The sequence below is a fragment of the Desulfuromonas versatilis genome, from assembly GCF_019704135.1.
GTDB classification, from domain to species: domain Bacteria; phylum Desulfobacterota; class Desulfuromonadia; order Desulfuromonadales; family NIT-T3; genus Desulfuromonas_A; species Desulfuromonas_A versatilis.
The window spans coordinates 230687-684440 of the sequence record NZ_AP024355.1; the positions used below are offsets into that span (position 1 = coordinate 230687).

Annotated in this window: 401 protein-coding genes, 5 tRNA genes, 1 other RNA gene, 1 pseudogene and 2 riboswitches (2 of these 410 cut by a window edge); of the genes and pseudogenes, 234 read left to right on the forward strand and 174 right to left on the reverse strand. The window is 64.8% G+C overall.

Translation table 11 applies throughout. The features are described 5' to 3' along the window. From DESUT3_RS00975 to DESUT3_RS01020, 10 genes are all read right to left on the reverse strand, one after another. Nucleotides 1–10 carry the beginning of a PAS domain S-box protein gene (locus DESUT3_RS00975; RefSeq protein ID WP_221250599.1) on the reverse strand. Its footprint begins 3422 nt before the window's first position, so 10 of the gene's 3432 nt are visible here — the first part of the coding sequence; the start codon lies at nucleotides 8–10; its stop codon lies beyond the left edge, outside the window. Between the two features lie 123 nt (nucleotides 11–133). After that, nucleotides 134–227: riboswitch (cyclic di-GMP riboswitch) on the reverse strand. 114 nt (nucleotides 228–341) lie between these two features. Then, nucleotides 342–3935 carry a response regulator gene (locus DESUT3_RS00980; protein ID WP_221250600.1) on the reverse strand — a complete coding sequence of 1198 codons (3594 nt, stop codon included), beginning with the start codon at nucleotides 3933–3935 and terminating at the stop codon, nucleotides 342–344. Between the two features lie 26 nt (nucleotides 3936–3961). After that, nucleotides 3962–6316, reverse strand: a complete 2355-nt coding sequence (locus tag DESUT3_RS00985; RefSeq protein ID WP_221250601.1) for a GGDEF/EAL domain-containing response regulator — start codon at nucleotides 6314–6316, stop codon at nucleotides 3962–3964. Between the two features lie 28 nt (nucleotides 6317–6344). Further along, nucleotides 6345–7385: a chemotaxis-specific protein-glutamate methyltransferase CheB gene (cheB, locus tag DESUT3_RS00990; RefSeq protein WP_221250602.1), complete on the reverse strand. Its 1041-nt coding sequence runs from the start codon at nucleotides 7383–7385 to the stop codon at nucleotides 6345–6347. 37 nt (nucleotides 7386–7422) lie between these two features. Continuing rightward, on the reverse strand, nucleotides 7423–9750 hold the full coding sequence (locus DESUT3_RS00995) for a hybrid sensor histidine kinase/response regulator (RefSeq protein ID WP_221250603.1): 2328 nt from the start codon (nucleotides 9748–9750) through the stop codon (nucleotides 7423–7425). 49 nt (nucleotides 9751–9799) lie between these two features. After that, entirely contained in the window at nucleotides 9800–11551 is a 1752-nt protein-coding gene (locus tag DESUT3_RS01000; protein ID WP_221250604.1) for a methyl-accepting chemotaxis protein, read from the reverse strand. A 51-nt stretch (nucleotides 11552–11602) separates the two neighbouring features. Then, nucleotides 11603–12145 carry a chemotaxis protein CheW gene (locus DESUT3_RS01005; RefSeq protein ID WP_221250605.1) on the reverse strand — a complete coding sequence of 181 codons (543 nt, stop codon included), beginning with the start codon at nucleotides 12143–12145 and terminating at the stop codon, nucleotides 11603–11605. Continuing rightward, on the reverse strand, nucleotides 12135–13664 hold the full coding sequence (locus tag DESUT3_RS01010; protein ID WP_221250606.1) for a CheR family methyltransferase: 1530 nt from the start codon (nucleotides 13662–13664) through the stop codon (nucleotides 12135–12137). Before DESUT3_RS01010 ends, DESUT3_RS01005 begins: the two co-directional genes overlap by 11 nt. Beyond that, nucleotides 13661–14140, reverse strand: a complete 480-nt coding sequence (locus DESUT3_RS01015; RefSeq protein WP_221250607.1) for a chemotaxis protein CheW — start codon at nucleotides 14138–14140, stop codon at nucleotides 13661–13663. The genes DESUT3_RS01010 and DESUT3_RS01015 overlap by 4 nt, the downstream gene beginning before the upstream one ends. A gap of 381 nt (nucleotides 14141–14521) precedes the next feature. Beyond that, nucleotides 14522–16021 (reverse strand): sensor histidine kinase, encoded by a 1500-nt coding sequence (locus DESUT3_RS01020; RefSeq protein ID WP_221250608.1) that lies wholly within the window; start codon nucleotides 16019–16021, stop codon nucleotides 14522–14524. Nucleotides 16022–16325: 304 nt separating this feature from the next. On the opposite strand from DESUT3_RS01020, the gene DESUT3_RS01025 reads away from it, so the two are divergent. From DESUT3_RS01025 to DESUT3_RS01065, 9 genes are all read left to right on the forward strand, one after another. Beyond that, nucleotides 16326–16413: transfer RNA gene (locus DESUT3_RS01025), tRNA-Ser, on the forward strand. Nucleotides 16414–16625: 212 nt separating this feature from the next. Then, nucleotides 16626–16724: signal recognition particle sRNA small type (gene ffs / locus DESUT3_RS01030), an RNA gene on the forward strand. A gap of 75 nt (nucleotides 16725–16799) precedes the next feature. After that, nucleotides 16800–18500, forward strand: a complete 1701-nt coding sequence (dnaX, locus tag DESUT3_RS01035; protein ID WP_221250609.1) for a DNA polymerase III subunit gamma/tau — start codon at nucleotides 16800–16802, stop codon at nucleotides 18498–18500. A gap of 79 nt (nucleotides 18501–18579) precedes the next feature. Continuing rightward, on the forward strand, nucleotides 18580–18894 hold the full coding sequence (locus DESUT3_RS01040; protein ID WP_221250610.1) for a YbaB/EbfC family nucleoid-associated protein: 315 nt from the start codon (nucleotides 18580–18582) through the stop codon (nucleotides 18892–18894). 248 nt (nucleotides 18895–19142) lie between these two features. After that, nucleotides 19143–19742 (forward strand): recombination mediator RecR, encoded by a 600-nt coding sequence (recR, locus tag DESUT3_RS01045; protein WP_221250611.1) that lies wholly within the window; start codon nucleotides 19143–19145, stop codon nucleotides 19740–19742. A gap of 199 nt (nucleotides 19743–19941) precedes the next feature. Further along, entirely contained in the window at nucleotides 19942–23529 is a 3588-nt protein-coding gene (gene nifJ / locus DESUT3_RS01050) for a pyruvate:ferredoxin (flavodoxin) oxidoreductase (protein ID WP_221250612.1), read from the forward strand. A gap of 161 nt (nucleotides 23530–23690) precedes the next feature. Beyond that, the gene (locus DESUT3_RS01055; RefSeq protein ID WP_221250613.1) at nucleotides 23691–24188 is read left to right on the forward strand and encodes a roadblock/LC7 domain-containing protein; all 498 of its coding nucleotides are present in this window, start codon (nucleotides 23691–23693) and stop codon (nucleotides 24186–24188) included. Nucleotides 24189–24199: 11 nt separating this feature from the next. After that, nucleotides 24200–24790: a GTP-binding protein gene (locus DESUT3_RS01060; RefSeq protein ID WP_221250615.1), complete on the forward strand. Its 591-nt coding sequence runs from the start codon at nucleotides 24200–24202 to the stop codon at nucleotides 24788–24790. Nucleotides 24791–24861: 71 nt separating this feature from the next. Next, nucleotides 24862–24937 (forward strand) — tRNA-Asn (locus DESUT3_RS01065). Here the strand turns inward: DESUT3_RS01065 and DESUT3_RS21280 are convergent. The 3 genes from DESUT3_RS21280 to DESUT3_RS20865 all read right to left on the reverse strand — a co-directional run bounded on the left by DESUT3_RS21280 (nucleotide 24896) and on the right by DESUT3_RS20865 (nucleotide 28521). Next, nucleotides 24896–26512 carry a recombinase family protein gene (locus DESUT3_RS21280; protein WP_225911672.1) on the reverse strand — a complete coding sequence of 539 codons (1617 nt, stop codon included), beginning with the start codon at nucleotides 26510–26512 and terminating at the stop codon, nucleotides 24896–24898. The two genes, DESUT3_RS01065 and DESUT3_RS21280, sit on opposite strands and share 42 nt — an antisense overlap. Nucleotides 26513–26868: 356 nt before the next feature. Then, entirely contained in the window at nucleotides 26869–27948 is a 1080-nt protein-coding gene (locus tag DESUT3_RS01080; protein WP_221250616.1) for a hypothetical protein, read from the reverse strand. Nucleotides 27949–27951: 3 nt separating this feature from the next. Continuing rightward, nucleotides 27952–28521 (reverse strand): hypothetical protein, encoded by a 570-nt coding sequence (locus DESUT3_RS20865; protein ID WP_225911589.1) that lies wholly within the window; start codon nucleotides 28519–28521, stop codon nucleotides 27952–27954. A 99-nt stretch (nucleotides 28522–28620) separates the two neighbouring features. On the opposite strand from DESUT3_RS20865, the gene DESUT3_RS01090 reads away from it, so the two are divergent. Together DESUT3_RS01090 and DESUT3_RS01095 are read left to right on the forward strand one after the other, a co-directional pair. After that, nucleotides 28621–30078 carry a P-loop ATPase, Sll1717 family gene (locus DESUT3_RS01090; protein WP_221250617.1) on the forward strand — a complete coding sequence of 486 codons (1458 nt, stop codon included), beginning with the start codon at nucleotides 28621–28623 and terminating at the stop codon, nucleotides 30076–30078. A gap of 612 nt (nucleotides 30079–30690) precedes the next feature. Beyond that, a complete protein-coding gene (locus tag DESUT3_RS01095) occupies nucleotides 30691–31095 on the forward strand; it encodes a hypothetical protein (protein WP_221250618.1) in 405 nt (134 codons plus the stop codon). 388 nt (nucleotides 31096–31483) lie between these two features. Here DESUT3_RS01095 and DESUT3_RS01100 read toward each other — a convergent pair whose 3' ends face one another. From DESUT3_RS01100 to DESUT3_RS01110, 3 genes are all read right to left on the reverse strand, one after another. Then, complete coding sequence (locus DESUT3_RS01100; RefSeq protein WP_221250619.1) at nucleotides 31484–32566, reverse strand: GTP pyrophosphokinase; 1083 nt, start codon at nucleotides 32564–32566, stop codon at nucleotides 31484–31486. Nucleotides 32567–33220: 654 nt separating this feature from the next. Further along, nucleotides 33221–33421, reverse strand: coding sequence for a cold-shock protein (locus DESUT3_RS01105; RefSeq protein WP_221250620.1), 201 nt, complete (start codon nucleotides 33419–33421; stop codon nucleotides 33221–33223). A 681-nt stretch (nucleotides 33422–34102) separates the two neighbouring features. Next, nucleotides 34103–35938 carry an SLC13 family permease gene (locus DESUT3_RS01110; RefSeq protein ID WP_221250622.1) on the reverse strand — a complete coding sequence of 612 codons (1836 nt, stop codon included), beginning with the start codon at nucleotides 35936–35938 and terminating at the stop codon, nucleotides 34103–34105. 323 nt (nucleotides 35939–36261) lie between these two features. Between DESUT3_RS01110 and DESUT3_RS01115 the strand changes: the two genes are divergently transcribed. The 4 genes from DESUT3_RS01115 (at nucleotide 36262) to DESUT3_RS01130 (ending at nucleotide 40398) form a co-directional block, all read left to right on the forward strand. After that, nucleotides 36262–36888, forward strand: a complete 627-nt coding sequence (locus DESUT3_RS01115) for a TetR/AcrR family transcriptional regulator (RefSeq protein ID WP_225911590.1) — start codon at nucleotides 36262–36264, stop codon at nucleotides 36886–36888. Between the two features lie 74 nt (nucleotides 36889–36962). Further along, a complete protein-coding gene (locus tag DESUT3_RS01120; RefSeq protein ID WP_221250623.1) occupies nucleotides 36963–37370 on the forward strand; it encodes a hypothetical protein in 408 nt (135 codons plus the stop codon). Nucleotides 37371–37684: 314 nt separating this feature from the next. Then, nucleotides 37685–39166 carry a B12-binding domain-containing radical SAM protein gene (locus DESUT3_RS01125; protein ID WP_221250625.1) on the forward strand — a complete coding sequence of 494 codons (1482 nt, stop codon included), beginning with the start codon at nucleotides 37685–37687 and terminating at the stop codon, nucleotides 39164–39166. A gap of 164 nt (nucleotides 39167–39330) precedes the next feature. Next, nucleotides 39331–40398: a PAS domain-containing sensor histidine kinase gene (locus DESUT3_RS01130; protein ID WP_221250626.1), complete on the forward strand. Its 1068-nt coding sequence runs from the start codon at nucleotides 39331–39333 to the stop codon at nucleotides 40396–40398. Nucleotides 40399–40580: 182 nt separating this feature from the next. Here DESUT3_RS01130 and trhA read toward each other — a convergent pair whose 3' ends face one another. After that, a complete protein-coding gene (gene trhA, locus DESUT3_RS01135) occupies nucleotides 40581–41201 on the reverse strand; it encodes a PAQR family membrane homeostasis protein TrhA (RefSeq protein WP_264082182.1) in 621 nt (206 codons plus the stop codon). Nucleotides 41202–41999: 798 nt separating this feature from the next. Between trhA and DESUT3_RS01140 the strand changes: the two genes are divergently transcribed. The 19 genes from DESUT3_RS01140 (at nucleotide 42000) to DESUT3_RS01230 (ending at nucleotide 59783) form a co-directional block, all read left to right on the forward strand. Then, nucleotides 42000–42692, forward strand: a complete 693-nt coding sequence (locus tag DESUT3_RS01140; RefSeq protein WP_225911592.1) for a Crp/Fnr family transcriptional regulator — start codon at nucleotides 42000–42002, stop codon at nucleotides 42690–42692. Nucleotides 42693–42906: 214 nt separating this feature from the next. Beyond that, a complete protein-coding gene (locus DESUT3_RS01145; protein ID WP_225911673.1) occupies nucleotides 42907–43863 on the forward strand; it encodes an NADH-quinone oxidoreductase subunit H in 957 nt (318 codons plus the stop codon). Continuing rightward, nucleotides 43860–44291, forward strand: a complete 432-nt coding sequence (locus tag DESUT3_RS01150; protein ID WP_225911593.1) for an NADH-quinone oxidoreductase subunit B family protein — start codon at nucleotides 43860–43862, stop codon at nucleotides 44289–44291. The genes DESUT3_RS01145 and DESUT3_RS01150 overlap by 4 nt, the downstream gene beginning before the upstream one ends. A 21-nt stretch (nucleotides 44292–44312) precedes the next feature. Then, nucleotides 44313–44825 carry a 4Fe-4S dicluster domain-containing protein gene (locus DESUT3_RS01155; protein ID WP_221250629.1) on the forward strand — a complete coding sequence of 171 codons (513 nt, stop codon included), beginning with the start codon at nucleotides 44313–44315 and terminating at the stop codon, nucleotides 44823–44825. After that, a complete protein-coding gene (locus DESUT3_RS01160) occupies nucleotides 44813–45349 on the forward strand; it encodes an NADH-quinone oxidoreductase subunit C (RefSeq protein ID WP_221250631.1) in 537 nt (178 codons plus the stop codon). The genes DESUT3_RS01155 and DESUT3_RS01160 overlap by 13 nt, the downstream gene beginning before the upstream one ends. After that, complete coding sequence (locus DESUT3_RS01165) at nucleotides 45346–46428, forward strand: hydrogenase large subunit (protein ID WP_221250632.1); 1083 nt, start codon at nucleotides 45346–45348, stop codon at nucleotides 46426–46428. Before DESUT3_RS01160 ends, DESUT3_RS01165 begins: the two co-directional genes overlap by 4 nt. Nucleotides 46429–46569: 141 nt before the next feature. Further along, nucleotides 46570–46914: a hydrogenase maturation nickel metallochaperone HypA gene (hypA, locus tag DESUT3_RS01170; protein ID WP_221250633.1), complete on the forward strand. Its 345-nt coding sequence runs from the start codon at nucleotides 46570–46572 to the stop codon at nucleotides 46912–46914. Between the two features lie 13 nt (nucleotides 46915–46927). Then, a complete protein-coding gene (locus DESUT3_RS01175; protein WP_221250634.1) occupies nucleotides 46928–47506 on the forward strand; it encodes a 4Fe-4S dicluster domain-containing protein in 579 nt (192 codons plus the stop codon). Then, nucleotides 47503–49410: an anaerobic carbon-monoxide dehydrogenase catalytic subunit gene (cooS, locus tag DESUT3_RS01180; protein ID WP_221250636.1), complete on the forward strand. Its 1908-nt coding sequence runs from the start codon at nucleotides 47503–47505 to the stop codon at nucleotides 49408–49410. Before DESUT3_RS01175 ends, cooS begins: the two co-directional genes overlap by 4 nt. Nucleotides 49411–49532: 122 nt before the next feature. Further along, entirely contained in the window at nucleotides 49533–50324 is a 792-nt protein-coding gene (locus DESUT3_RS01185; protein ID WP_221252431.1) for an ATP-binding protein, read from the forward strand. A 69-nt stretch (nucleotides 50325–50393) separates the two neighbouring features. Beyond that, a complete protein-coding gene (locus DESUT3_RS01190; RefSeq protein ID WP_221252432.1) occupies nucleotides 50394–50747 on the forward strand; it encodes an MBL fold metallo-hydrolase in 354 nt (117 codons plus the stop codon). A 398-nt stretch (nucleotides 50748–51145) separates the two neighbouring features. Then, nucleotides 51146–52165, forward strand: coding sequence for a TerC family protein (locus tag DESUT3_RS01195; RefSeq protein ID WP_225911595.1), 1020 nt, complete (start codon nucleotides 51146–51148; stop codon nucleotides 52163–52165). Between the two features lie 10 nt (nucleotides 52166–52175). Then, entirely contained in the window at nucleotides 52176–53504 is a 1329-nt protein-coding gene (locus tag DESUT3_RS01200; protein ID WP_221250639.1) for a hemolysin family protein, read from the forward strand. A gap of 134 nt (nucleotides 53505–53638) precedes the next feature. Next, the gene (locus tag DESUT3_RS01205; RefSeq protein WP_221250640.1) at nucleotides 53639–54979 is read left to right on the forward strand and encodes a PAS and helix-turn-helix domain-containing protein; all 1341 of its coding nucleotides are present in this window, start codon (nucleotides 53639–53641) and stop codon (nucleotides 54977–54979) included. A 132-nt stretch (nucleotides 54980–55111) separates the two neighbouring features. Further along, nucleotides 55112–55678: a TorD/DmsD family molecular chaperone gene (locus DESUT3_RS01210; protein ID WP_221250641.1), complete on the forward strand. Its 567-nt coding sequence runs from the start codon at nucleotides 55112–55114 to the stop codon at nucleotides 55676–55678. A gap of 22 nt (nucleotides 55679–55700) precedes the next feature. Then, a complete protein-coding gene (locus DESUT3_RS01215; protein WP_221250642.1) occupies nucleotides 55701–57974 on the forward strand; it encodes a molybdopterin-dependent oxidoreductase in 2274 nt (757 codons plus the stop codon). Nucleotides 57975–57985: 11 nt separating this feature from the next. After that, nucleotides 57986–58552 carry a 4Fe-4S dicluster domain-containing protein gene (locus DESUT3_RS01220; protein ID WP_221250643.1) on the forward strand — a complete coding sequence of 189 codons (567 nt, stop codon included), beginning with the start codon at nucleotides 57986–57988 and terminating at the stop codon, nucleotides 58550–58552. Then, complete coding sequence (locus tag DESUT3_RS01225) at nucleotides 58552–59355, forward strand: dimethyl sulfoxide reductase anchor subunit family protein (protein ID WP_221250644.1); 804 nt, start codon at nucleotides 58552–58554, stop codon at nucleotides 59353–59355. The genes DESUT3_RS01220 and DESUT3_RS01225 overlap by 1 nt, the downstream gene beginning before the upstream one ends. Beyond that, nucleotides 59352–59783 (forward strand): hypothetical protein, encoded by a 432-nt coding sequence (locus DESUT3_RS01230; RefSeq protein WP_221250645.1) that lies wholly within the window; start codon nucleotides 59352–59354, stop codon nucleotides 59781–59783. The genes DESUT3_RS01225 and DESUT3_RS01230 overlap by 4 nt, the downstream gene beginning before the upstream one ends. 267 nt (nucleotides 59784–60050) lie before the next feature. Here DESUT3_RS01230 and DESUT3_RS01235 read toward each other — a convergent pair whose 3' ends face one another. Then, nucleotides 60051–60623, reverse strand: coding sequence for an isochorismatase family protein (locus DESUT3_RS01235; RefSeq protein ID WP_221250647.1), 573 nt, complete (start codon nucleotides 60621–60623; stop codon nucleotides 60051–60053). A 179-nt stretch (nucleotides 60624–60802) separates the two neighbouring features. Here DESUT3_RS01235 and DESUT3_RS01240 point away from each other — a divergent pair, with 179 nt between their 5' ends. Beyond that, complete coding sequence (locus DESUT3_RS01240) at nucleotides 60803–61717, forward strand: MBL fold metallo-hydrolase (RefSeq protein WP_221250648.1); 915 nt, start codon at nucleotides 60803–60805, stop codon at nucleotides 61715–61717. Nucleotides 61718–61724: 7 nt separating this feature from the next. Here DESUT3_RS01240 and DESUT3_RS01245 read toward each other — a convergent pair whose 3' ends face one another. The 3 genes from DESUT3_RS01245 to DESUT3_RS01255 all read right to left on the reverse strand — a co-directional run bounded on the left by DESUT3_RS01245 (nucleotide 61725) and on the right by DESUT3_RS01255 (nucleotide 64740). Beyond that, entirely contained in the window at nucleotides 61725–62066 is a 342-nt protein-coding gene (locus DESUT3_RS01245; protein WP_221250649.1) for a DUF4130 domain-containing protein, read from the reverse strand. Continuing rightward, nucleotides 62063–63289 carry a bifunctional alpha/beta hydrolase/OsmC family protein gene (locus DESUT3_RS01250; RefSeq protein ID WP_221250650.1) on the reverse strand — a complete coding sequence of 409 codons (1227 nt, stop codon included), beginning with the start codon at nucleotides 63287–63289 and terminating at the stop codon, nucleotides 62063–62065. The genes DESUT3_RS01245 and DESUT3_RS01250 overlap by 4 nt, the downstream gene beginning before the upstream one ends. Nucleotides 63290–63360: 71 nt before the next feature. Further along, nucleotides 63361–64740, reverse strand: a complete 1380-nt coding sequence (locus tag DESUT3_RS01255; RefSeq protein ID WP_221250652.1) for an alpha/beta fold hydrolase — start codon at nucleotides 64738–64740, stop codon at nucleotides 63361–63363. Between the two features lie 68 nt (nucleotides 64741–64808). On the opposite strand from DESUT3_RS01255, the gene DESUT3_RS01260 reads away from it, so the two are divergent. After that, a complete protein-coding gene (locus DESUT3_RS01260) occupies nucleotides 64809–65474 on the forward strand; it encodes an alpha/beta fold hydrolase (RefSeq protein ID WP_221250653.1) in 666 nt (221 codons plus the stop codon). A 9-nt stretch (nucleotides 65475–65483) separates the two neighbouring features. On the opposite strand, the gene DESUT3_RS01265 is transcribed toward DESUT3_RS01260, so the two are convergent. Further along, nucleotides 65484–66314, reverse strand: a complete 831-nt coding sequence (locus tag DESUT3_RS01265; protein WP_221250654.1) for a hypothetical protein — start codon at nucleotides 66312–66314, stop codon at nucleotides 65484–65486. A 492-nt stretch (nucleotides 66315–66806) separates the two neighbouring features. On the opposite strand from DESUT3_RS01265, the gene fabG reads away from it, so the two are divergent. The 32 genes from fabG to DESUT3_RS01425 all read left to right on the forward strand — a co-directional run bounded on the left by fabG (nucleotide 66807) and on the right by DESUT3_RS01425 (nucleotide 97372). Then, complete coding sequence (gene fabG / locus DESUT3_RS01270) at nucleotides 66807–67535, forward strand: 3-oxoacyl-ACP reductase FabG (RefSeq protein ID WP_221250655.1); 729 nt, start codon at nucleotides 66807–66809, stop codon at nucleotides 67533–67535. A gap of 67 nt (nucleotides 67536–67602) precedes the next feature. Beyond that, entirely contained in the window at nucleotides 67603–68823 is a 1221-nt protein-coding gene (locus DESUT3_RS01275) for a beta-ketoacyl-[acyl-carrier-protein] synthase family protein (RefSeq protein WP_221250656.1), read from the forward strand. After that, nucleotides 68820–70298, forward strand: coding sequence for a phytoene desaturase family protein (locus DESUT3_RS01280; protein WP_221250657.1), 1479 nt, complete (start codon nucleotides 68820–68822; stop codon nucleotides 70296–70298). Before DESUT3_RS01275 ends, DESUT3_RS01280 begins: the two co-directional genes overlap by 4 nt. Further along, a complete protein-coding gene (locus DESUT3_RS01285; RefSeq protein ID WP_221250658.1) occupies nucleotides 70289–71524 on the forward strand; it encodes a beta-ketoacyl-[acyl-carrier-protein] synthase family protein in 1236 nt (411 codons plus the stop codon). Before DESUT3_RS01280 ends, DESUT3_RS01285 begins: the two co-directional genes overlap by 10 nt. Then, the gene (locus tag DESUT3_RS01290; protein ID WP_221250659.1) at nucleotides 71517–71783 is read left to right on the forward strand and encodes a phosphopantetheine-binding protein; all 267 of its coding nucleotides are present in this window, start codon (nucleotides 71517–71519) and stop codon (nucleotides 71781–71783) included. The genes DESUT3_RS01285 and DESUT3_RS01290 overlap by 8 nt, the downstream gene beginning before the upstream one ends. 4 nt (nucleotides 71784–71787) lie before the next feature. Beyond that, nucleotides 71788–72597: a lysophospholipid acyltransferase family protein gene (locus tag DESUT3_RS01295; RefSeq protein WP_225911674.1), complete on the forward strand. Its 810-nt coding sequence runs from the start codon at nucleotides 71788–71790 to the stop codon at nucleotides 72595–72597. Then, the gene (locus DESUT3_RS01300; protein WP_221250661.1) at nucleotides 72594–73940 is read left to right on the forward strand and encodes a phenylacetate--CoA ligase family protein; all 1347 of its coding nucleotides are present in this window, start codon (nucleotides 72594–72596) and stop codon (nucleotides 73938–73940) included. Before DESUT3_RS01295 ends, DESUT3_RS01300 begins: the two co-directional genes overlap by 4 nt. Further along, a complete protein-coding gene (locus DESUT3_RS01305) occupies nucleotides 73933–75564 on the forward strand; it encodes an HAL/PAL/TAL family ammonia-lyase (protein ID WP_221250662.1) in 1632 nt (543 codons plus the stop codon). The genes DESUT3_RS01300 and DESUT3_RS01305 overlap by 8 nt, the downstream gene beginning before the upstream one ends. A gap of 10 nt (nucleotides 75565–75574) precedes the next feature. Then, complete coding sequence (locus DESUT3_RS01310; RefSeq protein WP_221250663.1) at nucleotides 75575–76024, forward strand: hypothetical protein; 450 nt, start codon at nucleotides 75575–75577, stop codon at nucleotides 76022–76024. Next, nucleotides 76021–76632, forward strand: coding sequence for a LolA family protein (locus DESUT3_RS01315; protein WP_221250664.1), 612 nt, complete (start codon nucleotides 76021–76023; stop codon nucleotides 76630–76632). Before DESUT3_RS01310 ends, DESUT3_RS01315 begins: the two co-directional genes overlap by 4 nt. A 6-nt stretch (nucleotides 76633–76638) precedes the next feature. Further along, nucleotides 76639–79005 (forward strand): MMPL family transporter, encoded by a 2367-nt coding sequence (locus DESUT3_RS01320; protein ID WP_221250665.1) that lies wholly within the window; start codon nucleotides 76639–76641, stop codon nucleotides 79003–79005. Beyond that, the gene (locus DESUT3_RS01325) at nucleotides 79002–79688 is read left to right on the forward strand and encodes a DUF3261 domain-containing protein (protein WP_221250666.1); all 687 of its coding nucleotides are present in this window, start codon (nucleotides 79002–79004) and stop codon (nucleotides 79686–79688) included. Before DESUT3_RS01320 ends, DESUT3_RS01325 begins: the two co-directional genes overlap by 4 nt. Further along, nucleotides 79672–80058: a 3-hydroxyacyl-ACP dehydratase FabZ family protein gene (locus DESUT3_RS01330; protein ID WP_221250668.1), complete on the forward strand. Its 387-nt coding sequence runs from the start codon at nucleotides 79672–79674 to the stop codon at nucleotides 80056–80058. Before DESUT3_RS01325 ends, DESUT3_RS01330 begins: the two co-directional genes overlap by 17 nt. Then, entirely contained in the window at nucleotides 80055–80516 is a 462-nt protein-coding gene (locus tag DESUT3_RS01335; RefSeq protein WP_221250669.1) for an acyl-CoA thioesterase, read from the forward strand. Before DESUT3_RS01330 ends, DESUT3_RS01335 begins: the two co-directional genes overlap by 4 nt. Further along, on the forward strand, nucleotides 80513–81646 hold the full coding sequence (locus DESUT3_RS01340; RefSeq protein WP_221250670.1) for a beta-ketoacyl synthase N-terminal-like domain-containing protein: 1134 nt from the start codon (nucleotides 80513–80515) through the stop codon (nucleotides 81644–81646). The genes DESUT3_RS01335 and DESUT3_RS01340 overlap by 4 nt, the downstream gene beginning before the upstream one ends. Continuing rightward, entirely contained in the window at nucleotides 81643–82377 is a 735-nt protein-coding gene (locus DESUT3_RS01345) for a beta-ketoacyl synthase N-terminal-like domain-containing protein (protein WP_221250671.1), read from the forward strand. The genes DESUT3_RS01340 and DESUT3_RS01345 overlap by 4 nt, the downstream gene beginning before the upstream one ends. After that, nucleotides 82374–83645, forward strand: coding sequence for a B12-binding domain-containing radical SAM protein (locus DESUT3_RS01350; protein ID WP_221250672.1), 1272 nt, complete (start codon nucleotides 82374–82376; stop codon nucleotides 83643–83645). Before DESUT3_RS01345 ends, DESUT3_RS01350 begins: the two co-directional genes overlap by 4 nt. Continuing rightward, nucleotides 83642–85006 (forward strand): lipid biosynthesis B12-binding/radical SAM protein, encoded by a 1365-nt coding sequence (locus DESUT3_RS01355; RefSeq protein ID WP_221250673.1) that lies wholly within the window; start codon nucleotides 83642–83644, stop codon nucleotides 85004–85006. The genes DESUT3_RS01350 and DESUT3_RS01355 overlap by 4 nt, the downstream gene beginning before the upstream one ends. A 10-nt stretch (nucleotides 85007–85016) precedes the next feature. Next, on the forward strand, nucleotides 85017–86477 hold the full coding sequence (locus tag DESUT3_RS01360; protein ID WP_221250675.1) for a B12-binding domain-containing radical SAM protein: 1461 nt from the start codon (nucleotides 85017–85019) through the stop codon (nucleotides 86475–86477). Then, complete coding sequence (locus DESUT3_RS01365) at nucleotides 86470–87633, forward strand: DUF2062 domain-containing protein (protein WP_221250676.1); 1164 nt, start codon at nucleotides 86470–86472, stop codon at nucleotides 87631–87633. The genes DESUT3_RS01360 and DESUT3_RS01365 overlap by 8 nt, the downstream gene beginning before the upstream one ends. Further along, nucleotides 87620–88588 carry an LpxL/LpxP family acyltransferase gene (locus tag DESUT3_RS01370; protein ID WP_221250678.1) on the forward strand — a complete coding sequence of 323 codons (969 nt, stop codon included), beginning with the start codon at nucleotides 87620–87622 and terminating at the stop codon, nucleotides 88586–88588. Before DESUT3_RS01365 ends, DESUT3_RS01370 begins: the two co-directional genes overlap by 14 nt. An 8-nt stretch (nucleotides 88589–88596) precedes the next feature. Further along, nucleotides 88597–88851, forward strand: coding sequence for a phosphopantetheine-binding protein (locus DESUT3_RS01375; RefSeq protein WP_221250679.1), 255 nt, complete (start codon nucleotides 88597–88599; stop codon nucleotides 88849–88851). Beyond that, the gene (locus tag DESUT3_RS01380) at nucleotides 88848–90050 is read left to right on the forward strand and encodes a beta-ketoacyl-[acyl-carrier-protein] synthase family protein (RefSeq protein WP_221250681.1); all 1203 of its coding nucleotides are present in this window, start codon (nucleotides 88848–88850) and stop codon (nucleotides 90048–90050) included. The genes DESUT3_RS01375 and DESUT3_RS01380 overlap by 4 nt, the downstream gene beginning before the upstream one ends. Further along, a complete protein-coding gene (locus tag DESUT3_RS01385; protein WP_221250682.1) occupies nucleotides 90047–91120 on the forward strand; it encodes a beta-ketoacyl synthase N-terminal-like domain-containing protein in 1074 nt (357 codons plus the stop codon). Before DESUT3_RS01380 ends, DESUT3_RS01385 begins: the two co-directional genes overlap by 4 nt. Before the next feature lies 1 nt (nucleotide 91121). Further along, nucleotides 91122–91679: an acyloxyacyl hydrolase gene (locus tag DESUT3_RS01390; protein WP_221250683.1), complete on the forward strand. Its 558-nt coding sequence runs from the start codon at nucleotides 91122–91124 to the stop codon at nucleotides 91677–91679. Between the two features lie 243 nt (nucleotides 91680–91922). Continuing rightward, the gene (locus DESUT3_RS01395) at nucleotides 91923–92681 is read left to right on the forward strand and encodes a hypothetical protein (RefSeq protein WP_221250684.1); all 759 of its coding nucleotides are present in this window, start codon (nucleotides 91923–91925) and stop codon (nucleotides 92679–92681) included. 17 nt (nucleotides 92682–92698) lie between these two features. Beyond that, nucleotides 92699–93145 (forward strand): hypothetical protein, encoded by a 447-nt coding sequence (locus DESUT3_RS01400; RefSeq protein WP_221250686.1) that lies wholly within the window; start codon nucleotides 92699–92701, stop codon nucleotides 93143–93145. Further along, complete coding sequence (locus tag DESUT3_RS01405) at nucleotides 93142–94140, forward strand: BtrH N-terminal domain-containing protein (protein ID WP_221250687.1); 999 nt, start codon at nucleotides 93142–93144, stop codon at nucleotides 94138–94140. Before DESUT3_RS01400 ends, DESUT3_RS01405 begins: the two co-directional genes overlap by 4 nt. 34 nt (nucleotides 94141–94174) lie before the next feature. After that, nucleotides 94175–94972: an ABC transporter ATP-binding protein gene (locus DESUT3_RS01410; protein ID WP_221250688.1), complete on the forward strand. Its 798-nt coding sequence runs from the start codon at nucleotides 94175–94177 to the stop codon at nucleotides 94970–94972. An 18-nt stretch (nucleotides 94973–94990) separates the two neighbouring features. Next, complete coding sequence (locus tag DESUT3_RS01415; protein ID WP_221250689.1) at nucleotides 94991–96319, forward strand: ABC transporter permease; 1329 nt, start codon at nucleotides 94991–94993, stop codon at nucleotides 96317–96319. Between the two features lie 31 nt (nucleotides 96320–96350). Then, a complete protein-coding gene (locus tag DESUT3_RS01420) occupies nucleotides 96351–96617 on the forward strand; it encodes a phosphopantetheine-binding protein (RefSeq protein WP_221250690.1) in 267 nt (88 codons plus the stop codon). A gap of 68 nt (nucleotides 96618–96685) precedes the next feature. Continuing rightward, on the forward strand, nucleotides 96686–97372 hold the full coding sequence (locus DESUT3_RS01425) for a hypothetical protein (protein ID WP_221250691.1): 687 nt from the start codon (nucleotides 96686–96688) through the stop codon (nucleotides 97370–97372). A gap of 167 nt (nucleotides 97373–97539) precedes the next feature. Here the strand turns inward: DESUT3_RS01425 and DESUT3_RS01430 are convergent, their stop codons facing one another. The 6 genes from DESUT3_RS01430 to DESUT3_RS01455 all read right to left on the reverse strand — a co-directional run bounded on the left by DESUT3_RS01430 (nucleotide 97540) and on the right by DESUT3_RS01455 (nucleotide 103037). Further along, on the reverse strand, nucleotides 97540–97995 hold the full coding sequence (locus DESUT3_RS01430) for a hypothetical protein (RefSeq protein WP_221250693.1): 456 nt from the start codon (nucleotides 97993–97995) through the stop codon (nucleotides 97540–97542). Between the two features lie 44 nt (nucleotides 97996–98039). Beyond that, on the reverse strand, nucleotides 98040–99188 hold the full coding sequence (locus tag DESUT3_RS01435) for a beta-ketoacyl-ACP synthase III (protein ID WP_221250694.1): 1149 nt from the start codon (nucleotides 99186–99188) through the stop codon (nucleotides 98040–98042). A gap of 16 nt (nucleotides 99189–99204) precedes the next feature. Then, nucleotides 99205–100500 (reverse strand): B12-binding domain-containing radical SAM protein, encoded by a 1296-nt coding sequence (locus tag DESUT3_RS01440; RefSeq protein WP_221250695.1) that lies wholly within the window; start codon nucleotides 100498–100500, stop codon nucleotides 99205–99207. Between the two features lie 130 nt (nucleotides 100501–100630). Continuing rightward, on the reverse strand, nucleotides 100631–101050 hold the full coding sequence (locus DESUT3_RS01445) for a pyridoxamine 5'-phosphate oxidase family protein (RefSeq protein ID WP_221250696.1): 420 nt from the start codon (nucleotides 101048–101050) through the stop codon (nucleotides 100631–100633). A gap of 116 nt (nucleotides 101051–101166) precedes the next feature. Next, the gene (locus DESUT3_RS01450) at nucleotides 101167–102021 is read right to left on the reverse strand and encodes an alpha/beta hydrolase (RefSeq protein ID WP_221250697.1); all 855 of its coding nucleotides are present in this window, start codon (nucleotides 102019–102021) and stop codon (nucleotides 101167–101169) included. A gap of 146 nt (nucleotides 102022–102167) precedes the next feature. Continuing rightward, nucleotides 102168–103037 carry an alpha/beta hydrolase gene (locus DESUT3_RS01455; protein ID WP_221250698.1) on the reverse strand — a complete coding sequence of 290 codons (870 nt, stop codon included), beginning with the start codon at nucleotides 103035–103037 and terminating at the stop codon, nucleotides 102168–102170. A gap of 49 nt (nucleotides 103038–103086) precedes the next feature. Between DESUT3_RS01455 and DESUT3_RS01460 the strand changes: the two genes are divergently transcribed. From DESUT3_RS01460 to DESUT3_RS01480, 5 genes are all read left to right on the forward strand, one after another. Continuing rightward, entirely contained in the window at nucleotides 103087–104670 is a 1584-nt protein-coding gene (locus tag DESUT3_RS01460; RefSeq protein ID WP_221250700.1) for a carotenoid oxygenase family protein, read from the forward strand. Continuing rightward, nucleotides 104667–105188, forward strand: a complete 522-nt coding sequence (locus DESUT3_RS01465; protein ID WP_221250701.1) for a glycine/sarcosine/betaine reductase selenoprotein B family protein — start codon at nucleotides 104667–104669, stop codon at nucleotides 105186–105188. Before DESUT3_RS01460 ends, DESUT3_RS01465 begins: the two co-directional genes overlap by 4 nt. 18 nt (nucleotides 105189–105206) lie before the next feature. Continuing rightward, complete coding sequence (locus tag DESUT3_RS01470; RefSeq protein ID WP_221250702.1) at nucleotides 105207–105500, forward strand: hypothetical protein; 294 nt, start codon at nucleotides 105207–105209, stop codon at nucleotides 105498–105500. A gap of 174 nt (nucleotides 105501–105674) precedes the next feature. Then, the gene (locus DESUT3_RS01475) at nucleotides 105675–106211 is read left to right on the forward strand and encodes a YaeQ family protein (protein WP_221250703.1); all 537 of its coding nucleotides are present in this window, start codon (nucleotides 105675–105677) and stop codon (nucleotides 106209–106211) included. Nucleotides 106212–106333: 122 nt separating this feature from the next. Beyond that, nucleotides 106334–106744 carry a YbaN family protein gene (locus DESUT3_RS01480; RefSeq protein ID WP_221250704.1) on the forward strand — a complete coding sequence of 137 codons (411 nt, stop codon included), beginning with the start codon at nucleotides 106334–106336 and terminating at the stop codon, nucleotides 106742–106744. Nucleotides 106745–106784: 40 nt separating this feature from the next. On the opposite strand, the gene DESUT3_RS01485 is transcribed toward DESUT3_RS01480, so the two are convergent. Further along, nucleotides 106785–107654 (reverse strand): 4Fe-4S ferredoxin, encoded by an 870-nt coding sequence (locus tag DESUT3_RS01485; protein ID WP_221250705.1) that lies wholly within the window; start codon nucleotides 107652–107654, stop codon nucleotides 106785–106787. A gap of 141 nt (nucleotides 107655–107795) precedes the next feature. On the opposite strand from DESUT3_RS01485, the gene DESUT3_RS01490 reads away from it, so the two are divergent. The 3 genes from DESUT3_RS01490 (at nucleotide 107796) to DESUT3_RS01500 (ending at nucleotide 110459) form a co-directional block, all read left to right on the forward strand. Continuing rightward, a complete protein-coding gene (locus DESUT3_RS01490) occupies nucleotides 107796–108635 on the forward strand; it encodes a methylated-DNA--[protein]-cysteine S-methyltransferase (protein ID WP_221250706.1) in 840 nt (279 codons plus the stop codon). 147 nt (nucleotides 108636–108782) lie between these two features. Beyond that, a complete protein-coding gene (locus DESUT3_RS01495) occupies nucleotides 108783–110129 on the forward strand; it encodes a DUF1015 domain-containing protein (protein ID WP_221250707.1) in 1347 nt (448 codons plus the stop codon). 171 nt (nucleotides 110130–110300) lie between these two features. After that, nucleotides 110301–110459 (forward strand): Card1-like endonuclease domain-containing protein, encoded by a 159-nt coding sequence (locus tag DESUT3_RS01500; protein ID WP_221250708.1) that lies wholly within the window; start codon nucleotides 110301–110303, stop codon nucleotides 110457–110459. A gap of 5 nt (nucleotides 110460–110464) precedes the next feature. Here DESUT3_RS01500 and DESUT3_RS01505 read toward each other — a convergent pair whose 3' ends face one another. After that, complete coding sequence (locus DESUT3_RS01505; protein WP_221250709.1) at nucleotides 110465–111388, reverse strand: response regulator; 924 nt, start codon at nucleotides 111386–111388, stop codon at nucleotides 110465–110467. A 414-nt stretch (nucleotides 111389–111802) separates the two neighbouring features. Here DESUT3_RS01505 and DESUT3_RS01510 point away from each other — a divergent pair, with 414 nt between their 5' ends. Further along, nucleotides 111803–111991: a hypothetical protein gene (locus DESUT3_RS01510; RefSeq protein ID WP_221250710.1), complete on the forward strand. Its 189-nt coding sequence runs from the start codon at nucleotides 111803–111805 to the stop codon at nucleotides 111989–111991. 48 nt (nucleotides 111992–112039) lie between these two features. Here the strand turns inward: DESUT3_RS01510 and DESUT3_RS01515 are convergent, their stop codons facing one another. The 4 genes from DESUT3_RS01515 to DESUT3_RS01530 all read right to left on the reverse strand — a co-directional run bounded on the left by DESUT3_RS01515 (nucleotide 112040) and on the right by DESUT3_RS01530 (nucleotide 117149). Further along, the gene (locus tag DESUT3_RS01515) at nucleotides 112040–112903 is read right to left on the reverse strand and encodes an EamA family transporter (RefSeq protein ID WP_221250711.1); all 864 of its coding nucleotides are present in this window, start codon (nucleotides 112901–112903) and stop codon (nucleotides 112040–112042) included. Nucleotides 112904–113217: 314 nt separating this feature from the next. After that, nucleotides 113218–114645, reverse strand: coding sequence for a carbon starvation CstA family protein (locus DESUT3_RS01520; protein WP_221250712.1), 1428 nt, complete (start codon nucleotides 114643–114645; stop codon nucleotides 113218–113220). Nucleotides 114646–114765: 120 nt separating this feature from the next. After that, nucleotides 114766–115476 (reverse strand): two-component system response regulator BtsR, encoded by a 711-nt coding sequence (gene btsR / locus DESUT3_RS01525; RefSeq protein WP_221250713.1) that lies wholly within the window; start codon nucleotides 115474–115476, stop codon nucleotides 114766–114768. After that, nucleotides 115473–117149 (reverse strand): sensor histidine kinase, encoded by a 1677-nt coding sequence (locus DESUT3_RS01530; protein ID WP_221250714.1) that lies wholly within the window; start codon nucleotides 117147–117149, stop codon nucleotides 115473–115475. Before DESUT3_RS01530 ends, btsR begins: the two co-directional genes overlap by 4 nt. A 200-nt stretch (nucleotides 117150–117349) precedes the next feature. Here DESUT3_RS01530 and DESUT3_RS01535 point away from each other — a divergent pair, with 200 nt between their 5' ends. From DESUT3_RS01535 to DESUT3_RS01580, 10 genes are all read left to right on the forward strand, one after another. Further along, nucleotides 117350–117709: a DUF3135 domain-containing protein gene (locus DESUT3_RS01535; protein ID WP_221250715.1), complete on the forward strand. Its 360-nt coding sequence runs from the start codon at nucleotides 117350–117352 to the stop codon at nucleotides 117707–117709. 83 nt (nucleotides 117710–117792) lie between these two features. Further along, entirely contained in the window at nucleotides 117793–118524 is a 732-nt protein-coding gene (locus tag DESUT3_RS01540; RefSeq protein ID WP_225911596.1) for a protein-L-isoaspartate(D-aspartate) O-methyltransferase, read from the forward strand. Continuing rightward, nucleotides 118521–120914 carry a polyamine aminopropyltransferase gene (locus tag DESUT3_RS01545; RefSeq protein WP_221250716.1) on the forward strand — a complete coding sequence of 798 codons (2394 nt, stop codon included), beginning with the start codon at nucleotides 118521–118523 and terminating at the stop codon, nucleotides 120912–120914. The genes DESUT3_RS01540 and DESUT3_RS01545 overlap by 4 nt, the downstream gene beginning before the upstream one ends. A gap of 170 nt (nucleotides 120915–121084) precedes the next feature. Then, on the forward strand, nucleotides 121085–121732 hold the full coding sequence (locus DESUT3_RS01550; protein WP_221250717.1) for a DUF2760 domain-containing protein: 648 nt from the start codon (nucleotides 121085–121087) through the stop codon (nucleotides 121730–121732). 95 nt (nucleotides 121733–121827) lie between these two features. Next, nucleotides 121828–123693, forward strand: a complete 1866-nt coding sequence (locus DESUT3_RS01555; RefSeq protein WP_221250718.1) for an Hsp70 family protein — start codon at nucleotides 121828–121830, stop codon at nucleotides 123691–123693. Nucleotides 123694–123938: 245 nt separating this feature from the next. Then, a complete protein-coding gene (locus DESUT3_RS01560; protein ID WP_221250719.1) occupies nucleotides 123939–126770 on the forward strand; it encodes a hsp70 family protein in 2832 nt (943 codons plus the stop codon). 255 nt (nucleotides 126771–127025) lie between these two features. Next, complete coding sequence (tkt, locus tag DESUT3_RS01565) at nucleotides 127026–129017, forward strand: transketolase (protein ID WP_404827030.1); 1992 nt, start codon at nucleotides 127026–127028, stop codon at nucleotides 129015–129017. Nucleotides 129018–129134: 117 nt separating this feature from the next. Beyond that, on the forward strand, nucleotides 129135–130121 hold the full coding sequence (locus DESUT3_RS01570) for an HlyD family secretion protein (protein WP_221250720.1): 987 nt from the start codon (nucleotides 129135–129137) through the stop codon (nucleotides 130119–130121). After that, on the forward strand, nucleotides 130114–131037 hold the full coding sequence (locus DESUT3_RS01575) for an ABC transporter ATP-binding protein (protein ID WP_221250721.1): 924 nt from the start codon (nucleotides 130114–130116) through the stop codon (nucleotides 131035–131037). The genes DESUT3_RS01570 and DESUT3_RS01575 overlap by 8 nt, the downstream gene beginning before the upstream one ends. A 1-nt stretch (nucleotide 131038) precedes the next feature. After that, the gene (locus DESUT3_RS01580; protein ID WP_221250722.1) at nucleotides 131039–132187 is read left to right on the forward strand and encodes an ABC transporter permease; all 1149 of its coding nucleotides are present in this window, start codon (nucleotides 131039–131041) and stop codon (nucleotides 132185–132187) included. 224 nt (nucleotides 132188–132411) lie between these two features. Here the strand turns inward: DESUT3_RS01580 and DESUT3_RS01585 are convergent, their stop codons facing one another. From DESUT3_RS01585 to DESUT3_RS01595, 3 genes are read right to left on the reverse strand one after another with little or no spacing between them, the layout of a single operon-like run. Then, the gene (locus tag DESUT3_RS01585) at nucleotides 132412–133077 is read right to left on the reverse strand and encodes a lysophospholipid acyltransferase family protein (protein WP_221250723.1); all 666 of its coding nucleotides are present in this window, start codon (nucleotides 133075–133077) and stop codon (nucleotides 132412–132414) included. Further along, nucleotides 133074–134363: a glycosyltransferase gene (locus DESUT3_RS01590; protein WP_221250724.1), complete on the reverse strand. Its 1290-nt coding sequence runs from the start codon at nucleotides 134361–134363 to the stop codon at nucleotides 133074–133076. Before DESUT3_RS01590 ends, DESUT3_RS01585 begins: the two co-directional genes overlap by 4 nt. Then, nucleotides 134360–136609 (reverse strand): glucosidase family protein, encoded by a 2250-nt coding sequence (locus DESUT3_RS01595; protein WP_221250725.1) that lies wholly within the window; start codon nucleotides 136607–136609, stop codon nucleotides 134360–134362. The genes DESUT3_RS01590 and DESUT3_RS01595 overlap by 4 nt, the downstream gene beginning before the upstream one ends. A 222-nt stretch (nucleotides 136610–136831) precedes the next feature. Here DESUT3_RS01595 and DESUT3_RS01600 point away from each other — a divergent pair, with 222 nt between their 5' ends. The 6 genes from DESUT3_RS01600 (at nucleotide 136832) to DESUT3_RS01625 (ending at nucleotide 140624) form a co-directional block, all read left to right on the forward strand. Beyond that, nucleotides 136832–137008 (forward strand): hypothetical protein, encoded by a 177-nt coding sequence (locus DESUT3_RS01600; RefSeq protein ID WP_221250726.1) that lies wholly within the window; start codon nucleotides 136832–136834, stop codon nucleotides 137006–137008. 30 nt (nucleotides 137009–137038) lie between these two features. Then, nucleotides 137039–137533 carry a hypothetical protein gene (locus DESUT3_RS01605; protein ID WP_221250727.1) on the forward strand — a complete coding sequence of 165 codons (495 nt, stop codon included), beginning with the start codon at nucleotides 137039–137041 and terminating at the stop codon, nucleotides 137531–137533. A 179-nt stretch (nucleotides 137534–137712) separates the two neighbouring features. Next, nucleotides 137713–138627 (forward strand): GGDEF domain-containing protein, encoded by a 915-nt coding sequence (locus tag DESUT3_RS01610; RefSeq protein ID WP_221250728.1) that lies wholly within the window; start codon nucleotides 137713–137715, stop codon nucleotides 138625–138627. Further along, entirely contained in the window at nucleotides 138624–138944 is a 321-nt protein-coding gene (locus DESUT3_RS01615) for a heavy metal-binding domain-containing protein (protein ID WP_221250729.1), read from the forward strand. The genes DESUT3_RS01610 and DESUT3_RS01615 overlap by 4 nt, the downstream gene beginning before the upstream one ends. 153 nt (nucleotides 138945–139097) lie before the next feature. Then, on the forward strand, nucleotides 139098–139865 hold the full coding sequence (locus tag DESUT3_RS01620) for a carbonic anhydrase (RefSeq protein WP_221250730.1): 768 nt from the start codon (nucleotides 139098–139100) through the stop codon (nucleotides 139863–139865). 324 nt (nucleotides 139866–140189) lie between these two features. After that, nucleotides 140190–140624 carry a hypothetical protein gene (locus DESUT3_RS01625; RefSeq protein ID WP_221250731.1) on the forward strand — a complete coding sequence of 145 codons (435 nt, stop codon included), beginning with the start codon at nucleotides 140190–140192 and terminating at the stop codon, nucleotides 140622–140624. Between the two features lie 6 nt (nucleotides 140625–140630). Here the strand turns inward: DESUT3_RS01625 and DESUT3_RS01630 are convergent, their stop codons facing one another. From DESUT3_RS01630 to DESUT3_RS01665, 8 genes are all read right to left on the reverse strand, one after another. Next, nucleotides 140631–140831 (reverse strand): hypothetical protein, encoded by a 201-nt coding sequence (locus tag DESUT3_RS01630; RefSeq protein WP_221250732.1) that lies wholly within the window; start codon nucleotides 140829–140831, stop codon nucleotides 140631–140633. A gap of 11 nt (nucleotides 140832–140842) precedes the next feature. Beyond that, nucleotides 140843–141586, reverse strand: a complete 744-nt coding sequence (locus tag DESUT3_RS01635; RefSeq protein WP_221250733.1) for a hypothetical protein — start codon at nucleotides 141584–141586, stop codon at nucleotides 140843–140845. 83 nt (nucleotides 141587–141669) lie between these two features. Then, entirely contained in the window at nucleotides 141670–142476 is an 807-nt protein-coding gene (locus DESUT3_RS01640; protein WP_221250734.1) for an extracellular solute-binding protein, read from the reverse strand. A 110-nt stretch (nucleotides 142477–142586) separates the two neighbouring features. Then, entirely contained in the window at nucleotides 142587–143828 is a 1242-nt protein-coding gene (locus tag DESUT3_RS01645; protein ID WP_221250735.1) for a porin, read from the reverse strand. A 366-nt stretch (nucleotides 143829–144194) separates the two neighbouring features. Further along, a complete protein-coding gene (locus tag DESUT3_RS01650) occupies nucleotides 144195–145106 on the reverse strand; it encodes a helix-turn-helix transcriptional regulator (RefSeq protein ID WP_221250736.1) in 912 nt (303 codons plus the stop codon). 134 nt (nucleotides 145107–145240) lie between these two features. Next, nucleotides 145241–147181 (reverse strand): molybdopterin biosynthesis protein, encoded by a 1941-nt coding sequence (locus DESUT3_RS01655; protein ID WP_221250737.1) that lies wholly within the window; start codon nucleotides 147179–147181, stop codon nucleotides 145241–145243. Nucleotides 147182–147227: 46 nt separating this feature from the next. Further along, nucleotides 147228–148469 carry a molybdopterin molybdotransferase MoeA gene (locus tag DESUT3_RS01660; RefSeq protein WP_221250738.1) on the reverse strand — a complete coding sequence of 414 codons (1242 nt, stop codon included), beginning with the start codon at nucleotides 148467–148469 and terminating at the stop codon, nucleotides 147228–147230. A gap of 100 nt (nucleotides 148470–148569) precedes the next feature. Further along, nucleotides 148570–149475 carry a DMT family transporter gene (locus tag DESUT3_RS01665; RefSeq protein WP_221250739.1) on the reverse strand — a complete coding sequence of 302 codons (906 nt, stop codon included), beginning with the start codon at nucleotides 149473–149475 and terminating at the stop codon, nucleotides 148570–148572. Nucleotides 149476–149680: 205 nt separating this feature from the next. On the opposite strand from DESUT3_RS01665, the gene DESUT3_RS01670 reads away from it, so the two are divergent. Beyond that, nucleotides 149681–150229: a TRAP transporter small permease subunit gene (locus DESUT3_RS01670; protein WP_221250740.1), complete on the forward strand. Its 549-nt coding sequence runs from the start codon at nucleotides 149681–149683 to the stop codon at nucleotides 150227–150229. Continuing rightward, nucleotides 150222–151547 carry a TRAP transporter large permease gene (locus DESUT3_RS01675; protein ID WP_221250741.1) on the forward strand — a complete coding sequence of 442 codons (1326 nt, stop codon included), beginning with the start codon at nucleotides 150222–150224 and terminating at the stop codon, nucleotides 151545–151547. The genes DESUT3_RS01670 and DESUT3_RS01675 overlap by 8 nt, the downstream gene beginning before the upstream one ends. Before the next feature lie 68 nt (nucleotides 151548–151615). On the opposite strand, the gene DESUT3_RS01680 is transcribed toward DESUT3_RS01675, so the two are convergent. The 7 genes from DESUT3_RS01680 to DESUT3_RS01710 form a co-directional block, all read right to left on the reverse strand. Next, complete coding sequence (locus tag DESUT3_RS01680) at nucleotides 151616–152707, reverse strand: TRAP transporter substrate-binding protein (protein ID WP_221250742.1); 1092 nt, start codon at nucleotides 152705–152707, stop codon at nucleotides 151616–151618. A 169-nt stretch (nucleotides 152708–152876) separates the two neighbouring features. Next, a complete protein-coding gene (locus DESUT3_RS01685; protein WP_221250743.1) occupies nucleotides 152877–154109 on the reverse strand; it encodes an MFS transporter in 1233 nt (410 codons plus the stop codon). A 19-nt stretch (nucleotides 154110–154128) separates the two neighbouring features. After that, complete coding sequence (locus tag DESUT3_RS01690) at nucleotides 154129–154557, reverse strand: universal stress protein (protein ID WP_221250744.1); 429 nt, start codon at nucleotides 154555–154557, stop codon at nucleotides 154129–154131. Nucleotides 154558–154748: 191 nt separating this feature from the next. Further along, entirely contained in the window at nucleotides 154749–156038 is a 1290-nt protein-coding gene (locus tag DESUT3_RS01695; protein WP_221250745.1) for a TRAP transporter large permease, read from the reverse strand. Between the two features lie 125 nt (nucleotides 156039–156163). Beyond that, complete coding sequence (locus tag DESUT3_RS01700) at nucleotides 156164–156664, reverse strand: TRAP transporter small permease (RefSeq protein ID WP_221250746.1); 501 nt, start codon at nucleotides 156662–156664, stop codon at nucleotides 156164–156166. 75 nt (nucleotides 156665–156739) lie between these two features. Further along, nucleotides 156740–157789 carry a TRAP transporter substrate-binding protein gene (locus tag DESUT3_RS01705; protein WP_221250747.1) on the reverse strand — a complete coding sequence of 350 codons (1050 nt, stop codon included), beginning with the start codon at nucleotides 157787–157789 and terminating at the stop codon, nucleotides 156740–156742. A gap of 313 nt (nucleotides 157790–158102) precedes the next feature. Beyond that, on the reverse strand, nucleotides 158103–159149 hold the full coding sequence (locus tag DESUT3_RS01710) for a TRAP transporter substrate-binding protein (RefSeq protein WP_221250748.1): 1047 nt from the start codon (nucleotides 159147–159149) through the stop codon (nucleotides 158103–158105). A 406-nt stretch (nucleotides 159150–159555) separates the two neighbouring features. Between DESUT3_RS01710 and DESUT3_RS01715 the strand changes: the two genes are divergently transcribed. The 5 genes from DESUT3_RS01715 to DESUT3_RS01735 all read left to right on the forward strand — a co-directional run bounded on the left by DESUT3_RS01715 (nucleotide 159556) and on the right by DESUT3_RS01735 (nucleotide 165950). Next, entirely contained in the window at nucleotides 159556–160887 is a 1332-nt protein-coding gene (locus DESUT3_RS01715) for a TolC family protein (protein ID WP_221250749.1), read from the forward strand. Then, nucleotides 160884–161990: an efflux RND transporter periplasmic adaptor subunit gene (locus DESUT3_RS01720; protein ID WP_221250750.1), complete on the forward strand. Its 1107-nt coding sequence runs from the start codon at nucleotides 160884–160886 to the stop codon at nucleotides 161988–161990. Before DESUT3_RS01715 ends, DESUT3_RS01720 begins: the two co-directional genes overlap by 4 nt. A 3-nt stretch (nucleotides 161991–161993) precedes the next feature. Continuing rightward, nucleotides 161994–165215 (forward strand): efflux RND transporter permease subunit, encoded by a 3222-nt coding sequence (locus DESUT3_RS01725; RefSeq protein WP_221250751.1) that lies wholly within the window; start codon nucleotides 161994–161996, stop codon nucleotides 165213–165215. Continuing rightward, entirely contained in the window at nucleotides 165212–165400 is a 189-nt protein-coding gene (locus DESUT3_RS01730) for a YgaP family membrane protein (RefSeq protein WP_221250752.1), read from the forward strand. Before DESUT3_RS01725 ends, DESUT3_RS01730 begins: the two co-directional genes overlap by 4 nt. Nucleotides 165401–165545: 145 nt before the next feature. Then, on the forward strand, nucleotides 165546–165950 hold the full coding sequence (locus tag DESUT3_RS01735) for a C-GCAxxG-C-C family protein (RefSeq protein ID WP_221250753.1): 405 nt from the start codon (nucleotides 165546–165548) through the stop codon (nucleotides 165948–165950). An 84-nt stretch (nucleotides 165951–166034) separates the two neighbouring features. On the opposite strand, the gene DESUT3_RS01740 is transcribed toward DESUT3_RS01735, so the two are convergent. Both DESUT3_RS01740 and DESUT3_RS01745 read right to left on the reverse strand, forming a co-directional pair. Then, nucleotides 166035–166289: a TIGR03905 family TSCPD domain-containing protein gene (locus tag DESUT3_RS01740; RefSeq protein WP_221250754.1), complete on the reverse strand. Its 255-nt coding sequence runs from the start codon at nucleotides 166287–166289 to the stop codon at nucleotides 166035–166037. A gap of 100 nt (nucleotides 166290–166389) precedes the next feature. After that, the gene (locus DESUT3_RS01745) at nucleotides 166390–168108 is read right to left on the reverse strand and encodes a methyl-accepting chemotaxis protein (protein WP_221250755.1); all 1719 of its coding nucleotides are present in this window, start codon (nucleotides 168106–168108) and stop codon (nucleotides 166390–166392) included. Between the two features lie 146 nt (nucleotides 168109–168254). Between DESUT3_RS01745 and DESUT3_RS01750 the strand changes: the two genes are divergently transcribed. The 8 genes from DESUT3_RS01750 (at nucleotide 168255) to DESUT3_RS01785 (ending at nucleotide 177546) form a co-directional block, all read left to right on the forward strand. Next, complete coding sequence (locus DESUT3_RS01750; RefSeq protein ID WP_221250756.1) at nucleotides 168255–169070, forward strand: TatD family hydrolase; 816 nt, start codon at nucleotides 168255–168257, stop codon at nucleotides 169068–169070. Between the two features lie 44 nt (nucleotides 169071–169114). Further along, the gene (locus DESUT3_RS01755) at nucleotides 169115–169888 is read left to right on the forward strand and encodes a tRNA threonylcarbamoyladenosine dehydratase (protein WP_221250757.1); all 774 of its coding nucleotides are present in this window, start codon (nucleotides 169115–169117) and stop codon (nucleotides 169886–169888) included. Next, a complete protein-coding gene (locus DESUT3_RS01760) occupies nucleotides 169888–170640 on the forward strand; it encodes a sulfite exporter TauE/SafE family protein (RefSeq protein ID WP_221250758.1) in 753 nt (250 codons plus the stop codon). Before DESUT3_RS01755 ends, DESUT3_RS01760 begins: the two co-directional genes overlap by 1 nt. Nucleotides 170641–170795: 155 nt before the next feature. Continuing rightward, nucleotides 170796–171902, forward strand: coding sequence for a PAS domain-containing sensor histidine kinase (locus DESUT3_RS01765; protein ID WP_221250759.1), 1107 nt, complete (start codon nucleotides 170796–170798; stop codon nucleotides 171900–171902). Nucleotides 171903–171948: 46 nt separating this feature from the next. Next, entirely contained in the window at nucleotides 171949–172749 is an 801-nt protein-coding gene (locus DESUT3_RS01770; protein WP_221250760.1) for a carboxypeptidase-like regulatory domain-containing protein, read from the forward strand. Nucleotides 172750–172840: 91 nt separating this feature from the next. After that, nucleotides 172841–173200: a response regulator gene (locus DESUT3_RS01775; RefSeq protein WP_221250761.1), complete on the forward strand. Its 360-nt coding sequence runs from the start codon at nucleotides 172841–172843 to the stop codon at nucleotides 173198–173200. Between the two features lie 58 nt (nucleotides 173201–173258). Beyond that, nucleotides 173259–174125, forward strand: a complete 867-nt coding sequence (locus tag DESUT3_RS01780; protein WP_221250762.1) for a chemotaxis protein CheX — start codon at nucleotides 173259–173261, stop codon at nucleotides 174123–174125. A 622-nt stretch (nucleotides 174126–174747) separates the two neighbouring features. Further along, complete coding sequence (locus DESUT3_RS01785) at nucleotides 174748–177546, forward strand: discoidin domain-containing protein (protein ID WP_221250763.1); 2799 nt, start codon at nucleotides 174748–174750, stop codon at nucleotides 177544–177546. 239 nt (nucleotides 177547–177785) lie between these two features. Here the strand turns inward: DESUT3_RS01785 and DESUT3_RS01790 are convergent, their stop codons facing one another. Further along, on the reverse strand, nucleotides 177786–178004 hold the full coding sequence (locus tag DESUT3_RS01790; RefSeq protein ID WP_221250764.1) for a dodecin: 219 nt from the start codon (nucleotides 178002–178004) through the stop codon (nucleotides 177786–177788). Nucleotides 178005–178255: 251 nt separating this feature from the next. Here DESUT3_RS01790 and DESUT3_RS01795 point away from each other — a divergent pair, with 251 nt between their 5' ends. Then, entirely contained in the window at nucleotides 178256–179938 is a 1683-nt protein-coding gene (locus DESUT3_RS01795) for a discoidin domain-containing protein (RefSeq protein WP_221250765.1), read from the forward strand. A 241-nt stretch (nucleotides 179939–180179) separates the two neighbouring features. Here DESUT3_RS01795 and DESUT3_RS01800 read toward each other — a convergent pair whose 3' ends face one another. The 11 genes from DESUT3_RS01800 to DESUT3_RS01850 form a co-directional block, all read right to left on the reverse strand. Beyond that, a complete protein-coding gene (locus tag DESUT3_RS01800; RefSeq protein WP_221250766.1) occupies nucleotides 180180–181232 on the reverse strand; it encodes a hypothetical protein in 1053 nt (350 codons plus the stop codon). Beyond that, nucleotides 181220–181666 carry a quinol:electron acceptor oxidoreductase subunit ActD gene (locus tag DESUT3_RS01805; RefSeq protein ID WP_221250767.1) on the reverse strand — a complete coding sequence of 149 codons (447 nt, stop codon included), beginning with the start codon at nucleotides 181664–181666 and terminating at the stop codon, nucleotides 181220–181222. The genes DESUT3_RS01800 and DESUT3_RS01805 overlap by 13 nt, the downstream gene beginning before the upstream one ends. Then, complete coding sequence (nrfD, locus tag DESUT3_RS01810; protein WP_225911597.1) at nucleotides 181666–182979, reverse strand: NrfD/PsrC family molybdoenzyme membrane anchor subunit; 1314 nt, start codon at nucleotides 182977–182979, stop codon at nucleotides 181666–181668. Before nrfD ends, DESUT3_RS01805 begins: the two co-directional genes overlap by 1 nt. Before the next feature lie 114 nt (nucleotides 182980–183093). Beyond that, nucleotides 183094–185865, reverse strand: a complete 2772-nt coding sequence (locus tag DESUT3_RS01815; RefSeq protein WP_221250768.1) for a 4Fe-4S dicluster domain-containing protein — start codon at nucleotides 185863–185865, stop codon at nucleotides 183094–183096. 8 nt (nucleotides 185866–185873) lie between these two features. Continuing rightward, nucleotides 185874–186422, reverse strand: coding sequence for a cytochrome c3 family protein (locus DESUT3_RS01820; RefSeq protein ID WP_221250769.1), 549 nt, complete (start codon nucleotides 186420–186422; stop codon nucleotides 185874–185876). A 3-nt stretch (nucleotides 186423–186425) separates the two neighbouring features. Beyond that, complete coding sequence (locus DESUT3_RS01825) at nucleotides 186426–187697, reverse strand: c-type cytochrome (protein WP_221250770.1); 1272 nt, start codon at nucleotides 187695–187697, stop codon at nucleotides 186426–186428. 182 nt (nucleotides 187698–187879) lie between these two features. Beyond that, the gene (locus DESUT3_RS01830; protein WP_221250771.1) at nucleotides 187880–188446 is read right to left on the reverse strand and encodes an HDIG domain-containing metalloprotein; all 567 of its coding nucleotides are present in this window, start codon (nucleotides 188444–188446) and stop codon (nucleotides 187880–187882) included. Nucleotides 188447–188461: 15 nt separating this feature from the next. After that, complete coding sequence (gene mobB, locus DESUT3_RS01835) at nucleotides 188462–188965, reverse strand: molybdopterin-guanine dinucleotide biosynthesis protein B (protein ID WP_221250772.1); 504 nt, start codon at nucleotides 188963–188965, stop codon at nucleotides 188462–188464. An 84-nt stretch (nucleotides 188966–189049) separates the two neighbouring features. Then, entirely contained in the window at nucleotides 189050–190258 is a 1209-nt protein-coding gene (locus DESUT3_RS01840; RefSeq protein ID WP_221250773.1) for a molybdopterin molybdotransferase MoeA, read from the reverse strand. Next, nucleotides 190225–190959: an energy-coupling factor ABC transporter ATP-binding protein gene (locus tag DESUT3_RS01845; protein ID WP_221250774.1), complete on the reverse strand. Its 735-nt coding sequence runs from the start codon at nucleotides 190957–190959 to the stop codon at nucleotides 190225–190227. The genes DESUT3_RS01840 and DESUT3_RS01845 overlap by 34 nt, the downstream gene beginning before the upstream one ends. 5 nt (nucleotides 190960–190964) lie before the next feature. Then, the gene (locus tag DESUT3_RS01850) at nucleotides 190965–191651 is read right to left on the reverse strand and encodes an ABC transporter permease (RefSeq protein ID WP_221250775.1); all 687 of its coding nucleotides are present in this window, start codon (nucleotides 191649–191651) and stop codon (nucleotides 190965–190967) included. A 94-nt stretch (nucleotides 191652–191745) separates the two neighbouring features. Then, a riboswitch (molybdenum cofactor riboswitch) is annotated at nucleotides 191746–191861 on the reverse strand. Between the two features lie 255 nt (nucleotides 191862–192116). On the opposite strand from DESUT3_RS01850, the gene DESUT3_RS01855 reads away from it, so the two are divergent. From DESUT3_RS01855 to DESUT3_RS01865, 3 genes are all read left to right on the forward strand, one after another. Beyond that, nucleotides 192117–192665, forward strand: coding sequence for a porin family protein (locus DESUT3_RS01855; protein ID WP_221250776.1), 549 nt, complete (start codon nucleotides 192117–192119; stop codon nucleotides 192663–192665). Between the two features lie 297 nt (nucleotides 192666–192962). Further along, nucleotides 192963–196976, forward strand: coding sequence for a Calx-beta domain-containing protein (locus tag DESUT3_RS01860; RefSeq protein ID WP_221250777.1), 4014 nt, complete (start codon nucleotides 192963–192965; stop codon nucleotides 196974–196976). Nucleotides 196977–197038: 62 nt separating this feature from the next. Beyond that, nucleotides 197039–198220 carry a Calx-beta domain-containing protein gene (locus tag DESUT3_RS01865; protein WP_221250778.1) on the forward strand — a complete coding sequence of 394 codons (1182 nt, stop codon included), beginning with the start codon at nucleotides 197039–197041 and terminating at the stop codon, nucleotides 198218–198220. 206 nt (nucleotides 198221–198426) lie between these two features. Here the strand turns inward: DESUT3_RS01865 and DESUT3_RS01870 are convergent, their stop codons facing one another. Beyond that, nucleotides 198427–198606: a hypothetical protein gene (locus DESUT3_RS01870; protein ID WP_221250779.1), complete on the reverse strand. Its 180-nt coding sequence runs from the start codon at nucleotides 198604–198606 to the stop codon at nucleotides 198427–198429. 489 nt (nucleotides 198607–199095) lie between these two features. Between DESUT3_RS01870 and rpsA the strand changes: the two genes are divergently transcribed. From rpsA to DESUT3_RS01885, 3 genes are all read left to right on the forward strand, one after another. Further along, nucleotides 199096–200307 carry a 30S ribosomal protein S1 gene (gene rpsA, locus DESUT3_RS01875; RefSeq protein WP_221250780.1) on the forward strand — a complete coding sequence of 404 codons (1212 nt, stop codon included), beginning with the start codon at nucleotides 199096–199098 and terminating at the stop codon, nucleotides 200305–200307. A gap of 242 nt (nucleotides 200308–200549) precedes the next feature. Then, complete coding sequence (locus DESUT3_RS01880; protein WP_221250781.1) at nucleotides 200550–201230, forward strand: YkgJ family cysteine cluster protein; 681 nt, start codon at nucleotides 200550–200552, stop codon at nucleotides 201228–201230. Between the two features lie 48 nt (nucleotides 201231–201278). Next, a complete protein-coding gene (locus DESUT3_RS01885; RefSeq protein ID WP_221250782.1) occupies nucleotides 201279–202025 on the forward strand; it encodes a hypothetical protein in 747 nt (248 codons plus the stop codon). An 88-nt stretch (nucleotides 202026–202113) separates the two neighbouring features. Here the strand turns inward: DESUT3_RS01885 and DESUT3_RS01890 are convergent, their stop codons facing one another. Continuing rightward, complete coding sequence (locus DESUT3_RS01890) at nucleotides 202114–202308, reverse strand: GSU3473 family protein (RefSeq protein WP_221250783.1); 195 nt, start codon at nucleotides 202306–202308, stop codon at nucleotides 202114–202116. 86 nt (nucleotides 202309–202394) lie between these two features. Further along, entirely contained in the window at nucleotides 202395–203594 is a 1200-nt protein-coding gene (locus DESUT3_RS01895) for a 6-phosphofructokinase (RefSeq protein ID WP_221250784.1), read from the reverse strand. A 169-nt stretch (nucleotides 203595–203763) separates the two neighbouring features. Here DESUT3_RS01895 and DESUT3_RS01900 point away from each other — a divergent pair, with 169 nt between their 5' ends. Then, entirely contained in the window at nucleotides 203764–204090 is a 327-nt protein-coding gene (locus DESUT3_RS01900; protein ID WP_221250785.1) for a cytochrome c3 family protein, read from the forward strand. Between the two features lie 100 nt (nucleotides 204091–204190). Here DESUT3_RS01900 and DESUT3_RS01905 read toward each other — a convergent pair whose 3' ends face one another. From DESUT3_RS01905 to DESUT3_RS01925, 5 genes are all read right to left on the reverse strand, one after another. Next, a complete protein-coding gene (locus tag DESUT3_RS01905; RefSeq protein WP_221250786.1) occupies nucleotides 204191–204766 on the reverse strand; it encodes a LemA family protein in 576 nt (191 codons plus the stop codon). Nucleotides 204767–204862: 96 nt separating this feature from the next. Then, nucleotides 204863–207322: a bifunctional diguanylate cyclase/phosphodiesterase gene (locus DESUT3_RS01910; protein ID WP_221250787.1), complete on the reverse strand. Its 2460-nt coding sequence runs from the start codon at nucleotides 207320–207322 to the stop codon at nucleotides 204863–204865. Nucleotides 207323–207355: 33 nt separating this feature from the next. Further along, nucleotides 207356–208432: a polyamine ABC transporter substrate-binding protein gene (locus DESUT3_RS01915; protein WP_221250788.1), complete on the reverse strand. Its 1077-nt coding sequence runs from the start codon at nucleotides 208430–208432 to the stop codon at nucleotides 207356–207358. A gap of 56 nt (nucleotides 208433–208488) precedes the next feature. Further along, nucleotides 208489–210468: an E3 ubiquitin ligase family protein gene (locus DESUT3_RS01920; RefSeq protein WP_221250789.1), complete on the reverse strand. Its 1980-nt coding sequence runs from the start codon at nucleotides 210466–210468 to the stop codon at nucleotides 208489–208491. 104 nt (nucleotides 210469–210572) lie between these two features. Then, complete coding sequence (locus DESUT3_RS01925; RefSeq protein ID WP_221250790.1) at nucleotides 210573–212957, reverse strand: peptidase U32 family protein; 2385 nt, start codon at nucleotides 212955–212957, stop codon at nucleotides 210573–210575. A gap of 237 nt (nucleotides 212958–213194) precedes the next feature. Between DESUT3_RS01925 and DESUT3_RS01930 the strand changes: the two genes are divergently transcribed. Then, on the forward strand, nucleotides 213195–214259 hold the full coding sequence (locus DESUT3_RS01930) for a hypothetical protein (RefSeq protein ID WP_221250791.1): 1065 nt from the start codon (nucleotides 213195–213197) through the stop codon (nucleotides 214257–214259). Between the two features lie 72 nt (nucleotides 214260–214331). Here the strand turns inward: DESUT3_RS01930 and DESUT3_RS01935 are convergent, their stop codons facing one another. The 10 genes and pseudogenes from DESUT3_RS01935 to DESUT3_RS21285 form a co-directional block, all read right to left on the reverse strand. Then, nucleotides 214332–218009, reverse strand: a complete 3678-nt coding sequence (locus DESUT3_RS01935) for a PilC/PilY family type IV pilus protein (RefSeq protein WP_221250792.1) — start codon at nucleotides 218007–218009, stop codon at nucleotides 214332–214334. Nucleotides 218010–218053: 44 nt separating this feature from the next. Next, complete coding sequence (locus tag DESUT3_RS01940; RefSeq protein WP_221250793.1) at nucleotides 218054–218656, reverse strand: pilus assembly PilX family protein; 603 nt, start codon at nucleotides 218654–218656, stop codon at nucleotides 218054–218056. Between the two features lie 7 nt (nucleotides 218657–218663). Then, a complete protein-coding gene (locus tag DESUT3_RS01945) occupies nucleotides 218664–219125 on the reverse strand; it encodes a type IV pilus modification PilV family protein (RefSeq protein WP_318835971.1) in 462 nt (153 codons plus the stop codon). Next, a complete protein-coding gene (locus tag DESUT3_RS01950; protein ID WP_221252437.1) occupies nucleotides 219122–219967 on the reverse strand; it encodes a PilW family protein in 846 nt (281 codons plus the stop codon). The genes DESUT3_RS01945 and DESUT3_RS01950 overlap by 4 nt, the downstream gene beginning before the upstream one ends. A gap of 44 nt (nucleotides 219968–220011) precedes the next feature. Further along, complete coding sequence (locus tag DESUT3_RS01955; RefSeq protein WP_221252438.1) at nucleotides 220012–220518, reverse strand: GspH/FimT family pseudopilin; 507 nt, start codon at nucleotides 220516–220518, stop codon at nucleotides 220012–220014. Continuing rightward, nucleotides 220515–220940, reverse strand: coding sequence for a prepilin-type N-terminal cleavage/methylation domain-containing protein (locus DESUT3_RS01960; RefSeq protein ID WP_221250795.1), 426 nt, complete (start codon nucleotides 220938–220940; stop codon nucleotides 220515–220517). The genes DESUT3_RS01955 and DESUT3_RS01960 overlap by 4 nt, the downstream gene beginning before the upstream one ends. A gap of 186 nt (nucleotides 220941–221126) precedes the next feature. Next, nucleotides 221127–221813: a RadC family protein gene (radC, locus tag DESUT3_RS01965; RefSeq protein WP_221250796.1), complete on the reverse strand. Its 687-nt coding sequence runs from the start codon at nucleotides 221811–221813 to the stop codon at nucleotides 221127–221129. 157 nt (nucleotides 221814–221970) lie between these two features. Beyond that, a complete protein-coding gene (locus DESUT3_RS01970) occupies nucleotides 221971–222468 on the reverse strand; it encodes a ferritin-like domain-containing protein (RefSeq protein WP_221250797.1) in 498 nt (165 codons plus the stop codon). Between the two features lie 164 nt (nucleotides 222469–222632). Continuing rightward, nucleotides 222633–222950 (reverse strand): hypothetical protein, encoded by a 318-nt coding sequence (locus DESUT3_RS01975; RefSeq protein ID WP_221250798.1) that lies wholly within the window; start codon nucleotides 222948–222950, stop codon nucleotides 222633–222635. Between the two features lie 4 nt (nucleotides 222951–222954). Beyond that, nucleotides 222955–223461 (reverse strand): annotated as a pseudogene (locus DESUT3_RS21285) (ferritin-like domain-containing protein); the annotation flags it as partial. Nucleotides 223462–223649: 188 nt separating this feature from the next. On the opposite strand from DESUT3_RS21285, the gene DESUT3_RS01985 reads away from it, so the two are divergent. Next, on the forward strand, nucleotides 223650–224762 hold the full coding sequence (locus DESUT3_RS01985) for a hypothetical protein (protein ID WP_221250800.1): 1113 nt from the start codon (nucleotides 223650–223652) through the stop codon (nucleotides 224760–224762). 6 nt (nucleotides 224763–224768) lie between these two features. Here the strand turns inward: DESUT3_RS01985 and DESUT3_RS01990 are convergent, their stop codons facing one another. Continuing rightward, the gene (locus tag DESUT3_RS01990; protein ID WP_221250801.1) at nucleotides 224769–225650 is read right to left on the reverse strand and encodes an EamA family transporter; all 882 of its coding nucleotides are present in this window, start codon (nucleotides 225648–225650) and stop codon (nucleotides 224769–224771) included. A gap of 172 nt (nucleotides 225651–225822) precedes the next feature. Between DESUT3_RS01990 and DESUT3_RS01995 the strand changes: the two genes are divergently transcribed. Next, complete coding sequence (locus tag DESUT3_RS01995; RefSeq protein WP_221250802.1) at nucleotides 225823–226338, forward strand: NUDIX domain-containing protein; 516 nt, start codon at nucleotides 225823–225825, stop codon at nucleotides 226336–226338. Between the two features lie 176 nt (nucleotides 226339–226514). Here DESUT3_RS01995 and htpG read toward each other — a convergent pair whose 3' ends face one another. Next, nucleotides 226515–228416, reverse strand: coding sequence for a molecular chaperone HtpG (gene htpG / locus DESUT3_RS02000; RefSeq protein WP_221250803.1), 1902 nt, complete (start codon nucleotides 228414–228416; stop codon nucleotides 226515–226517). A gap of 239 nt (nucleotides 228417–228655) precedes the next feature. On the opposite strand from htpG, the gene DESUT3_RS02005 reads away from it, so the two are divergent. The 7 genes from DESUT3_RS02005 to DESUT3_RS02035 all read left to right on the forward strand — a co-directional run bounded on the left by DESUT3_RS02005 (nucleotide 228656) and on the right by DESUT3_RS02035 (nucleotide 236094). Next, a complete protein-coding gene (locus DESUT3_RS02005; RefSeq protein ID WP_221250804.1) occupies nucleotides 228656–229990 on the forward strand; it encodes a radical SAM/SPASM family putative metalloenzyme maturase in 1335 nt (444 codons plus the stop codon). Nucleotides 229991–230142: 152 nt separating this feature from the next. Continuing rightward, nucleotides 230143–231387: a sensor histidine kinase gene (locus DESUT3_RS02010; protein WP_221250805.1), complete on the forward strand. Its 1245-nt coding sequence runs from the start codon at nucleotides 230143–230145 to the stop codon at nucleotides 231385–231387. Beyond that, complete coding sequence (locus DESUT3_RS02015) at nucleotides 231371–231796, forward strand: response regulator (RefSeq protein WP_318835972.1); 426 nt, start codon at nucleotides 231371–231373, stop codon at nucleotides 231794–231796. The genes DESUT3_RS02010 and DESUT3_RS02015 overlap by 17 nt, the downstream gene beginning before the upstream one ends. 62 nt (nucleotides 231797–231858) lie before the next feature. Continuing rightward, nucleotides 231859–233367 (forward strand): ATP-binding response regulator, encoded by a 1509-nt coding sequence (locus DESUT3_RS02020; RefSeq protein WP_221250807.1) that lies wholly within the window; start codon nucleotides 231859–231861, stop codon nucleotides 233365–233367. A gap of 62 nt (nucleotides 233368–233429) precedes the next feature. Further along, entirely contained in the window at nucleotides 233430–235199 is a 1770-nt protein-coding gene (locus DESUT3_RS02025) for a PAS domain-containing protein (RefSeq protein ID WP_221250808.1), read from the forward strand. Beyond that, nucleotides 235196–235561: a response regulator transcription factor gene (locus DESUT3_RS02030; RefSeq protein WP_221250809.1), complete on the forward strand. Its 366-nt coding sequence runs from the start codon at nucleotides 235196–235198 to the stop codon at nucleotides 235559–235561. The genes DESUT3_RS02025 and DESUT3_RS02030 overlap by 4 nt, the downstream gene beginning before the upstream one ends. Nucleotides 235562–235668: 107 nt before the next feature. Continuing rightward, complete coding sequence (locus DESUT3_RS02035; RefSeq protein WP_221250810.1) at nucleotides 235669–236094, forward strand: SseB family protein; 426 nt, start codon at nucleotides 235669–235671, stop codon at nucleotides 236092–236094. A gap of 435 nt (nucleotides 236095–236529) precedes the next feature. Here the strand turns inward: DESUT3_RS02035 and DESUT3_RS02040 are convergent, their stop codons facing one another. Continuing rightward, on the reverse strand, nucleotides 236530–236991 hold the full coding sequence (locus DESUT3_RS02040) for a pyridoxamine 5'-phosphate oxidase family protein (RefSeq protein WP_221250811.1): 462 nt from the start codon (nucleotides 236989–236991) through the stop codon (nucleotides 236530–236532). Nucleotides 236992–237121: 130 nt separating this feature from the next. Between DESUT3_RS02040 and DESUT3_RS02045 the strand changes: the two genes are divergently transcribed. Continuing rightward, a complete protein-coding gene (locus DESUT3_RS02045; RefSeq protein WP_221250812.1) occupies nucleotides 237122–237844 on the forward strand; it encodes a DUF3108 domain-containing protein in 723 nt (240 codons plus the stop codon). Between the two features lie 31 nt (nucleotides 237845–237875). Here the strand turns inward: DESUT3_RS02045 and DESUT3_RS02050 are convergent, their stop codons facing one another. The 3 genes from DESUT3_RS02050 to DESUT3_RS02060 all read right to left on the reverse strand — a co-directional run bounded on the left by DESUT3_RS02050 (nucleotide 237876) and on the right by DESUT3_RS02060 (nucleotide 241506). After that, on the reverse strand, nucleotides 237876–239294 hold the full coding sequence (locus DESUT3_RS02050) for an aldehyde dehydrogenase family protein (RefSeq protein WP_221250813.1): 1419 nt from the start codon (nucleotides 239292–239294) through the stop codon (nucleotides 237876–237878). A gap of 165 nt (nucleotides 239295–239459) precedes the next feature. Further along, a complete protein-coding gene (locus DESUT3_RS02055; protein WP_221250814.1) occupies nucleotides 239460–240158 on the reverse strand; it encodes an SDR family oxidoreductase in 699 nt (232 codons plus the stop codon). A gap of 34 nt (nucleotides 240159–240192) precedes the next feature. After that, on the reverse strand, nucleotides 240193–241506 hold the full coding sequence (locus tag DESUT3_RS02060; protein ID WP_221250815.1) for a M23 family metallopeptidase: 1314 nt from the start codon (nucleotides 241504–241506) through the stop codon (nucleotides 240193–240195). A gap of 216 nt (nucleotides 241507–241722) precedes the next feature. Here DESUT3_RS02060 and DESUT3_RS02065 point away from each other — a divergent pair, with 216 nt between their 5' ends. Continuing rightward, complete coding sequence (locus tag DESUT3_RS02065) at nucleotides 241723–242961, forward strand: NupC/NupG family nucleoside CNT transporter (protein WP_221250816.1); 1239 nt, start codon at nucleotides 241723–241725, stop codon at nucleotides 242959–242961. A 7-nt stretch (nucleotides 242962–242968) separates the two neighbouring features. Here the strand turns inward: DESUT3_RS02065 and DESUT3_RS02070 are convergent, their stop codons facing one another. The 4 genes from DESUT3_RS02070 to miaA all read right to left on the reverse strand — a co-directional run bounded on the left by DESUT3_RS02070 (nucleotide 242969) and on the right by miaA (nucleotide 247720). Then, nucleotides 242969–244852: a sensor histidine kinase gene (locus tag DESUT3_RS02070; RefSeq protein WP_221250817.1), complete on the reverse strand. Its 1884-nt coding sequence runs from the start codon at nucleotides 244850–244852 to the stop codon at nucleotides 242969–242971. A 56-nt stretch (nucleotides 244853–244908) separates the two neighbouring features. Continuing rightward, on the reverse strand, nucleotides 244909–245298 hold the full coding sequence (locus DESUT3_RS02075) for a PilZ domain-containing protein (protein WP_221250818.1): 390 nt from the start codon (nucleotides 245296–245298) through the stop codon (nucleotides 244909–244911). Nucleotides 245299–245377: 79 nt separating this feature from the next. Beyond that, nucleotides 245378–246652 (reverse strand): glycosyltransferase, encoded by a 1275-nt coding sequence (locus DESUT3_RS02080; protein WP_221250819.1) that lies wholly within the window; start codon nucleotides 246650–246652, stop codon nucleotides 245378–245380. A gap of 165 nt (nucleotides 246653–246817) precedes the next feature. Next, nucleotides 246818–247720 (reverse strand): tRNA (adenosine(37)-N6)-dimethylallyltransferase MiaA, encoded by a 903-nt coding sequence (gene miaA, locus DESUT3_RS02085; RefSeq protein WP_221250820.1) that lies wholly within the window; start codon nucleotides 247718–247720, stop codon nucleotides 246818–246820. A 175-nt stretch (nucleotides 247721–247895) separates the two neighbouring features. Here miaA and pcnB point away from each other — a divergent pair, with 175 nt between their 5' ends. Further along, on the forward strand, nucleotides 247896–249185 hold the full coding sequence (gene pcnB, locus DESUT3_RS02090; RefSeq protein WP_221250821.1) for a polynucleotide adenylyltransferase PcnB: 1290 nt from the start codon (nucleotides 247896–247898) through the stop codon (nucleotides 249183–249185). A 10-nt stretch (nucleotides 249186–249195) separates the two neighbouring features. Here the strand turns inward: pcnB and DESUT3_RS02095 are convergent, their stop codons facing one another. The 5 genes from DESUT3_RS02095 to DESUT3_RS02115 all read right to left on the reverse strand — a co-directional run bounded on the left by DESUT3_RS02095 (nucleotide 249196) and on the right by DESUT3_RS02115 (nucleotide 256272). Further along, nucleotides 249196–251115, reverse strand: coding sequence for a transglutaminase family protein (locus DESUT3_RS02095; protein WP_221250822.1), 1920 nt, complete (start codon nucleotides 251113–251115; stop codon nucleotides 249196–249198). Next, nucleotides 251102–251932 (reverse strand): DUF58 domain-containing protein, encoded by an 831-nt coding sequence (locus tag DESUT3_RS02100; RefSeq protein WP_225911598.1) that lies wholly within the window; start codon nucleotides 251930–251932, stop codon nucleotides 251102–251104. Before DESUT3_RS02100 ends, DESUT3_RS02095 begins: the two co-directional genes overlap by 14 nt. 32 nt (nucleotides 251933–251964) lie before the next feature. Beyond that, complete coding sequence (locus DESUT3_RS02105; protein ID WP_221250823.1) at nucleotides 251965–252906, reverse strand: AAA family ATPase; 942 nt, start codon at nucleotides 252904–252906, stop codon at nucleotides 251965–251967. Continuing rightward, nucleotides 252903–255680, reverse strand: a complete 2778-nt coding sequence (locus DESUT3_RS02110; RefSeq protein WP_221250824.1) for a cation-translocating P-type ATPase — start codon at nucleotides 255678–255680, stop codon at nucleotides 252903–252905. Before DESUT3_RS02110 ends, DESUT3_RS02105 begins: the two co-directional genes overlap by 4 nt. A 187-nt stretch (nucleotides 255681–255867) precedes the next feature. Next, nucleotides 255868–256272, reverse strand: a complete 405-nt coding sequence (locus DESUT3_RS02115) for a VOC family protein (protein ID WP_221250825.1) — start codon at nucleotides 256270–256272, stop codon at nucleotides 255868–255870. A gap of 138 nt (nucleotides 256273–256410) precedes the next feature. Between DESUT3_RS02115 and folK the strand changes: the two genes are divergently transcribed. The 5 genes from folK (at nucleotide 256411) to sucD (ending at nucleotide 260447) form a co-directional block, all read left to right on the forward strand. Further along, on the forward strand, nucleotides 256411–256908 hold the full coding sequence (folK, locus tag DESUT3_RS02120; protein WP_221250826.1) for a 2-amino-4-hydroxy-6-hydroxymethyldihydropteridine diphosphokinase: 498 nt from the start codon (nucleotides 256411–256413) through the stop codon (nucleotides 256906–256908). A gap of 4 nt (nucleotides 256909–256912) precedes the next feature. Continuing rightward, entirely contained in the window at nucleotides 256913–257164 is a 252-nt protein-coding gene (locus DESUT3_RS02125; protein WP_221250827.1) for a YHS domain-containing protein, read from the forward strand. Nucleotides 257165–257253: 89 nt separating this feature from the next. After that, complete coding sequence (gene fsa / locus DESUT3_RS02130; protein ID WP_221250828.1) at nucleotides 257254–257901, forward strand: fructose-6-phosphate aldolase; 648 nt, start codon at nucleotides 257254–257256, stop codon at nucleotides 257899–257901. 497 nt (nucleotides 257902–258398) lie between these two features. Further along, complete coding sequence (sucC, locus tag DESUT3_RS02135) at nucleotides 258399–259562, forward strand: ADP-forming succinate--CoA ligase subunit beta (RefSeq protein WP_221250829.1); 1164 nt, start codon at nucleotides 258399–258401, stop codon at nucleotides 259560–259562. Between the two features lie 12 nt (nucleotides 259563–259574). Then, entirely contained in the window at nucleotides 259575–260447 is an 873-nt protein-coding gene (gene sucD / locus DESUT3_RS02140) for a succinate--CoA ligase subunit alpha (RefSeq protein WP_221250830.1), read from the forward strand. A gap of 49 nt (nucleotides 260448–260496) precedes the next feature. Here the strand turns inward: sucD and DESUT3_RS02145 are convergent, their stop codons facing one another. Beyond that, nucleotides 260497–260805 (reverse strand): hypothetical protein, encoded by a 309-nt coding sequence (locus DESUT3_RS02145; protein WP_221250831.1) that lies wholly within the window; start codon nucleotides 260803–260805, stop codon nucleotides 260497–260499. 293 nt (nucleotides 260806–261098) lie between these two features. On the opposite strand from DESUT3_RS02145, the gene def reads away from it, so the two are divergent. From def to DESUT3_RS02190, 9 genes are all read left to right on the forward strand, one after another. Continuing rightward, complete coding sequence (gene def, locus DESUT3_RS02150) at nucleotides 261099–261617, forward strand: peptide deformylase (protein WP_221250832.1); 519 nt, start codon at nucleotides 261099–261101, stop codon at nucleotides 261615–261617. Between the two features lie 29 nt (nucleotides 261618–261646). Beyond that, the gene (gene fmt / locus DESUT3_RS02155; protein ID WP_221252440.1) at nucleotides 261647–262561 is read left to right on the forward strand and encodes a methionyl-tRNA formyltransferase; all 915 of its coding nucleotides are present in this window, start codon (nucleotides 261647–261649) and stop codon (nucleotides 262559–262561) included. Between the two features lies 1 nt (nucleotide 262562). Further along, nucleotides 262563–263351 (forward strand): DUF116 domain-containing protein, encoded by a 789-nt coding sequence (locus DESUT3_RS02160; RefSeq protein ID WP_221250833.1) that lies wholly within the window; start codon nucleotides 262563–262565, stop codon nucleotides 263349–263351. A gap of 100 nt (nucleotides 263352–263451) precedes the next feature. Then, entirely contained in the window at nucleotides 263452–264285 is an 834-nt protein-coding gene (gene htpX, locus DESUT3_RS02165; RefSeq protein WP_221250834.1) for a zinc metalloprotease HtpX, read from the forward strand. Between the two features lie 99 nt (nucleotides 264286–264384). Continuing rightward, the gene (gene rsmB, locus DESUT3_RS02170; protein WP_221250835.1) at nucleotides 264385–265746 is read left to right on the forward strand and encodes a 16S rRNA (cytosine(967)-C(5))-methyltransferase RsmB; all 1362 of its coding nucleotides are present in this window, start codon (nucleotides 264385–264387) and stop codon (nucleotides 265744–265746) included. 94 nt (nucleotides 265747–265840) lie between these two features. Continuing rightward, nucleotides 265841–266506 (forward strand): ribulose-phosphate 3-epimerase, encoded by a 666-nt coding sequence (gene rpe / locus DESUT3_RS02175; RefSeq protein ID WP_221250836.1) that lies wholly within the window; start codon nucleotides 265841–265843, stop codon nucleotides 266504–266506. Next, a complete protein-coding gene (locus DESUT3_RS02180; protein WP_221250837.1) occupies nucleotides 266506–267081 on the forward strand; it encodes a CoA pyrophosphatase in 576 nt (191 codons plus the stop codon). The genes rpe and DESUT3_RS02180 overlap by 1 nt, the downstream gene beginning before the upstream one ends. A gap of 57 nt (nucleotides 267082–267138) precedes the next feature. Further along, on the forward strand, nucleotides 267139–268374 hold the full coding sequence (locus DESUT3_RS02185; RefSeq protein ID WP_221250838.1) for a c-type heme family protein: 1236 nt from the start codon (nucleotides 267139–267141) through the stop codon (nucleotides 268372–268374). 29 nt (nucleotides 268375–268403) lie between these two features. Beyond that, nucleotides 268404–270257, forward strand: a complete 1854-nt coding sequence (locus tag DESUT3_RS02190; RefSeq protein WP_221250839.1) for a bifunctional homocysteine S-methyltransferase/methylenetetrahydrofolate reductase — start codon at nucleotides 268404–268406, stop codon at nucleotides 270255–270257. On the opposite strand, the gene grxC is transcribed toward DESUT3_RS02190, so the two are convergent. After that, nucleotides 270235–270507 (reverse strand): glutaredoxin 3, encoded by a 273-nt coding sequence (gene grxC / locus DESUT3_RS02195; RefSeq protein ID WP_221250840.1) that lies wholly within the window; start codon nucleotides 270505–270507, stop codon nucleotides 270235–270237. The two genes, DESUT3_RS02190 and grxC, sit on opposite strands and share 23 nt — an antisense overlap. 91 nt (nucleotides 270508–270598) lie before the next feature. Here grxC and DESUT3_RS02200 point away from each other — a divergent pair, with 91 nt between their 5' ends. The 11 genes from DESUT3_RS02200 to DESUT3_RS02250 all read left to right on the forward strand — a co-directional run bounded on the left by DESUT3_RS02200 (nucleotide 270599) and on the right by DESUT3_RS02250 (nucleotide 284027). Beyond that, nucleotides 270599–271015: a hypothetical protein gene (locus tag DESUT3_RS02200; RefSeq protein ID WP_221250841.1), complete on the forward strand. Its 417-nt coding sequence runs from the start codon at nucleotides 270599–270601 to the stop codon at nucleotides 271013–271015. 279 nt (nucleotides 271016–271294) lie between these two features. After that, a complete protein-coding gene (locus DESUT3_RS02205; RefSeq protein ID WP_221250842.1) occupies nucleotides 271295–273319 on the forward strand; it encodes an FAD-dependent oxidoreductase in 2025 nt (674 codons plus the stop codon). A gap of 84 nt (nucleotides 273320–273403) precedes the next feature. After that, nucleotides 273404–275980 carry a molybdopterin-dependent oxidoreductase gene (locus tag DESUT3_RS02210; RefSeq protein ID WP_221250843.1) on the forward strand — a complete coding sequence of 859 codons (2577 nt, stop codon included), beginning with the start codon at nucleotides 273404–273406 and terminating at the stop codon, nucleotides 275978–275980. 81 nt (nucleotides 275981–276061) lie between these two features. Further along, nucleotides 276062–276376, forward strand: a complete 315-nt coding sequence (locus DESUT3_RS02215; protein ID WP_221250844.1) for a cupin domain-containing protein — start codon at nucleotides 276062–276064, stop codon at nucleotides 276374–276376. A gap of 272 nt (nucleotides 276377–276648) precedes the next feature. Next, nucleotides 276649–278910, forward strand: a complete 2262-nt coding sequence (locus tag DESUT3_RS02220) for an APC family permease (protein ID WP_221250845.1) — start codon at nucleotides 276649–276651, stop codon at nucleotides 278908–278910. Between the two features lie 111 nt (nucleotides 278911–279021). After that, nucleotides 279022–279354 carry an arsenosugar biosynthesis-associated peroxidase-like protein gene (locus tag DESUT3_RS02225; protein WP_221250846.1) on the forward strand — a complete coding sequence of 111 codons (333 nt, stop codon included), beginning with the start codon at nucleotides 279022–279024 and terminating at the stop codon, nucleotides 279352–279354. Nucleotides 279355–279373: 19 nt separating this feature from the next. After that, entirely contained in the window at nucleotides 279374–280369 is a 996-nt protein-coding gene (gene arsS / locus DESUT3_RS02230) for an arsenosugar biosynthesis radical SAM (seleno)protein ArsS (protein ID WP_221250847.1), read from the forward strand. Between the two features lie 198 nt (nucleotides 280370–280567). Beyond that, nucleotides 280568–281104 carry an acyloxyacyl hydrolase gene (locus tag DESUT3_RS02235; protein WP_221250848.1) on the forward strand — a complete coding sequence of 179 codons (537 nt, stop codon included), beginning with the start codon at nucleotides 280568–280570 and terminating at the stop codon, nucleotides 281102–281104. A gap of 175 nt (nucleotides 281105–281279) precedes the next feature. Then, a complete protein-coding gene (locus DESUT3_RS02240; protein WP_225911599.1) occupies nucleotides 281280–282221 on the forward strand; it encodes an ABC transporter substrate-binding protein in 942 nt (313 codons plus the stop codon). 127 nt (nucleotides 282222–282348) lie between these two features. Then, a complete protein-coding gene (locus DESUT3_RS02245) occupies nucleotides 282349–283236 on the forward strand; it encodes an ABC transporter permease (protein ID WP_221250849.1) in 888 nt (295 codons plus the stop codon). Continuing rightward, a complete protein-coding gene (locus tag DESUT3_RS02250; RefSeq protein WP_221250850.1) occupies nucleotides 283233–284027 on the forward strand; it encodes an ABC transporter ATP-binding protein in 795 nt (264 codons plus the stop codon). Before DESUT3_RS02245 ends, DESUT3_RS02250 begins: the two co-directional genes overlap by 4 nt. Nucleotides 284028–284143: 116 nt before the next feature. Here DESUT3_RS02250 and DESUT3_RS02255 read toward each other — a convergent pair whose 3' ends face one another. From DESUT3_RS02255 to glpD, 24 genes are all read right to left on the reverse strand, one after another. Next, complete coding sequence (locus DESUT3_RS02255) at nucleotides 284144–284806, reverse strand: four helix bundle suffix domain-containing protein (RefSeq protein WP_225911600.1); 663 nt, start codon at nucleotides 284804–284806, stop codon at nucleotides 284144–284146. Nucleotides 284807–284816: 10 nt separating this feature from the next. Beyond that, nucleotides 284817–285224, reverse strand: a complete 408-nt coding sequence (locus DESUT3_RS02260) for a CoA-binding protein (protein WP_221250852.1) — start codon at nucleotides 285222–285224, stop codon at nucleotides 284817–284819. Between the two features lie 27 nt (nucleotides 285225–285251). After that, nucleotides 285252–286670: an NADH-quinone oxidoreductase subunit N gene (locus tag DESUT3_RS02265; protein ID WP_221250853.1), complete on the reverse strand. Its 1419-nt coding sequence runs from the start codon at nucleotides 286668–286670 to the stop codon at nucleotides 285252–285254. Further along, nucleotides 286667–288172 carry a complex I subunit 4 family protein gene (locus tag DESUT3_RS02270; RefSeq protein ID WP_225911601.1) on the reverse strand — a complete coding sequence of 502 codons (1506 nt, stop codon included), beginning with the start codon at nucleotides 288170–288172 and terminating at the stop codon, nucleotides 286667–286669. The genes DESUT3_RS02265 and DESUT3_RS02270 overlap by 4 nt, the downstream gene beginning before the upstream one ends. A gap of 53 nt (nucleotides 288173–288225) precedes the next feature. Further along, nucleotides 288226–290094: an NADH-quinone oxidoreductase subunit L gene (gene nuoL / locus DESUT3_RS02275; protein WP_221250854.1), complete on the reverse strand. Its 1869-nt coding sequence runs from the start codon at nucleotides 290092–290094 to the stop codon at nucleotides 288226–288228. Then, entirely contained in the window at nucleotides 290094–290399 is a 306-nt protein-coding gene (gene nuoK / locus DESUT3_RS02280) for an NADH-quinone oxidoreductase subunit NuoK (protein ID WP_221250855.1), read from the reverse strand. The genes nuoL and nuoK overlap by 1 nt, the downstream gene beginning before the upstream one ends. Continuing rightward, complete coding sequence (locus DESUT3_RS02285; RefSeq protein WP_221250856.1) at nucleotides 290396–290917, reverse strand: NADH-quinone oxidoreductase subunit J family protein; 522 nt, start codon at nucleotides 290915–290917, stop codon at nucleotides 290396–290398. Before DESUT3_RS02285 ends, nuoK begins: the two co-directional genes overlap by 4 nt. A gap of 74 nt (nucleotides 290918–290991) precedes the next feature. Further along, nucleotides 290992–291522: an NADH-quinone oxidoreductase subunit NuoI gene (gene nuoI, locus DESUT3_RS02290; RefSeq protein WP_221250857.1), complete on the reverse strand. Its 531-nt coding sequence runs from the start codon at nucleotides 291520–291522 to the stop codon at nucleotides 290992–290994. 66 nt (nucleotides 291523–291588) lie between these two features. Next, nucleotides 291589–292584 (reverse strand): NADH-quinone oxidoreductase subunit NuoH, encoded by a 996-nt coding sequence (nuoH, locus tag DESUT3_RS02295; protein WP_221250858.1) that lies wholly within the window; start codon nucleotides 292582–292584, stop codon nucleotides 291589–291591. Continuing rightward, complete coding sequence (gene nuoG, locus DESUT3_RS02300; RefSeq protein ID WP_221250859.1) at nucleotides 292581–294983, reverse strand: NADH-quinone oxidoreductase subunit NuoG; 2403 nt, start codon at nucleotides 294981–294983, stop codon at nucleotides 292581–292583. Before nuoG ends, nuoH begins: the two co-directional genes overlap by 4 nt. 68 nt (nucleotides 294984–295051) lie before the next feature. Further along, on the reverse strand, nucleotides 295052–296329 hold the full coding sequence (nuoF, locus tag DESUT3_RS02305; protein ID WP_221250860.1) for an NADH-quinone oxidoreductase subunit NuoF: 1278 nt from the start codon (nucleotides 296327–296329) through the stop codon (nucleotides 295052–295054). Nucleotides 296330–296402: 73 nt separating this feature from the next. After that, nucleotides 296403–296891, reverse strand: coding sequence for an NADH-quinone oxidoreductase subunit NuoE (gene nuoE, locus DESUT3_RS02310; protein ID WP_221250861.1), 489 nt, complete (start codon nucleotides 296889–296891; stop codon nucleotides 296403–296405). Nucleotides 296892–297001: 110 nt separating this feature from the next. Further along, nucleotides 297002–299389: an NADH-quinone oxidoreductase subunit B/C/D gene (locus DESUT3_RS02315; RefSeq protein WP_221250862.1), complete on the reverse strand. Its 2388-nt coding sequence runs from the start codon at nucleotides 299387–299389 to the stop codon at nucleotides 297002–297004. Continuing rightward, nucleotides 299386–299847: an NADH-quinone oxidoreductase subunit A gene (locus tag DESUT3_RS02320; protein WP_221250863.1), complete on the reverse strand. Its 462-nt coding sequence runs from the start codon at nucleotides 299845–299847 to the stop codon at nucleotides 299386–299388. Before DESUT3_RS02320 ends, DESUT3_RS02315 begins: the two co-directional genes overlap by 4 nt. A 125-nt stretch (nucleotides 299848–299972) precedes the next feature. Further along, nucleotides 299973–300425, reverse strand: coding sequence for a ribonuclease HI (gene rnhA, locus DESUT3_RS02325; RefSeq protein WP_221250864.1), 453 nt, complete (start codon nucleotides 300423–300425; stop codon nucleotides 299973–299975). Nucleotides 300426–300549: 124 nt separating this feature from the next. Then, a tRNA-Glu gene (locus tag DESUT3_RS02330) sits at nucleotides 300550–300627 on the reverse strand. 53 nt (nucleotides 300628–300680) lie between these two features. Further along, a tRNA-Lys gene (locus DESUT3_RS02335) sits at nucleotides 300681–300756 on the reverse strand. A 109-nt stretch (nucleotides 300757–300865) separates the two neighbouring features. Next, nucleotides 300866–302158, reverse strand: coding sequence for an adenylosuccinate synthase (locus tag DESUT3_RS02340; protein WP_221250865.1), 1293 nt, complete (start codon nucleotides 302156–302158; stop codon nucleotides 300866–300868). A 24-nt stretch (nucleotides 302159–302182) separates the two neighbouring features. Further along, nucleotides 302183–303469: an ATP phosphoribosyltransferase regulatory subunit gene (locus DESUT3_RS02345; protein ID WP_221250866.1), complete on the reverse strand. Its 1287-nt coding sequence runs from the start codon at nucleotides 303467–303469 to the stop codon at nucleotides 302183–302185. 80 nt (nucleotides 303470–303549) lie between these two features. Further along, nucleotides 303550–305133 carry a phosphoglycerate dehydrogenase gene (gene serA, locus DESUT3_RS02350; RefSeq protein ID WP_221250867.1) on the reverse strand — a complete coding sequence of 528 codons (1584 nt, stop codon included), beginning with the start codon at nucleotides 305131–305133 and terminating at the stop codon, nucleotides 303550–303552. 263 nt (nucleotides 305134–305396) lie between these two features. Further along, nucleotides 305397–305597, reverse strand: coding sequence for a cold-shock protein (locus DESUT3_RS02355; protein ID WP_221250868.1), 201 nt, complete (start codon nucleotides 305595–305597; stop codon nucleotides 305397–305399). Nucleotides 305598–305803: 206 nt separating this feature from the next. Beyond that, entirely contained in the window at nucleotides 305804–305968 is a 165-nt protein-coding gene (locus DESUT3_RS02360; RefSeq protein WP_221250869.1) for a hypothetical protein, read from the reverse strand. 238 nt (nucleotides 305969–306206) lie between these two features. Then, on the reverse strand, nucleotides 306207–307703 hold the full coding sequence (locus DESUT3_RS02365) for a leucyl aminopeptidase (protein WP_221250870.1): 1497 nt from the start codon (nucleotides 307701–307703) through the stop codon (nucleotides 306207–306209). Continuing rightward, nucleotides 307700–309343: a glycerol-3-phosphate dehydrogenase gene (gene glpD, locus DESUT3_RS02370; protein ID WP_221250871.1), complete on the reverse strand. Its 1644-nt coding sequence runs from the start codon at nucleotides 309341–309343 to the stop codon at nucleotides 307700–307702. Before glpD ends, DESUT3_RS02365 begins: the two co-directional genes overlap by 4 nt. A gap of 160 nt (nucleotides 309344–309503) precedes the next feature. Between glpD and DESUT3_RS02375 the strand changes: the two genes are divergently transcribed. Then, a complete protein-coding gene (locus tag DESUT3_RS02375) occupies nucleotides 309504–310358 on the forward strand; it encodes a carboxypeptidase-like regulatory domain-containing protein (RefSeq protein ID WP_221250872.1) in 855 nt (284 codons plus the stop codon). Nucleotides 310359–310434: 76 nt separating this feature from the next. On the opposite strand, the gene DESUT3_RS02380 is transcribed toward DESUT3_RS02375, so the two are convergent. Both DESUT3_RS02380 and DESUT3_RS02385 read right to left on the reverse strand, forming a co-directional pair. Then, nucleotides 310435–310878 carry a hypothetical protein gene (locus DESUT3_RS02380; protein ID WP_221250873.1) on the reverse strand — a complete coding sequence of 148 codons (444 nt, stop codon included), beginning with the start codon at nucleotides 310876–310878 and terminating at the stop codon, nucleotides 310435–310437. A 128-nt stretch (nucleotides 310879–311006) separates the two neighbouring features. Then, on the reverse strand, nucleotides 311007–311927 hold the full coding sequence (locus tag DESUT3_RS02385; RefSeq protein WP_221250874.1) for an SDR family oxidoreductase: 921 nt from the start codon (nucleotides 311925–311927) through the stop codon (nucleotides 311007–311009). A gap of 84 nt (nucleotides 311928–312011) precedes the next feature. Here DESUT3_RS02385 and DESUT3_RS02390 point away from each other — a divergent pair, with 84 nt between their 5' ends. Both DESUT3_RS02390 and DESUT3_RS02395 read left to right on the forward strand, forming a co-directional pair. Then, nucleotides 312012–312356, forward strand: a complete 345-nt coding sequence (locus tag DESUT3_RS02390) for a transcriptional regulator (RefSeq protein ID WP_221250875.1) — start codon at nucleotides 312012–312014, stop codon at nucleotides 312354–312356. A 231-nt stretch (nucleotides 312357–312587) separates the two neighbouring features. Beyond that, on the forward strand, nucleotides 312588–312764 hold the full coding sequence (locus DESUT3_RS02395; RefSeq protein ID WP_221250876.1) for a hypothetical protein: 177 nt from the start codon (nucleotides 312588–312590) through the stop codon (nucleotides 312762–312764). A gap of 130 nt (nucleotides 312765–312894) precedes the next feature. Here DESUT3_RS02395 and DESUT3_RS02400 read toward each other — a convergent pair whose 3' ends face one another. Then, entirely contained in the window at nucleotides 312895–314202 is a 1308-nt protein-coding gene (locus DESUT3_RS02400; protein WP_221250877.1) for a hypothetical protein, read from the reverse strand. Nucleotides 314203–314397: 195 nt separating this feature from the next. Between DESUT3_RS02400 and DESUT3_RS02405 the strand changes: the two genes are divergently transcribed. The 16 genes from DESUT3_RS02405 (at nucleotide 314398) to DESUT3_RS02480 (ending at nucleotide 332893) form a co-directional block, all read left to right on the forward strand. Next, the gene (locus tag DESUT3_RS02405; protein WP_221250878.1) at nucleotides 314398–315225 is read left to right on the forward strand and encodes a phosphate ABC transporter substrate-binding protein; all 828 of its coding nucleotides are present in this window, start codon (nucleotides 314398–314400) and stop codon (nucleotides 315223–315225) included. Between the two features lie 22 nt (nucleotides 315226–315247). After that, nucleotides 315248–317623 (forward strand): methyl-accepting chemotaxis protein, encoded by a 2376-nt coding sequence (locus DESUT3_RS02410; RefSeq protein WP_221250879.1) that lies wholly within the window; start codon nucleotides 315248–315250, stop codon nucleotides 317621–317623. Next, nucleotides 317620–318414, forward strand: a complete 795-nt coding sequence (locus DESUT3_RS02415; protein ID WP_225911602.1) for a GPMC system MBL fold metallohydrolase — start codon at nucleotides 317620–317622, stop codon at nucleotides 318412–318414. The genes DESUT3_RS02410 and DESUT3_RS02415 overlap by 4 nt, the downstream gene beginning before the upstream one ends. 67 nt (nucleotides 318415–318481) lie before the next feature. Continuing rightward, on the forward strand, nucleotides 318482–320308 hold the full coding sequence (locus DESUT3_RS02420; protein ID WP_221250880.1) for a TIGR04442 family protein: 1827 nt from the start codon (nucleotides 318482–318484) through the stop codon (nucleotides 320306–320308). 94 nt (nucleotides 320309–320402) lie between these two features. Further along, nucleotides 320403–322472 (forward strand): elongation factor G, encoded by a 2070-nt coding sequence (gene fusA / locus DESUT3_RS02425; protein WP_221250881.1) that lies wholly within the window; start codon nucleotides 320403–320405, stop codon nucleotides 322470–322472. Between the two features lie 96 nt (nucleotides 322473–322568). Continuing rightward, nucleotides 322569–323924: an HD-GYP domain-containing protein gene (locus DESUT3_RS02430; RefSeq protein WP_221250882.1), complete on the forward strand. Its 1356-nt coding sequence runs from the start codon at nucleotides 322569–322571 to the stop codon at nucleotides 323922–323924. A 151-nt stretch (nucleotides 323925–324075) separates the two neighbouring features. Further along, nucleotides 324076–325482, forward strand: coding sequence for a cbb3-type cytochrome c oxidase subunit I (locus DESUT3_RS02435; RefSeq protein WP_221250883.1), 1407 nt, complete (start codon nucleotides 324076–324078; stop codon nucleotides 325480–325482). Between the two features lie 18 nt (nucleotides 325483–325500). Next, nucleotides 325501–326367 carry a cytochrome-c oxidase, cbb3-type subunit II gene (gene ccoO, locus DESUT3_RS02440; protein ID WP_221250884.1) on the forward strand — a complete coding sequence of 289 codons (867 nt, stop codon included), beginning with the start codon at nucleotides 325501–325503 and terminating at the stop codon, nucleotides 326365–326367. Beyond that, nucleotides 326367–326507, forward strand: a complete 141-nt coding sequence (locus tag DESUT3_RS02445) for a CcoQ/FixQ family Cbb3-type cytochrome c oxidase assembly chaperone (protein WP_221250885.1) — start codon at nucleotides 326367–326369, stop codon at nucleotides 326505–326507. The genes ccoO and DESUT3_RS02445 overlap by 1 nt, the downstream gene beginning before the upstream one ends. Nucleotides 326508–326527: 20 nt before the next feature. Continuing rightward, nucleotides 326528–327346, forward strand: coding sequence for a c-type cytochrome (locus DESUT3_RS02450; protein WP_221250886.1), 819 nt, complete (start codon nucleotides 326528–326530; stop codon nucleotides 327344–327346). 49 nt (nucleotides 327347–327395) lie between these two features. Then, the gene (locus DESUT3_RS02455) at nucleotides 327396–328646 is read left to right on the forward strand and encodes a 4Fe-4S dicluster domain-containing protein (RefSeq protein WP_221250887.1); all 1251 of its coding nucleotides are present in this window, start codon (nucleotides 327396–327398) and stop codon (nucleotides 328644–328646) included. Continuing rightward, nucleotides 328643–329101, forward strand: coding sequence for a FixH family protein (locus DESUT3_RS02460; RefSeq protein WP_221250888.1), 459 nt, complete (start codon nucleotides 328643–328645; stop codon nucleotides 329099–329101). The genes DESUT3_RS02455 and DESUT3_RS02460 overlap by 4 nt, the downstream gene beginning before the upstream one ends. An 85-nt stretch (nucleotides 329102–329186) precedes the next feature. Then, entirely contained in the window at nucleotides 329187–331607 is a 2421-nt protein-coding gene (locus tag DESUT3_RS02465; protein WP_225911603.1) for a heavy metal translocating P-type ATPase, read from the forward strand. Nucleotides 331608–331609: 2 nt separating this feature from the next. After that, on the forward strand, nucleotides 331610–331810 hold the full coding sequence (gene ccoS / locus DESUT3_RS02470; protein WP_221250890.1) for a cbb3-type cytochrome oxidase assembly protein CcoS: 201 nt from the start codon (nucleotides 331610–331612) through the stop codon (nucleotides 331808–331810). Continuing rightward, the gene (locus DESUT3_RS02475; protein ID WP_221250891.1) at nucleotides 331785–332219 is read left to right on the forward strand and encodes a FixH family protein; all 435 of its coding nucleotides are present in this window, start codon (nucleotides 331785–331787) and stop codon (nucleotides 332217–332219) included. The genes ccoS and DESUT3_RS02475 overlap by 26 nt, the downstream gene beginning before the upstream one ends. Beyond that, entirely contained in the window at nucleotides 332216–332893 is a 678-nt protein-coding gene (locus tag DESUT3_RS02480; protein WP_221250892.1) for a sulfite exporter TauE/SafE family protein, read from the forward strand. Before DESUT3_RS02475 ends, DESUT3_RS02480 begins: the two co-directional genes overlap by 4 nt. 473 nt (nucleotides 332894–333366) lie before the next feature. Here the strand turns inward: DESUT3_RS02480 and DESUT3_RS02485 are convergent, their stop codons facing one another. The 5 genes from DESUT3_RS02485 to DESUT3_RS02505 form a co-directional block, all read right to left on the reverse strand. Beyond that, nucleotides 333367–333897 carry a hypothetical protein gene (locus DESUT3_RS02485; RefSeq protein WP_221250893.1) on the reverse strand — a complete coding sequence of 177 codons (531 nt, stop codon included), beginning with the start codon at nucleotides 333895–333897 and terminating at the stop codon, nucleotides 333367–333369. A 93-nt stretch (nucleotides 333898–333990) separates the two neighbouring features. Continuing rightward, on the reverse strand, nucleotides 333991–334638 hold the full coding sequence (gene rrtA, locus DESUT3_RS02490) for a rhombosortase (RefSeq protein WP_221250894.1): 648 nt from the start codon (nucleotides 334636–334638) through the stop codon (nucleotides 333991–333993). Further along, entirely contained in the window at nucleotides 334635–335486 is an 852-nt protein-coding gene (rhlP, locus tag DESUT3_RS02495) for a rhombotarget lipoprotein (RefSeq protein WP_221250895.1), read from the reverse strand. The genes rrtA and rhlP overlap by 4 nt, the downstream gene beginning before the upstream one ends. 110 nt (nucleotides 335487–335596) lie before the next feature. Next, on the reverse strand, nucleotides 335597–338143 hold the full coding sequence (locus tag DESUT3_RS02500; protein ID WP_221250896.1) for an ABC transporter permease: 2547 nt from the start codon (nucleotides 338141–338143) through the stop codon (nucleotides 335597–335599). Next, complete coding sequence (locus tag DESUT3_RS02505) at nucleotides 338140–338832, reverse strand: ABC transporter ATP-binding protein (RefSeq protein ID WP_221252444.1); 693 nt, start codon at nucleotides 338830–338832, stop codon at nucleotides 338140–338142. Before DESUT3_RS02505 ends, DESUT3_RS02500 begins: the two co-directional genes overlap by 4 nt. Before the next feature lie 16 nt (nucleotides 338833–338848). Between DESUT3_RS02505 and DESUT3_RS02510 the strand changes: the two genes are divergently transcribed. The 3 genes from DESUT3_RS02510 to DESUT3_RS02520 all read left to right on the forward strand — a co-directional run bounded on the left by DESUT3_RS02510 (nucleotide 338849) and on the right by DESUT3_RS02520 (nucleotide 341759). Continuing rightward, nucleotides 338849–339577 (forward strand): arylesterase, encoded by a 729-nt coding sequence (locus DESUT3_RS02510; RefSeq protein WP_221250897.1) that lies wholly within the window; start codon nucleotides 338849–338851, stop codon nucleotides 339575–339577. Nucleotides 339578–339632: 55 nt separating this feature from the next. Next, nucleotides 339633–341156: a sensor domain-containing diguanylate cyclase gene (locus DESUT3_RS02515; RefSeq protein ID WP_221250898.1), complete on the forward strand. Its 1524-nt coding sequence runs from the start codon at nucleotides 339633–339635 to the stop codon at nucleotides 341154–341156. A gap of 126 nt (nucleotides 341157–341282) precedes the next feature. After that, entirely contained in the window at nucleotides 341283–341759 is a 477-nt protein-coding gene (locus DESUT3_RS02520) for a DUF4388 domain-containing protein (protein ID WP_221250899.1), read from the forward strand. On the opposite strand, the gene DESUT3_RS02525 is transcribed toward DESUT3_RS02520, so the two are convergent. Genes DESUT3_RS02525 through DESUT3_RS02535 form a run of 3 tightly spaced genes read right to left on the reverse strand, consistent with a single transcriptional unit; the run spans nucleotide 341756 to nucleotide 346781 of the window. Further along, on the reverse strand, nucleotides 341756–343723 hold the full coding sequence (locus DESUT3_RS02525) for an ATP-binding protein (protein WP_221250900.1): 1968 nt from the start codon (nucleotides 343721–343723) through the stop codon (nucleotides 341756–341758). The two genes, DESUT3_RS02520 and DESUT3_RS02525, sit on opposite strands and share 4 nt — an antisense overlap. Beyond that, nucleotides 343720–344091 (reverse strand): response regulator, encoded by a 372-nt coding sequence (locus DESUT3_RS02530; RefSeq protein ID WP_221250901.1) that lies wholly within the window; start codon nucleotides 344089–344091, stop codon nucleotides 343720–343722. Before DESUT3_RS02530 ends, DESUT3_RS02525 begins: the two co-directional genes overlap by 4 nt. Continuing rightward, complete coding sequence (locus tag DESUT3_RS02535) at nucleotides 344088–346781, reverse strand: GAF domain-containing sensor histidine kinase (protein WP_221250902.1); 2694 nt, start codon at nucleotides 346779–346781, stop codon at nucleotides 344088–344090. Before DESUT3_RS02535 ends, DESUT3_RS02530 begins: the two co-directional genes overlap by 4 nt. 273 nt (nucleotides 346782–347054) lie before the next feature. Here DESUT3_RS02535 and DESUT3_RS21085 point away from each other — a divergent pair, with 273 nt between their 5' ends. The 6 genes from DESUT3_RS21085 (at nucleotide 347055) to DESUT3_RS02565 (ending at nucleotide 353930) form a co-directional block, all read left to right on the forward strand. Continuing rightward, a complete protein-coding gene (locus DESUT3_RS21085; RefSeq protein WP_221250903.1) occupies nucleotides 347055–347912 on the forward strand; it encodes a DUF2726 domain-containing protein in 858 nt (285 codons plus the stop codon). Between the two features lie 127 nt (nucleotides 347913–348039). Beyond that, nucleotides 348040–351177 (forward strand): methylmalonyl-CoA mutase family protein, encoded by a 3138-nt coding sequence (locus DESUT3_RS02545; protein ID WP_221250904.1) that lies wholly within the window; start codon nucleotides 348040–348042, stop codon nucleotides 351175–351177. A gap of 142 nt (nucleotides 351178–351319) precedes the next feature. Beyond that, the gene (gene cobO, locus DESUT3_RS02550) at nucleotides 351320–351928 is read left to right on the forward strand and encodes a cob(I)yrinic acid a,c-diamide adenosyltransferase (RefSeq protein ID WP_221250905.1); all 609 of its coding nucleotides are present in this window, start codon (nucleotides 351320–351322) and stop codon (nucleotides 351926–351928) included. An 8-nt stretch (nucleotides 351929–351936) separates the two neighbouring features. Then, entirely contained in the window at nucleotides 351937–352938 is a 1002-nt protein-coding gene (locus DESUT3_RS02555; protein WP_221250906.1) for an endonuclease/exonuclease/phosphatase family protein, read from the forward strand. A 54-nt stretch (nucleotides 352939–352992) separates the two neighbouring features. Then, a complete protein-coding gene (locus DESUT3_RS02560; protein ID WP_221250907.1) occupies nucleotides 352993–353487 on the forward strand; it encodes an FmdB family zinc ribbon protein in 495 nt (164 codons plus the stop codon). Further along, nucleotides 353487–353930 (forward strand): 3D domain-containing protein, encoded by a 444-nt coding sequence (locus DESUT3_RS02565; protein ID WP_221250908.1) that lies wholly within the window; start codon nucleotides 353487–353489, stop codon nucleotides 353928–353930. Before DESUT3_RS02560 ends, DESUT3_RS02565 begins: the two co-directional genes overlap by 1 nt. On the opposite strand, the gene DESUT3_RS02570 is transcribed toward DESUT3_RS02565, so the two are convergent. Beyond that, nucleotides 353927–354703 carry a hypothetical protein gene (locus DESUT3_RS02570; protein ID WP_221250909.1) on the reverse strand — a complete coding sequence of 259 codons (777 nt, stop codon included), beginning with the start codon at nucleotides 354701–354703 and terminating at the stop codon, nucleotides 353927–353929. The two genes, DESUT3_RS02565 and DESUT3_RS02570, sit on opposite strands and share 4 nt — an antisense overlap. Before the next feature lie 155 nt (nucleotides 354704–354858). Between DESUT3_RS02570 and DESUT3_RS02575 the strand changes: the two genes are divergently transcribed. The 10 genes from DESUT3_RS02575 (at nucleotide 354859) to DESUT3_RS02620 (ending at nucleotide 366391) form a co-directional block, all read left to right on the forward strand. Continuing rightward, on the forward strand, nucleotides 354859–355272 hold the full coding sequence (locus tag DESUT3_RS02575; RefSeq protein WP_221250910.1) for an SAM-dependent methyltransferase: 414 nt from the start codon (nucleotides 354859–354861) through the stop codon (nucleotides 355270–355272). 81 nt (nucleotides 355273–355353) lie between these two features. Next, a complete protein-coding gene (locus DESUT3_RS02580) occupies nucleotides 355354–355821 on the forward strand; it encodes a DUF3015 family protein (protein ID WP_221250911.1) in 468 nt (155 codons plus the stop codon). Then, complete coding sequence (locus tag DESUT3_RS02585; RefSeq protein WP_221250912.1) at nucleotides 355821–357755, forward strand: Lnb N-terminal periplasmic domain-containing protein; 1935 nt, start codon at nucleotides 355821–355823, stop codon at nucleotides 357753–357755. The genes DESUT3_RS02580 and DESUT3_RS02585 overlap by 1 nt, the downstream gene beginning before the upstream one ends. A 96-nt stretch (nucleotides 357756–357851) precedes the next feature. Next, nucleotides 357852–359381 (forward strand): L-piperidine-6-carboxylate dehydrogenase, encoded by a 1530-nt coding sequence (amaB, locus tag DESUT3_RS02590; protein ID WP_221250913.1) that lies wholly within the window; start codon nucleotides 357852–357854, stop codon nucleotides 359379–359381. Between the two features lie 113 nt (nucleotides 359382–359494). Then, nucleotides 359495–359932 (forward strand): rhodanese-like domain-containing protein, encoded by a 438-nt coding sequence (locus DESUT3_RS02595; RefSeq protein ID WP_225911604.1) that lies wholly within the window; start codon nucleotides 359495–359497, stop codon nucleotides 359930–359932. Between the two features lie 499 nt (nucleotides 359933–360431). Next, nucleotides 360432–361433, forward strand: a complete 1002-nt coding sequence (locus DESUT3_RS02600) for a BMP family protein (protein ID WP_221250914.1) — start codon at nucleotides 360432–360434, stop codon at nucleotides 361431–361433. A 70-nt stretch (nucleotides 361434–361503) separates the two neighbouring features. Next, the gene (locus tag DESUT3_RS02605; protein ID WP_221250915.1) at nucleotides 361504–363027 is read left to right on the forward strand and encodes an ABC transporter ATP-binding protein; all 1524 of its coding nucleotides are present in this window, start codon (nucleotides 361504–361506) and stop codon (nucleotides 363025–363027) included. A 39-nt stretch (nucleotides 363028–363066) separates the two neighbouring features. Then, nucleotides 363067–364116 (forward strand): ABC transporter permease, encoded by a 1050-nt coding sequence (locus DESUT3_RS02610; protein ID WP_221250916.1) that lies wholly within the window; start codon nucleotides 363067–363069, stop codon nucleotides 364114–364116. Nucleotides 364117–364120: 4 nt separating this feature from the next. Next, nucleotides 364121–365065, forward strand: a complete 945-nt coding sequence (locus DESUT3_RS02615; RefSeq protein ID WP_221250917.1) for an ABC transporter permease — start codon at nucleotides 364121–364123, stop codon at nucleotides 365063–365065. Between the two features lie 36 nt (nucleotides 365066–365101). Further along, a complete protein-coding gene (locus DESUT3_RS02620) occupies nucleotides 365102–366391 on the forward strand; it encodes an amidohydrolase family protein (RefSeq protein WP_221250918.1) in 1290 nt (429 codons plus the stop codon). 83 nt (nucleotides 366392–366474) lie between these two features. Here DESUT3_RS02620 and DESUT3_RS02625 read toward each other — a convergent pair whose 3' ends face one another. Together DESUT3_RS02625 and DESUT3_RS02630 are read right to left on the reverse strand one after the other, a co-directional pair. Beyond that, nucleotides 366475–366780: a cupin domain-containing protein gene (locus DESUT3_RS02625; RefSeq protein ID WP_221250919.1), complete on the reverse strand. Its 306-nt coding sequence runs from the start codon at nucleotides 366778–366780 to the stop codon at nucleotides 366475–366477. A 2-nt stretch (nucleotides 366781–366782) separates the two neighbouring features. Continuing rightward, nucleotides 366783–367538 carry a class I SAM-dependent methyltransferase gene (locus tag DESUT3_RS02630; protein WP_221250920.1) on the reverse strand — a complete coding sequence of 252 codons (756 nt, stop codon included), beginning with the start codon at nucleotides 367536–367538 and terminating at the stop codon, nucleotides 366783–366785. 365 nt (nucleotides 367539–367903) lie between these two features. Between DESUT3_RS02630 and DESUT3_RS02635 the strand changes: the two genes are divergently transcribed. The 15 genes from DESUT3_RS02635 to DESUT3_RS02705 all read left to right on the forward strand — a co-directional run bounded on the left by DESUT3_RS02635 (nucleotide 367904) and on the right by DESUT3_RS02705 (nucleotide 381741). Then, complete coding sequence (locus DESUT3_RS02635; RefSeq protein WP_221250921.1) at nucleotides 367904–368089, forward strand: Flp family type IVb pilin; 186 nt, start codon at nucleotides 367904–367906, stop codon at nucleotides 368087–368089. A gap of 98 nt (nucleotides 368090–368187) precedes the next feature. After that, a complete protein-coding gene (locus tag DESUT3_RS02640; protein ID WP_221250922.1) occupies nucleotides 368188–368781 on the forward strand; it encodes an A24 family peptidase in 594 nt (197 codons plus the stop codon). Nucleotides 368782–368949: 168 nt separating this feature from the next. Next, nucleotides 368950–369780 carry a Flp pilus assembly protein CpaB gene (gene cpaB / locus DESUT3_RS02645; protein WP_221250923.1) on the forward strand — a complete coding sequence of 277 codons (831 nt, stop codon included), beginning with the start codon at nucleotides 368950–368952 and terminating at the stop codon, nucleotides 369778–369780. A 17-nt stretch (nucleotides 369781–369797) separates the two neighbouring features. Further along, the gene (locus tag DESUT3_RS02650; protein ID WP_221250924.1) at nucleotides 369798–371360 is read left to right on the forward strand and encodes a type II and III secretion system protein family protein; all 1563 of its coding nucleotides are present in this window, start codon (nucleotides 369798–369800) and stop codon (nucleotides 371358–371360) included. A 15-nt stretch (nucleotides 371361–371375) separates the two neighbouring features. Next, complete coding sequence (locus DESUT3_RS02655; RefSeq protein ID WP_221250925.1) at nucleotides 371376–371648, forward strand: hypothetical protein; 273 nt, start codon at nucleotides 371376–371378, stop codon at nucleotides 371646–371648. 81 nt (nucleotides 371649–371729) lie between these two features. After that, entirely contained in the window at nucleotides 371730–372878 is a 1149-nt protein-coding gene (locus DESUT3_RS02660; protein ID WP_221250926.1) for an AAA family ATPase, read from the forward strand. A 17-nt stretch (nucleotides 372879–372895) separates the two neighbouring features. After that, the gene (locus DESUT3_RS02665) at nucleotides 372896–374269 is read left to right on the forward strand and encodes a CpaF family protein (protein WP_221250927.1); all 1374 of its coding nucleotides are present in this window, start codon (nucleotides 372896–372898) and stop codon (nucleotides 374267–374269) included. 9 nt (nucleotides 374270–374278) lie between these two features. Further along, complete coding sequence (locus tag DESUT3_RS02670; RefSeq protein ID WP_221250928.1) at nucleotides 374279–375256, forward strand: type II secretion system F family protein; 978 nt, start codon at nucleotides 374279–374281, stop codon at nucleotides 375254–375256. Between the two features lie 21 nt (nucleotides 375257–375277). After that, complete coding sequence (locus DESUT3_RS02675) at nucleotides 375278–376249, forward strand: type II secretion system F family protein (RefSeq protein WP_221250929.1); 972 nt, start codon at nucleotides 375278–375280, stop codon at nucleotides 376247–376249. A gap of 98 nt (nucleotides 376250–376347) precedes the next feature. Then, nucleotides 376348–377265, forward strand: a complete 918-nt coding sequence (locus DESUT3_RS02680; protein WP_221250930.1) for a tetratricopeptide repeat protein — start codon at nucleotides 376348–376350, stop codon at nucleotides 377263–377265. Further along, the gene (locus DESUT3_RS02685; protein ID WP_221250931.1) at nucleotides 377262–377792 is read left to right on the forward strand and encodes a TadE/TadG family type IV pilus assembly protein; all 531 of its coding nucleotides are present in this window, start codon (nucleotides 377262–377264) and stop codon (nucleotides 377790–377792) included. Before DESUT3_RS02680 ends, DESUT3_RS02685 begins: the two co-directional genes overlap by 4 nt. Then, a complete protein-coding gene (locus DESUT3_RS02690; protein WP_221250932.1) occupies nucleotides 377789–378331 on the forward strand; it encodes a TadE/TadG family type IV pilus assembly protein in 543 nt (180 codons plus the stop codon). The genes DESUT3_RS02685 and DESUT3_RS02690 overlap by 4 nt, the downstream gene beginning before the upstream one ends. 26 nt (nucleotides 378332–378357) lie before the next feature. After that, a complete protein-coding gene (locus tag DESUT3_RS02695; protein ID WP_225911677.1) occupies nucleotides 378358–379725 on the forward strand; it encodes a vWA domain-containing protein in 1368 nt (455 codons plus the stop codon). Nucleotides 379726–379843: 118 nt separating this feature from the next. Further along, nucleotides 379844–380479, forward strand: a complete 636-nt coding sequence (locus tag DESUT3_RS02700; RefSeq protein ID WP_221250933.1) for a DUF2845 domain-containing protein — start codon at nucleotides 379844–379846, stop codon at nucleotides 380477–380479. Nucleotides 380480–380538: 59 nt separating this feature from the next. Continuing rightward, nucleotides 380539–381741 carry an OmpA family protein gene (locus DESUT3_RS02705; RefSeq protein ID WP_221250934.1) on the forward strand — a complete coding sequence of 401 codons (1203 nt, stop codon included), beginning with the start codon at nucleotides 380539–380541 and terminating at the stop codon, nucleotides 381739–381741. Here DESUT3_RS02705 and DESUT3_RS02710 read toward each other — a convergent pair. The 3 genes from DESUT3_RS02710 to DESUT3_RS02720 all read right to left on the reverse strand — a co-directional run bounded on the left by DESUT3_RS02710 (nucleotide 381730) and on the right by DESUT3_RS02720 (nucleotide 385827). Next, the gene (locus DESUT3_RS02710) at nucleotides 381730–382737 is read right to left on the reverse strand and encodes a 4Fe-4S dicluster domain-containing protein (RefSeq protein ID WP_221250935.1); all 1008 of its coding nucleotides are present in this window, start codon (nucleotides 382735–382737) and stop codon (nucleotides 381730–381732) included. The two genes, DESUT3_RS02705 and DESUT3_RS02710, sit on opposite strands and share 12 nt — an antisense overlap. Before the next feature lie 190 nt (nucleotides 382738–382927). Further along, entirely contained in the window at nucleotides 382928–384967 is a 2040-nt protein-coding gene (gene fdhF / locus DESUT3_RS02715) for a formate dehydrogenase subunit alpha (protein ID WP_221250936.1), read from the reverse strand. Next, the gene (locus tag DESUT3_RS02720; RefSeq protein WP_221250937.1) at nucleotides 384964–385827 is read right to left on the reverse strand and encodes an FAD/NAD(P)-binding protein; all 864 of its coding nucleotides are present in this window, start codon (nucleotides 385825–385827) and stop codon (nucleotides 384964–384966) included. Before DESUT3_RS02720 ends, fdhF begins: the two co-directional genes overlap by 4 nt. A gap of 255 nt (nucleotides 385828–386082) precedes the next feature. Between DESUT3_RS02720 and DESUT3_RS02725 the strand changes: the two genes are divergently transcribed. Continuing rightward, the gene (locus DESUT3_RS02725; RefSeq protein ID WP_221250938.1) at nucleotides 386083–386559 is read left to right on the forward strand and encodes a dihydrofolate reductase; all 477 of its coding nucleotides are present in this window, start codon (nucleotides 386083–386085) and stop codon (nucleotides 386557–386559) included. A 179-nt stretch (nucleotides 386560–386738) separates the two neighbouring features. Next, nucleotides 386739–387167, forward strand: coding sequence for a gp16 family protein (locus DESUT3_RS02730; protein ID WP_221250939.1), 429 nt, complete (start codon nucleotides 386739–386741; stop codon nucleotides 387165–387167). Nucleotides 387168–387179: 12 nt separating this feature from the next. Here the strand turns inward: DESUT3_RS02730 and DESUT3_RS02735 are convergent, their stop codons facing one another. Both DESUT3_RS02735 and DESUT3_RS02740 read right to left on the reverse strand, forming a co-directional pair. After that, nucleotides 387180–387518: a hypothetical protein gene (locus DESUT3_RS02735; RefSeq protein WP_221250940.1), complete on the reverse strand. Its 339-nt coding sequence runs from the start codon at nucleotides 387516–387518 to the stop codon at nucleotides 387180–387182. A 521-nt stretch (nucleotides 387519–388039) separates the two neighbouring features. Continuing rightward, entirely contained in the window at nucleotides 388040–388438 is a 399-nt protein-coding gene (locus DESUT3_RS02740) for a DUF302 domain-containing protein (protein WP_221250941.1), read from the reverse strand. Nucleotides 388439–388679: 241 nt separating this feature from the next. Between DESUT3_RS02740 and pepN the strand changes: the two genes are divergently transcribed. The 6 genes from pepN (at nucleotide 388680) to DESUT3_RS02770 (ending at nucleotide 398021) form a co-directional block, all read left to right on the forward strand. Then, the gene (pepN, locus tag DESUT3_RS02745; protein ID WP_221250942.1) at nucleotides 388680–391325 is read left to right on the forward strand and encodes an aminopeptidase N; all 2646 of its coding nucleotides are present in this window, start codon (nucleotides 388680–388682) and stop codon (nucleotides 391323–391325) included. 177 nt (nucleotides 391326–391502) lie between these two features. Beyond that, nucleotides 391503–392378, forward strand: a complete 876-nt coding sequence (locus tag DESUT3_RS02750) for an SDR family oxidoreductase (protein ID WP_221250943.1) — start codon at nucleotides 391503–391505, stop codon at nucleotides 392376–392378. Nucleotides 392379–392383: 5 nt separating this feature from the next. Next, entirely contained in the window at nucleotides 392384–392602 is a 219-nt protein-coding gene (locus DESUT3_RS02755; RefSeq protein WP_221250944.1) for a DUF2835 domain-containing protein, read from the forward strand. A 204-nt stretch (nucleotides 392603–392806) separates the two neighbouring features. Then, nucleotides 392807–396016, forward strand: coding sequence for a cytochrome c3 family protein (locus tag DESUT3_RS02760; RefSeq protein WP_221250945.1), 3210 nt, complete (start codon nucleotides 392807–392809; stop codon nucleotides 396014–396016). A gap of 60 nt (nucleotides 396017–396076) precedes the next feature. Next, the gene (locus DESUT3_RS02765) at nucleotides 396077–396943 is read left to right on the forward strand and encodes a cytochrome c3 family protein (RefSeq protein WP_221250946.1); all 867 of its coding nucleotides are present in this window, start codon (nucleotides 396077–396079) and stop codon (nucleotides 396941–396943) included. A 1-nt stretch (nucleotide 396944) separates the two neighbouring features. Continuing rightward, entirely contained in the window at nucleotides 396945–398021 is a 1077-nt protein-coding gene (locus DESUT3_RS02770; RefSeq protein WP_221250947.1) for a tetratricopeptide repeat protein, read from the forward strand. 109 nt (nucleotides 398022–398130) lie between these two features. On the opposite strand, the gene DESUT3_RS02775 is transcribed toward DESUT3_RS02770, so the two are convergent. From DESUT3_RS02775 to DESUT3_RS02815, 9 genes are all read right to left on the reverse strand, one after another. Further along, a complete protein-coding gene (locus DESUT3_RS02775) occupies nucleotides 398131–399279 on the reverse strand; it encodes a lipocalin-like domain-containing protein (RefSeq protein WP_221250948.1) in 1149 nt (382 codons plus the stop codon). Nucleotides 399280–399281: 2 nt separating this feature from the next. After that, on the reverse strand, nucleotides 399282–401822 hold the full coding sequence (locus tag DESUT3_RS02780; RefSeq protein ID WP_221250949.1) for an ABC transporter permease: 2541 nt from the start codon (nucleotides 401820–401822) through the stop codon (nucleotides 399282–399284). Then, on the reverse strand, nucleotides 401819–402538 hold the full coding sequence (locus DESUT3_RS02785; protein ID WP_221250950.1) for an ABC transporter ATP-binding protein: 720 nt from the start codon (nucleotides 402536–402538) through the stop codon (nucleotides 401819–401821). Before DESUT3_RS02785 ends, DESUT3_RS02780 begins: the two co-directional genes overlap by 4 nt. 166 nt (nucleotides 402539–402704) lie before the next feature. Continuing rightward, the gene (locus DESUT3_RS02790; RefSeq protein ID WP_221250951.1) at nucleotides 402705–405473 is read right to left on the reverse strand and encodes a CxxxxCH/CxxCH domain c-type cytochrome; all 2769 of its coding nucleotides are present in this window, start codon (nucleotides 405471–405473) and stop codon (nucleotides 402705–402707) included. A gap of 697 nt (nucleotides 405474–406170) precedes the next feature. Beyond that, nucleotides 406171–407412, reverse strand: a complete 1242-nt coding sequence (locus DESUT3_RS02795) for a GGDEF domain-containing protein (protein ID WP_221250952.1) — start codon at nucleotides 407410–407412, stop codon at nucleotides 406171–406173. 197 nt (nucleotides 407413–407609) lie between these two features. Continuing rightward, a complete protein-coding gene (gene rdgC, locus DESUT3_RS02800) occupies nucleotides 407610–408776 on the reverse strand; it encodes a recombination-associated protein RdgC (RefSeq protein WP_221250953.1) in 1167 nt (388 codons plus the stop codon). Nucleotides 408777–408875: 99 nt separating this feature from the next. After that, complete coding sequence (locus tag DESUT3_RS02805; protein WP_221250954.1) at nucleotides 408876–409628, reverse strand: J domain-containing protein; 753 nt, start codon at nucleotides 409626–409628, stop codon at nucleotides 408876–408878. Nucleotides 409629–409733: 105 nt separating this feature from the next. Next, entirely contained in the window at nucleotides 409734–410894 is a 1161-nt protein-coding gene (locus DESUT3_RS02810; RefSeq protein ID WP_221250955.1) for a cation:proton antiporter, read from the reverse strand. Nucleotides 410895–410944: 50 nt separating this feature from the next. Then, nucleotides 410945–412429: a potassium channel family protein gene (locus DESUT3_RS02815; RefSeq protein ID WP_221250956.1), complete on the reverse strand. Its 1485-nt coding sequence runs from the start codon at nucleotides 412427–412429 to the stop codon at nucleotides 410945–410947. Nucleotides 412430–412601: 172 nt separating this feature from the next. On the opposite strand from DESUT3_RS02815, the gene DESUT3_RS02820 reads away from it, so the two are divergent. After that, nucleotides 412602–415424, forward strand: coding sequence for a GPMC system transcriptional regulator (locus DESUT3_RS02820; protein ID WP_221250957.1), 2823 nt, complete (start codon nucleotides 412602–412604; stop codon nucleotides 415422–415424). A 143-nt stretch (nucleotides 415425–415567) separates the two neighbouring features. Next, on the forward strand, nucleotides 415568–415924 hold the full coding sequence (locus DESUT3_RS02825; protein ID WP_221250958.1) for a hypothetical protein: 357 nt from the start codon (nucleotides 415568–415570) through the stop codon (nucleotides 415922–415924). Between the two features lie 110 nt (nucleotides 415925–416034). On the opposite strand, the gene DESUT3_RS02830 is transcribed toward DESUT3_RS02825, so the two are convergent. Further along, nucleotides 416035–416520, reverse strand: coding sequence for a VOC family protein (locus DESUT3_RS02830; RefSeq protein WP_221250959.1), 486 nt, complete (start codon nucleotides 416518–416520; stop codon nucleotides 416035–416037). A gap of 621 nt (nucleotides 416521–417141) precedes the next feature. Between DESUT3_RS02830 and DESUT3_RS02835 the strand changes: the two genes are divergently transcribed. The 3 genes from DESUT3_RS02835 to DESUT3_RS02845 all read left to right on the forward strand — a co-directional run bounded on the left by DESUT3_RS02835 (nucleotide 417142) and on the right by DESUT3_RS02845 (nucleotide 419070). Continuing rightward, on the forward strand, nucleotides 417142–417786 hold the full coding sequence (locus DESUT3_RS02835) for a hypothetical protein (RefSeq protein WP_221250960.1): 645 nt from the start codon (nucleotides 417142–417144) through the stop codon (nucleotides 417784–417786). A 2-nt stretch (nucleotides 417787–417788) separates the two neighbouring features. Continuing rightward, on the forward strand, nucleotides 417789–418496 hold the full coding sequence (locus DESUT3_RS02840) for a hypothetical protein (protein WP_221250961.1): 708 nt from the start codon (nucleotides 417789–417791) through the stop codon (nucleotides 418494–418496). 163 nt (nucleotides 418497–418659) lie between these two features. Further along, nucleotides 418660–419070: a hypothetical protein gene (locus tag DESUT3_RS02845; RefSeq protein ID WP_221250962.1), complete on the forward strand. Its 411-nt coding sequence runs from the start codon at nucleotides 418660–418662 to the stop codon at nucleotides 419068–419070. Between the two features lie 528 nt (nucleotides 419071–419598). On the opposite strand, the gene DESUT3_RS02850 is transcribed toward DESUT3_RS02845, so the two are convergent. Then, nucleotides 419599–420885, reverse strand: a complete 1287-nt coding sequence (locus tag DESUT3_RS02850) for a M16 family metallopeptidase (RefSeq protein ID WP_221250963.1) — start codon at nucleotides 420883–420885, stop codon at nucleotides 419599–419601. Between the two features lie 30 nt (nucleotides 420886–420915). After that, nucleotides 420916–421611 carry a DUF2270 domain-containing protein gene (locus DESUT3_RS02855; protein WP_221250964.1) on the reverse strand — a complete coding sequence of 232 codons (696 nt, stop codon included), beginning with the start codon at nucleotides 421609–421611 and terminating at the stop codon, nucleotides 420916–420918. 474 nt (nucleotides 421612–422085) lie between these two features. Between DESUT3_RS02855 and DESUT3_RS02860 the strand changes: the two genes are divergently transcribed. Further along, nucleotides 422086–424572: a hypothetical protein gene (locus DESUT3_RS02860; RefSeq protein ID WP_221250965.1), complete on the forward strand. Its 2487-nt coding sequence runs from the start codon at nucleotides 422086–422088 to the stop codon at nucleotides 424570–424572. A gap of 116 nt (nucleotides 424573–424688) precedes the next feature. On the opposite strand, the gene hemB is transcribed toward DESUT3_RS02860, so the two are convergent. The 7 genes from hemB to DESUT3_RS02895 all read right to left on the reverse strand — a co-directional run bounded on the left by hemB (nucleotide 424689) and on the right by DESUT3_RS02895 (nucleotide 431783). Further along, nucleotides 424689–425663, reverse strand: coding sequence for a porphobilinogen synthase (gene hemB / locus DESUT3_RS02865; RefSeq protein ID WP_221250966.1), 975 nt, complete (start codon nucleotides 425661–425663; stop codon nucleotides 424689–424691). Nucleotides 425664–425687: 24 nt separating this feature from the next. Next, nucleotides 425688–427244 (reverse strand): uroporphyrinogen-III C-methyltransferase, encoded by a 1557-nt coding sequence (gene cobA, locus DESUT3_RS02870; protein ID WP_221250967.1) that lies wholly within the window; start codon nucleotides 427242–427244, stop codon nucleotides 425688–425690. An 87-nt stretch (nucleotides 427245–427331) separates the two neighbouring features. Beyond that, complete coding sequence (gene hemC, locus DESUT3_RS02875) at nucleotides 427332–428294, reverse strand: hydroxymethylbilane synthase (protein ID WP_221250968.1); 963 nt, start codon at nucleotides 428292–428294, stop codon at nucleotides 427332–427334. 23 nt (nucleotides 428295–428317) lie between these two features. Next, nucleotides 428318–429625 carry a glutamyl-tRNA reductase gene (gene hemA, locus DESUT3_RS02880; protein ID WP_221250969.1) on the reverse strand — a complete coding sequence of 436 codons (1308 nt, stop codon included), beginning with the start codon at nucleotides 429623–429625 and terminating at the stop codon, nucleotides 428318–428320. A gap of 25 nt (nucleotides 429626–429650) precedes the next feature. Further along, nucleotides 429651–430487: a c-type cytochrome biogenesis protein CcsB gene (gene ccsB, locus DESUT3_RS02885; protein ID WP_221250970.1), complete on the reverse strand. Its 837-nt coding sequence runs from the start codon at nucleotides 430485–430487 to the stop codon at nucleotides 429651–429653. Continuing rightward, nucleotides 430484–431152, reverse strand: a complete 669-nt coding sequence (locus DESUT3_RS02890) for a precorrin-2 dehydrogenase/sirohydrochlorin ferrochelatase family protein (protein ID WP_221250971.1) — start codon at nucleotides 431150–431152, stop codon at nucleotides 430484–430486. Before DESUT3_RS02890 ends, ccsB begins: the two co-directional genes overlap by 4 nt. A gap of 52 nt (nucleotides 431153–431204) precedes the next feature. Next, nucleotides 431205–431783 carry a D-sedoheptulose-7-phosphate isomerase gene (locus DESUT3_RS02895; RefSeq protein WP_221250972.1) on the reverse strand — a complete coding sequence of 193 codons (579 nt, stop codon included), beginning with the start codon at nucleotides 431781–431783 and terminating at the stop codon, nucleotides 431205–431207. Between the two features lie 175 nt (nucleotides 431784–431958). On the opposite strand from DESUT3_RS02895, the gene trxA reads away from it, so the two are divergent. Beyond that, nucleotides 431959–432288, forward strand: a complete 330-nt coding sequence (gene trxA / locus DESUT3_RS02900; RefSeq protein ID WP_221250973.1) for a thioredoxin — start codon at nucleotides 431959–431961, stop codon at nucleotides 432286–432288. 70 nt (nucleotides 432289–432358) lie between these two features. On the opposite strand, the gene yjgA is transcribed toward trxA, so the two are convergent. The 6 genes from yjgA to dapF all read right to left on the reverse strand — a co-directional run bounded on the left by yjgA (nucleotide 432359) and on the right by dapF (nucleotide 437385). Next, complete coding sequence (yjgA, locus tag DESUT3_RS02905; protein WP_221250974.1) at nucleotides 432359–432871, reverse strand: ribosome biogenesis factor YjgA; 513 nt, start codon at nucleotides 432869–432871, stop codon at nucleotides 432359–432361. Then, complete coding sequence (dtd, locus tag DESUT3_RS02910; protein WP_221250975.1) at nucleotides 432871–433320, reverse strand: D-aminoacyl-tRNA deacylase; 450 nt, start codon at nucleotides 433318–433320, stop codon at nucleotides 432871–432873. Before dtd ends, yjgA begins: the two co-directional genes overlap by 1 nt. After that, the gene (locus tag DESUT3_RS02915; RefSeq protein ID WP_221250976.1) at nucleotides 433317–434168 is read right to left on the reverse strand and encodes a deoxyribonuclease IV; all 852 of its coding nucleotides are present in this window, start codon (nucleotides 434166–434168) and stop codon (nucleotides 433317–433319) included. The genes dtd and DESUT3_RS02915 overlap by 4 nt, the downstream gene beginning before the upstream one ends. A 142-nt stretch (nucleotides 434169–434310) precedes the next feature. Then, nucleotides 434311–435867, reverse strand: a complete 1557-nt coding sequence (locus DESUT3_RS02920) for a sensor domain-containing diguanylate cyclase (RefSeq protein ID WP_221250977.1) — start codon at nucleotides 435865–435867, stop codon at nucleotides 434311–434313. 31 nt (nucleotides 435868–435898) lie between these two features. After that, nucleotides 435899–436534: a pyrimidine 5'-nucleotidase gene (locus DESUT3_RS02925; protein ID WP_221250978.1), complete on the reverse strand. Its 636-nt coding sequence runs from the start codon at nucleotides 436532–436534 to the stop codon at nucleotides 435899–435901. Nucleotides 436535–436545: 11 nt separating this feature from the next. Next, on the reverse strand, nucleotides 436546–437385 hold the full coding sequence (dapF, locus tag DESUT3_RS02930) for a diaminopimelate epimerase (RefSeq protein WP_221250979.1): 840 nt from the start codon (nucleotides 437383–437385) through the stop codon (nucleotides 436546–436548). A gap of 195 nt (nucleotides 437386–437580) precedes the next feature. On the opposite strand from dapF, the gene DESUT3_RS02935 reads away from it, so the two are divergent. After that, entirely contained in the window at nucleotides 437581–437799 is a 219-nt protein-coding gene (locus tag DESUT3_RS02935) for a hypothetical protein (RefSeq protein ID WP_221250980.1), read from the forward strand. Nucleotide 437800: 1 nt separating this feature from the next. Continuing rightward, nucleotides 437801–438418 (forward strand): hydroxyacylglutathione hydrolase family protein, encoded by a 618-nt coding sequence (locus DESUT3_RS02940; protein WP_221250981.1) that lies wholly within the window; start codon nucleotides 437801–437803, stop codon nucleotides 438416–438418. Between the two features lie 68 nt (nucleotides 438419–438486). On the opposite strand, the gene DESUT3_RS02945 is transcribed toward DESUT3_RS02940, so the two are convergent. The 3 genes from DESUT3_RS02945 to prmA are packed head-to-tail and all read right to left on the reverse strand — an operon-like array spanning nucleotide 438487 to nucleotide 441771. After that, nucleotides 438487–440073: an RDD family protein gene (locus DESUT3_RS02945; RefSeq protein ID WP_221250982.1), complete on the reverse strand. Its 1587-nt coding sequence runs from the start codon at nucleotides 440071–440073 to the stop codon at nucleotides 438487–438489. Between the two features lie 27 nt (nucleotides 440074–440100). Continuing rightward, nucleotides 440101–440847, reverse strand: a complete 747-nt coding sequence (locus DESUT3_RS02950) for a 16S rRNA (uracil(1498)-N(3))-methyltransferase (protein WP_221250983.1) — start codon at nucleotides 440845–440847, stop codon at nucleotides 440101–440103. Further along, a complete protein-coding gene (gene prmA / locus DESUT3_RS02955; protein WP_221250984.1) occupies nucleotides 440848–441771 on the reverse strand; it encodes a 50S ribosomal protein L11 methyltransferase in 924 nt (307 codons plus the stop codon). A gap of 236 nt (nucleotides 441772–442007) precedes the next feature. On the opposite strand from prmA, the gene DESUT3_RS02960 reads away from it, so the two are divergent. The 4 genes from DESUT3_RS02960 to DESUT3_RS02975 all read left to right on the forward strand — a co-directional run bounded on the left by DESUT3_RS02960 (nucleotide 442008) and on the right by DESUT3_RS02975 (nucleotide 446607). Beyond that, nucleotides 442008–442814, forward strand: coding sequence for a pyruvate, water dikinase regulatory protein (locus DESUT3_RS02960; protein WP_221250985.1), 807 nt, complete (start codon nucleotides 442008–442010; stop codon nucleotides 442812–442814). A 145-nt stretch (nucleotides 442815–442959) separates the two neighbouring features. After that, entirely contained in the window at nucleotides 442960–443631 is a 672-nt protein-coding gene (locus DESUT3_RS02965) for a response regulator (RefSeq protein ID WP_221250986.1), read from the forward strand. Nucleotide 443632: 1 nt separating this feature from the next. Next, a complete protein-coding gene (locus DESUT3_RS02970; RefSeq protein WP_221250987.1) occupies nucleotides 443633–445081 on the forward strand; it encodes a sensor histidine kinase in 1449 nt (482 codons plus the stop codon). A gap of 137 nt (nucleotides 445082–445218) precedes the next feature. Continuing rightward, nucleotides 445219–446607, forward strand: a complete 1389-nt coding sequence (locus DESUT3_RS02975) for a DegQ family serine endoprotease (protein ID WP_221250988.1) — start codon at nucleotides 445219–445221, stop codon at nucleotides 446605–446607. 89 nt (nucleotides 446608–446696) lie between these two features. Here DESUT3_RS02975 and DESUT3_RS02980 read toward each other — a convergent pair whose 3' ends face one another. After that, entirely contained in the window at nucleotides 446697–446837 is a 141-nt protein-coding gene (locus DESUT3_RS02980) for a hypothetical protein (RefSeq protein ID WP_221250989.1), read from the reverse strand. A gap of 182 nt (nucleotides 446838–447019) precedes the next feature. On the opposite strand from DESUT3_RS02980, the gene DESUT3_RS02985 reads away from it, so the two are divergent. The 6 genes from DESUT3_RS02985 (at nucleotide 447020) to DESUT3_RS03010 (ending at nucleotide 452732) form a co-directional block, all read left to right on the forward strand. Next, nucleotides 447020–448630 (forward strand): thiolase family protein, encoded by a 1611-nt coding sequence (locus DESUT3_RS02985; protein WP_221250990.1) that lies wholly within the window; start codon nucleotides 447020–447022, stop codon nucleotides 448628–448630. Next, complete coding sequence (locus DESUT3_RS02990) at nucleotides 448627–449640, forward strand: ribonuclease Z (protein ID WP_221250991.1); 1014 nt, start codon at nucleotides 448627–448629, stop codon at nucleotides 449638–449640. The genes DESUT3_RS02985 and DESUT3_RS02990 overlap by 4 nt, the downstream gene beginning before the upstream one ends. Before the next feature lie 90 nt (nucleotides 449641–449730). Further along, nucleotides 449731–451113: a HAMP domain-containing protein gene (locus DESUT3_RS02995; protein ID WP_225911678.1), complete on the forward strand. Its 1383-nt coding sequence runs from the start codon at nucleotides 449731–449733 to the stop codon at nucleotides 451111–451113. A gap of 3 nt (nucleotides 451114–451116) precedes the next feature. Then, nucleotides 451117–451872 carry a response regulator transcription factor gene (locus DESUT3_RS03000; RefSeq protein WP_221250993.1) on the forward strand — a complete coding sequence of 252 codons (756 nt, stop codon included), beginning with the start codon at nucleotides 451117–451119 and terminating at the stop codon, nucleotides 451870–451872. A gap of 105 nt (nucleotides 451873–451977) precedes the next feature. Beyond that, nucleotides 451978–452052: transfer RNA gene (locus DESUT3_RS03005), tRNA-Gly, on the forward strand. A 77-nt stretch (nucleotides 452053–452129) separates the two neighbouring features. Then, complete coding sequence (locus tag DESUT3_RS03010; protein WP_221250994.1) at nucleotides 452130–452732, forward strand: MarC family protein; 603 nt, start codon at nucleotides 452130–452132, stop codon at nucleotides 452730–452732. A 178-nt stretch (nucleotides 452733–452910) separates the two neighbouring features. On the opposite strand, the gene DESUT3_RS03015 is transcribed toward DESUT3_RS03010, so the two are convergent. Next, nucleotides 452911–453754, reverse strand: the 3' portion of a protein-coding gene (locus tag DESUT3_RS03015) for a (Fe-S)-binding protein (protein WP_225911605.1). Its footprint extends 467 nt past the window's final position; only the last 844 of its 1311 coding nucleotides appear in the window; its start codon lies beyond the right edge, outside the window; its stop codon occupies nucleotides 452911–452913.

A 453754-nucleotide genomic window follows, 5' to 3' on the forward strand; every position in this document is an offset into this window, starting at 1 on the left:
GTTCATTCATGGCCAATTTTTTCATAGGGTTTGAGGTGTTTTGCTGGCCAAAAAACTGAAAAGCGCCCATCTCCGGGTCAAAGAGATGGACGCTTGATGCCCGGCTTTGCGCGCAGGCAGCGTATCCCCATTCTTCGGCAACCCGGCTGTCCATGCGCCGTTGGTGCGGTGGCTCAGGACCCGTGGCTTTGCGTCGCCAGATCTCTCTGGGTTTGCGATTATCGGCAACAGGGCGAGTTCGGTGATTGGGCTGACCGAACAGGCGTGTCAATAAAGTGACCGTATGGCCTTTTCTATGTGTCTATCTTTCAGAAAACATGCCATTTGTGATGGTTGGCCGGTCAATTTTCAGTGTTCGCTGCATCTTTTCCGTTGATGCCGGAGCCGAGTATCCTGTTGACCAGGGAAATCAGCTTTTCTGGGCTGAAGGGCTTCTGGATGAAAAACTGCTCCCCGTTGCTCCGGGGAAGATTCTCCCCGTGAAACTCCCCATAGCCGGACATGAAGAGCACCTTCAGCCCCGGATCCCGTTCCTTCAACCGGGCCGCCAGCTGGGCGCCGCTCATGGTGGGCATGACCATGTCGGTGATCAGCAGGTCCACCCGCCTCGGCTGAAAAATTTTCAAAGCCTGATCCGGGGTGTCGGCCTTTTGCACCGCGAACCCGTACTCCTCGAGCATCCTCGAAACGATGTTGAGCACCTCCACTTCATCTTCCACCACCAGGATGTTCTTTCGGGACCCGGGGGGCTCGGGGGCGGGGTCGTCCCGCTGGAGCGTCTCCGGGGACTCGGTCCGGGGCAGAAACACCTTGAAGGTGGACCCTTGCCCCGGGGCACTTTCCACCAGGATGTAGCCGCCGCTTTGCTTGAGGATGCCGTAGACCGTGGCCAATCCCAGGCCGGTGCCTCGTCCCTGCTCCTTGGTGGTGTAAAAGGGTTCGAAGATGTGGCACTGCTCTTCCTCGGACATGCCTTTGCCGGTGTCGCCCACGGCAATCATGACGTAGCTTCCGGGGCTCAGGCCGGGATGCCGGGCCGCGCAGGATTCATCGAACTCTTTGTTCAGGGTTTTGACAGTGATTTTCCCCAGGTCCTCGATGGCATCCCGGGCATTGACCACCAGGTTGATCAGGATCTGCTCGATCTGGCCCGGGTCGGCCTTGATGCAGCCGGTCTGCTCGGGCAGCGACCAGATCAGTTCGATGTCTTCGCGGATCAGCCGCTGGAGGATCTTTTCCAGACCCCGGATGAGGTTGTTGACATCGATCACCTGGGGCTCGAGGACCTGGCGCCGGCTGAAGGCGAGCAGCTGCCGGGTCAGGTCCGCGGCGCGCTGCCCGGCCTGCTTGATCAGCCGGGCATCGTTTTTGAACGGCTCCTCGTCGGTCATTTTGCGGACCATCAGGTCGCTGTAGCCGTTGATGACCGAAAGCAGGTTGTTGAAGTCGTGGGCGATCCCCCCCGCCAGGCGCCCGACGGCTTCGAATTTCTGCGCGGTGCGCAGGTGTTCAACGGCCCGGTGGCGGGCCAGTTCGGCGCGGGCGCTCTGCAGGGCCAGGGCGGCGGTGCGGGCGAACAGTTCCACCTCAGCCTGTTCCCGGGCGGTAAAGCCCCCCGGGCGGTTGGCCATGGCCAGGATTCCGAGAGTCTCCTCGCCCACCCGCAGCGGTACGCTTAGAAAAGATTCGATGGGCGGGTGACCTGCGGGCATGGCCGGACTGGAGGTCTGCCCCTCGATAGAGGTGTTTTCCATCACGGGTTTTTCCATGGCGGTGGCGGAGAACATCAGGCAGGTGCAGGGGGGGACCGCGGCGAAGCCCCGGTGCTGGATGGTCGTTTCGACCTTTTCAACAAAACAGTTGATCTTTTCATCGGCGCGGTCCGCTGCCACAATGGCCAGGATCCGCGCCATGTCGCCGTCTTCCAGGTCAAGCAGCATCCCCAGGCGCGCCCCGGTGATTCCGATGCAGCGCTGGAGCAGTTCCTGGGCCATGTTGTTGATGTTGCCGGTCTGCAAGAAAGCCAGGGTCGCCGCGCTGATGGCCTCCGAAAGGTCGTGGCTGCGCTGTTCGTTTTCCAGCGCCAGCCGCTCCTCGGTGAAATCCAGGCAGGTGCCGATGAATCCGCTGTATGCCCCGTTGAGATCTTCAAAGGGCTGACCCAGCGCCAGGATCCAGCGGTAGACCCCATCGCGGCGGCGCAGACGGCATTCCATTTTGAACGGTTGCCGGTTGCGCAGGGCGTCCCGGTAGGTCTGCAGGCATTGCCGGCGCTGGTCGGGATGGATCCCCTCCATCCAGCCGAACCCCTGCTCTTCTTCCCGGCCGCGGCCGGTGAAGCTGAACCAGGCCGGGTTGAAATAATTGACCCTCCCCTCACTGTCGGCCCGCCAGATCATGGTCGGAAATTTTTCGAAAATGGACAGGTAGAAGTCCCTTGATCGCACCAGCTCCCGTTCTGCGGTGAGCCTCTCCAGTTCGGCGGCGGCCCGGGCGCCGAAGATCTGCAGCAGGGCCGTGGCGGCAGCGACTTCCTCGATGGGGCGCGAGTGCATCACGGCGATCTGTCCCCGCACCCGGCCTGCCGAATCGATCAGCGGGACTCCGATATAGCTTTCCACCTCCCATTCCTTGAGCAACTGGATATCGGGGAATTGTTCCCGGACCCCCTCCGGATACACGCACTGTTTGCCCCGGACCGGTTTTTCGCAGGGGGTTCCCGCCCAGGGGACGGAGAAATTTTCGCCAATCCGGCCTTTGGAACAGACTGCGACCGTGTTCACCCGCCCCGGGGCCTGCTCGTCGAGGACCCCGATGATGGCGCGATCGACATGCAGGGTGCGGGCGATGTACTGGGCCAGGGTCTGGAAAAAGTCTTCGCCGTCAACCCTGATGCCCCTGGCGAGGTTGGCCAGCAGTTCGTTCTCGCGTCTGCGGGCAGTGATGTCGGTGAAGGTGATCGCGAATTGCCCTTTTTGCGGGCTGTACGCCAGCACTTCAAAGTGCTTGTCGAGGGCTGGCGAATAGTTTTCGAAGCGCCGGGTCTGGCCGGTCAGGGCCACCTCGCCGAGCTGTTCGAGCCAACTTGCCTCGGCGCCGGGGAGGATTTCCCGGATCCGCCTGCCGATGACCTGCTCCCGGGGGAAGCCGGTGATCCGTTCAAAGGAGGGGTTGATTTCGAGGAACCGGCAGTCGCAGGGCCTGCCGTCGGCATCCAGAATGATTTCGTTCAGCGCAAACCCGGCGAGCATGGTGTCGAACAGGGTCCGGTAGCGGTGCTCGCTTTCGCGCAGGGAGTCTTCCACCTCCTGGCGCCTGACGATTTCGGCCTTGAGCTCGGCGGTTCGCTGCTCGATGAGGGTTTCCAGGTTTTCGTTGCTCCGCCTCAGTTCGTCCCGGACCCGGGTCAATTCGACCTTCTGCTGGTAGGTGTGTTCGTAGGTGGACAGCAGCAGGTCGAGGATCTGCAGCCGGTCGGAGGTCACGAAATGGTTTTTCCCGGCGAAAAACACGTTGATGCCCATCTCCGACCGGGCGTTTTTCCGCAGTTCCTGATTGGCGACCACCTGCTGGATCTTGTACAGGAGAAATTTCTCCTCGATCGGCTTTATTAAAAAGTTGTTGGCACCGCATTCGAGTCCCAGGATGACGTCCGATGGGTCCTGCAGTTGGGTCAGCAGAATGAGCGGTACATTTTTCAACCGCTCGTCGCCGCGGATGGCCCTGCAGAGGCCATAGCCGTCCATCTCCGGCATGAGAATGTCGCTCAGCACGAGCCAGTTGGTGCTCCTGTTCTCCTGCAGGACCACCAGGGCCTCCCGGCCGTTGCCGGCCAGGGAAACCGTATAGCCGTTGCTGACGAGGATCTGCTTCAATTGCTCAGCCTGGGTCGGGCTGTCTTCGACGATGAGGATTTCAACTTCCCTGTTTTGCATGCTTTTGTCCTTCTTGCCGGCTGCCGTTAGCCTATCGCCTGGTTCTTTACCTGGTTGCGGATGAAAGCGAGGAAATTGTCCGCGGGAAGCGGGCGGCTGAAATAGTACCCCTGGATCTCGTCGGCCTGGTGGTCGCCGAGAAAGCTGAGCTGCTCCCGGGTTTCCACCCCTTCGCAGACCACCTTGAGCTTCAGGTTGTGAGCCAGGTCGATCACGGTTTTCACCAGGGCGGCGTCGTCGCTGTCGGTGGTGATATCCATGACAAAGGAGCGGTCCACCTTGATGCGATCCAGGGGAAACTTCTTGAGGTAGCTCAGGGATGAGTAGCCGGTGCCGAAATCATCGATGGCCAGGGATACGCCGAGCCGCTTCAGCTCCCGGAACATGGCGATGGTTTCCTCGGCGTTCTTCATGGCGGAGCTTTCGGTCAGCTCCAGCTCGAGCAGGCCGGGGTCGAGCCCGGTCTGCTCGAGCACAGCTGCCACCATGTCGACCAGGTCCGGATTGACCAGCTGGCGGCCGGAGACGTTGACCGCGACCTTCATGGCAGGCAGTCCTGCCTGCCGCCAGGCCTCCGCCTGGGCGCAGGCGGTGCGCAGCACCCATTCGCCGATGGCCGAGATGATCCCGCTCTGCTCGGCCAGAGGGATGAAGCGGGCCGGCGCAACGCGTCCCAGCTCCGGGTGCTGCCAGCGCACCAGGGCCTCCATCCCGATGACCCGGCGGCTGGCCATCTCCACCTGGGGCTGGTATTCGAGAAACAGCTCCCGCTTGTTCAGGGCGCGGCGCAGGCTGGATTCGAGGGCCAGCCTCTCCACGGCCTCCAGGTTCATCTCCCGCGAGAAGAACCGGTAAGTGTTCCCCCCGTCGAATTTGGCCCGGTTCAGCGCGGTATCGGCGTTTTTCAGCAAGGTTTCGGGCAACTCGCCGTCGTCGGGGCTCATGGCGATGCCCAGGCTGGCGGTAATGAAGATTTCCGTGCCGTCGAGCTCCAGGGGCGTGGAGAGGGTCTGGAGGATCTTGTGGGCGATATAGATGACGTCCTCCACCTGGTCGATATCGGAGAGCAGCAGGATGAACTCGTCCCCTCCAGGACGGGCCAGAGTATCGCCGGCGCGCAGCAGATGCTCCAGCCGCTCCGCCACCGCCTTCAGCAACCGGTCGCCGGCCGGGTGACCGAGGGAGTCGGTGACTTTCTGGAACTGGTCCAGGTCGATAAACATCAGCCCCAGCACCCCCCCGGAGCGCCTGGACTCCGCAAGGGCAACCCGCAACCGGTCGTTGAGCAGGTTGCGGTTGGGCAGCCCGGTAAGGTGATCATAATTGGTCAGGTAGGCCAGCTGATTCTCCAGACGCCGGAAATCCGTGACATCCTTGATGTTCTCCACGATGCCGAGGATATTCCCCTGGGGGTCGGGGAGCGGGGCCGCGGTGGCGATGACCGGAATTTTCCGCCCCTTGCGGGACTGTTTGAGGGTTTCGCGGTGGACGTGCTTTTCCTTGTTCATGACCCGGGCCAGGGCACACTGTGCGGTATGGCATTCCGCGGAAGGAAACACTTCGAAACACTTTTTCCCGAGCATCTCGCTTTGGGCGAAGCCCGCCAGGTGGGCCATTTCGTCATTGATCCGCTGCACCTGGTAGTCCCGGTTAATGACCCACATGCCGTCGGCGGCGCAGTTGAAAATCTGGTCCAGCTCCGTATAGGCGTTGTGCGCCTGGACCTGGGCCTTTTCCCGCTCTTGGATTTCCGCCTGAAGCGCGGCGGTCCGCTGCTCGACCTGAAGTTCGAGACGCTCGTTGAAGGATTTCAGCTGATCACGGGCCTGCAGCAGCTCGAGGTTCTGCTGGTAGGCGGTCTCATAGGTGGAGAGCAGCAGATCGAGAATCTGCAGGCGGTCCGCGGTGATGAGGTAGTTTTTCTCCCGGAAATGGACCTTGATGTAGTTCTCGACCTGGATTCTGGAGCGAAGCTGGATATTTGAAACGAGCTGGCTGATGCGATAGAGGAGTTGCTGGTCATCGTAGGGCTTGATGAGAAAATTGTTGGCCCCGCACTCCAGGCTTTTGATGATGTCTGTCGGGTCATGCAGGGTGGTCAGCAGAATGATCGGGATGGTCATTAAATCTGGGTCGCGGCGCATCTGCCGGCAGAGTTCGTAGCCGTCCATCTCCGGCATGAGGATATCGCTGATGACCATCTGCGGCCGGGCCTGCTGCATGGCGAGCAGGGCCTCCTTGCCGTTGCCCGCCCTGCGCACCTCGAAGCCGTTGCTTTCCAGCACGTGGCTGAGTTGGGCGGCTTGGGTGGGACTGTCCTCCACAATCAGCAGATGACCGGTTTTCCCGGTCACGAAGTTGTCCTCTCCCTGGAGGTTCATGGAAACAACTCCTTCTCTTTCGATTCGTTCAACGACTTCGAGCAAGCAGGTCGGTCAGCATCCCCGCAATGGCCTGCGGTGATAAACGGTAGCGGGCCGCCTGGATCGCGGCGGCGGCCTTGGGCATGCCGTAGACCACCGAACTTTCCTCGTCCTGGGCGATGGTGAGCGCCCCGGCATCGCGCATCATCAGCAGCCCCTCGGCACCATCGCTGCCCATGCCGGTGAGCAGAATTCCCACCGAATTATCCCGGTAAGTTTCGGCGACCGAGCGAAACAGCCAGGAGATGGAGGGGCACTGGGCATTTTCCAGCGGCCCCCCGAGCAAGTGTGCTTTTCCCCCGGGGGCAACGACCAGGTGGCGATTTTCCGGGGCGACATAGGCCCTGCCCGGCAGCAGGTCTTCCCCGTGCCTGGCGATCTGCACCGGGACCCTCGAGGAATGGTTGAGCCATTCCACAAACCCGTCGAGAAATCCCTCGCTGATATGCTGAACAACCACCAGCGGAGCTGGAAACCCGGCGGGAAGGCGCGACAAAATGGTCTTAAGCACCGCCGGGCCTCCGGTGGAGGCGCCGATGGCTACCAGGTCGACCTTCCCCGGGCTGGCCGGGTTCGGCAACGCTTGTCGAGCTTCTGGCTGGTGCTTTCGCGGCCATCTTCTGACCACCCGGAGCTCGGCCAGGGTTTTCACCAGGTGCAGGAACTGGGCAGCGGCAGCCTCGAAGTTCGGGTTTCCCGGGCCCGGCGGCCTGCCGGTGATGGCCTGGGCGCCTACTTCCAGCAGGTCGAAGGAGCGCTCCACCTCCTTGGGGTCATTGCTGCCGGTCACGATGAGCACCGGGGTGGGGCAGGTTTCCATGAGGCGGCGGGTTGCCTCGAGCCCGTTCATATTGGGCATGTTGATGTCCATGGTGACCAGGTCGGCCCGGCGGTTCTGCAATGCCTTCAGGGCCTCCACTCCGTCGCCGGCCACCCCGATCACCTCGATGCCCGGGTCGGAATCCAGGATGTGTTTCAACAGGACCTGGACGGTCGGAGAATCCTCTACGATCAGGACTTTGATCAAATGATAACTCCTTGAATTTATTCATTTTGTCTGTGCTTCAAATCAGCCGGCCGATGGTTTCCAGCAGGTTGCTCTGGTCGAAGTCGCCCTTCACGATATAGGCGTTGGCCCCGACCTCGATGCCCCGCTCCTTGTCATCCCGGCTTTCCAGCGAGGTGACCAGCACCACCGGCGTTTCGGCAAGTTTCTTATCGCTCCGGATCTTGGCGGTGAGGTCAAAGCCGTTCATCCGCGGCATGTCGACGTCGGAGACGACCAGGTCGAAACTTTCGCTTTTGGCCCTGGTGAAGCCGTCGGCGCCGTCCACCGCGGTTTCCACCTGGTAGCCAGCGGCCTCGAGGATGTTTTTCAAAAGCATCCGGGAGGTGATGGAGTCTTCCACGACCAGAACCGAGAGGCGCTCCCTGCCTCGTTGGTCATCTTCAACGGCGCCTCGGGGCGCAGAGGGGCGGGCCTGGACCGCCGAGCGCAGCAGATCCGGTATGTTGAGCACCGGCACGACCTTGCCGCTCCCCAGGAACGTCGCACCGGCGACGTTCCGCACCCGTTGCAGCTGCGGCCCCAGGTTCTTTATCAGGATTTCCTGATCGCCGAGGACCTCGTCGACCTGAAACGCGATGCTGATGCCGGCCGAACCCAGCACCACCACCTGCCTTCGCCCCTCCGTCGCCGGTTCCCTGGTCCGGGCAGCCAGGCCCAGGACCTCGCCGAGATGGACCAGGGAATATGCCTGGCCGCCGATCTGGACGGAGTCCATGTTTTCAATGGTCTTGATCCGCTGGCTGGTCACCCGCAGGACATTTTCGACGTTGCCGGCCGGCACCACCAGCAGCTGGTCGCCGACGCGGACCACCACCCCCCGGAACCCGGCGAGACTGGTGGGCAGCAGCAGGCGAAAACGGGTCCCCGCGCCCGGGTTGGATTCTACGGTGACGCTTCCGCCCAGCTTTTCCACTTTCTCCCGGACGATGGCCAGGCCCAGACCCCGCCCGGACAGGTCGGTGATGATGGAACTGGTGGAAACCCCCGATTCGAAGATGCAGGCAAGGATTCTCTGCTCGGAATAGGCTGCACCGTTTCGCGTGCTCAAGGCGCCCTCGCGCAGAGCCGTCTCTTTCACCTTTTCCAGGTCGATGCCGGCGCCGTCGTCGGAGACGAGGATTTCCACCTTCCCCTCCTCCCGGCGGGCGATATGCAGGGCCAGGGTTCCGCTTCGTGGTTTGCCCTTGACCCGTCGCGTCTCGGGGGGTTCGATGCCATGGTCCACGGCATTGCGGACCAGGTGGATAAGGGGGTCCTTGATTCCATCCAGGATCCGCCGGTCGATCTCGACCTGATCTCCGGAGATTTTCAGTTCCATTTCCTTGCCCTGGGCTCTGGCGAGGTCCCTGACCAACTTGGGGAGGGGTTCCAGCAGCAGGGAAAAGGGGACCAGCAGAGACTTCTTCACCTGCTCCGCCAGGGCATCGACCCTGTTGCCGAGAGAGCGGCTCTCCTGTTCGGAGGCCTTTGCCAGGGTTTTCAGAGAGTTTTCCAGGCCGTTGACGAAGGCTCGGTTCTCCTGCAGATACTCCAGCAGTCTGCCCAGTTTCTTCCGTTCGGCCCCCTCCTGCTGCGGGCTCGCCTGGCGGTCGAGGATGCGCCGAAAAAAGCTCAGCTCGGGCCGGATCCGGTCCCAATCCTTCTGCCAGGCGGCAAACTGTTCCAGGATCCCCTTCAGCTGGTCGGTCCGCTGTCGGGAAGCAAGCTTTTCGGAGAGAAAATCCTCGGTTTGCACCAGGATTGCCTTGAGCCTGGCCGCGGGAACCTTGACCAGTTCGGCCACCTCCTCCTGGGGCAAGGTGGTTGGCTGGGAAGGGCGGGGCTCTGCCGGGGAAGCCGGGATGGCCTCGATATCAGCCGCCGGGAAAAAGGGCGCCGAAGGGTGCTCCCCCACAAAGCTTGAGGTACCGGCCGGCGCGGTATTTTTAAGAACCAGCGCCAGCTGCTCCTGCATGGGGGCAACCTGGCTCGCCCATGCCTTTGCCTCACCCGATGCCGGCAGCAGTTTCCCCAGCAGGTCGGCGGACTGATGGAGCAGGTCGCAGAGGGCTTCGGTCAACTCGAGCTGCTCGCGTTTCATGGCGGCGAAGACGCTCTCGACGGACTGACAGAGGGCCTCGATCTCGCGCATCTCCACCGCACGCGCCGCCCCTTTCAGGCTGTGCACTTCGCGGAAAACGACCTCGAGAGCCGATTTGCGATCCTCCGCAGGGGCCTTTTCCAGTTCAACCAGGCCCGAACAAAGAGTCTGGACATGATCTTTCGCTTCGCCGCGGAACGTCTCCAGAAGTCGCAGCCGAAAAGCCTCGTCCTTGGTCCCCATAACGCATCCTCAATACAGGTTCAGTCAGGAACTCCCCGCTGCCGGAGGCTCAGACCCTGAACTGTTCCACCAGTCCCTTCATCTTCTGCCCCAGCTCGTGCAGCCCCTTCACCACGGTTTCGGTCTGCTTGGTGCTCGAGACGTTCTGCAGACTCGCCTCCTTGATGTTGCCCATGGCCAGGGCCACCTGGTCCATGCCGACCAGCTGCTCGTCGCTCGATTTGGCGATCTGCAGCGCCGCCTGGGTGACCCGGCCCGAGGAGATCACCGCCTTCTGCATGGCCTCGCCGGCCTGGCGGGTCTGGCGCACCCCGGCTTCGACCGACTTGGCCCCCTGTTCGGTGGCCAGCACCGCGGTGCCGGTGGCCTTCTGGATGTCCTTCAGGATCGAGCGTACCTGGTTGGTGGCCTGCTTGGACTGCTCGGCGAGGTACTTGACCTCCTGGGCCACCACCGCGAACCCCTTGCCCTGTTCGCCGGCCTTGGCCGCCTCGATGGAGGCGTTGACCGCCAGCAGGTTGGACTGCTCGGCCAGGTCGTTGACCGTGGCGATGATCTCGCCGATGGCCTGGCTCTGCTCGCTGAGGCTGAGAATGGCCTCGGAGACGTAGGCCATTTTCTCCTGGGCCTGGTGGATGCCCTCGACGGCTTCATCCATCCATTGCTTGCCCTCCTCCAGCAACTGGGCCGAGGCCTGGGATTCGCCGGAGACGAGCTTGGCCTTCTGGCTGCTCAGCTGGGCGGTCTGCTTGACCTCCTGGACCGTGGTGGTGGTCTGGGTCACCGCCGCCGAGGTCTCGGCGGCGCCGGCGGAGACCTGGGAGGCCGCGGCCATGATTTCGCTGGCGGAGGAGGCCAGCACGTTGATCCCCTCGTGGATCTCGCCGGTGATCTTGCGCAGCCCCTGCACCATGGAGGCGAAGGCGTGCCCCAGGGAATCCTTGTCCGACTGGGGGCTGACGGTCATGGTCAGGTCCCCGGAGGAGATCCGTTCGGCCGTCTCCGCCATCTGCCGTAATGACCGCAACATGCGGGCAAAGGCCTTTTCCAGGTCGCCCACCTCGTCGCGCCTGGGGGTCGGGTTTGCCGCTTCGGTCAATTCGCCCGCGGCGACCCGCTCGGCGAGCTCGACCACGGATTTCAGAGGCCTGGCGATAATCCGGGTGAGGGAAAAGACCAGAACCAGGCCGGTCAGGCCGGCCAGGATTCCCATGGCGAGAAAGACCCGGGTGGCGCCTCGCACATGCTGCTTGGAGCGGGCCAAGGCCAGCTTGGCCATATCGTTGGCCACCACCCCCATTTCGGAGAGCATCTGCTCGATTTTCAGGTAGCGGGCCTCCTGAAACTCCCAGGCGATCCTCTGGGCCTCCGATGTCTGCCCGTCGGAAAGAAGGTCCCTTATCTGCTGGCGGGATTGACGGTATTCCGCGAGAATCGCGCCGATATTGTCCGATCGTTCCCTGAGCTCCTGGTGCCCCTGGATAAACCCCAGGGACTGTTGCCAATGGCCGTCGAATTCCTCGGCATTCCCCTCGACATCCTGCCAGAATTGCCTAAGCTGCGCTCGGTCCGAGGTCTGCAGCATCTGCAGGATGCGGATCCAGTTGTGATTCAAATGCGCGCGCATTTCGGCGAGGTTCATGGCGAAGCGAAGCTCCCCCTCGACCAGCGCGTGCTTGGCTTTATCCATCTGCACGATCGTCCGCTGGGCACTCAGGGTCAGGCCGAGGAGAAACAGGACCATCAGCCCGAAGCCGAGCAGAAGTTTGAAGCGGGTGGGTAGATCAACGAACCATTTCACGGCATATGCTCCCTTGGGACAGAAAAAAGACTCCGACGGGCCTCAGGGGGGTCATCCCTGATGATTGACCACCACCGAGCGGTCCGCCAGCAGCTTGGCGGCATCCAGCACCACCAGGTTCCCCCCGGCGATGCCCTTGAGGTATTCGAGGCGGATGCCGGTCAGGGTCGGCAGGGGCGGCTGCAGCTCGCCGGCGGGGATCTTGCGCACCCCGACGATGACGTCGGCCAGGATCCCGAACTCCATCCCCGCCGACTGCAGGATGATGACCTTGTTGAGGTCGGTCAGCCCCTTTTCCGGTAGATCGAAGAATTTCTTCACGTCAACCACCGACACGATGCGTCCCCGCACATTGATGATGCCGAGCACGAATTCAGGGGTGCTGGGAATCGGCGTCAGATCCTTGAGCGGGTAGACTTCGGTCACGTAGGCCGATTCGACGCCGTAGACCTCGTGGGCCAGGTGAAATTCCAGCAGTTCGATGGTCTCCAGGGACTCCTGGTCGCCCGTATCTTCGGCAAGGGCACGGGCGCGAGCCCTGAGCAGGGCCCGTCTGGTTTCTCTTGCCCACTCCGCGTTGCCTTCAGGTGCCATATGCGTCTCCCTTGGCCATGAGGTTTACCGTTTCCAGCAGTCTTCCAGCCGTCAGCCCGTCGGCTCCCGGCAGGGGTTCGGTCGCCGGTTTGGCCTGCAGCAGGCTGCGGGCATTCTCCAGGTGCTTTCGAGCCCGGGTACGTCTTCCCAGCTTTTCCCACAGGTGCGCCAGGGTGAAGTGGGCCAGGACGAAATCCCGGTCCAGGTACAGGGCCCTCTCCAGCGCCGCGGCGGCCTGCTCCGGCTGCCCCTGTTCCAGCAGGATCGTCCCCTGCAGGTAGTGAAACTCCGCCTGTAGCCTGTCCAGGGCCAGCAGCTTCTCGCACCAGTCGGCAGCCTCGGCAAGGCGCCCCTGGTTGGCGCGAATGCGCGACAGCAGCGCCATCGCCGCCGGTTTCCGGGGCTCACCCAACAGCGAATGGGCCAGCTGCGCCGCCTGCTCGTAGCAGCCCTGCCGCAAGAGCTCCGCCGCCTTTTCCAGGGAGTCCCGCTCCCCGCCGGGCGACGGCGAGCCGGGAGGTTCACCGGTTTTGAACAACGACCCTTCGGCAGCCGGTGGACCTTTCTTGCTGATGTCGGCCGCGGTCACGGACCGGCGCGGCGTCCGGGGCGGGCAGGGTTTCGCTGTCGGGGGAGCTGCCTCCCCGGGCGATGATCCGGAAGGGGCGTGGGGCTCCTTCCTGTAGAAAAAGGCCTCGGGGAAGCTGACGCAATTGAACCGTTCGCCGAGAACCTTGAAGGTCTCGCAGGCGCTGACGATCAGCCAGCCGCCATCCACCAGAGAGCGGTGGAAGTTTTCCACGATCCTGCGCAACTGCTCGGGATGGAAGTACATCAGCACGTTGCGGCACAGGATCAAGTCCATGGCATTGGTGTTGTTGAGCAGGGAGGGATAGGTGTCCTCCGCCAGGTTCAGCGGAAAAAACCGCACCATGTCCCGGATTTTCTGTACGACCTGCAGGCGACCTCCCTCGGCGGGCTGCAGGTAGCCCTGCTCCAGCCAGGGGTGGTTGCCGCGCAGCGACCAGCGGGTATAGACCCCCTCGCGCGCCTTTTTCAGAGAGGCCGGGTTGATGTCCGTGGCCAGGATGGTGATATCCCAGCCGTTCCCGCCACCAAGACACTGATCCAGAAGCATGGCCAGGGAATAGGCCTCTTCGCCGGTGGAGCAGCCGGCGCTCCAGAGACGCAGCCGCTTCTCCTGCCCCTGCCGGGAGGCGGCGAGGGGGGAGATGATTTGGGTCCGGATGAGGTCGAAGACCTGCGGATCGCGAAAGAAATAGGTTTCGCCAATGGTCAAAACCCTGGCAAGAACCTCCGTCTCCCTGCGGCTCCAGGGGCCCCCGGCCGCCAGATGCTCCAGGCAGGCGGCCGGGGAGGAGAACTGCAACTCCTGGGCGGCCGCCTCGACTCCCCGGGAAAGGTCCCGCCAGCGCTCAGGGGGAAAGTGCAGCCCGAGCCGCCTGGACACTTGGGCGCTGAGAGCGTCCATCCTGGCATCGGCGAAATCCCTGTTCACCGATCTTGGGCCTCGGAAGAAGTCAGGGCCAGGTCGAGGGCCAGTTCTTCCTCGATGGACAGGAACGTATCCAGGTCGTGGATCAGCAGCGGCCCGTCTGTTAGTTTGACAACCCCCTGCAGGTGTTTGATTCCTGGGACGATATCGCCGGGAATGGTCACCGCCTGCCGCGATTCGTCAAGCACCAGGGTGTCGGTTACCTGATCAACGAGCAGGGCGACTGTTCTTCTGGCGGTGCGGGCGATGAGCAGGTGATCGCTCGGCTCGACCTCCTTGGGCGGAAGCGAAAAGAGGCTCCGGATATCGAGTACCGGGAGGAGCTTTCCCCGTGTATTGACCAGGCCAAGGACAATTTTTGGCACTTTGGGAAGGGGCGTCACCTCCACGGCACGATAAACTCTCTCGACTGCAGGCAGCGGCAGGGCGCAGCTGATCCCATTCAGCGAGAAAATTACCAGTTGATCCGAAGTTTTCATTAAAAAATCGCCTTCAATAGGAGACGCTTATGCATTAAATGGCCAGTGTCCGTGCCTTGGTTGTCCGGAACTGAGTGCTAATGATATGTAATTATTGAATATTGACAAGGAGTGCTTAAAGTTTTCCAAAGGATTGCCGTGAGTAAATGAGTAAGCAAACATTAGGCCAAGCTGGGGCTGGTGGTGCGGCGGGGAAAGAAAAAACCAGGGAGATCGGGGGCGCGGGGAGCGCCGGTCGAGGAGCGGGGATGAGGGCGTTTATACTGCGCGGGGAATTTCTTTGGGCCCGTGATTTGCCCGGGTTGGACGAGTTAGTCCACGGTCATTTGGCGTTTCGCCACCGCCCGGGCTGCCGGATTGAGGGGAGGGGATTCCGGAAGTCTATTCGTTGACTGCCTTGACTGAGGGTTCCCGCGGGAATTCCACCCAGAAGGTGGCGCCTCCGCCGGGGGTCTGCTCGGCCCAGGCCCTGCCGCCGAATTTTCGGGCGATTTTGGCCACGATGGCCAGGCCCAGGCCGGTCCCCGAAGTGCCCGCGGAATCCCCACAGCGGTAAAACTGATCAAAAACTTTTTCGAGGTCGCTCTCGGGGATGCCGGGGCCTCGATCCCGCACGAAATACCGCAGGCTCTGCTCGCCGGATTCGCAGCCGACCTCGATCAGCGAAGAGTACCTGCCAGCGTAGTTGACGGCGTTGCCGATCAAATTGGAAAAGACCTGGTGCAGGAAGGACTCGGGAACGAACACCGCCGGCAGCGGGGCGATGGCAACCGTGGTCCCCGCAGCCTTGATCGCCTCGGACAGGTCCTTGACCGTGTCGCGTACCACCAGGCCCGTATCCACCGCCTCCCTGGGGGCGTCGATCCGGTCGAGCTTGGAAAGCGTCAGCAGGTCTTCCATGATCCTGGTCATCCGGCGCCCCTGGGCGGCAATGGTTTCCAGGATCTGCAGGGCCGATTCGTCGAGGCTGCCACTGTATTCCTGGCGCAGAAAATCCGCATACCCGATGATCGGGGTCAAGGGCAGCCGCAGGTCGTGGGATACCGTGGAGACGAAAGTGTCGAGCTCGCGGTAGGCCTCCTGGAGCTTGGCTTCGGCCTGTTTGTGCTCGTCGATGTTCATGACCATGGCCACACAGTAGGCCAGGTCTCCGTCCTCCCTGTAAACCCCGGCCACCGTGGCGCGCCCCCAGAGGACGGTGCCGTCCTTGCAGAGATAGCGTTTCTCGCAGTCGAAGTGGTTCAATTTGCCGCTGCGCAGCTCCTCGTACAGACGCCGCGACCCCTCGCGGTCATCGGGGTGAGTGACCTCCAGCACGTGCTTTTCCAGGCATTCGGCTTCGCTGTAGCCCGAGAGCCTGCAGAAGGCGGGATTGACCTGGAGCACCCGGCCCTGGTTGCTGACGATGGCCATCCCCGCTGGGGCAAATTCGAAAACCGACCGGAAGCGCTGTTCGCTCTCTTTCAGGGCATGTTCGGCTCGCCGGCGTTCGGCGATGTTGCGCCATTCGCGCAGGGCCCTTTCCACAATCCGGGGCATATCGGCCAGGGTTGCGGCGGATTTGACCACGTATTCGAGTGCCCCCGCCTTGATCGCCTCGACGGCTACGGCTTCATCCCCCTGACCGGTCATGATCAGCACCGGCAGGGTGAATGAGCCGGAAACCTCGGCAAGCAGGTCGGTTCCCCTGCCATCCGGCAGTTCGAGATCGACGATGGCCAGCTCCGGCGCGCTCTGTCCAAGGATCGCGCGGGCCTCGCCCAGGGTCTGCGCATGGTGCAGCTGCAAATCGGGGAAGCGGGATAGAAGGGCCCGTCGGAGCAGTTCGGCATGAATCCGTTCGTCTTCGACCAGAAGGATGCTGCGGGGATCATTGGCCATGCCTTGCTCCCGGAAAAACAGAGGAATCCGTCAGGGGAAAATCAAGTTAAATAATCCCAATTTTATTAATGGAAGTCAAGGCCGTTGCTCAAGTATGTGGGCCGTTGTATCGCACCGGCCAGGAGCAGGGATAGAGGTGTGCCGGTTACTTTTTCCTGAAATGCGGGTCCGGGCTCTTGACAGCACCAGGCAAATCCTGTAAAAACTGCCACGCCTGTCTCGCTGGACGGCCCTGGTGCCCGCACACCAGGGGGCAGAAATTCCTTTACAGGATACCTGCCCTGATGTATCCTGCCCAATCTGCGGAGAGGTGACCGAGTGGCCGAAGGTGCACGACTGGAAATCGTGTGTACCGCAAGGTACCGAGGGTTCGAATCCCTCCCTCTCCGCCAGTCAAAAACCGTAGAATCTCCCGGAGGGATTCGAAGCGGAGCGAGCGCAGCCAGTGGCTGAAAAGCGGCCCCGGACGGGCCGCGTCAGCGAGCGCAGGGGAGCCGACGCCGGAACCGGCGTGAAGCCGGTGACAGAGTGGCGAATCCCTCCCTCTCCGCCAGTCAAAAACCGACGATTCAAGCCACCGGCAGCCATTGCCGACAGAAGTGACAGCCGGGTCCCGCGCAACGGACGGCCGTGAACCCCGTCAGGCCCGGAAGGGAGCAGCGGCAGCGGCCTCAGCCGTGTGCCGCGGGGGCGCCTGGCTGTCACTTGTGCCGGCAATACTTGTTTCTGGTCCCTCAGCCGCGCAGCAACCCCCAATCAACGGAGACCCGGTCGCCCCATGTCGTATCTGGTACTGGCCCGCAAGTGGCGGCCCCAGCGCTTTGAGGATCTGGTCGGACAGGAACACGTCAGCCGGACCCTGGGCAACGCCATCACTTCCGGCAGGGTTCATCACGCCTTCCTGTTCACCGGCGCCCGGGGCGTGGGTAAAACCTCCGCCGCCCGCATTCTGGCCAAGGCCCTCAACTGCGAACAGGGGCTCTCGCCCCAACCCTGCAACGAGTGCCCCTCCTGCGAGGAGATCGCCGCCGGGCGTGGCGTCGACGTGTTCGAGATCGACGGGGCGTCCAACACCGGCGTCGACGATGTCCGCGAACTGCGCGAGACCATCCGCTACCTTCCGTCGCGCTCGCGCTACAAGCTGTTCATCATCGACGAAGTGCACATGCTTTCCATCAACGCCTTCAACGCCCTGCTGAAGACGCTGGAGGAGCCGCCCGAACACGCCAAGTTCATCTTCGCCACCACCGAACCGCACAAGATCCCCGTCACCATTCTCTCGCGCTGTCAGCGCTTCGATTTCCGCAAGATCCCCCTGCCGCGGGTGGCTGCCCGGCTGCGCGAGATTGTCGATGCCGAGAACATCACGATTTCCGACCGCGCTCTGGGACTGGTGGCGCGGCGTGGCGAAGGGAGCATGCGCGATTCGCTCTCGACCCTCGACCAGGTGATCGCCTTCTGCGGCGAGCAGGTCTCCGACGAGGAGGTGCTCGGGTTGCTCGGCATGGTCGATCGGCGACTGCTGCTGGATACCGTCGAGGGGGTGCTGCAGCGCGACAGCCATCGCGCCCTGGAGGCGGTGCGCCGGGTCGACAACCTGGGCCACTCGTTCCGCCAGTTCTGCCAGGAGCTGGTCGAGCTGTTCCGGGCGCTGGTCATGTGCAGGGTTCTGCCCGATCCCGGCGAGATGCTGGAGGTGGTCGGCGACGAGTTGCGCGAGCTGCAGGCCCTGGCCGAGACCGCCAGCCTTGAGGACCACCAGCGGGCCCTGACCCTGCTGCTCAAGACCGAGGCCGAGCTGGCCGCCTCGCCGTTTCCGCGGCTGACCATGGAGATGGCCCTGGTGCGCCTTGCCCAGCTGCCGCCGGCCCGCGATGTGGCATCGCTGGTGCGCAAGCTCGAGTCCCTGGAAAAGCGCCTCGGCGGCGGGGCCGCTTTGCCGGCCGCCGCGCCGGCGTCCGCGCCGCCTCAGGCCCGGCCGGCGACCCCCGCGCCGCCGATGGAGGAGCCGCCCCAGCCCAGCGAGCCGCCGCCAAAAAAGCCTGAAGCCCCGCCACCTGCGTCCGGGGGCGCCGGCGGGTGGCAGGGGCTGGTCGATTTCGTCCGCTCCCGTCGTCCGCGGATCGGCTCGATCCTCGAGCACGGCAGGCTCTTGCAGCTGGAGCTGCCAGAGGTGCATGTCGGTTTCGCCGAGAGCTCCTTTCATCTCGAGCAGATGAAGGATGCCGAAACCCTGGAGGTTTTCAAGGGGCTGGCTGGAGAGTTTTTCGGCCAGGACGTGCTGGTGCGGGTGTCGCCGGTTGCCGGGCAGGGGGCCCAGGCGCCTCCCTCGCTGGTCGAGGAGCGCAAGGCCAAGGAGAGTGACCGCCGCAACCGCTTGCGTGAGGACGCGCTGGCCCATCCCCTGGTGAAAAAAGCCGTGGAGATCTTCGAAGGGGAGATTCGTGAGATCAAGCCCATCGACAAGGGGTTTGTTTGAAACCGGTGACTGGTAACTGGTAAAACTAAAAACGCAAAACCAACCCGCCTCGGGCGGTGATTTATGGAGGTAACTCGATATGTCCAAAGGTTTAGGCAACATCATGAAGCAGGCCCAGCTGATGCAGCAGAAGATGGCGCGCATGCAGCAGGAGCTGGAAGGGCGTGAGGTCGAAGCGACTGCCGGCGGCGGCATGGTGACCGCGGTGGTCAATGGCAAACAGCAGGTATTGTCGCTGAAGATCGAGAAAAGCGTGGTCGATCCGGAAGACGTCGAGATGCTGCAGGATCTGGTGATCGCCGCGGTCAACGAGGCGGTGAAAAAGAGCCAGGCCATGATGCAGGAGGAGATGTCCAAGATTACCGGTGGTCTCAACCTCCCCGGCATGTTTTGATGGCGCCAGCCATACCGCGTGCTTGAAATCTGCCTCCGTCGGCCTGGCCTGACGGAGGCAGATTTTTATCCGGAGTAAAAAAATTGAGCCAACTTGAAAATCCTTGCTTCGTATACGCCACGCATGGTATTACTTTCGCCTGGTAAGACCAATTTATTTTATTTTTTCTAAAGCTTGTTACGGAAAAATTTGGTCACCTTAAAATAAATAGAACAGCATTTTAAATGCTTGGAATCTAAAAGAAACCCATGCTAGACTCCATCCCGTCATTGGCCCGGCTGGTCGCCGAACTCGGCAAGTTTCCCGGCATCGGCAAGAAGACCGCCACCCGGTTGGCCTTTTTTCTTTTGCGCCAGTCCACCAGCGAAGCGCAGGCGCTGGCCGAGGCGATCCTGGAGCTTAAAACCAGGGTCGGTTACTGTTCGGTCTGCTTCAATATCACCGAGAGCGACCCCTGCCCGTTGTGCACGGATGCCGGGCGCGACGAGCGGATCCTGTGCGTCGTGGAAGACCCCCAGGATCTCATCGCCATCGAGCGCAGCCGCTCGTTCCGGGGGCGTTATCATGTGCTGCACGGGGCCCTCTCGCCTCTGGACGGGATCGGCCCGGAGGATCTCAAGGTGGCTGAGCTGCTGGCGCGGCTCCGCGACAGCCCGGTGGAAGAGGTGCTGATCGCCACCAATTTCACGGTCGAAGGCGAGGCGACCGCCCTTTATCTGGCCCGCCTGATCCACCCGCTGGGTATCCGGGTGAGCCGCCCGGCCCACGGCATCCCCATGGGGAGCGATCTGGAGTATGTGGACGAGGCCACGGTGGTCCGTGCCGTCGAAGGGCGTCGCGAGATCTGAGCCGGTTGTTTTTTTTTCTTCCTGCCGTATACTTGCTATTTTCGAAAAATCGGCGCGTTATGGCCGTTTTTTTTATCTTCGGGGATCGTCCCCTCATGTAGTCCTTTACAGGGTGTAGATTCGGTCGTTGGCGAAGCTTTCCGGCCGCATTGCCCTCATTGTCTCAGGCTTGAGAATAACCAAGGAAAAAGGAGGAAACATGTCCCGAAAGCCCAATCTGGTCAACATCGACGGCAACACCGCCGCCGCGCATGTGGCGCATGCGACCAACGAGGTGTGCGCCATCTACCCCATCACCCCCTCGTCGGTCATGGGGGAGATCTGCGACGCCAAAAGCGCCGTAGGCGAAAAGAACATCTGGGGGACCATTCCCAAGGTGGTCGAGCTGCAGTCCGAAGGGGGAGCCGCTGGTGCCGTGCACGGCGCCCTGCAGGCCGGCGCCCTGACCTCCACCTTTACCGCCTCCCAGGGGCTGCTGCTGATGATCCCCAACATGTTCAAGATCGCCGGGGAGCTGACCCCCACGGTCTTCCATGTTTCGGCCCGCGCCATCGCCGCCCAGGCCCTGTCCATCTTCGGCGACCATTCGGACGTCATGTCCTGCCGCTCCACCGGCTGGGCCTTCCTCTGCTCCAACAACGTCCAGGAGGTCATGGACTTCGCCCTGATCGCCCAGGCGGCCACGCTGGAGTCGCGGGTCCCCTTCCTGCACTTCTTCGACGGCTTCCGCACCTCCCATGAAATCCAGAAAGTGGACGAGCTCAGCTTTGATGACATGCGCCACATGGTCAGCGACGAGCTGGTGCGCGCCCACCGCGAGCGCGCCCTCTCGCCCGACCGGCCCAAGCTGCGCGGCACCGCGCAGAACCCCGACGTCTATTTCCAGGGGCGCGAGACGGTCAACGCGTTCTACGAGAAAGTCCCCGGCATCGTGCAGGCGCAGATGGACAAGTTTGCCAAGCTGACCGGCCGCCAGTACAAGCTTTATGACTACGTGGGCGCGCCCGACGCCGAGCGCGTCATCGTCATGATGGGTAGCGGCTGCGACACCGTCCACGAACTGGTGGAATACCTCACCTCCAAGGGCGAGAAGGTCGGCCTGCTCAAGGTCCGCCTGTTCCTGCCCTTCGACGTCAAGGCCTTCGCCGCCGCCCTGCCCAAAACCGCCACCAAGATCGCCGTGCTCGACCGCACCAAGGAGCCCGGCTCCATGGGCGAGCCGCTCTACCACAACGTGCGCACCGCCATCGGCGAGGCCATGGCCGACAAGCTGGTCAGCTACGACGGTTACCCGGTCATCGTCGGCGGCCGCTACGGCCTGGGCTCCTACGAATTCTCCCCGAGCATGGCCAAGGCCGTGTTCGAAAACCTCTCCGCCGCCAAGCCGAAGAACCACTTCGTGGTCGGCATCAAGGACGACGTCACCGGCAACTACCTGGAATTCGACCCCAGCTTCAAGGTGCCCACCAAGGCCTACCAGGCCATGTTCTACGGCCTGGGCTCGGACGGCACCGTCGGCGCCAACAAGAACTCCATCAAGATCATCGGCGACAACACCGACTTCAACGCCCAGGCCTACTTCGTCTACGACTCCAAGAAGGCCGGCAGCATGACCACCAGCCACCTGCGCTTCGGCCAGGAGGTGATCCGCAAGCCCTACCTGGTCGACAGCGCCGACTTCGTGGCCTGCCACATGTTCTCCTTCCTCGAGAAGTACGACATGCTCGGCAAGCTCAAGGCGGGCGGGACCTTCCTGCTCAACAGCCCCTACCATCAGGACGAGGTCTGGCAGCACCTGCCGCTGGAGGTGCAGAAGCAGATCATCGACAAGAAGCTCAAGTTCTACGTGATCGACGGCGTGCGCCTGGGCAACGAGATCGGCCTCGGCCCCCGCATCAACGTCATCATGCAGACCGCTTTCTTCAAAATCTCCGGCATCATCCCCTTCGACCTGGCCGTCAAGGAGATCAAGGACGCCATCGTCAAGAGCTACGGCAAGGCGGGCGAGAAGGTCGTCAACATGAACTACCAGGCGGTTGACGCCGGCGCCAACAACATCGAAGAAGTCAAGATCCCGGCCAAGGCCGACAGCAAGATCAGAATGAAGACCGGCCTCGGCAAGGACGTGCCCGAGTTCGTCCGCAACACTCTGGGCCCGATCATCGACGGGGTCGGGGACACGCTGCCGGTCTCGGCCATGCCCTGCGACGGCACCTTCCCCACGGACACCGCCAAGGTAGAGAAGCGCAACATCGCCATCGACATCCCGGTGTGGGACGAGGAAATCTGCATCCAGTGCGGCATCTGCTCCTTCGTCTGCCCCCACGCCACCATCCGCATGAAGATCTATGATGGCGACAAGCTCAAGGGCGCGCCCAAGGCCTTCAAGGCCGTCGACGCCAAGGGCAAGGGCCTGGAAGGGAAGAAGTTCTCCCTGCAGGTGGCTCCCGAGGATTGTACCGGCTGCGGCGCCTGCGTCTATAACTGCCCGGCCAAGAGCAAGGAAGACCCCAAGCACAAGGCCATCAACATGACCTTCCAGGCGCCGCTGCGCGAGCAGGAGGCCACCAACTGGGACTTCTTCCTCGGCCTGCCCGAGACCGACCCGGCGCTGGTCAACCGCGCCACCCTCAAGGGGACCCAGCTGCTGAAGCCGCTGTTCGAATTCTCCGGCGCCTGCGCCGGCTGCGGCGAGACCCCCTTCGTCAAGCTCTGCTCGCAGCTCTTTGGCGACCGCATGCTGGTGGCCAACGCCACCGGCTGCTCCTCCATCTATGGCGGCAACCTGCCCACCACCCCCTGGACCACCCGGGGTGACGGTCGCGGGCCCACCTGGAGCAACTCGCTTTTCGAGGACAACGCCGAGTTCGGCTACGGCTTCCGCCTGGCGATCGACAAGTTCAACGCCTACGCGCTGGAGCTGCTCGATCGCATCCCCGCCGAGCACCTGAAAAAGGTCTCCGGGCTCGAGAAGCTGATCGCCGAGATCCAGGGTGCCGACCAGACGACCCAGGAAGGGATCGAGGCGCAGCGCGAGCGGGTTGCCAAGCTCAAGGAAGGGCTGGCGGGCTGCCCCGACGCCGACGCCAAGCAGCTCGTGTCGGTGGCCGATTACCTGGTCAAGAAGTCGGTCTGGATCCACGGCGGCGACGGCTGGGCCTACGACATCGGCTACGGCGGTCTCGACCACGTGCTCGCCTCGGGCGAGAACGTCAACGTGCTGGTGCTCGACACCGAGGTCTACTCCAACACCGGCGGGCAGGCCTCCAAGTCGACCCCGCTCGGCGCGGTGGCGCAGTTTGCCGCCGGCGGCAAGCGCATGCCGAAAAAGGACCTCGGCATGATTGCCATGACCTACGGCAACATCTACGTGGCCAAGGTCTCGCTGGCCAACCCGGCCCAGGCGATCAAGGCCTTCATCGAGGCCGACGCCTTCGACGGGCCGTCGCTGATCATCGCCTACACCCACTGCATCGCCCACGGCATCAACATGGCGACCGCCGTGGACGGCTGCAAAGAGGCGGTGGCCTCGGGCCACTGGCCGCTGTATCGCTACAACCCCGACCTGGCGGCCGAGGGGAAAAACCCCCTGCAGTTCGACAGCAAGGACGCCACCATGTCCTTCTCCGAATACGCCGGCAAGCAGAACCGTTACCGCGTACTGCAGAAGGCCAATCCCGAGATCGCCCAGAAGCTCATGGAGCAGGGCGACCGGGTGACCCAGGCCCGCTTCCAGATGTACAAGAGCCTGGCCGAAATCCAGGCCAGCTTCAGCGCAAAAAAATAGGGCCGCGGCCCTGGCAGTAAAAACTCCCGGCGGGGCACCCCCGCCGGGAGTTTTTTTTGGTATGCGGGTTGCATAATATTGACCCGCGAAAACCCTTGAAGCGCCATGGTTTAGATGCTATAAAAACGGGCGGCGCGGCAACCCGAGCAAGGAGCGTGTAAATGTTTGGCCCTCAATCTTCCTTCGTCATGTATGACGAGGAGTTCAAGCGGATCAACGCCGTCATCGAAAAATTGCTGCGGGAATCCAATTCCAAGGTGATTTTCCTGGTGGACAAAAACGGGCAGCTCATCTCGGCCGTTGGCGAATCCGAGCACCTCGACACCACCAGCCTTGCCTCCCTGACCGCCGGCAACATCGCTGCGACCGGCGGTTTGGCCAAGCTGATCGGTGAAAAGGAGTTCTCCATCCTCTTTCACGAGGGAGAGAAGGACAATCTGCACATCTCCATCGTCGCCGGTCGGGTCATCCTGGTGGTGATTTTCGATCAGCGCAGCTCCTTGGGGCTGGTGCGGCTGCGGGTGAAAAAGGCCAGTGACGAACTGGCGCAGATTTTTGAAGACCTGTCAAAAAAATCTGACGACCTGGAAAAAGCCGGAGATTTCCAGAGCCCATTCGCCGAAATCACCGACGACGACATCGACAATCTTTTCCGCTGATGGGGTAGCCTATGTCATTCATCAATTACGCCTCTCGCGAAATCAACTGCAAGATTGTCTACTACGGGCCCGGTCTCTGCGGCAAGACCACCAACCTGCAGTACGTCTACCAGAAGACCGCTCCCGAGGCCAAGGGCAAGATGATCTCCCTGGCCACCGAGACCGAGCGGACGCTGTTCTTCGACTTTCTGCCCCTGGCCCTGGGGGAGATCCGCGGCTTCAAGACCCGCTTTCATCTCTATACCGTCCCCGGGCAGGTCTTTTACGACGCCTCGCGTAAGCTGATCCTCAAGGGGGTCGACGGGGTGGTGTTCGTCGCCGACTCGCAGGAGGAGCGCTTCGACGCCAACATCGAGAGCCTGGAAAACCTCAAGGACAACCTCGAGGAGCAGGGCTACCAGCTCGACAACCTGCCCTACGTCATCCAGTACAACAAGCGCGACCTGCCCAACGTCACCTCGGTCGACGAGTTGAGCAGGCTGCTCAACCCCACCAGCGTGCCCGAGTATGAAGCCTGCGCCACCACCGGCGAGGGGGTGTTCGAGACGCTCAAGGCCGTCGCCAAGTTGATCCTCATCGACCTGAAAAAGGGCGGGCGCTAAAAACCTGAAGGGTTCAGAAAAAATCTTGACATGAGAGGGGCAATCCCTTATATTCCCCACCTGTCACACATTCCCCGGTAGCTCAGTCGGTAGAGCAGGTGGCTGTTAACCACCCTGTCGCTGGTTCGAGTCCGGCCCGGGGAGCCAATCACTATCAAAAGCGGGCACTCCTTCGGGCAGTCCCGCTTTTGTTTTTTCCAGCATTCCCGCCAATGCCGCATAGCTTCCGCGGATGCGGATCTCTTTCCCCTCTACCCGAATCTCGTCCACCAGCAATCGTAAGTACTCCTTGCCAAACTGGGACGAGCGGTCTTGCAGCTTCTCCTTAAGTGCCCGGCAAAACGCTTCCACTTTCTTCGGCCCAAGTTGGGAAAGAGGCATTTCCCCTCGCCGCCTCAGCCCGGCCATTTCAGTAAGGATTTCCTGCCGTCTGGCCTGGTGCTTGTGCACTCGTTCTTTTAACATCAGGTCCATCGGAAGAAAGCCGTTTTCCACCGCTTCATATAGCCGATCTGTTGCCGCCTGGACCGCATCCAGTTCCTTCTTGAGCTTACTAAGTGCATCATCGTGCTTTGATCTGGCATTTTTCAGCCGATCCCGGAACTCCTTGAGCATGGCCTCAATCCGACCAGGAGTAAACACCCGATCCGCCACGGTTTCCAGAATCAGTTGATCCAGCTTGTCCATCGGCAAATTACCGCTCTTGCAGGCGCCCGGCCCGGCATTGATCCGAGAAGTGCACTTATAATAGCGATACCTACCGCCCTTGCCGGTGGCGAGTGTCATCCGCGCCCCGCAGGAGCATTTGAGCAGCCCTGTTAAAAGTGTGGGAGAATTGACAATTCTGGGCGGAGTTACTTCCGGGGAGCGCTGTTCTTTCAGGGCCTGGGTCCTGTTGAAGATCCCACGCTCAACGAGCGGAGGGACCTTCATCATGACCCAGTCTTCCTTGTCCTTCTTGGCCCTGGTTTTGCCCTGTTTTTTATTGAAATAGAACTCGCCAACATAGGCGGTATTGGTCAGGAGGTCATAGACGGAGGATTTACTCCATCGCTTGCCCCGGCGGGTGATTCCCGTATTGTTCAGGTGAGCGGCAATTCCGGCTACTCCCATGATTTTGCCGTTATGCCCCTGCAGGTAAAGGTTGAATATCCGATTAACGATGGTCGCTTCGGAGAGATCGACTTCCAGCCGCTTTTTGTTTCCTCTTCGTCCAGGAACATCCACAGGGATAACTCTGTAGCCAAAAGGGGGATTGCTGCCATTGAAATAACCCTGCCGAGCGTTCTCCTTCATGGCTCGCAGGGTGTGCTTGGAGTTCTCCTTGCTTTGGTATTCGTCAAAAAGGCTAAAGATCTTACGAGCCATTTCCCCGGCAGGGTCCGCGCTTGTTTGCTGGGTGATGGAGATGATCTGCACCCCTCGCTTGTTCAGCTGTCGCTCGTAAAGGCCAAACTCCAGCGCATCCCGGAAAAACCTGGACAGGCTATGTACGATAATTGCTTCAAAGGGGGAGGGGGAGGCGGACGCTTCAGCGATCATCTGCTGAAAGACCGGCCGACGATCATCCAGGGCCGATGCTCCCGGCTCCTCGTATTCGGCCGCAATCGAGTGCCCCTGCGCCTTGCACCAGTCATGCATTTGTCGCAGTTGGTCCGGGATTGACAGCTCTTTTTCCGCCTGCCTTCCTGTGGATACCCTCGCATAAAGAGCGACGATCATTTATTCCTCCGTTTCCTCCTGGCGAAGTACCATCCCGATCAGATCCCCCAGGTGAGCCTCCACTAGGGATAGTTCCTCCTGGCTGATTTCAGGCATATCGGTTGCCGAAAGGGAAAATTCATTTTCAGATCTAGACACTCATAAGGCACCCCTTCTTTAGCCTGTTCTATTCCTGCCCGTGCCTTGCCTTGCCGTGCCATAGATCCGATCCAGTTCCTTGCCGATACCACTTCTACCGAATTCGTCGAGAGCAATTTTCCGAAACGCCTGGAATTGACTAGCCGGCAATGCCGCCTCAGCCACCAGCAGAAGGCGATTCAGACGAGCACTAAGGAGTTGCTCTATTTGCTCCCTGCCTACCATTGTCCCAGCTGCATCTCCTGAATTCGTTTTTTCACATCCGCCTGCCATGCAAGCGGTTCATATAGTTCCCGCAAAAGAGGTTCCATTTTCCACAGAGCCTGCTCCGCATCTACCATGGCCTTGCCAGATTGGATGCAATGAATTGCTGCCACTCTTTTGAGGTACCCAAAAATGCTAATGGCCATCCTCTGCATCCTCTCATCGAGGACGGCAGGCATGCCGATTACTCGGTGCACGCCTTGGTTCTTCAAATCAGCAATCCGTGCTTGAAGATCCTTCCAAAGGGGATGCAGGGGCCAGCGGGATTCATTGCTGTCGCCGTTCGGCTGTCTCAAGGTGTCATGCTCGGAAGCCAAATATCGGAGAAGATCCCCTTGGAGATCTTGGAGATCCTCGAATGTGGCGATGCCAAATCGTTTGAGTACAGGTTTTCTAACCTGCCACTCGATTCGCCAAACGTCCATATCTATTCCCCAAAGGAGAAAAAACCAAACCTTACTGCTTTGCTGTTGGATCTCCGCTACCTTGTCGTAGACCCGAAGGACTACGTCCCCTTTTCCAAATGAAAACGTCTGTACTCGTCCATTTTCGCGATACTGGCTATCCTTGTTTGATCGACTCTTGAAGCTGTTCTCGTTGAAATCGATGGTTGGCAGGTGATAGTCAAAACTGAAATCTATTCGGGAAAGGGATTCTGGCCGATAGGGGGCGAAGCCTGCAGTTCGAGCCCACTTAAGGAACTTGTCATGAAGCAACCAAGCAGATTCACGCCAGAGGGCTTGGCTACGGAAGGTAACAAAGAAGTTGGGTTTATTAAACTCACCGCATTCGATCTTGAAATCTTCATTTTCAAGTACAAAGGGATATCCGGAGGCCGTTCCGTAGGGTTGAAGCAAAAAGCCCCTGCCGCCCGCTTGAAACGGCGCAGGGCTTTTGCTTTTGGCCTGTCTGATACTTTCCTTTACCTCAGCCATATGCCGGAAATTAAGTTCGGTCTTCCCATGCGGTGCAAGGAAGTAAGCACATTGCAAAGTATCAATTCCTTGCAAGAGGCATTGAAACGCTTCGTCCATGGATTAACCCTTTTTATCTGCTATTTCATCCTCATATTGCTTGAGATAAAATTGTGTGCGATCAAAAAAGACTCCCCGAGCACCCAGGTCTTCATAGACCGGCTCATCTGTATCAGGATCATGCCCCATGAGGCGCCCTTCTTTGCTAGGAAGGGATTGCTCAAGCTGGTCAAGCGCTGTTGCTAGTAAGTCACCAATAATTTCGGTTTTCGTTTTTCTCGGATACATGTCGCACAGGGCGTTAATCTTCGCGGCGACCTGAATAGGCAACCGAAGTGAAATTTGCCGGGGGGTGAGCTTGGAATGGTCAGGAGCAGTCCAGATTGCCAGAAGGTCTTTGGGGTCCATAAAGTCTCCAAAAATTCCAAAAATGTCATTGTGAAATTCAGGATAATTTTTTGAATTTCCATTGTCAATGAAATTTTGAAGGCCGCCCACAGGGAAACGGGGGAGCCTTGCGCGACTCTTTGGCGCCGCTCCCCCTACTCGCTGGGCTCGTTTCCCTATGGACGGACGGGAAAAATAAAAAAATTGACGAATTGCAATGAGAGGGGTAAAAGGATGGATTGTCATGAGGGGGCATGCCTCAGCCACCCTTAGCGAGGACGATTTATTTTCGAATGTATTTCTGAGCCCCCGTGTTACTAAGTTGGGGGACTAGACGGAAGGGGTATGCCGATGACGGTTTCTCTAAGCAGTCTATCAACATTTGGCGATGTGTCTGCGGAAGAAGACGCAGTTCTTGAGTACTTTGTAACCACTGATGCAGTACAAAAATTAGAACAAAATGAGGTTTTTATTATTCTCGGCAGAAAGGGAGCAGGAAAAACTGCTTTGGTTCGTCACTTTACTGAAAGTGGTCATCGGTCACTTTCAAAACCCCTTAATTTAAGAGGATATCCTTGGAATTTGCATTCCGAGCGAGTGGATAGAGGAGCTTCTGAAATCGAAGCATATGTATCATCATGGAGGTATTTGATAGCAATAGAATTTGCCTCGCTTGTTTTGTCTAAATCTGAAAGGCCCCAGTACCAAGAAGTAATTAATTTAACTAATTTTATGAACGAGAACTACGGAGGCCCGCACCCTAAGCTTTCCGACATCCTTCGACCGCGTCGTATTAAATTATCGAAATTCTCTTTCGCCCCTTCAGTTCTGGGCAATGCACTAGGAGGAGTGGACTTGGAAAGGGGGAGAGGGGATCTTCAGCTTGGACTCGAATTAAATGCGCTTTCTGAGGCTATTCTAAGTAGTGCTAGGGCAATCGCAGAAAATGAGAGCCTTGGCCCCCTCATGCTTCATTTTGATGAATTGGACCAAGGGCTTGCAGAATTTGATGAAAACAGAAGCAGGATGATTATTGGATTAATACTGGCTGCGCGTCAAATCCGCCGAGAAATGAGAGAAAGTACTGTTCAGTTTAGCCCAATAATTTATTTAAGGACCGATCTTTGGGACGATTTAGAGTTTTCGGACAAAAATAAGATAAGCCAAGGTTTAGCATTAAAGGTTGAATGGACATCTCAAAGCTTAAATGAGTTAGTAAATTTGAGACTAAGTGCAAGATTGGGCAGGGACGTTTCATGGGAGGATGTGTCAACTGATGATTTAATGCGAGGTTCACAGACTAAATGGAATCACATTCTAGCCAGAAGCTTTCTTAGGCCAAGAGATATCATTGCATTTTTAAATGCAGCTTTGCATTTTGCAAAAATACGCGACGAAGATCCATGTATTTTTACTAATCCTGACATTGTTGATGCTCGAGAAAGATATTCCAGCTATCTCAAATTGGAGTTAGATGACGAAATTCTTCCGCATTGGCCTAATTGGGAAGAAGCTCTTCAAGCATGTTCCGCTATAAGTACAATAACATTCGATCGTTCAGAATTTGATTCAGAATACAGCCGTCGAAAGACAAAAGGAAACACGATAGATTCTGAAGAAGCATTGCAGACATTGTATAAATTTTCTGTGATTGGATATGAGCGCAGAAGTGGATATGGCGGGTCATCTTGGGCCTTTCAGTATACTGATCCAGAGGTAGGCTATGACAACTCAGCCAATCGATTTAAAGTTCATTTAGGCCTGAAAGAATATGCAAAATTGCGCGAAACCAGGCAGCAATAAATTCGCTTGGCTAGTTAAGAAAAGCCCCGTTTGATATTGATATTTCTTTCCCATTGCCCACCTTCGTCTACTTTGGGGAGCCAAAAATTAGAAGGCCGTTTCCTTAATTGGAAGCGGCCTTTTTTTTTCAACTGTCCGCCATATATCCAGATCCCCTCCCCGGGACCTGCCCTCGGGAAAACAGTCAAATTTCCGGCAAACTAGAAGTCCTAGGTCAGTACGGACACGGAGTATTCCCGGAGTTTGACAGTGTCCCAGAGAAGAACAGCTTGAGGCAATTGGAGACTTCTATCCGTTTGTCATCTGGGCTCGATAATAGATGGACAGGATCGGCCAGGCAACCTGAGGCCCCCGCTCTTCTTTTTTTCTCGTCCGGTATCTTTTCGTCGGGAACACGTGTATAGTTAAATATCAAACCCACGCCAGATCCTATCCTCTTAAACCGCCCCACCCTTCACGCCGTACGGAGATGTCCATTGCGGGGTGAAGAGATTCGATGTTCGTGCCTGGTTCTCAAGGCACGCCAATTGTCAAGCCGCCCCGTAGATGCCAGCAATCTCCCTGGTTTTTATTGGACATGTCTTGGCTGGTTCCAAGTAAGGGAGTCTTGTCATGAAAAGCACTACGCTTTCGGTCGGTGCGCCGATTGAAGCCCGCTGCACTAAATGCCGAAAGAATACCGGCCACATCATCGTCACTATGGCTGAAAAGGATCCTGTCAAAGTGCAGTGCAACAAATGCAATCGACAGCATAAGTATCGGCCGCCCATCACGGCAAAAAAGCCTGCCGGGCGACAAACCGCTGACCCGAAAGTCGCCGAGCGCAAAGAGTGGGCAGTCCTGCGACCGGGCATGAACAGCGCAGAGGCGACCAACTATTCCATGACAGCTGCTTACAAGGTCCAGGCCCTGGTAAACCACCCCGTTTTCGGTCTTGGGCTTGTTCAACGCGTGGCCGGACCACAAAAGGTTGAGATTCTCTTTGAGGACGGCAAGAAAACGATGCGCTGCAAATAGTCCGGCCCGGTGGGCAGCTCTCTTGGGCGGGATTAGTTAGACGAAGAGGTTGCCAGAGACGGGTAGAAAGAGATGAAAATGGAAATTTGCGATCAGTGTGAAGAGCAATCAAAGAAATCGCACAAGGCCAAGCCGCATGGATATTTAATAAAAGTAGATGACCTCCGCATTTTCAAAGGGAAAAAACCCCGAGGCTTTGAGGAGCAGGATTACCAGTGTCAGACATGCAAATCGAAGTTTACCCAGAGTACCGATAAAAACGTCCTGGCCTGGACTCTATGGCGGGGGTAATTGAACAGAGGGCACGCTTGGATTGGGGACGTTTAAAGGGGTCGGGTTGCTTGCGGATAGGGCAGCCTGACTTTTTTTTTCGGCTTCCGAGTTCAAATTACCGGAGGTTGGCCCGAAATCCTTTGAGCCAACCTTCAAACCGAGCCAGCGGCCCCTTGGATAGAATCCTGCCGAAGATTGCCGGGTTGTAGAGAAACAGGCAGTGCCTGATCGAGGTATAGGGACTGAAGGTATTTTCAGGGTTTGCCGCCATGAAATCATCGCGATAATTTCTGACGGTTTTTAAATTCTCGATCAGACTTTTGTGCAGGTCCGACTTTTTGAAGGCATTGTCCAACTTCAGGATATCCTGGACGAAGTTATCTACCTTGTAGTCTTCAAACTCGAAATCTTTGAAGAAATGGCCCGCGACACGCAGGAAGTTGAAGGCATTGACTGTTTTGCCGCTGGCCTCCGTCCATGCCTGTCCCACCGTCTCACTGCTATCCTCAAGAGCATCGCTGATCGGAGCCACCGTCTCCTGATGAATGAGCTCCATGGTGGCGTTGCGAATCTCTTTGAATTCCCGATCGGCCATTTCGAACAGGGCCGAAAGGACGTTGATTCGGCGCTTGAGATCATTGGGGATAGATTTTTTGTACTTGATCCTGTGGTCCAGCACGCTCCAGGCATCCTGAATCATGGACCTGATCTGAATTTCGAAGGGATAGTCTGCAAATGCTTGGTATTTCGATAAGGACGCCATCTCTTCGGTAAGGGCCAGGTCCATGTGCAGGCCCTTATAGCCGAACAAATCCTCAGTGCTCTCGATAGCGGCTATCTTGTCGGAGACGTCGATGATTTTGAAATGATTCTTCAATACATTTGACGCCACAGCGATCTGGTCTTCATAAAGGCAGACGATACGAATGCCGATCAAGTCGGAAATGTAATTTTTGATTTCGTAGGTTTGTTCATCGGCTTCAAGTCTGATCTGGTATTTGCGCTGAAATTTTTTGATGCACTCTTCTTTGTCTTTGACCCGGCCCTCTATTTTTGTCACCTCACCGACATCAGACTGCCTTATCAGTGAGTTAATAGTGCGGATATAGGAGTTTTTAGCTTTTTCAAAAAGTTGCCGGTTGTTTTCGTAATATTTTCTAAAATTGCGTTTTTCAAGTTCGAAGTCCAGAGAGGCCAATGGCAACTCCTTCCATATAAATGTGGATTAAGGGAAAATCGGGGATCTAGGGATTGAAGAAATCGGTGGAGAAATGGATCGCCGTCTGCTCCTCTTTCTAGCCGATTTATTGTGGGATCCGGTTTTTCGATCAAAGAGAACTTATCCGGGACTGTTAGCTGGATTTCGCCCAGAGGGCCTGTGATTGTCGAATGAGCGGACAGTCGCCGAAAGAGCAGGATGTCCCAGGTTCGCTGAATGCCTATGCAACCACTGGTAAAGGCCAGTTCGTAAAGCATCTTGGCACTGCCTCCCCCAATTGGGAAAAATGAGGTGAGCCAGCAGATCGTGGCTCAGATATTCAGCGACGTGTTGAGGGGGGTGTATTGCATTTTAGCTATTGATCTTGCTCCGGAGAGTCCTGGGACCGTTGCTGAGAACCGCTCTCCTGTTTACGTTTTTGCTTTTCCTCTTTTTTGGCTTTCTTTACGAGCTCCTTCTGGCGCTTCTCATATCCGTAATTCGGTTTTCTGGCCATTAATTGCCTCTTTCGGCTGGCGGTTCGTACACGTTCATGCTTGTAGACTGGAGTCCGGTTTCACGAACTGACGGATTTTAGCAAAAGGGCCCCGCGGTTTTACGCGAGGCCCTTTACGAGTTTATGCAAAATCCTGCTTAAATTTTGCGTACGTTGGACGACTGGGGACCTTTCTGGCCTTGGGTAACGTCAAAGCTCACGCGATCTCCCTCGGCGAGAGATTTGAAACCGTCGCCCTTGATTTCAGAAAAATGAACGAACACATCAGGTCCATTGTCCTGCTCGATGAAACCAAAGCCCTTTGCGTCGTTAAACCACTTCACTGTGCCTTCTGCCATTTTCTTCTCCGCGTTCCCGTATGGGAACTCTGTTGTTGTGAAAATCTCGACTGCCCAAATTAAAAAAACACACGCCCAAGTGGGCCTGTGTTATTAACCCAGACAGACACTTTGTCCATCTGGTGAGCAACAAAAATCATACACAAACTTGCTTAAGTAATCTCACCGTAGCACGTTCGACTTTCGAAAAGCAAGGCCCAAAGACAGTTCTTTTTACAGGTTGCCTCCGCTCTTGCGATGGTTTTCGGGCAACATCGGCTATCACCACGTCCAGCATCTGACACCCGAATTCCCAACTGCCGGCTGAAGCAATGCTGCGAAGCCATCCCCGCGCGCGCAGACGGACCGGCCCTCACCCTCCGGCAGAGTCCCTCCGGAATCCGCCTGACGTTCTGGGATGATGGAGATTTCGGACAGCAAGCTGCGCAGCTGCCACTGCCCCGCCACTTTCGCGGGCTCTTGGCCCTCGATAGGATCGATGTGCGGCAGGTACCAGCGCCCGTTGCGGCCAAGGACCTCGAGTTCCTCTCCCTCTCGGAGCTGATGACTTCGACCAAGATGCCTTCAAGGTCCGGCAACTCGAAGCTCAATTTGAGTTCGTCGCGCCTGGGCCGAGTTTGCGGGTCGTCAGGTCCTGTCGAGGATCAGAACCGGGATCCGGTCGCTCTGAATGGGCGCCCCTTACCCCAACGGCCAGATCCAGAGCAGCATGGGGAGGCTGACACCGACGACCAGAATTTCCATGGGCAGGCCAAGCCGCCAGTAGTCGCCGAAGCGGAAACCGCCGGGGCCGAGAATCAGGGTGTTGTTCTGGTGCCCGATGGGGGTGAGAAATGCGCAGGAGGCGCCAATGGCCACGGCCATGAGAAAAGTGTCGGCATTGAGGCCAAGCTGCGCGGCGGTGCTGATGGCGATGGGGCACATCACTGCGGCGGTGGCGGCATTGTTCATGAAGTCGGAGAGGGTCATGGTGACAATCAGAATCAGCGCCAGCGCCGCCACCGGATGACCCTGGGCGATATTTTCCAGCAGGTTGCGCGCCAGCAGATCCGCCGCCCCCGTGGTTTCCATGGCGCCGGCAACAGGAATCAGCGCGCCGAGCAGGACGATGACCGGCCAATCGACGGCTTCATAAACCTTGCGCGGCGGAACAATGCGCAGCAGCATGAACACCAGCACCCCTGCGGCAAAAGAGAGCGCCGCAGGCACCAGACCCAAAGCGGCGCCGCCGATCGCCGCGATCATCACCGCCGTGGCGATGGAGGCCCGGCCTTTGTCCGGAATACTGATGGAGCGCGCGGCCAGGGGCACACAGTTGAAGGTAGCCGCAAATCCGGAGAGGGCTTCCTGCGCGCCCTGCATCAGCAGAACATCGCCGGCCTGTAGCGACGCCGTACGCAGGCGCTTGATTGAGCGCCGTCCCTGCCGGGAGATGGCCAGCAGATTCAGGCCGAAGCGGGTGCGCAGCTGGATGTCGCTGGCAGAGCGCCCGGCCAGGCCTGAATTTATCATTACGACCAACTCCAGCAGCTCGACTTCGTGGGCCTGGAAATCTTTCTTTGCATCGTCGGCTTTTACCTCGGGATCAGGCGTCCCTCCCTGCTTCTCCGCATCCTCTGCAGCCACCCGAACATCTTCCGCCAACTCCAGATCGTGATTCGACAGAACGCCAGACAGGGCTTCGGGGTCGGCCTCGATGACCAGAATGTCGCCCTCGCGCAGCACCCGTGCGGGGTTGGGAGCCGAAACCCGAAAGTCGTTGCGCACCATGCCCACAACCTGGGCATCGGCCTCCTCCATACCCTGCTCGAATTCACGCAGCGTCTTGCCCACGGCCTTGGCTTTGGCGGTGATGCGAACCTCGGTGAAATAGGTGCCCGTATCGAAGCTCATCCCGCTCGCCTCCTGCCGCACCGGCACCAGGCGCCAGCCCAGCAGCACGATAAAGGCCGCGCCGACGGCCACAACGGCCAGGCCCACCGGCGAAAAATCAAACATGCCGAAGCTGCCCACCCCGATTTCGGCGCGAAAGCCGGAAACAATCAGGTTGGGCGGCGTGCCGATCAGCGTTGTCATGCCGCCGAGGATGGTGCCGAAGGCCAGGGGCATCAGCACCCGGCCCGGAGGGATCTCATGTTTGGACGCCACCTGGATGGCCACCGGCATCAACAAAGCCATCGCCCCGACATTGTTCATAAAGGCCGAGAGCAGCGCCCCCAGCCCGATGAGCGCGGCCATGCTCGGCAGCAGTCCCGCTGACTGGGGCAAAAGGCGCTGGGCGAACGCGTCGACAGCCCCGGTCGCCTGCAACCCGGAACTCAGCACCAGCACGCAGGCAACGGTGATGACCGCCGGGTGCCCGAGGCTGACGAAGGCGCTTTCAACCGGCACCAGGCCCGCGAACACGCAGGCCAGCAGGGACGCCAGGGCGACCACGTCGTGACGCCAGCGTCCCCAGAGAAAAAGCCCGATGGTGGCTGCCAGAATGGCGAAGATGATTGTTTGATCCTGGGTCATGGCAGGGCCATCCTTTCCAAGCCAAAATGCTGATCCCGGCCCGGTCTCAGGGCGGGAATCGACGCCAGCCAGCGAAGAATTCTTCGAAAGATCTCGGGTTCAGCGGGGGATAGCGAGGTTCCTTCTGGATCACAACCCAATTCTACCCTTTAAATACATAGGGGTTACTGCTTTTTCCCCCGTTGAGGGTCTCTTTTCTTTTTTTGATTTTTCATTCCAGGTTTTGATTAATCTGTTTTGCCGAGAAAATCATTCCAGCCTCCGGATTTGTGCTCAGGATCATGAGGTTTGCCTATGTCATCAGTCGACAAAGAAATTTCTCCTTGACAGACCTAGACCGACCGGTCTACTCTGGCCACATGACAAGACAACGCGACACCAAAACTGAACTGATCAAAGTCGGCATGGAGTTGATTGGCGCCCAGGGTTATAACGCCACCGGTATTGGTGCCGTGCTGAAGCAGGCGGGCGTGCCGAAGGGCTCCTTCTACCACCATTTCGAAAGCAAGGAAGAATTCGGTCTGGCCATCATTGAGGCCTTTACGGAAAGATTTCTGGCGCGCCTCGATGTTTTCCTTTCTGATGATACGTTGACGCCGCTCAACCGTCTGCGGGTCTTTCTGGAAAAAGGGCTGGCGCAGCTCGAGTCGCACAGCTTTAACACCGGTTGTCTTATCGGTGATCTCGCGCAGGAGTTGGCGGCGCAGAACGAGCGTCTAAGGAATCGCCTTGACACCGTTCTGGCCTCTTGGAGCGAGCGTTTTTCCGCCTGCCTGCATGAAGCACAGCAGGTGGGGGAACTTCCATCGTCGCTCGACCCGGACATGGTCGCCGGTCTGATTCTCTCGGGATGGGAAGGGGCGGTACTCCGCTCAAAGGTGATGAAATCCCCGAAACCCGTTCGCGAGTTCCTAGACATCCTCTTCGCGGTTGTTCTGAAGAACCCTTAGACTCTCAACCAGCCTCGCTACAACCTGGCAACGCCACCGGCAAAGCGCAAAAGACGCAGAAGGAGCAAAAACCCATGGCAACGCATCAAATCAGTGACGAGATTCGCAAAAACTTTCACCTTTTCACCGACAACTTCCCCTTCCCCGTGATGCTGATCCATAAGGACCGGACCATCCTGGAGGTAAACAAAACAGCCGAAGACCAAGGCTATCCCACCGGGGTTCGCTGTGTCGAAATGGGGAAAAAAGAGTATCACAAAGTATGCCTTGCTAACCAGGCGCTTACCGACCAGAGCGCCAAGCGCCTCGTGGCATACTTTGACTTCCGGGGGGCCGTTCTTGACACCTACTGGATTCCGCTTGCCGGGAGCGACGACCTCTACCTCCATTTTTCCCCGGACATCACCGAATGGGCGAAGGAAAGCTTGATTCCGGCGAAATGTGAAAGCGGTATTGACTGTTCCGCCTGCAACTGCGGGTAAGGTTTGTCTCTGGGCATTCCGACCTATTTGAGGCCCAACCAAAAAACAGAACCAGATTTATCTGAGGAATTAACAACAGACAGGGAGGCAATCTGCCCATTGCCTCCCTGCCTCTTCCGACCTTCTACGGTTATGGACAGCGTGGTCGCCTGTCTCCGCTGTAGCTAGGGCATTAGAAAAACAGCAGTCTTCCCCCCTTCAGTCCCATCCGATCGAAAGTCCATTGCGGGTTACATTAATTTGAGTCAAATCACTTTGAATTGAAGAACCGGCGCTCTTTGATAATCTTGATGATATTCTTGGAGTCTGCCAAAATGAACATCCTCCTAATCTATCCAGAGTTTCCGGATACCTTCTGGAGTTTCAAGCATGCGCTGAAGCTGGCTCACAAGAGAGCCTCTTCGCCTCCGTTAGGACTTCTCACGGTTGCTGCGATATTGCCGCCCGACTGGGGTAAGCGCTTGGTTGACCTGAATGTCACCAGACTTACAGCAAAGGATCTGGCCTGGGCTGACGCAGCATTTGTCAGCGCCATGTTGGTGCAAAGGGAGTCGGCCCGTCAAATCATTGCCCAGTGCAGAACAGCCGGGATCCGGATTATCGCCGGGGGGCCGCTCTTTACGAGCGAATGTGAGAAGTTCGAGGAGGTTGATCATTTCGTCCTGAATGAGGGGGAGTTGACTCTGCCACCCTTTCTGGCCGATTTTGCCCGGGGCGAGGCCAGGCGCGTCTACAGGACCTCCGCGTTCGCAGACATTCAGAATTCGCCCGCTCCCCTGTGGGACCTGATCGACATCCGAAGCTATGCCGCCATGAGCCTGCAGTATTCGCGGGGCTGCCCCTTCCATTGCGAATTCTGCAACGTAACGGCCCTATATGGTCACCAGCCCCGCACCAAGAGCACTGCCCAGGTGATCGCCGAGCTTGACCTCCTCTATGGCAGGGGATGGCGGGGGAGCGTTTTCTTTGTCGACGACAACTTCATCGGCAATAAAAAGCATCTCAAGGCGGATTTATTGCCTGCCCTCATCGCCTGGCAGAAGAACAGGGGCGGGCTTTCCTTTTACACCGAAGCCTCCATCAACCTGGCCGACGACGCGCAACTGGTGGAAATGATGGTCGAGGCTGGCTTCGACACGGTCTTCATCGGTATTGAAACGCCCAACGAAGCCAGTCTTGCCGAATCGGGCAAGCGGCAAAATCAGAGCCGAAACCTGGTCGAGGATGTTAAGCGCTTGCAGGCGGCGGGGTTGCAGGTCCAAGGGGGGTTCATTGTCGGTTTCGACAGCGACACTCCGACCATTTTTCAAAGCCAGATCGATTTTATTCAAAAAAGCGGGATCGTCACGGCGATGGTCGGCCTGCTGCAGGCGCTTCCGGGCACGAGGCTTTACGAACGTCTGAAAAGAGAGGGTCGCCTTCTCTCTGATTCGACGGGGGATAACGTCAGCATATCGACCAACATGATTCCAAAGATGGACCTGGACGCCCTGCAGGAGGGGTACAAAATGATCCTGCGGACGATTTACTCACCCGAAAGCTACTATCAGCGCGTCAAAGCCTTTTTGCAGGAATACCGCCCCCCAATGGTTCGATCCAGGATGAGCCTTGGCTACAAGATGGCCTTGTTCCATGCCCTTTACCGCCTCGGGATACTGGGCAAGGAGCGCCTTTTTTTCTGGAAAGTCCTGCTCTGGACCCTTTTAAAGCGGCCGCGATTATTTCCTCACGCCGTCACCCTGGCGATTTACGGCTACCATTTCCGAATCATCTGCGAGCGTTATATTTTGCAATGAATGCCGCCCTTGTTCAGTAGCCGAGTTCGCGTTTGTTTTTCAAGTAATTTCGAAGCCTTATAAGCCAGCAAGGGATTTCTGACCCCAGCAATCGCAATCCGGTCCATTAGAGAGTGAGGCTTAGGATGTGTCCAAAGGAAAAAACTCTGCCCGAGGGTGCCCGTTTGGCCAAATTTGAGCGGATTTTGGAAACAGCCACCGATGGAATTGTCACCCTGGACAAAGAGGGGAGGTATACCTATGCCAATCCAGCCGCGGAGAGCATCCTGGGCGTTCCCCGGGGTCAAATCCTTCAGCGAACCTTTGACCATGCCGCCTGGAAGCTCTCAACGCTAAAGGGAGAGCGCCTTCCCAATGACGAAACCCCGTTCAAGCGGGTGCTGCAGGAGAACAAGGGCGTCTATGGCCTGAAGCTGATCATCGAGCGGCCCGACGGGGAGAGGGTAATCATTTCCACCAATGCCGCACCACTATTCGATGCCGCCGGGCACTTCGACGGTGTGGTGGGGGTCTTCACCGACGTTACCGAACAGCATGAACTCCAAGAGCGGAATAAAACCTTTCATCATACAGTGGCCCACGACCTTCGAATCCCGCTGACGGTGATTCAGGGACATGCAGAAATGCTGAAGGACGCCCTTCGGGAGGGCGGCGTCAGGGGCACCATTTTGCAGAACGTTGACGGGATTCTGGAAGGCACCGAGAAAATGGAGAGAATGATCCAGGATCTGGTGGATACCGCCCGCATCGAAGGCGGTCAGGTCCACCTGGAAAAAGAATCCATCAACCTTGAAACCTTTGTATGGTCACTTCTGCAAAGATCTCAGGAGATCATTGACATGAACCGCCTGATAACTCAAATCCCCCAGAATTTGCCTTCCGTATCGGCAGACCCTGGTCGCCTGGAGCGTATATTTCTGAATCTCCTCAGCAACTCCGCTAAATTCTCACCGCCCGAGAGCAAGGTTATTATCCAGGCTCGTAAGGTTGGGGGGGAAATCATTATCTCCATCACCGACCACGGAATGGGGATCACCCCCGAAGATTGTTCTCGCCTTTTCAAGCGCTTTTTTCAGGTCAGGGACTCCCAAGCGTCCAGCGGAGTCGGCCTGGGTCTGTATATCGCCAAGTTGCTGGTAGAAACCCATGGGGGACACATCTGGGTTGAGAGCAAATTAGGCGAAGGGAGCACTTTCTATTTTTCATTACCCGCTGAAAACTCTACTTTTTAACTGTCTGCTTGACGGGAAAGAGTACCCAGGCAATCTGCGTAGAAGACGACAAAATTATCCTGGCCACGGATGCCGTTGCCCCGGCCTCCTGACCGAGGGGTTTTGCGCCGCTCTCGATTATTTCCCCGGGGAGGTTTGGATGGGCCTAAACGCGGAGAGTCCTCGCTGAAAGAGGGAGGAATTCAGGTGCCGGCGGGTGGAATGACATAGTAAAAAACGGCAAAATAGTGACAGACACTTCCGGCCAGAACGAAAAGATGCCAGATGGCGTGATGAAAAAGGAGCCGCTTCCAGGCGTAAAAAATCAGACCGAAGCTGTAGAACAGGCCTCCCGCCAGAAGCAGTTGGAGTCCCGGGCCGGGAATCAACTCGATTGCGGGCCTTATGGCGAAGATGAGCAGCCAGCCCATAAACAGATAGAGTAGCGGCGCCAGAATCTTGAACCGATGAACGAAAAAGATTTTGAAAATGACGCCCAGAACGGTCAGCCCCCACACCGCGCCGAACAGCGTCCAGCCCCAGTTGCCGCGCAGATAAACCAGGGTAAACGGAGTATAGGTCCCCGCAATGAGAAGATATATGGTCGAGTGGTCGAGGATCTTGAAGATCCTCCCCCAACGATCATGGAACTTGAAAACGTGATAAAGGGTAAAGGCCGCGTAGGAGAGGACCAGGCTTGCCCCGTAGATGGAACAACTCACGATATGCCAGCCATTGCCGGTGCGGGCCGCATGGATGACCAAGGCTACCAGTCCCGGCAGGCTGAGAAGCCAGCCGACGGCGGGAGCGAGCGTGTTGGCCATTTGGATAGATTTGTAATGGCGCTGGTCCATAGGCAAAAGAGGCTATTCTGAAACAATGAACCCGACGGTCTTTTCCATTTATCTTATCAAAATAAAATAAACACATGGCCGCCCTTGAAACGATTTACCTGGCAGTCGCGCCTGAGCCTGAGAAGTCTTGCTTGTGTCACTATAAAATCACCCGGGTTTGCAGGGCAGATTCAACAGGCGGCCGGCGGCGGTTTGGTCCAGATCGCGTCAATGGTGCTGCATTCGATGAATGACTACGCGATGGCCGACCCGGCAAGCGGGAACTGAGCGCTGGATACCGGCCGCGGCACCCAGGTGTGGTGACTGCGTCGTTACGCAGCCTCTGGAAGGCATTGAGCAAAGGCCGCGGCACCTCGCCGGTGGCCATCCCGCGACTCGACTGTTGCGTTCGGCCCGGCATTTCCCCGGGCGGTGGCTGGTGCGCAACAAGACCCTCTGGGCGTCCTGGGTGATTCGGGGCAAAGGGCAGAGGGTCTTCTTTGGCGACAACCAGGGAGTGTGGTTGCGGGAGCTAAGGGCCCGGCAGACCTGGTTTTCCCATAGATTAGGGCGTGGTAGCCAACCGGAGATCTCCGGGTCCGTGCCCACTCCCGTCCGGGCGGACGGGCAAAAAATCCAAAGGCCGTTTCCTTAAAAGGGTGCGGCCTTGTTCTTTCTCTCCCTCCTTTCGAAACCTGTTGCCGTTCCCTCATTCGGTCCGGGTGCTGGAGTCTTCCCCGACTGGAGAGTTGCGATAGGATTTACTCGGATGGTAAGGTGCAAAGGTGTTTGAACTCTTTTCTGGAAGAAATGGCCATGCCCGCAAAGATGAAACTGACCCATGTCGATCTTCTCAGGCTCTTCGATTCGCCCGAGTATGCCGAAATCGCCAAGGGTTTCAAGGAGCAGAGATACGCAAAAAAGACCATAGTTTGTACCCCTTACGATGAGGGCAATCGGCTATTCATCGTAAAAAGCGGGAGGTTGCGGGTTTTTCTCTCCTATGAAGACAGGGAGTTCACCCTGGCGTTGCTGGAGCCCGGTGACATTTTCAGTACTCATACCAGGGCCTTTGCCGAAGCCCTGGAGGAGTCGGTCGTTCTGTTGGGCAACACCCTGCAATTTCAGCAAAAAATTGTTGAAAGCCCGGAGATCACCCTGGTTATGGTCAAGGTTCTCGGTGAGCTTCTGAAGAACTCGATTACCATCATAGAAGGCTTGGCCTTCAAGGATGCGAGACAGCGCCTGCTTGACTTCCTTGTCAGCGCAACCGAGGACAGGGGGCAGCTTCACCCTGAGGGGGTCTCGGTGGAACTTGGCTTGACAACGGAGGAAATCGCCCTGCTTGTCGGCACCACTCGCCAGACCATCTCCACCTTGCTTAACGACCTGATCAAGTCCGAGGTTCTTGAAAAGCTCGACCGCCGAACGCTGCTGATCAGGGATATCGCCCTGCTCCAGGATTGGAACAGTCTCTCCTGATTCTTCTCCCCCATTCATTTTTTCCATTCCCGGCCCGCTGGAATTTCCGGCGGGCCGTTCTTATTTCTCCCCGATTTTTCCAAACTGTCGCCCTGCCGACAGAACTTACCACGCCTCCACGACTAGAGTAGCCACTAAAGGGCGCAGTTGCGAATCCAAGGCGCCCGGTTGTCCCTCGACGAAAGAAAGGGGAGGTCGGCTGGTGGCAGAGAAAGTGATTTTTCAGCTTCTGATATTTCCGGGCGGGGTTTTCGCCTTGCTATTGGGTCTGCTGCTCAGCGGGGTCGACCGTAAGGTGACTGCCCGCCTGCAGCGCAGGGTCGGTCCCCCAATCCTGCAGCCTGTTTTTGACCTGGGCAAGTTGTCGCTCCCGGGCCCCCCGGGGCAATCGCGGGACAGGGGCGGCATTTTCGCCCTCGCGATCCTTCTGGGGATCGTTGCTGTCGCTTTAGCCGCCGTGCCGGTTTTAAGCGCCGGTATCCACGGGGGAGGCGGCTTTCTTTTGGGCCTGCCCGAGATTGGTTTGCTCCTCGCCGGGCCGACCGTCGCCCTGGTTGCGGGCGAGCGCTTTTCCGGGGCTCACTTTGGGCCGGTCCGTTTCTCCCGGGAGCTTGCCCTGGTGCTGATTTGGGCAGGGGCCCTGCTCCCGGTGCTGCTCAGCGTGGGCCTGCAGGTCGGGGCGGGTTCCGGAGAAACGGTTGCCTGGTCGCTGGCGGCGATCGTCCGCTTCCAGCAGGAGCAGGGCCCGCTGCTTTTCACCCCGGCTCTGTGGCCGGCATTTTTGACCTATCTCTTCTTTATTCCTGCCTTTGCCGGGGAGGGGCCATTCGGACTCTGCGGCGCCGAGGCGGAGTTTGTCGAGGCTCCCGCCCATGAATTCCCGAAACCGGTGCTGGGGCTGTACCTGATCCTGCAGGCGCTGCGGACGGTGGCGGTTCTCGGCCTGGGGGTGGTCCTTTTCTTTCCGCCGGGGCCAGGGGAGGGCATGGTGGTCGGCCTGGCCGGGTTTGTCCTGAAATGCCTCCTGCTGATGCTGGTCTCGTTGACCCTGGTCCGCGCGACATGCGGCCATCTTCGCATTGATCAGCTTTTCGGTCTGTTTTGGAAGTGGCCGGTGTTCCTCGGCCTTTCGAGCCTCGTTCTGGTTTTGATCGCAAGGAGTTGGCCGTGAAAAGCTTCCTGAAGAGAGTCGCCCGCAGGTCCCCCTGGTTGTTTCGCATCAATGCCGGCTCCTGCAATGGCTGCGACGTCGAACTGGTGACCACCGCCTGCATTCCCCGTTACGACGTGGAGAGGCTCGGCTGCAAGTACTGCGGCAGCCCGAAGCACGCCGATATCGTGCTCATCACCGGCCCGTTGACCGCCCGCGTCAAGGAGAAGGTGCTGCGGCTCTACGCGGAAATCCCCGACCCCAAGGTGACGGTGGCGGTGGGGATCTGCCCCATATCCTGCGGGGTGTTTCGTGACAGCTACGCCATCGAGGGGCCGATCGACAGGTACATCCCTGTGGACGTCAACGTCCCCGGTTGTCCGCCGCGCCCCCAGGCGATCATCGAAGGGATCAGCGAGGCGATCAAGATCTGGGGAACCAGGCTCTAGCCGGGGAGGGGAGCATCCGCCATGTTTTCATTTCTCAAAGTTCTCGCCCGCAACCTGATCCAGGGGCCCTCCACAGACCCATTCCCCTTCGGGGAAACGTCAACCCCCAAGGGCTATCGCGGCCGGGTCCGCTTCGACGCCTCGGCCTGCGTCGGCTGCCGCATGTGCGAACACGTCTGCGCCGGGGGGGCCATCCGCTTCGGGGAGAGCGAGTCGGGGCTGCGCTTCACCCTCTGGCACAACAGCTGTACCTTCTGCGGCCTCTGCCGGCACTACTGTCAGACCGGTGCCATCGCCCTTACCGAAGACTGGCACCTGGCCCATCGGCAAGCGGAGAAATACGCCATGGTGGAAGAGGGGACCGTTCCTCTGGTTTCCTGCCTCGGCTGCGGAATCGCGATGATCCCGGTGGCAAGGGAGCTGATGCGCCGGGCCTATGGCGAAACCAACGGGGATATCGACCGATTGAGGCGGCTCTGCCCCGATTGCCGCCGCAAAACCGCAATCACGGGAGCCAAAAAATGCAGGATCTGAACGTGCAGGTAAACGAGGCGCTGGAGCGGGCCCTGTCCGCGTCGCTCGCCATCGACTGGAAATCCGACCACAAGGGGGTGAAAACCGGCTGGTGCCGGCTGCCGGAAAGTGCCCAGCTGCTGCCTGCAGCCGAGGCCTTGTCGCGACTCGGCGGGCGGCTCAGCACCGTGACGGCCTATCTGGCGCAACGCTACCGGGCAGAGGGGCGGCGCGAGATCGCCTACCACTTCGACCTCGACGGCACCACCCTCACCCTGACCATCGACCTCCCCCTGGAGAAGGCGCAGGTCCCCTCCCTGACCCCCCTGTTTCGCAACGCCGACTGGAACGAACGGGAATTCATGGAACTTTACGACATCGAGGTCATCGGCCATCCCAACCCGCGGCGGCTCTTTCTCGACGAGTCCATCGAGCCGGCGGTCTTCGATCGGCTGATCCCCTATTCGACCCTCACCAACGGCGCGGGCAGCCAAACCCTCTGGGAGGCGGTGATGGCCCGCAGCGGCAAGGAGAAGAGCGAATGAGCCGGTATACGATCCCCGTCGGCCCCCTGCATGCGGCCCTGGAAGAGCCGATGTATTTCCGCATCGAGGCGCAAGGGGAGAAGGTGGTGGGGCTGGACATCACCGCGGGGCACGTCCACCGCGGCCTCGAGGCCCTGGTGATGAAGCGCAATCTCTACCAGAACATCACCCTGACCGAGCGGCTTTGTTCCCTGTGCTCCAACAGCCACCCCTGCACCTACTGCATGGCGGTGGAGAACCTGGCCGGCATCCGCATTCCGGAGCGGGCCGAATACCTGCGGGTAATCGCCGACGAGGTCAAGCGCATCGCCTCCAACCTCTTCAACTGCGCCATCCTCGGCCACATCATCGGTTTCGACTCCCTGTTCAAGCACGTGATGGAGACCAGGGAGATCATGCAGGACGTCAAGGAGGCGATCTACGGCAACCGCATGGACCTGGCGGCCAACTGCATCGGCGGGGTGAAGTACGACCTCGACGGGGAACGCTCGGATTATCTCTGGAAGCAGATGGAGCGTATGAAAAAGCCCCTCGAGGAGATCTACGAGCTCTACAGCGGGAACCGCTTCGTCCGCCTGCGGACCGAGGGGGTCGGGGTGCTGCCGAAGGAAGAGGCGCTGCGTTACGCCGTGGTCGGCCCGGTGGCCCGCGGCTCGGGGATCGACTACGACGTGCGCAAAAAGAGCCCCTACGCCGCCTACGACCGGCTCGATTTCGCGGTGCAGACCGAAGCCGGCGGGGACGTTCTCTCCCGGGCCAAGGTGCGGCTGCGCGAGGCGCAGCAGGCGGTGGCCCTGGTCCAGCAGTGCGTCACCGACATGCCCGATGGGCCGATCTGCCTCGATACCCTGCCGGAGATCCCTGCCGGCGAGGCGATCGCCAAGTCGGAGGCCCCCCGGGGGGAGCTGATCTACTACCTGCGCACCGACGGCACGGACATCCCCGAGCGCCTCAAATGGAGGGTGCCCAGCTACATGAACTGGGATGCGCTGCAGGCGATGATGGTGGGGGACAAGGTCTCCGATATCGCCCTGATCGTCAACAGCATCGATCCCTGCATCTCCTGCACCGAGCGGTAGCGAAGGCCCCGCATCGCCGTCCCATAACAGACCTTTGCGAGTGTCGGCCAAGCGACAGACCCGGGGCCGGGGCCCGAAGTACCCTGACCCCGGGATGAAGGTTCGAGGACAGTGCAAGCCTGAGGTCCGGAGGAGGAACCCATGCATGAAACCGCCATCGTCAGCAGCCTCTTCGAGGTGATCCAGCGCCAGATTGCCGAGCACGACATCCCCCGGGTCATCCGGGTGAACCTCAAGATCGGGGATTTCGCCGTCGTCGAACCGATGACCCTGAGGGCCTGTTTCGAGGTGTTCGCCGAGGGGACGGTCGTCGAGGGAGCGGAGCTGGTCATTCAAAGGGTTCCGATCGTTGGACGATGCCGACGGTGCGGTCACCAGTTCGAGGTGAAAAACCACGATTTCCGCTGCCTGGGCTGTGCAAACTCAAGCGTGGAGATGCTCAGCGGCAAAGAGCTCTATATCGACAGTCTGGACGTTGAAGCCTGAGGAGGTCAGATCGATGGGAAAACAACGGGAAAACCAAATCATTTACGCCGACCCCGAGACGTGCCTCGGCTGCCACAGCTGCGAGCTGTCCTGCGCGGTGGCTCATGGGGCAGGCGACCTGCAGGGCGCGGTTGCCGGGGGGCAGCTGCTGCGGCCGCGCAACAAGGTGGTGTTGACGGGCGGGATATGCATGCCGATGCAGTGCCGGCAGTGCGAGGATGCCCCCTGCGCTTTTGCCTGCCCCACCGGCGCCGTGGTTCAGGAGGACGGCCAGGTCCGAATCCGCGAGAAGAACTGCGTCGGCTGCAAGTTGTGCGTGATGGTCTGCCCCTTCGGTGCGGTGTCCGTAGCCGCCGAAGACAAGCCGGACGGTCGCTTCCGCACCAACCGCGGGGTGGCGAAAAAATGCGACCTCTGCGCCGACTGGAGGGCCCGGAGCGGGCGAACCTCCCCCGCCTGCGTGGAGGCCTGCCCGACCAGGTCGCTCCGCCTGGTCGATATGGAGGCCTACCGGCGGGCGCTGCGTGAAGCCAGGGCCGCGGAACTGGCCCTGTCCCATAAACATCTCAGCCTGAGGAAGGTGAACCCATGAGCCTGCACCAGTCCATAGATCCATCCATCGAGGAACTGCTCCCCCTGGCCAAAAAGGAGGGGATCGCCACCGTCTGGGACCGCCACCAGGCGATGCAGCCCCAATGCGGTTTCGGTCAGCTCGGCATCTGTTGCCGCATCTGCTGGAAAGGCCCCTGCCGCATCGACCCCTTCGGCGAGGGGCCGCAGCGCGGCATCTGCGGCGCCGATGCCGATACCATCGTCGCCCGCAACGTCAGTCGCATGATGGCGGCGGGCGCCGCGGCGCATTCGGAGCATGGCCGGCACATCGCCCTGGCGCTGCAACAGGTCGCCGAGGGGAACTATCCCTCCTACCGGGTGAAGGACGAGGCGAAACTCAAGGGGATTGCCCGAACCCTCGGCCTCGACTGCGAAGGCAAGGAGATCCTCGACATCGCCGCCGAGGTCGCCCGGAGGACACTGGAAGACTTCCAGAGCCAGGACCACGGCAAACCCTGCAACTGGATCTCCGCCACCCTGACGGAAAAGCGGCTGGAGAAGCTGGCCGCGCTCCATGTCTTGCCCCACAACATCGACGCCGTGGTCGCCCAGATCATGGCCCGGACGACGGTCGGCTGCGACGCCGATGCCACCAACGTCATCCTCGGCGGGGTCAAGGGGGCTCTGGCCGATTATGCCGGCATGGTCCTGGCGACCGAACTCTCCGATGCCCTCTTCGGCACCCCGCAGCCGGTGGTGACCTCCTCCAACCTGGGGGTTCTCGAAGAGGACGCCGTGAATATCGCCGTCAATGGCCACAACCCGTTACTCAGTGAGGTGATCTGCGATGTCGCCGCGCAGATGGGGGCGGAAGCCAAGGCGGCCGGCGCCAAAGAGGGGATCAATATCGTCGGTATCTGCTGCACCGGCAACGAAGTCATGCTGCGCCACGGGGTGCCCCTGGCGGCCAATTATCTTTCCCAGGAGCTGGCCCTGCTCACCGGGGCCGTGGATGCCATGGTCGCCGACGTGCAGTGCATCATGCCTTCCTTAGCGGAAATCAGCGCCTGTTTTCATACCCAGATGATCACCACCATGGATGAGAATAAAATCAGCGGCGCCACCCATGTCCCTTTCCGCGAAGCGACCGCCACCGAGAACGCCCGCCAGGTGATCGAGCTGGCCATCGAGGCCTTCAGACGGCGTAATCCCAAACGGGTCAGCATCCCCCGGGTCAAGCAGACCGCCGTGGCGGGTTTCAGTGCCGAAGCGCTGGTCGGTGCCTTGAGCAAACTCGACCCGGAGGACCCGCTCAAGCCCCTCATCGACAGTATCGCAGGGGGCGCCATTCAGGGAATCGCCCTGTTTGCCGGCTGCAACAGTACCCAGGCGGTCCAGGACAGCAACTTCGTGACCATCGCCAAAAAGCTCGCCCGCAACAACGTGCTGCTGCTGGCCACCGGCTGCGGCGCCGGGGCCATGGCCAAGAACGGCCTGATGACCCGGGAGGCGACCGAGTCCTACGCCGGCGAGCCCCTCAGGGCGGTCCTGACGGCGGTCGGCGAAGCCGCCGGCCTCGGCGGCCCTCTCCCCCTGGTGCTGCACATGGGTTCCTGCGTCGACAACAGCCGCGCCGTCGGGGTGGCCGTGGCGATCGCGAACAAGCTCGGCGTCGACCTGGACAGCCTGCCGCTGGTGGCCTCGGCGCCGGAAGCCATGTCGGAGAAGGCGGTGGCCATCGGCACCTGGAGCGTGGCGTTGGGGATTCCCACCCATCTGGGCATCGTGCCGCAGGTGACCGGCTCCCGGGCTGTCACCGATATTCTGACCGAGAAAACCAGGGGCCTTTTCGGCGGCTACTTTATGGTCGAAACCAACCCCGACCTGGCCGCGGACCGGCTTCTCGGTGTCATCCAGGAGCGCCGCAGGGCTCTGGGGATCTAGGTTTATGAACAGGCGGAGGGCCATGGCCCTCCGCCTGCGGGAGAAAAGGAGACCAACCGATGTGCGACAGTCATAACAACCACCATCACGAACCGCCAGGGGAGGCTATTTCCTCCGGGGGGATCAAGATCGCCATTACCGGCAAAGGCGGCGTCGGCAAAACGACCCTGGCCGGGATGCTGGCCCGCGCCTTCGCCGCCGAGGGTCGCCGGGTTTGGGCCATCGATGCCGACCCCGATGCCAACCTTGCCTCCTCCCTCGGCATCCCCGCCGATAGAGGGGCGGAGCTTCGCCCCCTTTCCAGGATGAAGGAGCTCGCCAAGGAGCGAACCGCAGCCGCCGACGGTTACGGCAGCCTGTTCAAGCTCAACCCCAGGGTGAGCGACCTGCCGGAAAAATTCTGCCTTGAGCACGCCGGGGTCGGCCTGCTGCTTATGGGCACGGTGGATCAGGGGGGCACCGGCTGCGTCTGTCCCGAGCACACCCTGGTCAAGCGGCTGATGCAGCACCTGCTGCTGGAGAGGGACGAGGTGGTGATCATGGACATGGAGGCCGGCATCGAACACCTTGGCCGGGGGACGGCTGAATCGGTCGACGCCCTGATCGTGGTGGTGGAGCCGGGCCGCCGCAGCCTTCAGACGGCTCGCCAGGTCACCAGGCTGGCGGCCGATCTCGGCATAGCGAATGTTTTTTTCGTCGGCAGCAAGGTGCGCGACGAGCTCGACAGACGGTTTCTGGAGGATTCCCTCGCCGGCGGCTGTTGGCTGGGGGCCATCTCTTCAAGCGATGTCCTCAGGGAGGCCGATATGCAGGGCGTCTCGGCTTTCGACCTGGGCGGATCCCACGTCGATGAGGCCTTGGCTATCAAGGGCAAGCTCGTGGCCAATTTCGCCAAGCTTCAAGAGGCTGGTTGAGCAGCAGCCTTGTGTGTCGACCCGCTTTGGAGAAGGGGCTATTCTTGCTGACCTGCCTCTCTCACCAGGATTGGCGAGAAGTATGGCCCGTTTGATCTGACCCTGCTGGAGTCCGGAGCCGATAACGAGGCCTGGGCGCCGATTCACATGATGCCGGAAGAAACCGTGCAGGCCCATCTCGAGCCGCGGGGCAAAGTGCTTCTGCCCTTCCATTGGGGTCAGTTCAGCCTCTCCCTGCACGGCTGGACCGAGCCGATCGAGCGCCTTCTGGCCGCGGCCGACCGCAAGGGGGCGGTGGTCGCGACCCCGATGATCGCCCAGCCGATCACCTCCGGTGGCACCCTTCCTGCTGATGACTGGTGGCGACAACCAGAGAGTGTGGTTACCGGAGCTAAGGGCCCGGCGGGCCTGGTTTCCCCATAGATTAGGGCTTGGTAGCCAACCGGGGATCTTTAGTGCGCTCAATCCTTGGGAGATCCCTCCGGCTGAACTGGAAAAGGAGAATTTTGGTGGAACATTGACATCCCAGGGTGTTCCGAATAAACTCGATCTTACAAAAAAGGGGAGTAGCATCCGGACCTGATCCGGCCCGCACTTCGTCAAGACGGTGGCCCAGCCACCCGGAGGCGGGAGCTGCGACGTCACGTCGAGCCTTGCAAGACCTTTGTCCACTGCAGCCACCATGGCAGCGGGCAAAGGTCTTTTTTGTTTGGATTCAGTACCGCGGCAGGCTTTTTTCGCTCGGGTAGGCAGCAGGAAATTGGGAAAACAGGGATCGCAGGTTTGGTCGCCCCTCATAATTCTGGTTGGGAGATTGTATTGTGAATTCGCTCTGGCTGTGGATTGGTTTCAATCTGTTTGTGCTGGTTCTATTGGCCCTTGATCTTGGCCTGCTTCACCGTCGCGACAAGGTCGTCGGAATCCGTGAAGCGCTGTTGCTGAGCCTGGGCTATTTCGTGTTGGCGCTGCTGTTCGGTGCCGGCGTCTACCATTTTCTCGGCGCCGACGCCGGCATGGAGTTCTTCACCGGCTACCTGCTGGAGAAGAGCCTCAGTGTCGACAACATCTTCGTCTTCGTGCTGGTATTCAGCCATTTCTCGGTGCCGCCCCAGTACCAGCACCGGGTCCTGTTCTGGGGCATCCTGGGGGCGCTGGTGATGCGTGCCGCGCTGATCTTGACCGGGGCCACGATTATTGCGGCCTTCCATTGGGTGATCTACCTCTTCGGCGCCTTTCTCATCTTTACCGGGGGCAAGATGCTGGCGACCATCAACCAGGAGCCCGACATGGAAGGCAATCGCCTGGTGCGGCTGGTGCGCCGCCATTTTCGCGTCACCGAAGACTACGTGGGACACAGCTTCTTCGTTCGCCGCGACGGGTTGCTCTACCTGACGCCGCTGATGGTGGTGCTGATCCTGGTGGAAGTGACCGACGTGGTGTTCGCCCTCGATTCGATCCCGGCGATCTTCGCCATCACCACCGACCCGTTCATCGTCTATACCTCCAACGTCTTTGCCATCCTCGGCTTGCGGGCTCTGTATTTCGCCCTGGTCGGCGTTATTCACCGCTTTCACTACCTCAAGTACGGGCTGTCCCTGGTGCTCATGGTGGTGGGGGCGAAGATGCTGATCAACGCGGCCTTCGGCAAGGTCATCCCGACCGAGGCGGCGCTCCTCGTGACTGCCCTGCTCATCGGCGGCTCGATGCTGGTTTCCGTCGTCAGAACCCGTCGTCTGCCCAGGGAGGCAGCCACCACCGAGGCCGTGCAGGGTTGGGTGCCGGGCAGCCCCGCCCGCAAAGAAGGGGGCGAAGGCGATTCATCCGGAACCGGGGTGGAATAGGGACACAGTTATGGATACCCTCTGGCTCGAACTTTTCATCGTGTTGCTGCTCATCCTGGCCAACGGCTTCTTCGCCGGCGCCGAACTCGCCATCGTCTCGGTCCGCCGCGGCCGCATCGCCCAGCTGGCGGCCGCGGGCAGCAAATCGGCGCAAATCGTGGAGCAGTTGCACGCCGACCCGCACCGCTTTCTGGCCACGGTCCAGATCGGCGTGACGCTGGTTGGCACCTTGGCCTCGGCAGTCGGCGGTGCAGCCGCGGTGGAGGTGATCAAACCGGTGCTCAAGCAGGTGCCCTTGGCGTTTGTGAGCAACTCCGCCGAACCGTTGGCCCTGTTTCTGGTGGTTGGGGTCATCGCCTACCTGTCGTTGATCCTCGGGGAACTGGTACCCAAGGCCCTCGCGCTGGCCCACGCCGAGCGCCTGGCCCTGGCGGTGGCCCGGCCGATCGGCATTCTCGCCCGCATCGGTAATTTCGCGGTCTGTTTCCTCACCGTCTCGAGCCGCGCTGTGCTGACCTTGCTCGGCATCCGGGCCCAGGGCGGTCAGGCCTTTATCACCAAGGAGGAGATCCAGCAACTGGTGGCCGAAGGGCGCGAGCTGGGGGTCGTCTCTCCCCGCGAACAGGAGATCATCCGCAACGTTTTCGAGTATTCAAAAACCAGGGTGCGCGAGGTCATGGTGCCGCGGCCGCGCGTGGTTGCTCTCGATCTGGCCAACAGCCGCGAGCAGTTGCTGCAGATGGTCTTCGAGCACCAATATTCGCGCTACCCGGTCTACCGGAACGACCCCGAGAGCATTCTCGGCTTTCTTCACGCCAAGGACCTGTTTGGGCAGGCGGTGCGGGGGGCTGGATTCGATCTGGAAAAGCTGCTGCGGCCGGCCTGCTTTGTGCCGGAATCGAAGAAAATCGATGAGCTGTTGCGCGACATGCAGCGCCGGCACGTCCACATGGCGGTGGTGATCGACGAGTACGGAGGGGTCAGCGGCATCGTGACCACCGAGGATCTCCTGGAGGAACTGGTCGGTGAAATCGAGGACGAGCACGACCAGAGCGAGCCGGCACGTATAAGGCCTCTCAAGAGCGGCGGCTACCTGGTCGACGGCTTGCTGCCCCTCAATGACCTGGCCGATCTGCTGGGGGTGCATTTCCCCCAGGATCGGCCCTATGAGACCCTGGCCGGGCTGATTCTCTTCGAGTTGGGGCACCTGCCGGTGGAGGGGGAACAGTTGCAGTGGGGCGGTTACCTGTTGACCTGTACCAAGGTGAGGCAGACCGCCATCGAAGGGGTCAAAATTGAGCCCCATAAGCGCAAGGAACCCCTGCAGGAGGAGCCCTGATCAAGCAGATCGGTCTTAATTCAACGCGGAGTTGACTGTACCAGGGGGCCCTTGTTGAGCTAGTATGGTCGAATTGCATGGGCCATATTCGATAAATCGGCAACTCAACGCCCGGTCAGCGAGCTCGCAGCGAAATGAGTGAAACCCTTCTCGAACAACTCAACGCAAACCTGGAAACCTTTCTGACAACCTGGACCGACCACATGCGCGAGGCCGGTTACCTGGCGCATACCACCGCCAAGCGCCAGGATTGCATCGAGTCGTTCCGGGGGGTTCTGGAATCGATCCGGCGCCTGGCTTCGCAGGGAGGTGTGCCCGCCTTCGCCCCGATGCTGAAGCACTCGGAACACGGGGTCCGCTATATGCTCCAAAGCGCCCGCAACCACCGGCTGCGGGGAATCACCGAGGGGATGTACCTCGGCTGTTTCAAGACGCTCATCCACTCCCTGGAGGAAATGGTTCTTACTCTGGAGCTGAGCGCCGATGCCAAACTGGAGGCAGTGCTGAAGATCCGCCGGGTCTGCGATGTGCTGGAGACCGTCTTCGTCGGTGACTGGGAGCAGGCTCTCGCCCATGACATGACGGCGCAGCTGCAGGAGGTCAACCGCCAGCTGACCCTGAAAAAAAACCGCTACGAAAATATCTTCCGCAGCACCTCGGACCTGGTCCTGCTGACCGACGAGCTGGGGCTGATCAGCGAAGCCAACCCGGAAACGGAAAAATACGTTTCCAGTGAACAACTTCTGGGCAGGCCCTTCTGGGGTTTCCTGCAGCTCGACTGCCGGGACATGGCGCAGGTGCTCGAAGCGCTGCCGGTTGATGAGCCCCATGAGGTCCGCTCCAGGGATGGCCGCCACGTCTTCATCCTGCGCCTCGTCCCCCTGTCGAAAGTCTCTCTGGCCGCCCAGGGGTATATGCTGATTCTCAGCGACATCACCCTGCTGGTCAACCACCGGCGGGAACTCGAGAGGCGGGTGGAGCAGAGGACCGCCGCGCTGAGCCGTTCCCAGGACCTGCTGCGCCGGGAAAAGGCGCAGACCGACGAGATGAACGTCACTTTGCGAAACGTCATGAAGAGCATCGAGTCGGACCGCCGCGACCTGGAGCAGAATATCTCGCGGAAAATCAGCTCCCACCTGCTGCCGGCCCTGGATAAAATCCGCCAGGAACCAGCTGCCGGCGTCCGCGCCAGTTACCTGGATTTGATTCGGGAGCAGTTGATCTCCCTGACCTCCGGTTTCGATGCGGAACTCGATGCCGGCATGCTCAAGCTCAGCAGGACCGAATTGAGCATCTGTCGTTTCATCCAGGCCGGCTGCTCCTCCAAGGAGATCTCCGAGGCCATGAACCTGGCTTTCGACACCATCCGTACCCACCGAAAAAATATCCGCAGAAAACTCGGCCTGCAGGGAAAAGACATCAACCTGCACTCCTTCCTGGCCAGCCGCACCTGTACGCCTTCCGGCGAAGTTTGACCCCTCCCCAGCCTAATGGGGTATGGATAAATACCCCATAATACCCCCAGGCCTCCCCTTTTTCTCCCAGGGCTCAGCCGCTATCATGAGGCAAAAAGGCCTCAAGAGGTAAGCCGGCCCAAGGGGGAATCCATGAAAAACATCCAAACAGCCTCGCAGCCCGAGCCTCCGACCACGATCCGGGTCGGGTGCGGCCTGCGAGATTTTTTCATCGCCCGCAGCGGCGCCGAGATGCTGCAGGCCTACGAGGGGCTGCGCGCCCTGCTTCGGGGTCTGCCGGCACCGGAAGATCCAGACGTCATCGAGTTCGCCTTCAACCGGCTGTTCGTCGGTCCCAAAGCGCCCATCGCCCCGCCGTTCGCCTCGATCTACCTGGAAAAGGACGAGCTGGTCATGGGCCGCGCGACCCAGGAAGCCCGCGACCTTTATGCGGCCGTGGGCCTGAGCTCCCCCTGGCGGGGCACCTTCCCCGAGGATCACATCGCGCTGGAAATCGATGCCTGCCTGCACCTGCGGCAGCTGCAGCACCACCCGCAAGGGAAGGAAATCGCCGAACTGTACCGGCGGTTTCTGCGGGAGCACCTGCTCGAATGGGCTCCACAATTCGCCGGACGCATCAGCTCGGCCGAGGCGGTTCCTGCCACGATCCGCGCCACCGCCGACCTGATGATGGACTGGCTGCACCAGGAAATCACCTGAACAACACAAAGGGAGATGGGACATGAAGGATTCATGCAAGGATCTGGTCAGCAGGGCCCTGGGCAGCTCGGTGAGCCGCCGCCGGTTTCTGCAGATGCTGGCCCTCAGTGGTGCTGCGGCCGCGGTGCCCGGCAGCCTGCTGCGGGCCGCCACCGCCGGGGCGGAGATCGGCTACGAGGAGGCCTTTGAGGTTTTCCGCAACGCCTGCCCGCGCAACTGCTACGACAGCTGCAGCATCAAGACCTTCGTCAAGGATGGGGTCATCCAGTTCGTCGAAGGTGCCAGCGAGTCGTCCTTTACCGCCGGCGGGCTCTGCGTCAAGGGTTACGCCTACCCCCGCCGGGTCTACAGCCCGGACCGGATCAAGTACCCGATGCTGCAGGTCGGCCGCGGCAGCGGCAACTGGAAGCGCCTCAGTTGGGAGGAGGCCATCGACCGCATCGCCGGCAAGATCCTCGAGATCAACGAAAAGGACGGCAACCTGCTGGGGCTGGCCCTCGACAAGTACTCGGGCAACTTCGGCATCACCCATTACGGCGTCGAGGGGATGATGTCGTCGCTGGGCTATACCACCCGCTTCGTCGGCACCCCCTGCTGGCCGGCGGGGATCGACGCGCAGAACTACGATACGGGTGAGATGTGGTGCAACGACCCCGAGGACATGGTGGAGAGCAAGTACATCATCGTCTGGGGGGCCAACCCCGCCTGGTGCTCGGTGCACAGCATGAAATTCATCTTCGAGGCCCAGCGCCGCGGCGCCAAGCTGGTGGTCATCGACCCGGTCTTCACCCAGACCGCGGCCAAGGCCGACCTGTATATCCAGGTCGACACCGCCGGCGACGGCGCCCTGGCCCTGGGCATGGCCCGGCACCTGCTCGACAAGGGGAAGATCGACCGCCGGTTCGTCACCGAGCATGCGCTGGGATTCGAGGACTTTGCCAATTACCTGCGGCAGAACGTCACCCTCGAGTGGGCCGCCGAGGAGTCCGGAGTCCCGGTGCCGGTGATCCGCCAGCTGGCCGAGGAGTTTGCCGCCGCCGACCCGGCCACGGTCTGGATCGGCTACGGCATGCAGCGCCACACCAACGGCGGCGCCAGCGTACGGGCCATCGACGCCCTGGTGGCCATGACCGGCAACATCGGCAAGGTCGGCGGCGGGGCCCGCTACGGGCACCTGCGCACCTGGGGCTTCAACTACAACGCCATGGTCAACTCCGCCCCCGAAGGAGCGGTGGGGATGGTGGACGGCGCCGGCATCAAGGGGGATTTCCACTTCATCGGCGAGGGCGGGGCCAAATACACCGACCGCCCCCTCAACATGAATCAGCTCGGCCGCGAAATCCTCCAGACCCAGGATCCCCAGATCCGCATGCTCTGGCTCGCCTGCCGCAACCCCTTCAGCCAGGACCCGGACACCGCGCTGCTGAAGAAGGCCTTCGACACCCTGGAGATGGTAGTGGTGGTCGATCAGTTCTTCACCAAGAGCGTCGAGCAGGCCGACATCGTGCTGCCCCACACCACCTTGTTCGAGGAGTACACGGTCAACGTCGGCTACTGGCACTACTGGCTCAGCCTCAACGAGCAGGCGATACAGCCGATGTACGAGTCCAAATCCGACGTGCAGATCGCCGCCCTGCTCTCCAGGCGGATGAACGAGCTCAAGCCAGGCTCCTGCACCTTCCCCACCGAATTGGATACGCGCAAATGGATGGAGAAGGAGTTCAACCAGGGGATCTACGATCTGTTCGGCCTCAACTCCTGGGAGGATCTGCGCCAGGGGCCGGCCAAAGCCAAAATTCCGTCGAGCGCCGCCTGGCATGACTTCAAGTTCAAGACCCCGTCGGGGAAGTACGAGTTCAGCTCGGCGCTCGCCGCCGAGCACGGCCACAAGGCGCTCCCCGAGTACCGGCCCAAACGGGCGGCCACCGCACCCCTGCGGCTGCTGACGCCCCACAGCAAGTTCAGCCTTCACTCCCAGTTCCAGAACCTGGACTTCATGGAAGACTTCAACCCCGAGCCGCTGGTCTACATCCATCCGGCGACGGCCCGGGCGCGGGGGATCGGCGACGGGGACCAGGTGCGGGTGTTCAACCGCCTGGGCGATGCGCGGCTCAAGGCGAGGCTGACCGACAACGTCTCGGCCGATGTGCTGCTGATGTACGAGGCCTGGTTCCGCAACAGCGACTTCAACGTGCAGAACCTGCTCGACGACGAGTCGGCGGATATGGGCGCCTATAAGACCGGCGCTCCAGGCATCGCCACCCACGACCAGTTTGCCGATGTTGAAAGAGCCTGAGGAGGGTGACCATGAAGAAACAGTATGGATTCTTTATCGACGCTGACCGCTGCATCGGCTGCTTCACCTGCGCCATGGCCTGCAAGAACCAGAACCGGCTCGAACCCGGCATCAAATGGCGCGAGGTGCACCCGCTCGACGAGGCCATCTATCCCCACCGGGACCGGGCGTTCTACTCGCTGGCCTGCAACCACTGCGAGCGCCCCTGCTGCATCGAGGCCTGTCCGGTGAGCGCCTACAGCAAGCGCGAGAAGGACGGGGTGGTGGTGCACGACCAGCAAAAGTGCATCGGCTGCAAGAACTGCGTGCGCTCCTGCCCCTTCGGCGCCCCCGAGTACAACCCGGAACTGAACAAGGCCGAAAAGTGCAGCCTCTGCTACCAGCGCCTCGACGCCGGGCTGACCCCGGCCTGCGCCCAGGGCTGCCCGACCCGCGCGCTGCAGGTGGTCGAGCTGAGCGCTTTGGATGACGCCGACCTGCTCCACTACCCGCCCGGCTTCCCCGCGGCGAAAAAACTCAACCCCTCGGTGCGTTTCCGCAGCCCGCGGCAGCCCAGAATCATAAGGAGGAAAGCCTGATGAGCCATATGGAACTTCCCCTGGTGTTTTTCACCGTGCTGGCCCAGGCGGCCATCGGCCTGGCTATGTTGAGTGCCCTGCGCGGTCGGGCGGTCGCCGAAGGGACGGGCGGCAAGTTTTTTACCGAGCAGCAGATGGCCCTGGGCCTGCTTGGCGTGGGGCTTCTGGCCTCCATGTTCCATCTGGGTCACCCCCTGGGTGCGCTGCGAACCCTGGCCAATCTGCAGCATTCCTGGCTGAGCCGGGAGATTCTGGTGTTCATGGTGCTGGCGGCTCTGATGACGGTGGCCGCGGGGCTCAGCTTTCGCGGCAGGGGTCACGCCGGGCTGGGCAGGCTGACGGCGGCGGTGGGGCTGGTCGCCCTGGCGATTCAGGGATTTGCCTACGCCCCGCCCAGTCAGCCGACCCTGGCCAATGGTGTTCCGCTGGTCCTGTTCCTGATCACCGCCCTCGCCCTGGGAGCGGCCTTCGGCTCCTGGTTTGCCCCGGATAACCGCCAGCCGCTGCTGGCCGGAGTGCTGGCGGCGACGCTCCTTTTGGCCCTGGCGCTCAATCTGCTGCTGCCGAGCGTCTGGCTGTCGGGCGGGTTGGTCGAGGAGTTGACCGGCAGCGCCTACCTCGGATCGCCTCTCTACTGGGGGCGGTTGATCGTCGGCCTGGTCCTGCCGCTGCTGGTGCTGGCCCGCACCCGACGCATCCCCGGCTGGCTGCCATGGCTGATCCTGCTCGGTGAATTTGCCGGACGCATGGCCTTCTTCAGCCTGGCTGCAACCACCGCGGCCAACATCGGCATGCCGCTTTGAACCTGAAACGAGGGGGATCCCGCGCAGCCGGGGTTTTCCTGGCGGCGGCAATCCTGGCCTGGAGCGCCGCCGCCGGCTGGTCAGCCGACTGGTCCGGCGGTGTCCGACTCGGCGGCAAAAGGTTCTCCGGCGCCGCCGGCCAGCCGTTGATCATCGAAATCGAGGCGCCCACGGAACGCCTTCCCAGCGGCTTCATGTACAGCGTGGTCGCCGAAGGGGTGTCCTATCCAGGTCCGGAGCCGCCGGCGCTCCTGCCCGGTATCCCGTCCACCACCGTCACCTGCCGACTGCCGGGCGAGTACCTGCTTCGGGTCAGAGTCAACCTGGTTCACAAGACCTCCTGCGGCGGCGCCTCGTTCCAAACCATCCTCGATGAGGAAGTCGCTTTGGAAATCACCGGGGGGTCCGGCGACGGGACAGGTCGGTGAGGATGAAGAAGGGGCCGGAATAACCTCCCCCAGGGCCGGCAGTTCCGGGATTGGTCCTCGGTGCCCCTCAAGGACCGTTTACCCCCCTCGTGGGAACCGTTGCAGTTACTTCCAGTTTTCATTTTTCGGCGGTACTTTATCGAAAAAAGTCCCGATAACCTCCAGCGTAGGGAGGCAGATTGACCACAGGCCGCTTTCGAAAACGAAAGCGGCCTGTGGTTTTCAGCATTCTCGGGTTGGTTGTCGGTTGGTGACAGACAGGCTGATTCAACCTCCCATCACCTGCGCCCCCGCCTTGGCCATTTTCGCCAGGGCGACCCGTCCGCCTTCCTCGGTCACCGGCCGGGTCCCGTCGACCAGCAGGTTGACCGCAAACCCCTCCTTGAGTGCGTCGAGCACCGTGGCCAGCACGCAGACGTCCTGGGCCAGCCCGCCGACGAACAGGCGCTTGATCCCTTTTTTCTTCAGCCAGAAGGCCAGGCCGGTCTGGTCGAAAGCCGAGTTCTGGTCCTGGTCGAAGCGGTTCCCCTTGGTGACCACAACAGCCTCCGTCGGAAGCTGCAACGCCGGGTGGAAGGCCGCACCGGGGGTATCCTGCAGGCAGTGCACCGGCCACTGGCCGCCGCTCTCGGCGAAGCTGATGTGACCGGTCGGGTGCCAATCCCGCGAGGCGTAAATCGGCACCTTGGTTTCGACCGCGGCCTGGATCCAGCCGTTGAGGACGGGAACGACCTGGTCGCCGTTTTCGATGGGCAGAGCCCCGCCGGGGCAGAAGTCGACCTGGACATCGACCAGCAGCAGCAGGTCTCCGGGGGCAAAGGCGGATGGGCTTGGCGTCATGGTTTTTTCCTTCCGAAAAGTAAAGGGGACTGGGAACACTTTAGCGCAGCCATGCCCTCTGTCCAGCCCTGCCTGCCACCCCGACGAAGCGGATGCCGGGGCTTTGCTGCGGCGTTGACAAAGGGGCTGGCCCGGGGTCAGAATCGAGGCAAAGAACCGAAGCCATCCACGAGGAGCCCATGGACCTGAACCGCCTGACCTGCATCGACCTCGACCTGCCCGCCATCGAAGGGTTTCGCAAATTCATCAGCTCCTGGCTCTACCGGGGGGAGGGGTTCAGCCTGCTGGTCGATCCCGGCCCGCTCTCCACCCTCCCCACGCTGCTTGCGGGCCTGGAACGGCAGGGGGTAAAGCGCCTCGACTACGTCCTGCTGACCCACATCCACATCGATCATGCCGGCGGCACCGGGGGGCTGCTGCGCCACTACCCCGAGGCCCGGGTCATCTGCCACCCCGAGGGGATCCGCCACCTGGCGGCGCCCGAGAAGCTCTGGCAGGGGACGCGCAAGGTGCTGGGGGCGCTGGCCGAGGCTTACGGCGAAATCCTGCCGGTCCCCGAGGCGCAGCTCGGCTTCGCCGAGCAGGTTGGCGCCACCGGGGTGCGCGCCTTTCTGACCCCCGGGCATGCCCAGCACCACTGCTGCTACCTGCTTGACGACCTGCTGTTCGCCGGCGAGGTGGCCGGGGTGCGCAGCGAGGTGGCCGAGGGGATCTACATGCGCCCGGCGACCCCGCCGCGCTTCATCCAGGCGGTGGCCCTCGATTCCATCGAACGGATGCTCGCCCTGGCGCCCCGTTACCTGGTCTTCGCCCATTACGGGCTGGTCGAGGGAGCCGTGGAGCATCTGCGCATCGGCCGCGACCAATTGCAGCTCTGGGTGCAGGGGGTGGCGCGGACCTGGGAGGCTAAGCAGCGGGAGGAGGCCTTTTTCGCCTGGCTGCTGGAGCACGACCGCCACTATCGGAACATCCGGCAGCTTCCCGCCGACATCCTCGCCCGCGAGCAGGTGTTCCTCGGCAATACCCTGCGCGGCATGAGCGAGTTCGTGGAAAACCTCGCTCCCGAGCAGCGCCGGGAGCTGGCCGAGGCCTGAGCGGTCCTCACCCCCTGTCCCGGTTCATCTCCACCAGGTTCTCCCAGTATTTCATCGGCATGAAGCTGCGCTGCAGCCGCGGGTTGCGGCGCTCGGGGATGGCGATGCGGTCGCAGCAGGCGCACCAGCGCTGCTTTCGGCGGTTTTTCCGGAAAAACTGCCCGGAGTCAGGAGAAAGGCCAAGCCACCACGAAGAGCACGAAGGACACGAAGAGAGACTGAAAACAAAAATCCAAGTTATTGTTTTTTTTTTAACTTCGTGATCTTCGTGTCCTTCGTGGTGAAAAATATTTCTTGGCAGACTGGACCTACCATTGCCATCCAGGTAAGTCCACTCTTGGTAACTCATTTTTTCTCTCGCAACTTAGTATCGATCAGCACCTCGGCATGCAGGGTGCGGTGCACCGGACATTTTTCGGCGATCTCCAGCAGGCGTTGGCGCTGCTCCTCGTCCAGGTTCCCCTTCAGATCGAGTTCCCGCTCGAAGCGGTCGATCTTGCCGTCCTTCTCCTCGCAGTGCTCGCAGTCCTCGGCGTGGATCTTCTCGTGGCGCAGGCGCACCACGGCATCCTCCAGCGGCCACTCCTTGCGCCGGGCGTACATCTGCACGGTCATGCTGGTGCAGGCCCCCAGCGCCGCCAGCAGGTAGTCGTAGGGCGAGGGACCCTGGCCGCTGCCGCCGTAGCTGACCGGCTCGTCGGCCACCAGGGGGTAGCCGTTGGCGAACATTTCGGTGTAGAAGCCTTCGGCGCCGGTGCGCACCGTGACCCGGTTGTCGATGACCTCGGGCAGGGCCTGGACCTGTTCGGCGGATTCGAGAAACCGCTGGGCCCAGGCGGCGATCATGTCGCCGGCATAAAGCGAATCCTCGCGGCGGCTCAGCAGGTGGTCGGCCGGGTCGAGTGAGATGAAGCTTTTCGGGTGCATGGCCGCCTTGAAGATGTCGGCGGCGTTGTCGATCCCCACCACCTTGTCCCGGGGCGAGTGCAGCACCAGCAGGGCGGCGTCGAGGTTGCGGATCTTCTCGGTGGGGTCCTGGGCCTCCAGGTCGTCGAGCAGCTGCTTTTTGATGGTGAACTCGCCTCCCCCCAGATCGACCTTGGCCTCGCCGCTCTTCTCGATCTGTTCCCGGACCCCCTCGAACAGCCGCGCCGCGTGCCGGGGGTGGCCGGGGGCGGCGATGGTGGCCACCGCCTTGACCGCGGGGATCTCCCCGGCGGCCTGCAACACCGCCGCGCCCCCCAGCGAGTGGCCGATGAGGATGCTTGGCCCCTCGTGGTTCTCTTCCAGGTAGCGGGCCGCGGCGACCAGGTCGCGCAGGCTCGAGGAGAAGTTGGTGTCGGCGAATTCGCCTTCGCTCTCGCCGAGCCCGGTGAAGTCGAAGCGCAACACGGCGATCCGCCGCCGGCACAGGGCCCGGGCGATATTGGCCGCCGCGCTGAGGTTCTTGCTGCAGGTGAAGCAGTGGGCGAACAGGGCGTAGGCGATGGGCTGCTCGTCTTCGGGCAGGTCGAGCAGCGCGGCGAGTTCGAGGCCCTCGGCGTTGGGGAAGGTGATTCTTTTCTGTTTCATGGATCTCCCCTTTAGCAGGTGTTGCTTATCAAGAAGTGGGAAAAAGCCGGTTAGCTTTCTTTCCCTCTGGCCTAGAGGGGATCCTGCGGCCCGAGGGTGTATTTTCCGTGCGGATGGAATTGGCGGCTGCCGCTCTGAACCTGGCTGGCGGAGAACAGGATGGTGGTTTTCGACCGGCTTTTCACCGCCGTTTCGGTCCCCTTGAGCCTGGCGCCGGCCAGATCCAGGGTACTGTTCGCGCAGTCCAGCGCCTGCTGCGCCTCCACCGTCAGGGCCGTAGCCGTTATCTTCGAGTTCACCGCCGTCATGCCCCGCTCCTGGCCCAGGATCCGGCAGTCTTCAAGGCTAACAGTCGAGTTGACGATTTCAAGCGATGCGGCGCTTACCCCGACAAGGCGGGCGTTGCGGCAGTTGCTCAGGGTGACGCCGCGGTAGCTGCCGCTGAGCTCGAAACCCTCCTGATCCCTGCAGGCGACATCGCGGTTTCCGGGAGGATCAGGGGAGTTCGCGGCGGGGGGAGGCTGGGCGAGAAAATCGAGCACCGCCCGATTGAAGAGCGCCGGCTGCTCGCGCATCGGCACGTGCCCGGCCTGGGGAATCCGCTCGAGCCGGGCGTTGGCCAGGGTTCCGGCCAGCAGGACCCCGGTGCGCAGGGGGGTGACCTGATCCTCCACTCCCCAGAGCAGCAGGGTGGGCGCCGCGACCTGGGGGAGGATGGGGCCGAAATTGCTCTGCACCAGGGCCAGGGCGGCGATCTTGCCCGGATCCCCCCCCAGGGCCCGGGCGCGAAGCGCTTCGTTCTCGAGCAGGATATCCGGGTCGAGGGGCAGCCCCTCCAGGCCCCGGACCGTGGAGCCGATCAGGCCATCGAGCAGTTCCAGGGGGCGGGAGGGGGCCAGGGGCCAGCGCTCCTTCAGGTCCGGCTGCAGATAGTGGGTGGTGATCACCGCCTTGTGCAGCACCCCGGCCACGTCGGCCAGGACCAGCTTGCCGAGACCCTTCGGGTAGGTCCCGGCAAAGTAGAGGGATACCGCCCCGCCCAGCGAATGGCCGATGAGGTGGAAGGGGCCGTCGACGTAGCGGGCCGCTACCCACTGGAGAAAGGCAGCGTAGCGCGCCGGGGAGTAGAGGGCGTTTTTTTTCTCGGAGCGGCCGAAGCCGGGCAGGTCGAAGGCCACCACGTGGTATTGCTCGGCCAGGACCGGCAGCAGGCCGTCCCAGGTTCGCGCGGCCAGGTCCCCGAGACCGTGGACCAGAATCACGCTTTGTTCATGCTCCTTGCCCCCCTCGAGGATCAGGGCCCGGCTCTGGAAGATCGGCTCCAGCACCATTTGCTGGCTGAAGCCCTGCGGCAACGCCGCAGGGGCGGCAGGGGGCGGGGAGGTTTGCCCTTCACCGGGGCCGGCCCCGAGCAGAAGGATGAAAAAGAGCAGAGTCAGGATCCGGTTCATGGTATAAAGTCCCGTAGAGTTCGCGTTGGATTGTCGATGGCTCATGGCAGGCACGGAAGGGGACGCTGATGGCGAGAATGATCTTACTCCCCGGGTTGGGGGCCGACGAGCGGATGTTCGCCAACCTGGGGACCCTGGAGTTTGCGCTGGAAACCCCCCGTCTGCCGGTCCCCGGCAGGGGCGAGTCGATGCCGTCCTTCGCCGCGCGGACCGCCGGGCTTCTGGGGATCGGCAGCGATGACCTGCTCGGCGGCAGTTCCTTCGGCAGCATGGTGGCTTCCGAGATCGCCCGGCAGCGGCAGCTCCGGGGGCTGGTGCTGCTGGGGGGGGCCCTCGACAGCTCCGGGCTGCGCATGCTCGGCGGCCTGCGGGGCTTTCCCCTCAAGCTGTTCCCGCTGCGCCTGTTGAAGCCGCTGGTGCGCACCGACAAGGCCCTCGAGCTGGTCTTCGGGCCGGAAAACCCGCAGATGCGCGCGCTGGCCAGGCAGATGATGGATGCCGCCCCCGATGCCCTGCTGCTGGAGGGGGGGCGGATGGCGGCCAGCTACTTTCCGTCCGGCGCGCCGCGCTGCCCGGTGTTCGCCATCCACGGCGGCCGGGACCGGGTCATGGCTCCGCCCCCGGTCGATGGCTGCCGGATCCTCGCTGAGGCCGGCCATGGCATCGTCTACACCCACGGGCCGCTGGTGGGCGATTTTCTGCGCGAGGCCTGGCACGCCTGCCCGGGGGCTTAGCGCTGCGTCTCAGTCGACACTGGCGGCCTTGATGCGGCCGACCAGGTGCCCGGGGATGACCGCCCCCACCTGCACCAGGTAATAAGCCCCGCCACTGACCGGCACCCAGTTCAGCACCTCGCCACCGATGTAGGTGCAGTAGGCCGGGTAGAGAATCTTGTAGCTATCCGTCTCCTGCTCCTTGAGTTCGTTCTCCCTCAGGTAGCCCACCGCGTCCCCGGTGGCCTTGGCCTCGTGGAACAGCGGGACCAGCGGCAGGATCCGACTGCTGGCGTACAACCCCCGGTACTCGCGTTTGGCGAAATCCTTGGCGTGGCCCGCCTCGTGCAGGGCGATGGCCGGGTGATCCGAATACAGGCTGATGGTGTTGGTGAAGGGGTTGAAGCTGTCCCCGCCGAACACCCTCCCGGGGAGGACGGTGTAAAAGGCCGTGGTCACCACCCCGAAGGTCGCCCGCCAGAAGATGTTCATCGAGCGGTTCTTGAACAGGCGGATCCATTCGCCCCCGGGGGCATACTGGTTGACCCGCACCTTGACGTTCTCGAGCTCGTTGGCCTGCAGGTAGGATTCGATGGCGGCAACGGTTTCGTCCGAAACATGGTGGTTGTCCACCTTGGTGCTGAACAGCAGCAGCTTGGAGGGGAGCGACACGATGTTGCCGAGGGTGTCGAGAAACAGGTTGGGGCGCCCCCGTTCCACCTGCGGCTGATCGCGCCAGATGGTGGCCTGCGAGTCCGGGCCCCCGCCGTACCGGTAGGGCGTGGCGGCGCATCCTGCGAGCAGCAGGATGCCCAGGCCAAGCAACGCAATCCTCCCCCACCTGATGGAACCGACCGCCATCAACGCCCTCCCGGTAAATCCGCCAAAACAATTCAAAACAGTGCATTGCCGCTCTTCAAAGGGGCGACTCGTCCGTCCACCTATTTCTTCTAAACCGAAAAGGTCACTAAATCAATAGCTATATTTTTTTCATTTCATCCGCTTGAAGTATTGCATTTAACCTGCGGATTGTGGCAAAAAAGGCGGGCCATCCGACAGTTTTCCTCTTGTGGGGCAGATAACTCAGGAAGGCAAGACTCTGCTTGGCATGAGCCGGGAGGGAGTGCTAACGGCCCTCGGGTATTCGGGCACCCCCGGCCCCCCTCTCTGGAATCAGCGGCCTGGGTTTACTGGACCAACCGGTTCGGCACCCTCGCCGTGGAATTCGATGACCAGGGGAAAGTCAAGACTGTCAAAGATTGAGGCAAACAACATTTTTTTTAACCAGGGGCGGTTGTTCGGTGCCGGTTTTCTCGGCCCTTGACCCCGCTCGGGAGTTCTTGAGAGAGAATTATGGGATTACGGGAAGTTGCATTGGTTACCGGGGCCAGCAAGGGGATCGGGGCGGCGATCGCCATCGATTTGGCCCGCAGTGGTTTCGATATTTGGCTTAATTTTCGCAGTGACCGGGAAGGTGCCAACCGGGTGGCCGCGGCGATCCGGGAGGCGGGCGCCGAATGTACCCTGGTTCCCTTCGACGTGGCCGACGGCGAGGCGGTGCGCGCGGCCCTGGAGCCGCTGCTGGAGGAGCGTACCCCCTTTTCGGTGGTCAACAATGCCGGCTTTGCCCGCGACGGGCTGCTGCTCTGGATGAAGGACCAGGAATGGAAGGAGGTTCTCCAGGTTCACCTGGACGGCTTCTTCCATGTGACCCGGGCGGTGCTGCAGTCCATGGTGAAAAAACGCCGTGGGCGCATCGTCAATATCGTCTCGACCTCGGGGGAGAGCGGCGTGCCCGGCCAGGTCAACTACTCGGCGGCCAAGGCGGGATTGATCGGCGCCACCAAGGCGCTGGCCGCGGAGGTCGCCAAGCGCAACATCCTGGTGAACGCGGTTTCCCCCGGGTTCATCGAAACCGAGATGATCAAGGAACTGCCCCAGGAACGGATTCTCCCCATGATCCCCCTGGGCAGGGTCGGACGGGCCGAAGAGGTCGCCGGCCTGGTCAGTTTCCTCTGCTCGGAGCGCGCCACCTACATCACCGGACAGGTTTTCTCCGTCAACGGCGGAGCCTACATGTAGTCTTCCCCCGCTGCCGGCGCTGCCCAGCGGAGCCGGCAGCCCCCAGCAGCTACTTCAAAGGGATTTCATGCATCGCGTTGCCATTACAGGAGTAGGGATCGTCTCCTGCCTCGGCAGTGACCCGGAGACCGTCGGCGCGGCCCTGCGCCAGGGGCGCTCCGGGATCGTCGTCGACGAGGAGCGCCGCCGGCTTGGTTTCCGCAGCCCGCTGACCGGGGCCGTGCGCGGCTTCGACGCCGGCGCGGTGCTGTCGCGCAAGCAGCGCAAGACCATGCCCGATTTCGCCATCCAGGCCTACCGGGCGGCCAGCGATGCCCTGGGTATGGCGAAACTGGCCGACGAGGAGATCCAGAACGAGGAGACCGGGCTGATCTTCGGCTGCGATTCGAGCTGCATCGCCGCCATCGAGCAGGTCGATCTGCTGCGGGAAAAAGGCGAAACCAAGCTGATCGGCAGCGGGCTGGTGTTCCGCTCGATGACCAGCTGCGTCACCATGAACCTCAACACCCTGCTGCAGACCCGCGGGGCCTGCTGGACCCTGAGTTCGGCCTGCTCCAGCGGCGGCCACGCGGTGGGCCAGGCCGCCGATCTCATCGCCCTGGGACGCCAGGAGCGGGTCATCTGCGGCGGCGCCCAAGAGGTCAACTGGGAGTCGATGTGCAGCTTCGATGCCCTGGGGGCCTTCTCCACCCGCATCGACCAGCCAGAGGCGGCCTGCCGCCCCTTCGACGCCGAGCGCGACGGCCTGGTGCCGAGCGGCGGGGCGGCGGCGCTGGTGCTCGAGCGCTACGACCTGGCCCTGGCCCGCGGCGCGACCATCCTCGGCGAAGTCCTGAGCTACGCTTTCTCCTCCGACGGCCAGAATCTCTCGGTCCCCAGCCACGGCGGGCTGCAGCGGGCCATGAGCAAGGCCCTGAGCGGCGCCGGCCTGAAACCGGCCGACATCGACTACCTCTGCGCCCACGCCACCTCCACCCCGGCGGGCGACGCCGCCGAGGCCGAGAACATCCACGCCGTCTTCGGGGCCAAGGGTCCCTGGGTCTCCTCCCTCAAATCGATGACCGGACACGAGCTGTGGATGTCCGGTGCCTCCCAGGTGGTCTATTGCACCCTCATGGCGCAGCAGGGCTTCATCGCCCCCAACGCCAACTTCCACACCCCCGACGAGGCCAGCGCCCGGCTGCGCATTCTGGCAGAGCCGCTCAACCGGGCCCCCGAGCATGTGCTGTGCAACTCGGCCGGCTTCGGCGGCACCAATTCGTGCCTGGTGCTGAGGTTCGGCCGATGACCTTTGATTCGGTGGTGGTCGGCGGCGGGGTCTCCGGGCTCGCGGCGGCCCTGATCCTGGCCCGTAAGGGGCGCCGGGTGGCCGTGGTCGAGCAGGCGCCTCGGCTGGCTCCCCTGATCCGCGGGTTCAGCCGCGAGGGGGTCTACTTCGACAGCGCCTTTCACTACGCGGGCGGGCTGGGCGAGGGGGAGATCCTCGACCTGTTCTTCCGTTACCTGGGACTGAGCGAGGGGTTGGAGAAGTACCCCTTTCGGGCCGAGGGCTTCGACCGGTTCCGCGATACCGACAGCGGTTGGGAATTCGCCTTTCCCACCGGCAATCCCCAGCTGCAGGAGGCCTTGAACGCCGCCTTTCCCGGCGAACAGCCTGCCATCGCCGCCTACCTCGATGCCCTGCAGCAGGCCTGCGGTTCGCTCCCCTATCTCGACCCGGAAGTCCCGGCCGAGCAGTGGGACGGCAGCGCCGTGGTCCAGGGGCCGACCCTGGGCGAAGTGCTCGACCGGCTCACCGACAACCGGGCCCTGAAAAACCTGCTCTCGCTCCACACCCTGCTGCACGGGGTCTTGCCCGGCGAGGTCCCTTTCGCCATCCACGCCAGCGTGGCGGCGCTCTACTACCGTTCGGCGGTGGGGATCGCCGGGGGCGGCGCCGCCCTGGCCCAAGCCTTCGAGGCGCGGCTGGCGGCGGCGGGGGTCACGGTGGTCCTCGGCCGGGCAGTCAAATCTTTGACAACGTCGGCGGCCGGCCGCCTGCAGGGGGTGGAACTGAGCGATGGCGAACGGCTCGAGTGCCGGGAATGCCTGGTGTCGACCCACCCGCGTCATTTTCTCGACATGGCGCCGGAAGGGGCATTGAAACCCGCCTTCCGCAAGCGGTTGGGGGGACTCGAGGAAACCGCTTCGGCCTTTATCCTCTACGCGGCGGGAGGGGGCCAGTCCCTGCGGGGTTCCAACCTGATCCTGGGGCGCCTTGAGGCAACCGAGGCTCCCTGGAGCGGCGAGTTGGCCCAGCGCCCTCTGTTCCTGGCGGCCAATTCGGCAGGAGGCCAGACTGACCCAGCGGGCTGGGTGGCCATCTGCCCCGCCAGCTGGCAGGAGACCGCGGCCTGGAGCGAGCCCGGCGCAAGCCGGCGCGGTCCCGGTTACCGGCAGCACAAGGAGCGGGTCGCCGCCGAGCTGCTCGAACGCCTGCGCCGCCAGGCGCCGGAGCTGGCCGCGCAGGCCCGGGTTCTGGCCACCGCCACCCCCCTGACCCTGCGGGACTTCGGCGGCAGCCCGGCCGGCGGGCTCTACGGGGTCAAGCACAAGGTGGGACAGTACAATCCGCAGCCGGCCACCCGCATCCCCGGGGTACTTCTCACCGGGCAGGCCGCCGCGGCGCCCGGGGTGCTCGGGGCGATCACCTCGGCGTTTCTCACCTGCGGCAACCTGTTCGGCCACGATCAACTGCGCAGAGAGGTTTTGGAATGTCGCTGAAACGAGTGGTCATCACCGGCGTCGGGGCGGTTTCGCCCTTCGGGCGCGATACCCGGGCCCTGCTCGCGGGGCTTCTCGAGGGGCGCAGCGCCGTGCAGAGCGTGGCCGAGATGGCGCGTGTCGGCGGCCTGCGCACCCGGGTCGCTGCCCCGGTCACCGGGGTCGATCCCAAGGTGATTCCCCGCAAGCACCGCCGCTCCATGTCCCCCATGTCGATCTTCGCCACCCTCGCCTGCCAGGAGGCCCTCGCCCAGTCGGGTCTGGCTCCCGAGGAAATCGGCGACGGGCGGCTCGGCATCGCCCTCGGCTCCACGGTGGGGAGCACCCAGGCCAGCGAGGACTTTTTCCGTGACTTCTTTACCGATCACAGTCTCGAGCGGATGAAGTCGACCCTGTTCTTCCAGATCATGAACCACAGCGTCGCCGCCAACGTCGCCCAGGCCCTGGAGATCACCGGCCGGCTGCTGGCGCCGGCCTCGGCCTGCTCCACCGGCTGCCAGGCCATCGGCTACGGCTACGAGATGGTGGCCTGCGGTCGCCAGCCGATGATGCTCTGCGGCGGTGCCGACGAGTTTCACCCCCTGACCGCCGCTACCTTCGACGTCATGAACGCGGCCTCGGTCGGGTTCAACGAGGCCCCCGGCAGCACGCCGCGCCCCTTCGACCGCGACCGCGACGGGGTGGTCTGCGCCGAAGGCGCCGGGGTGGTGCTGCTCGAGTCCCTCGAGGGGGCCCTGGAGCGCGGCGCGACCATTCTCGGTGAGGTCCTCGGCTTCGCCACCGTCTCCGACCCGAGCAACATCGCCAACCCCAACGCCGAGGCCATGGAGCGCTGCATGCGCCTGGCCCTGGCCGACGCCGGGGTGGGTCCGGAGCAAGTCGATTATGTCAACGCCCATGCCACCGCCACCGCCCAGGGGGATGTGGCCGAAAGCGAGGCGATTCGCCGCCTGTTCGGGCCACAGGTGCCGGTGAGCAGCTACAAGGGGCATATGGGGCACGCCATGGCCGCCAGCGGTTCGCTGGAGCTGCTCGCGGCCCTCGAACTGATGCGCCAGGGGCGCCTGGTGCCGACCCTCAACCTGGAAAACGTCGATCCGGCCTGCGCCGGCCTCCGCCACCTGCAGGGTGTCGAGGAGGTGTATGCCTCGGTTTTCGTCAAGAACAACTTCGCCCTGGGGGGCGTCAACTCTTCGATCGTAGTAAGGAGATACCCGCATGACTGACCAAGAGATCATCGACCTGATCAACAGCTCGCTGGCCGAGGAGTTCGAACTCGACCCCGCCGACATGGCCCCGGAGGCCAACATCTACGAGGACCTCGGCCTCGACAGCCTGGACACCGTCGACATGGTGGTGGTGCTCGAGGGGGCCTTCCGCTTCAAGATCCGCGAAGAGGACGGCATCCGCGAGATCCGCACCCTGGGCGACATCCACCGCTTCGTGATCGACAAGAAGCGCGCCGCGGAGCTGAAATCGGCCTGAGTTGGTGATTCTCGACGTGGTGGAAAGCCCGGATAATTCCCTCGGCGGGGCGCGCAGGGCCCTGCGGCGCCTGGCGGAGCTCGCCGCGACCCTCTGGGGCTACACCCTGCTGGTGCTCTGGACCCTGCTGGGGATCGCCCTGTTTCCCGTGCTGTTCGTGGCCTGGAAGCTGGCTACCCGCTGGAGCGCCGGGCGCATCATGCGCCATTTCATCTGGCTCTACGGACGGGGCTGGGTGGCGGCCTTTTCCCCCTTCGTGCGCTTTCGCCGCGAGGGGCTGGAGCAGCTGCGCCTGGCGCGGCCGAGCATCCTGGTGGTCAATCACCTCTCCTTCTTCGACACCTACTGCATGGGCCTGCTCCCCATCCACGACGTGACCTTCGCGGTGCGCGCCTGGCCGTTTCGCATGTTCTGGTACGGCCGCTTCATGCGCCTGGCGGGGTACCTCGACGTGGAGACCGCCGGCTGGGAGGAGGTGCGCGCGGCGGCGGAGCGGACCCTGGCCGCCGGCGGGCACCTGCTGTTCTTCCCCGAAGGGCACCGCAGCCGCGACGGCCGGCTGCAGCGCTTCTACAGCGGCGCCTTTCGCCTGGCCACGGAAACCGGCGCTCCCCTGGTGCCGCTGTGTATCACCGGAACCGACCGGCTGCTCCCCCCCGGGCGCCTGAGCCTGGCTCCGGCGCGGGTGACCCTGCGCGCCCTGGCGGCCATCGACCCCGGCCCCTTCCGGGGAGCGGAGGGGCACCGGGAGCTGATGCGCGAGGTCAAACAGCGCATGGCCGAGAATCTACGCGAGATGGGGGCCAAGGGATGATCCCGGCAGGAGCGGACAGGGAATTTCGCGACAGCGGCTTGGCGTTTCGCCCCGGCGAAGAGATCGCCGCGGCCCAGGAGGCCCTGCTGCGCCGCCACCTGAGCTACCTGGCCCGGCACTCGCCCTTCTACCGGGAGCGCTTCGCCGCGGCCGGCGTCGATCCGGCGCAGATCCGCACGCTGGCCGACCTGGCCGCCCTGCCGCTGACCGGCAAGGACGATCTGGCTGCCCGCAGCGCCGATTTTCTCTGCGTCGACCAGCGCGAGATCGTCGATCTCTGCCTGACCTCCGGGACCACCGGCCGCCCCGTGGCGTTGCCGCAGACGGCCCGGGACCTGGCGCGGGTCGGCTACAACGAGGAGCTCTCCTTTCGCGCCGCCGGCCTCGGCGAGGGCGACCGGGTGCTGATCGCCGCGGCCATGGACCGCTGCTTCATGGCGGGGCTGGCCTACTTCATCGGCCTGACCCGGCTCGGCTGCCTGGCGATCCGCGGCGGCTCGAGCAGCATCCCGGCGTTGGCCGAGCTGGTGCGCGATCACCGCCCCACGGCGATGGTCGGGGTGCCGACCCTGCTGCTGCGTCTGGCCGAGCACTTGCGCTCCGAGGGGATCGACCCCGCCGGCCTGGCCGTGCAGCGGCTGATCTGCATCGGCGAGCCGGTGCGGCGGGCCGACCTGGCGCTCTCGGTGCTCGGCGTGCGCCTGCGCGAGAGCTGGGGCGCTGCGGTGTACGGCACCTACGCCAGCACCGAGATGGCCACCGCCTTCAGCGACTGCGCCGCCGGCCGCGGCGGGCATCTGGCCCCCGAGTTGATCGTGGTGGAGATTCTCGACGAGCAGGGGCGCGTGCTCCCCCCCGGGCAGCCGGGCGAGGTGGTCGCCACCCCCCTGCAGGTCAGCGGCATGCCGCTGCTGCGCTTTCGCACCGGCGACATCGCCGTGCTGCACGACGAGCCCTGCCCCTGCGGCCGCAACACCTGGCGCCTCGGCCCGGTGCTCGGGCGCCGCGCGCAGATGCTCAAATACCGCGGCACCACCCTGTTTCCGCCGGCCATCTTCGGGGTGCTCGAGGAGCTCGAGGGGGTTCGCGGCTACTATCTCGAGGTGTTCGACGAGTTCGAGCTCAGCGACCGGGTGCGGGTGGTGGTGGGCAGCGCCGACCCGTCCGTCAAGGCCGAGGCGGTGGCCGCCCGCATCGCCGCCCGGATCCGGGTCAAGCCCGAGGTGCTGGTGGTTTCCCCCGAGCAGGTGCTGCGCAAGACCCTGCAGCAGGACAAGCGCAAGCCGGTGACGTTTTTCGATTATCGCGGTACAGACCGAAAAGGACAGGACGATCATGTTTGAAGCAGATACCCGACCCAACCCGACCTCCTCAGGCGGTACCGATCAGCGCCCGGTGGTGGTGCTCAACGGCTACGATCTCACCGTGGAGGACATCGTCGCCATCGGCGTCGGCGACAAGCAGGTCGCCCTCGACCCCGCGGCCCTGGAGCGCTGCCGCGCCAGCCGCGCCTTTCTCGAGCAGGAGGTCGCCGCCCAGCGGGTCATCTACGGGGTCAACACCTCCTTCGGGCCGATGTGCAACAAGATCATCGAGGACCGCGAGATCGAAACCCTGCAGGTCAACCTGATCCGCAGCCACGCGGCGGGGCTCGGCGATCCGCTCAAACCCTACATCGCCATCGGGGTGCTGGTGGTGCGCCTCAACACCCTGGTCAAGGGGTTCAGCGGGGTGCGCCTCGAGCTTCTCGAGTTCATGCGTGACATGATCAACCGCGGCGTCGCCCCCTACATCCCCGAGTGCGGCAGCGTCGGCGCCTCCGGCGACCTGATTCACCTGGCCCACATGGCCCTGGGGATCATCGGCGAGGGCAAGGTCTACTACCGCGACGCGCTGCGCCCGGCGGCCGAGGTCTTCGCCGAGCTCGGGGTGGCGCCCATGCGCCTCTCCTTCAAGGAGGGGATCGCCCTGATGAACGGCACCAGCGCCATGACCGCGCTGGCCGCCTTCGCCCTGTTCGGCGCCAAGAAGCTGCTGCGCCTCTCCTGCGTGACCGGCGCCTTCGCCCTGGAGATCTTCGGCGGCATCGACGACGCCTTCGACGAGGACCTGCACCGGGTCAAGCCCCACCCGGGGCAGCTCGACGTGGCGGGGACCATCCGCAATCTCTACCGGGGCTCGAAGAACATCACCCTGCGCGCCAACATGCACGAGCTGATCCGCGGCCAGAAAAAGGACGGCCCGGTGTTCGAGACCAGCATCAACGTGCAGGACGTCTACTCGGTGCGCTGCACCCCCCAGGTGCTGGCGCCGGTGGCGGAGGCCATCGAGCTGGCCAACCGCACGGTGGAGACCGAGGCCAACTCCTCCAACGACAACCCGATCATTGTCCCCGAGCAGAGGAAGGTCATCCACGGCGGCAACTTCCATGGGCAGAGCATCGGCTTCGTGATGGACTCGCTGTGCATCGCCATCGCCACCCTCTCGACCCTCTCCGAGCGGCGCATCAACAAGTACCTCGACAAGAGCCTCAACGAGGGGCTCCCCGAGTTTCTCATCCCCGGCACCCTGGGGCTGACCATGGGCTTCATGGGGGCCCAGTACCTGGCCACCTCGACCACCGCCGAAAACCGCCAGCTGGCCGCCCCGGTGAGCACCCACTCGATCTCCTGCAACGCCTCCAACCAGGACGTGGTCAGCATGGGGACGGTGGCCGCGCGCAAGGCCTTCAAGAGCGTCAGCAACGCCAAGCACATCCTCACCCTGGAGGTGCTGGCCGACCTGCAGGCCCTCTCCTTCCGCAACGCCGAGGGGTTGGGGCGCGGCACGGGGAACATTTACCGGATCCTCGCCGGCGAGTTCACCCCCTACGACAACAGCCGGGTGTTCCACGAAGACCTGGTGCGTTTCCGCAAGCTGCTCTTTTCCAGCCAGCTGTTCGACGACCTGGCCGGCTACTGGCAGTAAGGAGTCCCCCGTGGCCGAAGCGATGAACTTCCCCATTGCCGCCGAGCGGCTGATCCCCCACCGCCCGCCGATGCAGCTGATCGAGGCTCTCGAGGACTTCGACGGCGAGGCGGGGACGGTCAGCGCCCAGGTGGGGCCGGGGCATCCGCTGCTCGAGGAGGACGGCGCCCTCGCCGAGGTGGCGCTGCTCGAACTGCTGGCCCAGGCCTACGCCGCGGTGCAGGGGTATGCCGACAGCCTCTCCGGCGAACCGGTGCGCCAGGGGTTCCTGGTCGGGGTGCGCAAGGTGCGGTTTCTGGGGCGGCCGCAGCTCGGCGACCGGCTGCAGGTGCGGGTGCGGGCCAGCGCCCGGCTCGAGGGTTTCGCCATCGTCGAGGGGAGCGTGCGGCGCGGTGAAGAGCTGCTCGCCGAGGGGAACATCAAGCTCTGGATCGTCCCCCAGGGAGGGGGGCAGGGATGAAAGCGCGCATCGTTCTTTTCCTCTTGCTGCTGCTCTGGCTGCCGGCCGGCGCTCCGGCCGCCTCGCCCGACGCGGTGCTCGGCCGGATTCAGCAACTCGCCGCCGGGGTCGAGACCCTGGCCAGCGACTTCTCCCAGGAGAAGTACCTGTCGGTTTTCCAGGACGTGCTCCCGGCCAGCGGCCGCTTCTACTACCGCAAGCCCGACCGGCTGCGCTGGGAGATGACCGCGCCGGTAAGCTCGGGGTTCGTCCTCAACGGCGAGCAGGGGCGCCGCTGGCAACAGGCGGGAAGCGCCGGCGAGCGCTTCGACATCGCCCGCGAACCGGTCATGAAGATCGTCGCCGAGCAGTTGCTGGCCTGGACCCGGGCCGATTTCGACCGGCTGCGCAAGGAGTACCGCATCACCCTGGAGAAGGAGGACCCGGTGCAGCTGCGGCTCGACCCCCAGGGGGCGGCCGCCGGCTTTCTCGACCACCTGCTGATCCGCTTCGCGCCGAGCGGAAAGCACGTGCAGCAGGTCGAAGTCCACGAGCAGGGGGGCGATTACACCCGCATCGTGTTTCATGACACCGTGGTCAACGGCCCGCTGGCCGAGGATCTTTTCTAAGCGCCTATGGACCTGGCCGATCTGATCGCCGGCGCCTATCGCCGGCTCGCGCCCCGGCGGACCCTGCTGCTGCTGGTGACCGCCGCGCTGCTCGGTGCCAGCCTGCTCGGGTTTCGCACCCTGCGGATGCAGGAAAACATCGCCGCGATGCTCCCCGACGGCGGCAGCGTGGCCGAGGATTTCCAGCTGCTGCAGCAGGCTCCCTTCGCCAGCAAGGTGGTGATCACATTGAACGGGGGCTCGCAGCTGCCGCAGCAGCAACTGATCGCGGCGACGGACGAGCTGGCGCAGGCCCTCGACCCGCGGCTCTTTCCGCAGGTGGTCAGCGGCCCCCGCGAGCAGTTGCAGCAGCGCATGCTCCCCTGGCTGCTGGCGGCGCTGCCCAACCTGGCCGACGAGGAGGACCTCGCCCTCCTGCGCGCCGGGCTCGACGAGGCCGGGGTGCGCGAGCGCCTGCAGCAGAGCTACCGCAGCCTGCTCGGGCCCGAGGGGTGGGCGCTCAAGGGGCTGATCCGGCAGGACCCCCTGGGACTGCACCGGCTGGCCCTGGAGAAGCTGCGCCACCTCAACCTGGTGCCGGGGGCGCGCCTGGCCGACGGGCATTTTCTCAGCCCCGACGGCAAAAGCGCCCTGCTGGTGGCGGAGACCCCGGTGCCGATGACCGATTCAGCCGGTGCCGAGCAGCTGCTGGCCGCTTTCGAGCAGGCGATTCGGGTGCTGCCCGAGGGGGTCGAGGCGAGCCTGGTCAGCGGCCACCGCTACACGGCGGCCAACGCTCGCGCCATCCAGGCCGACCTGTGGCTGATCCTGAGCTGCTCGACCCTGGCGCTGGTCCTGCTCTTTCTCATTTTTCTGCGCAGCCTGCGGGCGGTGTTCGTCTTTCTCGTCCCGGTCTCGGTGGTCTGCCTGGCGGCGGTGGCGGTGGGCCTGGTCTACCCCGAGGTTTCGGCGGTGACCATCGGCTTCGGCGCGGTGCTGCTCGGCATCGCCGTCGATTTCGGCCTGCATGTTTATTTCGCTCTGCGCCGCGGCGGCGCCGAGCCGGCCGCCATCCTCGGCGCGGTCGCCAAGCCGGTCACCTTCGGCGCCCTGACCACGGTGGCGGCCTTTGCCGTGCTGCTCTTCTCCGACCTGCCGGGGCAGCGGCAGCTGGCGGTCTTCTCCATCACCGGCATCCTCGCCGCCTTGCTGCTGGCGCTGCTGGTGCTGCCGCACCTGCTGCGGGTCGGTGCCGCCGCCCCCGAGCCGCCCCGAAAAGAGGGCGGGCAAAGGGCCGGCCGCTGGATCCTGGCGCTCTGGCTGCTTCTGCTGGCGGCGGCCGGCTGGCAGGCCACCCGAGTGACCATCGACGGCGATCTGCGCGCCATGAGCCTGACGCCCCCCGCGCTGGCCGCTGACGAGGCGAAGCTGCAGCAGACCTGGGGGCAGGTGCGGGGGCGGGCCATGGTCTGGTCCCTCGGCGCCGACCTGGAACAGGCCCTTGCGGTGAACCGCCAGATCTTTCAGCGCCTCGGCAGCGGGGAGGCGGGCGCGGAGCTGGTCAGCCTCGCCCCGCTGCTGCCGCCGCTGGCCGAGCAGGAGGCCAATCGCCGGCGCTGGCAGGGCTTCTGGGCCGGGGAGGAGGGGCAGCGGGTGCTCGCCGCCCTGGACAGGGAAGCGGTCGCCCTGCGCTTCAGCCCCGACGCCTTCGCCCCCTTTCGCCAGGCCCTGGCGCAGCCGGCCGCCCCGGTAACCCCCGCGGGGCTGCACGAGGTAGGCCTGGGGGAGGTCATCGATTCGCTGGTGACCACCCTCGACGATGGCCGGGTCGGGGTGCTCAACCTGATCCCCGAAACCCCAGCGGCCCTGGCCGCGGCCGAGACAGCCCTGGCGGGGCTCGACGGGGCTCGCCTGGTGGCCCAGGGGCGCTTCCGCGAGGAGGTCAGCGCGGCGATCGGCCACGACTTCACCCGCTTCATCGTCTCCGCCGCGCTCGCCGTGGTCGCCCTGCTGGTGGTGCTGTTCCGGCACCCGGGGCGGATCTTCGCGGCCCTGGTGCCGGTGCTGAGCGGGCTGCTGCTGATGCTGGGGATCATGGGCGCGCTGGGGATGAGCTTCAACCTGTTCAACGTCATCGCCGCCATCCTGGTGATCGGACTCGGCGTCGACTACGGCATCTTCATGGTCTGCCGCCAGGACGAACCCTGTGAGCGGGCCACCGAGACGGCGGTACTGGTTTCCGGGCTCACCACCCTGGCGGGCTTCGGGGCCCTGGTGCTGGCTCGGCATCCGGCGCTGCACTCCATCGGCATCACCGTGCTGCTGGGGATCGGCGGCGCGATTCCGGCGGCGCTGCTGGTGGTGCCGGCTTTGTATCGGGGGCGGGCACAATGAGAAAACTATTGCCGATGCTGCTGCTGGCCGCCCTGGCGGCGGGCTGCGCGCCGTCGCCGGTGCCCCAGGCGCTGATCGCTCCGGCCCGGCCGGGCCTGTCCGCCGAACAGCTGGCGGCGGCCCTGTGGAGCGCCGACCCGCAGCGGCTGCGCCTGCGCCAGACCGCCCGCTTCAGCTTTCGCGGGCGCAGCGTGCCGATGATCGGGATGATGGAGCTCGATACCGCTTCTCAGCAGGCACGGCTGGTGGCGGTCAACGAAATGGGGGTCAAGCTCTTCGACCTGAGCGTGAGCGAGGACGCCGTCCGCGAGAACTACCTGCTGCCGCAGCTGGCGCGCTACCCGCGCTTCGGCGAGGCGGTGGGGGCCTCCCTGCGGCGCGTTTTCCTGGCGCCGCGGCCCCGACCCGGAGAGGACACCCTGGCCGCGGCCGATGGCGGCTACCGGCTCAGCGGCGAGCGTGACGGGCAGCAGGTGGCGTTTCTGTTCGGCGGCGAGCCGGTGCGCCTGGTGGAAAAGGGCGCCGAGGGGGACCAGGGAGAGTGGCGGGCGGTTTATGCGGATTATCAGCCAGGCGCCGGGACATTTTTCCCGCGGCAGATCGTGCTGGAGGACCGGCGCGCCGGCTATCGGCTCGATCTGCGGATCGAGAGTGTGAAGCGAAGCGATGAGCAGACTGATTGAAGAAATTGAGTTGGCGGCCCTGGGCGAGGTCGAACTCGACGAGCAGGGGGCGCTGGTCGGCAGCTACTGTTTTCCCGAGGGGTTTCTGGGGTTTTCCGGGCACTTTCCCGGCTACCCCATCGTCCCCGCCATCGTCCAGGTGCTGGTGGCCCAGCGGCTGGCCCAGACCCGGCTCGGCGAGGGGCTGCGCCTGCAGGGGGTGGAAAATGCCAAGTTCCTCCTGCAGATCCGTCCCGGGCAGCAGATCCGGGTGCGCTGCCTGCTGAAACCGCGCGAGGAGGCGACCCTGGTGGAGGCCCGGCTGAGCTGCGGCGAGACCCTGGCGGCCTCCTTCAACCTGAAATTCGCTCCGGAAAGGCCGGAATCATGAACAAACCCTATTTCCCGCAGCGCCCCGGCCAGCCGGCGCCCCTGCGCGCCGAAGTCGAGCGGGTGGTGCGCTTCGAGGAGGTCGATCCCCTCGGCATCGTCTGGCACGGGCGCTACCCGGGCTATTTCGAAGACGCCCGGGTGGCGCTGGGGGAAAAGTACGGCATCGGTTATCTCGATTTCTACGAGCGCAAGGTGCTGGCGCCGATCCGCAAAATGCACGTGGACTATCACCGTCCCCTGCGTTTCGGCCAGCCCTTCACCATCGAGGGGCTGCTGCACTGGTCGGAGGCGGCGCGCCTGAACTACGAGTTCGTGCTGCGCAACCAGGCCGGCGAGGTCACCACCACCGGCTACACGGTGCAGATGCTGATGGATGAGAAACACAACGTGCTGCTCGCGCCGCCCGATTTCTATCTCGAATTTCTCGAGCGCTGGCGCGACGGGAGGCTGCGGTGAGCGAGGTCGTCATCAGCGCCGCGGCCGCCGTCACCGGCCTCGGCGACACCCTGGAGCGGACCTGGCAGCGGCTGCTCGCCGGGCAGAGCGCCATCGCCCCGGTGGAGCGCTTTGCCGCCGGCGCCTTCACCAGCTCCATCGCCGCCTGCGTTGCGCAGCTGGAGCCGGCCGCCAACGGCTCGCGCCTGCCGAGCCTGCTCGAGCGGCTGCTCGACGGCTTCGCCCCGGTCCCCGCCGACAGCCGCCTGCTGCTGGCGACCACCAAGGGGGCCATCGACCTGCTCGAGGCCCAGCGGCGCGGAGCGGCGGTGGCTGAGGGGGCGCTGCTCCCCGCGGCCCTGCTCGCCGATCTCGAGGGGCGCCTCGGCCTCTCCGGCCCCTCCTGCAACATCAACGCCGCCTGCGCATCCTCCACCATCGCGGTGGCGCGGGGCGCAGCGGCCATCGCCCGCGGCAGCGCCGAGGCGGCGGTGGTGCTCTGCTGCGACCTGCTGAGCGAATTCGTCTTCTCCGGCTTCTCCGCCCTGCGCGCCCTCGATCCCCGCCCCAGCCGCCCCTTCGACCGGCAGCGGGCCGGGCTCACCCTGGGCGAGGGGGCCGCGGCCCTGCTGCTGATGAGCCGCGAGCGGGCGCTGCGGGAGCAGCGCCCGGTGCTGGCCCGGGTGCTCGGCTGGGGCAGCGCCAACGACGCCCACCACATCACCGCGCCGGCCCGCGACGGCAGCGGCCTGATCCGCGCCGTGCGCCAGGCGCTGGCAACCGCAGGGGTTTCCGCCGCGGCGGTGGACGGCATCAGCGCCCACGGCACCGGCACCGTTTACAACGACCTGATGGAGCTGACCGCCTTCCGGACCCTGTTCGGCGAGCGCTGCCCGCCGCTGCACTCGGTCAAGGGGGCGCTCGGCCACACCCTGGGCGCCGCCGGCGGCATCGAGGTGGCCCTCGGCCTGCGTTCCCTGGCCACCGGCCTGCTGCCGCCGACGGTGGGGCTGGAACAGGCCGAACCGGGCGCCGAGGGGTTGGTGAGCGCGGACTCTCAGCCCTTCGCCGGGCGCCTGCTGCTCAGCACCAACTCGGGCTTCGGCGGCATCAACGGCGCCCTGCTGCTGGGGCAGGAGGTGGCGGCATGAAGGCCTGGGTGCTCGGCATCGGTTGGGTGAGCGCCGCCGGCATCGGCCGCGGCCGCCGGGGGGACCGCTTCGCCATGGCCGCGGGGGAACTGCCGGAACTGTCCCGGCGGGACATTTTCACCGAACCCTATCCGCGCTTCGGCCGGCTCGACGATTTTTCCCGGCTCGGCCTGGCCGGCATCGCCCTGGCCCTGAATGACGCCGGCCTCGACCGCTGGGAGCAGAAGCGCAACATCGGCATCTTCGCCGGCACCACCCGCGGCTGCCTGGAGACCGATCGCGCCTATTACGACACCGTCATCCCGGATGGGGGAGCGCTGGCCAGTCCCAACCTGTTCGCCTACACCCTTTCCAACACCTTTCTCGGCGAGGCGGCGATCCGCTTCGGCCTGGCCGGGAGCAACCTGGTCCTCAACGATTCCGATCCCGCGGCCTTCTCCGCCCTCAGGCTCGCTTTGGAGAGCCTGGCCTGGGGCGAAGCCCCGCTGATGCTCGCCGGGATCTGCGACCTGCCCCCCGCGGCGGGGGCGGCCGGGGCGTCGGGAAGGCCACCCGGTGCCGTGTTTCTGGTTCTGAGCCGAGAGCGGTCCGCCTCCGTGCCGCCTCTTGCCGAAATCGCCCTGGACGCCGCCGGCGCCGTTTCCGTCGATGCCGCCGGCGTCGCGGACTGGCCCGGACTGGTTCAGGCCTGTTTGCAGCCCGAAGAAGAGATAGGGAGAGACTGCCCATGAAGATGAAGTTGATCTACCCCCGCTGGCCCAAGCTCGACCGCCAGACCGAGTTCCATCTGCCCCCCCACGGTCCGGTGGTGTTCGCCGCCACCGTGCCCCCCGAGGTCGACCTGGAGTTCACCGACGAGAACCTCGAGCCTGTCGATTTCGACGGCGCGGTGGACCTGGTGGGCATCTCCACCATGCTCACCGCCCAGTTGCCGCGGGCCTTCGAGATCGCCCGCGAGTTCCGCGAGCGGGGCGTGCCGGTGATCTTCGGCGGCATCTCCACCATGCTCCACGCCGAGGAAGTGGCGCAGCACGCCGATTCGGTGTTTCTCGGCGAGGCCGAGGGGCGCTTCGCCCAGGTGATCGACGATTTCCAGAAGGGGCGGCTAAAAAAGCGCTACGACTACATGAACACCCCGCCGGATACCGCCCTGGTCGGCACCGCCCGCCGCGAGATCCTCAACCGCGAGCTCTACAATTACCGCGGCGTGCAGATGCTTGACCTGGTGCACGCCTCGCGCGGCTGCAAGTTCGACTGCTTCCCCTGCTGCACCGGGTTTCTCGGCGGCAAGAACTTCCGCCCCCGCCCCATCGACAAGGTCATCGAGGAGATGGAGGCGATCCGCAACAACCGCCTGTTCATCGTCGACAACTCGCTGGCCCAGGACCGCCAGTGGCTCAAGGACCTGTTCACCGCCATGGCGCCGCTGAAGAAGAAGTGGGTCAGCCACCCGATTCTCGACGACGACGAGATCCTCAAGCTGGCCGCCGACGCGGGGGCCTGGTACGTCTACCAGGCGGTGTTCGACACCTCCGAGGTGATCCGCAACCGCATTCGCCGCCTCAAGGAATACGGCATCGGCATCGAGGGGACGATCATCCTCGGCACCGACGACCAGAGTGAGGACGACATCAAGCGCCTGGTCGACTTCCTGCTGGAGGTCGAGCTCGACGTCGCCGAGTTCACCATCCTCACCCCTTTCATGCAGTCGCCGATCCGCCGCCAGCTGGAGAAGGAAGGGCGCATCCTCAGCAACGACTGGAGCCGCTACACCGCCGACAAGGTGGTGTTCCAGCCCAGGCAGATGAGTCCCGAGAAGCTGCAGGAGCTCTACTACTACGCCTGGGACACCTTCTACGCCGGCGGCGGCCACCAGCTCAAGATGGGCGAGCTGTTCAAGCAGGTCATCCGCCGCGAGATCGAGGACGGCACCTACCACCGCTACAACCCGAAGAAGCGGCGCGGCTTCCGGAAAAACCAGGAGGCCGTGGCCCCATGAGCCGGGTCTTTCTGTTCTCCGCCAATACCACCACCGAGCCCTACCCGGTCTACCCCCTGGGGATGGCGGTGCTGGCCGGCGCCCTGAGCGCCCGCGGCCACCAGGTGCGGCAGTTCGATCTGCTCGCCTCCGGGTGCGACGAGGAGCGGCTGCGCCGCGAGCTGGCGGAGTTCGCCCCCGAGCTGGTCGGCATGTCGCTGCGCAACATCGACAACGTCGATTCCTTCAGCGGCGAGAGCGCCTGGTACCTGGCCCAGGCCCGGGAGCGGGTGCGCCTGGTGCGGGAAACCACCGCCGCGCCGCTGGTGGTGGGCGGGCCGGCCTTCTCCATCATGCCCGAGGCGATCCTTGAGTATCTCGGCGCCGATTACGGCATCGTCGGCGAGGGGGAGCGGGCCATCTGCCGCCTGGCGGAGGAGCTGGCCGCCGGCCGGCAGCTCCCCGCCCTGATCCGCGGCGAGCCGCAGGGGCTTACGGGGACGGAAATGGCCGCCCCGCTCTACCAGCCGGAATGGGTCGATTTCTACCTGGAGCGCAGCGGCATGATCAACCTGCAGACCAAGCGCGGCTGCCCCTACCGCTGCAGCTACTGCACCTACCCGGCGCTGGAGGGGGCGCATTTCCGTCCCCGCCCGGTCGGCGCGGTGGTGGATGATCTGGAGCGCATCCGTCGCGACCACCCCCGGGCCAGCGTGTTTTTCACCGATTCGATCTTCAACGATCCCTGCGGACACTACCTGGAGCTGGCCGAGGAGATCCTGCGCCGCGAGGTGCAGATCCGCTGGTGCGCCTTTTTCCGCCCCCAGGGGCTGGGGCGCCGGGAGCTCTCCCTGCTCAAGCGCGCCGGCCTCTACGCCCTGGAGCTGGGGACCGACGCCGCCAGCGACGCCACCCTGGCGGGGATGGACAAGGGACTGAGCTTCGCCGAGGTGCTCGAGGTCAACCAGGCCTGCCTGGCCGAGGAGCTCCCCTGCGCCCATTTCATCATCTTCGGCGGACCGGGCGAGACCCCCGAGTCGGTGCAGCAGGGGCTGGCCAACATCGAGCAGCTGGGGCCGGCGGTGGTCTTCGCCTTTTCCGGCATCCGCCTGCTGCCCGGGGCGCCGCTGCAGCAGCAGGCGCTGCGCGAGGGGCTGCTCGAGGCCGGGCGCTCGCTGCTCAAGCCGGCCTACTACTATTCGCCGGCCATCGACGTCGAGGCCATGCACGCTGCCATCAAGCACTCCTTCCGCGGGCGCCGCGACCGGGTCTTCCCCCCCTCCGAGGGGCAGGCGCGGCTGGCGGTGATGCGCCGTTTCGGCTTCAACGGCATTCTCTGGGACCAGCTGATCAATTTCGGCAGCAAGCGCAAGACAGGTTGATTTCGTGACCATGACCGCTCTTCAACGCGACAGTATCCTGCTGATCCACCCGCTCGGCTACCGCCCCGAGGCGGCCGGCCGCGACATCTCGCGCCTGGCCAACCTCATGCCGCCGCTGGGGCTGGCGAGCATCGCCGCCTACCTGGAGCAGCGCGGGATCAGCGCCCACATCGTGGACTGTTTCGCCCATCCCGACGACCAGCGGGTGATTCGCGACACCCTGCGCGCCGTGCGCCCGGCCTTTGTCGGTTTCAGCTGCACCACCTCGAGCTTTCTCGACGGGGTGCGTCTGGCGGCCATGGCCCGCAGCGAGCTCCCCGGCATCCGCACCGTGTTCGGCGGCCCCCACGTCTCGGCCCTGCGCGAGCGGCTGCTGCGCGATTATCCCGAGATCGACTTCGCCGTGGTCGGCGAGGGGGAAGAGACCCTGGCCGAGCTGATCGCCGCCGGCGGCGAGGGGGCGGAGCGGATTCCCGGGGTGGTCAGCCGCCGCGGCGACGAGGTGGTCTTCGCCGGCCATCGCGGCCAGGGGTTGGAGCTCGACAGCCTCCCCTTTCCCGCCTACGAGAAGCTCGCCGGCTACCCCGCGGCCTACCGGCTGCCGATCTTCAACTACCCGAGCACCCCCAACACCAGCTGCATCTCCAGCCGCGGCTGCCCCTACGCCTGCAGCTACTGCGACCGCTCGGTGTTTCGCCGCACCTTTCGCTACAACTCGGCCGAATACCTCTACGCCCACCTCGAGTACCTGCGCGAACGCTTCGGCATCCGCCACGTCAATTTCTACGACGACCAGTTCACCTTCAACCGGCAGCGGGTCGAGGATTTCTGCCGGAGGATGGTCGATCGCCCGCTGGGGATGACCTTCAACTGCGCGGTGCGCGCCGAGCACGTCGACCTGGAGCTGCTGCGGCAGATGAAGGGGGCCGGCTGCTGGATGGCGAGCCTCGGTATCGAGACCGGCGACCCCGAGCTGCTTGCCCAGCATCGCCAGAACGCCGACCTGCAGATGCTCGCCGAGAAGATCCGCCAGATCAAGCAGGCCGGAATCCGGGTCAAGGGGCTGCTGATGATGGGCCTGCCCGGCGAAACCGAAACGAGCATCCGGCGCAGCATGGAGTACGTCTACTCGCTGCCCATCGACGATTTCAACCTGGCCAAGTTCACCCCCTTTCCCGGCTCGCCCCTCTACGAGAAGATCCACGAGCTGGGGAGCTTCGACGAGGACTGGGAGCAGATGGACTGCATGCAGTTCCGCTTCGTCCCCCACGGCATGAGCCGCGAGCGGCTCGAGGAGCTGTTCACCGAGTTCTACAAGCGCCACTTCCAGCGCCCGCGGGTGCTGGCCGGCTACGCCGCCATGCTCTGGCGCTCCCCCGACAGCTGGAAGCGCTTCGCCCTGAACCTGGGCGACTTTCTGCGCTTCGCCCGCAGCAACCGGCGCATCGCCGAGGAGACTCCCCATGGCTGAGGCTCTCCGGCTGCTGGTGGTGATCCCCCTCTACAACCACGGCGCCAGCGTGCGCGCCGTGGCCGAGCGGGCCCTGGCGGTGCATGAACAGGTGCTGGTGGTCGACGACGGCAGCAGCGACGGCGGCGCCGAGACCCTGGCCGGGCTGCCGGTCGCCGTGCTGCGCCACGCAAGCAACCGCGGCAAGGGGGCGGCGATCATGACCGCGGCCCGCGAGGCGCGCCGGCTGGGGATGACCCACATCGCCACCATCGACGCCGACGGCCAGCACGACCCCGCCGATCTGCCCAAACTGCTCGAGGTGGTACGCGAGACCCCCCTGTCGGTGGTGGTCGGCACGCGCGATTTCGCTACCGCCAACGTCCCCGGCTCGAGCCGCTTCGGGCGCAAATTCTCCAATTTCTGGCTGCGCTTGCAGACCGGCAAGAGCCTCGGCGACACCCAGAGCGGCTTTCGCATCTACCCGCTGCGGGTGCTCGAGGCGCTCAAGCTCGCCGAGGTCCACTACTCCTTCGAGATCGAGGTGCTGGTGAAGGCCGCCTGGGCCGGAGTGCCGCTGCGCGAGGCGCCGATTTCGGTCCACTACCCCCCCGGCGAGGAGCGCATCTCCCACTTCCGGGGGTTCATGGACAATTTCCGCCTGACCCTGCTCAACACCCAGCTGACCCTGCGCTCGGTAGCCCCCTGGCCGCACCGCAAGATCGTGGCCGAGGAGTCGGCGGCAAAACTCAGCGTGCTGCGGCCGCTGCAGTCGCTGCGCACCCTGCTGACCGAGAACGCCACCCCCGGACAGCTGGCGGCGGCCGGCGCCGTCGGGGTGATCCTGGGGGCGGCGCCGCTGATCGCCTGCCATACCATCGCCATATTGTTCGCCGCCGGATTTCTGCGCCTCAACAAGGTGGCGGCGGTGAGCACCAGCCAGCTGTGCATGCCGCCCATCGTGCCGGCGCTGTGCATCGAGGCGGGCTACTTCATGCGCCACGGCGAATTTCTCACCGAGGTCTCCCTGGAGACCCTCGGCTACCAGGGGCTGGAGCGGCTCTGGGAGTGGCTGCTCGGCTCGCTGGTCGTCGGCCCGGCGCTGGCCCTGGTGGTGGCGGGGGCGATCTACCTCATGGCGCAGATGCTGCAAAGGGAACCTCGTGTCGCCGGGTGAGGACAAGAGTGCGACCCGGGGGCGCTGGAGCAGCCGCAGCATCGGCGCGGCCTGGCAGCACCGCTTTTTCTACGGGCTGATCCGCCTCGGCGGGCGGCGGGTGGCCTACGCCATGCTGGCGCTGGTGGTTCTCTACTACGTGCTGCTGCGCCCCGACCAGCGCCGCAAGAGCCAGTTCTACCTGCGCCGGAGGTTTCCCGAGGCGCGCGGCTTCGGGCTGCTGAGCCACAGCTACCGGATGAGCCTGGCCCTGGGCAAGTCGCTCATCGACCGGGCGGTGGTGGGGATTCTCGGGCCCGGCTCGACCCGGGTGAGCCTTTCCGGGCGCGAGGAGCTGCTGGCGCTTTTGGCCGAGGGCAAAGGGCTGATCCTGGTCACCGCCCACGCCGGCTCCTGGCAGACGACCATGGCCGCCCTCGATTTTCTCCAGCAGCCGGTCAGCCTGCTGATGCAGCGCGAGGCAGGGGATATCGACCGGCACTATTTCGAGCACGGCGGCCGCGCCTGCCCGTTTCGCGTCATCGACCCCAGGGGCTACCTGGGGGGTGCCCTGGAGATGCTCGAAGTGCTCAAGCGCGGCGAGATCCTCTCGGTGATGGGCGACCGGCTGCTCGGCAGCGACCGCAACGCGGTAGCGGTCGACTTTCTCGGCGCCCCGGTGCGCTTCCCCTTCAGCGCCTACAAGCTGGCCTCGGCCACCGGCGCGCCGATCGGGGTGCTGCTCTCGGCCAAGACCGGGACCGACAGCTACGAGCTGCGCCTGGCCCGGGTGATCCGGGTGCCGGCCGCTCTCAAGCGCGGCAGCGGGGCCTTCGCCCCCTATGTGCGGCAGTTCGCCGAAACCCTCGAGGACTATACGCAAAAACACCCTTACCAGTTCTTCAATTTCTACGACATGTGGGAAACCGAGCCCGCGGCGTCGGCCCTGTCCGACCCGCCTGACAACAAGGAGTGAGACTGACGATGTCGACCAAGGAAAAACTCAAGCAGATGCTGGTGGAAGAACTCAACCTCGAAGACCTCTCCCCCGAGGAGATCGAGGACGACGCCCCCCTGTTCGGCGAAGGGCTGGGGCTCGATTCCCTCGACGCGGTGGAGCTGGTGGTGCTGATCCAGAAGCACTTCGGCGTGGAGATCAAGGACATGGAGGAGGGCCGGCCCGCGCTGCAGTCGGTCAATACCCTGGTCAGCTTCATCGAGGCCAAGCGCGCCGCATGAGCCCTCAGCGACCCGTCGCCGTGACCGGCGCCGGCTGCCTGTGCGCCGCCGGCGCCAATCTCGCTGCCTGCCTCGAAGCGCTGTTCGCCGGGCGCAGGGCGCCTGCTCCGCCGAGCCTGTTCAGCACCGGCCATCCGGCCAGCTACCCGGTCTTCGAGGTGCCCGAGGCGTTTTTCCCGGCCGCGGTCCCGGCGGACCCGGAGCTGCTGCGCACCGCCCGGCTGGCGGTGGCCGCCTCGGCCGAGGCCCTGGCCGATGCCGGCTGGGAGATTGGCGAGCTGCGCAAACTGCGGGTCGGGGTGATCGTCGGCACCACCGTCGGCAGCGCCATGAACAACGAGGAGTTCTACCGCGACTATCGCGGCGGCGGGCGCCCCGACCTGGCGGCCATCCGGCGCTTTCTGCGCAGCAACCCGGCGGCGGCGGTGGCCCGCCATTTCGGCTTCGACGGGCCGCTGCAGACGGTGGTCAATGCCTGTTCCTCGGCCACCGACGCGCTGGGGATCGCCGCCCAGTGGCTGCGCGACGACCTTTGCGACCTGGTGCTGGCCGGCGGCGCCGACGAGCTGTGCCGCACCACCTACAACGGTTTCATTTCGCTGATGATCACCGACACCGAGGCGGTGCGCCCCTTCGACCGCACCCGGCGCGGCCTCAACCTCGGCGAGGGGGCGGGGATGCTGGTGCTGGAAAGCGATGCCCTGGTCCAGCGCCGGCCCGGGCGGGCCCGCGCCCGGCTGGTCGGCTACGGCGGGGCCTGCGACGCCCATCACCTGACCGCGCCCCATCCCGAGGGCGCCGGGCTCCGGCGGGCCCTGGAAGAGGCGTTGGCCGGCGCCGGCTGCGCCCCCGGGGAGATCGCCTTCGTCAACGCCCACGGCACCGGCACCCCGGACAACGACCGGGTGGAGAGCCGCACCCTGGCCGAGGTGCTGCCGGGCGTCCCCTTTCTTTCCACCAAGGGGTTCACCGGGCACACCCTGGGAGCGGCCGGCGGCATCGAGGCGGCCTTTACCCTGGCCTGCCTGGAGCAGGGACGCATCCCGGGCAGCGTCGGCTTCGCCGAGGCCGACCCCGAGCTGCCGGTCGCCCCGGTGCGGCAGATCACCGCCACCCAGGGGCGGCTGGCCCTGTCCCAGTCGCTGGCCTTCGGCGGCAACAACGCGGTGATCATTTTTGCAAAGGGGGAGCGCGCATGAGTCCGCTGGCGATTCAGGGGATCGGGGTGCTGGGCGGGTTCGGCTGCGGCCTGGACGCGCTGCGGCGCAGCTTGGCCGAGGGGCCGGCCGCGCCGGGGCAGCTGGCGGTAGCGGCGGGCGCTCAGGAGCTGCAGCTGCCGGCCTACCTGGCCGACCCGGCGCCGCTCGAGCGCTTCGTCAACAAGCGCGCGACCCGGCGCATCGACCATTTTTCCAAAATGGCCCTGCTCGGCGCCCACCTCGCCCTGGAGGACGCCGGGGCGCTGGAGGCCTCCCGGGAGCGGATGGGGGTGGTGATCGCCAGCGGCTACGGCGCCACCCGCACCACCTTTTCGTTTCTCGATTCGGTGCTCGAGGACGGCGACGCCTTCGCCTCGCCCACCCACTTCTCCAACTCGGTGCACAACGCGGCGGCCGCCCACGTGGCGATCCAGCTCAAGGCCACCGGCCCGAGCCTGACGGTGAGCCAGTTCGAGATGTCCGTCGCCTCGGCGCTGCTCACCGCCCGGCGCTGGCTGGCCGAGGAGCGGGTCGACAGCGTGCTGTTCGGCGCGGTGGACGAGGTGTGCGCGGTGCTCGGCCACTGCTGGGAGCGCTTCTTCCCCGAGCCGAGCCGGCGGATCGAGCCCTTCGCCTTCGCGCGGCAGAGCGCCGTCCCCGGCGAAGGGGCGGCCTTTTTCCTGCTGACCGGCGATGAGCAGGGGCGCCACGGCCGCATCACTTCGGTGCGCCAGGGGAGGGTCGCGGCGCTGTCGCAGGCCGCTGGACCCTGGCTGCTCAATGCCGACGGGCATTCCAGTTGCAGCGGCTACTACCGGCAGCTGCTCCCCGGCCCCGCGGCGGTGACGGCCGCGACTCCCCATTACGGCAGCCTGCCGGTGGGGCAGGCCTTCGACCTGGCGGTGGCGGCCCTGGCGCTGGGTGGCGCAGGACTGCCCGCGCCGGCCGGGGGCGAAACACTCCCCGAGCCCTGGCAGCCGGCAGGCGGCGTTCTGGAGGCCGATGCCCTGGGCTGCCTGAAATGCGACGGCCGCGGCAATTTCGGCGCGGTGACGCTGGCCAGGGGCTGAGGTGCGGCGCCTTTTCGTCTGGCTGCTCCCGCTGCTGCTTCTGCCGACCCTGGCTTGCGGGGCGCAGCAGACGGTTGCCACCCGCTACGGCCTGGGGGGGACCCTGGGGGTGGTCTACGATCCGGGCGCGGACATCGAGTTCGTGCAGCTAAATGGCTTCGCCCTGTTCGATTACGACGCGATCTGGCCCCACCGGGCCCCCGAGCCGCTGCGCTTCAAGCTCGAGGGGAATCTCGGGGCGACCACCTCGCCGCGGACCCGCGCCCTGGTCTCGGCCAACATGCTGGCGCTCTATTTTCTGGACGGATTTCGCGGCGCCACCTTTCGCCCCTACGCCGAGGCGGGGATCGGGCTGATCTACAGCGATTTCCGAGTCAAGGGGCAGGGGCTGCGGGTCAATTTCAACCCCCAGGCGGGCCTCGGTGCCGAGCTGGACTGGGGGAGCGGGCCACCCGGGTATGTCGCGGTGCGGCTGCACCACGTCTCCAACGGCGGGCTCCACGAGGACAACCGGGGGCTCAATTCGGTGCTGCTGCAGTTCGGCTGGTTTTTCCCCTGACGGGATATGTGGGGGTTCGAACCTGGAAAAGGCATTTGGCCACGGATCAAATCTGATCAAATCGGATTTTCAAAGCCTTGATGGATTCGATTCCAAAACCCGGACGGGCATGCCCTGCAATAGGCTTTGCCTTGGATATATCAGACCTTATCCGATCCTATCCGTGGCTGATTGAGGTTTAGGTGTTGAAGGGTTCCATGGTGGTTTGTGTCGCTGTTTTCAATGCTCGAGGAGGAGCGAACCATGAAGAAAATGACGGCGGTGTTGGGACTGTTGGTATCTTTGACTCTGACCGGAACGGGCAACGCCCAGCCCGATCGCAGCGCCGAAACGGCCAACCTGCTGGCCGGGCTCACCTCGAGCAGCGGCGCCCGCCGGATTCAGGCCGCCAAGCTCGTCACCCAGGCCGGGCTGCGCGACCAGGGGTTGTACGAAACCATCGCCGCCCTGCTCAAGCAGGGTTACGCCGCGGGGACCGAGGATGAGCACGTGGATGAGATGTCCTGGCTGTGCAAGGCCCTGGCCGCCTCGGGAGATCCCCGCTACCGGGAGCTGCTGCAGGAGGTCGCCGCCCGGGCTCTCAGCCCCAAACTGCAGCATTATGCCCGGCAGAGCGAGGAACTGATCGAGGAGTACGCCGAGCGCAGCCGGGTGCTGAATGCGACCGAGTCCTGGGATGCCGAGCTGAACGCCGAGGAAAACCGGCTGGTCAACATGCTGGGCTCGGACGATCCCGGGTTGAAGCGCGACGCCGCCAAAAACGTGGTGCGCAGCCTCCAGGTCCATCCCCGGGTCTACGAGGTGATCGCCGCAGAACTGCTCGAGATGCTGGCCGCGGGGAACTCCGGGACCCTGGAAATCGATACCATGGCCTGGTTGTGCAAGGCTCTGGCCGGCTCCGGCGAGAGCAAATACCTGGAAACCCTGAAGCAGGTCGAGGCCGGGACTCAGAACCTCAAACTGAAATCCCACGTGGCCAAGGCCATCAAGCAGATCAATTAGAGTTAAAGAGAGTTGTTTTGAAACGAGAAGACGTACCCCAGGACGCCGCGATCTTTGGCCAGTGGCACGGGATCTGCTACGCCCTCGATGACGAGGGGCGCTACGTGCTGACCCCCAGTGCCGGCTGGGACCCGGCCAACGTGGCCAACCTGCAGGCCTGGGAGGTGATCGCCGAGGAGATCCGCGAGGCGATCGAGGCGGTGCGCTCAGGCACCGCCAGCCCCCTGGCCTTTCACATGGCCCGCTGCCAGATGGATGTCGGCCTGCTCGCCAGCTATGCGCATCTGCCCCGCTGGCGGGTCAGGCGCCACTTGCGGCCGGCAGTCTACGCCCGCCTCAAGCCCGAACTGCGGGCGCGCTACGCCAGGGTTTTCGGGGTGGCGCCGGAGCATCTCGACCAGATTCCCGATATGCCCCAGCTGCCCGTTGCCCTGGACGAATATCGCGAGGACCAGGCCCAGTGAATATCGATTTTGCCCACCGTCAATCGGCCCACTGCGAAAGCGGGGTCACCGCCAACCTGCTGTCCCACCACGGCATCGAGATTTCCGAGGCGCTGGCCTTCGGTATCGGTTCGGGGCTGTTTTTCGGCTATCTCCCCTTCGTGCGCATCAACCGCCTGCCGCTGGTCACCTTCCGCTCGGCCCCCGGGGCGATCTTCAAACGGGTCGCCCAGCGCCTCGGCGTGGAGGTCACCCGCAAAAAGTTCCGCGTCCCCGAGCAGTCCATGGCCGCCCTCGACCAGGCCCTGGGCCAGCGGATTCCCGTGGGGCTGCAGACCGGCGTCTTCTGGCTCCCCTATTTTCCGCCCGCCCTGCGTTTTCACTTCAACGCCCACAACCTGGTGGTGCACGGCCGCGAGGGGGACGCCTATCGCATCAGCGACCCGGTCATCGACGAGCCGGTGCTCTGCCCCCGCGAGGACCTGATGCGGGCGCGTTTCGCCGAAGGGGCGCTGGCGCCCAAGGGGGCCATGTATTACCTGGAAAAAGTCCCCGGCCAGGTCGACCTGCGCCCGGCGGTCAAGGCCGGCATGCGCGAGGTCGGCCGGCGCATGGTCAAGGCCCCGGTGCCGATCATCGGGGTGCGCGGCATCCGCTACCTGGCCGGCCAGCTGGAGCGCTGGCCGCAGAAACTCGGCGCCAAGCGCTCCGGCCAGTACCTGGGACACCTGATCCGCATGCAGGAAGAGATCGGCACCGGCGGCGGGGGCTTCCGCTTCATCTACGCCGCCTTCCTGCAGGAGGCCGCCGAGCTGCTCGGCGCGCCGCGCCTGAGCGAACTCTCCCGGGAGCTGACCGGCATCGGCGACCGCTGGCGCGAGTTCGCCCTGCTCGGGGCGCGCCGCTGCAAGGGGCGCGGCGCTGAGGAAACCTCCTATCCCCGGCTCGCCGCCATGCTTCGCGAATGCGCCGAGCGCGAGGAGAAACTGTTCCGCAGCCTGTTGGCCGCACTTTGAGACTCCCGGCACTTTCCCCGGAAGGCAATCCGCCATGACCGTCCAGTTGGCCCGCAGGGCGAGGATACCAGCCAGCGAACCGCAGCGCCCCGAGGTGGTTTGCGCCGCGGATCTGGCTTTTCGTTACCCGGGAGCGTCCCGGGAGGCGGTGGGCGGACTTTCCCTGAGCATCCTGGAGGGGGAGGTGTTCGGCCTGCTCGGACCCAACGGCGCCGGGAAGACCACCACCATCTCCATGCTCAGCACCCTGCTGCGCCCCGGCCGCGGCCGGCTGCAGGTCTGCGGGGTCGACCTGCTGCGCCAGCCGCGCTCGGTGCGTTCGCAGATCGGCCTGGTGCCCCAGGAGATCGCCCTCTACCCGAGCCTGAGCGTTCGCGAGAACCTGAGCTACTTCGGCCGTTTGCACGGCCTGCGCGGCAGGGAGCTCGAGCAGCGGGTGGCCCAGTGCCTGGAGCTGGTCGGTCTCGCGGAGCATGGGGACCGGCGCATCGAGGCCTGCTCCGGGGGGATGAAGCGGCGCGCCAATCTGGCCGCGGGGATCGTGCATCGCCCGCGCCTGCTGTTTCTCGACGAGCCCACCGTGGGGATCGACCCCCAGTCGCGCAGCACCATTCTGGAAAACCTCGCCCGGTTGAAAGAGCAGGGGGTGACCCTGGTCTACACCACCCATTACATGGAGGAGGCGCAGCAGCTCTGCACCCGCCTGGCCATTGTCGATGGCGGCCGGGTGATCGCCGAGGGGACCTCGGAGGAGCTGATCGCCGCCGGCGACGGCTGCGCCAACCTCGAGGAGCTCTTTCTCCAGCTGACCGGCAGGCAGCTGCGCGACTGAGGGCGGAGAGTTTTTTCGATGAGACAGTTCTGGGCCACCTACTGCAAAGACCTGCTGGTGCTCGGCCGCGACCGGGCCGGGCTGCTGGTGCTGTTTTTCATGCCGGCGGTTTTGGTCCTGGTGGTCTCGCTGGTGCAGAACAACGTGCTCGAAACCACCGGTGCCAGCGGCTTGCAGGTTCTGTTCGTGGACGAGGACGGCAGCGCCCTGACCGAGCGGCTGCGCCAACGGCTGGGCGCCATCGAGGCGCTGCAGCTGGTGCAGAGCGTCGACACCCAACCCCTGAGCGAGGCCGCCGCCCGCCAGCTTGTCGACGAGGGGGATTTCCAATTCGGCATCCTGGTTCCCGAAGGGGCGGGGGCGCTGCTGCAGGAGCGGGCCCGGGAACTGGCCCGCCAGGCCCTTCGCGGTGACGGCGAGGGGGCGGCTTCGGCCGCAGCCGAGCCGCTGCCGCTGGTGGTCTTTTTCGACCCGACGGTGCAGGGCATTTTCCGCACCGCCGTTACCAGCTCCCTCAACCAGGTGCTGCTCGGCATCGAGGCCGAGGAGAAGGGGCGCGAGCTGGCCCGCGCCCTGAATACCGCCTTTGCCGCCCGCAGCGGCGGTTTCATGGGGGGCGGGGCGCTGCTCGGCGAGGACCGGCTGCGCCGGGTGCTGGTCGAGGAGAGTCTGCTGCCGGTGCAGCAGCAGGCGGCCGCCAGCGAGGTGGAGCGCCCCCAGCCCAACGCCGTGCAGCAGAACGTGCCGGCCTGGGCGCTGTTCGGCATGTTTTTCATCGTCGTCCCCCTTTCCGGGGCCCTGCTGCGCGAACGGCAGGAAGGGACGCTGCTGCGCCTGCGCACCCTGCCGGTGGCCTATGGCGTCATCCTGCTCGGTAAGATCAGCGCCTTCGCCAGCGTCTGCCTGGTGCAGTTTTCCCTGATGTTGGTGGTGGGCAAGCTGCTGCTGCCGCTGTTGGGGACCCCGCAGCTCGATCTGCAGGGCCGGCTGGCCGCCGCCTACCTGCTCGCCCTGTGCGCGGCCCTGGCCGCCACCGGCTTCGGGCTGCTGGTGGGAACCGCCGCCCGCAGTTACGAGCAGGCCTCCATGTTCGGCGCGGTTTCGGTGGTGGTGGCTGCCGCCCTGGGCGGGGTCATGGTCCCGGTCTACGTGATGCCCAAGGGGATGCAGGCGGTCAGCGCCTTCTCCCCCCTGGCCTGGGGGCTGGAGGGTTTTCTCGAAATATTCGTGCGCGGCGGCGGCCTGGCCGAGGTTGCCCCCAACGCGCTTTGTCTGTTGGCCTTTTTCGCCGTCACCCTGACCCTGGCCTTGACCCTGTTCCAGCGGGGCAACAGCCTGGGGCGCTAGCGGCGGAGTTTTTCCCAGGAGTAAATTGACGATGGCAGATGTCACCTCGCTCGAAACCGAACTTCAGGAACTGATTATCGACGCCTGCAACGTGCCCGACGCCCCCGAGGAGGTCGATCCCGAGGCCCCTCTGATCGGCCCGGACTCCCCGCTGGGGCTCGATTCTCTCGATGCGGTCGAGGTGGTGGTGGCGGTGCAGAAAAAATACGACGTGCGCATCGGCGGCCAGGACACCAGCCGCGAGGTGCTGCGCTCGCTGCGCACGTTGGCGGATTTTATTCGCCACGGCCAATCTTGAGGGGGCGACACTGGGAAGCCCCATTTTTCTACAATGTGAATGATGCAAACTGTTTCAAGGAGGGCTTTATGTTTCGTAAGGGTTTGTTTTTTATTGGCTTTGCAATGCTGGTGCTGGCCTCGGGATGTGCCTCGTCGGGGAAGATTTCCCAGAGCAAGATTCCGGTGGAGCGGGTGGCGGTTGTGGCCTTTGCAGTGAACAGTTATGGCCCTTTCGGGGTAAAACAGATCCCCGATGCGCTGATCAAAGACCAGGTAACATCGATGCTCAAACATACAGAGGATGAACTGGCAAAGCATTGGAGCGTTGTTCCAGCTAAATCTTTTGTCGATAGCTCCGAGTATCAGAAGCTGAGCATTGGGCAACTGAAATCCGGCCTGGTTGGACCGATTTTCGAGAATGGGGCCCTGCTAAGTTTCAGCAATAGCCGCAGAGATGTTATTAAAGGGGTTCTCGACCCCCAAATCGCCAAGGGGCTATGCAATCAGCTGGGAGTCGATGCCGTGATGTTGGTATATTCGGAATGGACTGTGAATACCGGGAAATTTATTCCGACCCAAAAAGCGCTGACCAAGAATTGTTTCGCCATGTATGACCGGGCCGGAAACAGGCTGTTTTTTGATCGCAAGGACGTGGCTGGGGAGGGTTTTATCGGCGGAATGTTCGCTGGGACCCATATCAATGAGGCAACCATAGAGAAATGGGTTGCAGCTTACAATCAGGCTGCTGGCCAGGTGATAACCAATCACAAATAAAAACTTTTTCAAATAAAAGCCCCCTTAAGAGAAGGGGTCAAAAAAAGCTGCTGTCTTTTAGACAGCAGCTTTTTTTTCCTCCGCAGCTGGGAACCTGGCGCACAAAAGTGACACCAAATCAAATGCGGAAGGCGTTATGTCGGCTAATTTGTAAAAAAAGGGTTTCGCTACCCCTGGTCGGGATTGTCCTTCTCCAACGGCGGGAACCGACGTCCCTTCACGGCGGTTTCCAATTCCTCCCGTGGGGAGCAGCTGAATTTCTTGTAGGCTTTATCCAGGTGATTCATCCAGTGCTTGAGCAGGCGCCCTCCGGAGCGGCTCAGGTATTGCCCGGGAGTCCTCTTGATTTCGACATTGCCGTTTTCCGCGACGCTGCCGTCGACGGAAATGCAGTAGGACCCCCGGCAGGCCTTGGCCTGGACCAGGCCGGCTTCCGGGTCGGCCCCTTCGATGGTCCAGCGTTTCCCCTCCAGGGCCATGACCAGGGCCGCAAAGGAAGTGTCCCGCGTGTCGGTGGTCAGCGAGCAGGGGGCCAGTTTCAGCGGCCTTTCCGCCAGGTAGTGGGATGAGCAGCCGCACAGGGCGACCAGGCAGACCAACAGCAGCGGTCGGATCATTTTCATGCTTCGCCTCCTTTTTAAAAAAAGTTACAGAACAGGGCGGCGACTCAGACCGCCGTCAACAGCATGTAGCACATGGAGAACCTGCCGCTCTCCGGTATGAAGCAGAGCAGCTTCTCGCCCTTTTTGATCCGGCCGGATTTGAAGAGCTCCTCCAGGATGATGAAGATGGAGGCCGAGCCGGTGTTCCCCTTGGTGGTGAGGTTGGTGAACCAGCGCTCCAGCGGGATGTCGCAGCCGATCTGCTTCATTCTCTCGTAAAGTTCGGCCCGGAAATAGTTCGAGGAATAGTGGGGGAGGAACCAGTCGATCTGGCTCGGGTCGAGGGCGTGTTTCTCCATGACCCGCGGCAGGGTGCGGTCCGCTGCGGTGATGATGATCTCCTTGTTGAGCAGCTTGACATCCTGCTTGATCAAAAAGGCGCCCTGTTCCACCGCCTCGCTCAGAGAGGCGTGCTCCCGCCAGCCGGTGACCGTGCCGTCGCCGTTCTTGGTGGCGCCGGCGTACATGCAGGTTTCCATTTCATGGGCGAAGGAGACCAGCTCGATCCAGTCGATGCGCAGCGACAGGCGCCCGTCGGCGGGGCGGTCGGTCAAAAAGGCGGCGCCGGCGCCGTCGGAGAGCATCCAGCGCAGAAAGTCGGCCTCGAAGGAGAGCGCCGGCTGCTTTTCCAGCTCTGCCGCCTTCTGCGGGTCGACCGCTCCGCACAGGCGCGAGCGTAAAAAGCTGGACGCAAGTTCCGAGCCGGCGGCCACCGCGTTGCGCGTCAGGCCGAGAGCGACATTCATGTAGGCGTATTTGAGCGCCGCCATCCCCGAAATGCAGATCCCCGCGGCGCTCATGACCTCGCAGGGGGCGCCCCCCAGCTCGCCGTGGACCATCAGGCCGTGTCCCGGCATGAGCTGGTCGGGGGAGGAGGTGCCGCAGCAGAGGCACTCGATGTCCTTTTCGCTGAAACTGGCGAAGGGGCGCAGACGGCGGATCGCCTCGGCGGTCAGCTGGGCATTGCTGTGGGTGGTGCGCCCGGTCTGCGGGTCGATGGCGTAGTGGCGGGATTCGATCCGGTTGTTGCGCAGGATGATCCGCCGGGTCCGCGAGGGAACCTGGTTGGCCATGCCCAGAATCTGTTCCATCTGGTCGTTGGCAACCGGAGCGTTGGGCAGAAATGCTGCCAGGTCGGTAATGAAAACGGCCATTTAGGTTGACTTTCTCCTACAGCTTGGCATGGGCGTGGCCGGCCTTGAGCAGCGCAGCATACCTCTGGTAGAAGATGCGCTCCTCAAGCCTGGTGGGGACCACGGCGTTGGTCAGGGTGTAGTAATCGAGATCGTGGATGGTGATGCGCTCACGCATGCCGGCATACAGGGGGGTGCCGGGCAGGGGGGTCAGCACCGTGTACATGGGCAGGTCGACGGGATTATCCGCCACGTAGGCTTCCAGCGCGTCGAACTGGGCTTCGTCGTAATCGGGCGAAATGATGAAATCGCCGACGATGGTCAGGCCGATCTGGTGCAGAATCCGGATCGCTTCGCTGTTGACGGCTGCGGAGTTGGCCTTGTTCAGTCCGTCGAGGGCCACGTCACTCACTTCCTCGAAGCCGATGACCACCGCGCGCAGGCCGATCTCTTTCCACAGCCGCAGCAGTTCGGGATGGCGCACCACGGTGTCGGAGCGCACGTCGGCGAGAAAATGCTTGCGGATGCCCGCCGCCCGGATCGCTTCGGCCAGGCGGCGGGCGTGCTGGGGATTGCCGAAGGTGTTGGCATCCACCAGGCGGATCACCGGGGTCTGCTCCAGTTGGCCGATGTCGCGCAGAATGGTATCGATCCCCGCGGTGAGGTAACGGCCGCCGGTGACCGGGGCGATGCAGCAGAAGGAGCAGTCGAAGGGGCAACCGAAGGCCGAGGCGACGAACCCCATCTCCAGGCCGAGGCTCTGCAGGGTGTAGTGGGGGCGGTAACGTTCGACCAGCCCGTAGGCGGGGGGGCGCTCCTGAACCAGGTCCTGCCGGCTGTAGGAGCGTGCGGGCCAGGTCAGGGCGCGGCCCGGGGCGGTTGCGGCGATCCCGGGGATCGCCGCGGAGTCGCCCGCCGTCTCCAGGGTGTCGACCAGTTGGCGCAGGCTCTGCTTGCCGAGACCGACAACCACGAAGTCGATTTCCGGGCGGTTGAAGAATTGCGGATCGTTGGAGGCGTGCACCCCGCCCACCACCACCCGGGCATTGCAGTTCTCTTTGACCTGCCGCGCCAGGCGCAGGACGCTGTTGGCCTCGCAGGTCATGGCCGTGAAACCGACCAGCTCGGGGGCGAAGCCGGCCAGTTCGTCGGGCAGCGCCTCCGGCTCCACCTTCAGATCGACGATCCGCACCTCGTGGCCGTGCAGATTGCCGGCCAGGGTTTCCAGGGCGAGGGGCTCTCCTCGGAAAATCTGCTTCAGCGAATCGATCCCGTAGCGTTCCTCGGGGATGCTGCGGCCGCAGTTGGGAGGGTTGACCAGGAGAATGCGCATGTTTCCAATAATTAAAGATCTTGTCGGCTGACCGGCGATTGTCTGTGGGGACGAATAGTAGCGTTTTTTGCTTTTAATGTAAATTTAAGAAGCCGCTATTCCGTCAAAAAAACGACGCGAGAGGAGATTTTCATCCTCCTGGCCCGGCACCGGGAAAATCGATCAGCGGGCGCATGGCGGTGATCCTGAAGGTGACCGCGCAGCGGATCATCCGGGCGGCCATGCTTCCGGCCTGCTCGGCCACCTGCTTGACCATGCCCTCCAGCAGCGGGCCGGAGGTTGCCGTCCCCGCCAGCTCCAGGTAGACTCGCGCCCCCCGCCAGCTCAGCACCTGGGGGCCGGGGAGGGCGACCAGCAGTACCGCGCGGGGATTGCTGCGCAGATTATGCAGGGACCTGTTCTCCCCCATGGCCAGGGCCAGGGTGTTTTCGCCAAGCAGGTGCACCGAGCCGAATACGGCCGCGTTGGGGGCCCCCGCTTCATCCACAGTGCTCAGGGTGGTGATGCGGCCAGCCGCCTCGAGCAGGACCGCAAGCTGTTTGAAATCCATTGGCAATCTGTCCTGGTGGTTGGTTCCCGCTGCTGACAATGCCCCGGGACGGTGCGCACCCGGGGAGGAGGTTTAGCGGTTTCCAAGAAAGCAAGATGCTTGCCAAAGTCGGCGGATCAGCGACCCGGATCGGGGGGGAACTGGCCCAGCATCCCGGGGGCCTGCGGGGGGAGGCACTGGTGGAGGAAGCTCTGCCAGGTCGCCCAGTAGCCCTCCCCCCCCACCAGGAAGGGATCGCCGTGTCCGGCCCCGGGCACGATCGCCAGTGTTTTGGGCAGCGGCGCTCGGTCAAACAGCGAACGGGCCATGGCCTGGGGGACCACCTGGTCCTGGTCTCCCTGGATAATCAGCAGCGGGGAGCGCAGCCGGGCTATCCGATCCCGGCTAGGAAAATGTTCGGCGAACAACCAGGGCATCAGCTGCACCACCCGGGGGTGGTGGTGCCGGATCAGCTCCACCAGTGAGGTGAAGGGACTCTCCAGGATAACCCCCGCGGGGGGGCGCTCCACGGCCAGCTCCAGGGCCACCGCCGCGCCGAGAGAGCGGCCGAAGTAGATCATCCGGGCCGGCTGCCAGCCTCGGCCCTCGAGGTACTCCAGGGCGCCCCGGGCGTCCCGGTAGATCCCCAGTTCGCTGGCGGTGCCACGGCTGTGTCCGGCTCCGCGGTAGTCGAAGATGAACACGTGCAGCCCCCGCTGCTGCAAGGCGGCGAGGTTCGGATACTGATGGGATAGGTTGGTCGCGGTCCCCTGGAAGAACAACACCAGGGGTTGGCCGGCCTGCCCCGGCAGATACCAGCCGTAGAGCAGGGTGCCGTCCTCGGCGGGGAACAGGATTTCCTCGAAGCCGAGCCGGGCGATGGCGGGGTTGAAGCGCAGCTCCCGGTCGGTGGCAAAGAGGAGGCTTTCCGGGATGGCGCAACCCCAGCTCAGCACCGAGACCAGCCCCAGCAGCGGAAGCAGCCGGGGCAAATTACACCTCTTTGCCAAAGGTCTGTTGCGGTCCATGGGCGATCCAGTCCGAGGGCGCGGGGCGATCAGGTAAATCTTACCATGGAAGAGTTCGTTGTCCGGCAGTTGGCCGGAGAATGAGGGGCGGGTGGCGGGGAAAATTCAGATTAGGGTTGCTGACCGGTCAAATTATGTGAGAATTTAGATTTGTAAATCCGGTCGATAAAGTTTATCCAGGCTGTCCGGTAGGAATCTCCCCCCACCTGGTGCGCGTCGCTGTGGCCGGCCCCCGGGACCAGCAGCAGGGATTTGGGGTCGGGGGCCCGGGCGAACAGCCGCAGGGACATCTCGTGGGGGATCACCCGGTCCCGGTCACCGTGCACCATCAGCAGCGGGCGGGAGAGCCTTGCTATCTTGGCCAGGTTGTCGAACCGGGCGTCGATGCTCCACCAGCCGACCAGGACATAGGTGAACGGGGTCATCTCCCAGGCGATGTCGCGCAGCGAAGTGAATGGGCACTCCAGCACGAGCCCGGCCGGGGGCTGCTTCAGGGCCATCTCCAGGGCCACCGCGGCCCCCAGGGAGCGGCCGAAATAGATCATCCGCTCCGGGCTCCAGCCCCTCTGGCGCAGCCACGCCAGGGCGCCCTGGGCGTCGCGGTAAAGATCCCGCTCCTGCAGCGGCCGCCCCTGGCTGGCGCCGTAGCCCCGATAGTCGAAAATGAAAACCGGGAGCCCCAGGTTGTGCAGGTAGTGCAGATTGAGCACCCGGTGGGTGATGTTGGCCGCATTGCCGTGAAAAAAAACCACCAGCGGCCCGGGTGATTCCGCGGGAACATACCAGCCGTGCAGTTGCACGCCGTCGGCGCTCGGGAACCAGACTTCCTCGTAAGCCATCCCGGCCCGATCGGGGGTGCTTTGGACATCGCGGCTGGAATAGAAGACATAGCGGGTTCCGAAGCCGCAGCCGGACAGCGCGAGCAGCAGCAAGCAGACCGAGATGAGATTCCAGACCCGCGCCGGGTGCGACGGGCTCATCGAGAGGTCCCTTCTCCCCCGGGCTCGAGGGGCTGGGAACAACTGGACGATGATTGAAGAAAACAAGATTTCCCGCAGATCATTTCTCTCCCTGCTGGGTGCCTCCGCCATGACCATGACGCTCGCCGGGTGCCGTACCCACGGGGCCCTGGCCCATACTCCCTTCCGGGATGAGGATTTCCGGCGCCTGCCGGCGTTGGGATTGGCCACCTCCCTCACCGAGGAGTTTGACTATTCCCCCCGCGTCGAGGGGACTCTTCCCGCCGGGCTGCGCGGCACCCTGTATCGAAACGGCCCCGGCCTTTTCGAGCGTGAAGGCCTGCGCAAACGCTGCCTGCTGGACGGCGACGGCATGGTCCAGGCATTCCGCATCGGCGAGGGGCAGGTGCGCTACCGCAACCGGTTCGTGCGTACCCGAAAGTATAATGAAGAATCGGCCGCGGGCAAATTCCTCTACTCCACCTGGTCGACCCAGGCTCCTGGCGGGGTACTGGCCAACCTGGGCGGGGGGACCTTCCAGAACCAGGCCGGCATCACCGTGGTGGTGCGCGATGGCCGCCTGTACGCCTTCGACGAGTTCAACCCCCCTTACGAACTTGACCCGCTCACCCTGGACACCCGCGGTGAGAACTGGCTTGGGCTGGCCAGGGGAGCGACGGTTTTCTCCGCCCATTCCAAGCTCGACCCGCGCACCGGCGACTGGATTTTTTTCGGCCTCGAATTCGAGCGGGCGATCAAACTGCACCTGACGGTCCTGGGCGCCGACGGCGCGCTCAAAATGCACCGCGTCACCGAACTGCCCCGGTTTGCCTACATTCACGATTTTTTCATCACCGAACGCCACATCCTGCTCAACCTGCATCCGCTGGAAATGAAGGTCTGGGGATTTCTGCTCGGACGCCGCAGCATGATCGACTCCATGCGCTGGCGCCCCGAGTGGGGCAACCTGATCCTGGTTTTCGACCGGGCGGGCGACGCCGAGCCGGTTCAGCTGCGAACCGAGGCCAGTTGGATGTGGCACAGCCTCAACGCCTATGAGCTGGGCGATGAGATCGTCGCCGATTTTGTCGGCTACCGGGACCCCGATCATTTTCTCGGCGAGGATCCGGCCCTGTTCGCCATCATGGAGGGGCGCCAGGGGAGCTATGAGAACCCCGGAGAGCTGCGCCGCTACATCCTCTCCCCGCGCACCGGAAAGGTCAGGCAGGAGCTCCTCGCCTCGGGAGACTTCGAGTTCCCCTTCGTGAACCCTCGGCTGCTCGGCTCTCCCCACGACTATGGCTACCTGGCCTGCAGGCCCCAGGGCGAACCGTTCTTCACCGCGGTTTCCCGGGTCGATAGCCGCACGGGCAAGATCGATTCCTTCGACTTCGGCCCGGGGGTGTACTGCAGCGAGCCGGTCTTCGCCCCGAAACCGCCATCGGCCGGTGCCGGGTCGGACCGGGAGGAAGCCGGCTGGATTCTTACCCAGATCTACGACGGCCAGGCCCGAAAGAGCGCCCTGGCCATCCTGGACGCCCAGGCTCTTGGTGACGGACCCGTGGCCCGGGTTCTGCTCGGGCATCACGTCCCCCTCGGTTTTCATGGGTTCTGGCAGCAGGCTACGCCAGCCCAGGGAGGAATGCCTTCATGACCTTCTTCACCCGACTGAAAAACCAACTCATCGCCAGGCTCATCACCCGCTATCCCCAGCTGGCCAAACGCTTTGTCGACGCCTACAAGCCCTGGGAGAGCGAGGGGGAGATCCCCTGGGTCCGGCCCAAGGCGCCCCTGGCCCAGTGCAAGGTGGCCATGGTCACCACCAGCGGGGTGCATCACCGCGGCCAGCCGCCCTTCGACATGCAGGATAGCGATGGGGATCCGAGCTTTCGGGAGATCGACGGCGAGAGCATCGGCGGCGACTTTCTGATCACCCACGACTACTACGACCACGCGGATGCGGAGAAGGACCTCAACATCATCTTCCCCCTGGAGCGGCTGCGGGAGATGGTCGGTGAAGGGCTCATCGGCAAGCTGGCCAAGAAGCACTACTCTTTCATGGGGCATATCGACGGGCGCCACATCCCGGCGCTGATCACCCGCAGCGCCCCCGAGATCGCCCGGCGGCTCAAGGCCGAGGGGGTCGACGTGGTCCTGTTGACCCCGGCCTGAGGGATCTGCAATCAGTCCGTGGGACTGATCCAGAGAGAGATCGAAAAAGCCGGCATCGCCACCGTGGGGGTTTCCATCGTGCGCGACTACAGCGAAAAGGTGCGCCCGCCGCGCACGGTCTTCGTCCGCTGGCCCTTCGGCCACCCCCTGGGCGAGCCGGGCAACGCCCCCCAGCAGCGGGCGGTGATCTGCGAGGCCTTCAAGGCCCTCTACGCCCTCGAGGAACCAGGGCAGATCGTCGACCTGCCCTTTGCCTGGCGGCGTTTCGACTATGCGAAATACCAGGAGCCGGAAAGCTTTCCCCCCACATGATGTAAAGACTGTTTCTCACGCGAAGCCGCGAAGAACGTGAAATGAAACACCAGGGGTTTTAATGCTCTTCGCGCCCTTCGCGGCTTCGCGTGCGGCTGAATTTTTTCAATCAGTAAGAATGCCTGGACTTACCAGGGCGGCGATCAACCGCAACAAGCAAAGGACCTCCCCCCCATGGCCCTTCCGGCAACCGTCTACCGCGCCGCCATCGAGCTTGCCAACGTCGATGCCAATCACTACGAAAAGCTGCAGTTCACCGTGGCCCGCCACCCTTCGGAAACCGCCGAACGCTTGGTGGCGCGGGTGCTGGCCTATGCCCTCTGGCACGAGGAAGGGCTGGCCTTCACCAAGGGGATCTGCGCCGGTGACGAGCCGGATTTGTGGAGCAAGGAGCCGGACGGCCGGGTGCGGCTCTGGATCGAGGTGGGGCTGCCCGATCCCGAGCGGCTGCGCAAGGCCAGCCGCCACGCCGGGCAGGTGGTGCTGCTCGCCTACGGTGCCGGCCGCCCACGCTGGGAGGCCGCGCACCTGGGACGGCTGGCGGGGGCAGCCAACATCCGGGTCTTTGCCTTGGAAGAGGTGTTTCTGAAGCAAGTCGTCGCTTGCCTGGAGCGTTCCATCGTTTGGTCCCTCACCGTCACCGAGGGTTCGCTCTTTCTGACCGCGGGGGAGACTTCCCTGGAGACGGCGTTGATCTGCCTGCAGGCCTGACAGGGGGGGTATGCAGACCGGGGTAGCCTTCGGGGACCACGGGTTGGTATACTTGGTTTCCCACCAGGTTGCCGGATGGGCAGCCCGAATCCGGGCAGGGAAGTTTTTTGCGGAAGGTGGCGATGGAAAGCCAGGTCGGAACAGCCAAAGAAGTGCCTCTTGGGTCGAGGCTGCTGAAAGGCGCCCTGCTGGTTGCGGGGTTGCTCTGCACCGCTCTTGGCGTGCTGGGGATCTTCCTGCCGCTGCTCCCCACTACCCCGCTGCTGCTGTTGGCGGCCGCCTGTTTCGCGCGCAGCTCCGAGCGGTTTCACCGCTGGTTGCTCGAGCATCGCCGCCTCGGCCCGATCATCGGCGGCTATCTCGACGGCTCGGGCATACCCCTCAAGGCCAAAATCTACGCCATCGTATTGATCTGGCTCACCCTCACCCCCTCGGCACTTCTCCTCATCCCCCTGGTCTGGGTCAGGGTCCTGCTTTTCGCCATCGCCCTGGGCGTCACCCTCTACCTGTTGCGGCTTCCCACCCGGGAATGACTGTGCCGGGGGGGGAATCATCCTTCGGGCTTGCGAGGACCTAAAGCGGACAGCGGGCCTCGCAGGGGATCTTCACCTGGCACAACCCGCAGGGGGTGGCGCCGGTGCCGAACTTCGAGCTCGTGTAGGGGGTGGTTACCTCGCGGATATAGCGGAAGCACTTGGCCTTGTCATGGCCGCTCTCGGAGATGGCCTCTGCAGGGCAGCGTTTGATGCAGGCCCCGCAGGTGCCCCGGGCATGCCACAGGCACCAGGCCTGGTGGTCGGTATAGGGGGGGACGGTGGCGGGCAGGTCGATGCGGGCGACCACCGAGCCGAAGCGCACCGCCTTGCCCAGGCGGGTGATCAACCCGTCGGAGAGGCCGAAGGTGCCGAGGCCGGCGACCCAGGCGGTATGCCGCTCGGACCAGTTGGAGGCGAGGCCGAAGCGCTTGGAGTGCCGGTAGTCGAATTCCGCGGCGCGTTCGGGGGCGATGGCCGGGAACCCGGCCTCGCTGAGCCGGGCGGCCAGGTGCAGGCGCAGCTCGCAGTTGAACATCTCGCCGAAATAGCGTGAGCGGGCCCAGCGTTCGGCGGGGTACCGATCCTCGCGGCGCTGGTCGAGGCGGGTTGCCTCGGTCTGCGGCAGGACATAGCTGACCACGCTCAGTTCCCCGGCGGTGATCTCCAGCCCCGGCCGACTCAGGCGGAAGATCTCCTCGGGGGTCCAGTAGAAGGGGCCGATGTCGGCTTTGAGCCGGGCGAACTGAGGATCATCCCCCCGGGCGAAGCCGACCAGCGGCTCTGCCCAGGCTTTTTCCCCGGTGCCGCTGTGCAGCGAGTTGCCTGCCGCCTGCTCCCAGAATTCCCGGATGATTTCCTCGACCCAGGCGGCGGAGCCCGTCGGGCCTGGTTTCTGCGCTTTTTCCATTTCCATCCCTTGTCAGGCACAATGAAACTGAAGTTTAGCAGATTTTCCGGGGAGCTGGGAGCGCTCGCGCAAGAATCGGGTTGCCCGCCAGACACGACTGCGGCAGGATGGGGGTAAAGGATTTCAGGAGGCTGCGGGAATATGACTGCCGATTATGCGCGGGTCGAAAGGGCCATCAAGTTCATCGAAACCAACTTTATCCGGCAGCCGCCGCTGGCCGAAATCGCCGCGAGCGTCGGGCTCAGTGAGTTCCATTTCCAGCGGCTGTTCCGCCGTTGGGCGGGGGTGAGCCCCAAGCGTTTTCTCCAGTATCTGACCGCCGGCTACGCCCGCGAACTGCTTCGTCAGTCCCGCAGCGTGCTCGACGTTGCCTTCGAAGCCGGCCTGACCGGCAGCGGCAGGCTCCACGATCTGACCGTCAATATCCACGCCGCCAGCCCCGGTGAACTCAAGGAGCGCGGTGCCGGGCTGATCATCCGCTACGGAACCCACCCCACCCCCTTCGGAAACTGCCTGCTGGCCGCCACCTCCCGAGGCATCTGCGCCTTGCGGTTTATTCCCTCCGGCGATGTCGGTGAGGTGCTCGGCACCCTGCAGGGCGAATGGGAAAACGCCTGCTTTGCCGAGGACTTCGAAGCGACCGGGGGGTTGGCGGAACGCATCTTTTCCACAACCGTTGGAGGGTCCGCCAAGCCGGGGCTGGCTCTGCATGTCAGGGGGACCAACTTTCAGGTCCGGGTCTGGGAGGCCCTGCTGCGGGTTCCACCGGGAGCGGCCCTCACCTATGGCGAACTGGCGCTGCGGGCCGGCGCCCCGGGCGCCGCTCGGGCGGTGGGGACGGCGGTCGGCCAGAATCCGGTTGCCTACCTGATCCCCTGCCACCGGGTAATCCGTAATTCAGGCGTCCTCGGCGAGTACCGCTGGGGCGCGGCCCGGAAAAAAGCCATGCTCGGCTGGGAGGCCGCGCATCGGACAGGCTGACCAAAGAGCCCTCCGGGTTTGCGCTGGCCCGTCCCGGCCACGGGCCTGTTTTCAACTTGGTGAAAAAATGTTACCAATGGGGCTCAATTGAAAATGCCGCTAAGTATTGGCAATCAACCACCTGACTGGCGACCAAGGGAAAACAGCATGACCTTTGCAAAGATCGGCCTTCAAGTCCCCACCATTCTCCTGCCCAGGCCGGGCACCGACATGAGCAAATGGGCGGTCATCGCCTGCGACCAGTACACCTCCGAGCCCGAATACTGGCAAAGGGTCAGCGCTGCCGTTGCGGGGCACCCCTCGACCCTCAACCTTATTTTCCCCGAGGTCTATCTCGAGCAAGCCGGCGGCGAGAGCCGCATTGCCGAGATCAACACCTCAATGAGGCGCTATCTCGATGCGGGGATCCTGCAGGAGGAGCCCAAGCCGGGGTTCATCCTGGTCGATAGACAGACATCTGCGGCTCCGTCGCGCAAGGGGCTGGTGGTCGCTCTTGATCTGGAGGAGTACGCTTACAGCGAAGGGGCAAGCACCCTGATTCGCGCCACCGAGGGGACGATCCTCGACCGGCTGCCCCCGCGCATCAAGGTGCGCCAGGGCGCCAGCATCGAACTGCCCCACATCATGGTGCTCATCGACGACCCGGAGCGTACCGTCATCGAGCCGCTCTTCGAAAGGGAGTTGGAAGAAGTTTACAACTTTGAGCTGATGGAGAACGGCGGCCGCGTTCGGGGCTGGCGGGTCAATGACGCTGTGAGCCTCGGCCAGGTGGCCGCAGCGCTCGGCCGGCTGGCCGAGCCGGCGCGCTTCGCGGAAAAATATCAGGTGCAGGGCAGGGCGCCGGTCCTCTATGCCATGGGGGACGGCAACCACTCCTTCGCCACCGCCAAGGCTATCTGGGAACGGCTGAAGGAGCAGGCCGCCGATCAGCAGGCGATCATGGATCACCCGGCCCGCTACGCCCTGGTGGAACTGGTCAACGTCCATGACCCGGGGCTTGAGTTCGAGGCGATCCACCGGGTGGTCTTCAACGCCGATCTCGCGGCCATGGAAGCGCAGGCCGCCGAATTCTACCAGGCGCAGGGGGCCAGCTTCCGCTGCGAGCGCTGCGCGGATCCCATGGCAGCCGCTGAGGCCGCCCGGCGCCTGGCGCAGCCGGGGCGGCACCTGATTCCTTTCACGGCCGCCGAGGCCTGCGGGCTCTTCGTCATCGACAACTCTCCGCTGCATCTGGTGGTCGCCACCCTGCAGGCCTTCCTCGACCGCTTCCTCGAGCACAATGCCGCCGCCCGCATCGACTATATTCACGGCGAGGGGCCAGTCACCGCCCTGGGGTCAAAGGAAGGCAACGTCGGGTTTTTCCTGCCCGCCATCTCCAAGCACGACCTGTTCAAGACCATCATTCTCGATGGCGCGCTGCCGCGCAAAACTTTCTCCATGGGGGATGCGGACGAGAAACGCTTCTACCTGGAGTGTCGGAAAATCGTCCGCTGAGACAGGCGCGGCCTGGTCCGCCGGGCCGCTATTTCCAAATCCCCTTCCCGCGGCCCGCTCTTTGCCGCCCCACCCGCATCTTTTAGCGGAGGGTTTGCCCGTGTCCCCATCCATCTCTGCCTGGTCTCCACCCAGCCCGTTCCCAACCTGGTCCCGGTGCTCAAGGAGCGAATGAGCATTCACGACTGCGCCATGGGGCTGGAGATCCATTCGACCAGCGGTACGCCCAACGAGTTGGACGTGGCTTTTCTCTGGAACAATCGCCTGCACCTGATCGAGTGCAAGACCTCCCTCACCTCTGCCCTCTTCCTGAGGGCGTGGGAGGATTAAAGGGATCAGGCCCAGCCGGTCACGGTCCTCAGGTTCGGATATCCGGCCGGCTGGAGTTCGCTCGGCATTCCGGCCGGTTGCCCGTTTTTCCAGGGGGCCGGGCCGTAGACGGTGTGGATCGCCCGGTTGACCCTGGCGGTCAGGCGCAGCGGGTTGATCGGCTTGGCGATGAAATCGAAGTACCCCGCCTGCAGCACGGCGGCTTCCTGCTCGGGGGTGGCCCGGGCGGTCATGGCGATGACCGGGATGCGCCGTGTGTCCTGATAGACCTGGAGCTCGCGAAAGGTCTGCGGCCCGTCCATGCGCGGCATGATCATGTCGAGAAGGATCAGCTGGGGGGAATGTTCGCGGGCCAGTTTCAGGGCCTCGAGCCCCGATTTGGCCTGGAGAACCGCATACCCTTCCTTTTCCAGGGTCACGCTGGTGACGGTGCGGAAAAACTCCTGGTCGTCCACCACCAGAACCGTCCATTCGTCCTGGTGTGGGAGGCCGCCGCCGCCGTCGTAGTGGGCCCGGATGGCTCCCTGGATTTCGCTGGGCGTGGTGACCAGGGTAACGATTTTCAATCCGGTGCGAAAGGTCAGGCTGTCGAGAGTCGCCAGGTCGAGTGGGTTGGTGATGGCGACGAAGAGGACATTGTGTTCCCGCTTGAGCGGGAAGACGAGATGCTCAAAGGCGGTTTCACGGTCGATGAGGGAGAGCACTTCACGGGTGCAGCTGCGGGCGGCCAGGTTTTTTACGGTTTTCAAACCGAACTGCCGGGCCAGGACGATGGCGATGGCCTTCTCGGTGATCTTGCCCGTCTCCTCGAGGATCTGCCCGATGCGCTTGCCGCAGGCCTTCTGCCTGACCAGGGCTGCCTGCAGGGTCGCGTCGGTGATGATGCCGGCCTCGATAAGGATTTCCCCGAACCGCTTGCGCTTGACCATATTGATACCTCCGGAGCTTGCTCATTTGTGGTGATGGATGTTCATTTGTCGCCGGGGAGCGGGTTGCCCCCTGCTGGAATCCTGGGGATATCAAGGTTCGGGCCAAAGTGGTCTGCTGGTAGCAAAAAAATCTCCTCCGAAAAGATTAAAACCACACAAGCCATCTGAAAAAAACGAGAAAATTTTTTTTGCAGGATTCCCGTTCGTCTGCCGGGACTGGGGCCTGACCTACCCCTTACCAGAGTCATGTCAGGGGCCCGACGCGATGCGTGTCGGAATCTGCCGCTGTCTGGGGCCCCTCAAGATCCTCCCGCCTCTGGCCGGGCCGACGGCGAAAAATACGAGATATCGGCAAATGCGGTAAAATGGCAGCAACAGACGGATAGCATCCCTCCTTTCAGCACGGAGGAAACCATGCAGAAAATCTTGCTCGGCATTTTGACCCTGGTGTTCCTGGTTATTCTCTCGCCGGTCTTCATGTTCTCCATGCTCGCTCCCCGGGCCTTTTCCACCATTCTTGCCTACTGGTCAATTTTCGTCGGCATCGCCGCCATGGTGCTGGGCGGCCTGTGCGCCTATATCCGGGCCGACCTGAGAGATTAGCGAGGCGGGACCGCGCCGGTTTAGCCTGGGCGGGGCCTCCGCTGTATCTCAGGACAGGCTGATCAACACCACCCCTAGCACCATCACCGCCACCCCGGCCAGCCGATTGGCGATACCCTTCTCGCCGAACAGCAGCCACCCCCAACCCACACTCATAAGCGTGCTGGTGCGCTTGATGGCGATCACGTAGGGAACCAGCGTCAGACTGATGGCCGTCATCTGGCAGATCAGGGTAAGGCCCCCGCAGGCGCCGATGGCCAGCAGGTTGCCCAGGTTGGCGCGCACCCGCGCCCGATCCCGGCGCAGGCGCGGCGCCGCCAGGGGCAAAAGCAGCAGGGTGATGGTCAGATTGACGGCGATGGCCCAAAACAGGGGAGAGGAGTGTTGCAGGCCGATCTTGTCGACGTTGGCGGTAACACTCCAGGTTGCCGCCACCAGCAGCATCAGGCGCGGGCCTGGTTCGGCGAGCAGCGCCCGAAACGGGGCGAGCAGGCCCAGGCCGCGTTGTTTTACATTGAGCAGATAGGCGCCGAGCACGATCAACAGTACGCCGAGCACTCCGAGCGGCCCCGGGCGCTCCCCGAGGATCAGCGGCGAGGTCAGCAGTAGAAGCATAGGCGTGAAGGTGACCATGGGGACGGTCAGGGAGAGATCGGAGAGGCGGATCGCCCTGAGGTAGAGGACGCTGGTGACGGCGTTGAGCCCGCCGCTCACCGCCAGGGCCCACCAGAAGGGGCGATCGAGGGAGGGTATTTCGATCACCAGCAGCAGCGGCAGCAGGAACGGCAGAGCGAAAAAGCGCCAGGCCCAGGCGACGACGAACTCGTCGCTGTTGCGCAGGCCACGCTTGCCGAAGACGTCCTTGGCCGACTCGAAGAAGGCGGTGAACAGCGAGAGGGCGATCCAGGTCATGGGAAGTCCCTTGGCAGGTTGATCCAAGTGTAGCCAATTTAGGGTGGGTTGGCCACGGCAGGAAGTATGGCTGAAAGGGCAAAACCCAGGGGACGCGGCCCCTGACGCCGCCCACCCCTTTGCTTGCCCAAAGGGGTGGACCCCAAAGGGCACCCCCGTTGAGTTCGCCTGCTGACGCAGGGCCCCTCCGCTACGCAGATGTTTCAGGGCCCGGGCAAACACCCAGGTTTGCCCCTACAAAAAAAGCCCCCGGAACTTGCGTCCCGGGGGCGGTGCCGCTGTCAGGCGGCGGGGGGGGGCTGTTTGCGGCCGAATCAGGCGCTTTCGGCTTCGGCCTCCAGGGCCAGGGCGCCCTTGCGGAACTTGGCGAGGAAGGCGCCGAGGCTCAGCAACGCGGCGGCGATGCCGATGATGGTCGAGACCTGCAGGGAGAGCCCGAAGCCGATCTTGTCGACGAAGATGTAGGTGGTGGCCACGGCGGTCATGAAGGTGGCCGGCAGCGAGGCGATCCAGTGCAGCTTGGCTTCCTTGGCCAGGTAGGCGGCGGCGGCCCAGAGCACGATGGTGGCCAGGGTCTGGTTGGCCCAGCCGAAGTAGCGCCAGATCACGCCGAAGTCGCCGCGGGAGATCAGGAAGCCGACCACGAACAGGGGCACGGCCAGCAGCAGGCGCTTGGTGGCGACCTTCTGCGGCAGGTTGATGAAGTCGGCGATGATCAGCCGGGCGCTGCGGAAGGCGGTGTCGCCCGAGGAGATGGGCAGGATGACCACGCCGATGATGGCCAGCAGGCCGCCGACGGGGCCGAGCAGGGTGGTGGAGATTTCGTTGACCACGTAAGCCGGGCCGCCCTGGCCGAGGGCCGCGTTGAGCCCGGTGGAGCCGCTATAGAAGGCCATGCCGAGGGTGGCCCAGATCAGGGCGATGATCCCTTCGCCGATCATCGAGCCGTAGAACAGGGGCCGGCCGAGTTTCTCGTTGGTTACGCAGCGGGCCATGAGCGGCGATTGGGTGGCGTGGAAGCCGCTGATCGCGCCGCAGGCGATGGTGATGAACATCAGCGGCCACAGGGGCAGCTCCTTCGGGTGCAGGTTGGCCAGGGTCAGTTCGGGGTAGAAGTTGTAGCCCTTGTAGATCAGCGCCGCGGTCAGGCCGACGGCCATGAAGATCAGCACGGCGCCGAACAGCGGGTAGATGCGGCCGATGATCTTGTCGATGGGCAGGATGGTGGCCAGGAAGTAGTAGCCGAAGATGATCGCCACCCAGGCCGGAACGGCGAGACCGGTCATGCTGCCGAGCAGCTTGGCCGGGCCGAGCACGAAGACCACGCCGACCAGCAGCAGCAGCACGATGGAGAACAGGCGCATGAACTGCTTGAAACCGAAGCCCAGCTCCTTGCCGACCACGTCGGGGATGCTGCGCCCTTCGTGACGCATCGAGAGCATGCCCGAGAAGTAGTCGTGGACCGCGCCGCCGAAAATGCAGCCGATGACGATCCAGATCAGCGCCGAGGGGCCGTACAGGGCGCCGAGGATCGGGCCGAAGATGGGGCCCAGGCCGGCGATGTTGAGCAGCTGGACCAGGAAAATCTTTTTCGGCGACATCTCGACGTAGTCGACGCCGTCGTTGAGGGTGACGGCCGGGGTGGGGCGGTTGGGATCGGGGCCGAAAATGTTGTCGACCAGCTTGCCGTAGACGAAGTAGCCGGCGATCAGCAGGGCGACACAGGCGAAGAAGTAGAGCATTGGACACCTCCTAGGCTTTGGTTTAGCTTCAGTCTAGAGGAGGAGGGGTCCGCAAGGGAATTTGATATGGCCGAACGGCGGTATTGCCGGGCGAACGGTCGTTAATCCTCGGCGAACGGTTCAGATGCCGAGGGCCTTTTTGAATTCGCGCAGGTTGCGCCGGCTCACCGGGATGGTCTGCCCGCCGTGGGTGCGGATCTCGGCACCGCCCCCCTCCTGCAGGCTGACCTGGTCGATGGCGTCGATGTTGACCAGGGCCTGGCGGTGGCAGCGCAGCAGCGCGGTGCGCTCCTCGAGGGCCTTGAGGGTCAGGTCGGTGAAAAACGCCTCGCCCGCCACCACCACGTGCACCCCCGAAGGGTCCGAGTAGGCGTATTCTACCACTTCGGCCGGGATCAGCTTGATGTTGCCCCCCTTGATGCAGGGGATGCGGGTCAGCGGCGCGGTGTCGTAGTCGCGGGTCGTGTCCGAAATGAGGTGCTCGAGGAGCTTTTCCACCGTCTTGGCGAGCCGCTCGGGGTGCACCGGCTTGAGCAGGTAATCGAGGGTCTTTTCCTCGAAGGCGCGGATCGCGTACTCGTCGTAGGCGGTGACGAAGACCACGTGGGGCATGATCTCGCGGTCGATCATGCTGAGCATCTCGAAGCCGTCGATGACCGGCATCTGGATGTCGAGGAAAACCACATCGGGGCGCTGGCTGTTGATGGCCTTGACCGCCTCGACGGCGTTGGCGCACTGGCCGACCAGTTCGAACTGGCCGGTTTTTTCGAGCAGCTTGGCCAGTTCCTTGCGGGCGTGCAGCTCATCGTCCACGATCAGGGCGCGGATCATGGGGCATCTCCGGCGGCGGGGATGATTATCTGCACCCGGGTGCTCCGGTCCTGTTCACAGGCGACGGCGACCCCGTATTGCTGCCCGTAGAGGTTCTTGATCCGCTTGTCGACGATGTTCATCCCCAATCCTCCGTTCTTGATCTCCTGGCAATAGGTGCCGGCGTTGTCCTCGACGCAGATGACGATCCTGTCGTTCTCCCTGTGGGCGGCCACCTTGATCACCCCCACGCCGAATATGGCCGAAACCCCGTGCTTGACGGCGTTCTCGATGATCGGCTGCAGGGTGAAGGTGGGCAGCCGGACCTGCAGCAGCGCCGGGTCGATCTCGTTTTCAAACACCAGGCGCTCCTCGAAGCGGGCCTTCTCGATGGTCAGGTACGAATTGACGTGATCCATCTCCTCCTCCAGGGTGGCCAGGTCGCCGGAGCGCTTGAGATTCTTGCGGAAAAAGTTGGACAGGTGCAGCAGCAGGTCGCGGGCCCGCTCGGCGTCCTCGGCGATGATGGCGATGATGGTGTTCAGGGCGTTGAACAGAAAGTGGGGGTTGACCTGGGCCTGGATCAGTTTGAGCTCCGAGGTGACCAGCAGGTTCTTCTGCTCCTCGTAGCGGTAGCGCAGCAGCTGATCGGAAAGCAGGTTGGCGATCCCCTCGCCGAGGGTCCGGTTGATATTGAGAAACAGCTTGTTTTTTCGCTCGTAGAGCTTGATGGTGCCGATCACCTCGTTGTCGATACGGATCGGCACCACCAGCGAGGAGCCCAGCGGACAGCCGCGCGCCAGGGAGCAGGTGAAGGGCTGGTGGATGCCGTCGGCGAAGATCACCCGGTTCTCCTGGATCGCCTGGGCGGTCAGGGAACTGCCGACCGGGCTGCCGGGCAGGTGGTGGTCGGCACCGTGTCCGGTGAAAGCGAGGATCTTTTCCCGGTCGGTGATGGCCACCGCGCCGACCCCTGTTTCCTGGTGAATGACCTGGGCGATCTCGGTGGCGGTCTCGCGGTTGAAGCCCCGGCCCATGATTTCCAGGGTCTTTTCCGCGACCTGGAAGGCGCGGGAGGAGAAGATGGCGCCGAACTTGTCGTACATCTGCTTCTGGTCGCGCATGATGCTGATGAACAGGGCCGCCCCCACCGAATTGGCAAGGATCATCGGCGCGGCGATGACCTCGACCAGGGCCAGGGCCTCGCTGAAGGGGCGGGCCAGGGCCAGAATGATGAGCATCTGCGCCGCTTCGGCGACAAAGGTGGCGGCAAAGGCCACCTTCGGGTTGAAGATGTCCCGGTCGCTCCCCTGGCGGGTCAGGTAGAGGAAGAACATCCCGCCGATGAACCCCTCGAGGGTGGTGGAGACCCCGCAGGAGAAGGCCGTGAACCCCCCCAGAGTGTAGCGGTGCAGCCCACCGGTGAGGCCAACCGCGGTCCCCAGCAGCGGGCCGCCGATCAGGCCCGCCAGCACCGCCCCGATGGCCCGGGTGTTGGCGATGGCGTCCTGCACCGGCATGCCGAAGTAGGTCCCCATGATGGAGAAGGCGGAGAAGACGAAATAGAGGATCAGTTTGTGGCGCGGTTGCAGCGACTCGCTGGTCAGTGGTCGGAAGGCAGGGCTCTTGGTGAACAGATAGGCGATGACCAGAAAGACGCTCATCTGCTGGAGCAGGGTGAGGATCAGTTTCATGCGGCTTCTCCCGGGGCCCGTAGCGGTGACGGTATAGAGTTTTCCTGCCATTTTAGCATGTTGCCGCAGAGGTGGGGGAGATTATAAGGGGTTTTGCCCCCCCCCCAGGACAGCCGGATGAGTGGGGGCTGGCCAGAAGAGGTGTATCGGATATAATTTAATCGACGCCAGCGGTAAAACACCAGAGAGGATGAACGATCATGGGGACGGCGATCCGCGGGAGCAAAACCGACCAGGCCCTGGCAAGGCTGGCAGGCCTCTATCAACGGGACCCTGCCGCTTTCGAGGTGGCGGCACGGGAGCTGATCCGCGCCACTATTGAGGAGTTTCCCCCCGAGCACCGCGAACGGGCCTACGGCATCCAGTTCCAGCTCGACGCGCGCCTTAGCCGCTATCGCGATCCGCTGGTTCGCATGAACGTGATGGTGGAGATCTTCTGGGAGCAGTTTGCAGAGTTCCGGCGGGTGCTCAACGATCCACTGGGCGTCATCGCCGAGCGCGAAAAGTCCAGGCGGTCGGCGCAGGTTCTGCCCATGAGGCGCGGGGGGGGGCTGTCCTGATTCTGCGCACCGATTCATCAAGGCCAGTGCCGCGGCGGCCGGGCGCTCGGGAGCCTCGACATGGCGATAACGCCTGGGCGGGGATGCTCCAGCGGCTGTTGCGCCTGGCCCGCCCCGGGTTTCGTCCTGGAGTGGTGGGGTTGGTGTTGCTGTTGGCCACTGCTCTGCCGTCTGCTGCCCAGGATCCCAGCGCTGCCCTGCGCAGCGAGATGGTGCGCAGCCAGCTTGCCGCCCGGGGGATCGAGGATCAGGTCACCCTGCGCGCCATGGCCGAGGTGCCCCGCCACCTGTTCGTCCCGCCGTCCTACCGGGCCAGGGCCTATGAGGACGGGCCGCTGCCCATCGGCCACGGCCAGACCATCTCCCAGCCCTACATCGTAGCGATCATGACCGAGCTGGCCGATCCCGGGCCGGGGCGGCGCATCCTCGAGATCGGCACCGGCTCCGGTTACCAGGCGGCGGTGCTGGCGGCGACCGGCGCCGAGGTGTTCACCGTCGAGATCATCCCCGAGCTGGCGGAAAGTGCCGGCAAACGGCTCACCGAGCTCGGCTACGCCAAGGTCAGGGTGCGCCAGGCCGACGGCTATTTCGGCTGGGCAGAACAGGCCCCCTTCGACGCGATCCTGGTGACCGCCGCGGCGGAATTCATCCCGCCGCCCCTGCTCGAGCAGCTCGCCGAGGGCGGGCGCATGATCATTCCCGTGGGTTCGCCGTTCCTGGTCCAGACCCTGATGCTGGTGGAGAAGCGGCGGGGCAAGGTCACCACCCGCAGCCTGTTCCCGGTGCGCTTCGTCCCCTTCCGCAGGCAGTCATGAACTTATCCGCCGGCCCCACCTTTCGCCTGCACCTGGCCATCGCCCTGCTCTCGGTGGGGCTGATCGCCTTTCAGCTGGTGCTGATGCAGGTGCTCTCCATCACCCAGTGGCACCATTTCGCCTACCTGGTGATCTCGGTGGCGCTGCTCGGTTTCGGCGCGGCAGGTACCCTGCTGGCGCTTTTCCGCGAGCGGTTTCTGGCCTGCTGCGAAAAACTGCTGCCGCTGTTGAGCGCCGGCGCTGCCGCGGCCATGCCCCTGGCGGTGGCGCTGGTACAGGGGCCGGCGGCCCGCTTCGACACCTACCTGGTGTTTCTCGACCCCGCGCAGCTGGGCCATTTGGCGGTGGTGATCCTCGCCGTCACCGCCCCCTTTCTGCTCGCCGCCCTGGTTCTGGGACTGGTCTTCGTCCGCCACGTGGAAGGGGTCGGCGGGCTCTATTGCGCCAACCTGCTGGGCTCGGGCCTCGGCGGGCTGGCCGGGATCCTGCTGCTGGAGCGGCTCGACCCGCCATACCAGCCGGCGGCGGCCGCCCTGTTCGTCCTTTTCGCGGCGCTCCTGTTGCTGCCGCGGCGCCGGCCGTCGGTGCCCCTGGCCGTGGTGGCCGGGGCCGGGGCGCTGCTCGGCCTGTTCCTGCTGAACCCGCCGCCGCTGGCCCTCTCCGAGTACAAGGACCTGCGGCACACCCTCGAGCTGCCCGGGGCGCAGATCCTCGCCAGCCGGCCGAGTGCCCAGGGCCTGGTCCAGGTGGTGGAATCCCCGGCCCTGCGCCATGCCCCGGGCCTGAGCCTCGCCTTCAGGGGAGAGGTCCCTGCGGGGCCCGCGGTGTTCGTCAACGGCAACTGGTTCGGGGCGCTGCCCACCGGCCCGATCAAGCAGGGAGCGACCCTGCTCGATTTCACCACCGGGGCGCTCCCCTATGCGCTTGCCACTCCCCGCGAGGTGCTGGTGCTGCATTCGGGGACCGGCCTGGAGGTGGAACAGGCCCTGGCCCGGGAGGCGCGCCGGGTGACCGGAGTGGAGCCGCACCGGGCCGCGGTGGAGCTGGCGCGCGGGCAGCAGCCGGCCGATCCTCGCTTTCACCAGGTATTCGGCGCCCCGCGCACCTTCCTTGCCGCTGAGGGGACCCGCTACGACCTGATCCAGCTCCCCGCCGTGGGGTCCTTCGGCGGCGGCGCCGGGCTGTTCGCCCTGCAGGAGCAGCCCCTGCTGACCCGCGAGGCCCTGCTGCAGATGCTCGAGCATCTGACCCCCGACGGCCTGCTGGCGGTCACCGTCTGGATGGACCAGCCGCCGCGCAGCCCGCTGCGTTTGGCGGCGACCCTCGCCGAGGCCATCGAGGCAGCCGGCCTCGGCCCGCCGGCCCAGCACCTGGCCGCGGTGCGCAGTTGGGGAACCCTCACCTTTTGCGTCAAGCGCTCGGCCCTGACCGCCGAGGATGTGGCCAAACTCAGGGCCTTCTGCAAGCGCCTGCTGTTCGACCCGGCGCTGTTGCCCGAGCTCAAGGATGGCGAGCGGACCGCCCACAACCGGCTGGAGGACGAGGAGTTCTTCAGGCTGCTCGATGAGGCGGTTTCCGCCCGGCGCGACCGGCTGGCCGCCACTTACCCCTTCCGTCTCTCGGTCCCCGGCGACGACCGCCCCTTCTTCTCCCAGTTCCTGCGCTGGGAAAGCCTGTCCGAACTGGCCGGGCTGTTCGGGGCGAGGACTTTCCCCTTTCTGGAGATGGGCTATCTCATCGCCTGGCTGGCCCTTCTGCTGCTGGCCCTGGCCTCGGCGGCGCTGATCCTGCTGCCGCTGGTGCGGCTGGGCTGGCGCGGCGGCCGGCGCGGCGCGACCCTGGTCTACTTCGGCGGTCTGGGGATCGGCTACATGCTGGTGGAAATGGCCCTCATCCACCGTTTCGTCCTCTACCTGGGCCATCCCATCCATGCCGCGGCGGCGGTCATCGGCGTCCTGCTGGTCTGCTCCGGGGGCGGCAGCCTGTTCTCGGCCCGCCTGCCCGGCTCCCGCGAACTCCCCGCCATCCCCGCGGCCCTGGTGGGGGCCCTGCTGCTGCTCTATTCTTTGGCGCTGCCGCCGGTTCTCGAAAACACTCTGCACCTTGCGCCAGTGTACCGGGTGCTGATCACGCTGGCCCTGCTCGCCCCGCCGGCCTTCGCCATGGGACTCCCCTTCCCCCTTGGGCTGCGTGCCCTGGCGGGGCGCAGGGAGGAGGCGGTCCCCTGGGCCTGGGGGATCAACGGCTGCCTGTCGGTGGTGAGCACGGCCCTGGCCACCCTGCTGGCGGTGGAGGCGGGGTTTACCGCGGTGCTGCTGACCGCGGTCACCGCCTATCTGACCGCGGCCCTGGCGGCTGGCCAGGGAAGGGCAAGGCGGCAGACGCTCTGAGGCGGGTTTTTTCGCCAAGGCATTTCAAGCGGTTTGCCGATTTTGCGTTTTTGGGTTATAAGTTTTTCTCATCCCCGATTCCGTGAGTCCGGTCAGGACGCACCGATTCAGGCATTTGTCTACATCGGGACCCCGTCGGTCCCTTATCCATTCACAGGGGGAGCATTCACATGGATCTGCTGCTGACGCTGATCATCCTGGCCCTGGCCAACGTTCTTTTCTTCTATCCCCTCGAGCCGCGCTACGTGCCGGCGTTGCAGGTGGCGGTTTCGGCCCTGCTGGGGGTGCTGTTCGTGCTGGAAACCTTCTACCTGATCCGCCGCCGCATCCGCAAGACCGAGGAGGAGGAACTGCTGGCCATCAAGCGCGGCGCCGCCGCTCCGGCACCCGCTGCGCCGGCTGTCGCCGTGGCTCCGGAGGCCGCCGTCGAAGCGGGGGTGGTGCAGTTTCTGGCCCGGTTGCAGGAGAAGGGGCGGCTGGTCGATTTCGTCATGGACGACATCACCCCCTACTCCAACGAGCAGGTCGGCGCCGCCGCCAGGGTGGTGCACCAGGGATGCCGCGAGGTGCTGCAGTCGGCCTTCGAGATCAAGCCGGTGCACGGCGGCGAGGAGCGCGAGGAACTCACCCTGTCGGGGGATTTCGACGCCGCCGCCTACCGCCTGGTCGGCAAGGTCCCCGAGCAGCCCCCCTACAAGGGGGTGGTCCTGCACCGCGGCTGGAAGACCGCCCGCGTCTCGCTGCCCAGGATCAGCGAGGCAGCCCGCGAGGCGGCGGCGCGCGAGGTGATCGCGCCGGCGGAGGTGGAGATCGCGTAGGTTTGTAGGCTTTCGGCCTGGACCCCCCTCCCCCTTGAAGGGGGAGGAGAGTGATTGGTCCCAGACAGGTGCTCAGCAAATAAGGAAGTAGTTCCATGGCTAAACGTTTCGCCGTCGGCATCGATCTCGGCACCTCCAACTCGGCGCTGGCCCTGGCGCCGGCCGGGGAGGGGGCGGCGCCCGAGGTCCTGCCTGTGCCCCAGCTGTTCTCCTTCCAGGCGGTGGGGGAGGCCGAACTGCTCCCCTCGGTGGTCTACCTGCCGCTGGAAAAGGAGGCGCAGAGCGCCGTTGCACAGCTCCCCTGGGCGGAAGCCGAGCCGGGCGCCGGGCTGGTCGGGCAGTTCGCCCGCGAGCACGGGGCGCAGCTCCCCGACCGGCTGGTCAGCTCGGCCAAGAGCTGGCTGTGCAGCCCCCACGTCGATCCTCTCAAGCCGATCCTCCCCTGGAAGGCCGAGCTGGACGAGGCGCGCAAGCTCTCGCCCCTGCAGGCTGCGGTGCGCTACCTGGAGCATCTGCGCCTGGCCCTGCAGCGGCAGCTCGCCGAACGGGGCGAGGACATCGACCCGGCGGCCTGCGAGGTGGTGGTCACCGTCCCTGCCTCCTTCGACGAGGTGGCCCGCTCGCTGACCCACCTGGCGGCCGAGGAGGCCGGCTGGGGGCAGGTTACCCTGCTCGAGGAGCAGCAGGCCGCCTTCTACTACTGGATCGCCCAGTCGGGCGATGCCTGGCGCGAGCAGGTCAGCCCCGGCGACCTGGTGCTGGTCTGCGACGTCGGCGGCGGCACCGCCGATTTCTCCCTGGTGGCGGTCTCCGAGCAGGGCGGCGATCTGCAGCTCGAGCGGGTCAGCGTCGGCGACCACATCCTGCTCGGCGGCGACAACATGGACCTGGCCCTGGCCTACGCCCTGCGCGCCGAACTGGAACAGAAAGGCCAGAAGCTCGACAACTGGCAGTTTCTCTCCCTGGTCCACTCCTGCCGGGTGGGCAAGGAGCGGCTGTTGGCCGATGCCGCCCTGGCCGAATTCCCCATCTCCATCGCCAGCCGCGGCGCCAGCCTGTTCGCCGGCACCATCACCGCCGCCTTGCGCCACGAGACCGTGGATGCGGTGGTACTCGACGGCTATTTCCCCCGCACCGGCATCCACGAGCACCCGGCCCGGCGTCGGGCCCTGGGCCTGCAGGAGTTCGGCCTCGACTACGCCGCCGACCCGGCGCTGAGCAAGCACCTGGCCTTCTTCCTGGCGCGCAGTTTTCAGAACACCCAGGGCAACGAGAGCCTCGCCAAGCTGGTGGCGGGGCGTGTCCGCGAGGGGGGCGGCGTGCCCTTCATCTGCCCCACGGCGGTGCTGTTCAACGGCGGCGTCTTCAAGGCCGAAGCGCTGCGGGAGCGCATCCTCGAGCTGCTGGCCGGGTGGAACGGCGGCGAGGCGGTGGCCGAGCTGCCCGAGTCCAACTTCGACCTGGCGGTGGCCAAGGGCGCGGCGGTCTACGCCCGCACCCGGCTCTCCGGCGAGGGGATCCGCATCAAGGCCGGGACCGCCCGCTCCTACTACATCGGCCTGGAATCCTCGATGCCGGCGGTGCCGGGGCTCACCCCGCCGCTCAAGGCGCTCTGCGTGGTCCCCCAGGGGATGGAAGAGGGGAGCGAGATCGGCCTGCCGGGACGGGAGTTCGGCCTGATCACCGGCGAGCAGGTCGAGTTTCGCTTCTTCTCCTCCAGCGTGCGTGCCGGCGACGAGGTCGGCGCGGTGGTCGACGCCGAGGAGGACCTGGAGGAGACCGCCAGCCTGCAGATGACCCTGCCGCCCCTCGAGGGGCGCGGCGGCGAGATGATCCCCGTGCACCTGCACTCGGTGGTGACCCCGCTGGGGACCCTGGAGCTGTGGATGCGCCACGAAGCCAGCGGGCAGCAGTGGAAGCTCGAATTCAACGTGCGGGGTAATGCCCAGCAGGTTGGGTAGAGCGAAGCGAAACCCAACGGATTCTGGCCTCGTCCCTTGTTGTTGGGTTGTCGCTACGCTCCTTAACCCAACCTACAAAACTTGTTTTTGACAAAATCGAAAAAATCTGAATTTACCACGAAGGCACGAAGAACACGAAGTTAAGGGTTTGATTTGATTGAGTTTTTCTTCGTGCTCTTCGTGGCTTCGTGGTGAGAAAATGGTTTTTGCGAGTCCATCTTTTCTATTACTTTAAAGATTTTCCCATGACCCAATCCCGTTACCTGATCGGCATCGACCTGGGGACCACCAACTGTGTCCTCGCCTACCTCGACACCCGCGCCCCCGAGCGCGGCCCGCAGGTGCTTTCCGTCCCCCAGTGGGAGACCCCGGCGAGCACCGTGGAGAGCGAGACCCTCCCCTCTTTCAACTACCTGGCCACCGCCGCCGAGCGCCAGGCGGGCTTTGCCGCCGAGACCAGCCAAGCCCCGGCCCTCGAGGGGGGCTGGGTGCCGGGGGCCTTCGCCCGCGGCCGCATGGCCCACACCCCCGGGCGGGTGATCCACTCGGCCAAGTCCTGGCTCTGCCATGGAGGTATCGACCGCACCGCGCCGATCCTTCCCTGGCATTCCGAGGACGTTCCTCCTGCCGAGCGGCTCTCGCCGGTGCGGGCGAGCAGCGCCTATCTCGCCTACCTCAAGCAGGCCTGGGACCGCTCGCCGCTGGCCGCCGAGCCGCGGGGGCGCTTCGAGCACCAGGAGGTGGTGGTCACCGTGCCGGCCTCCTTCGACGAGGCGGCCCAGCAGCTGACCCTCGAGGCGGCCCAGCAGGCCGGCTATCCGCAGACCATCCGCCTGATCGAGGAGCCCCAGGCCGCCTTCTACGACTGGCTCGGCCGGGGCCGAAACATCAGCACCCTGCTCGATCTGTTGGAAACGGTGCCGGACAAGGTTGCGCGGGTGGTGGTCTTCGACATCGGCGGCGGCACCACCGACCTCTCTCTGTTCGAGGTGCGCGGCGACCGCAAATCCCCCACCGGCCTTTCGCTGAACCGGGTGGCGGTCAGCGAGCACCTGCTGCTCGGCGGCGACAACATCGACCTGACCCTCGCCTACCTGCTCGAGCACAAGCTGACCGGCGGCAGGACCAAGCTCTCCGGCGGGCAGTGGAACCAGCTGCTGGTCCAGGCCCGCGAGCTCAAGGAGCGGATCCTGCGCGACGAGGGGGAGGGGGCGCCCGAGCCCGGCGCGCGCTTCACCGTGACCCTGGCGGGAAGCGGGGCGGGGCTGTTCGCCTCGACCCTGTCGGCCGAGGTCAGCGCCGAGGAGGTGCGGCAGACGGTGCTGGAGGGATTCTTCCCGGCCTGCACCGCCGAGGAGCGGCCGCGCAAAAAGGGGGGCGGGCTGCGCGAATGGGGCCTGCCCTACGCCGAGGACACCGCCGCCACCCGCCACCTGGCCGCCTTTCTCGAGGGTCAGCGGATCGACGCGGTGCTCTACAACGGCGGCAGCGTCACCCCGGCGTTTCTGCGCCGGCGGCTCACCGACCTGCTGACCGGCTGGCAGGGGGGCCGGGAGCCGATGGTGCTGGTCAACGACGCCATGGCCCTGGCCGTGGCCCGCGGTGCGGCCCGCTACGGCTACATCCTGCAGCGACCCGAGGCCGGCCAGCGCATCGCCGGCGGCCACGCCCACGCCCTCTACCTGGAGGTGACCCGGGGCGGGCGGGGGAAAAAGAGCTCGTCGCTGGTCTGCGTGCTGCCCAAGGGGATGGAGGCCAACCAGTCGGTGCGCATCGACAACGCCGAGTTCGACCTGCTGGTCAACCAGCCGGTGCGCTTCCAGTGCTTCTTCTCCAACCGCCGCACGGGAGATGCCGCCGGCGAGGTCATCCCCTGGCGCGAGGACCAGTTCCATCCCCTGCCGCAGCTGCAGACCGCCATTCACCTGCCCCCCGAGCGCCCCAAGCCGGCCAACAACCGGCTGCGGGTGACCCTCGAGTGCGCCCTCAACGAAATCGGCCTGCTGCAGCTCTACTGCGTGGAGAAGGACGGCTCCGGCCGCTGGCGCCTCGATTTCAACCTGCGCAAGCCAATCGGCCAGGAGGAGCAGCAGGAGGTGGTCGAGGAACCGCTGGTCCCCAGGGCCCAGCTGGCAAAGGCCGAGGCCCTGGTGCTGGCCCTCTACGGCAAGAAAAAAGACCCCGAGCTGCCCGACCTCAAGCCGCGCCAACTGATGCGCGAGTTGGAAAAAACCCTCGGTGGTACTCGCGACGAATGGGACGGCGCCACCCTGCGGGCCTTGTGGCCAACCATTGCCCAGGGGATGACCCGCCGCAGCCGCAGCGTCGATCACGAGGAGGCCTGGCTCTACCTGGCCGGCTTCGCCCTGCGCCCGGGCTACGGTTTCGCCCTCGATGAGTCGCGCATCGAGGAGCTGTGGCGGCTCTACGACATGGGGATGGCCTTCCCCAGGGAGAAGCGGGTGCAGGTCCAGTGGTACCTGCTCTGGCGGCGCGCCGCCGGGGGGCTCAACGCCAGGCGCCAGGAGAAGATCCTCGCCAAGCTGCTGCCCCAGCTGCCGGCCCTGGCCGAGCAGACCCAGGAGGTGCTCTACCTGGTCGGCTCGCTGGAGCGGGTCCGCCTCGATCTCAAGCTGCAGCTGGTCAAGCAGCTGGGCGGGGCCCTGCGCAAGGCCAAAGTCCGCAACAAGCTCCCCAGTGCCTGGGCCCTCGGCCGGCTGCTCTCGCGCACCCCGCTCTACGCCGGCCCCGATGCCATCCTGCCCCCCCAGGAGGTGGAAAAGCTCTTCGGCCAGGTGCGCGACCTCGACTGGAAGGACCCGGCCTACGCCCCCCTGGTGCCGCTGTTCGCCCAGGCCGCCCGCCGCACCGACCGCCGCGGCATCGACCTCGATCCCGAACTGCGTCGGCAGGTTCTCGACAAGCTGAAGGAGGCCGGCGCCCGCCCCGAGGAGCTGCAGGTGGTTCGGGAGATGGTGCCGGTGGAGGACGCCGACCGGGTGCGCCAGTTCGGCGAGTCGCTCCCCGGCGGGTTGATCCTGGTGCGCGAAGCCGGGAATGAGCCCCAGGCGGATTGAACCCCGCGCCCTCATCACTTGGGCGAGCACTCGCCGTTTCAACCGGTTTTTTTCCAGCCGGCTGAGCAGGTCTTCCCAAGTCGGTTAGAATTAATTGGGAAGCCGGTGACCGGGCCGAGTCCCGCCTCCAAGGTGCTTCATCCCCTGCTGGCCGAACTGCAAGAAAGGAGCGGCATCGTGACGGAGAGCGCATCCAGACCCTTTTCAGATTTCGATACCCGCTGCGTCAATGCCCTGCGCGCTCTGGCGCTCGACATGGTCGAGCAGGCCGATTCGGGGCACCCCGGGATGCCCCTGGGGGCCGCCCCCATGGCCTACGTGCTCTGGACCCGGCACCTGCGCTGCAATCCGAAAAACCCCGCCTGGCCCGACCGCGACCGCTTCATCCTCTCCGCCGGCCACGGCTCGGCGCTGCTCTACGCCCTGCTGCACCTGAGTGGTTACGAGCTTTCCCTGGAAGAGCTCAAGCGCTTCCGCCAGTGGGAGAGCCTCACCCCCGGCCACCCCGAACGGGGCGAGACCCCGGGGGTGGAGGTGACCACCGGCCCGCTCGGCCAGGGCTTCGCCAACGGGGTCGGCATGGCCATTGCCGAGCGCTACCTGGCCGCGCGCTTCAACCGGCCCGGCTTCGAGGTGGTGGGCCATCATACCTACGGCATCTGCAGCGACGGCGACCTGATGGAGGGGATCGCCGCCGAGGCGGCCTCGTTGGCCGGGCACCTGGGGCTGGGCCGGCTGATCTTTCTCTACGACGACAACCATATCTCCCTGGCCGCCGACACCCGCCTGAGCTTCACCGAGGACGTGGGTCGGCGCTTCGAGGCCTACGGCTGGCAGGTGCTGCGGGTGGCCGACGGCAATGACCTTTCAGCCATCGACCGGGCCCTCGCCGAGGCGCGGCGAGAGAACGCCCGCCCTTCGCTGGTCATGGTCAGCACCCATATCGGCTTCGGCAGCCCCCGCTTCCAGGACCGCTTCGAGGCCCACGGCGCGCCGCTGGGGGCCGAGGAGGTCCGGGCCACCAAGCGCAACCTCGGCTGGCCCGAGGAGCCCCCCTTTCATCTGCCGGAGGAGCTGATCGCCCAGTTCCGCCAGGCCGTCGAGCGGGGAGCGAAGCTGGAGGCGGCCTGGGCGGCGATGATGCACGAATACGACGATCGCTGGCCCGACCTGCGCGAGAAATGGGGGAGGGCGATCCGCGGCGAGCTCCCCCCCGGGTGGGACCGGGACATTCCCCGCTTCGCCGCCGACCACAAGCCGATCGCCACCCGCAGCGCCGGCGGCCAAGTGCTCAACGCCATCGCCCCGCGGGTCTTCAACCTGATCGGCGGCTCGGCCGACCTCGACCCTTCGACCAAAACCGCCCTCAAGGGGCGCGGCTGCTTCCAGCGTCCCGGCTGCGGCAGCGACAGCCTGCAGGGAGCCGAAAAGGGGGAGTGGGGCTATGCCGGGGCCAATATCGCCTTCGGCGTCAGGGAGCATGCCATGGGCGGGATTCTCAACGGCATGGCCGCCCACGGCGGCATCATCCCCTTCGGCAGCACCTTTCTGATCTTTTCCGACTACCTGCGCCCCGCCCTGCGCCTTGCGGCCCTGAGCCGCCTGGCGGTCAAGTACGTCTTCACCCACGATTCCACCGCCGTCGGCGAGGATGGACCCACCCACCAGCCCATCGAGCAGCTGGCGAGTTTCCGGGCCATGCCGAACCTGACGGTCATCCGCCCGGCCGATGCCAACGAGGTGGCGGAAGCCTGGAAGGTAGCCATGCAGATCGATGACGGTCCGGTGCTGCTAGTGATGAGTCGCCAGAACCTTCCGGTCCTCGACCGCAGCCAGCTCGCTCCGGCTGTCGGGCTGCGCCGCGGCGGCTACGTTCTGGCCGACCCGCCTCAGGGGAGCCCCGAGCTGATCCTGATCGCCACCGGTTCCGAGGTTCACCCGGCCCTGGCGGCCTGGCGGCAGCTCATCGCCGAGGGACGCCGGGTTCGCCTGGTGGGGATGCCCTCCTGTGAACTGTTTGACAAGCAATCTCGGGAATACCGCGACAGGGTGCTGCCCCCCCAGGTTACCGCCCGCCTGGCCGTCGAGGCGGGGGCGAGCCTCGGCTGGTACCGCTATGTCGGGCTGCAGGGAGAGGTGGTGGGCCTCGACCGCTTCGGCGCCTCGGCCCCGGGCGAGGTGACCCTGGCGCAATTCGGCTTCACGGCCGAAAACATCCTGCGGCGGGCCCTGGGCATGCTCGGCTGAATCCCGGGGCGCTCCACGCAGGCGGGGCCCGCTGCCGGGGGGTCGCAGGGCGGGAGGAGTCAACCCCGGGCAGGAAACCTGCCTGATTTCCTCATGTTGCCGGAAAGGGCAGTTCCCATGGCCATCCGATCATTGGGGATTGGACAGCCCCTGCTGGCTCTGGCATGGGCTCTTGCGGCCCTGTTCTCAGGGTGCACCGAGCCGCCGGCAGATTATTTCCAAGGCTACGCAGAGGGTGAGTACGTCCTGGTGGCCTCGCCCCTGGCCGGGCAGCTGGAAACCCTGGCGGTGGCCCGCGGCGCCCGGGTGGAGCGGGGGACTGCCCTGTTCGCCCTCGAGCGCGAACAGGAGCAGGCAGCGCTCAGGGCGGCCGAGCAGGAGGAGGTCCGCGCCGAAAGCCGCCTGGAGGACCTGCGCAAGGGGCAGCGGCCGAGCGAGCTGGAGGCGCTCCGCGCCCGGCAGGTCCAGGCCCGGGCCGCTCTGGAGCTTTCGCTCAAGGAATTCGACCGGCGCCAAGAGCTGTTTGAGCAACGGGTCATCTCCGGCGAGGAACTCGACCGGGCCGCGGCCGACCTGCGCCGTAACCGGGCGGCAGTGGCCGAGCTGCAGGCCGAGTTGGAAACCGCCCGGCTCGGCTCGCGCCGCGACGCCGTGGAGGCGGGGCGGGCCGAGCTGGAGGCGGCCCGGGCGCGGCTCGACGAGGCCCGCTGGGCCTGGCTGCAGAAAAACCAGGCCGCCCCGCAGGCGGCCCTGGTCTTCGACACCCTGTTCGAGCCCGGCGAGTTCGTGCCCGCCGGCTACCCGGTGGTCAGCCTGCTGCCGCCGGGGAACATCAAGCTGCGCTTCTTCGTCCCCGAGCCGGTGGTCGGCACCCTGCGGCTCGGCCTGCCGCTGGCGGTCTCTTTCGACGGCAGCGGTGGGGCGCTTCCCGCGACCATCAGCTTCATCTCTCCCCAGGTCGAATACACCCCGCCGGTCATCTACAGCCGCGAAACCCGCGCCAAGCTGGTGTTTCTGGTCGAGGCCCGCCCCGACCCGGGCGTCGCCGGGCGCTTCCACCCCGGCCAGCCCGTCGAGGTGCGCCTGGAGGGCGGCCATGAGTGAGGCGGCGCCGGTCATCGACGTGCAGGGGCTGACCAAGTCCTTCTCCGGCAAGGTGGTGGTCAACCGCCTGTCGCTGCGCGTGGAGCCGGGGGAGATCTTCGGCTTTCTCGGCCCCAACGGCAGCGGCAAGACCACCTTCATCCGCATGCTCTGCGGGCTGCTGCGCCCCGATGCGGGCAGCGGCGTCTGCCTCGGCTACGACCTGCTCGGCGAGGCCGAGAAGATCAAGCCCCAGATCGGCTACATGGCCCAACACTTCAGCCTCTACGAGGATCTGAGCGTGCGCGAGAACCTCGATTTCATGGCCCGGGTCTACGGCGTCGCCGGGCGCCGGCGGGCGGTCGAGCGGATCATGGAGCGCATGGGGCTGGGAGGTTTCGCCGCGCAGCTGGCCGGGACCCTCTCCGGGGGGTGGAAACAGCGCCTGGCGCTGGCCGCCTGCCTGCTGCACCAGCCCCGGCTGCTGCTGCTCGACGAGCCGACCGCCGGGGTCGACCCCAAGGCCCGGCGCGACTTCTGGGACCAGGTCTACGCCCTGGCCGCCGAAGGAATCAGCGCCCTGATCAGCACCCACTACATGGACGAGGCGGAGCGCTGCCACCGCCTGGCCTACCTGGCCTACGGCGACCTGCTCGCCGCCGGCACCGCCGAGGAGGTGGTGGCCGCCGCGGGGCTCTCGACCTGGGCGGTGTCGGGGCGCCGCATGCACGAGCTGGCCGAGCGGCTCAAGGGGGTAGCGGGGGTGGAGCAGGTGGTCCCCTTCGGCAACACCTTGCACGTCAGCGGCCACGACGCCACGCTGCTGGCCGAGTCGCTGGGCCCCTTCCGCGCCGAGGGCGCCTACCGCTGGGAGCGGACCCAGACCAACCTCGAGGAGGTCTTCATCAGCCTGATGCAGGGGCGCGGGGGGAGCTGAGATGGGGCGGGGCGGGCTGCTGAGATTTTCCTTCGCGCGCTTCTGGGCCATGGTCGGCAAGGAGTTCGTGCAGATGCGCCGCGACCGGGTGACCTTCGCCATGATGCTGGGGATCCCGATCATGCAGATGGTGCTGTTCGGCTTCGCCATCAACGCCGACCCCCGCCACCTGCCCACCGCGGTGCTGACCGCCGACCAGGGGGTGTTCGCCCGCAGCATCGTCGCCGCCATGGGCAACAGCGATTATTTCCGCCTGGTGAAGAGCGTGGACAGCGAGGCCGAGGCCGAGCGGCTCATCGAACTGGGCGAGGTCCAGTTCGTGCTCAGCGTCCCCGAGCAGTTCTCCCGCCGGCTGATACGCGGCGAGCGCCCGGCGCTGCTGTTGACCGCCGATGCCACCGACCCGGCGGCCACCAGCAACGCCCTGGCCGCCTTCCGGGTGCTCGCCGAGTCGGCCCTGGCCCGCGACCTCGAAGGGCCGCTGCGCCACCTGCGCCGGGAGCAGGCGCCGCTGGAGGTGATCGTCCACCCGCGCTTCAACCCCGAGGCCATCACCCAGTACAACATCGTCCCGGGGCTGATGGGGGTGGTGCTGACCATGACCCTGGTGATCATCACCGCCCTGGCCATCACCCGCGAGCGCGAACGGGGCACCATGGAGAACCTGCTCGCCACCCCGGTGCGGCCGCTGGAGGTGATGATCGGCAAGATCCTGCCCTACATCATCGTCGGCTACCTGCAGATGGGCTTCATCCTGCTCGCCGCCCACTACCTGTTCCGGGTGCCGCTGGTGGGGAGCCTGCCGCTGCTGCTGGCCGTCTCGCTGCTGTTTATCGCCGCCAACCTCGGGGTCGGACTGACCTTCTCGACCCTGGCCCGCAACCAGCTGCAGGCGATGCAGATGGCGTTTTTCTTCTTTCTCCCCTCGATCCTGCTCTCGGGCTTCATGTTCCCCTTTCGCGGCATGCCGCTGTGGGCCCAGCGCATCGGCGAGGTGCTGCCGCTCACCCACTACCTGCGCATCGTGCGTGGCATCCTGCTCAAGGGCAACGGACTGACCGAGATCCTGCCCAACCTCTGGCCCATCGCCGCCTTCCTGGCGGTGGCCCTGGCCATCGGCCTCAAGCGCTTCCGGCGGACGCTGGATTAGCGGCCCCGTCCCTTTATCTGGCCTTCGCCACCAGAAAAACAGGATTCACGCGAAGCCGCGAAGGCCGCGAAGAAAGAATATATCTTTTGAATCCCTTCACGTTCTTCGCGGCTTCGCGTGAGAGACTGCCGTTCACGGGAGGGATCAGCATTCCAACACGATTTTCAATTCCCCCCCTGTTTCGCTTCTGGCCCTGAAATTCCGCTGCCAGAATACTCCGCCAATTACTTGGCCGCGAGGATGGAGTTCGCCCGGCGTTCGGCCTCTTCAAGGTCATTATGCAGGCGTGCCTGCCACTCCTGGAAGGACAGGCCGCCCAGTTCCCGGGGGATCCGGAGCGGTTCGCCGAAGGCCAGGCCGAGCCGGCTGAAGGGGAGCGGGATTTCCATCCGGTCCCAGCGGATGGTCAGGATCGTCCTGCGGTTGGCGGCAAAGGAAGCGGGAAGCAGGGTCATGCCGAGTTGCGCGGCGAGCAGGATGGCCCCCCGGTGCACCTGGTGATAGGGGCCGCGGGGTCCGTCGACGGCGAGGGCCGCGACCTGGCGGCCGCTCAGGACCTCGAGCATCAGGGCAAGCGTCCGGTCGCCGCCCCCCTCGGGGATTTGGACGCACTCGTAGCCGAGATGCCGGCAGATGCCGCAGATGATCTCCCCGCGAAAGGAGCAGCTGGCGAAGATGCAGCCTCTGCGCCCCTGCAGCAGGGTGAACAGGGGGAGGTATTTGCCGTGCCAGAAGGCGACCATCACCCGCTCGCCCCGCGCCAGCAGCGCGTCGAAACGCTCCAGTCCGATGCCCTCGACGCGCCAACTCTGCTGCAGGGCCTTGAGCACCAGGACCAAGGTCAGGCTGAGCAGGCGGGCGGCCGGCGCTTGGCGGAGGGTTCCGCTCATGGCTTGGCCTCGGCCGCGGAGCCTTCGCTGCGCAGGGCATCCTCGGCGGCGTGGGCGAGGTTGCGCAGAAGTTTCCACTCCTTCCCGAAATAGCGCCGGGCCGTGGCCCAGTGCCCGGCCTCGGTCTCCCGGCTGCGCGGCCCTTCGGCGATCAGCCGCTGGTAAAGCCCCAGCACCTTTCGCGCGGTCTGTTCCATGGCAAAACCCCGTGCCGTTTCCAGGGCTTCCTGGCGCAGCATTTCCCGCTGCTCGCCGGTTCTCCCGGCAACCCATGCCAGGGCCTCGGCGAAGCCACACTCCTCCAGTCGGGTCAGCAGTCGGCCGTTGCAGCGGTCACGCACCACCTCGCGCACCCCGGGCCCGTCCACCGCCACCACCGGGGTGCCGGTGGCCATGGCCTCGGTCAGTACCATCCCCTGGGTTTCGCTCTGCGAGGCGAAGGCGAACACGTCCATGGCCCGGTAAGTCTCCACCAGGGCCGCGGGTTCCAGGTTGCCGAGCAGGTGCAACCGCTTCCCCAGGCCCTGCTCGGTAAAGATCCGGATCATGGCCTCGCGGGCCGGGCCCGCGCCGGCCAGCAGCAGGCGGGCGTGAGGCTCGCCCAACATGAAGCGGACGGTGGCGCGGGCCAGAAACAGGGGGTTCTTCTCCTCGGCGAGCCGCCCCACGTGCCCGACCACGAAGGCCTGGTTGGGGATGCCCAGTCTCTGCCTTACGGAGCCCCCCTCGCCCGGGGTATAGGTGCCCAGGTCGACCCCGGTGGGGATCACCTCGATGGGGGTGAGCACCCCTCTTTGCCGCAGCAGCTCGGCCAGCGAGCGGCTCGGGGCGATGACCGCGTCGCAGAGGTTGCAGTAGCCGCTGACCAGGTCGATGGTGAAGCGGCGCAGGCGCGGCGAATCGCCCGGCAGGTAATGGGTGTAGCGTTCATAGAGGGTGTGGTGGGTGAAGACCGCGGGGAGGGCGCGGGCGGCGGCGATCCGCAGGGCGGTGTCGCCGAGCAGAAAGGGGTGGTGGGAGTGGATCAGCTGCGGCTGCAGCGACCGCAGGGCCTGCCTCACCCGACCCGGGAGCGGAACCGGCACCGAGAAGTCGCTGCCGGAAAAATGCTGGATGGCCGGCAGGCGCACCACGTTGGCTTCATTTGCCGGCGTCCCCTCGAACCTGGGGGCAACGACCAGCACCCGGTGGCCCAGGCGGCGGAATTCCCGGGAAAACCCCTGAACGCTGCGCGCCACCCCGCCGACGTGGGGGGCGTAGGTGTTGGTGAACATGAGGATGTTCATGGGGCCGCCCGCTGCAGATCGATGGTGAAGACTTCCGGGCCGACCACCACCGGTGGGTGACCGGGGAGCCGCACCTCGATGGCTTCCGGCGGCCGGCGCCATTCGGCGTCCCACTGGACCCGGATCAGGTCCCCCCGGGGGCGGATGGTCAGGGTTATCGGCCCGAATGCCGTGGGGCCCGGGCCGAAGGCGATGGAATCCTCCTGCTCGAGCCACTCGGGAAAGATGCCCGAGCCAAGGATCAGAGCGCCGCCTTCCTCACGGAAAAAAGCGTTGCGCTGCATCAGAATCCACTCGGCGGCTGCCCAGACGTGGTGGCCGTCGCCCATGCAGCCGCCGCCGGTGCGGGGATGCACCGCCTCGGGCCACTGGCCGGTAGGCGAGGCCAGCTCCGCCACGGTCCGAAACAGCTCGAGGGCCCGCGGGTCGCCGGCCCGCAGCAGCACCTGGGCCAGGTGCAGGGTGAGATAGGGGTTGATCCCCGAGTGGATGACATCCTGGAAAAATCCGCCTCCGACCAGGGATCGCTGGAGCAGAAACTCCACCGTGGCAAGCAACCGCGGGTCGTGGGGCTCGAACAGCTGCAGGGGGTAGCCCGCCGCCAGCGAGCCGATGGCCCCGCAGTCCAGGCGCCGGGTAGGGGAGGCGGGCATGCCGGGGCACCCCAGACGCTCGGCGGCCAGTTCCAGGCTGCGGGCGATGGCTGCCTCAAACCGGTCGGCCTCGTCGAGCAGCTCTGCCGCGAGGGTGGATTGCTGGCGCGACTCGAGCAGTTCGGCGGCGGCGCGCAGTCCCGCGACACCCCAGAAATCGTCCCAGTAGTAGTAATCGTTGGGCCCGAGGTGCTCGGCGCTGAAACCGGGCGGAAGCAGCCCCGCGTAGCGCGGGTCACCCCCCTCGGGGAGGCGCTTGCGCTGGATCCAGCGGGCTCCGCGCTGGATGGCCTGGACCCACTCCTCCTTGGCCCTCCTGCCGGTGAGAAGGCAGAAGCGGTCCATGATCCAGAGCGCCTCGCCGTTGGAATCCCACTCGCCCTCCTGGGAGAAGAAAAAGCCCGCCGCGGTCTGCCGCGCGGGGAAGCTGTCGAGCACCCGCTCCACCCGTTGTCTGAAGCCGAGGCAGAGCAGCCCGTGGAGGATGAAGGCGGCGTCGCGAAACCAGAAGCGCTTGTAGGTGTAGGGCCCGGGATAGACTTCGCCGGGCGAATGCAGGAGCAGCGAACGGACCGCTGCGTCGAAGAGCATCTGGAACCGCGGGTCGGGCAGGCGGGCGGTGGCCCCGCCGGCGAGGGCTTCGGCCCAGGGGGGGCGTCTGGCCGCCCGGCGGCCGAAGCGGGACCGGGTCTCCAGGGGGATGTCGACCCGGACTCTGGTTCCGGACCCGTCCACGGGGTAGAGGGCCGCCGCGGTGGCCATCCCCACCTTGCAGCTGATCGCCTGGGCCGGATCGTTGTGGAACAGCCTGGTGTGCACGTCCCCCTGGTGGTAGTCGGAAAAACGAAAGCTCTGCGCCGGCGGGTCGAAGTGGATGCTTCGCTGGCGCTCGATCCGCCAGCCGCCCAGGCCGTTTTCGGCCTCGATGCGGTGGACGAAGCTGATCCCCTCGGGGTTGTAGGGGCGCAGCGAAACGACAAGCCAGGCCGGCTCCAGGCTGCGCGCCGCGAGTTCAAGCCGGCAGACCGGGGCCCCGCTCTCCAGCTCCACCGAGGCGCGGGCGCTCAGCTCCTGGTCCTGCTGGCGGGCGGTGGTGACTACCGCCAGGCCGCGCAGCAACTCGAGGCGCTGCTCCACCCTTTCCAGCTGGGAAGGGACCAGCCAGGTGCCCCCGTTGCGCACCAGCCAGTAGTCCAGGGACCACCCGTCATAGAAGGGGGTGAGCAGGCCCCGGGGATCGACGATGGGGAGCTGATCCTCGTCGGGGGTGCCGATGGCGGTCCAGTTGCGGTGGGTCAGGTTGATGTGGGTGATGGAGAACGCCCGGGGGATGAAGGAAGGGTCCAGCGGATCGTACTGGCGCTCGACCCAGTAGGGCCAGATCCAGTCCAGGTTGTGCTGGATGGCGCTGGTGTTGAGCAGCCCCCGGGCATGAAAGACCACCCCGGCGCGCAGCAGCTCCAGAGGCTCCCGGACCTCGATGGGCTGGCCGAAGCTCTCCAGCCGGGAAAGCAGGCCGACGGGGTCGACCATGCCGCGGGACTTGGCCATGCGGCTTACCAGCTGCTTCCAGGGAAACCAGCGCAGAAACATGAAGACGGTCCTTGTTGAGGCAAATTGACAAGCCCTTCCGTAAGTATAAATTAATCTAGAATGCAATATTTTCAAGGGCACCATGGGGTGCGCGATGCCGGGGCCGGGCCCGGCCGGGAGAACCTGGGGAATGGCACGCCTCGTCGGTTCCGAGGAACTGTATGGCCAGCAAGGGTTCGATCCAGAGGGGGATCGGGACCCGGGTGCGGAGGCGAGGCGATCTTGAAACGACTCGCTCAGCAGCAGGTCGGCGCGGTCTGCGATGAGGTCGAGGGGCTGGTCGAGGTCGGCAGCCTCTGCCGGGAGTCGAGCCTGGCCGGTTGCCGGGCTGTCAGTTTCCAGGGCTTCAGGGAGGTTTGCAGGCGGTTGTCGCGGATACTTTTTCGTGTTATGTCATGAACACCTCACCGACCAAAGGAGGGTGTCTGCATGAAATCATGGCTTCTGCTCGTTCTCGCCCTGTTGCTCGCAGGGCCAGCCTCGGCCCAGGAGTACCTTTCCGGGCAGCTCATCGATCCAGCCGGCAGGACGGTCGCCATCTCCCGCATCAGCGCCCGCGGAGTTCTCTCCGGGGTTGCCGGCGGGCGCGAGGTTGCCTTCGAGTTCGCCGAGCTGAGGAAGATTGAATACCTCGGCGACCGCACCTGCCGGGCCACCACCCGCCAGGGCAAGACGTTGCTGGTCGAAAAGGCCGAACTGCGCACCCCCGGCCAGCACAAGCGGGTCCTTTACTGGACCCTCGACCCCGCCACCCGCCAGGAGCGCGAGTTCGTCCTCGGCAACCAGAGCTTCCATACCCTCTCCTTCTCCGGAAAACCGGGGCGGGTCAAGACCAACCCGCGCACCGGCCAGCCCTTTCCACCTGATTACCTTTTTGACCCTTTTACCGGTGAGTCGCTGCAGTGGCGCAATCCGGGAGACTAAAACAGGAATTGCCCGCTGAGCCACCGGCTAACTGATCCCCCGGATCAGCGGTGAGTAAATTCCTGAAAACTGTTGATTTTATTCAATGGGGGGTCGATACTTGGGCGCTGTCCTTGTTGGGGCCCGATCCCCGTTTCCAACGTGGCAGGCCTATTGATGAAAGGCCAAGGGAGGATGCCATGAATGAGCGCTTTGCCGCGATCCTCGATGCCCTGGAGGGGTGGAGCCGTGCGGCCAAGCTCGGGGCCGTTCTGATCACCATGTTTCTGCTCGGTGTCGTCGATTACCTGACCGGCAGCGAGATCTCCTTCGCATTTTTTTACCTGATTCCTGTCTCTTTCGTGGCCTGGTTCATAGGGCACCGATGGGTGGTTTTTTTCTCCATCTCCAGCTCCGTCGTGTGGTGGGGTGCCAACTTTCTGGCCGGCGAAACCTTCTCCCATCCTCTAATCCCCTGGTGGAACACCGGAACCCGGCTGGGTTTTTTCATCGTGGTCGGCCTGCTTCTGGCCCGCCTGCGCCAGTTGCTGGAAAAAGAGCGCGAGATCTCCCGCACCGATTTTCTGACTGGCGCTCTGAACCGCCGCGCCTTTTACGATCTGTCCACCCGGGAACTGCAGCGGGCCAGGCGTTATCGCCATCCGTTCACCCTGGCTTACATCGACCTGGACAACTTCAAGCAGGTGAACGACCGCTTCGGGCACCGCGAAGGCGACCAACTGCTGAAGGTGGTGGCCCAGAATCTCGCTGCCAGCCTGCGCAGCACCGACGTCGTGGCGCGGTTGGGGGGCGACGAATTCGCCGTGCTGCTGACGGAAACCGGCGTCGCCTCGGCCGAGGCGACTCTGCCCAAACTGCGCGAAGGACTGCTTGCCGAAATGGCGCGCTTCGGCTGGCCGGTGACTTTCAGTATCGGTGTCCTGGTTTGCGAGGCGCCGCCTTCGAGCGTCGAGGAGATGATTCGCCGGGCTGACGACCTGATGTATTCGGTCAAGGCTGCGGGCAAAAATGCCATTCACTATGACCGGGTATCGGCTCAGCAGGAGGCCAGGCCGGGAATCTCGATCGCTCAACCGCAAGGAGCAGACCGATGATCGTGACCACCACGCCCAATATCGAAGGCAAGGCGATTCGTGACTACCTCGGAGTCGTTACCGGCGAGGCGGTGCTCGGCGCCAACATGTTCAAGGACCTGTTCGCCGGCATCCGTGACATCGTCGGCGGGCGTTCGGGAGCTTATGAAAAGGAGCTGCGCAGGGCGCGGGAGCTGGCCTTCGAGGAACTGCAGGAGGCGGCTGAAAAGCTCGGGGCCAACGCCGTGGTCGCGGTGGACATCGACTACGAAGTGCTCGGCGAGAAAAACGGCATGCTGATGGTCAGCGTCAGCGGCACCGCGGTGCGCGTCGGCTAGCCGACGCCCGCCCCTCGGCGTTGACAACCAGGGGAAAAACCTGTATTTATTGTCGGATTTTAATTTCAGCCCGGAACGGGCCAGCTCCGTAAAGAGCGCGAAGCGAGGCCGGAGTTTCGGGGATACCCCTCAATTCAAGGGAGGAGAGAAAAAATGAAGAAGCTGTTGATTGGTGCACTGATTGCCGCTCTGAGCTGCGGCGGAATGGCCTGGGCCAGCGAAAGCGGCGGTCACGGGGGTAAGCCCCACTGGGGCTATGCCGGCGAAGGTGCCCCCGAGCACTGGGGGGAAATGGCCCCTGAATTCGCCGCCTGCAAGGACGGTCAGAGCCAGTCGCCCATTGATATCAGCGTCGCCGAGGCCGAAGACGTCGACCTGCCGGTTATCGACTTCTCCTACCAGGCGACCCCGGTAAAGATGGTCAACAACGGCCACACCATCCAGGTCAACTACGCTCCGGGGAGCAAGATCACCGTGGCCGGCCAGACCTACGACCTGAAGCAGTTCCATTTCCACACCCTCAGCGAAAACGCCGTGGACGGCAAGCTCTTCCCCCTGGAAGCCCACCTGGTCCACGCCGACGAGTCGGGCAAGCTGGCGGTGGTCGGGGTGCTGTTCGACGAAGGCGCGGCCAACTCGGTGATCGAGCAGCTCTGGACCCACATGCCGGCCCTGCCCAATTCGGACATCCTTGTCTCCAACGAGACCGTCAACGTCATGGAGATGCTTCCCGAGAGCAAGGACTACTACTCCTGGTCGGGCTCCCTGACCACCCCCCCCTGCACCGAAGGGGTGAAATGGATGCTGCTGCAGCAGCCGATGACCGTCTCCGCCGAGCAGGTCAAGAAGTTCTCCGAGCTTATGCACGGGCACAACAACCGCCCGGTGCAGCTCCTCTACGGCCGCACCCTGCAGCGCTAAGCCCCAGCTCAGAGCCAATAGAAAAAACCGGCCCCTTTCCGAAGAGAAAGGCGGCCGGTTTTTTTGTTTATAAATCTTTATTTACCACGAAGATACACGAAGGGGAAAATCGTTTTCATTCAAACGCCCTCCCCCTTGAAGGGGGAGGAGAAGCATCAAATACTAAAGAGAAATCCGGGGCCGAGGCACAGGTCTTGCGATGCAGTCAGGGCAGAACCTATCCGCCGTCTTTCACCGGGGCCCGCGCCGCGTAGGCCCGCGAAATCCTGGCCCCCCCCCCTGGTGAAAGTTCAAGCAGCCGAAAACAAAGGGAAATTTGAACCGATGCAATTGTCCGAAAGCGAAGTCCGCCAGATCTGTTTGACGCCCCTGGTCCTTATTTACGCGGTGGCCAGCGCCGCCCGTTCGCCGGAAAAGATCAATCAACTGCACATTATCCGGGCAGTGGAGCACGGATTGCTGTCAGAGGACCCCTTCTGCGCGGAGCTGTTCGACTTCTTCCGCAACAATCTGCACCATTTTTTCCGGGAGTTCGCCACCCGCTGCGACCCGGCCGACCTGGAAGCGCTGCTGGCCGAGGTACGCGCCACCGCGGCGCTGCTGCAGCAGATGGCCTCCGGGGCGGCCTTTCGCGAGGCGTTCGTCGACTTCGCCCGGCAGCTGGGCGAGGGGAGCTTGTTGGGGAAGGCCCTGGCCGGGGCTCCGGTGCTGCAGGAGCGGGCCGGCCAGGTCGTGGGGATCCTGCAGACGGGTCAGTAGCCGGGATCAGCCCGCCATGCAGGTAAAGCTCGCCGCCGTCCAGCGCCGGTAGCGGCAGTTGTAGCAGGAGCGCGCCTGCTCGGCGGTCTGCTCATCCTCCTCGTCGGCCCGGAAGCTGCCGCAATTATCCGCCTCCCTGGCCGCTGCCGTCCAATCCTCCTGCCCCCCGGCAAACAGCTTGCCGCCCGATTCATCCATTCGCCACATAGACTCCCTCCTCAAAATCCTTTCAGCTGCTGGCGGGGGCAGGTCTGCCAGGGCGCCCCGGCTCCCTCGGCGGCCCGGGGGACCACCGGCAAAATCGACCTGCCTCCCAGGAGCACGGTTTTTACCTTTTCGCCCAGCCAGACCCGCGCGTCGGCGGCCAGGGGCAGGCCTTCGAGGCTCTGCACTCCGTCGACCAGCGGGTGGGCGCACAGCTCGGCCACGCTTAGCACCTGCTCTTCGTCCCGGAAATGCAGGCGCCCCTTGAGGCGGCCGTCGTTGCCGCCCAGGCGCAGGCCGGCACCGGCCAGGGCGCCGACCACCCCCTGGCCGCTGCCGCCGTGCTCGGAGAGGTGAATACCCAGCTCCCGGGCCAGCCGGTAGGCCTGCGCCTTGTCCAGTACCCGGGTCTTGGCCGCGCGGCCGAATTCAAGCAGGGCCCCGGCGTCGCCCAGGCGCGCCGGAACCGCCACGCACAGCCCGGGGTCGGAGCCCGGGGCGCTCTCGCGCTCGAGAAAGCGCGCGGCGTGCTCGATGAGCTGCTCCAGCGTGCAGCCGCTCAATTCCGCGGGAAAGCACATGGCGCTGTTGTGCGAGGTGTAGGGGATGTCGGGGTGCACCAGCAGCTGGTGGCGGGTGACGAACCCGGCGCGGCCCCAGCCGTTGCCCTCCAGCTCCCCGGCCAGTTGCGAGGCCAGCGCGCCGGTCCCGCGGCTCTCCAGGTTGTCCGTGTCGTCAAGCGAGATGAGAATATTCATGAGGCGGCCTCCCAGGGTAGAAGAGCCGCCGGTGCGGGGACCGACGGCTCTTTACAGGGATTGCAGATGGTTTTCGGTTTTCCCTATTTCGAATAGGTGAAGAACAGCTGCTGGCCGTTCACCCGGTATTCGGCGATCCGCCTCTGCCCTTCGGGCGAGATCAGGTAGTCGACGAAGGCCTGGGCCAGCTCCTTTTTCACGTGGGGGTGCTTGGCCGGGTTGACGGCCATGACCCCGTAGGGGTTGAAGAGCCGCTCGTCACCCTCGACCCGCACCTTGAGGTTGGTCTTCTCCTGGTAGGCGATGTAGGTGCCGCGGTCGGCGAGGGTGTAGCCCTGGCGCTCGTCGGCCATGTTGATGACCTCGCCCATGCCGCGGCCGGCTTCCAGGTGCCAGTCGCCCGCGGGGCTCACCCCGGCGGCCTGCCAGAGTTCCTTCTCCTTGGTGTGAGTCCCCGACTGGTCGCCGCGGGAGACGAAGGTGGCCTTGGCGGAAGCGATTTTCGGCAGGGCCGCGGCGGCATCGGTCATCCCGGCGACCCCGGCGGGATCGGCGGCGGGGCCGAGGATCACGAAGTCGTTGTACATGACGTCCTTGCGCTCGAGGGCGTAGCCTTCGGCCACGAACTTGTCTTCGAGGGCGCGGGCATGGACCAGCACCACATCGACGTCGCCGGCCTCGCCGAGCTTGAGGGCCTTGCCGGTCCCCACGGCGATGACGTCGACCTTGCAGTTGTTCTGCTCCTCGAAGGGGGGGAGCAGGTCCTTGAGCAGCCCGGAGTTTTCGGTGGAAGTGGTGGTGGCCAGGCGCAGGCGCTCTTCGGCGCCGGCGACGCCGCCGACCAGCAGCAGGGCGACCAGGGCCAGACACAAAATACGCAGACGATGCATGGTGGAGGCTCCTTTCTCTAAGGGGGAGGAACGGCCGGGGCCCGCGGGCCCCGGCCGTCTGTTACGAGTTTAGCCGCTACGGCGGATTAGGCCCGCCGGGGGCGCAGGGCTCAGTAGCTGAACTGGGCCTGAAGACGGAAGATGTTGTCATCGTTGTCTGCCACCAGGTCGTCGTCGACATGGGTGAAGTCGGCCTGGAGTTTGGCGTTGTGCTTGACGAAGTAGTAGTTGACGCCCCCCTGAATCTGGGACTTGTCGAACTTGGCCGAGGCGGTGGAGTCGTCGGACTCGATCGCCGAATAGCGCACGCCCAGCTCGAGCTTGGAGGGGATCAGCTGGTAGCCGGCCTGCACGTAGTAGCCGTCGGCGTTCCAGTCGTCGCCCAGGTCGGGGTCGGCGTTGAGATGGTAGTACTCGGAGGCGAAGCTGATGCCCATCCAGGTGGCGTTGAGGTTGGTGGTCCACAGCAGCCAGGTGAGGTCGTTGCCGAAACTGGTGGTAAAGTTGGCCGCAGTCAGCCCGTCGAGGTTCAGGGCCACGTCCATGACGTCGTTGTCGCGGTTGAAGTTGCCGGCGACGTCGGCTTCGCTGATCTTGGACCAGGCCGAGGAGACACCCAGGTTCAGCTTGGGTTTGTCGCTGGGCCAACCGGCCTCGTCCATCTTGTATTCGCCCAGGGGGTTGAAGTCGAGGCGTCCGGCCAGCATGTGGTGGTTGTCGGGGTTGCTGGTGTTGGGGCCGTTGCCGCTGAACAGGCCTACCCGGTACTCAAGCAGTTTTCCGGCGATGTCCCCGGAAGCCTCGATGCCGAGGTCGCGGCCGAGGTTGAAGGTGTCGTTGGCCAGCGAGCGCTCGGGGAACAGCTGGCGGGAAGCCGAGGTCAGCTCCTGGCGGGCCTGGGCCGGCTTGAACTGGCCGAACTGCAGGGTGAAGGGGGCGGCGAACTCATAGTTGATGAAGGCGTCCTCGGTGGTGAAGCCGTTTTTCATGTCGCCCTGGAACTTGTAGCCGAATTTTTTGCTCACCAGGTTGCCCTGCAGCTGCAGCTTGAAGCGGCGGATGTTGAAGTCGCTGGTGTCGTCCTTGGCCTGGCTGTCGAAGTCGGTAAAGGTGTAGAGCAGCTGGGCGTAGCCGCCGATCTGGGCGCGGTAGTTGCCGTCGGCGCTCTCTGCCACGATCCCCTTGCCGGGCTGGTAGGAGACGAGGCTCTTGTTCTTGTTGGCCTCGGCGTATTCTTCGGCGGTTATGACCCCTTTTTCCTTGAGGATATCCTCCAGGGTCTTGGCCTGGCCGGTGGCGGCCAGCAGCAGTGCGGCCAGGGCCGCAGTCAGGGTCAGAGAGAGTTTCTTCATCCTTGTTGTTCCTCCTTGAGCAAATAAGTTACCAAAAATTACCAAAAACAACCAAAAGTCCGAGCAGGTGCTGCAATGGGGATGCCAGAATGCCGTTTACGCAAAATCGCATACTTAATCCCGGTGCCTCTTTATCCTGCTGGATAAAATTGGAACAGAGCGAGCTAGGATGGGTCATTTTGGTTCAGTTCAAGGCGGCGGAAAAGGCTTTGAAGGGAAGTCGCCCGGCAAGGCATCGCTGCGATGGGCTGAAAATTTCTAAAACTTACCAGAAGCAACCATGAGGGCAAGCTCAAGGTCTGGGGGAGGTTCAGCCCCGGTTTGCCTTCGGGACGAAAAGGGTTGGGAGAGGAACGGGGGAGGGACTCAGCGGCTGCGGGGATAGATCATTTTGCCGCACAGGCTCAGGTCGTAGCCGGTGAGGCTCTCGGCCAGGGCGCGGAAGGGCTGGCCGTGCAGCATTTCCAGGAACAGTTGCACGCTTTTGGAAAAAAAGCCGTCTTTGGGAATGATCAGATCGAAGCGCTCCCAGCCAAGGGGAATGAAGTCGAGATCGAGCAGGGCCGCCACCGCACCGATCGCCGGCCCGGCATCGGCTCGCCCGGCCAGGACCTCGAGGCCGACCTCGACGTGGCTGGCCAGCTCGCGCTCGTAGCCTGGCAGTTGGCGGCAGTCGAGCCCGGCCTTTAGGATTTCCCGGTCGAACAGCAGCCGGGTGCTCGCCTCGAGGGGGCGGTTGACCACGCACAGGTCGCGGGCGCCCAGGTCGGCCACCGCTCGGATGCCGCGGGGATTGCCCTTGGCGACCACCAGCCCCTGTTCGCGGCGGCAGAAATTGACCAGGGCGGGGACCTCGTCCAGCTCGCTGGCGGCGAAGGCGAAGTTGTACTCCTGGTTGTCCTCCTGGGCGAGGTGGCTGGTGGCGAGATGGCATTGGCCCCGGCGCAGGGCCTTCAGGCCCCCGAGGCTGCCGAGGTTGCCGAACAGAACCGTCTGCTCGGGGTTGAGCTTGCGAAACAGCGGCAGCGAGCGGTCGAGCAGGATGTCGTTGCTGCCGGCGATCAGCAGCAGGTTGGGGATCTGCACCGCCGATTCCAGCTGCTTGGGGTAGTTGATGGTCTTGCTTTCCACCCACTGTTCGACCAGCTCCTTGGGAAACAGCCACTTGCCGGTGATCTTGGTGGCCGGCAGCCCCTTCTCGGTAATCAGGGTATAGACCATCTTCTCGTTGATGCCGAGAAAGCGGGCGACTTCTTTGGTGGAGAGGAGCTTTTCCATGGTCAGGATCCGTGGTTGGAGGCCTTCGGGCAGGTGGTCATCCGGTAAATCGACCGGGTGACGGCTGCCGCGGATTTTGGGTCGTTTTCCGGCGGAAAGACACCCTCCGGAGTTGCAAAGACCGTTCCCCTCTCTCAGCCTTCCAGCCCCATGCCCGGGTGCATGATCCGGCCGGTGAGCGGGGTTTCGTAGCCGCCGAGGGCGTCGATCTGCTTTATCAAGGGTTCGGACTGCAGCAGCTCGATCAGGGTGAGGATCTTGTGGTCCTCGGTAAAGCGGGCGGGGATAACCAGGTCGTAGCGTTCGCGGGCCAGGGGGACGAAATCGAGCCCCAGGGCCTTGGCCGCCGAGCGGATGCCCAGGGCGGCGTCGGCCGAGCCGGTCAGCACGTTCACCGCCACCGCCATGTGGGTGTATTCCTCGCGTTCGTAGCCCCGCACCCGAGCCGGGGCAATCCCGGCCTGCTTGAGGTGGTAATCGAGCAGGATGCGGGTGCCGGCGCCGCGCTGGCGGTTGATGAAGCCGACGTCCTCCCGGGCCAGGTCATGGATGTCGCGGATGTTTTTCGGGTTTCCCGCAGGCACGATCAGCCCCTGGTGGCGGATGGCCAGGTTGACCACCACCACCTCGAGGCCGGGGAGGTATTTTTCCAGAAAGGGGAAATTGAAGTCGCCGCTCTGCGGGTCGAACAGGTGCACCCCGGCGAACATGGCCGAGCCGGCGCGCAGAGCGGTCAGCCCGCCGAGGCTGCCGACGTTGCTGGAGACCAGCCGCAGCGGCTCGCCGCGCCCCATCAGTTCGTTGGAGAGCAGATCGAGGGTGTTGTCGTGGCTGCCCACGTGCACCAGCACGCTCTCCAGCAGCGGGGCGGGGACCAGCAGCTCGGCGCTGACCCGCTCGTCCTGCTCGAGCCCCTCGCTGCCGGCGGGGACCCGGACCAGGGCCTGGGCGCGGGTCAGATTGGTGATCATCCCCGGGCCCCGGCCCAGGGGCACCGCCATGGCCTCCTCACCGATCTTGCCCACCGCCAGCCGCAGCATTTCCTCGGCGCCGAGCCGGGAGGGGGTCTTGCGGGTGATGCGGACCTCGATCCGCTCGCGGCTCGGCGCCGGGGCGCGCCCCAGCCAGGCGACCAGCGGGGCGAGCACCTCCTCGAAGCAGACGATGGCGCTGCCGGGGTAGCCGGGAGCGCCGACCAGCAGCTTGCCGGCGGCCGTTCCGATCAGGGTCGGCTTGCCCGGGCTCACCGCCAGCCCGTGGGCGAGAACCTCGCCGAGCTCGGCGAATATGCGGCTGGTGAAATCCCGAGTTCCGGCCGAGGAGCCGGCGCCGACCACCACCACCTGGGCTTCGGAGGCGAGAGCCTCTTCGACCGCCCGGCGGATCCGCTCGGGGTCGTCGGGGACCGGGGCCGTCCAGCGCATCCGGGCTCCCCAGTTTTTGGCCAGAGCGGCCAGCACCTGGGAGTTGCTCTCGACCACCTGGCCGGGAGCCGGCTGCGGCCGGGTGGCGAAGTCGAGCACCTCATCACCGGTGGGGATGAAGCAGATGCGCAGCGGCTGCCAGACCTCCAGCTCCCAGATCCCCGCGGAGAGCAGGGCGCCGACGTCATAGGCCGACAGGGGGTGGTTCTGGGGGAGCATCAGCTCGGTGGCGACGATGTCCTGGCCGATGCGCCGCACGTGCATCCAGGGGAAAGCCGGCGCCTCGATCTGCAGCGCGCCGCCGGGGTCCTGGACCACGTCCTCGATCTTGATGACGGCATCGGTTCCGCCGGGCAGGGGCTGGCCGGTGTTGACCGGGAAGAAATCGCGCCCCGGCTCCAGGCGCAGCGGGTGTCCCTCGCGGGCGGTGAAGGTCGCTTCGGCCTTGACCGCGATGCCGTCCATGGCGGCGCTGTGGAAGGCGGGGGAAGAGAGCCGGGCGTGGACCGGCGCGGCGGTGACCCGGCCGGCGGCCAGATGGGCGGGGACGGTTTCGCTGCCGACCAGGGCCTCGCGGTCGAGGGCCGCCCGGGCCCGCTCCAGCGCTTCGGCCACGGGGATGGTTTTCAGGTAGATATTGCGTTTGCTCATGGGGTAATGCTCCCTGGACGGTGGGCTGGCGCGGCGGATCGGGGGCTCAGAGGACCCAGACGTCGACCTCGTCGCCTTGTTGGAACCCCTCGGATTCGGCGGGGATGACCAGCAGCCCGTGGCTCTGCAGCAGGGTGCGCAGCAGCCCGGATTTGCCCATCACCGGCTGGGCCAGCGGCAGCCCGCCGGCGGCGGGCTCCAGGCGCACCCGGACGAAGTCCTCGCGCCCCTGGCGCGAGGCGAGGTTGCGGGCCAGCCGCGCCCGGCGCAGCGGGCGCAGGATTTCCTCGAAGGCCTGCCGGGCGCCGGCGAGGTGCCGGATGAAGGGCTGGCCGAGCACCGTCATGACCACCTGGGCCGAGCCGACCTGGCCGGGCAGCCCCACCACCGGCTTGTCGCCGACCCTGGCGAGGATGGTCGGCTTGCCGGGGCTGATGCTCACCCCGTGGGCGAGAATCTCCATGTCGGGCAGCGCCTCGATGGCGGCGATGGTCATGTCCCGGGTCCCCTTGGAGCTGCCGCCGGAGAGCAACACCAGGTCCGAGTCGGCCAGGGCGGTCTGCAAAACCGCCACCAGCCCGTCGAGGTCGTCCCCGACGATGCCGAAGCGGCGGGCGACCCCGCCGGCCTCCTCGGCCAGGCAGGCGACGGTGTAGGAGTTGACGTCGCGGATCTGCCCCAGCTGCGGTTTGGCGTCCACCGCCACCAACTCGTCGCCGGTGGAGATGATCCCCACCCGCGGCCGGCGGTGGACCCGCACCGAGCCGATCCCCAGGGCGGCGAGCAGGCCGATCTCCTGGGTGCGCAGCCGGCTGCCGGCGCTCAGGGCCGGCTCCCCGCTTGCTGCGTCTTCGCCCTGTTCCATGACGTTCTCGCCGGGGGCCAGGCTCTGGCGCACCTCGATGGTGCCGGCGCCCATCTCCTGGGTGTATTCGACCATGACCACGCTGTCGGCCCCCTGCGGCAGAAAGCCGCCGGTGGGGATCCAGGCGCAGGTGCCCGGCTCCAGGGCGAAATCCGGGGCGCGGTTGACCTCGATCTCGGCCAGGCACTCGAGGTAGGCGGGGTTGCTTTCGCTGGCACCGAAGGCGTCGCGCGCCGCCAGGGCGTAGCCGTCCATGGCCGAGCGCCGCCCGGCGGGCAGGTCTTCGGGGGAGAGCAGGCCCTCGGCCAGCACCCGCTGATGGGCCTGGTCGAAGGGGACCGGCTCCGCCGCGGTGGGGGCGAAGGCCTTGAGCAGTTCCTGGAACTGGCTGCGGCTCAGGGTGTGAAGAAATCCCTGTTTCATGGTGCGACTCCTGGTGTTGCTGGGATTTTCCGCGCGGGCGGATTCCTAAAATAACCCGCGGCCGCGAAAAATAAAAGCCCCCGCGGCAATCCGGTTTCCCCTAGCGGGTGCCAAGCGCCCGGCGACGATTGAACAGCAGCATGCCGCTGAGGATCAGGGTCATCCCCGCCAGATGGTAGCCGCGGATCGTTTCGCCCAGGAAAAAGGCGGCCATGGCCGAGGCGAAAAACGGCGTCAGGTTGATGAACAGGCCGGCCCGGTTGGCGCCGATCCTTTCCACCCCCCGGTTCCAGCAGAGATAGGCCAGCACGGAGGGGAACACCGCGACGTAGGCCAGGCTGGCAAGGACCTTGGCATTGAGGGGCGGCGCCGGGGTGTGCAGCGCTTCCCAGGCATAGAGCGGCAGCAGGAAAACCACCCCGATCAGAAAGGTCAGGGTCAGCAGGCTCAGCGGATGAATGGCCGGGCGCAGCCGCAGCATGGCGCTGTACAGCGCGTAGAGCAGCGTGGCGGCCAGCATCAGCAGGTCCCCCTGGGCAAAGGCCAGTTCCAGGAAGGTGCGCAACTCGCCGCGCAGCACGATGGCGATCGCCCCGGTCATGGCCAGGGCGACGCCGAAGGCCTGGTGGCCGCCGATCCGCTCGCGAAACAGCACAAAGGTGATGAGGATGATCAAGGCCGGCATCGCCGTCTGCATCAGGGCGATGTTGATCGCCGAGGTGGTATGGGCGGCGGCGTAGAGCAGGGTGTTGAAGCAGGCGATGCCGGTAAAGCCGAGCAGCAGCAGGGCCTTCCACCCCTGGCGGGCCTGGGGCAGGTCGCGCAGCACCTGGCGCCAGGTAAAGGGCAGCACCAGGGCCAGGGCGATGGCCCAGCGCCAGAAGGCCAGGGCCACCGGGGGGATCAGGTCGGCCACGCCCCGGGCAAGCACGGCGTTGCCGGCCCAGAACAGGGGCGGCAGGCTCAGCAGCAGGTATGGACCGAGGTTGTTGCGGAGTCTGGACATGGGTGGGCGGCCCCTGGTCTGGATTGGATTGGCCGGCTGGCCCTGCGGGGTTGCCGCGGCCGCCGGATTCAGCTGGAAATGATACGGAAAAAATTCCCTCAGGTCAAAGCCGTGCGGAGCACTCCCCGAGCCCGGCAGGTTGCAGTTGACATTGTCCAATCGATATTCTAGTGTTTTCTTCATTTATTAAAATTTGGAGGTGGGCTTGGAAATCATCAAGAAAATAGTGGGTTCCATCGACTTCCTGAACGAGAAGGTCGGCTTTCTGGTCTCCTGGCTGACCACTGTGCTGGTGGTCGTGGTCTGTTACGACGTCTTCACCCGCTACGTGCTGCGCTCGAGCAGCGTCGCCGTCCAGGAGCTCGAATGGCACATTTTCGCCCTGGTGTTCCTGCTCGGCGCCGCCTACACCCTCAAGGAGGACGGGCACGTGCGGGTCGACGTCTTCTACAGCCGGTGCTCGCCTCGCGGCAAGGCGCTGATCGATTTTATCGGCGGCCTGGTGTTCCTGATCCCCTTCAGCATCCTGATCATCTGGACCAGCAAGCAGTTCGTGGCGATGAGCTGGATGATCCGCGAAATCAGCCCGGACCCCGGGGGCCTTCCCGCCCGCTACCTGCTCAAGGCGGCGATCCCGGTCGGTTTCGTGCTGGTGCTGCTGCAGGGCATCGCCCAGACCCTGCGCTCTTTGCTGACCCTGATCGGCCGGCCCCTGCCGTCCAAGGACTCCTCCGCCGAGGTGAATCATGACTGAGTACCTGCCGTTTATCCTGTTCGCCTCGGTCTTCGGGCTGCTGCTGCTCGGCTACCCGGTCGCCTTCACCCTGGGCGGGGTGTCGCTGATCTTCGGCTACTTCACCTTCGGCCTGAATTTCTTCCAGCTGCTGCCGCTGCGGGTCTGGGGGACGATGACCAACTACGTGCTCATCGCCGTGCCGCTGTTCGTCTACATGGGGCTGATGCTCGAGAAATCGGGGCTGGCCGAGGAGTTGCTGGAGACCATGGCGCTGCTCTTTGGCCGGCTGCGCGGCGGCCTGGCCATTTCGGTGATCATGGTCGGCGCGGTGCTCGCCGCCTCCACCGGCATTGTCGGGGCCACCGTGGTCACCATGGGCCTGCTGTCGCTGCCGACCATGCTCAAACGCGGCTACTCCCCCGAGCTGGCCACCGGCACCATCTGCGCGGCGGGGACCCTGGGGCAGATCATCCCGCCGTCGATCGTGCTGGTGCTGCTCGGCAGCATCATGAACATCTCCATCGGCGACATGTTCGTCGGCGCGGTCATCCCCGGGGTGCTGCTGGTGGTGCTCTACATGGTCTGGATCGGTATCATCGCCGTGCTCAGCCCCCAGTCGGCCCCGGCCATGCCGGCCGAGGAGCTGGCCGCCTTCACCGGCCTGGCCATGGTCAAAAGGATTCTGCGGGCGGTGCTGCTGCCGGCCTTTCTGATCCTGGCGGTGCTTGGGTCGATCTTCGCCGGGGTCGCCTCGCCCACCGAGGCCGCGGCGGTCGGCGCTGCCGGCGCGACCCTGCTGACCATCTGGCAGAAGAAACTCAACATGCAGACCCTCAAGGACGTCATGCGTGGCACCAACATCCTGACCTGCATGGTGTTCGTGCTGCTGGTCGGGGCCACCGCCTTCGGCCTGGTGTTCCGCGGCATGGGGGGGGACCGGACCATCACCCAGATGATTCTCGATTCGCAGATGGGCCCCCACATGTTCCTGTTCCTGGTGATGCTGGTGGTCTTTGTCGCCGGTTTCTTCATCGACTTCATCGAGATCACTTTCATCATCGTCCCGGTGGTCACGCCGATCTTCGAGCACCTGGGGATCGACCTGCTATGGGTCGGCATCCTGCTCGCCATGAACCTGCAGACCTCCTTTCTGACCCCCCCTTTCGGTTTTTCCCTGTTCTATCTCAAGGGGGTGGCGCCGCCGGAGGTGACCACCGGCCACATCTACAAGGGGATCGTCCCTTACATCGTCATCCAGTTGATCGCCCTGCTGGTGGTGGTCTTCTGGCCCGAGTCGGTCACCTGGCTGCCCCAGGCCATGGCCAAAAAACCCTGAGCCCTACCGTCCGCAACGCAAAAAGGCCCGCCGATCGGCGGGCCTTTTTGCGTTGACGGCTTTTCTCGCTAGTCGGGGATCGAGGCGTAGGCCACCTCGGAGATCTTGCCCCAGGCCTGGTGCTGTTTCTGGAACTTGCGGAAACTTTCGTAGACCTTCTTGCTCAACGGGTCGCCGGCGGCGATCTCCTCGAGCACCTCGTCCGAGTACTTGCGCAGCTGCTTGAGGACCTCGTCGGGGAACTTCTTGAGCTGCACCCCCTCCTCCTTGACCATCTTCTCCAGGTAAAAGTTGTTCTTGGTCTCGGACTCGCAAAGCATCCACAGGTTACAGGCCATGGCCGCGGTGGTCACCACCTCCTGCAAATCCTTGGGCAGCGCCTCGAAGGCCTTCTTGTTGACGAAGGTCTCCAGCACCGTCCCCGGCTCGTGCCACCCCGGGTAATAATAGTATTTGGCCACCTTGTGGAAGCCCATCTTGTAGTCGTTGTAGGGCCCGACCCACTCGGTGGCGTCGATGACGCCGCGTTCGAGGTTGGTGTAGATCTCGCCGCCGGCCGAGAGCACGGCGGTGCCGCCGGCCTTGGCCAGCACCTTGCCGCCGAGGCCGGGGATGCGCATCTTGAGCCCCTTGAAGTCGGCGATGCTCTTGATCTCGCGGTTGAACCAGCCGCCCATCTGCACCCCGGTGTTGCCGGCGGGCATCGGCTTGAGGTTGAAGGGGGCGTAGACCTCCTCCCAGAGCTGCATGCCGCCGCCGGTGTAGATCCAGGCGTTCATCCCCTGGGCGTTCATGCCGAAGGGGACCGCAGCGAAAAACTGGGTGGCGGGCGACTTGCCGGCCCAGTAGTAGGCGGCGCCATGGCCCATCTCGACCATCCCCTGGCTGACCGCGTCGAAGGCCTGCAGGGGTGGAACCAGTTCGCCGCCGCCGTAGACCTGGATCTTCAGCCGCCCGCCGGACATCGTTTCGATCATCTCGGCCAGCTTGTCGGCCCCTTCCCCGAGCACCGGAAAGTGCGGCGGCCAGGTGGTGACCATCTTCCACTGGTAGGTCTTCTCGGCGCGCACCGCCGGGGCGCCGACCGTGGAGACTGCCGCCGCGGCCGCGGTGGCGACGCCGGCTTTTTTCAGGAAGGATCTTCTGCTGGATTTTTCCATGTCATTCCTCCTCGGGTGGGGATTAAGGGCCGGGTGAGAGCCCGCAAGCGCACGACATGAGAAGAAATTTAATCCAGTATTATATTTTTGTCAAACGCGGAGGCGAGTTTGCCGGCCAATTGATAGGGTCTGTGAGGGTGAACATTGTTTGGGAATCCTGCTGAGCGAGTCAGGGGAGACGGCGGGCGGCCCACAGGTACCAGGCGCAGCCGGACAGCTGCAGCATCAGCATCAGGATGAAGGCGGCCCGGTAGCCCGCCGGATGATAGCCCCCCCCGGCCAGGGCGGGCCAGAGCCCGATCACCGCGCCGATGCCCCACTGGGCGGCGAAGGCGGCGACGAACACCAGCAGGTTCAGCCCGGTGTTGGCTCGCCCGGCCAGACGCCGGGGAAAACTCTGGGAAAGGATGGCGTAGGGGAGGATGCCGGTGGTGCCGAAAAAACCGAACAGCATCCACAGCGGGGTGGGTAGCCTGCTCCCGAAGGCGAGTACGCCAAGTTGGACCAGCATGAAGGCGCCCATGCCGCAGGTGGCCACCCGAATCGGCCGTACGCCGCGGCGGCCGAGTCTTTCCGTGGCCGATCCCATGGTCAGAAACCCCGCCACCATGGCCGCGGCGATAAACAGCAGGGTGCTGGCCGCCGCGCTTCGCTCGAGGCTGGCCACGTCGCGCAGCCAGGGGCCGACCCATAACCCCTGGATGGAGAGGTAGGTGGCCTGGGAGGCCACCGTCCAGGGGGCGATGCTCCAGAACAGCGGGCTGGTGAAGACCTCGCGAATGCCCTGCAGCTGCTCTGTCAGCTTCAGATCCGCACCGTCGCGTTCCCGGTCGGGGACCAGGAGAAAGATGGCCGTGGCCACCGCCAGGGTCAGAAGGGCCAGAACCTGAAACAGCCCGCGCCAGTCAGTGAACTGCAGCGCCCATTCCACCGGCGCGGTGGCGCTGAGCGCGCCCATGCCGCCGGCGGCCATCTGCCAGCCGTTGACCAGGGGGAGCCGCGGCGCCGGGATCCACCCGGCATAGGCGGTAAAGGCGGCCATCAGGCAGGCCGAGACGCCGAAACCGATCAGTGCCCGGCCGGCGACCAGGCCGGCGAGGCTCCCGGCGCCGGCGAACAGCCAGGCCCCGGCAGCGGCGAACAGCAGCAGGGCCGCCTCCACCCGGCGCGGACCGAAGCGGTCGAGGGCCACCCCGAGGGGGAGTTGGGCCGCGGCGAAGGTCAGGAAGTAGGCCGAGGTGAGCAGCCCGAGCCGGGCCGGGTCTAGGCCAAGATCGGCGCACAGGTCCAGCGCGATGACCGCGTTGACCACCCGGTAGAGGTAGGAGAGAAAATAGCCGCAGGCGAAGGGGATGAACAGGCGCAGCAGGGTGGCCGCGCCGATGGCGGAGGGGAGGCTCATGAGCGGTGGGCCGGGCGGCTCAGAACAGCAGCACCGGGCACTTGACGTTGTGCAGCACGTAGTTGGCCACCGAGCCGAACAGCACGTCCCGGATTTCGCCGGTGCCGGTGTGGCGGCCGATGACCAGCAGGCCGAAGCCCTCCTCGTTGGCGATGCGGGGGATCACCTGGCGGGGCGCACCGAACTCGAGCCGCTGGTCGATTTCGAACCCGGCCTGGGTCAGCGGCTCGGTACGCTGGCGGAGGATGGCTGCGCCGGCCTTGCGGGCGTTCTCCCGGACCATCTCGACCTGAAAGTCAGGGATCATCCGGTAGGCGAGCTTGTCCATGTCGACCACGTGCAGCAGGGTCAGGCGGCGCGGGAAGCGCTCCCGGACGGCGATCACCTGCTCGACGGTTCTTTTGCAGGTCTCCGAGCCGTCGACGGGGATGAGGATTTTCGGTTCCATGGCTGCCTCGTAGGTTTTTTCTTCAACAGACTTTTTAAGTTGGCCGGCCCCGGCCGCGGCTCATCCGACAGATCGGTCGGATCGGACTGATCGGTCGGATCGGACTGATCGGTCGGATCCGAAGCGGCCGGGGCCAGAGGCGATGCCGGGTCTACTGTAGAATTTTACCGTGTTCGAATGAGTTCTGCAGCTTACCCCCCGTAAACCAGCCGCGGCAGCAGCAGCACCAGGTCGGGCCAGTAGGTCAGCAGCAGCAGGATCGCCCCCTGGATCAGCAAAAACGGCAGCACCGCCCGCGACACGTAGAGCAGGTTGCGGTCGACCACCGCCCCGGAGATGTAGAGGCTGACCCCCAGCGGCGGGGTGCAGTAGCCGATGCCGAGGTTGATGGTCATCAGCAGGCCGAAGTGCATGGTGTCGATGCCGAACTTGGAGAGCAGCGGCAAAAAGATCGGGGTCAGGATCAGGGTTGCGGAGATGATGTCCATGAACATGCCGACCACCAGCAGCAGGATGTTCACCGCCAGCAGGAACACCCAGGTGGTCTGGATGTTGGCCACCACCGCGTTGGCGATCTTGTCGGGGATCTGCTCGAAGGTCAGGTACTCGCCGAACACCGAGGCGCCGGCGACGATCACCAGCAGGGTCGCCGAGGTCACCGCCGAGCTGACCACCACCTTTTTCACGTCGCGCAGCTTCATGTCCTTGTGGATGAAGATTTCGACGAAAAAGGCGTAGAAGCAGGCGACCACCGCCGCCTCGTTGGCGGTGAACAGCCCCGAGTAGATGCCGCCGAAGATCAGCACCGGCAGAAACAGGGCCCAGGCGCTCTCGCGCAGCACCCCGAGCACCTCGCGCAGGTTGGGCTTGGGCATGGTCGGCAGCCCCTGGCGCTTGCAGACGACGTAGGCGTACAGGGACATGGAGGCCATGATCAGCAGCCCGGGGATGAAGCCGGTGAGAAACAGCGCCTCCAGCGAATCGTTGGAGACCATGGCGTAGAGGATCATCGAGATCGACGGCGGGATGATCACCCCGAGGATCGGCGCCGTGGTCATGATGCCCACCGCGAAGCGCTCCTGGTAGTGATTCTCCATCAGCGCCGGGATCATGAAGCCGCCGATGGCCACCACCGTAGCCACTGTCGAGCCGGAAATGGCCCCGAAGAAGCCGCAGGCGAGGATGCCCGCCATGGCCAGGCCGCCGGGCAGAAAACCGACCAGGGAGTTGGCGGTGCGGATCAACTTCTGCACGATGCTGCCGGTGGTCATGATGTTGCCGCACAGCACGAAGAACAGCACCACGATCAGGGCGAACTTGTCCATGCTGCGGTAGAGCACTTCGATGACGATCTGCGGGTCGATGCCGACCAGCCACACCAGGCCAATTGCCCCGGTGAAGAACAGGGCCATGAACACCGGCACGGTGGCCGCCAGGCAGCCGAGCAGTACGGCGACGATCAGAAGGTAGCTGGGTTCCATTTTAAATTCAGTAATTAGTAATAAGTGATGAGTGATATGTAAAAAGCAGGCAATTTAACAAGCCTATCGTTATCTGTGGCCGGTGACGGTAGCGGTTTTGGGTTTTACCGATCACTGATTACTGATCACTCATCACTGCCTTTCCCCCGCCAGTCTTCGACCATGACGATCAGGGTGCGCAGGAACATCATCGCTCCCATGGTCGGCAGCACGGCGTAAAAGATCCATTCGGGGATCTGCAGGGTGGCGGTGGTGGCGTACTCGTCCTGGTAGATCATGTGGGTCATGCGGGTGCCGAGGTAAACCATGATGCCGGAAAAGACCAGCACCGCCAGGTGGCTGACCAGGGTGAGCAGGCGCTTGAGCACCGGGAAGAGCTGGGGCAGGGCGTCGATGCGGATCAGCGAGCGGCTGCGCACCGCGGCCACGCAGCCGATGTACGTGGTGAAGAAGATGACTTTGCGCACCACCTCGTCGGACCAGTAGATGTTGATGCTGCTGGTCGCCTTGCGCAGCACCACGTTGGCCATGGCCGTCACCAGGGCGACGACCACGGCGATGAACAACGACCATTCTTCGACAAAGGCAAAGCTGCGGTCGATGGCTTTGAAAGTTTTCTTGACCATGGCAATCCCAAAAAAGGGCCGGGGAGTGAAATCTCCCCGGCCGTCAGGTTTTTGCGGATTATACAGATTAAAAGGTCAGTTGCCAAGGGTGGAGCGGACTTTCTGCAGGTAGTCGGCTCCGATCTTGTCACCCCAGGTCTTGTAGACCGGCGCGGCCATCTCGATCAGCTGCTTGCGGTCGGCGTCGGCCAGGGGGATGAACTCCACCCCGTTTTCCTTGGCCTTGGCGACCTGCTCGTCATGCTGCTTGCGGGTCAGCTCGCGGGTCTTGGCGCTCTCTTCCTCGATGGCCTGGAGCAGTGCCTGCTGCAGGTCCTTGGGCAGCTTGTCGAACCAGCGCTTGTTCATCAGGTGGACGAACAGCCCCTGGGCGTAGTTGACCTCGGTGAAATACTTGGCGATTTCGAACTTCTTGGTGATGTTGCAGACGATGGGGGTATGGTCGAGGCCGTTGATGACCCCGGTCTGCAGCGCCTGGGGAACGTCGGGCCAAGGCATGACGGTGAATTTCAGGGCCCAGGACTTGTAGATGTCGGTGTTGACCGGGGCTTCGGCGATGCGGAAGTTGACCGCCTTGGCGTCCTCGAGGCTGCGCACCGGCGTGGTGCTGGCCCAGCCGTAGGTGCCGTAGCCGGTGATGTCCACGGTCATGATGCCGCTGCGCAGGGCGCTGTCGCGGAACTCGTTCCAGAGCTCGGGGGTGCTGCGGAACTTGTCGAGTTTGTCGAAGGTGTCAACGACATAGGGGAGGTTGACGATGCCGAGCCGGTCGGCGACGTTGGCGGCGGCCACCGAGGAACTGAGCATCCCCTGGATGGCGCCGAGCTTGAGCTTGCTGATGACGTCCTTCTCGCCGCCGAGCTGGGCCAGGGGGCGGAAGTCGACGTAGAGCTGGCCTTTGGACAGTTCCCAGACCCGGTCGCGGATGCGGTAACCGACGCCGACCCCTTCAATGGCCGGGTGGGAAACGTTGGAGAGAATGTAGGTGTACTTGGCACCGCTGGGGTCGAACTGGGGTTTCCAGGCGGCCAGCGGATCGGCCTTTTCTTCAGCCAGGGCGTTTCCGCCGAGCGCGAAGGCCAGCACCAGCAATACGGTGAACAGGATTCCCGTCAATTTTTTCATACGCTTCCTCCCTCGGCACCTGAGTGCTTTTGATTTCGCTGCCCGGCACGGCTTTTGCCAAGGCATTTCAAAGAAGACAAACTTTGTTTTAGAGGTTTTCCCGAGCTTGAAGGGAAGGTCTCCAGGAGTGTTTCTGGAGACTAAAAAATATTTTATTCATGCAAGAACAGCTATTTATGCGGGATCAAGGCACAATAGCCCAGGGCTTGGGGGAGGTCAAGGATTTACTTGGTGGGACCGGTTGACTGGCGGGGCCGGTTGAAAAAATAGAACGGGCCCGGAGAAATCTTTCCCGGGCCCGCCGTGTTCCGATTCAGTTGTTCAGCCGGGCGCGAACCTTTTCCAGGTATTCGGGGCCGATCCTCTTTCCCCATTTGTCATAAACGGGAGCGGTCTTTTCGATCAGTTTTTGGCGCTCCTGGGGCTCGAGGGCCAAGAACTCGATGCCGGCGGCCTGGGCGGCCTCGATTTGGGCCTGTTGCTGTTGCTGGGTCAGGGCTCGGGCTCGGGCGCTCTCCTCGGCGATGGTCTCAAGCAGGATCTGCTGCAGGTCGGCAGGGAGCTTTTCCAGCCAGCGCTTGTTGATCAGGTGGATGTAGAGGCCCTGGGCGTAGTCGAGGCGGGTGAAGTACTTGGCCACGTCGAACTTGCGGGTGATGCTGCAGACGATGGGGGTGTGGTCGAGGCCGTTGATGACCCCGGTCTGCAGCGCCTGGGGGACGTCGGGCCAGGGCATGACGGTGAATTTCATGCCCCAGGCCTTGTAGATATCGGCATTGACCGGGGCCTGGGCGATGCGGAAATTGACCTTTCCGGCCTCGGCCAGGTTGCGCACCGGAGTGGTGGTGGCCCAGCCGTAGGCCCCGTAGCCGGTGAAATCGACGGCGAGAATCCCCTGGGCAGCAGGGCTGTTGCGAAATTCATCGAACAGCTCGGAGTCGTTGCGGAATTTTTCCAGTTTCTCGAAGCTGTCGACGACGAAGGGGAGGTTGACGATTCCCAGGGTGTCGACCACATTGACCGCTGCCACCGAAGAGCAGAGCATCCCCTGCACGGCGCCCAGCTTGAGCTTGCTGATGACGTCCTTTTCGCCGCCGAGCTGGGCCAGGGGGCGGAAGTCGACATAGAGCCGGCCATTGGAACGCTCCCAGACCTTGTCGCGGATGTGGTAGCCGACGGCGATCCCCTCGATGGCGGGATGGTCGACGTTGGAGAGCAGGTAGGTGTACTGGGCTCCGCTGGGGTCGAACTTTGGCTTCCAGTTGGCCAGCACCTCGTTTTTGTCCAGCGCCCAGCCGCTGGCCGCGCCGGCCAGCAGGATGGCGCTCAACAGCATTGCCCGCAGAACCAGTCTCTTCATTGTCCCTCCCTTTTCTGTTGGCCGATATCGTCGTAAAACACCGAAATTCATGTGGGAAATCCGGGCAAAGCATACCCCCGGCAGGAAACGGGGGTCAAGGGGAAATTTGAAGGGTGTAATTATGACCATGCCGACGAACTTTGTTGGGGTGGGCTGGAGGATGGATGGTTTATGGGGTAGATTTAATTGAGGTTTTCGGAACTGCATCGGGGGGGGGCATCCAGGGAGGCTTGAACCACGAAGCACACGAAGGCCACGAAGAAATCCAATATGGATGGGGTTTATCTTCGTGATCTTAGAGGTTTCCATGGTATTCCCAGAGGTTTTCAATCCAGGGGAAATTTCGGCTTGATTAAATTGAAAAAGTAATATATATATTTTTTTGAATATTTATGAGGATGAGATCATGCGTAAAATTTTCTGGATAATCCCCGCCCTGTGGCTTGTACCGGGGCCGCTTCTGGCCGAGCCCGTCGACCTGGGCCAGGCCGTCCGCCAGGCGGTCAGCGAGCGCCCCATGACCCAGGCTGCGCGCTTCGACGCCGAAGCGGCGCAGGCGGCGGTCGGCGAGGCCCGCAGCCATTATCTGCCCCGCCTGACCCTCAGCGAAAACCTGCTGTGGACCGACGAGCCGGGCGGCAGCCTGTTCATCTCCCTCAACCAGGAGGACCTGGTGCTGAGCCAGGATGCGGACCGCTACAACCTTCCGCCGTCGCGGAAGGATTTCGAGACCCGCCTGACCCTCGACCAGCCCCTCTATGATCCGGACATCGCCTACGGCCTGCGTCGTGCCGAGGCCGGGGCGGCGGCCGCCGAGGCCGGCGCCCGGCGCAGTGCCGAGAGCGCGGCCTTCGCGGCGTTTCGCGCCTACCTGGACGTGCAGCGGGGGCAGTCGGCGCAGGGCTGGGCGGAAAGTTCCAGCCGCGAGGCGGCGGAAATCCATCGCCTGGCCGGCGAGCGCCAGCGGGCCGGGGTGGGTCTCAAGGCCGACACCCTGCGGGCGGGGGTGCAGGTGGCCGAGGCCGAGCGCCGCCAGGTCGCGCTCGACAATGACCTGGCCATCGCTCGCCGGGCCCTGGCCTTGGCCATGGGGAAAGAGGGAGAGTCGGCGGATATCGCCGGGCCGCTGACCCCGGAGCAATTCGCCGAGATCCCGCCCGGCACCCTGCAGCGCGGCGACCTCGAAGCCCTCGCCCTGCAGGCCAAAGAGGCCGAGCTGGCCCGTGAACAGAGCCGTGCGGCCTGGCTGCCCAAGGCCGCGCTGTCCGCCTCCTACGCCCTGCACGACGGCGACGTCCCCTTCGGCAGCGAGGCCGACGCCTGGACGGTGCGCGCCGGGCTCAGTTGGGAGCTGTTCGACGGCTTCAGCCGCAGCCACGGCACCGCGCGGGCCACTGCCGCCCAGAGCGCCGCCGAGGCCCGCCGCCTGGAGGCCGCCCGACAGGCCCGCTTCGAGGTGGAGCAGGCCCGCCTGCGCGCCGAGGAGGCCCGGCGCAGCCGCAAGGCGGCGCTGCTGGGGCTGGCCCAGGCCGAGGAGAGCCAGCGACTGCTGCTGCAGCGCTACGAGGCGGGGCTTGCCGATCTCGCCGAGCTGCTCTCGGCCCAGAGCTCCCTGGACAAGGCTCGCTTCGACGCGGTCAACGCCGAGGCGATGCTGATCCTGGCCCTGGGCAATATCCGCTACCAGAGCGGCACCTTTTTAAATAACCTGCTGCACCCCGAGGAGAACAACCCGTGAAAGTATCCGCCCTCTGCATCAGCCTGCCGGCGCTGCTTCTGCTTGCCGCCTGCGGCGGGGACATCGATCCGGGTCGCACCGAGGCACAGGCCCCGGCGATCCAGGGGTTGGCCCTGGTAAAACTGGTTCCGACCCCCCTGGCCGGCGGCAATGCCTATGTCGGTACGGTGGAGAGCCCCGACCGCGGGGTACTCGCCGCGCGTCTCGACGGTCGGGTGGCGAGCCTGGCGGTGCGCGAGGGGGATCTGGTCAAGGCCGGCGACCTGCTGGTGACCCTGGCCGAAAATACCGCCGGCGACCAGCTGCGCCAGGCCGAGGCCGGCCTTGCCAGTGCCAAAGGTGCAAGCGCCGCCGCCGAGGCGCGCCTGCAGCTGGCGCAGAGCACCTTCGAGCGCTTCGAGCGCCTGAAGGCCAGCGAGGCGATCACCCCCCAGGAGTTCGACCGGGTGGCCGCCGAACTGGAAATGGCCCGCCAGGGCGCCGAAGCCGCCGGGGCCGCAGTGCGCGGGGCAGCGGCGGGGCGCGATGCGGCGCAGACCGCCCAGGGCTACAGCCGGGTCACCGCCCCCTACGCCGGGCGGGTGGCGCGGCGGCTGGTGGAGGAGGGCTCGACGGTGATGCCCGGCACCCCACTGCTGGCCCTCGATCGCGAAGGGGTCTGGCGGGTCCGTGCGGAGTTTCCCGAGGCGCTCTCGGGCCAGGTGGCTGCCGGGGATCGCTACAGCGTCGAGCTGCCGGCCCTTGGCCGAAGCCTGAGCGGAACGGTCGCCGAGGTGCTGCCGGCGGCCGACCCGCAAAGCCGCTCGTTCCAGGTCAAGCTGACCCTGGAGGACGGCGAGGGGTTGAGCTCGGGGCTGTTCGCCCGGGTGCGCGCCGTGGGTGGCGAGCAGACCGCCCTGCTGGTGCCGGCCGCCGCCGTGGTGACCCGCGGCCAGCTGACCGCGGTCTACGTGGCCGAAGAGGGGATTCTGCGCTACCGCCTGGTCAAACTGGGGCGCCGGCTGGGCGAGCAGGTCGAGATCCTCTCCGGCCTGCGCGAGGGTGAAACCCTGGTGGTCGAGGGCGCCGGCCGGGCGAAAGCCGGCGCCCGGGTGGAGCCGTAGCCGATGAGTGCCAAGAAACATTCCCTGCCGACCCGGATCGTCGACCGCTTCCTCGAGGGGAACCTGTCGATCATCCTCATCCTGCTCTCGCTGCTCGCCGGCGCCGCGGCGCTGCTGCTCACTCCCCGCGAGGAGGAGCCGCAGATCGTGGTGCCGCTGGCCGACGTCTACGTGCACATGCCCGGCGCCAGCGCCGAGGAGGTGGAAAAGCAGGTCGCCACCCGGCTCGAGAAGCTGCTCTGGCAGGTCGACGGCGTGGAGTACGTCTACTCCATGTCGCGGCCCGACCTGGCGGTGGTCACCGCCCGCTTTTATGTCGGCGAGGACCGTATCGGCTCGCTGGTCAAGCTGCACAACAAGATCTCCACCCAGACCGACCTGGTGCCGCCGGGGGTGACCGGCTGGGTGATCAAGCCGGTGGAGGTGGACGATGTGTCCATCGTCAACCTCTCTCTCTACTCGCAGAGCGCCTCCGACCATACCCTGCGGCGGGTGGCCGAGGAGGTGGTGGACCGCCTGCAGTCGGTGAAGAACACCTCGCTGACCTCGGTGATCGGCGGCCGTCCGCGCCAGGTGCGGGTCGACCTCGACCCGGCGGCCCTGGCCGCCCGCGGGCTCGATATCCTCGAGGTGCGCCGGGCCCTCGCCGGCGCCAACCTGGAACTGCCGGCGGGCAGCTTCGCCCGCGGCAACGCTGAGACCCTGGTGCGCGGCGGCACCTTCCTGCGCTCGGCGCAGGAAGTGGCCGAGTTGGTGGTCGGGGTGAGCGGCGGCGCGCCGGTCTACCTGCGCGACGTGGCCAAAGTGGCCGACGACATGGCCGAGGCCGACACCTACACCCGGCTGCGCTTCGGTCCGGCCGGCGATGCGGGGGCCGCCGCCGAGCGGCGCGAATACCAGGCGGTCAACATCGCCGTGGCCAAGAAGAAGGGGACCAACGCGGTGGTGGTGGCCGAACAGGTCATCGAAGCGGTGCGCGCCATGGAGGGGACGATCATCCCCGACGACATCCAGGTGCGGGTCACCCGCAACTACGGCGAGACCGCCGACCACAAGGTCAACGAGCTGATCACCCACCTGGTGATCGCCATCGTCACCGTGCTCGGCCTGGTGCTGTTCGCCCTGGGCTGGCGCGAGGCGCTGATCGTCGCGGTCTCCATCCCCATCATCTATTCGCTGACCCTGCTGGTCAACTACTGGTTCGGCTACACCATCAACCGCGTCACCCTGTTCGCCCTGGTGCTGGCGCTGGGCCTGCTGGTCGACGACCCGATCGTCGACGTGGAGAACATCTTCCGCCATTTCAGGATGAAGAAGGAGCCGCCCCGCGACGCGGTGCTCACCGCCGTGGACGAGGTGCGCCCGCCGGTGATCCTGGCGACCTTGGCGGTCATCCTCTCGTTTCTGCCGATGATGTTCATCACCGGGATGATGGGCCCCTACATGCGGCCGATGGCGATCAACCTGCCGCTGACCATGGTCATGTCGCTGCTGGTGGCCTTCACCGTCACCCCCTGGATGAGCTACCACGTGCTCAAGGGCGAATACGGCAAGGAAGAGGAGGAGTTCGTTCTCGAGCAGACCCGCACCTACAAGCTCTACCGGCGGGTGCTGCTGCCGTTTCTCGAATCGCGGCGCAAGGCCTGGCTGCTGGTGGCGGGCGTGGTGGTATTGCTGCTGGGGTCCGTGGCGATGCCGGCGCTCAACCTGGTGCCGATGAAGATGCTCCCCTTCGACAACAAGAACGAGTTCCAGCTGGTGGTCGACCTGCCCGAGGGGGCCACCCTCGAGGAGACCGACCGCGCGGTGCGGGCGCTGGAAGACTTTCTTGCAACGGTCAACGAGGTGACCGACTTCCAGGCCTACGTCGGCACCGCCAGCGCCATGGACTTTAACGGCATGGTCCGCCACTACTACATGCGCTCCGGGCCGAACGTGGCCGATATCCGCGTCAACCTGGCGCACAAGAGCGAGCGCGCCCAGCAGAGCCACGCCATCACCCTGCGCCTGCGCGACGATCTGGACCGCATCGCCGCGGCCCACGGCGCCAACCTCAAGATCGTCGAGGTTCCGCCCGGCCCGCCGGTGATCGCCACCCTGACCGCCGAGATCTACGCCGAGCCCGGGGTCTCCTACGCCGACCAGCTCAAGGCCGCGGCGCTGGTGCGCGAGCGCATGGCGATCGAGGACAAGGTGCGCGACGTGGACGACACGGTGGAATACCCCCAGCGACGCCTGCACTTTGTCCCCGACAAGGAGAAGGCGGCGCTCTCGGGGATCTCCGGGGTGCAGATCGCCCAGACCCTCTCCGTGGCACTGGGCGGCGAGGCGGTCGGGACGGTGCACGTCGACTCGGAGCGCCACCCCCTGAGCATCCTGCTACGCCTGCCCCGCGAGGGCCGCTCCTCGGCCGCCGACCTGGAGGGGCTCTATCTCAAGGGGGCGCAGGGCCAGCAGGTGCGGCTCTCGGAACTTGGCCGCTTCGTCCCCGAGACCCTCGAGCCGACCATCTTTCACAAGAACCTGCAGCGGGTCACCTACGTGTTCGGCGAGATGGCGGGAAAAAGCCCGGTCAACGCCGTACTCAATCTCTCCTCCCACTTCAAGGAGAACCCGCTGCCCGAGGGGACGCGGGTGGTCTGGAGCGGCGAAGGGGAGTGGAACATCACCCTGGGTGTCTTCCGCGATCTGGGCATCGCCTTCGGCGCGGCGCTGGTGCTGATCTACATCCTGCTGCTGATCGAAACCGGCTCCTACGGCATGCCGCTGATCATCATGGGCGCCATCCCGCTGACCATGATCGGCATCATGCCCGGCTTCTGGCTGCTCAACCTGATCCTGAACCGGCCCGTCGGCGGCTACGACACCCCGGTCTTCTTCACCGCCACGGCGATGATCGGCATGATCGCCCTGGCCGGCATCGTGGTGCGCAACTCGATCATCCTCATCGACTTCATCCACCAGTCCCTCAAGCGCGGCGTTCCGCTCAAGGAGGCACTGGTGGAGAGCGGCGCGGTGCGGCTGCGGCCGATCCTGCTCACGGCCGGCGCCGCCCTGCTCGGCAACTGGATCATCACCCTCGACCCGATCTTCTCGGGGCTGGCCTGGTCGATCATCTTCGGGGTGTTCGCCTCCACCGGCTTTACCCTGGTGGTCATCCCCGTCGTCTACTGGCTCATCTACGGGAAAAAGGCAGAAGAACACCAAAGGAGATACCAACAATGACCGTCAATCGATATCTGCGTATGATCGCCGGGTTTTTCATCATGCTCAGCGTGGCCCTGGCCCACCTGCATTCGCCCTGGTGGCTGTTTTTCACCGCCTTCGTCGGGCTGAACCTGTTCCAGAGCGCTTTCTCCGACTGGTGCCCGATGATCACCATCCTGCGTAAGCTGGGGGTGAGGGACTGAGCTGCCGGCCTTGACCTCCCGGTTTGACACCGTACCCGGCCGCGTCAGATCCGTCGGATAGGTCCGATCCAACCGATCCGTCTGATCTGGCGCGGCCAAAGTTTGCCCCAATGGGGCGCAACATGATTCCCAGGAGAGAATAGCAGTGCTGAAGTTACTCAGGAAAAAGTCGGTTTTGCGTGAGGATATGAACACCGGGGAGAAGGCTGGACGCCTTTTCGATGGAGGGCACAACTGCGCTCAGGCGGTGTTTCAGGCCGCCACCGGCGTTGATGACCCAAGAATGATGGCGATGACCCAACCCTTTCGCGGTGGGATTGGCGACTCGGGGTGCCTGTGCGGGGCAATAGCCGGCGGGGTGATGGCCCTTGGCTGGCTGGGGAAGGGGTGGCAGGCGGCCGGCCTGGTCACCGGATTCAGGGAGAAGCACAAAGGCACCTGCTGCCATAGCCTTTCCCGTGGCTTCAAGTGGATGAGCCGTGAACATTCGGCAAACTGCCGGCGGCTTACGGTGGAGGCGGCATCCCTGGTGGAAAAGCTGCTGCGCTGAGGGGGCTGGACAAAATAGCGGGAAGTCATGGAAAAAGGCGCGGGTCATGCCCGCGCCTTTTTCCATGGTTTGCTGCGGATGGGGTCAAATAGCCTGCTTCATGGAGAGTTCTTCGAGGGCTCTGGCCAGCTGGTCGGGACAGCTGGTGCCGTTGCGGCAGATGGTGCCTTTGAGTTTGCCGGCAACCTCGGCAATGTCCATCCCCTTGACCAGGCAGCTGATGCCGCGGGTGTTGCCCGCGCAGCCGCCAATGAAGCGGATTTCGCTGATGATTTCGCCCTCGAGTTCGATGTCAATGAAGCGGGCGCAGGTCCCCGTGGTAGTGTAAGTGGTTTTCATGTCCAACCCCCTGTCTCTGTGCCTCGTTTCCAGAGCCGCTGCTGCATTCCGGGCTCTGGTATTAAATAGCACAGAGATGAAGTGGCGGCCAAGAAAAAATTCAAAAATCCATATATTTTATTTCCCTTTCGCCGCTGTTCAGGTCATCGAAGGTGCCGGCGAGGTCTCGTAGCCGCTCGGACAGGTGCTCCAGTTCGTGGATATTGTCCATGATGGAGGCGGATTTTTCCGCGTTTTTCTGCAGACGACGTTCCGAGTTGGCAAAGTGGGCGAAGACCTTGTCGGCGGTTTCCATCTGGAAGCGGGTCGCCTCGTTGATGGTCTGGACCTGTTTTTCCCTCTCGGCGAGCCCCTTGTCGAAGTCCCGGTTGGCCCGAACCTGTTCGGCCATGCTGCGGGCTATCTGGTCCGAGGCGTACTTCATCTGGGATACTCCCTCCTGGGTGCGGGCCACGGCCGTCTGCTGCTCCTGAAGGGTGCGGGCGATGACCTTGACCGAACGCATGTTGCGGCCGGCACTCTCCAAAAGGCTCCTGGCCCGCTCGCTCTGGTCGCCGGTGAGGCGGGCTATCTGGTCCGAGGCATTGGCGGCCTGGCTCGAACTTTCCAGGATCTTGCGCAGGGCCTCGCCGGCGGATACGGAGTGTTGCTTGCCCCGGGCGATCCTTTCGCTGGTGGCATCAACCGCGTCCATGACCTCCGCGGTATCGCTGGCGATGGCCTTGACGATGCGGTGGATATCCTGGGCACTGGTGGTGGTGCGGTCGGCCAGATCGCGAATCTCCTCGGCAACCACCGAGAACCCCTTTCCTTCGGCGCCGGCCTTGGCGGCAATGATGGCCGCGTTGAAGGCCAGCAGTTCGGTGTCGGAAACCAGCTCCTTGATGACTTCGATGATCTTGACCACTTCACTGGTCTGGGTGGAGAGACGCTTCATGGCCTGGGTGGCCTTGTGGCTCTCCTGTTCGATCCGCTCCATCTCCTGCATGGTGGTTTCCACTACCCGCAGGCCGTCTTCGGCATCCTTTTTTACCGCGTCGGCGCTTTGGGCACTGGTAACCGCTCCATTGCGGATGCTTTCAAAACTTTCGTCGATGACATCCAGGTCGCGAACGCTCCCCTCAACGCCTCTGGCCACCTGCTCCGCCTGGGAGGCGACTTCCTGAACGCTGGCGGCCATCTCTTCGACGCTGGAGGTGGTCTCGAGGAATTTGGTGGTGGAGTGCTCCATGGCCTTGGCCATCTCCTCCAGCGAGGCGGAAAGCTCCCGGGACCAGGAGGCTTCCCCCTGGGCCCGGTCGAACAGGGCCTGGACCTGGGCCATGACCCCGCGCTGCTTTTCGGCCATCGCCTCCATGTCGCCGCGGGTTTTTTGGGCCGCGCTTATGCCCTCCTGGGCACGGTCGGCGAGATAGCGGCTTGATTCAGCCAGGGAGCGGTATTGGGGGAAGAGCTTGTCGATGGTGCCGAGCAGGTTGTTAACCAGGGCCCCGACCTGGGATACGGCGTTTTCGACGGCCTGGTTCATCCCCTCGACGCTCTCTTCGCTGACCGCAATGTTACCGGCCAGGGGGCGCAACTGCTCGAGCTGGTCGCGCAGCTGTTTTTTCAGGGTGGCGCGCATCAGCAGGAACATGGCCGCCGCCAGTGAGAAACCCATGAACAGGCTGGCAATCACGAATAGCGGGCTTTTGGCGGGTTCACCGATGAGCAGCAGGGCAACGAAGGGAAACATGATCCCTGCCCCCAGCCCGGCGATGTGGGTCTGGTAGAAGACTTTTTTCAGGTAGGATAGTTTCATTGCTTGGGTCTGGGCCATAAGCAGGTTCCTCGCTAGCCGGGGAAAAATATTATTTTGTAAGCGATATCAAATTGTTGGCTCATAGCACGGTTGTCCATTAAAAACAAGCGCCAAGGCAGGTGATGCTTCCCCTCGACTTGAGCCCTGTGCTAGGATGACAGCTCATGAGCGGAATAAAAACAGGGCTTTTCGATACCCACGTGCATCTCGATTGTGCGCCGCTGAAGCAGAATGTTGAGCAAGAAGTGCGCCATGCCCGGCAAGTTGGGGTGGAAAACTTTTTGGTCCCCGGGGTCCGCCGTTCCGACTGGCCCTCGCTCCTGGCGCTGGTCGAGGGCCTGCCGGGCGCCCTGGCGGCACCGGGGTTGCATCCCCTGGCCGCCGACCAATGGGGTGCCGGGGCGGCCGCCGAGCTTGCCTTGTGCCTGCAGCACTCCCGGATAGCGGCCGTGGGCGAAGTGGGGCTCGACGGTCTGCTGGAGGCCCCCGGGGTCGATGTACAGGAGCGGGCCTTCCGGGCCCAGCTGCGTCTCGCGGTCGCCGCTGATCTGCCGGTGCTGATTCACTGCCGCAGGTCGATCGGGCGGCTGCTGTCGATCCTGCGCGAGGAAGGAGCCCAGCGGGTCGGCGGGATTTTTCATTCCTTCTCCGGCAGTTCGGAATCTGCAAGAGCAGCGATCGAGCTGGGGTTCGCCATAGGGTTCGGCGGGCCCTTGACCTTCCCTGATGCCCGCCGTGCACCCGAGGTTTTGCGGGCACTTCCGGCCGAGTGGATCGTTCTCGAGACCGATGCGCCGGACCTGACTCCCCATCCCTTCCGGGGGCAGGTCAACCGCCCTGCCTACCTCGGGCTGATTGCCGAACGGGTTGCCGGGCTCAGGGGCTGGACCCTGCAGGAGACGGCTCGCATCACCACCGCCAATGCGCGGCGGGTTTTGCGGCTCAAGGAGTCAGGAGTCAGGAGCCAGGAGTCAGAATAAGATCAAAAACAAAAGTAAAATCGAAAGAAAGAGCAATTTACAGCATGAAACAGCATCGCTTCAGTCGAATGGAACTGCTGGCCGGGCAGGAAGGCCTGGACAGGCTGGCCGCTGCCTCGGTGGCGGTGTTCGGGGTCGGCGGGGTCGGCAGCTATGCCGCCGAGGCCCTGGCGCGAGCCGGTGTCGGTAGTTTGACACTGGTCGATTTTGACGACATCTGCCTGACCAACATCAACCGGCAGATCCATGCCCTCGACGGCACCGTCGGCAAGGCCAAGGTGCAGGTGATGGCCGAGCGCTGCCGGGCCATCAACCCGGGGATCGAGGTAGAACCGGTCAAGGCTTTCTTCAGTGCCGAAAACGCCGATGAGCTCCTCGGGCGCGGTTACGATTACGTGCTCGACTGCATCGACCACATCACCGCCAAGCTGCACCTGATCCAGAGCTGCAAACAGCGCGGCCTGCCGGTGATCGCCTCGATGGGGGCGGCCAACAAGCTCGACCCGACCAAGATCGCCGTGGCCGACCTGTTCCACACCCAGAAATGCCGGCTGGCCCGCATCATCCGCAAGGAGCTGCGTCGCCGCGGGGTCACCTCCAAGGTGCGGGTGGTCTATTCCACCGAAGAGTTTCGCCCCCTGGGGGAACAGAGCGCGGCCTGCGCCGAGAATTGCATCTGCCCCAACAAGGAGGACCACCAGTGGCGGTGCACGGACCGGCGGGTGATCCTGGGCAGTTCGTCCTATATCCCGCCGATTTTCGGCTTGACCATGGCGGGCGAGGTGATTCGCTGCCTGCTTGGCGAACAGGAGGTCTGATGGAGCCTTACCTTTGGCAGGTCCCCGCGTTGGTCCTGGTGGGAGGGGTGGCGGGTTTTCTCAACGTGCTGGCCGGCGGCGGTTCGTTGCTGACCCTGCCGCTGCTGATTTTCATGGGGCTGCCGGCAGCGGTGGCCAACGGCACCAACCGGGTGGCCATCCTCTTCCAGAATGTCTTCGCCATGGCAGGGTTCCGCCGCCAGGGGGTGTTCCCGGCCAAGCTGGCGCTGCTCTGCACGCTACCGGCACTGGCCGGAAGCTACCTCGGCGCCAACCTGGCGGTGGATATCGACGACGAACTGTTTCGCCGTCTGCTGGCCCTGATCATGATCGGGGTGCTGGTTTTCATGCTGGTCGACCCGATCAAGCGCTGGCAGGTCTCCTGGTCCGGGGTCACTCGGTTGCGCGGCCTGGTGCTGGTGATTACCTTCTTTTTCGTCGGCGTCTATGGGGGGTTCGTCCAGGCGGGAGTCGGCTTTTTGATCATCTCCGGCCTGCTTGCCCATGGTCTCGACCTGGTGCGCATCAACGCGGTCAAGGTCATTGTCATCTTCGCCTTCACCATTCTCGCCCTGGGCGTATTCATGGTTCATGGCCAGATCGATTATGGTTTGGGTATGGCGCTTGCAGTTGGAAATTCCGCAGGCGGTTGGATCGCCAGTCACGTGGCCGTAAAAAAAGGCCACGATTGGATCAAGAAGGTGGTGTCGGCAACTATCATCGTTTTCGCCCTCAAGCTGCTTTTCGGTTGAAAACGCGGGCAACATATTGAAACCGTGAAGAAGTTTTTTTCTTTGACGCCTTTGGCCCAAATCCGATATTCGCGGGATTTATGAAAATTCAGGACACGAAATCGAGCCCGGGTCAGCCCCTGCCTCCTCCGTTCGCTCCAGCCGCTCGGGGCGAAATGGGTGCGTTAAAAAGCCAGGTCGATTTTTTTTCGCACCGTTACATCACCCGCCATCTGCTCGATGCCATCCCCTCCCTGTTGACGGTCCTCAATGAGCAGCTGCAGATTGTCTACGCCAACAGGGCGTTGCTGGTGCTTGCGGGCCTCGAAAGCGAGGAGCAACTGTACGGAAAGCGCCTTGGGGAGGTCCTCAACTGTCTTTATGCCGCTAAAGGCTCCGGGGGGTGTGGAACGACCGAAAACTGCGCTGCCTGCGGCGCGGCCCAGGCGGCTCTGGCGGGCCTTCAGGGGCGTCAGGGCAGTTGGGAATGCCGCCTGACCCGCACCGTGGGGGGGAAAAAGGAAGCCTTTGATCTGAAGCTTCAAGCCCGGCCCATGGAATACCGGGAGCATCGCTTCACGGTGGTTTCGGTAAGCGACATCAGCCATGAGAAACGGCGGCGGGCCCTGGAGAGGATTTTCTTCCACGACGTTCTCAACATCGTTACCAGTATCAAAGGGTTTGCCGAATTGCTGGTGCGTTACGATCCTCCGGACCGGAAGGAGTTCTACTCCCTGATCCATGCCGCTGCCCAGCAGGTGGTCGAGGAGATCGACGCTCAGCGCCTGCTGCAGGCGGCCGAAACCGACGAGCTCAAGCCGCAGATCGAAACCGTCCAGCTGAGAGGGTTTCTTGAACTGCAGTTGGAGATCTACCGGCATCACGAAGCTGCCAGGGGGCGGTCCCTGGTGCTGGAACCCGCCACCCCTGCCCTGGCTTTTGCGAGCGATCGCACCCTGCTCGGAAGGGTGCTGGGGAACATGATAAAAAACGCTCTGGAGGGGGCCGCCGAGGGGGAAACCGTCACCCTGGGGGGGGGAGTCGTCGACTCCGAGCTGGTATTTCGGGTCCACAATCCGGGCTTCATCCCGAAATCCGTCCAATTGCAGATTTTTCACCGCTCTTTTTCGACCAAGGGGCATGGCAGAGGCCTGGGGACCTACAGCATGAGGCTGCTCAGCGAACTGCTGGGTGGAGAGGTCGGCTACTCAACCTCCGAAGACGCGGGTACCGTTTTCACCATCCGCTTTCCCTTCGCCGCGGTTGGCCTCGAATGCGCATAGCCTGATGCGTCTGGAATATCTCATGAAGAAGACGGCAGCTGTAACAGTGCTGATTCTAGTCCTGCTTGTATCGGGAGTGGCCGGTGCCCAGGCGCCGCCGCAGGGAAGCGTCGCCGGGCGAATCCAGAAGTCCGGGGTCGAGCGTTACCTGGGAGTGGCAGCTCTCTGGAAAGCCGAAGGCCAACCCCCGGATCCACGCAAATACACCATCATCCCCGTCGCTGTGGTGCCCTTAAGCCAAGATGGCGGCTTCGAACTGAAAGTCCCGCCCGGCCGCTACTACCTGGGGGCGATCCTGCGGAACTCGCCGGGGCCCGCCATGGGCCCGCCGCGGCCGGGGGACGTGATCTTCATGTCTCCCGACGATAAGGGCGGGTCGCTGCTGGTGGAGGTTGCCGCCGAGGCCCGGGTCGAGGTCGGCGTCAACTCGGCGGGATGGGTTTTCCAGGGAGCCGAGGCTCTGGCGGGCGGGCCCGCGCTCAGGGGAATAATTTCCGACCCGGCGGGCAATCCCGTGGCCGACCTGCTGGTTTTTGCCCACACGGACCCTGCGATGTCGACACTGCCGGTTGCGGTCTCCGCGCGCAGCGCCGCCGACGGCAGCTACCGCCTGCGCCTGGCCAACCCGGGGGTGGTTTATCTTCGGGCCCGCGAAAACTATGGGGGCGGCTCGCCCGTCGAGGGGGGGTATATGGGGGTGTACGGAGGCCAGGAGCCGCTGGCCGTTGAAGTGTTGGCCGAGGATGAGCTGGAGGGGATCCACATCACCGTGAACAAACTGCCCCCGGTGGGTTCTCGGCGGAGGGACCTGCCGGCCAGGCCATCCCGTCCGGGGGGCGCGCCCTGATCCGGTTCGATCCAATTACTGCATGCCGGTTTATCCAGGAAGATTGGATGCCCGGCTTTAGACAAACACACTGCCACAGGAGGTTGGGGTAATGAAGAAGGTCCTCATCGTGGACGACAGCATCGCGGTCGCCCGCCAACTGGAGAAGATCATCGTCGGAAGCGGTCAGTACCAGGTGGTTGGCCACGCCAAAAACGGCGCCGAGGCGATCAAACTGAAGCAGTCCGAAAAGCCCGATATCGTCTGCATGGACATGAACATGCCGGTCATGGACGGTCTGACCGCCCTGCGGACCATGATGGCACTCGATCCCCAGGCCAAGGTGGTCATGGTCACCTCCCTGGGCGGGGTGGGTGACAAGTTCACCGAAGCCCTGCGGCATGGAGCCCGCAATGTCATTTCAAAGCCGTTCGAGGCCGAGAAAGTGCTGGAAATTCTCGGGGTTCTGTAAGTCCCGGGCTTATCCTCTGACAATGGTCGTCAATAATATTCAGGAAGGGCTTTAATTTATGGCTGTCAAATTTTTCGGCCAGTTTCTCCTTGAGAAAGGGGCCGTTTCCCAGGAGGGCCTGCTCAGGGCCATCGACCTTCAGGAGTCGACCAACCTCAAGTTGGGCGAAACCGCCCTGGCCATGGGCATTCTCACCGCTGCCGACATCGAGAAGGTGCACGAGGCGCAGAAAGGCGAAGATCTGCGCTTCGGCGATATGGCTCTCAAACTCGGCCTGCTCACCCCCGAGCAGATGCAGCAGGTGTTGACCCGGCAGAAAAACACCCATCTCTACATCGGTGAGGCCCTGGTTAAGGTGGGGGCGCTCAGCGAGGCAGAACTGCCCGGCTGTCTTGCCGAGTTCAAGGCGGACCAGGCTCCCTACCTGGCGGAAAAGGTGGCCATTCCCCAAGGAGTCCCTTGTGCCGATGTCTTGGAGATGATGGCGGATCTAACCTACAAGATGCTCACCCGCGTCGTCGGTCTTGCCTTCCGGCCCGGGCCCTGCGAAGTGGTACGGAAGCTTGCGCCCAACGATGTCGTAGCCAGCATGGACTTCAGTGGGAGCGCGAATGGAAAGTACCTGCTTTCCGTTACCGAAGAAGTGAGAAAGATGTTTGCCCGGGCGATCCTCAAGGAGGATGACGTGGAAGAGGAAAGCCTGGAGGTTCTCGATGACACGGTCATGGAGTTTGCCAACATCGTTCTCGGCAATGTGGCCGCAAAAGCCGCCCAGAAGGGGCAGCAGATAGAGATCTCCCCGCCGCTGGTGGAGGATCAGGAAACCGGGGGCGTTTCGGTGCCTGCCGACACGGTCGGGGTGGTTTTCCCGGTTTACATCGCCGAAGGCGACCGGTTCGAATTTGCCGTGCTCCTCCAGGCATAGTTCTGCATTGGCATGTCTGTCCGTGAAGGCAACGACGGCCCCGTCACCAGGCGGGGCCTTTTTTATCGTCGGAAAGGGAGCGACCAGACATGACGGAAAACTGCCTTCTGGATGTCGCAGTTGGGCAGTCTTGTCGCGAATTAGCGAAAACGGTTCGTCCGACTGCCTAGAATGTCGGAGCAGAAATCCCCGAGGTAACGGCAGGTTTTTCAACGGATCAGGGTTTTCTCTGAACCCTCGGGCTTTCCTGGCCTGAAACGCCTGGATTCAACCAATTTTCTTTGGGGGAACCTGAATGACGAAAATGTGTCAAGTTTTTTTTCTCCAACTATTGACATTAATGGGCCTTTGCTATTAGCATGACAAGAAGTATCTTAGGGGAAGCCGCGAGGCGAAGCATGAACCGACTTCTCCTGAGCCAAATTGGATGCCGAACCGGACCTGCCCTCTCCCTGCCATGCGGGGGCATTTCCATCATGGGCCGGCAGCGAAATCCGCAACAAATGAACAAAGGGAGAAGAAGGTTATGGGGGGTACACGTACGCCCGCGAAGGGCAACCGGAGGGGAACGTCTGTTCTTCTGACGCTGCTGGTTCTGCTCCTGCTCATCCCGGTTACGGCGATGGCGCAGTACAGGAGTTGGGGGGATAACTCAACCAGCACAACAACCACGTCCAACAACACAACCAGCACGTCCACCAGCGCAACAACCATCAACTGCTCAGAGTGCCACGGCACCAACGTGGCCAACAACCACCACGACGCCACCGATCCCAACTCCTACTACAGCCGGGGGCTTTGCTCCCAGTGCCATGTCGGGGTGACCACCAGCGGTGACTGCACCCAGTGCCACAACTTCGGCGGGCTCCAGAACAGCCACCATCAGACCGATCCGGCTCTCGCGGGGAACTGCGCCCAGTGCCATTCGGGGACCAGCAACCTGACCAACTGTCAGGGGTGCCACGAAGGCAAGATCATCACCCGTCACCACCAGGTGGCCGCCAGCGGGACAACCTGCGTCAGCTGTCACACCAGCATCAAGGTGGCCGACCAGGCCGGCCTGAGCAGCTGCGTGAACTGCCACGACCGCTCCAACAACGCCATGCGCACCCGTCACCACGACCTGGTTGGCCAGGCGAGTGCGCCCAACTGCCGCAGCTGCCACGCGCAAATCGTTCAGGTCACCAACGGCTGCCAGAGCTGCCATGCTCCCGGAGCCGAGCGGGCCGACCATCATGCGGCGGCTACTACCAACAACATCGCCTGCAGCCAGTGCCACACCTCGTTTCCTGCGGGTACCGCGGGCAGCGGCTGCGCCAACTGCCACCAGGCCGGCAACAACCGCGAGTTCCACCACACCACCCTGGCCGGCGATCCCGCTCGCAACCTGAGCTGCAACAGCTGCCACAACCAGGTGCCCCAGCTCACCGGCTGCGACAGTTGCCATCAGGGCGAAGCGGCTACCACCCACCACCAGGGTCCGGCCCAGGGCAAGAACTGCACTGATTGCCACACCCAGATGGTCCAGTCGTCCTCCAGCTGCAGCAGCTGCCACGATTTCCGCACCAGCAACAAGCACCACGATGACGCCTACATCCAAGCCACCTACGGGATGGGCTGCAACGCCTGCCACAACCCGATGTGGGTTGTGATCGGCGGGATTTTCCAGATCAACCGTCCCAACATCGACGCCTGCATCAGCTGCCATACCACGCGGCTGGGCAACGCCTCGATTCCCCAGGTCCATCACGCCACCCAGCAGGCAACCTCTGGCGACTGCGCCAGTTGCCACCAGGGGGTCACTCAGGGACTCGATTGCTCCTCCTGCCATTTCTCGCTCGGCCAGCCGGCGACGGTTCAGCGTCACCACGGCACAGCTGCCTATGCGGCCGGAAACTGCGCTACATGCCATACCGGGTTCGGCCAGAACCTGAGCTGCTCGGACTGCCACAGCGGCGCCGGTGGCACCGTTGGCGAGCGGCATCATGTCAACGTGGCCCCGGCCCAGGCCCTCGATTGCACCTACTGCCATACCGGTGCCGATACGGTTCTGCAGGCCTGCCAGTCCTGCCACACCTCGGGGACCAATCCGCTCTTCCCGGCCCCGGTGGAGGTCTCCCAGCTGCACCACATGAGTGTGGCCTACGCCACCAAGCCCTGCGCCACCTGCCATACCGGTGTGCAGGCGGTCCAGGATGCCGACTGCGCAACCTGCCACCAGGCCGCGGCCGTTCCTATGAAACAGCGGCACCACGAAACCGCTCAGGCTGTTGCCAACCAGTGCACAAGCTGCCACGTCGGAGCCGATGTCGAACAGCTTAATTGCGCCGGCTGCCATACCGGCAGCAGGGCTCCCAGCCATCACCAGCAGCCCCAGGCCGTCTCCGGAGACTGTGCATTCTGCCACACCAACATCAGTATGGACGGAAACGGCTGCCAGGCCTGCCACAGCTCCCCGGTTACCCAGATCCACCATGGTCAGCCGCTGACCAACGTGGGTGGGGATTGCGGCGTCTGCCACCAGAGCGTCAGCTCGCCCAGCGTCTGCGCCAACTGCCACCAGGCGAGCCCGCACCACACCACCACTTACGCCCAGACGGGCGATTGCGCTCACTGTCACAAGGTTCCGGCTTGGGCCCAGGATCGTCCCAAGCAGGCTGCCTGCCGGGAATGCCACGGCCAGTATCAGCACAACAAGGGCGGGCCCATTCAGAACTACGGCTCCTGCGCGGCCTGCCACAACCAGGATACCTTCCATGCCGCTCCCGGCAGGGCCGTGGGCTATACCCGCTCGGCCCCGGGGAAGGGCAAATTCGCCATGTTCTGGTCCCAGTACACCCGCAATGGGGACGAAGAGGTCCGTGAGGATGTCAGCCCGAACGGCGAAGACCAGAACGACGAAGGCGGGCGCAAATGGAGAAATCCCAGCTTGAGCTTCACCCTGAAGCAGATCGAGCACAACGGCCGCACCTACTCTGTACCGGCATTCCCCGATCTGGCTGGTACCGGCTCCGGTGGCTCGACCGGCGGTGAAATCGTCTCCAACCTCGCCAAGGGGCAGACCGCCTCGGCTTCGCGCCAGGAGAGCGGCTACGACGCCGCCAAGGCTGTGGACGGCAGCACCAGCAGCCGCTGGTGGGCCCGCTCGACCAGCAGCCAGTGGCTGCGGGTGAACCTCAACGGCACCTACACCATCAGCAAGGTGGTCATCAACTGGCACAGTTACTATGCCCGCGACTACCAGGTCCAGGTTTCCACCGACGGTAGCAGCTGGACCACGGTGAAAGACCACAGGTACCGTAGCGGCGGGAAGGAGGAGATCACCTTCTCTGCTCGCACGGCTCGTTACGTGCGGATCTACTGTTCCCGTGCCGCCAGCAGCAACGGCTATTCGATCACCGAACTGGAAGTCTACAAGTAAGGTTCAGGAACTCATAACCACCCCCCCCTCCCTTGCTTGACAGGGGAGGGGGCCTGACTCAAAGGAGGCAAAGATGAAAAAGTACATGAAGCCCAAGGTTGTAGGGAGCAGCAACGTCCATCCCTGCTGAAAGGAAAAACCGGGTCTCCTCATTTCGGCCCGGTCCGAACTGCTAACGACAAAAGGCTTGCCAATCGGCAAGCCTTTTGTCGTTGGTGAAGCAGGAAGGGCGGAGGCGCCTATTTCAGCTCCAGGCTGACCTTGATCACAACCTGGTATTCATTCACCCTGCCGTCCGCACCGATGTGACCGCGGATCTCCTGAACCTCGAACCATGAAAGGCCTTCGAGGGTCTTGTGTGCTCTGCCGACAGCCGCCTGAATGGCCTCCTCAATGCCTTTTCCCGATACCCCAACCACCTCGATTTTTTTGTAGATACGTTCGCTTCCATAGGTCATTGGTCACCTCCCGGAGAGTCTTTGCATTGAGGTTATCAGCTCTACCGAGGCTGTAAAGTAAGGGGGAGCCAACCGGGAATGCGCGACGAATTTCCGGGGAGAGGTGGAAGGTTTGACATTAGAGGAAATTGTTTTAAAGTGTCCGGGTATCCAAGTAGCAGAATCAGCGGCACAAACGGAAGATTCGCCTGCCACCCCTGTCGGATCTCTGCAATGCTGCTCATTCACGCTTTCGAGGCTGGGAAAGGAAAATGAACAAGAGGGAGGTCGCTGTGGGAGTGATTTATTGGTGCGAAGAAACATGGAAGGGAATGGTTTGGGCAATTTCCCGACTGGCTATAATGATTCTGGGGATGTTTATGGCCGGCGCAGGCGTCGCGGTCGCTGCTGAGGTTGGCGGGTTCATCGGGATCCCCGAAGCCTACAATCAGATGGTTGAGTTCGACTGCAGGGTCTGCCATGAGGACCCGAATGTCACCCTGGCCGATTACCTGCCCGACCGGCATCATGGGCTTGAGGATAGACAGATCCCTCCGGGAACCGATGCGCCGGGCTCCAGTCCGGGGGAGGTGTATTCCTGTTTCTCCTGCCACCAGTTGCAGTTTGATCCCGGGACTGGAGTTTATCTGATCTCCCAGTTCAGAGACTGCCTGGCTTGTCACACGTTGAAACCGGGTCAGGGTAACACTGTCCATCACCGGGGGGCATCGGCCCAGGGAGGCACCTGCACCCATTGCCACAAGGTGCCGGCCTTCGCCCAGGACCGGCCGATGCAGGCAGCCTGCCGCGAATGCCACGGGTTGTCTATGCATGACAATGGCGGGCCGGTGCAGGACTACGGCGCGTGCGTCTCCTGCCATATGAATCAGGCTCAGACCGCTGGTGATCCACCTCCCTTTCACGCAGCTCCGGGGCAGGCGGTCGGCTATCTGGTAATCCCCAGCGGACGGGCCAGCCCCGGGGGGCCGGTCTATCCTGCGGGCAAGGGGATCTTCGCCGTTTTCTGGAGCCAATACACGCGCAACGGCAATGAGGATTTCATGGAGGACAATTATGAGGATATAAAGCCCAACGGCGAGGATCTGAACGACGAGGGCGGGTTTCGCTGGAAAAATCCGACTCTCATGTTCAATCTCAAGGCCATTAACAATGGCGGAAAAATATATAACGTGCCCAGTTTCGACGGAGTCCAGGCCTCGGGGATACCGGGAGCGCCCGTCATCACGATAGAAAAGCCCATTGAAAACGCAACGGTAGCGGGGACAGTCGAGATTCAGGCGAGGGTCACCGACAACCGCCAAGTCCGAAGGGTCTATTTCTGGGTCGACCAGGGTTCGAAAATCCTGATGAGCGGCCCGAATTCTTCTGCTTCGGGGACCTGGACAACCCAGTGGGATTCCCGGTACATCCCCTATGGCAGCCAGAATATGACCACCCTCGATGGGTCCCACACCATCAACATCCAAGCCGAGGACGACCAGGGGACGATCAGCACCAAGGCAATAGCTGTGACTGTAAACAACAGCGGCGGGGCCGGTGGCGGCATGACCATGGGGAACCTTGCTTTGGGCAAGCTTGCCACCGCTTCACGCCAGGAAAGCGGCTATGAGGCGGCCAAGGCCGTGGACAGCAATACCAGCAGCCGATGGTGGACCAGGGACAAAGACACCCAATGGTTGCGGGTGAACCTCAACGGTTCCTATTCGGTAAGCAAGGTGGTTATCAATTGGCACAACTATTACGCGAGGGAGTATCGCGTTCAGGTCTCGAGCGACGGTAGGGATTGGACCACGGTCCGGGAGATGAGGGACCGTCGTGGAGGACGCGAGGAGGTAACCTTCCCTGCCCGCTCAGCTCAATACCTGCGTATCGAATGTCGTAGCAGCGCCAGTGACAATGGCTATTCCATATACGAACTTGAAGCTTACAGATAGGGGATGTGCCCCTGTGGCCGAGGGTGGACAACCCAGGTCTCCGAGTGATGAAACCGAGCCCAGTCAAGGAGGTGAAGAAACGATGAAAAAGAATCTGAAGCCCAAGGTGGTGGGGAGTGGCAGTGTCCATCCCTGCTGATGTAATAGCGATGAGGCCGGGGTTTCCCCTCGGCCTCATCGCTTTTGACCTCGCCAGGATAATGCTGCCCCCAATTCCCTGAGATGAAATAGTTGCCCGGTCCTATTGGCTGTCGGAGGCGGGAAGAAGCCACTCGCTGCTGTGCACGGTAAGCAGCCAGGTGCCGGCCACCAGTACGAACTGGGTGACCAGCGAGCCAAAATGCAGGGGGACCACCGGCAGGATGAACAAGAGTTTTTCCATGAGCTGTCCGGCCAGCACGGTGGCCGCCACCGCGCCGAGCACGGCGGGGTGGCCCTTGGCCCGCCGGGAGATGAGCACGGTGAAGGGGACCAGGAAGCTGGCGACGATCAGCAGCCAACACAGCGCCAGAAAGGGGGCCGTGGATATCCGGCGCAGGATGAAGCCGACCTCCTCGGGAAGGTTGCCGTACCAGAGCAGCAGGTACTGGGTGAAGAACAGCCCGACCCAGAGCACGCTGAAACCGAACAGCAGGGTGCCCACATCGCCGAGGTGGCGCCGGGCGCGATCGGGGTCCCGACCCTCGCGGCTGCGGTGGACAAACAGAAACAGCAGGGCCGATAGGGCGATGCCGCAGTACAGCGCCTCGACGAAGAAATAGGCGCCGAACAGGCTGCTGTACCAGGGGTACTCGAGGGACATGACCCAGTCGAAGCCGACCAGGCTCTGGGTGGTGACGAACAGCGCCAGGTAGGTCACGGCCCAGGGTTTTTTCGCCTCGCTGCCGGCCAGCGAGGCGCGGGCGAAGCGCCTGCCGGCCCAGTAGCAGAGGACCAACAGGACCAGGCTGCGGCCGATGAAGAAGCTCGGGTTGAGCCAGCGGCCGGGCTCCTCGGTCCAGGGGTAGAGGCCGAGCTGGGGGAGCATCAGCAGATAAAGGACGATCACCAGCAGCTGCAGCGGGCAGGCGGCAAGCAGTTCGCGGCGCAGCGAGGCGATCCAGCGCGCCCCGATCAGCTCGGTGACCGCGGCCAGCGCCACGCACCCCTGGATCAGCATGGTCCAGAACACCAGGGTCGTCAGCAGCGCCCCGCGGGGCTTGACCATGCCGCCGTACTCGACGAAGCCGAGGGCGCCGGCCAGCACCAGCAGCAACAGGTAAAAATGACCCTGGCGCAGCTTCAGCGTTTCCATGGCCCCTCCTCCCCCGGCAGAATGATGACGAAGCGGTTGCCGTGTTCCTGCTCGGGGGCCATGCCCCGGGGGCTCGGCAGGCGGGCCAGCAGCAGAAAACCGCCAAAGGTCGCCAGCGAACCGAACAGGATGGTCAGGATGTAGGAGATCAGCAGAAACGGCGGCAGCGAGATGATTGGTTTGCCGCCGGTGATCAGCGGCCAGGAGAGTACCGTGTAGATGGTGAAGCCGAGCCCGCCGAGAAATCCGGAGAGTCCGCCGGCCACGGCGAAAAAACGCACCAAGCCCGGGCGCGTGCCGAGAATCTGTTCGACCTCCGGGACCAGAAACGGCATGTGGATCTGCGCCCGGTTCAGGTCCGCCCCGGCCGCCTGGAGTTCGCGCAGCTTGGCGAGAAATTCCTCCCGCGATTCGAAGCTCAGCTTTTCGCCCATCACATGTGCTCCTTAAGTTCGGTCATCGACAGCACCGGCAGGGTCTTGAGGAACAGCAGGTAGAGCAGGAAGAACAGGCCGAAGGACATCAGGGTGATGCCGACCTCGACAAAGCTCGGCGCGTAGGTCCCCCAGGCGTAGGGGTCGTAATCCCGGGCCAGGGAGTTGACGATGATCACGAAGCGCTCGATCCACATCCCCACGTTGACCAGGATCGAGACGCCGAACAGCCACCTGAGGTTGCGGCGCAGCTGTTTGACGCAGAGCGTCAGCGGCAGCAGCGAGTTGCAGAGGATCATCACCCAGTACAGCAGCCAGTAGTCGCCGAAGGAGCGGTAGCGGAACTGTTCGGCCTCGAAGGGGTTGTGGCCGTAGTAGGCCAGACCGGTCTCGACGACGTAGGAGTAGCTGACGATCAGCGAGGTGAACAGCAGGATCTTGGCGATGGCCTCGAAGTGGTCGACGGTGATGTAGCTCTCGAGCTTGAGGATGCGCTGCATGGGGTAGACCAGGGTGATGACCATGGCGGTGCCGGAGAAGATCGCCCCGGCGACGAAATAGGGGGCGAAGATGGTGGTGTGCCAGCCGGGGATGATGCTGACGGCGAAGTCCCAGGAGACGATGGAGTGCACCGAGGCGACCAGCGGCGTGGCGAAGGCGGCGAGCAGGATATAGAGCCACTTGTAGTGGCGCCACTGGTTGAGGGTGCCGGTCCAACCCAGCGAGAGCAGGCCGTAGATCTTCTTGCCCCAGCCCGAGAAACGCCGCCGGGCGATGGCCAGGTCGGGGACCATCCCCACGTAGAAAAAGACCAGGCTGACCAGCATGTAGGTGGTGACGGCGAACACGTCCCAGATCAGCGGCGAGCGGAAGTTGACCCAGAGCTGGCGCTGGTTGGGGTAGGGGAGCAGGTAGTAGAAGATCCAGACCCGCCCCAGGTGGATCAGGGGGAACAGGCCGGCGACCATCAGCGCGAAGACGGTCATCGCCTCGGCGGCCCGATTGAAGCTGGTGCGGAACCTGGCGCGAAAGAGAAACAGCACCGCCGAGATCAGCGTCCCCGAGTGGGCGATCCCGACCCAGAAGACGAAGTTGGTGATGTAGACCCCCCAGTTGACCGGGTGCATGAGCCCGGCCACCCCCAGCCCGACAAACGACTGGTAGGCGAACAGCCCCATGCCCACTGCCACCAGCAGGGCGCACAGCGCCACCGCCCCCAGGTACTTGAGGCTCGGCCGCGAGATGGCCGCCAGCACGTCCCGCTCGACCTGCTCGCGGGGATCCATTGTTGGGGGGTGGTTGCTGCCAGTCATGTTCTTTTCGTGCCCCCGTGGTTAGTGTGTGACCTTGGTCCCGTTTGATCCGACGGATCGGACCGATCCGACCGATCTGTCGGATTCGCTGCCTACAGAAAGATCTGCTGACTCCTACCGCAGGTAATACACCGAAGGCTGGGTTCCCAGCTCCTCGAAAACCCGGTAGGCCCGCTTCGAGTGGGCCCAGCGGTAGACCTGCGAAGTCTCGTCGAGCAGGTTGCCGAAGGCGATGGCCTTCGCCGGGCAGCTCTGGGCGCAGGCAGTGACCACCTCGCCGTCGCGGATCTTGCGCCCCTCGTCCTTGGCGGCATCGCGGCCGGCGCGGATGCGCTGGATGCAGAAGGTGCATTTTTCCATCATCCCCCGGGTGCGCAGCGGCAGGTCGGGGTTGACCAGCTTGTCCAGCGGCGGCCGGCGCCGGTGGTCCCACCAGTTGAAGCGCCGCACCTTGTAGGGGCAGTTGTTGGAGCAGTAGCGGGTTCCCACGCAGCGGGCATAGACCTGCACGTTGAGCCCCTCGCCGTTGTGATAGGCGGCGTAGACCGGGCAGACCGGCTCGCAGGGGGCGCTGTGGCAGTGCTGGCAGAGCATGGGGAGAAACTCCACCCGCCCCTGCTCATCGTAAAAGGGCTCGATGCGCAGCCAGGACATCTCGCGCCCCTTGAGGTGATCCTTTTTGCCCACCACCGGGACGTGGTTCTCGATGTAGCAGGCCGCCACGCAGGCACTGCAGCCGGTGCAGCGCTTCAGGTCGATGGCCATGGCCCAGCGGTAGTCGGGGTGGGCGTGTTCCGGGTAGAGGCTCGCCTGGGGATGGGGCGGGTGCTTCTCGAGATGCACCGGGTCGGGGATGATGCCCCGCCCCTGCTGGGAACTCGAGCCGGCGAGAATGGGCAGCTCGGTCTGGCCGCCGACCCTGGTCGCCCCGCTGATGTCCAGGCTCAGCAGCGCCTCGCCGCTCTGCGGATCAATGCCGAGCACCCCGGAGGGCAGGTGGTCGCGCTGCACCAGGAAAATTCCACCTTGGAGTCCCGGCTGGATTTTGGCCGGCAGTTCCACTTCCAACCCTTTGCCGGCGATGCGCAACAAATCCCCGTCAGCCAGTTTGAGACGCTCGGCGTCAGCTGGCGATACCGACACCCAGCCGCCGTAGCTGATGGTGGTCAGCGGATCGGGGATCTCCTCGAGCAGGGGGATGACCCGGCTGCGGCCGTCGAAGCTGCGCAGCGAGGGGACGACCACCAGCTGCGGCCCTGTCGCCGGGGCGGGCAGGCCGTGCCGGGTGAGCCAACCGGCGGCTGCCGCAGCGTCCAGGGCGGAGGGTTCGGCGGGGAGCGCCTCCTCGATGAAACCGGTGCGGGCGAAAGCCTCGAGGTCGGGCTGGGAATAGCGTTTCTCCCAGGCGGCGAAGAGGTGCTCCTGGTAGCTGGCGGCAACCGGTTGCTGCTTTTTCCGCAGCAGACCGAGCAGCACCTCCCCTTCTTCGCGGGTGTCGTGGAGGGGCTTGGCCGCGGGCCTGATCAGGGTGCGCAGACCGCGGCGGGGTTCAGCATCGCCCCAGCTTTCGAGGGCATGGCTGAGGGGCAGCAGCAGGTCGAGGTGGCGGGTGGTCGCGTCGGGGACGTCGACCAGCCCGACCCGTAGTCCGGCCTTGCCCAGGGCCTCGGCAAAGCCCGGCGAGGGGGCGTGCAGCACCGGGTCGGCGCGGGAGACGAACAGCACCCCGACCCGCCCTTCCTGCAGCTGCCGGCCCAAGCGGTCAAGCCCGCCCGGGGAACCCACCCCGGCGTAGTTCAGCCGCTGGTCGAAGGAAACCGTGCGCCCGAGCATGCCGGCGCTCCACTGCAGCAGGGCCGCCAGCAGGGCGGTGGGCACGCCGCCATCCCGGGCGGTGGCGACGCCCCCGGCGATCAGCAGGGGATTCTCCGCCGCGGCCAGCGCCTCGGCGAGTTCGCTGAGTTCATCGGGGGCAAGGCCCGTCGTCTCGGCCGCCTGGGCCGAGGAAACTTGGGGCAGGGCCTGCAGAAGCATTTCGGGCAGCCGCAGCCGGGCGCGGCCCGAGTCCTGAAGCTGCCGCAGCAGGTAGGCGAGCAGGTCCGCCTCGCTGCCCGGGCGCAGCGAGAGCCGGCGGTCGGCGTTGGCGCCAGTCAGGGAGAAATGCGGCTCGAGGTGAAACCAGCGGAAGGATCCCTTCTCTCTGGCCGCGGCCAGACCGCCGGCCTGGCCGACCGGGTTGGCGAAGGTTTCGAGCAGGTCTGCGCCGACGGAGATCAGCAGGTCGGCCTCTCCGATGCGGTAGCCGGGCAGATCGGCGATGCCGAAGGCAGCTTCATAGGCCCGGCGCAGGGCGGCATGGCCGAGCAGTTCGAACTCGGGCAGCCGCGTCAGGTTCAGGCCGCGGCAGAAATCGTCGATCAGCTCCGAGAGCGTCCCGGTGCTGCGGCCGGCCAGGTAGAAGCTCTCGCGCCCCTGCTGCCGGGCCTGGTCCAGGGCAGTAAAAATCTGCCCGAAAGCCTGCTCCCAGCTGACCGGCTGCCAGTTCTCGCCGTCGCGGCGCAGGGGGGTCTGCACCCGGTCGGGGTGGTAGAGGCGCCAGAGAGAGGCTTGGCCGCGAAGGCAGAGCCCGCCGCGGCTCACCGGGTGATCCGGATTCCCCTCGAGCTTGACCGGGCGTCCCTCGCGCACTCGCACCAGGACGCCGCAGCCCGCCGGGCATTCGTTGCAGGTGCCGGGCTGCCAGAGGGCCTGCCCCGGCAGCACCCCGTCCTCCGGGGGGACCAGGTAGGAGATCAGCTTTTTCTGGCCGTCCTGCGAGCCGCAGGAGCTGAGCACCGTGGCGCCGGAGAAAAGGCCGAGTATCTGCAGAAAATTGCGACGATCCATGGATCTCCCTAGAGGTGGCAGGTGGCGCAGTCGATGGAGGCGCCGTTGCTCTTGTGGCAGGTCACGCACCAGCCCATCTGCAGCGTCCGGACCCGGCGGACCTTGGTCATGGCCGCCAGGTTGCCGTGGCAGGCGAAGCATTCGATCCCCGCCCGGACGTGCCGTTTGTGGGTGAAATAGATGAAATCGGGCAGTTCATGCACCCGGTTCCAGGCGACGGGGCGCCTGGCCTGGTAATGCTCGGTGAGCTTGATGATCTGCGGACGGTCGGTGGCGATGCTGCGGTGGCAGGACATGCAGATGTCGAGGGTCGGCACCCCGGCCCGGGGGGACTTGTCGGCGTACATGTGGCAGTAGCTGCAGGGGAGCTGGAGGCTGCCGGCATGCACCGTGTGGGGGAAGGCGATGGGCTGCTCCGGGGCGCGCTGGACCTGCCACCAATAGAGCGCCATGCCTGCCACCAGCAGGACGAAGGTGGTGAAAAAGCCGAGCAGCAGCACCCGCGGCGCCAGCCGGGTCAGAAAGCGTCTCTGCGCTTGGTTGAGGGTCAGCGGCATGGCTTACTCTCCGGCCCGTTGCAGCAGGTAGCGGGCCACCGCGTCGATCTCCGGCTCGGCCAGGCCGAGCTGGGGCATGGACGGGTAATCGGGGTTGATCTTCACTGGCTTGCGGATGAACCCCTTGAGTTCAGCGAGGCGGCCCTGGTATTTACCCAGTACGGAATTCAGCGGGGGGCCGACCACCCGCCGGTCGAAGGCATGGCAGCCGGCGCAGATGCGCTGGAAAACCGCCTCCCCGTCAGCGGCGGCTGCGCTCGGGGCCGGAGCCGGCGCTGCGGTCGAGGGCGGTTCGGGGAGAGCTGCTGCCTTAGGGTAAAAAGCCGCGGCCCGGGCCCGGCCCTGGGGCAGGGTCTGCTCGTTGAGGTGGGTTCCACGGGCGTTATGGTCGCTTAGCGCCCCGGTCAGAAACAGGGCCAGAAACCCGAGCAGGGCGGGTTTGGCCAGGGCGGGGGAGGAGGTTTCCAGAAGATTCAGCAGGATCAGCGCCAGGCCCAGGCCCACCGCCAGCGCGGCGATGGCCAGGGCGAACAGGAAGCCAGAGCGCGCCTGGCCGGCCAGGGTGTACAGGCCCCAGAGCTGCAGCGGCGGCCAGGCCAGCAGCGAGACCAGGGCCAGCACGGCCCCGGTGCGGCAGGCGAAGCGCCTGAATCCCTCGGCGCCGGGCGTGGAGCCGCCTTCGGCGGCGGCGCAAAGCAGGATGACGGCCCCGGTGAGACCGAAGGAGAGAACCAGAATCTCCAGAAAACGCGCCAGCCCATTCCAGGAAAGGATCAGCCAGGGGAGCCTGCCCAGGTGGGGCCACTGATCGGGGTGCAGCAGCAGGGCGAGGCCGCTGAGCAGGACGAACATCGCCGCGAAAAGGGCCCCGGCGCCGGTCAGCACCACCGCCGAGCCGAGCCAGGCGGGGCAGGAGGGCCTGGCGGTGAGGGTCGGGCGCAGATGCAGCAGGGCCAGCCCTACAGCCAACGGCAGCAGGGAGGCCGCGGCGAAGGCCGGGCCGAGCCCGGTTTCGGGGTAGACCAGCCCGGCGCAGGCCAGGGCCGCCGCCACCAGCAGCAGGGTCGGCAAGGCCACGGTCTGACCCTGCAGGGTCCGCGCGAAAAGAGCCGCGGCCAGTTTCCGATGGTTATTCTTTTCTCCCCCGTAAATTTCCAGCAAAACCGCGGCCACGGTGCCGCCGGCGAGAAACCCGAGCAGCGGGGTCAGGGCGCCAAGCAGGACGGCGAGCACCAGTTTGAGCAGGGGGAGGTTTTCCGGAGTGATCGGCGTCATCAGCTCACCGGCAGGTAGTGGCCTGGTGACCTGCGAACCTGGGGTGGGCCAGTTCGCTGGTGATTACAGGCAGGCGGAATCCGATTGCATTAATACGGCAACTCGTAAATTGAAACACAATGCGGCGCCATTGCAACGGGGAAGAGAAGAAAAGGGGCGCGGTCAGCGCCCCTGGAGGGTGGTCAGAGTTCGAGGTCGGGGGCGATCCCCTGCATGGCCTGCAGGCAGAGTTCGCAAAACTCGTCGATGGGAATCCCGGTTTTTTCGCATTCGAGGATGATCTCGCGGTTGGCCCCGGCCGCGAAGGCCTTCTCTTTCATCCGCTTGCGCACCGACTTGGCCTTGACGCTGGCCAGCTTCCGGTCGGGGTAGACCAGGGCGGTGGCGATGATCAGTCCGGTAATGGTCTCGCCAGCGGCCAGGGCGTGCTGGAAGGTGGTCGACCGCTTCTCCGGGTGGGCCATCTCGTTGTGCAGGCGGATGGCGTCGATGATCTCCTCGGCAACTCCCGCCTCGCGCAGAATCACGGCGGTCTGATGAGTATGACGGGTCATGTCCTCGGCGGTCTGCTCCACATCCAAGTCGTGCAGCAACCCGGCCAGTCCCCATTTTTCCGGGTCTTCGCCGAGCCGCACGGCCAAGGAGCGCAACACCGCCTCGCTGGCCAGGCAGTGCTTGAGCATGTTGGGGGATTGCACGTGCCGGGTGAGCAGCTCCCAGGCCTGGTCGCGGGTCATGCCGTAGCTCATGAAGTCCTCCGGGGCTCAGGCCAGGAAGGTCTTTTCGACGAAATCGGCGACCTGGGCGGGGTTGTTGAGGTCGAGCACCGGCACGTCGAGCTCCAGCGCCTCGTCGCTGGCCACCGCCACCAGGGTCGGGTCGTTCTCCTCGCCGCGGCAGAGCAGGGTGGCGCTGCGCTCCTGGCGGTGGACCTCGATCTTGGGCAGGCCGCTCTTCTTGAACCCCTCGGTGAGCACCAGGTCGACGTCACCGAAATAAGTGGCGAGCAGTTCGGTGATGGGCAGCGCCTCCGCGTGCTTTTTCACCAGCGCCAGCTTTTCCGGGGAGCTGATCAGCATGGTGTCGGCCCCGGCGGCGGTAAGCCGGTGGCTGTCCTTGCCCGGATGGTCGATGTCGAAACGGTGGGCGTCGTGTTTGACCACGCCGATGCGGTAGCCGCGGGACTTGAGCTCGCTGATGACCTTCTCGAGCAGGGTGGTCTTGCCGGTGCCCGACTTGGCGACGAAAGATAGGGCTTTGGGGGACATAGAAACCAGCTCCTGGAAAGAGAGACTAAAGGGAAGTAGCAGGTTTTTCACCGATCACTTATTACTTCATTACGATTTACGGCTTTACACATAATCCAGCCCGGTGATCAGGTGCACGTCCACCTCTTCGCCGGGTTCGAAACGGTCGCGGTCGGCGGGCAGCGTGGCGATGCCGTTGGCGCGGACCATGGTGCGCAGAATGCCGGTATGCTGGTCCCCGGAGCTGGCGACCACCAGGCAACCCTCCTTACGCTCCACGCAGACCCGCAGGAACTGGACCCGACCGAGCTTTTTGCGGACCGGCTCGCTGAGCGCCGCCTTGACGTAGGGTTTGATGGGGCAGAGGTGGCCCATCATCTTGAGCAGAGCGGGGCGGACGAACTCCTCGAAGGTGATCATGGTGGCTACCGGGTTGCCGGGCAGGGAGAAGACCGGCTGGGTGCCCCGCAGACCGAAGGCGGTGGGGCGGCCGGGGCGGATCTCGACCTTCCAGAAGACCTGCTCCACGCCGAGCTCGGCCAGGATGTCGCGGACCAGGTCGAGATCGCCCGCCGAGACCCCCGCCGAGGTGATCAGCACGTCGGCGCGCAGCCCCTCGACCAGCTTCTCCCGCAGGCTTTCGGCGTTGTCCCGGGCGATGCCGAGCAGAAACGGCTCGCCGCCGACCTCCTTGACCGCTGCGGCCAGGGAGAGGGCGTTGCTGTTGACGATTTTCCCCACATCAAGCCGCTCGCCCAGTTCCACCAGCTCGTCGCCGGTGGAGAGGATGGCCACGCGCGGGCGTCGGTAGAGGGTGACGAAGGGCTTGCCGAAGCTGGCGAGCAGGTTGATTTCCGCCGGGCGCAGCAGGGTCCCGGGGGTAAGCACCTGCGCCCCGGTGGCGATGTCCTCGCCCCGGAAGCGGATATGGTCGCGGCGGCGCACCTCGCCGCGCAGGGTCACCCGACCCTTGGTCTCTTCGGCTTGCTCGAAGGGGACCACCGCATCGCACTGGGGCGGAATCGGGCCGCCGGTCATGATCTTGACGGCGCAGCGAGGTTCCACCGCCGGCTCGGGGATGCCGCCGGCCGGGATATAGCCGGTAAGGACCAGCTCGGCCCCCGGCGCGCAGTCGGCTGCGCGCACCGCGTAGCCGTCCATGGCCGAGTTGTCGTAGCGGGGCATGTCCCAGGGAGCGGTGACAGTTTCGGCGAGAATCCTTCCGGCCGCCTCAAGCAGCGAGACTCGCTCGGTCCCCAGCGGGGCGACGTTTTCCAGGATCAGCGTTCGCGCTTGTTCAAAGGACGCGGGCATGTCGATATCTCCGGGCTGGTTTGTGGCCGGTTTTCAGGAGGATGCGGAGGGTCGGCCAGGCGCCCGCCGACCAGCCGGACCAGCTCGCCGTTCAGGCGCTTGGGCTGAACCGGGTCGTGGGTGGCCATGATAACGGTTATGCCCCGGGAGGGCAAGTCGGCGATCAGCCGCTCCAGGGCGAGGATGGTCTGACGGTCGAGATTGGCGGTCGGTTCGTCAAGCAGCAGCACCTCGGGTTCGAGAGCCAGCGCCCGGGCCAGGGCCACGCGCTGGATTTCGCCGCCGGAGAGCTGGCGGGCGCGGCGCTGCTCGAAGCCGGCAAGTCCCACCTGGTCCAGCGCCAGGGAACAGCGGCGGCGCAGCTGCTCGCCGCGCACTCCGCGCAGGCGCAGGCCGAAGGCGAGGTTGTGGGCGACGCTGCGGTCGAACAGGTAGGGGGTCTGTTCAACCAGGGTGACCCGGCGGCGGTGCCGCTGCAGTTCTGTCGCTTCGAAGCTCAGGGGGGCTCCGCCGAAGCTGATTTGCCCCCGCTGTGGGCGGGCCAGCAGGGCCAGCAGCCGCAGCAGGGTGCTCTTGCCGGAGCCGTTGGGACCGGCCAGGGCGTAGATGCGGCCGGGATGCAGGTGCAGCTGATCCACCTGCAGGGTGAAGCCGGTGCCGTTGCGATATTCGATGTCGCGCAAAGCGTACAGGGGGGTCACGGAGGTCACCTCTGCTGCAGCAGGTTGAGAATCAGGTTGACCACCAGGGCCACCGTCATGAGGATGATCCCCAGGGCCAGGCCGAAGGCGAATTCGCCCTTGCTGGTTTCCAGGGCGATGGCGGTGGTCATGGTGCGGGTGTAGTCGCGGATGTTGCCGCCGAGCATCATGGCCACGCCGACCTCGGCGATCACCCGCCCAAAGCCGGCGATCACCGCCGCCATGACCCCAAAGCGGGTCTCGATGAGCAGCTGAAGCCACCCCTGCAAGCGGCCGGCCCCGAGGGTCTGGGCGGTGGGCAGGATGCGGCTGTCAGCCCCGGCAATGGCCGCCACCGTGTAGTTGGCGATGATCGGGGTGGCCAGCACGGTCTGCCCGATGATCATCGCCATCGGGGTGAACAGCAGCCCCCAGCTGCCCAGGGGGCCCTGGCGGCTGAGAAAGCCGTAGACCACCAGACCGATGACCACCGTCGGCAGGGCCATCAGCGTGTTGAGCAGGGTGACCGCCAGGCGCCGGCCGGGAAAACGGCCGATGCCGATCAGCAGGCCGATGGGGATTCCGGCCAGGGCTGCGGCGACGATGGCGCAACCCGAGGTGTACAGCGAAGTCCAGACGGTGCGGAACACCTCGACGTCCAGCGCGGCGATGAGAGTCAAGGAGGTGGCCAGGGATTGCCAGATGAAATCCACGTCGGTCGTGTGCTCCCCTCAGGCGGTCGATAAAAAGTGAAAAAGGGCTTTTCCGGTAAGAAAAAGCCCTTTTCAGGTGCATGCCTTGCGGCGGCGTCCTGGAAAGGGTCCCCCTTTCCGGAAGGGAGGCCGCGCCGTTTCCCGCGCGACCCATCGGCCTGCCGCCATGGCATTGCCTTCAGGCGGACAGGCTCGGAGAACCTGGTGTTGGTTTTTTTTTCGTCCTGGCCGCCGGCCGGAGCGCTGGGTCGCCCCTGCATTCAGCCGGGTGGGGGCGGAGGCCGCAACCGCCAGAACAGCTTTTTTTACCCTAACTTGCGGAAAAAGGGAATGGATAATTTCCCCCTTTCGGTATACGGAACAGCCGGCCGGCTAAGGCTGAGGGTTTTGAAATTTTTCTTAATTCGGATATATTAACAAGGACAAACTTTTCACCAGGGGGAACCTGGCACAAAGGAGGGCGAATTGAAGATCGGGGTGGGATGTTTTTGGGGGATGCTGATGCTGGTTCTCGGGTGGAGTTGCCCTTCGCCTGCTGACGCCTGGTATATCGGCATCAAGGGCGGACCGATGATTTCGGATATCGGTGGCATGGACAACGCCGGCAACCTCGGAGCGCTGGTGGGCAGGGATGTCTACGGCTTCGAATACGGACGGCTGGCCGTAGAGGGCGAGTTCACCGCCTCCATCGAGGATGGGGAAATTTCCAAGGCGGAGTTCTTCGACGGCAAATGGGACCTCAACACCCTGGGAGTCTGGCTTGCCTATCGAAGCCCGCACCGGTTGTACGGCAAGCTCAAACTGGGGGTCAACTACGTCGATATCAACGTCGATCGCTCGGGGAACGATTTCAAGGATGAGACCACCGGCCTCTCCTGGGGCATTGGAGCAGGTTGGCAACTCGACGAGATCTTCAGCGTGGAAGTCGAATATACCCAGGAGACCGATCTGGAACTGGCCGGCGATGACGGGGACATCCGCTTTTTGAGCCTGGGCCTCAATTGCCACTTCTAAGGATTCCCCCAACCATCGGATATCACTGACCCCCCTGGGTTTCCACCTTCCAGGGGGGTGTTTTCTGCCCAAATTCCGGGTGGTTTCTTTTGCGGCTCCTGGATTGACAAAGCATTATGGCTGGCTAATATTATGAATAAAATTTTTTAATTTCTGGCTGACTGGGGCAGTTGCCGGCCTGACCCAGGCGTCCGCGGGGACGGCAATCGCTCCCCCGAAGGAGGGATCCCTTTTCGCGGCGGGTGGCGGCGCAAAGGAGCTTGGGCGGTTCGGCGTGCCGTGCTGAAGGGGGTACAGATGATGAGCGCAGAAACCAGGGTAACCATCCGGCGGATGTTCGGGACGGCACTGTTCGGGCTGCTTTGTCTGTTGCAGGTTCCCGGCTGTGGCGGCGGCTCCGGGGGCGGCGGCGGGGGGGCCGCTCCAGGGGTGGAGGTTGCCCCGGGCACGGCGTCCCTTTCGGAGAACGGCGGCGTCCAGGATTTTCAGGTGCGACTGCAGACCGCGCCCAACGGAACGGTAGTGATGAAGATCGTCTGCAGGGACGATGCGAAGGCCTGGGTTGAGCCGCAGCAGCTCAGCTTCAACTCGGAAAACTGGGCGACGCCCCAACGGATCTGGGTTTACGGCAAGGACGACCGGGTCGCCGACGGCAACCGCCTGGTGGAGTTCGCCCTGGGCTGCGATGGCGCCGCGAGCGGGGACACCACCGGTTACCTGCAGACCAGCAAAAGCTTCTCGGTGACCGTCACCGACGACGACAAGGCGGGGGTGACGGTCACCCACGATCCGCTCATCTTCCCCGAAGGGGGGGGCTCGGGTACCTTCACGGTGGGTCTCAATACCCGCCCCAACGGCAACGTCGTGATCGATGTCACCAGCACCGATGCAACCGAGGCGGTGGTGGATCAGCCACGGCTCACCTTCACCGCCGACAACTGGGCGGTGCCCCGGACCCTGACCGTTTACGGCGTGGATGACTCCGATTTCGACGACAGCCAGAGCGTGCGGGTCGCCGTCGACGTCAATCCGGATCCGGCCCTGACCACCGATACCACGGGCTATGCATTGCTCAAGCCCTCCGAGGTGGCCGACGTGCTGGTCACCGTGGTGGATGACGACTCGGTGGGGCTCACGGTGGTGCCGGGCAGGACGAGCTTTTCCGAACAGGGTGGCACGGGTTACTTCAACGTGGTGCTGACCAGCAAGCCCCTGCAGGCCGGCAACGAGACGGGCAGCAAGGTGGTCATCGACCTCACCAGTCACGATCCCGGGGAGGCGAGGGTCCAGCCGGGGCAATTGACCTTTGACGCCGACGACTGGTGGAAGCCCCAGCTGGTAGAGCTCATCGGGGTCAACGACGATGTCGCCGACGCCAACCAGAGCATCGACATCTCGGTCGAGGTCAATGCCGCTCTCACCATCGACGGCACCGGTTACCAGGCCCTGGCGCAGAGAATGGTCAAGGTCACGGTCATGGATGACGACGAGGCCGGTTTTACCCTGAGCGCGCCGGCGCTGCCGCTCACCGTCTCCGAAGCAGGCACTTCGCAGGACTTCGCCGTGGTGCTGAATTCCGAGCCGACCGGCGCGGTGGTGTTCGACATCGCCAGCGCCGATCGGGAGGAGGCGACAGTGAGCCCCTCCCGGCTGACCTTTGCCGCCGGCAACTGGAGCAACCCCCAGAGCGTGAGGGTAACCGGCCAGGATGACGACATCGACGACGACACCCAGCGCTTCAATATCACCGTGGCGGTGGACCCCGCGGCCACCGCGGACGATTCCGGGTATCCGCAACTGCCCTCCCAGTTTATTCCGGTGCAGGTCGAGGACGACGATACGGCGGACCTCACCCTCATCGGCGAACTGCTGAGCCTCTCCGAATCGGGGACCACCGACAGCTTCAAAGTCGGTCTGACCAGCGAGCCGGACGCCAGGGTGGTGGTCCGGATCACCAGCCCCGACGATTCGGAAGCCAAGGTCAACAAGCCTACCCTGACCTTCACCCCGGGAGATTGGCAAACCGCCCAGGAGGTGACGGTTACCGGGGTCGATGATGATCTGGCCGACGGCAATCAGAGCTTCGAGCTGAGCGTGACGGTGGACGGGGCGGAAACCCTGGACACCACCGGCTACAAGAGCGTCCTGCCGAAAAAGATCGCGGTGATCGTCGCGGACGACGACAGCGCCAACATCACCGTCACCGCGACCCGGCTGAGCGTCTCCGAGGCGGCTCCGGACAACACGGCCAGCTTCGCTGTGGGGCTGACCAGCCAGCCCGACGGCGTGGTGGTGATCCGCATCGCCAGCGACGATCCGACCAAAGCGACGGTCAATTCCCCGCTGAATTTCACCCCCGAGAATTGGCGAAGCGCCCAGACGGTGCAGGTGGCCGGGCAGAACGACGACCTGGCCGGCGGCAACCAGACCTTCGACCTGACCGTGGCGGTGGACAGGGAGGCGACCCAGGACACCACCGGCTACAAGACCCAGCCGGCGCAGGTCGTGGAACTGACGGTGGAAGACGACGACCGGGCTCAGGTCACCCTGTCCGCGACCGCGCTGACCATCTCCGAGGCGGCCGCCGACAATGTGGGGAGTTTCCTGGTGGGACTAAGCTCCCAGCCGAGCGGCGAGGTGGTGATCACCCTCACCAGCCGCGACCCGAGCCAGGCCACTGTCGACTCGCCGCTGCGCTTCACCCCGGGCAATTGGAAGGTCAAGCAGCCGGCCACCCTCCGGGCGGTGAACGACGCCCTGGCCGACGGCAACCAGAGCGTCGAGATCATCGTGGCGGTGGACGCCTCGGCGACCCTGGACCAGACCGGCTACCCGGATCTGCCGGCTCAATCCCTGACCCTGACGGTGGAGGATGACGACCAGGCGCAGATCACCCTGAGCCGGGGATCGCTGACCATCTCCGAGGCCGCTCCGAACGACACGGGCAGCTTCGAGGTCAACCTGAGCAGCCAGCCCGATGGGGATGTGGTGATCAACCTGCTCAGCGGTGACGCCAGCGAGGCCACCGTGAATTCGCCCCTGCGCTTTACCCCGGGCAACTGGAGCGTTGCGCAGAGGGTGAGCGTCGAAGCGGTGGACGACGAGATGGCTGATGGCAACCGTACCTTTGACATCACCCTGGCGGTGGATGTCGATGCCACGCAGGACTCGACGGGCTATGGACAGCTCGCTGCCCAGAGCGTTTCGGTCACCGTGGAGGATGACGACCTGGCGCAGATCGCGCTGGACAAGCAGTCCCTGACCCTTACCGAAGCGGCTCCCGGCAACACGGCGAGCTTCAAGGTGAGTCTGAGCTCCCAGCCGGACGGCGACGTGGTGATCGCTCTGACCAGCGGCAAGCCTGGCGAAGCGACGGTCGCTTCGCCCCTGACCTTCACCTCCGCCAACTGGAAAAGTGCCCAGCCGGTGAGCGTTCAGGCGGTGAACGACGCTCTGGCCGACGGCAACCAGAGCTTCGACATCACCCTGGCGGTGGATGACACCGCCAGCGGCGACACTACCGGTTACAAGGACTTGCCGGCCCTCACCCTGCCGGTGACGGTGGAAGACGACGACCAGGCGCAGATTACCCTGAGCGGCGGCCCCCTGGTGGTTTCCGAGACGGGAACCGTCGATTCCTTCGAGGTGAAATTGAGCAGCCAGCCAAGCGCCAACGTGGTCATCGGCTTCACCAGCGGCAGGCCAGCCGAAGCCGAGGTGCTCGATCGGCAGCTGATCTTCACCCCCGACAGCTGGGATGATTTCAAGACCGTGCGCGTCAAGGGGCTCGACGACCCGGTGGCTGACGGCAACCAGGGCTTCGACATCGTGGTGGCGGTCGATGTTGCGGCGACCCTCGATGAGACCGGCTATGCCGATCTGGAGCCCCAAACCCTGGGCATCACGGTGCAGGACGACGACGTGGCGGGGGTCACGGTCGGCACCCGGGACGGCAATCCCATCGTTCTGGGGCATGCCGGCAGCACCGGGACGATAACCGTGGTGCTGAATACCAGGCCCGATGGCGAGGTGCTGATCGATCTGAGCAATCCCGATCCGAGCATCACCTTGAGCAGCGAGCAGGTGGTTTTCGCCCCTGCCGAGTGGTCGACGGTCCAGAATGTCGTCGTGACGCGGGTGGCCGAGCAGGTCGTCGGTGCCGACCAGATCATCACCCTGTCGCTGGCGGTGAATCTGGACGGGACGAATGACACGACCGGCTACCGCAGCCTGGTGGCCACCGGGGATGTCCCCGATGTGACCGTCACCCTGCAGAACCTTCCACCGCCGCCACCACCACCCGCGGAGTGATCCGGGTGTTTTCTCAGAAAATGGAGGGGCTTGAGCGATCGCAGCACCTACAGGAGGAGTATATGTCGGGAATTTTAGGCAAAATTGTACGTTTTGGGGGGATTTCCATTCTCGCCGCATGGCTCGCCGCCACAGCCGGCTGCGGCAGCGTCTCCGACGGCGGGGACGATGGCGGCGCGTCCCCCGGGGTCAGGGCCACCCCATCGGCCACCACCTTTTCCGAGAACAACGGAACCGCCACGGTCGCCACCATGCTCAACACGGCACCCAACGGAGACGTGGTGCTGAAGGTCGATACCAACAGCTCGGACAGGGTCTCGCTTACCCCGGCCACCCTCACTTTCAATTCATCCAACTGGGCTGCCCCCCAGAGCTTTACCGTCGCCGGAGTCAACAACGATGCCGCGGACGGCAACCGGGCGGTGGACATCGCTTTGCGGGTGGATGCCGGCGCGACCAGTGACAGCACCGGTTACGCGGGCCTGGCCGCGGCCCCGGTCGGCCTGGTCAAGATGACCGTGATCGATGACGATGCCGCCGGGGTTACTGCCGCGCCGGAGAAACTCGCGGTTCTCGAGGCGGGCGGCAGCGCCACCTTCCGGGTATTTTTGAACACGGTCCCCGATGGCGAGGTGGTCGTCGCGGTGAAAAACGAAGGTACCAACCAGGCCGAACTGTCGGTCAACCGAACCACCCTGGTCTTCACCCCCGAGAGCTGGTCCGAAGCCAATGCGGAAACGGTTACGGTCACCGGCAGGAATGACCCGGAAATCGATGGCAACAAGTCGGTCCTGCTGAGTCTGGACATCGACGAGGCGGCCACCGGCGACCTGACCGGTTACACCCTGTTGGAGCCCCGCGTGGTCACCGTCACGGTCATCGACGACGATGCGGCGGGGATTACCGCCCTGCCCAACAGCCTCAGCATCATGGAGAATGGGGGGCTGGATCAGTTCACCGTGCGCCTGAACACACGCCCGACGGGATCGGTGGTCCTGCAGGTGGCGAGCAGCGACACCGGAGAGGTGGTGGCGAACCAAGCCTCCCTGACCTTCAACGCCACCAACTGGGATCAGGAGCAGGGCGTGGGGATCTCGGGGGTGGATGACCTGGAATCCGACAAGGTCCAGAACTGCCAGATTACCCTGAGCGTCGATCAGGACCGAAGTTCCGATGAGGTCTACAAAGCCGTCAATCCCTCCGCGGTTGTCCAGGTGCACGTTCTGGATGACGAGCTGCCCTGATTTCCCGCAGGCAAGGAGGGGGGGCTCCGCCCGGGGGGCACAGCCCCAAATCCGTCGATGCAGCGGGAAGCGCCTGGGGAGGGGGCCGGTTGCTTCCCGCCGCATCACCCATTTTCCCGGTACGGCTCCGGGGCAAAAACGAAAAGGCCAAGAACAAAAAAAAATCGGCCCTGTAGCCGATGGGAAACCATAGCATTCTGCGCTGTCTACTCGGATCCGGAACTTTCGTCGGCGTGATGCCCGCTTTCTTCCTTGGCGTGAGGTTTGGGTTCTTGCGGCCGTTTTTGCAGAAACCGGTCGAGGTCCTCCTCGCGCATCCGGCCCCAACGCACCCTGAGGTTTTCCTTGATCTGATCCCAGCGGTCCTTCAAGTCCTGTGTTCGCATAGTTCCACCCCCTTCGCAGATTTTTCGATCTTCCTGGTAATTCCTATTATACAGCGGATTTTCCGCCTCAACAGCGGCTCGAAGGCGCCGGCGGGTCAGGGCATTGGTCATTTGTTGCCAAAATGGTCATCGAGGTATAATGCGAGTGTAGTCCGCTATCCCGATAAGGGGAGGATACCGCATGTCGGAAAAAGAAAAAAAACGCTATTTTTATTTCCAGATCGGCCTGTTGGCAGGCTCGCTGGTGCTTTTCACCCTGGTGGTCAGTGCCCTTTTCGGCTGATCTGAAGCCTGCCTGAAGTGCGGTGCGCGTGCCGGAGGCGAAAACCGGTGCAACCCTCCCGGTGGAAGAAGGGGGAGGTGCGTCTTTCTCTGGGGCCTGTCCTGGAGAAAAGGTTTGTCTGGACTGGGGGAAAAAAGCAGGTAGAATACCCGCCAGGACCCGCAATTTTCCCGATTTTGCCTATTTGAAGACAGGAAACCGCAATTATGGTTGACGATCACGACGAACTGGATGATTCGCCGGAAAGCGAAGACTTTGCCGCGCTGCTGGAACAGAGCCTGGTCAAAACCTCCCGCCTGGAGCCCGGCCAGAAAATCGAGGCGAGGGTGCTGAAAATATCTACCGACTGGGTCTTTCTCGATGTCGGCCAGAAGGGCGAAGGGGTGCTGGACAAAAAGGAACTGCTCGACCCGGAGGGAAACCTGGGCGTCGCCGAGGGCGATACCCTGGCGGTCTACTTTCTTTCCCGCGCCGGCGGCGAGTTGCGTTTCACCACCCGCATCGGCGGGGCGGGGGCGGGTGACGCCCGCCTCGAGGAGGCCTTTCGCAGCGGCATTCCCGTGGATGGCAGCGTGGTCAAGGAGATCAAGGGGGGGTATGAAATCCGCCTCTCCGGGGGAACGCGCGGGTTCTGCCCCTATTCGCAGATGGGGCTGGGGCGTAGCCAGGGCCCCGAGGAGTACCTGGACAAGCATCTGCCCTTCCGCATCACCCGTTACGAGGAGCGCGGCCGCAACATCGTCGTCTCCCACCGCGCCATCCTCGAGGAGGAGCGCCTGAGGCTGCGCGAGCAGCTGAAGGGGACCCTTGCCGAAGGAGCGCTGGTCCAGGGGAGGGTCACCTCGCTGCAGAAGTTCGGCGCTTTCGTCGATATCGGCGGCATCGAGGGGCTGGTCCCCATTTCGGAGATCGCCTGGGGCCGGGTCGAGGACATCGGCGAGGTGCTCAGCGTGGGCCAGCAGGTGGAGGTGGCGGTAAAAAGCCTCGACTGGGAAAATAACCGCTTCTCCTTCAGCCTCAAGGAGACCCTTGCCGACCCCTGGAGCCTGGTGGCGCAAAAATATCCCGAGGGTTCGGTGCATAGCGGCAAGGTGGCGAGGCTGGCCCCCTTTGGCGCCTTCGTTACCCTGGAAGAGGGGATCGACGGCTTGGTGCACATCTCCAAGCTGGGGGCCGGCAAGCGCATTAACCACCCCCGGGAGGTGGTTCGGGAAGGGGAGGACCTCGAGGTGCGCATCGAGGGGGTCGACCCGGAGAACCGGCGCATTTCGCTGGCCCTGGCCGGCTCCGCCCAGGCCGAGCAGGAGGCCGAACCGGAGGAGGATTTCCGCCGCTATGTCAAGCAGGATGCCGCCGCGGGCATGGGAACCCTGGGAGACCTGCTCCGGACGAAGATGCAGGGCGGGAAAAAGAAATAAGCGGCTTTGCCCGCACCGGTCACCGCTCTGCTCCCGCTCGCGGGGCGGACCAGGGGGCCGGCGGCAGACTAATCGATGCAAGGGGCTGGCCCCGCCCGGACCAGCCCCTTGCTTGTGCGGTGCTGTCCGGGAATATTAAACCGCTTTACAGGGCCGAGGGCTACGGGCTAACCTAATACCTTTATACTTCCACTGAATCGATGGTCGGGGCACGGGCGGCAACTCCGCGGCGGGCAGGTTTTATGGATGGACTGTTAACAGAGTATCGCGGCCTCCTGGAGAAGGTGGACGACTGGTTCAGGCGCAGCCAGGCCAAGGCGCAGGGACTGGTCCACTGTGCTGCGGGCTGCAGCCAGTGCTGCCGGGGGCTTTTTGACATCTCGCTGCTGGAGGCGTATCTTCTGCAGGCCGGATTTTCCCAGCTCGCCGAGGAAACCCGCGAAAGGGTGCTGGCCCAGTCCCGCCTGCGCCTGGCCCAACTTCAGGCGCAATGGCCCGATTTCTCGGCCCCCTACCTGCTCAACCATATGCCCGACGAGTTGTGGACGGAGATGCCCGAGGGGGACATGACCCCCTGCCCGCTGCTCGGGGAGGACGGGCGCTGCCTGGTGTACCAGTGGCGGCCGATGACCTGCCGGCTGCACGGGCTGCCCAATGTGGACCGCTCCGGCGAAATATTCTCCGACCAGTGGTGCACCCTGAACTTCTCCGGCTCCAATCCGCTGGAGCGCGAAGAGCTGCGCTGGGATTTTCGGGCCGCGTTTGAGGTCGAGATCGACCTTTTCCAGCGGTTTGCCGAAGGGCTGCTGGCCAGGCCGCTGCGCGAACTGGACACCTTCATCCCCACCGCGCTGCTCATCGATTTTGCCGGTACCGACTGGCAAAACCTGAAAATCGCTCCGGCGGGCGGAGTCCGGGCTTGAGCCGGAGCCGGAGTTCGAAACACCCAAGGATGGCAAGGGAACACAGCAATGACTGATTCAAAAGATAGCAAGCTTCGGGGGGTTGCCAGCCTCTACAGCAGCGAGGAACTGAAAAAGTTCATCGGCAATTACCTGCTGATGATGGGGATTGTCGAGGGGTTCATCTTCTTTGTCTGCTGGGTCAGTCACCTGGCTGGGCAGGATGCTCCGTTTCCGTGGAAATTCTATCTCATCGCCTCGTTTATCGCGCCGGTTGCCATCACCTTCATCTTCGGAATCATCGTCGTCGGTTTCAACAAGTACATGTTCGACCGCAAGCTGTCCGAGGAGGCCCCCACCCGGGAGCTGAGCGCCGAGGAGGTCAAGCCCAAGTGGGTCCGGCGTTTCGAGATGGTGCTGCACTCCCTGCGCCAAGTCCCTTTCCTGCTGGCGCTGCTGCTGCTGGTGGTGAGCGCGGGCATCATCTACAACCTGGACATCATCACCGCCTACATCGCCAACGCCGGGGAGAAGGCGGCCCAGTACCTGTTTATTTCCCTGGCGGTGGTTCTGGGGGTCGCCTTCGTGACCGCCCTGGTCTGGATGTCGCTGAGCTACAACCTGCGCAAGCGCAGGCAGGACTACCTCTTCCAGTACCGGCGGGACGTCATGGAACGCCTGGGCCTGGTGATTCTGGAGGACGAGACGGTCATCGATCGCGACGGGCGGGTCGTCTCCGAAGGCAAGCCCCGTGAGCTGGGCCACGACAAGGGGGCGGGGAAAGTGACCCTGCTTCCCAACCTTCCCGAGGACTGACCGGCGCGGATCCTGATTTCCACGTCGCTGACAAAACAAAAGCCTGGCTTCCTTGCGGAAGGCCAGGCTTTTTGTTCGGAGACCGTCTTCAGGAGTGGGCCCTGCGTTCTCTTCCGCTCTGGAAGGCTCCCATCCCCCTGGCCCGCATGGGCGACTCACCCAGAATCGCCCACCCGTCCGAGCGCTCGAACCTTTTGATGCCGTTCGAGGCGATCAATTTATCCAGCTCGTTGGGCCTGACCAGCCGCTGTTGCCCATCCGGGTACTCGACACGTATCATCATGATTACGCACCTCTCCTTGATGTGGTTTTGACAATATTATATCAACAACCATCCCCCTGGGGGGGACGCAACCTCCCCCGCTCGGCTCAGCGGTCGCTGGTCATGATGAACAACGGCTGGCGGGCGAAGGATTCGTACTTCGGGCGAAGCCGCTGGGAATTGTAGTATTTGTCCACGTCAACCACCTTCTTGGTGCCGGTCACCACATCGATGGGCACGCTGTCATAGCAGCCGTTGTGAAGGCAGACCAGCCGCCCCGAAACATTTCCCAGCACCAGGTCCAGGGCCAGATTGCCGAAGGCCATGGGGACGATGGAGTCAAGGGCATCCGGGTCGCCGCAGCGCACCAGGTAGCCGAGCCGCTGGTTGACGATGTTGACGCGCCGCCCCTGGTTGTATTTGGGCGAAAGCTCCTTGAGAAGGGCGGCCACCTTGTCGCCGATGCCGCCAAGCTTGCGGTGCCCGTACTGGTCGGCCTCATCGCTTTCGAAACTCATCTGCGGATGGTGGGCCATGGTCGCCCCTTCGGAGATCAGCACTACCGAATAATTGCTCGGGTTGCGCCGGCGGTCATAGCAGAGCAGGTCGGTGATCTGTTCGATGTCGAAGGGGTGCTCGGGAATCAGACAGCGGTCCGCGGCCCCCGCCATGGTCGGCAGCAGGGCCGAAAAACCCGCGTAGCGGCCGAACACCTCGATGACCAGAAAGCGCTCGTGCGAGCCGGCGGTGGTGCGTAGTTTGTGGGTCAATTCGATGGTGCGGGTCACGCAGGTCGAAAAACCGATGCAGTAGTCGGTGCCCGGTACGTCGTTGTCCATGGTTTTGGGAATCCCCACCACCTTGACCCCCTCTCCGTGCAGGCGCTGGGCGTAGCTGAGGGTGTCGTCGCCGCCGATGGGGATGAGAAAATCGATGCCGAGAAACTCGAGATTTTTCAGGATCTCAGGGGTGACGTCGCTGATCTCCCCGGCATAGCTGGTGCGCAGATGCTCCGGAAGGTTGGCCTTGGGCAGGTGGCTGGGGCGGGTGCGCGAGGTGTGCAGAAAGGTGCCGCCGGTGCGTCCGGCGCGGTTGACCACCTCTTCGGTCAATTCCTGGACGTGGTCCCGGTTATCCGCCTTGGGGTCGGAAACCAGGTCCACCAGGCCGCCCCAGCCGCGGCGGATGCCCAATACCCGGTAGCCCTCCCGCAGGGCCCGGAAGGTCACGGCGCGGATGGCGGGATTCAAACCCGGGACATCGCCGCCGCCGGTCAAAATGCCTATGGTGCCTTTATGCCTGGCCATGGGATCTGCCTCCTGCGTGTTGGGGTTGTCCAGAACAATATTAGATGCAATTCACGGCAGGTCAACGCCAGGTGGGCGGAGGGGATGTGCCTGGACACAGGCATGGATTCTGCAAGTAAGATGGGGGTTTCGCGCCCGACCCGCTGCGCAATTCAAGGAGGACAGGCTTATGAGGCATCCCGGATTGACCGTACTCCCCCTCGTGTTTTTGCTTCTGGCTTCAGCCGCACCGGCGGCCGGCCAGGCCGAGGCACCCACCGCCCGGGAGCTGTCCACCCAGCGAGGCCGGGTCAATTTCACTCACCGCCAGCATCTGCAATGGGCCAAATCCTGCGAGATCTGCCATCACCGGGGCGTCGACGCCGGCTCCTGTCGCGCCTGTCACGAAGCCGACCCGCTGGCGCCCAATTCCCGCGACGCCTTCCACAAGCTCTGCATCGGCTGCCATAAACACAAGAGCGGGCCGACCGGCTGCAACGACTGCCATCATCGCTGAGAAAGTCCAGGCCCGGTATTTGACCTCGACCAGAGTTCCAACGCAAAAAGGGCCTGCAATGCGCAGGCCCTTTTTGCGTCATATGGCGTAGCTTCGGCGCTCAGGCGCCACTGTGCTGGAAGCTGACCTGCACGTCCTGGCGGTGGGCCGGATCGATCTTCCAGAGGGTGCGCCCGTTGAAGTTGAAGACCCGGGCCACCAGCACGTCGGGGAACTGCTCGATGCGGATGTTGTAGATATTGACCGAATCGTTGAAAAATTCGCGCCGGTCGGCGATCTGGTCCTCGAGTTCGGAGATCCTGGCGCTCAGGGCGCGGAAGGCCTGGTCGGCCTTGAGCTCGGGGTAGCGTTCGACAACCATGAACAGGGAGCGCAGGGTGTCGCTGAGAGCGTTCTGGGCCTGCAGCTTCTCGCCGTCGCTGCGGGCGGTGTTGACCTGGGAGCGGGCCTTGATCACCGCCTCGAGGGTCTTCTGTTCGTGCTGCATGTACCCCTCGCAGACCTTGATCAGCTTGGGCAGCTCGTCGAAGCGCTGCTTGAGCAGCACGTCGATGTTGCTCCAGGCCTTGTCGATGTTGTTTTTCAGGCTGACCAGGCCGTTGTAGACCATGATCACGTAAAAGACCAGTCCGACCAGGACCAGAAGCAGGGTACCCAGAACCATCCAGCCAAGCATAGGCGTCTCCTTACTCGTTGGTAATTGTCGGCAGGTGACAGCCGGGTAGGGGCCGAGGCCTGCCAGTTGGATCGACGATGCGGCACCGCTTCCTCCCTAGAAGGAGGCCTCCCGGGCCGCGCTATGGTTTTCCCCCCGGGGACTTTGCATAAATCTGACGAATTCGGCGGCTGGCACCGGGGCGCTGACCAGGTATCCCTGGATCTTGTCGCAGCCGTTATCACGAAGAAATTCAAGTTGCCCTTCCGTTTCCACCCCCTCGGCAGTCACGGTCAGCTCCAGGCTGTGGGCCATGGAGATGATGGCGCGGGTGATGGTGGCGTCGTCCGCGTCCTGGAGAATGTCCTTGATGAAGCTGCGGTCGATCTTCAGGGTGTCAATGGGGAACCGGCGCAGGTAACTGAGCGAGGAATACCCGGTGCCGAAATCATCAATGGCGATTCCTACCCCCAGTTCCTTCAGGTTGACCAGCATTTGCACACTGGGCTCTTCGGCCTGCATGATGGCCGACTCGGTCAGCTCCACCTGCAGCAGGCTGGGGTCTAGCCCGGTCTCTTGCAGTGTAGTGGCCACCAGTTCGTCGATTTTCTGGTGACGGAACTGCAGGCTCGAGAGGTTGACCGCCACCGGAACCGGCCGCAGTCCCAGATGCTGCCAGTGCCGGAGCTGTCTGCAGGCCTCTTTGACCGCCCAGGCGCCCATCGCCACAATCAGCCCGCTCTCTTCGGCAATGGGAATGAACTGGGCCGGGGAGATCATGCCCAGTTCCGGGTGGCGCCAGCGCATCAGCGCCTCGGCGCTGACGGTGTTCAGGGTGGCCGCATCGACCAGTGGCTGGTAGTACAGCTGCAGTTCACCGCGCGAGAGGGCGCGGCGCAGCTGGTTCTCCAGGTTCAGCCGTTCCAGGGCGGCGGCATTCATCGACGCAGCATAGTACTGGTAATTGTTTTTCCCTTGCTGCTTGGCATGATACATGGCGATGTCGGCATGCTTGACGAGGGTTGCCGCATCCTCTCCGTCGCCGGGGAATATGGTGATGCCGATGCTGGCCGAGGTGAAGACTTCGTGGGAGTCGATGCAGAAAGGGGGACTCAGCGCCTCCAGGACCCGCTTGGCGACGCTGGCCGCAGCGAAGGGGTTTTTCAGGTTTGGCAGCAGAATGGTGAATTCGTCCCCGCCCAGCCGGGCCACGGTCTGTCTGCAGTCCGATTCGCTGTCCAGGGCCAGGGTATCCTCTTTGCGCAGGCATCCGCTCAGCCTGGTAGCCAGTTCCTCCAGCAGCCGGTCCCCGGCATGATGGCCCAGGGTGTCGTTGACCCGTTTGAAATTATCCAGATCGAGAAACAGCAGGGCCATCTGGTGCCCGGCGCGGCGGGCATGGGCCAGGCTGTAGTTGAGCAGTTCCTGAAACATCCGCCGGTTGGGCAATCCGGTCAGCGGGTCGTGATAGGCCAGGAATTGGATACGTTGGTGGGATTCTGCCAGGTTGCGGCTCATCTCCTGGAAGGTTGCCGCCAGTTGCCCGATTTCATCCCGAGTGCTGATGTCGATGCTGAGCTCGAGGTTGCCTTTGCCGATCTCCTGGGCCGCTTTGCCCAATTTCTGGATGGGCCTGACCAGCAGGGCCCGGATGCCCGAGAGGTGCAACCCGAAGGTGACCAGTACCGCGGCCAGGGTGATCAGCGCGATATTCAACCCCAGTCGGTGGCTTGCCCCCAGCAGTTCGGCATGGGGCAGCATGGCAAACAGCAGCAGTTCCTCATCCAGCATCCTGCCCCCGACCAGGCAGGGGCCGCCCTCCAGGCCGAGGGTGGCAAAGCCCTGCTGCCGAGCCAGCGGCGTGAGCTGGGCCAGCAGGGGGCCGGACAGCGTCGAGCCGATCCTTCCCGGGTCGGGGTGAAACAGGATCGTGCCCGATGGGTCCACGGCAAACAGGGCCCCGGATTGGCCGATCCGGTTGGCTGCAAGCTGCTTTTCTACGGTGGACAGATCCACGGTGAGCGACAGGTAGCCCCGCAACCGTGGCGGAGCGGTGACCGACTCCTTGACCCAGTCCACCAGTTCGATCTGCTTGCTTGCGTAAAGAGAAATCTTGCCGGTATCCGGGTTTTCCAGAAAGGCCGAGTGAACCTTTTCCTGGCCGGCCGCAAGGCTTATGAAAAAGGGAGTCTGGTTCTCTTCTTCCGTCCGGTTGGGCACCCCGGGGACGGCCATGCGGGCGTCTTCGTAGCCATCAGGCAACAGAACCCTGATCTCCTGGTATTGAGGGTAGGCCCTCTGGTAGCTGGCAAACAGCCTGAGCAGCGGCGGTTGGACCAGCGAATAGCGCTCCAGGTCGTCCCCGGTTTGCAGGTATTGGGTCAGCAGGGCCGCCTCGGAGAACAGTTCCAGGTTGGCCAGGGCCGTCTGGCGGATGGTTTCAAGTTGCCGGGACAACTGGCTCAGCTTGGTATCCATCTCCACCCTGGTTTTGCCTTCGCTGGTGTCCTGCAGCTGGACATAGGCCAGCCAGCCCACGGCCAGCAGGGGCAGGGCCACCAGCGGTATCAGGATCATGGCAAGTTTCGACTGCAGCTTCAAAGGGCGCCTCTAGCGGAGAATTTCGGAAAAGATGCGGTTTCTTTCTTTTACCGTGCGGGGAGGCAGTTGCTGGTAGAACTCGGATTTCCCAATGGTCTCCTGGGGGGGATAGACAACCGGGTCATCGAGGAACTCTTTGGGCAGCAGTGACTGGGCGGCGCGGTTGGGGGGAGCGTAGTGGACGTACTGGGCCAGCCGCGCCATGTTTTTCGGCTCGTGAAGGAAATTGATGAAGCGGGCGGCAAGCTCCTTTTTTGAGGAGGATGCCATCACCCCCAGGTAGTCGACCCAGAGATTGCCCCCTTCTTCAGGAACGACGTAGGCGATTTGCTCATCGATGTCCTTGAGCATCAGGGCATCGCCGCTGTACATCATGGCCATCCAAGTCGTTCCGCTCACCAATGAGGACTCTTCGGTCAGGGATACGTAGGAATAGGTCTGGACAAAAGGTTTCTGCCCCTTCAGCAGGCGCTCGACTTCCGCGAGTTGGGCGGGGTCGGTACTGTTGGCCGAATAGCCGAGGCACTTCAGCGCCATGCCGATGGTGTCGGCGGAGCTCTTGATCATGACGATCTTGCCGCGCAGGGCTTCCTCGGGCTGGAACAGTTGCCGCCAACTGGTCACCGGTGCGGAGACCAGATCCTTTCGGTAGGCGATGCCGGTGGTCCCCCAGAACAGCGGGACAGCATGACCCCTGGCTTCGGGAAACGCCTCCAGCCAGCGGGTCTCGATATGCCTGAGATTCGGAACCTCCCGGAGGGTCAGGGGGGCCAGCCACCCGCGCCGGATATAGTTGGTAAGACCCGGGCCGTTGGCCACGACCAGGTCGTACCCCGCTCCGTTGGTGCCGAGCAGCATGTCGTCCCGCATCTCGTCGGTCTCGAAATAGACCTGGGTGACCTTTGCCCCGGTGCTGGCCTGAAACTCCTCGAGCAGCTCCGGGTCCATGTAGTCGGACCAGTTCAGCAGCACCAGTTCGTCGACCACCGGCTCCTGCTTCTGGGCCAGGGCGGCAGATTTGCCCGCAACCACCAGGTATACCGCCAAAAGGAGTATGCGGAGCGCTCTGTTCAGCCATTTGCCCATGGCCGGGTCCTCCATCGCAGGTTTCCGTGGCAGTGATCGGGCCTTCTGCCCGACCCTCAGGGGTGGAAAAGCTTCAGCATTGAGGCCCCGCCCCACAGCGCTGCGGCCAGGGCGGTTCCGAACATTCCCATGGCAAGCAGGCCCAGGTTGCGGGTCAGGTGCGCCTCGGACTCGGTTTCGGCGATCACGAAGGGCAGGGTGCGGCTATCCGCCCGGCCGATGACCGTGGCGCCGGCCGCGGACGTCGTCTCTTCGGCCTGGGCCAGGCTCTGCTGCAGCACCTGCTCCTCGACCCGGCTGCGGGCCGCCTCCCACTCCTGTTCACTGATCCGGCCGTCGCCGTCGCTGTCGTATTTCTGCAGAGCCTTGGGATCGAGCTTGAGATCGCGCAGCGCCTCGATGGTGCGCTCGCGCAGAGTCTTGCGCTGCCTCTGGCGGGGGCGGGCGAAACCGAGCACGTACAGGGAGGTCCCCTCGTAGATGATCTCCTCGACCCACTTCTCGCTGTGGTCTCCCCCGCTGCCCCGGGAGAGGACCAGCGCCACCTGGCCGGGATGCCCCTCCTGCCTGGTACGGGCCCGTACCGTGGCCCCCCAGGGGTTGACGCTGACCCGGCCGGTGTCATCCTCGAGATAGAAGGGGACGGCGCCGCTGTCGGTCTCGCTGGTCATCCGCCAGTTTTTCTTGTCGTCGCGCCGGTAGCGGCGCAACCGATAATAGACGCAGGGCATCTGGGTCATGGGGGAGACCAGGGCGTACTGCCGTTTGGCCCGGCCGTGCACCTCGACCAGCCCCATGGCCAGCGAGCGGGTCTTGCTGGTCGGGGTGTTTTCGACCTGGCGCTTGAGGCGCAGGTAGTGAAATGCCCCCCAGAACAGGCCGGCGGAGAGGGCCGCCGGCAGGATGCCGCTGCGCACGCCCTGGCGGATCAGCGTCCCGAGGCCGGATTCGAAACCCATGAAGGCAAAAAACAGCACCCCGCCGAGGATTCCGCCGCCGCTGCCGAGCAGGTGCTTGCGCCAGGCAAAAGGGTGGGCGGGGGGCGCATCGGGGGGCGGGGGCAGCCGGCGCTCAGGCTCGGGGTCCGGCTGGCGCGGCGCATCCTCGCCATCTTTCAGTTCTTCGCGGATCGCGCTCAGGGCCTCGCTGCCCGCGGCCAGCGCCGCCAGGGCGGGCTGACTGGCGACCGCGGCGGCAGTCAGCGGGGTTTGCAGGGGCAAAGCATCGCCGCCGGCGGTTGTCGGCTGCTGCTGGGATTCGAGATCGACGCTCAGCCAGCCGAAGCGGGTGAGGCTGGCCAGGTTCTCGCGCTGGGTGTCCTGCCCTTGCTCGGCTTTTTTCAGTCGGCAGCCGGGCAGGCGGGAGAGGCCGAAATCGCATTTGAGGGTGAAACCGCCGGCGTATTCGCGCGCCAGCTGAATCAGGTTCTCCAGGTTGCCGGTCACGCTGTAGGTCGCCCGCTCGCCGAGCCCCTGGGGGTCGAAGCGCCCGGCGAAGATGCGCAGCGCCGTCCGGGCCTGGCCCTGCGGGTTGAGCAGGTAGAGATCGAGGACCGGCCGCGAGCGCAGCACCGTGCGGTAGAGTTCCTCGTCGTCGATGGGAGTGACGGCCTCGGCCCCCTGGTAGGCGTTCTGCACCAGCAGGCGCTTGACGCTCTTGTCGACGACCTCCCCCGAGAGGTCGGCGAGCACCGCCAGCACCCGCTCGCCCCGCTCCAGGCGCACTGGCCCCTGTCGGGTCTGAAATTCGATGAACTCCTGGCGGATGGTGAAATTGCGCACCCGGGCCGGGACGAAGCGCGGGCGGGTGGGGCGAATCAGGTGGGTCGCCACCCCGTGCTGCTCGAGCAGGGTGGCCAGTTCCTCCAGTTTGCCCCTTGCCCCTTCGGCGAAATAGCCCAGGCCGCGGCCGATCAACCGCTGGCGGGCGGTAAAGGCCTCGAGCCGGTACTTGCCGGCCAGCACGGGCAGCAGCTCGCGGATTCCCCTGGTTTCACGGGGCGAGGTCTGGACGATCAGCAGGTGCTTGTCGGGCATGGGCCGGTCTTGAGGTCAGGGATTTGGCAGCGTTGCGCCGCTGTCTTGAACAGGATGAGATTCCTGCAATCCCTGTGCCTTTCGGGGGCGCCGGCGCTGGTGGATTATTCCATCCCCATCAGGAAGTTGAAGGGAGAGGTTCCGGGAACCTCCTGCCCCTTTTTCAGGGCCTCGAGGACTTTTTTGCCCTGGGGCGAAAAGGGTCCGACATGGCTCAGGTCGAGGGTGAAGCAGCGGCAACCCAGGCTCTGCAGCTCCGCCAGATGGCCGAGCAGGGAGAAGTCGTTTTCGGCGCTGATCACCGTCAGCCCGCTGCGGCCGTCGACGCGGTAGCCGTCGCCGCGGTCCGAGCGCACCGGCTGGTCGCTGCGCACCCCGCGCACCGGGATGCGCGAGGTAATCAGCGGCACCGAACCGTAGACCGGCATGTTCAGGTCGACGCCGGCATCCCGAGCGAGGAGTTCCCGCAGATTTTCCCGGTCGTCCTCGATGTACAGCCCCGCCTCTGCGGCGCCGAGTTGCTTCCAGGCGAGCACGGCCTGGCTGTTGAGGGAGAAAAGGCGGTAGCTGGTGGCCAGCCGCACCCCCTCGAGGCCGTCGAACAGTTCGAAGTGGCCGAGGTTGTTCAGGCGAAAACAGCGAAACCCCTGCTCCACAAGGTGGCGGATCGCGCCGCGATAGTCCTCCCACTGCTCATCGAAGAGAATGAAGGGGAGCTCCCAGAAAATGCGCTCCTTCTGCTCGGGGCTGCGGCGGGCCGCCTTGCCGAGGTTGTTCAGGTTGCCGGGGGTGAGCGGCAGGAACAGCCGGTCCACCGCCGGGTCGTTGAGCAGCGCCAGGTCGCGCAGATCGCGGATCGCCACGCTGATCTCGCGCCCCTCGGCCGGCCGCGGCTGGACGAAGGGGAGCAGTGCTTCGCGGGCCGCCTGCAGGCGGCGGCTGCGCAGTTCGCGGCTTCCGGACTGCAGGGCGCCGGCCAGCTCGCGGTAGAACTCGCGGCGCACCTGCTTGAGCCGACTCGGCGGGATCACCACCGGGGGCAGCTCCCCGGTTTCCAGCAGTTCGAGCAGCAGGGGCTCGCCGGCGGTCTTGGCGAAGGCCTCGTGCAGGGTTTGCGCTGACAGGGGATTTTCCTCGGCGGGGTAGGTTTCCACCGGGTAGTCGCGTTCGATGGTCACGCCCCGGGCCTCGGCCCGCAGGCGCAGCCGGCCATCGGTAAGGGCGATATGCAGGCGCAGCGGGGTCGGGGCGGGGGCGGCCGCCTCGAGCTTACGCCGGCAGGCGGCCTCGCTCATGGTGAAGGCCTGCTCGGAGCTGACCTTGAACACCGCGTCGCCGACCTGGAACTTGTCGTTGAAGGGGGAGGGGACGCTGACCAGCATGCCGGCCTGGGCGAGCTTGGCGGTGCGTTTGCCCAGGCGCAGCTCCTTGACGGTAAAGGCGGTGCCGGCCTGGTCGCTTTTCGGCTGGATGCGCAGGCGGTCGCCGACGTGCAGCCGGTCGCGGGTTTTGAACCAGACGGTTCCCCCGCGCACCTGGGTCACTTCGCCGAGAAAACGCCCGGTGGCCCCCTTGAGCGAGGGGATGGCGATGTCCGTGGGGTTGGGGCCGGTCAGAAACCCCTTGGTGGGGAGCCGGCCGAAGGAGGCCTTGAGCAGCTCCTTGGCTTCGCGCACCGCCTCCTGCCGCTTGGCGGGGGGCGAATCCAGGGCCATGCGGTAGGCGCCGACCACGTTGGCCACGTATTCGGCGCTTTTCATCCGCCCCTCGATCTTCAGGCTGATCACCCCGGCCTCGGCCAGTTCGGGGAGCAGGTCGATGGCCGAGAGGTCGTTGGTGGAGAAATAGTAGCCGTCCTGCTGGCGGTAGCGGTAGCGGCGCCGGCAGGGCTGGGCGCAGCGGCCGCGGTTGCCGCTCTTGCCGCCGAGAAAGGAGGAGAAATAGCACTGGCCGGAGAAGGAGAAGCAGAGCGCGCCGTGGATGAAGTGCTCCAGCTCCAGGGTGGTCTGTTTGCGGATGGCGGCGATCTCCGCCAGGGAGAGCTCGCGGGCCAGCACCGCCCGGGTGAAGCCCATGCGCTCGAGCATCTTCACCCCGGCGGCGTTGTGCACGGTCATCTGCGTGGAGGCGTGCAGCTCCAAGCCGGGGAAGTGCTCCCGGGCCAGGCGCCAGACCGCCAGGTCCTGCAGGATGACTCCGTCGGCGCCGATCGCCTCGAGCCCGGCCAGGGTTTCGGTGAGCAGCGGCAGTTCGGCCTCCTTGACCAGGGTGTTGAGGGTGACGTAGATCTTGCGGCCCCGGCCGTGGGCGAAGTTGAGCATCCGCTCCAACTCGCCGAGGGTGAAGTTTTTCGCCTTGGCCCGGGCGGAGAAATCCTTGAGGCCGACATAGACGGCATCGGCGCCGGATTCCATGGCGGCGAAAAAGGCTTCCAGGCTGCCGGCGGGGGAGAGCAGTTCGGGTTTTTCCAAGGGTGCGGAGGGTTTCATCGGTTTCGGTCTTGCCTTTTGAGCCTGGGGCCCCGTTGCGAAAAAGCAAAAAGCCGGGTTCACGAGGAGCCCGGCGCTTGATTATGTCCAGGGTTTTAAGTTACCACGCACTTTCCGGGCAAAGCAATCGCAAAATCGGCAGTTTACCGTGGTCAAAATAATAGAACGATGTTATTGTTTTGCTCGGAGGTTTACCCGATTTCCCCGACCCTTCGCCGACCCGCAAAGGAGGCCGCCATGCCCATTGCCCCGCCGCCCGAGGAGCTGCTGGAGCAGCCCGAAATGGAACTGATGGAGCTTTTCGGCCGCATGCGGTGGCTGACCGAGGAGGCGGGCTTTTCCGGGTCGCTCCCCTCTGTGTGGCAATGCTCGGACGAAAGCCAGGCGATCAAGAAAGCCCTGTTCGGCTACGTCTTCGACTGCCCGGTGTTCAATCTCGGCCGGGTCGGCGCCCTGCTCGACCCCAACCGGCTGCTGACCGCCTCCCGCCACGGCCACGACCTGATCATCCACGGTGGCAGTCACATCGGGGCCCGCGAGGAAGGAGGGATCGGCTATGTCGATCGGGTCCACGGCAGCAAGGCGACCTGCTGCGGCATGCTCGGGCGGCTGCTCGACGAATACCTGCAGCTCTACCGGCGCGCCGCCGCCCTGATTACCCTGTTCCGCGGGGTGGGTGGGGTCAAGATCGAGATCCCTTACAAGTACCTGTTTCACAAGCCGGCCCAGCCCGTGGCCAGGATTCACATCCATCTCGAAAAACTGGCGGACGGCGAAGCGGTGCGCGACTCGAGCCACGGCAAGGTCTACCGGCTCAATGCGGATTTTGCCGCCCGCCACGAGCGGCTGCTCGAAGCGGTCTCCGCCGAGCGGGAGCCCATCGGCGAACTGCTGGGGGCGGACTGTTTTCACTTCTCCAAGGAGCTCGACCACCAGAGCCTCGACCCGCGTACTCTGCTGGAGGTCTCCCTGTTCGAATTTCTGCCCGACATCGTCACCTCGACCAGGCCCCACCGGCGCCTGGTGGACGTCAACACCTGGCGCCAGTTCCACCGGCTGGCCTCCTACCTGACCGACTCCTTCGATTCGGGCGAGCGCAACATCCTGGTGGTCGCCGGGCGGACCATCGACCACTCGATCCGCCGCAACACCTTCGTCCCCCAGTTCGGCTTCTGGATGGAGCAGGGCCGGGCGCTGCAGGCGCGCTACTTCGGGCCGCAGGAAGTTGGGGAACTATTGAGGGGGGCGCAGGTGTACCGGCCGCCCAGGTCGTTTCTGGAATATGCGGGGGTGCCGGGGTAGGCCTGAGAGGAAAGGTTCCGGGCTTCTTATCTCCTTGGGTCAGGCAGGTTCCTTCGAGAGAGTCTTGTGCCCTTACTCTGAAATTGCTTTCCAGGCCCTGGTAGTGGCTTTGCCGAGCCCACCGACCTTGGTCCTGTTGTTGAAGCCTCCCCCACCGACCTGAACAGTTCCACTCGGAGTCCTTACGTACAGGTGCTCGTCGTCCACCAAAGGAGAGGTGGTGATATCCCCGGTCTGTTTGGCGAACAGGGGGGTCGGCAGGCTTGTCGCATCATAACCCTTGGTCTTGAACGCCAACAGCTGACCTTCGTTCGTTCCATCGCAAGGGTTTTCCGTTTCCGAGCTGGCGGTGCCGAAATAGACCTGGCCGGCGGAGGCGAAGGCGGAGGCGAAAACCCTTTGCCCCGCAGGAAGGGCGTAAAACCAGTCCAATTCCACATCGCCAGGACCGCAAGTTTCTTTAGCCGCTTTGTCATTGTAGGCGAAAAAATGATAGGTGGTATTCCCGGTATTGATATCTTCATCGGCGTAGGGGCTGTCCCCGGTACCGAAGAAAATCCGGATGTTGTACTCCAACTCCCCCGAAGGCGACAGCGCATTGTCGGTGACCACGGCGGGCGAGGCATAGATCGGATGCCACCTCTGGTCGAGGGGGATTTCCGTTCCCGAGGCATTGTCACTGAAATCGCTGTTGATGACACAATCTACCGGGCTGCTCAGGAACTGCACAGGGTTATCGGCCAGGTTGACCTTATACAACCGGCCCTTGTCGGTACCGATGTAGAGGCGATCGATGTAACCGTTGCCATCCGAATCGACCACCGCGGGCTGGCCGCTGGGGACACCTCCGATGCCAGCGGGGTCCGAATCGAGGTAGATCCGCTGGATCAGGGTGCCGTCGGCCACATCCAGGATGTAAATTGAAGGATACAGATCGATCGCGGAGGTTTTCCCCGAGACGAAAAAGGCCGCCCAGCGGGCCGTGCCACTGTCCAGGATGCGACCGATTTGAGCGACTGACGGGGACGATCGGCTACGGAACAGTTCCGGATCGGCAAACTCCCAGAGCAGGGTGGGGTTGAGAGGATCGGTGACATCGAGGCAAAATATCGTATCACCGCCGTTGCCCTCTGCAGACAGCAGGACGCTTTTCCACTGCCCATCGATGAAAACGTCGGCCAGCGCAGGAGAGGCATCGACATAGGCCTGGTCCTGGGCGCCCAGCAGGTTGTTCTTGAGCCGCGCCACCAAGTTCGCCGGAATGAAAGCCCACAGTTCATCGCCAGTGCCGTAATCCGGCTGATTAATTCCGTTCACATTCTCCCAGAGGAAGAAACCGCGGTTTTCCTTGAATAGGGTCAGAGGATTGTCTCCCCAACGAAACTGGCCGGCGTCGAAGGCGTGAAGCATCCCGTCCCGGGAGCCGACAAACAGGACCGATGGTCGCTGCTGGTGGGCGTTGATGAAGGTATCGAAGCTGGTTCGCTCGGCGTTGGTCACATCGGTACCGTAATACCAGGGGGGGGTGCCGGGTGGGGTGAGCAGGGCTGGGGAAGAATGATCGATGGGGCCGAGTTTCCACTCCTTCTGAACCTGTGGAGAATGGGTTCCATTTTTGAAACCGCGAACCCATTCCACCAGCCAGTCTCCATCATCCTGATCGAAATCGCCGTCTCCGTCCAGATCGAAAACATGACGCCCTGCGGCCTGGGAGGCATCCATGGCCAGTGCGGCATTATCCAGGTTCGCCCGGGTAAACTGCCGAAGGCCGGAAGCCTGGTAATAGGTATAGGAGGCGGTGATCGGTACATTGGCGGGAGGGGGCTGGTCGAAAACAATTTCGAACTCGCCTGTAAATCGCTTGATACTGCCGCTCCCCCAGGCGCTTTCCAGGGTGCCGTTGTGAATATCGACGAGTTTTTTCCCATCCGCGCTGAACTCGACTGTGGTCGCCAGCGCCGGCGCATGGGCCAGCCTGCCGCCAAAACTCATGGTCACACCATCGCCGGTGCGGGTGCTTGAACCGTCGGGTTTGGTCAGTTCCAGGGATTCGTTGATGATCCGGGTTACGGTGGTAGCCGGGGTATAGATCGTCCGGTCGGCCGGGCTGAGGTTATTCAACCGCTCGCCGGCGTCCCACAGATTCTGGGTGGAAGTGGTGGCTGGATGCAGCGGATCGTACCGGCGTACCGCCCGGACGTGGCCTCGCAGGGTCTTTTCGACCCAACTCCGATGCGGCGTTTCGAAGCTGCCACTGTAAAGGAGATTGGCCATGGCCACCGGCGCTGCCCGGGAAATGGTGGTATGGTTGGCGACGCTGCCGTCCAGGCTGACATCGAGGATCCGCGGTGCACAGCCCTCGTCGTTGCTGGTCAATTCGGCTTTCCAGGTGAGCTCGCTACCGACGAGTCCCAGGCCGGAAAAATCGATTCTGGCGCGGCGGACACTGTATTCGGGGGTTCCAGGGGCCCAGCCGATGACGGCGGGGCCCAGGGTTTTGCTGCCGTCAGCCTCGGGAATGAAGCTGTTAATCTGGTCCCAGCGGCTGATATCTATCCAGTTGTCCCCGTTGTCGATGGATACAGAATATTTGATGTCGGTCTCCCCGGTGCAGCCTTCCCCGGGGAGATAGTCATAAACTTCAAAGCTGACCCCGGTAAAATAGGATCCGTCCGTAGCGGGGGTGATGGCCAATTCCGGTTTGAGCCTGACCGACCCGCCGGTTTTACGTTCGATTAAAAAAGAGGTGTCGTTGAAGTCCATGTCCCCGCCACCCGGAATGTCCTCCCAGCCTAGAATCCACTGGTTGGGGTCGTTGTCGGGTGCACCGACGATGACGTGATCGAATCGGGCGTTGGCGGTGACGGAATGCGAATAGGTGCCGGACAGGTTAAGGCCGAAGTTTAAATTGAGCCGGGAAATGGCATTGGCATCCAGCCACCCTTTGCTGGTGGTGGAGCAGTCCCCCGCAGAGGGTGCGCCCAGATCGTAGTTTCTCAGATAGGTGGAGCAACTGGTGAAACGATCAGGATTCCATTCTTTTTTAGTGAACAGGACCCGATCACTTTCATTGGTTGTGTAATCGCGGTCGGAGGCCAGAAAAAACACCAGCTCTGCCCCGGCGGGGAAGATACCCAAGGATTTTCGCATATCCCTGGGCGTTACGGCACCGTCGGCATCGACTACAAAGGGCAGGCCCGTACCGTCATCGAAGGTTTTCAATTGGGACTCATTCAGGGCCGCAACCTGGTCGAGAACGCCGTCGCCTCCTCTGCTGCCATCGGCGATGTTTCTGAAAATCGGGTGCTTTTTCATGGCGGGAATCCTGTTCCAGCCAAGGAAGGCGCCGTTTTCATCCACCGCGTCGGTTTTCAATACCCAACCCAGGGTCGACCGGTAGCCGGCGTCTTCATGGAGAAACCGGACCCAGACTTCTTGCTCAAAGGGGATGACAATCTGGTTAGGGTCGATGGATGCTCTTCCCGTTTCAAGTTCCAGGTGGCCGCGGCCATCCACTCCAACGCTGATCGAATCGAAATCATTCACCGCGAATCCGTCGCTGTAGTTTGTCAACCGGTTGGATTCACACTCGGGAAGGGGGGCGGCGGCCGACGGCCCGTTGGCGCCCAGAATGAGAATAAGCAAAGCAACAAGGGCCGACAGGCTACGCTTGTGGGTCCCAACTGAGGGCACAGATTTTTTCCGGAGCATGGATTTGTCTCCCAAGGCCGTCTCGGGCGGATTGATCATTTTGGTTTTCCCGGTGTCTATCCTGGATTGCCGCTGGCGGACTGTCAGATATCCCCCAGATCCCGACTGCTGGTGTCCTGGATCGCCTCGGTGTCATTGGCATCGGAGTTTTTCCCCGAGCCGCCGCCAGCCTGAGCTGAGTATCCGGAAAGACTACCGCCGGTAAGCCCGGCTTCCACCAGAACCTCCACTCGCGCGGTAGCGCCCTCCGGCCCGAAACCGTCGGCCTGGATGAAAATCAGGCGATCCGTATCGGCCACGGGGTTGTTGGGGGATTCGTCGTCATTATCCCGGATTTGGGTGAAATAGCTGAAATGCCCATCCAGTTGCCGGCTGAAGCCGCTGGCCAGGTCAGGGTGGGAGCCGTCGATGGCGAAATTCCAATTGGGCGGATTGCCACTGGCAATGTTGGCCTGGTTTCCTTCAACCAGGCGGCTTTGCAGAAGCGCGACCATGTGGGAAATGCCGGATTCTGCAGCATATACGGCTTTTTGGTGATTCCGCTCATTGGCGGCAATCTGCAACTCAATGGTGCTGGTGGTTGTCGCGACCATGCCGATGACAGTCAGCAGGGCCAGCACCAGAACGGCGATCACCAGCATGGCACCTCGCTCGTTGCCCAGAGGTGTTTTCCCCTTCTTCATCATGCGTTCCTCAATTGGTTCGGACATAGTCGATGGAGGTGCTTTTCCATTCCATCCGCTCGCGCCAGCGGACAACCACCCGGATTGTTTTGATGCGGGAACCGGCAACAGCGGGATGATCTTCGGCCACATTCCAGTAGACCCGAAACTGCCCCTGATCCGGATCGGGCCCGTAATCGGCATCCCCCCGCGAACCCGGGTCGTCGTCAAATTCGCTGTCTCCCAGGCCCTGCATGCCGTCGAGATCTCGGTCTTGCAGGTCGTCATGTTCAAAAGGGTAAGCGATCAGTTCCTCCATTTTGCCCTGCGCCAGCACGCTCCCTTGAGTCAGGAGATTGGCTTTGGAGTTGGTCTTCATCGAAGAAACCTGCAGGGTTGCCACCGCCAGAATGCCGATGGCGAAAATAGTGATCCCGATCAGGATTTCCACCAGGGAGAACCCTCGCGCATCCATCTTGGAACGCCCTCTCATAGTCCCAAGTTCCTGCACTGCACGGTTGTGGCGAGGAGCCGTCGCCGGTAGTGGTCGTTGAAAACCTTTATCTGGCGACCGATGGTGTACGTCTGGGAGTTCAGGAATTCCCGATCCGGACGATCCGTTCGCCCCAAAAGCCAGACCCGAACCGCGCGGACATCCGCCAGATCGGTGGTAATCCCGGTATCCACCCCGGTGATGGTACCACTTGTGCCGTCATCTTCATCGATATCGCCGTCGCCATTAGTGTCCAGATCAAACCAGTGGTCGGTGCCACCGGCGTCCCGGGGGAGGGCCCAGAAGATGCGCCCTGCCGCGTTGTCCAGCATTCCGTCGCCATCGGCGTCGAAGGCGTAGGCGAAGCCAAGTGCCTCGATATTTTCGGCCAAAGGGGAATTGTAACCGCTGCTGGTCGATTTCCTGCCGAGGGCTTTCTTCCCCCCCGAGGTATAGATCGAAAAAGTCTGGTATTCGTTGACGTCTTCCACGATTTCCGTGGTCCCATCGTCCTTGTTAACCGTATGGGTGGCATCGCCATCGCCATTTTCATCGAGGGTGAACTGGATCTCTTCGGGGCCGGCGGTAACGATGCCGTAACCGCCGATCCCTTGGGGGTCGTAGCCGGCCATTTTCAACTCTCGGCGAAGGACATCGATCCCGTTGCGCAGGTTTTGTTGCAGATCAATCACCTGGTTTTGAACTTCATAGGTTCGAGCGTTTGCCAGATAGAGACCGAAGACCGCCCCGGTGACGATGCCGGTGATTGCCAGGGCCACCAGCACCTCGGCGAGGGTGAAGCCCCCTTGGTGGGGATTTTTTCTAAAGCTGGAATGACTCATGAGGTCACATTGCACCCAAGGAAGATGCGAAATCCGATACTCGCTTAAATTTTGTCCAGACGCGCCCGGCCCGCCCCGTGAAGGACCAGCTTGTAGCCGTCACCTCGGCTATTGGTCAGCTCTACGCTGCCGTTGTCGGCCGCCGTACCCTTGGAGGTGAACCCGGTGGTTTGGTTCCCGAATGTCACTCCCCCCAAACGAATTCCGGCAGGCATGGCGAAATCCGCCAGTACTTTCTCCCCAGCGTCGTGAATCAACACGTTATTACTTCCGCCACCACCGTCATCCACAAATACCAGACACTTGCCTTCCTGCCCGGTCCCGGATGTGAGGGCAATCGCAACCCGGCAGTTCTGCTTTACAGCGGCCATGCGGGCCTGTTGAAACTGGGCCAGCAGGTTTCGGGCCTGGGTCTTAAGCTGGTAATTCTCCAACCAGGCTCGCGCATTGGGCAGAGCGATTGCGGAGAGGATCCCGACCAGAGCCACCGCCATCAGCAACTCGAGCAGGGTGAAGCCGCGGCTGCAGCGAAGGGTGCGCGGCGCTCTCATATGGCCCTCTTGAAGCCGGTCAGGGTCAGGGTGCGGCGGTTGGGACCGTTGACGGTCACCTCTACCCGGGCCATGCCGGCGGCCGGGTTGCCGGCCAGGATGCGGAAGCTGGCGGAATAGGTCCCCCCGCCCTCCACGGTGGTGGTCGGGTCGGGGTCCAGGGTGGCGGGGTCGAAGTCCCAGGGCTGGGCGGGATCGGTGTCGGCGTCGAACAGGGCGTCGTCGCCGGCTCGGGAGAGGATGTTCTCGAGAATGCCGCGGGCCAGGGCGGTGGTGGAGGACTGGGTGTTGGCCCGGGCGTTGTGCTGTATCGAAGTGATCTGCAGGCCGGCGATGGCCAGCAGGCCGATGGAAAAAATGGTGATCGCCACCAGGAATTCCAATAACGTAAAGCCCGCCTGATCGCGGTGAGGATGCTGCATGGCGGTTCCCCCCCAACCGATTTATTGATCATTTCCCCCCGGCGGGGCCATGGAGCGAGGCGGCTGCCGTGGGGCCGAATTCATGAATAAAGCTAAAACATGTTTAACGATATGATTAAAATGTGATTTTGTCAACCGTCGCCGGTGATTTGAACCTGCGGGGGTACCGGTGGCAGCCCTGCTCCCTCAGCCCATCAGGCCCCGGTCGGCGAAGCTGACGTACCTTTCACTGCCGATGATGATGTGGTCGAGCACCCGCACACCCACCAGCTCGCCGACCTCCCGCAGCCGGGTGGTGATCTCGATATCCTCCCGGCTGGGGTTCGGATCCCCGGAGGGGTGATTGTGCACGAAGAGTACGGCGGCGGCCGATTCGCGGATGATGGGGGTGAAGACCTCGCGGGGGTGGACGATGCTGGCGGTCAGGCTCCCCTCGGAAACCTGGACCTCGCGGATGATGCGGTTCTTGCTGTCGAGCAGCAGGCTGAGAAAGACCTCCTTCTTGCGGTCGCGCAGCTGTTCGTGGTAGTGCCGAAACACCTCGGTGGACGAGGTGAAACGGTCGCCGGGCCGCAGCTTCTGGTCGCTGAAGCGCCGGGCCAGTTGAAACACCGCCTGCAGCTCGGCCGCCTTGGCCGGCCCGATCCCCCGGCTCTGGCAAAGCTCGGCGGTGGTGGCCTGGGCCAGGTGGCGCAGGCTGCCGAAGCGCCCCAGCAGCGACCTGGCCAGGTCGAGGGCGCTGGTCTTGCCCGAACCGTCGCCGGTGCGCAGCACCAGCGCCAGCAGTTCGGCGTCGGTCAGCGCCTCGGCCCCGCGCTGGATGAGCTTCTCCCGGGGACGTTCCTCCTCCGGCCAATCCTTGATGCTGCGCACCGGTTCCCTCCTGCCTCGCTATGCAATGCAATCGACAAAATCGTCGGCATCCTAGCATAAAAAAGGCAGGTTGGTAACCGTAAATTAGAAATTTAAAATTCCTTGGGCGCGGAAGTGCTGCCGGCTGGTGGGCCGACCTGGCCGGGTCGCGCCACGGCTATTCGCGGACGTAGATATCCATGTCCGTTTCGTGGACCATGGCCATGGTTCGCGAATATTCGGATTCGATGATCAGGTAGTGGTTGCGGGTTTCCTCTGCCACCTTTTCGAATACGGCGCGGGCGGCGGGATCGACGATACGGGCGGCGGTCATGCGGAAATTCCGCTCCAGGTCCTGTTCCTCGGCCAGGGCGATTTCCCGCGCCCTGCGCTCGTGCATATTCACGTCAAGGGCCTTGCGCAGCTCGGCGAGCATGGCCGAATCCTTGGCCGGAGGGGCGTTCATGAACTGCTCGAAACTCCCCAGGTCGTTGCCCCGGTAGTAGGGGAAAAAACGCCGGGTATTTTCCAGGACCTCTTCGCTGAGGCGGAGAAATACCTCCCTGCCCTTGGGGTTGCGGATCAGCTCCGCAGCCTGGCGATAGAAATCGAGAAGATTTTTCTTGGCGACGATCGCCTGCCTGATGGCTTCCTGAACCTTGTATTCCTGGGGCATGGGCGTCCTCCTGGGGGAAATGAGGGCACAGCGACGGACTCAACCGGTAAGACCATTATTTCCCAGAACGTTGTTTTGTCAAATCTCCAGGCTGCTCCTTCGGGCAAAAAAAACCGCGGCCGGATGGGGCATCCGGCCGCGGTTTTTCAGGTTGAGGACGGGGGTTACTGGTTCGCTTTTCCCCCGGAGGGTTCCTTGAGGGGCGAGCCCCAGAAGGTCCCCAGTACGCTTTTGTCCCGTTCGGAAAGAACCGCCCCCTGCTCGAGCATGCGCTGCTGAATCTCCTGCATGTCGCGGCGCATCTCGATGGCCTGGTCGATCCGCTCCCGGGTGTGGCACACGGTGCAGCGACTGTCGATGATCAGCTGGGCTTCGCTGTTGATTTTGGGGGTCAGCGCGCCGAGGTTCTCGACCAGGGCCAGCCCCGGGGTGACGAAGGCCAGCAGAGCCACGGCCAGCAGCTGGGCTGTGCGGCGAAACATGTGGTTACTCCCTGACATAGGTGTCGATGTCCGTCTCATGCACCATGCCCATCAGGTGGGCGTACTCGGATTCGATGATCTCGTAATGATCGCGGGTTTCCTTGGCCATGCGCTCGAAGACCGAGCGGACGGCAGGATCGACGATGTGCGAGGCGGTCATGCGCAGGTTTTTCTCCAGGTCCTCTTCCTCTTTCAGGGCGATTTCCATTGCCTTGCGCTCGTTGGTGGCGCTGTCGAGAGATTTTCTCAGTTCCGCCAGCATGGCCGAATCCTTCTGGGGCGGGCTGGCCATGAACTGCTCGAAGGTACCAAGCTCCCCCCCCTTGTAGAGGTGGAAGAAATGGCTGGCGTGCTCGCGCTCTTCGTTGGAAAGCGTGGTGAACACCTTTTTTGCCCGCTCGTTCTTGGTGATCTCGGCGGCCTTCTTGTAGAAGTCCATGACGTCCTTCTCGGTCTGGATGGCGTGCTTGAGGGCCTGGTCAAGGTTGAATTCCTGCGGCATGCGATACTCCTCCTTTGATTCTACATACTGAAATAGTGTTTACGTATACAGCTAATTATCCTTGAAAATGAAATTCTGTCAAACGAATGATGGCTGAAATTCCCTCGGGCAGGGCCTCGACCTTGCTTGGACGGGGTGGTTTGTTTTACCCGGCAGTTGTGGCATGATGAATGCCACTTTCCCCTTCGGAGACTTGGATGCCCACTGGTCAAGATATCGTCAGCTCACTGAATGTGTCCCTCGCCCGCACCGATCTGGCCCGGATGATCCGGCTGGTCCGCGATCTCCACCGGCTGAGCCGGCTGCCCGGCTACCGGGCCATGGTTCTGCCCGAGGTGCCGGAAACCGCCCGCTTCGACCCCGGCCACGATTCGGTCATGATGGGGTACGATTTTCACCTGAGCGAGCAGGGTCCGCGGCTGATCGAGGTCAACACCAACGCCGGCGGCGGCATGTTCGCCTTTCTTGCCTACCGGCCCGACGCCCCGGTGGCCGGCGAGTTGCCACGGCGGCTCAGGCAGCAGTTGCTGCACTCCTTTGCCGACGAGATGCGCGGCTTCAGCGGCGGTGGCCGCTGGCTGCCGGAACACATCGCCATTGTCGATGAAAAACCCCGGGAACAGTTCCTCTACCCCGAGATGCAGGCCTTCGCCAACCTGTTCGAAGGTTGGGGGGCGCGAGCCTCGGTGGTCGATCCCGCCGAGCTGGTCGTCGGAGCGGACGGGGTTTCCCACCTGGGGCGGCGGGTCGATCTGATCTACAACCGCCATTGCGATTTCTACCTGGAGCGCCCCGAGATGGCCGGGATCCGCGCCGCCTACCTGGCCCGGCAGGTCTGCCTGACCCCCAACCCCTTCAGCTATGGGCTGCTTGCCGACAAGCGCCGCATGATCCTCTGGTCCGATCCCGAGGCGCTGGCGCCCCTGGGGCTCGGTGCCCGGGTCCTCGAACTGCTGGCCGAGACGGTCCCCTGCAGCCGGTTGCTGGCCAACCTGGATGCCGGGCAGGTGTGGGCGGGGCGCAAGGACTGGGTGTTCAAGCCGGTCTCCCGCTTCGGCAGCCGCGGGGTGCTGTTGGGGCGCAAGATCTCCCGGGCCCGCTTCGAGGAACTCGACCCGGCCGACACCCTGGTGCAGCGCCTGGTCCTCCCGTCGCTGACCGACGCCGGGCCCGGCGGCGAGATGAAGACCGATTTCCGGCTCTATGTCTACCGCGACCGGGTGCTCGGGGTGGCGGCCCGCCTCTACCAGGGGCAGGTCACCAACCTGCGCACCCCGGGGGGCGGCTTTGCGCCGGTGCGGCTGGTCTGAGACGAACTATAGCCGCATCAGCAGCACCGAGGCCAGGGTCAGCAGGATGCCGAGCAGCCGGGTGCGGGTGAGCCGTTCACGATAGACCGCCACCGACAGGGCGATGGCGATGACGAAGTGCATGCTGGTCAGCGCGGCGATGACCGACAGGGGGCCCAGCTCGAGGGCCCGGAGAAAGGCGTAGTAGCCGGCGAAATTGAGCACCCCCATGGCCAAGCCGATCAGCAGCGCCTCGCGGTGCCTGCCGCCGGCCTCGGTCGGCTGCAGGCGGCCGGTCAGGCCCAGGGAAAACAGGGTCGAGGCGCAATAGGAAACGGCCATGAAGGCGAGCTTGCCGGTGTGCAGGGCGGCGAACTTGCTGGAGATCGAGGCCGCCGCACCGGCCAGAATGGCCACCAGGACCAGGGCCAGGCCGCGCCGTGAGGCCGTAGCCGGGCCGCTTCCGGCGCCCGGCTGGCGGGTCAACAGGAGGACCACCGCCAGGGCCAGGGTGATGCCGAGCCCCTGCCAGGGGGAGAGCCGATCCTGGAAGAACAGCACCGAAAACAGCACTACCACCACCAGGCTCAGGCGGGTCAGGGGATAGACGACCCCCGCGGGGAGGTGTTTGAGGGCCTCGATGTGGGAAATCGTCCCGGCCAGAAAGGCCAGGCTGTTGAGCAGGGCGATGAGAACCAGCAGTCCCGGTTCGCCGGGGTTTTCGCCGGTGGAGAAGAACAGGGCCGCGCTCAGCAGGGTCACCGTCGCCATGAAGGCGAAGGTGGTCCAGGCCGAGTTGCAGCCCCGCGCGGCGGAAACCTTGTAGAAAAAGCGCTGGGTCCCCATCAGCAACCAGGCCAGCAGGGCCAGGATGTACCAGTCGCCGGCACCCTGCAATCCACTCAGCATCGAACTCTCCCCGTTATTCGCCATCCGACCGACCGCCGCAGACTATCACGGCCTGCACCCGGTGCGCCAGTTGCTTCGCCCCTGGCGCTGACCCGCCAGGCGAGCTTAATCATTTTCGCAGGCCCGGACCCGGGGCCCGCCGGACCCGGGGCACCGCGCCGAGAGGAACGCAATGGGAGAGAGAAACAGTCACTGTTCCTTCTGCGGGGCGGCCTTCGCCCCCGCTGCCCCCTGGCCCAGGCAATGCCGGGCCTGCGGCAACATCAGCTACCTCAATCCCCTGCCGGTGGTGGTCGTGCTGGTGCCGGTCGGCACGGGGCTGGTGGCGATCCGCCGGGACATCGAGCCGAGCAAGGGAACCCTCACCCTGCCCGGGGGGTACCTCGAGATCGGGGAATCCTGGCAGGAGGGCGGGAAGCGGGAGCTGCGCGAAGAGACCGGCATCGACCTCGGCGCCGCTCCGCTGCGCCTCTACGAGGTCATGAACGGTCTCGACGGGACCCTGGTGATCTTCGGCCTGGCCGAAGCGCTTCCCGAGCTGGCCCTGCGTCCCTTCCGCTGCGCCGAGACCCGGGAGGTGGTGCGGATCGAGGGGCCGGTGGAGCTTGGTTTCCCCCTGCACACCGAGGTGGTGCGGCGGTATTTTGCCGAGGGGGGCCAACCACCCTCACCCCGGCCCTCTCCCTGAGGGAGAGGGAGAGTTGGCTGGGCGGCTCTCTCCCTGGAGGAGCGGGGGCGTTAACTGGGCGGCCCCTTCCTGAGGAGGAAGGGGAGGCGGGGGTCGCGTTCAAGCAGGCAGCAAAAACGGGCCGAGGGGAAATCCCTCGGCCCGCTTGCTTTGCCGCATCACCTTCGCTGGATGGTTCAGGCGACGCTCACGCCTTCGGCCATCAACTTTGAGAGGGCCTTGGCGAAGGCCACCGGGTCGCGGGGCTTGTCCCCTTCGAGCAGCAGGGCCTGGTCGTAGAGCAGGCCGGTGTACTGCTTGAGCTGGGCGCTTGAGCGGTCGGCGGCGAAGAGCTGCTTCATGCGGGCGATCAGCTCGTGGTCGGGGTTGATCTCCAGCACGCGCTGTCCCTTGGGGACCTCCTGGCCCATGGCCTGGAACATCTTGACCATCTTCGGGTCGAGGTCGTGCTCGCCGGCCACCAGGCAGACCGCCGAGTCCTTCAGGCGGCCCGAGATGCGCACCTCGGCGACCAGGTCCTTGAGCTCCTCCTTCATCAGTTCGAGCAGGTCGCCGAACTCCTTCTTCTTCTCTTCCTTGTCCTGCTTGTCGAGATCGAGATCGCCCTTGATCGCCGACTGGAACTCCTTCTCCTTGTAGGTGCCCAGGCCCGAGATGATGATGTCGTCGAAATCATCAGTCATGATCAGCACCTCGATCCCCTTCTCCTTGAACACCTCGAGGTAGGGCGAGGCCTCGGCGCTGGCGCGGTCGGTGCCGGTGATGTAGTAGATCTCCTTCTGGTCGGCGGGCATGCGCTCGAGGTACTCGGCGAGGGTGGTCTTCTTGCCGGGCTCGGTCTTGGTCGACTCAAACAGCAGCAACTCGGCGATGGTCTCGCGGCGCTCGAAATCGTGATGGATGCCTTCCTTGAGCACGCGGCCGAACTGCTCGTAGAAATTGCCGTAGGCCTCGGCGTCCTCCTTCTTCATCTCGGCCAGGGTTTCGAGCACCTTCTTGGTGAGGTTCTTCTTGATCACCGAAACGGTGCGGTTGTCCTGGAGGATCTCGCGGCTGACGTTGAGCGGCAGGTCGGCCGATTCCACCACCCCTTTGACGAAACGCAGGTAGCTGGGGAGCATCGCCTCGCAGTGGTCCATGATCTGCACCCGGCGCACGTAGAGGGTCGGGCCGACCTTGTAGTCTTGGTAGAAGATGTCGAAGGGGCGCTTGCTGGGGATGTAGAGCAGCGCCGAGAACTCGACCGTCCCCTCGGCGCGGTAATGGATCACCCGGGCCGGGTCGGTGAAGTCGTGGGAGACGTGCTTGTAGAACTCGTTGTACTCCTCGGTGCTGATCTCCGACTTGTCCTTGAGCCAGATCGCCTTGCGCGAGTTGAGGGTCTCCTCGACGGTCTCCTCGATGGATTTTTCCTTATCCTCGGGGTCGGGCTTGGAGCGGGTGACGTCCATCACCACCGGGTACTCGATGAAATCCGAGTACTGCTTGACCACCTTGCGCAGCTCCCACTCCTCGAGAAACTGCTTGGCGTCCTCCTTGAGGGTGAGGATGACGTCCGTGCCCTTGGTCGCCTTTTCGGTGTCGTCGATGGTGTAGGTGCCGTCGGCGTCGGACTGCCAGACGATGGCGTGCTTGGCGTCGGCGCCGGCGCGGCGGCTGACCACGGTGACCTGGTCGGCGACCATGAAGGCCGAGTAGAAGCCAACGCCGAACTGGCCGATCAGTTCGGGGTTGTCCTTGACCTCGCGGCTCTCGAGCAGCTTCATGAACTCCTTGGTCCCCGAGTGGGCGATGGTGCCCAGGGCCTCGACCGCCTCGTCGCGGCTCAGGCCGATGCCGTTGTCGCGCACGGTCAGGGTGCCGGCCTCTTTATCGGCGATCAGCTGGATCTTCCACTCCTCACCCCCTTCGGCCAGGGACTGGTCGGTGAGCGACTCGTAGCGGGCCTTGTCGATGGCGTCCGAGGCGTTGGAGATCAGTTCGCGCAGGAAGATTTCCTTGTGGGAATACAGCGAGTGGATCATCAGGTCGAGGATCTTGTTGACCTCGGCCTTGAAGGCGTGCTTGTTCGACGTCATGGATCTATTTACCTCCTGTGGGGATGGGATTTCTTCGCACCGGCAAAGAAGATAAGCACCCCGGCCCAGGATGTCAACCCGGGGCCCGGGAAGTTTTCCGCCTTTCCCGGGATTTGCCGGAAGCTGTATACGTTATGCGGATTTTTCGGGGCTTTTTGACTCCGGTCAAGGCCGGGAATAATAATCGCGCTCTATACTCGATGCTCCATTGGAGCCTTCAATCAGGAGAGGCCAGAGCCATGTCGACAAACGCCGCCGCAAGCCCGCAATGCCCCCCGGTCGTGCCCGCCCTGCGCGAATACCCCAGCAAGCTGGTCGTGGAAACCACCACCCGCTGCAACCTCGGCTGCTTCATGTGCGTCAAGCAGTCCGGGGAGTGCTGCATCGCCGAGGGGGATCTCGAGCCGGGGCTGTTCGAAGCCCTCGAGCCGGCCTTTCCCCACCTCGAAGCGCTGGTGCTCAACGGCATCGGCGAGCCGCTGCTCAACCCCCACCTTGAATCGTTCATCCGCCGGGCCAGGGCGCGCATGTCCGCCGGCAGCTGGATCGGGTTCCAGTCCAACGGCCTGCTGCTCGACGCGCGCCGGGCCCGTTCGCTGGCCGAGGCGGGGCTCGACCGCATCTGCATCTCCATCGACGCGGTCTCCCCGGAGATCTTCCGCGAGCTCCGCGAAGGGGGCGAAGTCGGCGCGGTGGAGCGGGCCCTGGCAGCGCTCGATGCGGCCAAGGCCGCCACCGGCCGGGCCGAGCTGCAGGTCGGCGTGGAGTTCGTGCTGATGCGGCGCAACCTGCGCGAGCTGCCCCTGGCCCTGCGCTGGGCCGCCGGCCGGGGGGCGAGCTTCGCCCTGGTGACCCATGTGCTCCCCTACGACGAGCGCCACGCCGCCGAAGCGGCCTACGCGAGCTGCAGCGACCAGGAGATCGAGATCTTCCGCCGCTGGCGCGGCCGGGCCGAGGCGGCGGGGGTCGACCTGCACCGCTACTTCCAGGTGCTGTGGAAGTACGCCAAGGAGCCCGACGAGCGGCAGGTCATCCAGTTCGTCGAGCAGATGAAGACCGAGGCGGCCCAACGCGGGCTCTCCCTCGATCTGAAAAAACTCCTCGACCTCGACTTCGCCTGGCTGGAGCAGCTCGAGGAGGTGTTCGCCGAAGCCCGCCGGGTCGCCGAGCAGTGCGGTATCGAGCTGCGCCTGCCCGAGGCGGTGCTCAAGGCCGAGCGCCGCTGTGACTTCGTCGAGGACGGCAGCGCCTTCGTCTCCTGGCAGGGGGAGGTGCATCCCTGCTATTTTCTCTGGCACCGCTACAACTGCTTCGCCAGCGGCTGGACCCAGCAGGTGCAGCCGCGGGTATTCGGCACCCTGGCCCGGCAGGGGATCCTGGATATATGGAATTCCAAAGAGTTCCGCGCCTTTCGCCAGAGCGTGCTGGGCTACGACTACCCCTTCTGCTCCAGCTGCAGCCTGGCCCCCTGCGACTACGTGCAGACCGACGCCTTCGAGCAGGACTGCCACATCAACCAGGAGCCCTGCGGCAGCTGCCTGTGGTGCATGGGGCTTTTCCAGTGCCTGCGCTGAAAGGCCCTCGCCGAGGCTGAAAAAACTCCTGGCCGCGGGGGCGGCGGCTTGCGCCGCCCCCACGCCTTTCCCCGCGTCCCCCCCCCATTTTGTAAAATGAGGTAGAATCTCAGGTGTGAAGCAAGAGCTGCCAGCTCATCCGGTGGAGCGCCATGAACAGGGTCGAGAAGCACGATGCTGCCGAACCCGGGCGGCCGGCCGACAAGCCGTCCGGGCTCGAGCTGCAAAACGAAAAATACCTGCGGGCCATCATGGACAACGTGGTCGATGGGATCATCATCATCGATACCTCGGCCACCGTCCTCAGGGTCAACCCGGCGGCTGAGCGGATTTTCGGCTACGCCGCCGCCGAGATCCTGGGCAGGAACGTCAACACCCTGATGCCCGAGCCCTACCACAGCGGACACAACCAATACCTCCGCAATTACCTGGAGACCGGCGTGGCCAAGATCATCGGCATCGGCCGCGAGGTCTTCGGTAAGCGCAAGGACGGCACGGTCTTCCCCATCTACCTGGCGGTCAGCAAGGTCGAGGTGGAGGGGCGCATCTTTTTCTGCGGCATCATCCAGGACATCACCGAGCGCAAGCGCCGCGAGGAGGAGATCCGGCAGCTCAATGCCGAACTCGAGCAGCGGGTCAAAAAGCGCACCCAGGAACTGGAGCTGATCAACCAGGAGCTGGAGGCCTTCACCTACTCGGTGTCCCACGACCTGCGCACCCCGCTGCGCAGTATCGACGGCTTCAGCCAGGCGGTGCTCGAGGACTACGCCGACAAGCTCGACGCCGAAGGGGCCAACTACCTGCAGCGGCTGCGCGCCGCCAGCCAGCAGATGGGGCGGCTCATCGACGATCTGTTGCGGCTCTCGCGCATGACCCGGGCCCGGCTGGTCCACGAGCGGGTCGACCTGAGCGCCCTGGCACACTCGGTGAGCGCGGAGCTGCGCGAACGCGAGCCGCGGCGGCAGGTCGAACTGGTGATCGACCCGGGGCTGGAGGGCTACGGCGACACCCAGCTGCTGCGCATCGTGCTGGAAAACCTGCTCGGCAACGCCTGGAAATACACCTCGCGCCATCCCCGCGCCCGCATCCATTTCGGCCGGAAGGAGGCCGGCGAGGAGCCGGCCTACTTCGTCCGCGACGACGGCGCCGGCTTCGACATGGCCTATGCCGACAAGCTCTTCGGCGCCTTCCAGCGTCTGCATTCGAAAAGCGAATTCGAGGGGACGGGGATCGGCCTGGCCACCGTGCAGCGCATCATCCACCGCCATGGCGGCAGGGTCTGGGCCGAAGGCCAGGTGGAGCAGGGGGCGACCGTCTATTTTACCCTCGGCGGCCCCCCCGCCGAGCCCGCAGCGCAGCGAGGAGCCTATGGAGAAGAAAATGATCCTGCTGGTTGAGGACAACCCCGACGACGTGGCGCTGACCCTGCGCGCCCTGAAAAAGAGCAAGATCGCCAACGAGGTGGTTACCGCCCAGGACGGCGCCGAAGCCATCGAGTACCTGTTCGGCGAGGGGCGCTTTGCCGAGCGGGACACCCGGGAGCAGCCCCAGCTGGTGCTGCTCGACCTGAAGCTGCCCAAGCTGGACGGCCTGGAGGTGCTGCGCCGGCTGCGCGCCGACCAGCGCACCCGCTACCTGCCGGTGGTGGTGCTCACCACCTCCAGCGAGGAGCGCGACCTGATCGAGAGCTACAAGCTCGGCGCCAACAGCTACATCCGCAAGCCGGTGGACTTTTTGCAGTTCTCCGAGGCCATCAACCAGCTGGGGCTGTACTGGCTGGTGCTCAACGAGCCGCCGCCCTTATAGGTCCGCACCCTGTCAGGGGACAAACCGGGGGAGATCCGAGCCCTCGTGGAGATAGAGACGTCATGAAAAAAAACATCCGGGTCCTGATGGTCGAGGACTCCGAAAACGATGCCCTGTTGATTTCCCGCGAGCTCAAGCGCGGCGGGCTGGAAGCGACGGTGCGGCGGGTCGACGCGCCGTCCCAGCTGCGCCAGCTGCTGGCCGACGAACCCTGGGACCTGGTCCTGGCCGACTACCGCATGCCCCGCTTCAGCGGCCTCGAGGCCCTGGGGATGGTCCGGGAGGCGGGCCTGGATCTTCCCTTCATCCTGGTTTCGGGGACCATCGGCGAGGAGACGGCGGTGGCGGCCATGAAGGCCGGGGCTCACGACTACATCATGAAGGACAACTTGGCGCGGCTGGTGCCGGCGGTGGAGCGCGAAATGCGTGAGGCCAAGGTGCGCCAGAACCGTCGCCGGGCCGAAGAGCAGCTGCGCGAGAGCGAAAAGCTGCTGCGCGCCATCCTGCGCTCGGTGGCCGACGGCCTGTTCGTCACCGACAACGAGGAGCGCCTGGTGATGATGAACCGCGCCGCCGAGCAGATGCTGGGGATCGCCTCTGGCAAGGTACTGAACCTCCCCGTCGAGCAGGCCTTCGCCGGCAGCCCCCTGCTGGAGAAGCTGCGCGCCGCCCCGCCAGCCAAAAAGGGGGGGCGCCAGTTCGAGTTCGAGCTCATCGAGGGTCGGCATATCCGCTACCTGCGGGCCAAGACCTCGACCATTCTCGATCGGGCCGGCCGCGCCATGGGGACCATCGTCATCCTCACCGACCTGACCCGCGAATGGGAGCTGGACCGAATGAAGACCGAGTTCATCTCCACCGCCGCCCACGAGCTGCGCACCCCGCTGACCTCGATCCAGGGGTTTTCCGAACTGCTCACCACCCGCGACGACTTGGACCGGGAGGAACAGAAAAAATTCCTCCATTACATCCTCAAGCAGTCCCTGGGGCTGGGACGCATCGTCAACGAGCTGCTCGACATCTCGCGGATCGAGTCGGGGCAGGGTTTGGCCCTGGAAATGGCTCCCTGCGATCCCGGGGAGATGGTGGAGCAGGTCCTCACCTGCTGCCGGACCCAGACGCCCAAACACCGCTTCGAGATCGCCCTGGAGCCGCTCCCGCGCACGCTGCTGGCCGATCGGGGGAAGATCGTGGAGGTGTTGGAGAACATTCTCTCCAACGCCGTCAAGTACTCCCCCGCCGGGGGGCTGGTCAGAGTGTCGGGCCGGGCCACCGAGGCGGGTTTCGAGCTTGCCGTCGAGGACCAGGGGATTGGCATGACTCCCGAGCAGCTGGAGCGGATCTTCGACCGCTTCTACCGGGTCGATGCTTCCACCACCGCCAGCGGCGGGTTGGGGCTGGGGATGAGCATCGTCAAGAACATCGTCGAGGCCCACGGCGGCAGCATCCAGGTGAGCAGCGAACCGGGGCGGGGAACCCGGGTCAGCTTCGTCCTGCCCCTGGCTCCGGAGCAGGAGGCCCTGCAGCCTCCCCTCGCCGGTTCCGGCCGCGGCAGGTCCGGTCGGCGCTGACCGCCCCCGGGCGCTAAGGCGACACCGGGGACAAGCCGATGCCGGGCAAAGGGTAACAGGCCATGAACGAGCGGAACGCCAGAACCCTGCGGGCGGCCCTCAAGGCAGCCGCCATCTATACGCTGCTGGCCGGGGGGTGGATTCTGGTCTCGGACCGGATTCTACTCGCCCTGATCCGGGACCCGGACCTGCTCACCCGGGCGCAGACCCTCAAGGGGTGGTTTTTCGTTCTCGCCTCGGCGGGGCTGCTGGCCTGGCTGGTCAACCACTACCTGGGGGCACTGCGCCGCGAGGACGAGATGCGCCGCGGCACCGCCCGGGAGCTGGATCGGCGGGGCAAGCTGCTGGCCAACATCATCTCCAACATCCCTCTGTACGTCTTCTGGAAGGGCCGGGATTCCGCCTACCTCGGCTGCAACCAGCGCTTCGCCAGCGTGGCCGGGGTCGGCCGCCCGGAGAATATCGTCGGCAAAACCGACGAAGAGTTGGCCTGGCGCGGCAAGGACGCCGAGCTGACCCGGTTGCGCGACCGCCAGGTCCTCGACAGCCGCAAGCCGCTGCTCGAGTTGGAGGAGACCCTGCTGCTGGCCGACGGTCAGCCCGCCACCTACCTGACCAGCCGCGTGCCGCTGCTGGACGAGGCGGGCGAGGTGATCGGCCTGCTCGGCATCTGCAGCGACATCACCCTGCGCAAGCGGGCCGAGCAGGAGCTTCGCCAGGCCCTGCAGGAGGCCGAACAGGCCCGGGACAAAGTCAGGGGGATCGTCGGATCGGTGGCCGAGGGGCTGCTGGTCACGGATCGGGACAGCCGGGTGGTGCTGGTCAACCAGGCGGCCGAAGAACTGCTCGGGGTCAAGCAGCAACTTGCGCAGGGGCAACCGCTGGAGCAGGTGGTCCATCAACCGCAGGTGGCCGAGCGCCTCGCCCCCCTGCTCGCCCGGCGCCAGGGCGGGGCCAGCCTCGAGCTGCAGTTGCCCGGCCCCGACCCGCGGCAACCGCGCCATCTTCAGGCCCGCACCTCGGTGATCCAGGACCAGGCCGGCGAGGTGAGCGGGATGATCGCCATCCTGCTCGATGTCACCCGCGAGCACGAGCTGGAGCGGATGAAAACCGACTTCATCGCCACTTCGGCCCGCGACCTGCGCGGCCCGCTGGCCTCCATCCTCGGCTTCAGCGAGCTGCTGCTGGCGCGCAAGCCGATCGACAGCGACGAGCGCAACCGGTTTCTCGCCTACATTCACCAGGAGGCGCAGAGCCTGGCGCGGATCGTCAAGGACCGCCTGGACATCGCCCTGCTCGAGTCGGGCGGGGAGCTGGGGCTCGATCTGGCCCCCACCGACCTGGCCGCGCTGCTGCGGAGGATGGTCGACTATTTCCAGGAGAAGAATCCCGCGCACCGCTTCGAGCTGCAGGTCGGCGAACAGGCCGCCGAGCTGCTTCTGGACGGGGAGCGCATCGAGCAGGTGCTGCATAACCTGCTCGGCAACGCCGTCAGGTACTCCCCCGGCGGCGGGTCGGTGAGGGTGGCGGCGCAGGTGGAGCCCGAGGGGTGCCGGATCCGGATCAGCGACCAGGGGCGGGGGATGCCACCGGCGGAGCGGCGGCGGGTATTTGAAAAATTCTACCGGGGCGAGCGCTCCAGCCAGGATACCGAGGGGCTCGGCCTGGGGATGACCATCGCCCGGCACATCGTCGAGGCCCATGGCGGGTCCATCGAGGTGGAGAGTGAGGAAGGGCGGGGGACCACCGTCAGCGTCTGCATCCCCCTGGGAATGGCGGCGCAAGCGTCGCGGGCGGCCCAGGGGGCGAGTCTCGAAAGGGAGAATCCGTGAAAAAGATCCTCGTTGTTGACGACCAATTGACCATCCGCGAACTGGTGGAGGCCACCCTGCGCTCCGAGCAGTGCCAGGTCCTGCACGCCGACAGCGGCGAACGGGCCATCGACCTGGTTCGGGCGGAGAAGCCGGACCTGATCCTGCTCGATATCATGCTCCCCGAGGGGCTCGACGGCTACGCCGTGGCCCGCACGCTGAAGCAGGATGCCGCCACCCGCCAGGTGCCGATCATCGCCCTGACCGCCAAGGTCCAGCAGATCGACCGGGAGCAGGCCTTCGCCGCCGGGGTCGACGATTACCTGGCCAAGCCCTTCAGTCTCAAGGAGCTGCGCGCCAAGGTGGAGCGGTTTTTGCGCTAGTGCGGATGGACATTGAGGGTTGAGTTTGGGAGGGGCGGCCTGTTACAGTGGCCTTTATCCGTGAATCCGAGTGGGTTTCACCCCGACCATCATCCGAAAGGCAAGCCATGACCGAGCTCGACCAGGCCCTGGAAATCCTCCAGCAGGACCGACGCGACCCCCAAAACCAGTCCCAGTATTACGACCTGGTGCTCAATAGCAATTTTTTTATTCCCACCTTCGAGGACACCGAAAGTGAAGGGGCGCCTGCAGCGGCTGAGGAAAACCAGGTGATGCCGCTGATCCTTGAATCTGACGGTGACGACTACATGATGCTCTTCGATACCGAGGAACGGCTGCAGGCTTGGGCCGGGGGCGAGGTGAGCTTTGTCGAGGTCCCGGGGCACGTCATCGCCGAGATGTCGGCGCCGCCGCTGCACTGGGCGCTCAACGTCGGTACCGAGTACTCCAAGCAGTTTCTCCCCGAGGAGATCGCCTGGCTGCGCGAGTCGGTGGAGAAGTGCAGGGCGGAGGCTGAAGGGGAGGGGAAATGAGGGGTGAGCTTTGTTGTCTGAAAGGCTGAAAATCTCAGAATCTTTAATGGCTTAAAACCGCCGGTCCCGGCCGGCAGCCGGGTTACTTCTTTGCTGCGTCCAAAGAAGTAACCAAGAAAGGACGTTCGCTGCGCTGGCATGGGGGTCGCATAGAGGCGGTGCGACTGGGACCGTTTGAGCAACTGACTCCCGGCGCGTCTTCGCCTGCCCCTCTTTTCCGCCTAAGAGGTTCGCAATCGGTCTACGGGGCTGTTGCAAACACCGGCGCTGCTAGGAAAAGGCAGAAAAGCCTCACTGCCCCATCTCCCCCGCGCCCCCTTTGACAATGGGGGCGCTCCCCGGACCACGAAGACGGACCGGCTCAGGATGGCAGATCGGCCGCAGGTGCTACCCGCCGGTTTTGGCTTTTTCAATAACTCCGCAAATCCTCTAAATCTAGCGCCTAGCCTTCCCGCTGATCTGCTGGACATCGATCCTGATGACCTTGGTGGCCTTGTCCAGCTTCTCGATATAGTGCTCACCCTCCTCGATAAAGCCCGGAGAATATTTCTCCAGCAGCCACAGCAAGGCCTCCCGCCGCTCCTGCCCCCGGGCTTCGGTGGCCAGCCCGAAGGCCAGCGCGCTCTCATACTCGGTAGCGAACTGCTCGGCCAGTACCCGGGTTTGGCCGACCACGCAGAAGCAGACCCTGGGATTGTTTTCCAGATTCTCGATCTTGTGTCCCTCCAGAGCGCAGTGGAAATAGATGCGCTTGTCCCGGTAGGCAAAGCTCAGCGGTACGGCGTAGGGCTGGCCGTGGGCGTCCACGGTCGAGAGGATCCCGTATTCGCCCCGGACAAGCAGCGCCTCGGCCTCGCTGGCCGGCATCTCCCGGTCTTTTCTTCTGATCTGCCTCATGCGTTTTCGTCCCTTTCGCGGTTTCCCCGCTGTGCAAATTTTCCCGTTTCGTCTGCAGAGCCGCCCCTGCCTGGGTTAAAATAGCTCTATGGCCCTGATCCCGCCAGGGAAATCGACTTGGAGGTGGGTCTTGCTCCGTCTGCTGCTTGCCCTTCTCATCGTCGTCGCTGCGTTGCCCGCGGCGGCCGCCGAACCCGTGGTGCCGACCCCCTATCATGCCACCTATGCGGTCTCCTATCGGGGCTTCAATGTGGGGCTGCTTCATTTCGAACTGCGTTCGCCGGAGGCGGGGGTGTTGGTCTTCGAAACCCGCGCCGAGCCCAGTCTGCCCGCCCGACTGCTGGTAAGCGCCGCAGCCTTCGAGCGCAGCAGGATGCACATCGATGGGCAGGGGGTGAGGCCGCTGTCCTGGGTTCTGGAGGACGGCAAGAAAGGCAGCGAGAAGGACGGCCATCTGGCCTTCGGTTGGGCGGAGCAGAAGGTCTCCGGCGAAGTAAAGGAAAAGCCGGTCGCGCTTCCCGTCGAGCCCGGGCTGCAGGATCGGCTTTCGATTCAGATCGCCGTCATGACCACCCTGCTGCGCGGTGAGGTCCCCGGCACCTTCCCCATGATCGACGGCGACGAGATCAAGCATTACAGCTACACCCCCGCCGGTTCCGCAAGCCTCAAAACCAAAACGGGTGACTTCGCGACGGTTTCCTACGAAAGCACCCGTCCTGGCTCGATCCGGGTCTCCCGGGTCTGGTACGCCCCGGCCCTGGGCTATCTGCCGGTGCGGGCCGAACAGAAGCGCAAAGGCAAGGTCGAGACGGTGATGGAGCTGGTGAGCGTCCAGGGACGGGGCGACCGATGACTCCCCAGACCTTTGCCCTTTCTCGACCGTCTCACAACTGCAGCGATTTGATCTCCAGAAACTCCTCCAGACCGAATTTTCCGAACTCCCGGCCGTGCCCGGACTGTTTGTAGCCGCCGAAGGGGGCCAGCAGGTTGAAGCGTCCGCCGTTGATGTCGATCTGGCCGGCGCGGATTCTCCGGGCGACGCGCTGGGCCCGCCCGGCATCCGCTGACCAGACCGCGCCCGCCAGCCCGTAGGGCGAATCGTTGGCGATGCGCACCGCCTCCTCCTCGTCGCGGTAGACGAGGATCGAGAGCACCGGACCGAAGATTTCCTGCTGGGCGATGGTCGACTTGGGGGCGACCCGGCCGAACACCGTCGGCTGCACGAAATAACCCTTGTTCATTCCCGGCGGGGCCTCGGCTCCGCCGAGCAGCAGTTCGGCCCCCTCCTCGATCCCCTTGCGGATGTAGTCGCGCACCCGCTGGCGTTGGATTTCGGAGACCAGCGGCCCCAGTTTGGCCCGGTCGCCGGCGGGGTCGCCGACGGTGAATCCCCCGGCGATCTCCACGGCGAGGCGGGCCGCCTCCTTGTAGAGACTTTCCGGGACCAGCATGCGGGTGTGGGCGCTGCAGGTCTGCCCGGAGTTGAGAAAACAGGCGTTCACCGTCCCCTTGACCGCCGCCGGCAGGTCGGCGTCCGCGAGGATAACCGCTGCCGATTTGCCCCCCAGCTCGAGGGCGACCCGCTTCACCGAGTGCGCGGCCAGCTCCGCGACCCGTTTGCCGGCCCGGGTCGAGCCGGTAAAGGAGATCATGTCCACCTGCGGGTGGGCGGCCAGCTCCTCGCCCACCACCGGACCGAGACCGCTGACCAGGTTGACCACCCCGGGGGGCAGCCCGGCCTGCGCGACGATCTCGGCAAGGATGAAGGCGTTGAGCGGGGCCACCTCGCTCGGTTTGAGTACCACCGTGCAGCCGGCGGCCAGGGCCGGGGCCAGCTTGGCGACGATCTGGTGCAGGGGGTAGTTCCAGGGGGTGATGCAGGCCACCACGCCGAGCGCCTCGCGCACCACCAGAGAGTTGCCGATCCGCTCCTCGAAGGGGTAGTCGCGCACCAGGGCGGCGTAGCTCTCCATGACCGCGGCGGGCAGGCCGGCCTGGATGCGCCGGGAGAGCTTCAGCGGCATGCCGACCTCGGCGGTGATGGTCTCGGCGATCTCCTCGCTGCGACTGACCAGCCCCTGGTGAATTTTCTGCAGGCAGGTGGCGCGTGCCTCGACCGGGGTGGCCGCCCACCCGTCGAATGCGGCGCGGGCCGCCTGCACTGCGCTGTCGGCGTCCTCGGCGGTGCTGGCCGGCACCCGGCCGATGACCTGTTCGGTGGCCGGGTTGAGGACGTCGATGAACCTTCCCCCTACCGAGGGCTGCCAGTGACCGTTGATGTAGTTCTTGTCGAATATGCGCATGCTCGCCCCCTGGTCGATGATGGTTAATTTATAGCAGGCTCCGCCGGGAATTCATCCCCGGGGACAGGCGGTTTTTCTTCCTGGGGGCCCTGCTGGGAGGTGTCGGGCGGATGAAAAAAGCCCGCCGGGAGGGGCGGGCTTTGGGGCGACGTGGCTGGCGGGCGATCACCAGGGGAGCACCTTGCCGTCGTAGGTCCAGAGCTTGCCGCTGTCGGCCAGGCTCAGGCTGGTGAGTACCTTGAACATCCCCGCGGCGCTGAGCTCGGGGGAGAGCGGCGCCTCGGCGCCGCCAAGCTCGGTGTGAACCCAGCCGGGGTGCATGGCCACGGCGCTGATGCCCCTGTCGCGCAGGTCGACGGAGAGGTTTTTCGCCACCATGTGCACCGCCGCCTTGGACGAGCGGTAGGCGTAGCTGCCGGACGACTGGTTTTCGCCGATGCTGCCGAGCAGGCTCCCCATGATGGCGATGATCTTGCGGCGGCTGCGGGCCACCTGGTCGACCAGGGCGACGCTCAGTTGCAGCGGGGCGATGGTGTTGACCCGGAAGGTCTCGAGCCAGCCCTGCTCGTCGATAGGGCCGAAACCCTGGGGCTTGGGGCCGAAGATGCCGGCATTGTTGAACAGGATGTCGATGGCGCGCCCGGCCAACCCTTCGGCCAGGGCCGCCACCTGGTCGGGGTCGGTGACCTCGAGGGGGAGGACCTCCACCTGGTCGGGGTGGCTGGCGGCCAGTTTCTCCAGGGCCGGGGCGCTGCGCGGATTGCGGCAGCAGGCGAGCACCTGCCAGCCATGCCGGGCGAATTCGCCGGCCAGGGCCAGGCCGAGCCCCCGGTTGGCGCCGGTGATGAGAATGGTTTCGTTCATCGGTTCCATCCTTTCCGGTCCCCAGCGCGCAGGGTCACTTGCCGGGGGCCAACTGCAGCTTGCTGGTGACGTTGTTGGTGATCCAGTCCCCGTCCCACCATTCCAGCGGATAGACCGAGAGGCCGCCGAGCAGCACCTCGAAGTGCAGGTGGTCGCCGCCGGCCATGCCGGTGGCCCCGGTGTTGCCGACGATCTGCCCCTTGCTGACCTGCTCGCCCTGCTGGACGGCGATGCGGCTCAGATGGCCGTAGAGGCTCTGCAGCCCCATGCCGTGGTCGATGATCACGCACAGCCCGTAAATCCCCAGGTAGTCGGCGAACACCACGGTGCCGGAGTTGGCCGCTTCCACCGGGGCCTGGGCCACCGAGGCCAGGTCGATGCCGAGGTGGGTCTGCTTGTCGACCTCCTGACCCTCGTGGTAATAGCTGCGATGGTCGGCAAACAGGGCCAGGGTGGCCGCCTTGGACTGGCGCAGGAAGGCTCCCTCCCAAAGGGGGACCGGAGCGGTGCTGGCGCCGATTTCGATGAGCTTCTGCCGGTTCTGTTCGCGCACCTCGCGGTTGACCTGCAGAAAGGCATCGAGGGGCGACTGGGCCTGGGGGGCCAGTTCCTCGAACTCGGGCGCTTTGGTTTCGAGGAAAGACTGGCCGACCTCGATTTTGCGTTCGCGGAAATTGCGGTTGTTGAGGTGGTAATAGAAACCGGCCTGGCGCTCGTTGCCGGCCCGGTCCACCGCCATCAGCTTGGGGGTGAACTGGTTCATGGTCATGTTCCAGGGGAAGGCGAACAGGCAGGCGTAGGCCCCGGAGGGCTGGCGGTAACCGGGGAAAAACAGCTCGCCGATGGTCACCCCGGTGGATTCCGCCTCCTCGGAAAGGGTGTAGACGATCAGCCCCGCGCCCCCCCGGTTGAGGTTGTGGGCGGTGCTGAGCACCGAGATGACCGGGGCCCGGCTGTCGAATTCGAAGGTGAAAACCTGCTGGCTGACATTGCCGGCGCCGAAGGGGAAGATGCTTCGGTCAGTGGCGGTGACGTTGATTTCGACCGGCCCGTCCTTGATTTCGCCCTTGGGCAGAGACAGGGATTCGCTCTGCACCAGGGTGCCGCGCTCATAGGTGCGCGCCAGCAGCGGAATCGATTTGCCCTGCTGCACCAGGGTGACGCCGAGGGATTTGAGGCCCGAGCCGGGGTCCTCCACCTGCAGCTGCAGGTGGCGCTGGGCGGAAACCGGTCCCGCGCCGGGGGTTAGGGCGATCTGCGGACCGGTGGTATCGCGGAAATAAAAGACGGCGGCGGCAACCAGAAGGATGAGCAGGCCGGATAGGCCGACGATGCTGGTGGTTCTCAAGGGGCATTCTCCTTTGTTCGATTTGAAGAGCGTATTCTCAACCAGCCGAAGTGAAAAATCAAGGGGGCTCCCCTCGGCAAGTAATATCACGAATCAATTCGGGAGCAAGCCGCTGCGGAGTCGGTAGCCGGTAAGTGCCCGTTGGGGAAGATTGACCGGAAAGGCAGGGCGGGCTAGACTGCCGGCCGGCTTGAATGATTTTTCGCGGGAGGGCGTATGGCCTATCAGGGGGTGTTGGGGATTGTGGTGCTTTTGGGGCTGGCCTGGCTGCTGAGTGAGGAGCGCGGGCAGGTGCGCTGGCGACCGGTGCTGACCGGGGTGGCGCTACAGCTGGTGCTGGCCGCCGCCTTGGTCAAGCTGGCGCCGTTCCGGCTGTTTTTTCTCGGGCTCAACGAGGCGGTCATGTTCGTCGACCGGGCCACCCAGGCGGGCACAGCGCTGGTGTTCGGCTTTCTCGGCGGCGGCCCGCTCCCCTATGCGGAGACAGCGCCTGGGGCCTCCTTCACCCTGGCTTTTCGCGCCCTGCCGCTGGTGCTGGTGGTCAGCGCCCTTTCCGCGCTGCTGTTCTACTGGCGGGTGCTGCCGCTGCTCGTGCGGGCTTTCTCCTGGGTGCTGCGCAAGACCATGAACATCGGCGGCGCGCTGGGGGTGGGAGCCGCGGCCAACGTCTTTGTCGGCATGGTCGAGGCTCCCCTGCTGGTGCGCCCCTACCTGGCGGAGATGTCGCGCAGCGAACTGTTCACCCTGATGACCTGCGGCATGAGCACCATCGCCGGCACCGTGCTGGTGCTCTACGCCTCGATCCTGCAGCAGGCGGTCCCCGACGCCCTGGGCCACATCCTGATCGCCTCGGTGATCAGCGCCCCGGCGGCCATCGCCGTGGCCCAGCTGATGGTCCCCCAGCAGGGGGCGGTGACCGGCGCCGAGATCCACGGCATGAGCGAGGCCTCGGGGGCCATGGACGCCGTCACCCGCGGCACGGCCGAGGGGCTGAAGCTGCTGCTCAACATCATCGCCATGCTGATCGTGCTGGTCGCCCTGGTGAGCCTGGTCAACCAGCTGCTGGCCCTGCTGCCGGCGGCCGGCGGCCGCCCCCTGACCCTGCAGGGGCTGCTCGGCTGGCTGATGGCCCCGGTGGCCTGGCTGATCGGCATCCCCTGGCAGGAGGCGGTAGCCGCCGGCAGCCTGCTCGGCACCAAGACTGTGCTCAACGAATTCGTCGCCTACCTCGAACTGGCCGCCCTTCCCGAAACCGCACTCTCCCCGCGCAGCCGGCTGATCATGACCTACGCCCTGTGCGGCTTCGCCAACCTGGGGAGCCTGGGCATCATGATTGGCGGGCTCGGCACCATGGCGCCGGGACGGCGCGGCGAAATCGTTTCGCTGGGGGGCAAATCCATTGTCGCGGGAATTCTTGCCACCTGCATGACCGGAGCGGTGATCGGACTGCTTTGAGGCGGGCTCAGGCGCTCGAGGAGAGCGGCGGCCAGTCCTCCAACAGCGGTGTTTCACCTGCCTCCCGGGGGCGCAGCGGGAGCTGGATTTCGACCCGGGTGCCCTGCATCGGCCGGCTGTCCACGGAGATCCCGCCGTCGTGGGCCTCCAGGATGTGCTTGACGATGCTCAGCCCCAGCCCCGTCCCCCGCACCGCCGTGTCAGAGGTGTCGGCGCGGTAGAATTTGTCAAAAATACGCCCGACCTGGTCGGGGGTCAACCCCACCCCCTGGTCGGAGACCGACAGCCGGTAGCTCTCCCCGCAGCGCTCCCCGGCAAGCTCCACCAGGCTGCCGCGCGGCGAAAATTTCACCGCATTGCTCACCAAATTGTTCAGCACCTGGAAGAGGCGTCCGCGGTCGGCGACGATCCTGGTCGGGGTTTCCGCCAGGCGCAGTTCGATGCGGTGGCCGGGATAGCGCTCGCGAAACCGCGCCAGCGCATCCTTCAGCAGCTCCTCCATGAAAAATGGGGAGTGCTCCAGCCCCAGGGGCTTGCCCGAGGCGAGCCGGCTGACGTCGAGGATGTCGTCGACCAGCCGCGCCAGGGCCTCCGCACTCTGGTAGATGGTGCCGAGAAACTCCCTGCGCTGGTTCGGCGTCGGATCGAAGAGCCCCCCGTCAAGCAGCAGTTCCGCGTACCCCATGATGCCGGCCAGCGGGGTTTTCAGCTCGTGGGTCGTCATCGCCAGGAACTCGTTTTTCATCCGGTCGATTTCCTGCTCCCGGCTGACGTCCTGGAACAGGACGATCATCCCCTTTTCCAGGTGGTCCCGACCGACCAGCACCGAGGTCCTCGCCCGGTAGTGGTGGAGGATTTGGCGGCGCGGGTCCTGGTGTTGGAAGTCGAACTGGCGCCCCGCCCCCCGTTGCAGCTCTCCCAATAGTGCCTGGTCGTCGAGGATTTCCTCGATCCCCCGGCCCAGCGCCTGGTGCAGGGAGACCCCCAGCAGGCGTTCGGCGGTTGCGTTCATGAGCAGCACCCTGTCACTGGAATCGGTGACCAGCAGACCGTCGGGGACCGAGCGGAGAATGCCGTCGATCTTCTCCTTGGCCTCCTCGGAGATGCGAAACGCCTCGATCAGGGAATTTTCCGCGCGGCGGCGCTCGGCAATTTCGGCGTTGAGCTGCTGGTTGGCTTCGAGCAGCTGCTGGGTGCGCTCGGTGACGCGCCGCTCCAGGTCGTCCATCGCCATTTGCAGGGCGGCTTCCGCCTTTTCGCGTTCCCGGATGGAGCTGTGGGCCTTTTTCATGACGCCGAGAATGGCCAGCAGCAACCCCGCGGAAATGACCAGCATCACCAGGGTCGACTGCCGGGTCAGGCCGAGCAGCCGGTCATGGGAAGCGGAAATGTCGAGGTAGGTTTCCACCGCCCCCAGGAAGAGGTCCCGCGCCATCAGCGGGACATAGGTCTCCACCACGTCCACCGCGATCGGCCGGTCTTCGGCGGTGCGGGAATCGGATTCCACCACCTTGGAGTAGATGATCCCCCGGGCGACCTGCTCATGGAAGTAGGGCTTTGCGTTGCGCTGCCCCTCTTCGGCCGGGTCGCTGGAATAGATGATTTCTCCGTCGGGGGAAAAGATGCGCAGCTTGACCAGACGCGGGTCGTTCTGGTAGCGGCGGATCTCCTCGACCAGCTCCGGGGCCAGGCGCTCCCGGGTCAGAGGCTGCCCCTCGAGCTTGAGCATGCGCAGCAGCGCATCGACGTGGCGCGCCGCATCCTCCTCGGTTTCCCGGACCAGGATGTCCTGGTAGGAGGGGTAGATGATCAGCGCGTTGTACAGGGGGAGAAAAACGGCGATTACCAGGGAGTAAAGCAGAATGCTGCGCAGAAAGGTTATTCGGAACATGGCACCGCCTCCTGAGAGGTAGTTAATCAAGAAGCGTGCCATGAAAAGGAGCTAAGCTAATTTTCTCCCTGCGCCTCGGGATGGTCGTGGATCCATTCATCCACGGCCTCCGCGTCCTCGCCGGGCAGATCGAGGAATTTCAGTCCCATGCCGGGTTCGTAGGGCGAGGTGCGGTCGTAGAGCCGGCGCCAGACCACCTCGCAATTGCAGGTGACCCGGCGATTCAGGGGCGGGGGCAGGGGGATTTCGACGGGAAAGCGGTTTCCGGGGTCCCGGGGATTGACGGTGGAGATGAACATTCCGCTGCGGCTGATGTTTCTGGCATACCCGAAAAAGGCCTTGCCGCCATCCTCAAGCCGGACCTTCAGAATGATCAGCGGGGAACGCAGGTGCTTGCGGGCATCCGCAGGCGTCCTGGGGGTGTCCTGGTCACGCTTTTCGGGCATGGCATCTCCTCGGCCGGAGCAACTCCTACCTCATCCTAGCACAAAAAATGCCATTTTCACCGTGGCCGCCTAGGTCGACCTACCCCTGGAGGGCCCCCTGCAGGGTTCTCAGCCGCTGCAGTTGCTCCTGTGCCCTGCCGCTTGCCGGCAGGCCCGCCCAGGCGAGCAGGTCGGGGAGGGCCCCTTCCGCTTCGCCTCGGGGAAATGGCCCGCTGCTCAGGCGGTTGATCAGACGCAGGGTGCGCAGACCGTCGAACCAGCCGTGGAAGGCCCTGAGCCGGGCCGCCTGCCCCGAGTGGTTGCGGGCCAGCTTTTCCCAGGTGCCGGGGAAATTCTCCGCCTGGAGAAAATCGCCCAGATGGGGGGACAGCTCCCGGGCGCGTTGCAGAATGCAGGCCGGCCCGGCCTGCCAGTGGCTCTCGACGAGCGCCAGCCAGCCGTGCAGCAGGCGGAAGCAGTCCGGGTGGTAAAAGGAAACCGTCTCCGTTGCCCCGGCCAGTTGCCTGGCCACGCTGGGGCCGGTCCCGAAAGGCACCCTCTGCGACGGGCGCGGGGAGGGGTGGACCAGGGTGCCGGCGAGGGGGGCGACGCCAGAGGTTTTGGCCAGCTGCTGCAGGAAATAGAAATCTTCGCCGGCTGTCCGGCGGTTCATGCCGCCGGCGGCGGCATAGGCTGCCGCCCGGCAGGCCAGGGCGCTGCCGACGGTGTGATAGGCGTAAGGGGAGGCGGCCAGCTGCAGGCCGAGGACGTAGTGGCGCAGGTAGAGTTCGTAGCGTTCGATGGCCGCCTGCTGCCGGGGGCATTCGGGCTCCCGGTGGCGAAAGGGGAGGCTGGCGCCGCCGGCCGGGGACGTGGAAAAATGCTCGACCAGGGCCTGCAGGTAGTTGCCGTCGACCAGGGTGTCGGCATCCAGGGAGACGAGCAGCGGCTCGACCCGGCGGTAATCGAGCCGCGCCAGGGCGAGGTCGAAGCCGATCTTGCGCGCCGTGCCGACCCCGCCCCCCGCGGGCAGCTCAAGGCCCGGCGAAGCGGCGTCGATCCAGCCGAGCTGCAGTCCGGGACGGTCCGCTTGGCCGCTGCGCAGCCCGGCGAGCACCGCCCGGTTGTCGGCCTGGTCCTCCGGGGCGGCGTCGGCCCGGTGGTTGACCACCACCAGCACCAAAAAGCGCTCCAGAAGCTCCCGGGGGTTGGCCGCCAGGCTCTCGAGAGTCGCCAGCAGGTGTTGACTCTCGGCCAGCGCCGGGATGACCACCGCGCCGGAGAAGTCGGCGCGGTCGCTCCCCTCGATGCGCCAGGGGCCCTGCAGGGTGCGGGTACGCAGGTATTTGTCGATGCCGCGGGGGAACTGATCCATGTCGGAAAATCTTCTCTTGACCGCTCGCTCGCTAAGCTCGCTCGAGGGCCCGCGGGGCGAAGAGGAAAATCGGAGGCGAAAGAGTGGAATAAGGTCCTCGCAATACCCAAAGGTTTTCTTTGCGTCCTTTGCGCCTTTGCGGTGGATAAGGTTTGGCCCTGAGACTCATTGCAGATTTTTCAGGATCGCCAGCATCTCCCGCAGCGGCTCCCCCGCTCCGTCGAGCCAGTGGATCGCCGTCCCCTGGCGCTCCATGCGCCGGAACCAGGTCTCCTGGCGCTTGGCGAACTGGTGGATGGCGCTGCCCAGCTTCTGGATCATGTCGTTGCGGTTGAGTTCGCCCTTGAGGTGCTGGGCGATGAAGCGGTATTCCAGCCCGTAGAACTCCAGGGTCTCCCAGGCGACGCCCGCCGCATGCAGCCCCTGGACCTCTTCGATCATCCCCTGCTCGAGGCGTTCCTTGAGGCGGGCGGTGATGCGCCGGCGCAGGATCTCCCGGGGCCAGCTCAGGCCGAAGACCTGCGGGCGCAGTTCGGGCAGCGGCGGCAGGCTTGCTGCCGCTGCCGCCTCCCCTTCGGCGATTTCGGTGGCGCGCACCAGCCGCGGGCGGTCCTTCAGGTCGGTGGTGTTGTGCAGCTCGGGCCTGAGAGCCCGCAGGCGCTCACGCAGAGCGGCATCGCTAAGGCCGGCCAGCTCGGCGCGCAGGGCCGGGTTCTCCGGGACCTCCACCAGGCGGTAGCCGCGCAGCACCGCGTCGAGGTAGAGCCCGGTGCCGCCGACCAGCACCGGCAGTCTGCCCCGTCCGCGAAGCTCTGCGAAGACCTCGAAGAAGCGTCGCTGGAACTCGAAGACGTTGAACTCGTAGCCGGGGTCGACGATGTCGATGAGATGATGGGGAACCTCGCCGTACTCGGCCAGGTCCTTGCCGGTCCCCAGGTCCATGCCGCGGTAGACCTGGCGCGAGTCGGCGGAGATGATCTCGCCGCCCAGGGCGCCGGCGGCTTCGACGCCGAGACGGGTCTTGCCGCTGGCGGTGGGGCCGAGGATGACCAGCAGGTTGAAGGGCATGAGTGGTTCCTTGGGTTCGGGGATGGATGAACGGCTGGCGTCATGGTAGAGATTTTGCCGACTAAATTCAATCCCGGAACCGGAATTGCAAGTTAGAACTTCCCTTTGCCCACCATATCTGCTAGTTTCAGCGGCGTCCACCGCCTGCGGTGATCCCCAGTCAGGTATTTGCCCCATGCCCAGATCCACCGAAAACAACGCGCAGCCCGTCGTCCTGCCCCGCTCCGAGCACTCCATCTCCCGCAAGCAGATCGACCCGGACACCCTCAAGGTCCTCTACCGGCTCTCCCGCAAGGGGTTCAAGGCCTACCTGGTGGGGGGCGGGGTCCGCGACCTGCTGCTGGGGCGCAGCCCCAAGGATTTCGACGTCGGCACCGACGCCACCCCCAACCAGGTCAAGAAGCTGTTCCGCAACTGCTTTCTGGTCGGCCGCCGCTTCCGGCTGGCCCACGTGCGCTTCGGCGCCGACCAGGTGGTGGAGGTGGCAACCTTCCGCCGCCAGGCGCGCCCCGAAGATCTCCCCGACGACCCCGCCGAACACTTCATGTTCGCCGAGAACATCTTCGGCTCGCCCCGGGAAGACGCTTTTCGCCGCGATTTCACCATCAACGCCCTGTTCTACGACATCGAGAGCTTTGCCATCGTCGACTACGTCGGTGGGCTCGAGGACCTGAACCAGCGCCGCCTGCGGGCCATCGGCGATCCCCTGGTGCGCTTCACCGAGGATCCGGTGCGCATGCTGCGGGCCCTGGAATTCTCGGCCCGGCTCGATTTCTCCCTGGACGAATCGGTGCGCGAAGCGATCTACGTGCGGGCTCCGCTCATCGCCGAGGCGGCGCCGGCCCGCATCCGCGAGGAGCTGATGGAGTTGTTCCGCCACCGCGTGGCGGGCAGGGTGCTGCGCGATGCCCAGGCCATGGGGCTGCTGCCCCATCTGCTGGCCGGTTTCGAGGGGGAGACGGAGACCTTCGATCTGCTGGAAAAGGTTGACGCCCGCACCGCCGCCGGGGTGGCCATCGAGGAGCCTTTTGCCCTGGCGGCCATCTACCTGACGCGATTTCTGCGGGTCTGCCCGCCGGGGGCCGACCTCACCGTCACCGAGGCGGTGCGCCTGGCCGGGCTCACCCTCGCCCCCCACTGCGGCTATTTCCACGTGGCCCACGGCATCCGCCACCAGGCGCGGGAGCTGCTGATCGGTTTTTTCCGCCTGGCCCGCGGCCGCGGCTTTCGTGGCGAGCGGCGTTTTCTGCAGCACCCCATGACCCCCCAGGCCCTGGATCTGCTCTGCCTCTGGCAGCAGATCAGCGGCGGTGACCCGGCCCTGGTGGAGCAGTGGCGGCCGGCCCTGGCCGAGGCCACCTCCCCTCAGCCCCAGGAGAAACAGGCCGCCGCCCGCCGCAGGCCCCGCCGGCGCCGTGGCGGGCGCAGCCGGCGCCGCCCCGGAGGGGGTGAGTCGGCGAGCTGAGTTCCCCGCCTCAGCCCCCGCCGGAGCTGCGCTTCAATTCCTCGATCAGCTCCGTCAACCGGCGGCGCTCGCCGTCGGTGAGCCGCCGGTCGCGGTAGAGCGCGCCCCCGTAGATCCGCGCAAAGCTGCGGCAGCGCTCGTCGTCGAGGCGCTCGGCCAGTTCGTAGAGCCCCTCGCCGCAGGGGATCTTCGCCAAACCATGGGCGCGCGCCGCCTGGCGCAGAAACCGCTGCAGCAGCCGCGTTTCCGTGCTGCTTCGGGCGCGCCTCCACAGCAGCCTGCCCCCCAATGCCAATCCCAGAATTGCCAGTCCCAGCCCCGCCGCCAGTCGCCAGTCGAGAGATACCTGCAGATGCTTCATGCGCAGCCCGGTGCTGCGCAGCAGTTCGAACTGGCGGCCCAAATCGTAGGCGATGACCGCCTGGTTCCAGAAATAGTTGAGCGCATCGGCGAGCCGCTGCAGGGTGTTCAGTCCCCGGTTCCTCTGCGCCAGCAGCGCCGAGGCGGCGTTGCTCGCAAGGGAGCTGGGATCGAGGCGCAGCCAAATCCCCTCCTCGGTCAGCGCCTCCACCCAGACATGGGCCCGGTCCTCGGTGACCAGGTAGTAGCCGCCCAGCTCGTTGTAATCGCCGCCGTAATACCCCCCCACCAGCCGCGCCGGCACCCCGGCAAGGCGCAGCACCAGGGCGAAGGAGGAGGCGAAGAATTCGCAGTAACCCCGCTTCTTGCCGAAGAGAAAATCGTCGATGGGGTCGGCGGCGCGGGGCAAATCGCTGGTGGCGTAGGTAAGCCCCTGGCCGCGGAAAAACTCCTGCAGGGAGGCGATCTTTCGAAGCGCATCGCCGCCGGCCCGCAGTTCTTCGCCCAGGGCCGCGACCCGCGGCGCAACCTCCTGCGGTGTCTGCAGGTAGAAGGCCCGGTCCGCCGGCCCCTGGATTCTGCTCGTGCCCCCCACCACGGAAACCGCCGCGACCCTGGCCCGTCGGTCGATGCTCCGCCGGGTGGTGAACACCAGGTCGCCGCTCCCCTGGGCGCGCATCCCCTCGAGGCTGCGCGGGGCATCGAGGGCGACCAGGTAGGGGTCGCTCTTGGGCTCGGGGTAGATGACCTGGGTGACCTGCCGTCCGCCCTGGATAAGCGTTCTCTCCCCTTCGGGCTCAGGGGCCCGGCTCCAGGTGTTTCCCTCCAGTCGGTTAAGCACGATGGCGCGCCAGTAGAGATCCTCGGGGGCGAGGGGCTGGCTCTCGACCCGCAGGGCGACGGTTTTGGCCGAGGCGGTGCTGGCGTAGGCGCCCGGCTCCACCTTGTCGCTGAAGCCGACCGTCGCCGCTTCGGGCGGATTGAGAAAGTTCCACAGGGGGCGCTGGGTGCGGGGCAGGATCACGAAAAACACCACCATCAGCACCAGCGAGATCGCGGGCAGCAGGCCCGCCACGGAGAGCAGCCGGCGCAGGGTCCGGGCATCCAGGACCAGGGCCGGGTCGGTGACGTGAAAGCTCAGCAGCACCAGGCCGATGGTGACCACCGCCACCAGCAGCACCAGGTAGACGAAGAAGGCGGCGCTCAGGCTCAGCAGCGATGAGGAGGCCAGGGCGAACAGGGCGAGGACGAAGAGCTGCAGGATGTTGCGGTTGCTTTTTTCGCTGAGCAGGCGCACGGTCAGCATCAGGGCGAGGATGTTGACCACCGGCTGCACCAGGTTGGCCATGGAGATCTGGATCGCGTAGACGCCGAAAAGGGCCAGGGCGACCAGGGTCCCCCAGGGCCCGGGCAGGGGGCGGCGGCCGCGCCGGTCGAGCACCATGCCGAGGGGGACGGCAGTCCCCAGCGCCAGCTGGACCGGAAGGTCGAGGTGCGGGAAGAGCGGCGCCGCGCCTAGCAGGCAGGCGGCGTTGGCCAGCAGGTAGAGCAGGGTGCTAATCTTGACCATAGAGCGCCAGTTCGGTAAGCAGCTTCAATCGCTGGTGGCGGCCGGCGGCCGGGGGGATCAGCCTGGAGCCGAGCCGCAGGCCCACCGGGCGCTCCCGGCGGAGCGTTTCGCGCACCAGGTGGACGGCACAGCCGAGCCGTTGTTCGAGATCGGCCCCGGGGAGCCGCTCGAGATCGATGATCAGCGGTTCGTGGGTGGCGGCCGAGAGTTCCTTGACCTTGAGTTGGTCGTGGCGGGCCGAGAGTTTCCAGTGGATCAGCTTGAGCGGCTCGCCCCCCCGGTAGTCGCTGATGCGGCTGACTTCCCCCTCGTGACCGCGGGACGGCGTCGGCGCGGCGCCGCGGGCGGCGGGCCGGCCGCTGTCGCTGCCGGCGGCGAGGGCCAACGGCGCCGGGAAGACCGTCACCTGCCCCTCGGCGAAGGCCAGGCGGCTGCGCACGAAAAAGTTGATGGGGAAGATGGAGCTGACCCGCACCGGCTCCAGGCGGTGGCGGCCGCGGCCCCGGAAGGCGACGAGGATGGAGCCCGCGTCGCTCCCCCCGCGGTCGACCAGCGGCAGGGTGGTCGACTGGCCGCGCAGCGAGATCGTGATCAGGAAGGCCGGCAGGTAACGGCGGGGATTCTCGAGATGCAGGGTGACCAGGGTCGGCAGGCCGTCGTAGACCTCCTCGGGCACCTCCACCCGCACCCTGAGCCGGGCGAGGTTCTGCTGGCCGAGGATGCCGGAGATGCTCATAAAGCCGAGCAGGGCCGAGACCAGCAGGTAGAGCAGGTTGTTGCCGGTGTTGACCGCGCCGAAGCCGAGCAGCAGGGTCATCAGGATGTAGAGGGCCCCGGCCCGGGTCAGCTTCAGGCCAGAGGCACCGGGATTTGCTTGACGAGCGATCGCAGCACCTCCTGCTTGCTGACGGTTTCGTGCTCCGGGCGCAGGATCAGCCGGTGGGCCCCCACCGGCACCGCCACCTGGCGCACGTCCTCGGGGACCACGTGGTCCCGGTCTTCCAGATAGGCGGCGGCCTTGGCCGCCTCGGCCAGGTTGATGGCGCCGCGGGTGGAGATCCCCGAGAGGACCATGGGGTGCTCGCGGCTCGCGGCGACGATGGCGAAGATGTAGTCGGCCACCTTCTCCGAGAGGTAGACCTGGTCGCGCACCGCGGCCTTGGCCTGCTGGATCTGCTCGCGGCTGAGCAGCGGTTCGAGCTGCAGGATCTGCTCGCGGATGCTGCCGCCGCGGATGATCGTTTTCTCCACGGACGGGGGCGGGTAGCCGATGCCGGTGCGCAGGCTGAAGCGGTCGAGCTGGGATTCGGGCAGGGGGAAGGTTCCGACCTGCTCCACCGGGTTCTGGGTGGCGATGACCAGAAACGGGTCGGGCAGCGGATAGGTCACCCCCTCGACGGTCACCCGCATCTCCTCCATGGCTTCGAGCAGGGCGCTCTGGGTCTTGGGCATGGCCCGGTTGATCTCGTCGATCAGCACCAGGTTGTTGAAGATCGGCCCGGGCAGAAACTTGAAGCGGTTCTCGTCGCGGTTGTAGATGGAGAGCCCGGTGATGTCGGTGGGCAGCAGGTCGGAGGTGCACTGCACCCGGCCGAAGGAGAGGCCGAGCACCCGGGAGACGGCCAGCGCCAGGGTGGTCTTGCCGAGGCCGGGGATGTCCTCGAGCAGGATGTGGCCCCCCGAGAGCAGGGCGGTGACGGTCAGCTTGACCGCCTGGATCTTCCCCTGCAGGTGGCGGTTGGCCAGGGTTTCGATGACGTGGACGATCTGCTGGCGGTGGGGCAGGCTCATGCCGTAAGTCCTTTTTCGCGGGGGTGGAGGGTGGCCGGTCCGCCCCCGGCGGGGAAGCGCAGCCGCTTGAAGATCTCCATGACCACTAGCAAGATCGAGGCCAGTGCCAGCAGGGTGAACCACTCTCGCAGGGAGACCGGCGCGACGCCGAGCACCTTTTGCATCAGCGGCGTGCCCAAGGCCAGGATGTGGATCCCCTGGGCGATGGCGACGCCGAAGATCAGCACCCGGTTGCGGCGCAGCGGCACCCGAAAGGCGCTGCTGCGCTCGGAGCGGCAGTTGAATACGTGCACGTTCTCCAGCAGCACCATCAGCAGCAGGGTCAGGTTGCGCGCCTCGGTCTCGGGCAGGCCCCGGTCGTTCATCCAGGCCCAGGCGGCGAAGGCGAGCAGCCCCATGGTCAGCCCCGAGACCAGGTTCTGCTCGATCATCAGGCGGTTGAAGACCCCCTCGCCGGGCGGACGGGGCGGGCGGTTCATCACCCCCGGCTCGCCCCCCTCGAAGGCCAGGGCGACATCCTGGATGCCGTTGGTCACCAGGTTGAGCCACAGCAGCTGCACCGCCAGCAGCGGCAGCGGCAGGCCGAACAGCAGGGCCATCGAGAACAGGACGATTTCGGCGCCGCCGGTGGAGATCAGCAGGTAGACCACCTTGCGGATGTTGTCGTAGGCAAAGCGACCCTCCTCGACCCCGGCCACCACCGAGGCGAAATTGTCATCGGTGACGATGATCGAGGCGGTGTCCTTGGCGACGTCGGTCCCCGAGCCCATGGCCACGCCGATGTTGGCCCGGCGCAGCGCCGGGGCGTCGTTGACGCCGTCGCCGGTGACCGCGGTGAAATGCCCCTGCTCGCCGAGGGCCTCGACGATGTGCAGCTTCTGCAGGGGGGAGACCCGGGCGAAAACCTGGCTGGCGGCGACCCGCTGGCGGAAATCGGCGCTGCCGGGGTCGCCTTCAGCGGCCAGGTCGACGCCGCTGACCATCTGTCCGGCTTCCTCGGCGATGCCGAGCTGGCGGGCGATGGCCAGGGCGGTGGCCGGATGGTCGCCGGTGATCATCATCACCTGCACCCCCGCTTCGCGGCAGGTCGCCACCGCGGCCGGCGCCTCGGGGCGCAGCGGGTCGATGAAGGCGGCCAGCCCGAGCAGGGTCAGCGCCGGGATGTCCTTTTCCTCCAGGGGGCTCTTGAGCTCCCCGGCGGCGCTGCGCCCCTCGGCGATGGCCAGTACCCGGTAGCCGTTTTCGGCCAGCTGCTGGGCCTGACGCTCCACCGCCTCGCTGTCCAGGTGCACGGCACCGCCGGCGCTCTGCATCCGGTCGCAGAAGGCCAACACCCGCTCCACCGCCCCCTTGACCACCCAGGTCCCCTCGATCCCCCGGTAGCAGCGGGCCGCGTAGCGCAGCTCCGATTCGTAGGGGATCTCGCCGATCAGGTCGAGCTCGCCGCGCACCCGTTCGGCCTGCAGGCCGAGCTTGCAGGCCAGCGCCAGCAGGGCGACATCCATGGCATCGCCGTGGTGGTCCCAGCCCCGCTCCCTGCGCACCAGGGTCCCCTCGTTGCACAGCACCCCGGCGCGGGCGAGCCGCAGCAGCTGTTCCAGATCCTGCGGCTCGGGGGGGCTGCCCTCCACGGTGCGCACCTCCCCCTCGCCGGCGTAGCCCTCCCCGGAGACGGCGAAGCTGCGACCGTCGGGGAGCCAGAGCAGCTTCACCGTCTGGCGGTTGACGGTCAGGGTGCCGGTCTTGTCGCTGGCGATGCAGGTGCAGCTGCCCAGCCCCTCGACCGCGGTCAGTTTGCGCACGATGACGTGGCGCCGCGCCATGCGCGTGGTGGCGATGGACAGGGCCACGGTCATGGCCACCGGCAGCCCCTCGGGGATGGCCGAAACCGCCAGCGCCACCGCCATGAAGAAGACCTCGGCGGGGGGGATCCCCTCGGCCACCGCCGCCACCGCCAGCAGGCTGACGAAGCCGAGCACCAGGTAGCTGATCTGGCGCGCGAAGCGCTCCATGCGGATGACCAGCGGCGGCTTGGTGACCGCCGCCGAGGTCACCGCCTTGGCGATGCGGCCGACCTGGGTCTGCAGCCCGGTGGCGACCACTACACCGACCCCCCGGCCGGTGGTGGCGGTGGAGCCGGCGAAGGCCATGTTGCGCCGCTCGCCGAGCGGCACATGGCGCGGCAGGGGCTCGATAGTCTTTTCCACGGCCAGCGACTCTCCGGTCAGCAGCGACTCGTCGATGGCCAGCCCCTTGCCATGGAACAGGCGCAGATCGGCCGGTACGCGGTTGCCCGATTCGAGCAGCACCACGTCGCCGGGCACCAGTTGATCCGCGGTCAGCTCCGACTCTTCGCCGTCGCGGCGCACCCGGGCGTTGATCTTTAGCAGGCTCTGCAGGGCAGCGGCGCTCTTTTCGGCCTTCCACTCCTGGAAAGTGCCGAGGGCCGCGTTGAGCAGGATGACGGCGAAGATGAAGCCGGCGTCGGTAACCTCGCCGATGAGCAGGGAGACGATCCCGGCCGCCAGCAGAATGTAGATAAGCGGGCTGAGAAACTGGTGCAGAAAGATGACCGCGACCCCGGGCGGCCCCTTGACCGGCAGGGCGTTGGGGCCGAAACGCTCTAGGCGCTCGGCCGCCTGGGCCTGGGTCAGGCCGTGGCTGACCGAGTCGACCCGGGCGAAGGCGTCGGTGGCCGAAAGCGCGTGCCATTCGACTTCGCCGGCCGACGGCGGTGCGTGCGCCGCGTTCTGGGCTCGAGTCGTGCCTGCCATGGGGGCCCTTTTCGGCCATGCCGGAATAGCGCCGGTTGGTCCAATGAAGGTCCTTGAGGCTCCCGGGGCGAAGCGACCCGTGCCGACCACCGCAAAGAACTGACGGAAGCCACCTGTGAAGTATAGCACCCCGGCGGGGTGCTGCAGGCCGCGGGGAGGTCCGCGCTCAGCTCTGGTCGGAAGCGCTTCAGTCCGCCTGCTCCTGCTGCTCGCTGAGAATGACCAGGTAGCCGTCGGGGTCGTGCAGCCAGATCTCCCGGCGGCCGAATTGCTCATCCTCCAGTTCGTAGAGCAGGTGCAGGTTGCGCCGGGCGAGGTTTTTCTCTATCGGCCGCAGGCGGGGCACCTGGAATTCCATGGACGCGCCGACCCCCAGGGGATGGCGCGACAGGTTCTGGAGCAGCGCCGGGTGCAGCGCCTCCAGCGTCTCCAGTTCGCGAAACAGCACCACCGCGTCGCCCTGGCGCAGGATCAGCACCGGCGGATGCCCGGGGGCGGGGATGAAGCTCTCGAGGTCGAGCAGCAGGATTTCCCGGTAGAAAAAGGCGGTGGCGTCGAGGTCGTGAACGCCGAGGGTCAGGGTCAGGGGCATGATTCGGGACTCCGGATGAGGATTCCCTTCTCTTAGCATGGCGGCGAGCCCCTGGCAAGGGTGCAGGGCGGGAGAGCGTTGACCTGGGCAGGTCCCTGTGCTTAAATCACCCATACCCTGTCCGGCTGGAATTCAACGATGACTGAAGCCTATCTGGCCCTCGGCTCCAACCTGGGCGAGCGCCTGGAAATGTTGCGCGGGGCGCGGGGCGCCCTGCAGGGGAGCGAGCAGGTCGACGTGGCCGCCTGCTCGGCGGTCTTCGAAACCGAACCGGTAGGCGGGCCCGCCGGCCAGTCGGCCTACCTGAACGCGGTGCTGCGGGTGCGCAGCGGGCTGTCGCCCGAGGCGCTGCTCGCCCTGTGCCTGGAGATCGAAACCCGCTTCGGCCGGCAACGGGCCGAGCGTTGGGGGGAGCGCACCCTGGACATCGACCTGCTGCTGTTCGGCGCGGAATTGCGCGACGGCCCCTTCCTAATCCTGCCGCATCCGCGCCTGCACCAGCGGCGGTTCGTCCTGGAGCCGCTGGCGGAACTGGCCCCGGAGCTGCGCCATCCCCGGCTCGGCCGGAAGGTGAGGGAGCTGCTGGCCGCTCTGCCCCCCGGCCAGGCGGTGCGGCGCCTCTATCCGACGTGGTGATCCGATGATCCGTCTGTTGATTTTCGCCCTGCTCTGTTTTCTGATCTACACCCTCTACACCGCGGTGATCCGGTCCCTGTCCGGAAAGGGGGGCACGCTCCCCGGGGAGAAGACCCGCCGCGGCGAAGACATGGTCCAGGACCCCCAGTGCGGTACCTACCTGCCCCGCAGCGACGCATTGGAAAAATCCGTCAACGGTACCCGGCATTTCTTCTGTTCCAAAGAATGCCGGGACGCTTTTCCCGGCAAGAAATAGGGGGGTGGCATCGGCGCGTCGGAAGACCGCTTCCCCCGGCAGCTTTACTTTCCCCAACCATAGATCGTCCATTGCAAAGGAGACCATCCATGAAATTCTTCATCGATACCGCCGACGTTGCCGAAATCCGCGCCGCCCACGACCTGGGGCTGGTCGACGGGGTAACCACCAACCCTTCGCTGATCGCCAAGAGCGGCCGGGAGTTCAAGGAGGTGATCGAGGAGATCACCTCGATTGTCGACGGCCCCATTTCCGCCGAAGTCATCTCCCTGGATGCCGAGGGGATGGTGCGCGAAGGGCAGGAGTTGGCCAAGATCAACCCGAAGAAGATCGTCATCAAGGTGCCGATGACCGGCGAGGGGCTCAAGGCCACCAGCATCTTCGCCTCGGAAGGGATCAAGACCAACGTCACCCTGGTCTTTTCTCCGCTGCAGGCGCTGCTGGCCGCCAAGGCGGGGGCGAGCTACGTCTCCCCCTTCGTCGGCCGGCTTGACGATGTCGGCCACGACGGCATGGAGGGGATCGACCAGATCCGCACCATTTTCGACAACTACGGCTACCAGGCCGAGATCATCGTCGCCTCGGTGCGCAGCCCTCTGCACGTGTTGCGCGCGGCCCTGATCGGCGCCGACATCTGCACCATCCCCTTCTCGGTGATCACCCAACTGGCCAAGCACCCCCTGACCGACGTCGGCATCGAGAAATTTCTCGCCGACTGGAAAAAGGGCCAGAAATAGCCCCCGCAGGGAAGCCTCCGGAAAAGGATTTCCCAGGCAGCCTGCACAAAGAAAAGCCCGTACGACCGATCTGGGGGGGATGGCCTCCCCGGACGGCGGCGGGCTTTTCGTTTTTTTCAGGCAGATGGTCTGGCCATTTGTGTGGATAGAGGGAAGAAGGCAACATTGGCGGAAAAATATGGCCCTGCTAAAGGAGAATTTCAGCCAAATTGAATTTATTCCATTGACAGAACCTTCCCTTCTTATATCTTTAGCGGATCTGACCAATTGACCAGGGGGTGAGAAGGTCAATTTCAGCCGCATCTGGCGGATGCTTAACGCTTCGTGGCGGAGCTTGGCCCGGGCCGCCGGTGCCCAAAGGCCAGGGAACCGGGAGCGCGGCGCCGCGCCTGGTTTGGCATCCGGATTGCGTATACGAAACGGGGTTGCGGCCGGCAGGGAAGGTCGGCTGGCCGAAACAGGTTTTACTTCACTCTTTCCCAGGCAGCGAGGAACAGATGAACATTCACGAGTACCAGGCGAAGGCGATTCTTCGAAACTTTGGAGTCCCGGTCCCCGAGGGGCACGTGGTCTACAACAGCAACTCGGCCCGCGACTGGGCCCGGCGACTGGGCGACGGCCCCTGGGCGGTCAAGGCCCAGATCCACGCCGGCGGCCGCGGCAAGGGGGGCGGGGTGAAGATCGCCAAGACCGCCGACGACGTGAAAAAGTTCGCCCGCGACATGTTCGGCATGACCCTGGTCACCCACCAGACCGGCCCCGAGGGGAAAATCGTCAAGCGGGTGCTGATCGAGGCCGGCTGCAACATCGCCGATGAATTCTACGTCTCCTTCCTGGTCGACCGCGCCACCTCCAAGGTCACCCTGATGGCCAGCGCCGAAGGGGGGATGGACATCGAGGAGGTTGCCGCCAAGACCCCGGAGAAGATCTTCTTCGAGGCCGTCGACCCCACGGTCGGGCTGACCGCCTTCCAGGCGCGCAAGGTCGCCTTCAAGCTCGGCTTCGCCATCCCCCAGGTCAAGCAGGCGGTGCCGCTGCTGCAGAACCTCTACAAGGCGTTCGTCGAATCGGACTGCTCGCTGCTGGAAATCAACCCCCTGGTGCAGACCGCCGAGGGGAAACTGCTGTGTCTCGACGCCAAGCTCAACTTCGACGACAACGCGCTGTTCCGCCACATCCGCATCCGCGACCTGCGCGACTACGATGAAGAAGACCACATGGAGATCGAGGCTTCCCAGTACGATCTGTCCTACATCGCCCTGGACGGCAACATCGGCTGCATGGTCAACGGCGCCGGCCTGGCGATGGCGACCATGGACATCATCAAGCACTACGGCGGCGATCCGGCCAACTTCCTGGACGTCGGCGGCGGGGCGACCATCGAGCGGGTCACCGAGGCGTTCAAGATCATCCTCTCCGACGAGAAGGTCGAGGGGATCCTGGTCAACATCTTCGGCGGCATCATGAAGTGCGACGTCATCGCCACCGGGGTCATCGAGGCGGCCCGGCAGATCGGGGTCAAGGTGCCGCTGGTGGTGCGTCTGGAGGGGACCAATGTCGAGAAGGGCAAGCAGATGCTGGCCGAGTCGGGGCTGAACATCATCGCCGCCGACGGCATGGCCGATGCCGCCGAGAAGATCGTCAAAGCCGTCAAGGGTTAAGGAGAGAAAACGATGAGCATCCTGATCGATAAGAATACCAAGGTCATCACCCAAGGGATCACCGGTGCCACCGGCCTCTTCCATGCCCAGGGGGCCCGCGAGTACGGCACCCAGATGGTCGGCGGGGTCACCCCCGGCAAGGGCGGCACGGCGATCGACGGCTTTCCCATCTTCGACACCGTCGAGCAGGCCGTCGCGGCCACCGGCGCCAACGCCTCGGTTATCTACGTGCCGCCCATCGGGGCCGCCGACGCCATCATGGAGGCGGTCGATGCCGACCTCGACCTGGTGATCTGCATCACCGAGGGGGTGCCGGTGCTCGACATGGTCAAGGTCAAGCATTACATGAAGGGGAAAAAGACCCGGCTGGTCGGACCCAACTGCCCCGGGGTGATCACCCCCGGGCAGTGCAAGATCGGCATCATGCCCGGCTACATTCACAAGCCCGGCCCGGTCGGGGTGGTGTCCCGTTCGGGCACCCTGACCTACGAGGCGGTCTGGCAGCTGACCACCCGCGGCATCGGCCAGACCACCTGCGTCGGCATCGGCGGTGACCCGGTCAACGGCACCAGCCACCTGGACGTGCTGCAGATGTTCGAGGCCGATCCCGAGACCCAGGCGGTGATCATGATCGGCGAGATCGGCGGCGACGCCGAGGAGAAGGCCGCCGAGTACGTCCGCGATCACATGAGCAAGCCCGTCGCCGCTTTCATCGCCGGGGCCACCGCCCCTCCGGGCAAGCGCATGGGCCATGCCGGCGCCATCATCTCCGGCGGCAAGGGGGATGCGGCCAGCAAGAAGGCGTTCCTTCGCGAGTGTGGCATCTCGGTGGCCGACAGCCCCGCAGAGATGGCCGAGGCGCTGCTGAAGGTCTGGCAGCCCTGAGGACCCATTTGGATCCAACCCCAAAGCCGGAGCCTGCGCTCCGGCTTTTTTAATGCACCAACCGAGGCTTTTCGGCGCCGGGGCCGGCCGGCACTGCCCCGGGCGCGAGGCTGCCGCAGGCCGCCAGGGCCGCCTCGCACATCGCCTCGGGGATCGAAATGCCCTTGCCGGAGGCGAGCAGGGTGCCGCCCTGCGGGTTGACGATCAGGTACTCGAACCGCCCATCCTGGGTTTTGCCGCCATAGCGGTAGGCCGCTCCCAGTCGGGCCAGCACCAGCCAGGCAGCGGTGATGCTCTGCCCGGGGTTCTCGGCGTTCTCCCGGTTCCAGAGGTTGGCCGCGATCAGTCGCTCTCTCATAAAACCTCCCTTGTTTTGGATTTTTGCCGGTGGCGCACAATCTTCAGAACAGTTGGGGTATTATTTCCCCTTTATGGTTTGTAAGCATACTCCAATTTTTCTTTCTGGCAAGTCCAATTTTCAGCCTCGGGGAGACGGCCGCGGCGAGGGGAGGGGCAGGCGGGAAAATGCCGGGATTACGCTCTTTGCCGATACCCCTTGTGGTTGACATCGGCGGCTGGCTGCCCGTATGATGTGCGGATTGCAGGGAAAACCGCCAGTACGGCGATTCAACCACGGACAGGGAAACCGGCATGGCCCTTCTCAAGATTTATCATTACCCCGATCCGGTGCTCAAGCAGGTCGCCGCCCCGGTGACCGGGATCGACGATGACCTGCGCCGCCTGGCCGCCGACATGGCCGAAACCATGTATGCGGCCCCCGGGGTTGGTCTCGCGGCGCCCCAGGTGGGCGTTTCCAAGCGACTGGTGGTCATCGACTGCGCCCCCAAGGGAGAGCCGCCGCAACTGCTCACGGTGATCAATCCCGAAATCCTCTCCCGTGAGGAGGACTGCTGCGAAGAGGAGGGATGCCTTTCGGTGCCCGGCTACTATGCCCGGGTCGAGCGTCAGGCCCGGGTCCGGGTCCGCTATCTCGACCTCGACGGCAACACCGTGGAGCGCGAGTCGACGGGGCTGGAGGCCATCTGCTTTCAGCACGAGATCGACCACCTGGACGGTATTCTGTTCGTCGATCATCTCTCGCCTCTGAAAAAGGGGTTGTTTCGCAAAAAATACAAAAAAATCCTGGAACAGATGCAGGAGCAGCTGTGATCAAACCTCAATCCCTCCGCACCGTATTCATGGGAACTCCGGATTTCGCCCTGCCGACCCTGCAGGGGCTGCTCGATGCCGGAGTCGAGCTCTGCGCCGTCTATACCCAGCCCGATCGCCCCAAGGGACGCGGCAATAAGCTGGCCGCGCCGCCGGTCAAGGAGCTGGCCCTGCAGCACGGCATCCCGGTCCACCAGCCGCTCAAGCTCCGCGATCCGGCCGTGGTGGATGAGCTGCGCCGGATCGCCCCGGAGCTGATCGTGGTGGTGGCCTACGGGCAGATCCTGCCCAAGAGCGTCCTCGAGATCCCCCGGTACGGCTGCATCAACGTGCACGCCTCGCTGCTGCCGCGCTACCGCGGCGCCGCCCCCATCAACCGCGCGGTGATCGACGGGGAGGCCGAGACCGGGGTGACCACCATGTATATGGACGTGGGGCTCGACACCGGTGACATGCTGGTCAAGCGCTCCCTTGCCATAGGCCCCGAGGAGACCGCCGGGGAGCTGCACGACCGGCTGGCCCTGCTGGGCCGCGAGGCGATGGAGCAGACCCTGGGCCGGCTGTGCGCCGGTACCCTGGAGCGGGTCCCCCAGGACGATGCCCTGAGCACCTACGCGCCGTTGCTGAAAAAGGAGGAAGGGCTGATCGACTGGAGCCTTTCCGCCGAACAGGTACACAACCTGGTGCGCGGCCTCGATCCCTGGCCCGGCGCCTTCACCGGCCTTGCCGGCCAGTCGCTGAAGCTCGCCCGCACCCGGCCCCAGGCCGGCTCCTCGGGTGCGCCGGGAACGGTCCTTGCGGCCGGCGCCGAGGGAGTGCTTGTTGCCTGCGGCAGCGGGGCGCTGCTGGTCCGCGAGCTGCAGCTGCCGGGCAAGAAACGGATGCAGGCTGCCGACTTTCTGCGCGGCACGGCGCTCGCCGAAGGCACCCGCCTGGAGTCCTGAAGTGTCGACAGTCCCCTCCCCGCGTGACGACTTCCAGCCGCGCAAGCGGCTGTTCATCGGCCTGCTCGCCGCGGCGTGCGCCCTGGTGCTGGGGCTCGGCCTGCTGCTGTGGTGGGTGCCGAGCGTCGGCCTGAGGAGCATCCATCCGCTGCTGCCGGTACTGCTCGGCGCCCTGCTGGCGGCGGTGGCCGTCGTGGTGCTGGGCGGGCTGACCCTGCTGGTGCTGACCCTGCTCACCGGCAAGGATCTGCTGATCTCCCAGCGGCTGCGGGGGGTCGTTATCCGCTACCTGTTTCCCGGCATCATCGCCCTGGGGCGGGTCCTCGGCATCGATCGGGATACCCTGCAGCAGTCCTTCATCGCCCTCAACAACCAGCTGGTGCGGGCCAAGAAGCTGCGGGTCGCGCCCGGCGAGGCGCTGATCCTGCTCCCCCACTGCATCCAGCTCTTCGACTGCGCCATCAAGATCACCGGCGATGTGCAGAAATGCATCCGCTGCAACAAGTGCGACATCAGCGCCCTGGCCGACCTGGCCAGCGAGCGCGGCATCGACATCGCCGTGGCCACCGGCGGTACCCTGGCGCGCAAGCTGATCGTCGAGAAGCGCCCGCGCTTCATCCTTGCGGTGGCCTGCGAACGGGACCTGACCTCGGGGATTCGCGACGCCTACCCCCTGCCGGTGATCGGGGTTCTCAACCACCGTCCCCACGGCCCCTGCTTCAACACCGGCATCCTGCTGCCCGAGGTGCGCAGCGCCCTCGACGAGCACGTGCTCCCCACCCGTCCTTGATTTTGCCCCCGGAGGTTATTATATTGTTCTTAGTTCCACGGCCGCCCGGGTGGGGGCCGGTTTTTTATCCCCGATTCGAGCACGCATGAGGTGACTACACATGAATACCTTCCGAACCGTCGCATTGATGACCCTGCTGACCCTGCTGCTGGTCGGCGCCGGATCACTGGTCGGCGGCCGCAGCGGCGCCCTGTTCGCCCTGATCATGGCCGGGGTGATGAACCTGGGCTCCTACTGGTTCTCCGACAAGATCGTCATCGCCATGTACCGCGGCAAGGAGGTGACCAGCGGCACCCTTTACGAGGTGGTTCAGGAGATCTGCCAGCGTAACGGGCTGGTCATGCCGCGGGTCTTTATCCTGCCCCAGCCGACCCCCAACGCCTTCGCCACCGGGCGCAACCCGAAGCACGCCGTGGTGGCCGCCACCGAGGGGATTCTGCAGATTTTGACCCGCGAGGAGCTGATGGGGGTCATGGCCCACGAGATGAGCCACGTCAAGCATCGCGACATCCTCATCGGTTCCATCGTCGCCACCATCGCCGGGGCCATCTCCTACCTCTCCCACATGGCCCAGTGGGCGATGATCTTCGGCGGCGGCCGCGACGACGAGGACGGCAACCCGCTGGCGATGATCCTGATGATGATTCTCGCGCCGATCGCCGCTATGCTGGTGCAGATGGCGGTCTCCCGCTCGCGGGAGTACGAGGCCGACCGGGGCGGCGCCAAGCTCTGCGGCAACCCCTACTACCTGGCCAACGCGCTGCGCAAGCTGGAGATGGCCAACCGCCGCATGCCGATGCAGCAGGTCAACGAAGCCACCGCCCATATGTTCATCGTCAGCCCCTTGAGCGGCGGCGGGCTCAAGTCGCTGTTCTCGACCCACCCGCCGGTGGAGGAGAGGGTCCGCCGCCTGGAGGCGATGACCTCCCTGTAAATCGTTGGCGGGTGCAACGCACCGCCTTAATGCCCAACCTGATATGTTTCGGGGGCGTGATCGTCACGCCCCCGTTCTGCTGTCCGGAGGAAGCGCCCATTGAAACCGTCCGATCCGCGTCAACTTGCCTTTACCGTCCTCAGCCAGGTGGAGGAGGGTGGCTTTGCCGATCTCTCCCTGGACGCGGCCCTCGCCCGCTGTCCAGGGATGGACCCCCGCGACCGGGGGCTGGCCACCGAGCTGGTCTACGGCGTGCTGCGCCAGCGGGGGCGGCTCGACTTTGCCCTGGCGCGTTTCTGCAGCAAGCAGCTCTCCAAGGTCGAGTCGCGGGTGCTGAACCTGCTGCGGCTCGGCGCCTACCAGGTGCTCATGCTCGACCGGGTGCCGGCACCGGCGGCGGTCCACGAGACGGTCGAACTGGCCCGGCGCCTGGGCCTGGAGCGGGCCACCGGATTCATCAACGGCATCCTGCGGGCGCTGATCCGCGGCGAGGGACAGATCCCCTGGCCCGATCCCGCGGCCGACCCCCTCGGCCATCTGCAGCACGGCCTGTCGCTCCCGGCCTGGCTGGCCCGCGACTGGCTGCGCCGCTACGGGGCGCAGGAGGCCGCGGCCCTGGCGGAGGCCATGGCCGGCCAGCCGCCATTCTGCCTGCGGGTCAACACCCTCAAAGGGAGCCGGGACCAGTACCTGGAGATGCTCCGCGCGGCCGGCCACCAGGCCGAACCCACCGTTTACGCGCCCGAGGGGGTGAGGCTGACCGCCAGGGCGGCGGCGCCGCTGCCGGGCGACGCCGCGGGGTGGTACCAGGTGCAGGATGAGGCGAGCATGCTCATCGCCCATCTGCTCGGGGCCCGGCCCGGCGAGCGGATCCTCGATGCCTGTTCCGCGCCCGGGGGCAAGACCACCCACATCGCGGCGCTGGCGGAAAATCGGGCCGGCGTGGTCGCCCTCGACCTGCACCCTCAACGGGTGCGGCTGGTCGAGGAGGGGGCGCGGCGGCTGGGCTGCCGCGGCATCGAGACGCGGGCCTGGGACCTGACCCGGCCGCCGGCCTTTCTCGAGCCGGGGAGCTTCGACCGGGTGCTGGTCGATGCCCCCTGCAGCGGGCTCGGCGTGTTGCGCCGCAACCCCGAGATCCGCTGGCGGCGCGGCGCCGGCGACATCAAGCGCATGGCTGCGCTGCAGGGCAGCATCCTTGACAACGTCGCTGCGCTGGTGCGCCCGGGCGGGGTGCTGGTCTATTCGCTGTGCACTCTCACCGAGGCCGAGAGCGAGGAAACGCTAGCCCGTTTTCTGGCCCGCCAACCCCGCTTCGCCCGCGAGGATCTGCGTCCCCTGACTCCGCCCGGCTGGGCCGAGCTCTTCGACGACCAGGGCGCCCTGCGCAGCTTCCCCCACCGCCACGGCGGCATGGACGCCTTCTACGCCGTTCGCCTGCGCAGGCAGCAAGGGGATTAGAGGTTGAACTCTTGCCCCTCCCATGGCAAAGTGGAGTGATGCGAATTTTTCGGATTTACCGCCTGAAAATTTTCCAGATTCACAGGATGCACTCATGATCAAGATTTCCCCCTCGATTCTCTCCGCCGATTTCGCCCGCCTGGGCGAGGAGATCCAGGCCATCGAAAAAGGCGGCGCCGATTACGTCCATGTCGATGTCATGGACGGTCACTTCGTCCCCAATATCACCATCGGTCCGCTGGTGGTCGAGGCCGCCCGCCGGGTGACCCGGCTGCCTCTCGACGTGCACCTGATGATTGAGAACCCCGACCTCTACATCCCCGAATTCGCCCGGGCCGGCGCCGACATCATCACCGTGCACCAGGAGGCCGTGCCGCACCTGCACCGCACCGTGCAGCTGATCCGCAGCCTGGGCAAGAAGGCCGGCGTCTCCATCAACCCGGCCACCCCGGTATCGACCCTCGAGGTGATCCTCGACGAGGTCGACCTGGTGCTGATCATGTCGGTCAACCCCGGATTCGGCGGGCAGAGCTTCATTCCGGCCTGCCTGGGCAAGATCACCGCTCTGCGCCGGGAGATCGAGCGCCGCGGCCTGAACGTCGAACTCGAGGTGGACGGCGGAGTGAAGACCGAGAACATCGGCGAGATCGCCGCCGCCGGCGCCGACGTGTTCGTGGCCGGCAGCGCGGTTTTCGGCACCGCCGACTATGGCGCCACCATCGGCCGTTTGCGGGAAAACGCCAGTTCGCTAAGGGTCTGATGCTCGATCCGGATCTCATCAGCAGCGCCCTCGAGCGCCACCTGCCGCGGGCCCTGCCCCAGGCGGGCCTGCGCCCGGCGGCGGTGCTGCTGCCGATCTACCGCAGGCAGGGGCGGGACACCGTCCTGCTCACCCGGCGCAGCGACCGCCTGAATCACCACCGCGGGGAGATCTCCTTTCCCGGCGGCGCCCGAAATGCCGACGATGTCGATCTGCGGGCGACCGCGCTGCGGGAAACCGAAGAGGAGATGGGGATCCGTGCCGGGGATGTCAGCGTGCTCGGTCGCCTGGATGATTTCGTCTCGGTGGCCGGCTATCATGTCACCCCCTTCGTCGGGACCTTCCGCTATCCCTACCCCTTCGTGGTCAACCGGGAGGAGATCGCCGAGGTGCTTGAAGTGGATCTCGAGCAGCTTCGCGACCCGGCCGTCTTCCGCAAGGAGAACTGGAGCCACCGCGGGCGGCAGTTTCCGGTCTGCTTCTACACCGTGGACGGGAATGAGATCTGGGGGTTGACCGCCGCCATCCTGCGCCAGTTTCTCAAGCGGGTGAGCCTCCGCGGCCAGGTTGCGTAACTGGCGATACCGGTTAGACTTTCTGCCATCTTTGTCCTACCTGAGGGGAGTGCCGCCATGGGCCTGTTTCGAAACCTGGGCTTGCTGACCAAGATCGTCCTGCTGATCGGTCTGATCCTGATCTCCTTTTTCGTGCTCTCCTCGATGATCAGCTATCGTCAGCAGCGCGCGTTCATCATCGAGGAATCGGTGGAAAAGGCCCGCATCATCGCCTCCGAGGCGGTCCAGGCCCGCGAGTACATCTCCCAGCAGCTGCAGGTGGGGAACATCCCCCTTTCCGAGCAGCGCTACGGGATGATCCCCGTGGTTGCCTCCAACCGCATCGGCCAACGGGTCGCCGAAGATCTCGATTACCGTATCCGCCAGGTTTCCAACCGCTACCGCAATCCGAAAAACGCCCCCGATGCCTTCGAGGCCGAGGTGCTCGATCGCTTCGTCGCCGACGCCGCCTGGCGCGAGCATTACGCCATTACCGAACTCGACGGCCAACCCGTGTTCCGCTACCTGCAGGCCTTCACCGCGGACCAGAGCTGCCTGGAGTGTCACAGCGACCCGGCCGTGGCCCCCGAATTTATCAAGACCCTGTTCCCCCCGCAAACCGACCAGGCTTATCACTACAAAATCGGCGAGGTGATCGGCGCCGCCTCGGTGACCATTCCCATGGACAAGCTGGAGCGGCAGATTCTGGCCAATTTCCGCAACGACACCCTGCTGATCGGCGGCATTTTCCTGGTGCTGATCACCTGCCTGGGGCTGTTGACGCGTTTCGCCGTTACCCGGCCCCTCGGGCTGCTCGGCGAGGCGATCGGGGAAATCGTGCGTACCGGCCGCTTCGAGGAGAAGCTGCCGCCGCGGGGGCGCGACGAGATCGGCAGGCTGATCGAGGGGTTCAACGAAATGATCGAGCACCTGGGCGAAAAAACCAGCCATCTCGAAGAATCGGAGAAACGCTTCCGGGTGTTGACCGAAACCGCCCGCGACGGCATCATCTCCTTTTTGGCCAACGGCCAGATCATCTTGTTCAATCGCCAGGCCGAGCGGATCTTCGGTTACAGTAAACGCGAGGCCCTGGGGCTGTCGGTTGACCGGCTGATCCACGAGGAGTGCACCTCGCTGGGCGAACAGGGGGTCGAGGCCTACCTGAAGCAGAACTGCGCCCGCCTGATGCAGGAGTTGAATCGGGTAACGGGCCGCCGTCGCGACGGCACCCGCCTGACCCTGGAATTTTCCCTTTCGGTTGCCGAATCCGACGGACACCTGTTCTATACGGTGATTGTCCGCGAATCGCACTGACCAACCTCTGTCGACAGGGTGAATAGCCGATGACCCAATCCGCCCATCGCGGCCCGCGCTTTCTGGATCGTCTCGCCGAGCAGGTGATCATCGGCGACGGGGCCATGGGGACGCTGCTCTACAGCCGCGGAACCCCGCTCGATGTCAATTTCGAACATCTCAACCTGGTCAAGCCCGAGCTGATCCGCGAGGTGCACGGGGAATATCTCGCCGCGGGCGCCGCTCTGGTGGAAACCAACACCTTCGGGGCCAACGCCCTGAACCTAGGCGCAGTCGGCCTGGAGGGAAAGGTTCGGGCGATCAACGAGGCCGGGGCCCGGCTGGCCCGGCAGGCGGCCGGCCCCGGGCGCTTCGTGGCCGGTGCGGTGGGCCCGCTGATCCGTCCGCGCGGCGAAGCCGCTGAAGTCCCCCGTTCCCAGCGCCGGGCGGTTTTCCATGAACAGATGGAGGCGCTGGCCGAAGGGGGGGTGGACCTGTTCATGCTGGAGACGTTCTCCTCCCTGGAAGATCTGGAGCTGGTTCTCGATGTGGCCAGGGAGCTGGGCCTGCCGGCGGTGGCCCAGATGGCCTACCTGGAGGGGGGGCGCACCCGGGAAGGGGTGAGCGCCGAAATCGGTGCGCGCAGGCTCACCGAGGCCGGCGCCTCGGTGCTGGGGGCCAATTGCGGCTCGGGCCCCCGCGAGCTGATCCAGGTGCTGGAGCGCATGGGGGCGGTTTCGCCGCTGCCGCTCTCCGCCTTTCCCAACAGCGGATTTCCCCAGTACCTGGACGGTCGCTACATCTACCTGGCCACCCCGGAGTATTTTGCCGCCAAGGGGGCCGAAATGGTGGCCGCCGGGGCAGCGCTGGTGGGGGGGTGCTGTGGGACGACTCCCGAGCACATTCGCGCCCTGGCCGAGGCCCTCAAGGGGATGCGCCCTGCCGCGCGAAAGCTCCACCCGGTCCGGGGGCTCACCGCGGTCGCCGAACCCGTCGCGGCGCCGGCGGGAGTGCGGCCGACCTTCCTGGATGGCTGGGGCAAGCGGCCGGTGGTTACCGTGGAACTCGACCCGCCCAGGGGGGTGGACTGCGAAAAGGTGCTCGCCGGTGCCCGGGAGCTGGCTGCGGCGGGGGTCGATGCCATCAGCCTGGCCGAAAATCCCCTGGCCCGCATCCGCATGGGCAACCTGGCGCTGGCCCGGGTGATCCAAGAGCAGACCGGCCTCGAGGTCATCGCCCATGTCACCTGCCGCGACCGCAACCTGATCGGCCTGCATTCGGAACTGATGGGCGCCCACCTGCTGGGCTTGCGCAACATTCTGGCGGTGACCGGGGATCCGGTTTCGGTGGGGGGGGAATCGGGGGCAACCAGCGTCTTCGACCTGAACTCCGTCGGGCTTCTCGAACTGCTCTCGGCGCTCAACGCCGGAAAGAGCCTGCTCGGGGCGGAGCTGGGCGGCCGTACCCAGTTCCTGCTCGGGGCGGCCTTCAACCCCAATCTGCCAAGCATGACCGGGCAACTCAACCGGCTGCGCAAGAAAATCGCCGCCGGTGCCCGCTTTGTCCAGACTCAGCCCATCTACTCAGAACGGATTCTCCAGCAGCTGATCGAGCAGACCGACCCCCTGGAAATCCCTGTCCTGGTGGGGGTGCTGCCGCTGGTGAGTGAGCGGAACGCCGAGTTCCTGCATAACGAAGTGCCGGGGATTACCCTGCCGGAAGAGGTGCGCAGGCGCATGAAAGGCAAAAGTGGCGAGGAAGGGGTGCGGGAAGGGATGGCTATCGCCCGGGAGCTGGTGGAGGCCGGGCGGGGCAAAGTCGGTGGCTGGTACCTGATGCCCCCCTTCGGCAAGGTGGGACTGGCCCGGGAGCTGGTGGAGTTTATCCGCGGCGCTGCGCCTTGAGACCCAGCCGGCCGTCGAGCTCGCCGGTTTCGTCCAGGTCGAAGAGTTCGCTGCAGCCCCCCAGCAGCACGCCGTCGATGAAAATTTCCGGAACGGTCTGGCGGCCGGAGCGCTGTTGCATCTCCTTTTCCTTGAGCGGGTCGGCGGTGACGTCGTATTCAACGAAGCTTACCCCCTTGATCCGCAGCAGTTCCTTGGCCCGCTTGCAGTAGGGGCAGTAGCTCTTGGTATAAATTTCCACCTTGTTCATTTCCGGCTCCTCGCAACCTGGTCACAGTGGAGACTCATTTTAACTGAGGTTGCCCGACTTGCAAGAGAACTCCGAAAAAAGGGGTGAGCTGATGCGCAGAATCAAAGGTTTGGCCCTGCTGGGGCTCTTTTTTCTCCTCCTGGGCGGCTGCGGGGTGGTGGTGCAGCCCGGCAAGGAATTCCATCTGGCCAGCCGGGATTTCGCCCAGCGACTGCGCTGGATGGATGTTTCCGGGACGGCGCGGCACATGCTCCCCGAGTATGCCGAGGATTACCGGCAGCGGTACCTGGGCAGGGAGGACCTGCGCATAGTCGACGTACGTTTCGAAACCATCGAGTTGCTGGAGCAGGGCAGGGAAGCCGAGGCCCGGATGGTGGTCGAATACTACCTGCTCCCCTCGCTTAATGTGAAAAAATTCCGTTTTTCCCAGCATTGGGCTTACCTCGGGGGAGATCGCTACCACCCCGGGGTCTGGACCATCACCTCACCATTCCCGCCATTTCCCTGAACTTTCAGGAGTCCCTTCTGCGCGGCTCGACTACCCGCAGGCCCATCCCCGCCGGGGTCGAGAAAAGCCCCCGTCATTTCGATCCTTTATTAGGAGTCTTTGGTGAATGCGGGGCAAATTTCCCCTTGATTTAGGTTTAACAGATATGCTATTTAACTGCATACTGTATACAAAATGATGAGCATTTGACACAGGAATTTGTGCAGCGTTTCCGAAACTTTCAAGGACTTCTGCGTGCCCTTTTAGCGGTTAGGGGGCAGGTACGTATGGGAGGTCGGTTTGGCCCAGATCGTTTTTTCCAGTTGGGGTAGTAAGATTGTCGACAATCGCCAGGGCGGCGGCAGCGAGGCGCAACCTGCCAATCTGAAGTTACCCGCTACCTACGACGGAGAGCGGCCCTGGGCTGCCTTCCTGGGGTGGGACGGGGTGGTGGTCGCCGACCCGAAGGTGGACATCGTGGCCATGGCCGCGGAGTATGCCAAGCGGGTTCAGGAAGATTACTGCTGCGCCAAGTGCACGCCGGGGAAAAAGGGGACTCGCGTCCTGCAGGACACGCTGGCCCGCATCCTCTCCGGTCACGGCGAGGAGCGCGACCTGGACACCATCGAGACGGTGGCCGAGCTGCTGCAGAACTGCAAGTGCACCCTGTGCCTGAGCTCGGCCAAGCCGCTGGTCGATACGGTCAAGCACTTTCGCGCCGACTATCTCGCCTACATCAGCGGTGAGCGCAAGCCCCGGGCCGCCTCCCGCTACCAGGTCAAACTGACCGCCCCCTGCCAGGACAAGTGCCCGGCCCACATCGACATCCCCGCCTACATCGAGGCGATCAAGGAATACCGTTTCGACGAGTCCTTGGCCACCATCCGGGAGAACATGCCGCTGCCTTCGGTGTGCGGCAGGGTCTGCCCCCACCCCTGCGAAACCGCCTGCCGGCGCAAAAACGTCGACGAACCGATCAGCATCATGGTGCTCAAGCGCAGCGCGGCCGACTGGGAGATGCTGCGCAAGCAGGAGCCGCCGATGCGCCCCAAGCCGCGCAAGAACCAGACCGTCGCGGTGGTCGGCGCCGGGCCGGCCGGCCTGGCGGCGGCCTACTACCTGGCTTTGGAAGGGTTCCCGGTCACCATCTACGAGGCGCTCCCCGAAGGGTACGGCGGCGGCATGATCGCCGTCGGCATCCCCCCCTACCGCATGCCGCGCCACATCCTGCAGCGCGACATCGACATCATCAGCGCCCTGGGCGTCGAGATCATCTACGACACCCGGATCGGCAAGGACATCACCCTGCCCCAGCTCAAGGAGAAGTACGACGCCGTGCTGCTCGCCCCCGGCGCCCATCGCTCCAAGCCGATGGGGGTCGAAGGTGAGGACAAGGGCTACAAGGGCTTTCTCACCGGCGGCATCGATTTTCTGCGCGAGGCCTACATGGGCCGCCCCACCGGCATGGGCAAGAAGGTCGTGGTGGTCGGCGGCGGCAACACCGCCATCGACTGCGTCCGCGTGGCGCTGCGCGAGGGGGCCGAGGAGTCGACCCTGCTCTATCGCCGGACCCGCAAGGAGATGCCTGCCGATGTCTGGGAGGTCGACGGCGCCGATGAGGAAGGGGTCAAGTTCGAATTCCTGGTCCTGCCCACCAAGATTGTCGTCGATGAAAAGGAGCAGGTCACCGGCGTCGAGTGCGTGCGCATGGAACTCGGCGAGCCCGACGCCTCGGGCCGCCGGCGCCCCCAGCCGGTGGAGGGGAGCGAGTTCATCATCGAGTGCGACACGGTCATTCCGGCCATCGGCCAGGACCCCGACCTCTCTTTCATCCCCGAGGGGATGGGGATCGACATCACCCGCTGGAATACGGTGGTCACCAAGTACCTGCCGCTCAAGGATGCCGAGGGCAAGTCGCTCAAGGACGGCATGGGCAACTACCTTTCGCGGACCCTCATCACCGATCTGGACGGGGTGTTCGCCAGCGGTGACGCCGAAATCGGCCCGCTCACCGTGGTGGCCTGCGTCGGCAACGGACACCGGGCCGCCCGGGTGATCCAGCGCTGGCTCGAGGAAGGCAAGGCATACCTGAGCGACGACGAGATCTTCGACGACATTCTCACCAACCTGGGGGTGTACGACAAGAGCGAGCAGGTCCCCTGGCTCGATTCGGCCAAACGCGAGCACCAGAGCGAGATCCATGGTCGGGAACGGGCCAGCTACAAGAACTACTGCGAGGTGGAACTCGGCTTCACCAACAGCCAGGCGGTCAAGGAAGCCGAGCGTTGCCTGCGCTGTTATCGCGTGGCCATGGTTGCCATGTAGGTCCAGGACATCCTTCTCTTTATTGCGGCGGCGGGCCCGGGTGCGCAGTTCGGGTTATCAGCCAGGTTTTGAGGTGAGAATAATATGGTCAGCTTGACAATAGACGGCAAGACGGTAAGCGTCCCTGCGGGAACCACGATCCTGGAGGCGGCCCGCAAGATCGACATCGCCATTCCGACCCTGTGTTGGCTGCAGAAGGTCTCGCCGACGGGTGCCTGCCGCATCTGCGCCGTGGAGATCACCGGCGTCGACCGGCCGATGACCGCCTGCAACACCCCGGTCAAGGACGGCATCGTTGTTACCACCCAGTCCGAAAAGCTCAGCGCCATCCGCCGGCAACTGGTGGAGATGGTGCTGGTCAACCACCCCCTCGACTGCCCGGTCTGCGACGCCGGCGGCGAATGCGACCTGCAGAACATCTGCTACGATCTCGACGTCACCTCCCAGCCCTTCGAGGCCGAGGACGTCAACCACCCCACCATCGACGAGTGGCCGCTGATCCAGCAGGTCCCCTCACGCTGCATCCTCTGCGAGAAATGCGTCAAGGTCTGCCACGAGGCGGTCGGTTCGAGCTCGCTGTGGCTCAACGACAAGGGGGACCGGGCGTTCATCGACAAGCACCTGGAGCTCTGCGAATTCTGCGGCAGCTGCGTGCAGGTCTGCCCCACCGGGACAATGATCTCCAAAACCTTCAAGTTCAAGGCCCGTCCCTGGGAGTTGCGCAAGACCCCCTCGGTCTGCACCTACTGCGGCAGCCAGTGCCAGATCGACATCAACGTCAAGAACAACCAGATCTATCGGGTCACCTCCGAGGACGGGGTGACGGTCAACGACGGCCAGCTCTGCATCGGCGGGTTCTTCGGCTACGGCTACGTCAACTCGCCCAAGCGCTTGCTGCGCCCCAGTGTGCGCAGTGCCAAGGGGGCGAGCGTCAGCGAGGTCGGCTGGGACGAGGCCCTGGGCACCGTGGCCGGCAAGATCCGCGAACTCTGCGCGGCAGGCGGTGCCGGCGCCATTGCCGGCCTCGGTTCGGCGCGGCTGACCAACGAGGAAAACTACCTGTTCCAGAAGCTGTTCCGCGCCGCCATCGGCAGCAACAACATCGACTCCGAGGCCCGCTTCGGCGCCCTGCGCGCCCTCAAGACCCTCGACGGCGCCCTGGGTCTGCGCGGGGCAAGCAACTCCATGGACCGTATCGGCAGGGCCGGGGCGGTGCTGGTGTTCGGCTCGGATGTGACCGCCGAGGCGCCGGCCATCGACTGGCAGATCGAGAAGGCCTGCCGCAAGCACGACGGCAAGCTGGTAGTGGCCAACATGCGCCCGGTCAAGCTGGTGCGCTATGCCGAATCCTTCCTCAACTACCGCCCCGGCAGCGAGGTGGCTCTGGCCAATGCTCTGTCCCGCATCCTGCTCGACAAGGGACTGGCCGACGAGGGTTTCCTCGCACGCTATCTGAACAATCTCGATGAGCTCAAGCAGCATCTGCAGGGGATCGATCTCGCCGAGGCCGCCGCGGCCACCGGCCTGAGCCTCGGGAACCTGGAGGAGGCCGCCCTCTACCTGGGACAGGCCGATTCGGTGGCGGTGGTTTTCGGTGGGGACATCACCCGCAGCGTGGGGGCCGAGCAGAAGGTGCTCGCCATCGCCAACCTGGCCATGGTCTGCGGCGCCCTGCACGGCGACGTCGGGGGCCTTTTCCCGGTAGACGAAAAAGGCAACATGCAGGGGCTGCTCGACATGGGGGTGCGTCCCGAGGCCCTGCCCGGACACCAGGATTACGAGGCCGCACGGGGGCGCTTCGAGCAGGCATGGAAGGTCCAGCTCCCCAAGGGCGGACTGGATGCCCAGGGGATTCTCGAGGGGATCGAGAAAGGGGAGATCAAGCTGCTTTACCTGGCGGCGGTCAACCCGCTGGTCTCCTTCCCGGAAAGCGGCCGCTGGCGCCAGGCGCTGCAAAAAGTCGACTGCCTGGTGGTGCAGGACATTCTCGCCTCGGAGCTGACCGAGCTGGCCGACGTGGTGCTGCCGGGCACCTCATTCGCGGAAAAGAGCGGCAGCGTCACCTCCCTCGACCAGCGGGTCAGCTGCCTCGGCAAAGCCCTCGCGCCCCTCGGCGAGGCCCGGGAGGATTGGGATATCCTGACCGACCTCTACAACCGGGTCGCCTCCAGGAGCCGCCAGCTGAACCCCGAGGCGGTGCTTGCCGAGATCAAGGAGCTGGCTCCTCTTTATTCCGAGGTCTGTTTCGTCGGCCAGGGACGCTGCAAGCCCTGCCTGAAAGAGCCGTTCCGCCTCGAGGAAGCCGCCCTGACCTATTATCCCGCCCAGGGGGGCGAAGCGGCCGGCAAGGGGCTGGAGCTGCTGGCCGGCAAAATCCTCTTCCAATTCGGGACCACGTCCACCGCCGCCGACGGCTGCCTGGCCGTGGCTCCTGGCGGGTACATCGAGATGCACCCGGAGGACGCCTCGGCCTGCGGGGTCAAGGAGGGCGACGCGGTTACCCTGACCTCCAGCGTCGGTTCGGCCAAGGGGGCGGTGCGCATCAGCCAGCAAACCGCCAAGGGCCTGTTGTTTGCACCCTACCATTTTGCCGATCTCAACATTCAGCAGATCATCCCTGCCGGCCGCAACCGGGTGGCCGTCCAGGTAAGCAAGTCTTGACGGCGGAATGCCGGCTGACTTAATATCGAGGCGCCCGGAAGTGTTCCGGGCGCCTTTTTATTTTTCTCCGGGGGAGTGAGCATGGTGACCGTATTCTGCGATTACAAGGACAAGGTGGATTTCAACACCGAAAAGGCCAACAAGGTTTCGCTCGCCGAGACCGCGCATTCCCGCACCACGCTCTGGTGCCTGTTGCCGGGGCAGCATATTCATCCCCATGTTCATGCCGGTGACCATATCTGGGTGGTGCTCGAGGGCGGGGGGAATTTCCTCAGCGACGACGCCCCCGAAGCCATCGGCCCGGGGAAGGTCCTGGTGGTGCCGGCGGGAAAATCCCACGGGGTGGAAAACACCGGCAAGCAGGGGCTGATCTTCATCAGCGTCTCGGCTGGCTGATTTTCCCCTGCCGTAAGCAGAGGTCTTTCCCAGGCCCCCCGCGCGTCGGGGGGCCTTTTCAGTTCCGGGGCGGCTTGCCGCCGGGGACCCTGGCGGTGAACCTTCACCGGGTCCCCCCCCCGGAACCGGCCGCTGGGCGGCGCGAGCCGTTGGCGGTTGATTTTTCTGCGAATTCTGACCTAGTATTGGGTTTTTCCTATCGGATTTTCCCTCCAGGGAACGCCCCGCTGCAGGGCTGGGCCCGGGAGGCGGCTGCGCGGGAGGGAGTGCCCATGTTCGATATGTTCCAGCGTGAGCGACCCGCCCGGCCGGCCGGGACCCGGCGTTTTCCCCCGGCGCAGGGGCGCAAGCTCGGCACCTTTCTGGGGGTCTTCACTCCGACCATCCTGACCATTCTCGGGGTCATCATGTACCTGCGCTTCGGCTGGGTCGTGGGGCATGTCGGGCTGCTGAAGACCCTGCTTATCGTCGTCCTGGCCAACGCCATCACCATCATCACCTCCCTGTGCCTCTCCGCGGTGGCGACCAACAGTCGGGTCGGGGTCGGCGGCGCTTACTTCATTATCTCCCGCAGCCTGGGTCTGGAAATCGGCGGAGCCATCGGCCTGCCCCTGTTTCTCTCCCAGGCCTTTTCAGTCACCCTCTACGCCTTCGGCCTGGCCGAATCCCTGCGTTTCGTCTGGCCGGGGGTGCCGGTTCAGGCGGCCGCCTTTCTGATCATCCTGGCCGTGGGGGCCCTGGCCTTTCGCGGTGCCGGAGCCGCCCTGCGCTCCCAGCTGCCGATCATGGTGCTGATCGCCCTGTCCCTGCTGGCCCTGGCCGGCGGCGCCCTGTTTCACGAGACACCAGAGGCCGGGGCGCTGGTCGCGGCGTCGGGGGAGGTGGGGTTCTGGGCGGTATTCGCGGTCTTCTTCCCGGCGGTGACCGGCATCATGGCCGGTCTCAGTCTTTCCGGCGATCTGCAGGACCCCCGCCAGGCCATTCCGCGGGGGACTCTGCTGGCCACCCTGACCGGCTTCGGGGTCTATCTGGTGGTGCCGGTGCTGCTCGCCATGGGCAGCGACATCCAGAGCCTGCGCGAGGATCCGCTGGTCTGGACCAAAATTGCCGTTTTCGGCCCCTGGTTGGTGCTTCCCGGGCTGTGGGGGGCGATCTTCTCCTCGGCGGTCGGTTCCATGCTCGGCGCGCCGCGCACCCTGCAGGCCCTGGCCATGGACCACTTGGCGCCGCGCCAGCTGGCCACCCTGGCGGGCAAACAGCAGGAGCCGGTCCTGGGCCTGATCGTCACCCTGGCTCTGGCCCTCGGGGCGGTTTTTCTCGGCTCGCTGAACACCGTGGCCACGGTGGTGACCATGTTCTTTCTCACGGTCTACGGGACGGTGAACCTGGTCGCTGCCCTGGAAAAACTCTCGGGCAACCCCTCCTGGCGTCCCCGGGTGCAGGTGCACTGGGCGGTGAGTCTGGCCGGGGCGTTGGGCTGTTTTGCCGTCATGGTGCTGATCAACCTGCCGGCGAGCATCGCCGCGGTGGTCATCGAGCTGAGCCTCTGGCTGCTGCTCAAGCGCCGCGAGCGCAAGGAGGACTGGGGGGACGTGCGCCGCGACGTCTACGAGGCGATCATCCGCTGGGCGCTGGTCCGCCTGTCCAATCGGCCGATGACCGCGCGCAACTGGCGGCCGCACGTTCTGGCCTTCGTCGGCAACATCGAGCGACGGCTCGAGCTGGTGCGCTACGGCGCCTGGTTCAGCGAGGACCGCGGGGTGGTGACGGTGGCCGAGCTGGTGGTCGGCGACCTGCTCGACCTGGATCTCGACACCCACGAGCGCCAGCAGCAGATCGACGCCATCCTCAAGCGGGAGGGGATCGTCGCCTTCGGCGAGGTGGACGTGGTGCAGAACATCGAGCGGGGGATCGTGGCGGTGGCCCAGGCCAACGGCATCGCCGGCATCGAAAGCAACACCGTGCTGCTCGGCTGGCCCGACAGCCAGGAGCGGCTGGTGCATTTTCTGCGCGTCATCCGCCGGCTGCGCCGTCTGCACCAGTCGATGCTCATCGGCAAGGTGCAGCCCCTCGGCCCGAGCGAAGAGGGCAAGCCGCGGACCATCCACGTCTGGTGGGGAGGGCTGCAGCGCAACGGCGACCTGATGCTGCTGCTCGCCTACCTGCTCAGCCGCAACCCCGACTGGCGCGACGCCCACATCCACATCAAGAGCGTCGCCTCCAACCAGCTGATGAAGGAGAAGACCGAGGGGACCCTGGCCCGCCTGATCCCCGAGATCCGCATCAATGCCGAGATCGAGGTCATGGTCAAGCCGGAGGATGTCACGGTGGTGGACCTGATCCACCGCCAGAGCGCCGCGGCCGACCTGGTCTTTCTCGGCCTGGCCGCCCCCGAGCCGGGAGAAGAGGAGGAGTATGCGCGGCGCCTGGCCGAGCTGGCCGAGGGGCTGCCCTCCTTCTTCTTCGTCCACAACGGCAGCCTGTTCATCGGTGAGCTGGTCTCTCCCAAGTCCGCGGCCCCTCAGACAAACTGAGGAGTTGGGGAAGGCAGCAAGGTGGCCCCGGCGCGGGCCCTGTGGTACTCTGAAGCGATCCGCTACCCGGGGCGCGCCCCATCAACCCATTATTCAAGAGGGATCCCACAAATGGAAAACTATTACGATCCGGCCGATCTGCCCAAATTCGCCGAAATCGGCAAGGAGGCCCCGGAACTGGCCAAGAAGTTTTTCGACTACTACGGCCAGGTGTTCGCCGAGGGGGAGCTGACCGAGCGGGAGAAGGCGCTGATCGCCCTGGCGGTGGCCCACACCGTCCAGTGCCCTTACTGCATCGATGCCTACACCAGGGCCTGTCTGGAAAAGGGCTCCAACCTGGGGGAGATGACCGAGGCCCTGCACGTGGTCACCGCCATCCGCGGCGGGGCATCGCTGGTGCACGGTATGCAGATGCGGCGCATCGCCGAAAAAATCTCCATGTGAGCGGACGGGGACCAACAGCATGAAGCAAGAAGAACCCAGGCAGGAGCCTGCCGGCAGCCGAAGGTCGGATCTCCCTGCGCAGGATGGCGCTTTTTCGCAATCCCTGCAAGGCCATGGGCTGGAGCTGGTGCGGGGCGAGACCCACACCCTGCAGGTCAATGTCGGCCTGCTCTGCAACCAGGCCTGCCGCCATTGTCACCTCGAGGCGGGCCCGACACGCCGGGAGGTGATGTCACGGGCGACGATGAACGACGTCATCGCCTACGCGCGCCGGGTGCGTTTCGAGGTCATCGACATCACCGGCGGGGCTCCTGAGATGGTGCCGGACATCGAATACCTGATCGGGGAACTGGCGCCGCTGACCCCCCGCCTGATGCTGCGCTCCAATCTCACCGCATTGGGGCAGGAGGGGCGCGAACGACTGCTGGAGCTCTGCGTCCGGCAGCGGGTGGTCATTGTCTCCTCCTTCCCGGCCACCAACCCCGGCCAGACCGATTCCCAGCGGGGCCAGGGGGTCTGGGAGCAGAGCATCGCCATGCTCCGGCGCCTCAACGAGGAGGGTTACGGCATCGAGGGGAGCGGGCTGGAACTCGACCTGGTGGCCAATCCCGCCGGGGCCTTTCTGCCCACCTCCCAGCAGGAGGCCGAGCGCAAGTTCAAGCGCGATCTCGAGCGCAAGTTCGGCATCGTTTTCAATCACATCTACACCTTCGCCAACATGCCCCTGGGCCGATTCCGCGCCTGGTTGGAGAAATCCGGCAACTATCGCCCCTACATGGAAAAGCTGGCGCAGAGTTTCAACCCCTGCACGGTGTCCGGGCTGATGTGCCGCACCCTGGTTTCGGTCTCCTGGGACGGCTACCTCTACGATTGTGACTTCAACCAGGCCGAAGGGCTGCCCCTGGGGGGGGAGAAAATCCATGTGGCGATGATGCCGGGGCTGCCCGAGCCGGGGACTCCCATCGCCGTTGGGGATCATTGCTACGCCTGCACCGCCGGTTCGGGCTTCACCTGAGGGGGCTCCATCGCGACCTAGTTCAGGTCGAAAATTAAAACCATGGCCGCTTCGAAATTCGGGAGCGGCCTTTTTGTTTTTAGAAAACCCCGGGCCTGCTGGACATTCGTTCGCCCAGGCGTAAACTCTCTATAAGACTATTGATTTCCTGCGGTTCGCTCGAAAAGCGCGGGTGCCGCAGGGGTGCAAGGAGGAGAGATGAAACATCTGATGCTGGTCCTTTTGGGAATCGGCCTGGTCATGGCGGTTGCCGGCGCAAGCCGGGCGGCGGAGCAGGCCGAAGTCGTTTACCAACTGGGAGGCCTCAAAGTCCTGGGGGATGCCCCCCATTACCTCGATCTGGGAGCGGGGGGGTACGGTGCTTTCCATGGCGGCAACGAAAGCGCTGCGGGCACCCTTCAGCTGCGCTTCGGCAATAAGTTGTCCTTTATCGGCCCGGCCCTGGGGGTGATGGCCAACGTGGATGGCGGGGCCATGGCCTATGCCGCGCTCTATGCGGAGCTGGCCGTGGGCAGGTTGGTGTTCACCCCGCTGATCGGGTTCGGTGCCTACGAGGCGGGGGACAGCAAGGATCTGGGCGGGGTATTGCAGTTTAGTGACGAAATCGGCGTAGCCTACCAGTTTGCCAACCGGTCGCGCCTGGGTTTGCGTTTCGTACATATCTCCAATGCCGAGATTCACGACAAGAACCCAGGGGTGGACAGCCTGTACCTGACCTTCGCCATCCCCTTCTGAGGGGGAAGGTTCGCTGCGGTTTACCTGGTGTTCAGACCTCCCAAGTCAGCGGGGGAGGGAGGGAAAAAGCCTCCCTCCCCCGTTTTGCCGAGGGGATTCTTGACGAAACCCCTGGATTCCGTTTAGATTAGGACCTCGCACTGGCTAGACCACTGACCCGCCCGGGAGGATCACCGTGAAAAAGTTCGCCGCCGCCCTTGCCATTATCGCCATGACCGCCCTGCCGGCCCTGGCCAAAGGCTACACCATATCCTTCAACCAGATCGTCGAGCACCCGGCGCTCGACGCCCTGCGCAAAGGGGTGCAGGACGAGCTGGCCGCCCAGGGGTTCGAGGTCAGCTATAACATCCACGTAGCCCAGGGGAACATCTCCACCGCCAACCTCATCGCCCGGCAGATTCTCGGCGAGAACCCCGACCTGGTGGTGAGCATCGCCACCCCGACCAGCCAGGCCTGCGCCCAGGTGATTAAGAAGATCCCCATCGTCTTCGCCGCGGTCAGCGATCCGGTGGGCGCCGGGCTGGTGCCGAGCCTGGAGAAGCCCGGCGGCAACATCACCGGCACCACCGACATGAGCCCGGTGGACCGGCAGGTCGATCTGATCCGCGAGTTCCTCCCCGGGCTCAAGCGCCTGGGGGTGATCTACAACTCGGGCGAGGCCAACTCGGTGAGCATCGTCAAGGCCCTCAAGCAGGTCTGCGACCAGTTGGGCATCACCCTCGAGGAGGCGACCATCGCCAACTCAGCCGGGGTCTACCAGGCGGCCAAGAGCCTGGTCGGCCGCAGCGATGCGGTCTACATCCCCACCGACAACACGGTGGTCTCGGCCTTCGAGGCGATCACCAAGGTCGGCTACGAGAGCAAGTTGCCGATCTTCGCCGCCGACGTCGACTCGGTGGGACGCGGCGCCATCGCCGCCCTGGCCGTCGACTACTACCAGATGGGCCGGCAGACCGGCGAGATGGCCGCCCGGGTGCTCAAGGGCGCTGACACCGCCGGCATGCCGGTGGAGACTCTCAGGGAGTTCCAGATCCACCTCAACCCCGCCTCGGCGAAGAAGATGGGGGTGGAGATTGCCGAGGCGATGTTGAAGAGGGCCGACAAGATCGTCGAATAACCTGCGGAGAACAAAAAGACCTTCTCACCACGAAGGACACGAAGTACACGAAGTAAAGCCTTTTGGGGCCCTTCTTCGTGCCCTTCGTGTCCTTCGTGGTTAATTTTTTTCAGAGACCTTTAGAAATATGACCTGGTACGCGTTTCTCGGCGCCCTGGAACAGGGGTGCGCCTATGGGCTGATGGTGCTGGGGGTGTATCTCACCTTCCGCATCCTCGACTTTCCCGACCTCACCGTCGACGGCAGCCTGCCGCTGGGGGCGGCGGTCTCGGCGGTGGCCATCACCGCGGGGATCGATCCTTTCGTTTCCCTGGCCATCGCCATGGCGGCGGGCTTCCTCGCCGGGATGGTGACGGGGGTGCTCAACACCAAGTTCCGCATCCTGCACCTGCTCGCCTCGATCCTGACCATGATCGCCCTCTACTCCATCAACATCCGGGTCATGGGGCGGCCCAACATGACCCTGCTCGGCAAGGGGACGATCCTCGATCCCCTCTACGGCGCCGGGCTCTCCCCCTCGGTGGCGGCGCCGCTCTTGTTCGGCGGCATCTGCCTGCTGGCGGCCGGTTTTCTCATGTGGTTTCTGCACACCGAGTTCGGCCTGGCGATGCTCGCCACCGGCGACAACAAGCAGATGATCACCAGCCAGGGGGTCAACACCCACAACGTTATCATCATCGGCGTCGGGCTCTCCAACGCCCTGGTCGCCCTGAGCGGCGCCATGCTCTGCCAGAGTCAGGGGGCGGCGGACGTGAACATGGGGGTGGGGACCATCGTCGCCGGGCTCGCCTCAGTGATCGTCGGCGAGACCCTGATCGGCGACCGCTCCATCAACCGGGCGATCATCGCCGCCCTGCTCGGCTCGATCATCTACCGGCTGGCCATCGCCCTGGCCCTGGGGCTGAAGCTCGGCCGCTTCAGCTTCACTCCCAGCGATCTCAACCTGATCACCGCACTGCTGGTGGTGACGGCCCTGACCGCGCCCAAGGTGCGCCGGAGGCTGAGATTCCGATGATCGAACTGCAGGGAATAATAAAGTATTTCCACCGCGGCAGCATCAACGAGGTGTTGGCCCTTAGCGGCGTCGACCTGCGGGTACGCCGCGGCGACTTCATCACCGTGATCGGCTCCAACGGCGCCGGCAAGTCGACCCTGCTCAACTGCCTGGCCGGCTCCTATCCCCTGGAGGGGGGGCGCATCCTGCTCGACGAGCAGGACGTCACCGCATGGTCCGAGCACCGCCGGGCCCGCTTCATCAGCCGGGTTTTCCAGGATCCGCTGCTCGGCACCTGCGGGACGCTTTCCATCGAGCAGAACCTGGCCTTGGCCCTGCGCCGCGGCAGGCCCCACCTGCTCGGCCTGGGGGTCAAGGGGCACGACCGCGAACTGTTCCGCGAGCAGCTGAAACAGCTCGGCCTGGGGCTGGAGGCGCGCCTCAGGGACAAGGTCGGTCTGCTCTCCGGCGGTCAGCGCCAGGCCCTGACCATGCTCATGGCGACCCTGGTGCGCCCCGAGATCCTGCTGCTCGACGAACACACCGCCGCCCTCGACCCCAAAACCGCCCAGCAGATTCTCGAACTCACCGAGCGCCTGGTGCGCGAGCAGCAGCTGACCGCGCTGATGGTCACCCACAACATGAAGCAGGCCCTGCAGCTCGGCAACCGGCTGATCATGATGCACCAGGGCAAGGTGATTCTCGATGTGTCTGGAGAGGAGAAGCGGCAGATGAAGGTCGAAGACCTGCTCGAGCGCTTCTACACGGTGCGCGGCGAGGAGTTCAGTCAGGATCGGATGCTGCTGGTTTAACTAATGCGGCTAAAAAAAAGCGCTCCGGTCGGGGCGCTTTTTCTTTGCCGGGGAGGATCACAGGATGGGAATTATGAACTTCATTGGTTTCATAATTCCCATTATTCTCATGGCTCTCAGGGTTTTTGACCTTTCCGCATCTGTAGCCTGGCGCGGGTCATGCGCTCGAGCAGGCCGCCATCGGCGAGAAAGGCCTTTTCCATGGCTTTGAGCTGCTGGTCGAGCAGGTAGTTGGTCTGGTGAATCAGGCAGATGGCGATGTTGGCCACCACCTCGGCGGGGCGGGTCTCGGTGAACTGCCGAAATGTTTCGAAAGAAATGGCCGAGGTGGCGCCGAGTTTGCGCACATAGAGCGCTTCGCGGCTCTGCTTGTCCCAGATCGGCAGGTCGCGCACCCGCAGGTAGTCGCGGTAATCCTCCAGCAACTCCTCCAGGCTGGCCCGCGCCACGTTGGTCAGCTTGATCTCCATCTCTTTCGAGGTGGTCGCCGCCTTGCTCCCCTCGACGATATTCTGCTTGCCCGAGCGGGCCGCCTGCACCATCTGGTCGATGGTGCGGTCACCCCTGCGGAGAAAGCGCCGGCAGAAGCGGAAAGTGATCTGGTAGATTATCTCGGACTTCTGGTAGGAGAGCAGGGTCTGGTAGTCGCCCCGCGGGGGGAGGATGGCCGGTTGCGGTATTTCGGAGCTATGGGAATTATGGGAGTCATGGGAATTATGAAAGGCCTTTCTCCCATAACTCCCATTCTTCTCATGATTCCCATCATCCCGGTCACTCATCGCAGCCCTTTCAGTGCCCCTCGCTGTACCCCAGCACCACCAGCAAACAGCTGCCGTCGGCGATGACATTGAGCCCGGCTTTTTCGGCGGCTGCCACGGCAGCGGGGCTCTCCGCCCCCGGCTGCATCCAGATGTTCTCGATCCCCTTGGCGATGGCCTCGGCCACCACCTGCTCGGTGATCCTGGGCGGGGTGATGATCGAGAGGCTCTTCACCTCCGCGGGCAGATCCTTCACGCTGGCCACGCAGGCCACCCCTTCCACTTCCGCTTCCCTGGGATTGACCGGGATCGCCTTCTTTCCTTTCTGCAGGTAGCAGCGCAGCACCTTGTTGCCGTACTTGTGGCGGTCCGTCGAGGCCCCGGCGACGCCGAAGGCGGGGGATTTGAGGAATTCTTCGATTTTCAGCACGGTGGACATGGCGTTCAGCTCCTTGGGCGAGGGTTGCTAGGGGACCAGGGTTCTGATCAGGTCGAACAACGGCGCAGGATAGAGCCCGAGCAACAGGGTGGCGGCCAGGCAAACGGCGAGCACCGCATGTTCTGACGCGTGCCCCTGGTGCAGGCAGGCACTGCGCTCCTTGGCCATGAACATGACGATGGTCGGCCGCAGGTAGTAGTAGAGCGAGACCAGCGAGGCGAGCACCCCGAGCAGGGTCAGGCCGAGAAAACCCGAGCGCAGCGCGGCGTGAAAGATGCCGAACTTGGCCAGGAAACCGGCCGCCGGCGGAATCCCGGCCAGCGAGAGCAGGAACAGGGCCAGGGCCGCGCCGCGGATGGGGTGGTGGTAGCCGAGGCCGCGAAGGTCACGGTAGTTTTGGGGCTCTTCGCCCTGCAGGGCGAAGGAGGTGAGGATGCCGAAGGCGCCGAGATTGGCCGCTCCATAGACCACCAGGTAGAAGACGACCGCGCTGCGCCCGGCCTCGCCGCCGGCGAGCAGGCCGGTGAGCAGGTAGCCCATGTGCGCCACCGAGGAGTAGGCGAGCATCCGCTTGATGTTGTCCTGACGCAGGGCGCACAGCGAGCCGATCAGCATGGAGGCGGCCGCCAGCAGCCAGAGGATCGGCACCAGCGCATCCTCGCCGGCCGGCAGACCGAGCATCAGGGTGATCAGGGCGGCGAACACCGCCCCCTTGGAGCCGGTGGAGAGGATGGCGGTCACCGGGGCCGGCGCCCCCTGGTAGACGTCGGGGGTCCAGAGGTGGAAGGGGACCAGGGAGACCTTGAAGCCGATGGCCACCAGCAGCATGGCCCAGCCGAGCAGCCCCAGCGGGCGCATGCCGGCCTGGGCGTCGCCGAGCTGCAGCAGCGCCTCGGGCAGGTGCAGCGAACCGGTGGCGGCGTAGACCAGGGCGATGCCGAAACCGAGAAAGCCCGTCGCCACGATCCCCATCACCAGGTACTTGAGCCCGGCCTCGGCGCCGAGGGTCGACTGCTTGTCGATGGCGATGAGGATGTAGAGCACCAGGGTAAAGGACTCCAGACCGAGCAGCACCCCGACCAGGGAGGTGGCCGAGGAGAGCAGCGCCATGCCGGCCGCGGCGAACAGCACCAGGCAGGTGTACTCGCCTCCGGGGAAGCGCCGGTCTTCGGCGTAGCGGTTGGAGATCATCAGGGTCATGGCCGCCAGCAGCGACCAGAGGATGGTGAAGAAACGGGCGTAGGGACCGGCGCCGAACATGTGGGCCACCTCGGCCACCGGCGGACGCAGTGCCCCGGCGGCCAGCGCCGCGACCAGGGCGACGGCCACCCCGGAGTAGAGCAGGGGGCGGCGGGCCGGAAACCAGGCTCCGACCATCAGGATCGCGGTGGCGCCGAGGGCCAGAATCAGCACCGGTAGCAGGGCGAGCAGTTCCGGAAAACTCATGGAGCGCCTCCCGCCGCGGCCAGCAGCCGGGTCCCCTCGAGCAGAGTCTGCACCGGCAAGTGAAGGGGTTCGATGAAGGTCCCCGGCTGGACGCCGAGCCAGAGGGTGAAAAAGGCCAGGGCGGCGAGGGTGAGCCCCTCGCGCCAGGTCAGGTCGACCCAGGGACGGCCCGGCGGGCGCTTGCCCCAGAGCACCCCCTGGACCATGCGCAGCATGTAGGCGGCGGCGAAGACCACCCCGAGCACCGCCAGGGCCCCCCACAGGGGCCGGGTCTGGAAGGTGCCGGCGAAGACCAGGATTTCGCCGCTGAAGTTGGCCAGCCCCGGCAGGCCCAGGGAGGCCAGGGAGAAGTACAGGAAGAACCAGCTGAAGATCGGCGCCTCCTTCCACAGCCCGCCCAGCTTGGCCAGTTCGCGGGTGCCGGTGCGCCGGCGCAGCATGGAGACCAGGGCGAACAGGGCGCCGGTGGTCAGGCCGTGGCAGGCCATCAGCAGGATCGCCCCCTCCAGGGCCAGGCGGCTGCCGGCGGCCAGGCCGAGCAGGATCACCCCGAGGTGGGAGATGGACGAGTAGGCGATCAGCCGCTTGACATCCTCCTGCAGGTAGGCGCACCAGGCGGCGTAGAACAGCCCCACCAGGGCCAGCACCGCCAGGGCCGGCAGGCTCGCCGCGGCGCTGGCGGGAAACAGCGGGAAGGCGAAACGCAGGATGCCGAACACCCCGGTCTTGAGCAGCAGCCCGGCCAGGTCGAGGGAGCCGGCCCCGGGAGCCACCGTGTGGGCGTCGGGGAGCCAGGTGTGCAGCGGCACCACCGGTACCTTGACCAGAAAGCCGATCATGAAGCCGGCGTAAAGCCAGGGCTCAAGGGCGCCGCAGTTGGTGGCCTTAAGCGCCTCGAGGGCGAAGGTGTAGTCGCCGGTCTGGCGGCCGTGCAGCAGGTAGAGGCCGATGATCGCCACCAGCATCAGCAGGCTGCCGGCCAGGGTGAAGAGGAAGAACTTGACCGCGGCGTAGACCCGGCGACCGTGCCCCCAGACCCCGATGAGGAAGAACATGGGGATGAGCATCATCTCCCAGAACAGGTAGAAGAGCAGCAAGTCGGTGGCGAGAAAGACCCCGAGCAGGCCGGCTTCGAGCAGCAGCAGCAGCGAGAAAAGCAGGGCCGGGTGCTTTTTCTGGTGCCAGGAGATCAGCACGGCGATCACCTGCAGAAAGGCGGTCAGCAGCACCATGAGCAGGGAGATGCCGTCCATGGCCAGGGTGAAGCGGGCCCCCAGCCAGGGGATCCAGCGGTAGTCCTCGACCAGGTACCAACCGTCCGGGCCGGGGCTTTGCAGAAAGCACCAGACCGACACCACCAGCACCGCCAGGGTGGTGGCCAGGGAGGCCCAGCGGCACTCGTCGGCGTTGCGCCGGAACAGCAGGCAGAACCCCGTGCCGAGCAGCGGCAGGCCGAGTAGCAGGCTGAGTACCGGAAAGGTTGTCGCGTCACCCATGGTCATCTACGCCGTATCCATCAGAGATGGTTATCATTCTCGCGTCCAAATCATTTCATTCAGTGGCGCGCCAGCACCAGCAAAAACCAGCCGAGCAGCACCAGCAGGCCCCAGACGAAACCGATCAGATACGTGGAAAGGCGGCCGTCGGTCAGCTTGCGCAGCAGATCCCCCTGGCGCTGGCTGAAGCTGGCAAATCCGCCCAGAATCCCTTCGATCATGGTCACATCGAGCCCCTGCCAGCAGAACCGGCCGATGGCCTTGAACGGGCGCAGCAGGCTGCGCTCGACCAGGGCGTCGGCCTGCCAGCCGGCGAGCAGAAAGCCCTTGACCCGGTTCGGTTGGTCACCGGGGAAGGCCCGGTAACGTCCCCAGGCCGCCAGGGCGCCGAGGGCGAAGAGGCCTCCTGCCACCGTCGCCAGGGCGAACTCGGTGGCGTGATCAACCACCAGGGGCAGCCCGGCCAGGCCGCCCAGGTAGTGGTGCAGGGCCTCGCCGCCGCCGTAGGCCGGCGGCAGGTTGAGCAGGCCGCCGCCGAGGCCGAGCAGGGCCAGCGGCGGCAGGGTCCAGAGCATCAGCCCCGGCAGGGTGTGCTTGTGCAGCTTGCGGCGGGGCTGGCCGGCAAACACCAGGTACAGCAGCCGGAAGGTGTAGAGGCTGGTGAGAAAGGCGCTGACCAGCCCGAGCAGCCAGGCAATGCGCAGCCAGCCGGGCCCCTGGCTGAAGGCGGCCAGCAGGATGCCGTCCTTGGAGAAGAAGCCCCCCGAGAAGGGGAGCCCGGCCAGGCAGAGCCCGCCGGCCAGGAACATCCAGAAGACGAAGGGGGAGCGGGCCTTGACCCCGCCCATCCTGAAGATGTCGTTCTCCTCGTCGCAGAGGTGGATCACGCAGCCGGCCCCCATGAACAGCAGGGCCTTGAAGAAGGCGTGGGTGAACAGGTGGAACATGGCGCCGCTGACCGCCCCGGCGCCGACGCCGATGAACATGAAGCCGATCTGGCTCATGGTCGAGTAGGCGAGCACCCGCTTGATCTCGCGCTGGGCCAGGGCGCAGGTCGCCGCGTAGAAGGCGGTCAGCGCCCCGACCATGGCGATGGCGGCCATCGCCGGCGGGGAGAGGGCGACCACCGGGAACAGCCGGCAGAGCAGGTAGACGCCGGCGGTGACCATGGTGGCGGCGTGGATCAGCGCCGAAACCGGGGTGGGGCCGGCCATGGCGTCGGGCAGCCAGGTCATCAGCGGCAGCTGGGCGCTCTTGCCGCAGGCGCCGGCGAGCATCAGCAGCACGATGGCGGTGGCGGCGGCCGGGGCGAGCTGGCCGGCGCCGGCGTTGACCTCGGGGATGCCGACGCTGCCCAGCGCGGCGAACAGCCAGAGCACGGCGATGGCCAGAAACACGTCGCCGACCCGGGTGACCAGGAACGCCTTGCGTCCGGCGGCGGCGTTCTCCAACTTGGCGTACCAGAAGCCGATCAGCCCGTAGGAGCAGAAACCGACCCCCTCCCAGCCCAGGAACAGCAGCAGCAGGTTGTCGGCCAGCACGATGGTCAGCATGGCGAAGACGAAGAGGTTGAGCAGGGCGAAGAAGCGCGCCGTGTCCTCCTCGTGGTTCATGTAGCCGACGGCGTAGAGGTGGATCAGGGTGGAGACCCCGGTGACCATCAGGGCCATGGAGGCCGACAGGGGGTCGAAGAGGATGCCGAAGTCGGCCTGCAGGCCGGTGCCGGCCAGCCAGGTGCCGAGCACCGTGCGCGTCCCCTCTCCATGGCCCAGCGGCCAGAGCAGGCAGGTCACGGCGAAGGATGCCGCCACAGCCGCCACCGCCACGCCGCCGCGCACCGCGCGGGGCAGCTTCATCCCCAGCAGGCCGTTGACCGCCGCCCCGAGCAGGGGCAGCAGAGGTATCAGGAACAGCAGCTGCGCTTTCATCAGCCACTCATCTCCTTGAAGCGGTTGGCGTTGAGGGTTCCCCGGCTGCGCTGCAGGTAAACGACCATCGCCAGCGAGATGGAGACCTCGGCGGAGGTCAGCGCCATCAGCAGGATGACCAGCACCTGCCCGTCCACCTGCTGCCAGAAGGCCGAGCCGCCGACCAGCGCCAGCCCGGCGCCGTTGATCATGATCTCGACGCCGATCAGGATCATGATCAGGTTGCGGCGGGTGAGCACGCAGGCCAGGCCCATGAAGAACATGGCGCCGGCGAAGGCCAGCACGTGGGAGAGCGGCACGATCATGGGCGGCCCCCTTTCTGCTTGCGTTTGCCCCAGTCGGCCTTGCCGACGTAGAAGGCGCCCACCGCGGCGAACAGCAGCTGGAACGAGACGATCTCCACGGCCAGGGCGTACTGCTTGAACAGGGCGTAGCCGAAGGTGCGCGGCGAGGCGTAGTAGCTGGGCACCCCGCCGCCGCTCTGGGTGTCGACCACCATCAGCAGCACCGAGCAGCTGATCAGCACCAGCGAGAGCAGCAGCACCGGCCCCCAGCGCAGCCAGCCGGGCCCCGGGCTCTCCTCGGTCGGGGCGAGCTCGAGCATCATGATGATGAACAGAAACAGCACCATGATCGCGCCGGCGTAGATGATCACCTCCCAGGCCGCCACCAGCGGCGCCCCGAGCATGTAGAACAGCAGCGCCAGGGCGAACAGGGCGTTGACCAGGTAGACCACCGCGTGCACCGGGTTGCGCCGGGTAATGCACAGCAGGGTCGCCGCCAGGGCGGTGCAGCCGAGGATGTAGAAAAGGATGGTTGCCATAACGTCCGTTTTGGTAGGGGCAGACCTGTGTGTCTGCCCGGCCAGGGCGAACACGCAGGTTCGCCCCTACACGATCAAGGCAAATTGCTCTTGATATCCACCGGGCCGTACTCGTCCTCGTTGCCGCCGCGGGGGTTGGCGACGCCGATGCCGGCGTGCTGGTAGAAGTCGTACTCGTTGTCCTTGCCGCCGTCGGCGATGAGCAGGTCCTCTTTCTCGTAGACCAGCTTCATCGGGTCGCGGTTGCAGATCTCGTAGTCGGGGCTCATCTGGATCGCCAGGGTCGGGCAGGCCTCGGCGCAGAGCCCGCAGAAGATGCAGCGGGTGAAGTTGATGCGGAACCAGGCGGCGTAGCGGCGGCCGTCCTCGCGCTCGGCGGCCTGCATGGAGATGCAGTCCACCGGGCAGGCGGCGCTGCACAGGTAGCAGGCGACGCAGCGCTCCTCGCCCCTGGGGTCGCGGGTCAGCACGATGCGGGCCCGGTAGCGCGGGGAGGGGGTGCGCTTCTGCTCCGGGTACTGGATGGTCACCGGCTTTTTGAACATGTAGCGCAGGGTGATCCAGAAGGGCCGGACGGTGCCTTTTATGTCACGCCATAAATTCATTTAAAACCGTAATGAGTAATAAGTGATTGGTAATCAGTGAAAACCATTCAAATAACTTCCTGACTCCTAGCCTTTGATCCACAGCAGTACGCCGCCGGTGACGATGACGTTGAGCAGGGCCAGGGGGACCAGGACCTTCCAGCCGAAGTGCATCAGCTGGTCGTAGCGCAGCCGCGGCAGGGTGCCGCGGGTCCAGATGAAGAAGAAGCAGCAGGCCAGCACCTTGGCGAAGAACCAGACAATGGGCGGCAGCACCGGCCCCAGCCAGCCGCCGAGGAAAAACACCGTGATCATCGAGCTGAGGATGACCATGTTGATGTATTCGCCGACGAAGAACAGGCCGAAACGCATCCCCGAGTACTCGGTGTGGAAGCCGGCGACGATCTCGTTTTCCGCTTCGGGGATGTCGAAGGGGATGCGCTTGGACTCGGCCACCACGCTGATCAGAAAGATCAGGAAGGCCGGCGGGTTGAGCAGCAGGAACGGGGCCCCCTGCTGGGCCAGCACGATGTCGGTCAGCGAGAAGGAGCGGGCCATGAGAATGACCGGGATCACCGCCAGGCCCATGGAGAGCTCGTAGCTGATCAGCTGGGCCAGCGAGCGGATGGCGCCGAGCAGGGCGTACTTGGAGTTGGAGGCCCAGCCGCCCAGGGCGACGCCGTAGACCGCCAGCGAGGAGAGACCGAGAAAGTAGAGCACGCCGACGTTGAGGTCGCAGACCACCATCGGCACCTGGCGTCCGAACAGCTCGATGGGCGGGGCGAAGGGGACCACGGCGAAGGTTAAGAGGGCGGTGACCGCGGCCAGCCCCGGGGCGATGAAGAAGATCACCTTGTCGGCGCCAGCGGGGATAAAATCCTCCTTGGTCAGCAGCTTGATGGCGTCGGCGGCCGGCTGCAACAGGCCAAAGGGGCCAACCCGGTTGGGGCCGTGGCGCAGCTGCATGCGGCCGAGGATCCGGCGCTCGGCGAATACCAGGTAGGCGGCCATGGTCAGCAGGACGCCGAAGATCAGGCCGAGCTTGACCAGGATCAGCACCACGTCGATGAGAAAATCGCTCACGGCGCCCCCCCTTTCTCCAGGGTGCAGTCGAGATGGCCGCTGCCGGGCACAAAGCTCTCCAGGGCGGTGCCGAACAGGCGCGGCACGAAGGCGGCGCCGGGGGCCATGGCCGCGGCGAGCCTGACGGTGACCTCGGCGTGGCCCCGCTCGGTACCCAGTCGAGCAGCATCCCCTTCGTTGAGGCCGAAGCGGGCGGCGTCCTCCGGGTGCAGCAGCACCCAGGGTGCCGGGCGCACCGCTTCGAGAGGTGCGGAGAAGCTGGCGAGTGGTTCCGAGCCGAACAGGCTCTCGACGGCGAACAGGCGCAGGGTGCCCCCCGGTTCGCAGTGGGGCAGAGGCGCCTCGGCGGGCGGCGGCAGTTGGCCGGCGCCCTGCACCCTGATCCCCTCGCTTTCAACTGAGAGTTTTCCCAATCCGGCGAATCGGGGATCGGCAGTTTCGATCTCGGCGCGGATGGCTGCCAGGTCGGCGGGGCGGCCGAGCAGCTCGGCGAGGATCGCCCAGGCCGGGCGCGGCTGGTCCCCGGGGGTGCCGCGGGCGAAGCTGCGCGGCGGGTGGCTGCCGCCGCCGGTGACCCGGATCGGCAGGCCCGGCTCGAAAACCTTTTCGAAGGCGAGCATCCGCCCCTCGAAATTGACGAAGCTGCCCGCGGTCTCGGCGGTGGCCCGGCTGGGGAGAAAGGCCTCGGCTTTGTGGGCGGTGCGCGTCGGCAGCGAGTCCAACACCAGGGTGTAGTCGACCCGGGAGAGGGCCAGCCGGGCCTTGGCCGGGTCGGTGAAGCCGCTGGCCGGGTCGTTCTCGAGGCAGACCAGGGTTTGCACCTTGCCTTCGAGCATTCGCTCGACCAGGCTGTCGAAAGCCGGGCCCGAGGCCAGCAGGGCGCCGCCGTAGCTGTTGGGACCGGCAGGGACCAGCGCCGCGCGGCAGGGGCGCTCGGTGGTGTCGAGGGCCTCGGCCAGAGAGGCCAGGGCCTTGACCCCGGCGGCGCCGAGCAGGTCGGCTCCGCCGATGACCACCGGGCGCTTGGCGTGGCGCAGCCCCTGGGAGACCCCTTCCAAGAGGGCCGCCTGCTGGCGGGGGAGGCGGTCGAAATTGTCCTTTGCCAGGGCCTCCATGGACTCGCCCAGGCTCCAGGGGGGCAGCGGCAGGTGGGAGGCGGGGCAGGCCAGTTCCACCGGGCGCGGGTCGATCACCGCCGCCTTGGCCCCCTTGCGCACCGCCTGACGCACTGCCGCGGCGAGCATCGGCGCCTCGGCCAGCGGGTCGATGCCGACCAGCAGCAGAAAATCGGCGGCGCGGATCTCGGCCAGCCCGGCGTTGCGGGCGCCGAGCAGGGCGGCGGCGGTGCGGACGGCCCGATCCCGCTCGGGGTGGGCCTCGAAGACCACCTGGCTGCAGCCGAGGGAGGCGGCCCACTGCTTGAGCAGGTAGTTGGCCTCCAGCGAGGCGCGCGGCGAGCCGAGAAAGACCACCGAATCCGCTCCCTTTTCGGCGACGGCGGTTTGCAGTTGGCGGCGCACCAGCTCGATGGCCTCGGGCCAGGCGCAGTCGCTGCCGCCGACTTGGGGCGTACGGGGGCGCTCGGGGTGGTTGGCGTGGCCGTAGCCGAAACGGCCGCGGTCGCAGATGAAGAAGCCGTTGGTCTGCGGGTTGATCCCGGCGCGCATCCGCTGCAGCTCGCGGTAGCGGGCGCCGGGGATGGTGGCGCAGCCCAGAGAGCAGTGGGGGCAGATCGACGGGGCCTCCTCGATGTCCCAGTAACGGGTCTTGAAGCGGAAGGTCTTGTCGGTGAAGACCCCGGTGGGGCAGACGTCGACCAGGTTGCCGGAAAAGGGGCTCTCCAGCTTGCCGTCGCGGAAACGGCCGAAGTAGACCCGGTCGCGGGAGCCGAGCACGCCGAAGTCGTCGCCGCCGAAGTAGTCCTGGTAGGTTCGCACGCAGCGGTAGCACTGGATGCAGCGGTTCATCTCGTGCTCGATGAAGGGGCCCAGCTGCTGGTTATTGTAGGTGCGTTTCTTGCCCCGGAAGCGGCGCACGCCATGGCCGCCGGCGACGGTCATGTCCTGCAGCTGGCACTCGCCCCCCTCGTCGCAGACCGGGCAGTCGTGGGGGTGATTGACCATCAGCCACTCGACCACGTGGGCGCGCAGCTCGGCCGCCGCTGGGTCGAGGGTGGAGACCACCATGCCGTCCTTGGCCTCGACCATGCAGCTCATCTGGATCCCCTTGACCGGGCCCTCCTCGAACTTCACGGCGCAGATCCGGCAGGCCCCGACGGCGCCCAGCGCCTCGTGGTAGCAGAAGTGGGGGATGACGATCCCCAGCCGCTTGGCCGCCTCGAGCACGTTGCTCCCCTCGGGGACGGTGACGGTCTGGTTGTCGATGGTCAGTGTCGGCATGGATAAACCGTAATGGGTGATTCGTAATTCGTGATTGGTAAAACCTGTTACGTGTTACGGATTACGCCTTACGAGCGCAGCGGGCAGCGCCCCTTGCGCACGTGGTCCTCGATCTCGTCCATGAACAGTCGCAGCAGCGATCCCACCGGGCCCATGGCCCCTTCGGCCAGGGCGCAGAAGGCGCGGCCGCTGATGTTGCGCTGCTGGTCCTTGAGCATCTCGATGTCTTCCAGGGTCCCCTCGCCCCGCTCGATCTTCTCCAGCAGCCAGTTGACCAGCGGCAGGCCGTCCCGGCAGGGGGTGCACCAGCCGCAGCTCTCGCGGGCGAAGAAGCGGTTGAGGTTGAGGGTGGCCGCCACCATGCAGGTGGTCTCGTCGAAGACCGTCACGCAGGCGGTCCCCAGCCGGCTTTTTACTTCGGCCAGGGGGTCGAAGTCCATGGCCACATCGAGGTGCGCCCCGGTCAGGTAGGGGGTCGAGGCCCCGCCGGGCAGGCAGGCCTTGAACCTGCGGCCGCCGCGTACCCCGCCGCCGTACTCCTCGATGACTTCGCGCAGGGGGATGCCCACCGGCAGCTCGAAGCATTCGGTGCGCTCCAGGTGCCCGGAGAGGCCGAACAGCTTGGTCCCCGCCCCCTTGGGCGAGCGCGCGAGGTTGGCGTACCACTCCGGGCCACCGGTGATAATGTGCGAGACGTTGGCCAGGGTCTCCACATTGTTGACCGTGGTTGGCTTGCCGAACAGCCCCCGCTGGGCCGGAAACGGCGGCTTGGAGCGGGGGTTGGGGCGGCGCCCCTCGAGGCCGTTGAGCAGGGCGGTCTCCTCGCCGAGGATGTAGCGGCCGGCGCTGCGGTGCACGTGCAGCTCCAGCGAATAGTTGCTGCCGAGGATGTCCTGCCCCAGAAAGCCGGCCTGTTTCGCCTCGGCGATGGCCCGCTCGAGGTTTTTCGAGCACTGCTCGTAGGCGTAGCGAATGAAGATGTAGCCGACCGGTGCCTGCAGGGCGTAGGCGGCGATGATCATCCCCTCCACCAGCTGGTGGGGGTCGGCCATGAGCAGCTCGCGGTCCTTGTAGGTGCCCGGCTCCATCTCGTCGCCGTTGCAGACCAGGTACTTCTCCCCCGGCTGGTCGGCGGGGAAGAAGGACCATTTCATGCCCGTGGAAAATCCCGCCCCGCCGCGGCCGCGCAGCCCCGAGGCCTTGACGGCATCAACAACCTCGGCCGGGGTCAGGGTCTTGAGCGCCTTTTTCAGCCCCTGGTAGCCGCCGGTCTTCAGGTACTCCTGCAGGAAGGCGGTCTCGCCGGGGCGGCGGTTCTTGAACAGCAGCTGCGGGGTTTGGGTCATGGAATAACCGTTTGCACCAAGAAGGTCACGAAGTTCACGAAGAAAACCTTTAATTTCCCAACCTGATATCCGATCAGGTTTTTACGGTGCTGCGTTCCTTGGCCAGGATCTCGTCCACCTTCTCCCGGGTCAGGTGTCCGTAGGTGTTCAGCCCGATCATCAACGCCGGGGCCTTGCCGCAGGCCCCCAGGCAGCAGCTCGGCAGCAGGGTGAAGACCCCGTCGGCGGTGGTTTCGCCGGGGGCGATGCCGAGCTTTTGCTGCAGGTAGGCGTAGATCTGTTCGGCTTCGCGGGTCCAGCAGCAGATCGAGTCGCAGACGTGGATCACCCGCTTGCCCACCGGCTGGCGGTAGATCTTGTCGTAGAAGGTGGCGATCTCCTCCACCTTCAGCGGCGAGGTGCCGAGGATCTTGGCCGCCAGCTCCACCCCCTCGTCGGGCACCCAACCGTGGTGATCCTGGATGGCGCGCAGCACGTCCACCACCAGCTCCATCGGGTGAGCGATGGCGGCGGCTTTGGCCTTGAAGTGTTCAACCTGTTGTTGGGGCAGCAGTTCAGCCATGAGACTTTTCTCTTAACCACGAAGAGCACGAAGGGCACGAAGATTTAAATTCGGGAATTTTGCCTCTCTTCGTGGTCTTCGTGTCCTTCGTGGTGTAAATGAGCTTCCACTTACCTGTCCAAATCCGCCAGCACGAAATCGATCGACCCCAAAATGGTGATCAGGTCCGCCACCAGCCAGCCTTTGCTCATCGTCGGCAACGCCTGCATGTGGGGGAAGGACGGGGTGCGGATGCGCATCCGGTAGGGGACGTTGTTGCCGTCGCTGACCATGTAGTAGCCGCACTCGCCCTTGCTCGATTCGATGGCCCGGTAACACTCCCCCTTGGGCGGGGTCATTCCCCGGGTGACGTTGAGGAAGTGATGGATCAGGCTCTCGATGTCGTTGAGGCCGTCTTTGCGCTTGGGGTAGACGTAGCGGTAGTCCTCGCCGATCCAGCGGCCGCCGGGCATCTGGGCGGCGGCCTGCTGGACGATGCGCAGGCTCTGGCGCATCTCCTCGAGGCGCACCAGGTAGCGGGCGAAGCAGTCGCCGCCGCTGGCGGTGGCGACCTCGAAATCGAACTTCTCGTACCCTGAGTAGGGCATGGCCCGGCGCAGGTCCCAAGCCATGCCGCAGGCGCGCAGGTTGGGCCCGGAGAGGCCCCAGTCGATGGCCTCGTCGAGGCTGATCGGGCCGATCCCCTCGGTGCGCGCCCGGAAGATCGGGCCGTCGGTCAAAAGGGTGTCGAACTCCTCGATGCGGCCGGCGAAGTCCCTGGTGAAGGTATCGACCACCGCTTTCCAGCCCTCGGGCAGGTCCTCGGGGACCCCGCCGATGCGAAACCACGAAGGGTGCATGCGCCCGCCGGTGATCATCTCGACGATGTCGAAGATCTTCTCCCGCGACTCGAAGGCGTAGAAGACCGGGGTCATCGCCCCCACGTCGTGGGCGAAGGTGCCGAGCCAGACCAGGTGGTTGGCGATGCGGAACAGCTCGCAGAGCATCACCCGGATGTACTGGGCCCGCTCGGGGACCTCGACGCCGAGCAGGGTCTCGAGCGGATGCAGGTAGGCGAGGTTGTTCTGCACCCCCGATAGGTAGTCGATGCGGTCGGTGTAGGGGATGAACTGGTTCCAGTGCTGGCGCTCCCCCACCTTCTCGGCGGCGCGGTGGTGGTAGCCGATGTCGGCGTCGATGTCCTCGACCTCTTCCCCCTCGAGCTTGAGCACCAGGCGCAGCACCCCGTGGGTGCCGGGGTGGTGGGGCCCCAGGTTGAGGATCATGGTCTTGTCGTCGCCGGCGACGGCCTTCCCCTTAAAGAAGTCGGCGCCGTCCCTGGGGATCATGGTCGCCGCGGTTTCGGCGGTGTAGGGGGGCATCTCGGTGCCGCGGAAGGGGTGGGTCTTGCGCAGCGGGTGCCCCTGCCAGGACTCGGGCATGAGGATGCGGCGCAGGCCGGGGTGGCCGGCAAAGCCGATGCCGAACATGTCGAAGGCCTCGCGCTCGTACCAGTCGGCGTTGGGCCAGAGACCGGTGATCGACGGGGCCTGAGGCGCTTCGCCCCGCAGGGGGACCTTGACCCGCAGGTAGCCCGGATCATCGAAGTTAAGCAGGTGGTAGACCAGGGTGAAATCGTGCTCGGGGCGCTGGCCGCGGGCGCTCTCGTCCACCGCGGTGAGGTCCTCCAGGCGGCGGAAGCGGCTGGGCGCTTCGTGCTTGAGAAAGCGCAGCAGCTCGGGGGCGGTCTCGGGGTCTGTCACCAAAGTCGGCATGTCGGCGCCCGCAGGATCCTCGCTGACCCCTTCACCGAAGCGCTCGGAGAGGGCCCGGCGCAGATCGCCGGTGGAAGCGGGGAACTCGATGCGCGGCTGCGGCGGACGCCACATCTGCTCGGAGCGGCTCTGCCAGAACTTCGGGTGTTGCATGCTGGTGCCACGGATCGGGCTCGAGCCGTAGCCGGGGCCGCGGGTGTCGCGGCTCTTGCTGAGGCCGTCGACCAGCACCGGCACCGTGGTCCCCTCCGAGCCCCCCTTGAGGCCGAGCACCTTGCGGGCCGGGCGCTCTTCCTTGGCGATCTTCTCCTGGAGCAGCAGCAGCCCCTGCATGAAGGCCTCGGGGCGCGGCGGGCAGCCGGGGATGTAGACGTCCACCGGGACGATCTGGTTGACCCCCTGGATGACGCTGTAGACGTCGTACATGCCGCCGGAGTTGGAGCAGCTGCCCATGGAGATGACCCACTTGGGGTTGGCCATCTGCTCGTAGAGACGCAGGATCGAGGGGCCCATCTTCTTGAAGGGGGTGCCGGAGATGACCATCAGGTCGGCTTCGCGGGGCGTTCCGCGCAGCACCTCGGCGCCGAAGCGGGCCAGGTCGAAGCGCGGGGTCATGCTGGTCATCATCTCGACGAAGCAGCAGGAGAGGCCGAAGAACATCGGCCACATGCTGTTCTTGCGCCCCCAGTTGATGGCGTCGTCGAGGGTGGTGAGGATGATGTTGTCGGGGATTTCCTCGCTCATCCGCTGCGCTCCTTGCCCCGCCGCTGGTAGTGGGCTCGCGGGCCCCATTCCAGGCCGCCCATCTTCCAGAGGTAGACCAGGCCGAGAAACAGGATGACGATGAAGAAGCTGATCTGGGCAAAGCCGGCCCAGCTCAGCAGGTCCCAGGCAACGGCCCAGGAGACGATGAAGATCGCCTCGACGTCGAAGACGATGAAGAAGATCGCCACCAAGTAGAAGGGGACCGGTTCGCGCAGCCGGGCGGCCCCCGTCGGCAGCACCCCAGATTCGTAGGGCTCGCCCTTGGCCGGGCTGCGGGTCTTGTGCCCCAGCCACCAGCAGAGCCCCATCAGGGTCCCGATCAGAAAAACCGCGATGGCAACATAGAGCCCCAGGGCCAGAAGGGCTTCGAATGGGGCTTGGGATTCCCCTCCCAGGGGTGCCGCGGGCAGGCTTTGCAGTGGTTCAGGTAATGCCATGGATTCTCTGTCGTTCGGCTTTTCCCGATGAGCGGATATTCCGAAGGGCGGGCCTGGGGACGACTTTCATACAACCCGAAAAAGATACCACATATCACCAACCTGTCCAGTGCTATGTTCCTTTCTCAGCCGGCCCTGCCGACCCGGATGGCCTCCCTGGCAAGCTCGTCGCAGCGTTCGTTCTCGGGGTGTCCGGCGTGGCCGCGCACCCAGTGCCACTCCACCTGGTGCTTTGCGGTCAGCTCCAGCAGCCGTTCCCACAGGTCGCGGTTGGCGACGTCTTTTTTTTGACTGTTTTTCCAGCCGCGCTTGACCCACCCCTGGATCCATTCGGTCATCCCTTTTTTCACGTATTCCGAATCGGTGGTCATCTGGACCCGGCAGGGGCGCTTGAGGGCTTCCAGCCCGGCGATGGCGCCCATCAGCTCCATGCGGTTGTTGGTGGTCTGCGGATCGAACCCCGAGAGTTCCTTGACCTTGTCCCCCCAGCGCAGGATGGTGCCGTAGCCGCCCGGGCCTGGATTGCCGGAGCAAGCCCCGTCGGAGAAGATCTCGACGGTATTGGATGTCTGGGTCATTGGGTGTCCTTGCGAAGCTGAACTATAAGAGCTGAATATTACAGGAAGCCTGGAGGATGTTAAAGAAAAAGACCGCGGAAACGAAAACAGCCCCGCTACCGAAATAGCGGGGCTGTTTCCTGTTTGGCGTCCCCAGGGGGATTCGAACCCCCGTCGCCGGCGTGAAAGGCCGGTGTCCTGGGCCAGGCTAGACGATAGGGACTTAACCTTCAAGCCCCCGCGGGAAATGACCCCGCAGGATACTGCTTTAAAAAATGGTGAGCCGGGGGGGGATCGAACCCACGACCATCTGATTAAAAGTCAGATGCTCTACCAACTGAGCTACCGGCTCACGAGGATTGACTTTATACCGGAACCCGTCGGCCCCGTCAACCCTTTTTTTTATTTTTTTTCGGCCCCGACCCTAGAAGCCCGGTTTTTCCTGGAGTGTTGGAAAAAACTCAGGAAAACGGGTTCTTGACCTGGATGGTCTGGTCGCGGCGCGGCCCGACGGAAACCAGGACCACCGGACAGCCGGTGACCTCTTCGAGCTTCTTCAGGTACGCGGCTGCCTGGGGCGGCAGCATCTCCACCGAGGTGGCGCCGGAGATGTCGGATTTCCACCCCTCCACCTCCTCGTAGACCGGCTTGCAGTCCTTGAGCGTTTCCAGGTCGCGGGGGAAGTTTTCCAGCAGCTCGCCGCGAAGGGAGTAGCCGGTGCACACCTTGATGGTCTCCAGGTCGTTGAGCACGTCCATCTTGGTGATGGCCAACCCGGTCATGCCGTTGGTGCGCACCGCTTCGCGCAGGGCCACGGCGTCGAACCAGCCGGTGCGGCGCGGGCGGCCGGTGGTGGAGCCGAATTCCTGGCCGGCCTGGCGCAGGCGGTCGCCCATCTCGTCGTTGAGCTCGGTGGGGAAGGGTCCTTCGCCCACCCGGGTGACGTAGGCCTTGGAGATGCCGATCACCTCGTCGATGAAGCGGGGCCCGATGCCGGTGCCGGTGCAGGCGCCGCCGGCGATGGTCGAGGAGGAGGTGACGTAGGGGTAGGTGCCGTGGTCGACGTCCAGCAGGCTCCCCTGGGCCCCCTCGAAGAGGACGTTGTGCCCCTCGTTGATGCTGGTGTTAATGATTTCCGAGGCGCAGCCCAGGTATTTTTCCAGTTGCAGGGCATAGGCGCCGTACTCGTCGAGGATCGCCTGTTCGGAGAGCGGGGCTTCGCCAAGGAACTTTTCCAGGAGGAAGTTTTTCTCCGGCAGCACCTCGCGCAGCTTGCGGGCGAAGGCCTGGGGGCGGACCAGGTCGCTCAGGCGGATGCCGCGGCGGCCGATCTTGTCCTCGTAGGTCGGGCCGATGCCCCGGCCGGTGGTGCCGATCTTGCGATCCCCCGAGCTTTTCTCCCGGGCGATGTCGATGGCCTTGTGATAGGGCATGATGATGTGCACGTTGCCGTCGACCACCAGCTGGCTGTCGTCCTTGAGGTAGCCCTTTTTCTTGAGCTTGTCGATCTCCTCCAGGAACACCTTGGGATCCAGGACCACGCCGTTGCCGATGATGCAGCGTTTACCTTCGTGAAGGATGCCCGACGGGATCAGGTGGAGGATGGTTTTTTCATTGCCCACCACCAGGGTGTGCCCGGCATTGTTGCCCCCCTGGTAGCGAACCACGTCGTTGGCGTACTCGGTGTAGATGTCAACGACCTTGCCTTTGCCTTCGTCGCCCCACTGGGCGCCTACGATAACCACATTGGCCATATGCTTTTATTCTCCTGATCCGAATTACAGGGCGAAATTCCCGGCGAGCAGCGCCGAGTAGGAAACCCCGGTTTCATTGCCGTCGGCCAGATGGATGAGGCGAACCTTTTCCTGGTCTTCCTCGATGACCATGACGTAACGGAAATTCATTTTGTGTGCGTAGTCCAGGGTTGCCCCCAGGTCGCGGCGGATGATGTCGCGGGCCGCGGAAAAACCCTGCTGGCGCAGGGCCCGGGCCGCCCGCTGGGCCCGCTGCTTGTCGGCGCCGGGCTGAAAAATCAGCACGTCGGTGTTTACCACGCCGGCCGTATCCAGTTCCCGGTCGAGGGCGAACAGCAGGTTGAGCAGGTTGAAGGTGAAGCCGGTGGCGGGCGCGGGGAAGCCGTAGCGGGCGGTCAGGTTGTCGTAGCGCCCCCCCGAGCAGACCGCCCGGCCCATGCCGGTGAGAAATCCCTGAAAGGTCAGGCCGGTGTGATAATCGAGTCCGCGCAACTCCCCCAGGTCGAAGGTGACGTGCTCCTCCACCCCGTAGACCTTGAGTACCTCGAGGACCTGGGAGAGGTTTTCCAGCGCGCGCTGCGAACGTTCGTTGCTGACCACTTTCGCGGCGCGCTCGAGAACCTCCTGGCCGCCGAACAGGCGGGGCAGGGCCAGCAGCTCCTCCCGTGCCTGATCGCTCAGCGGCGCCTGCTCCACCAGGGCCCGGAGCCCGGAGCTGTCCTTGCGGGCGATGGCTCCCTGCACCTCCCGGGAGAGGGCGGGGGGCAGCGGGCAGCCCTCCATGACCCCGCGGAAAAATTCGACCTGGCCGATGTCGATGGTGAACTCTGCGGCGCCAAGGGCCTTCAGGGTCTCCACCGCCATGGCGATCATCTCCGCATCGGCCTCGGGGCTGTCCAGGCCGATCATCTCCACGCCGGCCTGGAAAATCTCCCGGTCCTTGCCGGCCTGCTGCTCGGTGTGGCGCAGCACCCGCCCCGAATAATAGAGGCGCAGGGGGAGGGGGAACTCGCGCATGCGGGTCGCCACGATGCGCGCCACCTGGGGCGTGATGTCGGGGGGAAAGGCCACCAGTCGGCCGCTCTGCCGGTCGTCGAAGCGAAAGGTCTTCTCCCGCAGTCCCTCGCCGAGGCCCCGCTCCAGAACGTGGAGAAATTCCAGGCCGGGCGGGGTAATGGGGCGGAAGCCCCACTGGGAGAAGACGCTGCGCAGGGTCCGGTTCAAAAATTCAATTTTGGCCGCCTTGATGGGGAGAAAGTCTTTGACCCCTTTGGGCAGGGTCAACTCCGGAACGGCATCGATTGGGTTCATTGTAATATCCGATCAGCTCCCGGGGGGCACGGCCAAGGCCGGGCCGGGGAGGCGGGTCCGAGTTCAGTGGCGGTTGCGCGTCAAAGTCTGACTTGAACGGCCGACAGGATATGCTCATTGTCTCTGAGCCGCGCCAGCAGCGGTTCGGGGACCGGGCTGTCGATGTTGATCAGCGAGACCGCATGGCCTCGCATCTTGCGCCGAGACAGGTTCATCATGGCGATATTGACCTCCGCCTCGGCCAAGACCTGACCGATGAAGCCAATCACTCCGGGGCGGTCGTCGTTGTGCAGCACCAGGATGTTCCCTTGGGGGACTGCCTCGACATGGTAATCATCCACCCGGACGATCCGGTAGTCGTTTTCGCCGAACAGGGCGCCGCAGACCGAGCGCTCTCCGTCACTGCCGCTGACCGTCAGGCGGATCATGTTCGAGTATCCCTCGGTCGCGCTGCTGCGTGCCTCCACCACCCGGATGCCGCGCTCCCGGGCAAAATGGGGAGCGTTGACGTAATTGACCAGCGGGCCGATCATGGGGGTCAGCAGCCCCTTGAGCAGGGCCATGGAGATCGGGCCGGTGGGGTGTTCGGTGACGGTCCCGGCGTATTCCACGGTGATGGTCTGCAAGCCCTTGGTGTGCAGCTGCGCCTGGAACGCGCCGAGCCGTTCGGCGAGTTCCAGGTAGGGGCGCAAAATGGCCAGCAGCTCGGCGCTGATGGAGGGGACGTTGAGGGCGTTGACGATCTCCCCCTTCTGGAGAAAGGCCACCACCTGTCGCGCCGCCTGCATGGTGACGTTGATCTGCGCGTCCACGGTTGCGGCCCGCAGGTGCGGGGTGCAGATGACCTGGTCGAGGGCCAGCAGCGGGTTGTCCGGCCCCGGGGGCTCCTTGGCGAAGACATCGATGGCCGCTCCGGCCACCCGCCCCTGGCGGATGGCCTCGGCCAACGCCGCCTCATCCAGCAGCCCGCCCAGGGCGCAGTTGATGATCCGGCAGCCCGGCTTGACCTTGGCCAGCGCATCCTCGTCGATGATGTTGGCGGTCTCCGGACTCATCGGGACATGCAGGGTCAGAAAGTCGGAGCGGGCCAGCAGCTCATCGAAGCTGACCGGCTCGGCACCCATCTGGCGCAGGACATCTTCGGCAAGGTAGGGGTCGTAGGCGATAACCTGCAGCCGCAGGCCGAGGGCCCTTTCCACCACCAGACGGCCGATTTTTCCCGCGCCGATCACCCCGAGGGTCTTGCCGGCGATGTCCACCCCCAGAAACCGGTCCTTTTCCCAGCGTCCGGCCTTGGTGGAGCGGTGGGCGTCGGGGATCTGCCGGGCCAGGGCCATCAGCATGGCGATGGTGTGCTCGGCGGTGGTCGTGGTGCTGCCGAAGGGGGTGTTCATGATGACCACGCCCTTGCGGTTGGCCACATCCATATCCATGTTCTCCACGCCAATGCCGGCGCGGGCCACGACCTTGAGCCTGGTGGCCGCCTGCAGAACCGCCTCGGTGACCTGGGTGCCGCCCCGCACGATCAGGGCGTCGGCATCGGTGACCGCGGTCAGCAATTCGGCGTAGGTCAGCCCCGGCTGGTAATCCAGAGTAATCCCCTTGGTCTCCTGGAGAATTTTCAGGCCTTCGGGGGAAAACTTGTCAGAAACCAGCACCTTCATGGCGGAAACCTGGTTGGGGGCAGCGGGCAAGGGCGAGAAAAGACTGTACCAAAATCAGTAAATTAGCAATATGGGGCCCGGATGTCAAGGGCAAAGCCCTGTGCATTGGGGCGGGAAAAGGAATGTTAAATCAGGCGGATAGCGAAAGAGAGGGAAAGCTGCTCGGTGGCCGCGGCCGAACCGCTGGAGGCGGCCGGGTCAGGGGACGAAAAAAGCCCTGCCGCGAGGCAGGGCCGGAGTTTTACGGAGAAAATCCTGCGGACTCAGGCCCGGACCACATCCTGGGCCTGGGGGCCTTTGGGGCCCTGGATAATGTTGAAGCTGACCGAATCACCCTGGCCAAGGGTTTTGAATCCCTCCATTTTGATCGCCGTGTAATGGACGAATACGTCAGGCCCGCCCGGCTGCTCGATGAAACCAAATCCCTTTGCCTCATTGAACCATTTCACAGTTCCTGTCGTCATTTGCGCCTTCTCCTGTCTTGAAACCCTGCACCATCTCCGGGGGCTGTCCCTGGAGAACTCCAACCAGGGCAAACTTTAACCCATGAGAGGGAAAAATCAACCGAATTGTTAAAAAAACTCCATGATGAGAAAAAAAGAGAGCGAAACCTCGCCGGCAGGTTTCGCTCTCCTGTCGTAAGCAGCGCCTGGATGGGAAATGCCGACCTCTACCGGTCCCGGTCAGTGCTCTCGCGTTCCCCCTGGGTCACCCTGGCCAGGCAGGGAGGGCAGATGGTCGTGGTGTCGATTTCGCAGAGATTCTTGCGTATCTGGTGTCCCTGGGCCTCGACCACCCCCTGATATTTTCCGCACCACCCACAATACTTCAACACAAGCAGACCCCTGTGAGATAGGGTTAATTATTCATCACGGTAGCACAGCAACCTGGCCTGTCAAGCGATCCGCCCAGGTGTTCTGAGGCTATGGGCCTGATTTCATGAGTCCTTACCGGCCAGCCGCGCAGGTCATCGCCTTGGCTGATGGTTCGAAACATCATCGACGAACCTGTGCGGGCGTCCCGGATTACCTGACGCCTTTTCCCGCTTTTTCTGCCCGTTCCCCTGATCCGGGTCAGCGCTTGCGCAGGTATTCCACGAGCAGGCGCACCCCGACCCCGGTGGCCCCCTTGGGGATATAGGGGCGACCCTTTTCTTCCCAGGCGGTGCCGGCGATGTCCAGGTGCGCCCAGGTGTATTCCTCGGCGAATTTCTGCAGAAAGGCGGCGGCGGTGATGGTGCCCGCCGGGCGGCCACCGGTGTTTTTCACGTCGGCGATGTCGCTTTTGATCTGCTGGGCGTATTCCTCCCAGAGAGGCAACTGCCAGAGGCGCTCCCCGCAATGTTCCCCGGACTTGAGCAGTTGCCTGATCAGACCCTCATGGTTGCCCATGACCCCTGTGGCATGGTGCCCCAGGGCGATGATGCAGGCCCCGGTGAGTGTGGCCAGGTCGATGACCACCCGGGGGTTGAAGCGTTTGACGTAGGTCAGGGCGTCGGCCAGAATCAGCCGCCCTTCGGCGTCGGTGTTGAGCACCTCGATGGTTTTCCCGGAAAGCGAAGTCAGGATGTCGCCGGGGCGGATGGCGCTGCCCGAGGGGAGATTCTCCACCGCGGGGACCACGCCCACCAGGTGCACCGGCAGCTTGAGCAGGGCGGCGCTCAGCATGGTGCCGAGGACGGCGGCGCCGCCGGCCATGTCCATCTTCATCTCGTCCATCTTTTCCGCCGGCTTCAGCGAGATGCCGCCCGAGTCGAAGACCACCCCCTTGCCGACCAGGGCGATGGGGTGGGAGTCGCCGTTGTCCCCCCGATATTCGAGCACGATCAGGCGCGGCTCGCGGATGCTCCCCTGGGCCACCCCGAGCAGCGCCCCGAACCCCTGCTGCTCCAGGCTGGCGCGCTCGAGAATCGTACAGCTCATGCCGGTCTCCTCGGCGATCGCCCGGGCCCGCCGGGCGAGAAAATCCGGTGATTTGGTGTTGCCGGGCTCGTTGACCAGGTCCCGGGCCAGGATCACCCCGCGGCTGATGTGCAGCGCTTCGGCAACCCCCTGCCCGGCCTGCTCGGCCTGGCTCTTTTTGCCGACCAGCAGGCGGATCTCCTCCAGCGGTGAGGGGAGGTCGTCGCGGTTTTCCGTGCGGTAGTGATCGAAGCGGTAACTGGCCAGCGCCAGCGACTCGGTGACGGCCTGGGCGAGGGTGGCGGGAGTGCTGCCGCGAAACGGCAGGGAGTCGAGGTCGATGGTGCAGGCGGCGATTCTCTTGCCCTGCAGATAGGCCACAACGCTGCCGACGGCCTGGCGGATGCGTTCGGGCCCCGCCCCTTTTTCCTTGCCCAGGCCGACCAGCAGCACCCGGTCTGCGGGGAGGTTTTTTCCCGGGTGCAGCAGCAGGTGCTCGCGGTGCTTGGCGGAAAACTCCTTGTCGCGCTGGGAGCGCTGCAGGGCGCCTTCGAGGAGGGTGTCGAGTTCCTTGAACAGGGGGCTGCGGAGCTTGCCCTCGTAGGCCCCGAGCACCAGGCAGGGGGTTTTCTGCTGCAGGATTTTGCCGTGTTTGACCGTGATATTCATGAAAGGTCCTTTCCTGGAATGGCGTTGGCGTTTTGGCGTTGATAGGCTTCGGTCATGCGGTCGCCGCGTCCGGCGTCCCAGCCGAGCCGCCGGCCCATCAGGGCCGAGACCGCAGCCAGTTCCGCAAGGCCGCGGCCCCGGGTGAGGGTCAGGCCGGTGCGGCGGCGCAGGATATCCTCGGGAGTGCGGGCCCATTCGCAGTCGACGGCGAAGGCCACCTCGGCGGCCAGCAAGGTCGAATCGCGGCACACCGGCTGCAGCAGCTCAGGCTCCCGCCGGGCCAGCTCCAGTAATTCGCCGGTGCGGGATCCGTAGCGATCGAGCAGCCTCCCTGCCTGGTCCGGAGCCAGGGCGAAATCGCCAGCCAGGGCGGCCAGGCGGCGCTGGCGGAAAGCGTGGAAATCTCCCGTGACCCCGCCGGCCAGGGGGATGCGCTGGGTCAGGGAGGGGCCCTGGCCGCGCCCCAGGCGCTCGGCGACCAGGCTGGCCACCTCGGCGGCCACCGCCCGGTATGTGGTGTATTTGCCCCCGCCGACGGAGATCAACCCCGAACCCGAGATGTAGATCCGGTGCTCCCGGGAAACCCGGCCCGTCTGCACCGCGGCATCCTCCCGGACCAGCGGCCGCAGGCCGCTGAAGGCGGCGACCACCTGGGAGCGGGCAATGGGGCCGCAGCGAAGCTGCCGGGAGCACTCGCGCAGCAGGTAGTCGATATCCTCCGTGGTAGGTTCCACCGTGTCGGGATGGCCGGTGAAGTCCACGTCGGTAGTCCCCACCATGGAGAGTTCGCCCCAGGGAATGACGAAGAACAGCCGCTGGTCTCCGCCGGCGCTCAGGTAGAGGGCTTCCCTGCCCCGGTGCAGGGCGGGGACCAGGATGTGGGTGCCGCGGGTCGGGCGAAGTTTGGTTTCCTGCTCCCCGTCCAGGGCGCAGACCCCGTCCAGCCAGGGCCCGCAGGCATTGATCACCGTGGCAGCCTCCACCTCGAGTTCCCTGCCCGATTCCAGGTCGCGCAGGCGCGCCCCGCAGACCTGGTGGCCGCGCTTGAGCAGCCCGGTGACCTCGAGGTAGTTGCAGGCCTCGGCCCCGGCCGCCACCGCGGACAGCACGTTCTCCAGGCAAAGCCGGGCGTCGTCCATGCGGCAGTCCCAGTAGACGGCGACCCCCGCCAGGCTCTCGGCGCGCAGGGCCGGCTCGCGTTCCAGGGCGGCGGCGGGCGAGAGGATGCTGTGATGGTGGGTGTTGCGAAACAGGGCCAGCAGGTCGTAAAGCAGCATTCCGGCCCGAATGGTCGGCAGGCTGCGGGCATCGCCGCGATAGACCGGGATGAAAAACGGCATGGGTCGTACCAGGTGCGGGGCGATCTTCTGCAGGATCCGCCGCTCCCGGCAGGCTTCGAAGACCAGGCGGAAATTGAGTCGCTCCAGGTAGCGGAGGCCGCCATGGACCAGTTTGGTCGAGGCGCTGGAGGCTCCGCAGCCGAAATCGCCCTTGTCGACCAGGGCCACGCTCAGCCCGCGCAGGGCGAGGTCCCGGCAGATTCCGGCGCCGTTGATGCCCCCGCCGACCACAAGCACGTCGTAGCGCCGGCGGGTAAGCCGCTGCGGGTCTCTGCAGGCAGGGGATGGAGGTGTCGCCACAGCGCTCTTCATAGTATTTAAGTGTATCTATATACTGATGGTTTTTCAATTGCGGCTTTGACTTTCCAGGGGCCTTGGGTAGACTGATGAAGGCCCGGGAGCAGGTACCTGGGGAAAGATGGGATGAACCCGTTTAGATGAGAACCTACAGGAGGTGTCCATGAACCGCGCTAGCTGGTGGAAGGGTCTGCTGCTGTTGCTGATCGTCTTCAATCTTCCGGCCTGCCTGCCCCTTGCGGAGCGGGCTTCCGAAACTGCCACTTCAGGTGACCTGCGGGTTTCCCGTTATGTCGACGGCCAGGGCAAGACCGGGATCACCGGCCAGGTGGTCCACAAGGACTCCGGGGCGCCGCTCGCCGAGGCCTATGTCAACATCTACCCCGACGCCGTCTCCAACCTGCTCGGCCCCTCCCAGTACATTTCCAGCCCCACCGATGCCGAGGGGCGCTACAACCTCGAAGTTCCCCCAGGCACCTATTACGTGGTCGCTCGCAAGCGGATGAGCGGCCAGGCCGCCGGGCCGCTGGCTCAGGGGGACTACTATTCCGAGCACCAGCGGGTGATAACCACGGTGGAGGAAGGGACGCTGGCGTTGGTGGACCTGCAGGTGGTGCCGATGAAGGCGCCCATGTTCTTCCAGAAATCGGTGGTCGACAAGCGCACTGAAACCGGAATCCGCGGGCGCCTGGTGGATGCCGCGGGCAAGCCGGTCCCGGGAAGTTTCGCCGTGGCCTACACCGACAGCGACGTGCGCCGGCTGCCCGATTTCGCCTCCACGCTCTCCGACCAGCAGGGCAACTTCACCATCTTCCTGCCCAAGGGTGGTGTGTATTACCTGGCCGGGCGGCTGCATGCCTGGGACATGCCCAGACCCGGCGAACTCTACGGCCGGCTCGGCGGCGAGGAGCCGGCGCCGGTGGAGGTCGTCCCGGGAGGCTTCGTGGAAAACATCCTGATCGAGATGACCCCCTTCAGCGGCGAGTACAAGCCGGGCAAGAGCCGACGACCCTACTGAAGGGCGGACCCGGAAGGGCATCGAGGGCCGGCGCGTGGGACGACGCGCCGGCCCTTTTTCTGTGGTGGGGGAAAGCTCAGCGAAAGCCGAATCTCTTGGAGAGAATGCCGAGGTACTTGTTCAGCGGATGGTCGCGGTCAAGGGCTTTCAGCGGCGGCGATTTGCGTACCCCCAGCGCCTTGAGTTCCTCGATGATCTCCTGGTTGCGCTCCAGTTTGATGCCGCGCCGAAAGGCGTTTATCGCTCGGGCCTTCTGGCCCGCAATCAGATAGATGCGGCCCAGGTTCAGGGTGTGGATGGAGTTGCCGGGCTCCTCCTGCAGGGCCGTCATGCACATGTGGACCGCCTTCTGCAGTTGGCGGCGCTCCCTGGCCAGGCAGTAGGCCAGGTAGGAGCGGACCACCGGGGTGTCGCGCTGGTGGGCCGCGTTTTCAAAGTGGACCAGCGCCATCAGGGTGTTGCCCTGGCGGATGGCGGCGATTCCCTGCTGAACCAGTCGGTTGAAATCGGTGCTCGGCATCGGATTTTCTTCCTGTCGTGGCAAGCCCGCCATGGGCGGGGGATGAGCTCAGGTGTAAACTAGTTTACATGGTTGTGGCGAGCTGGCAATCTCCCGGCGTCTTCGGGATCGGGCGGACCGGCGGCCGCTCAGCGGTAATGGCGGGCAAGCTCGGACTGGTAGCAGATGCCCAGGGTGTCGGCATTCTGCTCCAGCCATACCGTGAATAGTGTGTGCCCGGCTGCCGGGGCGTCGGTGGCCAGCAGGCCCGAAACCAGGACGTCGATTTCCCTGCGGGTCACCGGCACATCCTCCACCAGGCCCCCGACCAGCCCACCGAGCCGCAGGATGCGCGTGGGGGGCATGTGCACCAGGCGTGAGCGGCTGCCGATGCGGCGGGCGACCAGCCGCACCATCTGCTCGAAGCTGAAGGTTTCGGGCCCACCAGCCACCAGCTCAACGCTCTGGCGCCTGTGTCCGGCGCGCACCGCAAGCTCGGCGATATCGTCGACGTAAACCGGCTGCAGGGGGTAGCTGCCGTCGCCGGGCAGGGCGAAGAACGGAAGTTTGCGCAGCATCCAGGCGAGGTTGTTGAAAAAAGGGGCCTCCCTGCCGAACAGGATGGTCGGCCGGAGAATGGCGCAGGGAATTCCCGATTCGAGGACGGCCTGCTCGGCCTGGGCCTTGGCCTGGAAATAGGGGTGTGGGGAATCGGGGCTGGCATTGGCCGCGCTGAGGTGGACGATGTGTCGTACCGATACCTCGCGGGCCGCACGGACCAGGCTGCGGGTGTTGGCCACCGCCTGGGCGAAGGTCATTTCGCCGTATTCCAGGCGGATCCAATAGGTGTTGTAAAGAACTTCCGCGCCCTCGAGGCTGGCGGCCAGCGCTGCGGGGTCGTCGAAGTTGAAGGGGGCCGCAGGGATGTCGTTCGAAAAGGGGGACTCCGTCACGGGATGGCCTGTCAGGGTTTTGACTTTGAACCCGTCGGCCAGCAGGCGGCGGGCGATATATCTTCCGGTGAAACTGTAGGCTCCCGTTACCACGTTCAGACCCGTATCCGCCGCCATGCATCCTCCCCGAATCCCCTCGGCAGTTTTCAGCCCTGTCGATGCTTCAGTATAGCATTGCCTTGCACCCCGGAGTTTGAGCCCATGGTGAAACACCCGGTTGAGAGGATCCCCCGCCCCGAGACCCGAACCCTGAGGCGTCGCCTGCTCGAGTTGCTGACCGAAGAAGCCCTGAACGCCCATGAACTATCTCAGACCCTGGGCATTCCGGAAAAAGAGGTCGGCCCTCACTTGGAGCACCTGCGCCGCTCCCTCCAGCAGCGGGGGCAGCGCCTGGAGGTTGTACCGGCCCAGTGTCGCGGTTGTGGGTTCCGCTTCGCCAAGCGGGAGCGTCTGACGCGTCCCGGCAAATGCCCGATGTGCCGGGGCGAGTCGATCGAGGCCCCTCGGTTCGCCGTGGCGGGGGCGGGTTCGGGTTCGGGCCCATGAAGTGGTGGGCGAGCTTGTTTTTCTGTGGTTTTTTTACCCAGGGGTAGCCGGCTATTTTGCGTCATTTTGGGACCCCGAGCCGGTGGCATGAGGGGGGCAGAGGGCCGGCGCTGCGGCAGGCCCGCCACGGCAGGGAGGGGCGGAGGTTGGCATGTTTGATGCTTGTGGTAATTAATACCATTTTGCATAAACCGCTCCGGCGGTAGCTTCCGGAAGAAAGGAGTTCCTTTCATGCGCAAGACCGTCCTCGCCGCCCTGGTCGGCGTCCAACTGCTCTGCAGTACCACGCCGCTGCTGGCCGCCCCCCGGCTGACCCAGGGACCGGCTGACTACGTGCTGATGCCGTTTCTGGGCTATGTGAGCCTGGTGGCGGCCGCGCAGCTCATTGCCCGCTGCCGGCGCCGCTGAAACCCCGACACCGCTTCAGCCTTGACATTAGCCTTTTGCAGTAAAGGGGATGACAGATTTTGTTGTCCCTTTTTGTTTTTTTGGCCCAGGGTATGCAAAACAGGGAGGGGCCGGCCCGGTTCGCCTGCCTTTACAAAGAACTGCTGTCCAGGGAGGACGTGATTTCCATCTCCCGCAGTTTCAGGGCGATCCGCCGGCGGACGCTGGTGGGGATTTCCACGTGCAGGCAGATGACATCGGGCCGAAGCTTGCGGGCTTCGATGCGCTGGATGGCATTGCCACCGGCGCCCGGGAGCCAGCGGACGTTCTCCTCGGGCAGATAGGTGCGCTCTTCGCCCTCGAGCAGGCTTTTGGCCTCGGCTCGTGGATCGAAGGCGCGCCCCATGAGCTGCAGCCCGCCCAGCATTAAAAATTGCAGGCCGTGGTGCGGCGCCGTGCAGAGCTGGACGAAGATCTCCTCCGAGAGCTCCCGCAGCAGCGCCAGCCCCTGGCGAAGCCGGGGCGCGGGGGCCAGGTGGAGGAGCTCGCCGTGTTCCTCGAACTGCCCCAGTTTCTCAGGCTGCGGATAGGGGGGGAAGCCACCGAGTCCCACCACCAGGCGGCGGTCGTTCTCCCGGGTCCCGACGCAGCCGTGAATGTCGATGATCAGCGGCGGGGGGGCGAGTTCGAGCAATTCGACGTAGCGGCGCAGTCCCTCCTCGAGCTTGTAGCAGTAGGGGTGTCCACCGGCATCGACATAGGGGTAGATGACATCTATGTTGCTGGGGTTCAGGGGAACTCCCCAGTTGCGGAGTTTCTCCAGGTTGGTGTCGGTGAGCGGCTCTCGTCCCGAAAAGCCGAGGTTCACCACGGCGGCGCTCCCTTTGCCGCAGCGTAGAAAGAACAGGGCGACATCCAGGGTGTGCGGGTCGTAAGGGCCGTGGGTCGCGGTGAGCAGGGGCAGGTCCGACTCCCGGAGATGGTCTTGCCGCAACAGCAGCACCCCGCCGGCGCCATCGGCGACAAAGCGAGCCTCGAACCCCGGCAGGCGCGAGCCGGCCTGGGTCCAGCCGGTGTCCCCTGTGGGCAGGGTGCCGAAGAAACTGCTCAACACTTTCTGTCGCCATTTTGCCGAAAAACGCAGGCTGCGGTCGGCCAACCGATAATAGACGGCATAGGTGAGCGGATCGAGGTAGACCCGGATACCCAGGCGCAGGAGCAATTCGCGGTTGTAATTGTTCTGGGTGGTTTTCAGCAGCCGCTCGGTGATCTCCTCCATGCCGGCGAACTGGGCGTCCTCTGGAGGCGAATCAAGCAGTTCAATCCTCTTCAGGTGGCGATAGTCCTCCTTACCGATCTCCACCTCGAGGCGATTGAGGTGGCGCCGGAAGGGGGCCGCGTAGTCCACGGTGAAGGTGCTGATGAACAGCTTGGGGATGTTGGGGGACTGCTGGGTCACGGAAAACGCTCCTTGGTGGGCACGATGATTAAATAATACCCCCCGACACCCGAGGAGACAACGATTGTCCCGGCGGGAGCTCGTTGGGGAGAAGCGCCAGATCCGGCAGGCTGTTGCAAGCAGCCGGAGGAAAGTGGTACTTTCCCTGGCGAGGGCCGTCGGCCGCTGAGCCGCCAGGAGAGAAGGGGGAAGGGATTGCTGGTCAGATGGATTGCGGGATTGTGCCTGGGACTGGCCTTGGCCGGCGCCACGGTGCATGCCGCTGGGCCGACCCGGCTGCGCTATGCCGGTGCCACCACCCTCAAGCGCGACTTCATGCCCAAGGCCGCCTGGGCCTTCGAGGCCCGAACCGGGGTCGGCTTCACCATTGTGGGGGGCAACACCGACCCCGGCCTGCTGGCCTTGCGGGCCGGCGAGGCGGACGTGGCGGGAGCCGGGCGGTTTCTTACCCCGGCCGAGAGAGCCGCGGGGCTGGTGGAGACGCTGGTCGGCTGGGATCCGTTGGCCGTGGTGGTGCACGAAACCAATCCGCTGGAGGCACTGAGCCTCCAGCAGCTGGTGGGAATTTTCAGCGGGCGAATTGCCCGCTGGAGCGAGGTCGGCGGGCCCGATCTGCCAATTTTGCTGGTGGTCAACCCCGAGGGCTCGGGGATGCGTGCCGCGGTGGAGGAGGAGGTTCTGCGGGGGGAGAGCCTCGGACCGTTTCAACTGACCACGGGCCTGGTCGAGGATGGCGACCTGCAGGTTTCCCAATTCCCCCTGGCGATCACCATCCTCAGCAGCAGCATGGTCGATGGGCCCCGGGTCAAGATCCTGAAGATCGACGGGCAGTCCCTCGGCTCGGCAACGGTGACCCAAGGCAAGTACCCGCTGGTCAAGCCGCTGCAGTTGGTGACCCTGGGCCCGCCCCGGGGGACGTTGCTGGATTTCATCGAATTTGTTCAGAGCCCCGAGGGGCAGGCCATAATGGAGCGGCGGTTTTACGGCATCGGGACTCCGTCCGCCGCTGCTGATCATCCCTGAGTCGAATAAAAAGGATTCGCCGATGTTTTCATCACTGAAGCTGCGCTCGAAGATACTCGTGGCCCTGATCGGCCTTTCGGTTCTGCCGCTCGCCGCCGCGCTGATTCTGCTCTCCGCATTTACCGACGAGCAGATGGAGCAGGGCATGCAGTTGCGGGCCGACGAGACGGTGCGCTTCGTCAAGGAGCGCATCGACGCCGCCCAGCGGGAGGTCTCCAACTACATCCGCCTCTCCAGCCTGGACAGCGATTTGAGCAACTCCATCTACTTCTCGGAAAATCCCGAGGAGATGCTCAATCTCAAGACCGCCGTGGAGGATGCCCAGGAGATCTTCCACATCGACCTGATCCAGGTTCTCAACCCCGAGGGGCACGTGCTGCGCAGGACCCTGCGCGAGGGCCACCGGGACCTCCAGCCCACCACCGGCAAGGAGCACCCGGTGATCCAGGCGGCCTTGGCCGGCACCGACGCCAGCGGTCTGGGCAGCTTCGACGGGCGGGCGGCCATCGTCGCGGTTTCACCGATCAGCTACCACCAGAAGGTCATCGGTTACCTGCTCGGGGCGATTTTCCTCGACGATATCGCCGAGCACCTGCGGCAGCTGGGGGGCACGGCCGTGGCCTTCTACAATCCCGAAGGAGAAATCACCACCAGCGATGCCGAACTGACGGAGCTTTCCCTCGCCCAGATCCAGGGGCGGGAGAGCTGGACCCAGCAGCTCGGCAAGACCCCCTACAGCCTTTACAATATCCCCTTCGGCGGCCGGGACGAGGGGCTCATCATTGCCTACGATCGCTCCGAACTGGTCGAGGCCCGGCGTAACCTGCGGGCGGTGCTGCTGACCATCCTCCTCGGTGTCGGGACCCTGGCGGTGCTGATCGGGGTGGCCATCTCCCGCGGGGTGGTCCGGCCGCTGACCGAGGTGGTGAAGAACCTCAAGGAGATCGCCGAGGGCGAGGCCGACCTCACCCGGGCGCTCAAGGTCCGCTCGCGGGACGAAGTCGGCGAACTGGCCGAGAGCTTCAACCGGTTTCTCGGGCGGTTGGCCGAGACCGTGCGGCGCATCAAGGTGGTGCGCTCGGATCTGGCCCAGGCCGCCGAAAAGATCCGTCTCTCCTCCAGCGAGGTCAACATGGGGGCCCTGCGCCAGTCCCAGGCGCTCGAGGAGAGCCACCAGGCGATCCAGGGGATCGACCAGACCCTGGCCGGCGTCGCCGAAAGCACCAGCCAGCTGCTGGATGCCGCCGAGGGGAGCTCGTCGGCCACCCTGGAGCTGGGCTCCACCATCGAAGAGATCGCCGACCAGATGGAGAAGCTCTTCGCCACGGTCGAGGAGGTTTCCAGTTCCATCACCCAGATGTCGGTGGCTTCCCAGCAGGTGACCGACAATATCGAGGCGCTCTCCTCCTCCACGGAAATCACCGCCTCCTCCATCACCGAGATGGACGCCGCCATCAAGGAGATCGAGGAGAACGCCGGGCGCACCAGCGCCCTTTCCGAGGCTGCGGCCCGCGATGCCCAGTCGGGCAAGGAGGCGGTGGATGAAACCATCCAGGGGATCTGTGCGGTGCGCGAGATCGTCGACGGCGCGACCACCGTCATTCAGGACCTAGGGGCCCAGTCGAGCGCCATCGGCAAGATCCTCACCGTCATCGACGAGGTGGCCGACCAGACCAGCCTGCTGGCGCTCAATGCCGCCATCATCGCCGCCCAGGCCGGCGAGCACGGGCGCGGCTTCGCGGTGGTGGCCGACGAGATCCGCGAGCTGGCCGATCGCACCGCGGTCAGCACCCGAGAAATCGCGGCGATCATCACCCGGCTGCAGGATGGCACCCGGGGGGCGGTCAAGGCCATGGGCAGCGCCAGCGAACGCGTGCACAAGGAGGTTGACCGCTCGCGGATCGCCGGCAGCGCCCTGGACCAGATCCGCAACAGCACTCTGACCGCCACCGAGCAGGTGCGCAGCATCGTGCGGGCCACCCAGGAGCAGGCTCGCGGCAGTCAGCAGATCACCCAGTCGATCAACCAGGTGGCGGCCATGCTCAACCAGATCGCCACGGCCGTCAACCAGCAGAGCGAGGGGACCCAGCAGCTGGCCAAGGCTGCGGAGTTTATGAAGGATATCGCTTCACGGGTGAACCTGAGCACCGGCGAGCAGACCAACGGCAGCCGGCAGATCAACCTCAGTATGGAGAACATCCGCGACATGATCGAACGCATCGATGCCGCCAGCCGCGAGCAGGCCCTGCGGAGCCGGCAGGTGGTGGAGGCAGTCTCCAGCGTGCGCAGCATCGCCGAGAACAACGTGGCGCGCACCGCCGAACTCGACCAGGTGGTGGAACTGCTCGCCGAGCAGACCGGCACCCTGGAAAACGAGGTCGGCGCCTTCAAGGCATGAACCGGCGCAACCTGAAGGTCACCATCCTGGGCTCGGGGACCAGCACCGGGGTGCCGGTCATCGGCTGCCGCTGCCCGGTCTGCCGTTCGCAAGACCCGCGCAACCAGCGTACCCGCTGCAGCGTCCTGATCTCGGTCGGTGAACGCAACGTCCTCATCGACACCGCCACCGATCTGCGCCAGCAGGCTCTGCGCGAGGAGGTGGACCACGTGGACGCGGTGCTCTTCACCCACAGCCACGCCGATCACGTGCATGGCATCGACGACCTGCGCTCCTTCAACCGCTCCTCGGGTGAGCTGATGCCGATTTTCGGCTCGGCCGAGACCATCGGGACCATTCGCCGAAACTTCAGCTACATCTTCGATGACGATCCCGATGCCGGATATCGTCCCAGGCTGGCGCCCCAGGTGGTGGACGGGCCTTTCGAGCTGTTCGGGCTGCGGATCGAACCGCTTCCCCTGGTGCACGGCCCCGGCCGCTCCCTCGGCTACCGGGTCGGCCCCTTTGCCTATCTCACCGACTGCAGCGCCATCCCCGCCGAGAGCCAGGCGCGCCTTGGCGGAATCGACACCCTGGTGGTCGACGGCCTGCGCTTCAAGCCCCACCAAAGTCACTTCAGCATCGCCCAGGCCATCGAAGCGGCCGCGAATATCGGCGCCCGCCGCACTCTGCTGACCCACCTGAGCCACGATGTGGACTATGCACGCCACTCCCCGCTGCTGCCCGAGGGGGTCGAACTGGCCCACGACGGGCAGCGGCTGAGTTTCGATTTCGCCGCCGGAGATGAATGACGCTTGATACCGTAGACGCTGACGGGTTATGGTAGCCACTCAATCCTCCTCCCCGGAGCCGATCCCGATGCACCAGGAAATCCGCCTCCACGGCCATCTCAACGACACTGTCGAATATTTCGTCTCAGCGGCGGCCAGAGACGCCTATCGCAGCTATTTCTACGAGGTGGCAGGCGATTCCCTGCGCATATTTTCCCCCGGCAACGAGTTCGTTCTCGGGCCCAAGGGGATCGGCCACCGCGGCAACGGCGGCAGCTTCTGCGAATACATGTTCGGGGTGGACCAGCCTCTGGCCGACCTTGCCAAGGCCGAGGTACGCAACCGGCTGGTGTTATACGGCGGGGTCTACCAGGAGAACTTCAGCCTGTATTTCAGCGATCACACCGATGGCAGCCTGGCCTACGATCAGGTTTTTTTCGACGGCAACGCCATCTGCAACTATTTCTTCTTCCTCTCCGGGTCGGTGGCCGGAGCGCTGCACGAGCAACAGGAGGAGCTGCTGCGGCTGCTGGGGCGGCTGCTCAAGCGCAGCGCCGCCGTCGGCGCCCTGGATGACAGCGCGCTGATCGACGAGCTGTTCGCCCTGCTCGGGCACCGCAGCGCGCTCTACCTGGTGCGGCTGGTGCACAAAAAGCACCGTGTCTACCATGATGCCTTCCAACAGCTCTACTTTGCCGAAAAGTCCGTTTCCGACGAGAATTTCGCCTGTCTGCAGCAGCTCGCCGAGGATCTGGGCATCGACAAGTACCAGCAGGAGCGGATTCGCATCGACGTCATGTACAAGCACCCGGACAACCGGCGCATCGTCGATGAGTACAAGAGCATCCTGATCGACTGCTATCGCAAGGGGCGCATCAGCCAGCTGGAGAATGCCCGCCTGACCCGCCTGAAGACCCTCTCGGTGCGCAACAAGATCCCCGCCGCCCTGTTCTACACCCTCGACAAGATGCTCAAGCACGACAAGCTCATCGACCTCGAGGAGCAGGACTACATCTCGGAGACCCGGCAGGTGCTGGAGGGGATTTTCCTGCAGGAGCGGCAGATCGACGCCAGCATCGACCGGGAGGACATGATCCGGCTGCTGGCTGCCAAGCAGCGGGCCAGCGAAAACCGCGACCACACCTTCGAGCAGATCCTGCTGGAAACGGGCAAGGCCTGCGACGAAAAGATCTACGCCGGCGGCGACATGGCCCTGCTGGAGAATTTCTCCTATATCCTCACCTACTTCGACCGCTTCGACAACACCTCGTCGGTGATCAACCAGCTGGCCTTCATGGAGCATGTTCATTTCTCCGAAAAGATGCTGCGCAGCCTGTTGGGCAACAAGCGCGCCTTCGACGAGCTCGATCAGGGGCTGTTCAACCGGATGTTTTTTACCGGGATTCTGGAAAACAAATACCTTGGCGCCTTCGGCCGCAAGAAAATTCTCTGCCTGCAGCAGGGCCTCGGCGAGATCGAGGAGAGCCTGTTGACCCTGCAGGGCCTGCTGGCGCGACTGGAGGCCCTGGGCGAACAGGACCGGCTCTACGGAGTGCTGCGCGACCATGTCAAAGAGCGCATCCGGCATTTCTACAGCCGTTACAACACCCGGGCCGAGCAGGAGGCGCTGCTGGCCGAGGTCGCCGAGGAGTTGCACAACAAGGGCCTGCTCAAGGGAGAAATCCCTGCCGCGCTGTTCCGGGACGTGGTGGTCAACATCAAGAAGGAAGCCATCTACATCCACAACCTGCTGCCCCGGGTCATCGCCGAAAAGGATGTGGCGCTGCGCGAGGATTTTCTCGACAACAGCGGCCTCGACCGTTTCTACGTCGAGGAAATCGAGCGCGAGTACTTCGAACTGAACGGCCTCAACCTCGAAGACCTCTACCTGATCCGCAAGGGGCTCAACGGCTGACGCCGAGCCCGCTCCCCCCAACTCCCCTCCCCAGGCTTGCCAGCCGGCAGTAATCCGATATAATTCCGATATTTTACATGCAATGCGAGGGACCATGAACCAGCCTGCCCTGTCGAGCATCCGCAATATCGGCATCATCTCCCACATCGACGCCGGCAAAACCACCGTCTCCGAACGCATCCTGTTCTATGCCGGGGAAATCCACAAGATGGGCGAGGTCCACGAGGGCTCGGCCACCATGGACTGGATGGACCAGGAGCAGGAGCGGGGGATCACCATCACCGCCACCAGCACCACCTGCCGCTGGGGGGAGCTGTGGATCAACCTGATCGACACCCCCGGGCATATCGACTTCACCATCGAGGTCGAGCGCTCGCTGCGGGTGCTCGACGGCGCGGTGACCATCTTCAGCGCCGTCGAGGGGGTGCAGCCGCAGAGCGAGTCGGTCTGGCGCCAGGCCGACCGCTACCGGGTGCCGCGCATCTGCCTGATCAACAAGATGGACCGCATCGGCGCCGACTATCCCCGCTGTCTCGAGCAGATCCGCGAGCGGCTCGGGGCCCGGCCGGTGCTGCTGCAGCTGCCCCTGGGGGTCGAAAGCGAGTTCGCCGGGGTCATCGACCTGCTCGCCGAGCAGGCGGTGCTGTTCGACGAGGCCGACCAGGGGCGGACCCTGAGCCTCGCTGCGGTGCCCGAAGCCTACCGGGAGGCGGTGGCTGAGGCCCGGGAGCGACTGATCGAGGCGGCGGCTGATTTCGACGATTCCATCCTCGCCGATTTCCTCGAGGGGCGGCCGGTGGAGGCCGGGCGCCTGCAACAGGCCCTGCGCCGGGGCACCCTGCAGTGCCGGATCTTCCCGGTGCTGTTCGGGGCGGCGCTGCGCAACAAGGGGATCCAGCCGCTGCTCGACGCGGTCGGTGCGTTTCTCCCCTCGCCCCTGGAGGTGCCGCCGGTGCCGGCCCACCATCCCGAGACCGAAAGGGAGACCGAGGAGCTGGTCTGCGACCCCAAGGGCCCCTTGTGCCTGCTGGCCTTCAAGGTGCTTGCCGACGAGGGGCGCAAGCTGACCTACCTGCGCATCTATTCGGGCACCCTCAAGGCCGGCGACAGCTTGTACAACCCGGTGCGGGGCTGCCAGGAGAAGGTCGCCCGGCTGTTTCGCATGCATGCCCACAAGCGCGAACGGCTCGACGAGGCGCAGGCCGGCGACATCGTCGCGGCGGCCGGCCTCAAGGAGGCCCTGACCGGCGACACCCTCTGCCGTCCCGAGCGTCCGCTGCTGCTGGCGGGGCTCTCCATCCCCGATCCGGTAGTCTCCCTGGCCGTGGAGCCCAAGGGGGTGGACGACCGGGAAAAGCTGCTGCCCTCGCTGGACAAGCTGCAGTGGGAAGACCCCACCTTCAAGGTCCACGAGGACCCCGAGACCGGGCAGACCATTCTCTCGGGCATGGGGGAACTGCATCTGGAGGTGGTCACCACGCGCCTGGAGCGGGAGTTCGGCGTCCACGTCAAGACCGGCCGCCCCCAGGTCGTCTACCGCGAGACCATTTCCCGCAAGGTGGAGCGCCGCGAACATTTCCACCGCGATCTCGACGGCAAGGTCCACGAGGGGGAGGTCCTGCTCGGCCTGAGCCCCCTGCCCCGGGGCGGCGGCCTGAAGCTGCTGCTCCCCGAGCCAGGCGCGGCCTCTCTGCCGCCCGAACTGCTCGAGGTCCTGCGCCAGAGCCTGCTGCAGGCCAGCGCGGCGGGGGTGCGGGCCGGGTTTCCCCTGACCGACATCGAGGTGCGGGTGGCCGAGATCCCCTTTGCCGCGGGGGTGACCACCGAGCTGGGCCTGCGCGCCGCGGCCCAGCGGGGGCTGGCGCTGGCCGCGCGGGAAGCCGGGCCGACCCTGCTCGAACCGGTGATGAGCCTGGAGCTGATCGCCCCCGGCGACTACGCCGGAAAGGTGCTGGGTTCGCTGCAGCAGAAGCGCGGCCGGGTCGAGGGGATGCAGACCCGTGGCGATGTCGAGGTGATTCGCGCCAAGGTCCCCCTTTCCGAAATGTTCGGTTATATGACCGAACTGCGCAGTGCAACCAAGGGGCGCGGAACCTTCACCATGGAATTCTCCCATTTCGACCAGGCGCCGGCCGAAGTTCTGGAGCGCTTTGGCCTGGGGTAGCCCGCGTTTTCCCCTCTCGGGTTTAAATCTTGCATCTCGATGCGTCTGACCCATCTTGGTGGGTCAGACATGGGAGCATGTCCGAGGGAGGGGCGGGTGCGCAAAAGGTTCGACAACATCCTGATTCGCTACACCCTGATCAGCTTTGCCGTGGTGTTGGGTTTTTCGCTGTCTCTGGGGATCCTGGTCTCCCGGCAGATCACCGACCACATCATCCAGAGTCATATCCGCATCTTTCCCCTGGTGGTCAACGCCATTGCCCGCAACAATCCCTCGGTAAAGCAGTTTTTCCTGGCCCCGCCCGGCACCACCGTGCCGGAGGATGTCCAGCGGTTTCTCGATGAGCTGCACAGGCTCGAAACGGTCTTTCGGGTCAAACTCTGGGGTGCCGACGCAGTCGTCCACTGGAGCGACAACGCCGAGCTGATAGGCCGGAAATTCGACGACAACAACCATTACCGAAGCGCTTTGCTGGGCGAGGTGGTCGCCGAGGTCGAGATCCTGAACAAAGAGGAGAACCTCTCCGAACAGGGGCACGGCAGTGTTCTGGAGATCTACATCCCCGTGGAATTCGGCGGCGAACCGCTGGGAGTGGTGGAGCTGTACGAATCCGACCACGCCCTGTTCCGGCAGATCGGCCACAGCGTCGGCACCACCTGGTGGCTGATCGGGGCGGCGGGCGCCACGCTCTATGCGCTGCTGTTTCTGACCTATTACCGGGCTCATGTCCGGCAGAAATGGGCCAACGCGGAATTGCTCGAAACCCAGAACGTGACCATCTCGGCCCTGGCGCACCAGGCGGAAATCCGCGACCTGGAAACCGGGCTGCACCTTGACCGCACTTCGCGCTACGTGCAGATCCTGGCCGCCGAGTTGCGCGGCTGCACCGATTTCAAGGCGCTGCTGACGCCGGGCTACATTTCGGCCCTGGTAAAGTCGACCCCGCTGCACGACATCGGCAAGGTCGGGATTCCCGACCACATCCTGCGCAAGCCCGGCAGCCTCAGCCCGGAGGAGTTCGGCGAAATCCAGAAACATTGCGAGAACGGCGCCGCCATCCTGCGGCGCGCCGAGAAAAAGCTCTCTTCCCGCTCCTTTCTCTCCCTGGCCATCGACCTGGTGCTCTACCACCATGAAAAATGGGACGGTACCGGCTATCCCCATGGCCTGAAGGAGGAGCAGATCCCTCTTGCGGCCCGGATCATGGCCCTGGCCGATGTCTACGATGCGCTGCGTTCGCCGCGTTATTACAAGGCCGCTCTCTCTCACGCCCGCTGCCTGGAAATCATCCGTCAGGAGCGCGGCGTCCATTTCGATCCGCGGGTGGTCGATGCCTTCCTCGCCCGGCACGACGAATTCAGACAGGTCTCCGAAGAGTGGGCCGACACCCTGCCGAAGCGTCCCGTGCCCCGGGAATCCTCCCGCCTGCTAGCCTCAGGCTCCGCCGCGTAGAAAAAATTTCCCTTCAGGATTGACAGCCGGGCTTTTTCGGCTTAAACTCTGACCGTTTTTATCTCCAATAGGCCGGTTGCATATCGCCCGGTTTCGATTACACTTTTCAGGATTTTTTTCATCAACCTGCCACATTCAAGGAGGTACTGCAATGGAGGCGCCGCAGTATAACACCGCCATCGTCCGGAGTTTTGTGCACTGGAGCATCCTCTGGGGGGTGGTGGCCATTCTGGTGGGGATTCTGATCTCCTTCCAGCTGGTCAATCCCGATCTGAACATCGCTCCCTATCTGACCTACGGCCGCTTGCGGCCGATCCACACCAACGCCGGGATTTTCGGCTGGGGGATCGGCAGTTTCTTCGCCCTGTTCTACTACATGGTGCAGCGGCTGTGCCGCACCCCGCTGTGGAGTGACGGGCTGGCCAAGTTCCAACTCTACTTCTTCAACGCCACCATCATCGCCGCGGCGGTGACCCTGGCGCTGGGCTACACCACCTCCAAGGAATACCACGAACTGGAGTGGCCCATCGACATCATGGTGGTGGTGCTCTGGGTGGTCTTCGCCATCAACATCATCATGACCATCATCAAGCGCAAGGAAGAGCAGATGTACATCTCGCTCTGGTTCATGCTCGCCTCCATCGTCGGGGTGGCGGTGCTCTACCTGGTCAACGCCGCCGAGGTGCCGGTCTCGCTGTTCAAGAGCTACTCGGCCTACGCTGGCACCAACGACGCCAACGTCCAGTGGTGGTTCGGCCACAACGCGGTGGCCATGGTGCTGACCGCGCCGCCGCTGGCGGTCTTTTACTACTTCCTGCCCAAGTCGACGGGGGTGCCGATCTACAGCCACCGGCTCTCCATCGTCGCCTTCTGGAGCCTGATCTTCATGTACCTGTGGACCGGCGCCCACCACCTGCTGTGGACCCCGGTGCCCGACTGGGTGCAGACCCTGGCCATGGCCTTCTCGGTGATGCTGATCGCTCCCAGCTGGGGCTCGGTGTTCAACGGCTACCTCTCCATGGGCGGCCAGTGGCACCAGATGCGCGAGAACTACCTGGTCAAGTTCCTGATCCTCGGCATCACCTTCTACGGGCTGCAGACCCTGCAGGGGCCGCTGCAGGCGGTGCGCTCCTTCTCGGCCTTCATCCACTACACCGACTGGGTGCCGGGGCACGTGCACATGGGGACCCTCGGCTGGGTGTCGCTGGTGCTGTTCGCCGCCTTCTACTACCTGGCGCCGCGCATCTACGGCCGCGAGCTCTACAGCATTCCCCTGGCCAACCTGCATTTCTGGCTGGTGCTGATCGGCCAGCTGGTCTACTCGGTGAGCATGTGGATCGCCGGGGTGCAGCAGGCGGGCATGTGGCACAGCATGAACCCCGACGGGTCGCTGGCCTACTCCTTCATGGAGACGCTCATCGAGATGTACCCCTATTACTGGGTCCGGGCCTTCTCCGGGTTGATCTACATCGCCGGGGTCGCGGTCTTCGTCTACAACCTGTTCATGACTGCGCGCCAGGGTAAGCCGGCCGGCGGCAAAGCCGCCGTGGGCGCCTGAGAGGGGAGGGTAATAATTATGTGGGAAAAGAAGCCTGTCCTCCTGCTGCTGATGGCCACCGCCACCATCCTGGTCGGCACCCTGGTCACCATGGTGCTCCCTTTCGCCTGGGTCAACACCGAGGCCGACCGCATCGAAACCGTCACCCCCTACACCCCCCTCGAGCAGGAGGGGCGCGACGTCTACATCCGCGAGGGGTGCAACAACTGCCACACCCAGACCGTGCGCCCGCTGGTCGCCGAGGTGCTGCGCTACGGCGACTACTCCAAGTCGGGCGAGTTTGTCTATGACCGCCCCTTTCTCTGGGGCTCGCGGCGCACCGGGCCCGACCTGGCCCGCATTGGCGGCAAATACCCCGACGCCTGGCACTACCAGCACATGAGCGCGCCGACCTCCATGGTGCCGCGCTCCAACATGCCGGCCTACGCCTTCTTGAACGAGAACCAGGTCGATCCCGGCTACACCCGGCGCAAAATGGAGGTGCTCGGCTTCCCCTACAGCGAGGAGCAGATCGCAGCTCTCGAGGGCAAGACCGAGATGGACGCCATGGTCGCCTACCTGCAGAAGCTCGGCAGCGACATCCCCTGGCGCGAGGCCGCCCGCACCACCCTGGTGGGGGACCTGAGCAACCCCTACCAGGGGGACTCCTCGGTACTCGACGAGGGGGGACGGCTTTACGGGCAGCACTGTGCCTCCTGCCACGGCGCCGACTTCGAGGGGAGCGACATCGCCCCGGATCTTCAGGACGTGGACATGGCTGACGCCGAGCTGTATGAACTGCTCTACAACGGGATTCCCGACGGTGGGATGCCGGCCTTCTCTACCCTCGGCTCCGACCGGGTGTGGAAGCTGGTCAATTTCGTCAAGTATCACAAGAGGCATTGATGGACTGGGCCTCGATCCTGTACCTGGGCATGACCCTGGGCCTGTTCGCGCTGTTCGCGGTGATCGTCGTGCGAACCTATCACCGCAAGCGCAAAAAGGACCTGGAGGAGCCCAAACACCGTATGCTGGATGACGATTAAATTTCCTCGGAGGTAATTCCATGTCCATGTTGGAAGAACATAAACACAAGCACCCGACCCACGACTTCGACGGTATCACCGAGAACCGGACCAACCGGCCCCCGGCCTACTTCTCGGTGCTGTTCTACGGCCTGATCCTCTGGGGGACCATCTTCAGCGCCTACTACCTGCTGAGCGGCTGGAGTTCGGACGCCGAATTCGCGGCCAAGATGGCCGACCACCAGCAGCAGGTCGCCGAGCAGAAGCCCTCGGGACCCCAGGCCGCAGCCGCCGCCCCGCAGATGAGCGAGGAGGAGCTGCTGAACGAGGGCAAGGAACTCTTCGCCCAGCACTGTGCCGCCTGTCACGGGGCCGCGGGCGAGGGGGGGATCGGCCCGGCCCTGGACGGTGCGGATTACGCCTACGGCGCCGACCGGGAGGCGGTGCACCTGAGCATCGCCAAGGGGCGCGAGGGAGGGATGCCGGCCTTCGGCAGCCAGCTCTCCGCCACCCAGCTGGAGGCCCTGACCGGCTTCGTGCTGTCCCTGCAGCCCTCGGGGTCGGCCGCGGCGCCGGCGCCCGCCGCCGGGGAGCCCGCGGCCGAAGAGCCCGCCGCCGCGGCGGCCGAGGGGCCTGACGCCGCAGAGCTTTACGCCGGCAACTGCGCCGCCTGCCACGGCGCCGACGGCCGCGGCGGGATCGGCCCGGACCTGGGCGCCGGCGAGTACAAGTTCGGCAAGGACGATGCGGCCATCCTCGAGAGCATCGCCAACGGCCGTCCCGGCGGCATGCCGGCCTTCGGCGCCAGGCTCTCCGAAGCCCAGCTGCTGAGCCTGGTGGAGTTTTTGAAGTCCCTCTGATGAGACGCCAGCATTTTCCAAATCGGGCTGAACAGCGGGGGCGGGCGGCATGAGCGCGTCTCGTCCCCGGCTGCTCGGCCCCTGGCGGCGGGTCTTTCAATGGGGCACCACCCTGCTGCTGCTGGTGGTGCCCTTCGTGCGCCTGGAGGGGCGCAGCCTGCTGCGCCTCGACATCCCGAGCCTGACCCTCGAGGCCTTCGGCGCGGTCTTTCGGCTGGAGGAACTCTACCTGTTCCTGCTGCTCGGCATCGCCCTGGTGCTGCTGTTTCTGCTGGTGACCCTGGCTTTGGGCCGGGCCTGGTGCGGCTGGGCCTGCCCGCAGACCACCCTGACCGACCTGGCCGAGGGGTTCGCCCGGCGGCTCGGGGTCAAGGTCAAGGCCGGAAAGATGGCGCCCGCCGCCTGGCAGCAGCCGCTGCTGCACGGCTTCTACCTGGCGGTCTCCCTGCTGTTCGCCGCCAACCTGGTCTGGTACTTCATCTCGCCCTATGAATTTTTCCCCCGGCTGCTCTCCGGGGAGCTGGGCGCGGGGGCCTGGGGCACCCTGGCGGTAGTCGGCGGGGCGGTCTACCTCGACCTGGCCCTGGTGCGCCGGCTGATGTGCCGGGAGTTCTGCCCCTACGGCCGCTTCCAGACAGCGCTGGTCGACCCGGGAACCCTCACCCTGCGCTTTCACCCCGACGAGGCCGAGCGCTGCATCCGCTGCGGGGCCTGCGTGCGCGCCTGCCCGGTGGGGATCGACATCCGCCGCGGCTACCAGATCGAGTGCATCAACTGCGGCCGCTGCCTCGACGCCTGCCGCGAGGTGATGGCCCGGCGCGGCCAGCGCGGCATCATCCGCTACACCTTCGGCCTCTCGGGCAAGGGGCTCGGCGCCCTGCTCAACCTGCGCATGCTGCTGGTGGCCGGGGTGTTTCTGGCGGTCTCCCTGGGGCTGGTAACGGCCACCCTGATGCGCCCCGCGGCGAGCCTCAAGCTGAGCCGTTCCCCGGCCCCGGCCCGGGTGCTGGAGGATGGGCAGCTGGTCAACTTCTTCACCGCGGTGGTCGGCAACCGGGGCACCGAACCGCAAAGCCTGCGGCTCGCCGCGCGGCTCCCCTCGGGCCTCGCCCTGGAGGTGCGCGGCCAGAACGTTCTTGACCTGGCACCGGGTGAACGTCGTAAAGTGGAATTCGCGGTACTCGCCCCGGTCTTTGGGGGCGGTTCGCAGCCGTTTCAGATGGTGTTGAACACCCCGGCGGCGCAGGAGGTGGCCCGAAGCGAGGCCCAGCTGCTGCCGGCCAAGGAAGGATCCCGATGAACCCTGTTTCGCGACGCAATCCCTGGCCCCTGTGGCTGCTGCTGCTCGGCGCTTTTTTTCTGACCCTGACCGCCTGGTCGGTCTACCGCGCCTCGACCCGGGGCAGCGCCGTCACCGATCCCGGCTACTACAGCCACGGGCTCAGGTTCAACGATTCGCTGCTCGAACGCCAGGCGGCCGAGGGGCTTGGCTGGAGCGTGGCGACCGCCGTGCAGGACGGCTGGATCCGCGTGCGGCTGAGCGGCCGCGACGGGCTGCCGGTGGCCGGCGGGGCCGGCGAGGTGGTGATCTTCCGGGTCCGCACCGGCAGCGAGACGCGCCTGGTGCTCCACGAACTCTCGCCCGGGGAGTATGGAGCCCCCCTGCCGGGTGGCCTGCGCGGCGAGTTCCCCGCCGAAATGAGCCTCGGCCGCGACGGGGCCCGCGTCAGTCGCCGTCTGCAGCTCAATCTCTGAAATCTGGCCGCGGTTCGCTGTTCGACGTTCGATGTTGAAAACGTCGGTCCTCGAACCTCAAACCCCGAACTTCGAACGTCGAACCTTGAACTTGGACAACTGCCATCACTGCTCCCTGCCCATTCCCGCCGGAGAACTGGTTATCGACCGGCATGGCGAGAGCGAGCACCGCTTCTGCTGCCAGGGGTGCCGCGGGGCCTTCCTGATCATTCACGGCGCCGGGCTCGGCAGCTACTACCGCAAGCGCCAGGCCGGCCCCGGCGGGATCCCCGAAGAGGCCTACGCCGCGCGCTTCGACGCCGACTACCTGGCGCGGTTCGTCAGCGAAGGGCCGGAAGGGGCGGAAACCTCCTTTCTGCTCGAGGGGATCCGCTGCGCCTCCTGCGTCTGGCTGGTGGAGAAGATCCTCCAGGGGCTCGACGGGGTCCGTCAGGCGCGGGTCAACTACGGCACCCACCGCGCCCGGGTCTGCTTCGATCCGGCCCGGGTCACCCCCGCCGAGCTCTACGGGGCGGTCGGGCGCATCGGCTACCTGCCGCGCCCCTACACCCCCGACGCCCTGCAGCGGGCCGCCGAGCAGGAGCGCCGCTCGTTGCTGGTGCGCTTCGGCACGGCGTTTTTCCTCTCCATGCAGCTGATGGGCTATTCCCTGGCGCTTTACGCCGGGTATTTCCAGGGGATGGACGCCGCCGCCCGGGAGCTGATCCAGTACTTCGCCGCCCTGGTGACCACCCCGGTGGTTTTCTACGGCGGCTGGCCGTTTCTGGCCGGGGCGCTGCGCAGCCTGCGCAACCGCGCCCCCAACATGGACCTGCTCATCACCCTCGGGGTGCTGGCCGCCTACGGCTCGAGCCTCTACGCCCTGGTGGCCGGCGGCGAGGTCTACTTCGACACCGCGGCCATGATCGTGACCCTGATCCTGGCCGGCCGGCTGTTCGAATCCGCCGCCCGCCGCCGCGCCTCGGCGGGGATCGACCGGCTGCTGCGCCTGGCCCCGGAGACCGCCCGGGTGCTGCGGGGGGAGCAGACCCTCGAGGTGGCCACCTGCAGCGTGGCGGTGGGTGAGCTGCTGCTGGTGCGCCCCGGGGAGCGTTTCCCCGTGGACGGGGTGATTCACAGCGGCGAAACCGAAACCGACGAGGCAGCAGTGACCGGCGAGCCGCTGCCGGTCTGGCGACGCGAGGGCCAGCAGGTCACCGGGGGGACCCTCAACCTGAGCGCCGCGGTCAGCGTGCGGGCGACGGCCGGGGCCGCCGAATCCTACGTGGCCCGCATCGCCCGGCTGGTGGAGGAGGCGCAGGCCCGCCGCGCGCCGGTGCAGCTGCTCGCCGACCGGGTTTCGGCCTTTTTCGTGCCGGTGGTGATGGCGGTGGCCGCCGCCACTTATCTGTACTGGAGCCTGCGCCCCCAGGCGGCCGTCGAGCCGCTGCTGGCGGCGGTGGCGGTGCTGGTGATCGCCTGCCCCTGCGCCCTGGGGCTGGCTACCCCGACCGCGGTGCTGGTCGCCACCGGCGCCGCCTCGCGGCGGGGGATCCTGTTTCGCGGCGGCGACGTGCTCGAAGCCACCGGCCGCCTGACTCTGGCGGCCTTCGACAAGACCGGCACCCTGACCCTGGGGGCGCCGCGGGTGACCGCCGTGCTGCCGGACCTCGGGAGCGAAAAGGAGTTGCTCGCCCTCGCGGTGCGGGCCGAAGCGGGCGCGGCCCATCCCATCGCTCGGGGGATTGTCGCCGAGGCGCGCCGGCGGGGGATTGCGACCCCCGGGGCCGACGGGGTCAAGACCCTGCCCGGGCGGGGGGTGGAGCTGGCGCTGGTCGAAGGGGTGCTGCGGGTGGGGAGCCGGGCCTTTCTCGAGGGCGCCGGGGTGGCAATCGCCGCTGCGCCGGGCGGCCACGCCCTCACCGAGGTGCACGTCGCGCTTGGCGAGAGCTACCGGGGGGCGATCCACCTGGAAGACCAGCTGCGATCCGATGCCGGGGAGGCGCTTGAGCGAATTAGAAATCTGGGCCTGCGCAGCGCGCTGCTGACCGGGGATACCCCGGCGGCCGGCCGGCGGCTGGCCGCCTCCCTGCCGCTGGAAGAGGTCCACGGCGGGATGAGCCCCCAGGACAAGGCCGCCTGGATCGACGCCGCCCGGGGGCGCGGCGAGCGCGTGGTGATGGTCGGCGACGGCATCAACGACGCGCCGGCGCTCAGCGCGGCCGAGGTCGGCTGCGCCATGGCCGGCGGCACCGATATCGCCCTGGAGAATTCGGACCTGGTGCTGACCCGCCCCGAATTGGGGCGGCTGGTCGAGGCGCTGGCCATCGGCCGGCGCACCCTGTGGGTCATCCGCCAGAACCTGTTCTGGGCCTTCGCCTACAACCTGGCCGCCCTGCCCCTGGCGGCGGCGGGCAAGCTGGCGCCGATCCACGCCGCGGCGGCCATGGCCTTGAGCTCGATCTGCGTGCTCGGCAATTCCCTGCGCCTTGCCGGAACCGGAGCTTTTAAAGGAAAGGAAGGCTAGCCGTGCTCAGTTCGATATTCATCCTCATCGTGCTCTCCCTGTTTCTCGGCACCGGGGTCTGGCTGGTTTTCGTCTGGGCGGTGAAAAAGGGGGAGTTCGACGACGTGGAAGGCCCCAAGTTCCGCATGCTCGATGAAGAGGAGGGGACCGGTGCCATTGAAGACAAGGAGGTTGGCAATGAGGATTCCGGGAGGAAAAACTAGACACGTCCTCGGCCTGGGGCTGCTGCTGGCGGTGCTGCTCTTAAGCGGCCCGGCCGCTGCCGGGGAGGAGGGGCTCACCCGCCTGCAGGCCCGGGGCGACCGGGGGAGCCTGGCGGTTCTCGAGCTACAGGGGGCGCCGCTGCGCACCATGACCCCGGTCCCCTTCCGCCTGCTGTTGCAGGATGAAGCCGGCCAGCCGCTGACCGGGGCCAACCTGAGCTGCGACCTGACCATGCCCGCCATGCCCATGCCGGCCAACCGGCCGGCGGTCTCCGCCGCCGCCGAAGGGTACGCCGGCGAGGCGATCTTCACCATGGCCGGCGCCTGGCGCGCCAGCTTCGCGGCGAGCTGGCCCGAGGGGCGGCAGGAGAGCTTCGTGTTCGACATCGAGCAGGTGCTGCTCAAATGATCGATCCGCTCTTCTCCATGGCCCTGGTGACCGGCCTGCTCGGCACCGGGCACTGCGTCGGCATGTGCGGCTCGGTGGTGGTGGCGCTCTCGCTGCCCGGCGAGGGGCGCCAGGCCGGAGCGCTGTTTCACCTGCTCTACAACACCGGGCGCCTGGCCACCTATACCCTGGTCGGACTGATTGTCGGCTGGCTCGGCTCGGCCATCGCCTATACCGATGCCTTTCGTCAGGTCAGCCGGGCGATTCTGGTCGGCTCCGACCTGTTCATCATTCTGCTCGGCCTGGGCAGTGCCGGGCTGTTTGCCCGCTTCAACCTGATGCGCCTGGAGTTTCCCGGGCCGATGCGGGCCATGAGCCGGGCGGTGCGCGGCCTGCGCGCGCTGCCGCCGCTCTATTCGGCGCTGCCGCTGGGGCTGCTGTTCGGTTTTCTCCCCTGCGGCTTTCTCTATGCCATGGCCATCACCGCCGCCCAGAGCGCCGACCCCGGCAAGGGCGCGCTGACCATGCTCGCCTTCGGCCTGGGGACCGCGCCGGCGCTGCTGGCGGTGGGCGGGGCCGCCCAGTGGCTGAGGAACAAGGCCCAGCAGTGGATGGTCCGCGGCGCCGGGGCGATGGTGGCGCTGATGGGGCTGACCAACCTCTTGCGGCATCTGCGGATGATGGGGGTCTGGTGAAAAGGCGTGGCCGCAAACACAAACGCCCCGTCGGCATTGACGGGGCGTTTGTGTTTGCTAGGGAGGAGTGTACGGCATTCTCCTGGAAAAACCGCAGCGGCAGATCACCCGTGGAGCCTCGCCCTGAAAAAAATTTGGTCTCTGAAAGTCGCTTCAGGCTTCCCGCTGCCAAGGCGGGCCTGCACACCACGCTTTACCCGAGATTTGCTGGCTTAGAGTGTTGACGAGCTTCCCGAAGGGGTGAATTGCGCTGCCGGTTTTCAAGGAGCAACCTTGCCAGGGTTGCTCTTTTTTGTTGCCAATAGCATGCCAACGCAGGGGCACCTTTCGTGAAGTTGGGACAGGACCCTGTCGGGACCGCCGCCGCTGCCGGACCCGGGCGGGCCCTGTTCGGTTGGGCAAGCCCTCCCGGCGGCAAAGGTGTCAAAATGATCGACGGGCTGACAAAATATTGACCTGGTAGGGCGGGAGGCTCAATGGAGAGGAGGCCTGGCGTCGATGGTGAGGGTTCGCTGGTTGCCGCGCTGCATGATCTCACGCTTGAGTTGTTCGAACTCCTGCTGGGTGATCAGGTTGCTCTCCAACATCCGGGCGACCCGGTCCAGGTCGCGCACCCGCAGCGTTTCCGGATCTTCCAGCTGATGAACCTCCTGTGAAATGTCTCGCTCCAGGGCAGGGTGGCCGTTGCCGGGGCTGCCGACCCGGACCGAGGCCAGGCCGCCGAGAAAGCTGATCTCGAGCGAGCGCCCCTTGAAGGCCGGATCGTTGATGACGTCGCGCAGGCTACGGTTGGTCTGGCGCAGCCGCCGGAAAAACAGGAACCCCGAAAGCCCCACCAGCAGCAGACCTCCCAGGACGATCCAGACCATGTACTCGACCACCCCGCGGAAAAATACCACTGCCAGTCCCAGCAGGATGATCAACACGGCGTGCAGGATCAGCACGAAGTAGGTGATGAAGATGCTCCCCATCAGCCCTTTTTCTTTCGGTTGGTTTTCGGACATCGGGTGACTCGCCTTTTTCTGCTTCGCTGATTCCCTGCTGGATGGGAAGGTTGCCATTGGGCCGGAGGACATCTTAGCACTTTGCCAACCGGTTCAGCCAGTGTCTTGATCCGGCGACGGTTTAGTTTGAATGATTTCGGGCAGGCAGCGGGCGGGGTCGGCCGCGGAGCGGGCAGGCCTCTGCCGCCTGGCCCGCCAGGCCAGGATTGTTCCACTCAGCGCTCCGGCGCCATGGGCCAGGGGGGCTGGTGCAAATGGCTGATCACCCAGCAGCTGCAGCCAGGACCCCCCGCTGAAAAAGTCCCCGATCACCTGGAGCGCCAGGGCCCCGAGGCAGCCCAGGCAGAGCCAGTGCCTGGGGCCCGCCGCGCCCAGACCGAGCCAGGCAAGGAAGGCGATCTGCGCCGTGGCGATTCCCGAAAGCCCCCCGTAAAAGGCCATCTGTGGCTGCAGCACCAGCAGGGCCAGGCTGATCGCCAGGGCGGAGCCGGTATACAACGCCCCGGCTGCGCAGCGTGGGCCCCGTTCAATCGCGGCCCCAGCCAGGGCGACCACCGCCAGGTCCAGCAGCAGGTGACTCGCCGAAAAGTGCACCAGGTGCCCGGAAAGCAGCCGCCAGAGCTCGCCTTGGCCGATCGCATGGCGGTCGAACACCAGGACCTCGGCCAGGCCCGGCACCAGGTAACTCAGAGAGGCCGCAGCCACCAGCAGCAGGGTCCAGGCGGGAAGCCTTCGACTCAATGGGATTCTCCCCGGCGGCCGGCCCGGCGGCTGCCCCCGAGCAGCGCCGCCAGAGCCAGCAGCAGCACCCCGGCGGCCCCTCCGCCCCGGTAGCCGGGCTGGTGGACGATGCGGACCTCTTCGGGGCGGCTGCGGACTGTCTCCTGGAATTGCACCAGCTGCTCTCTGAGATTGACCACCAGGTCCTCGGCCGCCCGGTCGAACCCCGCTCTGGAGTCGAGGCGCAGCTGCTCGCTGAGGTTCACCGGGGTGGCCTTGCCGGTGATCTGGCTGAGCCCGGGCGCCCGGAACAGCAGCTTGCGGCTGGGAATGTCGTACACCGCCGCATCGAGCATGGTGCTGGTGTCGTTTTTCTCGCCCCTGACCAGGTAGGCACCGACCAGGGTCCAGTAGCTCAGCGAGAGCAGTCCCTCGTCGGTGTGCTGGACCTGGTCGTAGGAGAGCAGGGCGATCACCTCGGTGCCGTACATGGTGCGGATCTGGTTGAGGTTGTCAAAGCTCCCTTCAGGCCTCAGGTAGGCCGAGGGGATCATTTCGATCCCTTTGACAAAGGGGTACTGGGTGAACTCGGCGCTGATCTTTTTCATCAGCTCCAGTTTGTCTTTTTCGCTCAGGTGCAGGCCGGTCTGCGCCGCCGTCGAGGGAACGAAGGCGATACCCACCGTCAGGGGCAGGGCCAGGGTGGGAACCTGGGGAACTTCCACCGGCTCGGCTTTTTGGGGGTAGAGAAACTGCACCACGCTGCTCGCCTTGTGGGTGCTTCGTGTCATGCACCCTGCAGTGGCCAGGAACAGGACCGCCGCCAGGCTGAGCAGGGTCAAGAGATGCCGCGATCCGCGTCGGTTCATGGGGGCTGGCTCCTGATAGTGGGGGTGGGAAAAACCTGGCTGCCGAACCCCAGAAAGGGGGTTCGGCTGACATTCAAGTATACCCCTTCGCTCGTCCGGCTCAAGCCCGGTCATTCGTTGCGCAGGTAAGGGGCCGCCTTGCGGGTCAGCACCCGGGCGGTGCCGAGCAGGCCGAACAGCAGGGTCAGGGCGAGCCCTGTCAGCAGGGTCAGGGCCACGGTCAGGGGCTGCCAGGTGAACTCGGCGTTCATGAGCCCGGCCACCACGCCCCAGGCCGCCAACGAGCCGACCAGGGCGCTGAGCAACCCGGCGGCCAGCCCCACCAGCAGGAACTCGGCGCCGAAGGCCAGCAGGATGTCGCGGCGGGTGGCGCCGCAGACCTTGAAGACCACTGCGTCGTAGAGGCGCCGGTGCTGGTCGGCGGAGACCGCCCCGGCGAGCACCAGGAAGCCGCTCAGCAGAACCAGCGCCGCCATGGCGCGGAAGCTGCCGCCGATCCGCTCGAGGATGCGCGAGACGTTCTGCAGCACCTCCTTGACACGGATCGCCGAGACGTTGGGAAAGCGGCGACCGACTTCCTTAAAGACCGCCTCCTCCGCCGGGGCCGGGGCGTAGACCGTGGCGATGTGGGTCTGGGGCGCCGCCTCCAGGGTGCCGGGGGCGAAGACCAGGGCGAAGTTCAGCTCGAGGCTCGACCAGTCGACGGTGCGCAGGTTGGCGATCTCGGCGGTGACCTCGCGGCCGAGGACGTTCACCGTCAGGGTGTCGCCGATCCCCACCCCGAAGCCTTCGGCCACGTCGGCGGTCAGCGAGACCCGCGGTGGGCCGGCATAGGTCTCGGGCCACCAGGCCCCGGCGGTCACCTTGCCGTTGACCGGCGGACGGGCGGCGTAGGTGAGGTAGCGGTCGCCGCGCACCGCCCAGGAGACCTCGGGGCGGATGACGGCCCGCTCCACCGGCACCCCGGCGATGGCGGTGATGCGGCCGCGCAGGGTGGGGACCCGTTCGCTGCGCGTCACCGCGGGGAGAGAGGCGACCAGGCGGTCGAACTCGGCCGCCTGGTCGGGCTGGATGTCGATGAAGAAAAAGGCAGGGGCTTCGGCGGGGATCGATTCGCGCACCAGGGCGCCGAGATTCCCCTCGACCAGCGCCACCGTGGCCAGGGCGGTCAGCCCCAGCCCCAGGGAAAAGACCGCTTTGGGGGCCGGTGCGCCGGGGCGGTGAATGCCGGCCAGCGCCAGGCGCAGGCTCGGGTTGGCGCTGCGCGGGGCGCGGCGGGCCGCCACCACCACTGCTCGGGCCAGCAACCAGAACAGGGCGAAGCAGAGGGCGGCGCCGGCGACGAACCAGAGGGCCAGGCGCCGGTCACCGCTGACCGCCACCGCCAGCAGGGCCAGCAGGGATCCGCTGACGGCAACCGCCAGGTTGACCGCCTTGCCCGGAGCCGGCGGGGCGCCCGCCGCGGCGCTGCGGAACAGCAGGGCCGGCGGCACCCGCCGGGCGCTGCCCAGATCGCGCAGGGAAAAGGTCAGGGCGACCAGCAGGCCGAAGCCGGCCGCCACGGCCAGCACCGCCGGTTCCAGCCGCGGCGCCAGGGGGATAGGCAGCGCCTCCCCGAAGGCGGCCGCGGCCGCGAAGGGGAGCGCCGCCCCGGCGGCCAGGCCGGCGCCGGAGCCCATGAGCCCCAGGACCAGCATCTGCAGCAGGTAGGCGGCGAAGATCACCCGGCCGGGGGCGCCCAGGCATTTCATGGCGGCGATGTGCAGCACCTTGCCGCCGAGATACCCGCGCACCGCCCCGGCGACCCCGAGCCCCCCCACCAGCAGGGCGCACAGGGCGACCAGGGTGAGGTTGGTGGTCATGCGCTCGAGAAAATAGCGGACCCGGGGCGCCGCCTGGGAAAAACCGCGCAGCCGCCACCCGGCGTCGGGAAAACGGGCGTTGAGTTCCTCGATCAGGGCGCCGACGGTTGCCTGGTCGGCCAGCGTTTTGCCGTAGAGCTTCAGCCGGTAGGCGTAGGTGATCAGGCTGCCGGGGGTGACCAGGCCAGTCGCCGGCAGGCTGCGGGCGTCCACCAGCAGGCGGGGACCGAGGGTGAAGCCCTGGATGGAGCGATCCGGTTCGCGTTCGAGCACCGCCCGCAGCCGGAAGGTGGTTTGGCCGACCCGGAGCCCCTGGCCGAGCTGCAGGCCGAGGCGCTCGAGCAGCGAGCGGTCCACCGCCGCGCCGTATTCGCCGTCCGCCATGGCCAACGCCTCGGCGAGCGGCTGCTGGGGGGCGAGCTGCGCTGTGCCGTAGAAGGGGTAGGCTCCGTCGACCCCCTTCAATTCCACCAGGGCCCGGGCCTCTTCGTCGGCCCTGCGGGCCATGGTGCGCATTTCGACGACCGTGGACAGCTCGCCGCGCTGCTCGAGAAAGGCCCGCTGCTGCTCGCCGAGCTCGCGGTGGACCAGGCGCACCTCGAGGTCGCCGCCGAGCAGCGATCGGGCGTCGGCGGACAGGCCCCGCCGGGCCGCGCCGGAGAAAGAGCCGACCGCGCTCACCGCGAACACGCCGAGGAACAGGCAGGCCAGAAACACCCCGAAGCCGCGCAGTCCGCTGCGCATCTCCCGGCGGGCCAGGCGGGCGGCCAGCGCCAGTTCGGCCAGGCGCATCATCCCGGGCCTCCATCGACCTCGGCCTGCAGCCGGCCGTCGGCCATCTGCACCCGGCGCCCGCAGCGGCCGGCCAGCTCGGCATCGTGGGTGACCAGCACCAGGGTGGTGCCGAATTCGCTCTGCAGGCTGAACAGCAGGTCGATGATCCGGCGGCCGGTTTCGTGGTCGAGGTTGCCGGTCGGCTCGTCGGCCAGCAGCAGGGACGGCCCGGCGACGAAGGCCCGGGCCAGCGCCACCCGCTGCTGTTCGCCGCCGGAGAGTTCGGCGGGGTAGTGGTGCAGGCGCTCGGCGAGCCCGACGGCCCGCAGGGCCGCCTCGGCCCGCTCGCGGCCGGCGGGGTCGCCGGCGAACTCGAGGGGCAGGGCGGTGTTTTCCAGGGCGGTCATGGTCGGGACCAGGTGGAAGGCCTGAAAGACGATCCCCACGTGCTCGCGGCGAAAGCGGGCCAGGCCATCCTCGTCGAGGCGCCCCAAATCCTTGCCGGCGACCTGCACCGTGCCGGCGGTGGGCCGCTCCAGCCCGGCCATGACCATCAGCAGGGTGGTCTTGCCCGCCCCGGATGGGCCGACCACCGCCAGGGTTTCGCCGGCGGTGACGCAAAGGTCGAGGCCACGCAGGATGTTGACCCTGCCGCCGCCTCCGACTAAACTCAGATGCAGATCATTAATCCTTACCAGCGGGTCGTTCATCATGGCGGGTTTCCTCTTGGTTACCGATCTCCGGCGGCAACTGCAGCGCGTTGTTACATTTGGGGGGCGTCTCTGGCCGCTGGCCCTGGCACTTTGCCTGGCCCTGTGCCCCACGGTGGGTTCTGCCGACTCCCAGGCGTCGCCGGGGACGCCCAGGGTGCGCATCGCCGTGCTCGGCGACAGCCTCAGCGCCGGCTACGGGCTGGATCCCGCCGAGGCCTTCCCCGCTCGCCTGGAAAAGGCGCTGTGTGAGCGGGGCCATGCGGTCGAGGTGCTCAATGCCGGGGTTTCCGGCGACACCACCGCCGGCGGCCTGGCCCGGCTCGACTGGACCCTGGCGGCAGAGCCCGACCTGGTGCTGCTCGAGCTGGGAGGCAACGACGCCCTGCGGGGGATCGATCCGGAATCCGTGGAGCAAAATCTCGACGGCATTCTTGTTGCATTAGAGAAACGTCAGGTGCGGGTGCTGCTGGCCGGCATGCGCGCGCCCCGTTCGCTGGGTGCCGGTTACGAGAAGTCCTTCAACGCCGTATTTCCCAGGCTGGCCGAACGCCACCAGGTCGCCTTTTACCCGTTTTTCCTGGCCGGGGTTGCCGGTAATCCCGCCTTCAATCAGCCTGACGGCATCCACCCCAACGCCGCGGGGGTTGCGGAGATCACCCGGCGCATCCTGCCGCTGGTGGAACAGCTGGTGGTCGAAATCCACCAGGGCGGGATCCGGCCAAATGACCGGAAACCGGATTGACCATTTCATTCCTTTATAGCAGATACCGCCAGGGGCGGGGGCAGGTAAATCGAGCATGAATGCCATCCAGGAACTTCTCAAGGACAATGTCAAACTGCCGTCCCCGCCGGCGATCGCCGTGCGGATCCTTGACGCGGTCAAGAAGGGCGATTCCAGCTTCGGTGAGCTGGCTCGCATCATTTCCGCCGACCCCGCCCTGACCGCGAAAATCCTCAAGGTGTCCAACTCCTCCTTCTATGCCCTGAGCTTCGAGGTGACCAGCATCGAAAAGGCCCTCAGCGTGCTGGGGGTGGAGGTGCTGAAGAACATCGCCCTCTCCTTCGTCATCGCCAAACAGCTGCGCGGCAAAGGGGAAGGGGGCTTCGATTTCGATTTCTTCTGGAAGCGGGCGATCACCGCCGCGGTCGCCGCCGAGCTGGTCGCCGGGCTGATCCGGCGCAAGAATGACGATACCTTCGTCACCGGGCTGCTGCAGGACATCGGCATCGCCGTCATGTATTTCAGCCGCCCCGCCCTGTACCTGAAGGTACTCGAGAAAAAGCAGGCCGGCAGCGTCGCGACCTGCGAAGTGGAGCAGGGGGTGTTCGGCTTCGACCACCAGCAGCTGGGGGCGGAGCTGCTGCGGGCCTGGGGGCTGCCCGAAACCATTCACGCCCCGGTGGCCTGCCACCACCAGTGCGGCGAAGTCCCTGCGGCCCTGCGGGTGCAGGCCGACATCCTGCTGCTGGCCGACAAGATCTCCTCGGTCTATCACGGCTCGCACAGCGCCGGCAAGATCCAGCAGATCAAGGCGCTGCTCGGCGATCGCTACAAGATCGGCGGCGAACAGATCGAGAAGCTCATCGACAGCGTCGCCGAAAAAAGCGTCGAGATCCTCTCCTCCTTCGAGATCGACCCGGGCGACATGCGCCCCTTCTCCCAGATCCTCCAGGAGGCCAACGAGGAACTGGGCAAGCTCAACCTCTCCTACGAGCAGCTGGTGATGGAATACAAGCAGGCCAAGGAAAAGGCCGAACGGCTCGCCCAGGAGGTCATGGAGGCCAACGAGAAGCTGCGCGAGATGGCTTTCAAAGACGGTCTGACCGGGCTGTTCAACCACCGCTATTTCCAGGAGCTGATGGACAAGGAGCTGAGCCGGGCGGTGCGCTACGAGCGCCCCTTTTCGCTGGTGCTCTTCGATATCGACCATTTCAAGAAGATCAACGACACCTACGGCCATCCCCGTGGCGACATCGTCCTCAAGACCATGGGGGCCATGATCGGCAAGTTCATGCGCACCGCGGACATCGCTGCCCGCTACGGCGGGGAGGAGTTCGCCGTGGTGCTGCCCGAAACCGACATCAAGGGGGCGCGGGTGATGGCCGAGCGCCTGCGGCGGGGGATCGAGCAGAACGAGGTCCTGGCCGAGGGCGAAACCATCCGGGTCACGGTCAGCATCGGCATCACCAGTTTCGTCCCCGGGATGCCCATCAAGGGCAAGGCCGAGATGATCGACGCCGCCGACCGCGCCCTCTACCAGTCCAAGCGCCAGGGGCGCAATCGGGTCAGCCTCGAGGAACTGCCGGGCGCCGCGGCCTGAGCTTGCCCCATCACGGCCCGTGCCAGGGAAAGGGATTGTCCGGCCCGTCTCGGCTGCCCAGAAATGGTCCGGGGCTTGCTCCGGATCGCTGATGGTTCGAGGGAACCTTTCGAGGAGGGAGAAGAGGTGAGTCATATCCGTGGGGATCTGAGCCTGCTATCGCTGGCCGAGATAGTCTCCGGCGCGGAGACCCTGGGCAAGACCGGGGTCCTGCGGATCTTGCGCGACGGGGTCGAGAAACGTTTCTATTTTCAGCAGGGGGGCGTAGTTTTCGTAACTTCCACCCTGGCCGGCGAACGCTTCGGCGAGTTTCTGGCCGATATCGGCTGCCTCGACCTGGTGCGGATGCAGGGGCTGGTCGAGGAGAGCCGAAGACGAGGGGTGCGCTTCACCTACGACCTGTTGGCGGAGAAGGTGTTTGAAAAGAAGGCTCTGGAGACCGCCCTGTCGCAGCTGGTGGTCATCGCCCTGGCCGAAGCCCTCAGCTGGCAGAGCGGCACTATCGAATTCGGCAGCGAGCTGCCCCCGTCCATCCTCAGCGGACCGATTCATATCCGCGTCGAGGATGCCCTGGCCAGGGCCCGCCAGGCGGCGGGGATCTAGCCCGGGCCGCGACTGCCGTTGTCCCCCAGGGGAAGCCTGAAGGTCACCTGGGTCCCCAGCCCCGGCTGGCTCTCCACGCGAATGTCTCCGCCGTGGTCCTCGATGATGACCTTGACGATGCTCATCCCCAGGCCCAGTCCGGGAACCGCCGTGTCCGAGGTGTCGGCCCGGTAGAACTTGTCGAACACCCGCTCCAGCTGCTCGGGGGTCATGCCGACCCCCTGGTCCGCGATCCGCACCTGGTAATGGTGCTCCAGTGGCGCCCCCGTGACTTGGATAGATCCCCCCCGGGGGGAGTATTTCACCGCATTGCTCAGCAGATTTTCCAGAACCTGCACGATCTTCCCCTGATCCAGATCCAATACGGCGGGGCCCTCGGCCAACTGCAACTCGAACCGGTGCCTGGCGGATTCCTTGCGGTACTGACCGACCAGGCCCTCGATGGTTCGGCGCAGATCGCAGGGGGCTTTTTCCAGTTGCAAAGGTCGCCCCGACTCGATGCGGCTGAGGTCGAGCAGGTCGTCGATGATCTTCTCCAACACGCAGGCCTTTTCGAAGATGTAGTTTTGAAACTCCCTGCGCTGCTCCGCGTCCAGGGCCTCGCCCTGGACCAGCAGCAGTTCGGCAAAACCCATCACCGAGGCCAGGGGGGTGCGCAACTCGTGGGCGGCGATGGAGATGAACTCGCTCTTCAGCCGGGTGATTTCCCGGTCCCTGGTGACGTCGCGCAGGATGGTGATGACCCCGGTTTTCCCCGCGCTTCTGCTTTGCACCGGCGCCGTGTGGGCCTGGATGATGCGGATCTCGCCCCGGCTTTTGTCCGTCAGCTCGAGGTCGAGCAGGGTTTCCCCGCTGGTGCCGCTGAGCACGGCCAGGTGCTGCTGCAGGGCGCTTTGCCGGATGACCGTGCCGATCGGCTTCTGGAAGGCTTCCTCCATGCTGACCCCGAGCAGGTCCTCGGCGGGCCGGTTCATCATGATCAGGCGGTTTTCCCCGTCGGTTACCAGCAGCCCGTCGGCCACCGAACGCAAAATGGCGTCGATCTGCTCCCGTGACTCCTTGGCGGCGGCAAGGGCCTGGCGCAGTTCCTGGGCGGTCCGGCGCCGCTCGCTGATGTCTCTCCAGATGGTGATATCCGCCAGTTCCTGGCCGCTCTCGTCGCTCAGCCGCAGTCCCCTGACCTCCGCGGCGAAGGTGGAGCCGTCCTTGCGCAGGCCGAGCACCTCCAGCGGCTCCCGGGGGCAGCTCGCCTCGATGAAGAAACAGCCCACCGCCTCGAAATCAGCTTCCTCGGCGTAGAATCGCTGCGCGCTGGTCCCCCGCACCTCCTCGAGGGAATAGCCGAACAGGGTGTCCAGGGCGGGACGGTTGGCGTCGATCACCCGGCGGGTGAAATCGGAGACCAGGATGACGTCGGTGATGCTGTTGAAGATGTTGCGGTACTTGCGCTCGCCCAGCTCAAGTTCTGCCTGGGTCCGTTTCAGCTCCGCGACCTTCTCCTCCACCTTGCGGGCGACGATGGCGCTGTACTTGCGCAGGAACGATTCCTCGTCGGGGAGCTCTTCGGCGGCCGCCCGGCGGGCGGCGTGGTTGCGGGCGAGGGCGGCGTCGAGTTCACGCCAGAAGGCCTCGGGCTCCTTGGGCTTGACGATGAAGGCGTCCGCCCCCAGCGACAGGGCCAGTTCCTGGTCGCGCTGGCCGGTGTAGACCGCCGAGTAGAAGATGAACGGGGTCAGTTTCAGGCGGGAGGAGTGGCGGACCCGGCGCAGCAGTTGAAATCCGTCCATGTCCGGCATCAGGGCGTCGGAGACGATCAGGTCGGGGGGCGAGGCCTGGGCCGCCTCGAGCGCGGCCTCGCCGTTGCCGGCCTGCAGGGTAGCGTAGCCGCGCTGCTCGAGGTAGTGTTTGAGCAGGCGGCGGTCATCGGCGTTGTCGTCGACCACCAGGGCCAGTTTGCGGCTCATCGCTGCGCTCCGGTGATCCGGTGGATGCGCTCCATGATCGTCAGTGGGTCGATGGGCTTTTCGAAATAGCCGTCGCAGCCGGCCTCCAGCACCCGTTCCCGGTCGCCGGCCATGGCCAGAGAGGTGATGGCGATGATCGGGATTCGCCCCTCGGCTTCCCCGCGGCGGATGCGCCGGGTGACCTCCAGGCCGTCGATCCCCGGCAGGCTGATATCGACGATGATGAACTCGGGTCGGGTGCTGGCCACCAGCTCGATCCCCTCTTCGCCGGTTTCGGCGGAGACGATCCCGTATCCCCCCCGTTTCAGCGCGTAGCTGATCAGCCGCAGGTTCTCCGGGTTGTCCTCGATGACCAGTACTTGCTTCATGCCCCCTCCGCGGATATTGGAACCCTGAGCGTGAATCGGCTTCCCTGCCCCTCTGTGCTGGTGAAATCGAAGCTCCCCAGCAACACCTCGGTCGCCAGCTTACGGGTCAGGTAGAGGCCCAGGCCGGTGCCGGGGACCCGCTTCTTCAGCGGCGAGTCGAGGCGGGTAAAGGGCTCGAGCAGCAGGCTGCGGTCCTGCTCGCGGATACCGACGCCGCTGTCCTCCACGGCGATTTCCACCTTCCCCGCATCGTGCAGCGGGGTGGCGGCGATCCGCACGAACCCTTTGTTGGTATATTTTACGGCGTTGCTCAGCAGGTTGAGCAGGCATTGCAGCAGCCGCACCCGATCGCCGAACATCTCCAGAGAGACCGACTCGACCTCCAGGCGCAAGCCCTTGGCAGCGGTTTCGGCGCTCAGCGCTTCCACTGCCTCGTCGATGACCTCCTGCAGGTTGAATCGCTGGTATTGAATGTCGAGCTGGCCGGCTTCGATCTTGGAGACGTCGATGACGTCGTTGATCAGGGCCAGCAGGTGGCGCCCCGAACGCAGCACGCTGGAGAGGTTCTCCTTCTGCTCCTCGTTGAGGGGGCCGGCCCACTCGTCGAGCAGGATGCTGGAGAAGCCGATGATCGAATTGAGCGGGGTGCGCAGCTCGTGGCTCATCGAGGCGATGAACAGCGATTTGAGCCGGTCCACCTCCTTGAGCCGCCGGTTGGCCTCGGCCAGTTCCCCGGTTTTGCGGTTCAGGTCGTGGATGACGGCGATCAGGGCCTGGCGGCTTTCCTGGAGTTCGGCGGTTCGCGTGCTGACCTGCTGCTCCAGGTCGGCGGCGTGCCTGCGGACCCGGTCGTGGAGCAGGGCGTTGTGCAGGCCGATGGCGGTCTGGCTGGCCAGGGTTTCGAGAAACACCGCCTGATCGGAGAAATTGACCCGATTGACCCAGCCGATGCTGAGTACCCCGAGCAGGCTTCCGGCGCTGACCAGGGGCAGGGCGGCGAAGGAGCGCACCCCGGCCTGCTTGCATTCCTCGAGGGTGCAGCGGCTGTCCAGGCGGATGTCGTGGGAAAAAATCGGCTTTTTCCCCCTGGCGGCCAGACCGCAGAGGCAGTTGCCGATCTGCTTCACCGCCGCCTCCTCGCGGGCGAAGCTGAGCCGGGAAGTGCGGTCCTGCTGCAGCACCAGCTGGTCGTTCTCCAGCAGGTAAAACAGCGCCAGGTCGGGCTGCAGCGACTCGAGGATGTCGTCGAGCGCCGCCTCGATCACCCTGGTCGGGGCCAGGCTGTTGCTGACCCGGCTGTTGAGCCGGTTGAGAATGGTCATCTCCTCGGCCCGTTTGCGCAATGCCTCCTCGGCCCGTTTGCGTTCGGAAATATCCTCCACCACCTTGATGAAGTACTTGGGTTCCCCCTGCAGCTCGCGCACCAGGGCGACGGTCAGTTCGATCCAGATCGGTTCGCCGCTTTTGCGGATGAAGCGCTTGTCCATGGAGTAGGTGGTGATCTCTCCGGCGAGCATCTGCTGGACGCTGGCCAGATCGGCATCCAGGTCCTCGGAGTGGGTGATTTCCTGGAAGGTCAGCTCGAGCAGCTCCTGCTCCTGGTAGCCGACGATCTCGCACAGCCGTTGGTTGACCCGCAGCCAGTGGCCATCCGGGGAGACGTGGGCAAGGCCGACGGCCGCCTGCTCGAAGGTGGCGCGAAAGCGCTCCTCGCTCTCGCGCAGCGCCGACAGGGTCGACATGCGCTGGCGCTCCTGGTCCATCTTTTCCAGGGCAAAGGAGAGGTTGGCGGCGAGCTTTTCCAGCAGCCCCACCTCCTCGGCGTCGAAAAAACCTGTTTCGGTGGAGAAGATGCACAGCGTCCCGACCACCCGTCCCTGGGAGTGGATTGGGAAAATCGCCGAGGCTCGGTAACCGAGGCGGCGCGCCTCGGCGTGGATCGGGGCCATGCGGGGATCGGCGAAAATATCGTTGCAGACGAAATGTGCCCCCTTGCGGATGGCGTTCCAGGAGAGCTTGCGCCCCTCGGCGGTGCGGTTAACCACGGCGCTGAAGGCGCTCAGGTAGGCATGATCCATGCCGTGGCAGGCCACCGGGCGCACCTTGCGGGCGCCGTGGTCGGCCAGGCCGATCCAGGTCATGGCGAACAGGCCCTGCTCCACGCTCAGGCGGCAGGCCTGCTGGAGCAGCTCCTCGCGGTCGCGCACCTCCACCACCAGCTGATTGATTTCGCTCAAGACCCGGTAAAGCCTGCCGATCCGCTGGGCCCTTCCGGCTTCGTCCTGGTCCCGGTTGCCCGGGCGCACCCGCAGGGAAAACCCTTCCAGCTTTCCTGCCGCAGGGCGCAGTGCCCTAAGCTCCAGGCGGGCGCGGAAGGTCGATCCGTCCCGGCGCCGGCACAGGCAGCTTGTCTCAAGGAAACCCAATTCCGTCGTGTCCTGCAGGGCTTGGTTGGCCATGGGGATGGTGGGGTCAGGGTCGGCCAGAAGCGCAGCCAGGGGCAGCCCTTCGGGCTCATCGGGCGAGATGCCGAACAGGCGCCGGGCGCCGGCATTGCACAGCAACATCCGTCCGTCGGGGGCGAGCAGGGCGAGAGGCGGGTCGCCTAAAGATTCAAACAGGGCGCGAAGGGGTTCCCCCTTGGAGGCAAGGGATTGGGGTCGGTCGAGATTGCCGGAAGGCGTCGGCATCGGGAAACTTCTCTGCTGGCTGATTTGACAATACCCGGAAAGCGGTCCCGGCCCGGCGAAGGTGCATCGCTCCGCCTTACCGGCCAAGACCGAAGATGCTGAGTTGCATGTCATTAAAATATCCTTCTCAATCGGGATTGACAACAAAAAAATGGAAAAAATCCATTGGCGCCGGGATGATCGGAGCATGGTTCAAGTTGAAATCGAAGGTCTTTTTGAAGGATAATCCGGCCAGGTCGAAGACCAGGATGTCAGAGGAGGAATGAGTCGGTTATGGCGGAGAATTATGACCTGATGCTGCTGGGGATGTTGGTGGTTCTGGTGGCCCTGGGACTGTTGCTGCTGGGGCGGCTGATCGCCAGACGCAGCGCGGCGCGTCCCGTATATGAAGCTGTCTCGCCATTGTTGGGCGAGGCCGAGCGGGTCCTGCTCGGGGCTTTGGAGCAGGCTCTGGGTGGGGGCTACCGGGTGCTGTGCCTGGTGCGCCTGGCCGACCTGGTCGGAGTGCGCAGCCAGTTGCGGGGAGGCCGACGCCAGAAAGCCCAGCAGGCCATCGACGGCGAAAGGGTCGACTTCGTGATCTGCCGCAGGGATGAGCTGTCCCCGGCGGCGGTTGTGGAGTTGGACAAGTCGGGCCGCTTCGGCGGCACCCGGGAAGGCCGCGATGCCCTGGTGGCCCTGGCTCTGGAGCAGGCGGGAGTCCCCCTGGTGCGGGTGCCGGCCCAGGGTGCCTACGCGGTGGAGGAACTCAAGGGGCGGCTCAAGCCGCTGCTGCAGCCCGGCGCCGCGTTTGCCGGGGGAGCGCTCCCGGCCGAGGACGAATGGACGCTGGGGCGGGTCTCCGCGGGGTGGGAAGACGAGCCGGAGGACTGGGGCTTCGAAAATGGCCGCCGCCACCCCCGGCCGGCTCCCGCCGAAACCCGGGCGGAAACGCCGCGGGTGGCGGCAAGGGTCGCCGCGACCCCGGCGGGATCGCCACAGGAGCACAGGCCGCGCTGCCCGGCCTGCGGCGCCGAGATGATCCGGCGGCGGGTGACCGAGGGGAAAAACGCCGGCACCATCTTCTGGGGGTGTTCCGGGTTCCCCGAGTGCCGCAAGGTGCTGCCCATCGACAAGAGCCAGTCAGCATGAGAGAAAGGGGGCCGCGGCCCCCTTTCTCTTTTCCCGGCACCCCCCGTAAAGCCAATTGCCGGGGCAGCGCCCTTTCGCCGGGGAAGCGGGTATACTGGAGTCTGAAACCAGGATCCAGGAGATTCGCATGAACGGGCGGCCCATTCGCATCCTGACCGGGGTGGCGGCCTTCGACGGCCACGACGCCTCGGTGCTGGCGCTCAACCGGGCTCTGCTGGTCGGGGCGCGGCCGCTGGAGGTGGTCTACCTCGGCTTCAACATGACCGGCGAGCAGATCGCCGCGGCGGCGCTGCAGGAGGATGTCGACGCGGTGGCGATCAGCTCCTACAACGGCGGCCACCTGCAGTTCTTCCCCTACCTGGTCAGGCGCCTGGCCGAATTGGGGATGGCGCGCACCCAGGTCTTCGGCGGCGGGGGCGGCACCATCCTGCCCGAGGACGCGGCGACCCTCGAAGAGGCTGGCGTGGCCAAGATCTACGGTCCCGGCTGGGCCCTGGACGCCATCGCCGAAGACCTGCTCGAGCGGATCGCCGGGCGGGCCGGAGAGCCGGCGGCGAGTCCCGACCCCGATGGCTGGCCCGGCGCGATGCCGCCGGCCGCCGAGCTGACCCGCCTGCTGAGCCTCGCCGAGCGGGGGGGCGAGGCGGCCCTGGGCCCCTACGGCGGGTGGCTGGAGCAGGCCGCGGACTCCCCTTCCCGGGTGCTCGCCCTGGCCGGCGACGGCGGCAGCGGCAAGAGCACGCTGATCGACGAGCTGGTGGGGCGCTTTCTCGAAACCTTCCCCCAAAAGAAAATCGCCATTCTCGCCAACGACCCCACCACCCGCTCGGGCCAGGCGGCCACCGCCTTTCTCGCCGACCGGGTGCGCATGAACCACATCTACGACGGGCGCGTCTGGCTGCGCAGCGTCGCCACCGGCAGCGCCTACGCGCCCCTGAGCCCGGCCCTGCCGCACCTGCTGCAGGTGCTGCGCGCGGCGCGCTTCGACCTGGTGATCGTCGAAACGCCGGGCACCGGCCAGACCGGCCTCGACCTGGCGGCCCTGCAGGCCGACCTGCTGGTCTACCTGAAGACCCGCGAGTACGGCAGCGGCCTGCAGCTGCAGAAGGACCAGCTGCTGCGCGACGCCGACCTGGTGGTGCTGAACAAGGCCGACCTGGAGGGGGCCGAGTCGGCCTTCGCCGAGATGCGCTCGGTGCTGCAGGAGCAGGGGAAGCCCGCTGCCCTGTTCCCCGCCACCGCCAAGGCGGCCCGTGACCCGGGCCTCGACCGGCTGTTCGCCGTCCTCTGCCGGCGCCTCGGCTGGCCGGCGGCGGAGGGCCCCGCCGAGCGGGACATCTTCCGCTACGCCCGCCACAGCCTGCTGGTCCCCCACCGGCGCCGCGCCTACCTGGCCGAGATCGCCGAGCAGGTCCGCGACTACGACCGCTGGGCCAGGGAGCAGATCGAGTTGGTGCGCCGCGACCCCGGCGATCTGCAGCGCCTCGATCCGGCCTGCGCCCGGCTGCTGCGTGAGTGGCCCGAGCGGTGGCGGCAGCTCTCGCTGCAGGCCGCCGGCCGCTGCGGCATGGAGCCGCATGTGGAAACCCCCAACGGCCTGCAGCTGCCGCGGGTGGCCCTGCCCAACCCCGAGGACCGCGCCGAGGCGCTGCGTTTCCTGCTCGAGGAGGGGCTTCCCGGCTGCTTCCCCTTCGCCACCGGCATCCACCCCTACCGGCCGGCCAGCGCCGGCGAGACCACCCGCCAGTTCGCCGGGCTGCGCGGCCCCGAGCAGACCAACCAGCGCCTGCACTACCTGGCCCGCGGGGTGGCCAAGCCGAGGCTCTCCATCGCCTTCGACGGCATCACCCTCTACGGCGCCGACAGCGACGACGACCCGGCGAGTCTCGGCAAGATCGGCGAGGGGGGCGTGGCCATCGACACCTGGGAGGACATGAAACTGGTTCTCGAGGGGTTCCAGATCCCCGAGATCAGCACCTCGATGACCATCAACGGGCCGGCCCCGGTGCTGCTCGCCATGTACTTCGTCGCCGCCGGCGCGATCGAGCGCGAACGGCTCGAGGCCGAGCGTGGCCGGGCGCTGAGCGCCGAGGAGGCCCGGGATCTCGACCGGCAGCTGCGGCACAGCCTGCGCGGCACGGTGCAGGCCGACATCCTCAAGGAGGTGCAGGCGCAGAACGAGAGCATCTTCCAGCCCGACTTCGCCGTCAGGCTGCTCGGCGACGTGCAGCAGTGGTTCATCGACCACGAGGTGAAAAAGTTCTACTCGCTGAGCATTTCCGGTTATCATATCGGCGAGGCCGGCGCCAGCCCGGTGCAGGAGCTCGCCTTCACCCTGGCCAACGGCTTCACCTACGTCGAGAACTTCCGCGCCCGGGGGATGGCGGTGGACGACTTCGCCCCGAGCCTGTCGTTCTTCTTCAAGGTCTCCCACGAGGCCGAGTGGCTCGCCTATGGCGCGGTCTGCCGCAAAATCTGGGCGATCGCCCTGCGCGAGGTCTACCGCGGCGGCGAGGCGGCCCAGAAATTCAAGTTCCACACCCAGACCTCGGGGCGGGCCCTGCAGGCCGAGGAGTGGGACACCCTCAACCCGGTGCGGCTGACCTATCACGCCCTGCTGGGGATGCTCGCCAACAGCAACTCGCTGCACGTCGACTCGGCCGATGAGCCGATGACCACCCCGGGCGAGAAGTGGGTGCGCCAGGCGACGATGATCCCCAACTACCTGCGCGAGGAGGCCGAGGGGTTCCTCATCCAGAACCTGCTCTCCGGCTCCTACGCCTTTCGCACCCTGCTGCGCGAGGTGCAGGAGCAGGTGCTGCAGGAGTTCGAGCGCATCGACCAGCTCGGCGGGGTCGGGCCGGCCACCGAGCAGGGCTACCAGCGCCGCTGCATCGCCGAGAACAGCGCCAAATACGAGCGCGAGCGGCGCCGCAGCGGAAAAGACGACCCGCAGGGGCCGCGCCGCCGGATCATCGGCTACAATATGCACGAACTCCCCGAGGGGCACCCCGACCGCTATCCCCCCGTGGCCGAGGTGGTCCGTCCCGACCCGGCCGACTGGGAGCGGCAACTGGCACGGCTCAGGGATTTCCGCGAGCGCCACGCCGAGGACGCTCCCGAGGCCCTGGCCCGGCTGAAAAAGGTCGCCCTCGAGGGGGGCAACGTCTTCGGCGAACTGCTCGAGACCGTCCGCCACGCCTCACTGGGGCAGATCACCCGCACCCTGGCCGAGGTCGGGGGGCGGTATCGGAAGATGGTTTAGGACTGCCGGCAGGGGGCGGCTAAAGGTGGGGCCCCGGCCGCCTTTAATCAAACCGATCGGTCCGATCCGACCGATCCGACGGATCGGAGGTGGCCGAAGCCTGGCCGCAAACCGAAAAACTTCAAAGAAGAAAGAGCACTCAATGACCGAAGAAAAACCACAGGAAACCTGGCGCAAGCGCGGCAGCGCCCCCGAGCGTATCGACCACTACCAGCCCAAGGAGCGCCGGGGGCTGACCGTGGTCATCACCGGCCACGGCAAGGGCAAGACCACCTCGGCCATGGGGATGGTGCTGCGCGCCTGCGGCCACGGCATGAAGGTCTGCATCATCCAGTTCATGAAGGGCGACCTCTACTCGGGGGAGTGGGACGGGCTGAAGATGCTTGACTGCGGCCTGGAGCACTACGCCACCGGCAAGGGGTTCTGCGGCCTGCAGGGCAACCCCTACTCGAAGAACGAGCACCGCGCCAACGCCCAGGACGCCCTCGATCTGGCCCGCGAAAAGATGGCCTCGGGGCGCTTCGACCTGCTGGTGCTCGACGAGCTCAACAACGCCCTCAAGCTGCGCCTGGTCGACCTGGAGCAGGTGCTGGAGCTGGTGAAGGGCAAGCCGTCGCTGCTGCACCTGGTCCTCACCGGGCGCGACGCCCACCCCGAGGTGATCGAGCTGGCCGACACGGTCAGCGAGGTGCGTGAGATCAAGCACGCCTACCGCAAGAACATCGAACCCCAACCCGGCATCGACTACTGATTGGCGCCATGGCCGGCAGAACCCTCACCGCCCTCAAGCTGCTGTTCCGGAGCGCCCTGTGGCTGCTGGCCCTGGGGGTGATCGCGGTGCTGGTGCTGCGCTGGTTCACCGGCAGCCGCTTCGCCCCGGTGCGCCTGGTCGATTACTTCACCCCCTGGCTGCTGGTCCCCCTGCTGCCGGCTCTTGCCGCAGCCCTGGTGGCCGGGCGCCGCTGGCTGTCGGCGTTTCTGCTGGTGCCGGTGCTGTATGTCGGGATCGTCTATGCCCCGCTGTTTCTTCCTGCGGGCAATCGGGCCGAGGCGAAGGGTCCCACCTTCAAGGTCATGAGCTACAATGTCTGGTCGCACAATCCCCACCTCCAGGAGATCGCCGCGGTGGTCGCCGAAGAAAGACCGGACATCCTGCTGCTGCAGGAGCTGACCCCGGAACGCTACCCCGTGCTGCGCGGATACCTTGAGGAGCTCTACCCCGGCCAGGCTCTGCACGAGGTCTACGACCCCCGGCTGCTGCAGGCGGTGTTCAGCCGCTATCCCCTGCCGGCGTACCGCGCTTTGCCGGGCAAGGGGAAAACTCTCGAGGTGGTGGTGGTCACTCCCCAGGGGGAGTTGACCCTTTACAACTCGCATTTTCTGCGCAGCGGCGACTGGACCAGGCGCCATTCCCAGATCGCCTCCCTGCTGGCCGAGGGCCTGGCGAACGCTGCCGGCCCGGTGATCCTGGCCGGGGATTTCAACACCTCGGAGCGCACCGAGACCTACCGGCTGATCACCGGTTCCCTGAAAAACGCCCACTGGGAGGCGGGCCGCGGATTCGGCTTCACTTTTCCGGCCTACGGCTCCTGCCGGGTGGTGGCCTGCCAGGTGCCGCCCATGGTGCGCATCGACCACATCTTCTACAACGACCTGCTGCTCGTCCGCAGCGCCGGCACCGTCCAGCGCTCCGGCGGCGCCGACCACCTGCCGGTGGTGGCGGAATTTTCCATGCTGAAAAAGGGCCAGGAAATCCGCTAGAATATTCCGCGGCCGGGCCTCGTCCCGGATCAATCTCAGGGAGGAACACCACCGATGCCGGTTTACGAATTCTACTGCGGCGACTGCCACACCATCTTCAATTTCATCTCCAGCCGCGTGAATACGGAAAAACGGCCCGCCTGTCCCAAGTGCGGGCTTCCCGAGCTCGAGCGGCAGGTCTCGCTGTTCGCCATCTTCAAGGGGCGCTCCGAGGAGCCCGTGGAGGGGATGCCCGACCTGGACGAGGCGCAGATGGAGCGGGCGATGATGGCCCTCGCCGGGGAGATGGGGAGCCTCGACGAGGAGGACCCCCGGCAGATGGCAAGGTTCATGCGCCGCTTTTCCGAGGTTACCGGGATGAACCTGGGGGAGGGGATGGAGGAGGCGATGCGCCGCCTGGAGGCCGGGGAGGACCCGGAGGCGATCGAAGAGCAGCTCGGCGATGTGTTCGATGCGGAAAATCCCTTCGGCAAGGAGGGGATAAAGGGGTTGCGGCGCAAATACGCCCCCCCGGCCCACGACGACACCCTGTACCGGCTGGAGGGGTGATGTCGTCATTTCTCCTCTGGGCAAGGATCGCCCCGGTGCTGGTGCTGCTGGTCGCCCTGCTGGCTTTTCCCGCGCCGGTCATCGGGCAGCAGGCCAGAACCCTCAAGGTGACCGCCACCGCCTATGTCTCGTCGACCGACCCCGCCCGCAAAGTCGGCAACCGCACTGCCTGGGGCGATGTGCTGGTCCCGGGTATGAAGGCTATCGCGGTCTCCGAGGACCTGCTCGAACTGGGGCTGACCCGGGGGACCAGGGTTCGCATCCGCGGACTGGAGGGGGAGTATGAGGTGATGGACCGGATGGCCCCGCGCTGGAAGAGGCACATCGATGTCTACATGGGGGAAAACCTCAAGGCCGCCCGTCGCTGGGGAAAGCGCAAGGTGACCATCGAGTGGAACCCCGTCGGCAAGGCTGCGCCGGAGCCAGCCGGCGAGGCCAATTAGTTGCTTAGCGTGAAACTGCTCAATCGTTCGGTGACGGTCTGCCGAAAGACTCCCAACGGGGTGTCGGCGGTGATGACCGTGACCCGCTGCACCCAGCCCACCCCGGGGGCCAGCCAGAGGGTCAACAACTGGTTCGCCGGGAACCGCGAACCATCGCTGGAAAGAATGGCGGTGATCGTCGTATCGGTCTCGACCCTGGCGCAGTCGGCGAAATTGCCCGCCGGCACGCTCACCGCCTCGAACCCGACGAGCCTGACCAGGGAGTCGACATCGGCGGTTTCGGCCGTGCCGTCGCCGTCCAGATCCTCCCCCAAATTGAGCCCGCTGAGTTGCAGCTGCTGGAAGGACGAGCCGGCCGTCAGGGGAAAACGGATCAGGTCATAGGGGACCAGCTGCGGGGTCAGGGTGTCCAGGGGATCGGTGTTGCCGAAGTTCACGACCCCTTCGGCATCCTTGAACAGCAGCATCTCTTCAACCACGCCGCCATTGAAGGGGTTGGTTTCCCGGAAGATCGAGACGTCCAGCCCCTGAATGGGGGTGGTCCCGCTGATGGTTGCCTGGTTGGCGAAGGAGGCGCTCGAGGTGCCGAGTTCGGGGTCTACCTCCTCGATGGTTCCAGCGAAGCTCCAGGTGTTGCCCTGGGCGAAGGGGAAGTAGTCCGCCGGTCCCCCGCCGCCTCCGCCGCCTCCGCCTCCCCCGCAGGCGGCCAGGGGCAGGCAGAGCAGAAAAATCCAGAGACGATACCCCCATCCAGTTGAGATCTTGGCCATCATGAGCTCTCCTTTGAGCGCTGCCGGCGACTCGGCAATTCGCTGAGAATGAAGTAATATTAATTCTGCGGGCCGGATTGTCAATATCGCCCTGCCGGAATGGACCGGCATGCGAATCACCCAAGGCCGGATATCTCATTGCAAAGGAATGACCTGTCATGGAAGCCCAGCTCAGCTACATCGGTCGTATCCAAACCCCCTACCGGTCTCTTGACGACTGCCCGCGCAACATCGAACCGGGAGGGCCGCTCTGCCGGCTGGCAATCGACCCGCCCTTTGCCGCGGGCCTCGAGGGCCTGGCCCCGGGCCAGCAGATCCTGATCCTCTACTGGTTCGAGGCCGTGAACCGCGGCAACCTGCGGCAGGCCTCGCGAAGGACCGGCGAGCCGGCGGGCGTCTTCGCCCTGCGTACCCCGCATCGCCCCAATCCCATCGGGGCCGCGGTGCTGCGGATCGAAGAGCTCGACGGGAGCGGCATCCTGGTGCGCGGCCTCGACTGCCTGGACGGCACCCCCCTGCTGGACATCAAGCCGGCGATGGCCGCCGAGACCGGGCGATCCACCTGGCAATAACCCTTCGCTGGCTTGACCGGGGGCCATTCATGGTGTTCAATAATTTCATGGAGTTCACTTAGCCAAAAAGGAGAGGCCTTCATGAAAAAAATACTGTTTTTGACTTCTGCCCTGGCCCTGGTCGTCGCCGGCTCGGCATTTGCCGGTCAGGCCGCCAAGAATACCGGCTGCGGGCTCGGCACGGTGCTCTGGGGCGACAAGGCGGACGGTTCGATCCTGTCCCAGTCGCTGCAGGCCACCACCAACGGCACCTTCGGCAACCAGACTTTCGGCATCACCTCGGGCACCCTCGGCTGCGATCAGCCCGAGAGCCTGGCGCAGAGCGACAAGCTCTTCGAATTCGCCGCCGGCAACCTGGACAACCTGGCCCGCGACATCGCCCGGGGTTCGGGCGAGTCCCTCGATACCCTGGCCGAGCTGATGGCGGTTCCCCAAGGGCAAAGGGTGGTGTTCAACGCCTCCCTGCAGCAGAATTTCGATGAGATCTTCGCCACCGGTGACGAAACTCCCGGCACCGTGCTGATCCGCATCGCCAAGATCGCCGGTTAGTGACGGAGCGGGTTTCCCACAAACCGACCATCCCGCTGGCGAGGTCCGGGAGGCTGCTGCTCCTGGGCCTCGCCTTTTTGTGCCTGGGGGCGGCCGCCGCTGCGCCCGCGGCGGCGGAGGGGACTTATCTGGGCCGGCTGCAGCAGCGGGCGGCGGCGCAAAGCCTCGCCGCGCAGCGCTATTGGCAGGTGCTGCTGCACTACCTGCCGACCTGGAGGGGGGCGCACAGCCTGATCGACGATCCGGCTTTTTTCTTCGCCCCCGATGGCCAGAAGGACCCCGCGGCCGAACTCGAGGCGACCCTCGCGGCCTTTTTCGAAACGCCCGGTCCCACGCCCGACCGCCATGCCCGCTGCCGCTTCCCGGCCCGTTTCGCCTGGCTCAGCGCACAACTGGAGATCGACAGCGCTCAGCTTCCGCCGGTGGAGTGCCGGGAGTGGGACCAGGCCCTGGAGAAGATCGACCCCCATTCCGCCGAGCTGATCTTTCCGGGGACCCACAACAACAGCCCGGCCTCCATGTTCGGCCATACCCTGATCAACATCCAGGGCCCCTACCGCAGCAAGCTGCTCTCCTACGCCGTCAACTACAGCGCCTTCACCGACGAAACCAACGGCTTCGCCTATGCCGTCAAGGGGATTTTCGGCCTCTACCGGGGCTACTATTCGGTGCTCCCCTATTCCCAGAAGGTGCGCGAATACAACGACCTCGAACGGCGCGACGTCTGGGAATACGAGCTGAACCTGAGCCGCGAGGAGACCCTGCGCATGCTGCGCCACATCTGGGAGCTGCGCGAGATCTACTCCGATTACTACTTCTTCGACGAGAACTGCGCCTACCAGCTGCTTTTTCTGCTCGAGGCGGCCCGCCCCCAGCTGCGCCTGACCGAGGCCGCGCGCCCCTGGGTGATCCCCATCGACACGGTGCGCATCATCGAAAAGCACGGCCTGGTCGCCGGTTCCGCCTATCGCCCCTCCAAGGCCACCCGCATCGCCCACATCAACGGGCAGATGGACGCCGTGGAGCGGGATTTGGCCCAGCAGCTGCTCGACGGGGCGCGGTCCCCGGATGCGCTGGCCGCGGCCGAACTCGACAACGACGGCCGGATCCGCATCCTCGACCTGGTGGCGGAAAAGGTCGAGTTCGACTATCTCCGCAAGCAGATCGGCCAGGAGGAATACCGGCGCCGCTACCGCGACCTTCTCTCCGCCCGCAGCCGCCTGGGGCTCGCCTCGCAGGCGCCGGTCATCAGCGAACCGGTGCGTCCGGACCGCGGCCACGGTTCCAACCGCCTCGGGGTGGGCGCCGGCTGGTGGAAACAGCATGGCTTCGCCGAGCTGGCCCTGCGGCCTGCCTACCACAACCTGCTCGACGCCGACCAGGGGTACCTGGCCGGCTCGCAGATCGACTTCACCAACCTGGTGCTGCGCTACTACCCGCGCCGGGCCAAGCTGGAACTGCACGCCCTCGACCTGGTCAGTATCGTTTCGCTTTCACCCCGCCATCGCTTTTTCCGCCCCGTCTCCTGGAAGGTGGAAACCGGCTTTTTCCAGAAAACCTTTGCCGGCGGCGACGATCATCTCGCCTATCGCCTCAATCCCGGCGGCGGCTTCACCTTCGGCAGCGAGCGGGCCATGGTCTACCTGCTGGGCGAAACCGACCTGCAGGCCGGCGGCCGGTTCGATCACGGCCACGCCCTGGGGCTGGGCGGGTCGCTCGGGCTGCTGTGGACCCCCGGCACGGCCTGGAAGACCCACCTGCGGGGCCGCCAGCTCTGGTTCGAGCTGGGCGATGCGCACCGCTACCTCGGCGTGCAGCTCGAGCAAAACTATCGTTTCGCGGCCAACCAGGGGCTCAGCCTCGAGCTTTCCCGGCACAAGGAGTTCGGTTTTTATTCCAGCGAGATCAAGGGGCGCTGGAATCTTTTCTGGTAACCGGCTGCCAGGCGGGGCGCTGTGGCACCTTCGGCGGCCGGGCCGGTGGTATAATGGCTCTGATCGATTGCCTTTCCCCGTGCCAAGAGGTCAACCATGCGAGATATCCTGAAGCAGCTGGGCATCGAAAAGGTCAACTCCTGCGCCTTCACCGGAAAAAAATGGCTCAAATGCGGCGATGAGCTGCTCGAATCCCATTCGCCCATCGACGGCCGCCTGTTGGGCACGGTGCGCAAGGGCCGGGCCGAAGACTACGAAAAGGTGATCGAGCAGGCCCGCGAGGCCTTCCTGTTCTGGCGCCAGGTGCCCGCACCCAAGCGCGGCGAGGTGGTGCGCCAGATCGGCGAGGAGCTGCGCCGCCGCAAAAAAGAGCTGGGCGCGCTGGTCACCGTGGAGAACGGCAAGCTGCTCGCCGAGGGCGAGGGCGAGGTGCAGGAGGTGATCGACGTCTGCGACATGGCGGTGGGGCAATCGCGGATGCTCTACGGGCTGACCATGCACAGCGAGCGCCCCGGGCACCGCATGTACGAACAGTGGCACCCGCTGGGGCCGATCGGGGTGATCACCGCCTTCAACTTTCCGGTGGCGGTGCTCGGCTGGAACGCCATGATCGCCCTGGTGGCCGGCGACACGGTCATCTGGAAACCCTCCCACAAGGTGCCGCTGACCGCCATCGCCCTCAGCCAGCTGATCGGCCGGGTGCTCGAGGCCAACGGCCTGCCCGAGGGGATCTTCAGCCTGCTGATCGGCGACCGCGAGGACATCGGCGAGCGGATGATCAACGATCCGCGGCTGCCGCTGATTTCGGCCACCGGCAGCGTCGCCATGGGGCGCCGGATCGGCCAGGTGGTGGGGCGCCGCCTGGGGCGCGCCATCCTTGAACTGGGGGGCAACAACGGCATCATCGTCATGCCCAGCGCCGATCTCGAGCTGGCGGTGCGCGCCATCCTGTTCGGCGCCGTCGGCACGGCGGGACAGCGCTGCACCAGCACGCGGCGGCTGATCGTTCACGAGCAGATCTACGATGTGCTGGTGGAGCGGCTCACCGCCGCCTACCGGCAGGTGCGGATCGGCAATCCCCTGGAAGAGGGGGTGCTGATGGGGCCGCTGATCGACATCGAGGCGGTGGACAAGATGCAGAAGGCGCTCAAGGAGCTGAAAAAACAGGGGGGCAGGGTGATCTACGGCGGCGAGGTGCTCAAGGGGGAACCCTACGACGCCGGCACCTACGTCACCCCCTGCCTGGCCGAGGCGACGGGGGCGATGCCCCTGGTCAGCGAGGAGACCTTCGCGCCGATTCTCTACCTGATGAAAGCCGCGAACCTCGAGGAGGCCATCGCCCTGCACAACGCCGTGCCCCAGGGCCTGAGCAGCGCCATATTCACCAGCGACCTGCGCGAATCCGAGGCGTTTCTCGCCCACGCCGGCAGCGACTGCGGCATCGCCAACGTCAACATCGGCACCTCGGGCGCCGAGATCGGCGGCGCCTTCGGCGGCGAGAAAAACACCGGGGGCGGGCGCGAGTCGGGTTCCGACAGCTGGAAAGCTTACATGCGCCGGCAGACCAACACCCTCAACTGGTCGAAGGAGCTGCCCCTGGCCCAGGGGATCAGCTTTGGGGATTGACCCCATCGGTTTGACCGATGGGCCGCCGCCCTGCGATTACAACAATCGATTTCCCTCCGCCTCCGGCCGGTGCTATGCTCGGCGCCAGTTTATCTTGCCTGGAGGTGGATATCATGATGAAGAAATGGTTTGGCAGGGCAATTTGCGGGCTGGTTCTGGCGCTGCTGTGCAGCGGCGGGGCGGTATCGGCCGATTCCTACAACTATCTCAGCCCCGAGGCGGTGCGGCAGAACCTGGAGAGCAGGGTCCCGATGCTGCTGGTCGACATCCAGGTCGAGGAGGAGTTCGCCGCCCACCATCTTCCCGGCGCGCTGGCGACCTTCGCCTACCCGGTGAAAACCGAGGCCGAAAAGGCCCGGCTCGACGCGGTGGTGGAAAAACTGAACGCCAGCGAGGAGCCGGTGGTCATCGTCTGCCCCCGGGGCGGCGGCGGCGCCGAGCGGGCCTACCAGCACCTCCAGGCCAGCGGGATCCCGGCCGGGCGGCTGTTCATCCTGGAAAAGGGCCAGGATGGCTGGCCCTATCCGGAGCTGACCGAAAAAGGGAAGTAGCTTCCTAAAGCCAGGAACAAAAAAACGCGCCCAAGCCGGGCGCGTTTTTTTTATGCTGCGGCCGGGGTCGACTCGGAACCTGGCCGGGGCTGGACCCGCGCCCTCTCGCCGACCCCGCCGCAAGTCTTCCCCCGGTAATTTAATCCAGTCTTGACAAAAAATCCGAAAGGAGTGTTAATTGCTTCGGATAACAGAGGTTTGCGCGATCAACGACAACTTTTTCCGGCACTTCATGGCCCGGCCCGAGTGCTGCCCCCGGGACTAACGAGGCTCGGCTCAGCGACTGCCTCACTTGTGGGCGGCGGCTGCTGATTTAACAGGCAGACCTTTCGCTCGTTTTCTTTCCCTGGCGCGACAATCTCTCGGTTTTGACGGTTTACGGGGTTGTGGCGGGCCGTTGCGGTGTTGGCACGGGCCCTGCTCAAGGTTGGATGCCGGTTCCCGCATCCTGGGATGCCTGGTCAGTTTTTCCTGTGATAAACTCAAAAAAGGAGCGAACATGAAACATTTCCTGCCCCAGCCGCTGAAATCCCTGAGCCTTTCCCTGCTTCTGTGCCTTGTTCTCATCTCGCCTGCCCTGGCGGAGAAGATCAAGGTCGCGGGCATCTACACCCAGCCGATCCAGCAGAAATGGGACGGCACCCTGCACCGGGCGCTGGTCAAGGCCCAGGAGGCCGGCGAGATCGATTACGTCTATTCGGAAAAGGTCGCCAACACCGATTACGTGCGGGTGATGCGCGAGTACGCCGAGAGCGGCGTCAAGCTTATCGTCGGCGAAGCCTTCGGCATCTCCCGCGAGGCCCACAAGGTGGCCGACGACTACCCCGAAGTCGCCTTTCTGGTGGGGGATTCCTTCGGTCCCCACGGCAGCAACTTCGCTGTTTTCGATAACTATATCCACGAGCCCTGCTACCTGATGGGGATCATCGCCGGCAGCCTGACCAAGACCAACAAGATCGGCATGGTCGGCGGCTACCCCATCGGCGAGGTCAACCGCCTCTTCAATGCCTTCATGGATGGCGCCCGCTCGGTCAATCCCGAGGTCAAGTTCAAGGTCTCCTTCATCGGTTCCTGGTACGACCCGCCCAAAGCCAAGGAATTCGCCTTCGCCCAGGTGGAGGCCGGGGTCGACGTGCTCTACGCCGAGCGTGCCGGTGTGGTCGATGCGGCCCGCCAGAAGGGGATTGTGGCCTTCGGCAACGTCAACGACATGAACAAGGAAGAGAACGGCAAGGACGTGGTGGTGACCTCCGCGCTCTGGCACATGGAGTCGGCCATCAACCACGCCATCGCCCTGGTCAAGAAAGGCGGGTTCAAGGCCGAGGACTACCGGGAGTGGACCATGATGGCCAAGGGCGGCGCCTCGCTGGCCCCCTACTACGAGTTTGACGGGAAGATCCCGGCGGAAGCCAAGGCCAAGGTCAAGGAGCTCGGGGAACAGATCCGGGCGGGTAAATTCACCGTGACCATCAACGACAACGAGCCGAAGTCGACCTTCTGATCTTCTCCATCGATCATGCTGCGGCCGCCCTCTAAGGGGGGCGGCCGTTTTTCTGTACAAGGATAATACCGTGCCTCATCCGACGGTTCTGCGCCTGCGCGACATTACCAAGCGTTTCGGCCCGCTGATCGCCAACGACGCCATCTGCCTGGACTTGGCCGAGGGCGAGGTGCTGGCCCTGCTCGGGGAGAATGGCGCCGGCAAGACGACCCTGATGAACATCCTGTTCGGCCATTACGTCGCCGATGCGGGGACGGTGGAGGTTTTCGGGCAGGAGCTTCCGCCCGGCAAGCCGCGGGCCGCCATCGAGGCCGGCGTCGGCATGGTGCATCAGCACTTCACCCTGGCGGACAACCTGACGGTGCTGGAAAACGTGGTGCTGGGGACCGAGCGCCTGTTCACCCCGCGCCAGGATCTGAAAGGGGCCGCCCGGCGCCTGCGCGAGCTGGGGCGTGAGTTCGGCCTGGAGGTTGACCCGCGGGCCCGGGTCCGGGACCTCTCGGTGGGAGAGCGCCAGCGGGTCGAGATCCTCAAGGTGCTCTACCGCAACGCCAGGATCCTGATTCTGGACGAACCGACGGCGGTGCTGACGCCGCCCGAGGTTGACAGCCTGTTTCTGACCCTGCGCCGGCTGGTGGGGCGCGGGCTGGCGGTGGTCTTCATTTCGCACAAGCTGGCCGAGGTCATGGCGATCAGCGATCGGGTCGCGGTGCTGCGCGGCGGCCGGGTGGTGCACGAAACGGGGATCGACGAGACCTCCCGCGAGGCCCTGGCCGAAGCGATGGTCGGCCGGGAAATCCCCAAGCCGAAGCGGGTTCCCCTGAACCCCGGCAAGCCCCTCTTGGGCCTCGACGGCGTGACGGTGCGCGGCGAGCACGGCAAGGTCCATCTGCAGGAGGCCTCGCTGGATCTACGGGAGCACGAGATCCTCGGCATCGCCGGGGTTTCCGGCAATGGCCAGGCCCAGCTGGCCGATCTGCTCTGCGGCCTGCTCGGGCCTGATGAGGGGCGGATGACCCTGGCTGACGGGGCTCTCCTGAAGCCGAGCCCCAGGGCCATGGTGCGCCACGGCATCGGGCGCATCGTCGAAGACCGCAACGGCACCGGGCTGATCGGGGATATGACCATCACCGAAAACCTCGCCTCGGAGAGCTACCGCGAGAAGCGCTTCTCGCGCTTCGGGCTGCTGCGCTTCGCGGCGCTGCGCGAGCATGCCGGACGTCTGGTGCGCGAGTTCGACGTGCGCTGCCCCGGAATCTCGGCGCCGGTCCGCAAGCTCTCCGGGGGCAACATGCAGAAACTGGTGCTGGCCCGGGTGCTGGCCCGCAATCCCTCGGTGATCCTCGCCCATCAGCCGACCTGGGGGCTGGACGTCGGGGCCGCCTCCTATGTCCACAGCCAGCTGCTCGCCGCCCGCGAGAGGGGCGCGGCCACGCTGCTGATCTCCGAAGACCTCGACGAACTGCTGCAGCTCTCGGACCGTATCCAGGTCATTTACCACGGGCGCTTGAGCCCACCGCTCGATGCCGGCGAGGTCACCCTGCAGCAGCTCGGTCTGCTGATGAGCGGTCAGGACTTCGCGGCGGCCGGCTGACCGGCTGCGATTTTCACCTATCCCGTTGGAAGTTGATTCATGCGTCTGGAACCTCGTGACAATATCTCCCTGGTCATGGCGGTGGGCGGACCGGTGCTGGCGGTGGCCGCCGCACTGGGGCTCTGCTCGGTGCTGATCGCCTGGTCGGGCGCCTCGGTCCCCCAGGCCTATGCCAGCCTCTTCAAGGGGGCCCTCGGGTCGCGTTTCGCCATCAGCGAAACCCTGACCCGGGCCACCCCGCTGATCCTCACCGGCCTGGCCGCCGCGGTGGCTTTCCGGGCCAAGCTCTGGAACATCGGCGGCGAGGGGCAGTTTTATGCCGGGGCCTGTGCCGCCACCCTGCTGGGGACCGGTGCCGTCTCCCTGCCGCCCTACCTGATGCTGCCGGTTCTGTTTGGCGCCGGCGCGCTGGCCGGCGGACTGCTGCTGCTGGTGCCGACCCTGCTCAAGACCCGCCTCAAGGTCGACGAGGTGGTGACCACGCTGCTGCTCAACTTCATCGTGCTGCTGTTCGTCAACTACCTGCTGTTCGGGCCGTGGAAGGATCCGATGGCCATGGGCTGGCCCCAGGCGGCGCCGGTCATCGACCAGGGGGTGCTTCCCAAACTGCTCGCCCGCACCCGGCTGCATGCCGGATTCCTGGTCGCCCTGGCCGGGGCGGCTGTCTCCTGGGCGCTGATGCGCTTCACCATCTGGGGGTACGAGATCCGCGCGGTCGGGGCCAATCAGAAGGCCGCCGATTTCGCCGGGATCCCGGTCGGGCGGACGGTGGTGCGCACTGCCCTGATCAGCGGGGGGCTCGCCGGGCTGGCCGGAGTCAGCGAGCTCTGCGGCCTCAAGGGCTACCTGACCCTCGATTTGTCGCCGGGCTTCGGCTACACCGGCATCGTGGTGGCGATGCTGGCCGGGCTCAACCCCCTCGGCGTGATCCTCGCCGCCTGCTTCGTGGCGGTGGTCTATAACGGCGCCGACTCGATGAGCCGGGCCCTGGCGGTCTCCAATTACATCGCCGATGTCATTACCGCCACCGCCCTTTTGACGGTGCTGGTCAGCATGCTGCTGACCCGCTACCGCATCCGCTGGAAATAGCGCCATGACCGATCTTTTTGATTTCATCCTCACCGCCGGCTTCTGGGTCGCCACCCTGCGCATGGCCACGCCGCTGATCTTCGGCACGCTCGGTGAACTGGTCTGCGAACGCTCGGGGGTGCTCAACCTGGGCATCGAAGGGATCATGACAGCCGGCTCCATGGCCGGCTGGATGTGGGTCTACCAGGGGGGAAGCCTCTGGGGCGGGGTGCTGTTCGCCGCCTGCGTGGGCGCGGCCTTCGGCCTGCTGCACAGCCTCTTCACCGTCTACCTCGGCCTCTCCCAGCACGTGACCGGGCTGGGCATCACCATGCTCGCCTCTTCGTTGAGCTACTTCGTGTTCCGCATGATGCTGCCCAACGCCACCACCCCGCCCAAGATCGTCCCCTTCGAAACCTGGCAGGTCCCCGGGCTCTCGGCACTGCCCTATATCGGCGAGGCGCTGTTCAGCCAGTCGCCGCTGACCTGGCTGGCCCTGGCGCTGATCGTCGGCGTCGGCTATGCTCTGTTCTATACCCCGCTGGGCCTTGCGGTGCGCATGGTCGGCGAAAACCCCATGGCCGCCGAGGCGCAGGGGCTGAACGTGCACCTGGTGCGGACGGGGGCGGTGGTTTTCGGCAGCGCCCTGATGGCGGTGGGCGGGACCTTCCTGACCCTGTCGGCCTTCGACGCCTTTTACATCGGCATGACCAACGGCCGCGGCTGGATCTGCGTGGCGCTGGTGGTGTTCGCCTCGTGGCGGCCGGGCAAGGCGCTGCTCGGGGCGCTGCTGTTCGCCACCTTCGACGCGATCCAGATGCGGGTGCAGCAGCAGGCGACCTCCGCCATCCCCTACCAGTTCTACTTGATGGCCCCCTACGTGCTGAGTATCCTGGCGCTGATCATCATGTCGCGGCGGGCCGCCTACCCCAAGGCCCTGCTGGTCCCCTTCCGGCGCGGGGAGCGCTAGGGGGAACCGACCTTCTCTGGCCGCAAGGAGCGTGCAATGCTCGATCTGATCGTCCGTCAAGCCAATATTTTCGGCAAACCGGTTGCGCAGGACATCGCCTGTCAAAGCGGCCGCATCGTCGAGGTCGCCCCGCGCATCGAAGGGCAGGCCACCCGCGAGATCGATGCCGCGGGGCGGCTGGTGACGCCTCCCTTCGTCGACAGTCATTTTCACATGGACGCCACCCTGTCGCTGCTTGGCCAGGCGCGGCGCAACGAAAGCGGAACCCTGCTCGAGGGGATCGCCATGTGGGGGGAATTCAAGCCCGGGCAGAGCGCCGAGCGCATCAAGGAGCGGGCCCTGAAGCTGCTGCGCTGGTCGGTGGCCCGGGGGGTGCTGGCGGTGCGGACTCACGTGGACATCTGTGACCCGAGCCTGCAGGCGGTCCAGGTCCTGCTCGAGGTCAGGGAGCAGATGCGCCCCTACCTCGACATGCAGCTGGTCGCCTTTCCGCAGGACGGTTACCTGCGCGACCCGGCCGCCCGCGAGCAGATGAAGCGGGCCCTGGACCTGGGGGTCGATGTGGTCGGCGGCATCCCGCACTTCGAGCGCACCATGGCCGAAGGAGCCGAATCGGTGCGCCTGCTCTGCGAACTGGCGGCCGAACGGGGCCTGCTGGTCGACATGCACTGCGACGAGTCGGACGATCCCATGTCACGGCACGTGGAGAGCCTCGCCTGCCAGACCACCCGGCTCGGGCTGCAGGGGCGGGTGACCGGTTCGCACCTGACCTCCATGCATTCGATGGACAATTACTACGTCAGCAAGCTGCTGCCGCTGATGGCCGAAGCCCGGCTCAACGCGGTCTGCAACCCGCTGGTCAACATGGTGCTGCAGGGGCGCCACGACAGCTACCCCAAGCGCCGCGGCCTCACCCGGGTGCCGGAACTGCTGGCCGCCGGCGTCAACGTCAGCCTGGGCCACGACGACATCCTCGACCCCTGGTATCCGCTGGGGAGCCACGACATGCTCGAGGTCGCCCATATGGGGGTGCATGCCCTGCATATGAGCGGGGCCGGCCAGATCGAGCAGCTGTTCGAGGCGGTGACCTCCAATGCCGCCCGAACCCTGCAGCTGGAGGGGTATGGGCTTGAGCCCGGCTGTCGGGCCGACCTGGTCGTGCTTCAGGCCGCCGATCCCGTTGAAGCCATTCGCCTGAAAGCGCCGCGGCTTGAGGTTGTACGCGCCGGCCGCGTCATCGCCCAGACGCCGCCGGTGGTATCGCGGGTTATGCTGGGAGGGCAGGAATCCCGGGTCGATTTTACCCTCGGATCCCTGGGCGACTGATTCCAGTCGAAAATCAGTGGTAAACTTCAGAAACCGCCCTCCGGCGTTACTGCCGGCGGGCGGTTTTGAGTTGGCAGGGCGGTTCAGAACATGGACGGGGCATAGAGGGTCAGGGTTTCCAGGGGGGCATCGCCCGAGTTGATGATTTCGTGGGCCTCGCCGGCCTCGATGAGCAGCAGGTCCCCGGGCTGCAGGTCGACCCTGCTGCCGGCGACGATGGCCTGGCCGCGGCCGGCGAGGACGAACAGCCACTGGTCGCTGTCGGGGTGCCGGTTGTCCGGACCGCCGGTGGAATTGCGCGCCGGCAGCACCATGGTGGCGGCCTGCGAGCGGCTGGTGCCGGCCACCAGTTTGAACCCTTTTTCCGGTTTAAGGTTTACCAGTTTCATGACTATCCTCCAGGAAAAACCTCCCCGACCCTGAGGCTGAGCGGCCAGACTACGGACCTGGAAGTCGTGGGCTCCCCCCAGGCCCGAGCCAGGCTTTCCTCGATCAGCAGAACCGGATCGCTGCCCGTGGTCTCCAGGCAGATGCGGGTCGCGGACCAGGTCCGCAGCATCCCGAGCAGATCGGTCAATTCCCACTCCGCTGTAAGGTTAAAAGTCGGTGCAGGGCGCTCCTCGAAGGGAAAGGGGATGGTCCGGTATTGCTGTTCCACCCATTTGCGCTCCGTCGGCCAGTAAGGCCCTACGATCTCCCTGTAGTAGTGATGGACCACCGCGTCCACCTGCGGGGTGATGCCGAACAGGTCGTAGGTCCAGGCGGCGAGGATGCCGCCGGAGCGCAGCACCCGGCGGACTTCCGCGTAGAACTTATCCAGATCGAACCAGTGCAGGGCCTGGGCGACCGTGACCAGGTCGACGGAGGCGGTTTCCAGGCCGCTCGCCTCGGCAGGGGCGACCCGGTAGCGGACCCCAGGGTGGGTGTGGGCGTTCGCTATCTGCTTTTCGCTGGCGTCGGTGGCAATTACCTCCGAAAAAAACTCCGCCAGGCCGATCGCTGCCTGGCCGCTCCCAGTCCCGCAGTCCCAGGCCCGGGAACGCGCCGGGGCGAGGGAGGCGAGAAACTCGAAGAGGGTCCGTGGGTAGTGGGGTCGAAACTTGGAGTAATGGCCGGCCTGGGCGGAAAAATGGTCTTTGAAGGCCATGGGCGGTAATTCCCTTCCAAAGAATGATGCATCACCCCTATCAGCATACCAGGAAATCTTCCCCGCAATATATCGCCCCGTCGAGCAGGGGCCTGGCTGCGGCAGTCCGTTGCTCCTCCGCTGAAAAGTGTAAAGCAAAGTGTAAAGGTGGTGTGTCTGGATTCTTTACGGAATCGCTCCTTTTCATTAATGCCTTGCCCCTTGAACTTCCTGGGACAAGAAATTCCCTCCCACCATTCAGCGGTTGGATGCTCGTTTCCATCTTGACAAAATAGGAAATCTCTGAGAAGTTTAGTGCGGCATAATGATTGCTAGCTTATTGGTAGCAAATAAAAAATCAACACTAATTAGAAGGAGGAAGGCTGATGAACATCCTAATGATGAAGCTGAGGGAACTGCTCAGAGGCGAAGAGGGCGCTACGGGGGTGGAGTACGGACTGATGGTGGCCGCCATCGCGGCCGTAATCGTAGCTGTTGTCTATGCCCTTGGAGACAATATTCTGGGGGCCTTTACCACGGTGAATGATGCCCTGACTTCCGGGGGAGGGTGAGACGTCGGATTTCGGGAGGGAAGAACTGGGCCTAAAGTCCTGAACGGGACTTTGCAAAAGGCCATTGCTGGGGAGGCAAAAAGTTGGAGAGGCTTGGAATGCACAAACTGCAGCATTGCCTGACCGGTTTTGCGGCTGCAAGCCTGTCTCTTTTTTTCATTGGCAGGGAGGGGATTGACCTTTCCATCCTTTTTGCCTCCGTCTTTTTCCTGGTGGTCTGCGTTACAGATACCGTTTTCGCCCGAATCCCCAACCTGTTCAGTTACACCCTGGCTCTGCTGGCCCTGGGATACCATGCGCTCGGATCCGGTTTGCCCGGACTCAACATGGCCCTGGCAGGCCTGCTTACGGGGTTAGGGATGTTTCTCCTGCCGTTTTTGCTGGGCGGAATGGGCGCCGGGGATGTCAAGGCCCTGGCGGCCCTGGGGGCCTTGGTGGGGCCCGGCGCCATTTTTCAGATTTTTCTTTACACGGCTTTCCTCGGCGGTGCCATGGCAATTGTCCACAGCCTGTGCAAAGAGATCTCCATGGGCAAATCGCGCCCCTGGCGCCAGGCGGTCACCGCCGCCGTGGGGAGCGGAGACTCGGAAGGTTCCCTGGCCCTGGCTTCGCAGGCAAAAGTGAAATTCCCCTTCGCCCCGGCCATTGCCTTTGGCTATTACGCCTATCTTGGCTGGGGCGCGATTATTTAAAGGTTGTTTTCAACCGCTCGGCCCGGGGCCGGGGAATGCTGGTCCCCAAGGCGCCCTCGGCTGGAAAACCAATCCCGGTCAAAATCCTTCGAGCGGTCTTTCAGGCAGCGCTGCTCAGCTCTTACTGCCCGTGGCCCGGCGCTAGCAGTCTCTACAGGGAGGAGTGTCATGAAAAGATACGGCGGCCTGATTGCTTTCGGCCTCGCCATCGGCTTCGGCATCCTGGCGGTGGTTCTTGCCCAGAAATGGCTGGCAGCCCGCAGCACGCAAGCGCAGGTCGTATTGAATGCGACGGTGCCGCTTACCAAGGTGGTAGTCGCCGCCTCCGACATGCAGATCGGCACCCCGCTGACCAAGGCCAACCTGGTGCTGGCGGACTGGCCCCAGGGGAGTGAGCCCCGCGGCGCGTTCAACGACATCTCCGCAGTGGAAGGACGGGTGGCGGTCACCAAGCTGACGGCCGGCGCCCCGGTACTTGCGGCGGAACTGGCCGCCCCCGGGTCCGGGGCCGGTATGGTGGCTCTGATTACCACCGGGATGCGGGCCATGGCGGTGCGGGTCGACGAGGTGACCGGTGTCGGCGGCTTCGTGCTGCCGAATACCTTTGTGGACATCATCGGGGTCGATGAAACCCGCGGCGACAAAAAGATCGCCAAGACCATCCTCAAACGCATCAAGGTGCTCGCCATCGCCCAGGAGACTTTTACCGAAGAGGGCCAGGCAAAGATCGTGCGCACCGTCACCCTGGAGCTCGAACCCAAACAGACCGAGGAACTGGCCCTGCAAACCCACCAGGGGGATATTCACCTGGTGTTGAGAAACCCCCTGGAGGAAGAGCCCAAGGTCGAGGAGCCGAAGACCGTGGCGAAAAAGGCCGCGCCGGTCCGCAGGGTCGTCTACCGACCCAAGCCTTCCCCTCATGCTGTGGAGATTATCCGGGGCTCGAAACCGGCTGAAACGGTCCAGTTCAAAAATGCCAATTCCGAAGAAAAACTTTAATGCCCACGGAGGGTTTTATGAATTGCATCCGGTTTTCGCGGGTTGGAGGGGCCGCCCTGATCATGGCCGTCATCGTCCTTGTCTGCAGTATTTCCTCGGCCGAAGACGTGGAGCGCAAAACCCTCGAGCTGAAACTGGGCGGCTCGGACATGATCAAAACCGCCCAGCCCTTCAAACGGGTCTCCATCGCTGATTCGGAAGTCGCCGACGTGGTGGTTCTCTCGCCGCGGGAGATCTATGTGTTCGGCAAAATGGTGGGCTACACCAGCGTGATGTTGTGGGAAGAGGGCAAGAGCCGCACCCTGCTTGATGTGGTGGTTTCCCTGGATCTTACCGCCCTCAAGCAAAAGCTGCATGAGCTCTATCCGAACCAGCGCATCGAAGTCTACGCCTCGGAAACCGGGGTGGTGCTCTCCGGGACGGTATCCGGGCCCGAAGTTGTCGAGCAGGTTCTGCGGCTGACCGCGACCTATCTGCCCAAAGAGGCCGACGACAAGGGCGGCAAGGGGGGGACCGGGCGCTCCGGCGGCGCGATCACCAACCTGCTCAAGGTCGGCGGCCTGCAGCAGGTCATGCTCGAGGTCAAGTTCGCCGAGGTCACCCGCAACTCCACCCGCGACTGGCAGGCCGCGCTGGGCCTGGCCAAGCTGGGCAACGACTTTACCGGTGCTGCGGGGGTGGGCAACGTCCTCACCCCGGTCGAGGACGCATTCGTCAATCTCAATTTTCCCAACGCTCCGAATCAGTCGGGGTTCTTCGAGGGAGCCATCGACGGTCTGATCCAGAACCCCAGATCCCTGCTGCTCAATTTCGCCGACAACGCGGCCAATATCTTCGTGAACATCGACAATTTCACCGCCGCACTGCAGTTTCTCGAAACCGAAGGGCTGGCCCGCACCCTGGCCGAGCCGCGGCTGGTGGCCCAGAGCGGCCAGAAGGCAAGTTTTCTGGCCGGTGGCGAGTTCCCCATACCCGTCCCCCAGGACTTTGGCCAGATCACCATCGAATACAAGGACTTCGGGGTTGCCCTGGTCTTCACCCCGGTGGTGCTGAGCGACGGCCGGATCAGTCTGCACGTGGCTCCAAGTGTCAGCGAAATCACCTCTACCAGCAGCATTCCCGCGGGGATCACCGGCGCCGAATTTCAGGTGCCGAGCCTCGCTACCCGCAGGCTTGACACCACCGTACAGCTCCACGACGGCCAGACCCTGGCCCTGGCCGGTCTGCTGCAGGACAACCTGCGCGAACGTGCCCGCAAGATACCTGGCCTGGGCGACCTCCCGATCCTCGGGGCGCTGTTTCGCAGCACCGGCTACATCCAGGACAAAACCGACCTGCTGGTGGCGGTTACCCCGCACATTGTCAAGCCGGTCAGGGAAGGGGAGCTTGAGTTCCCGGGCGAGTACCTCAAAAAACCCAACTGGTACGAGTTCTACCTGGAGGGACGCCTGGAGGGGAGGCGCTCCGCTGAAGACACCTCGGAGTTGAGCCAACATGGATTTGCCGTATCTTCTCTGCCAACCAAAACCCGCGGCGGGCTGGAGGGGCCTTTCGGCAACCAGCCGTTATCCGCCCAGTGAACAAGGAGTGCGACCATGAGGATGCTTGCAATTCTTATTGGGCTTTCGGCGATGCTGGCGGGATGCGCCACTCTCGAGGAGGCCTATTGGGTCGATCGCGAATTCGGCCAGGCCAGCCAGAGTTCCTGGGACAAAATGGTGGCCTATCCCGATTACCGGTACGCCGGGCAGGTACCCGAGGGGACCGAGGGGATCTCCGCCGAGGAGATCATGGACGTGAACAACCAGACGTTTGCCGAAAAGATTGAAAAGACCGACATCTTCCAGTTCGGGATCAAGGCGGATTAGGTAGAAAGCCGGAAATCCGGAAGTCTTGCCTCGGGAGAAAAGAGGGAAGGATTCCCAGGGTCTCTGCAGGAGAAGGATTTGATGGATCAGGAGTTATTCGTCGCATTGGAAATAAGTGACGGGCATCTCGTCGAGAGGATCAGGGCGGCTCTGGCGGAGCTGCCCAAGGTCAGGATTTTCGGCAGGGCTGAGCGCGCCGCCCCGCACATCCTGATCCTCGAGGACCGTGCCGGCGCAGGCGATGTCTTTCAGAAAATGGAGCTGCTGCGCACCCAGCATCCGCAGGTGCCGCTTTTCGTGCTGTCCGAGGACAAACGCCCCGAACATATCATCGAGGTGATGAAGGCGGGGGCGGCGGAATTTCTGTTCTGCCCCCCCGATGTTCTGAAACTCAAGGAAGCGGTGGAAAAGGTCCGTTCTCGCCTGGCCTCCCCCGAGAAAACGAGCAGGGGGCGGCTGTACAGTTTTATCGGCAGCAAGGGGGGGCTAGGCGCCACGGTGACGGCGGTGAATACCGCGGCCGCCATGGCGATGAGCGGCGAATCCAGCGTGGCCCTGCTCGACCTGAGCCTGCAGGCGGGCGACGGCTCCGCCCTGCTGGACATCGTTCCCCAGACTACTATCGCCGATCTCTGCAAAAACTATCACCGCCTCGACTACGCCCTGCTGCAGGGGGCCATGACCAAACATGCCACCGGCCTCGGGTTTCTGGCCGCCCCGGTAAACCCCGAGGACAGTGCCCTGGTCGAGGCCGGACACCTGAAGAAAATTCTCCACCTGCTCAAGGGCCTCTACGACCAGGTCATTGTCGATTGCACCTCCATGTCGGTAAGCGACTGCTCGCTAGAGGCCTTTCAGGCCTCCGACCGGATCTTCATCATCACCGATCTCTCCGTGCCGGCCATCCGCAATGCCTCACGGCTGCTCAAGCTGATCCAGAAAAACGGGATCAGCCCCCAGAAAATCGAGATCGTCGTCAATCGTTTCATCAAGGGGAAGACCCTGACCATCGACGAAATCGAAGAGACCCTGAAACGGAGGGTGTTCTGGCTTCTCCCCAACGATTTCGACGAAACGATCGTCTCGATCAACCGGGGGGTGCCCCTTGTCAGGCACAACCCCAAGGCAGCGCTCTCCAAAAACGTCCAGGAATTCATTGAGAAGTTGAATAATTCAGCGGTCAACCAGGACTACCGGGGCCTGAAGGGACTGTTCGGAAAAGCGGTTTAATCTTGCAGGAGTAACCCATGGCTCTCAGGGGAATGTTCAAAACCAAAAAAAACCTCCCCGATCCCCCGGCCGCCCCGCTGCAATTCACGGGGGCGGGGCGGTCGGCGAACGAACGGGACGAAAACTACTACCTGCTCAAGCATAAGATCCACAGCCGCCTGGTCGAAGAGCTCAACCTCAAGGCGCTGGACACCTTCGATGCCGAGGAGGTTCGTCCCGAGATCGGCCGGGTCATCGAGGATTTTCTGCTCGAGGAGAAGGCGCTTCTCAATGAGGAGGAGATCCGCGAGCTGATCAACGAAACCATGGACGAGCTCAAGGGCCTGGGCCCCATCGAGCCGTTTCTCAAGGATCCCACGGTTTCCGACATCCTCTGCAACGCCTACAACAACATCTACGTCGAGCGCTACGGCCTGCTGGAAAAAACCCGGGCCCGCTTTCTGAACAACGCCCACATGATGAACATCATCGACCGGATCGTCTCGCGGGTGGGCAGAAGGGTCGACGAGTCGACGCCGATGGTGGACGCCCGCCTTGCCGACGGTTCGCGGGTCAACGCCATCATCCCGCCGCTGGCTATCGACGGCCCGATCCTCTCCATCCGCCGGTTTGCGGTGAATCCGTTGACCATGGACGACCTGATCCGCCACCACACCCTGCCGCCCCACATGGCCCGGTTTCTCGGCGGCTGCGTCAAGGCCAAGCTGAATATCATGATCTCCGGAGGCACCGGGGCCGGCAAGACCACGCTGCTCAACGTGCTTTCGGGCTACATCCCCGACCAGGAGCGGATCGTCACCATAGAGGACGCCGCCGAATTGCAGCTGCAGCAGCAGCACGTGGTGCGGTTGGAGACGCGACCGGCGAACATCGAGGGGACCGGGCTGGTCACCCAGCGGGAACTGGTCCGCAACAGCCTGCGCATGCGCCCCGACCGCATCATCATCGGCGAGGTGCGCGGCCCCGAGACCTTCGACATGCTGCAGGCCATGAATACCGGGCACGACGGATCGCTCACCACGGTGCACGCCAACTCGCCCCGCGATTCGCTGACCCGACTGGAATCGATGATTCTCATGACCGGCATCAATTTGCCGGAGAAGGCTATGCGCTTCATGATCTCCTCGGCCCTGGACATGATCATCCAGGTCACCCGGCTCGCCGACGGCACCCGCAAGATCACCTCGATCTGCGAGGTTTCGGGGATGGAGGGGGAGATCATCACCCTGCAGGACGTCTTCCTCCATGAAAAAAAGGGACTCTCCCCGGACGGGAAGGTCCTCGGCCGGTTTCGGGCCTCGGGCATCCGGCCGCGCTTTGCCGAGAAACTGGAGATGGCCGGGATCGAGGTGTCGCCGGAGACTTTCTCGCCCGATCGTTATTACGAATAAGGAGGGTTCATGGACCTGCTGACCGTCCTGCTGCTGACCTGTGTGTTTCTGTTTGCCGCCTCGCTGGTCGGAATCGGGTACCTGTGGCTGGCTGGCAGCGGGCTTACCCACAAGCGGTCCGTCCGCAGGCGCCTGCTCTACCTTTCGGCCGGCGGGGCCCTGAGCCGGGAGAAACTGGCCCTCTACAAAAAGGAGGCGCTGCAGGATGCGGGCATTCTGGAGCGCCTCCTGTTCGCCCTGCCGCGCATCAGCGCTCTGGACCGGATGCTTATCCGCGCGGGCCTGCCGCTGAATGCCTCGACCTTTCTCCTTGGCAGTCTCGGGCTGGCCCTGGCCGGCTACCTGGTGGCCGCCGAATTGTTGTCCCGGCCCGCTGCGGGTTTCGCCTGCGGGCTGTTGATGCTGGTGCTTCCCTTTCTTTACCTGCGCCACGTGGAGCGTAAGGTCCTGGCCCGGTTCGAGGACCAGCTCCCCGACGCCCTCGATTTTCTGGCGCGGGCCCTGCGTTCGGGGCATGCGCTGACCTCGGGATTCGAAATGGTCTCCGGGGAGATGGGCGAGCCCCTCAAGGCCGAGTTCGCCGCGGTCGTCGACGAAGTGAACCTGGGGATATCGGTCCGCGAAGCCCTTGAAAACCTCTGCCGAAGGGTTCCCCTCCGGGATCTGCGGTTTTTCGTGGTGGCCATTCTGGTGCAGCGGGAAACCGGCGGCAACATCGCCGATATTTTCGACAACATCAGCCATCTCATCCGCGAGCGCGCCAAGTTCCACCGTTTGGTGCGGACCTTGACCGCCGACGGGCGCCTGTCATCGGTCATCCTGTTTTTAATGCCCATTGTCCTGTTCGGCTACATATACCTGGTCAACTACGAGTACCTCTCCCTGCTCTGGACGGAAAAAGCCGGAGTGCTGATGATGGCAACGGCTTCGCTGGCCATGGTCCTCGGAGCCCTGGTCATGTCCCGGATCGTCAAAATCGAAATGTAGGATGCTGTGATGGGTCAGTTGATGAACGCTCTATACAGGATTCTGGAGAACCCGCAGTACTTTGCCATCCTGGGTCTGGTCTTTCTTTCCGTTTCCGCGGCGGTTGCGGGAGTGGCTCTTTCCTTCTGGCGCCGCGAGGGAGCCGGTAACCGACTCTCCCGGTTGGTGGCGGCCGAACCGGCGGCGGATGGAAAACGCCCCCTGATCATCCAGGATGAGTCCCAGGGCTTTGTGGCCAAGGTGGCCAAGCCCCTGCACCAGATCATCGCTCCCAGCAAAGAGGCAACCCAGAAGCGGCTGCGACTGCGGCTGGTGCAGGGCGGTTTCCGCTCCAGGCAGGCCTTGCGGAATTTTCTGGCGCTGAAGGTTATCGGCGCGGTGTTGCTGCCGGCGCTTTACCTGCTGCGCTTCCTGTTTCAGCCGGCAACCCCCGAAGCGCTGGCCATCTGTCTGTTGCTGGCGGCCGGCGGCTTTTTCCTGCCCAACCTGGCACTGCTGCAGCTGGTTCAGAGGCGTCAGGAACGTCTGCTCAAGGCCCTGCCCGACGCCCTTGATCTGATGCTGGTCTGCGTGGAGGCGGGCCTTGGCCTGAACATGGCTCTCAAGCGGGTGGGGGACGAGATCCGGCCCATGTGCAAGGATCTCAGCGACGAGTTTTACCTGACCAACCTTGAATTCCAGGCAGGCATCCCGCGGGAAGAATGTCTGCGCAACATGGGGCAGCGCACCGGCGTTTCGGAACTGCAGGCGTTGATCGCCGTATTGATCCAGACCAACCGCCTGGGCACCAGCCTGGCCAAGACCCTGCGGGTGCATACCGACGCCATGCGCACCAAGCGGCGCCAGGTGGCCGAGGAGAAGGCAGCCAAGCTCGCGGTCAAGCTGGTGTTCCCCATGATCTTTTTCATATTCCCGGCGATGTTCGTGGTGCTGGTCGGCCCGGCGGCCATCCGCATCGCGAAAAACCTGCTGCCCGCCCTGGGCGGCCCCTGAGTTGCCTTTGCCGAGCTTCAACCCGGAGGGATCGCATGTTAGGACACCGAAACCGCAGAAAGGCCGCAGCCCCTGCCCGGAGAGGCCGGCGGTCGGCTTTGGTCCAGGCCTGGCTGGGCCTCCTGGTCATCTTTCTTCTCTGTTCCTGCACCTCGACCACGGTCAGGGATCTCAACCTCGGTTCCCTCGACCCGGCGCAGCTCCCCGAGGAACAGTTGAGGCAGGAGGAGCAAAAGCGGCTGGAAAGCCTTCCGGCCGAACAACTGGTGCAGCTGGGTAGAGGCCACCTTGCCAGCGGAGCCATTCCCCTGGCCCGACTGTACTTCGTTCGAGCCCTGAAAAAGAGTCCCGACTCGGCGCCGGCCCTGGTCGGGCTGGCCGAAACCTTCGAGCGGGGCCATGACCTGAAAAAGGCGACCGGCCTCTATGGCGTGGCGCTGAAACATGACCCGGATCATGTCCCGGCCCTGGTGGGGTTGGGGCGAGTGCTGCGCAACCAGGGGGCCAGGGACCAGTCGCTGGAAAACCTGGTGAAGGCGATGCAGCTGGAGGATCGGAACCCGCTGGTGCTGGGGGAGCTGGCCATCACCTATGAGGCCCTAGGCATGGAACCGCTGGCCGAGCCGCTGCATCGCGAAGTGGTGACCCTGCGTCCCCACCTGGCGGCGGCGCACAACAACCTCGGCTTCAACTACCTGCTGCAGAAGCGGTACGACGAGGCCATCGCCGCCTTCAGCAGGGCGCTGAACATCGAACCGGAGAACTCGCTTTTCAAAAACAACCTGGGGGCTGCCTATGCTCTGCACGGCGACGAGGGGAAGGCCCTGCAGGTGTTCCAGACGGCCATGGACCAGGCCTCGGCCTACAACAATCTGGGCTACCTCTACATGACCGACGGGCAGTACGATCAGGCGGAAAAAGCCTTCAAACGGGCATTGGACCTCAAGCCGGTGTTCTACCTCCGGGCCCAGGAGAACCTCAACCGGCTGCAGGTGGTGCGCAAGGCGGCAAGATGAGGCGAACAGGAGCAGACAAATGGTGGACCGGGCGTCGGCTGACGCAGCGGCTGCTGCGGCGGGAAAAGGGGGCCGTGGCCCTGGAGTTCACCTTCGCGGGGGTCCTGTTCTTTGTCCTGTTCTTCGCCATCATCGAATTCGGCCTGATGTTCTGGGTGAACCTCACCATGCAGCACGCGGTTCGCGAGGGGGCCCGTTATGCCATTACCGGGCTGAACGATCGCGACCCGACTCCGGCCCAGGGTGAGGATGGGAAAAAGATCTATGACCGTGACCGCGCGGTGACCCAGATGATCAGGGAGAGCTCCATGGGGCTTTATGACAAGGTGGTTGTGGAGCGCAACATCAGGGCCTACGGGGGTTCCAGGCTAAGTGGGTACGGGGCCCCCGGCGACATCATCGTGATCAATCTGGATTGCGCCTGGCCCCTGTTGACTCCTCTGGCGCAACCTTTTTTCAGAAAAACCGGCGGCAGATACGAGTTCACCGTCAGCGCCACCATGAGAAACGAGGCTTTCCAGCCATGACCCGCCAAGGCGTAAAAACCTATTCCGGGACGCAGCGGGGGGCGGTGATCGTCGAACTGGCGATGGTTCTGCCTCTGCTGCTTCTGCTCGTCTACGGCATCGCCGATTACGCCCAGGCCATCCAGGCTAAGAACATCTTGATCAACATAAGCCGGGAGGGGGCCAATCTTGCGTCGCGTACCTCGAGTTCTCCCCTGGATATCATGAGCGCATTGGCGACAACAGCACAGCCGCTGGAAATGGCCCGCCGCGGGCGCATGTACATAACCAGAGTCGAAGGGCGGGATGGCGGCCCCAGGGTGACCGAGCAGTATCTCTGGCCGGGGGGCTACCCTTCTTCGAGCAGGGTTTGGGGAGAATGTGGCCGCTGGCTGGACGGTGCATGTGAGATGCCCGATCAACTGCCAACGGCCAACTTGGATATGGACCTGGCGAATGGTGAGGTGGTTTTTGCCGTGGAGGTTTTTTACTCCTACCAACCGCTTATTGGGTATGTCCTGCAAAACACCTCAGAACTCTATTCAATAACCCTTTTCTGACCCGGTTCGGAGATTCCACCGTGATAGTGGGTTGCCTAAAAAACAACAGGGGGGCAGTTCTGGTCCTGGTTGCTGCCGGAATGACGGTCTTGGTGGGCCTTGCTGGACTCGCACTGGATGCGGGCATGGCCTACGGGGTGAAGGCCAAACTTTCCTCGGCTCTGGATGCCGCGGCCATAGCTGCTGCCAAGGCCTCTTCCGGGGGAGAGGCGCAAGCCAGGCAGGCCGCTGACAAGTTCTTTGCCGCCAACTTTCCCGATGGATATCTAGGGTCCCATCCTGCCTTGGGCGAGGTGCGTGTAGCTACCAACCGTGACACCGGGACGGTGAGCGTGACTGTCGACTCCTCGGCAACAGTACCCACAGCTTTCATGCGGGTATTAGGCATGGACAATATTGAGGTCGCGGCAAGAGCTCAGGTTGTCCGGCAGGATTTGGACATGGCTTTCGTGGTTGACAACACCACATCATTGCGGCAGGGCAGCCTGGGGGATGTCACGGACGATGTTATACGAAGTGCCAAAGCCTTCATTGACAAATTCAACCAGGACACTGACCGAGTGGCGCTTATCAAATACGCCTATGGTGCGGAGGTCCCTGTTGAAATAAAAAAAAGTGGCAGGGGCTTTGAAAAAAACCGGATCAGAAGAGAGATCGAAAGATTCAATTTCGGGACCAATTCAAATCCTAATTTTACCAACTCCTGCGAGGGGTTTTGGCGAGCCAAGGCTCAGCTTGAGAGCATCTCTACTAATCGTTCCAGCATCAGGGCAATTGTGTTTTTCACCGATGGTGCTCCAAATACTTTTTCATCAACTTTCGTCTTCGACGGTCCTTGGGGCGATGGCAGAACGCGTTCGGGTTCATTGCGAAGCGGCGATAACCTTCCGGACCCGGACAATGCGAATAGAGAAAGCGGCCTTTGGGATCACACGAGAATCAATTCCTCCATCGGCTCATTTCACAATTTCTCCAGGTACGTCAGACGTTTGCCTCCCTATTACGATCCGCGTCGAACAGGAGACAGCGAATTTCGCCTTTTTTACCCCGGCAGCAGGAGGGCGACAAGCAGTGCTGTCGATTATGACAATATCAACAGGATTTCCCGAAACCTCCTTGAAGATATGGCCGCTGCTGCGAGAAGAAGCAACATCTATGTCTTTACTCTCGGGTTGGGATCCAGACTGCGAGATCCCTCAGGCCCTGACAGCGAAAATGGAGAAGACCTTCTTCTTCGTATGGCCAATGACCGAAACATGCTGGGGAATAAAAAGCTCGCAGCGGATTTCCGAGCCGATGAGGTCTCGGGGCTTTATTGCCATGCTGCGGATGAGTCGGAACTGGACGCCTGCTATGACCGGTTAGCCAGTGCCATAATGCGCCTCACCATGTAACGGGGAAACCTGGAGAATGGTAATCGAATCGGGTTGAAAACACGCTGCCCGGGGCATACTGAAAAGCGGTGGCACCATGGGGAAACATGGCAGATCGAACATATGGGCGGTCAATTTCATGCTTCTGGGCATGGTCCTGCTGATACCGGGCATGGTCAACGAGCAAGTGTTGGGCAGGGACAAGCCGTTGGTACTGGGGGAGCTGTACGGCCTGCTGCAAAAGGAGAATTATTCCCGGGCCTATGAGCTGGCAAGCGACTACCTGGAAAAGGCAACCGATCGGGAAATAGCCAGATTGAAGGCCAAAGCCGGGGAGATGCAGCTCTATCGATATGTGTTGCAGATACCTGCGCGGGACATTGAGATCAATCGGCGGCTTTATGAAATTCTGCAGAGTATGAATCCCGATCAGGAAATTTATCGCAGGAAATATGCGCACTACCATTCACTTGCCATGCAGATGGACCGACGCGCCGATAGCCGGCTCTCCGCCATGCCGGAGGACCTTTTGGCGGGCGGGGAAAATGCTCCGCCTGCCGATTTGCAGGCGCTGATTGCCGAGCAAAAGGTTCGTATCGGCATGAGCATGGAGGACGTCCGGCGCAGTTGGGGGCAGCCCGCCGAGACGAGTCAGCGGCAGGGGGGGGCAGCTCCCTACACGCAGTGGGTTTACCCGGACTGGCGTTACGTTTTTTTCGAAAACGGACGCTGTACGGCCTTCACCCGCGGCACCGGTCGCACCACCTTCAATTGACCGGGATTTTCGCGACGGAGGCGGGAAGGCTGTGATTTCGATGAACTGGGAGGGATGCGATGAAATTACCCAGATGGATTAGCGGACCCCTGACCCTGGTCTGGCTGGGGTGCTTGTTGGTTTCGGCGGCCGAGGCCGCCCCGTCCGGCCCGGGCAAACTCTCCCTGAGCCTGCTGGGGGGGTACCAGCTTTTCGAGGGGAACCAGGGGCTGGACGATGGTCCCGTGGTGGGGGCGGCGCTCGGCTACAATTTCACCAGCCGCTGGGGCATCGAGGGGGCCGTCCGTTATGTGAACACGGAAACCGACGCTCAGCCGGAGGTGGATGTCCGGGTCTTCTCCCTGCAGTTGGATGCCCTCTACCATGTGCTTCCCAACCAGCGGCTGATTCCCTACCTGGCGGCCGGCGCCGGCCTTTACTGGACGGACCGGGATCCCGGCGCCTCCGATGAAGATTTGATGGTCAACTGGGGCATCGGCCTGAAGTATTTCATCAACGACGGGCTGGCCTTGCGCGGCGACATCCGCCACATTCTGGATTTCAACACCAGCGACAACCGGGAGGACCGGGAGCTGTTCCACAACCTGGCATCAACGGCCGGGCTGAGCTTTGTGTTCGGCGATGCCGATTCGCCGACCCTGGCGGTGGGCCAATGGCTGGAAAAGCTGTTTCCACCCCCAGCGAAAAATATCGCCGTTGCCGACCCGGATCCGGACCTGGACAGCGACGGGGACCGGATTTTCGACGTAGCCGACCAGTGTCCCGACACCCCAGCAGGTGAGCTGGTCGACGAATTGGGATGTCCGGCCGGTCCCGATGAGCCGGTCTACCTGGCGATCCGGCCGGTATTCGATCCCGGCTGGGTGACGGTGGCCGCCTGGGAACCCGAAGAGGCAAAGCAGGTGGCGGGATTCATTCTGGCCCATCCCGAGCGGCGCTACACCGTCGAGGTGCATACCGACAACCTGGGACCGGCCGAGTACAACCTGCGGATCACCCAGCGCCAGGCCGACAGTGTGCGCAAGTATCTGGTGGACAATTACGGAATCCCTGCCGAGAGCATTGCGGCGGTCGGCTATGGAGAGGTCTGGCCGGTGGCCGACAACGGCACCCCGCAGGGGCGGGAACGCAACCGCCGTATCGCCATTCTTGCCTCCCCGGAAGGGGACAAGGATGTTGAAATCCGCAGAAGGCGGGACTCGCAGAGCAAGGTGCAGGTCCCCTTGGTCAGGCCGGAAAAGGTGACCTTTTCATCCCTGTAGCCGGGCGGTTTCCCCAGCATGACGCGCCACCATCTCCCGGGCCACGGCGACGATGCCGATGCCGGTGGGGCAGGTGGTGTCGCAGCGGCCGCAGAGGTAGCAGGTGAGGTGCCCCCAGCGGCGCAGGTCGGCGGCGAGCTTGTGGTGGATGCGGCGGCGGGTGCGCAGGGCCTCGCTGCCCAGGGGGTTGTGGCCGCTCGCTTCGCGCATGAAGGCGTCGAGCTGGCACGAGTCCCACATGCGGCTGCGCTCGATGTGAGTCGGGTAGCGCCAGTCCTGCACGCCGAAGCAGGTGCAGGTGGGGCAGACCAGGTTGCAGCCGGTGCAGGCGATGCAGCGCTCGCCGATCTCGGCCCAGAATGCGTCGGGGACGCGCTCGGCTATGAGCAGCGCCGAGGCCTGCTCGAGCAGGCGGCGGTTGTCCTGGGGCAGGGCCTCGGAGGCGCGCCGCAGGTCCTCCAGCGAAGCACCGCTTTCGGCGCAGGTCATGGCCGCCTCCAGTTTTTCCCCGGCCTCGCTGTAGGCCGCGACGATAAAGCGTTCCCCGTCAAAGACCAGTTCCAGGTCGCACGTGCCTCCCGCAATCCGCAGCAGCTCCCCCGCCGAACCGCATTTTCCCGTCAGTCCGCCAATCACCGCCCCGCTGCGCTTGCGCAGGTAGATATCGTCAGCAAAACCGCTGCTGAAAAAGCGGTCGATGAATTCCAGGCACTCCAGGTCCTCGGCGGTGAAGCCGAGCACGAAAAGCGGCTTTTGCGGAGGCTCTTCCTGCCGGAAGCTGCCGTCGGGCAGGGCGTCGAAGACCTTTTCCTGCTGGGCGAAGAACACGTCCGTCGGCTTGCGGGGGATGCGCCCGCCCAACAGGGCCAGCGGCCCCTCCTCCAGCCGGCCCAGGGCGCGGGTGCCGTCGCTCAGGCGGATTGGGGCGCGTACATCCCAGGCGGGCTGCAGGGCGTGGAGGAAGGTTTCGAGTTCGGTTTGGGTCAGTGCTTTCATGTTTGAATATCGTAACTGAACAGTTGTCCTTGATGAATTAATCTCCTCCCCTTTCAAGGGGGAGGCCGGGAGGGGGATGGGGTGATCACTCGGTTGGCCCATCCCCACCCCAACCCTCCCCTTGAAGGGGAGGGAGCTCAACCGGATGGGCTATCTTTGCGCCTTTGCGTGAGGGACAGACGTTTTGGCTTTAAGCCTTTTTCCGAACCCGCGCCCCGCACACCTTGTACTCGGGGATGCCGGCTTCGGGGTCAAGCACGTTGTGGGTCAGGGCGTTGACCGCGCCCTCCTCGAAGTGGAAGGGCATGAAGATGGTGCCGGGGGGGACCATCTCGGTGACCCGCGTCCGGGCCGTTACCTCGCCGCGGCGGGAGGCGACCAGCACCGGCTCGCCATGGCGTACCCCGAGTTCCCTGGCGTCCTCGGGGTTGAGCTCGACGAAAGCGCAGCGCTCCTCGCGGTCGAGCAGGTGGGTGCGCCGGGTCATGGTGCCGGTGTGCCAGTGGAAATAGGTGCGGCCGGTGGTCAGCAGCAGGGGGAACTCGGCGTCGGGCAGTTCGGCAGGGGGCTGGTAGCCGGTGGGGCTGAAAAGCCCCTTGCCGCGGGCGAAGCTCTCCCGGTGCAGAATCGGGGTGCCGGGGTGCCTCTTGTCCGGGCAGGGCCAGCAGAGGCCGAGGGTCTCGATGCGCGGGTAGTCGATGCCGGCGTAGCTCGGGGTCAGCGCGGCGATCTCCTCCATGATCTCGGCGGGCTGGCCATAGGTCATCCCGCCGTAGCCGAGGCGGGCGGCCAACTCGCCGAGAATCTCCCAGTCGGCCCGGGCTGCGCCGGGCGGCTCGACCCCCTTGCGCACCCGCTGCACGCGGCGCTCGGTGGAGGTGAAGCTGCCGTCCTTCTCGGCGTAGCAGGCGGCGGGCAGCACCACGTCGGCCAGCTCGGCGGTGGCGCTGAGGAAGATGTCCTGCACCACCAGGAAATCGAGGCTCTCCAGGGCCCGGCGCACGTGCTGCTGGTCGGGGTCGGAGAGCATGGGGTTTTCGCCGAGGATGAAAAAGCCCTTCATGCGCCCCTCGGCGGCCAGGTTCATGGCCCGGGTGGCCATCAGCCCCGGCGCCTCGGGCAGCCGCTCCACGCCCCAGGCGGCGGCGAACTTGACCCGCACCGCGGGGTCGGCCACCTTCTGGTAACCGGTGAGGACGTTGGGCAGGGCGCCCATGTCGCAGGCCCCCTGCACGTTGTTCTGGCCGCGCAGCGGGTTGACGCCGGTGCCGGGGCGGCCGAGGTTGCCGGTGAGCAGGGCCAGGTTGGCGATGGCCCGCACGTTGTCGACGCCGTGGCTGTGCTGGGTGATCCCCATGGAATAGACCACCATCGCCCGCTTGGCCGCGGCGAACATGCGCGCCGCCTCCACGATCTGCTCCGGGGCGAGGCCGGTGACGGCGGCGGCGCGCTGCGGCGTCCAGGCGGCGACCTCCTGCTGCAGGGCGGCGAAGTTCTCGGTGCGCGCCTCGATGAAGGCCTTATCTTCCAGCCCCTCGCGCAGGATCACGTGCATCAGGCCGTTGACCAGGGCCACATCCGAGCCGTTGCGCTGGCGCAGGTGCAGGTCGGCGAGGCGGGCGAGGCGGATGCGGCGGCTGTCGGCGACGATCAGCCTGGCGCCGCGCTGCTTGGCCTGCAGGATGCGCGAACCGATCAGCGGGTGCTGCTCGGTGGTGTTGGAGCCGGTGACCAGGATGCAGTCGGCCTCATCGACGCAGGCGATGGAGTTGGTCATCGCCCCCGAGCCGAAGGTTTCGGCCAGCCCGACCACGGTGGAGGCGTGGCAGAGCCGGGCGCAGTGGTCGACGTTGTTGGTGGCGAAAACCGCCCGGGCCAGCTTCATCAGCAGGTAGTTCTCTTCGTTGGTCGCCTTGGCCGAGGAGAAGAACATCAGCGCGTCGGGCCCGTGCTCGAGGGCGATCCCCCGCAGCTTTTCGGCGACCAGTTCGAGGGCCTCGTCCCAGGATGCGGGCTCGAGGCGCCCGCCCCGGCGGAGCAGCGGCGTGGTCAGCCGCTCGGGGTGGTGGACGAAGGCGTGGGCGTTCCAGCCCTTGACGCAGAGCCCGCCGCGGCTGGTCGGGTGGGTGCCGCTCGGCTCGACGCCGATCAGCCGGCCGGCGTCGTCGGCCAGCAGGTAGAGGGCGCAGCCGGTGCCGCAGTAGGGGCAGGTGGTCAGGGTCTTTTTCACAGCGCCCCCCGCAGGCCGCTTACCTCGCTCAGCCAAAAGACCGGGCCGTCGCTGCAGCAGTAGAGGTGTTCGATGGTGCAGTGGCCGCACTTGCCGACCCCGCAGCGCATGTGGCGCTCGAGGCTGATGGCGATCTGCGCCTCGGTCAGGCCCTTCTGCTTCAGCTCGTCGATGACCGGGCGGTACATCACCGGCGGACCGACGATGGCCGCCAGGGTGCGCGGCGCATCGATCTCCAGCGGCGGGATCAGGCGGGTGACCTGGCCGACCTGACCCTCGTAGCAGGCGCCGCCGGGCAGGTTGTCGACGGTGGTGGCGCAGGCGAAACTCGCCGAGGCCTCCCAGGTGCGGATCTCTTCCTTGAACAGGATGTCCGCCGGGCTCTTGGCGCCGTAGAGGATGCACACCCGGCCGAACTGCTCGGGGCGGTCTTCGCAGTACTGGATCAGCGAGCGCAGCGGCGCCAGCCCGCAGCCGCCGGAGATCAGCAGCAGATCGCGGCCGCTCATCCGCTCGAGGTCGAAGGGGTTGCCGAAAGGGCCGCGGATGCCGAGGGTATCGCCGGGCTCAAGCCGATGCATGGCCGAGGTCAGGGTCCCTGCCTGGCGCACTCCCAGTTCGAAATATCCCTCCCGGGTTGGCGAACTGGCCACCGAGATCGGCGCCTCACCCCAACCGAGCAGCGAGACCTGCACGAACTGCCCCGGCCGGTGGCCGAGCGGCCGGCCGTCAGGCAGACTCACCCGGAACAGCTTCTCCTGCGGCGTCAGCTCGCTGACCGCCTCGATGCGGCAGGTCGCCGGAATGTAGAGCGAATCCGCCCGGGTATGTCCAGAGTTTGAGCTGGGGTTTCGGGGCATGGTGTCCTTGTTGAAACGGCGGTGAAAATCGGTAGTTCAGACTAGCACGGTTGGCGTATACGGTTCAACGGGGAGCAATCTTGGCCTTCTGGCGGGAAGCCCCGGCCGCGTCGGATCCGACTGATCGGTCCGATCAAGGGCGGCCGGAAGCCTCTACAGGCCCAGACGCCCGAAAAGAGATCTCGTTTTTAAAGCCAGGCCGAGGTAAGCTTGGGGAACCAGATCCTCTGACGACCCAAACAGAAGATAACCACCATGACCGACCCGAAAATCTACCTCATCGTCGCCATGACCCGTAGCCGCGTCATCGGCCGCGACGCCACCCTGCCCTGGCACCTCCCCGCCGAACTGCAGCTGTTCAAGCGGCTGACCCTCGGCCGCACGGTGCTCATGGGGCGCAGGACCTTCGCCTCCATCGGCCGGCCGCTCCCCGAACGGCACAACATCATCGTCAGCCGCACCCTGGGCGAGGTCCCGGGGGCCGAGGTCCACAGCAGCTTCGACGCGGCCCTCGCCGCGGCCCGCCGGCGCGGGGAGGATGTCTTCATCCTCGGCGGGGCGAGCATCTACCGGCTGGCCCTGCCGCTCGCAGACGGCCTGTACATCTCCTGGATCCGCGCCGACTACCCCGGCAATATCTATTTCCCCGACTTCGACCTCGGCCTCTGGCAGGCCGAACAGGTGGAAGAATATCCCGAGTTCACCCACGCCTTCTACCGGCGCGCGGCCTGATCCTGCCAGATGAACATCCCCGGCGCGCCGGGCCAGGGGGCGAACGGTCCCGCGCCGGCGGTACTTGCGCCATTCCAGGTCGAGGGGAGGGCAGAGCTCCTTGAAAAATTCGCTGTAGCGCATGGGTCGGGAGCACCTCGGGGCCAGGTTATACTGGGGGTGATGGGAGGATTGCCGCGATGGATGAGGAATACCGCCGCCGGGCCCTGGCCAAAATCCATATCGCCAAAAAGGAACTCGAGTTGGATGAGCCCGAGTACCGGGAGATGATTGCCGCGGTGGCCCCCGGCAAGGAATCCTCAGGCGATCTGAACGAGGTCGAACTCCACCAGCTGCTGGATCGTTTTCATGAGCTGGGCTGGCGGCCGAGAATCCGCCGGGCGCAAAAACGCCCCTTCGTTCCCATGGTCTGGAAGGCCCGCAATCTGTGGCTGGAACTGCACCGGCGGGGCCAGGTCCGCAACCCCAGCTGGGCGGCCCTGGGGCGGTTCGCCAAGCGGATGACCGGGGTCGGTGATCTGCGCCAACTCAACGAGCGGCAGGCCGGGGTGGTCATCGAGGCCCTCAAGCAATGGCTGAACCGCCCTCCGCCCAGCCCCACTTCCTGAGGGGAAAGACCCTTAGAAGGCCTCTCGCAGATATTCCCGGGCATGCCTGCTCAGCTGCTCGGGTTCGATCTCGAACTCCAGGCCGGGTTTCTCGGGGTCGCCGGACACGTAGCCCATCCGGGCCACGCAATGCCAGCCCCTGGCGTAGAGCAGCTGGTGGGCGGGAATCTCCGTCCACTCTGTCGGCTGGTGGTGGTGCTCCAGCTTTTCGATGCAGTCCCTGACGAAGCTGTCCTCCTTATGCGTCCCGACATTGGCGAAAACCCTTTCATCCGGGAAGCGAATGGCCAACTCGTCATTCTCGTTTTCGTAAAGTTCGGCGTTGATGTTAAAGGAAATCCGTTCTGCCATACGTCACTCCTTCTTCGCTCCGCAGCGGCCCCCCCCATCAGCGGGTTACCCGGGTCGGGGAGCCTCCTGCGGGAAAGCCCGCTGCAACCTTTACCTCATTTTAACCTGATTCGGTGAAAACTGGGCGGGCCATAGCTCAAGTCGGCGACCCGCCTGAACGTGACTGAAGCGCCGACGAACCGATGGCGCGGGCCGCGGAATTTGAACCATGCTTATTCGGGCCGAGGGATTGCACACGGGGGAAGGCCTGGCTGGGTGCGGAATTTCGGGAGGGTGCGGGAGCGCTGAAAAAAAATGCGCGCCGCAAGGGAGGTAGTCCGCGGCGCGCCAAAAAGAGGGTGGTGAAGAATGGTCGCCGGGCGGTTTCAGCGAATCCGGCAACCGTGGGGAAATATACCCGATCTCTTCTGCAGAACCTACGTGGGGTAGCGTAAAAAAACCGTATCGCTCACGCACCCGGCACCTGTGCATTAGTGCACAACGACCTTCAGGCCTGGTCCGCGCAGGCGAATTCGGCCGGATCAGAGATTGTCGAGCGCCCGGGCCAGCAGCTCCTTGACCTGCCGGGCCAGGGTTTCCATGGCCGGATTGCCCACCATGCCCATGGCCCCCACCGGGTCCATGGCCACCACCTGGGTGCGGTCGTCATCGCCCACGTAAACCACCACGTTGCACGGCAGCAGCACACCCAGGTTGATTTCCGCCTGCAGAGCCCGGTGGGCCATTGCGGGATTGCACGCTCCCAGAATGCGGTAGGGCCGGAAGGAAACTCCCAGCTTCTCCCTGAGCTTGTCCTGCACGTCGATTTCGGTGAGAATCCCGAACCCCTGCTCCTGCAGGGCCTCCTTGACCCGGGCGACCGTCTGGTCGAAGGGGTAGGGCACGGTCTTGCCGAAGAAATACGACCCCTGGATTGCCATAACTCTTGCCTCCCGCTGAATGCGTTGGTTCCTTCTTCTCCTCTGGCGGCTGCCGGCTTCGTCCTCGTTTGCCGCCAGGGCGCCAGGCTCGTTCCCTGTTTCAATTTTAGCATGGCTGGGCCGTTGCGGCGGGATAAGGCGGGATTTTCCGACGAAGAGGGGGCGGATTGCCCCTTTGATTTCAGGGAAAATTCCGTTATGGTTTAGGGCCGACTACCACTTTGCGGACGAGGATGGACCCATGGAAGACACTAAGCCCCGTGCTATTTATCTGCAAGATTATCTCCCGCCGGCCTACCTGGTGGATGCCGTCGCGCTGCGTTTCGAGCTCGGCGAAGAGTCCACCCGCGTCAGCTCGCGGCTCCACTGCCGCCGCAACCCCGATTTCCCGGGCGAGCCGCAGGCGCTGGTGCTGTTCGGCCGGCAGCTGTTTTTGACGAGTCTTCTCCTCGACGGCCGGCAGTTGCAGCCGGGCGAATACCGGGTGGACGAGGAATCCCTGAGCATTCCCGGCGTGCCAGAATCCTTCTGCCTCGAGGTGAACACCGAAATCCGCCCCCAGGAAAACACCTCCCTCGAGGGGCTTTACAAGTCGAGCGGCATCTTCTGCACCCAGTGCGAGGCCCAGGGCTTCCGCAAGATCACCTACTACCCCGACCGCCCCGACGTCATGGCCAGCTTCACCACCACCATCGTCGCAGAAAAGGCCAGATACCCCGTGCTGCTCTCCAACGGCAACCTGGTGGAGCAGGGCGAACTCGACGGGGGCCGGCACTTCGCCACCTGGCAGGATCCGTTCAAAAAGCCTTCCTACCTGTTCGCCCTGGTCGCCGGCGACCTGGTGCGCATCGCCGACAGCTTCACTACTGCCTCGGGGCGCGAGGTGCAGCTGCACATCTACGTCGAGCAGCGCAACCGCGACAAATGCGACCACGCCATGCGCTCACTGAAAAAAGCCATGCGCTGGGACGAGCAGACCTACGGCCTGGAGTACGACCTGGACATCTACATGATCCTGGCGGTGGACGACTTCAACATGGGGGCGATGGAGAACAAGGGGCTCAACATCTTCAACTCCAAGTACGTGCTGGCCCGCCCCGACACCGCCACCGACGCCGATTACCAGGCCATCGAGGGGGTCATCGGCCACGAGTACTTCCACAACTGGACCGGCAACCGGGTCACCTGCCGCGACTGGTTCCAGCTCTCTCTCAAGGAGGGGCTGACCGTGTTCCGCGATCAGGAGTTCTCCGCGGACATGACCAGCCGGGCGGTCAAGCGCATCGACGACGTGCGGGTGCTGCGCAACGCCCAGTTCCCAGAGGATGCCGGGCCCATGGCTCACCCGGTGCGCCCCGATTCCTACGTGGAGATCAACAACTTCTACACCACCACGGTCTACAACAAGGGGGCCGAGGTGATCCGCATGTACCACACCCTGCTTGGTGCCGAGGGGTTCCGCAAGGGACTGCAGCTCTACCTCGAGCGGCACGACGGCCAGGCGGTCACCACCGACGATTTTCTCGCCGCCATGGCCGAAGCCGGCGGCCGCGACCTCGGCCAGTTCGCCCTCTGGTACAGCCAGGCCGGCACCCCCGTGGTGCAGGCGCAGGGCAGCTACGATGCCGCCGGGCGGGTCTACACCCTGAAGCTCAGCCAGAGCTGCCCGCCGACCCCCGGCCAGCAGGAAAAACGCCCCTTTCACATCCCCGTCGCCCTGGGCCTGCTCGACCTCGATGGGAACGACCTGCCGCTGCAACTCGAGGGGGAAACAGCGCCGCTAGGCACCAGCCGGGTTCTGGAGTTGCGCGCTGCCGAGCAGACTTATCGTTTCGTCAACGTCCCCAGTCCGCCGGTCCCCTCGCTGCTGCGGGGCTTTTCCGCGCCGGTTCAGCTCCAGGCCGATTATACAGAGGCCGAGCTGGCCTTTCTCATGGCCCATGACAGCGACCCCTTCAACCGCTGGGAGGCCGGCCAGCAGCTTGCCTCGCGGGTGCTGCTGAAACTGGCCGCCGACCACCAGGCGGGCCGGCCGCTGCAGCTTGACGAAGCCTTCGCCGCCGCCTTCGGCAAGACCCTCTGCGACAGCGATGCAGACCCGGCCCTGCTCGCCCAGGCCCTTGCCCTGCCGACGGAGACCTATCTCGCCGAGCAGATGGCGGTGGCCGACCCCGAGGCGATCCACGCCGCCCGGGAATTCGTGCGCCGGGCTCTGGCGGAAAAATTTCGCCACGAGTTCGCCGCGGTGCTCGAGGCGAGCGCCCGCAGCGGACCCTACAGCATCGAGCCGGCGGCGGTCGGCTGGCGCAGCCTGAAGAACCTCTGCCTGGCCTACCTGATGACCCTGGAGGAACCTTCCACCGTCGACCACTGTTGCCGGCAGTTCCAGAACGGCGACAACATGACCGACGTCATCGCGGCGCTTGCCTGCCTGGTCAACAGCGCCGGCCCCGAGCGGCAGCAGGCGCTCGGCGCTTTTTACGAAAAATGGCGGGAGGACCCCCTGGTGGTGGACAAGTGGTTCACCCTGCAGGCGACCTCCAAACGCCCGGACACGCTCGAGCAGGTCAGGCTGCTGATGGAGCATCCGGCCTTCAACATCAGGAACCCCAACAAGGTGCGGGCCCTGGTGGGGGCCTTCTGCCACGGCAACCCGGCCCGTTTCCACGACCGCAGTGGCGCCGGCTACGCCTTTCTCGGCGACCGGGTGCTGGAGCTCGACCGGCTCAACCCCCAGGTCGCCGCGCGCCTGCTCGGCGCGCTCACCCGCTGGCGCAAGTACGACGGCGCCCGCCAGGAGCTGATGAAGTCCCAGCTGCAGCGGATTTTGGCCGCCGAGGGGCTCTCCCGGGACGTCTACGAGGTGGCTTCGAAGAGCCTGGCTTGAAGGACCGTGAGCAGTGATGAGTAATGAGTGATGGGTTTAAAGCAAGGCAAATAACTATTCACCGCGAAGAACACGAAGGGCACGAAGGAAAGGCCTGATCTCAGGTTTTCTTCGTGCTCTTCGTGACCTTCGTGGTAAGCAGGGTTTTTCACGTCCCCTGGGAATAAGGCAAGTCACATGGACAAGGTACTGATCGTCGGTTGCGGGGATATCGGGCGGCGGGTCGCCCGGCTGGAGCTGGAGCGGGGCGCGGAAGTCACCGGACTGGTGCGCTCGACGGAGAGTGCCGAAAAGCTTCAGACTCTCGGCATCCGGCCGCTGGTCGCCGAGCTGAACTACCCCGATGGGCTCGCCGAGATGGCCACCCGCGGGGCGTTGGTCTACTACTTCGCGCCGCCCCCCGGCGGGGGCGTCACCGACCCCAAGATGCGCAGTTTCTGTGCGGCGATTCGTCCCGGCGAGGAGCCGCAGCGGGTGGTCTACATCAGCACCAGCGGGGTCTACGGCGACTGCGGCGGCGAGCTGGTCACCGAGGAAACGCCGGCCAACCCCCAGACGACCAGGGCCAGGCGGCGCTTCGACGCCGAGACGGTGCTGCGCCAGTGGGGCGCCGAGCGCGGCGTTGCGGTGGTCATCCTGCGGGTCACCGGCATTTACGGCCCGGGCCGCATCCCGGTGAACCGCCTGCAGGACGGCCATCCCCTGCTGCGCATCGAGGAGTGCTCGCAGACCAACCGCATCCATGCCGACGACCTGGCGCAGGTCTGCGTCGCCGCAATGGCCAAGGGGGATGCTGGCGAGATCTTCAACGTCAGCGACGGCCACCCCAGCACCATGACCGAGTATTTTCTGGCCGTCGCCGAGCTGGCCGGCCTGCCGCGGCCGCCCCTGGTCGACATGGAGGAGGCCAGGCGGGTGATGACCCCGCTGATGCTCTCCTATCTCACCGAGTCGCGGCGCATGGACAACCGCAAGATGCTGGAGAAGCTGGGCGTGAAGCTGCGCTACCCGAGCCTCGAGCAGGGCCTCAAAGCCAGCCTCGCCCAGGGGTGAGCGCGGTGCGCCGGGCTTTTTTCACCCTGCACATCAGCGCCGCGGAAATGCTGCGCTACTACCGGGGGAGCGCCGCAACCGTGGCGGTCACCGCCGAGGATGGCACCCGGCTGCGGTTTCCCGCCGCCAACCTGCGACGCTTCGTCAGCGCCGAGGGGGTGCACGGGCGCTTCGAGGTCCGCTTCGATGAGGCCAACCGCCTGCTGAGCATCGAGCGGCGCTGAATCATCCCGGCTCCGCGCAAGCGGAGTGGGCCGACTTGTGTTAGAATTTTTATCCGCAAGCTGAAATGATCCCCCTTTGCGCAGCCAGATTCCAGGCAGGGCCGGCAGGCCGCGCCAGGGGGATTCCCGACCGGTTCGCCTCGCGGGCCAAAGGGGGTTATTGCCCGGGCTGGCCGCTTTTGCCGCTCCGGGCCGGGAGGTCCGATGAAGATATGGGGACGGCTGCTGCTTTGTCTGGCGGCAGGTTTGCTGCTTCTCTGCCCGCTGTGCGCCGCGCAGGAAAGCAAAAGCGAGATGCTGGTCTACCGCGATTGCGGTAAGTGCCACCAGGAGAAGATCCAGGAACTGGGGGGGCGCGGCGCGGCGCACCAGGAACAGCTCGGCTGCGCCGACTGTCACCTGGCTCACCCGAAAAAAGGGGAAAAGCCGCAGGTCGCCGCCTGCGCCGACTGCCATGACCCGGGCTCGTCGAAGCACTTCGCGCTGGCCGACTGCACCGGCTGCCATCATCCCCATCGTCCGCTGGATTTCGATTTTTCGGCTCTCAAGGGGGCCCGGCCGGTCTGCCTGACCTGTCACCCCGAGGCCGCCAAGAGCGAGGCCGGGTATGCCAATGCCCACGCCGAGCTGGCCTGCAACGAATGCCACCTGAGCCATCGCGGGTTGCCCTCCTGTACCGATTGCCACGACAGTCACGACGCCTCCATGGCCGCGGACGACTGCCGGGCCTGCCATGCGCCCCACCAGCCGCTGCCGATCCGCTACTGGGCCGGGGTTGCCAAGGCGTGGTGCGCCGCCTGCCATCCGCAGGCGGTCGAGGTCTTCGAGCAGCAGGGGGCTGCCCATCAGCGCCAGGTTGGCTGCTACCGCTGCCACCGCGAGCATCCTCCACGGCCGGGGAGCGCCCCGGCCAGCTGCGACAGCTGTCACGATCCCGGGAAAAACCGCCACTTCGTCCTGACCGATTGCCGCTCCTGCCACCAGCCCCATGCCCCCCATGGCCGGAGCCTGGACCAAATGGCCAACCTGACCGCCGCCTGCCTCTCCTGTCACCCCTCCATCCAGGAGCAGGTGGCGGCCTCGCCCGAGAGCCACGGCGGGATGGCCTGCCACGACTGCCATCAGCAGCATCGCCAGCGCCCCCTGTGCAGCGACTGCCATGAGCCCCACGCTGCGGCCATGACCCAGCCGGACTGCCTGCGCTGCCATGCACCCCACGCCCCGGGGCCGGTGCGCTTCCAGGCCGATACCCCCGCGGCCCTCTGCGCGGCCTGCCACGGGGAGGCCGTCGCCAACCTCGCCGCAGCGGGCGGTGCCCACGGCCGGCAATTCGGCTGCGCCGACTGCCACCAGGGCCATCCTCCCCAGCAGGGGGCGATCCCGAACTGCGCCGACTGCCACGCACCCGGCGATAATGCCCATTTCTCTCTGGAGAACTGCGCCGGCTGCCACAACCCCCACGCCCCGCTGGCCCAGGCCTGGCAGGGTATGGAGCGACTCGCTTCCGCCTGCGCCTCCTGTCATCCCGAGCCGCCGCAGGCACCCGCAACCCACCCCAGCCCCCATGCCGAGATGGGCTGCGCCGACTGCCATCAGGGTCACCGGGAGGTCCTTTCCTGCCTCGAGTGCCACGAGCCCCACGGCTCGGCCATGAGCGGGAAGGATTGCCGCGCCTGCCACGCGCCCCATGCGCCGCTGGCGATCGACTTCGCCAGCGCCCCGGAGCGCAAGCTGTGCGCCGCCTGCCACCACCAGCCGGTGGAGGAACTGGCAGGGGAGGGGGGAGGGCATCAGGCAGCCCTGAACTGTTTCGATTGCCATGCCGGGCACCCCGCGGCCGGCTGCCGCAACTGCCATGCCGCCCATCCCCAGCAGGGGGTCGGCGCGGCGCCGGCATGCAGCGAGTGCCATGCCCCTGCGGAAAACAGCCACTTCGCCTTTGGCGGCTGCCGTGCCTGCCACCCGGCCCACCAGCCGCTCAAGGTGAACCTGGTGGGCCTCGATCCGGTGGGGCCGGCCTGTCTCTCCTGCCATACCCGGGTTGGGCAGACCTTCGCGGCTCGCGAGAGCGCCCACCGCGCCATGGACTGCAATGAATGCCACCCGGTCCACGGCGAGTCCCAGGCCTGCGACCAATGCCATGAGTCCCACGGCCCGGGGATGGGGGCCGGCGACTGCCGGGCCTGCCACCAGCCCCACGCGCCCAACGTCCTAAGCTATGCCGCGGATGTCCCCGCCGCCCTGTGCGGGGCCTGCCACGGCGAAGCGGTGCAGACCCTGGCCACCCAGGGCTCCGCGCATCAGGCCAAGGCCTCCTGCGGCACCTGCCATCCCGAGCACAAGCCCGACGGCAGACAGACCGTGGTCTTCTGCCGCAGCTGCCACCTGCGCCTGCAGAAGCGCCATTACACGGTGGAACCCTGTCTCCCCTGCCATACGCCCCATGCCCCCAAGCAGATCAACCTGGCCGATCTCAAGGTGGTCAAGCCGCTGTGCGTCTCCTGCCACAACCCGGTGGGGCGCTTCATGGAGTTCAACCCCGGCGGGCATTCCCGGTTGGACTGCCGCAAGTGCCATCTCGAGCACCGCGATCACAAGCAATGCCTCGAATGCCACCAGCCCCACGGGGCGGAGATGACCCATGACGATTGCCTGCTTTGCCACAAGCCCCACACCCCGGCGGCCATCGAGTACGGCTGGGATCTGCCGGGAGCGCTCTGCGCCCCCTGTCACCAGGACCAGGTAAAGACCCTGGAGACCCGCGGGCTGGCCCACAAGCGCAAGGTCAAGTGTGTCGCCTGCCACCGCGAGCACCCCCCTGAAGGCGAGGCCACCGTGGCCGACTGCGTCCGCTGTCACGAGCCCGGTGACAAGGCGCACTTCGCCGTGGGCAACTGCGCCGGCTGCCACCGGGGCCATGCGCCCCGCGAAGTGGACTTCGGCGGGGTTAAACAGGCCCGCGCCGCCTGTGTCAGCTGCCACCCCGAGCCGGCCCGGGCCATGCAGGCAGCACCCAGCGCCCACACCCGGCTCGATTGCGGCGCCTGCCACACCGGTCACCGCGAGCTGCAGGCCTGCACCGGTTGCCATCGGCCCCATACCGCCGAGATGACCGGCGGAGACTGCGGGCGCTGCCACGCGGCCCATACGCCAGTCCAGGTCAGCTTTCCCGCCGGCATCCCCGGCAGTTTCTGCCAGGGATGCCATGCCGAGGTGGCGGCGACGCTGGCCGGCGGCGGCTCGCGGCACCGAGACCTCGACTGCCTGAAATGCCACCAGGGGCAGCACGGGGCGGCCATCGCCTGCGATACCTGCCACGGCTGGCCCCACGAATCGGGGCTGCACAAGAAATATCCCGATTGCCTGAAATGTCACGGCAACCCCCATGACCTGGTCAACTGGAAGAAACCCTAGCCATTTCCGGGGAGGCCAGGCGGTTGCCCCGGCCCCGGTTTGATGCGAGGAGGGAATGGAATGACATTGCGATCTGCTTTCAAGATGACGACCCTGGCCCTGACGGCGCTGCTGCTGGGCGCTCCGGCCGGCAGCCAGGCCGCCGAAGCCGGGCCCGAGGCGGCCTCTGGCGCCGAGGTCTACCGGCAGCCGATTCCGGAGATGACCACTCTGGAATGCGCCAAGTGCCACCCGGGGGTGTTCACCGACATCCGGGACCGGGGCGGGCTCCACCAGCTCGAATGCCGCCAGTGCCATGCCAAATTCCACAGCTTCCAGCCGGGGCTCGCCTGGGAAGAGCGGGTCCCTGGCTGCCGCAGCTGCCATGACCCGGTCCACGGTACCGCCTTTGTCCAGTGCCTCACCTGCCACCGCAACGCCCATGCCCCAGTGGCCAGCATGGTCGGCGTCGACCAGCTCGCCGACAAATGCGTCGGCTGCCATGGCCCCGTCGCCGGAGTTTTCGAAAAGCAGCCGAGCGCCCACGGCGAAGTGGCGTGCAGCGACTGCCACCACGGCCGGCATGGCTTCCGGCCGCTCTGCAGCGAGTGTCATGCTGAGTCCCACACCCCCTTCGTGGACAACGCCGGCTGCCAGGCCTGCCATCCCCCCCACGCTCCCCTGGCGATCACCCTGGGCGAGGGGGTGGAAAACGGCGTCTGCCAGGCCTGCCACCCCGAGCCGGCCGCCAAGGTCCGCCAGAGCGACAAGAAACACGGCAAGCTCAAATGCGTCTTCTGCCATGCCGGCAGCCACGGGGAGGTGCCCAGCTGCCGGCAGTGCCATGGGGACGGCCCGCACAATCCCGAACTGCTCAAGGAATTCCAGGGGTGCCGGGATTGCCACGGTGATGCCCACACCCTGAGTTTGCCGGCCAAAGGGGTGTAGCTTGCGCACTTTTTTCAGCAAAATCCGCAATTATGCCTCCCGCCACCGGCTGCGGCTGGCCCTGCTGGGGGTCGCTGCGGCGGCTTTTATGGTGATCGCCGCCGGTCTGGTCCTGAAATTCAGGTACTGCCTCCCCTGCAGTGACCCGGAAAGGGTCGAGCGCGGCGCCGCACTGCTCTGCTGCGACTCCGATTCCGCCAAACGGCGCGGGCTTTCCATGCTCGAGCGGGCCGCCGGCAATGGTCTGCCCCAGGCCCTGGCGCTGCTTGGCGAACTCTACCTGGAGCCCCCTGAGGGGTACGTTTTGGGCCGCCCGGAGACCCGGGCCTGTCTAGGCGGGCCTCTGCCTGGCAACGGGGACAGGTCTCTCGCCGGTTTCCGGCGGCTTGCCGGGGTGGGCGACCTGGACGGGCGGACACTCTACAACCTCGGTGTTCTGCTGGAGAAGGGCCTGTTGCGGGAGGATGAACTGGACGGTAGCGCCGAGGACTATTTCCAGCGCTCCGCCGAGGCCGGGAGCCCCTTCGGCATGTTCGCGGTGGGCCGCGTCTATCACCTGCAGGGGGACTACGCCGAGGCGGCCCACTGGTTCGGGGTGGCCTTCGAGAAGGGCGGGCATCCCGAGGCGGCCATCATGCTGGGGGATTACCATCTGCATGGCCGGGGGATGAAGCGCGACCGTGACCAGGCCATGGCCTGGTACCGCAAGGCTCTCAGGTCTGCGAAGGAATCCGCCGCCAAGGGGCTGGTCGGCAACCTGGAACTGGTGGCCGGCAAGCGCCTGAACCTGGCGGCTGCAGGTCAGCAGGGGCTGGTCGAGACCAGGCCGATCCGCGTGGAGTACCGCCTGCAGGGGAGCCTCGACGAGTACCTGGTTTTCCTCCGGGACGGGGAACAGCCCATCGGGCGCGTGGTACGCCGGGGCGATTCGATACTGGCCAGCTACGCCGGCCCGCCGCAGGCGGGCGAGCAGCAGGTCGCGAGCATGGTCCAGGGGCTCGATTGGGTTCTGCAGAGTTATGCCGTCGGCCGCTACGGCGGCGAACAGAAATTCCGCTTTTTGCTGGTGGGGGAATGAAAATACAGGGGTCGGGATTCAGGTTTCAGGACTCAGATGAAAGACGCTATGCTTTTACTAGAATTTTTTCTGACACCTGACACCTGACACCTGACACCTGACACCTGATTCACTCTTCCCCATACCCCGTCAGCTCTACGTAGCCTTGGCCGCCGACGGTTCCTTCCACAACCACCGCCCCCTCCCAGTAGCGCACCGTTGCCTGCAGCTCCTGGTCGCGAAGCATGGGGGTGATCTGCAGCTCAAGGCCCTCCCCAGGCAGGCGCAGCAGCCAGCCCGAAGGATAGCGATAGCGGGCACCGCTGTGGGGGCTCTGCCAGCTTCCCATCTCATCGATGATGACTTGCTGCGGGCGCAGGCGGCGGTAACTGCCGTCGCCCGCGACCAGGGTGCCGCTGCTCATGGGATCGCCGCTGCCGTCCTTTTTGCGCAGGCGGTAGTACATCAGCTCCCGGCCGTCGTCGAGCTGCAGGCTGAACCAGTCCCAGCCGGCCTGTTCGGGGCCCAGAGCGCTGGTGCTCCATTCCCGGTCGAGCCAGCTGTCGCCGGCCACGGCCAGGCTCTCCCCGCCCACCTCGATCCGCCCGACGGTCGGCATTCGGGTCAGTGAATAGTAGTACGAGGCGTTTCCTTCCTCGGGACTTTTTTGGCTCAGCCCCCTCTCCCCCTGCAGCACCACTGGCTTGGCGCTCTCCAGATGCAGATCGATGGCGATCCTCTGCTGTGCCGCGCGCAGGCGCATGGGCAGCGCCGTCGAGCCATCGCTCGAGGCTTCCCAGTCTTCGAGCCAGACCCGGTAGGGGTCGGTCGTAGCTCCGGCAAGCCCCAGGGCGGCCCGGGCGAAGCGTTCGAAGTGGAAAAAACGCCTGCCGGCCACGTCGGTGAGGGCGAAATGAGCCATGTAGAGCTGGTTGGCCGCCCAGCCGGATGCGCGCGGCTGGGGCTCGGGGGTCAGGGCGATGCGGAAGAAGGTGAGCTGGTAGCCGAAGCGACGCCCGTCTGCCGCCTGCAGGTTGCCGGTGTAGTACCACCATTCGGTGCGGTATCGGGGATGGGGGCCGTGGTCAGAGGGAAAGGAAAACTCGCGGGGCGTCAGCGCCCGGGCGTAGCCTTCGGCGGCATCTCCGCCGAGGGCTACGGCCACGTTGAGCCGCTCCCGGTCGGCGGGGGGCGGGGCAGGGTGAAAGGCGCGCTGGGTCAGCGCGGCGAGCGCCGCCAGGCAGAGGGCGAACAGGATCAGCCAGCTGCGCAGGCTCATGGCTATTCCTCCCGCAGGGCCAGCGCCGGCGCGGTGCGGGCCATGCGCCAGGCCGGGTAGAGCCCGGCCAGCAGGGCCGCGGCCAGGGCCAGGGCCACCGCCTGCAGCAACACGGCGGGGTCGAGATGAGTCTGCATGGTCCAGCCGAAGGAGCGCCGGTTGATGACCAGGATCAGCACCAGGGCCTGGATGACACCCAGCGGCAGGGCCAGCACCCCGGCGACCAGGCCGATCAGCCCCGTCTCGCCGATCACCAGGCCCCAGAGCTGGCGCGGCGTCAGACCGCCGGCGCGCAGCACCGCCAGTTCGCGGGAGCGCTCGATCTGCATGGCCATCAGCGCGTTGAGAATGCCGACGAAGGCCACCAGCACCGCCAGCGTCCGCAGCACGGCGGTGACCGCGAAGGTGCGGTCGAAGGTGGCCAGCGAGGCCTCGCGCAGGCCGCGGTTGGAGTAGACCACCACCTGCTGCAGGTCGGCGGAAGCCGCCCGCAGCCGCCCGACCAGCTGTTCGGCATCGGTGCCGGGCGCCAGGTAGATGCCCAGGGCGTCGACCCCGCGGTCGTCCCAGTACTTTTCATAAAGCCGGCGGCTCATGGTGATCCGCCCCTGGTCCGAGCCGTAGTCGGTAAAAACCCCGGCGATTGCGAATTCCCGCTCCCCGCGGTCGGTGGGCAGCCGCAGCCGGTCGCCGCGGCGCAGGCCCCGGTGATAGGCGAAGGGCTCGGAGACGATGACCGCGTCCTGGTGCTGGAAGGCTTGGTAGATCGCCTCGCGGTCCCCTTCGGCAAACCAGTACCCGGCAAAACTCTCCGCGGGGATTTCGGCGCTGAACAGCTCGCTGAAGCCCTGCTCGGTCTCCAGGTTGAGGTGGCGGGCCCGGGTGAGGCGTTCGATGCCGGGCAGCTCGGCGACCCGCGCGATGAGTTCGGGGTTCAGCGGGGTGCGCCCCGGGCCGAAGCTGGCGCTGGCGGTGGTGAGGTAGATGTCGGCCCGCAGGTAGCTCTGCAGCCACTGCTCGACGGTGACGCGGAAGCTGCCGATCATGATCCCCACCCCGACGGTGGCGGCAACGGCGATGACCAGGGCGGCGCTGGCCACTCCGGTGCGGCTCAGCCCGGCGACCAGGTTGCGGGCGGCCATCTTGCCCAGCACGCCGAAGGTGCGTTTCAGCAGCGGCTGGGCCAGGCGCAGCAGGCCCGCGGCGGCCGCGGGGGTGAGCAGGGCATAGCCGGTAATGGCGGTAAACAGCAGCAGAAAGCTGCCGGGAACGCTTTTGCTGGGTACGGCCATCCCCAGCAGACCGGCGGCGAGCAGGGTCGCTCCCAGCGCAAGGGCCCAGGGGAGCAGGCGGCGCCGGCGGCTCTCCAGCACCGAGCGCGAGAGCACGTTGCGTGGCGGGGCGCCGGCCGCCTCGATGGCCGGGGCGAGGGCCGCCGCCGCGGTGGCGCCCAGGCCGAGCAGCAGCCCCTTGCCCAGCGAGGCCGCCGAAAAGCTCAGCTGGCGCACGCTGACCACGAAATAGAGGTCGTTGATGGTGCGGGTGACCAGGGCGAGCAGGCCCTCGGCGAGCAGGGTTCCGAGCAGCAGGCCGAGCAGGGTGCCGACCATCCCCACGGCCAGCGCCTCGGCCAGGACCAGGGCGAAGATCTCGCGGCGGGTCACCCCCAGGGTGCGCAGGGCCCCGAGCAGGGGGCGGCGCTGCAGCACCGAAAAGGTCATGGTGTTGTAGATGAGGAACATCCCCACCACCAGCGCCAGCAGGCTGAGGGCGGTGAGGTTGAGCTGGAAGGCGCGGGTCATCTGCGCCATGATTTCGCCCCGGGTGCCGGCGGGGATGATCCGCGTGCCGGCGGGGAGCAGGGACTGGAGCCGGTCCCGGGCCGCGAGGCCTGTCTCCCCTTCGGGCAAGATCAGGTCGATGCGCGAGATCCGCCCGTGCATGGCCAACAGCTCCTGGGCCGTGGCGATGTCGGTGACCAGCAGCTGGTCGAGGCCCCGGGCCGCGACTTGGCTTCGCGGCTGCAGCAGCCCCACCAGGGTCAGGCGGCGCAGCTCTCCGCCGATTTCCAACTCGAAACTATCGTTCGTCTGCAGGGCCAGGGACGCGGCCGTCTGCGGGCTCATCAGGCAGGCGCCGGGCTCGGTCAGCAGGCGGCCGAGCTGCGTGCCGTCACCGGCTCTCGGCGAGTAGTTGCGAAACGGGCCTTCGGCCAAGGGATCGACACCGAGGATCTGCAGCGTGGTGCCGGGGCGGGCGGGAAACGCGGCAAACCCCTCTATGACCGGGGCCGCAGGGCGCCAGCCGGCCAGGCGCAGCTGCCGGTAGAGGGTTTCGTCCACGCCTCCGGAGCCGCCGACCAGCTGGTGGGTGGCGCTGCCGGAGAGGGTCTCGGCGGATTGGCGGAAGGCCCGTTCGGCGCTGCTGTTGGCCAGGTCGATGGCAATGACAACGGCCACCCCGAGGGCGACGCCGACCACCGCGAAGACGATCTGCAGGGGATGGCGCAGCAGGTAGCGCCAGCCGGCGAGCCAGAGGATCATGGCGCGGCTCCCGGGGAGAGCCGCTGCTCCTCCAGGGCGCCGTCGCGGATGGTCAGCACCCGGTCGGCCAGCCGGGCGACCTCGAGGCTGTGGGTGACCATCAGGGTGGTCATGCGGCTGCGGCGGGCCAGCTCGCCGAGCAGTTCGAGCACCTGGCGGCCGGTCTCGTGGTCGAGGTTGCCGGTCGGCTCGTCGGCGAGCAGCAGCAGCGGTTCGTGAACCAGGGCCCGGGCGATGGCCACCCGCTGCTGCTCCCCGCCGGAGAGCCGGTCGGGGTAGCTTGCGGCGCGATCGGCCAGGCCCACCTGCTCGAGCAGCTTGCGGGCCCGCTGCTCCGGATGCGGGCCCGATTCCCCTTTCAATTCGAGGGGCAGCAGCAGGTTCTCCAGTACGCTGAGGGTGGGGATCAAATTGTAGAACTGGAAGATGAAGCCGATGTTGCGGCGGCGGAACAGGGTGCGCTGGTGCTCGCTGAGAGCGGTGAGGCTGGTGCCGCCGATGAGCACCTCGCCCCCGCTCGGCTGGTCGATGCCGCTGATCAGGTTGAGCAGGGTCGATTTGCCGCAGCCGCTGCGGCCGAGCAGCACCACGAACTCGCCCTTGCCGATGTCGGCGTTGGCGCCGCGCAGCACCACGCGGTCCCTGTCCCCCTCGCGGAAGCTCTTGCTGAGGTTGCGCAGTTGAATCAGGGCGTGGGCGAAGCGATGGGCATCCATGCGATGGTCTTGCCTCCCCCGGTGGGCTGGCAGGAATCGGGAAATTGCTTTAATCATTCTACCGGGTAATTGCAGTTTGCGCACAGGTGGCAAGGCCGCATAGCCCCAAAAAGAAAGGCGGGCTCTTGCGAGCCCGCCTTCGGCGTTACTGGTTGGTTGTGGAAGCTTACCAGCGCTCGGAGCCGTGGCAAGCGGGGGCGCAGCTGGTCCCGTTGTAGTTGAGCGAGTTGTTCAGGGTGTTGCGCGCCGGTCCCTCCATGCTGCTGGTGCCCAGGTTGGTGAAGTGGTTGGTCGCCAGCTTGCTGGTATCGTGGCAAGTGGTGCAGGAGTACCTGCTGTGCTTGCTGTGGTCGCCGGAGTTCTGGCTGTTGTACTGGCTGGTGCCCCGGGTATGGCATTTGGCGCAGTCGGTATTGACGGCGATGGTTCCGGTGTACCAATCTGGGGTTTTCTGCCCGCCGTGGCAGCTGATGTTGGAGCAGGTGCCGTCGCCGTTATCGGTGGCCGCGCCGCTCTTGGCGCTCCAGGTCGAGGCGAAGGCCAGGTCGACCGTGCCGTTGTGGCCGGCGCTCTGGTGGCAAACCGCACAGTTGGTGCCGATGCTGGGCAGCGCGGTGTGGGCGGCGTGGGCACCGGCGTTGCTGCCGCTGGGGGGCTGCCCATGGCAGGCGGTGCAGTTGCTGTAGTCGGGTCCCGGAGCTGCCGGGGCCGGGAAGGTATCGACGTAATCGGCCAGGGCGTTCAGCTCGGCGCTGCCCAGGGCAATCCCCTGGTGCCCGGCCTGGATCTTGTTGAAGACCGTGTCGCCGATGCCGGCCAGTTCCGGGCCGCCGGCGGTGTCGTGGGTGCCGAGCTTGTGGCAGGCCGCGCAGCTGTTGTCATAGACGCTCTGGCCGCTGACCGGAGTCGGGGTCGGGGTGGGCGCGGGGGCCGGAGCGGGAGCCGCAATGGTGTCGACGTAATCGGCAAGGGCATTCAGCTCGGCGCTGCTCAGGGCAATCCCCTGGTGCCCGGCCTGGATCTTGTTGAAGACCGCGTTGCCGAGGCCGGCCAGTTCCGGGCCGCCGGCGGTGTCGTGGGCGCCGAGCTTGTGGCAGGCGGCGCAGCTGTTGTCATAGACGCTCTGGCCGCTGACCGGAGTCGGGGTCGGCGTGGGAGCAGGGGCCGGCGCGGGAGCCGAAACGGTGTCGACATAATCGGCCAGGGCATCGAGTTCAGCGGTGCTCAAGCTGACCCCCTGGTGGCCGCCCTGGATCTTGCTGATGACAGTGTTGCCGAGGGCAGCCAGGTCGGGACCGCCGGTGGTATCCACCGCCCCGAGTTTGTGGCAGCCCGAGCAGCGGCTGGTGTAGAGCGCCTGGCCGTCAACGGGAGCCGGCGCGGGCGCCGGAAGGGCGGGCAGCACGTCGGCGATGGCCTGCACCTGTGCACCGGAGAGGGTCAGGAAGCCCATGCTGCCCAGGTTGCCGTCGATCGCGGCCTGGATGCCGGCGGCGGTGCGGTTCTGGATGTTGGAGTTGGCCAGACTGCCGTGACAGTTCGCGCAGTTGCTGCCGTACAGGGCGGTTCCGTCGACGGGAGTCGGCTCGGGAGTCGGGGTCGGCGCGGGAGCCGCGGCGCTGTCAACATGGTCGGCGATCGCCTGGATCTGCTCGGCGGTGAAGATCTTGCCCTGGTGCCCGGCGGCCCCGGCGCTGTACTTCGCTTTGACCTTGGTGCCGTCGTTGCTGAGATCCCAGAACGTGCCGTCGCCGCTCAGGTTGTGGCAACTGGCGCACTGATTGGTGTAGAGAGCCTGGCCATCGACGGGAACCGGGGTCGGTTCGGGGGTCGGGGCCGGAGTCGGCTCGGGAGCCGGGGCCGGAGTGCCTCCGTCAACCCAGGACGCCAGGGCGGCAAGTTCCTCGGCGCTGAGCGCCTTGCCCATGTGTCCCCCCTGGATGGTGGCGGGGATCAGATCGCCCTTGCCTGCCAGGTCGAGGTTGCCCCTGGTGTCATGGCTGCCCATGCGGTGGCAGCCGGCGCACTGGGCGTCGTAAATTGCCGCACCGTCCAGCGCCGGGGCCGGAGCGGGAGGATTCTGCTGGGCGTTCTGGATGGCCTGCTGGACCGCATCGCGGATCTTCTGCTGCAGGGTCTGGCTGCCCTGGCCCGGCTCCTTGATCAGGCCGGCGATGGTGTTGTTGATTTCCACCGCCTTGCTCACCATGTTGGCCAGCGAGCCGTAGGCGCTCTGGATGTTCTGGGGGTTGAGGCAGTCGCGCATCGACTGGACCAGGGTCCCGACCATTTCGCTGTTGCCGCTGATCTCGTTCTGCAGTTCAGCGTTGAAATCGAAGCTGGCATTACCTTCGCCGGATTTTTTCACCTTCTCGATCAGGGTGTTGACGGCCATGTTGGCCTGCAGCAGCTTCAGCTGGGCATCGCTGACCTGGTCACCGGAAACCCCTTCCAGGCGGCCCATGGGATTATCGTCCAGGTCCGCCTCGGTCAGCCCCTCAAGCCCGGCGGCTTGCAGGACTGCCAGCACCTGGGCGGGCTCGACACCCGAAGCCACCAGGGTGGTCAGGGGGGAGACGACCACGTTGCTGTCGCCCTCCTGGAATTTTCTCTTCAGCATCCCCTGGTAGGCGTTGCCGTCATGGTAGCCCGGCTGGTTGACGCTGAGCTGGATGATGGAGCCGGGGGTCATGTCCTTGGGAAACTTGAAACGGCCGGTGGCGTCGCTCGGATAGGAGGCGGCCTGGAGGATCTCGCCGCCCTGGCCGATCTCCTGGAATACCGCTCCCTGAATGTAGGGGTCGACGGCCACACCGAAGGCCGCTCCGGTGGTGGCGTCCGTGCCGGAGGAACTGGAGCCTCCGCCGCCGCAGGCGGCCAGGAAGCTCAACGAAAGCAGGGTGGCAAGCAGGATTATCAGTCTGGTTGCTTTCAAGGTCTTCATCCTTTCTTGGTTCGTGCCCGGAGCCGCAGAAGCGGGTCCCGGGCCTTCGACATTTGGGGTGGTGCTTCGTTTATCAGTTAGTGGGTTGTCTGCCGCTTTGGCGATTTGACCGAATAAATTGCAACGGTTGAGCCGAACTTTAAAACGGTTGCAGGGAAGCCAAAAAGTACTATTGATTTCGTGTATTTATCTGTTGCTATGGGCGCTGGAGAAAGCTTTGCTTTTTTCAAGTGTGCCGCCATTTGCCCAGAGTTATGTGCTTCATTTGGCACAGCGCGGGGTGCACTGCTCCGTCTCGAACCCGCTTATCCCGGTCCGCAGGAAGAAACCGCTGCTGATCCTGGGACGCGATTCAGGCTTAGCAAAGGCTGTGCCGTTGTTGTAACCAGCCGAAAACGCCAGACTTTTTGTGTAAACCTAAACGATGGTAGGGGGCGGGGGGTGAATTCGCGAAGGGATTGTGTCAGGATTTGGCGACGAAGGGACGCTGCGCTTGGAAAAGGGCCTGGATTTCAGCCGGATCTGGCTCTGTCGCTATTTTAATACACAAAGCCGGTTGCCAGGGTGCGGAACGGGGGTCGGGAGGGGCGAAGGGCCTTTAACCCAGCAATGGCCAGGGTTTGATGAGCATTCCGGCGCATCAGTCCAGCTGCGTCGTGGATTTGCGACAAGATGCCCGCCTTGCCCATCAACCGGGAACTGCCCCGCAGACCCGGTCCCGCCCGGAATTCTTGGCCTGATAGAGGCCCTCGTCCGCGCGGCGGAGGGCCTCGGTGAGGTCGGGTTCTTCGGGCAAAATGGTGGCAAAGCCAAGACTGATGGTCACCTGCAGGTTTTGCCCCTCGGCGGTGAAAGGGCTCTGGCCGACCACCTGGCGCAGGCGTTCAGCCACCCCCCGGGAACCATCCAGGGTGGTTCCAGGCAGCAGGGCGAGAAATTCTTCGCCGCCATAGCGGCCAAAGATGTCGTATGGGCGGAGAGTCAGCTTGATGCGATGGGTGAGCTCCCGCAGCACCTGGTCGCCAGCCAGGTGGCCGTAGCTATCGTTGATTTTCTTGAAATGGTCGATGTCGAGCATGATCAGCCCCATGGAGGGTGCCGCAAGCTTTTCGCAGGCACGCTGCAGGCGGGAGATCTCTTCACGGGCCCTGGAGAGTATTTCTCCCCGGTTGTAGGCCCCGGTCAGGGGGTCGGTGGTCGCCATGCGCTGGAGTGCCTGCTGGGCTTCCTCGAGTTGCCGGGTTCCCTTGCGCACCACCAGAAAAGAAGCGGCGAACACTGCCAGCAGGATCAGGGTCAGGATGCCGATTGAGGCGCGCACGCCGCTGCCGATTTCCTGACGAAAGCGGGTGACGTCGAGGTAGAGCTCGAAGCTGCCGAGAATGGCCCCCTGGGCACTGCGGATCGGGACGTAGCATTCCACCACGTCGACGTCGAATTTCTTCTCCTCGGCCAGATCGAGTACCGCATCCTTGGTTTCGAACTTGGAATCGTTGTTACCCGCAAGGGCGTTTTCCAGGCGCCTGTTCCCCTCGTCGACCCGGCCGATGAGCGCGGGGTCGGTGCAGTGAACGATCTTGTGCTCCAGGTCGTAGATCTTGATCTTGACGATGTCGAAGGGGCGCAGGAAGGTGCGCAGCTGCCGATCCAGTTCGGCACGGTTGTTGGCGTCGATGACCAGTTCTTCTTTGCCCCCCTGGTCGGCGCGCAGGATCAGTTGGCCCAGGTGAACCAGGATCAACTCGCTGATGTCGACCGCGTCCCCTTCCGCCTCGGAAATGAGGTGGGCCGTGTAAACCTGCTGGATCCCGAAGGTGGCCCCGGCAATGATGAAGGCGATGGAGAGCGACGCCACCAGGATCATCAGGCGAAGCAAGCTGCGGGGGTTGGTGCCCTGGGGTTGGGTATTTCCGGGGGAGGCGCGAAGCATGGCAATTCCCTGGTGAGGAGGGGACACGGAGGAGCCTTCCGGTGGCGGCTACGGTGCCGGGCGAGGCGCCTGGCGGGTGTGGACCCCCCCCGCCAGGCTAGGGAATTTGCAAGGAAAATGCCATTTCGGTATACCTCCAGGCCGGGGCTTCTCCCCTGCCTGGAGGTTTGCAGCTTCGCCTGTAAGGCTTCGAAGATTCAGTCTTTTTCCAGCCACTCCCGAATCTGTTGCGCGGTGTCGGGCCAGGAGGCGTCGAGGCGGTTTTGCAGGAAAAGGGCATACAGGCTGTCAAAAAGCTGCAAACCTTCCTCGAGCACGTACATCCTCTCGTAGAACAGAGCTTCCTTTTCGCTCCCCTGATCGACGTTGGTGTCCTTTTCGAGCTTGACCGGCGGCGCCTTGAAAGAGGCGAAGTGGAAGGTGCTCCCCTTGAGGGTGAGTTTCCAGAGGTGCTCCTGGAGTTCCAGGTAGAGGATCGCCTCGTGGATCTGCTTGCCGCCACGCAGGGCGGTGCGCACCTCGCTGAAATTGTCCTGGGGGCCGGCCACCGTGACCTTCTGCATGCCGTTCTCTCCGCCGCCCTGCAGGATCAGCCGGTCGTTGAGATAGGCGACGAAGCCATCGCCAGCGACCGCGGGCCCCGGGCGGCAGACGCTGTAACGGGAGGCGCCGGTCATGGTCTGGTGCATCAGCCAGAGCATGAAATCCCAGCCCAGCCACTGGTTGTCCTGGATCAGGTCAAGGACCGCGTCGGTGCTGGCCTGGTTAGCTTCGAGCAGCGCGGGCTGCAGGCTTTGGTCGAGCACCTGTTCGGCCCGGGCGAAGGGGTGGACGGTCACCAGGCGCAGCCCTTCGAAGGTCTGCTTGAACAGGTTTTCGAACAGTTCGACTGCCTTGGCGCTGAGGCTGGCCAGGGTGAGCTGGCCGTTGCGGGTGTCCCAGACCGCGTCGAAGATTGCCGGGGTGGGCAGGGTGCGGGCGAGCAGGGAGCCGCGCACCGCCTCCTTGAGCTCCTCGCGCTTCTGCTTGGGCACCCGCTGCAGGCCCGGGTGGGCGGCGAGAAACTCGGCCTCGGCCTCTTCCAGGTGGGCTTTGAGCAGCGCGGCGGGGACCCGGCGTTGGTCGCGACGCAGGGAGAAAACCAGGTAGTGGTCGCGCCAGTAGACGCGCGGGGAAGCGAACTCCCAGTGCTTGGGGTCATCGACCTCGACCCAGCCGAAAGAGAGCTCCTCGGCGCCGTGGTCGATGGGCTGGAAGGCGTTTTTTGCCAGGCACTCGCCGGCCCAGGGGCCGAGCTCCTCGGCCGGGGGTTCGCCGACCACCCGGAACTGGCAGATGCTGACGGTATTGGAAAGAATTCCCATGACGGATCTCCTTGAATAAGGGGGGTGAGCGGAATCGGGGTTTAGGGGATACACCTTTTGCGGGGGCGGGGCAAGTGAAAATTGGGTAACGGAGCGGGCTCAGCCCGCCGTGCTGCGAAACTGCCAGTTGTGAGCCTGCAGTTCGGCGACCAGCCGATCCAGCTCCAGGGGGGACAGGTACCCCTGTTCGACAAAGTAACGGCCGAGTTTCTGCTGTCGCGAGCGCTGGAAGCTGAGCAGGGTTTGGACCTGTTGGGAGCGCAGCAACCCGAGTTGGACCGCCCTCTCGCCGAAGCGCCCGACCAGTGGCCGGGTCGCCAGCACCGAACGGACGGCGTCTTCGTCCAGCCAGCCCCAGCGGCAGGCGAGGCTGCCGATGGGGGGGCGCTGGCGGCGCTGCCAGACCAGGGCCTCAATCAGGGCGTGATAGGGGATGTGGCCCCGGTAGTAGAGAAAAATGCCGATTTGCAGCGGGCGGCCCGGCAAGGGGCCGCTGTAGAAATGGGCGTTGCGTCGCTGCCCGGGCGCCGGCTCGGGCTCGGCGGGCGGGGTAGGCGCCTGGCGGGCGGTCGGGGCGGGTCGCAGGGGGGATGTTTGGCGTTGCTGCAGAAAGGCGTTCAGCAGCTCATAGGCCCTCAGGATATTGCGGAAGGCGGCGGCCCGCTGTTCCCTGGTCGCCGGGTCGTCGGCCGGATGCAAATCGGGGTGGGTCTGCTTGGCCAGGCGGCGAAAGGCCGACTTGGCCCCTCCCGGCTGGAGGTAGCGCAGAAACTCCCGGGTAAGGCGGGTTTCTTCGCCGAACAGGGCTCGGCAGGCTTCGATGGCCTGGTTTTCCGGAATGGGAGTTCTCACGCGGGTCTCGATCCGTTAATGCCCGGCTGGCTCAGCTGCGGTCGGTTCACTTTATACCCCAGTGAGCGGCAAAGCTCAAGGGCCCCTGCGGCGTGCCCCTCCCGATCACGGGGCCTTCTCGGCGGCGATCCGCTTGCCCAGCGGCCTGAACAGGGAGGGGTAGATGACGCTGGCGAGCAGGGCGGTGAGGATCAGCGTGCCGATCATCTCGTCGGAAAGCAGCCCCATCTTCTGCCCCAGGGTGCCGGCGACGACGATCATCGACAGCGGGGCCGACAGCAAAATGCTCATCCCCGAGGCCTCCAGCAGTGAAAGGCGCAGGGGCCTGGCCAGCAGCAGCGGGTAGATGTTGCTGACCAGCACCATCAGGGTGAGCGCCAGGGCGCCCAGCACCGTCGCGGGCGAGGCGAGCAGGGCGAAATCGAGCTGGGAGCCGACGCCGATGAAGAAAAACGGGATCAGAAAGCCGAAGCCCACCGCGTTGATCTTCTCTTCGAAGCGCCCCTTGCTCTTGAACACGTGGCTGAAAATCATCCCGGCCAGAAACGAGCCGAGGATCGGTTCGGCCCCGGCCAGCGCCGCCAGGATGCCCCCGGCGAAGGCGACGGTGACGATGATGCGGATCCCCTCCTCGACCGGGTCCTCGCTCTCCATGACCTTTGACACCCGCTCCGGGTGCCACCAGGCCAGCAGGTAGAGCAGTTTCAGCACCAGCAGAGCCAGGCCGAAGAGCAGGGCGAGCTTCAGCAGGGCGAAGGCGGCGTTGAGGGTCGGGCCGTAATGATGATAGGCGTCGATGAAGGTCAGCACCAGGATGGAGAGCAGCTCCCCGGTCAGGGCCAGACCGATCAGGTCCTTGCCCAGTCTGGATTTCATCAACTCGGATTCCTTGAGCACCGGGATGACGATCCCCGCCGAAATCATCGCCACCGCCACGCCGACGAAAAACGGTTGGCCGAACAGCACGAAGAGCAGGGGGGTCACCGTGAAGGAGAGCAGGGAAATCAGCACGTACCAGGCCGATCTGCCGCTTTTGCGGATGCTGCGCAGGTCGAGTTCCATGCCGGCGATGAACATCAGGTAGATGAAGCCGATTTCCCGCAGCAGCTCGAACCACTCGGGGCGGTGCAGGATGAAGAAATTGAACAGCAGCGCGCCGTAGACAATCTCCAGGGCGGCCGAGGGGACCCGTAGGCGCCGAGCCAGAAACGGGATGATCGCCACCCCGAGCAGAACCAGAAACAGGGAGAGGTTATGCTTGTCCATCGGTTTCAATCAGCTGGGCTGCAAGTGAGGAATGGGGCATGACGGCTCTCTCAGGCGATTACGTCGACCGGGGGGATCAGCAGGGTCGAGACGGGGGCCTGCCGGACGATGCTCCAGCCTACGTCGGGCTGCAGCAACGAAGCGAGCCACCCGGAGTCGCGCCAGCTGGCCATTTCGCTGACCAGCAGGTTGTGCTCGGAAAGCGCGCCGGTCACCGCGGTGATCGGGTTCCCCGTCAGATCCACCTCGCGGATTTTCGATTTGTAGATCAGGCGCAGGTCGGAAACGGTCTTTTCCATCTTTTCCCGGTCGGCGGCCTGCTCCTCGGAGGAGATGTAGCGGGAAAGGGCGACGAACAGCGCGTCGATCTCGTAATTGATGGCCGCCGACATCTCCAGGGTCGTCTCCAGGGAACGCTGCAGTCCGGGGCTGCTCAGACAGGGGACCGCGACGCGCTCGTAGGGGAAGCTGCCGGCGGCCAGCATGACCGGGCAGATCAGCCCCGTGGAGAGTTGCACCAGGTGGTCCTTGCCGCGATGCTTGCGCAGCGCCGAAAAGGCATGGGCTTCGATCGCCTCCTTGGGCAGCACCAGCAGGGCCGGCCTGCGGACCTGCTCTTTGACCAGGGAGGCCAGTCCGGCGAGAAAGGGCCGCCCGGTCGCCTCGAGGATGTCGTACTGTTTCAGGCTGTGGGCGGCGGCGATCTGCTTGAGCTTCTCTTCCAGCTCCGGGGTCTTGCGCGCGGCGACGAACATGGCCCTGCTCAGGGGGTAGACGCTGAGCAGGTAGCCGATCTCCTCGAGGTAGCTCTCGTCGGTCCCGTTGGGAAAGCAGGCGACCAGGGTATCGCCGTATTCCAGCGGAAAATGGGCGAAGCGGAAGGTGAGCATTTCCGCGACGGTCTTCAGCACCATCGGGTCGCCGAGGATGACGACCTTGTCCTTGCCGCGTAGGGACGTTTCGCCCTGGGGAACGATGATGTTCCCCTCCCGGTAGATGATGCCCACCCGCCAGCTTTTCGAACGCAGGGCCGCCAGGCGCTTGTTGACCAGGCGAGAATTGGGGTGCACCTCGACCTCGAGGATTTCGTTCTTGCCCAGGCCGATGCCGTGCACCGTCTTGGTCTTGGCCTCGAGACGGTTGCGGATCCCGGTGGCGCTGATGTTGAAGATGCTCTCCACCTCGACATCGAGGCTCTCCAGGGTGGCAATCCCCTTCTGGGTGATGCCGATGGAGACCACCCGCGGTACCTCGAAGTGCTCGTGCAGCACCCGGGCCACCTCGATGTTCACCTTTTCTGTGGTGGTGCTGATGATCACCGTGTCGGCTTCGGCGGCGCCAGCCTCCTCGAGGACCAGGCGGCTGGTGGCGTCGCCGAGGATAGTGGTTATCCCTTCGCCGCGCAGCTGGCGGGCCGTCTCCAGGGAGAGATCGCTGGTATCGATGCAGACCAGGGAAAAATCCCGCGACAGGTGCCGGATCAGTTGCAGGCCGATGCTGCCGAGGCCGATGATGAGAACCTTGCCGGTTGCCATAAGAGCCTTTCCTTACTGGAAAAATGCCGGTGGATCAATTTTCCAAGTCTAGGGATAAAAGCTCGCCGATGCAAGGCGCAAATGCTCCCCGCAGAGGGCTGGCGGGCTTTGACAAAACTGGCATCCGAAGCCTATACTCTCCTGAGTAATTTTCCTACACAAGCGAGGGCGCATGGATTCACCCCTGGACGCACGCATTGCCGCACTGGCGGCCAAGATCGGCAGCTACGGCAAGGAGAACCTGGAGGACATTCTGCACGTGGTGATCGAGGCCCTCGGCCTGATCTCCCGGCAGAACCGCTGCCGGATCTACCTCGAGGACCTGACCAGCGGCAGCCTGAGCTGCGCCGCGGCCAGCGGCCTGCTGGCCCAGGCCATCCGCCAGCAGCACTTTCCCATCAACAGCGCCGAGTACATGGTCTCGCGGGTCTACATCTCCCAGGAGGAGGCCCAGGTCGAGGATGTCGGCGCCTTCCCCAGTCCCTTCGCCCGCGAACTGGCCGAGCGCTTCGCCATCCTCTCCTGCTACCTGGTGCCGCTGTTGCACCAGGGGCGGGCGGTCGGGGTGGCCTGCCTCGACAGCAGCCGCAAGGGGCAACTGCCCGGCGAGGAGGTGCGCCGCCAGCTCAAGGGGTTTCTCGATCGGGTGGTGCCGGTCATCGACCAGGCCCGCAAATACCACCAGCAGATGGTGCTGGCCCGGCGGGTGGACGAGGCGAAGAAGAAAGAGGCCGCCTTCACCATGGTCAAATCAGCCGTCAGGCTGATCGACAAGCTCTCGCTCGCCTCGGTGCTGGTCCCCTCGCAGATGGTGCCCGGCGCCGCCGAGGGAGGGCTGCAGATTCTCGCCTCCTATTCGGAGGAGAAGGAGGCCAAGCGGCTCTACGAGGACGAGCGGCAGATCAACCTGGGGCGTGGCAAGTCGCTGCTGTCGCGCTTTATCAACAGCGCCGGGGTGATCACCGACGAAACCCTGCTGGGGCCGCTGTATATTCCCAACCTGCCGGCGGAGACCCTGCAGAAGCGCTACCTGACCGAGGAGATGGGGCTCAAGTCGCTCTACATGGTGCCGCGCTTCGAGCCGCGCACCCGGCGGCTGATCTGCCTGGTCAACTATTACACCCGCGAAGCCCACCGCTTCAGCGATTTCGAAAAGGGGCTGCTCGAGGCTCACGCCGAGATGGCCCAGCGGGTCATCCAGGAGATCGGCGGCGAGCACATGGAGATCCAGGTCCTCTCCGAGATCAACGACCTGCTCCAGGAGAAGTTCGAGGGGGTGCAGACCTTTCTGAACCGGGTGCTCTCCAAGGCCACCGAGCTGATCGGCGCCGACACCGGCAGCATCGCCCTGGTGCGCGAGCAGGACGGGGTGAAGTGGCTGGTGGTCGAGGAGCCCGACGGGCGCCTGGTGGGGGCCAAGAGCAAGGAGTGGCTGAAGAAGAACATCCCGCCGATCCGCATCGGCGGCCGCGACCTGCCCGCCGAGGAGCGCAGCCTGACCGGCTACGTGGCCCACAGCGGGCGGCCCCACGTCATCGAGGACACCGACGAGGAGAAGCGCGGCGGCGGGCTCTACCGCGAGATCACCGAGGTGATCAAGAGCGAGATCGCCGTGCCGGTGGTCTTCGACGGGGAGGTCATCGCGGTGATCTGCCTCGACAGTCTGCGCCCCATTTTCTTCACCGACGAGCACAAGCGCATCCTGCTGATCATCGAGCGGATGATCTCGCGCTATCTTTCGGACCTGCAGCGTATCGAGAAGCTCACCACCGAGGTCAACCGCCTGCGCTCCGACGTTGGCTACAAGGACCCGAAGATCTCCTCCTACAAGCTCGGCAACATCATCGGCAACTCGCCCAAGGCCAACGCCCTGGTGGAGTTCATCCAGCGCATCACCCCGCCGATCTTCAACCGCATCGCCTACTGGAGCCGCACCGATGTGCAGGAGGCGACCCTGGGGCTCCCCTCGATCCTGGTCACCGGTCCCACCGGCAGCGGCAAGGAGTTTTTCTTCAACAACATCTTTTCGAAACTCAACGAGATGTACCAGGCGCAGATCGACCCGCGCGGCGAACTGCCGGTGAAAAAGAGCAACATCGCCGCCTACAGCGGCGAGCTGACCTACTCGGAGCTGTTCGGCCACAAGCGTGGCGCCTTCACCGGGGCGCACACCGACCGCACCGGGATTCTCGAGGAGGCCCATGGCGGCGTGGTGTTTCTCGACGAGATCGGCGACGCCGACCCCAAGACCCAGGTGCAGCTGCTGCGCTTTCTCGACAACGGCGGCTTCATGCGCCTGGGGGACAACGTCACCCGCTACGCCCGGGTGCTGCTGATCGCCGCCACCAACAAGAACCTGCGCCAGCTCATCGACGAGGGGCTGTTCCGCGAGGACCTCTACCACCGGCTCTCCGAGCTGACCATCGAGGTCCCCTCGCTCAACGAGCGGCGCGAGGACATCCCCGACCTCGCGGTGCACTTTCTCGGCAAGCTCTACCGGGTCTACAAGCGCCCCGAGGAGGGGGACGAAGACGCCCCGGCCATCACCCGGGGGGCCCAGAACCTGCTGACCACCCACCACTACACCGGCAACATCCGCGAGCTGCGCAGCATCCTGCTGCGCGCGCTGTTCTTCCGCCGGGGGCGCATCGTCACCGAGGACGACGTGCGCGAGGTGCTGGCCGGCATGGGCAACCGGTCCGCCGCAGGGACCGGGGAGAAACTGACCGGCGAGTTGGCCCGGGAAATTTTCGAGACCATCAGCGCCGGCCGCGCCGACTTCTGGAGCGGGCTGCACACGCCTTTTTCCGAAAACCGCATCTCCCGCGACGTGGTGGCCGCGACGGTGGAGCTGGCCCGCGGCCAGGGGGCGACCAGCATGCCGAAGATCGCCGAGGCGCTGGGCGCCTGCGACCCCAGAAGCGACAGCGACCAGGAACGCAAGCTGTTCTACAAGTTCAAGAATTTTCTCTACAAGACCATCCGCATCTCGTGAACCGAACTGACCCCCATTGGCTTGCCAAGGGGAAGATTACTGCTAGAATTTCCGCCGTCTGCCCCCTGTGAAACGGTTCCCGGGAGCCGGGCCACGGGTTTCGGCAGGGCAGGATCTTCCGTTTTTATGGAGGTTTGGAGCAGATGAACAAGGTTTTCAAGAGTTGTCTGATTCTTGTGCTGATTGGCAGTTGCGCAGCGGGGTTGAGCGGTTGCTTTGGCCCGAACTACCTGCTGCCCGAGAGCCAGCTGTCCGTGGACGAGGCCAAAGAGCTGATCAAGTCCGGCGAGGCCAAGGTCGAGGAAGGCGATGCGATGATCGGCAAGGGCAAGGACCTGCGCAAGCAGGCGGAAAAGCTGATCGATCAGGGGGAAGATCTGCGCAGGCAGGGCAAGGCGGAAATCGCCCGCGGCAAGCAGCGCATCGAGGCCGTGGAGGTGCTCGAGGACGCCGAGCAGATGCGGCTCAAAGGGGAAAAGCTGCACCGTAAGAGTTATTAGCCAACGAGCCTCGCCTTTGAGAGAAGCAGGCAGACCCGCCGGACAAGGTTCCGGCGGGTCATTTTATTGCCCGAATCCCTGGCGTGAGGGAACACTTCCAAGATGCAGCCTTAACCCCGGCGCGCCGCCTCGATGGCAGCGATGTCGATCTTGCTCATCTGCAGCATCGCTTCGAAGGCGCGCTTGGCTGCCGCCGCATCCGAATCGGTGATCGCCTGCGTCAGGGCGATCGGCGTGATCTGCCAGGACATCCCCCATTTGTCCTTGCACCAGCCGCAGGCGCTCTCCTGGCCGCCGTTGCTGACGATCGCGTTCCAGTAACGATCGGTTTCGGCCTGGTCGGCCGTGGCGACCTGAAAGGAGAATGCTTCGTTGTGCCTGAACGCGGAGCCGCCGTTGAGCCCGAGGCAGGGAATGCCCATCACGGTAAACCAAACCGTCAACACATCCCCTTTCTTCCCTGACGGAAAATCTCCCGGGGCGCGGAACACCTCCCCCACGGACGAATCCGGAAACGTCTCGGCATAAAAACGCGCCGCGGCCTCGGCGTCGCCATCGTACCAAAGGCATATCGTGTTCTTTGCCGGCTTGAGCATCTCACTCCTCCATCAAGATGAGCCATCTGTGGCTGAAGTCAAAGGTGCGCTCGCAGTCCGCGAGCCTTGGCTCTGCGGCCATTTCCCTGTCGACATTTTACCGTCTCTCAGGCAAAAAACCCGGTCCACGAATCTGGGGGTTTTCTTGCTGACCAGGGCCACTAAGGAACTTAATTGCTGTGGCAGCAGACCTTTCAAGGACGGCATGTTATTTTCTCTCGTACGCTGGAAACCGGTGCCATCGAGATTGTCCACGTGCTGCATGTAAGAATGGATGTGGAGACCCCTCTTTGACCTCCCGGTGCAAAATTCCCCCCCCTGGGAATTCCAATTTTCCCATGAGCCAGGAATTGTTGGAATCTTTGGAGGCAATTCCCCCGGGCTCATCAGCGAAAATAGGAAGAATTCTGATGTCAGCCATCTTGCACTGATTTTTCTCCTAAAAAACAACGTGAAACAGAATCCGGGACACACCCGCCAAACTGGTAGGCATGTGGAGATTTTTCCATTTCTGGGCGTGTCTACAAAACCGAAAACCTCAAAATTATCTTGACAGGTCCCCCAAAAGCCTATAGGCATGTCCGTAGTCCGCGGACAGCGGACGTGAAATAGGGGGGGCGCATGAAAAGTCAAGACATTTTTATTCTGCTCAAGTTGGCCAGCCTGCAAAGACAAGAAAAGGCCATTATCGAAAAACAATCCCCGTCCAAAATGTACATTCACGGGTGGGAGGGCTGGGAGATCCCTCCCGAAGAAGTTGACGAAAGACAACTCGCTCGACAAGTGCTCCACCTAGAGCAGGCCAGCCGGTATACCGCACGAGGGCTTGCCGAAGAGCTGGGCGTCGGGAAAACCGAGGTGAATAACGCGATCAAGCGCTGCATTGCCGTTGGTATGGCTACCCTGGACCGGCACACCAGTCGCCCCAAGGCTAACTTCAAGGTCTTGCTGGAATTCATCGTCTATGGTCTGAAGTATGTTTTCCCCGCCGTTCCGGCCGAGATTGTCCGGGGGATACCGACCTCGTTTGCCGCCCCGGTCCTGGAGGGGCAACTCATGACCGCCGGCGAATTGATCTTTGTCTGGCCCGACGCCCGGGGGAAGAGCAAGGGACAATCCGTCACCCCCCTGTTCAAAAGCGTTCCCTACGCAGTCAAAAGAGACCCCCTTCTCTATGAATACCTGGCCTTGGTGGACGCCATACGGCTGGGAAGCCCCAGGGAGGCAAACCTCGCCGAGCAATTGCTCCGAGAAAGGTTGAAATAGCAATGGCGGACAACTACAACAGGTTGCACGTAATGTTGGTCACCGTCGCCCGGGCCCTCGGCCCCGATTTGCTGCAGGAAGTCGCATTTGTGGGCGGTTGCACCACCGGGCTGATGCTGACCGACGCCTTCAGCAGGGAAGCGGTTCGCTATACCGACGATGTCGATCTGATCATCAACGTTGTCGGCTATGCCAGGTGGGCGGCCTTTCAGGAGCGACTGCGCGCCCGCGGGTTCCGGGAGGCTATGAACGAGGAGGTGACTTGCCGCATGTGCCTGGGAGAGCTTCAGGTCGACTTCATGCCCGACGACGAGAATATCCTGGGTTTCAGCAATCGCTGGTACGCGGCCGGGCTCGCCGACGCCCGGCCCTATGAGCTGGAGCAGGATCTGACGATCAGGCTGCTGACCCCGCCTTTTTTCGTCGCGACGAAACTGGAGGCCTATCTTGGCCGGGGCAGCGACGATCCCCAAGGCAGCCACGATATGGAGGACATCCTCACCCTTTTCGACGGCCGCGAAGAAATCGCCCGGGAGATCGCAGCCGCTGACAAGGACCTGCGGACCTTCATTGCCCAGCAGATCAGACTGCTTCTGGCCAATGACGACTTCGATTACGCGGTTCAAACGGCCGTCAGAGGCGACCGGGATCGCCAAATGCTCATCTATGAGCGCCTGGAAGCGGTCAGAGATCTTGCGGAGGAGATTTGACCGAGATGGATATGTTTGGCATTCCCGGCAGGGCAACTTGACGCCCGACAACCGCGATTATTGCGGAATTTCAAAAGCCGGTGGAATGACACTGTGCGTTCTCGCCGATGGTGCGACCGGCTGTCTCGCTGGCGGCGACTAGTCCAAGGCGCTGGTGTGTCGCTTGCTGGATGGTTTTTTGCGCCTGAGCCAGCCCGCTTCCACCGATGGGATGGTCGGGCTGTTGCTGGAAGTCCATGCCGGCCTTCGCCGAAAGCATCCAGCCGATTCGGCCAGTTACATTATCGCCCTGATGGGAGAGGGACTGACCATAACCACCTTGCACGCTGGTGACTGCCGCCTTGGGAGGTTAACTAATCAGGGTTCGATCCGGTGGCTGACGCCAGTTCATACCCTGGCGAACGCCATCCAGGATCTGGATGAGCGGGCATTGAGGCTGTCCCCGGATCGCCATCTGCTCACCAGGTCTTTCCAAGCCAAGCGCTTCCAGCCCCCTGATTGTGTCATCCATGAATTTGATGAGCGTGATAGAGGGCTCCTAATTGCAAGTGACGGGTTTTGGGCCGACTTATAGGGGATGAACAATTGGAATTATTACAGGGAATTCCCACGGGAAAGCTGGCCAGTCCTGACGATATGAGCTGTTTATTCCTGCCACTTCCCATGGGGGATCAAGGGCGAGCGCTACTTACCGCTCAGCGGGATGCTTCAGGTCAAAGGTCTGGGAACCTCATTCTCGCCACGCGGTAAACAGGATCTTGATCGTCAAAATAGACCCAATGATTTGGCGGCCCGGCGCCACTCGCGTCATTTTCCCCAAAAACTTTCTGCCCTTGATTTCGATCCTTGCTAGAACTGAATCGCCCTAGTTTTGTTGACACTCGTTATCCTGAAAATCGTGAAATTCACCATATTCAAAACAAAAAGGCTCCGCCGGAGTTTCCAGGCGGGGCCTATCCTGTTTGTCGGTGCAGAATGTGGTCCTGCTTTGCGAGGGGTATTGTCGGGCACCCCTGCCCGATATTGAGGGCCGGCCCCTTGTGCAGGCTTTGCGTGGAAACGGAAAAATCAGACCCACCGGATACGGTTTCGGCGGGTCTTTTTATTGGCCGAACCCCTGCAGGGCCTTCTCCACCGCCTGCCGCTGGCGGGTGTTCCAGGGGCCGACGATGGCGGCCTTGAGCGCCTGGGGGACGAACAGCTCGCGGGCGGTTTCGAGCAGCAGTTGGGGGGTGACCGCCAGCACTTCGCGGCGGTCTTGTTCGATGGTGCGAAGATAACCGGCCATCTCCCCCCAGCCGTAGCGGGTGGTCATGGCGTCGGTATGGTCGCGGCTGAAGTCGAGATCGTACAGGTAGGCCTTGATCACCCCGGCCAGATCCTCGGCGCCCACCGGGTCCTGGCGCAACTCCTCGAGAACCACCAGGGTCTCCTCCACCGCGCGGACCAGGTTCTCCGGGGCGACCGCCATATCGACGGTGAAGCAGCCGCAGTCGGCGAACAGCGAGAGGTTGGCTTCGACGTTGTAGGTTAGGCCCAGGTTCTCGCGCAGCCGCAGCATCAGTCGCGAAGTTCCCCCCCAGCTGAGCACCCAGCGCAGCACCCGCAGCGGCACGCAGCGGCGGTCCCCCCGGCCCGGCACGCGAAAGGCCAGCTGCAGGTTGACCTGGGAGTCCGAATCCTTGACCCAGGAGATGGCCGGAGTGGCCGGCGGCTGCTCGGAGACCAGGCGCGGCGCCGGCGGAGCGCCTCCCTGCCAGCTGTCGAAGGCGTTCTGCACCGCCTGCAGGACCGCCTCGCGGTGGATGCGGCCGGCCACCGCGATCACCGTGTTGCCGGGGGTGTAGTAGCGCTGCTGATGAGCGCGCAGCTGCTCGCTGCCGATGCGGGCGATGGTCTCGCGGGTGCCGATGGTCGGCTGGCTCAGCGGGTGCTCGGGCCAGAGCAGGCGCGCGGTGAGGTTGTCGGGGCTGATCTCCTCGCCGCGCTCGTTGAAATCCTCCAGCGCCTCTTCGAGGATGATCTTGCGCTCCAAATCGACGTTGCTGAACAGCGGCCGCATCAGCATGGAGGCGAACAGTTGCGCCCCTTCGCCCAGGTGCCCCGGATGCAGCCGGGAGTGAAAGCAGGTGTTCTCGGCGTCGGTGGAGGCGTTGACCGAGCCGCCGATGGCCTCGAAGGCCCGCTCGAGCTGGAAGCTGCTCGGGTACTCACGGGTCCCCCGGAACACGATGTGCTCCAAAAAGTGTGAGATTCCAGCCAGGTCGGCGGGCTCGTTACGCCCACCCACGTTGACGAAGCAGGCCATTTCGGCGCTGTGCAGATGGGGCATCTCGATGCTGACCACCCTCAGCCCGTTGTCCAGGTTGTCCTTGAAATACTCGTTCATGCTGCTCCGTGGGAATGACGCTGGGTCGGTTTAGTCGGACTGGCGCTCCTCATCGGGACGGGCGCCGAGAATCAGGGTCTCCTCGCCCCCTTTGGCCTTGCGGCCGATGCGCATCAGCACCACCAGGTGGAGGAGAAAGGCGAAGATGAACAGCAGGGTGACCCAGCCGGGGATCACGCCGGCCCCGGCCTGCTCGAGAAATTGCCCCCAAGTGTGGGCGGGCTGGGGATGCAGCAGCATCTTGAGCAGCCAGCCGGCCACCAGCACCACGAAGAGGAAAATGTAGTTGGCGTAGATGCGCCGGCCCATGGCCTGCACCAGGGTCATCTTGTAGCGCGGATGGAGCAGGTCCTTGGCCAGAGCCTGGCGCCATCGCGAGGCGGTCTCGCTGTCCATCCGCTCGAGCAGCACATCGGCCACGAAGTTCTGGTGGATCAGCTTGACCCGGTACTCATAGGCGTCGAAAAAGCGGTAACGGCGCGATTCGACGTACAGCAGGATATAGGCGATGGCCAGCCCGAAGAGAAAAAAGGCGTGGATGATCTCCGGGTGGGAAAAGCCGAAGCCGAGAAAGGCCGCGGTGGTCCCCACCGACCAGTTGGTGGTGCGGTCGAGTCTTTCCCGCCAGGCCAGGCTGCGGGTGACCTCGCCCCGGTAGTAGTGCATCAGGGCGGTGATGGTCTCTCCGGTGCTAAGTTGGCGGTTTTCCCTTCTCTCCTCAACCATGGCGGCCCCGCATCTGCAATGCTGATGGTCTTTTCCGATTATAACAGACCGTTTTCCCCGCCGAAGCCCGATAGTCTAGTCCAGCCTCCACATCCCCGCAAATGAAAAATCATCCTGGCGCCCGGGAATTTTCGATCCGGATTAATTCCTGCCGCAAAATGTCATTGTGTTGACTTTTTGGGGTGATTTACAGGACGGAGGGGCTCGAAGTCTAGTCGGAAACTAAAGAAATGAAAATGTGATTTCCAGGGGTTAGGGAGGATGTTCGGGAATGGGCATGTGCATTGCTAGTTAATCCTGCGTAACTTTTCGATGTCTGCGGAGGTGAACAGTGAGGTTCACCGGTTTAAGGCCAACCTGGCGTAAATATTTGCCTGCCTGATCAGGAGTGCAGGTGATGGCCAGGGCGGCCAACCCTAATTCGGTGCCACCGTCTAAGCTCGGGGTGCCAGAAAACCTCAAGGAGGAACAAGCATGCAGCAGAAAGATGGAGGGGGCGCAAGGAGAAGCTGGCAGAAAAACCTGTTGAGTCTACTGCTTGTCGGGAGCGTCGGGTTGGCGGGAGCGCTCGCCGGCTGCGGCGGGGGCGGCAGCAGTTCGAGCGGCGGCGCTGGGGGCGCGACGGTAAGCACCCTGTCGGGGGTTGTGGCCGATGGTTACCTGGTTGGGGTAACGGTCTGCGCCGACCTGAATGAGAACAACCAGTGCGATTCCGGAGAGCCGGTCGCCACGACGGATGCGGACGGCGCCTATACCCTGGAAGGGACGGATATCGAAAGCTACCCGGTGGTGGTCGTGGTGCCGGCCGGAACCCCTGACGGTGAGGGGGGAACCTTTGACAAGCCGCTGATTCTTTCTTCGCCGCCCGGGACTGAAAGTGCAAAATTCATCAGCCCGGTCAGCACCATGGTGCATCAGCAGATGAAGGCCAACGGTCTTTCCGCCGAGCAGGCCCAGGCCGTGGTGAAGAAGAGACTGGGCGTGGCCGAGTCGACGCCCGTTCTCGGCGAGGCGGCGGACTTCATCAAGCACAAGGCGGCAAACCAGGACCTGGAAGTGGTTCACAAGGTCGCCCGGGTCGCGGCCAAGGCCTTCGGCGAACTGCACAGCCAATTTGAAACGACCCTGGGTGGCTCCCTCAGCGATGAGCAGGTCAGCGCCATCGTCACCGTGGTGGTAGACAAGGTCATGCAGGAGCTTTCCGGTGTCGTACAGCAGATTGCGGATCTGGAAACCAACGAGCAGGTGGACTCCCTTGCCGGTTCGGTGGCCAGCAATGTGGCCGGCGAGAATAGCGATGCTTCGAGCCTGACCGATGAACTGGCCGCCGCCGCGCTGCCCAAGGAGGATTCCGCCTTCGACGCGCTGCTGAACGCCGGTGGCTCTTATTGGCTCGGCGCCTGGGATTACATGGACGAGAACGGCCAGATGGTCCAGGAGGCCGAGTATGGCCGCGTCTACCTTGACGCTTCCGGGGCTCTGCAGGAGGAGCAGTATCGCCTCAACCCCGCCGGCGGCTGGGACCTCGACGTTTCGCAGGACGACGATTACCAACTGGTCGACGGCCAGTGGGTCCTGGCCCCCGAAGGTCCAGATAATTACGCCATCCAGTTCAACAACGACGGTTCGGCCCTGCTCACCCACCGCATTACCGGCGCCCAGGAGCGTATCACCGCCACTGAGGTCGCCATAGCCGGCAAGCCGATGGGGCAGTTCGCCAAGAGATTTCACCGGCTGCTTGCCGATCCCACAGCCCCCTTCGGTCCCGGGGCCAAGGCCTTCAAGCTGGCTTTCGAGAACCTGGTGGATACCTATGAAGTCTCCCTGTGGCTGGATGATCAGGGGCAGGACCGCAACTTTGTGGCGATCTGGACTGGCCCGGAAACCTTCACCAAGGTGACCAGCCTGCAGCAGATGCTGGAGTCTTTCCCGGCAGGCGGAAACGACTACCTGCAGGTTGGAAGCAACCTGGTCATCCAGTTTGGCCCCAACAACAGCGTGCTGGTCTTTCGCCAGATGTGGTCCATGGGGATGATGGGACCTTCCTACGAGCAGATCGCCGGCGGTTCCTACCTGCGCAGCAGCGCCACCGGAGTGGATATGGTTCAGCTCGATCTGCCTGAATTCGTCAAGTACGAAGGGGAATTCGACGGCCTGCCCTGCTTCGTGGTCTGGGCCAACGGCGATGTCAAAGTCGGCGAGTTCTCGCCGGCGGGGATGGTCGATTTCGGGGAGGATTTCGAGGTCAACGAGGTGGCCTTCCAGGACATCATGGAGAATTTCGTGGCACCCGGAACCGACACCGGCAGCGATACGCCCTCCCTGCTGGATCCTCCGGCCGAGGCTGAGGTTGTCCCCTTCTCGCCTGGGGAGCTCTCCGGCAACACCTTCGCCCTGTTCCAGCCGGATCAGGTGACCCTGCTCACCTTCAACAGCGACGGGAGCATTTCGGAGGCGACGCGCGAAGACAGTGCCCCCACCCCAGAGATCCGGACCGACAGCGGGACCTGGAGCGTTGACCTCGACGGGGTGCTGAACCTGCAATTCGCCAGCACCGCCCCCAAGGCCCTGACCTTGGAAAAACTAGCCGACAGCACCACCGAAACCCTCTCGATCTATTTCGAGGAGGGCGTCGATGGGGTCGTTTCGGATAACGGCTATCTCCCCCTGGAGGTAACCCTCCCCTTTGCCGATATGAACGGCGTGACCCTGGTGGGGGAGGACGGAGATACCCTGGCCTTCGGCGCAGGTACGGGCATTCTGACCGAGGACGGGGAAGCCATCCCCTTTGATTTCACCCAGGTCGACGGCGTGCTCACCCTGTTCATGGGCAGCGATGAAATTACCGTTCATCAACTTGCCGAAAGCCTGGTCCCGGGCACCATCACCATCGTCGGCACCGTGCGGGAGTCCGGCGGGGCGATTGTGGACGTGTTCAACGATGTCATGAGCGTTCAATAAGCAATAACGCTTGTCATGCAATGCAGGGCCGCCTCCGGGCGGCCTGCTTTTTTTGCGCAACAGCAAAGGGCGGCCGTGATGGGCCGCCCTTTGTCGTTGCGATAGGGAAATGGCTGTTATTTCTTCAGCACCCGCGCCGCTTCCTTGGCGTGGTAGGTGATGATCAGATCCGCGCCGGCGCGCTTCATGCCGAGCAGGGTCTCCATCATCACCCGCTCGCCGTCGATCCACCCCTTGGCGGCGGCGGCCTTGATCATCGAGTATTCGCCCGAGACGTTGTAGGCCACCAGCGGCAGGTTGAAGCGCTCCTTGAGGTCACGGAGGATGTCGAGGTAGGCCAGGGCCGGTTTGACCATCAGGAAATCGGCGCACTCCTGCACGTCGAGTTCAGCCTCACGCAGGGCCTCGACGCGGTTGGCCGGGTCCATCTGGTAGGAGCGGCGGTCGCCGAACTGGGGGGTCGACTCGGCGGCGTCGCGAAAGGGCCCGTAGTAGGCGCTGGCGTACTTGACCGCGTAGCTCATCACCGGCAGGTTCTTGAAGCCGTTGGCGTCGAGGATCTCGCGAATCGCCGCGACCCGGCCGTCCATCATGTCCGAGGGGGCGACGATGTCGGCCCCGGCGCGGGCGTGGGAGAGGGCCTCGGCGGCGAGCAGCTTGAGGGTCTCGTCGTTGTCGACGTCCCCGTCCTTGATCACCCCGCAGTGGCCGTGGTCGGTGTACTCGCACATGCAGACGTCGGTGATGACGGTCAACTCGGGGACCTCGGCCTTGATGGCGCGGATGGTCTCCTGGATGATGCCGGTTTCGCTGTAGGCGTCCTGGCCCATGGCGTCCTTGCACTCGGGGATGCCGAAGAGGATCACCGCCGGGATGCCCAGCTCATAAACTTCCCTGGCCTCGGCGACGATGTTCTCGATCGACTGCTGATAGATGCCGGGCATGGAGGGGATCTCTTTTTTGATCCCCTTGCCGAAGGCGCTGAACATGGGGTAGATCAGGTCGTCGACCCGCAGGTGGGTTTCGCGGACCATGCGGCGGATATTCTCGTTGCGCCGCAGCCGGCGCGCCCGGTATTCGGGAAAATACATGGCTGACCTCCTTTAAAGGGGTGCTTATTCTGGCTTCTGGATTCTGACTTCTGGATTCCTGGAAAAATATTCCACCATGGCTTCGACCATCCCCTCCAGGGTCGAGGCGGCGGCCTCGGCCGCCACAGTAAGCCCCAGCCGCCGTGCGGTGGCGGTGGTCAGCGGGCCGATGGAGATTACCGGTACCTTCTCCAGCCGCTGCGGAGCATCATCGCCGAGCATGGCGACGAAATTCTCCACCGTCGATGAGGAGGTGAAGGTGACCGCGTCGATCCCCTCTTCGAGGGCGGCGAGGACCTGGCCCTTGCCCTGAGTCGGGGCCAGGGTGCGATAGACCACGGGTGCGGCCACGCTGGCCCCGGCGGCGCTCAGCTCACGGGGAATCAGCTCGCGGGCGATCTCCGCCCGCGGGTAGAGCACCCGCTTGCCGGCGACCCCGCGCTCGAGCAGCAGGGCGACCACCCCCTCCGCCCGGTAGTCCGCGGGGACCAGGTCGGGGCGCAGGCCGCGGGTCTCGATGGCCGCGGCGGTCTTCGGTCCCACCGCGACGACGGTGACCCCGTGCAGGGCGCGTACGTCACGTCCGCAGGCGCGCAGCCTTTCGAAAAAGGCGTCGACGGCGTTGGCCGAGGTCAGGATCAGGATGTCGGTCTGCTCCAGGCCGTCGATTTCGCGGTCCAACTCCTCCCAGGAGGGGGGCGGGACGATGTCGATGACCGGGCAGGAGATCGCTTCGGCCCCCTGGGCCTCGAGCAGGCGGCCGAAGCTGCCGGCCTGCTCGGCGGTGCGGGTCACCAGCACCCGTTTGCCGAACAGGGGGCGGTCGTCGAACCAGCGCAACTGCTCGCGCAGGCGCACCACCTCGCCGACCACGATCACCGCCGGGGGCTTGAAGGCGGCCTGGCGGACCTTTTCGACGACGTCGGCCAAGGTGGCCACCAGGGTGCGCTGGCGGGGGGTGGTGGCCCAGCGGATCACCGCCACCGGGGTGTCGGCGGGGCGGCCGTGGGCCATGAGCTGTTCGGCGATCAGCGGCAGGTTGGCCATCCCCATGTAGAAGGCCAGGGTTCCGACCCCGGTGGCGAGCTTCTGCCAGTCGAGGCTCGACATCTTCTTCTCCGGGTTTTCATGGCCGGTGACCAGGGCCAGGCTGGTGGTGAAGTCCCGGTGGGTCAGGGGGATGCCGGCATAGGCCGCCGCGGCGAACCCGGCGGTCACTCCGGGGATGACCTCGAAGCGGACCCCTTCGTGGTGCAGGTGCAGCGCCTCCTCGCCGCCGCGGCCGAAGACGTAAGGATCGCCCCCCTTGAGGCGGGCCACTACCTTGCCCTGCTTGGCCTTTTCGGCGAGCAGGCGGTTGATGCTCTCCTGCGGGGTGTGGTGGCAGCCGCGGGTCTTGCCGACGTAGATGCGTTCGGCGCAGGCGGGGGCCTCGTCGAGAAACGCCGGGTTGGCCAGGTAGTCGTAGATCACCACCTCGGCCCGGCGCAGGCACTCCTGCCCCTTGACGGTGATCAGCCCGGGGTCGCCGGGGCCGGCCCCGATCAGATAGACGATTCCCTGTTTCAAATTCCCCTGCATCCTCAGAAAGGAAAGGGCGGGTTCGAAACCCGCCCCCTCGCCTTACGTATTACGCCATACGCTTCACGCCTCACGCCTCACGGTGGGTCAGACGTCTTCGCGGTTCACGTTGAAGGTTTCGTGCTGGTAGACCTCGTTGAGGATCTTGCCGGCCCCCTTGATCAGCAGGTCGTCGGCCAGCGAGGTGCCGGTCTTCTCGGCCTCGTCCACCTGGCAGCTGACGGTCTTCTTCAGCAGCTGACGACCCTCCACGTCGGAGACGAAGCCGGTGAGGGTCAGCTGATCGCCCTTCACGGTGCCGAAGGCGCCGATGGGGACCTGGCAGCCCCCCTCGAGCCGGCGCAAAAAGGCGCGTTCGGCCTTGACCGCCCAGGCGGTCTCGGGGTGGTTGAAAAAGTCGATCAGGGCGTTGGTCTCCGCGTCGTCGATGCGGCTCTCCAGGCCCAGGGCTCCCTGGCCGATGGCGGGGGTGGAGATCTCCTCCGGCAGGTACTCGCTGATCTGCTTGGTGAAGCCGAGCCGGTGCATGCCGGCGGCGGCCAGCACCACCCCGTGCAGGTTGTCCTCGGTGAGCTTGCGGATGCGGGTTTCGACGTTGCCGCGGATGTCGATCATCTGGAAGTCGGGACGCAGGTGCAGCAGCTGGGCCTTGCGGCGCAGCGACGAGGTGCCGATGCGCGCCCCCTGGGGCAGGTCGCGAAAGCTCTTGAAGCCCGGCTGCAGGATGACGATGTCCCGCGGGTCTTCGCGCTCGGTGATGCAACGCAGGGCCAGCCCCTCGGGGAAGATGGTGGGGACGTCTTTCATGGAGTGGACGGCGATGTCGACCTCGCCGCGCAGCATCGCCTCCTCGATCTCCTTGACGAACAGGCCCTTGCCGCCGACCATGGCCAGGGGCACGTCGAGGATCTTGTCCCCCTGGGTCTTGATCTTGGTCAGGGTGACCTCGAGGCCGGGATGGCGCTTTTCCAGTTCGGACTTGACCCAGTTGGCCTGCCAGAGGGCAAGCTGGCTTGCCCGGGTTCCGATGCGAAGGGTTTTCATTGCCATGATATTGATTCAGCTCCTTTGGTTTATTCCGCGGCCTGCTCGTCCAGCGGCTCGAGCTCCTCGACCGGCGCGTTGAGGCCGAACAGCACCCGCACGGCGTCGACGTAGCCGTCGCCGGTGCCGTTGTTCTGGCTTTGCTTGAGCACGGTGGTCGGCTCGTGCAGCACCTTGTTGATGATGGCCCCGGTGAGGGCCTCGATGGACTTGCGTTCCTTGGGGCCGAGATCCTTGAGGTTGGCGAAGGTCTTCTCCAACTCGGCGCGGCGGATCTCCTCGAGTTTCTTGCGCAGCGAGACGATGGTCGGTACCACGTCGAGGCTGCCGAGCCACTTGTAGAACTGGCCGATCTCCTGCTCGATGATCGCCTCGGCCTTTCTGGCCTCCTTTTGGCGCTCCTTGAGGTTGGCCTGCACCACCCCCTGCAGGTCGTCCACGTCGTAGAGGTAGACGTTGGGGATGTCGTTGACCTTCGGGTCGATGTCCCGCGGCACGGCGATGTCGATGAAGAACATCGGCTTGTTCTTGCGTCTGCGGATGACCTCCTCGACCTTCTTCGCGCCCAGCACGTAGTTGGGGGCGCCGGTGGAGGTGAGGACGATGTCGGCCTGGTGCAGGGACTCGGCGAATTCCTCGAAATGCACCGCGCGCCCCTTGAACTCCTCGGCCAGTTTCACCGCCCGCTCGTAGGTGCGGTTGGTGACCATCACCGAGGAGACGCCGTTGTTGACGAAATGGCGGGCGGCCAGTTCGCACATCTCCCCTGCACCGATCAGCAGGACGGTCTTGTTGTCGATGGTGCCGAAAATCTTGCGCGCCAGCTCTACCGCGGCGAAGGAGACCGAAACGGCGTTGCTGGCGATGTTGGTTTCGGTGCGCACCCGCTTGGCGACCGAGAAGGCCTTGTGCAGGAAGCGGTTGAGGATCAGGCCGGCGGTCTTGAACTCGGTGGCGTAGCCGTAGGCGGTCTTAATCTGGCCGAGGATCTGCGGTTCGCCGATGACCATGGAGTCCAGGCTCGAGGCGACCCGGAAGACGTGCTTGATGGCCTCCTCTCCCTGCAGGTCGTAGAGGTGCGATTCAAGCTCCTCCGGGGCCAGGTTGTGGAAGCCGGCCATGAAGCCGCGCAGCTGCATGATGGCGGCGGCGGCATCGCGGCTGGTGGCGTAGAGCTCGACCCGGTTGCAGGTGGAGACGATCACCCCCTCGTTGATTGCCGGCAGTGCCAGCATCTCGCGCAGGGGTTTTTCCATGGCGGTCGGGGCGAAAGCGACCCGCTCGCGGATTTCCACCGGAGCGGTCTTGTGGCTGAGCCCCACGACAATGATGTTCATACGACGAATCCGTTCCTACGGGCCCTTATCGACCTTCCATCGCCTTGAAGCTGTGCAGATCCGAGAGCAGCAGGTTGACCCCCAGGAACGTGAACAGCAGGCAGAGAAAGCCGATAATGGCGAAGATTGCCGCCCGGCGGCCGCGCCAGCCGACGGTAAGCCTTCCGTGCAGCAGTGCCGCATAAAGAAACCAGGTGATCAGGGCCCAGGTCTCCTTGGGGTCCCAGCGCCAGTAGCCGCCCCAGGCCGAATTGGCCCAGGCCGCCCCGGAGATGATCCCCATGGTCATCAGCGGAAAGCCGAAGGTGAGGCACTTGTAATTGATGCTGTCCAGGGTTTCCAAGGACGGCAGACGGTAATAAAGCGTCGAAAATTTCTTGCTTTTTAGCATCCGCTCCTGGATCAGGTAGAGGACCCCCGCCACCGCCGCCACGGTAAACACGGCGTTGCCGAGAAAGGCCAGGGTGACGTGCACCGGGAACCACCAGCTGTCAAGGGCGGGGCTGAGCGTCTTGACGGTTTTGGGGGCGGCGCTGCCGACGATCATCAGGGTCAGGGCGAGGGGGCAGCTGAAGGCGCCGAGCACGGTGATGCGGTAGCGCAGATCGAACAGCAGGTAGATGCCGACCAGGGTCCAGGCGAAAAACGAGAGCGATTCGTGCAGGTTGGCGACCGGGGTATAGCCCGCTTCGAGGTAGCGGGTTATCAGGGTGGCGCAGTGCACCGCGAAGCCGCCCGCCAGCACCCAGCGCGCCGCTTTGCCGACCTGGTCGCGGCGGGTGATGATGTCGATGATGTAGAGAACTGTGGCGACGAAATACAGGATCAGGGTGATTTTGAACAGCAGGATGTTGACGCTCATTTCGTCCCTTTCGGCAGTCGGATTCCCAGTTGCGCCAGCGAGCAGTCGGGCCCGCAATGCGCCGCGAGCAGCCGGTCGATGGCGGCCTCGTTGCCGGCGGCGAGCAGGCCGGGCAGGTCATGGGTCAGTAAACTGCGCACAACCTCCTGATTGTATTCGGTCGTTTCCGAGGCTGTCAACCGCTTTTGCCGCAGAGCCCCGGTGATTTCCAGCAGCGTCCCCCATTCCGGGCCCAGGGTGTCGGCCAGCAGGTCCCGCACCGCGGCGGCCAGGGAGGGGCTGTGCCCCGCCGTGGTGACCGCCACCGTCAACTTTCCCCGGCGCAGCAGGGCCGGCAGGGCGAAGTCCCCCCCGCCGGGGGTGTCGGCCCGGTTGACCAGGATGCCGCGCCGCTGCGCCTCGCGGGCGACCGTCTCGTTGGTCTCCCGGTCGTCCGTGGCAGCGAAGACCAGCTGGGCCCCTTCCAGGTCGGTCGCTGCGAAGGGCCTGCGGCAGAGATCGATCCCCGCCGGCAGCTGCTCCATAGAGCGCAATTGCGGGGCGACCAGGCGAACCCGGGCGCCCGCGGCGAGCAGCCCCCGCGCCTTGCGCAGTCCGACCGGTCCGCCGCCCACGACCAGACAGAGGCGGCCTTCCAGGTTCAGGGATACGGGGTAGTCGGGCATAAGTGGTCAGTGCGGCTGACTATCCTTCCTGCTGGTATTCTGCATTCGGCTCTCAAATTCCAAACAGCTCCCCCTCCACCAGTTCACAGAGCAGGTGGCCGAAAAACAGGGCAGCTTCCGTGGCTCGTGCCGGTGAATCGGTGTGCAGGCTGAACAGAAAGTCAGGGGGATCGCCGGTCAGTTCGCCGGGGCCGGGGACCAGTGCCGCGGTGCTGCAGCCGATCTGGCGGGCCGCGCTGAGACCCTCCTCGATCGCCTCGTCACGGCGCGCGTCGCACATGGCCAGGACCAGGTCGCCGGGGGCCGCCACGGCCTTGAGCATGCGGGCGAAAACCTCGCTCTGCTGGCCGTCGCGGGCCAGTGCCGAGGCGAGGGTGAGGTTGCTGCACAACGCCAGCGCCGGCAGCAGCGGCCGGTCGAGCCAGAGGCGATGAACAAACAGGTTGGCGGTGAGTTCGGCGACCGCACCCAGGGGGCCGTTGCCGAAAACCAGCAACCGCCCACCCTGGTGGAAGGCTCCGACCAGCTTTTCGGCATAGCCCGCCAGCTGGCCGGCGGGCTCCAGGAAGCTTTTCTCCAGGGCGGCGGTGTGGGCCTGGATGGCCCTGGAAACTTTTTCGTGTTTGGTCATGGTCAGCCTCGTATTAAAACATCGACCAAATCATAGGGGCCACTAAGGCTGGCTGTCAAGGTTGGTCCACCGTTCACGGGGAATTAAACCCTTGATTTTTTTCCGGGGTGTTTTATCATTGACCCATTGAAGCAAATGGGATGCCCATTCATCAGTTCCAAAGGAGATTTTACCCATGGCCAGTGACAAAGTCGTGCAGCTTTCCGACGATAATTTTGAACAGGAAGTCCTCAAGTCCGCAGTTCCGGTTTTGGTAGACTTCTGGGCCTCCTGGTGCGCGCCGTGCAAGGCCATCAGTCCCCTGGTGGACGGCTTGGCCGAGGATTACGACGGCAAGGTCAAGGTGGCCAAACTCAACGTCGACGAAAACCCCTCCACCCCCGGGCAGTTCGGCGTGCGCGGGATCCCCACCCTGATCCTGTTCAAGGACGGCAAGGTGGTCGACCAGGTGGTCGGCGCGGTTCCCAAGAACCAGCTTGAAGGGCTGGTCAAGAAAGCTCTGTAACGACTTTCAGCGAAACCGCAGATACTGGCCGGGGGGGTTCGTCGCGACGAACCCCCCCGGCTTTTTTCTGTCAACCGGCGTCCTGCATGGCCTGCCAGGCCTGCCGCAGGCGTTTGAACAGCTCGCGGAAGGCCCGCCGGTCGCCGTTGGCGTGCACCGAGCGGGCCAGCCGGGTCACCGCTTCGCGGTCGAGTTCGGGCCAGCTCTCGCAGGCCTCGCGCAGGGCCGCGGGAAATTGCTCGGCCTCACAGAGCCGGTCGCGCAGTTGCTCCAGGTGGTGAAACACCTTCTGTTCATCAAGGTGGGCCTGGTCGACGCCGTCGATGAAATCCTGCAGCTGCTGGGCCTCATCTTCGCGCCGACGCAGTACCCCCGCCAGGTGTTTGACCTGGCGCTTGCGCGAGCCGTGGCCGCCGGTTGCCCGGGCCTGGCCGATCTCGGTTCGCAACTCGCCCGCGGCTGGCAGGCGGTTCCACTCGGCCTCGGGCAGGTCGACCAGTTTCCAGGCCAGTTCCTCCACCGCCTTGGCGGCGCGTTTTTTGGCCGAGCGGCTCGGCCCCTGGTATTCCTCTCGGTCTGACATCAAAATCCCTTCCGGCTGTCGAGAAGTATGGTCACCGGTCCCTCGTTGACCAGGTGGACGTCCATGGACGCCTGAAACTGCCCGGTGGCGACGCTTAGTCCGCGCCCGCGCAGGATCTCCACGAATTTAACATAATGTTCGTCGGCGAGGGCCGGGACGGCGGCCCGCGAGAAGCCGGGGCGGCGCCCCTTGCGGCAGTCGGCGAGCAGGGTGAACTGGGAGACCACCAGCAGCTCTCCGCCGATCTCTTCCACCGAGAGATTCATTTTTCCCGCCTGGTCCTCGAAGATGCGCAGCTGGGCGGTTTTCTCCGCCAGGTAGCGGATGTCCGCTTCGCCGTCGCCCTCCTCGACCCCCAGCAGCACCAGCAGCCCGCGGCCGATTTCGCCCACCACTTTTCCCGCCACCTCGACCCGCGCCGAGGAGACTCTCTGCAGAACGGCCCTCATTGGCACTCTCCCGCCATTTCGCGCAGCAGCGCCAGGTTCATCAGGTCGAACTCGTCATCGTCCCCCTTGGGGGTTTCCAGGATTTTCGGCACGCCGCTGAACCTCTGGTCTCTCATCAGTGCCTCGAAGCAGGCCCGGCCGAGGGCGCCCCGGCCGATATGTTCGTGGCGATCGACCCGGCTGCCGAGCCCCTTTTTGCTGTCGTTGAGGTGAAAGGCCTCGATCCGCTCCAGGCCGACCAGTCGGTCGAACTCGGCCATTACGGCCTCGTAGCCTTCGGCGCTGGAGAGATCGTGGCCGGCGGCGAAGGCGTGACAGGTGTCGAAGCAGACCCCGAAACGCCCTTGGGGGACCCCTTCGAACACTGCGGCCAGATGTTCCAGGGGGGCTCCCAGGCAGCTGCCCTGGCCGGCGGTGTTCTCGAGCAGCACCCGGACCTCGGCGGGGGCCTCGGCGAAGATCAGCCGGAAGGCCGCGCAGAGCCGCGCCAGGCCGGCCTGCTCACCGCTGCCCAGGTGGGCGCCGGGGTGCATGACCAGGGCCGGGACGCCGAGCAGGGCGCAGCGCCGCATCTCGTCGAGAAAGGCCTCGATCGACCTGCGCCATTTGTCCTCCTCGGGGGAGGCCAGGTTGATCAGGTAGGTGTCGTGGGCGATGACCGGCCCGATGGAGCTGGCCTGCCAGGCTTGGGCGAAGGCCCGGGCCGACTCGGCGCAGATGGGCTTGCCCCGCCACTGGTTGGCGTTCTTGGTGAAGATCTGCATGGCGGTGCAGCCGACCTTCTCGCCGCGCGCGAAGGCCGTCTCCACCCCGCCTGCAATGGACATGTGGGCGCCGAGCAGAAGCATGGGTCAGAAAACTCGTTCTCGTCGATCCGGACTTCAAGTCCGAGGAACAACACGGGGGCAGGGTCAAGGCGCGGTCAGCCGGCCCCGGCCACCCCGCGCTGGAGCTCCAATGGCCCGGTCGGATCAGCACAGGGGTTGTGGGTCATTTCCGCCCGAACCAGCGGGTTTTGGGGGCGAAGACCTCGACCCGGTTGCGGCCGCGCCGCTTGGCCTGGAGCAGGGCCTCGTCGGCGTAGCCGATGAACTCGTTCTTCTTGAAGGAATCCCCCGGCGGCAGCATGGTCGCAACCCCCAGGCTCATGGTCACCCGGTAGTTGCCGCCGTCGCCGGTGAAGCGATGTTCTTCCACCGCCTGGCGAACTCTCTCGGCCACCTTCAGGGCCCCCTCGGCGCTGGTCTCGGGGAGCACGAAGACGAACTCCTCGCCGCCGTAGCGGGCCATGATGTCGTGTTCGCGCAGGCTCTGCCGGGCCACCGCGCAGACCTCCTTGAGGATGAAGTCCCCGACCTGGTGCCCGTAGCTGTCATTGAACGCCTTGAAATGGTCGATGTCGACAAGCACCAGGCTGACGGGGCGTTCGTGGCGCATGGCCCGAGTCAGCTCCTTGCCGAGAAAGTCCTGGAAAAACCGGTGATTATAAACCTCGGTGAGCCCGTCGATGTGCACCAGGCGTTCGAGGATGCGATTTTTCTCCTCCAACTCCCTGGTCAGGGTCTCGAGGCGGACCTTGTGCTGGACCAGTTCGCGGTTCATCTGCTCGTAGGACAGGTTCAGGACGCTGAGCTCGGCGTTGGCCTGCTGCAGGATCTCCGCCACCGACCGGGTCTTTGCGATTTTCAGCCCGAAGTAGTCCGCAGCCTCGTTGACCTCCAGGTGCACCGATTCGAAGATCGCGTCGATGTCCGCGTCGCTGAGCCGCAGTACCGCCTTGGCCCTGGCGCGAAAGGCCTTGATCAGGGCGTCGGGCTGGGGCGAATAGAGGATGTCGGCCAGCACCCCGGAAAGATGGACCACGAAGGTGGTGAATTTGGCCCTGGCATCAGCGGTGCTGTCCTCGCGGGGGGAGTGGTGGTGGCGAATCGGCCGCCAGAGGACCTCCGGGAAACGCCATGTCTTGAATACCTCGCTGCCGATGAAGGCATGGTCGGCGCCGGTGACCTCCCGCTCCGCCTCGAGCAGGGAGCCGTCCTGCCCGGAGTGTCGGGCGAGGGTCTCGAGATAGGGGCCGGGGAAGGCTCGGGCCAGAAACAGTTCCCCGGCATTCTGCAGCAGTCCGGCGATGAAGATTTCCTCCGATTCGATCCCCTTCTGCTTCAGTCTCGAGACGATCAGCCGGGCCGACACGGCGGCGGCCAGGGATTTGGTCCAGAATTCCCGGTAGTCGAAGGAGTCTTCGGAGGAAGAGGGTTCGATGCCCAGAAAGGAAAAGGAAAAGACCAGGTTGCGGATGGCGTTGATGCCGAGGATCGAGACCGCCTGGTGGATGGTGCTGATCTTCTGCGGAAAACTGTAGAAGGCCGAATTGACGACCTTGAGCACCTTGGCCGAGAGGGAGATGTCCTTGGCCACCAGCCCGGCGATGTCGGCAATGGTGGTCTCCTCCCGGGCGGAAATCTCCACCAGCTTGGAGGCCACCGGGGCCAGGGTGGGGAGGGTGCCCGAGGCCAGCACCTCGCTGAGAACCTGCTCTTTGTTCATCGATCGGCAATCCTGGTCGGGGCGGGGTCGCTCAGCAGGCCATCCATTCGGAAACCACCTGCGGGACCTGGGCGGCGGAGTCGATGCGGGCGTCGACGTAGGCGGGGCATTCGCCGCCACCCACCAGGATGGTGCGCATACCCAGTTGCTTGGCGGTGCGCAGGTTCTCCGGGCTGTCTTCCACCATGACGCAGCACTCGGGGGCCAGCGCCAGGCTCCTCAGCACCTGCCGGTAGGGCTCGGTGAAGGGCTTGGGGCGGTAATCGGCGACCCGGATGTCGAAGATCTGTTCGAACTGCCCGTTCAGGTCGAGGGCGTCGAGCACCCGCAGGGCGTGCCCCCGGGAGCCGTTGGTGAAGACCACCTTGCGCTGGGGGATCTCCCCCAGGGCCTGGCGCAGCTGCGGGTCGGGCCGCAGGCGTCCGGCCACGTCGACGTCGTGGACATATTCCAGGTAATCCTCCGGATCGACCCCGTAATGGCGGATCAGCCCCTGCAGGGTCACCCCGTACTCGGCCCAGTAGCGGCGCCGCAGGCCGTCCACCTCCCCCAGGGGAATGCCGACCACCTCGTGCATGTAGCGGTTGATGCGCACGTCGATCAGGGAGAACAGCTGGCGTTCGGGGGAGTAGAGGGTGTTGTCCAGATCGAAGATTACTGCTTCCATGAAGGGCTCGCTCATTGGGGGTGGTACTCCCCTTCGAAAACCTGCACCGCCGGCCCGGTCATGAACACATGGCCGTCCTCCGCCCATTCCATTTCCAGAATGCCGCCACGCAGGTGGTTGACCAGTTTGCGCCCGGTCTGACCGGTCAGCACCCCGGCGACCGCCACCGCGGAGGCCCCGGTGCCGCAGGCCAGGGTTTCCCCGGCGCCGCGCTCCCAGGTACGCTGCCTGACCTCCCCGGGGGAGACGATTTCGACGAATTCGACGTTGGTGCGGTTGGGAAACAGCGGATGATGTTCGATTTCCGGGCCATACTTGGCCAGCGGAAATTCGTCGACGTTGTCCACGAAGATGACGCAGTGGGGGTTGCCCATGGAGGCGCAGGTGATGTGGAAGGTGCGATCGAGGACCTTCAGCTCGGCGGCGATCACCTGCTCGTCCGGTGCTCCGGTCATGGGAATCTCGCCGCGGGTCAGCCGCGGCTTGCCCATGTTGACCCGCACCCGCTCCACCTTGTCGGCGGCATTGGTGAACAGCTGCAGGGGCAGCACTCCGGCGCCGGTCTCGACGCTGATCTGCCGCCCCCTTACCAGGCCGTGGTCGTAGGCGTATTTGGCAACGCAGCGCACCCCGTTGCCGCACATCTCCGCCTCGCTGCCGTCGGCGTTGAACATGCGCATGCGCACGTCGGCCGTGCGGGAGGGGAGGATCAGGATCAGCCCGTCCGAGCCGACCCCGAAGTTGCGGTTGCTCAGCTCGACTGCCAGTCGCGAGGGCTCGGCCACGGTCTGCTCGAAGGCATTGATATAGACGTAGTCATTGCCGGCGCCATGCATCTTGGTAAATTTCATGCCAATCGAGCCTCCATCGGGCATGCCAGGGTCAGCGGGTCGTGATCTGCCAGTATAAGCCAGAAACCGGCGCGTCCACAAGCCGCAATGCGCGGCCCGCATCCCGATATCGCTGATGGAATATGCCCAGGCGGTTGACCGCCGCGCGCCCGCTCAAGTAAGATGGCCGCAAACCACAACGGGAGACTTTGCACAATGGCCTTCAATCTGAAAACCAAGCTCTGGCAGACCGGCGCCCTCGACTGGTGGGCGATGATCGACAACGAAGACGTTTACCTGGGCAGCCGGGAATTCCCCATGCCGCCCGAGGAAGGCGATCAATGGGTGGTGCAGGCCACCGGGGACGTTTTCAAGGTGATTGACGGCGAGATCCGCAAGGTGGGCAACCAGGAGCCGCCCCGGCGCGAGTGGTGAAATGGCGGATCTGTTGGTTGTTCAGATAGCTGCCGGGCAGGCGAAGAATTTCTCCTACCTGGTGTTCTGTCCCCAGGCCCGCAAGGGAATCGCCGTGGACCCCTCCTACGCCCCGGAACTGCTGCTGGCCGCCGCCCGGGAGCGGCAGGTGCAGATCGACGTGCTGGTCAACACCCACGGCCATGGCGACCATGTCGCCGGCAACCCGGTGATCATCCAGGAGACCGGAGCCCGCCTGGCGGCCCACCCCGCCGATCTGCCGGGCGCCGACATCCCGCTGGGGGAGGGCGACGCCCTGAGCGTCGGGCTGGGCAGGATCGAGGTGCTGCACACCCCCGGGCATACGCCCGGTTCCATCACCCTGCATCCCCCGGGTGCCCTGCTCACCGGCGATACCCTTTTCGTCACCCGCTGCGGCCGGGCCGACCTGGCGGGAAGCGACCCCGCGGCCCTTTATCACAGCCTGCGTCGGTTGGCCGCCTTTCCCCTGGAAACCCGGGTTTTCCCCGGCCACGATTATGGTCCCCAGCCGGTGTCTACCATCGGCTTCGAACTGCAGAACAACCCCTACCTGCGCTGTGCCGACCTGGCCGAATTCATCCGCCTGCGCATGGGCTGACCCGGGTATCCTAGGTTGATAGGTTGCGGGGGGGCCGCATCGGTTCCAACGTCCCGGGCCCCATGGGCCTACCTTCGGGTGCGGATCACCCGGGTGGCGGCAATGCGGTCGTGCCACCCCTGGTGCAGGGGGTGCCGGCCGGCGGCCGCGAACCCGACCCCCCCGGTCAGCAGGCAGAGCAGGCCGCCCGAGCTGTGCAGAAACGCCTGGGAGAAGGAGAGGGGCGAGCCGTCCACGGCTTCGAGCCGCAGCCGCAGGAACATCTTCCCGGGGGTCTGGCCGGCCAGGAAATGGAACAGGGTGAAATACCCGAAGCAGAGGGCGAACAACACCAGGAAATAAGGTCCGGCCAGATCCAGCAGAGTGCCCGCGGTAGGTAGCGCCCCCGCCTGCGGGTCCCGTCCCAGCGCCAGTTCCCCGGCCATCAGAAACAGCACGAATACCAGCGCCAGCACCAGCAGGTCCAGGCCGCCGGCGCCCAGGCGCAGCAACAGCGGAGCCAAAGTGCCCTCGGTGGGGCCTTGCCCGGCCGTGGCCGGTTCCTCCGCCTGGCAAACCGCATCGGCGGCCTCCGGGTCTTCCAAAACCTCCGGAAGCGGGACCGACTCCCCCCCTGGCAGGGAGGAGGGCTCCTCGACGGAATACTCGGCGTGCAGGGTTTCGGGCAGGCCTTCCGCAGCCCAGGGCAGTTCGGCCTCGGCGGCCTGCGGTTCGGGCTCCGCTGAGGCCTCTTCGGCGAAATCGAATCCCCGTGATTCGGGCTCGTCTTCCGGGGTTTCCCCCAGTGAACTGAAAAACACCCCGGCGATGGAAGGGGTGGGCTCGTCCTGGTTGGGTTGAGCGTCCGTCTCGGCCGGCGAATCTGCGGGGGGCCGAGCCGCAGCTTCGGCCCCCCGAAAGTCAAAAGGGGTGTTGGGCTCCTCCCCGGCCCCCGGTTTTTTGCCCGCATCCGGCGCGTCCAGCGTCTCGGCGAAGGAGTTCCAGTCAAGGGCGTCCTCGGCGGACTCCAGCGTCGGCAGCTCTTCGCTGTCGGGGAAGTCGATGTCGGCTTCTGCCGCCAGCGCCGGCAGTTCCTCGTCCTGCGGGGCGAAGGTGAAGTCGTCCAACTCGGCCTCCAGGGCCTCCGACTCATCCCCGGAAAGGGGGGCAGCCGGGGCGCCGGCGACTTCTTCATCCCAGGGCTGGCCGAAGGAGAAGGGTTCCTCTTCCTCCGGGCCGGCCGTTGCGGCAGTTTCCTCATCCAGAGCCGGGACATCCTCGCCCCAGTCGGCGTCAAGGTCCAATGCAGGGACCTCCTCGTCAGCCTCCAGTGAAAAGGCGTCCTCCTGCTCTCCGGTTGCGTCATCGAACGCGGCAGCTTCTTCGCTCAGCTGCCGGGCGGCCGGAGCGGGCGGCTGCGCGTCGCTTTCATCCCCCATGAAATCGAACCCGAAATCGCTCCCCTCCTCGGTGGCGGCATCTTCGCCCTGGAGAAGCGGTTCTGGCTGGGTGCCGGAGTCGGCAAAGGCGTCCGCCTCCGAGACGGCCCCGGCCGCTGCCGGAAAGAGCAGGCTGCGCAGGCCGAATTTTTCCTTGAATTCGCGCAGGTCGTGGCTGCACTTCTTGCAGGCATCGAGGGTGTCAAAACTGTGAAAACCACATTTAGGGCATCTCATCGGGTCTCCTTCCGCAGGCCGGCATGCTCATGTCTTGCCTGGGGCGGCGCCCAGGTCGCCGTAAATGAACTGCAAGATGCTTGCCACGGCAAAGCCGGCGGTTTCACTTCTGAGAATGCGCGGGCCGAGCCCGACGGGCAGGAAGCCGGCGGCGCGGGCGGTTTGTGCTTCGGCAGGGGAGAACCCCCCTTCGGGGCCGACCAGGATGGCGGCGTCCCGTGGGGGTGTCGGCGGCAGGACGGCGGCCAGCGGGCGGCTCTCCTGCTCCCAGAGCATCAGGCGCAGTTCGGCGCGGCAGGCGGCGAGGGCTTCGGAAAGGGGCAGCGGGGGCTCGAGGCGGGGCAACAGGGGGCGGCGGCTCTGGCGGGCTGCTTCGAGAACGATGCGTTCCCAGCGCTGCAGGCGTTTTTCCCCTCGGTCCCCCTGGACCAGGGCGACGCTTCGCTCGGCTTCTACCGGGGTGAAACGCGTGATGCCGAGTTCCGTGCCTTTCTGCAGGACCAGCTCCAGCTTGTCCCCCTTGGGCAGGGCCTGCAGCAGCTGAATGGGAAAAACCTTTTCCCCCTCCCGCCAGCGCTCGAGGACCAGGGCCCGACCGCTTCTGCGTTCCAGTCGCTCGATGCGGCACCGGCACAGCATCCCCTGGCCGTCAAGCAGCAGGACCTCCTCGCCCGGCTTCAGGCGCAGGACGGTGGCCAGGTGGTGGTGCACCTCCCCTTCGAGGGGCACCTCATCCTCCTGCAGCAGCGCCGTGGGGACAAAAAATTGACGCATTCAGCTCTCTTTGCGATACAGAAGGCAGCTCCATTCCTCCCGGTGGCTGACCACCGGGCCCGTCAGCGGGTAGGCGGCGAAGGCCTCCTGGACCAAGGCCTCTTTCTCCTGCAGGATCCCCGAGAGGACCAGCGCGCCGCCCGGGGCCAGGCGCTCGACCAGCTCCGAGGCCAGGCGGATGTTCTCCTCGGCCAGGATGTTCGCCAGGACCAGGTCGAATCCCCGCTCCAGGGACGACAGCGGCGCGCCGGTCACCTCTAGGTGGTCGCCGACCCTGTTGAGGAGGGCGTTCTCGCTGGCCGTCAGGCAGGCCTGCTCCTCGATGTCGCAGGCCAGCACCCGTTCGGCGCCCAGGGCCGCGGCGGCGATGGCCAGAATCCCCGAGCCGGTGCCGACATCGAGGACCCGGCGGGGGGGAGTCGCGGTTTCGAACAGTTCGGCGATGGCCTCCAGGCACAGCCTGGTGGTGCCGTGGGTGCCGGTGCCGAACGCCATACCCGGGTCGAGGTTGACCACCACGTCCCTGGCCTCGGCGGTGAAGGGCTCCCAGGTCGGCTTGACCACCAGGCGGGGGCCGATACGCACCGCGCTGAAATGCTGCTTCCATCCCTCGGCCCAGTCCTCGTTGCGCACCGGGGTGACCTCCGGCAGCGCCGGCACCAGGCCCGGCACCAGGGGGGCCAGCCACTCGAGGCGTTCCCTGACCCGCCGGCACAGCTCGGCCGCGTCGTCCCCGGCTGGGAAGTAGGCCTTGATGTGCAGGTTGCCCGTGGGAATTTCATCGGGGTCTGGGGGGATGAAGGTGTCCAGGGTCCGCTCTTCGACGGTGACGCCCTCGCAGCCGAGTTCGGCCAGCTCGTGGCTGACCAGGTCGATGCCGGCGGCGGGAATTTCGATACGCATTTCCATCCATTGTCTGTTCATGGGACCTGTTTAGCAGAGCGATTGGCCAAAGGCAATAAAAACCTTGACAACCGCGTATGTATGAAGTTTAATTCGGAATGACTTTAATGAGTCTGATACCCTAAATGGTATTTGATTGGCTAGGGGCCCCCGGAAGCTTGGGGTGAAGGGATGGGAAAAATCAGGCGGTCATTTGCCGCCTTGCACATTAAAAGAGACCTGCTACAATCCTGATAGTATTTTCATGAGGATGGGAGATGACTGCAGTTCAGCTGGTGTACCTGCTTTCCGACGCGACCGGTGAGACCGCCGAGAAAATCGTCATGGCGGCCCTCGCCCAGTTCCGGGGCAAAGCGGTGCGCCTCAAGCGGGTAAGCAACGTTCGTTCCAAAAACCAGGTCTACGAGGCTCTCGACGAGGCGCTGGCGAACAGCGGGCTGGTCGTCTACACCATCGTCAATCGCGAGCTGGCGCAGCTGGTTCACGACGAATGCGATGCCTTGGGCTTGCCCAGCATCGACCTGATCACCCCGCTGCTGATGCGGTTGGCCGAATTCGTCGGGCACTCTCCCGGGGAAACGCCGGGCCTGCTGCACGGCATCAACGAAGAGTATTTCCGGCGCATCGAGGCGGTCGAATTCACCGTCCGCCACGACGACGGGCAGGAAACCCGCAACCTGCACAAGGCCGACATCGTTCTGGTCGGGGTTTCGCGGACCAGCAAGACGCCGCTCTCCATGTACCTGGCGCATCGCGGCTGGAAGGTGGCCAACGTGCCCCTGGTCAAGGGGATCGAACCCCCGTCGGAGCTGTTCCAGATCGAAGCGACCCGGGTGGTGGGGCTCACCATAGACCCCCAGCGCCTGCTGGAGATCCGGACCTCGCGCCTGCGCAACCTGGGGCAGGACCCCCGGGCGGCCTACGCCGACCACGAGGAGATCGAAGAAGAGCTGCGCCACGCCCGCCGGCTGTTTCGCCAGAACGCCTGGGTCATGGTTAACGTATCGGACAAGGCGGTCGAGGAGACCGCCAACGAGGTTCTGGTCCGGCTCAATCTGAAATAGCTGCGGTTGGCGGCCGACTTTCCCATGGGCCGCCACCGATTAAATTGGCCGATTTGGCGGGCCTGAGGAAGGGCCCGTGTAGAAATCAATCCCGGTGAAGGGAATACCCAGTTACCGAAGGACATCGAAAAAAAGGAGACAGAACATGCGAATTCTGGTTGTTGAAGACGAGAAAAAAGTCGCCAGCTTTATCAAGCGGGGCCTGGAAGAGGAAAGCTACGAGGTCGATCTCGCCTATGATGGCGAGGAGGGGCTGCAGAAGGCCACGGAGGTCCCCTACGACCTGATCCTCATGGACATCATGCTCCCCAAGATGGACGGGCTGACAGCTATCCGCGAGATCCGCAAGAAGGAGATCGCCACTCCGGTGCTCTGCCTGACCGCCAAGGACACCGTGGACGACATCGTTTCCGGTCTGGATTCGGGCAGTGACGATTACCTGACCAAGCCCTTTGCCTTTGCCGAGTTGCTGGCCCGGGTCCGCTCCCTGGTGCGGCGCGGCAAGCAGGACCGCGGCGCCGAGATCACCTTCGCTGATCTGCGCCTCGATCCGGTAAGCCACAAGGTGTGGCGCGGCAGCAAGGAGATCGATCTTACCGCCAAGGAATATGCGCTGCTGGAATACTTCATGCGCAATCCCAACCAGGTTCTCACCCGGACCATGATCGCCGAACATGTCTGGGACTATACCTTCGACTCTTTCACCAACATCATTGACGTCTATGTCAATTACCTGCGGAAAAAAGTCGACAAGGACTATGAAAAGAAGCTTATCCACACGGTGCGGGGCGTCGGTTACGTGCTGAAGGAGGAATAGCTTGTTCTTCCGCTCCATTCGCTTCCGACTCACCCTCTGGTATGCCCTGACCCTGGCCGTCATCCTGGCGGCCAGCGGATTCTTCTGGCACCTGTACCTGGAGTCCAACCTGCTGGCCCAGGTTGATCAGCGGCTGCTCAAAATTGCCGGGGACGTGGCCTCCTACCAGGCCAAGAGCCAGGAGTTGGGGCGGGGCAACCCCTGTGAGCGGTTGCTGAGTTTTCGCGGCAGCCACCATTGGGGCGAGTACCTGCAATTGCTGGACGTCGAGGGCAATGTCCTTTGCTACAGTGCTAACCTGGATGGGGTCCCTCTCCCCTTCAGCGCCCACTCGGCGAAGGCCGCGCTGCGCGAGGGCCTGTTTTTTCAGACCGTCGAGCAGAAGGATACTCCCCAGATCCGCCTGCTGACCTACCCGCTGCGGGGGGGAGACGCCGCCGAGTTGCTTCGGGTCGGGGAGAATCTCGACTCCAACGAGGCGGTGCTGCGGGGGCTGCGGCTGATTTTTCTCACCTCCACCCCCCTGGCCATCCTGGCCCTGGCCTTCGGCGGCTGGTTTTTGGCCGGTCGCGCCCTGGCCCCGGTGGTGCGCATCACCAGCACCGTGCGCAAGATCTCCGCGGAAAAGCTCTCCCAGCGGCTCCCGGTTCGAGACACCCGGGACGAGATCGCCGAACTCGAGCTCACCTTCAACGAGATGCTCCATCGTCTCGAGGAGTCCTTCAACAAAATCAAGCAGTTTACCGGAGACGCCTCCCACGAGCTGCGCACCCCGCTGGCCATTCTGCGTGGCGAAACCGAAGTCACCCTGCGCTGGGCCAAAGACCCCGAGGAGCTGCGCCGCACCCTCGAGTCGAACATGGAAGAGATCGACCGCATGGAGCGGATCATCGAGGACCTGCTGACCCTGGCCAAAAGCGAAGCCGGGGAATCGCGCCTGGAGATCACCAGTTTCAGCCTCAGCGACCAGCTGCAGGATCTCTATCTGCAGGGGCGCATGCTGGCCGAGCCGAAGGACATCGAGTTCTCCCTGACCCTGCGGGTGGACAAGGAGATCCTTATCGATGCCGATCAGCTCCAGCTGCACCGGGTCTTTCTCAACCTGATCTCCAACGCCATCAAGTACACTCCGCGGGGAGGGAAGGTGGACGTCTCGTTGACGGTCCAGGGGGATCAGGCGGTGGTGGCGGTGGCCGACACGGGGATCGGCATCGGGCAGCAGCACCTGCCGCACATTTTCGACCGCTTCTACCGGGTCGACGAGGCCCGCAACCGCGAGGTCGGCGGCACCGGCCTGGGGCTGGCCATCGTCAAGTGGATCGTGGCGGCCCACGGCGGGCGCATCGAGGTGAGGTCCACCCCCGGCGAGGGGAGCGTGTTCACCGTCTATATCCCCAAGCACGGTCCGCCTTACGAATCCGAGCCGCTCGACGGGCCGGAGCACGGCTGAGCGAACAACCTCGGAAACGGTACAAAACGCCTGGCGTCCTGTGGATTCCAGGCGTTTTTATTGCGTATCCGCACATTGACTTGGGCAGCCCCGGTGATTAAATAGGTGACGTAAATTCCACTTCAAGGAGGTTTTTCATGAAGCTGCGCAACCCTCTTTATTCCCTGCTTTGCCTGTTGCTTGCCCTGGCCCTTCCCGGTGTCGCCACTGCGGTGGACGGGCCCGACTTCGTCACCCTGGCCAAAAACCTGAAACCGGCGGTCGTCAACATCAACACCTCCAAGACCGTGCAGCCGCGCCGGCCGATGCTGCCCGGGCCCCGCTCGCCCCAGGACCAGCTTTTCGAGGACTTCTTCGACCGCTTCTTCGGCGGCCAGCCCGTTCCTCCGCGCAAGGAGCGCTCCCTGGGCTCGGGGTTCATCATTTCCAAGGACGGCTACATCCTGAGCAACAACCACGTGGTCGAAGGGGCCGACGAGGTGAACATCAAGCTGGCCGACGGCCGCAGCTTCAAGGCGACGGTCAAGGGGCTCGACCCCAAGCTGGATATCGCCTTGCTGAAAATCGACACCGACGAGGAGCTGCCCGTCGCCCGGATCGGCGACAGCGAAGGGCTCAAAGTCGGCGAATGGGTCATGGCCATCGGCAACCCCTTCGGCCTGGAGCAGACGGTGACGGTAGGGATTGTCTCCGCCAAGGGGCGGGTCATCGGCGCCGGGCCCTATGACAACTTCATCCAGACCGACGCCTCGATCAACCCGGGCAACTCCGGCGGGCCCCTGTTCAACATCAAGGGCGAGGTGGTCGGCATCAACACGGCGATCGTCGCCGGCGGCCAGGGAATCGGCTTCGCCCTGCCGATCAACGCCGCCAGCGCCATCGTACCGCAGCTCAAGGAGACCGGGCACGTCACCCGCGGGTGGCTGGGGGTTTCCATCCAGCAGGTCAACGAGGAACTGGCCGCCTCCTTCGGCCTGGACAAGGCCCGTGGCGCCCTGGTGGCCGAGGTGGTGAAGGACTCCCCGGCGGAGAAGGCCGGTTTCAAGCGCGGCGACATCATTCTCGGCTTCGACGGCAAGCCGATCGAGGAGATGAGCGACCTGCCGCGGCTGGTGGCGGCCACCGCGGTGGGCAAGAGCGTCAAGCTGGAAGTGTGGCGCGAGGGCAAAACCCGGGAACTGTCGGTCAAGATCGGCAAGCTCGACGAGGACGAGGCGGCCGCGGCCGCGGCGCCGGAAGGGGCCGGGGTGCTGGGGCTTTCGGTGACCGATCTGACCCCGGAGATCGCCCGTTCTCAGGGGCTGGAGGGGACTCGCGGGGCCCTGGTCACCGCGGTCGATCCCCAGGGCCCGGCTGCCGAATCCAACCTGCGCCCCGGCGATGTGGTTCTCGAGGTCAACGGCAGCGAGGTGAAGGATGCCGCCGCCTTCCGCTCCGCGGTGGGCAAGCCCGAGGCGGGCAAGGTGCTGCGGTTGCTGGTGCAGCGGGGTCAGAATCTGTTCTACACCACCCTGAAAGTCAAATAGCTCCCGCCCTTCCGGAGCAGCAGGTCGTGCAGACAAAAGGCCCCGGACCGATGGTCCGGGGCCTTTTTGACGCCTGGACGGGCCAGGGGCTATTGGCGGGGGTCGAGCCGGGCTTCCTTGACCGCCATGTCCACCACCGGCAGAGAGGGGACTTCGGTCAACCCGTAGCGGGCCTTGAGGTCCATGTCCTCGGGGGCGTTGGCCAGCAGTTTTTCGGCGATATTCGTCATTTGGGACCTCCTGGAATGGCAACGCGAAATTGGTCCCTTCTCAGTGGGGCAAGCGAGCCCCAATTTACCAACCGGGCCCGGGGTGTCAACCCGCCTGCCGGCGCCATGTTTTCTTTTCTCCCCCATCGGCTAGAATATCTTTAATCGCCGGGATAACCGAACGTTGCCATCCAGGAGGTGCCATGGCTGAAGCGTTTCGTCCGAGACCCGTGTACATCGCCGATTCCTTCATGCTGCCGGTGGGCAAGTACGACGGCCGGCACCGCGAGAAGCGCAACTTTTTCCAGACCCTCGAGGCGGTACACGCGCTGCTCGATGGGGCCGCGGTAAAAAGAGAGAAGATCGACTGCGTGGTGGTGGGCAGCCAGAACCCCTTCGCCTTTTCCGGCGTCGACAATGTTGCCGCCAAGGCTGCCGGGGTATTGGGGATCAGCGGCGCCAAGTCCCTGCTGGTGGATACGGCCAGCTCCTCGGGGGCCAGCGCCTTCGAGGCCGCCTACATGGAGATCGCCTCGGGGCGCCACGAAAATGTGCTGGCCATCGGCATCCAGAAAATGAGCGATGTGGACACCGGGGCGGCGACCCGCATCGTTGCCGGGGTCATCGACCGCGAAGAGGCCGAGTTCGGCCTGACCATGCCGGCCTGCGGGGCGCTGGTGGCCGGGGCGCTGATGGACGAATTCGGGCTCGGGCCGGAGGACTGGACCGACTTCAGCGCCAGGCTGACCGCGCGCGCCCAACATTTTGCGGCGAAAAACCCCCTGGCCCACCTGGATTACGAAATCCCCGTGGAGCAGTACTACGCCGACATCGAAAACGGCAAGAACTACCTCTATTACGATCCGCTGCGCTATTACGATTTCTGCCCTATGTCCGACGGGGTGGGGGCCTGCCTGCTGACCAGCTCCCCCCAGGAGGTGGTGGTCGCCGGGGTGGGGTCGGGAACCGACATCCCGACCATCGCCGACCGCCGGACCTTCACCACCTTCCCGGCCACGGTCATCGCCCAGCGCTACGCCCTGGGGATGGCAGGCCTCAAGGATCTCGGCGAGCTCGAGGGGAAGGTCCATATCAACATGCACGACCCCTTCAACGGCTTTGGGCCCATCAATATGGCCGACCTGGGGGTGGTGCCCCGCGAGCGGCTGCTCGAGGGGCTGCTCGACGAGAGGCTGACCGGGGAATGGGGGCGCTATCCCACCAACCTCACCGGGGGGCTCAAGGGGCGCGGCCATCCCCTCGGGGCCACGGGGATGATCCAGATCGTGGAGAATCACCAGATGGTGCGGGCGGGGCGCTTCAAGGCGGGCCTGTCCCATTCCATCGGCGGCCCGATCAACAACAACGTGGTGATCCTGGTCGAGCAGACCCGTCATCTGGAAAAACGCAACCCCGTCCCTTACCGGCCCGACTCCCTTCCGGCCCTGTCCAGGCTCAAACCGGCGGGGGTCACCCTGGAATCGGTGTTTGCCAAAAAATCCCGGGTCGCCGCCCGGCTGGTGGCCCAGACCTCCCGCCACGACTACAAGAGCGGCGACCCCACCCGCACCCTGCTGCTGTTTGCCGCGCCGGTGGGCAAGGAGGAGTACCGCTTCCTGATCGGCCTCGATCCGGCGGCGAGGGAAACCCTGGTCCACCTGTCGCCCGGCGAAAAGCTGCTGCTGGAGAGGGTGGACCAGGAGATCCGGGTCAACGACGTGCCGATCCGCCGCTTCTACCGCCGGACCCTGGAGGGGATCATGGAGCTGGCCGACACCGCCAAGCGGCGCTTGCGTCGCAACCACCGGGAATGAGATCGGTCTTTTACCCGAGCCTGATCAACGGGCCCTTCGGCGACCCGGCCCTCTACGTGCGGGTGGCGCATCTCGGCGAGGCCCTGCTGTTCGACTGCGGGGACCTGCAGCGCCTGACCACCCGCGAAATGCTCAAAATCCGGGGGGTGTTCGTCTCCCACGCACACATCGATCACCTGATCGGATTCGACCAGTTGCTGCGCGCCTTTCTCTACCAGGACACCCAGCTGCTGCTCTGCGGACCGCCGGGGATCGCCGAGCAGATTGCCGGGCGGCTTTCGGGCTATACCTGGAACCTGGTCGAAGGCTACCCCTTCAGCCTCAGGGTGCGCGAATGGGGAGAGAAACTGGGGCGGCAGGTGGTGTTCCGGGCCGGCAATGCCTTTCGCCCGGAGGAGCAGGAGCCCTGGGCCTTCCCGCAGGGCCAGCTGCTGGAGCACTCCGCTTACGGGGTGCGGGGGGTGGCGCTGGACCATGGCGGCATCATCTCGCTGGGTTTCGCCCTCGAGGAACCGCTGCACGTGGCCATCCACAAGGACGCGTTGGAGTGCCGGGGCTACCTGCAGGGGCCCTGGTTGACCCGCTTCAAGGACCTGGTGCGCAGCGGCGCCTCGGCGGAGACGCCCACGCGAGTGCCCCTCGCCGCCGGGGGGGAGATCTCACGGCCGCTGGGCGAGCTGGTCGACGAGGTTGCCCATACCGAGCGCGGGATGAAGATCTGTTACGTGACGGATGCGGCCCCGGTTTCGGAAAATTTCTTGAAAATAACCCGCCTTGCCGACCAGAGCCACCTGCTGGTGATAGAGGCGCCGTTCAGCCACGAGGAAATCGATCGGGCCCGGCAGCGCAATCACCTCACCGCCCGCTTGGCGGGGGAACTGGCGCGCAGGGCCGCCGTGGCGCGGCTGCAGGTGTTCCACCACTCGCCGCGCTACCAGAGTACCCCTCAGTTGCTGGAGGAGGAGGCCAGGCAGGCCTTCGCGGGAGCGACCGTGGCCGGTCCGGGGTGAATCAGCTGCCGAATATCACTGGATTTGCCCACCGCGGAGCTGTGCAATTGCACAGTGTAATAATGAGAGCACTGTGCTATCGTGGTCGCCATGCGCCTGACCCTCAAACACCAGATCATTCTGGCTCCGGCCACCGTCCTGTTGCTGATGACCCTGCTGCTGGGTTTTCTGCAATATACCTACTGGGACCTGTCGATCAAGCGGCAGCAGGCCCGGAACCTGGGGACGGCGTTCGTCGCCCTGGCCGAGATCGACCTGACCACCCAGCGGCTCTACCGCCTGGCCATCATGCTGAGCGGCGAATCCCGCATCGAGCTCGGCCAGTTGCAGGCCATGGCCGAGTTGCACGCCAATCTCGGTGCGGCTGTGGAGCGGGTCATGGAGCTGATGCCGCTTCCCGACCGTACTGTGGCCCTGCTGCAGCAGTCGGTCAACGACCTCAATCCCGAGCGGGGATTCGACGCCGAGCGCATCCTGTCGGCGATTTCCATTCTGCGCCCCCAGCTGCTGACGCTTTCCGAGTTGACCCAGAAGCAGCGGGCCCGATTGCGGGACATCCAGGCCAGGGACATCGACGAGCTGGTGGCACGCACCACCCTGGTGAGCATCGTGGTTCTGGGCGCGGCCATCCTGCTGGGGATCTTCCTGTCGCTGGCCCTGGGGCGCAACATCCTGCGCCGCATCCAGGCGCTATCCGACAGCGCCGGGCGCATCGTCCGCGGGGACCTCTCGCCGCCGCCGGCGCCGGCCCGGGTGCGGGACGAGCTGGATGAGCTGGCCGTGTCCATCAACCGGATGACCGACCAGCTGATTCGGGTGGTGGGTTCGGAAAAACTGCTCGAGGGGGCCGAGGAGGAACGGCGCCGGATCGCCATGGACATTCACGACCAGACCCTCAGCGATCTCTCTTCGGTGCTGCGCGGCATCCAGGAACTCAAGCAGGCCAGCGATTGCCGGCCGCAGGCCAGTCGCCTGGAGGAGGATCTGCAGAAGGCCATGACCAACCTGCGGGAGGTTATGGACAACCTGCATCCGCAGGCCCTGGAGATCCTCGGCCTGGGGGCCGCCCTGCAGTCCCACCTGGAGCGGCATCTGTCCCGCGGCGATCTGCCGGAATACCACCTCTACGTAAGCCCCGAGGTCGATGCCGCGGGCCTTTCCCGCCTGGCGCGCCTGACCCTCTACCGGATCGCCGTGGAGGCCATTCACAACGTCATCAAGCATGCCCGGGCCAGCCGCTACGAGGTCGACATCGACCGGCGCGCAGGGGCCCTGGTTCTCGCGGTGGAGGATAACGGGGTCGGCTTCGACCCGAAAAACGGAGCCCTGGGACGCGGAAGAGGGCTGCACAACATCCAGGAGCGGGCCAACGCCATCGGCGCCCGGGTCGCCTGGAAGCCTTCGCGGTTCACCAGCGGCACCCGTTTTGAGTTGATCCTCCCGCTTCGCGAGAGCAGCACCCAGGAGTCATAAACCATGCCGGAAAAGCTGGAACTTATCATCGCCGAGGACAACCCCAAGGACTTCGAATTTCTCGAGCAGCTGATCGATGGCTGGGACTTCCCCTGCCACATCGAGCGGGCCAACAACGGCCAGCTGGCCCTGGAACTGGCCCTGAAGCAGGAAAATCCCCTGGTGGTCAGCGACATCCAGATGCCCGAGCTCAACGGCATCGAGTTCGCCCGTACCCTCTGGCAGAAGAAGCCCTCGGCCCGCATCGTGTTCTGGAGCCAGTACAAGGACGAGATGTACGTCAGGGCGCTGGCGCGCATCGTGCCTCCCGAAACGGTCTACGGCTACATCCTCAAGTCGAGCCCCCGGGAGCGCATCTCTTCCGCCATCCAAACGGTGCTCATCGACGAGCAGTGCTGGATCGACCCCGAGGTGCGCAAGGTTCAGGGGCGCGCCGGGCACAGCCAGACGGCCCTGTCTGACATCGAATACGAGGCGCTGGTGGACATCTCCCTCGGCCTCACCGACAACCTCATCGCCCAGCGCCGCTACCTCTCGCGGCGGGGGGTGCAGAGCCGCCTCAATTCCCTCTATACCAAGCTCGGCATCGACCAGGAGCAGTTTCACGGCGACAAATTCGGCGACGCCTTCAATCTGCGCAACCGCGCCGTGGCCAGCGCCCTGCGCCGCGGCCTGCTCAACGCCTTCGAGTTGGAGCACGAGGAGGAGGATTTTCAGGCCTGGCTCAAGCGCTTCAAGGGGAGCCAGCGGATCAGCTGAGGCAAAAACCGCCGCGAGGACCAAAAGCGAAATTCAGCTGTTGACTTGCCGGAAAAGTTTTGGTATCTAATACGCCCCGTCGGAAAAAGCGCCGATACGATCAGCGCGGGAATAACTCAGTGGTAGAGTGCAACCTTGCCAAGGTTGAAGTCGCGGGTTCGAATCCCGTTTCCCGCTCCAGAATAACGAAGCCCCGCAGGAGAAAAATCCCTGCGGGGCTTTGAGTTTTGGCCAGGCACGCCAAAGGATCAGCCACCATGCAGCTGGAAACCTTCCTCCACGCGCTCACCTCCTATTTCGTCATCATCGACCCCATCGGCGCGGCGGTCATCTTTCACGGCCTCTCCGACGGCGAGGAGCGCCGCTACGCGATCCGCATGGCGATCCGCGCGACGGTCATCTCCATCGCCATCGTGCTGGTCTTCGGCTTCTGCGGCGAGGCCCTGCTCACCCGCCTCGGCATCACTATCGACGCCCTGCGAGTCAGCGGCGGGCTGCTGCTGTTCTACACCGCCTTCAACATGATCACCCGCCAGGGCGGCAGCGGCTACAGCAAGTCGGGCTACACCCTCGACATCTCGGTGTTTCCCATGTCGATCCCCCTCATCGCCGGGCCCGGCTGCCTGACCCTGACCATCCTGCTCTTCTCCCAGGTCGAGGGGCGCGTGGCGCTTCTCTCCCTGGTCCCCGCCGTGCTGCTCATCTACCTGCTGACCCTGGCCATGCTGCTGGCGGCCCGCTACCTGAAAAAGGTCATCGGCAAGACCGGCGACGACATCCTCCAGCGCCTGCTCGGGGTGATTCTCGCCGCCTTGGCGATCCAGTTCATTGCGGATGGGATCCGCGGGATCGCCGGGTAAGGAAAAGGCGGTCCTCCGGCCCTCCCGCGGGTGCCGAATGCAGGCGGGCCGTGGGGAGAGTGGACAAAGCTGGTGGGAACAAAGTCTCCCAGAGTTGAAGGCTGGCCCGAACCAAAAAAATCCCCCTGCTCCATGGGCGAGCAGGGGGATTTTTTTTCTCGGTGTTGCCGGGGGGGGCTCAGTCCGGGGTCGCCTCGCCGAGCAGTTCCATCAGGTGCAGCACCTGCTGGGGCATGCCGGCCTCGCGCACGCCCCAGGCGAGCTGCAGGTGGCAGCCGGGGTTAGCGGTGACCAGCGCCTCGGCGCCGGTGGCGCGGACGTTGCCGAGCTTGCGGTCGAGGACCTTCTGGCTCTCCTCCGAGTACTTCAGACCCCAGGTAGCCGCCGAGCCGCAGCACCAGCTCGCCTCGGCCATCTCGCGCAGTTCGACACCGGGGATCTGTTTAAGCAGCTTGCGCGGCTGGGCGCTGACCCCCTGGGCGTGGCAGAGGTGGCAGGGCTCGTGGTAGGTGACGGTCTTGTTCACCGGCTTGAGCCCCTCGGTGCGCAGCCCCACCTCGGCGAGAAACTCGGTGATGTCGCGAATCTTGGAACGGAATTTGGCCAGTTTCGCGTGCTCGGCCTGGCCTTCGAGCAGCTCTTCGTACTCCTTGAGGGAGGCGCCGCAGCCGGCGCAGTCGGTGACGATGTAGTCCACGTCCTGATCGAGGAACAGATCGAGGTTGAACAGGGCCAGCTCGCGGGCGGTCTGGCGGTCGCCCTCGGAGAGGTGGGGGGCGCCGCAACACTTGGTGTTGCGCGGAGTGATGACCTCGAAGCCCTGGTGGACCAGCACCCGCACGGTCTGGCGCGAGACCCCCGGGTACATCAGGGTCATCACGCAGCCGAGAAAGAAGCCGACCTTGCCGCGCTTCTTGCCCTTGGCCTCGATGCGCTCGGGCAGTTGGGTGCGCAGCGGCTTGTCGAGCTCGGGGAGCATCCCCTCGGCCTTCTCCATCCAGCCCGGGCCCAGCTTGAGCACC

Excerpts from the sequence above, each read along its gene's own strand:
- DESUT3_RS00980 (WP_221250600.1), bottom strand. The coding sequence starts at position 3,935 with ATGCAAAACAGGGAAGTTGAAATCCTCATCGTCGAAGACAGCCCGACC.
- DESUT3_RS00985 (WP_221250601.1), bottom strand. The coding sequence starts at position 6,316 with ATGAACCTCCAGGGAGAGGACAACTTCGTGACCGGGAAAACCGGTCAT.
- DESUT3_RS00995 (WP_221250603.1), bottom strand. The coding sequence starts at position 9,750 with ATGGGGACCAAGGACGAGGCTTTTCGGCTGCGACTTCTGGAGACGTTC.
- DESUT3_RS01005 (WP_221250605.1), bottom strand. The coding sequence starts at position 12,145 with ATGGCACCTGAAGGCAACGCGGAGTGGGCAAGAGAAACCAGACGGGCC.
- DESUT3_RS01015 (WP_221250607.1), bottom strand. The coding sequence starts at position 14,140 with ATGAAAACTTCGGATCAACTGGTAATTTTCTCGCTGAATGGGATCAGC.
- DESUT3_RS01020 (WP_221250608.1), bottom strand. The coding sequence starts at position 16,021 with ATGGCCAATGATCCCCGCAGCATCCTTCTGGTCGAAGACGAACGGATT.
- dnaX (WP_221250609.1), top strand. The coding sequence starts at position 16,800 with ATGTCGTATCTGGTACTGGCCCGCAAGTGGCGGCCCCAGCGCTTTGAG.
- DESUT3_RS01040 (WP_221250610.1), top strand. The coding sequence starts at position 18,580 with ATGTCCAAAGGTTTAGGCAACATCATGAAGCAGGCCCAGCTGATGCAG.
- recR (WP_221250611.1), top strand. The coding sequence starts at position 19,143 with ATGCTAGACTCCATCCCGTCATTGGCCCGGCTGGTCGCCGAACTCGGC.
- nifJ (WP_221250612.1), top strand. The coding sequence starts at position 19,942 with ATGTCCCGAAAGCCCAATCTGGTCAACATCGACGGCAACACCGCCGCC.
- DESUT3_RS01055 (WP_221250613.1), top strand. The coding sequence starts at position 23,691 with ATGTTTGGCCCTCAATCTTCCTTCGTCATGTATGACGAGGAGTTCAAG.
- DESUT3_RS01060 (WP_221250615.1), top strand. The coding sequence starts at position 24,200 with ATGTCATTCATCAATTACGCCTCTCGCGAAATCAACTGCAAGATTGTC.
- DESUT3_RS21280 (WP_225911672.1), bottom strand. The coding sequence starts at position 26,512 with ATGATCGTCGCTCTTTATGCGAGGGTATCCACAGGAAGGCAGGCGGAA.
- DESUT3_RS01080 (WP_221250616.1), bottom strand. The coding sequence starts at position 27,948 with ATGGACGAAGCGTTTCAATGCCTCTTGCAAGGAATTGATACTTTGCAA.
- DESUT3_RS20865 (WP_225911589.1), bottom strand. The coding sequence starts at position 28,521 with ATGACAATCCATCCTTTTACCCCTCTCATTGCAATTCGTCAATTTTTT.
- DESUT3_RS01090 (WP_221250617.1), top strand. The coding sequence starts at position 28,621 with ATGCCGATGACGGTTTCTCTAAGCAGTCTATCAACATTTGGCGATGTG.
- DESUT3_RS01095 (WP_221250618.1), top strand. The coding sequence starts at position 30,691 with ATGAAAAGCACTACGCTTTCGGTCGGTGCGCCGATTGAAGCCCGCTGC.
- DESUT3_RS01105 (WP_221250620.1), bottom strand. The coding sequence starts at position 33,421 with ATGGCAGAAGGCACAGTGAAGTGGTTTAACGACGCAAAGGGCTTTGGT.
- DESUT3_RS01110 (WP_221250622.1), bottom strand. The coding sequence starts at position 35,938 with ATGACCCAGGATCAAACAATCATCTTCGCCATTCTGGCAGCCACCATC.
- DESUT3_RS01120 (WP_221250623.1), top strand. The coding sequence starts at position 36,963 with ATGGCAACGCATCAAATCAGTGACGAGATTCGCAAAAACTTTCACCTT.
- DESUT3_RS01125 (WP_221250625.1), top strand. The coding sequence starts at position 37,685 with ATGAACATCCTCCTAATCTATCCAGAGTTTCCGGATACCTTCTGGAGT.
- trhA (WP_264082182.1), bottom strand. The coding sequence starts at position 41,201 with ATGGCCAACACGCTCGCTCCCGCCGTCGGCTGGCTTCTCAGCCTGCCG.
- DESUT3_RS01155 (WP_221250629.1), top strand. The coding sequence starts at position 44,313 with ATGTTTTCATTTCTCAAAGTTCTCGCCCGCAACCTGATCCAGGGGCCC.
- DESUT3_RS01160 (WP_221250631.1), top strand. The coding sequence starts at position 44,813 with ATGCAGGATCTGAACGTGCAGGTAAACGAGGCGCTGGAGCGGGCCCTG.
- DESUT3_RS01165 (WP_221250632.1), top strand. The coding sequence starts at position 45,346 with ATGAGCCGGTATACGATCCCCGTCGGCCCCCTGCATGCGGCCCTGGAA.
- hypA (WP_221250633.1), top strand. The coding sequence starts at position 46,570 with ATGCATGAAACCGCCATCGTCAGCAGCCTCTTCGAGGTGATCCAGCGC.
- DESUT3_RS01175 (WP_221250634.1), top strand. The coding sequence starts at position 46,928 with ATGGGAAAACAACGGGAAAACCAAATCATTTACGCCGACCCCGAGACG.
- cooS (WP_221250636.1), top strand. The coding sequence starts at position 47,503 with ATGAGCCTGCACCAGTCCATAGATCCATCCATCGAGGAACTGCTCCCC.
- DESUT3_RS01200 (WP_221250639.1), top strand. The coding sequence starts at position 52,176 with ATGGATACCCTCTGGCTCGAACTTTTCATCGTGTTGCTGCTCATCCTG.
- DESUT3_RS01205 (WP_221250640.1), top strand. The coding sequence starts at position 53,639 with ATGAGTGAAACCCTTCTCGAACAACTCAACGCAAACCTGGAAACCTTT.
- DESUT3_RS01210 (WP_221250641.1), top strand. The coding sequence starts at position 55,112 with ATGAAAAACATCCAAACAGCCTCGCAGCCCGAGCCTCCGACCACGATC.
- DESUT3_RS01215 (WP_221250642.1), top strand. The coding sequence starts at position 55,701 with ATGAAGGATTCATGCAAGGATCTGGTCAGCAGGGCCCTGGGCAGCTCG.
- DESUT3_RS01220 (WP_221250643.1), top strand. The coding sequence starts at position 57,986 with ATGAAGAAACAGTATGGATTCTTTATCGACGCTGACCGCTGCATCGGC.
- DESUT3_RS01225 (WP_221250644.1), top strand. The coding sequence starts at position 58,552 with ATGAGCCATATGGAACTTCCCCTGGTGTTTTTCACCGTGCTGGCCCAG.
- DESUT3_RS01235 (WP_221250647.1), bottom strand. The coding sequence starts at position 60,623 with ATGACGCCAAGCCCATCCGCCTTTGCCCCCGGAGACCTGCTGCTGCTG.
- DESUT3_RS01240 (WP_221250648.1), top strand. The coding sequence starts at position 60,803 with ATGGACCTGAACCGCCTGACCTGCATCGACCTCGACCTGCCCGCCATC.
- DESUT3_RS01245 (WP_221250649.1), bottom strand. The coding sequence starts at position 62,066 with ATGAGTTACCAAGAGTGGACTTACCTGGATGGCAATGGTAGGTCCAGT.
- DESUT3_RS01250 (WP_221250650.1), bottom strand. The coding sequence starts at position 63,289 with ATGAAACAGAAAAGAATCACCTTCCCCAACGCCGAGGGCCTCGAACTC.
- DESUT3_RS01255 (WP_221250652.1), bottom strand. The coding sequence starts at position 64,740 with ATGAACCGGATCCTGACTCTGCTCTTTTTCATCCTTCTGCTCGGGGCC.
- DESUT3_RS01260 (WP_221250653.1), top strand. The coding sequence starts at position 64,809 with ATGGCGAGAATGATCTTACTCCCCGGGTTGGGGGCCGACGAGCGGATG.
- DESUT3_RS01265 (WP_221250654.1), bottom strand. The coding sequence starts at position 66,314 with ATGGCGGTCGGTTCCATCAGGTGGGGGAGGATTGCGTTGCTTGGCCTG.
- fabG (WP_221250655.1), top strand. The coding sequence starts at position 66,807 with ATGGGATTACGGGAAGTTGCATTGGTTACCGGGGCCAGCAAGGGGATC.
- DESUT3_RS01275 (WP_221250656.1), top strand. The coding sequence starts at position 67,603 with ATGCATCGCGTTGCCATTACAGGAGTAGGGATCGTCTCCTGCCTCGGC.
- DESUT3_RS01280 (WP_221250657.1), top strand. The coding sequence starts at position 68,820 with ATGACCTTTGATTCGGTGGTGGTCGGCGGCGGGGTCTCCGGGCTCGCG.
- DESUT3_RS01285 (WP_221250658.1), top strand. The coding sequence starts at position 70,289 with ATGTCGCTGAAACGAGTGGTCATCACCGGCGTCGGGGCGGTTTCGCCC.
- DESUT3_RS01290 (WP_221250659.1), top strand. The coding sequence starts at position 71,517 with ATGACTGACCAAGAGATCATCGACCTGATCAACAGCTCGCTGGCCGAG.
- DESUT3_RS01300 (WP_221250661.1), top strand. The coding sequence starts at position 72,594 with ATGATCCCGGCAGGAGCGGACAGGGAATTTCGCGACAGCGGCTTGGCG.
- DESUT3_RS01305 (WP_221250662.1), top strand. The coding sequence starts at position 73,933 with ATGTTTGAAGCAGATACCCGACCCAACCCGACCTCCTCAGGCGGTACC.
- DESUT3_RS01315 (WP_221250664.1), top strand. The coding sequence starts at position 76,021 with ATGAAAGCGCGCATCGTTCTTTTCCTCTTGCTGCTGCTCTGGCTGCCG.
- DESUT3_RS01320 (WP_221250665.1), top strand. The coding sequence starts at position 76,639 with ATGGACCTGGCCGATCTGATCGCCGGCGCCTATCGCCGGCTCGCGCCC.
- DESUT3_RS01325 (WP_221250666.1), top strand. The coding sequence starts at position 79,002 with ATGAGAAAACTATTGCCGATGCTGCTGCTGGCCGCCCTGGCGGCGGGC.
- DESUT3_RS01330 (WP_221250668.1), top strand. The coding sequence starts at position 79,672 with ATGAGCAGACTGATTGAAGAAATTGAGTTGGCGGCCCTGGGCGAGGTC.
- DESUT3_RS01335 (WP_221250669.1), top strand. The coding sequence starts at position 80,055 with ATGAACAAACCCTATTTCCCGCAGCGCCCCGGCCAGCCGGCGCCCCTG.
- DESUT3_RS01345 (WP_221250671.1), top strand. The coding sequence starts at position 81,643 with ATGAAGGCCTGGGTGCTCGGCATCGGTTGGGTGAGCGCCGCCGGCATC.
- DESUT3_RS01350 (WP_221250672.1), top strand. The coding sequence starts at position 82,374 with ATGAAGATGAAGTTGATCTACCCCCGCTGGCCCAAGCTCGACCGCCAG.
- DESUT3_RS01355 (WP_221250673.1), top strand. The coding sequence starts at position 83,642 with ATGAGCCGGGTCTTTCTGTTCTCCGCCAATACCACCACCGAGCCCTAC.
- DESUT3_RS01360 (WP_221250675.1), top strand. The coding sequence starts at position 85,017 with ATGACCGCTCTTCAACGCGACAGTATCCTGCTGATCCACCCGCTCGGC.
- DESUT3_RS01365 (WP_221250676.1), top strand. The coding sequence starts at position 86,470 with ATGGCTGAGGCTCTCCGGCTGCTGGTGGTGATCCCCCTCTACAACCAC.
- DESUT3_RS01375 (WP_221250679.1), top strand. The coding sequence starts at position 88,597 with ATGTCGACCAAGGAAAAACTCAAGCAGATGCTGGTGGAAGAACTCAAC.
- DESUT3_RS01380 (WP_221250681.1), top strand. The coding sequence starts at position 88,848 with ATGAGCCCTCAGCGACCCGTCGCCGTGACCGGCGCCGGCTGCCTGTGC.
- DESUT3_RS01385 (WP_221250682.1), top strand. The coding sequence starts at position 90,047 with ATGAGTCCGCTGGCGATTCAGGGGATCGGGGTGCTGGGCGGGTTCGGC.
- DESUT3_RS01395 (WP_221250684.1), top strand. The coding sequence starts at position 91,923 with ATGAAGAAAATGACGGCGGTGTTGGGACTGTTGGTATCTTTGACTCTG.
- DESUT3_RS01410 (WP_221250688.1), top strand. The coding sequence starts at position 94,175 with ATGACCGTCCAGTTGGCCCGCAGGGCGAGGATACCAGCCAGCGAACCG.
- DESUT3_RS01415 (WP_221250689.1), top strand. The coding sequence starts at position 94,991 with ATGAGACAGTTCTGGGCCACCTACTGCAAAGACCTGCTGGTGCTCGGC.
- DESUT3_RS01420 (WP_221250690.1), top strand. The coding sequence starts at position 96,351 with ATGGCAGATGTCACCTCGCTCGAAACCGAACTTCAGGAACTGATTATC.
- DESUT3_RS01425 (WP_221250691.1), top strand. The coding sequence starts at position 96,686 with ATGTTTCGTAAGGGTTTGTTTTTTATTGGCTTTGCAATGCTGGTGCTG.
- DESUT3_RS01430 (WP_221250693.1), bottom strand. The coding sequence starts at position 97,995 with ATGAAAATGATCCGACCGCTGCTGTTGGTCTGCCTGGTCGCCCTGTGC.
- DESUT3_RS01435 (WP_221250694.1), bottom strand. The coding sequence starts at position 99,188 with ATGGCCGTTTTCATTACCGACCTGGCAGCATTTCTGCCCAACGCTCCG.
- DESUT3_RS01440 (WP_221250695.1), bottom strand. The coding sequence starts at position 100,500 with ATGCGCATTCTCCTGGTCAACCCTCCCAACTGCGGCCGCAGCATCCCC.
- DESUT3_RS01445 (WP_221250696.1), bottom strand. The coding sequence starts at position 101,050 with ATGGATTTCAAACAGCTTGCGGTCCTGCTCGAGGCGGCTGGCCGCATC.
- DESUT3_RS01455 (WP_221250698.1), bottom strand. The coding sequence starts at position 103,037 with ATGAGCCCGTCGCACCCGGCGCGGGTCTGGAATCTCATCTCGGTCTGC.
- DESUT3_RS01460 (WP_221250700.1), top strand. The coding sequence starts at position 103,087 with ATGATTGAAGAAAACAAGATTTCCCGCAGATCATTTCTCTCCCTGCTG.
- DESUT3_RS01465 (WP_221250701.1), top strand. The coding sequence starts at position 104,667 with ATGACCTTCTTCACCCGACTGAAAAACCAACTCATCGCCAGGCTCATC.
- DESUT3_RS01475 (WP_221250703.1), top strand. The coding sequence starts at position 105,675 with ATGGCCCTTCCGGCAACCGTCTACCGCGCCGCCATCGAGCTTGCCAAC.
- DESUT3_RS01480 (WP_221250704.1), top strand. The coding sequence starts at position 106,334 with ATGGAAAGCCAGGTCGGAACAGCCAAAGAAGTGCCTCTTGGGTCGAGG.
- DESUT3_RS01485 (WP_221250705.1), bottom strand. The coding sequence starts at position 107,654 with ATGGAAAAAGCGCAGAAACCAGGCCCGACGGGCTCCGCCGCCTGGGTC.
- DESUT3_RS01490 (WP_221250706.1), top strand. The coding sequence starts at position 107,796 with ATGACTGCCGATTATGCGCGGGTCGAAAGGGCCATCAAGTTCATCGAA.
- DESUT3_RS01495 (WP_221250707.1), top strand. The coding sequence starts at position 108,783 with ATGACCTTTGCAAAGATCGGCCTTCAAGTCCCCACCATTCTCCTGCCC.
- DESUT3_RS01500 (WP_221250708.1), top strand. The coding sequence starts at position 110,301 with ATGAGCATTCACGACTGCGCCATGGGGCTGGAGATCCATTCGACCAGC.
- DESUT3_RS01505 (WP_221250709.1), bottom strand. The coding sequence starts at position 111,388 with ATGGTCAAGCGCAAGCGGTTCGGGGAAATCCTTATCGAGGCCGGCATC.
- DESUT3_RS01510 (WP_221250710.1), top strand. The coding sequence starts at position 111,803 with ATGCAGAAAATCTTGCTCGGCATTTTGACCCTGGTGTTCCTGGTTATT.
- DESUT3_RS01515 (WP_221250711.1), bottom strand. The coding sequence starts at position 112,903 with ATGACCTGGATCGCCCTCTCGCTGTTCACCGCCTTCTTCGAGTCGGCC.
- DESUT3_RS01520 (WP_221250712.1), bottom strand. The coding sequence starts at position 114,645 with ATGCTCTACTTCTTCGCCTGTGTCGCCCTGCTGATCGCCGGCTACTTC.
- btsR (WP_221250713.1), bottom strand. The coding sequence starts at position 115,476 with ATGATCCGCGCCCTGATCGTGGACGATGAGCTGCACGCCCGCAAGGAA.
- DESUT3_RS01530 (WP_221250714.1), bottom strand. The coding sequence starts at position 117,149 with ATGAAACTGATCCTCACCCTGCTCCAGCAGATGAGCGTCTTTCTGGTC.
- DESUT3_RS01535 (WP_221250715.1), top strand. The coding sequence starts at position 117,350 with ATGGGGACGGCGATCCGCGGGAGCAAAACCGACCAGGCCCTGGCAAGG.
- DESUT3_RS01540 (WP_225911596.1), top strand. The coding sequence starts at position 117,793 with ATGCTCCAGCGGCTGTTGCGCCTGGCCCGCCCCGGGTTTCGTCCTGGA.
- DESUT3_RS01545 (WP_221250716.1), top strand. The coding sequence starts at position 118,521 with ATGAACTTATCCGCCGGCCCCACCTTTCGCCTGCACCTGGCCATCGCC.
- DESUT3_RS01550 (WP_221250717.1), top strand. The coding sequence starts at position 121,085 with ATGGATCTGCTGCTGACGCTGATCATCCTGGCCCTGGCCAACGTTCTT.
- DESUT3_RS01555 (WP_221250718.1), top strand. The coding sequence starts at position 121,828 with ATGGCTAAACGTTTCGCCGTCGGCATCGATCTCGGCACCTCCAACTCG.
- DESUT3_RS01560 (WP_221250719.1), top strand. The coding sequence starts at position 123,939 with ATGACCCAATCCCGTTACCTGATCGGCATCGACCTGGGGACCACCAAC.
- tkt (WP_404827030.1), top strand. The coding sequence starts at position 127,026 with ATGGTCGAGCAGGCCGATTCGGGGCACCCCGGGATGCCCCTGGGGGCC.
- DESUT3_RS01570 (WP_221250720.1), top strand. The coding sequence starts at position 129,135 with ATGGCCATCCGATCATTGGGGATTGGACAGCCCCTGCTGGCTCTGGCA.
- DESUT3_RS01575 (WP_221250721.1), top strand. The coding sequence starts at position 130,114 with ATGAGTGAGGCGGCGCCGGTCATCGACGTGCAGGGGCTGACCAAGTCC.
- DESUT3_RS01580 (WP_221250722.1), top strand. The coding sequence starts at position 131,039 with ATGGGGCGGGGCGGGCTGCTGAGATTTTCCTTCGCGCGCTTCTGGGCC.
- DESUT3_RS01585 (WP_221250723.1), bottom strand. The coding sequence starts at position 133,077 with ATGAGCGGAACCCTCCGCCAAGCGCCGGCCGCCCGCCTGCTCAGCCTG.
- DESUT3_RS01590 (WP_221250724.1), bottom strand. The coding sequence starts at position 134,363 with ATGAACATCCTCATGTTCACCAACACCTACGCCCCCCACGTCGGCGGG.
- DESUT3_RS01595 (WP_221250725.1), bottom strand. The coding sequence starts at position 136,609 with ATGTTTCTGCGCTGGTTTCCCTGGAAGCAGCTGGTAAGCCGCATGGCC.
- DESUT3_RS01605 (WP_221250727.1), top strand. The coding sequence starts at position 137,039 with ATGAAATCATGGCTTCTGCTCGTTCTCGCCCTGTTGCTCGCAGGGCCA.
- DESUT3_RS01610 (WP_221250728.1), top strand. The coding sequence starts at position 137,713 with ATGAATGAGCGCTTTGCCGCGATCCTCGATGCCCTGGAGGGGTGGAGC.
- DESUT3_RS01615 (WP_221250729.1), top strand. The coding sequence starts at position 138,624 with ATGATCGTGACCACCACGCCCAATATCGAAGGCAAGGCGATTCGTGAC.
- DESUT3_RS01620 (WP_221250730.1), top strand. The coding sequence starts at position 139,098 with ATGAAGAAGCTGTTGATTGGTGCACTGATTGCCGCTCTGAGCTGCGGC.
- DESUT3_RS01625 (WP_221250731.1), top strand. The coding sequence starts at position 140,190 with ATGCAATTGTCCGAAAGCGAAGTCCGCCAGATCTGTTTGACGCCCCTG.
- DESUT3_RS01630 (WP_221250732.1), bottom strand. The coding sequence starts at position 140,831 with ATGTGGCGAATGGATGAATCGGGCGGCAAGCTGTTTGCCGGGGGGCAG.
- DESUT3_RS01635 (WP_221250733.1), bottom strand. The coding sequence starts at position 141,586 with ATGAATATTCTCATCTCGCTTGACGACACGGACAACCTGGAGAGCCGC.
- DESUT3_RS01640 (WP_221250734.1), bottom strand. The coding sequence starts at position 142,476 with ATGCATCGTCTGCGTATTTTGTGTCTGGCCCTGGTCGCCCTGCTGCTG.
- DESUT3_RS01645 (WP_221250735.1), bottom strand. The coding sequence starts at position 143,828 with ATGAAGAAACTCTCTCTGACCCTGACTGCGGCCCTGGCCGCACTGCTG.
- DESUT3_RS01650 (WP_221250736.1), bottom strand. The coding sequence starts at position 145,106 with ATGGAAAAGCTCCTCTCCACCAAAGAAGTCGCCCGCTTTCTCGGCATC.
- DESUT3_RS01655 (WP_221250737.1), bottom strand. The coding sequence starts at position 147,181 with ATGAGCAAACGCAATATCTACCTGAAAACCATCCCCGTGGCCGAAGCG.
- DESUT3_RS01660 (WP_221250738.1), bottom strand. The coding sequence starts at position 148,469 with ATGAAACAGGGATTTCTTCACACCCTGAGCCGCAGCCAGTTCCAGGAA.
- DESUT3_RS01665 (WP_221250739.1), bottom strand. The coding sequence starts at position 149,475 with ATGTCCAGACTCCGCAACAACCTCGGTCCATACCTGCTGCTGAGCCTG.
- DESUT3_RS01675 (WP_221250741.1), top strand. The coding sequence starts at position 150,222 with ATGACTGAGTACCTGCCGTTTATCCTGTTCGCCTCGGTCTTCGGGCTG.
- DESUT3_RS01680 (WP_221250742.1), bottom strand. The coding sequence starts at position 152,707 with ATGGAAAAATCCAGCAGAAGATCCTTCCTGAAAAAAGCCGGCGTCGCC.
- DESUT3_RS01685 (WP_221250743.1), bottom strand. The coding sequence starts at position 154,109 with ATGAGCCTCCCCTCCGCCATCGGCGCGGCCACCCTGCTGCGCCTGTTC.
- DESUT3_RS01690 (WP_221250744.1), bottom strand. The coding sequence starts at position 154,557 with ATGGAACCGAAAATCCTCATCCCCGTCGACGGCTCGGAGACCTGCAAA.
- DESUT3_RS01695 (WP_221250745.1), bottom strand. The coding sequence starts at position 156,038 with ATGGAACCCAGCTACCTTCTGATCGTCGCCGTACTGCTCGGCTGCCTG.
- DESUT3_RS01700 (WP_221250746.1), bottom strand. The coding sequence starts at position 156,664 with ATGGTCAAGAAAACTTTCAAAGCCATCGACCGCAGCTTTGCCTTTGTC.
- DESUT3_RS01705 (WP_221250747.1), bottom strand. The coding sequence starts at position 157,789 with ATGAAAAAATTGACGGGAATCCTGTTCACCGTATTGCTGGTGCTGGCC.
- DESUT3_RS01710 (WP_221250748.1), bottom strand. The coding sequence starts at position 159,149 with ATGAAGAGACTGGTTCTGCGGGCAATGCTGTTGAGCGCCATCCTGCTG.
- DESUT3_RS01715 (WP_221250749.1), top strand. The coding sequence starts at position 159,556 with ATGCGTAAAATTTTCTGGATAATCCCCGCCCTGTGGCTTGTACCGGGG.
- DESUT3_RS01725 (WP_221250751.1), top strand. The coding sequence starts at position 161,994 with ATGAGTGCCAAGAAACATTCCCTGCCGACCCGGATCGTCGACCGCTTC.
- DESUT3_RS01730 (WP_221250752.1), top strand. The coding sequence starts at position 165,212 with ATGACCGTCAATCGATATCTGCGTATGATCGCCGGGTTTTTCATCATG.
- DESUT3_RS01740 (WP_221250754.1), bottom strand. The coding sequence starts at position 166,289 with ATGAAAACCACTTACACTACCACGGGGACCTGCGCCCGCTTCATTGAC.
- DESUT3_RS01745 (WP_221250755.1), bottom strand. The coding sequence starts at position 168,108 with ATGGCCCAGACCCAAGCAATGAAACTATCCTACCTGAAAAAAGTCTTC.
- DESUT3_RS01750 (WP_221250756.1), top strand. The coding sequence starts at position 168,255 with ATGAGCGGAATAAAAACAGGGCTTTTCGATACCCACGTGCATCTCGAT.
- DESUT3_RS01755 (WP_221250757.1), top strand. The coding sequence starts at position 169,115 with ATGAAACAGCATCGCTTCAGTCGAATGGAACTGCTGGCCGGGCAGGAA.
- DESUT3_RS01760 (WP_221250758.1), top strand. The coding sequence starts at position 169,888 with ATGGAGCCTTACCTTTGGCAGGTCCCCGCGTTGGTCCTGGTGGGAGGG.
- DESUT3_RS01765 (WP_221250759.1), top strand. The coding sequence starts at position 170,796 with ATGGGTGCGTTAAAAAGCCAGGTCGATTTTTTTTCGCACCGTTACATC.
- DESUT3_RS01775 (WP_221250761.1), top strand. The coding sequence starts at position 172,841 with ATGAAGAAGGTCCTCATCGTGGACGACAGCATCGCGGTCGCCCGCCAA.
- DESUT3_RS01780 (WP_221250762.1), top strand. The coding sequence starts at position 173,259 with ATGGCTGTCAAATTTTTCGGCCAGTTTCTCCTTGAGAAAGGGGCCGTT.
- DESUT3_RS01785 (WP_221250763.1), top strand. The coding sequence starts at position 174,748 with ATGGCGCAGTACAGGAGTTGGGGGGATAACTCAACCAGCACAACAACC.
- DESUT3_RS01790 (WP_221250764.1), bottom strand. The coding sequence starts at position 178,004 with ATGACCTATGGAAGCGAACGTATCTACAAAAAAATCGAGGTGGTTGGG.
- DESUT3_RS01795 (WP_221250765.1), top strand. The coding sequence starts at position 178,256 with ATGAACAAGAGGGAGGTCGCTGTGGGAGTGATTTATTGGTGCGAAGAA.
- DESUT3_RS01800 (WP_221250766.1), bottom strand. The coding sequence starts at position 181,232 with ATGGAAACGCTGAAGCTGCGCCAGGGTCATTTTTACCTGTTGCTGCTG.
- DESUT3_RS01805 (WP_221250767.1), bottom strand. The coding sequence starts at position 181,666 with ATGGGCGAAAAGCTGAGCTTCGAATCGCGGGAGGAATTTCTCGCCAAG.
- nrfD (WP_225911597.1), bottom strand. The coding sequence starts at position 182,979 with ATGACTGGCAGCAACCACCCCCCAACAATGGATCCCCGCGAGCAGGTC.
- DESUT3_RS01815 (WP_221250768.1), bottom strand. The coding sequence starts at position 185,865 with ATGGATCGTCGCAATTTTCTGCAGATACTCGGCCTTTTCTCCGGCGCC.
- DESUT3_RS01820 (WP_221250769.1), bottom strand. The coding sequence starts at position 186,422 with ATGCCGCTGACCCTCAACCAAGCGCAGAGACGCTTTCTGACCCGGCTG.
- DESUT3_RS01825 (WP_221250770.1), bottom strand. The coding sequence starts at position 187,697 with ATGACGCCGATCACTCCGGAAAACCTCCCCCTGCTCAAACTGGTGCTC.
- DESUT3_RS01830 (WP_221250771.1), bottom strand. The coding sequence starts at position 188,446 with ATGAGCTACGGCATGACCCGCGACCAGGCCTGGGAGCTGCTCACCCGG.
- mobB (WP_221250772.1), bottom strand. The coding sequence starts at position 188,965 with ATGTCCCCCAAAGCCCTATCTTTCGTCGCCAAGTCGGGCACCGGCAAG.
- DESUT3_RS01840 (WP_221250773.1), bottom strand. The coding sequence starts at position 190,258 with ATGCCCGCGTCCTTTGAACAAGCGCGAACGCTGATCCTGGAAAACGTC.
- DESUT3_RS01860 (WP_221250777.1), top strand. The coding sequence starts at position 192,963 with ATGATGAGCGCAGAAACCAGGGTAACCATCCGGCGGATGTTCGGGACG.
- DESUT3_RS01865 (WP_221250778.1), top strand. The coding sequence starts at position 197,039 with ATGTCGGGAATTTTAGGCAAAATTGTACGTTTTGGGGGGATTTCCATT.
- DESUT3_RS01870 (WP_221250779.1), bottom strand. The coding sequence starts at position 198,606 with ATGCGAACACAGGACTTGAAGGACCGCTGGGATCAGATCAAGGAAAAC.
- rpsA (WP_221250780.1), top strand. The coding sequence starts at position 199,096 with ATGGTTGACGATCACGACGAACTGGATGATTCGCCGGAAAGCGAAGAC.
- DESUT3_RS01880 (WP_221250781.1), top strand. The coding sequence starts at position 200,550 with ATGGATGGACTGTTAACAGAGTATCGCGGCCTCCTGGAGAAGGTGGAC.
- DESUT3_RS01885 (WP_221250782.1), top strand. The coding sequence starts at position 201,279 with ATGACTGATTCAAAAGATAGCAAGCTTCGGGGGGTTGCCAGCCTCTAC.
- DESUT3_RS01890 (WP_221250783.1), bottom strand. The coding sequence starts at position 202,308 with ATGATGATACGTGTCGAGTACCCGGATGGGCAACAGCGGCTGGTCAGG.
- DESUT3_RS01895 (WP_221250784.1), bottom strand. The coding sequence starts at position 203,594 with ATGGCCAGGCATAAAGGCACCATAGGCATTTTGACCGGCGGCGGCGAT.
- DESUT3_RS01900 (WP_221250785.1), top strand. The coding sequence starts at position 203,764 with ATGAGGCATCCCGGATTGACCGTACTCCCCCTCGTGTTTTTGCTTCTG.
- DESUT3_RS01905 (WP_221250786.1), bottom strand. The coding sequence starts at position 204,766 with ATGCTTGGCTGGATGGTTCTGGGTACCCTGCTTCTGGTCCTGGTCGGA.
- DESUT3_RS01910 (WP_221250787.1), bottom strand. The coding sequence starts at position 207,322 with ATGATCCTGATACCGCTGGTGGCCCTGCCCCTGCTGGCCGTGGGCTGG.
- DESUT3_RS01915 (WP_221250788.1), bottom strand. The coding sequence starts at position 208,432 with ATGGGCAAATGGCTGAACAGAGCGCTCCGCATACTCCTTTTGGCGGTA.
- DESUT3_RS01920 (WP_221250789.1), bottom strand. The coding sequence starts at position 210,468 with ATGCCCGACAAGCACCTGCTGATCGTCCAGACCTCGCCCCGTGAAACC.
- DESUT3_RS01925 (WP_221250790.1), bottom strand. The coding sequence starts at position 212,957 with ATGAAACCCTCCGCACCCTTGGAAAAACCCGAACTGCTCTCCCCCGCC.
- DESUT3_RS01930 (WP_221250791.1), top strand. The coding sequence starts at position 213,195 with ATGCCCATTGCCCCGCCGCCCGAGGAGCTGCTGGAGCAGCCCGAAATG.
- DESUT3_RS01935 (WP_221250792.1), bottom strand. The coding sequence starts at position 218,009 with ATGATCAATCCGCCCGAGACGGCCTTGGGAGACAAATCCATGCTCCGG.
- DESUT3_RS01940 (WP_221250793.1), bottom strand. The coding sequence starts at position 218,656 with ATGATGAAGAAGGGGAAAACACCTCTGGGCAACGAGCGAGGTGCCATG.
- DESUT3_RS01945 (WP_318835971.1), bottom strand. The coding sequence starts at position 219,125 with ATGAGAGGGCGTTCCAAGATGGATGCGCGAGGGTTCTCCCTGGTGGAA.
- DESUT3_RS01950 (WP_221252437.1), bottom strand. The coding sequence starts at position 219,967 with ATGAGTCATTCCAGCTTTAGAAAAAATCCCCACCAAGGGGGCTTCACC.
- DESUT3_RS01955 (WP_221252438.1), bottom strand. The coding sequence starts at position 220,518 with ATGAGAGCGCCGCGCACCCTTCGCTGCAGCCGCGGCTTCACCCTGCTC.
- DESUT3_RS01960 (WP_221250795.1), bottom strand. The coding sequence starts at position 220,940 with ATGCAGCATCCTCACCGCGATCAGGCGGGCTTTACGTTATTGGAATTC.
- DESUT3_RS01970 (WP_221250797.1), bottom strand. The coding sequence starts at position 222,468 with ATGCCCCAGGAATACAAGGTTCAGGAAGCCATCAGGCAGGCGATCGTC.
- DESUT3_RS01975 (WP_221250798.1), bottom strand. The coding sequence starts at position 222,950 with ATGTTTCGCCGCACAGCCCAGCTGCTGGCCGTGGCTCTGCTGGCCTTC.
- DESUT3_RS01985 (WP_221250800.1), top strand. The coding sequence starts at position 223,650 with ATGCCCACTGGTCAAGATATCGTCAGCTCACTGAATGTGTCCCTCGCC.
- DESUT3_RS01990 (WP_221250801.1), bottom strand. The coding sequence starts at position 225,650 with ATGCTGAGTGGATTGCAGGGTGCCGGCGACTGGTACATCCTGGCCCTG.
- DESUT3_RS01995 (WP_221250802.1), top strand. The coding sequence starts at position 225,823 with ATGGGAGAGAGAAACAGTCACTGTTCCTTCTGCGGGGCGGCCTTCGCC.
- htpG (WP_221250803.1), bottom strand. The coding sequence starts at position 228,416 with ATGACGTCGAACAAGCACGCCTTCAAGGCCGAGGTCAACAAGATCCTC.
- DESUT3_RS02005 (WP_221250804.1), top strand. The coding sequence starts at position 228,656 with ATGTCGACAAACGCCGCCGCAAGCCCGCAATGCCCCCCGGTCGTGCCC.
- DESUT3_RS02010 (WP_221250805.1), top strand. The coding sequence starts at position 230,143 with ATGAACAGGGTCGAGAAGCACGATGCTGCCGAACCCGGGCGGCCGGCC.
- DESUT3_RS02015 (WP_318835972.1), top strand. The coding sequence starts at position 231,371 with ATGATCCTGCTGGTTGAGGACAACCCCGACGACGTGGCGCTGACCCTG.
- DESUT3_RS02020 (WP_221250807.1), top strand. The coding sequence starts at position 231,859 with ATGAAAAAAAACATCCGGGTCCTGATGGTCGAGGACTCCGAAAACGAT.
- DESUT3_RS02025 (WP_221250808.1), top strand. The coding sequence starts at position 233,430 with ATGAACGAGCGGAACGCCAGAACCCTGCGGGCGGCCCTCAAGGCAGCC.
- DESUT3_RS02035 (WP_221250810.1), top strand. The coding sequence starts at position 235,669 with ATGACCGAGCTCGACCAGGCCCTGGAAATCCTCCAGCAGGACCGACGC.
- DESUT3_RS02040 (WP_221250811.1), bottom strand. The coding sequence starts at position 236,991 with ATGAGGCAGATCAGAAGAAAAGACCGGGAGATGCCGGCCAGCGAGGCC.
- DESUT3_RS02050 (WP_221250813.1), bottom strand. The coding sequence starts at position 239,294 with ATGCGCATATTCGACAAGAACTACATCAACGGTCACTGGCAGCCCTCG.
- DESUT3_RS02055 (WP_221250814.1), bottom strand. The coding sequence starts at position 240,158 with ATGAACGAAACCATTCTCATCACCGGCGCCAACCGGGGGCTCGGCCTG.
- DESUT3_RS02065 (WP_221250816.1), top strand. The coding sequence starts at position 241,723 with ATGGCCTATCAGGGGGTGTTGGGGATTGTGGTGCTTTTGGGGCTGGCC.
- DESUT3_RS02070 (WP_221250817.1), bottom strand. The coding sequence starts at position 244,852 with ATGTTCCGAATAACCTTTCTGCGCAGCATTCTGCTTTACTCCCTGGTA.
- DESUT3_RS02075 (WP_221250818.1), bottom strand. The coding sequence starts at position 245,298 with ATGCCCGAAAAGCGTGACCAGGACACCCCCAGGACGCCTGCGGATGCC.
- DESUT3_RS02080 (WP_221250819.1), bottom strand. The coding sequence starts at position 246,652 with ATGGATCAGTTCCCCCGCGGCATCGACAAATACCTGCGTACCCGCACC.
- miaA (WP_221250820.1), bottom strand. The coding sequence starts at position 247,720 with ATGCCCTTCAACCTGCTGGTCATCCTCGGCCCCACCGCCAGCGGCAAG.
- pcnB (WP_221250821.1), top strand. The coding sequence starts at position 247,896 with ATGCCCAGATCCACCGAAAACAACGCGCAGCCCGTCGTCCTGCCCCGC.
- DESUT3_RS02095 (WP_221250822.1), bottom strand. The coding sequence starts at position 251,115 with ATGGTCAAGATTAGCACCCTGCTCTACCTGCTGGCCAACGCCGCCTGC.
- DESUT3_RS02100 (WP_225911598.1), bottom strand. The coding sequence starts at position 251,932 with ATGACCCTGCTGCTCGGCTTCGGCGCGGTCAACACCGGCAACAACCTG.
- DESUT3_RS02105 (WP_221250823.1), bottom strand. The coding sequence starts at position 252,906 with ATGAGCCTGCCCCACCGCCAGCAGATCGTCCACGTCATCGAAACCCTG.
- DESUT3_RS02110 (WP_221250824.1), bottom strand. The coding sequence starts at position 255,680 with ATGGCAGGCACGACTCGAGCCCAGAACGCGGCGCACGCACCGCCGTCG.
- DESUT3_RS02115 (WP_221250825.1), bottom strand. The coding sequence starts at position 256,272 with ATGCCCCTGACCCTGACCCTCGGCGTTCACGACCTCGACGCCACCGCC.
- folK (WP_221250826.1), top strand. The coding sequence starts at position 256,411 with ATGACTGAAGCCTATCTGGCCCTCGGCTCCAACCTGGGCGAGCGCCTG.
- DESUT3_RS02125 (WP_221250827.1), top strand. The coding sequence starts at position 256,913 with ATGATCCGTCTGTTGATTTTCGCCCTGCTCTGTTTTCTGATCTACACC.
- fsa (WP_221250828.1), top strand. The coding sequence starts at position 257,254 with ATGAAATTCTTCATCGATACCGCCGACGTTGCCGAAATCCGCGCCGCC.
- sucC (WP_221250829.1), top strand. The coding sequence starts at position 258,399 with ATGAACATTCACGAGTACCAGGCGAAGGCGATTCTTCGAAACTTTGGA.
- sucD (WP_221250830.1), top strand. The coding sequence starts at position 259,575 with ATGAGCATCCTGATCGATAAGAATACCAAGGTCATCACCCAAGGGATC.
- DESUT3_RS02145 (WP_221250831.1), bottom strand. The coding sequence starts at position 260,805 with ATGAGAGAGCGACTGATCGCGGCCAACCTCTGGAACCGGGAGAACGCC.
- def (WP_221250832.1), top strand. The coding sequence starts at position 261,099 with ATGGCCCTTCTCAAGATTTATCATTACCCCGATCCGGTGCTCAAGCAG.
- fmt (WP_221252440.1), top strand. The coding sequence starts at position 261,647 with ATGGGAACTCCGGATTTCGCCCTGCCGACCCTGCAGGGGCTGCTCGAT.
- htpX (WP_221250834.1), top strand. The coding sequence starts at position 263,452 with ATGAATACCTTCCGAACCGTCGCATTGATGACCCTGCTGACCCTGCTG.
- rpe (WP_221250836.1), top strand. The coding sequence starts at position 265,841 with ATGATCAAGATTTCCCCCTCGATTCTCTCCGCCGATTTCGCCCGCCTG.
- DESUT3_RS02180 (WP_221250837.1), top strand. The coding sequence starts at position 266,506 with ATGCTCGATCCGGATCTCATCAGCAGCGCCCTCGAGCGCCACCTGCCG.
- DESUT3_RS02185 (WP_221250838.1), top strand. The coding sequence starts at position 267,139 with ATGGGCCTGTTTCGAAACCTGGGCTTGCTGACCAAGATCGTCCTGCTG.
- DESUT3_RS02190 (WP_221250839.1), top strand. The coding sequence starts at position 268,404 with ATGACCCAATCCGCCCATCGCGGCCCGCGCTTTCTGGATCGTCTCGCC.
- grxC (WP_221250840.1), bottom strand. The coding sequence starts at position 270,507 with ATGAACAAGGTGGAAATTTATACCAAGAGCTACTGCCCCTACTGCAAG.
- DESUT3_RS02200 (WP_221250841.1), top strand. The coding sequence starts at position 270,599 with ATGCGCAGAATCAAAGGTTTGGCCCTGCTGGGGCTCTTTTTTCTCCTC.
- DESUT3_RS02210 (WP_221250843.1), top strand. The coding sequence starts at position 273,404 with ATGGTCAGCTTGACAATAGACGGCAAGACGGTAAGCGTCCCTGCGGGA.
- DESUT3_RS02215 (WP_221250844.1), top strand. The coding sequence starts at position 276,062 with ATGGTGACCGTATTCTGCGATTACAAGGACAAGGTGGATTTCAACACC.
- DESUT3_RS02220 (WP_221250845.1), top strand. The coding sequence starts at position 276,649 with ATGTTCGATATGTTCCAGCGTGAGCGACCCGCCCGGCCGGCCGGGACC.
- DESUT3_RS02225 (WP_221250846.1), top strand. The coding sequence starts at position 279,022 with ATGGAAAACTATTACGATCCGGCCGATCTGCCCAAATTCGCCGAAATC.
- arsS (WP_221250847.1), top strand. The coding sequence starts at position 279,374 with ATGAAGCAAGAAGAACCCAGGCAGGAGCCTGCCGGCAGCCGAAGGTCG.
- DESUT3_RS02235 (WP_221250848.1), top strand. The coding sequence starts at position 280,568 with ATGAAACATCTGATGCTGGTCCTTTTGGGAATCGGCCTGGTCATGGCG.
- DESUT3_RS02245 (WP_221250849.1), top strand. The coding sequence starts at position 282,349 with ATGACCTGGTACGCGTTTCTCGGCGCCCTGGAACAGGGGTGCGCCTAT.
- DESUT3_RS02250 (WP_221250850.1), top strand. The coding sequence starts at position 283,233 with ATGATCGAACTGCAGGGAATAATAAAGTATTTCCACCGCGGCAGCATC.
- DESUT3_RS02255 (WP_225911600.1), bottom strand. The coding sequence starts at position 284,806 with ATGAGTGACCGGGATGATGGGAATCATGAGAAGAATGGGAGTTATGGG.
- DESUT3_RS02260 (WP_221250852.1), bottom strand. The coding sequence starts at position 285,224 with ATGTCCACCGTGCTGAAAATCGAAGAATTCCTCAAATCCCCCGCCTTC.
- DESUT3_RS02265 (WP_221250853.1), bottom strand. The coding sequence starts at position 286,670 with ATGAGTTTTCCGGAACTGCTCGCCCTGCTACCGGTGCTGATTCTGGCC.
- DESUT3_RS02270 (WP_225911601.1), bottom strand. The coding sequence starts at position 288,172 with ATGACCATGGGTGACGCGACAACCTTTCCGGTACTCAGCCTGCTACTC.
- nuoL (WP_221250854.1), bottom strand. The coding sequence starts at position 290,094 with ATGAAAGCGCAGCTGCTGTTCCTGATACCTCTGCTGCCCCTGCTCGGG.
- nuoK (WP_221250855.1), bottom strand. The coding sequence starts at position 290,399 with ATGATCGTGCCGCTCTCCCACGTGCTGGCCTTCGCCGGCGCCATGTTC.
- DESUT3_RS02285 (WP_221250856.1), bottom strand. The coding sequence starts at position 290,917 with ATGGCAACCATCCTTTTCTACATCCTCGGCTGCACCGCCCTGGCGGCG.
- nuoI (WP_221250857.1), bottom strand. The coding sequence starts at position 291,522 with ATGAATTTATGGCGTGACATAAAAGGCACCGTCCGGCCCTTCTGGATC.
- nuoG (WP_221250859.1), bottom strand. The coding sequence starts at position 294,983 with ATGCCGACACTGACCATCGACAACCAGACCGTCACCGTCCCCGAGGGG.
- nuoF (WP_221250860.1), bottom strand. The coding sequence starts at position 296,329 with ATGACCCAAACCCCGCAGCTGCTGTTCAAGAACCGCCGCCCCGGCGAG.
- nuoE (WP_221250861.1), bottom strand. The coding sequence starts at position 296,891 with ATGGCTGAACTGCTGCCCCAACAACAGGTTGAACACTTCAAGGCCAAA.
- DESUT3_RS02315 (WP_221250862.1), bottom strand. The coding sequence starts at position 299,389 with ATGAGCGAGGAAATCCCCGACAACATCATCCTCACCACCCTCGACGAC.
- DESUT3_RS02320 (WP_221250863.1), bottom strand. The coding sequence starts at position 299,847 with ATGGCATTACCTGAACCACTGCAAAGCCTGCCCGCGGCACCCCTGGGA.
- rnhA (WP_221250864.1), bottom strand. The coding sequence starts at position 300,425 with ATGACCCAGACATCCAATACCGTCGAGATCTTCTCCGACGGGGCTTGC.
- DESUT3_RS02340 (WP_221250865.1), bottom strand. The coding sequence starts at position 302,158 with ATGGCCAATGTGGTTATCGTAGGCGCCCAGTGGGGCGACGAAGGCAAA.
- DESUT3_RS02345 (WP_221250866.1), bottom strand. The coding sequence starts at position 303,469 with ATGAACCCAATCGATGCCGTTCCGGAGTTGACCCTGCCCAAAGGGGTC.
- serA (WP_221250867.1), bottom strand. The coding sequence starts at position 305,133 with ATGAAGGTGCTGGTTTCTGACAAGTTTTCCCCCGAAGGCCTGAAAATT.
- DESUT3_RS02355 (WP_221250868.1), bottom strand. The coding sequence starts at position 305,597 with ATGACGACAGGAACTGTGAAATGGTTCAATGAGGCAAAGGGATTTGGT.
- DESUT3_RS02365 (WP_221250870.1), bottom strand. The coding sequence starts at position 307,703 with ATGAATATCACGGTCAAACACGGCAAAATCCTGCAGCAGAAAACCCCC.
- DESUT3_RS02375 (WP_221250872.1), top strand. The coding sequence starts at position 309,504 with ATGAACCGCGCTAGCTGGTGGAAGGGTCTGCTGCTGTTGCTGATCGTC.
- DESUT3_RS02380 (WP_221250873.1), bottom strand. The coding sequence starts at position 310,878 with ATGCCGAGCACCGATTTCAACCGACTGGTTCAGCAGGGAATCGCCGCC.
- DESUT3_RS02385 (WP_221250874.1), bottom strand. The coding sequence starts at position 311,927 with ATGGCGGCGGATACGGGTCTGAACGTGGTAACGGGAGCCTACAGTTTC.
- DESUT3_RS02390 (WP_221250875.1), top strand. The coding sequence starts at position 312,012 with ATGGTGAAACACCCGGTTGAGAGGATCCCCCGCCCCGAGACCCGAACC.
- DESUT3_RS02395 (WP_221250876.1), top strand. The coding sequence starts at position 312,588 with ATGCGCAAGACCGTCCTCGCCGCCCTGGTCGGCGTCCAACTGCTCTGC.
- DESUT3_RS02410 (WP_221250879.1), top strand. The coding sequence starts at position 315,248 with ATGTTTTCATCACTGAAGCTGCGCTCGAAGATACTCGTGGCCCTGATC.
- DESUT3_RS02415 (WP_225911602.1), top strand. The coding sequence starts at position 317,620 with ATGAACCGGCGCAACCTGAAGGTCACCATCCTGGGCTCGGGGACCAGC.
- DESUT3_RS02420 (WP_221250880.1), top strand. The coding sequence starts at position 318,482 with ATGCACCAGGAAATCCGCCTCCACGGCCATCTCAACGACACTGTCGAA.
- fusA (WP_221250881.1), top strand. The coding sequence starts at position 320,403 with ATGAACCAGCCTGCCCTGTCGAGCATCCGCAATATCGGCATCATCTCC.
- DESUT3_RS02435 (WP_221250883.1), top strand. The coding sequence starts at position 324,076 with ATGGAGGCGCCGCAGTATAACACCGCCATCGTCCGGAGTTTTGTGCAC.
- ccoO (WP_221250884.1), top strand. The coding sequence starts at position 325,501 with ATGTGGGAAAAGAAGCCTGTCCTCCTGCTGCTGATGGCCACCGCCACC.
- DESUT3_RS02445 (WP_221250885.1), top strand. The coding sequence starts at position 326,367 with ATGGACTGGGCCTCGATCCTGTACCTGGGCATGACCCTGGGCCTGTTC.
- DESUT3_RS02450 (WP_221250886.1), top strand. The coding sequence starts at position 326,528 with ATGTCCATGTTGGAAGAACATAAACACAAGCACCCGACCCACGACTTC.
- DESUT3_RS02455 (WP_221250887.1), top strand. The coding sequence starts at position 327,396 with ATGAGCGCGTCTCGTCCCCGGCTGCTCGGCCCCTGGCGGCGGGTCTTT.
- DESUT3_RS02460 (WP_221250888.1), top strand. The coding sequence starts at position 328,643 with ATGAACCCTGTTTCGCGACGCAATCCCTGGCCCCTGTGGCTGCTGCTG.
- DESUT3_RS02475 (WP_221250891.1), top strand. The coding sequence starts at position 331,785 with ATGAGGATTCCGGGAGGAAAAACTAGACACGTCCTCGGCCTGGGGCTG.
- DESUT3_RS02480 (WP_221250892.1), top strand. The coding sequence starts at position 332,216 with ATGATCGATCCGCTCTTCTCCATGGCCCTGGTGACCGGCCTGCTCGGC.
- DESUT3_RS02485 (WP_221250893.1), bottom strand. The coding sequence starts at position 333,897 with ATGTCCGAAAACCAACCGAAAGAAAAAGGGCTGATGGGGAGCATCTTC.
- rhlP (WP_221250895.1), bottom strand. The coding sequence starts at position 335,486 with ATGAACCGACGCGGATCGCGGCATCTCTTGACCCTGCTCAGCCTGGCG.
- DESUT3_RS02500 (WP_221250896.1), bottom strand. The coding sequence starts at position 338,143 with ATGATGCGCCTGGCCGAACTGGCGCTGGCCGCCCGCCTGGCCCGCCGG.
- DESUT3_RS02505 (WP_221252444.1), bottom strand. The coding sequence starts at position 338,832 with ATGAACGACCCGCTGGTAAGGATTAATGATCTGCATCTGAGTTTAGTC.
- DESUT3_RS02515 (WP_221250898.1), top strand. The coding sequence starts at position 339,633 with ATGAATGCCATCCAGGAACTTCTCAAGGACAATGTCAAACTGCCGTCC.
- DESUT3_RS02525 (WP_221250900.1), bottom strand. The coding sequence starts at position 343,723 with ATGAGCCGCAAACTGGCCCTGGTGGTCGACGACAACGCCGATGACCGC.
- DESUT3_RS02530 (WP_221250901.1), bottom strand. The coding sequence starts at position 344,091 with ATGAAGCAAGTACTGGTCATCGAGGACAACCCGGAGAACCTGCGGCTG.
- DESUT3_RS02535 (WP_221250902.1), bottom strand. The coding sequence starts at position 346,781 with ATGCCGACGCCTTCCGGCAATCTCGACCGACCCCAATCCCTTGCCTCC.
- DESUT3_RS21085 (WP_221250903.1), top strand. The coding sequence starts at position 347,055 with ATGGCGGAGAATTATGACCTGATGCTGCTGGGGATGTTGGTGGTTCTG.
- DESUT3_RS02545 (WP_221250904.1), top strand. The coding sequence starts at position 348,040 with ATGAACGGGCGGCCCATTCGCATCCTGACCGGGGTGGCGGCCTTCGAC.
- cobO (WP_221250905.1), top strand. The coding sequence starts at position 351,320 with ATGACCGAAGAAAAACCACAGGAAACCTGGCGCAAGCGCGGCAGCGCC.
- DESUT3_RS02555 (WP_221250906.1), top strand. The coding sequence starts at position 351,937 with ATGGCCGGCAGAACCCTCACCGCCCTCAAGCTGCTGTTCCGGAGCGCC.
- DESUT3_RS02560 (WP_221250907.1), top strand. The coding sequence starts at position 352,993 with ATGCCGGTTTACGAATTCTACTGCGGCGACTGCCACACCATCTTCAAT.
- DESUT3_RS02565 (WP_221250908.1), top strand. The coding sequence starts at position 353,487 with ATGTCGTCATTTCTCCTCTGGGCAAGGATCGCCCCGGTGCTGGTGCTG.
- DESUT3_RS02570 (WP_221250909.1), bottom strand. The coding sequence starts at position 354,703 with ATGATGGCCAAGATCTCAACTGGATGGGGGTATCGTCTCTGGATTTTT.
- DESUT3_RS02575 (WP_221250910.1), top strand. The coding sequence starts at position 354,859 with ATGGAAGCCCAGCTCAGCTACATCGGTCGTATCCAAACCCCCTACCGG.
- DESUT3_RS02580 (WP_221250911.1), top strand. The coding sequence starts at position 355,354 with ATGAAAAAAATACTGTTTTTGACTTCTGCCCTGGCCCTGGTCGTCGCC.
- amaB (WP_221250913.1), top strand. The coding sequence starts at position 357,852 with ATGCGAGATATCCTGAAGCAGCTGGGCATCGAAAAGGTCAACTCCTGC.
- DESUT3_RS02595 (WP_225911604.1), top strand. The coding sequence starts at position 359,495 with ATGATGAAGAAATGGTTTGGCAGGGCAATTTGCGGGCTGGTTCTGGCG.
- DESUT3_RS02600 (WP_221250914.1), top strand. The coding sequence starts at position 360,432 with ATGAAACATTTCCTGCCCCAGCCGCTGAAATCCCTGAGCCTTTCCCTG.
- DESUT3_RS02610 (WP_221250916.1), top strand. The coding sequence starts at position 363,067 with ATGCGTCTGGAACCTCGTGACAATATCTCCCTGGTCATGGCGGTGGGC.
- DESUT3_RS02615 (WP_221250917.1), top strand. The coding sequence starts at position 364,121 with ATGACCGATCTTTTTGATTTCATCCTCACCGCCGGCTTCTGGGTCGCC.
- DESUT3_RS02620 (WP_221250918.1), top strand. The coding sequence starts at position 365,102 with ATGCTCGATCTGATCGTCCGTCAAGCCAATATTTTCGGCAAACCGGTT.
- DESUT3_RS02625 (WP_221250919.1), bottom strand. The coding sequence starts at position 366,780 with ATGAAACTGGTAAACCTTAAACCGGAAAAAGGGTTCAAACTGGTGGCC.
- DESUT3_RS02630 (WP_221250920.1), bottom strand. The coding sequence starts at position 367,538 with ATGGCCTTCAAAGACCATTTTTCCGCCCAGGCCGGCCATTACTCCAAG.
- DESUT3_RS02635 (WP_221250921.1), top strand. The coding sequence starts at position 367,904 with ATGAACATCCTAATGATGAAGCTGAGGGAACTGCTCAGAGGCGAAGAG.
- DESUT3_RS02640 (WP_221250922.1), top strand. The coding sequence starts at position 368,188 with ATGCACAAACTGCAGCATTGCCTGACCGGTTTTGCGGCTGCAAGCCTG.
- cpaB (WP_221250923.1), top strand. The coding sequence starts at position 368,950 with ATGAAAAGATACGGCGGCCTGATTGCTTTCGGCCTCGCCATCGGCTTC.
- DESUT3_RS02650 (WP_221250924.1), top strand. The coding sequence starts at position 369,798 with ATGAATTGCATCCGGTTTTCGCGGGTTGGAGGGGCCGCCCTGATCATG.
- DESUT3_RS02655 (WP_221250925.1), top strand. The coding sequence starts at position 371,376 with ATGAGGATGCTTGCAATTCTTATTGGGCTTTCGGCGATGCTGGCGGGA.
- DESUT3_RS02660 (WP_221250926.1), top strand. The coding sequence starts at position 371,730 with ATGGATCAGGAGTTATTCGTCGCATTGGAAATAAGTGACGGGCATCTC.
- DESUT3_RS02665 (WP_221250927.1), top strand. The coding sequence starts at position 372,896 with ATGGCTCTCAGGGGAATGTTCAAAACCAAAAAAAACCTCCCCGATCCC.
- DESUT3_RS02670 (WP_221250928.1), top strand. The coding sequence starts at position 374,279 with ATGGACCTGCTGACCGTCCTGCTGCTGACCTGTGTGTTTCTGTTTGCC.
- DESUT3_RS02675 (WP_221250929.1), top strand. The coding sequence starts at position 375,278 with ATGAACGCTCTATACAGGATTCTGGAGAACCCGCAGTACTTTGCCATC.
- DESUT3_RS02685 (WP_221250931.1), top strand. The coding sequence starts at position 377,262 with ATGAGGCGAACAGGAGCAGACAAATGGTGGACCGGGCGTCGGCTGACG.
- DESUT3_RS02690 (WP_221250932.1), top strand. The coding sequence starts at position 377,789 with ATGACCCGCCAAGGCGTAAAAACCTATTCCGGGACGCAGCGGGGGGCG.
- DESUT3_RS02700 (WP_221250933.1), top strand. The coding sequence starts at position 379,844 with ATGCTTCTGGGCATGGTCCTGCTGATACCGGGCATGGTCAACGAGCAA.
- DESUT3_RS02705 (WP_221250934.1), top strand. The coding sequence starts at position 380,539 with ATGAAATTACCCAGATGGATTAGCGGACCCCTGACCCTGGTCTGGCTG.
- DESUT3_RS02710 (WP_221250935.1), bottom strand. The coding sequence starts at position 382,737 with ATGAAAGCACTGACCCAAACCGAACTCGAAACCTTCCTCCACGCCCTG.
- DESUT3_RS02720 (WP_221250937.1), bottom strand. The coding sequence starts at position 385,827 with ATGCCCCGAAACCCCAGCTCAAACTCTGGACATACCCGGGCGGATTCG.
- DESUT3_RS02725 (WP_221250938.1), top strand. The coding sequence starts at position 386,083 with ATGACCGACCCGAAAATCTACCTCATCGTCGCCATGACCCGTAGCCGC.
- DESUT3_RS02730 (WP_221250939.1), top strand. The coding sequence starts at position 386,739 with ATGGATGAGGAATACCGCCGCCGGGCCCTGGCCAAAATCCATATCGCC.
- DESUT3_RS02735 (WP_221250940.1), bottom strand. The coding sequence starts at position 387,518 with ATGGCAGAACGGATTTCCTTTAACATCAACGCCGAACTTTACGAAAAC.
- DESUT3_RS02740 (WP_221250941.1), bottom strand. The coding sequence starts at position 388,438 with ATGGCAATCCAGGGGTCGTATTTCTTCGGCAAGACCGTGCCCTACCCC.
- pepN (WP_221250942.1), top strand. The coding sequence starts at position 388,680 with ATGGAAGACACTAAGCCCCGTGCTATTTATCTGCAAGATTATCTCCCG.
- DESUT3_RS02750 (WP_221250943.1), top strand. The coding sequence starts at position 391,503 with ATGGACAAGGTACTGATCGTCGGTTGCGGGGATATCGGGCGGCGGGTC.
- DESUT3_RS02760 (WP_221250945.1), top strand. The coding sequence starts at position 392,807 with ATGAAGATATGGGGACGGCTGCTGCTTTGTCTGGCGGCAGGTTTGCTG.
- DESUT3_RS02765 (WP_221250946.1), top strand. The coding sequence starts at position 396,077 with ATGACATTGCGATCTGCTTTCAAGATGACGACCCTGGCCCTGACGGCG.
- DESUT3_RS02775 (WP_221250948.1), bottom strand. The coding sequence starts at position 399,279 with ATGAGCCTGCGCAGCTGGCTGATCCTGTTCGCCCTCTGCCTGGCGGCG.
- DESUT3_RS02780 (WP_221250949.1), bottom strand. The coding sequence starts at position 401,822 with ATGATCCTCTGGCTCGCCGGCTGGCGCTACCTGCTGCGCCATCCCCTG.
- DESUT3_RS02785 (WP_221250950.1), bottom strand. The coding sequence starts at position 402,538 with ATGGATGCCCATCGCTTCGCCCACGCCCTGATTCAACTGCGCAACCTC.
- DESUT3_RS02795 (WP_221250952.1), bottom strand. The coding sequence starts at position 407,412 with ATGCTTCGCGCCTCCCCCGGAAATACCCAACCCCAGGGCACCAACCCC.
- rdgC (WP_221250953.1), bottom strand. The coding sequence starts at position 408,776 with ATGGGAATTCTTTCCAATACCGTCAGCATCTGCCAGTTCCGGGTGGTC.
- DESUT3_RS02810 (WP_221250955.1), bottom strand. The coding sequence starts at position 410,894 with ATGGACAAGCATAACCTCTCCCTGTTTCTGGTTCTGCTCGGGGTGGCG.
- DESUT3_RS02815 (WP_221250956.1), bottom strand. The coding sequence starts at position 412,429 with ATGGCAACCGGCAAGGTTCTCATCATCGGCCTCGGCAGCATCGGCCTG.
- DESUT3_RS02820 (WP_221250957.1), top strand. The coding sequence starts at position 412,602 with ATGGATTCACCCCTGGACGCACGCATTGCCGCACTGGCGGCCAAGATC.
- DESUT3_RS02825 (WP_221250958.1), top strand. The coding sequence starts at position 415,568 with ATGAACAAGGTTTTCAAGAGTTGTCTGATTCTTGTGCTGATTGGCAGT.
- DESUT3_RS02830 (WP_221250959.1), bottom strand. The coding sequence starts at position 416,520 with ATGCTCAAGCCGGCAAAGAACACGATATGCCTTTGGTACGATGGCGAC.
- DESUT3_RS02835 (WP_221250960.1), top strand. The coding sequence starts at position 417,142 with ATGAAAAGTCAAGACATTTTTATTCTGCTCAAGTTGGCCAGCCTGCAA.
- DESUT3_RS02840 (WP_221250961.1), top strand. The coding sequence starts at position 417,789 with ATGGCGGACAACTACAACAGGTTGCACGTAATGTTGGTCACCGTCGCC.
- DESUT3_RS02850 (WP_221250963.1), bottom strand. The coding sequence starts at position 420,885 with ATGAACGAGTATTTCAAGGACAACCTGGACAACGGGCTGAGGGTGGTC.
- DESUT3_RS02855 (WP_221250964.1), bottom strand. The coding sequence starts at position 421,611 with ATGGTTGAGGAGAGAAGGGAAAACCGCCAACTTAGCACCGGAGAGACC.
- DESUT3_RS02860 (WP_221250965.1), top strand. The coding sequence starts at position 422,086 with ATGCAGCAGAAAGATGGAGGGGGCGCAAGGAGAAGCTGGCAGAAAAAC.
- hemB (WP_221250966.1), bottom strand. The coding sequence starts at position 425,663 with ATGTATTTTCCCGAATACCGGGCGCGCCGGCTGCGGCGCAACGAGAAT.
- cobA (WP_221250967.1), bottom strand. The coding sequence starts at position 427,244 with ATGCAGGGGAATTTGAAACAGGGAATCGTCTATCTGATCGGGGCCGGC.
- hemC (WP_221250968.1), bottom strand. The coding sequence starts at position 428,294 with ATGGCAATGAAAACCCTTCGCATCGGAACCCGGGCAAGCCAGCTTGCC.
- hemA (WP_221250969.1), bottom strand. The coding sequence starts at position 429,625 with ATGAACATCATTGTCGTGGGGCTCAGCCACAAGACCGCTCCGGTGGAA.
- ccsB (WP_221250970.1), bottom strand. The coding sequence starts at position 430,487 with ATGAGCGTCAACATCCTGCTGTTCAAAATCACCCTGATCCTGTATTTC.
- DESUT3_RS02890 (WP_221250971.1), bottom strand. The coding sequence starts at position 431,152 with ATGCCCGACTACCCCGTATCCCTGAACCTGGAAGGCCGCCTCTGTCTG.
- DESUT3_RS02895 (WP_221250972.1), bottom strand. The coding sequence starts at position 431,783 with ATGACCAAACACGAAAAAGTTTCCAGGGCCATCCAGGCCCACACCGCC.
- trxA (WP_221250973.1), top strand. The coding sequence starts at position 431,959 with ATGGCCAGTGACAAAGTCGTGCAGCTTTCCGACGATAATTTTGAACAG.
- yjgA (WP_221250974.1), bottom strand. The coding sequence starts at position 432,871 with ATGTCAGACCGAGAGGAATACCAGGGGCCGAGCCGCTCGGCCAAAAAA.
- dtd (WP_221250975.1), bottom strand. The coding sequence starts at position 433,320 with ATGAGGGCCGTTCTGCAGAGAGTCTCCTCGGCGCGGGTCGAGGTGGCG.
- DESUT3_RS02915 (WP_221250976.1), bottom strand. The coding sequence starts at position 434,168 with ATGCTTCTGCTCGGCGCCCACATGTCCATTGCAGGCGGGGTGGAGACG.
- DESUT3_RS02920 (WP_221250977.1), bottom strand. The coding sequence starts at position 435,867 with ATGAACAAAGAGCAGGTTCTCAGCGAGGTGCTGGCCTCGGGCACCCTC.
- DESUT3_RS02925 (WP_221250978.1), bottom strand. The coding sequence starts at position 436,534 with ATGGAAGCAGTAATCTTCGATCTGGACAACACCCTCTACTCCCCCGAA.
- dapF (WP_221250979.1), bottom strand. The coding sequence starts at position 437,385 with ATGAAATTTACCAAGATGCATGGCGCCGGCAATGACTACGTCTATATC.
- DESUT3_RS02935 (WP_221250980.1), top strand. The coding sequence starts at position 437,581 with ATGGCCTTCAATCTGAAAACCAAGCTCTGGCAGACCGGCGCCCTCGAC.
- DESUT3_RS02940 (WP_221250981.1), top strand. The coding sequence starts at position 437,801 with ATGGCGGATCTGTTGGTTGTTCAGATAGCTGCCGGGCAGGCGAAGAAT.
- DESUT3_RS02945 (WP_221250982.1), bottom strand. The coding sequence starts at position 440,073 with ATGAGATGCCCTAAATGTGGTTTTCACAGTTTTGACACCCTCGATGCC.
- DESUT3_RS02950 (WP_221250983.1), bottom strand. The coding sequence starts at position 440,847 with ATGCGTCAATTTTTTGTCCCCACGGCGCTGCTGCAGGAGGATGAGGTG.
- prmA (WP_221250984.1), bottom strand. The coding sequence starts at position 441,771 with ATGAACAGACAATGGATGGAAATGCGTATCGAAATTCCCGCCGCCGGC.
- DESUT3_RS02960 (WP_221250985.1), top strand. The coding sequence starts at position 442,008 with ATGACTGCAGTTCAGCTGGTGTACCTGCTTTCCGACGCGACCGGTGAG.
- DESUT3_RS02965 (WP_221250986.1), top strand. The coding sequence starts at position 442,960 with ATGCGAATTCTGGTTGTTGAAGACGAGAAAAAAGTCGCCAGCTTTATC.
- DESUT3_RS02975 (WP_221250988.1), top strand. The coding sequence starts at position 445,219 with ATGAAGCTGCGCAACCCTCTTTATTCCCTGCTTTGCCTGTTGCTTGCC.
- DESUT3_RS02980 (WP_221250989.1), bottom strand. The coding sequence starts at position 446,837 with ATGACGAATATCGCCGAAAAACTGCTGGCCAACGCCCCCGAGGACATG.
- DESUT3_RS02985 (WP_221250990.1), top strand. The coding sequence starts at position 447,020 with ATGGCTGAAGCGTTTCGTCCGAGACCCGTGTACATCGCCGATTCCTTC.
- DESUT3_RS02990 (WP_221250991.1), top strand. The coding sequence starts at position 448,627 with ATGAGATCGGTCTTTTACCCGAGCCTGATCAACGGGCCCTTCGGCGAC.
- DESUT3_RS02995 (WP_225911678.1), top strand. The coding sequence starts at position 449,731 with ATGCGCCTGACCCTCAAACACCAGATCATTCTGGCTCCGGCCACCGTC.
- DESUT3_RS03000 (WP_221250993.1), top strand. The coding sequence starts at position 451,117 with ATGCCGGAAAAGCTGGAACTTATCATCGCCGAGGACAACCCCAAGGAC.
- DESUT3_RS03010 (WP_221250994.1), top strand. The coding sequence starts at position 452,130 with ATGCAGCTGGAAACCTTCCTCCACGCGCTCACCTCCTATTTCGTCATC.